Annotated in this window: 366 protein-coding genes, 5 tRNA genes, 2 other RNA genes and 5 pseudogenes (1 of these 378 only partly in view); 245 read left to right on the forward strand and 133 right to left on the reverse strand. The window is 51.8% G+C overall.

Annotated elements, in window-relative coordinates; genetic code table 11:
• From sohB to AB8516_RS19325, 3 genes and pseudogenes are all read left to right on the forward strand, one after another.
• On the forward strand, positions 1 to 218 hold the 3' end of the coding sequence (sohB, locus tag AB8516_RS19315) for a protease SohB (RefSeq protein WP_369162798.1). The gene continues 820 nt to the left of window position 1, outside the view; only the last 218 of its 1,038 coding nucleotides appear in the window; its start codon lies beyond the left edge, outside the window; its stop codon occupies positions 216 to 218.
• A 289-nt stretch (positions 219 to 507) separates the two neighbouring features.
• Positions 508 to 846, forward strand: a pseudogene (locus tag AB8516_RS19320) (multiheme c-type cytochrome); the annotation flags it as partial.
• Positions 847 to 1,107: 261 nt separating this feature from the next.
• Positions 1,108 to 1,806, forward strand: coding sequence for a hypothetical protein (locus AB8516_RS19325; RefSeq protein WP_369163352.1), 699 nt, complete (start codon positions 1,108 to 1,110; stop codon positions 1,804 to 1,806).
• Positions 1,807 to 1,878: 72 nt separating this feature from the next.
• On the opposite strand, the gene AB8516_RS19330 is transcribed toward AB8516_RS19325, so the two are convergent.
• Positions 1,879 to 2,472: an SCO family protein gene (locus AB8516_RS19330; RefSeq protein ID WP_369162799.1), complete on the reverse strand. Its 594-nt coding sequence runs from the start codon at positions 2,470 to 2,472 to the stop codon at positions 1,879 to 1,881.
• Between the two features lie 304 nt (positions 2,473 to 2,776).
• Between AB8516_RS19330 and AB8516_RS19335 the strand changes: the two genes are divergently transcribed.
• The 5 genes from AB8516_RS19335 to AB8516_RS19355 all read left to right on the forward strand — a co-directional run bounded on the left by AB8516_RS19335 (position 2,777) and on the right by AB8516_RS19355 (position 7,213).
• Positions 2,777 to 3,655: a substrate-binding domain-containing protein gene (locus AB8516_RS19335; protein WP_369162800.1), complete on the forward strand. Its 879-nt coding sequence runs from the start codon at positions 2,777 to 2,779 to the stop codon at positions 3,653 to 3,655.
• An 18-nt stretch (positions 3,656 to 3,673) separates the two neighbouring features.
• Entirely contained in the window at positions 3,674 to 3,802 is a 129-nt protein-coding gene (locus tag AB8516_RS19340; protein WP_369162801.1) for a hypothetical protein, read from the forward strand.
• 162 nt (positions 3,803 to 3,964) lie between these two features.
• Entirely contained in the window at positions 3,965 to 4,477 is a 513-nt protein-coding gene (locus AB8516_RS19345; protein ID WP_108340121.1) for a hypothetical protein, read from the forward strand.
• Between the two features lie 471 nt (positions 4,478 to 4,948).
• Positions 4,949 to 6,733, forward strand: coding sequence for a hypothetical protein (locus tag AB8516_RS19350; RefSeq protein WP_369162802.1), 1,785 nt, complete (start codon positions 4,949 to 4,951; stop codon positions 6,731 to 6,733).
• Positions 6,734 to 6,919: 186 nt separating this feature from the next.
• Positions 6,920 to 7,213, forward strand: a complete 294-nt coding sequence (locus tag AB8516_RS19355) for a hypothetical protein (RefSeq protein WP_108295213.1) — start codon at positions 6,920 to 6,922, stop codon at positions 7,211 to 7,213.
• Here AB8516_RS19355 and AB8516_RS19360 read toward each other — a convergent pair.
• Positions 7,193 to 7,672, reverse strand: coding sequence for an NADAR family protein (locus AB8516_RS19360; RefSeq protein WP_108295212.1), 480 nt, complete (start codon positions 7,670 to 7,672; stop codon positions 7,193 to 7,195). The genes AB8516_RS19355 and AB8516_RS19360 overlap by 21 nt on opposite strands.
• Before the next feature lie 214 nt (positions 7,673 to 7,886).
• On the opposite strand from AB8516_RS19360, the gene AB8516_RS19365 reads away from it, so the two are divergent.
• Positions 7,887 to 8,117, forward strand: coding sequence for a hypothetical protein (locus AB8516_RS19365; RefSeq protein WP_108295211.1), 231 nt, complete (start codon positions 7,887 to 7,889; stop codon positions 8,115 to 8,117).
• A gap of 26 nt (positions 8,118 to 8,143) precedes the next feature.
• Here AB8516_RS19365 and AB8516_RS19370 read toward each other — a convergent pair whose 3' ends face one another.
• From AB8516_RS19370 to AB8516_RS19405, 8 genes and pseudogenes are all read right to left on the reverse strand, one after another.
• Positions 8,144 to 9,343 (reverse strand): CapA family protein, encoded by a 1,200-nt coding sequence (locus AB8516_RS19370; RefSeq protein ID WP_108340688.1) that lies wholly within the window; start codon positions 9,341 to 9,343, stop codon positions 8,144 to 8,146.
• A gap of 247 nt (positions 9,344 to 9,590) precedes the next feature.
• The gene (locus tag AB8516_RS19375) at positions 9,591 to 10,484 is read right to left on the reverse strand and encodes a putative bifunctional diguanylate cyclase/phosphodiesterase (RefSeq protein WP_369163338.1); all 894 of its coding nucleotides are present in this window, start codon (positions 10,482 to 10,484) and stop codon (positions 9,591 to 9,593) included.
• Positions 10,485 to 10,499: 15 nt separating this feature from the next.
• Positions 10,500 to 11,920 (reverse strand): annotated as a pseudogene (locus AB8516_RS19380) (diguanylate cyclase); the annotation flags it as partial.
• A 376-nt stretch (positions 11,921 to 12,296) separates the two neighbouring features.
• Positions 12,297 to 15,131: an AMP-binding protein gene (locus tag AB8516_RS19385; protein WP_369162803.1), complete on the reverse strand. Its 2,835-nt coding sequence runs from the start codon at positions 15,129 to 15,131 to the stop codon at positions 12,297 to 12,299.
• A 239-nt stretch (positions 15,132 to 15,370) separates the two neighbouring features.
• A complete protein-coding gene (locus AB8516_RS19390) occupies positions 15,371 to 16,747 on the reverse strand; it encodes a hypothetical protein (protein WP_369162804.1) in 1,377 nt (458 codons plus the stop codon).
• Between the two features lie 129 nt (positions 16,748 to 16,876).
• The gene (locus AB8516_RS19395) at positions 16,877 to 17,548 is read right to left on the reverse strand and encodes a lactate utilization protein C (RefSeq protein WP_369162805.1); all 672 of its coding nucleotides are present in this window, start codon (positions 17,546 to 17,548) and stop codon (positions 16,877 to 16,879) included.
• Complete coding sequence (locus AB8516_RS19400; protein WP_369162806.1) at positions 17,538 to 18,956, reverse strand: LutB/LldF family L-lactate oxidation iron-sulfur protein; 1,419 nt, start codon at positions 18,954 to 18,956, stop codon at positions 17,538 to 17,540. The genes AB8516_RS19395 and AB8516_RS19400 overlap by 11 nt, the downstream gene beginning before the upstream one ends.
• Entirely contained in the window at positions 18,940 to 19,707 is a 768-nt protein-coding gene (locus tag AB8516_RS19405) for a (Fe-S)-binding protein (RefSeq protein ID WP_108295204.1), read from the reverse strand. Before AB8516_RS19405 ends, AB8516_RS19400 begins: the two co-directional genes overlap by 17 nt.
• A gap of 514 nt (positions 19,708 to 20,221) precedes the next feature.
• Here AB8516_RS19405 and AB8516_RS19410 point away from each other — a divergent pair.
• The 4 genes from AB8516_RS19410 to AB8516_RS19425 all read left to right on the forward strand — a co-directional run bounded on the left by AB8516_RS19410 (position 20,222) and on the right by AB8516_RS19425 (position 24,748).
• Positions 20,222 to 22,354 (forward strand): HAD-IIB family hydrolase, encoded by a 2,133-nt coding sequence (locus AB8516_RS19410; RefSeq protein WP_369162807.1) that lies wholly within the window; start codon positions 20,222 to 20,224, stop codon positions 22,352 to 22,354.
• Positions 22,351 to 23,199, forward strand: a complete 849-nt coding sequence (locus AB8516_RS19415) for an HAD-IIB family hydrolase (RefSeq protein ID WP_369162808.1) — start codon at positions 22,351 to 22,353, stop codon at positions 23,197 to 23,199. The genes AB8516_RS19410 and AB8516_RS19415 overlap by 4 nt, the downstream gene beginning before the upstream one ends.
• 4 nt (positions 23,200 to 23,203) lie before the next feature.
• The gene (locus AB8516_RS19420; protein ID WP_369162809.1) at positions 23,204 to 24,088 is read left to right on the forward strand and encodes a carbohydrate kinase; all 885 of its coding nucleotides are present in this window, start codon (positions 23,204 to 23,206) and stop codon (positions 24,086 to 24,088) included.
• A gap of 387 nt (positions 24,089 to 24,475) precedes the next feature.
• A complete protein-coding gene (locus AB8516_RS19425) occupies positions 24,476 to 24,748 on the forward strand; it encodes a hypothetical protein (RefSeq protein ID WP_369162810.1) in 273 nt (90 codons plus the stop codon).
• 144 nt (positions 24,749 to 24,892) lie between these two features.
• Here AB8516_RS19425 and AB8516_RS19430 read toward each other — a convergent pair whose 3' ends face one another.
• Positions 24,893 to 26,905, reverse strand: coding sequence for a putative bifunctional diguanylate cyclase/phosphodiesterase (locus AB8516_RS19430; RefSeq protein ID WP_369162811.1), 2,013 nt, complete (start codon positions 26,903 to 26,905; stop codon positions 24,893 to 24,895).
• A gap of 580 nt (positions 26,906 to 27,485) precedes the next feature.
• Between AB8516_RS19430 and AB8516_RS19435 the strand changes: the two genes are divergently transcribed.
• From AB8516_RS19435 to AB8516_RS19450, 4 genes are all read left to right on the forward strand, one after another.
• Positions 27,486 to 29,459, forward strand: a complete 1,974-nt coding sequence (locus tag AB8516_RS19435) for an amylosucrase (RefSeq protein WP_369162812.1) — start codon at positions 27,486 to 27,488, stop codon at positions 29,457 to 29,459.
• 126 nt (positions 29,460 to 29,585) lie between these two features.
• Positions 29,586 to 30,296, forward strand: coding sequence for a response regulator transcription factor (locus AB8516_RS19440; RefSeq protein ID WP_108295214.1), 711 nt, complete (start codon positions 29,586 to 29,588; stop codon positions 30,294 to 30,296).
• Between the two features lie 54 nt (positions 30,297 to 30,350).
• The gene (locus AB8516_RS19445; RefSeq protein ID WP_369162813.1) at positions 30,351 to 31,826 is read left to right on the forward strand and encodes an ATP-binding protein; all 1,476 of its coding nucleotides are present in this window, start codon (positions 30,351 to 30,353) and stop codon (positions 31,824 to 31,826) included.
• Between the two features lie 111 nt (positions 31,827 to 31,937).
• On the forward strand, positions 31,938 to 32,591 hold the full coding sequence (locus tag AB8516_RS19450) for a DUF6602 domain-containing protein (RefSeq protein ID WP_369162814.1): 654 nt from the start codon (positions 31,938 to 31,940) through the stop codon (positions 32,589 to 32,591).
• Between the two features lie 241 nt (positions 32,592 to 32,832).
• On the opposite strand, the pseudogene AB8516_RS19455 reads toward AB8516_RS19450, so the two are convergent.
• Positions 32,833 to 33,777 (reverse strand): annotated as a pseudogene (locus AB8516_RS19455) (integron integrase); the annotation flags it as partial.
• A 310-nt stretch (positions 33,778 to 34,087) separates the two neighbouring features.
• Between AB8516_RS19455 and AB8516_RS19460 the strand changes: the two are divergent.
• From AB8516_RS19460 to rrtA, 11 genes are all read left to right on the forward strand, one after another.
• Entirely contained in the window at positions 34,088 to 34,945 is an 858-nt protein-coding gene (locus AB8516_RS19460; protein WP_369156877.1) for a tyrosine-type recombinase/integrase, read from the forward strand.
• Entirely contained in the window at positions 34,938 to 36,068 is a 1,131-nt protein-coding gene (locus AB8516_RS19465; protein WP_369156879.1) for an IS91 family transposase, read from the forward strand. The genes AB8516_RS19460 and AB8516_RS19465 overlap by 8 nt, the downstream gene beginning before the upstream one ends.
• Positions 36,069 to 36,415: 347 nt before the next feature.
• Positions 36,416 to 36,871 carry a HEAT repeat domain-containing protein gene (locus tag AB8516_RS19470; RefSeq protein ID WP_369162815.1) on the forward strand — a complete coding sequence of 152 codons (456 nt, stop codon included), beginning with the start codon at positions 36,416 to 36,418 and terminating at the stop codon, positions 36,869 to 36,871.
• Positions 36,872 to 36,925: 54 nt separating this feature from the next.
• Positions 36,926 to 37,342: a hypothetical protein gene (locus AB8516_RS19475; RefSeq protein WP_369162816.1), complete on the forward strand. Its 417-nt coding sequence runs from the start codon at positions 36,926 to 36,928 to the stop codon at positions 37,340 to 37,342.
• 556 nt (positions 37,343 to 37,898) lie between these two features.
• Positions 37,899 to 38,786, forward strand: coding sequence for a type II toxin-antitoxin system death-on-curing family toxin (locus tag AB8516_RS19480; RefSeq protein WP_369162817.1), 888 nt, complete (start codon positions 37,899 to 37,901; stop codon positions 38,784 to 38,786).
• A gap of 80 nt (positions 38,787 to 38,866) precedes the next feature.
• Entirely contained in the window at positions 38,867 to 39,577 is a 711-nt protein-coding gene (locus tag AB8516_RS19485) for an NYN domain-containing protein (protein ID WP_369162818.1), read from the forward strand.
• 86 nt (positions 39,578 to 39,663) lie between these two features.
• Positions 39,664 to 40,320 (forward strand): hypothetical protein, encoded by a 657-nt coding sequence (locus tag AB8516_RS19490; protein ID WP_369162819.1) that lies wholly within the window; start codon positions 39,664 to 39,666, stop codon positions 40,318 to 40,320.
• 119 nt (positions 40,321 to 40,439) lie between these two features.
• The gene (locus AB8516_RS19495; RefSeq protein WP_369162820.1) at positions 40,440 to 40,697 is read left to right on the forward strand and encodes a hypothetical protein; all 258 of its coding nucleotides are present in this window, start codon (positions 40,440 to 40,442) and stop codon (positions 40,695 to 40,697) included.
• 91 nt (positions 40,698 to 40,788) lie between these two features.
• Positions 40,789 to 41,649 (forward strand): SH3 domain-containing protein, encoded by an 861-nt coding sequence (locus tag AB8516_RS19500; RefSeq protein ID WP_369162821.1) that lies wholly within the window; start codon positions 40,789 to 40,791, stop codon positions 41,647 to 41,649.
• Between the two features lie 595 nt (positions 41,650 to 42,244).
• A complete protein-coding gene (locus AB8516_RS19505; RefSeq protein ID WP_369162822.1) occupies positions 42,245 to 44,287 on the forward strand; it encodes a VIT and VWA domain-containing protein in 2,043 nt (680 codons plus the stop codon).
• Positions 44,288 to 44,341: 54 nt separating this feature from the next.
• On the forward strand, positions 44,342 to 44,908 hold the full coding sequence (gene rrtA, locus AB8516_RS19510) for a rhombosortase (RefSeq protein ID WP_369162823.1): 567 nt from the start codon (positions 44,342 to 44,344) through the stop codon (positions 44,906 to 44,908).
• Positions 44,909 to 45,135: 227 nt separating this feature from the next.
• Here rrtA and AB8516_RS19515 read toward each other — a convergent pair whose 3' ends face one another.
• The gene (locus AB8516_RS19515) at positions 45,136 to 46,377 is read right to left on the reverse strand and encodes a hypothetical protein (protein WP_369162824.1); all 1,242 of its coding nucleotides are present in this window, start codon (positions 46,375 to 46,377) and stop codon (positions 45,136 to 45,138) included.
• 240 nt (positions 46,378 to 46,617) lie between these two features.
• Between AB8516_RS19515 and AB8516_RS19520 the strand changes: the two genes are divergently transcribed.
• The 16 genes from AB8516_RS19520 (at position 46,618) to pnp (ending at position 68,354) form a co-directional block, all read left to right on the forward strand.
• Entirely contained in the window at positions 46,618 to 46,860 is a 243-nt protein-coding gene (locus tag AB8516_RS19520) for a hypothetical protein (protein WP_369162825.1), read from the forward strand.
• 141 nt (positions 46,861 to 47,001) lie between these two features.
• A complete protein-coding gene (locus AB8516_RS19525) occupies positions 47,002 to 48,918 on the forward strand; it encodes a Tad domain-containing protein (protein ID WP_369162826.1) in 1,917 nt (638 codons plus the stop codon).
• 148 nt (positions 48,919 to 49,066) lie between these two features.
• Positions 49,067 to 54,829: a phospholipase effector Tle1 domain-containing protein gene (locus AB8516_RS19530; protein WP_369162827.1), complete on the forward strand. Its 5,763-nt coding sequence runs from the start codon at positions 49,067 to 49,069 to the stop codon at positions 54,827 to 54,829.
• Between the two features lie 23 nt (positions 54,830 to 54,852).
• Positions 54,853 to 55,374 carry a hypothetical protein gene (locus tag AB8516_RS19535; protein ID WP_369162828.1) on the forward strand — a complete coding sequence of 174 codons (522 nt, stop codon included), beginning with the start codon at positions 54,853 to 54,855 and terminating at the stop codon, positions 55,372 to 55,374.
• Positions 55,375 to 55,659: 285 nt separating this feature from the next.
• Positions 55,660 to 56,661 carry a hypothetical protein gene (locus AB8516_RS19540; RefSeq protein WP_369162829.1) on the forward strand — a complete coding sequence of 334 codons (1,002 nt, stop codon included), beginning with the start codon at positions 55,660 to 55,662 and terminating at the stop codon, positions 56,659 to 56,661.
• A gap of 452 nt (positions 56,662 to 57,113) precedes the next feature.
• On the forward strand, positions 57,114 to 57,536 hold the full coding sequence (locus AB8516_RS19545; RefSeq protein WP_369162830.1) for a hypothetical protein: 423 nt from the start codon (positions 57,114 to 57,116) through the stop codon (positions 57,534 to 57,536).
• 121 nt (positions 57,537 to 57,657) lie between these two features.
• Positions 57,658 to 57,969 (forward strand): hypothetical protein, encoded by a 312-nt coding sequence (locus AB8516_RS19550; RefSeq protein WP_369162831.1) that lies wholly within the window; start codon positions 57,658 to 57,660, stop codon positions 57,967 to 57,969.
• A gap of 300 nt (positions 57,970 to 58,269) precedes the next feature.
• Positions 58,270 to 58,764 carry a peptide-methionine (R)-S-oxide reductase MsrB gene (gene msrB, locus AB8516_RS19555; protein ID WP_369162832.1) on the forward strand — a complete coding sequence of 165 codons (495 nt, stop codon included), beginning with the start codon at positions 58,270 to 58,272 and terminating at the stop codon, positions 58,762 to 58,764.
• The gene (locus AB8516_RS19560; protein ID WP_369162833.1) at positions 58,761 to 59,504 is read left to right on the forward strand and encodes a DUF1223 domain-containing protein; all 744 of its coding nucleotides are present in this window, start codon (positions 58,761 to 58,763) and stop codon (positions 59,502 to 59,504) included. Before msrB ends, AB8516_RS19560 begins: the two co-directional genes overlap by 4 nt.
• A gap of 276 nt (positions 59,505 to 59,780) precedes the next feature.
• Complete coding sequence (rimP, locus tag AB8516_RS19565) at positions 59,781 to 60,239, forward strand: ribosome maturation factor RimP (RefSeq protein ID WP_369162834.1); 459 nt, start codon at positions 59,781 to 59,783, stop codon at positions 60,237 to 60,239.
• A 16-nt stretch (positions 60,240 to 60,255) separates the two neighbouring features.
• A complete protein-coding gene (gene nusA, locus AB8516_RS19570) occupies positions 60,256 to 61,749 on the forward strand; it encodes a transcription termination factor NusA (RefSeq protein WP_369162835.1) in 1,494 nt (497 codons plus the stop codon).
• Positions 61,750 to 61,838: 89 nt separating this feature from the next.
• The gene (gene infB / locus AB8516_RS19575; RefSeq protein ID WP_108295504.1) at positions 61,839 to 64,424 is read left to right on the forward strand and encodes a translation initiation factor IF-2; all 2,586 of its coding nucleotides are present in this window, start codon (positions 61,839 to 61,841) and stop codon (positions 64,422 to 64,424) included.
• Positions 64,425 to 64,429: 5 nt separating this feature from the next.
• Complete coding sequence (gene rbfA, locus AB8516_RS19580) at positions 64,430 to 64,798, forward strand: 30S ribosome-binding factor RbfA (RefSeq protein WP_369162836.1); 369 nt, start codon at positions 64,430 to 64,432, stop codon at positions 64,796 to 64,798.
• Between the two features lie 35 nt (positions 64,799 to 64,833).
• On the forward strand, positions 64,834 to 65,757 hold the full coding sequence (truB, locus tag AB8516_RS19585; protein ID WP_369162837.1) for a tRNA pseudouridine(55) synthase TruB: 924 nt from the start codon (positions 64,834 to 64,836) through the stop codon (positions 65,755 to 65,757).
• Between the two features lie 194 nt (positions 65,758 to 65,951).
• Positions 65,952 to 66,221: a 30S ribosomal protein S15 gene (gene rpsO, locus AB8516_RS19590; RefSeq protein WP_108295501.1), complete on the forward strand. Its 270-nt coding sequence runs from the start codon at positions 65,952 to 65,954 to the stop codon at positions 66,219 to 66,221.
• A 36-nt stretch (positions 66,222 to 66,257) separates the two neighbouring features.
• Complete coding sequence (gene pnp, locus AB8516_RS19595; RefSeq protein WP_369162838.1) at positions 66,258 to 68,354, forward strand: polyribonucleotide nucleotidyltransferase; 2,097 nt, start codon at positions 66,258 to 66,260, stop codon at positions 68,352 to 68,354.
• Between the two features lie 102 nt (positions 68,355 to 68,456).
• Here the strand turns inward: pnp and AB8516_RS19600 are convergent, their stop codons facing one another.
• Positions 68,457 to 68,693 carry a hypothetical protein gene (locus AB8516_RS19600; protein WP_369162839.1) on the reverse strand — a complete coding sequence of 79 codons (237 nt, stop codon included), beginning with the start codon at positions 68,691 to 68,693 and terminating at the stop codon, positions 68,457 to 68,459.
• A 221-nt stretch (positions 68,694 to 68,914) separates the two neighbouring features.
• Between AB8516_RS19600 and AB8516_RS19605 the strand changes: the two genes are divergently transcribed.
• The 6 genes from AB8516_RS19605 (at position 68,915) to AB8516_RS19630 (ending at position 76,134) form a co-directional block, all read left to right on the forward strand.
• On the forward strand, positions 68,915 to 69,199 hold the full coding sequence (locus AB8516_RS19605) for a hypothetical protein (protein WP_369162840.1): 285 nt from the start codon (positions 68,915 to 68,917) through the stop codon (positions 69,197 to 69,199).
• A 524-nt stretch (positions 69,200 to 69,723) separates the two neighbouring features.
• Positions 69,724 to 71,349: a serine hydrolase domain-containing protein gene (locus AB8516_RS19610; protein ID WP_369162841.1), complete on the forward strand. Its 1,626-nt coding sequence runs from the start codon at positions 69,724 to 69,726 to the stop codon at positions 71,347 to 71,349.
• A 173-nt stretch (positions 71,350 to 71,522) separates the two neighbouring features.
• Positions 71,523 to 72,113, forward strand: coding sequence for a sigma-70 family RNA polymerase sigma factor (locus AB8516_RS19615; RefSeq protein ID WP_369162842.1), 591 nt, complete (start codon positions 71,523 to 71,525; stop codon positions 72,111 to 72,113).
• Entirely contained in the window at positions 72,103 to 72,795 is a 693-nt protein-coding gene (locus AB8516_RS19620; protein ID WP_369162843.1) for an anti-sigma factor domain-containing protein, read from the forward strand. Before AB8516_RS19615 ends, AB8516_RS19620 begins: the two co-directional genes overlap by 11 nt.
• A gap of 556 nt (positions 72,796 to 73,351) precedes the next feature.
• The gene (locus AB8516_RS19625; RefSeq protein WP_369162844.1) at positions 73,352 to 75,895 is read left to right on the forward strand and encodes a putative bifunctional diguanylate cyclase/phosphodiesterase; all 2,544 of its coding nucleotides are present in this window, start codon (positions 73,352 to 73,354) and stop codon (positions 75,893 to 75,895) included.
• Positions 75,896 to 76,058: 163 nt separating this feature from the next.
• Positions 76,059 to 76,134 (forward strand) — tRNA-Glu (locus tag AB8516_RS19630).
• A gap of 333 nt (positions 76,135 to 76,467) precedes the next feature.
• On the opposite strand, the gene AB8516_RS19635 is transcribed toward AB8516_RS19630, so the two are convergent.
• On the reverse strand, positions 76,468 to 76,758 hold the full coding sequence (locus AB8516_RS19635; protein WP_369162845.1) for a DUF2934 domain-containing protein: 291 nt from the start codon (positions 76,756 to 76,758) through the stop codon (positions 76,468 to 76,470).
• Between the two features lie 109 nt (positions 76,759 to 76,867).
• Positions 76,868 to 78,502, reverse strand: a complete 1,635-nt coding sequence (locus tag AB8516_RS19640) for an alpha-D-glucose phosphate-specific phosphoglucomutase (protein ID WP_369162846.1) — start codon at positions 78,500 to 78,502, stop codon at positions 76,868 to 76,870.
• Between the two features lie 368 nt (positions 78,503 to 78,870).
• Here AB8516_RS19640 and AB8516_RS19645 point away from each other — a divergent pair, with 368 nt between their 5' ends.
• The 13 genes and pseudogenes from AB8516_RS19645 (at position 78,871) to AB8516_RS19705 (ending at position 90,012) form a co-directional block, all read left to right on the forward strand.
• Entirely contained in the window at positions 78,871 to 80,352 is a 1,482-nt protein-coding gene (locus tag AB8516_RS19645) for a TIGR03016 family PEP-CTERM system-associated outer membrane protein (RefSeq protein WP_369162847.1), read from the forward strand.
• Positions 80,353 to 80,730: 378 nt separating this feature from the next.
• A complete protein-coding gene (htpG, locus tag AB8516_RS19650) occupies positions 80,731 to 82,638 on the forward strand; it encodes a molecular chaperone HtpG (RefSeq protein ID WP_369162848.1) in 1,908 nt (635 codons plus the stop codon).
• Positions 82,639 to 82,828: 190 nt separating this feature from the next.
• On the forward strand, positions 82,829 to 83,473 hold the full coding sequence (gene adk, locus AB8516_RS19655; RefSeq protein WP_108293486.1) for an adenylate kinase: 645 nt from the start codon (positions 82,829 to 82,831) through the stop codon (positions 83,471 to 83,473).
• Positions 83,474 to 83,680: 207 nt separating this feature from the next.
• Positions 83,681 to 84,073, forward strand: a pseudogene (trxA, locus tag AB8516_RS19660) (thioredoxin); the annotation flags it as partial.
• Positions 84,074 to 84,417: 344 nt separating this feature from the next.
• Positions 84,418 to 84,873, forward strand: a complete 456-nt coding sequence (locus tag AB8516_RS19665) for a DUF1249 domain-containing protein (protein ID WP_069121742.1) — start codon at positions 84,418 to 84,420, stop codon at positions 84,871 to 84,873.
• A gap of 169 nt (positions 84,874 to 85,042) precedes the next feature.
• Positions 85,043 to 85,693, forward strand: a complete 651-nt coding sequence (locus AB8516_RS19670) for a response regulator (RefSeq protein ID WP_369162849.1) — start codon at positions 85,043 to 85,045, stop codon at positions 85,691 to 85,693.
• Entirely contained in the window at positions 85,690 to 86,322 is a 633-nt protein-coding gene (locus AB8516_RS19675; RefSeq protein ID WP_369162850.1) for a uracil-DNA glycosylase, read from the forward strand. The genes AB8516_RS19670 and AB8516_RS19675 overlap by 4 nt, the downstream gene beginning before the upstream one ends.
• A 211-nt stretch (positions 86,323 to 86,533) precedes the next feature.
• The gene (gene uvrC, locus AB8516_RS19680) at positions 86,534 to 88,354 is read left to right on the forward strand and encodes an excinuclease ABC subunit UvrC (protein ID WP_369162852.1); all 1,821 of its coding nucleotides are present in this window, start codon (positions 86,534 to 86,536) and stop codon (positions 88,352 to 88,354) included.
• A 10-nt stretch (positions 88,355 to 88,364) separates the two neighbouring features.
• Complete coding sequence (gene pgsA, locus AB8516_RS19685; RefSeq protein WP_108293478.1) at positions 88,365 to 88,949, forward strand: CDP-diacylglycerol--glycerol-3-phosphate 3-phosphatidyltransferase; 585 nt, start codon at positions 88,365 to 88,367, stop codon at positions 88,947 to 88,949.
• A gap of 139 nt (positions 88,950 to 89,088) precedes the next feature.
• Positions 89,089 to 89,526, forward strand: coding sequence for an Hsp20/alpha crystallin family protein (locus AB8516_RS19690; RefSeq protein ID WP_369162854.1), 438 nt, complete (start codon positions 89,089 to 89,091; stop codon positions 89,524 to 89,526).
• A gap of 94 nt (positions 89,527 to 89,620) precedes the next feature.
• Positions 89,621 to 89,696, forward strand: a tRNA-Gly gene (locus tag AB8516_RS19695).
• Positions 89,697 to 89,814: 118 nt separating this feature from the next.
• A tRNA-Cys gene (locus AB8516_RS19700) sits at positions 89,815 to 89,888 on the forward strand.
• A 37-nt stretch (positions 89,889 to 89,925) separates the two neighbouring features.
• Positions 89,926 to 90,012, forward strand: a tRNA-Leu gene (locus AB8516_RS19705).
• A gap of 602 nt (positions 90,013 to 90,614) precedes the next feature.
• Here the strand turns inward: AB8516_RS19705 and AB8516_RS19710 are convergent.
• A complete protein-coding gene (locus tag AB8516_RS19710; protein WP_369162856.1) occupies positions 90,615 to 92,138 on the reverse strand; it encodes a hemolysin family protein in 1,524 nt (507 codons plus the stop codon).
• Positions 92,139 to 92,551: 413 nt separating this feature from the next.
• Entirely contained in the window at positions 92,552 to 93,214 is a 663-nt protein-coding gene (locus AB8516_RS19715) for an SOS response-associated peptidase (protein WP_369162857.1), read from the reverse strand.
• A gap of 320 nt (positions 93,215 to 93,534) precedes the next feature.
• Here AB8516_RS19715 and AB8516_RS19720 point away from each other — a divergent pair, with 320 nt between their 5' ends.
• From AB8516_RS19720 to hemN, 5 genes are all read left to right on the forward strand, one after another.
• Positions 93,535 to 94,680, forward strand: coding sequence for a GNAT family N-acetyltransferase (locus AB8516_RS19720; RefSeq protein WP_369162858.1), 1,146 nt, complete (start codon positions 93,535 to 93,537; stop codon positions 94,678 to 94,680).
• 151 nt (positions 94,681 to 94,831) lie between these two features.
• Positions 94,832 to 95,302: an Rrf2 family transcriptional regulator gene (locus tag AB8516_RS19725; RefSeq protein WP_369162860.1), complete on the forward strand. Its 471-nt coding sequence runs from the start codon at positions 94,832 to 94,834 to the stop codon at positions 95,300 to 95,302.
• A 132-nt stretch (positions 95,303 to 95,434) separates the two neighbouring features.
• Positions 95,435 to 96,313, forward strand: coding sequence for a 50S ribosomal protein L3 N(5)-glutamine methyltransferase (prmB, locus tag AB8516_RS19730; RefSeq protein WP_369162862.1), 879 nt, complete (start codon positions 95,435 to 95,437; stop codon positions 96,311 to 96,313).
• A gap of 62 nt (positions 96,314 to 96,375) precedes the next feature.
• Complete coding sequence (locus AB8516_RS19735) at positions 96,376 to 96,693, forward strand: general secretion pathway protein GspF (protein ID WP_108293466.1); 318 nt, start codon at positions 96,376 to 96,378, stop codon at positions 96,691 to 96,693.
• 57 nt (positions 96,694 to 96,750) lie between these two features.
• Positions 96,751 to 98,136 carry an oxygen-independent coproporphyrinogen III oxidase gene (gene hemN / locus AB8516_RS19740; protein ID WP_369162864.1) on the forward strand — a complete coding sequence of 462 codons (1,386 nt, stop codon included), beginning with the start codon at positions 96,751 to 96,753 and terminating at the stop codon, positions 98,134 to 98,136.
• 189 nt (positions 98,137 to 98,325) lie between these two features.
• Here the strand turns inward: hemN and AB8516_RS19745 are convergent, their stop codons facing one another.
• The 12 genes from AB8516_RS19745 to gspG form a co-directional block, all read right to left on the reverse strand.
• Positions 98,326 to 98,676, reverse strand: coding sequence for a tetratricopeptide repeat protein (locus AB8516_RS19745; RefSeq protein ID WP_369162866.1), 351 nt, complete (start codon positions 98,674 to 98,676; stop codon positions 98,326 to 98,328).
• Positions 98,677 to 98,680: 4 nt separating this feature from the next.
• A complete protein-coding gene (gene gspF / locus AB8516_RS19750; protein ID WP_108293462.1) occupies positions 98,681 to 99,892 on the reverse strand; it encodes a type II secretion system inner membrane protein GspF in 1,212 nt (403 codons plus the stop codon).
• A gap of 6 nt (positions 99,893 to 99,898) precedes the next feature.
• On the reverse strand, positions 99,899 to 101,455 hold the full coding sequence (gene gspE, locus AB8516_RS19755) for a type II secretion system ATPase GspE (RefSeq protein WP_369162867.1): 1,557 nt from the start codon (positions 101,453 to 101,455) through the stop codon (positions 99,899 to 99,901).
• A gap of 17 nt (positions 101,456 to 101,472) precedes the next feature.
• On the reverse strand, positions 101,473 to 103,479 hold the full coding sequence (gspD, locus tag AB8516_RS19760) for a type II secretion system secretin GspD (protein ID WP_369162869.1): 2,007 nt from the start codon (positions 103,477 to 103,479) through the stop codon (positions 101,473 to 101,475).
• A 208-nt stretch (positions 103,480 to 103,687) separates the two neighbouring features.
• The gene (locus tag AB8516_RS19765; RefSeq protein WP_369162870.1) at positions 103,688 to 104,440 is read right to left on the reverse strand and encodes a type II secretion system protein N; all 753 of its coding nucleotides are present in this window, start codon (positions 104,438 to 104,440) and stop codon (positions 103,688 to 103,690) included.
• Positions 104,440 to 104,931, reverse strand: coding sequence for a type II secretion system protein GspM (gene gspM / locus AB8516_RS19770; protein ID WP_369162871.1), 492 nt, complete (start codon positions 104,929 to 104,931; stop codon positions 104,440 to 104,442). The genes AB8516_RS19765 and gspM overlap by 1 nt, the downstream gene beginning before the upstream one ends.
• Positions 104,928 to 106,157: a type II secretion system protein GspL gene (gene gspL, locus AB8516_RS19775; RefSeq protein WP_369162873.1), complete on the reverse strand. Its 1,230-nt coding sequence runs from the start codon at positions 106,155 to 106,157 to the stop codon at positions 104,928 to 104,930. Before gspL ends, gspM begins: the two co-directional genes overlap by 4 nt.
• Positions 106,157 to 107,149, reverse strand: a complete 993-nt coding sequence (gene gspK / locus AB8516_RS19780; RefSeq protein ID WP_369162874.1) for a type II secretion system minor pseudopilin GspK — start codon at positions 107,147 to 107,149, stop codon at positions 106,157 to 106,159. Before gspK ends, gspL begins: the two co-directional genes overlap by 1 nt.
• A 6-nt stretch (positions 107,150 to 107,155) precedes the next feature.
• A complete protein-coding gene (gspJ, locus tag AB8516_RS19785; protein ID WP_108293450.1) occupies positions 107,156 to 107,794 on the reverse strand; it encodes a type II secretion system minor pseudopilin GspJ in 639 nt (212 codons plus the stop codon).
• A gap of 9 nt (positions 107,795 to 107,803) precedes the next feature.
• Positions 107,804 to 108,220 (reverse strand): type II secretion system minor pseudopilin GspI, encoded by a 417-nt coding sequence (gene gspI / locus AB8516_RS19790; protein ID WP_108293448.1) that lies wholly within the window; start codon positions 108,218 to 108,220, stop codon positions 107,804 to 107,806.
• Positions 108,204 to 108,722 carry a type II secretion system minor pseudopilin GspH gene (gspH, locus tag AB8516_RS19795; protein WP_369162876.1) on the reverse strand — a complete coding sequence of 173 codons (519 nt, stop codon included), beginning with the start codon at positions 108,720 to 108,722 and terminating at the stop codon, positions 108,204 to 108,206. The genes gspI and gspH overlap by 17 nt, the downstream gene beginning before the upstream one ends.
• Positions 108,719 to 109,171, reverse strand: coding sequence for a type II secretion system major pseudopilin GspG (gene gspG / locus AB8516_RS19800; RefSeq protein ID WP_369163339.1), 453 nt, complete (start codon positions 109,169 to 109,171; stop codon positions 108,719 to 108,721). The genes gspH and gspG overlap by 4 nt, the downstream gene beginning before the upstream one ends.
• 354 nt (positions 109,172 to 109,525) lie before the next feature.
• On the opposite strand from gspG, the gene prsK reads away from it, so the two are divergent.
• The 13 genes from prsK (at position 109,526) to AB8516_RS19865 (ending at position 128,200) form a co-directional block, all read left to right on the forward strand.
• A complete protein-coding gene (gene prsK, locus AB8516_RS19805; RefSeq protein WP_369162878.1) occupies positions 109,526 to 111,631 on the forward strand; it encodes an XrtA/PEP-CTERM system histidine kinase PrsK in 2,106 nt (701 codons plus the stop codon).
• Positions 111,632 to 111,654: 23 nt separating this feature from the next.
• Positions 111,655 to 112,995 carry a PEP-CTERM-box response regulator transcription factor gene (gene prsR / locus AB8516_RS19810; RefSeq protein ID WP_369162880.1) on the forward strand — a complete coding sequence of 447 codons (1,341 nt, stop codon included), beginning with the start codon at positions 111,655 to 111,657 and terminating at the stop codon, positions 112,993 to 112,995.
• Positions 112,996 to 113,053: 58 nt separating this feature from the next.
• Positions 113,054 to 115,867: an XrtA/PEP-CTERM system TPR-repeat protein PrsT gene (gene prsT / locus AB8516_RS19815; protein WP_369162881.1), complete on the forward strand. Its 2,814-nt coding sequence runs from the start codon at positions 113,054 to 113,056 to the stop codon at positions 115,865 to 115,867.
• 40 nt (positions 115,868 to 115,907) lie between these two features.
• On the forward strand, positions 115,908 to 116,549 hold the full coding sequence (locus AB8516_RS19820) for an XrtA/PEP-CTERM system exopolysaccharide export protein (protein WP_369162883.1): 642 nt from the start codon (positions 115,908 to 115,910) through the stop codon (positions 116,547 to 116,549).
• Positions 116,550 to 116,578: 29 nt separating this feature from the next.
• Positions 116,579 to 117,523, forward strand: coding sequence for an XrtA-associated tyrosine autokinase (locus AB8516_RS19825; protein WP_369162884.1), 945 nt, complete (start codon positions 116,579 to 116,581; stop codon positions 117,521 to 117,523).
• A 507-nt stretch (positions 117,524 to 118,030) separates the two neighbouring features.
• The gene (locus AB8516_RS19830; protein WP_369162886.1) at positions 118,031 to 119,128 is read left to right on the forward strand and encodes a Re/Si-specific NAD(P)(+) transhydrogenase subunit alpha; all 1,098 of its coding nucleotides are present in this window, start codon (positions 118,031 to 118,033) and stop codon (positions 119,126 to 119,128) included.
• Positions 119,129 to 119,171: 43 nt separating this feature from the next.
• The gene (locus AB8516_RS19835; protein ID WP_069121713.1) at positions 119,172 to 119,459 is read left to right on the forward strand and encodes a proton-translocating transhydrogenase family protein; all 288 of its coding nucleotides are present in this window, start codon (positions 119,172 to 119,174) and stop codon (positions 119,457 to 119,459) included.
• Between the two features lie 11 nt (positions 119,460 to 119,470).
• Entirely contained in the window at positions 119,471 to 120,871 is a 1,401-nt protein-coding gene (locus AB8516_RS19840; protein WP_108293433.1) for an NAD(P)(+) transhydrogenase (Re/Si-specific) subunit beta, read from the forward strand.
• Between the two features lie 326 nt (positions 120,872 to 121,197).
• A complete protein-coding gene (gene hrpA / locus AB8516_RS19845) occupies positions 121,198 to 125,109 on the forward strand; it encodes an ATP-dependent RNA helicase HrpA (protein WP_369162888.1) in 3,912 nt (1,303 codons plus the stop codon).
• Positions 125,110 to 125,536: 427 nt separating this feature from the next.
• Positions 125,537 to 126,025, forward strand: coding sequence for a YchJ family protein (locus AB8516_RS19850; protein ID WP_369162890.1), 489 nt, complete (start codon positions 125,537 to 125,539; stop codon positions 126,023 to 126,025).
• Between the two features lie 76 nt (positions 126,026 to 126,101).
• On the forward strand, positions 126,102 to 126,737 hold the full coding sequence (locus AB8516_RS19855) for a transglycosylase SLT domain-containing protein (RefSeq protein WP_369162891.1): 636 nt from the start codon (positions 126,102 to 126,104) through the stop codon (positions 126,735 to 126,737).
• 166 nt (positions 126,738 to 126,903) lie between these two features.
• Positions 126,904 to 127,263, forward strand: a complete 360-nt coding sequence (locus AB8516_RS19860) for a hypothetical protein (RefSeq protein WP_369162892.1) — start codon at positions 126,904 to 126,906, stop codon at positions 127,261 to 127,263.
• A gap of 73 nt (positions 127,264 to 127,336) precedes the next feature.
• A complete protein-coding gene (locus AB8516_RS19865) occupies positions 127,337 to 128,200 on the forward strand; it encodes a hypothetical protein (protein ID WP_369162893.1) in 864 nt (287 codons plus the stop codon).
• Here the strand turns inward: AB8516_RS19865 and AB8516_RS19870 are convergent.
• The 4 genes from AB8516_RS19870 to AB8516_RS19885 form a co-directional block, all read right to left on the reverse strand.
• Positions 128,169 to 130,241, reverse strand: coding sequence for a hypothetical protein (locus AB8516_RS19870; protein ID WP_369162894.1), 2,073 nt, complete (start codon positions 130,239 to 130,241; stop codon positions 128,169 to 128,171). The two genes, AB8516_RS19865 and AB8516_RS19870, sit on opposite strands and share 32 nt — an antisense overlap.
• Positions 130,242 to 130,317: 76 nt before the next feature.
• A complete protein-coding gene (locus AB8516_RS19875; RefSeq protein WP_069121705.1) occupies positions 130,318 to 130,659 on the reverse strand; it encodes a PilZ domain-containing protein in 342 nt (113 codons plus the stop codon).
• Between the two features lie 19 nt (positions 130,660 to 130,678).
• Positions 130,679 to 133,030 (reverse strand): DUF1631 domain-containing protein, encoded by a 2,352-nt coding sequence (locus tag AB8516_RS19880; protein WP_369162896.1) that lies wholly within the window; start codon positions 133,028 to 133,030, stop codon positions 130,679 to 130,681.
• A 226-nt stretch (positions 133,031 to 133,256) separates the two neighbouring features.
• Positions 133,257 to 133,478, reverse strand: a complete 222-nt coding sequence (locus AB8516_RS19885; protein ID WP_369162897.1) for a decarboxylase — start codon at positions 133,476 to 133,478, stop codon at positions 133,257 to 133,259.
• A gap of 206 nt (positions 133,479 to 133,684) precedes the next feature.
• Between AB8516_RS19885 and AB8516_RS19890 the strand changes: the two genes are divergently transcribed.
• The 5 genes from AB8516_RS19890 to sat all read left to right on the forward strand — a co-directional run bounded on the left by AB8516_RS19890 (position 133,685) and on the right by sat (position 144,722).
• Positions 133,685 to 134,557, forward strand: a complete 873-nt coding sequence (locus AB8516_RS19890; protein WP_369162898.1) for an HDOD domain-containing protein — start codon at positions 133,685 to 133,687, stop codon at positions 134,555 to 134,557.
• A 119-nt stretch (positions 134,558 to 134,676) separates the two neighbouring features.
• A complete protein-coding gene (gene recC / locus AB8516_RS19895; protein ID WP_369162899.1) occupies positions 134,677 to 137,847 on the forward strand; it encodes an exodeoxyribonuclease V subunit gamma in 3,171 nt (1,056 codons plus the stop codon).
• The gene (gene recB, locus AB8516_RS19900) at positions 137,844 to 141,413 is read left to right on the forward strand and encodes an exodeoxyribonuclease V subunit beta (RefSeq protein WP_369162901.1); all 3,570 of its coding nucleotides are present in this window, start codon (positions 137,844 to 137,846) and stop codon (positions 141,411 to 141,413) included. Before recC ends, recB begins: the two co-directional genes overlap by 4 nt.
• Positions 141,400 to 143,232, forward strand: coding sequence for an exodeoxyribonuclease V subunit alpha (gene recD, locus AB8516_RS19905; protein WP_369162902.1), 1,833 nt, complete (start codon positions 141,400 to 141,402; stop codon positions 143,230 to 143,232). The genes recB and recD overlap by 14 nt, the downstream gene beginning before the upstream one ends.
• 302 nt (positions 143,233 to 143,534) lie before the next feature.
• Entirely contained in the window at positions 143,535 to 144,722 is a 1,188-nt protein-coding gene (sat, locus tag AB8516_RS19910; protein ID WP_069121699.1) for a sulfate adenylyltransferase, read from the forward strand.
• Positions 144,723 to 145,017: 295 nt separating this feature from the next.
• Here sat and AB8516_RS19915 read toward each other — a convergent pair whose 3' ends face one another.
• The 5 genes from AB8516_RS19915 to AB8516_RS19935 form a co-directional block, all read right to left on the reverse strand.
• A complete protein-coding gene (locus AB8516_RS19915; protein ID WP_369162903.1) occupies positions 145,018 to 146,040 on the reverse strand; it encodes an NAD(P)H-dependent flavin oxidoreductase in 1,023 nt (340 codons plus the stop codon).
• The gene (locus tag AB8516_RS19920) at positions 146,037 to 146,543 is read right to left on the reverse strand and encodes a hotdog fold domain-containing protein (RefSeq protein WP_369162905.1); all 507 of its coding nucleotides are present in this window, start codon (positions 146,541 to 146,543) and stop codon (positions 146,037 to 146,039) included. The genes AB8516_RS19915 and AB8516_RS19920 overlap by 4 nt, the downstream gene beginning before the upstream one ends.
• Before the next feature lie 99 nt (positions 146,544 to 146,642).
• Complete coding sequence (locus AB8516_RS19925; RefSeq protein WP_369162906.1) at positions 146,643 to 147,827, reverse strand: acetyl-CoA C-acyltransferase; 1,185 nt, start codon at positions 147,825 to 147,827, stop codon at positions 146,643 to 146,645.
• Positions 147,828 to 147,841: 14 nt separating this feature from the next.
• Entirely contained in the window at positions 147,842 to 150,259 is a 2,418-nt protein-coding gene (locus tag AB8516_RS19930) for a 3-hydroxyacyl-CoA dehydrogenase/enoyl-CoA hydratase family protein (RefSeq protein WP_369162908.1), read from the reverse strand.
• Positions 150,260 to 150,301: 42 nt separating this feature from the next.
• The gene (locus tag AB8516_RS19935; protein WP_369162910.1) at positions 150,302 to 152,776 is read right to left on the reverse strand and encodes an acyl-CoA dehydrogenase; all 2,475 of its coding nucleotides are present in this window, start codon (positions 152,774 to 152,776) and stop codon (positions 150,302 to 150,304) included.
• A gap of 362 nt (positions 152,777 to 153,138) precedes the next feature.
• Between AB8516_RS19935 and AB8516_RS19940 the strand changes: the two genes are divergently transcribed.
• From AB8516_RS19940 to AB8516_RS19985, 10 genes are all read left to right on the forward strand, one after another.
• Entirely contained in the window at positions 153,139 to 153,636 is a 498-nt protein-coding gene (locus AB8516_RS19940) for a TetR/AcrR family transcriptional regulator (protein WP_369162912.1), read from the forward strand.
• A gap of 340 nt (positions 153,637 to 153,976) precedes the next feature.
• A complete protein-coding gene (locus tag AB8516_RS19945) occupies positions 153,977 to 154,675 on the forward strand; it encodes a spondin domain-containing protein (protein ID WP_369162913.1) in 699 nt (232 codons plus the stop codon).
• 10 nt (positions 154,676 to 154,685) lie between these two features.
• Positions 154,686 to 155,393: a spondin domain-containing protein gene (locus AB8516_RS19950; RefSeq protein WP_369162915.1), complete on the forward strand. Its 708-nt coding sequence runs from the start codon at positions 154,686 to 154,688 to the stop codon at positions 155,391 to 155,393.
• A 230-nt stretch (positions 155,394 to 155,623) separates the two neighbouring features.
• Positions 155,624 to 156,424: a DUF547 domain-containing protein gene (locus AB8516_RS19955; protein WP_369162916.1), complete on the forward strand. Its 801-nt coding sequence runs from the start codon at positions 155,624 to 155,626 to the stop codon at positions 156,422 to 156,424.
• A gap of 194 nt (positions 156,425 to 156,618) precedes the next feature.
• Positions 156,619 to 157,005, forward strand: coding sequence for a hypothetical protein (locus AB8516_RS19960; RefSeq protein ID WP_369162918.1), 387 nt, complete (start codon positions 156,619 to 156,621; stop codon positions 157,003 to 157,005).
• Between the two features lie 23 nt (positions 157,006 to 157,028).
• Positions 157,029 to 157,553, forward strand: coding sequence for a protein disulfide oxidoreductase (locus AB8516_RS19965; RefSeq protein WP_108293946.1), 525 nt, complete (start codon positions 157,029 to 157,031; stop codon positions 157,551 to 157,553).
• A 91-nt stretch (positions 157,554 to 157,644) separates the two neighbouring features.
• Positions 157,645 to 159,036 (forward strand): OmpA family protein, encoded by a 1,392-nt coding sequence (locus AB8516_RS19970; protein ID WP_369162920.1) that lies wholly within the window; start codon positions 157,645 to 157,647, stop codon positions 159,034 to 159,036.
• Positions 159,029 to 160,762, forward strand: coding sequence for a 2-oxoacid:acceptor oxidoreductase subunit alpha (locus tag AB8516_RS19975; RefSeq protein WP_369162921.1), 1,734 nt, complete (start codon positions 159,029 to 159,031; stop codon positions 160,760 to 160,762). The genes AB8516_RS19970 and AB8516_RS19975 overlap by 8 nt, the downstream gene beginning before the upstream one ends.
• Before the next feature lie 88 nt (positions 160,763 to 160,850).
• Positions 160,851 to 161,678, forward strand: a complete 828-nt coding sequence (locus AB8516_RS19980) for a 2-oxoacid:ferredoxin oxidoreductase subunit beta (protein WP_369162923.1) — start codon at positions 160,851 to 160,853, stop codon at positions 161,676 to 161,678.
• Positions 161,675 to 162,196, forward strand: coding sequence for a ferritin family protein (locus AB8516_RS19985; protein WP_083220548.1), 522 nt, complete (start codon positions 161,675 to 161,677; stop codon positions 162,194 to 162,196). The genes AB8516_RS19980 and AB8516_RS19985 overlap by 4 nt, the downstream gene beginning before the upstream one ends.
• A 168-nt stretch (positions 162,197 to 162,364) precedes the next feature.
• Here AB8516_RS19985 and AB8516_RS19990 read toward each other — a convergent pair whose 3' ends face one another.
• Positions 162,365 to 162,685 (reverse strand): hypothetical protein, encoded by a 321-nt coding sequence (locus AB8516_RS19990; RefSeq protein WP_369162925.1) that lies wholly within the window; start codon positions 162,683 to 162,685, stop codon positions 162,365 to 162,367.
• A gap of 297 nt (positions 162,686 to 162,982) precedes the next feature.
• On the opposite strand from AB8516_RS19990, the gene AB8516_RS19995 reads away from it, so the two are divergent.
• Entirely contained in the window at positions 162,983 to 163,453 is a 471-nt protein-coding gene (locus AB8516_RS19995) for a hypothetical protein (protein WP_369162926.1), read from the forward strand.
• A gap of 222 nt (positions 163,454 to 163,675) precedes the next feature.
• On the opposite strand, the gene AB8516_RS20000 is transcribed toward AB8516_RS19995, so the two are convergent.
• Positions 163,676 to 166,165 (reverse strand): ABC transporter permease, encoded by a 2,490-nt coding sequence (locus tag AB8516_RS20000; protein WP_369162927.1) that lies wholly within the window; start codon positions 166,163 to 166,165, stop codon positions 163,676 to 163,678.
• A complete protein-coding gene (locus AB8516_RS20005) occupies positions 166,162 to 166,854 on the reverse strand; it encodes an ABC transporter ATP-binding protein (protein WP_369162928.1) in 693 nt (230 codons plus the stop codon). The genes AB8516_RS20000 and AB8516_RS20005 overlap by 4 nt, the downstream gene beginning before the upstream one ends.
• On the opposite strand from AB8516_RS20005, the gene AB8516_RS20010 reads away from it, so the two are divergent.
• Together AB8516_RS20010 and ffs are read left to right on the forward strand one after the other, a co-directional pair.
• A complete protein-coding gene (locus AB8516_RS20010; RefSeq protein ID WP_369162929.1) occupies positions 166,853 to 167,494 on the forward strand; it encodes an arylesterase in 642 nt (213 codons plus the stop codon). The two genes, AB8516_RS20005 and AB8516_RS20010, sit on opposite strands and share 2 nt — an antisense overlap.
• 69 nt (positions 167,495 to 167,563) lie before the next feature.
• An RNA gene (gene ffs, locus AB8516_RS20015) (signal recognition particle sRNA small type) lies at positions 167,564 to 167,660 on the forward strand.
• Between the two features lie 47 nt (positions 167,661 to 167,707).
• Here ffs and AB8516_RS20020 read toward each other — a convergent pair.
• Positions 167,708 to 168,415: a DUF3581 family protein gene (locus tag AB8516_RS20020; RefSeq protein WP_369162930.1), complete on the reverse strand. Its 708-nt coding sequence runs from the start codon at positions 168,413 to 168,415 to the stop codon at positions 167,708 to 167,710.
• A 202-nt stretch (positions 168,416 to 168,617) separates the two neighbouring features.
• Here AB8516_RS20020 and hspQ point away from each other — a divergent pair, with 202 nt between their 5' ends.
• The 13 genes from hspQ (at position 168,618) to AB8516_RS20085 (ending at position 180,074) form a co-directional block, all read left to right on the forward strand.
• Entirely contained in the window at positions 168,618 to 168,947 is a 330-nt protein-coding gene (gene hspQ / locus AB8516_RS20025; RefSeq protein ID WP_108293966.1) for a heat shock protein HspQ, read from the forward strand.
• Between the two features lie 26 nt (positions 168,948 to 168,973).
• The gene (locus AB8516_RS20030; protein ID WP_369162932.1) at positions 168,974 to 169,417 is read left to right on the forward strand and encodes a DUF3465 domain-containing protein; all 444 of its coding nucleotides are present in this window, start codon (positions 168,974 to 168,976) and stop codon (positions 169,415 to 169,417) included.
• Between the two features lie 86 nt (positions 169,418 to 169,503).
• The gene (locus tag AB8516_RS20035; protein WP_369162933.1) at positions 169,504 to 170,010 is read left to right on the forward strand and encodes a paraquat-inducible protein A; all 507 of its coding nucleotides are present in this window, start codon (positions 169,504 to 169,506) and stop codon (positions 170,008 to 170,010) included.
• Complete coding sequence (ybaK, locus tag AB8516_RS20040) at positions 170,007 to 170,474, forward strand: Cys-tRNA(Pro) deacylase (protein ID WP_108293968.1); 468 nt, start codon at positions 170,007 to 170,009, stop codon at positions 170,472 to 170,474. Before AB8516_RS20035 ends, ybaK begins: the two co-directional genes overlap by 4 nt.
• A gap of 184 nt (positions 170,475 to 170,658) precedes the next feature.
• A complete protein-coding gene (locus tag AB8516_RS20045; protein WP_369162935.1) occupies positions 170,659 to 171,732 on the forward strand; it encodes a 3-deoxy-7-phosphoheptulonate synthase in 1,074 nt (357 codons plus the stop codon).
• Positions 171,733 to 171,874: 142 nt separating this feature from the next.
• The gene (locus AB8516_RS20050) at positions 171,875 to 172,633 is read left to right on the forward strand and encodes a hypothetical protein (RefSeq protein ID WP_369162936.1); all 759 of its coding nucleotides are present in this window, start codon (positions 171,875 to 171,877) and stop codon (positions 172,631 to 172,633) included.
• Between the two features lie 340 nt (positions 172,634 to 172,973).
• Positions 172,974 to 173,864: a hypothetical protein gene (locus AB8516_RS20055; RefSeq protein ID WP_369162937.1), complete on the forward strand. Its 891-nt coding sequence runs from the start codon at positions 172,974 to 172,976 to the stop codon at positions 173,862 to 173,864.
• A gap of 184 nt (positions 173,865 to 174,048) precedes the next feature.
• Positions 174,049 to 176,328, forward strand: coding sequence for an NADP-dependent malic enzyme (locus AB8516_RS20060; protein WP_369162938.1), 2,280 nt, complete (start codon positions 174,049 to 174,051; stop codon positions 176,326 to 176,328).
• Positions 176,329 to 176,451: 123 nt separating this feature from the next.
• The gene (gene sdhC / locus AB8516_RS20065; RefSeq protein WP_108293978.1) at positions 176,452 to 176,832 is read left to right on the forward strand and encodes a succinate dehydrogenase, cytochrome b556 subunit; all 381 of its coding nucleotides are present in this window, start codon (positions 176,452 to 176,454) and stop codon (positions 176,830 to 176,832) included.
• Complete coding sequence (gene sdhD / locus AB8516_RS20070; RefSeq protein ID WP_369162939.1) at positions 176,829 to 177,170, forward strand: succinate dehydrogenase, hydrophobic membrane anchor protein; 342 nt, start codon at positions 176,829 to 176,831, stop codon at positions 177,168 to 177,170. The genes sdhC and sdhD overlap by 4 nt, the downstream gene beginning before the upstream one ends.
• Positions 177,171 to 177,189: 19 nt before the next feature.
• A complete protein-coding gene (gene sdhA / locus AB8516_RS20075) occupies positions 177,190 to 178,950 on the forward strand; it encodes a succinate dehydrogenase flavoprotein subunit (RefSeq protein WP_369162940.1) in 1,761 nt (586 codons plus the stop codon).
• 143 nt (positions 178,951 to 179,093) lie between these two features.
• Complete coding sequence (locus AB8516_RS20080; RefSeq protein ID WP_369162941.1) at positions 179,094 to 179,786, forward strand: succinate dehydrogenase iron-sulfur subunit; 693 nt, start codon at positions 179,094 to 179,096, stop codon at positions 179,784 to 179,786.
• 24 nt (positions 179,787 to 179,810) lie between these two features.
• Positions 179,811 to 180,074 (forward strand): succinate dehydrogenase assembly factor 2, encoded by a 264-nt coding sequence (locus tag AB8516_RS20085; RefSeq protein WP_108293986.1) that lies wholly within the window; start codon positions 179,811 to 179,813, stop codon positions 180,072 to 180,074.
• A gap of 45 nt (positions 180,075 to 180,119) precedes the next feature.
• Here the strand turns inward: AB8516_RS20085 and AB8516_RS20090 are convergent, their stop codons facing one another.
• The 6 genes from AB8516_RS20090 to AB8516_RS20115 form a co-directional block, all read right to left on the reverse strand.
• Positions 180,120 to 180,479 carry a CZB domain-containing protein gene (locus tag AB8516_RS20090; protein ID WP_108293988.1) on the reverse strand — a complete coding sequence of 120 codons (360 nt, stop codon included), beginning with the start codon at positions 180,477 to 180,479 and terminating at the stop codon, positions 180,120 to 180,122.
• Between the two features lie 116 nt (positions 180,480 to 180,595).
• Positions 180,596 to 180,958, reverse strand: a complete 363-nt coding sequence (locus tag AB8516_RS20095) for a roadblock/LC7 domain-containing protein (protein WP_108293990.1) — start codon at positions 180,956 to 180,958, stop codon at positions 180,596 to 180,598.
• 165 nt (positions 180,959 to 181,123) lie between these two features.
• The gene (locus AB8516_RS20100) at positions 181,124 to 181,774 is read right to left on the reverse strand and encodes a hypothetical protein (protein WP_369162942.1); all 651 of its coding nucleotides are present in this window, start codon (positions 181,772 to 181,774) and stop codon (positions 181,124 to 181,126) included.
• A 1-nt stretch (position 181,775) separates the two neighbouring features.
• A complete protein-coding gene (locus AB8516_RS20105) occupies positions 181,776 to 182,312 on the reverse strand; it encodes an ATP/GTP-binding protein (RefSeq protein ID WP_369162943.1) in 537 nt (178 codons plus the stop codon).
• Positions 182,305 to 183,498: a hypothetical protein gene (locus AB8516_RS20110; protein ID WP_369162944.1), complete on the reverse strand. Its 1,194-nt coding sequence runs from the start codon at positions 183,496 to 183,498 to the stop codon at positions 182,305 to 182,307. The genes AB8516_RS20105 and AB8516_RS20110 overlap by 8 nt, the downstream gene beginning before the upstream one ends.
• Positions 183,464 to 184,225: a FimV family protein gene (locus tag AB8516_RS20115; protein ID WP_369162946.1), complete on the reverse strand. Its 762-nt coding sequence runs from the start codon at positions 184,223 to 184,225 to the stop codon at positions 183,464 to 183,466. The genes AB8516_RS20110 and AB8516_RS20115 overlap by 35 nt, the downstream gene beginning before the upstream one ends.
• 288 nt (positions 184,226 to 184,513) lie before the next feature.
• Here AB8516_RS20115 and dnaX point away from each other — a divergent pair, with 288 nt between their 5' ends.
• The 6 genes from dnaX to AB8516_RS20145 all read left to right on the forward strand — a co-directional run bounded on the left by dnaX (position 184,514) and on the right by AB8516_RS20145 (position 191,256).
• On the forward strand, positions 184,514 to 186,124 hold the full coding sequence (dnaX, locus tag AB8516_RS20120) for a DNA polymerase III subunit gamma/tau (RefSeq protein WP_369162948.1): 1,611 nt from the start codon (positions 184,514 to 184,516) through the stop codon (positions 186,122 to 186,124).
• A gap of 177 nt (positions 186,125 to 186,301) precedes the next feature.
• Positions 186,302 to 186,625, forward strand: a complete 324-nt coding sequence (locus AB8516_RS20125) for a YbaB/EbfC family nucleoid-associated protein (RefSeq protein WP_069121662.1) — start codon at positions 186,302 to 186,304, stop codon at positions 186,623 to 186,625.
• A gap of 31 nt (positions 186,626 to 186,656) precedes the next feature.
• Complete coding sequence (gene recR / locus AB8516_RS20130) at positions 186,657 to 187,253, forward strand: recombination mediator RecR (protein WP_369162950.1); 597 nt, start codon at positions 186,657 to 186,659, stop codon at positions 187,251 to 187,253.
• Positions 187,254 to 187,528: 275 nt separating this feature from the next.
• Complete coding sequence (locus tag AB8516_RS20135; protein ID WP_108294004.1) at positions 187,529 to 187,873, forward strand: histidine triad nucleotide-binding protein; 345 nt, start codon at positions 187,529 to 187,531, stop codon at positions 187,871 to 187,873.
• A 76-nt stretch (positions 187,874 to 187,949) separates the two neighbouring features.
• The gene (locus AB8516_RS20140) at positions 187,950 to 190,910 is read left to right on the forward strand and encodes a heavy metal translocating P-type ATPase (RefSeq protein ID WP_369162952.1); all 2,961 of its coding nucleotides are present in this window, start codon (positions 187,950 to 187,952) and stop codon (positions 190,908 to 190,910) included.
• 34 nt (positions 190,911 to 190,944) lie between these two features.
• Positions 190,945 to 191,256 (forward strand): hypothetical protein, encoded by a 312-nt coding sequence (locus AB8516_RS20145; protein WP_369162953.1) that lies wholly within the window; start codon positions 190,945 to 190,947, stop codon positions 191,254 to 191,256.
• A 60-nt stretch (positions 191,257 to 191,316) separates the two neighbouring features.
• Here the strand turns inward: AB8516_RS20145 and AB8516_RS20150 are convergent, their stop codons facing one another.
• From AB8516_RS20150 to AB8516_RS20165, 4 genes are all read right to left on the reverse strand, one after another.
• Complete coding sequence (locus AB8516_RS20150) at positions 191,317 to 192,096, reverse strand: hypothetical protein (RefSeq protein WP_369162954.1); 780 nt, start codon at positions 192,094 to 192,096, stop codon at positions 191,317 to 191,319.
• A gap of 352 nt (positions 192,097 to 192,448) precedes the next feature.
• On the reverse strand, positions 192,449 to 193,705 hold the full coding sequence (locus AB8516_RS20155; protein WP_369162955.1) for a diaminopimelate decarboxylase: 1,257 nt from the start codon (positions 193,703 to 193,705) through the stop codon (positions 192,449 to 192,451).
• The gene (locus AB8516_RS20160; RefSeq protein WP_369162956.1) at positions 193,705 to 194,925 is read right to left on the reverse strand and encodes an LL-diaminopimelate aminotransferase; all 1,221 of its coding nucleotides are present in this window, start codon (positions 194,923 to 194,925) and stop codon (positions 193,705 to 193,707) included. The genes AB8516_RS20155 and AB8516_RS20160 overlap by 1 nt, the downstream gene beginning before the upstream one ends.
• A 92-nt stretch (positions 194,926 to 195,017) precedes the next feature.
• On the reverse strand, positions 195,018 to 195,365 hold the full coding sequence (locus AB8516_RS20165) for an ArsC family reductase (protein ID WP_369162958.1): 348 nt from the start codon (positions 195,363 to 195,365) through the stop codon (positions 195,018 to 195,020).
• Between the two features lie 288 nt (positions 195,366 to 195,653).
• On the opposite strand from AB8516_RS20165, the gene AB8516_RS20170 reads away from it, so the two are divergent.
• A complete protein-coding gene (locus tag AB8516_RS20170; protein ID WP_108294016.1) occupies positions 195,654 to 195,887 on the forward strand; it encodes a hypothetical protein in 234 nt (77 codons plus the stop codon).
• 23 nt (positions 195,888 to 195,910) lie between these two features.
• Here the strand turns inward: AB8516_RS20170 and AB8516_RS20175 are convergent, their stop codons facing one another.
• Positions 195,911 to 197,380 carry a lipase maturation factor family protein gene (locus AB8516_RS20175; protein WP_369162960.1) on the reverse strand — a complete coding sequence of 490 codons (1,470 nt, stop codon included), beginning with the start codon at positions 197,378 to 197,380 and terminating at the stop codon, positions 195,911 to 195,913.
• Between the two features lie 234 nt (positions 197,381 to 197,614).
• Here AB8516_RS20175 and AB8516_RS20180 point away from each other — a divergent pair, with 234 nt between their 5' ends.
• On the forward strand, positions 197,615 to 198,289 hold the full coding sequence (locus AB8516_RS20180; RefSeq protein ID WP_369162961.1) for a YceH family protein: 675 nt from the start codon (positions 197,615 to 197,617) through the stop codon (positions 198,287 to 198,289).
• Positions 198,290 to 198,323: 34 nt separating this feature from the next.
• Here the strand turns inward: AB8516_RS20180 and AB8516_RS20185 are convergent, their stop codons facing one another.
• Entirely contained in the window at positions 198,324 to 199,037 is a 714-nt protein-coding gene (locus AB8516_RS20185) for an SDR family oxidoreductase (protein ID WP_108294022.1), read from the reverse strand.
• A gap of 170 nt (positions 199,038 to 199,207) precedes the next feature.
• Here AB8516_RS20185 and AB8516_RS20190 point away from each other — a divergent pair, with 170 nt between their 5' ends.
• From AB8516_RS20190 to AB8516_RS20200, 3 genes are all read left to right on the forward strand, one after another.
• Positions 199,208 to 199,543, forward strand: a complete 336-nt coding sequence (locus AB8516_RS20190; protein ID WP_369162964.1) for a hypothetical protein — start codon at positions 199,208 to 199,210, stop codon at positions 199,541 to 199,543.
• 476 nt (positions 199,544 to 200,019) lie between these two features.
• A complete protein-coding gene (locus AB8516_RS20195) occupies positions 200,020 to 200,964 on the forward strand; it encodes a hypothetical protein (RefSeq protein ID WP_369162965.1) in 945 nt (314 codons plus the stop codon).
• A gap of 286 nt (positions 200,965 to 201,250) precedes the next feature.
• Complete coding sequence (locus tag AB8516_RS20200) at positions 201,251 to 203,686, forward strand: AAA family ATPase (protein WP_369162967.1); 2,436 nt, start codon at positions 201,251 to 201,253, stop codon at positions 203,684 to 203,686.
• An 81-nt stretch (positions 203,687 to 203,767) separates the two neighbouring features.
• On the opposite strand, the gene cysC is transcribed toward AB8516_RS20200, so the two are convergent.
• On the reverse strand, positions 203,768 to 204,376 hold the full coding sequence (gene cysC, locus AB8516_RS20205; RefSeq protein ID WP_369162968.1) for an adenylyl-sulfate kinase: 609 nt from the start codon (positions 204,374 to 204,376) through the stop codon (positions 203,768 to 203,770).
• 60 nt (positions 204,377 to 204,436) lie between these two features.
• Positions 204,437 to 205,882: an undecaprenyl-phosphate glucose phosphotransferase gene (locus AB8516_RS20210; protein WP_369162970.1), complete on the reverse strand. Its 1,446-nt coding sequence runs from the start codon at positions 205,880 to 205,882 to the stop codon at positions 204,437 to 204,439.
• A gap of 1,215 nt (positions 205,883 to 207,097) precedes the next feature.
• On the opposite strand from AB8516_RS20210, the gene AB8516_RS20215 reads away from it, so the two are divergent.
• The 22 genes from AB8516_RS20215 (at position 207,098) to AB8516_RS20320 (ending at position 233,481) form a co-directional block, all read left to right on the forward strand.
• Complete coding sequence (locus tag AB8516_RS20215) at positions 207,098 to 208,705, forward strand: GumC family protein (RefSeq protein WP_369162971.1); 1,608 nt, start codon at positions 207,098 to 207,100, stop codon at positions 208,703 to 208,705.
• A 94-nt stretch (positions 208,706 to 208,799) separates the two neighbouring features.
• Positions 208,800 to 209,618, forward strand: a complete 819-nt coding sequence (locus AB8516_RS20220; RefSeq protein ID WP_369162973.1) for a CpsD/CapB family tyrosine-protein kinase — start codon at positions 208,800 to 208,802, stop codon at positions 209,616 to 209,618.
• 111 nt (positions 209,619 to 209,729) lie between these two features.
• Positions 209,730 to 211,082, forward strand: coding sequence for an oligosaccharide flippase family protein (locus AB8516_RS20225; RefSeq protein ID WP_369162974.1), 1,353 nt, complete (start codon positions 209,730 to 209,732; stop codon positions 211,080 to 211,082).
• A gap of 136 nt (positions 211,083 to 211,218) precedes the next feature.
• Entirely contained in the window at positions 211,219 to 212,256 is a 1,038-nt protein-coding gene (locus AB8516_RS20230) for a sulfotransferase (protein ID WP_369162975.1), read from the forward strand.
• 9 nt (positions 212,257 to 212,265) lie between these two features.
• Positions 212,266 to 213,582 carry a hypothetical protein gene (locus AB8516_RS20235; protein ID WP_369162976.1) on the forward strand — a complete coding sequence of 439 codons (1,317 nt, stop codon included), beginning with the start codon at positions 212,266 to 212,268 and terminating at the stop codon, positions 213,580 to 213,582.
• Positions 213,533 to 214,501 carry a glycosyltransferase family 2 protein gene (locus tag AB8516_RS20240; protein WP_369162977.1) on the forward strand — a complete coding sequence of 323 codons (969 nt, stop codon included), beginning with the start codon at positions 213,533 to 213,535 and terminating at the stop codon, positions 214,499 to 214,501. Before AB8516_RS20235 ends, AB8516_RS20240 begins: the two co-directional genes overlap by 50 nt.
• 173 nt (positions 214,502 to 214,674) lie before the next feature.
• The gene (locus tag AB8516_RS20245; RefSeq protein WP_369162979.1) at positions 214,675 to 215,370 is read left to right on the forward strand and encodes a hypothetical protein; all 696 of its coding nucleotides are present in this window, start codon (positions 214,675 to 214,677) and stop codon (positions 215,368 to 215,370) included.
• A 57-nt stretch (positions 215,371 to 215,427) separates the two neighbouring features.
• Entirely contained in the window at positions 215,428 to 216,603 is a 1,176-nt protein-coding gene (locus AB8516_RS20250; protein ID WP_369162980.1) for a TolB family protein, read from the forward strand.
• A 171-nt stretch (positions 216,604 to 216,774) separates the two neighbouring features.
• Positions 216,775 to 217,947, forward strand: coding sequence for a glycosyltransferase family 4 protein (locus tag AB8516_RS20255; RefSeq protein ID WP_369162982.1), 1,173 nt, complete (start codon positions 216,775 to 216,777; stop codon positions 217,945 to 217,947).
• 76 nt (positions 217,948 to 218,023) lie between these two features.
• The gene (locus AB8516_RS20260; protein WP_369162984.1) at positions 218,024 to 218,791 is read left to right on the forward strand and encodes a WecB/TagA/CpsF family glycosyltransferase; all 768 of its coding nucleotides are present in this window, start codon (positions 218,024 to 218,026) and stop codon (positions 218,789 to 218,791) included.
• The gene (gene gmd / locus AB8516_RS20265; RefSeq protein WP_369162986.1) at positions 218,788 to 219,897 is read left to right on the forward strand and encodes a GDP-mannose 4,6-dehydratase; all 1,110 of its coding nucleotides are present in this window, start codon (positions 218,788 to 218,790) and stop codon (positions 219,895 to 219,897) included. The genes AB8516_RS20260 and gmd overlap by 4 nt, the downstream gene beginning before the upstream one ends.
• 14 nt (positions 219,898 to 219,911) lie before the next feature.
• The gene (locus AB8516_RS20270; protein WP_369162987.1) at positions 219,912 to 220,853 is read left to right on the forward strand and encodes a GDP-L-fucose synthase family protein; all 942 of its coding nucleotides are present in this window, start codon (positions 219,912 to 219,914) and stop codon (positions 220,851 to 220,853) included.
• 76 nt (positions 220,854 to 220,929) lie between these two features.
• Positions 220,930 to 222,507 (forward strand): VPLPA-CTERM-specific exosortase XrtD, encoded by a 1,578-nt coding sequence (gene xrtD / locus AB8516_RS20275; protein ID WP_369162989.1) that lies wholly within the window; start codon positions 220,930 to 220,932, stop codon positions 222,505 to 222,507.
• Between the two features lie 353 nt (positions 222,508 to 222,860).
• Positions 222,861 to 225,137 carry a tetratricopeptide repeat protein gene (locus AB8516_RS20280; protein WP_369162991.1) on the forward strand — a complete coding sequence of 759 codons (2,277 nt, stop codon included), beginning with the start codon at positions 222,861 to 222,863 and terminating at the stop codon, positions 225,135 to 225,137.
• A gap of 155 nt (positions 225,138 to 225,292) precedes the next feature.
• Complete coding sequence (gene rfbB, locus AB8516_RS20285) at positions 225,293 to 226,348, forward strand: dTDP-glucose 4,6-dehydratase (RefSeq protein ID WP_369162992.1); 1,056 nt, start codon at positions 225,293 to 225,295, stop codon at positions 226,346 to 226,348.
• The gene (gene rfbA, locus AB8516_RS20290; RefSeq protein ID WP_369162993.1) at positions 226,348 to 227,238 is read left to right on the forward strand and encodes a glucose-1-phosphate thymidylyltransferase RfbA; all 891 of its coding nucleotides are present in this window, start codon (positions 226,348 to 226,350) and stop codon (positions 227,236 to 227,238) included. Before rfbB ends, rfbA begins: the two co-directional genes overlap by 1 nt.
• A gap of 2 nt (positions 227,239 to 227,240) precedes the next feature.
• Positions 227,241 to 227,819, forward strand: coding sequence for a dTDP-4-dehydrorhamnose 3,5-epimerase (rfbC, locus tag AB8516_RS20295; protein WP_369162995.1), 579 nt, complete (start codon positions 227,241 to 227,243; stop codon positions 227,817 to 227,819).
• Entirely contained in the window at positions 227,816 to 228,715 is a 900-nt protein-coding gene (rfbD, locus tag AB8516_RS20300; protein ID WP_369162997.1) for a dTDP-4-dehydrorhamnose reductase, read from the forward strand. Before rfbC ends, rfbD begins: the two co-directional genes overlap by 4 nt.
• 234 nt (positions 228,716 to 228,949) lie before the next feature.
• On the forward strand, positions 228,950 to 229,924 hold the full coding sequence (locus tag AB8516_RS20305) for an ExeA family protein (protein ID WP_369162999.1): 975 nt from the start codon (positions 228,950 to 228,952) through the stop codon (positions 229,922 to 229,924).
• A 134-nt stretch (positions 229,925 to 230,058) separates the two neighbouring features.
• Complete coding sequence (locus AB8516_RS20310; RefSeq protein WP_369163000.1) at positions 230,059 to 231,555, forward strand: phosphomannomutase; 1,497 nt, start codon at positions 230,059 to 230,061, stop codon at positions 231,553 to 231,555.
• On the forward strand, positions 231,552 to 232,973 hold the full coding sequence (locus AB8516_RS20315; RefSeq protein ID WP_369163001.1) for a mannose-1-phosphate guanylyltransferase/mannose-6-phosphate isomerase: 1,422 nt from the start codon (positions 231,552 to 231,554) through the stop codon (positions 232,971 to 232,973). The genes AB8516_RS20310 and AB8516_RS20315 overlap by 4 nt, the downstream gene beginning before the upstream one ends.
• A 334-nt stretch (positions 232,974 to 233,307) precedes the next feature.
• A complete protein-coding gene (locus tag AB8516_RS20320; protein ID WP_369163003.1) occupies positions 233,308 to 233,481 on the forward strand; it encodes a hypothetical protein in 174 nt (57 codons plus the stop codon).
• 260 nt (positions 233,482 to 233,741) lie between these two features.
• Here the strand turns inward: AB8516_RS20320 and AB8516_RS20325 are convergent, their stop codons facing one another.
• The 3 genes from AB8516_RS20325 to smpB form a co-directional block, all read right to left on the reverse strand.
• Positions 233,742 to 234,152 carry a nuclear transport factor 2 family protein gene (locus AB8516_RS20325; protein ID WP_369163004.1) on the reverse strand — a complete coding sequence of 137 codons (411 nt, stop codon included), beginning with the start codon at positions 234,150 to 234,152 and terminating at the stop codon, positions 233,742 to 233,744.
• A 445-nt stretch (positions 234,153 to 234,597) separates the two neighbouring features.
• Positions 234,598 to 234,963: a transfer-messenger RNA gene (gene ssrA / locus AB8516_RS20330) on the reverse strand.
• A 65-nt stretch (positions 234,964 to 235,028) separates the two neighbouring features.
• Positions 235,029 to 235,508 carry an SsrA-binding protein SmpB gene (gene smpB, locus AB8516_RS20335; protein ID WP_369163005.1) on the reverse strand — a complete coding sequence of 160 codons (480 nt, stop codon included), beginning with the start codon at positions 235,506 to 235,508 and terminating at the stop codon, positions 235,029 to 235,031.
• Between the two features lie 138 nt (positions 235,509 to 235,646).
• Here smpB and AB8516_RS20340 point away from each other — a divergent pair, with 138 nt between their 5' ends.
• The 3 genes from AB8516_RS20340 to AB8516_RS20350 are packed head-to-tail and all read left to right on the forward strand — an operon-like array spanning position 235,647 to position 237,792.
• Positions 235,647 to 237,047 (forward strand): sodium-dependent transporter, encoded by a 1,401-nt coding sequence (locus tag AB8516_RS20340; RefSeq protein ID WP_369163006.1) that lies wholly within the window; start codon positions 235,647 to 235,649, stop codon positions 237,045 to 237,047.
• Positions 237,048 to 237,049: 2 nt separating this feature from the next.
• On the forward strand, positions 237,050 to 237,493 hold the full coding sequence (locus tag AB8516_RS20345; protein WP_108290965.1) for a type II toxin-antitoxin system RatA family toxin: 444 nt from the start codon (positions 237,050 to 237,052) through the stop codon (positions 237,491 to 237,493).
• Complete coding sequence (locus AB8516_RS20350) at positions 237,490 to 237,792, forward strand: RnfH family protein (RefSeq protein ID WP_369163007.1); 303 nt, start codon at positions 237,490 to 237,492, stop codon at positions 237,790 to 237,792. Before AB8516_RS20345 ends, AB8516_RS20350 begins: the two co-directional genes overlap by 4 nt.
• A 118-nt stretch (positions 237,793 to 237,910) precedes the next feature.
• Here AB8516_RS20350 and AB8516_RS20355 read toward each other — a convergent pair whose 3' ends face one another.
• Positions 237,911 to 238,360, reverse strand: coding sequence for an outer membrane protein assembly factor BamE (locus tag AB8516_RS20355; RefSeq protein ID WP_369163008.1), 450 nt, complete (start codon positions 238,358 to 238,360; stop codon positions 237,911 to 237,913).
• Between the two features lie 85 nt (positions 238,361 to 238,445).
• Between AB8516_RS20355 and fur the strand changes: the two genes are divergently transcribed.
• Positions 238,446 to 238,865, forward strand: coding sequence for a ferric iron uptake transcriptional regulator (fur, locus tag AB8516_RS20360; protein ID WP_069121607.1), 420 nt, complete (start codon positions 238,446 to 238,448; stop codon positions 238,863 to 238,865).
• 17 nt (positions 238,866 to 238,882) lie between these two features.
• Here fur and recN read toward each other — a convergent pair whose 3' ends face one another.
• Positions 238,883 to 240,559 (reverse strand): DNA repair protein RecN, encoded by a 1,677-nt coding sequence (gene recN, locus AB8516_RS20365; RefSeq protein WP_369163009.1) that lies wholly within the window; start codon positions 240,557 to 240,559, stop codon positions 238,883 to 238,885.
• Positions 240,553 to 241,458 (reverse strand): NAD(+) kinase, encoded by a 906-nt coding sequence (locus AB8516_RS20370; protein WP_369163010.1) that lies wholly within the window; start codon positions 241,456 to 241,458, stop codon positions 240,553 to 240,555. Before AB8516_RS20370 ends, recN begins: the two co-directional genes overlap by 7 nt.
• A 198-nt stretch (positions 241,459 to 241,656) precedes the next feature.
• Here AB8516_RS20370 and hrcA point away from each other — a divergent pair, with 198 nt between their 5' ends.
• The 11 genes from hrcA (at position 241,657) to galU (ending at position 252,918) form a co-directional block, all read left to right on the forward strand.
• Positions 241,657 to 242,712, forward strand: coding sequence for a heat-inducible transcriptional repressor HrcA (gene hrcA / locus AB8516_RS20375; RefSeq protein ID WP_369163011.1), 1,056 nt, complete (start codon positions 241,657 to 241,659; stop codon positions 242,710 to 242,712).
• Positions 242,713 to 242,784: 72 nt separating this feature from the next.
• Positions 242,785 to 243,402, forward strand: a complete 618-nt coding sequence (grpE, locus tag AB8516_RS20380; protein ID WP_369163012.1) for a nucleotide exchange factor GrpE — start codon at positions 242,785 to 242,787, stop codon at positions 243,400 to 243,402.
• A gap of 83 nt (positions 243,403 to 243,485) precedes the next feature.
• The gene (gene dnaK, locus AB8516_RS20385) at positions 243,486 to 245,429 is read left to right on the forward strand and encodes a molecular chaperone DnaK (protein ID WP_108290953.1); all 1,944 of its coding nucleotides are present in this window, start codon (positions 243,486 to 243,488) and stop codon (positions 245,427 to 245,429) included.
• A gap of 170 nt (positions 245,430 to 245,599) precedes the next feature.
• Positions 245,600 to 246,739, forward strand: a complete 1,140-nt coding sequence (dnaJ, locus tag AB8516_RS20390; RefSeq protein ID WP_108290951.1) for a molecular chaperone DnaJ — start codon at positions 245,600 to 245,602, stop codon at positions 246,737 to 246,739.
• A gap of 25 nt (positions 246,740 to 246,764) precedes the next feature.
• Positions 246,765 to 247,568 carry a 4-hydroxy-tetrahydrodipicolinate reductase gene (dapB, locus tag AB8516_RS20395; RefSeq protein ID WP_369163014.1) on the forward strand — a complete coding sequence of 268 codons (804 nt, stop codon included), beginning with the start codon at positions 246,765 to 246,767 and terminating at the stop codon, positions 247,566 to 247,568.
• Between the two features lie 9 nt (positions 247,569 to 247,577).
• The gene (locus AB8516_RS20400) at positions 247,578 to 248,054 is read left to right on the forward strand and encodes a hypothetical protein (RefSeq protein ID WP_369163015.1); all 477 of its coding nucleotides are present in this window, start codon (positions 247,578 to 247,580) and stop codon (positions 248,052 to 248,054) included.
• Positions 248,055 to 248,254: 200 nt separating this feature from the next.
• Positions 248,255 to 249,250, forward strand: a complete 996-nt coding sequence (locus AB8516_RS20405; protein WP_369163016.1) for a flagellar hook-length control protein FliK — start codon at positions 248,255 to 248,257, stop codon at positions 249,248 to 249,250.
• A gap of 276 nt (positions 249,251 to 249,526) precedes the next feature.
• A complete protein-coding gene (locus AB8516_RS20410) occupies positions 249,527 to 249,814 on the forward strand; it encodes a lipopolysaccharide assembly LapA domain-containing protein (RefSeq protein ID WP_108290943.1) in 288 nt (95 codons plus the stop codon).
• Positions 249,815 to 249,904: 90 nt separating this feature from the next.
• Positions 249,905 to 251,092, forward strand: a complete 1,188-nt coding sequence (gene lapB, locus AB8516_RS20415; protein ID WP_108290941.1) for a lipopolysaccharide assembly protein LapB — start codon at positions 249,905 to 249,907, stop codon at positions 251,090 to 251,092.
• Between the two features lie 51 nt (positions 251,093 to 251,143).
• Complete coding sequence (gene pyrF / locus AB8516_RS20420) at positions 251,144 to 251,851, forward strand: orotidine-5'-phosphate decarboxylase (RefSeq protein WP_369163018.1); 708 nt, start codon at positions 251,144 to 251,146, stop codon at positions 251,849 to 251,851.
• 185 nt (positions 251,852 to 252,036) lie between these two features.
• Complete coding sequence (gene galU, locus AB8516_RS20425; protein ID WP_369163019.1) at positions 252,037 to 252,918, forward strand: UTP--glucose-1-phosphate uridylyltransferase GalU; 882 nt, start codon at positions 252,037 to 252,039, stop codon at positions 252,916 to 252,918.
• Positions 252,919 to 252,953: 35 nt separating this feature from the next.
• Here galU and AB8516_RS20430 read toward each other — a convergent pair.
• Positions 252,954 to 253,028, reverse strand: a tRNA-Glu gene (locus AB8516_RS20430).
• A 177-nt stretch (positions 253,029 to 253,205) separates the two neighbouring features.
• Between AB8516_RS20430 and pcnB the strand changes: the two genes are divergently transcribed.
• The 7 genes from pcnB to AB8516_RS20465 all read left to right on the forward strand — a co-directional run bounded on the left by pcnB (position 253,206) and on the right by AB8516_RS20465 (position 261,522).
• Positions 253,206 to 254,501: a polynucleotide adenylyltransferase PcnB gene (pcnB, locus tag AB8516_RS20435; RefSeq protein WP_369163020.1), complete on the forward strand. Its 1,296-nt coding sequence runs from the start codon at positions 253,206 to 253,208 to the stop codon at positions 254,499 to 254,501.
• Positions 254,494 to 254,994, forward strand: a complete 501-nt coding sequence (folK, locus tag AB8516_RS20440) for a 2-amino-4-hydroxy-6-hydroxymethyldihydropteridine diphosphokinase (protein WP_369163021.1) — start codon at positions 254,494 to 254,496, stop codon at positions 254,992 to 254,994. Before pcnB ends, folK begins: the two co-directional genes overlap by 8 nt.
• Entirely contained in the window at positions 254,978 to 255,637 is a 660-nt protein-coding gene (locus tag AB8516_RS20445) for a deoxynucleoside kinase (protein WP_369163022.1), read from the forward strand. Before folK ends, AB8516_RS20445 begins: the two co-directional genes overlap by 17 nt.
• Positions 255,638 to 255,878: 241 nt before the next feature.
• Positions 255,879 to 256,679 (forward strand): 3-methyl-2-oxobutanoate hydroxymethyltransferase, encoded by an 801-nt coding sequence (gene panB, locus AB8516_RS20450; protein ID WP_108290931.1) that lies wholly within the window; start codon positions 255,879 to 255,881, stop codon positions 256,677 to 256,679.
• Between the two features lie 8 nt (positions 256,680 to 256,687).
• Positions 256,688 to 257,533, forward strand: coding sequence for a pantoate--beta-alanine ligase (gene panC, locus AB8516_RS20455; protein ID WP_369163024.1), 846 nt, complete (start codon positions 256,688 to 256,690; stop codon positions 257,531 to 257,533).
• A 132-nt stretch (positions 257,534 to 257,665) separates the two neighbouring features.
• Complete coding sequence (panD, locus tag AB8516_RS20460) at positions 257,666 to 258,046, forward strand: aspartate 1-decarboxylase (protein WP_069121574.1); 381 nt, start codon at positions 257,666 to 257,668, stop codon at positions 258,044 to 258,046.
• 413 nt (positions 258,047 to 258,459) lie between these two features.
• Complete coding sequence (locus AB8516_RS20465) at positions 258,460 to 261,522, forward strand: PKD domain-containing protein (RefSeq protein WP_369163026.1); 3,063 nt, start codon at positions 258,460 to 258,462, stop codon at positions 261,520 to 261,522.
• Between the two features lie 38 nt (positions 261,523 to 261,560).
• Here AB8516_RS20465 and glgA read toward each other — a convergent pair whose 3' ends face one another.
• A complete protein-coding gene (glgA, locus tag AB8516_RS20470) occupies positions 261,561 to 263,021 on the reverse strand; it encodes a glycogen synthase GlgA (protein ID WP_369163027.1) in 1,461 nt (486 codons plus the stop codon).
• A 202-nt stretch (positions 263,022 to 263,223) separates the two neighbouring features.
• Here glgA and pgi point away from each other — a divergent pair, with 202 nt between their 5' ends.
• Positions 263,224 to 264,870 carry a glucose-6-phosphate isomerase gene (gene pgi, locus AB8516_RS20475; protein WP_369163028.1) on the forward strand — a complete coding sequence of 549 codons (1,647 nt, stop codon included), beginning with the start codon at positions 263,224 to 263,226 and terminating at the stop codon, positions 264,868 to 264,870.
• 36 nt (positions 264,871 to 264,906) lie between these two features.
• Here pgi and glgB read toward each other — a convergent pair whose 3' ends face one another.
• Positions 264,907 to 267,081: a 1,4-alpha-glucan branching protein GlgB gene (gene glgB, locus AB8516_RS20480; RefSeq protein ID WP_369163030.1), complete on the reverse strand. Its 2,175-nt coding sequence runs from the start codon at positions 267,079 to 267,081 to the stop codon at positions 264,907 to 264,909.
• 213 nt (positions 267,082 to 267,294) lie between these two features.
• Here glgB and glgC point away from each other — a divergent pair, with 213 nt between their 5' ends.
• Genes glgC through malQ form a run of 3 tightly spaced genes read left to right on the forward strand, consistent with a single transcriptional unit; the run spans position 267,295 to position 271,779 of the window.
• Positions 267,295 to 268,560 (forward strand): glucose-1-phosphate adenylyltransferase, encoded by a 1,266-nt coding sequence (gene glgC, locus AB8516_RS20485; protein ID WP_369163032.1) that lies wholly within the window; start codon positions 267,295 to 267,297, stop codon positions 268,558 to 268,560.
• Positions 268,550 to 270,265: a glycoside hydrolase gene (locus tag AB8516_RS20490; protein ID WP_369163034.1), complete on the forward strand. Its 1,716-nt coding sequence runs from the start codon at positions 268,550 to 268,552 to the stop codon at positions 270,263 to 270,265. The genes glgC and AB8516_RS20490 overlap by 11 nt, the downstream gene beginning before the upstream one ends.
• Before the next feature lie 17 nt (positions 270,266 to 270,282).
• Positions 270,283 to 271,779 (forward strand): 4-alpha-glucanotransferase, encoded by a 1,497-nt coding sequence (gene malQ, locus AB8516_RS20495; protein WP_369163035.1) that lies wholly within the window; start codon positions 270,283 to 270,285, stop codon positions 271,777 to 271,779.
• A 271-nt stretch (positions 271,780 to 272,050) separates the two neighbouring features.
• On the opposite strand, the gene AB8516_RS20500 is transcribed toward malQ, so the two are convergent.
• Positions 272,051 to 272,173, reverse strand: a complete 123-nt coding sequence (locus tag AB8516_RS20500) for a single-stranded DNA-binding protein (RefSeq protein WP_108290915.1) — start codon at positions 272,171 to 272,173, stop codon at positions 272,051 to 272,053.
• 74 nt (positions 272,174 to 272,247) lie between these two features.
• Between AB8516_RS20500 and purL the strand changes: the two genes are divergently transcribed.
• Positions 272,248 to 276,135 carry a phosphoribosylformylglycinamidine synthase gene (gene purL / locus AB8516_RS20505; protein ID WP_369163037.1) on the forward strand — a complete coding sequence of 1,296 codons (3,888 nt, stop codon included), beginning with the start codon at positions 272,248 to 272,250 and terminating at the stop codon, positions 276,133 to 276,135.
• A 104-nt stretch (positions 276,136 to 276,239) separates the two neighbouring features.
• On the opposite strand, the gene AB8516_RS20510 is transcribed toward purL, so the two are convergent.
• Complete coding sequence (locus tag AB8516_RS20510; RefSeq protein WP_369163038.1) at positions 276,240 to 276,884, reverse strand: endonuclease; 645 nt, start codon at positions 276,882 to 276,884, stop codon at positions 276,240 to 276,242.
• A gap of 485 nt (positions 276,885 to 277,369) precedes the next feature.
• Between AB8516_RS20510 and AB8516_RS20515 the strand changes: the two genes are divergently transcribed.
• The 6 genes from AB8516_RS20515 to AB8516_RS20540 all read left to right on the forward strand — a co-directional run bounded on the left by AB8516_RS20515 (position 277,370) and on the right by AB8516_RS20540 (position 282,903).
• Positions 277,370 to 277,543, forward strand: a complete 174-nt coding sequence (locus tag AB8516_RS20515) for a hypothetical protein (RefSeq protein ID WP_369163353.1) — start codon at positions 277,370 to 277,372, stop codon at positions 277,541 to 277,543.
• Positions 277,488 to 279,113 (forward strand): XrtA system polysaccharide chain length determinant, encoded by a 1,626-nt coding sequence (locus tag AB8516_RS20520; protein WP_369163040.1) that lies wholly within the window; start codon positions 277,488 to 277,490, stop codon positions 279,111 to 279,113. Before AB8516_RS20515 ends, AB8516_RS20520 begins: the two co-directional genes overlap by 56 nt.
• 110 nt (positions 279,114 to 279,223) lie before the next feature.
• The gene (gene glyA, locus AB8516_RS20525; protein WP_369163042.1) at positions 279,224 to 280,480 is read left to right on the forward strand and encodes a serine hydroxymethyltransferase; all 1,257 of its coding nucleotides are present in this window, start codon (positions 279,224 to 279,226) and stop codon (positions 280,478 to 280,480) included.
• A gap of 121 nt (positions 280,481 to 280,601) precedes the next feature.
• The gene (nrdR, locus tag AB8516_RS20530; RefSeq protein WP_069121562.1) at positions 280,602 to 281,114 is read left to right on the forward strand and encodes a transcriptional regulator NrdR; all 513 of its coding nucleotides are present in this window, start codon (positions 280,602 to 280,604) and stop codon (positions 281,112 to 281,114) included.
• Positions 281,115 to 281,137: 23 nt separating this feature from the next.
• Positions 281,138 to 282,238: a bifunctional diaminohydroxyphosphoribosylaminopyrimidine deaminase/5-amino-6-(5-phosphoribosylamino)uracil reductase RibD gene (gene ribD / locus AB8516_RS20535; RefSeq protein ID WP_369163341.1), complete on the forward strand. Its 1,101-nt coding sequence runs from the start codon at positions 281,138 to 281,140 to the stop codon at positions 282,236 to 282,238.
• A gap of 2 nt (positions 282,239 to 282,240) precedes the next feature.
• The gene (locus tag AB8516_RS20540) at positions 282,241 to 282,903 is read left to right on the forward strand and encodes a riboflavin synthase (protein ID WP_369163044.1); all 663 of its coding nucleotides are present in this window, start codon (positions 282,241 to 282,243) and stop codon (positions 282,901 to 282,903) included.
• A gap of 9 nt (positions 282,904 to 282,912) precedes the next feature.
• Here AB8516_RS20540 and AB8516_RS20545 read toward each other — a convergent pair whose 3' ends face one another.
• Positions 282,913 to 283,632 carry a spondin domain-containing protein gene (locus AB8516_RS20545; protein ID WP_369163045.1) on the reverse strand — a complete coding sequence of 240 codons (720 nt, stop codon included), beginning with the start codon at positions 283,630 to 283,632 and terminating at the stop codon, positions 282,913 to 282,915.
• 240 nt (positions 283,633 to 283,872) lie between these two features.
• Between AB8516_RS20545 and ribBA the strand changes: the two genes are divergently transcribed.
• The 3 genes from ribBA to nusB all read left to right on the forward strand — a co-directional run bounded on the left by ribBA (position 283,873) and on the right by nusB (position 286,061).
• Complete coding sequence (gene ribBA, locus AB8516_RS20550; protein WP_369163047.1) at positions 283,873 to 284,991, forward strand: bifunctional 3,4-dihydroxy-2-butanone-4-phosphate synthase/GTP cyclohydrolase II; 1,119 nt, start codon at positions 283,873 to 283,875, stop codon at positions 284,989 to 284,991.
• A 168-nt stretch (positions 284,992 to 285,159) separates the two neighbouring features.
• On the forward strand, positions 285,160 to 285,630 hold the full coding sequence (gene ribE, locus AB8516_RS20555) for a 6,7-dimethyl-8-ribityllumazine synthase (RefSeq protein ID WP_369163049.1): 471 nt from the start codon (positions 285,160 to 285,162) through the stop codon (positions 285,628 to 285,630).
• Entirely contained in the window at positions 285,630 to 286,061 is a 432-nt protein-coding gene (nusB, locus tag AB8516_RS20560; RefSeq protein ID WP_369163051.1) for a transcription antitermination factor NusB, read from the forward strand. Before ribE ends, nusB begins: the two co-directional genes overlap by 1 nt.
• An 80-nt stretch (positions 286,062 to 286,141) precedes the next feature.
• On the opposite strand, the gene AB8516_RS20565 is transcribed toward nusB, so the two are convergent.
• Positions 286,142 to 286,453, reverse strand: coding sequence for a phosphate-starvation-inducible protein PsiE (locus tag AB8516_RS20565; RefSeq protein ID WP_369163052.1), 312 nt, complete (start codon positions 286,451 to 286,453; stop codon positions 286,142 to 286,144).
• Positions 286,454 to 286,467: 14 nt separating this feature from the next.
• Here AB8516_RS20565 and thiL point away from each other — a divergent pair, with 14 nt between their 5' ends.
• The 3 genes from thiL to AB8516_RS20580 are packed head-to-tail and all read left to right on the forward strand — an operon-like array spanning position 286,468 to position 288,629.
• On the forward strand, positions 286,468 to 287,460 hold the full coding sequence (gene thiL / locus AB8516_RS20570) for a thiamine-phosphate kinase (RefSeq protein ID WP_369163053.1): 993 nt from the start codon (positions 286,468 to 286,470) through the stop codon (positions 287,458 to 287,460).
• 39 nt (positions 287,461 to 287,499) lie between these two features.
• On the forward strand, positions 287,500 to 287,985 hold the full coding sequence (locus AB8516_RS20575; RefSeq protein ID WP_108290897.1) for a phosphatidylglycerophosphatase A: 486 nt from the start codon (positions 287,500 to 287,502) through the stop codon (positions 287,983 to 287,985).
• Positions 287,982 to 288,629, forward strand: a complete 648-nt coding sequence (locus AB8516_RS20580) for a TIGR02281 family clan AA aspartic protease (protein WP_369163055.1) — start codon at positions 287,982 to 287,984, stop codon at positions 288,627 to 288,629. The genes AB8516_RS20575 and AB8516_RS20580 overlap by 4 nt, the downstream gene beginning before the upstream one ends.
• Before the next feature lie 31 nt (positions 288,630 to 288,660).
• On the opposite strand, the gene folE2 is transcribed toward AB8516_RS20580, so the two are convergent.
• The 3 genes from folE2 to AB8516_RS20595 all read right to left on the reverse strand — a co-directional run bounded on the left by folE2 (position 288,661) and on the right by AB8516_RS20595 (position 291,006).
• A complete protein-coding gene (gene folE2, locus AB8516_RS20585) occupies positions 288,661 to 289,479 on the reverse strand; it encodes a GTP cyclohydrolase FolE2 (RefSeq protein WP_108291009.1) in 819 nt (272 codons plus the stop codon).
• A 398-nt stretch (positions 289,480 to 289,877) separates the two neighbouring features.
• Positions 289,878 to 290,780, reverse strand: coding sequence for a (2E,6E)-farnesyl diphosphate synthase (ispA, locus tag AB8516_RS20590; RefSeq protein ID WP_369163057.1), 903 nt, complete (start codon positions 290,778 to 290,780; stop codon positions 289,878 to 289,880).
• Positions 290,767 to 291,006 carry an exodeoxyribonuclease VII small subunit gene (locus AB8516_RS20595; RefSeq protein ID WP_369163059.1) on the reverse strand — a complete coding sequence of 80 codons (240 nt, stop codon included), beginning with the start codon at positions 291,004 to 291,006 and terminating at the stop codon, positions 290,767 to 290,769. Before AB8516_RS20595 ends, ispA begins: the two co-directional genes overlap by 14 nt.
• A 207-nt stretch (positions 291,007 to 291,213) precedes the next feature.
• Between AB8516_RS20595 and parE the strand changes: the two genes are divergently transcribed.
• The 3 genes from parE to AB8516_RS20610 all read left to right on the forward strand — a co-directional run bounded on the left by parE (position 291,214) and on the right by AB8516_RS20610 (position 294,563).
• Positions 291,214 to 293,100, forward strand: a complete 1,887-nt coding sequence (gene parE / locus AB8516_RS20600) for a DNA topoisomerase IV subunit B (RefSeq protein WP_369163060.1) — start codon at positions 291,214 to 291,216, stop codon at positions 293,098 to 293,100.
• Between the two features lie 58 nt (positions 293,101 to 293,158).
• Positions 293,159 to 293,698 (forward strand): hypothetical protein, encoded by a 540-nt coding sequence (locus AB8516_RS20605; RefSeq protein WP_369163061.1) that lies wholly within the window; start codon positions 293,159 to 293,161, stop codon positions 293,696 to 293,698.
• Between the two features lie 244 nt (positions 293,699 to 293,942).
• Positions 293,943 to 294,563: an SCO family protein gene (locus AB8516_RS20610; protein WP_108340700.1), complete on the forward strand. Its 621-nt coding sequence runs from the start codon at positions 293,943 to 293,945 to the stop codon at positions 294,561 to 294,563.
• Here the strand turns inward: AB8516_RS20610 and ppx are convergent.
• On the reverse strand, positions 294,542 to 296,053 hold the full coding sequence (gene ppx, locus AB8516_RS20615) for an exopolyphosphatase (RefSeq protein ID WP_369163062.1): 1,512 nt from the start codon (positions 296,051 to 296,053) through the stop codon (positions 294,542 to 294,544). The genes AB8516_RS20610 and ppx overlap by 22 nt on opposite strands.
• Before the next feature lie 402 nt (positions 296,054 to 296,455).
• On the opposite strand from ppx, the gene AB8516_RS20620 reads away from it, so the two are divergent.
• Entirely contained in the window at positions 296,456 to 297,031 is a 576-nt protein-coding gene (locus tag AB8516_RS20620) for an NUDIX hydrolase (RefSeq protein WP_369163063.1), read from the forward strand.
• A gap of 87 nt (positions 297,032 to 297,118) precedes the next feature.
• Here AB8516_RS20620 and AB8516_RS20625 read toward each other — a convergent pair whose 3' ends face one another.
• Positions 297,119 to 297,958, reverse strand: a complete 840-nt coding sequence (locus AB8516_RS20625; RefSeq protein ID WP_108290881.1) for an NYN domain-containing protein — start codon at positions 297,956 to 297,958, stop codon at positions 297,119 to 297,121.
• A 555-nt stretch (positions 297,959 to 298,513) separates the two neighbouring features.
• Here AB8516_RS20625 and zwf point away from each other — a divergent pair.
• Genes zwf through gndA form a run of 3 tightly spaced genes read left to right on the forward strand, consistent with a single transcriptional unit; the run spans position 298,514 to position 302,196 of the window.
• On the forward strand, positions 298,514 to 300,049 hold the full coding sequence (gene zwf, locus AB8516_RS20630; RefSeq protein WP_369163064.1) for a glucose-6-phosphate dehydrogenase: 1,536 nt from the start codon (positions 298,514 to 298,516) through the stop codon (positions 300,047 to 300,049).
• Positions 300,049 to 300,738: a 6-phosphogluconolactonase gene (gene pgl, locus AB8516_RS20635; RefSeq protein WP_369163066.1), complete on the forward strand. Its 690-nt coding sequence runs from the start codon at positions 300,049 to 300,051 to the stop codon at positions 300,736 to 300,738. The genes zwf and pgl overlap by 1 nt, the downstream gene beginning before the upstream one ends.
• A 39-nt stretch (positions 300,739 to 300,777) precedes the next feature.
• Positions 300,778 to 302,196, forward strand: coding sequence for an NADP-dependent phosphogluconate dehydrogenase (gene gndA, locus AB8516_RS20640; protein WP_369163067.1), 1,419 nt, complete (start codon positions 300,778 to 300,780; stop codon positions 302,194 to 302,196).
• A 322-nt stretch (positions 302,197 to 302,518) separates the two neighbouring features.
• Here gndA and AB8516_RS20645 read toward each other — a convergent pair whose 3' ends face one another.
• Together AB8516_RS20645 and AB8516_RS20650 are read right to left on the reverse strand one after the other, a co-directional pair.
• Positions 302,519 to 303,283 (reverse strand): hypothetical protein, encoded by a 765-nt coding sequence (locus tag AB8516_RS20645; RefSeq protein WP_369163068.1) that lies wholly within the window; start codon positions 303,281 to 303,283, stop codon positions 302,519 to 302,521.
• A gap of 30 nt (positions 303,284 to 303,313) precedes the next feature.
• Positions 303,314 to 303,682 carry a DUF4870 family protein gene (locus AB8516_RS20650; RefSeq protein ID WP_369163069.1) on the reverse strand — a complete coding sequence of 123 codons (369 nt, stop codon included), beginning with the start codon at positions 303,680 to 303,682 and terminating at the stop codon, positions 303,314 to 303,316.
• Between the two features lie 210 nt (positions 303,683 to 303,892).
• On the opposite strand from AB8516_RS20650, the gene AB8516_RS20655 reads away from it, so the two are divergent.
• The 3 genes from AB8516_RS20655 to AB8516_RS20665 all read left to right on the forward strand — a co-directional run bounded on the left by AB8516_RS20655 (position 303,893) and on the right by AB8516_RS20665 (position 307,098).
• A complete protein-coding gene (locus tag AB8516_RS20655) occupies positions 303,893 to 305,086 on the forward strand; it encodes a GAK system CofD-like protein (RefSeq protein WP_369163071.1) in 1,194 nt (397 codons plus the stop codon).
• A 482-nt stretch (positions 305,087 to 305,568) separates the two neighbouring features.
• On the forward strand, positions 305,569 to 306,750 hold the full coding sequence (locus tag AB8516_RS20660; RefSeq protein ID WP_108290867.1) for a fatty acid desaturase: 1,182 nt from the start codon (positions 305,569 to 305,571) through the stop codon (positions 306,748 to 306,750).
• Between the two features lie 75 nt (positions 306,751 to 306,825).
• The gene (locus AB8516_RS20665) at positions 306,826 to 307,098 is read left to right on the forward strand and encodes a hypothetical protein (protein ID WP_369163073.1); all 273 of its coding nucleotides are present in this window, start codon (positions 306,826 to 306,828) and stop codon (positions 307,096 to 307,098) included.
• 2 nt (positions 307,099 to 307,100) lie between these two features.
• On the opposite strand, the gene AB8516_RS20670 is transcribed toward AB8516_RS20665, so the two are convergent.
• From AB8516_RS20670 to AB8516_RS20685, 4 genes are all read right to left on the reverse strand, one after another.
• Complete coding sequence (locus AB8516_RS20670) at positions 307,101 to 308,174, reverse strand: DUF2333 family protein (protein ID WP_369163074.1); 1,074 nt, start codon at positions 308,172 to 308,174, stop codon at positions 307,101 to 307,103.
• 375 nt (positions 308,175 to 308,549) lie between these two features.
• The gene (gene cyoE, locus AB8516_RS20675; RefSeq protein ID WP_369163076.1) at positions 308,550 to 309,470 is read right to left on the reverse strand and encodes a heme o synthase; all 921 of its coding nucleotides are present in this window, start codon (positions 309,468 to 309,470) and stop codon (positions 308,550 to 308,552) included.
• On the reverse strand, positions 309,457 to 310,101 hold the full coding sequence (locus AB8516_RS20680; RefSeq protein ID WP_369163077.1) for a hypothetical protein: 645 nt from the start codon (positions 310,099 to 310,101) through the stop codon (positions 309,457 to 309,459). The genes cyoE and AB8516_RS20680 overlap by 14 nt, the downstream gene beginning before the upstream one ends.
• A complete protein-coding gene (locus AB8516_RS20685; RefSeq protein ID WP_369163078.1) occupies positions 310,098 to 310,835 on the reverse strand; it encodes an SURF1 family protein in 738 nt (245 codons plus the stop codon). Before AB8516_RS20685 ends, AB8516_RS20680 begins: the two co-directional genes overlap by 4 nt.
• 80 nt (positions 310,836 to 310,915) lie before the next feature.
• Between AB8516_RS20685 and AB8516_RS20690 the strand changes: the two genes are divergently transcribed.
• Positions 310,916 to 311,140 (forward strand): twin transmembrane helix small protein, encoded by a 225-nt coding sequence (locus AB8516_RS20690; RefSeq protein ID WP_235615298.1) that lies wholly within the window; start codon positions 310,916 to 310,918, stop codon positions 311,138 to 311,140.
• A gap of 4 nt (positions 311,141 to 311,144) precedes the next feature.
• Here the strand turns inward: AB8516_RS20690 and AB8516_RS20695 are convergent, their stop codons facing one another.
• From AB8516_RS20695 to AB8516_RS20725, 7 genes are all read right to left on the reverse strand, one after another.
• Positions 311,145 to 312,017 (reverse strand): cytochrome c oxidase subunit 3, encoded by an 873-nt coding sequence (locus AB8516_RS20695; protein WP_108290855.1) that lies wholly within the window; start codon positions 312,015 to 312,017, stop codon positions 311,145 to 311,147.
• 67 nt (positions 312,018 to 312,084) lie between these two features.
• Entirely contained in the window at positions 312,085 to 312,693 is a 609-nt protein-coding gene (locus AB8516_RS20700; RefSeq protein ID WP_369163079.1) for a cytochrome c oxidase assembly protein, read from the reverse strand.
• Complete coding sequence (locus AB8516_RS20705) at positions 312,690 to 312,842, reverse strand: hypothetical protein (protein WP_154723224.1); 153 nt, start codon at positions 312,840 to 312,842, stop codon at positions 312,690 to 312,692. Before AB8516_RS20705 ends, AB8516_RS20700 begins: the two co-directional genes overlap by 4 nt.
• A gap of 15 nt (positions 312,843 to 312,857) precedes the next feature.
• Positions 312,858 to 314,453: a cytochrome c oxidase subunit I gene (gene ctaD / locus AB8516_RS20710; protein WP_108290851.1), complete on the reverse strand. Its 1,596-nt coding sequence runs from the start codon at positions 314,451 to 314,453 to the stop codon at positions 312,858 to 312,860.
• A 14-nt stretch (positions 314,454 to 314,467) separates the two neighbouring features.
• Entirely contained in the window at positions 314,468 to 315,652 is a 1,185-nt protein-coding gene (coxB, locus tag AB8516_RS20715; RefSeq protein WP_369163082.1) for a cytochrome c oxidase subunit II, read from the reverse strand.
• Positions 315,653 to 315,657: 5 nt separating this feature from the next.
• Positions 315,658 to 316,137 carry a DUF2244 domain-containing protein gene (locus AB8516_RS20720; protein ID WP_108290847.1) on the reverse strand — a complete coding sequence of 160 codons (480 nt, stop codon included), beginning with the start codon at positions 316,135 to 316,137 and terminating at the stop codon, positions 315,658 to 315,660.
• A 320-nt stretch (positions 316,138 to 316,457) separates the two neighbouring features.
• The gene (locus AB8516_RS20725; protein ID WP_369163083.1) at positions 316,458 to 316,988 is read right to left on the reverse strand and encodes a hypothetical protein; all 531 of its coding nucleotides are present in this window, start codon (positions 316,986 to 316,988) and stop codon (positions 316,458 to 316,460) included.
• A 227-nt stretch (positions 316,989 to 317,215) separates the two neighbouring features.
• Here AB8516_RS20725 and AB8516_RS20730 point away from each other — a divergent pair, with 227 nt between their 5' ends.
• Entirely contained in the window at positions 317,216 to 317,455 is a 240-nt protein-coding gene (locus AB8516_RS20730; RefSeq protein WP_369163085.1) for a hypothetical protein, read from the forward strand.
• Positions 317,456 to 317,459: 4 nt separating this feature from the next.
• Positions 317,460 to 317,660 carry a hypothetical protein gene (locus AB8516_RS20735; RefSeq protein WP_369163086.1) on the forward strand — a complete coding sequence of 67 codons (201 nt, stop codon included), beginning with the start codon at positions 317,460 to 317,462 and terminating at the stop codon, positions 317,658 to 317,660.
• Between the two features lie 471 nt (positions 317,661 to 318,131).
• Here AB8516_RS20735 and AB8516_RS20740 read toward each other — a convergent pair whose 3' ends face one another.
• Positions 318,132 to 318,623, reverse strand: coding sequence for a hypothetical protein (locus AB8516_RS20740; protein WP_108290843.1), 492 nt, complete (start codon positions 318,621 to 318,623; stop codon positions 318,132 to 318,134).
• Positions 318,624 to 318,964: 341 nt separating this feature from the next.
• On the opposite strand from AB8516_RS20740, the gene AB8516_RS20745 reads away from it, so the two are divergent.
• Complete coding sequence (locus tag AB8516_RS20745) at positions 318,965 to 320,794, forward strand: SLC13 family permease (protein ID WP_369163087.1); 1,830 nt, start codon at positions 318,965 to 318,967, stop codon at positions 320,792 to 320,794.
• A 19-nt stretch (positions 320,795 to 320,813) separates the two neighbouring features.
• On the opposite strand, the gene AB8516_RS20750 is transcribed toward AB8516_RS20745, so the two are convergent.
• Complete coding sequence (locus AB8516_RS20750; protein WP_369163088.1) at positions 320,814 to 321,404, reverse strand: DUF1287 domain-containing protein; 591 nt, start codon at positions 321,402 to 321,404, stop codon at positions 320,814 to 320,816.
• A 300-nt stretch (positions 321,405 to 321,704) separates the two neighbouring features.
• A complete protein-coding gene (locus tag AB8516_RS20755; RefSeq protein WP_069128398.1) occupies positions 321,705 to 321,953 on the reverse strand; it encodes a GlsB/YeaQ/YmgE family stress response membrane protein in 249 nt (82 codons plus the stop codon).
• 518 nt (positions 321,954 to 322,471) lie between these two features.
• On the opposite strand from AB8516_RS20755, the gene AB8516_RS20760 reads away from it, so the two are divergent.
• Positions 322,472 to 322,645, forward strand: a complete 174-nt coding sequence (locus AB8516_RS20760) for a hypothetical protein (protein ID WP_369163090.1) — start codon at positions 322,472 to 322,474, stop codon at positions 322,643 to 322,645.
• Positions 322,646 to 322,652: 7 nt separating this feature from the next.
• Here the strand turns inward: AB8516_RS20760 and AB8516_RS20765 are convergent, their stop codons facing one another.
• Positions 322,653 to 323,009: a hypothetical protein gene (locus tag AB8516_RS20765; RefSeq protein WP_369163091.1), complete on the reverse strand. Its 357-nt coding sequence runs from the start codon at positions 323,007 to 323,009 to the stop codon at positions 322,653 to 322,655.
• Positions 323,010 to 323,270: 261 nt separating this feature from the next.
• Here AB8516_RS20765 and AB8516_RS20770 point away from each other — a divergent pair, with 261 nt between their 5' ends.
• Complete coding sequence (locus AB8516_RS20770; RefSeq protein ID WP_369163093.1) at positions 323,271 to 323,822, forward strand: DUF924 family protein; 552 nt, start codon at positions 323,271 to 323,273, stop codon at positions 323,820 to 323,822.
• A gap of 275 nt (positions 323,823 to 324,097) precedes the next feature.
• Here the strand turns inward: AB8516_RS20770 and fusA are convergent, their stop codons facing one another.
• The 3 genes from fusA to dsrA form a co-directional block, all read right to left on the reverse strand.
• Positions 324,098 to 326,170, reverse strand: coding sequence for an elongation factor G (fusA, locus tag AB8516_RS20775; RefSeq protein ID WP_369163095.1), 2,073 nt, complete (start codon positions 326,168 to 326,170; stop codon positions 324,098 to 324,100).
• Positions 326,171 to 326,528: 358 nt separating this feature from the next.
• Positions 326,529 to 327,605, reverse strand: coding sequence for a dissimilatory-type sulfite reductase subunit beta (dsrB, locus tag AB8516_RS20780; protein ID WP_369163096.1), 1,077 nt, complete (start codon positions 327,603 to 327,605; stop codon positions 326,529 to 326,531).
• A gap of 11 nt (positions 327,606 to 327,616) precedes the next feature.
• Positions 327,617 to 328,873 carry a dissimilatory-type sulfite reductase subunit alpha gene (dsrA, locus tag AB8516_RS20785; RefSeq protein WP_369163098.1) on the reverse strand — a complete coding sequence of 419 codons (1,257 nt, stop codon included), beginning with the start codon at positions 328,871 to 328,873 and terminating at the stop codon, positions 327,617 to 327,619.
• Positions 328,874 to 329,174: 301 nt separating this feature from the next.
• On the opposite strand from dsrA, the gene AB8516_RS20790 reads away from it, so the two are divergent.
• Complete coding sequence (locus AB8516_RS20790) at positions 329,175 to 331,523, forward strand: response regulator (protein ID WP_369163100.1); 2,349 nt, start codon at positions 329,175 to 329,177, stop codon at positions 331,521 to 331,523.
• Positions 331,524 to 331,612: 89 nt separating this feature from the next.
• On the opposite strand, the gene AB8516_RS20795 is transcribed toward AB8516_RS20790, so the two are convergent.
• Complete coding sequence (locus AB8516_RS20795) at positions 331,613 to 331,963, reverse strand: hypothetical protein (RefSeq protein WP_369163101.1); 351 nt, start codon at positions 331,961 to 331,963, stop codon at positions 331,613 to 331,615.
• Between the two features lie 89 nt (positions 331,964 to 332,052).
• On the opposite strand from AB8516_RS20795, the gene AB8516_RS20800 reads away from it, so the two are divergent.
• On the forward strand, positions 332,053 to 333,555 hold the full coding sequence (locus tag AB8516_RS20800) for a GTPase (RefSeq protein WP_369163103.1): 1,503 nt from the start codon (positions 332,053 to 332,055) through the stop codon (positions 333,553 to 333,555).
• Positions 333,485 to 334,846: a YcjF family protein gene (locus AB8516_RS20805; protein ID WP_369163104.1), complete on the forward strand. Its 1,362-nt coding sequence runs from the start codon at positions 333,485 to 333,487 to the stop codon at positions 334,844 to 334,846. The genes AB8516_RS20800 and AB8516_RS20805 overlap by 71 nt, the downstream gene beginning before the upstream one ends.
• Before the next feature lie 87 nt (positions 334,847 to 334,933).
• Here the strand turns inward: AB8516_RS20805 and AB8516_RS20810 are convergent, their stop codons facing one another.
• The 3 genes from AB8516_RS20810 to AB8516_RS20820 all read right to left on the reverse strand — a co-directional run bounded on the left by AB8516_RS20810 (position 334,934) and on the right by AB8516_RS20820 (position 336,205).
• The gene (locus AB8516_RS20810) at positions 334,934 to 335,623 is read right to left on the reverse strand and encodes a DUF2461 domain-containing protein (RefSeq protein ID WP_369163106.1); all 690 of its coding nucleotides are present in this window, start codon (positions 335,621 to 335,623) and stop codon (positions 334,934 to 334,936) included.
• A gap of 12 nt (positions 335,624 to 335,635) precedes the next feature.
• A complete protein-coding gene (locus tag AB8516_RS20815) occupies positions 335,636 to 335,881 on the reverse strand; it encodes a hypothetical protein (protein WP_369163107.1) in 246 nt (81 codons plus the stop codon).
• An 87-nt stretch (positions 335,882 to 335,968) separates the two neighbouring features.
• Complete coding sequence (locus AB8516_RS20820) at positions 335,969 to 336,205, reverse strand: hypothetical protein (protein WP_369163108.1); 237 nt, start codon at positions 336,203 to 336,205, stop codon at positions 335,969 to 335,971.
• Positions 336,206 to 336,550: 345 nt separating this feature from the next.
• Here AB8516_RS20820 and AB8516_RS20825 point away from each other — a divergent pair, with 345 nt between their 5' ends.
• Positions 336,551 to 338,278 (forward strand): cation:proton antiporter, encoded by a 1,728-nt coding sequence (locus tag AB8516_RS20825; RefSeq protein WP_369163110.1) that lies wholly within the window; start codon positions 336,551 to 336,553, stop codon positions 338,276 to 338,278.
• A 301-nt stretch (positions 338,279 to 338,579) separates the two neighbouring features.
• Entirely contained in the window at positions 338,580 to 338,753 is a 174-nt protein-coding gene (locus AB8516_RS20830) for a hypothetical protein (RefSeq protein WP_369163112.1), read from the forward strand.
• Between the two features lie 118 nt (positions 338,754 to 338,871).
• Here AB8516_RS20830 and AB8516_RS20835 read toward each other — a convergent pair whose 3' ends face one another.
• The 4 genes from AB8516_RS20835 to AB8516_RS20850 all read right to left on the reverse strand — a co-directional run bounded on the left by AB8516_RS20835 (position 338,872) and on the right by AB8516_RS20850 (position 342,529).
• Positions 338,872 to 339,639 (reverse strand): YciK family oxidoreductase, encoded by a 768-nt coding sequence (locus tag AB8516_RS20835; protein WP_369163113.1) that lies wholly within the window; start codon positions 339,637 to 339,639, stop codon positions 338,872 to 338,874.
• A gap of 82 nt (positions 339,640 to 339,721) precedes the next feature.
• Entirely contained in the window at positions 339,722 to 340,372 is a 651-nt protein-coding gene (locus tag AB8516_RS20840) for an HAD family hydrolase (protein WP_369163115.1), read from the reverse strand.
• Between the two features lie 44 nt (positions 340,373 to 340,416).
• Positions 340,417 to 341,127 (reverse strand): bifunctional 2-polyprenyl-6-hydroxyphenol methylase/3-demethylubiquinol 3-O-methyltransferase UbiG, encoded by a 711-nt coding sequence (ubiG, locus tag AB8516_RS20845; RefSeq protein ID WP_108290813.1) that lies wholly within the window; start codon positions 341,125 to 341,127, stop codon positions 340,417 to 340,419.
• Positions 341,128 to 341,197: 70 nt separating this feature from the next.
• A complete protein-coding gene (locus AB8516_RS20850; protein ID WP_108290811.1) occupies positions 341,198 to 342,529 on the reverse strand; it encodes a TRZ/ATZ family hydrolase in 1,332 nt (443 codons plus the stop codon).
• A 127-nt stretch (positions 342,530 to 342,656) separates the two neighbouring features.
• Here AB8516_RS20850 and mtnA point away from each other — a divergent pair, with 127 nt between their 5' ends.
• The 11 genes from mtnA to ihfB all read left to right on the forward strand — a co-directional run bounded on the left by mtnA (position 342,657) and on the right by ihfB (position 356,326).
• On the forward strand, positions 342,657 to 343,736 hold the full coding sequence (mtnA, locus tag AB8516_RS20855; RefSeq protein ID WP_369163117.1) for an S-methyl-5-thioribose-1-phosphate isomerase: 1,080 nt from the start codon (positions 342,657 to 342,659) through the stop codon (positions 343,734 to 343,736).
• A gap of 113 nt (positions 343,737 to 343,849) precedes the next feature.
• On the forward strand, positions 343,850 to 346,426 hold the full coding sequence (gene gyrA / locus AB8516_RS20860; RefSeq protein ID WP_369163118.1) for a DNA gyrase subunit A: 2,577 nt from the start codon (positions 343,850 to 343,852) through the stop codon (positions 346,424 to 346,426).
• Between the two features lie 170 nt (positions 346,427 to 346,596).
• Complete coding sequence (serC, locus tag AB8516_RS20865; RefSeq protein WP_369163120.1) at positions 346,597 to 347,679, forward strand: 3-phosphoserine/phosphohydroxythreonine transaminase; 1,083 nt, start codon at positions 346,597 to 346,599, stop codon at positions 347,677 to 347,679.
• Between the two features lie 4 nt (positions 347,680 to 347,683).
• A complete protein-coding gene (locus AB8516_RS20870; RefSeq protein WP_108292480.1) occupies positions 347,684 to 348,859 on the forward strand; it encodes a phosphoglycerate dehydrogenase in 1,176 nt (391 codons plus the stop codon).
• A 56-nt stretch (positions 348,860 to 348,915) separates the two neighbouring features.
• Positions 348,916 to 350,001, forward strand: coding sequence for a prephenate dehydratase (pheA, locus tag AB8516_RS20875; RefSeq protein ID WP_108292478.1), 1,086 nt, complete (start codon positions 348,916 to 348,918; stop codon positions 349,999 to 350,001).
• Between the two features lie 28 nt (positions 350,002 to 350,029).
• On the forward strand, positions 350,030 to 351,142 hold the full coding sequence (hisC, locus tag AB8516_RS20880) for a histidinol-phosphate transaminase (protein WP_369163121.1): 1,113 nt from the start codon (positions 350,030 to 350,032) through the stop codon (positions 351,140 to 351,142).
• Positions 351,139 to 352,011 carry a prephenate dehydrogenase gene (locus tag AB8516_RS20885; RefSeq protein WP_369163122.1) on the forward strand — a complete coding sequence of 291 codons (873 nt, stop codon included), beginning with the start codon at positions 351,139 to 351,141 and terminating at the stop codon, positions 352,009 to 352,011. The genes hisC and AB8516_RS20885 overlap by 4 nt, the downstream gene beginning before the upstream one ends.
• Positions 352,012 to 352,109: 98 nt before the next feature.
• Positions 352,110 to 353,438 carry a 3-phosphoshikimate 1-carboxyvinyltransferase gene (aroA, locus tag AB8516_RS20890; RefSeq protein ID WP_369163342.1) on the forward strand — a complete coding sequence of 443 codons (1,329 nt, stop codon included), beginning with the start codon at positions 352,110 to 352,112 and terminating at the stop codon, positions 353,436 to 353,438.
• Positions 353,431 to 354,105 carry a (d)CMP kinase gene (cmk, locus tag AB8516_RS20895; RefSeq protein WP_369163123.1) on the forward strand — a complete coding sequence of 225 codons (675 nt, stop codon included), beginning with the start codon at positions 353,431 to 353,433 and terminating at the stop codon, positions 354,103 to 354,105. Before aroA ends, cmk begins: the two co-directional genes overlap by 8 nt.
• Positions 354,106 to 354,239: 134 nt before the next feature.
• The gene (rpsA, locus tag AB8516_RS20900) at positions 354,240 to 355,916 is read left to right on the forward strand and encodes a 30S ribosomal protein S1 (RefSeq protein WP_108292470.1); all 1,677 of its coding nucleotides are present in this window, start codon (positions 354,240 to 354,242) and stop codon (positions 355,914 to 355,916) included.
• 98 nt (positions 355,917 to 356,014) lie between these two features.
• Positions 356,015 to 356,326 (forward strand): integration host factor subunit beta, encoded by a 312-nt coding sequence (ihfB, locus tag AB8516_RS20905; protein WP_069126031.1) that lies wholly within the window; start codon positions 356,015 to 356,017, stop codon positions 356,324 to 356,326.
• Positions 356,327 to 356,398: 72 nt separating this feature from the next.
• On the opposite strand, the gene phoR is transcribed toward ihfB, so the two are convergent.
• Positions 356,399 to 357,778, reverse strand: coding sequence for a phosphate regulon sensor histidine kinase PhoR (phoR, locus tag AB8516_RS20910; RefSeq protein WP_369163125.1), 1,380 nt, complete (start codon positions 357,776 to 357,778; stop codon positions 356,399 to 356,401).
• Positions 357,775 to 358,485 carry a phosphate regulon transcriptional regulator PhoB gene (gene phoB / locus AB8516_RS20915; RefSeq protein ID WP_369163126.1) on the reverse strand — a complete coding sequence of 237 codons (711 nt, stop codon included), beginning with the start codon at positions 358,483 to 358,485 and terminating at the stop codon, positions 357,775 to 357,777. Before phoB ends, phoR begins: the two co-directional genes overlap by 4 nt.
• 360 nt (positions 358,486 to 358,845) lie before the next feature.
• On the opposite strand from phoB, the gene AB8516_RS20920 reads away from it, so the two are divergent.
• Positions 358,846 to 360,120: a hemolysin family protein gene (locus tag AB8516_RS20920; RefSeq protein ID WP_369163128.1), complete on the forward strand. Its 1,275-nt coding sequence runs from the start codon at positions 358,846 to 358,848 to the stop codon at positions 360,118 to 360,120.
• Here the strand turns inward: AB8516_RS20920 and ppk1 are convergent.
• The 4 genes from ppk1 to AB8516_RS20940 all read right to left on the reverse strand — a co-directional run bounded on the left by ppk1 (position 360,105) and on the right by AB8516_RS20940 (position 366,993).
• Positions 360,105 to 362,327: a polyphosphate kinase 1 gene (ppk1, locus tag AB8516_RS20925; protein ID WP_369163130.1), complete on the reverse strand. Its 2,223-nt coding sequence runs from the start codon at positions 362,325 to 362,327 to the stop codon at positions 360,105 to 360,107. The two genes, AB8516_RS20920 and ppk1, sit on opposite strands and share 16 nt — an antisense overlap.
• Positions 362,328 to 362,490: 163 nt before the next feature.
• On the reverse strand, positions 362,491 to 363,765 hold the full coding sequence (apgM, locus tag AB8516_RS20930; protein ID WP_369163132.1) for a 2,3-bisphosphoglycerate-independent phosphoglycerate mutase: 1,275 nt from the start codon (positions 363,763 to 363,765) through the stop codon (positions 362,491 to 362,493).
• 167 nt (positions 363,766 to 363,932) lie between these two features.
• Complete coding sequence (locus AB8516_RS20935) at positions 363,933 to 365,126, reverse strand: ATP cone domain-containing protein (RefSeq protein ID WP_369163133.1); 1,194 nt, start codon at positions 365,124 to 365,126, stop codon at positions 363,933 to 363,935.
• Positions 365,127 to 365,256: 130 nt separating this feature from the next.
• A complete protein-coding gene (locus AB8516_RS20940; protein WP_369163135.1) occupies positions 365,257 to 366,993 on the reverse strand; it encodes a SpoIIE family protein phosphatase in 1,737 nt (578 codons plus the stop codon).
• Positions 366,994 to 367,380: 387 nt separating this feature from the next.
• Here AB8516_RS20940 and AB8516_RS20945 point away from each other — a divergent pair, with 387 nt between their 5' ends.
• Genes AB8516_RS20945 through AB8516_RS20960 form a run of 4 tightly spaced genes read left to right on the forward strand, consistent with a single transcriptional unit; the run spans position 367,381 to position 370,942 of the window.
• Positions 367,381 to 368,511: an ABC transporter permease gene (locus AB8516_RS20945; protein ID WP_369163137.1), complete on the forward strand. Its 1,131-nt coding sequence runs from the start codon at positions 367,381 to 367,383 to the stop codon at positions 368,509 to 368,511.
• Between the two features lie 9 nt (positions 368,512 to 368,520).
• Complete coding sequence (locus tag AB8516_RS20950) at positions 368,521 to 369,315, forward strand: ABC transporter ATP-binding protein (RefSeq protein WP_369163343.1); 795 nt, start codon at positions 368,521 to 368,523, stop codon at positions 369,313 to 369,315.
• 5 nt (positions 369,316 to 369,320) lie between these two features.
• Complete coding sequence (locus AB8516_RS20955; RefSeq protein ID WP_369163139.1) at positions 369,321 to 370,331, forward strand: MlaD family protein; 1,011 nt, start codon at positions 369,321 to 369,323, stop codon at positions 370,329 to 370,331.
• Positions 370,331 to 370,942, forward strand: a complete 612-nt coding sequence (locus tag AB8516_RS20960; RefSeq protein WP_369163142.1) for a membrane integrity-associated transporter subunit PqiC — start codon at positions 370,331 to 370,333, stop codon at positions 370,940 to 370,942. Before AB8516_RS20955 ends, AB8516_RS20960 begins: the two co-directional genes overlap by 1 nt.
• 152 nt (positions 370,943 to 371,094) lie before the next feature.
• On the opposite strand, the gene AB8516_RS20965 is transcribed toward AB8516_RS20960, so the two are convergent.
• Both AB8516_RS20965 and mfd read right to left on the reverse strand, forming a co-directional pair.
• On the reverse strand, positions 371,095 to 371,880 hold the full coding sequence (locus AB8516_RS20965; RefSeq protein ID WP_369163143.1) for a CsiV family protein: 786 nt from the start codon (positions 371,878 to 371,880) through the stop codon (positions 371,095 to 371,097).
• 381 nt (positions 371,881 to 372,261) lie between these two features.
• Positions 372,262 to 375,741 (reverse strand): transcription-repair coupling factor, encoded by a 3,480-nt coding sequence (mfd, locus tag AB8516_RS20970; RefSeq protein WP_369163145.1) that lies wholly within the window; start codon positions 375,739 to 375,741, stop codon positions 372,262 to 372,264.
• A gap of 274 nt (positions 375,742 to 376,015) precedes the next feature.
• Between mfd and AB8516_RS20975 the strand changes: the two genes are divergently transcribed.
• Positions 376,016 to 377,092 carry a pentapeptide repeat-containing protein gene (locus AB8516_RS20975; protein WP_369163146.1) on the forward strand — a complete coding sequence of 359 codons (1,077 nt, stop codon included), beginning with the start codon at positions 376,016 to 376,018 and terminating at the stop codon, positions 377,090 to 377,092.
• Positions 377,093 to 377,133: 41 nt separating this feature from the next.
• On the opposite strand, the gene AB8516_RS20980 is transcribed toward AB8516_RS20975, so the two are convergent.
• From AB8516_RS20980 to AB8516_RS20990, 3 genes are read right to left on the reverse strand one after another with little or no spacing between them, the layout of a single operon-like run.
• Positions 377,134 to 377,433 carry a hypothetical protein gene (locus AB8516_RS20980; protein ID WP_369163148.1) on the reverse strand — a complete coding sequence of 100 codons (300 nt, stop codon included), beginning with the start codon at positions 377,431 to 377,433 and terminating at the stop codon, positions 377,134 to 377,136.
• Positions 377,434 to 377,450: 17 nt separating this feature from the next.
• On the reverse strand, positions 377,451 to 378,119 hold the full coding sequence (locus AB8516_RS20985; protein ID WP_369163150.1) for an SCO family protein: 669 nt from the start codon (positions 378,117 to 378,119) through the stop codon (positions 377,451 to 377,453).
• Between the two features lie 7 nt (positions 378,120 to 378,126).
• Positions 378,127 to 379,131: a heme A synthase gene (locus AB8516_RS20990; protein WP_369163152.1), complete on the reverse strand. Its 1,005-nt coding sequence runs from the start codon at positions 379,129 to 379,131 to the stop codon at positions 378,127 to 378,129.
• Between the two features lie 130 nt (positions 379,132 to 379,261).
• Between AB8516_RS20990 and AB8516_RS20995 the strand changes: the two genes are divergently transcribed.
• The 3 genes and pseudogenes from AB8516_RS20995 to AB8516_RS21005 form a co-directional block, all read left to right on the forward strand.
• On the forward strand, positions 379,262 to 380,644 hold the full coding sequence (locus tag AB8516_RS20995) for a cbb3-type cytochrome c oxidase subunit I (protein WP_369163153.1): 1,383 nt from the start codon (positions 379,262 to 379,264) through the stop codon (positions 380,642 to 380,644).
• Between the two features lie 222 nt (positions 380,645 to 380,866).
• On the forward strand, positions 380,867 to 381,394 hold the full coding sequence (locus AB8516_RS21000) for a gamma-glutamylcyclotransferase family protein (protein ID WP_369163154.1): 528 nt from the start codon (positions 380,867 to 380,869) through the stop codon (positions 381,392 to 381,394).
• Between the two features lie 199 nt (positions 381,395 to 381,593).
• Positions 381,594 to 381,962, forward strand: a pseudogene (locus AB8516_RS21005) (bacteriohemerythrin); the annotation flags it as partial.
• Here AB8516_RS21005 and AB8516_RS21010 read toward each other — a convergent pair.
• A complete protein-coding gene (locus tag AB8516_RS21010; RefSeq protein WP_369163355.1) occupies positions 381,891 to 382,076 on the reverse strand; it encodes a hypothetical protein in 186 nt (61 codons plus the stop codon). The pseudogene AB8516_RS21005 and the gene AB8516_RS21010 sit on opposite strands and share 72 nt — an antisense overlap.
• A gap of 84 nt (positions 382,077 to 382,160) precedes the next feature.
• Here AB8516_RS21010 and AB8516_RS21015 point away from each other — a divergent pair, with 84 nt between their 5' ends.
• Complete coding sequence (locus AB8516_RS21015; RefSeq protein ID WP_369163344.1) at positions 382,161 to 384,227, forward strand: putative bifunctional diguanylate cyclase/phosphodiesterase; 2,067 nt, start codon at positions 382,161 to 382,163, stop codon at positions 384,225 to 384,227.
• 97 nt (positions 384,228 to 384,324) lie between these two features.
• On the opposite strand, the gene AB8516_RS21020 is transcribed toward AB8516_RS21015, so the two are convergent.
• The 10 genes from AB8516_RS21020 to aat all read right to left on the reverse strand — a co-directional run bounded on the left by AB8516_RS21020 (position 384,325) and on the right by aat (position 396,560).
• A complete protein-coding gene (locus AB8516_RS21020) occupies positions 384,325 to 384,996 on the reverse strand; it encodes a TonB family protein (RefSeq protein ID WP_369163155.1) in 672 nt (223 codons plus the stop codon).
• Positions 384,993 to 385,394 carry an ExbD/TolR family protein gene (locus AB8516_RS21025; protein WP_369163157.1) on the reverse strand — a complete coding sequence of 134 codons (402 nt, stop codon included), beginning with the start codon at positions 385,392 to 385,394 and terminating at the stop codon, positions 384,993 to 384,995. The genes AB8516_RS21020 and AB8516_RS21025 overlap by 4 nt, the downstream gene beginning before the upstream one ends.
• Positions 385,384 to 386,046, reverse strand: coding sequence for a MotA/TolQ/ExbB proton channel family protein (locus AB8516_RS21030; RefSeq protein WP_369163158.1), 663 nt, complete (start codon positions 386,044 to 386,046; stop codon positions 385,384 to 385,386). The genes AB8516_RS21025 and AB8516_RS21030 overlap by 11 nt, the downstream gene beginning before the upstream one ends.
• Entirely contained in the window at positions 386,043 to 386,753 is a 711-nt protein-coding gene (locus AB8516_RS21035; RefSeq protein ID WP_369163159.1) for a sulfite exporter TauE/SafE family protein, read from the reverse strand. The genes AB8516_RS21030 and AB8516_RS21035 overlap by 4 nt, the downstream gene beginning before the upstream one ends.
• Positions 386,750 to 387,805, reverse strand: a complete 1,056-nt coding sequence (locus tag AB8516_RS21040) for a 4Fe-4S binding protein (RefSeq protein WP_369163161.1) — start codon at positions 387,803 to 387,805, stop codon at positions 386,750 to 386,752. Before AB8516_RS21040 ends, AB8516_RS21035 begins: the two co-directional genes overlap by 4 nt.
• A complete protein-coding gene (locus AB8516_RS21045; protein WP_369163162.1) occupies positions 387,802 to 388,593 on the reverse strand; it encodes a hypothetical protein in 792 nt (263 codons plus the stop codon). The genes AB8516_RS21040 and AB8516_RS21045 overlap by 4 nt, the downstream gene beginning before the upstream one ends.
• Before the next feature lie 12 nt (positions 388,594 to 388,605).
• Complete coding sequence (locus tag AB8516_RS21050) at positions 388,606 to 390,780, reverse strand: TonB-dependent receptor (protein WP_369163164.1); 2,175 nt, start codon at positions 390,778 to 390,780, stop codon at positions 388,606 to 388,608.
• 412 nt (positions 390,781 to 391,192) lie between these two features.
• Positions 391,193 to 395,020, reverse strand: coding sequence for a beta-propeller domain-containing protein (locus tag AB8516_RS21055; protein ID WP_369163165.1), 3,828 nt, complete (start codon positions 395,018 to 395,020; stop codon positions 391,193 to 391,195).
• Positions 395,021 to 395,076: 56 nt separating this feature from the next.
• A complete protein-coding gene (locus tag AB8516_RS21060; protein WP_369163167.1) occupies positions 395,077 to 395,847 on the reverse strand; it encodes an arginyltransferase in 771 nt (256 codons plus the stop codon).
• Positions 395,841 to 396,560 carry a leucyl/phenylalanyl-tRNA--protein transferase gene (gene aat, locus AB8516_RS21065; protein WP_108292408.1) on the reverse strand — a complete coding sequence of 240 codons (720 nt, stop codon included), beginning with the start codon at positions 396,558 to 396,560 and terminating at the stop codon, positions 395,841 to 395,843. The genes AB8516_RS21060 and aat overlap by 7 nt, the downstream gene beginning before the upstream one ends.
• A 237-nt stretch (positions 396,561 to 396,797) precedes the next feature.
• On the opposite strand from aat, the gene AB8516_RS21070 reads away from it, so the two are divergent.
• On the forward strand, positions 396,798 to 397,466 hold the full coding sequence (locus AB8516_RS21070) for a flagellar brake protein (protein ID WP_108292406.1): 669 nt from the start codon (positions 396,798 to 396,800) through the stop codon (positions 397,464 to 397,466).
• Between the two features lie 122 nt (positions 397,467 to 397,588).
• Positions 397,589 to 397,873 carry a hypothetical protein gene (locus AB8516_RS21075; protein ID WP_369163170.1) on the forward strand — a complete coding sequence of 95 codons (285 nt, stop codon included), beginning with the start codon at positions 397,589 to 397,591 and terminating at the stop codon, positions 397,871 to 397,873.
• 59 nt (positions 397,874 to 397,932) lie between these two features.
• Here the strand turns inward: AB8516_RS21075 and AB8516_RS21080 are convergent, their stop codons facing one another.
• The gene (locus AB8516_RS21080; protein WP_369163172.1) at positions 397,933 to 398,889 is read right to left on the reverse strand and encodes an acetylxylan esterase; all 957 of its coding nucleotides are present in this window, start codon (positions 398,887 to 398,889) and stop codon (positions 397,933 to 397,935) included.
• 134 nt (positions 398,890 to 399,023) lie between these two features.
• Here AB8516_RS21080 and AB8516_RS21085 point away from each other — a divergent pair, with 134 nt between their 5' ends.
• Positions 399,024 to 401,036 carry a cyclic nucleotide-binding domain-containing protein gene (locus AB8516_RS21085; protein WP_369163173.1) on the forward strand — a complete coding sequence of 671 codons (2,013 nt, stop codon included), beginning with the start codon at positions 399,024 to 399,026 and terminating at the stop codon, positions 401,034 to 401,036.
• Positions 401,037 to 401,048: 12 nt separating this feature from the next.
• Here AB8516_RS21085 and AB8516_RS21090 read toward each other — a convergent pair whose 3' ends face one another.
• Positions 401,049 to 402,266 carry a ribonuclease H-like domain-containing protein gene (locus AB8516_RS21090; RefSeq protein WP_369163175.1) on the reverse strand — a complete coding sequence of 406 codons (1,218 nt, stop codon included), beginning with the start codon at positions 402,264 to 402,266 and terminating at the stop codon, positions 401,049 to 401,051.
• 22 nt (positions 402,267 to 402,288) lie between these two features.
• Complete coding sequence (locus AB8516_RS21095; protein WP_369163176.1) at positions 402,289 to 404,688, reverse strand: DEAD/DEAH box helicase; 2,400 nt, start codon at positions 404,686 to 404,688, stop codon at positions 402,289 to 402,291.
• A 66-nt stretch (positions 404,689 to 404,754) separates the two neighbouring features.
• Between AB8516_RS21095 and lexA the strand changes: the two genes are divergently transcribed.
• From lexA to AB8516_RS21125, 6 genes are all read left to right on the forward strand, one after another.
• Positions 404,755 to 405,351, forward strand: coding sequence for a transcriptional repressor LexA (gene lexA, locus AB8516_RS21100; RefSeq protein ID WP_369163178.1), 597 nt, complete (start codon positions 404,755 to 404,757; stop codon positions 405,349 to 405,351).
• A gap of 146 nt (positions 405,352 to 405,497) precedes the next feature.
• Entirely contained in the window at positions 405,498 to 406,358 is an 861-nt protein-coding gene (locus tag AB8516_RS21105; protein ID WP_369163179.1) for a DUF4743 domain-containing protein, read from the forward strand.
• 150 nt (positions 406,359 to 406,508) lie between these two features.
• Positions 406,509 to 408,596: a carboxy terminal-processing peptidase gene (locus AB8516_RS21110; protein ID WP_369163181.1), complete on the forward strand. Its 2,088-nt coding sequence runs from the start codon at positions 406,509 to 406,511 to the stop codon at positions 408,594 to 408,596.
• Between the two features lie 180 nt (positions 408,597 to 408,776).
• Positions 408,777 to 410,402 (forward strand): glutamate--cysteine ligase, encoded by a 1,626-nt coding sequence (gene gshA, locus AB8516_RS21115; protein WP_369163182.1) that lies wholly within the window; start codon positions 408,777 to 408,779, stop codon positions 410,400 to 410,402.
• Between the two features lie 66 nt (positions 410,403 to 410,468).
• A complete protein-coding gene (locus tag AB8516_RS21120) occupies positions 410,469 to 411,659 on the forward strand; it encodes an O-succinylhomoserine sulfhydrylase (RefSeq protein ID WP_369163183.1) in 1,191 nt (396 codons plus the stop codon).
• Positions 411,656 to 412,246, forward strand: coding sequence for a class I SAM-dependent methyltransferase (locus tag AB8516_RS21125; protein WP_369163184.1), 591 nt, complete (start codon positions 411,656 to 411,658; stop codon positions 412,244 to 412,246). The genes AB8516_RS21120 and AB8516_RS21125 overlap by 4 nt, the downstream gene beginning before the upstream one ends.
• Before the next feature lie 233 nt (positions 412,247 to 412,479).
• Here AB8516_RS21125 and AB8516_RS21130 read toward each other — a convergent pair whose 3' ends face one another.
• The gene (locus tag AB8516_RS21130; RefSeq protein WP_108292505.1) at positions 412,480 to 412,683 is read right to left on the reverse strand and encodes a hypothetical protein; all 204 of its coding nucleotides are present in this window, start codon (positions 412,681 to 412,683) and stop codon (positions 412,480 to 412,482) included.
• A 141-nt stretch (positions 412,684 to 412,824) separates the two neighbouring features.
• On the opposite strand from AB8516_RS21130, the gene AB8516_RS21135 reads away from it, so the two are divergent.
• The 9 genes from AB8516_RS21135 (at position 412,825) to AB8516_RS21175 (ending at position 418,995) form a co-directional block, all read left to right on the forward strand.
• On the forward strand, positions 412,825 to 413,517 hold the full coding sequence (locus tag AB8516_RS21135) for an MBL fold metallo-hydrolase (RefSeq protein WP_369163186.1): 693 nt from the start codon (positions 412,825 to 412,827) through the stop codon (positions 413,515 to 413,517).
• A gap of 1 nt (position 413,518) precedes the next feature.
• Entirely contained in the window at positions 413,519 to 413,824 is a 306-nt protein-coding gene (locus AB8516_RS21140; RefSeq protein ID WP_069125927.1) for a tetratricopeptide repeat protein, read from the forward strand.
• A 109-nt stretch (positions 413,825 to 413,933) separates the two neighbouring features.
• Positions 413,934 to 414,194, forward strand: a complete 261-nt coding sequence (locus tag AB8516_RS21145; RefSeq protein WP_369163188.1) for a hypothetical protein — start codon at positions 413,934 to 413,936, stop codon at positions 414,192 to 414,194.
• Between the two features lie 83 nt (positions 414,195 to 414,277).
• Positions 414,278 to 415,216, forward strand: a complete 939-nt coding sequence (gene hemF, locus AB8516_RS21150) for an oxygen-dependent coproporphyrinogen oxidase (RefSeq protein ID WP_369163190.1) — start codon at positions 414,278 to 414,280, stop codon at positions 415,214 to 415,216.
• Between the two features lie 12 nt (positions 415,217 to 415,228).
• Positions 415,229 to 415,819: a DUF938 domain-containing protein gene (locus AB8516_RS21155; protein WP_369163192.1), complete on the forward strand. Its 591-nt coding sequence runs from the start codon at positions 415,229 to 415,231 to the stop codon at positions 415,817 to 415,819.
• Positions 415,820 to 415,999: 180 nt separating this feature from the next.
• A complete protein-coding gene (locus tag AB8516_RS21160) occupies positions 416,000 to 416,533 on the forward strand; it encodes a glycine zipper 2TM domain-containing protein (protein WP_369163194.1) in 534 nt (177 codons plus the stop codon).
• A 26-nt stretch (positions 416,534 to 416,559) separates the two neighbouring features.
• Positions 416,560 to 416,826, forward strand: a complete 267-nt coding sequence (locus AB8516_RS21165; RefSeq protein WP_369163195.1) for a PepSY domain-containing protein — start codon at positions 416,560 to 416,562, stop codon at positions 416,824 to 416,826.
• 95 nt (positions 416,827 to 416,921) lie between these two features.
• Positions 416,922 to 417,596 (forward strand): response regulator transcription factor, encoded by a 675-nt coding sequence (locus AB8516_RS21170; RefSeq protein ID WP_108292374.1) that lies wholly within the window; start codon positions 416,922 to 416,924, stop codon positions 417,594 to 417,596.
• A gap of 40 nt (positions 417,597 to 417,636) precedes the next feature.
• Positions 417,637 to 418,995: an ATP-binding protein gene (locus tag AB8516_RS21175; RefSeq protein WP_369163196.1), complete on the forward strand. Its 1,359-nt coding sequence runs from the start codon at positions 417,637 to 417,639 to the stop codon at positions 418,993 to 418,995.
• Between the two features lie 43 nt (positions 418,996 to 419,038).
• On the opposite strand, the gene rsgA is transcribed toward AB8516_RS21175, so the two are convergent.
• The 3 genes from rsgA to AB8516_RS21190 all read right to left on the reverse strand — a co-directional run bounded on the left by rsgA (position 419,039) and on the right by AB8516_RS21190 (position 421,704).
• Positions 419,039 to 420,040 (reverse strand): small ribosomal subunit biogenesis GTPase RsgA, encoded by a 1,002-nt coding sequence (gene rsgA / locus AB8516_RS21180; protein WP_369163197.1) that lies wholly within the window; start codon positions 420,038 to 420,040, stop codon positions 419,039 to 419,041.
• Positions 420,041 to 420,048: 8 nt separating this feature from the next.
• Positions 420,049 to 420,333, reverse strand: a complete 285-nt coding sequence (locus AB8516_RS21185) for a cytochrome c (protein ID WP_369163198.1) — start codon at positions 420,331 to 420,333, stop codon at positions 420,049 to 420,051.
• A 132-nt stretch (positions 420,334 to 420,465) separates the two neighbouring features.
• Complete coding sequence (locus AB8516_RS21190) at positions 420,466 to 421,704, reverse strand: M48 family metallopeptidase (protein WP_369163200.1); 1,239 nt, start codon at positions 421,702 to 421,704, stop codon at positions 420,466 to 420,468.
• A gap of 151 nt (positions 421,705 to 421,855) precedes the next feature.
• On the opposite strand from AB8516_RS21190, the gene orn reads away from it, so the two are divergent.
• The gene (gene orn / locus AB8516_RS21195) at positions 421,856 to 422,404 is read left to right on the forward strand and encodes an oligoribonuclease (RefSeq protein WP_369163346.1); all 549 of its coding nucleotides are present in this window, start codon (positions 421,856 to 421,858) and stop codon (positions 422,402 to 422,404) included.
• 15 nt (positions 422,405 to 422,419) lie between these two features.
• Here the strand turns inward: orn and AB8516_RS21200 are convergent.
• Positions 422,420 to 422,823 (reverse strand): 4Fe-4S double cluster binding domain-containing protein (locus tag AB8516_RS21200; RefSeq protein WP_369163201.1); only part of this gene is annotated, 404 nt, incomplete at its 5' end.

Raw genomic sequence — 422,823 nt, forward strand, 5'->3', positions numbered from 1 at the left:
ACTGGTACGGGACACGCGCCCTGGAATTGAAGCTTGTCGATGAATTATGCACAAGTGACGATTACCTATTGGAGGCCAGAAAAACAGCAGAGCTTTACCAAGTCACTTTCAGACCGCTTAAATCTCTCATCGACCGATTGTCGTCATTGCCATCGATATTTGATAAAGGACTTCTGGGGCGTGGCAGAAGTGGGTATGGGGTGCACGAAATAGAGTAACAATCGAACCTGCTCTGCTGAAGGTATCGATAGATAAGAATAATTGAGGAGGAATTATGAATATATTAATGCTTGTTCACTCTCAGAGGTGGTGAATTCCAATATTGAAGCATCGGGTATCAAACAGCTGCCGGGTATATTGATTTATGCCCTAACGCAGATACAAAAAAATCGTTAAAGTACTAAACTGAGTTCAGGGAACCACGGCTCGCGGTTTAAGGCATCTTTAATTATTGATATGGAGATGGTCATGAGGTGCGCTTTCACTCTTATATTCGCTGTGCTGCTCATGGTCGCAGCGGCCCACGCCGAAGTCAGTACCGTTCAATCCGGTACACTCCTTCCGATTCACCCGCAAAGCTATCAGTCTTCAGAGACCTGTTCGAACTGCCATACCCGATTGTATGAGCAATTTAAGCATTCGATGCATGCCAGGGCTTTCGAGAATCCTGTTTTTCAGTATCAATTTTACGAAGTATTTCTTCCACAAATGGCGAATGATAATGATAGCGTTTTCGCTGCAGCTGCCTGTTTGGCATGCCATTCACCCACGACACTTCTATCCCAGGATCTGCGTCTGCCTGCCCCTGACGCTGTAGATAAATCACTGCCAGGTGTGACCTGTGACTTTTGCCACACACTGACGGGGTATACTGGACCGAGTCCAGGCAATGCCAACTACCGTCCTTCCCCCGGTCCGATCAAGTATGGTCCACTGAAATTTTCTTCTGACTGGCACCGTGCCTACTCGCAGTTTCAGCGCCAGAGCGAGATCTGTGCCGTATGCCACGAGGCGAAGAATAGATTTGGAGTGCCGATACACACGACCTACAGCGAATGGAGGGCCAGTGCCTGGCCAAATAGAGGGATTGTTTGTCAGGATTGCCATATGAGTGCGAGTGGTCGACTGGTATCGGGTAAGCCGGTCTTTGATTCGGGTGTCCTGGCCACAAACACGCTTATCACGCCGAAAGAGCGCGAAAAGATCTATAGTCACAATTTTCCAGGCGCGAGAGTAGATAACCAGCTTCACGGGGTGGTGAAGTTACAGGTGTACAGTTTCCCCAGGCAGCTGAAACCGGGTCAACCGATGTTTATCGGTATTGAGTTGGATAACACAGAGGCAGGGCATAGCCTGCCGACAGGCGCGATTGAATTACGTCTGGCTTGGCTGGATGTGAGACTCAGGATGCAGGACAAGGAGTGGCAGCTTAAGGCAGAGCCAACTGCGAAGATGAATTGGGATGTGGCAGGGGCCAGTCCTGCGGATAAGGCACTGAACGGTACAGACATATCGCCGGGCAGCCGACTTTACCGGGCAATTTTAGTAGACAGAGAAGGCCAGCCGACACTCAACAAGTGGGAGGCGGTCGATAAGGTGTTCGATAATCGCTTGCAGGCGGGAGAGGGGCGGCGTGAGCTGTATCGTTTTACCCTACCGGCAGATGTCTCAGGCAGTGTTGAGGTCGATGCGGTACTTCGATATCTCCGCTATCCTCCAGGCGTCGCAATACGTCTTGGTAGCGGCACTGTCGATAGTGTTCTGGTAGCTAAGGCCAATAAGATCATTCAGATCAGTGACAACTAACAACCCTATTGCATTCATTATTTACGAATCTAGGAATACCCCCTTTACCACCACATCCAAAGATATGGTTTTCTACTTACCTGCCAGTAGATATCGAATGGCTTCCAGGATAACGAAAGAGGGTGTTTGATGAGGAAACATGAAACGTAGATCACCCTCCGGTGTGATCAGATAGGTAACCGATGAGTGGTTGACCGCATAACCGAAATCGGATCCTTCAATGACAGCTTCTTCGTATTGTGCGCCATAGCGTCTGGCGACCTCGGCAACTTCACCTTCACTGCCGGTTACACCCACCAGGTTGGGGTGGAAGTGTCTGACATACTCATCCAGTACTTGGACATTATCCCGTTTGGGATCGACACTGATAAACACGCCATGTACAGATTTCAACTCATCTTCACTGAGTTCATTCAGGGTCTGGGCAATAATGGCAAGGGAGGTAGGGCAGACATCGGGGCATTTGGTATAACCGAAGTAGAGCAGTACCACTTTCCCTCTAAATTGTTTCAATGAGACCTTGCCTTGGCTGGAATAGAGAACGAAATCTCCGCCGGGTGACTCACTGCGGGAGCTGAGTATCTCGTCTTCTTGGACCATCTCATCCGATGCGGCGGATGAGAACAGGATGAGCAGCGCAAAGAAGAAAAAGATCATCCGAAACATAGTGCCTCATGGCTCCTTGCCTGACTAATAAACATTTTATCCAACATTAATCCTCCTACCATGTGCCGTTGCTGTCAGATTATTAGCCATACATGTGGCAACTTCTCTGTTATCGACACAACAGTCGAAAACCGCAGATTGATTGAGTCCTTTGTAGGATCAACTTTTCGGGGGATTGAGCGGCCGGTCAAAATTAAGACATTTTTTTGCTAAGGATAAGAATGAAATTCCTAATATAGGGTGAATAATCGAGTGAATTGACTATAGTATACACGCTCAAGACCAACTAAAAAGGAAGGTTATCTTGCGCTATCAATTCATATCCAAACTGCTGTTTCTGGCACTATTACCCATCACGACACAAGCGCTGGAGCTCTCCTGGGTAGGCTGCGGTATAACCCGCAACGCGTTTATGGCCGATCTTGCGGCTGCCTACAAGGAGGAAACCGGTATCGATATCACTATCGCCGGTGGGGGCGCTACCAAAGGGATCCGCGAAATTACCGGCAATCAGGCAGACATAGGTGGCGCCTGCCGATTCAAGCTGGATTCAAGTCGGGTGGAAGCCAGCGCCAATATGATTCCCGTGGCCTGGGATGCGCTGGTGGTTGTGGTGCACAACTCCAATCCCATCGATTCTATCAGCCTGGTGCAGCTGCGTGAGCTGTACCGGGGTAAGATCACAAACTGGTCCCAGCTAGGCGGGGCGGATCAGCCATTGGAACTGCTTATCCGCAAGGGAAAGATCTCCGGCGTCGGTTACACCCTGCGTCAGCATCTGTTCGAAGATCCGAAGGCCAGTTTCATCAGCAAGCATGAATTCCCGTCTTCCGGTCCTTTGGAAAAAACGGTGGAAAAGAATCCCAATGCCATCGCGGTCACCGGCATCGCGAGTGCGCACAAACGGGATTTCAAGATTCTCAAACTGGAAGGCAAGGAACCGAGTTTTGAGAAAATCCGCACGGGTAACTATCTGCTCTACCGCCCACTCTATCTGGTGCACAACAGGCACTCACCCAACAGTCGGGAGTCCAACCGCTTCATTCAGTTCGCCTTAGGGCCCAAGGGCAGGGAGATTATCCGTAAAAATGATGTCGTGCCTTACTTCGATGGCATGTTGTTGTTGCAGAAACGAATGGAGCATTGGAAGCAGTTCGTCAGAGAGGCCCTCGCCAAGCAATAAAATAAAAGGGGGCGCCCAATGACCGCTTCCGCTCAACAGAGCGAACGCCTCCCCGTGGCCATCGCTCCAATCAACCGGCAGATCACGCATTGTGCGCCTGTCTATCTGTTGCGTCACTCCGTGGTTATCTATTGGTTGAATAGGTAACTTATTGTTTTTCGGATCGTTCCAGGTGCGAATACTCCTCAATTTGACTTATGTCTTTGCCATCTCTTTCGCTGTAAAACAAAATATCACCCAGAAATGATTGATGACGAAGATCCGAGTATCTATCCTGCATCTTTCCGATTTGCACCTACGGAGACATTCATGAAACGTTACGCTTTTATTCTGGCTATCAGCATCACTGCACTTCTTATTTCCGCTTCGGTTACGGCCGGCAGTTCGAGTCAGTGTCCCGATATATCTCAGGCGCAGAAGATTGGGGATTGCCCTACTGAAGATGACATGAAGCGCATGTTCAAAATCCATTGTGGCTTTGAGCGTGATCCAAACGCCAAGAAAAAGACTGAGCTGTGTGACAGCTACGGAGAGTATAAACGTCGCAAGAATAATGCGCTGTGGGAATCCTCAGACAAAGAATTCATGGGCTACGTAAGCTGCGCCGTACCCCCGGCGGAGATCAAAAAGGGTCAACCCACAAGTATTGCGATATCACAGAAAAACGGCCTGTATAAAATAACTTGCAGTTATCAGAGTGGTGCAAAGCTATCCATGCGTACCCGCAGTGTATGCCGTGTGCCCGGTGTGAAGAATTCACTGATGGTCATGCGTGCCGAATGTGGCGCCAACGGTAAACCTTGCAAGTTTGAATGTGATTGAGACTCGGGATGTCCGATATCAGTAAAGGCAGTGATTGTCGGCATGGCACGTTGAGGGAATTCAAACGTTACAACATATTTCGATATTGGCCGTAGCAGTTCCGGTCGCTCGATACCGGTATAAAGTACCTGGTTCCTTTTTTTGTGGAATTAACTGTCGCAGAGAGGAATGGCGCTTACTTAAGCCGAGAACCACCGTCATCCCGGCGCAGGCCGGGATCCAGAATGCTTGATGGTGACGGTATTCCTGGATTCCGGCCTGCGCCGGAATGACAGAAATCCTGAAATTCGTCTAAAGTAAGCGCCACTCCTCTACGACCCTGATTATTGCTGGCCCTCAGCGTCGACGAGGGTGTAAAAGAATTTAAAATATGGACACAAAATAATTATTTTAAAATAGAGCGTAAAATCAGATAATCGACTCAAGGATATTCAATTTACTCATCATGCATTGGTAAAGGGAGGTACAGCGGTGGCGATAAATTTCAGGATGATGGCGGCCGTGCTGCTGACCATTGCTGCCACAGGTGTCAACGCCGTCCACCTCAATTCGGACGGCGCCGGTCAAATTGCACTCTTACCGTACTACACCGTCAACAACGGCTTCATCACCAACCTGACCGTCACCAACACCACGGAGCTCAATAAGGCCGTCAAGGTCAGGTTCCATGAATCGCGTATCGGTTACGATGTCTTCGACATCAATGTCTATCTGGCGCCCTACGATGTGTGGAACGCCACACTTCGTATGAATACCACGACCGGTCTGCCCAACCTCATCACCGAGGATGAGACCTGCACCTATCCAGACAAGGCCATATTGCAGGCCAGTATCGACTTCAGCAACAGCTATGACGCCACCACCGACGAAGATCTGACCGAAGGTTATGTGGAGATCATCGAGATGGGTGTCCTGGCCGATGGTTCCGGCCCGGCAGAAGACAGTGGTCTAGAGGCGGAAATCGATGCCGGCGGGAGTGCTGATGGTGTTGTCAACCCAGTAGCGGGGGACCGCTCCATTGCGGATGGCCTGCGGCATGATGCCACAGGCATACCGGCGGATTGCTCTGTGGTCGCGGATGCCTGGAGTGCCGGTGATGTTGATGAGCAGATCAACGGCTTCGAGTCCGGTGCCTTGTCGACAGAAGGGATTGCCCAGGATACGGGTGGGGCGGGAGTGCCCTATGGGGACAGCCTGAATGCGGGGCTGGTTGAGCCCACCGGCGGGATCAAGGTCTATTCAATAATGCTCAACGTCACCAGCGGCGCCGCTTTTGTGCAGCAGGCCACCCATATCGATCACTACACCACGGTGGCCCAGCACTATCGGCCGGACGATCCGGTCAACTCCCAGTTGCCGTCGCTGGCCTCCGGCGATGTGCAACGGGCGAACATGCTGAGCACAGATGGTAACACGGTGAAATCCATCGACCTCCCGCTGGCCGAGTACGATACCGGTTCCGTCTACGACATCACCCCCAACCCGTCGATCCCTATGGGCTCCAATCCATTGCCGATTGCCTTGGTACTGAGTGCCGATGCGGTCGCTGCGCCATACTTCGTCGAGTTCGGCGTTAATGGTGAGACCGATATCGTGCTGAACTTTCCGATGCGCAAGCATGGTATCTACAACAGCCACACCTTGACCAATGACCACGATGATACTGGTCCCCTGGAAGCTTGCTCAGGTACCTTGAATGACGGGATTAACGATGGTGAGACTGTCACCCTAGAAAGCTTAGGCACGCAGTTTAACGACCATCCTCATGATGGTGCAGGCACCTTCTGTAGAAATGCAGGATATTTAATAAATGCAACGCCTGACACAGAGATACGTCTCTTCTACTACGACTATGAAGAAAGGGCTGCTGCGCTTGACGCTGACGCTATATCTGATTCGCTTATCAGCCCTTTGAAATTAACAGTTTCTCTACCACGTGTAATCAATGTGGTTTCCGTGAATCGTGCCATTGGTGGTAATCAGTCTGTTCTGGGCACCCCTGCCGCGAATGTTTTCAACTGGAATCTTGATCCTGGCTTTGAGGCGGGATGGGTGACCATCTCAGCCGCTGCCCAATACGACTACGCAACCAACCCAAGCATAATTACGATGACCGAAATCATTGGTGGTATCGGTGCTATGGCTGGAGAGTGGACAGGTGTCCCGGTCATCGGTTTCTCCGCCATGGCGGCGGATCTGGGGCCATCCCAGTTGGGTGAGGTGGTTGAGCTGTATCGTAACGTCAACCGCAATTGAGAGTGAATGGTGTGGTTTAGAGGGCCGCCTGCGAATCATAGAAAACTATTGATTACATTTTATTTTTATGACGTGCACTCGTTTATCATGAAAACCATTGCTGGTATTTCCTGGTATAAATGGTGCTATTGACACCCAGGCGGACACCAGAAACAATTTAGGCTTGTTTGATACGGGTGCAGTACAATGAGTAAGAACAATTTCCCGTTCGTCGCCTTGGGTATCGGCCTGTTTTTGATGCTGATCGTGATGAAAGGCAGCGTCACAGGTGATGATGGGGCGACTGCCATGCCATTGCTGACCCTGCTCGTGGTGAGTGAATTCGCTTTTTTCGTGACCGCCGTCGGGGCCTACCTGGGCGTCATGCAAATATTGTCGGTCGGTATCAAGCCACTGATCGCAGTCGTCACGCTGTGCTGCATCGTGCTGTCGATCGGCTTTATGTGGTTGGGGATAGAGCTATGGCCGTTCAGCGGTTGATCTCTCCTCCCTGAGTTTCTCCCTGACCGCCATCAATATCTTGCCGAAGGTGTTGTGACCGCGCCCGTCTCGGCCGCAGCCCCAGTAGTAGTCGAATTGACTGTTCTCGATGATCTTCTGCTCCTTCGTGGCAAGCAAGGCTTCGACGACTTCAGGATGGGTGCGGCATTTTATATAGATACCGCGCGTCATGATGGTTTCCTTGACCTGTTCCCAATCATTGCGTGCCGATTTTTTGTTTTTTGCCGCGAGTTTTTTCGCCTTGGCGGGATGATCCGCATCACGAATGGTGGTGCGCAGCCCACCGGGTTTGAATTTCATGCCCTGGTAGTAGTGTTCAACAGAGGGCCAGACATCGCCGTCAAGTTCAAACCCATGTTTGGAATAGCTGGAAAGAGGATTAAGAGGATCTGTACGGGATACATAAAGCGGTGTTGATTCCGACTTTGAAAATAGCATTCCTGGATACCTTTGATCTGCAGACATTGGCCAAATTGTCCCTTAACAGGGCTCACAATCCAAGTCATGACCAAGTGTGATGTCATCAATGCCATAGAGGGAAAATGATATTTATCGTCCAACAACATAGGCAGTAAAAGTTCTATCGACAAAACTGCACTATCCAGGTGTTTTTTAAGAAACGACGAGTCAGGATAGGGACGGAACCGGGTAGATGAAACTGCTTAAAATGATTACCACGAACACATATCTGAATTTACTGGTCGGCATTCTGCTTTTATATACCGGTGCTTCAGAGGCCTGGTATGAACTACAAACCATCGAGCAGTTTCGTATCGGGATGCACCATGGCGTTCTACTGTTTGCGCTGCTGCATATCCTAAAGACGCTGCCCGATCTGTTTGAGGGGCTCGAGCACATCAATCAGGTAAAAAAAGGAGATTAAACAGCTCTCCCTGCCGACCGTGAAACTTAACTGATTTCAAGTTCAAATCTGCCATCGATCAGCTCAGTCACGCCGGTTGCAAACTGCGCACACTCTCGCGCCATGGTTTGGCGTAACCATATCCGGTCCTTTTGAGATGGGTAGTTCAGGCGGAATTTTCTGATCTGGAATGGCGTCATCACCAGGCGCGTCACCCGGCCGGCATGCGGGTCAAAGGTGAGGAAATAGGCCAGCGTCAGATCGTCCCGAAACAGATCGTATTTACCGATCCCCTCATAGTCGTTGAGAAAGTCGCCACAGCCGTAGATGATGGGAGCACCATGATACAGTTCTATCCCTTTCGGGTGGTGGGAGGAGTGGCCATGGACGATGTCCACCCCCGTCTTGTCCACCAGCCAATGGGCGAAGCGGCGATGTTCGGGTGGAATCCCATAGCCCCAATTGCCGCCCCAGTGGATAGAGAACAGAATCAGGTCGCCGGTCTGTTTCCTGGTGGCGATATCAGCCGCCAATCGGGTAATCTCTGAACTGCTGAACGATTTCAAAAGCGCTATACCAGGCCGGTTTACCTCGGCCCGCCATGCCGTGGGCACGCCGCTGGAACGATGGGCAAAGGCATACAGAAGAATCCTGCCTTTTCCCGGCAGATCGAAGATCAAGGGTGCTTCAGCGCTGGCGCGGTCCCGCCCGGTGCCGGCATATTCAATATTCTGGTTCTTTAGACTGGTGAGGGTTTCGGCCAAGCCGGCATAACCCCAATCCAGTACATGGTTGTTGGCGAGCACGCAGGCATCAATTTGTGCCGCGGTGAGGCAGGGAGTGTTTCGGGGGTGCATGCGGTAATTGATGCCCTTACGCGGCCAATATTCCTCGCTGATGGTGATGGCTGTTTCGAGATTGATGATCCGCAGGTCCGGTTTTATTTGCTCAAACTCGGTCAAGGCATCGCCCCATATGTAATCGAAGGGAACCTGTCGGGGAATGTGGCCACTCCTGTTTTCGGCGATCGTCACATAGTCCCTGGCGCTTTTGAGATGGGATTCGTAGATAGCCGGTCTGCCGGGGTAGGGCAGTATCTGGTCGATGCCGCGTCCGGTCATCACATCGCCACACAGGAACAGGGTGATGGTGTCGTCCGTTGTGTCGATTCTACCCTGGGCCGATGTGTCGATACCGAAGCTCACAGCACCCAGCCCCAGGATATGGAGAAATGTTCGTCTGTGCATCAGATACTCCTGCCTGTCGCAAGAGATTGTCACTTCATGTTACTAGTTTAGTTCGAAAACAATGCAGTAATACAGATGAGGCGAATAGCCTGAATCTTGGTTTACTCACAGTTGTTTCGCGGATGGATCCGGATATCGGTTCAACCCGGTATTCAGGCTGTACTCGGTCCTCATGTGACAGATAATGCTCATTGCCATGGATCGAGTGCGGTCGGCGTACAGGAAAAGCAGTAGCTGGAGACCCTTTTTATTCGGTTCGTGCGTTATTAACTAATCTGCCGTAAGGATTAAAGTCCAGGATGTATGCTTCAAGTTGATCTTTTTTCATCGGTTTGGCAAAGAGATATCCTTGAATGAGATCGCATCCACATGCAGTAATTGAAAGTACCTGTTCCTCGTTTTCGACGCCTTCCGCCAGGGTGGGAATACTTAGGCTGTGACCGATACGAACGATGCTCTCGACAAAAGAATTGTAGTTATCGGCTGAGTCTATATGCTGAATGAAACTTCGGTCGATTTTAATTTCATCTATCGGTAATTTATCCAAAACGCTCAATGAGGAGTAGCCGGTGCCGAAATCATCGAGTGATACCTTAAAACCTTCGCGTTTGATTTGCATCAGGATATGTTGGATCTGATCAAAGTCATCAATGAATACATTTTCAGTTATCTCTAATGTTACATTCGACGGTTTAATATCGTACTCATTTGCTTTGTCGACTAAGTATCGACGTAAATTCACATCACGCAATTGGCGTACTGATACATTAATGGATATCTGAAAGGGTTTGGATATTGATTGAATATGGCTTATCTCTCTGAATACAGTATCAATGACGAAATCACCGATATTGTTAATGAGTTTTGATCCTTCGGCCAAAGGGATGAAGTCCGTCGGCGAAATAGTACCCAGAGAGGGGTTAGTCCAACGTATCAAGGCTTCCACACCATGAAGTTGTCCGTCGATCGCATGCACTTGTGGTTGATATACCATGTACATTTCGTCGTTGTCGAGCGCCTGCTGCATGGCTTCTTGTATTAGAGTTCGTTCGTCGTTGATTTGCTGAAGTTCTTCAGTAAAGAAGGCATAATCAGCATGTTCGTTTTTTGCGCTGTGCATGGCAATATCAGCCTTTTTCATTAGATCTTCCAATGGGTGGCCCGGCTGATTCGAGGTGGCTATTCCCATGCTGCCGCTAAGTGAGAGCATGATCCCATCAACAACAATCTTCTCTCTAATTTGTTAGAAATATGTTCAGAAAATGTCTTAAGTTGTGCTACGTCACTATGTGGTACCAGAATGATGAATTCATCGCCGCCTTGCCTGACTGCCAATGTATTATCAGTTGTACAGTTTTGCAGTCGTCGGGCAAGTATCTGAAGAACCCTGTCGCCAATCGAGTGACCATAGTATTCATTGATGTACTTGAAGTTGTTCATGTCGAGAAAAATGACTGAATAGCTACTTTTATTACTCACCTTTATCCATTTGTGAAATTGATCGTCTAGGTAGTATCGGTTTGGCAGATTAGTCAATTTGTCATGTGAGGCTTGGTGTTTGAGTGTGACTCGGGAAATATTCTGAATTTTATCGATATAGCGAATGATGAAAAATAAGACTGTATTGAAAAGCAAAAATAGGAAGAAATATTTGACATAAGCAATATAGATAGAATAGTTGATGTAGCGGTACTCCTTGGATATGGCTGTAAATAGTTCATACCGGTTGTTATAGGAGATAACTTCAAGCCAATCGGTGTCTGCGCTGAAGATGTAATGCACCGGCATTTCTCTTGCCATAAACCTTTCCATATTCATACCCGCCGACTCTGCAATGCGCTGTTTCGCTAGAACAATCTCATTTTCCGGATACGGCGGTGAATAATATGTTTTATATTTATTACCTAAAGGAAGAAATGAATCTGGATATGCATACTGGCTGTAATAGGAATCATTATCGGCGTTTTGTTTTGTGATGCTCACTGCGAAGCCCTCAGCTTTCCTGCCGATGGCCCAGGGATTGTTTTCGTTTTCCACATCAATTGCAAGAGAAATTACCGCCAGTGGTGTGCCTTGGGGGTCTCGAAGAGCGTACCGAAATGGTATGATCCATTGCTTCAAGGGGTCGTAAAAATAGGTCCGGCCAAGCACCATGCCATCGCTATAAAGTGCTTTAAGGTATGTTTCCCGGGTTTCCGGGGTTTGAAGTAAATTTGGCAGTCGCTCATTGTCGAGATTCAATGAATTGTGAATCATCTTTCCATCAGGTGTTGAGATTCCGTAGGCGGTAATGGATTGATTGTCGGCGATCAACTCATCCATGGCGTTTTTTAGGGCCCCACCGTTATCTAATCCGATATCGTAAAGACGGCGTCCGAGCGTTTTCAATAGTGTGTCCAGCTGATGTAATTGGTTGATGGAGGAGATTTCAACGAGCTTGTGGATATGACTAATGTCTTTAATGGCGTTTTGTTGAATGTTATCGGATGTGACTTTCCCTGCGACAAAATAGAGCAATAGAGAACATAAAATGAGAAAAAAATAGAGACGCCACAATGAACCGACCGGCATATACATTACACAAATAGTTAGGCGTTAAAGTACTAAACCACAAAATGCAGTTTTTTGGGGTTGATAAAAATTCAGAGAATAGAATCGTGGTATCCCTGCCAACAATACTAGGTATAAATGTAAAATAAAAACTATGCAATATAAATTACATTGCGAATATCAAGTGAAAATCTTTTTTATAAACCATGTGGTTGTGATTACAAGTAAAGTTTTGTGCCATCACCCATAATTCAAATATACTTTAAACGCATAATTGATAATACAATCGTGCTATCTCAAAGGTTTATACCTACTCATACCGCCGAGCCTGTCAGTCCGAATCATACCCTCACTTACAAGGTGTCGCATGAAAGGTCCCTTCGTTAATCAGCCCATTTTAACGCTATATATGATCCTGATGCCGCAGACTCTGTTCATTGCAATGACGGGCGATCTCCTCCCTCGCGGCGGTCTGAAGGCGAACGGCCTCCGCCCAATCATCTCCCTGCGGTTCCAGTGGTGGTGAGATGATGATCCGCACGGCGCCATGGTGTGGGAAGTTGGAGTCGGATTGCAGGATGGCGCGGGTGCCTCTTAGGGTGACCGGTAAAAGCGTCGCCCCGCTTTTGGCTGCCGTGACAAAGGCTCCCATGTGGAACGGTAACAAGCCCGGTTCAGCCCGGAATGTGCCTTCGGGATAGATCGCCAACGACCGGCCGGCAGCGAGCTGTTTGGCGAACTCCTCGGTTGCGATGGCGCTGCGCAAGGTATCGAATCGCTCCACGAACACCGTATCGAGGCGTTGCAGAAACAGCCTGGAGTAGAACTTCACCGCCAGCTCCTGCTTGGCGACATAGATGAAGTCCCGGGGTATGCCGTCGATCAGTGCCAGGGTGTCGAGATAACTGGCGTGATTGGCGATCAGGATGACGGGGCGATCGGTTGCTGGAAGGTGCTCCAGGCCCTCGACACGAAGCGGTGTGGCGGTAAGGCCGCGCAGGATTCGAATCGCCTTACGGATCACTCTCCAGCGCCAGGGGAGGCGCGGCAGCAGCACGACCGAGAGCCATACCAGCGGGACCAGGGTATAGAAAATGATCCAGGCATAGAGTGCAAACAGGTAGCTTGCTGAACCTTTAAAGATCGTGCGCAGCCGCTGTGCTATCCCCGACAGCAGCAGATTCATCACCTGTAACGGCAGCGGGCGCTGTCCCCGTCCCAGGCGTCCCTGTTCATACAGTGTCCGCATGGCGCCCCGCCGCAGTTTACCGCTGGAGGTTTTCAGTACGGTATGCGGGGGCGCCAGCAACAGATCGTCCGGCGGCATCCCGAGCAGGTCGATGGTCTTGTCACGGATTGCCTGTCGCAGGGCTTCAAGACGTTGCGGATCCTTCTCCCGGCTCTCCGCCACGACGACCAGTTGTTCGCTGCCGTTGGCGGAATCGATGCTGGGGAATGCCGCCACACAACCCTTGCGGATGCCGGGAAGCTCACCGACCAGCTGCTCCAGTTCGTAAGGGTAGATGTTGCGTCCGGCACGAATGATCATCTCTTTGATACGGCCGGTAATGTAGATGTCGCCGTCCGCGAGATAGGCGCGGTCACCGGTATCCAGCCAGCCGTCCCGATAGAGGCCCTTGGTGGCTTCGGGATTGTTGAAATAACCGCGGGTGGCGGAGGGTCCCTGAAATTCGAGCCGCCCCTCGTTGCGCTCGGGGAGTGGCCGATCGGCCTCATCCACCACCTGCACCCGGTAACCGGGCAGCGGTCTGCCGCACGCCACGATGGAGAGGGGATCGGGGTCGTCCTCCGCGGCGGTAAGGGCCTCGCCGTTGAGCATGAAACGGTCTCTGTTGATCCGGTCGACGACAGGCCCGCGCAGTGGTGGCGGGAAGGCCAGCCCCACCGCCACTTCAGCCAGGCCGTAGACCGGTGCCAGGGCGTTGGCGTTGAGGCCATATGGCGCGTAACGGCGGGTAAATCCCCGCAGCGTGGTGGCGCTGACGGGTTCAGCGCCATTGAAAGCGAACCGCCAGGAGCTGAGATCCAGTCCCGCGATCTCATCTTCCTCTACCTTGCCGAGACAGAGTTCGTAGCCGAAGTTGGGCGAGCCTGAGAGGGTTCCCCGGTGGTGGTGAATGGCCCACAGCCAGCGGGAGGGCTGTGCCAGGAAATGCAGGGGTGACATGATCACTAGCGGCATCGCGAAATAGAGGCTGCCGAGCCAGGCGCCGATCAGGCCCATGTCGTGATAGAGGGGCAGCCAGCTGACGAAGACATCCTCGGGCGTGACCGCCACCGCCTTACCCATGGCGCGGATGTTGGCCAACAGGTCGGCATGGCTGAGCATCACCCCCTTGGGGTCGCCCGTGCTGCCCGATGAGTATTGCAGAAAAGCGATATCCTGGCTGTTCCTGATGGTTGCGGGAGGCGTGCCTGCCGTTTTGTCGAGCTCGGACCAGTCGACGATGTGCTGTAGGGAAGGCACCTGGGTTCTGAACAGGCGGGCTACCCTGTGCGCCTCCTGAAACGTGATCAGTATGTGTACGCCCGCGTTTTGCAATATACGTCCATGGCGGCGCATATGCTCTTCCAGCTGTGAAGGGCGTGTGGGTGGATAGATGGGTACCGGCACGGCGCCCGCCAGGAGAACGCCGAAAAAACTATGGAAATAGCTCACACCGGTGGGCAGCATCAATGCCACCCTGTCGCCTGGCTGCACCGATCGTTCCCATAAGCCTGTTGCCACCCGGGTTGCACCCTGCCATAGATCCCGGTAGCTCATCTCATCGGGTTCGCCGTCATTGCCGTAATGTAGGATATGTGTCCTCTCCGGTTGCTGATCGAGATGCCAGGCCAGGACTTCCATCAGGGTCGAGGCCGCCGATGGTAGCGTTGACCTGTCTTTCGGCAATACCTTCGGCGCCGCTGTTGTCTCCACTTCCGGCATCCCGGCTGCTTGTGTGAGCAGGGTCATCAGTGCGCGCGGTGTTTCGGCAAGCAATGCTTCGTCCGGCAGCAGGATTGCGAACGCTTTGTTGATGCGCGCCACCAGCTCGGTGCGGGCCAGGCTGTCCAGTCCCAGGTCGTGCTCCAGACGGCAATCCAGGGTCAAATCATGTTTTAAATTATCGCTGTCCGGCGACTCATCGATCAATCCTTGAATCACGCTTAGCAGGGCATCAGCGGTGATCTCGGTCTTGCGGTTATCCTTCTGTTGGTTGAGTCGATTACCCATAGGCCTGACCCTTAGGATATGAGAGGCAGTTTGCCTGCCTGTGATCATGACTGCAGCCGGATTTGTCAACACGAATAGTCATGTGATCGCCCGATGTTGCGGGCCATGGTGATGTGATCGTCGGCGCTCTCCTTAGACTTGGCCCGTTAGGCTAAGTCTAGAAGATAAAATAAGAACGCACACCCATGGGTGTATGAATTCTAGGGCCTGTTAACACTAATCCAATCAACAATATGTGATTAATCCGCAGGGGTGCGCTGCATCTTGTTCAGAATCTTATCGTAAAATCGTCTGAACCGTTGTTTGAGATCTTCAGGTCTTGACAGTATATTGCCGGATGCTATGCCGTCATATTTATAGTCAGGATCGTCAATAACCGCATAGCGGACGACATCGTCTATCAGGGTGTAGATAAAGGTCAGGATCTGTGGATTGAAAATATCGTTATGGCCTGCCATTACCGTTTTATCGGTTTTAATAAACTGCAACGGATAATCTGCAGGGAGAGGGCCTATTGTCGGGTGGCCATCAAGTGTCGTCAGTCCTTTCGGCACGCAATCATCCGGTACCTCATCACAGGGCAGTAAGGAGGGATAAGGTATATCGCCCGACCTGTTCATGGTCAGTCTGTGAGTCAAGTAGGGTGCAAAGTTGCCGGTAGTTGCCACATCGAGATGTTCTTCCCGCAACACCAGCTTCTCATCGGTGATTCGGTCGTAATAGTAGGATCTTTCCAGATCCTTCTGACGCCAGGTAAATAACAGGCCGATGGTTTGACCGATAGGAAAGAGGTAGTGGGTTGCGCTGTCCGCATCGCTGCTGATTGAGTAAAAAAGTGGATTTCTCAGGCTGGTATTTTGATTGTTTACCGCCGCCTCAACCATACTCAATGTTTGGTTGGCTTCTATGGCCGGATTAAGCACGATGACCGCATCGCCGATCCTTCCGCCATGCTCCTGTCTGTCGTTGACTATGATTTCTGTCAGCACTTCCGACGTTGCGCTAACGGTGATCGCACCGCCGAAACTGTGTCCCACGATCGCCAATACGTTTCTTTTGTTTTCACGGTCGATTTTATCCAGTTCCAACAGTAGCCGGGTTACGCCACCCTTGCCGACCTCTTGAGCGACGGCCTTGCGATCCCAGAAGGTCAGTTCCTTGAGCAGGGGCAGCTCGATGCTGCTGCCGCGCCATCCTATGTAGACCCCGACCAGGCGCCTGTTGATAAGCTGCGCGGATTCAGCAAGCAACTCCAGGGTTTTTTTGAAGTCTTTGAGATTCTCGTCGTTTTCGTCGGCATTGTGCTTCCAGCCATGAATAAAAACGATGGTTACCACACCCTGTGTCCGCTGGCGCTCGCCTATCTTGGCAAGTACCTGTTTTATCCAGTCGTCATTGAAAGCATTGCCGCGTTCGGTGAATTCGGCGAATGCCAGATCATACTTTGAATGCTCCTGGTAATAACTCTGCTTGCAGTTGCTGCTGTCGGGATCGACGCAATTACCGTCGGTCCATGCCATGAAATGATAGGGCTCGGTAGTGGCACAACCCGATACCAGTAACACGAGAATGACCAAGCCGATCGGTACTGATCCAATTATATTGCGATGCTCCATCTTGGTACCTCCCTGTTATGTTTATGATTCTACATGGTTCCTGGAAGCAGGCGTTGGAATGCATGTTTATGCACTCCACAGTAATAACTGTAGGTCACTATTTCTGACCTTACAAAATCACTATAACTGTCAGTCCTGTTGTTTGGGCGAACGCAATATCACGATCAATTCAGTCGGTCCATGCACGCCATACGCCAGGGTCTGCTGAATATCGGCGGATTTGGATGGACCCGATATCAGCAGGGCATTGGTTGGCATCTGTTGCCCCCACTGTTCAGCCTCGACCGCTTCGGCAAAGGTGTTATAGAGCTTCTCGCTATCCACCACAACAAAATGGACAGGCGGCACCAGGGACCAGGTGCGGGGTTCGTGTTCATCAGGCCATAGGATAAGGCTGCCGGTCTCGGCAATGGCGGCCCTGGCTGAGGTGACTGCCGCATCGGTGTGATAGAAGATCCGCTCCTTCCATTCATCGATGGGGCGCTCATTATGAACAAGCTTGGGTAACAGCGTATCACCCCAGGCAATCTCGATGGCTTGCGCCAACGATCCCTGTTTCGCATACAGCAGGTTGTCGATCTGTTTTTCAGTGGCAACCGTTTTCAGGGTGTCTGTCCAGCTGTCGGGAGCGACGATATGGACTTCGGCACGCACCGATTCGAGCATCGATTTGAAGCGGGCGATACGCGCCTCCATAGGCCATGTCGGGTTCTCTATGGCCACGGTCTGGCTCGGGGTATCAAAGCTTGGTTGCTTGTTGCGCAGTCGCTGCAGGATGGCCTCTCTGGCTTTAGCGGTCATTGAAGCCCTCCTCGCGTGCCCGTTCATGCAGGGTTTTGGCGGCGATGCGGGGTCTGGCGCGGACCCGGGTCCAGGGCTCGAAACCGAGGGGCAGGATTTTCCCCAGGCGTGTGACAAGGGTCATTGCCAGGCGATAGAGCGCCGGAGTTCGGTGTAGCCAGCTCCAGCCCTTCCATGTCGTGGCCTCCATCAATGTACGTCCGCTCCCCTGTCCATGGGTGGTGCCGTCATGGTTGGTTCGTACACGCTCATAGCGCAGCCGATTGAGGAGTGTGGGTATCGGGATACGCACCGGGCAGACTTCGGCGCAGGCGCCGCAGAGGGTGGAGGCGACAGGCAGTTCGCCCAGGTTGTCCAGTCCCGCCTTCTGCGGTTCCAGAATGGACCCGATGGGGCCGGGGATGGTTGTGCCGTAGGCATGGCCGCCGATGCGGGTATAGATCGGGCAATGGTTCATGCAGGCCCCGCAACGGATACAGCGCAGGGTATTCACCAGCTCGTTGTCTTCATAGATGCGCGATCGGCCATTGTCGAGCAGGATCAGATGCACCTCATCCGGTCCATCCTTCTCCCCCGGCTTGCGCGGGGAGCTGATCATATTGAAATAGGTGGTGATCGGTTGTCCGGTGGCGCTGCGGGTGAGCAGTTTGAGCAGGGGGGGGACATGCTCCAGCTTCTCCACCACCTTTTCGATCCCTGTCACCGCGATATGCACCGGCGGCACTGTTGTGCACATGCGGCCATTGCCCTCGTTCTCCACCAGGCAGAGGGTGCCGCTTTCGGCAACGGTAAAGTTGACGCCGGAGAGACCCACACCCGCGCGATAGAATTTTTTACGCAGGATGCCACGGGCGCTGCGCGTCAGGGTGTCCACGTCGTCGCTGTAGGGGATGTCAGGGAATTTTTCGTTGAACAGCTGGGCGATCTCCTGACGTGTTTTATGAATGGCTGGCGCGACGATGTGTGAAGGGGGTTCGCCGGCGAGCTGCAGGATGTACTCGCCCAGGTCCGATTCCAGGCACTCGATTCCGTGGGATTCCAGAAAACGGTTCAGATCCATCTCCTCGGAGACCATCGACTTTCCCTTGATCAGCAGCCCTGCCTGATGGCTCCGCATGATTTCAAGCACAATCTGATTCGCCGCATCGACACTTTCCGCCCAATGCACCTGGATGCCGTTGCCGATGCAACGCTGCTCCAGCTGTTGCAACAGCTGTGGCAGTTTTGACAGTGAATTGGCACGGATCTGCGCCCCTCTCAGGCGCAATGTCTCGAATTCATCGGCATCGGGAAAACACGCCTTGCGGCTGGCCATCAATCCATCCATGGCGGAGCGCAAGCTCGCCTTAAGCTGGGCATTGTCCAGGGCCTGCTCGATACGGGTATGGAAATCAGCGCTCTGTTGCATCGGTGCGCTCCCAGATAAAGCTGGCGATGTGGCGGTACTCGAGCGATTCGTTCCGGTAGTCGAGATGCCCGCCGATATTCATCAGGCAACCACAGTCGCCGCTGACCAGAATATCCGCATCGGTGGCGGTGATGGCGTTGGCCTTGTCGCTGACCATCTCTGCCGAGATGGCCGGTTGCTTGACTGCAAAGGTGCCGCCGAATCCACAGCACTCCTGTTTGCGCGCCTGTTCCAGGAGCTCCACATTCGATAACTGCTTGAGCAATGCCTCATGTTCCCCGGCGACCCCCATCTCCCGGCGTGCTGAACAGGAGGTGTGAAGAGCGACCTTGATCGGCGGTCCCAGATCCTTCAAGTCGATCCTGAGTATATGAACCAGAAACTCGGTGAGTTCATAGACACGCGTGGAGAATTTAATGACCCGCTCACGATCGCCGCTCTCCTGAAACATCCTCGGGTAGTGGTGACGCATCATGCCGGCGCAGGAGCCCGAGGGCACCACGATGGGGTAGTCTTCAGGAAAGCAGGCAAGCTGCCGCTGCGCCACCTGTAGTGCTTCGTTGCGATAACCGCTGTTCCAGGCCGGTTGTCCGCAACAGGTCTGATCCTGGGGAAAGACGACTTCGATGCCTTCTCTGCGGATCAGCTGCATACCGGCAAGTCCGGCCTCGGGATAGAGCAGGTCCACCAGGCAGGTGCCGAAGAAATAGACCTTCTCGGGCTTTGACGGGTATCGCTTCTGTTCGGGCATTGTGTCTCCCCGCAGTGGCTCACCTCCATAGTATGGCGTATGGAGCTTCGACAAGGCCGTTGATGGGTGTGCTCAGAACTTCTTTATAGTTAAACCAGGGTTACAAATAAAGCCACAATTTGTCCGTCTAACCAGGCGCGACATCAAATTCCCCCTGCTTTGTGTCACTCATCTGCAGCTGTGATTGTTGAGTTCACGGGTTTTCAATCGGCATCTGTATGAATAGTCGTATCCATAGAGTAAATATCAATATATTCAGATTAAGGATATTGGCGAGTTACCGGTAGGCAGCAACCGGATTATTGAATCTCCAGGCAAAAGAGTTTGAGTGAACGGAAGCAAGCTCACCCCATTGCCCAGCAATCTCCAGCTAATTTTGTTAACATGGGGTTAAAGCAAAATAAGACAGGAGCCTGGCAATAACCTAATCACTAACGGATCTGCGCCAGGCCAAACGACAACCAATAACCTGAAAGGATGGATCTTAAGGGTTGCTTCATATCTGTAATACGCTATGTATATCTGTTTGATAAGCGTGCACGGCCTGATACGCGGACATGATCTTGAACTCGGGCGCGATGCCGACACCGGGGGGCAAACCAAATATGTTGTCGATCTCGCCAGGGCGCTGGCGGAGTTGGACGCGGTTACCCAGGTAGATCTTGTGACACGGCGGGTGGTGGATGCCGATGTCAGCGATGACTATGCCGAGACCATCGAACCCCTCTCTGCCAAGGCGAGGATCGTACGCGTCGATGCGGGTCCCGACGGCTATCTGATGAAAGAGACCCTTTGGGACCATCTCGACAGCTTCATGGACAACCTGCTCAGCTGGCTGAATGAACAACCGCAAATGCCGGATATCGTCCACAGCCACTATGCCGATGCCGGCTATGTCGGTGTCAGGCTCTCCCACCTGCTGGGTGTCCCTTTGGTACATACCGGTCATTCCCTCGGGCGTGACAAGCGACATCAGTTGCTGGCCAAAGGGTTGTCTGGAAAGGAGATCGACCAGCGCTACAACATGGACCGGCGCATCGAGGCCGAGGAGGAGCTGCTGGCCAATGCGGATCTGGTCATAACCAGCACCCATAACGAGATAGAAGAGCAGTACAGTCTCTACAACTACTATCAGCCGGACAATATGGCGGTGATTCCACCGGGTACCGATCTGACCCAGTTTCATCCACCCGACATCACCGCCGATGAGATCCCCTTTGCCAAGAGCCTGGCACGTTTCCTTCAACAGCCTGAAAAACCGATCATCCTCGCCTTGTCGCGTCCCGACGAGCGTAAGAATATCCTTACGCTGCTCGAGGTGTATGGTGAATCGAGCCAGCTGCAGAAGGCGGCCAACCTGGTGATCGTGGCCGGTAATCGTGATGATATTCGGGATATGGAGAGCGGCCCGCAATCGGTGATGACCGAACTGTTGATGATGATCGATCTCTATGACCTGTATGGCCACGTGGCGCTCCCGAAACGCCATCTGGCCAAAGAGGTGCCCGATATCTACCGTCTGGCGGCGTTAACGAAAGGTGTCTTCATCAACCCGGCCCTGACCGAACCCTTCGGGTTGACCCTGCTTGAAGCGGCAGCCAGCGGTTTGCCGCTGATCGCCACGGAGAACGGCGGACCGGTCGATATCATCGGCAACTGTCACAATGGATTGCTGGTGGATCCCCTGGACAAGAAATCGATCCGTAGCAGCCTTTTGAAGATATTGCACGACAACAACTTGTGGCAGAAATATTCACGTAACGGCTTGACCGGTGTGCGCAAGCACTACTCATGGAAGGCCCACGCCAAGAAATACTTTTCCAGCATCGAGCCGTTACCGTCCGGATACGACCGGTTGCCCACCAAGCCGCCGAAACATGTCAAGCATCGCTACCGGGACCGGTCCATCTTTACCGATCTCGATCAGAATCTTCTCGGCAATCCCTCAGGACTCAAACAGTTTATCGAGGTTGTACGGCAAAACAGAAAGTGTGCGACCTTCGGTATCGCCACCGGCAGGCGCCTGGATGACGCCCTCTCGGTGATGAAGAAGTTCTCAATACCCATCCCCGACGTCTTGATCACCAGTCTCGGCACCAAGATCCACTATACCCAGGGGCTCTCCATCGATGACTTCTGGATCGAGCACATCGATCATCTGTGGCAGCCGAAGAGCGTGCGCCGGGTGATGGCGAACCTGCCGGGAATCAAGCCGCAATCCAAACAGGAACAGAGTTATTTCAAGATCGCCTATCACTACGACCCCAACAAGGCGCCATCGGTGGATGAGATCAATACCCTGCTGCACAAGGAGGAGCTGACCTGCAATGTGATCCACGCCTTCGGGCAGTTCCTCGATATCCTGCCGTCCCGCGCTTCCAAGGGACAGGCCTTGCGCTATGTGGCCCAGCGTCTGGATATTCCACTGGAGCATATCCTGGTGGCGGGTGGCTCCGGCGCCGATGAGGATATGATGCGGGGCAACACTCTGGCGGTGGTGGTGGCCAACCGTCACCATGAAGAGCTGTCGCATATGATCGATCACGAACGGATCTATTTTGCCAGCCGCTCACACGCATTGGGTATCCTCGAAGCGATAGATCACTACGATTTCTTTAAACGCTGCAACGTACCAGAAGAACAATGAATCAAAGATTATTAATCTGCACCGATCTGGATCGAACACTGATCCCCAATGGGCCGCAACCGGAGTCGGAAGGGGCCCGTGAGAGATTCAAACAGCTGTGTGCCAGCGAGACTGTTCTGTTGGCCTATGTCAGTGGCAGGGACCAGTCATTGGTGCGAGATGCCATCGCCGACTATTCGCTGCCGCAACCGGACTATGTGATCGGCGATGTGGGTACCTCCCTCTACCACGTCGATACCCCGGATGACTGGAGCCATCAAGCGAACTGGGATGAGCATATCAGTCAAGACTGGCGGGGCAGGTCGCATCAGGATCTGAAACAGCTGTTTGCCGATATTCCCGGCCTCCGTCTGCAGGAGGAGGCAAAGCAGAACCGCTTCAAGCTCAGTTACTACGTATCCCCGGACCAGGCGCATCAGCCGATACTCGATGAGATGGGTTTACGCCTGCAGCGGGAAAAGGTGGCTGCCAGTCTGGTTTGGAGTGTTGATGAGACAGTCAATATGGGGTTGCTCGATGTCTTGCCTGAGCGGGCAACCAAGTACCATGCCATCGATTTTCTCAGACAGTCGTTGGGTTATACCCTCAATGAGACGGTCTTTTCCGGAGACAGTGGGAATGACATGGAGGTGCTGATCAGTCCGATTCCAGCGGTACTGGTGGCGAATGCGCAACCGGAAGTCAGGCAAAAAGCGCAACAGTTGGTGGACGAAAAAGGCAACGGCGACAGCCTCTACATGGCCAAGGGTAGCTTCATGGCCATGAACGGCAACTATAGCGCCGGCATTCTCGAAGGCGCAGCTCACTACTATCCGCAGTTGATCTCCCGGCTGTTTGATGAGTGAGACCATGACCAATAGCGCAATAGCGATATTTGGTGAAGTGTTGTTTGACTGCTTCCCCGGGGGGGAACGGGTGTTGGGTGGCGCGCCATTCAATGTCGCATGGCACCTACAGGCATTCGGCCGATCCCCTCTGTTTATCAGTCGTATCGGCAGTGATGAGGAGGGCGACGCCATCCTGCAGTCGATGGGGCAGTGGGGAATGGCGACCGGGTCCCTGCAGCGTGACGAACGGCATCCCACAGGGCGAGTGACGATTACACTCGAGGCGGGGGAGCCGAGTTATGAGATTGTGGCCGATGTGGCCTATGACTTCATAGACGCCGCCGGGGTGGCGGATGTCCAGGCGACCACCCTCTATCATGGCAGTCTGGGATTGCGAAATCCGATTGCAAGGGAAGCGCTGAACAGGCTGAAGGCCAACAATCCGCAACGCATCTTTATGGATGTCAATCTGCGTGATCCCTGGTGGCAGCGGGAGTCTGTATTGAATTGGGTGACCGAAGCTGACTGGGTCAAGCTTAATGAGCACGAACTGCTGCAACTCCATAGTGAGAGTGATGATCTGTTGACGACTGCAAGCAGCTTCAGACATCAGTACAAGCTTGAGGGATTAGTGGTGACCCTTGGTGAGCAAGGTGTGTTGGCTGTGGCTGCCGATGACCACTCTTGTGAGATCAAACCAGAGCTTAATCTGAACCTGGTGGATACGGTCGGTGCGGGGGATGCCTTGACCTCCGTGCTCATCCTTGGCCTGGAACTCGACTGGCCGCTTCAACTGACCTTGGAACGTGCCCAAAGCTTCGCTTCGGCTATCGTGGGGCGGCGCGGTGCCGTTGTCGATGATCCTGCCTTTTATCAAAGTTATATTGATGCCTGGCAGCTTGCCTGATCGTTATTGGATAGGTTGTGTCATACGCGCCCACATGGATAACGGCGAGGTAAAACAATATATCGGCACTCATTCCATGTATGCTTCTGAGAGGAATATCTAATTCAGTAGAATATACCGGCTTTGGCGACTCGAATTTATTAAACAGATGTATATCCGGATCACATGCCAATGCAGAGGCAGCAAAATATTGTAACCAAATTGATGAGTTTGTAATACAGATATATAGCTGCCGTTAACATATTGATGGATATCAAGTGATTGAAGGTTTTCATCTGCAGTGGAGGGGCGTTGTAGTCACAGTCTGCGTCGCGGTGTGACATGGATCTAAGAATTAAAAGTACATATGGATAACAATGTACGGTATTAAAAATGAGGAGGGACGCAATGGATAATTTGTATTACTCCCCAAAAGAAAAAATGGTCTTTTGGATCGCAGGGTACGTCGATTTTTCGATCACTCATCGAAATGTACCGAGTGTGCAAATATATGCGGAGCGGTTTCAAAAAAGATTTGGAGCTAAAGAGGTAAAAACAAAAATAATAAAAAGCGCTGGTTACAAGGGGAAGCGCCTTTATTTTGCATCGATGGATCGTCAACCTGTTGGCGCTTTTAATATTGGTGAACGGCGTGATATGGATAACTGGCTCAGTCAGTAGCTGATTCTATGAGCGTCTGTTATATGTTGCTTAAGCTAAATATTAGTCTTAACCATCAGTTTCGCTTGTAGCATACTGACAATTAGAATTTATTCGGTTGGTTTATTCATAGTTACTGGAGTATTTTATCCTGCTGTGGAAAATTCAGACTTCCCGCGGTGATAACACTGAGACATTGTTTTCCTGCTCCGATAACAAAAGGGCATAAGCCTGTTCGGCTGTCATTGGATTGCCAAGAAGGTAACCTTGTCCAAATCGGCAACCGGTAGACATGATGAATGCCTTTTCCTGGGGCGTTTCCACTCCTTCCGCGACAACCTCCATGTTCAAGTTGCGTGCCAGTTCGAGCATGCTGAGCATGATGGCTTGTGTTGTGCGGTTTCTATCAATATCGTGGACAAAGCTGCGATCAATCTTCAATACTTTGGCAGAAAAATTCTGCAGATAGGACATCGACGAATAGCCAGTACCAAAGTCATCGATTGCTATTGAAATGCCTATGTTCGTCAGCTTCTCAAAGAGTTGCTGAGTATGATTCATCTCCTTCAACATGGCAGATTCCGTTATCTCGATTTCAATTTCATGATTGCTGATACAATATTCTGCCAAATGTGAAGCAATTATTTTTGCAATATCTTTACGGCTGAAGAGTGCCGCTGAAAAGTTTACGGCTATCTTCCCGGCTGGAAGCCCCTGTTGCTTCCATTCCTGTTGCTGACGGCAAACAGAGTTTAAAACGTACAAATCAATTTCTTCTATCAACCCTGTATCTTCAGCTACACGCATAAAGCTAAAAGGAGTTAACAAACCCTGTTTTGGATGTTCCCATCTCACCAGGGCCTCGAAGCCTACAACTGAACCGTTTTGCAATTCATACTGAGGTTGGTAGTGCACGGTAAACTGGTTCTCTTTAATCGCGTTATGCAAATCATGACCAATCTGAAGTTCTTGTGTCACTCGGTTCTCGATCTCCCGAGAAAAAAAACAGAAGCTTCCACGAATATCTTGCTTTGCCTCGTACATGGCATGATCAGAATTTATCAGCAATGCATCAGCCTCGTTTGCGTCAATAGGGTATATGGCTATACCTATACTGGCAGATAGGTCTACTTTCAGACCGCCAATATCAAAGGGTTTGGCAAGTTTCAGCGTGATATGTTCTGCTACTGAGCCGGCTGCCGTGGCAGCTTTTTTATGGTCATCCAGGTCAGCGAGAATTACTGTAAATTCATCACCGCCGATGCGTGCCACAGTGTCATCAGATCGTAAACATTGCTTTAGACGCTTGGCGGTAAGCTTCAGTATTTCGTCACCTCGGGCATGTCCCAATCTATCGTTGACGCTCTTGAAGCGATCCAGGTCGATGAACAATACTGCCACGCAGTTTGATTTTCTTCTTGCATGGCCAACAGCCTGATCCAATCTGTCAGTAAATAGTGTTCTGTTGGGAAGTCCGCTGACGGTATCGAAGTGCGCCAGATAATCGAGTTTCGTATTCTGCGTCTCAATTTTTCTGCTTGTTTGCTCGATTTTATGTAAGTGCTGGTTGCGTTGCATTTCAAGGCGGTAAAGGATAATGGCGAGGACGACACCCGTAACAGCCAAGATGGTTGTTAGAAACACTGCAGTTTGCTTGAATTTGCTTAGTTCAAGCGCTATAGACTCCTGTAGCAGTGTTTCAACTTGATCAGCTTGATCAATAAAGCCGGCAAAGATTCGATCGAACTCCTGATCGATACCTGATCCGGGCAGAGATGCTTCATAGTTGGAGAATCGTTGTTCGGCGATTGTTCGAAACTTGCCTAGTGAAACACGAACCGACTCTATTTGTCGTCGCATATCTGCAGATTTTAGCGGTACAAACGTTCCCTCATGGTTCTTGCCTCCTTCCAGCAGTGCTCGGGCATACCAATCAGACTCATCCAGATATGACCAGACATCATCGATCTGCTCGTTACTGTCTCCGGAGATAATTTCTTCGAACCACAGGTGAGCGAGTGTGGCATTGACCTTGATCTCCATCGCTGCATCGATCTGAGGCGTGTGCCTGCTCACCATCTGTTCTCCAGTCATTATCAGGTAGCCGACAATCCCAAGCGAGATTGAAATGACGAGAATGAAACTGGCGGAGAGGTGTCCGATGCGACGTGTTCGCATACCATCTATTTCCTTATGTAAAAATTTGGCTTGGCCGCCTGAAAGCTATGGCCTATTTAATGCGATTTTCATTTCAGTCGTGCACTTTCGTGCCAAGGTCTGTGAGTAGACATGAGATATAGTACAGTCTCTCTTTTGTTGATTTTCAACGTCATCACGTAAATTAGCTGCTTCAGTTGTTGCAAGAAAGCTGCAGATGTATGACAAGTGAAAACCGCCTAATGCCATATTCCACATCTAACCTTTTGTAAGTATTGAATAAAATTAAAAATTGACCTCAGCGGTTTCTATCTCATTATTTAGGGTATTTGACTGATTTACCGCCTGCAGCTGAAGCACAGAATATCTATGGAAATAGGACCTGGTTCAGCAGCAGGTAGCAGACTTCAGGTGCTTATCTCGGTGTGTGATTATATGCAGGATTTATCTATACCCTCAATGCGGTAGAGGGAGTTGGCAGGGCAGTAGCGCTCTTCTGTAATCTTAGCCCATCATATGTCTACCTTCTCCCGCTCAACGGTGTAAACTCCTACGGCAGGCAGCCGATATAGCGTGTAGTCCATTTTTCAGGTCCGCAATCATGTATGAACAGGTATCCCATTCACTGTTGAATCAGATACTCGACGAGATCAAGCCCGAGATACGGGAGCGTGACCTGCGCCACTTCTATACTCGTCTGGGCGCCAATTTCTATGTCATACATCAGCTGTTTCACTATCTCTACGGCAAGCGGGAAGACTTCAAGGAGCAGATGATCCACCTGGTGGAGGTGATGGCGACACGTTATATCCAGCGCCATATCTCACTCAAGCAGCTCGATAGTGAAAGGGAGAGAGACCATAACTGGTTCCTCAGCCAGGAGTGGGTCGGCATGGCGCTATACGCAGACGGTTTTGCCGATGATCTGCAGGGTGTCGAGAAAAAGCTGCCCTATCTGCAGGAGCTGGGTATCAATATGCTGCATGTCATGCCGGTCATGGTATGCCCGGAGGGAGCCAGTGACGGTGGCTACGCGGTGAGCGATTTCCGTAATGTGGATCCCCGTGTCGGTAATCTGGATGCTATCAACGTCCTCTCCTCATCCGCACGCAAGCGCGGCATGCTGTTGATCCTGGATATGGTGCTGAACCATACCTCGGATGAGCATGAGTGGGTGCAGCGCGCGCGGGCCGGAGAAAAGAAGTATCAAGACTATTTCTACATCTTCGATAACCGTGATGTGCCGGATATGTTCGAAGAGACCATGCCGGAGATCTTTCCCGAAACCTCACCGGGAAATTTCACTTGGGATGAAACAATGCAGAAGTGGGTGATGACCGTCTTCAACCACTACCAGTGGGATCTCAACTACAGTAATCCTGCGGTGTTTATCGAAATGCTCGATAACAATCTGTTCTGGGCCAACCAGGGGGCGGATGTCCTGCGCCTGGATGCGGTGGCCTTTTTATGGAAGAAGATAGGCACCACCTGTCAGAATGAGCGTGAGGCGCATTTGATCCTTCAGTTGATGAAGGATTGTTGCCAGGTTACCGCGCCGGGTGTGCTGTTTATCGCCGAGGCGATTGTCGCGCCGGTGGAGATCACAAAGTATTTCGGCGAGGACGCGGTTATCGCAAAAGAGTGCGAGATCGCCTATAACGCCACTTATATGGCCCTGTTGTGGGATGCCGTCGCCACCAAGAATACGCAACTGCTCAGGCAGGGTATTCAAAGCCTGCCGACCAAGCTGGACCGCGCCACCTGGCTCAACTATCTGCGCTGTCATGACGACATCGGGCTTGGCTTCGACGATGCCGACATCGTTCGCGCCGGTTATCAGCCGGCCGCCCATCGCCAGTTCCTGGTCGATTACTACACCGGGCGATATAACGATTCACCTGCCCGGGGCCAGCCGTTCGGAGTCAATCACAAGACCGGAGATGCGAGAATATCCGGCTCGCTGGCCTCGTTGGTAGGATTGGAAAGCGCAATTGAGAGTAATGACGATATCGCTATCGAGCGCTCGGTGAAGGTTATCCTGCTCATGCATAGCATGATCTGCTCCTTTGGCGGCATACCCCTGCTCTATTACGGTGACGAGATCGGTACGCTCAATGATCGCAGTTTCCTCAATGATGAGAACAAGGCTGGTGACAATCGCTGGCTACAACGGCCGAAGATCGATTGGGAGAGGGCGGAGCGCCGTCATCAACACGGTACTCCGGAGCAGCAGATTTTCAATGGTCTGAAGAAGATGATTGCCGCACGCAAAGGAATCCCCGCCTTTGCCGACTTCAACAATCGTGAGTTGATCGATGTGGAAAATCCCCACCTGTTCGTGTTCTGGCGCACCGATCCCTTTGTCCCGCTGGGGTCGGTATTGGTGGTGTGCAACTTCGACGATTCGCCTCAATATATGGAACTCTCCGCATTGGGTAACAGGGGCATGTTCGAGTATGGCAACCTGAAAGATATCTATTCGGGTGAATCGCCCAGGCTGTTCAAGGACCAATTGGTCGTGCCGCCGTTCCAATTCTATTGGCTGACGGATGAACGTCCCGATGTGGGCTTTTGATTCCCGTTATCCGGGCCTGGAAAAACGATCCCCATCGATCGTGATCCATTTGTGAGATTTCCGTGAACAATGCGCCAACAGTGTATGATGGAATCTGGAGTAACTGCTGAGGGGAAGATTGATCTCATGCGCCGTAAAGTACTTATCGTTGAAGACGAGCCCGATATCGCTCATCTGGTACAGACACACCTGAACGATATCGGTTGTGATGCCGACATCGCCGGCAATGGCGCCGCGGCGATGAATCTGTTCAACAAGGGCGGCTATCATCTGGTTGTTCTCGACCTGATGTTGCCCGACACGGATGGCCTCACCCTGTGCCGCAATATGCGAGCAGCGGGTGACTATGTGGCGATTCTGATGCTCACCGCAAAATCCACCGAGCTCGACCGTGTGGTGGGGCTCGAGATGGGGGCGGACGATTATCTCACCAAACCCTTCAGCGTTCCGGAATTGCTGGCGCGGATCAAGGCGCTGTTTCGCCGCATGGAGGCACTGCCGAGTGGCGGGACGACAAGCGGTAAACAGGAGATCATAGAGCGGGGCGGCCTGTCGTTGGATGTGGACAAGCGCAGTGTGAAGATCGACGGCAAGCCGGTGGAACTGACGGCAAAGGAGTTTGATCTGCTGCTCTATTTCGCGCGCAATCCGGGACGCGTATTCAGCCGTATTCAGCTGCTGGATAAGGTATGGGGGTACAATCACGACGGATATGAACATACCGTCAACTCCCATATCAACAGATTGCGCTCAAAGATCGAGGCGGATCCAGCCGCGCCGCATTATGTGCTCACTGTCTGGGGAGTAGGATACAAATTCAGCGAGGAACAGGAGTGAGCATTGCACAGCAAACCCGCTCACTGAACGCTTAACTCAAAAGATATCGCTTAAATGTTTCGAACCCTATACTCCCGGCTTTCCCTTGCGTTGATCGGTCTCTTCCTGGTGACCGGGCTGCTCTATGCGTTGATAACCGCCGCGACCACCGAGCGCTACCTGCAGGAGATCACCCAGCACTTCAACCGCGACCTTGCCGCGAGAATCGTGGCTGACCGGGGATTGGTGATCGATGGTGAAATGGATGACCAGGCGCTGAAAAAGACCTTCAGCGTCTTCATGGACATCAATCCCAGCATCGAGATCTACCTGCTCGACAAGGTGGGCAAGATCCTTGCGTTTTCCGCCGATCCCGGCAAGGTGAAACGCAAGCGGGTGGATCTGCAACCGATCCAGGCTTTCATGCGCGGGGAGGGATTTCCGCTCCTCGGCGATGACCCGCGCTCCCATGATCGCCGCAAGGCCTTTTCAGTGACCCCGGTGCCGGCCGGTGACATGCCTGCGGGTTACCTCTATGTGGTGTTGCGTGGGGAGGAGTACGACAACGCCGAGCAGGCGGTGCAGGAAAGCTATGCCCTGCGCTACAGTGCCAGTGCCGTGGCTGTCAGTCTGGGATTCGGGCTCCTCTCCGGTCTGCTGCTGTTTTTCTGGCTCACCCGGCGCGTACAACGCCTCTCCCAGGTGATGTCGTCGTTTCAGCAAAGCGACTTCACCCGGCACGAACAGTTCACGAAGGACGATACAGGCCCCGGCGGCGACGAAGTGGATCGACTGGGTGCCGCCTTCGATGAAATGGCAAGCCGAATTATCGATCAGTGGGGCCAGCTCAAAGAGCAGGACCGGCTGCGCCGGGAGCTGGTGGCCCAGGTCTCACACGATCTGCGCACCCCCCTCGCCGCGTTGCATGGCTACCTGGAGACGGTCAACATGAAGGGCGAGGATCTCAACGAAGCGCGCAGGGACGAATACCTGGGTATCGCCCTCAACCAGAGCGAACGGCTGAAGCGCATGGTGGAGGAGCTGTTCGAATTGGCCCAGCTCGAAGCCCGGGACACCAAGCCGGTCTGCGAACCGATGCCGCTGGCGGAACTGGTGCAGGATGTGATTCAGAAATTCCAACTCCGCGCCCGGCAGGCGGGGGTCACCCTGGACTGGCAGATCCCCGAAACCTCACCCTTCGTGAATGCCGATTTCGCCCTCACCGAACGGGTCCTCGATAACCTCATCGCCAATGCCCTGGATCATGTGGAGGAGGGTGGTAAGGTCACCCTGCAGATCGCCCAACAGGACCAGCAGGCAGTGGTGAATGTCACCGATAGCGGCAGTGGCATCAGCGAGGATGATCTACCCCATATTTTCGATCCCTTCTACAAAAAACGCCGCACAGGCAAAGAAGGTGGACATGCCGGATTAGGGCTGGCCATCGCACAGCGCATGGTTGAACTACAAGGTGGTCGCATAACCGCTTCCAACAGTGAAGGCGGTGGGGCTTGTTTTAGTTTTACCCTGCCACTAGTTCTGAGTAATTAATAATAAAATTAAGCGCTAGATGATATCCCATTGTAAATGAATAACAGGACAAGGGGGGCGTTAATGCAGATGTTAGCTGGAGTGGGGAGTCAGAAGGAGTAGGAATAATAGATGGATAATGATGAACAAGAATATTTCAAAGCTCTTGCCGGACAGCTTGTTAGTGATGTTTCGTCTGCTGAGCAAGTTTACAGGTTCACTAGAAACAAGGATGTTGTTGGGGCTTTTGCAGAGTCATTAGTTTATCAATTTGTTAGTAAGGTAGTTCATCCTCTACGTATTTCATCCGGCACAGTGATTAGCAAAGATTCTTATAAGGCCAAAAAAACGACACCACAGCTTGATTTAATTATTTGGGATCCAAATCCAGTACCACCGATTGTTGCTGAAGAGCGGTTTGCTCTAGTACCGAGAAATTCTGTGCTGGGTATAATTGAGGTAAAGAAAACTGATTATAATAGTGGTCTAGTTAGTATTAACAAAAAAATTGATGAAGTTGATGAGTGTTTTCCTTTAAACAGTATAAATAAATTGTTTCTCGGTGTAATTTGCGCTGCAACTAAATATGATCCAAATGGAGAAAATAAGCTTTCAGAAATGATCGGCAATAAGCGAGTTGTTTGTTTGCTGGATTACAGAGGGGATAAACCGATTCCAAATTCAGAAGGCATATATAGATTGATTAATTTTTTGGGTGCAGTAAGAATTGAATCCATAAAAAGAAAAGCTAAATTTGCTGTTAATTACCCAGGTTCTGAATGGTAGTTAACATTGAAAGAATAAAATAGCTAACTGATCCAGCTTGGATCTTATCTGACAACTAACGTCAGATGATTTCAAAGCCTCCTACTGCTTTGCTGGTAGTGGCCAATGGAATAAAATTCCCAATAGTCCGAATTCGGCCAAAAGCAGACCCTTGTAGGAAGAACCAGATATCTTCATAGCGGACATTTGAGCAGCGAGTTGGTCGGTCCATCCGAATTGGACCGATGAATCAATAGACCCGTTATCGAAGGCCCTTTAATTGATCAAACGGACTACAAACATGCTTGTGATCAGGTGTGATGTGCGTATAAATCATCGTTGTTTCAACGTTTTTGTGTCCAAGCAGGGTTTGGATGGTTCTGATGTCCGTTCCTGCTGCCAGCAAATGGCTCGCAAAACTGTGCCTTAGCGTATGGGGTCCAACATGCTTGTGGATCTTCGCTTGCTGCACGGCTCTTTTAAAGGCTCTACGAAGCGTACTGGGAGACGCATGCCATCGCGCCATCTGAGGGGTATTTTGCCAGGGCCGAACCACCGTTGAAGGGAAGACGAATTGCCAGGCCAGTGACCTGGAGGCGGAAGGGTACTTTCTGTACAGGGCGTTGGGCATCGGGGCGAAGCCATTTCCGCGAAGCATGTCAGATGTGTGTAATTGTGCCACCTTGGTTAGATGGTTGCGCAGTGCCGGGATCAGGGCATCTGGTAGCAACGTTGCCCGGTCCTTATTGCCCTTAGCAGCACGTACCGTGATCGATCGAAGATCAAAATCGATATCCTTGACCCGCAGGGTCATACACTCATGGATTCTCATTCCTGTGCCATAGATGAGTTCTGCCATCAAGCGAGTGGTACCGCTCATCCGTGCGAAGGTAGCCGACACCTCTTGCGTCGACATCACCACAGGAATGGATTTGTAGCGCTTGATCCGTCTCAGATTATCTAGCTCGGGTATTTCCTGTTGCAAAACAGTACGATACAGGAAAACAATCGCATTGAGAGCACCTGATTGTGTACTTGCAGAGACGTTGCGACGGGAGGCCAGGTGGTTGAGGTAGCCTTCGATTTCTTGCTTACCCAACTCGTTGGGATGGCGCTTGTCATTGAACAGGATGAACTGACGGATCCAGTAGACATAGGACTTTTCAGTTCTATGACTGAAATGTTTCTGCCGACAGGCAGTTCGGACCTGGTCAAGTAGACGTGGCTTGCGTGGTTCAGCGGGGTGACCCCATGATTTTCCTCCAAAATCGGTAGTTTGCCACTGTCACGACTTGCTGAGAATGTATAACGAGACGCCAAGAAGCTAAGTCTTTGATATACTGCCAGATAATGCGTTACATAGAGGTCTTGCTATAAATGTATAACGAGACGTGGGGTCTCGTTAATATAGCTGTTGAACTAAACCGCTTCGCGGGGCCTTTCACAACCCACCCCTGAGTCATCATCAACCAGACTCCTAAAGGACCACTGTTGGTCTACCACACAGGAGTCAACCGATGACACAACTTCGCGAACAGATGATAGACGCCATGACCGTGCGTGGATTTTCGCCGCGTACCCACCAGAGCTATCTGATGGCGGTGAAGGATCTGGCCCGTTATTATCAGCGTCCCCCGGATCAACTCGGTGAGGATGAGTTGCAAGCTTACTTTCTGTATCTGGTCAAGGAACGGCACTTAAGCGATGCCAGTTGCCGGCTCTATCGCCATGCCATCCGTTTCTTCTATCTCGAAGTGCTCCAGCAAGCGTCGTTCGATGTGAAGATTCAGGTGCCCAAACGCAGGCAACGTATCCCGGAGTTACTCCAGCGATCGGAGATCGTACGCATGCTCAATGCCTGTTCCAACCGTAAGCACCATATGCTATTGCTGACCTGTTATGGCTGCGGCCTGCGGGTCAGTGAACTGGTCAAACTCGAGCTTCGGCATATCGATGGAGAACGCGGGTTGCTGCGCATCGATCAGGGCAAGGGTGGTAAGGACCGTTATGTGGGCTTGTCGCCGACGTTGCTCAAGCACCTGCGTGACTATTGGCACGTTGAGAAGCCTGTGCGCTGGCTGTTTCCCAATGAACAGCATCCCGATGAAGCGTTGTCGATCAGCACGCCGCAGAAGGTATTCCGACGGGCTAAGCGCCAGGCGGGCATCACCAAGGTGGGTGGCATCCACAGCTTGAGACACGCCTATGCTACCCATCAACTGCAGGCCGGCATGGCAGTGCAGCAGTTGCAGTATCAACTGGGCCACCGCAGCATCCAATCGACCTTGCGCTATGTACATTGGGTGTTCAATGATCGTCAGAGCGATCGCCGTGGCGCCGATTTGATTGCAGCGCTGGGGCTGCGCGATGGCTGAGGCCATCGACCTGCAAACCCTGCTCAAGCGCCACCTGCCCACCTACCGCCAACACCACCGTCTCGATCTGCGCCGCTGTCAGGTATTGTCACATCTGATGCAGTGCCGGACTGAAGCCATGGGTGGGGTACGCTTAGCCTGTGACCCTTGTCAGGCGCATCAAAACCACTACTATGCCTGTCGCGACCGTCACTGCCCGCACTGTCAGTGGCAAGCCTCGCGGCAGTGGGCGGACAAGCAGTTGCGTGCCCAATTGCCGGTAACCTATCATCACTTGGTGTTTACCCTGCCCGAGACCCTCAACGGTTGGATCGAACTGTATCCTCAGCTGATCACGACCTTGCTGTTTCAAACAACCTGGGAGACGCTACAGGCCTTCGCTGAAGACCCCAAGCGCTTGGGCGGGGGGTTGGGGATGACCGCGGTGTTGCACACCTGGGGCTCGACGTTGACACGCCATGTGCACCTGCACTGCCTGGTGCCGGGCGGCGCGCTGAGCCCGCAAGGCGAGTGGAAACCGAGCAAGAGCGATTATCTGTTTCCTGTGCGTGCGCTCTCAAGGCGCTTTCGCGGTCTGATGGTCAGCCGATTGCGGGCCTGTGCCCAAGGCGGGGAGCTCACACGCATCAGTCGTCCGGGCGAGATCGATCTCATCCTGGAGCGGTTGATGGGACAAGACTGGGTGGTCTACAGCAAGCCCTGTCTGCGCACCGAGCATGTCATCGACTATCTGGCCCGATACACCCACCGCACTGCCGTCAGCAACCGCCGACTCCTGGGCTTGGAGCAGGATCAGGTTGGCTTGCGCTACAAAGACTACCGGGACCGGCGCTGGAAGGTCATGCAGTTGTCTGTCGATGTGTTGATCCAGCGTTTTCTGCTGCATGTACTACCCAAGGGCCTGATGCGTATCCGCCATTACGGCTTCCTGGCCAATGCCTGCCGGGCCAGGCAGTTGCCCCGCATCCTTAAGGCGATCGCCGAGGCAGGCCTACAAGCGGTGGTTGAATCAGAAACAGAGAAGCAGGTGGCCCGTTGGTGTTTTGCCTGTCCCTGCTGTCAACGACCGATGCGTGTGGTCGCGCAACTAGCGCCGCAATGGCAACGCATGGAAGGCGGATGACGATGCCCTAGCCTGAGCGTCGGCGTCATCCAGACACTTGATCAGCTCAAGCGCTGAGGTCAAAGTGCGGCCAATCCTCTGAAAATAGGTTATTATCGGAGCAAAAGGGAGCCGCAAGCCGTGCTCGAACCACAGGGAGGTCGGTCAAAACCGCTCCCAACAGCCCTAGCGCAACGGAACGCTGTCACGCCAATCTCCCTCAGGTGCAAGGCGCCAAAAACAAATTCTTATTAATAGAGAGTGGGCAGCCACCCCAAGGTCGGCTTAGTCCAACAGGCGTTTATCCCGCATGCGGAAAACGCACGAGGGATAAACACTACACGGTTAAATGGCAATGTGAGTCTGAGATGGAACTGGATAAAGTCAGTAAGAGGTTATCTGAACTCGCTGCAAATAAGCCTAATCGTTATTCTGTTGAGGAGGTTGATTCAGCGCTAGAATCTAAGCATGAAGGAATTCAGGTGTGTGCAGCAAAGACCTTAGGGGCTTGGGGTGACGAGAAATCTATAGAAAAACTGAAAAACAGACTTGAAAAGATTTCGAAACTACCCGCTCGCTGGGGCGCAGTATCTGCAATGTCAAAATCACTAGCGCCGCATCTTAAACAAAATGACATTGATTGGGTGTTGAGTTTATACCTAAATAGTTCGAATCCACATAACAGGTTTTCGTTAAGCGTACTTCTAATGTCTCTACCAAAAATAGAGACACTGAGAAAACTAGAATTGAAATTAAATCAAGGTGGTGTTGACCCAAAGGATGTCCGTTATGCGAAGGCTATTATTCAAAAATCTGCCATTTAAAAATGTATAACGAGACGTGGGGTCTCGTTAATATAGCTGTTATGCATAGAAATTATGAAATATAAAGCTACTCTGTTCTCATTGCTTTTCTGTATTTCTCCATGCTATGGCATTGAAATGCCAGAAGATTTTAATATTCAAATAGCTAAAGATATGAGCAAGGGATATTGCACTGATATTCAATTCACTCAATGTCTAGGGACCGATGAGCAAGCCTGTACTGTCCACATGCAAAAATCAGTGGCTAAGTGTGATTACTCACCTCTTTGGCAGGAATTCAACCGAAAAGAAGAAGCAGGAGATGATTACGTTTTTGACAGAAAAATACAATACAAGATAGGTGAATGTGTAAATAGTGAGTTGCGAAAATTATTTGGTGTTTCAGACTCTCAATATGAACAATGCTTAGTTGATCATTCGTTCCGGCTTAAAGAAAGTATGAAAGCTAAGCGAGTGATACTGGAAGAATGAAATCGCATAACAAGCACATCATGTCGTTCGCTGTCGCTCACTGGGATGCTCCGCTTCGCTGCGCACCCCATATGTGAACGTTAGTGTTTATTAGAAAAGGATGATTCTATTACTCATATTACTAATCTTTCTACCAATACTCACCTATAGGTGGGCGCGTACGCATATGCCAGCGTACAAGGTAACCGCACTAGGTATATCATTCGGCCTTATAGCAGCTCCCTTTTCACTGGGCTTATATTCAATGTTCTTTCTTCATCCGTCCGGGATTGTTACTGGCCTTCCAGGCCTGATTCTATCCATGTTTCATGGCTCACCCGGCTATCATATTTCAATTCAACTAGGCTTAGTTCCATCACACACCGTAATGGCTGGCCCAAATAGCCTGTTAGTAGTGGTCGTAAATGGTGTATTTTGGGCAATCATCTATGGGTTACTAGGTTATGCATTTGACAAATATCGCCATCACAGGCAAAACACTAACAAGTCGCTCGTGCGGGACGCTCCGCGCTAACGCGCGGTTCGCCCCACTGCTCAAACGTTATACGAATAAAGAATGATGGAGCATTTAGCTGAACCGGTTCAAAAAGAATATGACCGCTGGAGAGATGAAATTGGTGAAGCTGATCCATACTCCGGTAGTGATACCGTAGGGATTCAAACGGTTTTGCGAGCCCATTTTTTGATTGCTGATTACTTTTATAAAGAAGGAGAAGGGCTTGGAGGTATTGGTCCAAAGAGTATTGAAATGCTTCATTCTGCTCTATATCGTCAATTTGTCGGGTATGGTGGCAAGCAGAAATGGACTAGCCCGTATGATAAATGCGCAACGCTAATGTATGGCCTCGTAAAAGATCATGCATTTCACGATGCCAATAAAAGGACTGCATTTTTAGTATCACTATATCATCTACATAAATTTGGCAGATGCCCATGCGTAGGCCAACAAGAATATGAAGATTTTACGGTAGAAATAGCTGAAAACAAGCTTGGAAAATATCGCAGATACAAAGATTTTGTCAAAAAGAAAAAAGAAGATCCGGAGGTTTTGTTTATCTCTGATTTTCTAAAGAGGAAGTCAAGGAATATTGATAAACGCTTTTACTCAGTAACCTATCGGGAATTGAATAATATTCTACATGGATATGGCTTTGGGCTGAGTAATCCAAAAAAGAATTTTATTGATATAGTAAGGTTCGATAAAAAGAGAAAAATACTTGGAGTATTAGGAAAACACGAAACAGTAGAAACTAAGCTTGGCCAAATAGGCTTTCCTAGTTGGAAAACACAGGTAGGTAAAGGTGCCATTAACACAGTCAGGAAAGTAACAGATCTGTTGCCAGAAAAAGGCATTGATTCCGAGACATTTTTCCATGGCACTGACACAATGGAGTCATTAATTGACATTTACCATGCCCCATTACGGAGGCTAGCAGATCGTTGAGTAAATCGTATAAAAATGTATAACGAGACGTGGGGTCTCGTTAATATAGCTGTTATGTTTCTGAATAAGATGAAAAAATAATGGATGATACAAAGCAAAAAATCGCTCTATTCATAGATGCTGACAATGCACCAGCGACTAAATTCGAAGATGTGCTTAGTGAAGTTGCAAAATACGGCGTGGTAACAATAAGAAAAGCCTATGGTAACTGGAAAAAACCATCCATCAAGGCATGGGAAGATCTTTTGCATGAATATGCTATTCAGCCAATACAGCAATATGACCTATCTAAAGGAAAAAACGCATCAGATATAGCGCTTGTTATTGACGCAATGGATGTAATGTACACGAAAGATATAGATGTAATGTGCTTTGTGTCATCTGATTGTGATTTTACACCTATGGTCACTCGTGCGTTAGCAGAAGGCAAGGTAGTACTGGGGTTTGGTGAGAGAAAAACACCAGCTCCTTTCGTAAACGCATGTTCCAAATTCTTGTTTCTGGATCAAGAGCCTGCGAACAGTGGCGCAAATAAGCAAAAAACCAAAAATATAAAATCTGACACAAAGTTAATAAATTTACTTCGTCAAGCTATTGAAGCAACTGAAGAGGATAATGGTTGGGCTGCTCTGGGACCTGTCGGCGCGCATATATCAAATAAAACTTCATTTGACCCCAGGAATTATGGTTACAAAAATTTGAGTAGTCTCATTAAGGCTATAGATTTATTTGAACTTAAACGGGGACCAGGTAATTCATACCTAGTTAAAGATGTGCGAAAGAAAAAATAAACAAAACAATCAGCTCCACAGGATTCGCTTCCTTCGGTCGCTCCCCCGTGAGCTGTGGCGTTATATTTCAAGAGGTAGTGTGACAAATGCTTAATATGCAAATGACCATAGTCCTGGTCATTTTGACAATAATACTCCTGGCGGTAGGGGTGAAAACCGTAGGATCTGATGGTTATGAAAGCGTGGTGCATTCACTAAGTATCGGCTTTGTTGTCAGTGTCATATTCTATTTTCTTGTCGTGTTTATGCCTGAGCGCAAGCGAAGAAAAATGGTGCATGAGGCTCTAAAAAGCCAATACACTCAATTTAAACTTTCTTGTATAGATACATTCTTGATACTTAGCGACTCTCAAGAATACGAAAACAGAACAGAACTACTTAATTTGTCTGAGTTTCAGCGTTACTTTAAGAATAACAATAAACGCGGAGAGAATCGCTGGAACGCGGTAGCAAATTCACTTCAATCCAACGAGTTCTATTTGAAAGAAATTATTTACCATCTTCGCATGCTGAATGAAGAAATAAGATATACGCGCAATGTTGTCAATCTAAACGACCCAGAAGTATTTGACTTCCTAAATCGCCTATCACAATCGATTGTGCGAATGGAATCAACAGAAAGGGAATATGATGACATAAAGTCGTTTTGTGGCTTTTTGTGGTCAATTTTTACCGGCTGGAGTTGGGTTGAAGGATATAGAGAATCAGATCTAATTAAGGAAATGCTGGGGCGTGCAAAGTGAAATATAAAAATGTATAACGAGACGTGGGGTCTCGTTAATATAGCTGTTATAACCAACAGAGCATGAGATCACTATTAATAATATTTCTACTTATAGTACCTGTAAAGATAAATGCGGAAATGGCTGTATTGGATGTCGATATCACCATATCGCAAGATGAATGTATGAAGAGATCGAAAGAGGTCATGATTAAAGTGGGTGCAAAAGAACTAGATATTATGGAATTAGAGCATATCCTATCCGCAGGAGCAGGTGATTATCATTATTTTGTGGTATGTCGTGCAGATAAAGGATTGGCATTTATTGGAGAAGAAGGTGCCCAATATGCAGGAGGGAGCGCTTTTGTTGAGCAGGCAGCAGATGCCTTACGTAAATAAATATATTGGTTATAACCAGCGGCTCCAGCGGACGTCGGCGCTGTAACGCCTCTTCCGCTGAGCCTTATCGTTAGGGTTGATAAGGATACACATGAAGATCGAAGATCTACTTGAGCCCCAAGCATTGAAGTCGATTCGAAGAATTCAAGAGCAAATGGATAGTCTTCGTAGAGCTACGGAGCCAACAAGAGAGTTGCGGAAACAGATCGAAGCCATATCAAAAGCCTCTGATCTCCATATGCAGAGCTACCAGTCGTCGATCACAAGGATATCCGAAGCTTGGGCGAAAGATGTTCAGCCAGCCATTGAGGCAATTAGAAAACTCAACCAAAGGTTGTCACCATTCGATGAAACCATAAAGCAAATAAATCGGAGAATGGAGCCGTATTCAGAGGCTCTACGCCAGATAAGAGAACTTTCAGAACGAGTATCTATTCAACTTCAGCCGCTAGCATTCGCTGATGCCTACGAGCTGGTAACGGAAAGATATACTGAGCTTTCTCAATCCGGGGTGTCGCAACCCGCAGAAGCCCTAACTAACGAAATAGAAGAAAAAATTGAAACTGCTTACGAGCACCCACTTTCGTTAGAGTTCTATTTGAATCTACTCATTGCGCTATTCATATTCATTCTTTCGCAAGTTTCGTCAATCGAGTCCGAAGAGGACATACTCAGTCAAATTAACGAGTTGCAAGAACTCGTGGTTTCAAACACATCTGTACTAAACGAGGCGGAGAATGAAGAAATATTTTACGTGGTTACAAATGGGGTGAACTTAAGAAAAGGCCCAAGCACAAGCCATGAAATCTTGACTGTTCTCCATCCCAACATGAAAGTCAGATTTCTTGAACGGGAGAGTAAATGGCTAAGAATCGAATGTTTTGATTATTTATCAGAAACAACTAGGGAAGGCTGGGCGCATGAAGATTACCTGAAAATGCTCAAGCAATGAGAGTGCAAAAAACCCTAACAAGTGCATCATGTCGCTGCCCTGTCGGGCAGCTGGGACGTGCCACCGCTACGCGGCGGCCCGCCCCATATGCTTGGCGTTAATGTCTGCTTTCACTAAGTACTGAGATTATCCTCAATGTCAGCTTCGGTCGCACAACAGACCCAAATCTGACACTCATTGCTTGATCAAGTCTGAAATAACACAGCAACAATATAATGAGCCTGATGCCAAAATGCATCGTTCATCCCGCTCTCTATGCTTTTTTATCGTACACCACAAACAAAGCTTACAAGGCACTGTTGTCGGACAAGTTCTATATAGTTCCCACAGTCCTCCTTGGGAATCCGTATCTCGGTCTACTCCTATGGCTTATCAAAATGCAAGCCACACAGGAACTCGGGTGCGATACGAAAAGGTTTCAAACAACACGGCAACCTAGCTCATAAATGAATCTGCTAAAAAGTATCAAAATACGCTACTAATGGGCCATCAAAATAGAGCTTTTCATAACGTAGTTTAAATATCTAAGCCTCATCGCTACTGTTGTCTTATCTCCATCACGGAGAGAAACACATAAGATTAATGGAGCTTTGTCATGTTCACTCTAATAAAACAGGTTAAATACTTGGTTGTAGGTATCTCGCTGCTAGCCGCCCAAAGCGCATTCGCGGCAGGCTTGATGACCCCTAAATCCGGAAATCTCCCTCAACTGGAAATCAGGCAGCACCACGTTGAGGTCACCATCGAGGATGGTTACGCGGTGACCTCTGTCGAACAGGTTTTCTACAACCCCAACGACGCTGAACTCGAAGCCATTTACTCTTTTCCCGTACCGGAGAAGGCTTCCGTTGGAGAATTCACCTATTGGATTGAGGGCAAACCGGTTACAGGAGAGGTGCTGGAGAAACAACGTGCGAAGGAAGTCTATCAACAGGAGCGCAATCAAGGCAGGGAAGCTGCCCTGACAGAGCAAGACAGTTACCGTACGTTCGACAGTTACGTCTACCCGGTCAAGCCTCAGCAGGATGTCAGAATTCGACTTGTCTACATCCAGCCCGCGCACCTGGACAGTGGCATTGGACGCTATGTCTACCCCCTGGAAGAGGGCGGTGTGGATGAGCAACGTCTCGCTTTCTGGAGTTATAACGATGTTGTCACCGAAGCGTTCAGTTTCGATCTGAAGTTGCGTTCATCCTACCCCATCGATGACATGCGACTGCCTCAACATCCACAGGCAACGGCGAGTTCACTATCCCCTCAAGAGTGGTCTGTTTCTCTGCACAATGGTCAGGCCGGCTCGGAGCAGGAATCGACACAAACCCCATCCACCGTTATCCATAAATTGGACAGGGATATCGTCGTCTACTGGCGGCACCAACAGGGTCTGCCCGGCAGTGTCGACATGGTAACCCACAAAGAGCCTGGTAAAGAGCGCGGCACCTTTATGCTCACGGTAACCCCGGGTGACGACTTGACCTCCATCAACGAAGGTCGCGACTGGGTTTTCGTCCTTGACCTCTCCGGCTCCATGAAAGGCAAATATCAAAGCCTGGTGGAAGGGGTCCGCAAGGGACTGGCAAATCTCTCCGATCGGGATCGATTCAAAATAGTGCTGTTCAATAATCACGCCCGGGAACTCACCTCCGGTTATGTACAGGCAACTGCGGATAACGCTCAACGTTTTTTAAACAAGCTTGAGAACACCGGCCCATCGGGCAGCACCAATCTCTATGCCGGGTTGGAACGTGGTATCAAGGGGCTCGACTCCGATCGTTCAAGCGCCATCATTCTGGTCACTGATGGGGTCGCCAACGTGGGTATCACGGAGAAAAGGGATTTTCTTAAACTTCTGGAACGTTATGACGTGAGACTCTTCAGTTTCGTCATGGGCAACAGCGCCAACCGACCGCTACTGGAAGGGATGACTAAAATCTCCAACGGTTTTTCCATCAGCGTCTCGAATAGCGACGACATCGTCGGCCAGTTGTTGCTGGCCACAGACAAACTCACCCATGAAGCGTTGCACGATATCGATGTGAAGATACGGGGCGTGAAGGTCAAGGATCTAACCCCATCACGAATCGGTTCCCTGTATCGAGGCAGACAATTGATCCTGTTCGGTCACTATTGGGGTGACGGTGTCGCCGATGTCACCGTCAGCGGCAAGGTCTCAGGCCAACCTGCGGAGTATTCATCCAGGTTTGAATTTCCCGGCCAAAGCACACGCAATCCGGAAATTGAGCGTCTCTGGGCATTTGCCACGATAGAAGACCTGCAAAACCAGATCGACTACCTTGGGGAAGATGCCGACAGTCGTCAGGCAATCATCGATATGGCCAAAGAATTCAGCTTGGTCACTGACTATACCTCGATGGTGGTGTTACGCGAAGAGCAGTTCCAACACTATGGCGTCGAGCGACGCAATCAGGTGAGGGTTGCGAAAGAACAAGCAGCCCGGCAACAACGAAGCACAGCACCCGTCGTCGACAACAGAGTGGATAAACAGCAGCCCATGTACAGCACGCCTCGCGCCTATCCCTCTTCTGGAAGCAGTGGCGGTGGAGCCTTCGGGCCGTGGTTGTTGTTACTCCTGTTTCCGTTGTGGAAAGCCAGCCAACGTCGTCGTAACGCTAACTAACAACCGTCACAATCTCCGGCCAGGCTGATGCCTGGCCGAGTATGGGAGCGTAAGATGAAATTTCCCAAGCTTACGGTTGGTACCGTACTGTTTACCGTAATCCTGATGGCTATGCCTCAATTCCATGGACACTTCTATTTTGATCTGTCACCTGTCATGTCAGGAGAGTGGTGGCGGCTGCTGACCGGTCATCTGATCCATTCAGATTGGGAGCACTGGTTCTGGAATACCGCAGCACTTGCGGTTCTCGGGAGCTATCTGGAGCAACAGTCAAAATACCTGTGGTTTCAGGGTATGCTGGCAGGCATGATCAGCGTCAATCTTTTGCTCTTGTCCGATTGGTCCCGGATCACCCTATATTGTGGGCTTTCGGGTGTACTCAATACACTGCTGGCGGTTGCGCTCTTTCACTATTGGCGGGAAACCCGATCAGCTTGGGTCATCGTCGCAGCGCTGGTCTGTATGAGCAAATTGATGATTGAACTCTCGTCCGGAACCTCACTGTTTACCCAACTATCCTGGCCACCTTTCCCCCCCGCCCATCTTGCGGGAACAATGGCCGGAGTGATTCTGATCATAAGCATAAAGCACTTCTCCCCAAAGACTATTAGCTGTGTTTAGATTGAATTGCATATCGCTGACCACAAGCCGATATTGCAGGGCCTCCATTAAGTATTCTGATCACTATCATCAACATTTGTGAAGTGCCGAATATATGGTGGGGGATCTGTTCGAAATGACCGGGTAAGATGCCTGGGACGTCCTGCTACAGATCACAGACCAGCACAGTCACCCGTTCGCCAAGGAGAGCGACCTTTTCAGAGTACCGGCTGCTAACGGCCGGTTTTCTAGCGCTTGCTCACTTTATACTTTTGCTTGATGACTCTGCTGGCAACCTTGTCGGTCACATCGATGGAGAGATCGGTGGCGATGCCGACCGCGGCCACGATGATATCCTTAGGGTCCGACGCTGACAGCAGAAGTTCCCAACCGTAACCGAAACCTTTTTCCAGCCACCCCGTATTGGGTTTGCGCGCCTTCAATTCGGCGAGTGCCGCGGTATAAGTCTTGTGGGCTTTCCTGCCGTCTTTGACCTTTGAGGCGAGTTCTATGGTCTTCTCGATGATCTTGTGGACTGTCTTTTCGAGTTTCTCTATCTCACCTATCCGTTTCGGTTTCAGCTTCTTGAGCTTTTCGGTTTCGACCAAGACCTTTTCCAGCTTCTTGGACAGCTCGTGAGACTTGAGGTCGATGCCGTTGAGCTTGTCGTGAAACTGTCCGGTCATCCTGTCGCACTCTGAAATGGTCGTCTGGCTTGTGCCGAAAACCGTTCTTACGGCTTCGTAGTTCAATTCAGTCGCCATGACCGTTGCCTTCGACCTGCCGGGACCAACCTTTTGGCCCTTAATGATATCCAGATAGCGTGCCTGGAGTTTCTCCAATGACTTGATGATTTTTTTCTGCACCGTGTCGGCCGAAATAGCCAGGTTGTATATATCCTTGCCCAGACCGACCGACGATTTCAGGATGCCGATAATGCCTAAAGTCAGGCTGGCCCAAGTCCCTACAGCAGCCGCGCCTCCCGAGGCGACGGTTGCCACCGTCGAACCGACGGTCATGCCGACACCGGTCGCTAACCCAGCCGTGCCGGCGGTGAGTTTCGCGCCTGCAACGATCTTATATTTTCGGTACTCGGCTTTGGTCCGGGTCAATTCCATCCACACTTTTTCCGCTTGCCGGGCTGCCATGGTCGAGGCGGCATGGGTGTACCCTTTGGCGGTCTCCTGAAACTTGTCCAGGATCTTGAGCATCTCCTCCATGTCATCGATCTTGGCCGCAGCCACGGCCTGAGGGTCGAATTTATTCACCACGTTGCCAAGGTTTCTGACAACGTTTCCGGTCATGTAGGCGCGGATTTTGTCCTGCAGCTTCTGGTACAAAAGCGGATCTTTTTTGAAGGCCGCCTGAAGCTTGGGATTGCTGGGGAAGGTTACTTCGACCAAAATCTTGTCGATAGTCAACATCTTGGGCCTGAACTGCTCCTTGACCCGTGGCCAAAGGTCCATCTGAAAAATCACGATCCCGGGCATAGATACCTCCATTCGCTAGAAAGGATGAGGATAGGAGAATCATAACCCGGACTTACTCCTTAGGAACAGCCCTCTGGGTCATTTAAATAACGGTGTTAAACATGTGATGTATGCCACACTCTTATGTAATCCTTTTCTGAAAAAAGCTGGCAGTTATCGATCGCCTGTTCCATTACCAGACCACTTATCGTTACTCTTCTGTCACCCAAGGAAGGGAAGCAGCAATAAGGTAATAGGGACATGAAAAGATCGACGATCATTGCATACTCGGTGCTGTTTATCCTTGCACTGTCACATCAAGGATGCGGTGACAATGGCAGTTCTTCTGGTAACCCACCGGATATTGGCGACCAATTCAACAAAGACCATACTGCCGAATATACTGCGCACAGTTACACGGGCAGTAAAACCCAAACTGTCATCAACGAGGATCTCGCCCTATCCGCCGTTTCCGGTGTTCTGTTCGGTATGTATCTGACATAAATGGCATAGTTCAGGAAATATCCAACAGTTCGCAGTTTGCGCTAGGTATAACTTGAGCAGGCATTATTTCTTCAGTCATCGCATCAGTCCGAAGTGTCAACTGCCTATATTAAACGATGCTGAGGATAAAAGGTTATCAGGATGAACAGTAAAACCATTAACAGGGAGTCAGGACAGGCGCTGCCACTTGGTATAGCCTTTCTTATGTCTACAATTCTATTGGGTCTGGTGCTTTTCAATACAGGTCAGACAGCTTCCGAACGATCACGTCTTATCAATACAGCAGATGCTGCAGTCTACAGTGGTCTTGTCTGGCAGGCGCGCGCGCTCAATTTCCAGGCCTATACGAATCGGGCGATGGTCGCCAACCAGGTTTCTATCGGTCAGTTGGTGAGTCTGACATCCTGGACGCAATACGCTTATATCCTCGCTCGAACTATCGATTCCATTATTGACTATTTTCCGATTGTCGAATCCTATACAGAGGCTGCTGAGATAATAACGGAGACGATCGACGATGTTGCAGTTAATATCGCTGAGACCTTCATCCCCATCATAGATAGTATAAATGGAATGTTGAGCAGGACACAGCAAGCAGTCTATGTGGCAAGTTTTGCCGCAACTCCGGCCATTGTCAGGGAAGTGGTCGAGGAAAATGATGAGCGTTACAACACCAACACGGCCTATGCAGTGATAGGTTTGGGCGAAAATGCGCAAGGCTGGCAAAATCTAGTGAGACGCTATGACAATGAGGATGGACTGTTGCGCAAAGCGGATGTGGTCAATCGGTCAAAAGATGAATTCACTAATGCAAGAAATCTTGGCACGAGTCAATTATTACCCGAAGCGCCGGATGTATTGAATCTTGGTATAACTCGACTATGGCTGAGAAAGGAAGGTAGAGCAAACCTGGTTTCAGATACTCAAGACGGCTCAATGCAATGGGAGTGGAAGAGTAAGGATACGTTTTCCCTGCATAGAGAGGATCTGGAATTTACTCGTAGAGGGCCAAGATGGGTTCATAGGGAATTACCCCTGGGCTGGGGTTCGCGTTATGTAAACGGCGATTTCGAATGTGAAGAAGGCCAAGGCCAAGGCCGAAGCCGATGGTGGTCTTGGCGATATTCGGATGATGGCTGCCCGCGTTATACACAGCAGAACAGACGGGCGGAAATAATCGCCAACCTTAGTCAGGAAGAGCTGGACGCTGAGTACAACGGCATACGTGCCTACAATGACTTGAGGAACTTAAGCCGGCAGAATGGAGATCCCCGCCTTGCATTGCGCTTGGAAGTGGAACTACCGCAAAGTGATGTCAGAACCGCATCGAAGATCGATGGCCTGGGATCTGATTCCGTGCCTGAAGATGAGCTGAGGAGCGGCATGGGCGAAGGCATGTTCGGCACTGAGGATCAGATGGCGGGAGAAGGCATGGCAATAATCGCCAGTGGTGAGCTCTTCTTTCATCCTCCCGATGACTATGTTCCTGCAAGAAGGAGAGGCCGATATGAAATCGCCAGTCTTTTCAGTCCCTATTGGGAGGTGCGACTGACCGATACGCCTCTGGAACGTCGTTTCATGGCCTGGACCTTGCGGGATGAAAACCTGTTGACTGAAGGCACATCAGGTATTTCATCCGATGTTGAGCACTATATCCATGAACGGGAGGAGGAACTGGCTCGACTGCGCAGCTTGGAACAGTCACTTCAGGATCAGTTGAACGATACAATAGACGTTACCCGTCATGCAGAGTTGGAAACAGAACTTGTTGCTGTCGGCTCACAGATAACACATCTGGAATCAACCAATGGTAATGCCCGGATGCTGACCGATGGCCTACAGCAAGAGATGGCTCAGGGTGTCAGTGAAGCGGCCCAAATTCAGGTCGGCCAGTACGAACATATGTTGCAAGAGTATGCCGAGCAAGAGGGAGAAGAGATAGTCGATCAGTTTGAAGATGAGGTAGTGGATCAGATAACGGATCAGATGCAGCAGACCCTTGAAGCGGCTGCAGAGGACGCTGTGGAGAGTACGTTAAACTCAATTATTATTAACTGAGAATCTGTAGGAAATTTCCAGGATCATAGTGGGTGGGTAATCAAAACGGATCCAGCGGTTGATAATGAGCATGAAGCGTTAAAGAAGGGATATATCACCGATGAAAGAAGTGGTGGTCAAAGCGCGACGGTTGAATTAGGAGAACCGGATGCAGATCAAAAGGAACTTGATCCGACTGTTCAAAGGGCAGTGCGGTGCGGCGATGACAGAGCTGCTGGTTTCACTGCCGGCACTGTTGTTGATGGGGCTGGGTGGACTGCAGACCGCGCTGCTGTTCGATGCCAAAATCATAGTCAATAGTGCAACCTTCGAGGCGGTGCGCAAGGGTGCGGTCAACCATGCCCAGAGCGACGCCATGCGCCGGGAACTGGGCCTGCGCCTGGCGCCCCTGTTCGGTGGTGACGGCAGCGCCGAAAAAGCGCTGTCGGCGATCACCCGCGCCAGCCTGGATGTGCAGGACAGCCGCTTCACCGAGATCGAGATCATCAACCCCACCATCGAGGCCTTCGATGAATTCGGCCGCGAGATCGTCGATCCGCGCACAGGCGATGTCCACTTCGGTATCCCCAACAGCCACCTGCGCTGGCGCGAGCGTGATGTGGGGCGCAGCGGCGTCAATATCCAGGACGCCAACCTGCTGAAGGTCAAGGTCACCTACGGCTATCAACTCAAGGTGCCGCTGATGGATCGGGTGATCCCGGCGGTGATGCGCCTGGTCGATCCTGAGCACATCCACTACTACAACGCCCGCCGTCTACCGATCACCTCGGTGGCGACGGTCCGCATGCAGTCGGACGCCTGGCGGGACGACAACAATGTCCACATGATACCGCCGGGGGGTGGCGGTACGCCGCCATCGACCGAGGACGATCCGCAGAACGGCGGCGCCACCCCGGATGATGACGAGGGGCAGGGCGGCGATGACACCGATGAAGAGACCGCAGAAGAAGTGACCGAAGAAGCGGAAAACGGCGATAGTGACGAAGAGACGACAGAGAGTACAGATGATGAATCGTCCCAGAGTGAAGATGGCCAGACCTCGCTGGATGATCTGCTGAACTCTGGTGATGATCCGTCCAATAACCTCGTCAATCCGGGCGACGACCTGGGCGCTGAAGCCTGCCAAGACGGGCAATCATCAGTCGACAATCTGCCGTTTAGCCCCATAACCACCTCCCAGAGTAGCAGCATTCTCAGTACTCACGCCGGTAACCCGATCCATGTGATCACTGGCAATAAATATCAACAAGAGCTCGACCTGAGCCCACTGCCGGGTTCCCTGGGTCTACTCTTCAAACGCCACTACAACAGCCGTAGTGACGAGACAGGTCCGCTGGGCCACGGCTGGATCCACAGCTACGACTTTCGCCTAAACGCCTCAGGTACCGACTACCGCCTACGCCAGAGTGACGGCCGTGTCATCCACTTTCGGCCCAGCGACACCTCAGGGCACTACATCGCACCGAGACTCAGCGATGGCTGGCTACAGATCAACGAAGTCCAAATCACTTGGCACTGGCGCGACGGGCGTCAACTGCAGTTTAACCCCCAAGGCCAACTGCAACGGATCGTCCTGGCCACAGGCCAGACACTCAGCCTGTACTACAATCCCCAGGATGAACTCTTTCTGGTTCGCGATCCCCAAGGTCGTGAACTGAGCCTGGACCACTACACCAACGGCCGTATCAAAGCCCTCTACGACCCTAGCGGTCAAGCGACCCGTTACCGCTACGATGACGTGGGCAACCTGCAACAGGTCACCCGGCATGACGGCAGTACGCGGATCTATCATTACGAAGACCCCCAAGACAAACACAACCTTACCGGCATCACCGACGAGCGGGACATCCGTTACGCCACCTGGACCTACGACGCCCAAGACCGGGCGATTCTCTCCAGTCACGCCGACCAAGTCGGCCAGGTACGCCTAGATTTCAGTGCCGACGGCCAGACCCAGATTACCGACAGCCAGGGTAAGGTCAGCACGTATACCACCGAAATTCGAGACGGGGTCGCCCTAGTTACCGCTATTCACGGTCCAGGCTGCTCCAGCTGTGGTCCTTGGGATGTGAGCTACCACTACAACGAGCGGTACCAGATCATCGCGCAGATGAACAATGACGGTAATGCCCTGCTCTACACACGCGACGAATTGGGGCGTGTGACGGAACTGACCAGAACAGCTGGCGAAAAAAAGCAGAGGGTCGCAAGCATAAAGTATCTTGCGGATCGGGATATGCCGATCGAAATCAGCGTGCCGAGTGTGAAACCCGGTGCCGACTTTGTCAGAGAAATACGCTACAACTCAAAGGGCAGTCTGGAGAAAGCGCGGGAAAGAGGCTTTGCCCCCTTGCCGGATGGAGGGTTCACGCCAATTACTCGGGAACTGCAGTTAAGTTACGATGATAATGAGCAATTGTTTGCTATGGATAGCGTTTTGAGCCAGATAGAGGAAATCGCACACATAGAGAAAGATTCGTTTGGACGCACAAAGAAAATAACCAACTACGACGGTACAACCCAGAAGATTTCATATAACGCTTATGGAAAGATCGATGAGATACAGTTTGACGGAGAGCATCCGATAACGGTCTCATACACAGCCAATCTTACCGTTGCATCGATAGAAAATCAGGTTGGACAATTCAGCTATGAATATGATGCCGTGGGCAACCCGTTGCTTTACAGAACCCCGGACAAAACCGAACTCCGCATGGAATACGACCCGGCGGGGCGGATGATCAGGCGTTATAACGACAGGCTGGAAACCCGCTACAAATGGACCAAAGATGACAGAATCAAACAAGAATCCTGGTATGTTGCGGGCATTCCCATCTCCACACTGAGTTATTTTTATGACAATCAAAGTAGATTGACCGCCTTGAAAAACCAGTCCGGTCAGATTGTTCGCCAGTTTGAGTATGAAGCGGGAAAAAAACTGCCTAAAAGCATAAAAGCGCCGGGCAAGCTTACAACACTCGAATACGACGGCTTTGGTAAACTCAAACAGCTCAAAACATCGGATGGCGTAGTACGGCGTTATGCCAGCGACAGCCACGGCAAACTGAGTGCCGTCACGAATGCGCGCGGCAACACCACTCACTACCGGTACGACGATTTCGGGCGGGTGGCATTCACGCAAAGCCCTGACAAGGGTCTCATCACCTATCAATACGACGAAAAAGACAGACTGGTCGTCAAAACCGACGCAGCGGGGCAGCGTATAGATTTTACCTACAATACTGCCGGTAAATTGGCAAGCGTTCGCTACCCAGACGAAGAGGTAACCTTGACATACAGCCAAGGTAAGCTGCAATACCTTAGCCGCCACAATGGCAACGAACGGTGGCAATATGACCCTAGCGGCCACATGACTGCCTATACCCGAAACTACGCAGAACATGACTACACTACCCGCTACTGGTATGACGACGCCGGCCGCCTCGAAAAGGTCGGCCTACCGGGTGGTCAAAAGCTCAAATACCACCACGACACCACAGAAGGTGGGCTGAGCCTATCCCTTGACGGCTGGTTCCGGGATAAAAGCATCCTTACATTAGAGGAGAACAGCAACGGATCGCGTAAAATACTTTTCGGCAACGGCGTGACCACAACCTATCGCATCAAAGATGCGAAACTAGACGCTCTCCATGCCGAGGGCATTTATGACTATCACTACCAATACAACAGCCGCGGCGCCATAACCGGCATCAATGATGGGGAACAGGCCTATGCCCGCTTTCGCTACGATGACGAAGGCCGCCTCGACTTTGCCATGATGCCTTTCGCACTCTATGGCTACCGCTATGATGAAAACGGCAATCGCACCGAAAAAATAGTCAATGGCGACCATGTGCAATACAGTTATGCGGAAGACAGCAACCACATAAAACAAGCATCGCTAAATAGTTATGTGATACCTCTGGGCCACGATAGTAGGGGCAACATTCACCGGAGCGCGGATGCCAAGATAGACTATACGGCTAACGGCCAGCCCGAACATATCAGGCTGGCGGACAAATTGATCGCCAGCTACAGTTACAACAATCGCGCCGAGCGAACCAGTAAGACGGTCTATGGAGAGGCCGGCCCGGTCACCACCCACTACCTCTACGAAAATAAACGCCTGATCGCCGAGATGGACGACCAGGGAGAGATCGTCCGCCAATACATCTACCTGGGCTGGCAACCGGTGGCTCTGCTGGAACGGGGAGAAATCTACACCATCCACAGCAACCACCTGAATGCGCCGGTGGCGGTGAGTGACTCCACAGGCCGGCTTGTCTGGCGTGCACACTACGCCCCTTTCGGTCGCGCCCACATAGAGGACGACCCGGATGGTGATCAATTGGCGTTCCAACTCAACCTGCGGTTCCCCGGTCAATACGAAGACACCGAGACCGGGCTCTACTACAACTACTACCGTTACTACGACCCGGAGACGGGCCGCTACCTCAGCAGCGATCCGCTGGATCTGAACGCGGGCATGAACACCTACGCCTACGCAGCCAACGACCCAGTACGCAACATTGATCCCACCGGCCTGCTGCTCTTCGCCTTCGACGGCACCGGCAACACTAACAACCGAAATCATTTAAGCGATCCTGAAAACCCTGGAGATATCTCCAATGTAGTGCGTTTTGCTGAGAGCTACAGCAGCGCTCCCGGTGAGCTGCCAACCACACCCTACATCGATTGGGATGGCAGCACAGCATTCAATCGGGACTACTACTACATCACCGGCGCTGGTGTGGATGACCCGAATTTTGGTAATACGCCGGCATTAGATGCAGCAGTCGGCGTCAGCCTGCAGCAAAGGGTCGCCCAGATGGCCGATAATCTGGTGCAATATATCGAACAGATGGAAGAGCAGGGCGCCTCCGCCCCGGTGGATATCGATATCGTCGGTTTCTCCCGCGGCGCGGCAGAGGCCCGCATGTTCGCCAATGTGGTGGATGACATCATTCAGGTCGCCCAGTCCGGTGCCGATTTCAGCGATCCTGCTGCTGCAGATGAACTCAGATATATCTATGAAAACCTTAGACGGGAACAAGACCCTTTTATCGATAATACCGGATCAGCCATCGATGCCGACATGAACCGATTGAGAGCTGCCCTCGACTACCTCAACCGGGATTGCAACATGATGATCAACCTCAACTTCATCGGTCTGTTCGACACCGTGCCTCACTATGGGGCATCGCAGAGCAACGATCTGCGACAGTTGCGCCTGGGCATACCGGCGAGTGCCGATCATACCGCCCACGCCGTGGCGGCGAACGAACACCGGGCTGACTTCGCGGGAGTCTCCATTCACGATTCACCGGCAACGGCCAACAGCGCCACACGCATCGAGCGCGGCTTCATCGGCGCCCACTCGGATATCGGCGGCGGCTACGCAGAGGGTGACCTGTCTGATGTGGCCTTCATGTGGATGGTTCGGCAGGCGGAGAATGCGGGGGTGGAGATGGATAGGGATGTCATAGAAGATGAAGGATGGCATGAAGTAACAAATCCCATTGTCCATGACAGCGTGGATGTTTGCCCGGCATGGCCCGTCTGCTTCTCCGGACCCGATCGGGAATTCATGTACGTCAACGGCAGTGATATCGTCAACCAACAGGTATGGTCAGGCGTGGCCGGAGATGACAGTATGGATTATGTGGAATCCCAGCCGTTCTTCGATGATCAGTTTATGGAGGATGTTCCCTGTGGATTCATGTGGCAGAGTGTCTGCCGTGAAAAGGGAGAAGATGCACATGAAGACAGAACCCTGGTAGGAGCAATCCGCCTTGAAGATGAGTTGGCGCCCACGGTGGAAATAGATAGCTATCAGGAGTGGCTGCAGGCCCATTACGGACTTGATATTCAGTTTTCAGAAGCCGATCCATCCCAGATTAATCAGCCCTAGCGGATAAACAAGGAAAGCGATAGATGAAAAGAGTAGGGTACCTGACACTATTAGTAATTATGGCCTTGACCCAGAGCGGCTGCAGTAACTTTCTATATGTGGTGCGTGCGGCAAACTATGGTGAGTACGGCGTCATCCTAAAACAGATGGAAACCACCATGAGATATTCTCGCCTGCATCCTGGGATTCCCGGCGTACGGGATGACATCGCGGTCATGAATCGTTTTGTGGGTTATCCAAAATCACTTCCTGATCATGTGGAGGTTGAGTGGCAGTTAGCGAAGCTGAGTGATTGTCGATCTGTGCGAGTTTACTCTAAAGATCCGCAATATGTGAGGAAGCATGGCTGCACCTGGACTCCCTTGGAAGATAAGGTCTACCGTAAAGTGATTGATCTGACTGAGGTCAGGCGAAGCGAAGATGCGAAGATGGCGGGTAAAACCCTTCGCATGGGCAGCAAAAGCAGTTTGAGTATTTTTTTCGTATTTCGGGATGAAGATATAACGTTAAGTTTCGGTAGTCGCAGGACGAATGCATTTAAGTGATGCTTAGGTTTTAGGGCTGAATGTCATATTATATGGTGTCAGGTTTATTAGGAATCTGACAAATAAACTGAATTACTTATCCATTGATATGCAGTCTGGTTTTATGGCAATACATCCGGCAATCAAGCCAATATTACTTTTATGAATATATATGGCGAAAATATTCTTATCGCGAACTGATTCTAATTTCCTTATCAACAATTGAAATAAAATACCCTAGTGTGCTGATCATCCAACATCAGCACACTTCATCTTAACTCGATAGTATTTTTTTAGGAGAATGAAATGGATGTCATACTCAACTCTAAACAGATAAATTTGTTTTCTAAATTAAATATCGCATCATTTATTACTATTACTTTAGTCGCATGCGGAGGAGGGGGCGGTGATGGCGCTGGTGATGTCACTATTGACGATGCTAGTGATATCAGTAGTGACACTGGTGTTACGAATACATCCGGGAACTATATAACAACAGCAGCACAGGTCTACTTTACCCAGGCTGGTCTGGGTGGTATTTATGCAGTTGAACCGCACTTTGCCAAGTTTGCACTATATCATGAAGAATCCGGACAGAAAGTAACTGCATGCGATAACAGTGGTGAAAAGAGTGTCAATGTGCAAAAGTCCGGGTCTGAGGAGTCTCTCAATCCAGGCGACAATCTGACAGTAACATATCTGCATTGCAACAATGGTAAGGGGGTGCAGGAAGGCACCTCATCTATCGACATTATCGAAAGCAATGAAGTAAGCAATATGGACTTTCGAGCAATATATGATGCTGTTAGCAATAAAATTATTGATGGAGGACCACTAATTGTAAATATGAGAATTAAGCAAGAAGGACTCGGTGATGCAAACATTATAGGAATCAATTCAGATCGCTATGAAATCGATGGATCCTATAAAGGTAACCCAAACACGACCGAACATCCGGCGCCGCATTATGAAGACGATAAAGCTCATTTTTCTAGAATGATTTTTGAAAGATATCAGGATGACTCAATAAACGATACTTATCTATACTGGGATATAGATTTACTAAATAAGGAAAACACTGCTTTCTCGTACACTACAACTGTACTGGATGATGTGAAGATCATTAATTCGGTCTTATCTGCAGGAAGATATTCAGTGTTCTATCAAGGTGACCGAATAGAAGTCACTGTGGCCGGACCCGATATTGTCCAGGTATTATTTGATGAAAACAATGATGGTTCTATTGAAGAACAACAACAAATGACATATGAACAATTTATAGCAGAAGCCCTTATTGTTGCACAGTAACGGATTCTACAGGCCGACAGATGCTATTTGTGATAATCATGTCGTCGTCAATCAATCGGTAACGGCTTGCAACATGAGGTCAAAGCATAAAAGATTTGTGATCTTGTGGTACAAGCCATTCCGATTCCTTTTGGCATTAATGTTTGCTGAGGGTCTGACTGCCGGTCAGACCCTAGGATTATGCCGGGAGTGCTCCACTGCATGGACATCCACCCTAAACACTGCATGGACATCCACCCTAAAAGCTCCTTCTGAATAGATTACCGCTAATCGTGGGGTGGCCAATATAGAATTTAATATGCTATAACGATAATTCTGTTACTCGTTATAAACGGGCTTTTAGCTTTTACAGTAAATGATTATTATCTGTTATGTGTCCTCAGGTTGCACAACATGTTGAGTAATTCCTTATGCGAATAATCCATCTACTACTTCTTTTATCTTGCCTAGCAATGATTGCGGAAGCCGCCGATACGAACTGGTTTGTAGCTGTATATGGTGAGCAATTCCAACTCGTCACGGGAATTTCGGAAGATGCGAATGTTGAGGATGGTGAAAGATTGGATTTGGGATTCGTAGGCAAGGTAATTTACGTGCGTAGTGAAGAATATTATGAACTGGATCAGTTTAGACCCGTCAATGCAACTGGCAGAGATGGAAGTTCTACTGCAATGGCCAGTGAGGCAACAGCAGCCGCTGACAATTCCACTAAAGAACCGACTTCAATGGCAGAGTTTGGTCCTCTCCCGGATACTGGAGTGCAGTATGTAATGGATGGCGACTTTCGTGGTTGGAATTGTTCGAAGCTATACGTAAAACCGCTTGGTGATAGAACTTACCGACTCAGGTGTCCGACAGCAATGAAGCATGAATAGACAGCCTGTTGGTTGTCTAATTACAACGGCAAACTTAGCCTTTTGTGGATCGGCGACTAACAATTTTCATTGAGACAACGTTTTCGTAAATATGAATGACATGTAGTTGAGATAGGAAATTATGGATGGACAAACCGTTGGATTTATCGGTGGCGCATTCGGGGCGGTCATAGGAATAATAGGTGGGATTGTAGGCACCTATTTTAGTATCAAGAATACGAATAGCCAGGCAGAGAAAAATTTTATGATTAGAGTATCGATCTTTGTTTGGATTGCAATCATCATATTCCTTGCTTTGCTTCTGTTGCTGCCAAAACCATATAACTTTTTTATGTGGGGTATATATGGCGTCTTGTTTCCAGTGAGTGTTCATTACATCAATAAGAAAATAAATACTATTCGTGAATCGGAGAAAATGTATACAGACGTGTAATGAGGCGGTGGCTTCGATAACATTATTTTTACGCTGGAAGACTGGATCATATAGTGGCTACGAAGCGGCGTTTTTGTTATCACAACAGCAAGACTGTGATGCATTTGTGATAACTACGTGATCCTCTCTGGATCTTGCCGCCCTATATTCAGAACCATAAGCGATCGGGTTCATTGATGAATTAGAAGATTTCCCCGTTTTTTACCCCGACTATCGTGGTGAATCTCAGCTTAGAATTCCTGTCAGATGTCCTATGCGGTTCCTGTCTCTCGGGGAGTCGCGCGTGTGAGGAGAAGAGTGATGAAGCGAAGAAGTTTGATTAAGCTGTTGGGCGCGGCGGCGTTGTTGCCGGTCGTTGGTCAGTCGGTATTAGCCAGACAGGATGATAAAGCCATGCAAAACGAAAAAATAGATTTGACCGATGCGCAGTGGCGCGAACGGTTGACGCCTGAGCAGTATCATATCCTGCGGGAGGAGGGTACGGAGCGGCCGGGTACGAGCCCCCTGTTGAAGGAGAAGCGCGAGGGTGTCTACGCCTGCGCGGGTTGCGATAATCACCTGTTTGCCTCGTCGACCAAGTATGAGAGCGGGACCGGATGGCCGAGTTTCTACGACTATCTGCCCGGCGCGCTGGGTACCAAAAAGGATTACAAGCTGATATGGCCGCGTACCGAGTATCATTGTGCCCGCTGCGGCGGTCATCATGGGCATGTCTTCAATGATGGGCCGAAGCCGACCGGATTGCGCTACTGTAACAACGGTATTGCATTGAAGTTCATTCCGGCGGAAGCATGAACGGCTGGCGCGGCTTGTTGCTGAGCGGCGGATTGATGGCGGCTGTTGTCGCTCAGCCCACCCAGGCCCTGACCTTGCAGAGCCCGGTTGAACGGGTCAATCTGCTGGAGCTCTACACATCCCACGGCTGCAGCAGCTGTCCCCCCGCGGATGCCTGGCTGCGGAAACTGGAGCGGCATCCGGGATTGTGGCAAAAGCTTATTCCGCTGGCGTTTCATGTGGATTACTGGGATGACTTGGGCTGGCCGGACCGCTTCGCATCGCCGGCCTTCAGCAAGAGGCAGCGCGATCACCGTCGGCAGGGTGCGATACGCTCAGTCTATACACCGGGATTCGTCCTCAACGGGCAGGAGTGGCGTCAATGGTTCTACCGGCCTGGACTCGATCTGTCTGCCAATGAACAGGTAGGGCGTTTGACTATGCAAGTCGATCCAGGGACGGGTGCTACACTCAAGTTCTCGCCTCAGCCCCATCTGAGGGGGGGCAAATTTGAGGCCCATTTCGCGATTCTCGGCTTTGGCCTCTCCAGTCGTATCGGCGGTGGTGAAAACCGGGGCAGGACCTTGGAGGAGAACTTTGTTGTATTGAGTCACCAACAAGCGGCGTCAGGGGAAGGAGAGTGGCGTTTTACCTGGCCCGAACTCTCCGCCAACGAAGCGGATAGACTAGCCGTGGTTGCCTGGCTCACTCGACCGGACAGCAGCCGGCAGGTACAGGCGGCTGGCGGCTGGTTGCCTTAGGGATGATTGGATTAGTGTCGACAGGCGATAGTATCTTTTAACTCTCTAATTGATAAGGCTTGCTGCCTGTGCTATTCTTCGCGTCGAATTTGCGGACGTGCATCGGCCATGAACGCCTTGATCTGCCGCAGCGAACTATAATAAAACCCCGACAGCGGGGTTTTTTTGTTTTCGAGTGTACGACCTGGGCCCAGGCGGATAGGTAGATCCGGCCGGGTCTCGTATATCGAGGACGACGGGATGGGCCATGAGCCCATTTTTTATTGCGGTGAAGAAATGCGATCGGCTCCGGAAAAATTGAAATCCCTGGTCCGTGCTGAAGTGGAGCTGTTGGGCTATGAGCTGGTCGGCTTGGAGTTGACGGGACAAGGCAAGGGAGGCGCCTTGCTGAGGATCTATATCGACCATGCCGACGGTATCGGTCTCGATGACTGTGTACAGGTCAGTCATCAGATCAGCGGCGTGCTGGATGTGGAGGATCCGATCAAGGAGCAGTACCAGCTCGAGGTCTCTTCACCTGGTTTGGACCGGCCCCTGTTTGAACGGGAGCATTTTGAGCGGTTCCAGGGAAACAAGGTGCGGGTGAAAACCCACACCAAGATTGAAGGCCGTCACCGTTTTACGGGTGTACTTCGGGGCGTGGCTGAGAATCAGGTATTGATCGAGGAAGATGGAAAACTCCATGGGATAGCGATTGAACTGATCGATTCGGCGCGTTTGATACCGGATATTTAGAATTGGGAAACAATTGATGAGTAAAGAGATATTGCTGGTCGTGGATGCGGTTTCCAATGAGAAAGATGTCGAAAAGAGGATCATCTTTGAAGCCATTGAGGCTGCCTTGGCATCCGCTACACGCAAGCGCAATGGCGATGACATTCTGGTGCGCGTGGCGATCGACCGAACCACAGGCGATTACGACACCTTTCGTCGATGGGAAGTGGTGGAGGCCTATTCGGAGGATGAACCGGATGCGCCACTGCGCCAAATTATCCTGGATGTCGCCAGAGCGGAGTATCCCGAAATAGAAGTCGGCGAGTTCGTCGAGGAACCGATCGAGTCCATCGAGTTCGGTCGTATTGCCGCACAAGCCGCCAAGCAGGTGATCGTGCAGAAGGTGCGGGAAGCCGAAAGGGCGAAAGTGGTGGAGGCGTATCAGGGACGGGAGGGTGAGTTGGTCACCGGCGTCGTCAAGCGAATCGACCGTGGTAATATCTTCCTCGATCTGGGTGGCAACGCAGAAGCCTTTATCGGGCGTGAACATATGATTCCCAAGGAGTCGATCCGGGTAGGTGACCGCATCCGTGGATACCTGTATGAGATTCGCTCCGAACCCCGCGGCCCGCAGCTTTTTATCAGCCGCACCATGCCGGATCTGTTGATCGAGCTGTTCAAGCTCGAGGTGCCCGAGGTGGGCGAGGGTCTGATCGAGATCAAGAGCGCCGCCCGGGATCCCGGCCTGCGCGCCAAGATTGCGGTCAAAGCCCACGATCAGCGCATCGACCCCGTAGGGGCCTGCGTCGGTATGCGCGGCTCAAGGGTGCAGGCGGTATCCAACGAGCTGAATGGCGAGCGTGTCGACATCATCCTGTGGAACGACAACCCGGCGCAGTATGTGATCAACGCCATGTCGCCGGCGGACGTGGTTTCGATTGTTGTGGATGAAGATACACACACCATGGATGTGGCGGTGAGCGAAGAGAATCTTTCCCAGGCCATCGGTCGTGGCGGACAGAACGTGCGTTTGGCCAGTCAATTGACCGGCTGGGAATTGAATGTCATGGATGAGGCCCAGGCGTCGGAGAAGAGTGAATCGGAAGCCAAGGGCTTCATGGATGCCTTCATGGAGCAGCTGGATGTGGACGAGGATGTGGCGGCAATACTGGTGCAGGAAGGATTTACCAGTGTCGATGAGGTTGCCTATGTCCCGATCGAGGAGATGCTCACCATCGAGGAGTTCGATGAGGATCTAATCAACGAGCTGCGCAACCGGGCGAAAGATTTTCTGTTGACCCGGGCCATCGCCAATGAAGAGGCGTTCCGTGAACCAGCCGAGGATCTGTTGACCATGCAGGGCATGGACAAACAGCTTGCGTTCACGCTTGCCGGTCGGGGCGTGGTGACGATGGAGGACCTTGCGGAGCAATCCATCGATGATCTGATGGAGATCGACGGAATGGATGAGGATCGTGCCGGGAAGCTGATCATGACAGCCCGGGCACCTTGGTTCGAAGAGGCAAAATAGTAGTTGTGTAGCTTTACGCCGCATGTGAGTCCGGTATGAAGGTATAGCATAGGAAAAGATGGATAAGGCAAATTCAAGAGGCCTGATGTATGAGTGAAGTAACGGTAGCACAACTTGCAAATGTCGTTGGTATTCCTGCCGATCGCTTGATGGAACAGCTGGAGGATGCAGGCATCCAGGCCAAGACGCCTGACGATAGGATCTCCGATGAGGAGAAAGCCAAACTGCTGCACTATCTGCGCGAGAGTCACGGCAAGAAAAAGAGTGCCGGGGTGACAGCGCCGAGCAAGGTCACCTTGCGTCGTAAAACCGTCAGCGAACTACGCCAGCCGACAGCTTCACGCAGTACCTTGAGCCGCGCATCGACGGCGCCTGCCAAGACGGTCAGTGTGGAGGTGCGTAAGAAGCGTACCTATGTCAAACGTGCCGCTGTTGAATCAGATGAACGTAAGTCGAAAGAGGCGGAAGAGGCGCGCAAGGCGCTCGACGAACAGGCAAAGGCCAGGGCTGCCATCGAGGCTGAAATCGAGGCGCGAAAAGCGGCCGAGGCGGCGAAAAGGGCTGAAGAGGAAGCGGTAAAGAAGGCTGAAGAAGAGGCAGAGGCTGCGCGCAAGGCCGCTGAAGAGGAGGCTGCGCGCAAGGTGGTCGAAGCGGAAATGATAAAGGCCGAGGAGCCTGAAGTGGTGCAGGAGAAGCCTGCCCCCAAACCGGAATCCGGCCGTGGCAAGAAGAGTCGCAAAGAGAGCAAGCGCGAGGGTCTGGAGCTAGAGGGCGAGCAGCGGTTGGAGCGTAAAGAGCTGCATGTGGCCGATGGCGCAAAGGGACGTCGTAAGAAAAAACCCGCCAAGCAGCGCAGGTCGGCTGCCGCCGCGAGCAGCGAGAGCCAACACGGTTTTCAACGCCCCACCACTCCGGTCGTGCACGAAGTCAAGATACCCGAGAGCATCACGGTGGCTGAATTGGCCCAGCGGATGTCGATCAAGGCCGCTGAAGTCATCAAGGTTTTGATGAAAATGGGCATGATGGTAACCATCAACCAACCGTTGGACCGCGATACGGCGATTCTGGTTGTCGAGGAGATGGGGCATGTGCCGGTTCATCAGCGCGATGAGGATATTGAAGCCGATCTGCTGAGTATGGAAGAGTCTCAGACTACCGGAGAGTCTGTGCAGCGGCCGCCGGTGGTCACTATCATGGGACACGTCGACCACGGCAAGACCTCACTGCTCGATTATATTCGCACCAGCCGGGTAGCGGCGGGTGAAGCGGGCGGCATTACCCAGCACATCGGCGCCTATCACGTGGACACCGATAAAGGCACCGTCTCCTTTCTGGATACACCGGGACACGCCGCCTTCACAGCCATGCGCGCCCGTGGCGCCAAGGTGACCGATATCGTCATTCTTGTGGTCTCCGCCGACGATGGAGTCATGCCACAGACCAAGGAGGCGATCCAGCATGCCAAGGCGGCCGAGGTGCCGTTGATTGTGGCAATCAATAAGATCGATAAAGAGGAGGCGAATCCCGATCGCGTCATCCAGGAACTCTCCCAGGAGGAGGTGATTCCCGAGGAGTGGGGGGGTGACACCATGTTCGTGAAGGTCTCCGCCAAAACCGGCCAGGGCATAGATGAACTGCTCGATGCGATTCTGCTGCAAGCCGAGGTGTTGGAGCTGAAGGCTGTGCAGGAAGGCAATGCCACGGGATCGATCGTTGAGTCCTCCCTGGACAAGGGCCGGGGACCGGTGGCAACTGTGCTGGTGCAGTCCGGAACTTTAACGCGCGGCGATGTCATCGTATCCGGTAAGGAGTATGGCCGCGTGCGCGCCATGTTTGATGAGAACGGGCGCCCCATCAAGACCGCCGGTCCTTCCATACCTGTGGTGGTGCTCGGCCTCTCAGGCACACCGGAAGCGGGTGATGATGTCCGGGTGGTCAGCGATGAGCGGCGTGCCCGCGAGATTGCCGAACTGCGCCATGACAAGCAACGGGATACCCGTTTGGCGGCACAGAAAGCGGCGAAACTTGACGAGATGTTCACTCAAATGGAAGAGGGTGAAACCCAGTCTTTGAATGTGATCGTCAAGGCTGATGTTCAGGGTAGTGTGGAGGCATTGAAAGAGGCACTGGCAAATACCTCCACAGCGGATGTGAAAGTGTCCGTGGTTGCATCGGGCGTAGGCGGTATCAATGAATCTGACGCCAACCTGGCAGTGACATCAAATGCCATCATCATCGGCTTTAATGTACGTGCCGATGCAGGTGCGCGCAGGGTGGTTGAAGAACAAGGCATCGACATGCGCTACTACGGCATCATCTATGAAATCATCGATGATGTGAAAAAGGCCATATCGGGTATGCTCTCTCCGGAAATCCGCGAGGAGATTATCGGATTGGCCGAGGTGCGTGATGTGTTCCGCAACTCCAAGCTTGGCGCGATTGCCGGTTGTATGGTTATCGAAGGCATGGTGAAACGCAATAACCCGATCCGTGTACTGCGTGACAATGTGGTGATATACGAGGGGGCTCTGGAGTCCTTGCGCCGCTTCAAGGATGACGTCGCGGAAGTGAAGAACGGTATGGAGTGCGGCATTGGCGTAAAGAACTACAACGATGTGCAGGTGGGCGACCAGATCGAGGTCTTCGAGCGGACTGAAGTGATGCGGGACATATAAGTGCCATGCCGCGTGATTTCAAACGAACAGATCGTATCGGTGCGGAACTGCAACGGGAGTTGGCCGGACTGATCCGGGAAGAGGTCAAGTATCCGGCCATCGGAATGGTGACCATCCAGGAAGCCCGGGTGGTGAGGGATCTCTCCCAGGCCAAGGTCTTCTTTACCACCATGTCATCATCGCTTTCGCAGAAAGAGAGTGTCGAACAGTTGAACCATATCGCCGGTCATCTGCGTTGGTTGCTGGGTCATCGTATGAAGCTACGTTCAATACCCAAATTGAATTTCGTCTATGACACCTCGGTGGAGCAGGGGGAACATCTTTCCACCTTAATTGATCAAGCGGTGAAGGAAAACCACACCGACCTGGATTGATCCTTTCTCACGATTAAGCAAGATAGAGTAAAAGCATGGGACGTCGTCGCAACAGGGGGCGCAATATCAGTGGTGTATTGCTGCTCGACAAACCGGAAGGTATGACATCGAACAAGGCCTTGCAGGAGGTGAAATTCCTCTATAAAGCGGCAAAGGCGGGACATACGGGCAGTCTCGATCCGCTCGCCACCGGTCTGTTGCCGATCTGTTTCGGCGAGGCGACGAAGCTCTCGGCGTTTCTGTTGGATGCGGATAAACACTACCGGGTCAGGGTCAGGCTGGGTGAGACCAGAACCACGGCCGATGCCGAAGGCGAGGTGATCGAGCGGGCCGATCCCAGCGGAGTCACTGAAGCGATACTGCGGGACGTGCTGGCCGATTTCCTGGGTGAACAGCAACAGCTGCCGCCCATGTACTCCGCTATCAAGCACCAGGGCGAGCGACTCTATAAACTGGCCCGTAAAGGAGTGGAGGTCGAGCGCGAACCCCGTACTATCCGAATCCATTCAATGCAGTTGATCGATTTCTCCCTGCCCGAATTCGAAATGGACGTGCACTGCTCGAAGGGCACCTATGTACGTACCCTCGCCGAGGATATCGGTAAACAGCTGGGTTGCGGCGCCTATGTCAGTGGCTTGCGCAGGACCGGAGTCGGTCCCTACGACGACCAGTCGATGGTCACCTTGGATGAGGTTCAGCACGCCTTCTCCGAAAAGCTGTTTAAAGAGATGGATGATTGGCTGCTGCCGTTGGAGAGTGCATTGGCCGAGTGGCCCCAAGTCGATCTGACAGCGGATGCCGCCTTCTATATGAGGCAGGGTCAACCGATCCTGGTACCAAATGCCCCCACCAGCGGTTGGGTGCGTCTCTATACCAATGAGACCGATTTTCTCGGCGTCGGCCAGGTTCTCGATGACGGGCGTGTGGCGCCAAAACGGCTCATGCAGGTAACAAATTGAATTGCAGAAAGAAATTCATCACATGTAGCGGAATTTGGGTTGCTGTGAAGGCCCAGAACGCGCATACTACGCGCTCTTTCCGGGGATGGCCCGGTTAACAGCGTATTTTTCACCGGTCCGGCCTGCCTGAACTCATTGTCGGGTGGGTCTTAAATGGGGCCAGATTCAACGACGTAACCAAGAGGAGAAACGTCATGTCAATGAGTGCAGCAGACAAGAAATCTGTCATCGAGGAGTATCAGCGGGCACCCGGGGATACCGGTTCGCCTGAGGTACAGGTCGCCCTGATGACCAGCCGCATTACTCAGCTCACGGAGCATTTCAAAGAACATAAACAGGATCACCACTCCCGTCAGGGTCTGGTGCGTCTCGTCAATTCCCGCCGCAAGCTGTTGGACTATCTGAAGAGCAATGACCCGGATCGCTATAAAGAGCTGATCAGCCGTCTGGGTCTGCGTCGCTAATTCGTCCTGAAACATTAATTACTCAAGGATTCAAAAGTGACATTAATCAAAAAAGAATTTCAATGGGGAGACAATAAGGTCTCCATCGAAACAGGTGAGATAGCAAGGCAGGCTGACGGTGCAGTCATGGTCAATGTGGACGACACTGTGGTCCAGGTAACCGTGGTTGAAGCGAAGAGCGAGGTAGCCCGGGACTTTTTTCCATTGACCGTGGACTATCAGGAGAAGACATATGCCGCCGGAATGATCCCTGGCGGCTTTTTTCGTCGTGAAGGCCGTCCGAGTGAAAAGGAGATTCTCACAGCACGGCTTATCGATCGGCCGATCCGTCCGCTATTTCCGAAGGGTTTCACCAGTGAGGTCCAGGTCATCATTACCGTGATGTCCCTGAACCCGGCAGTGGATCCCGAAATACCTTCATTGATCGGTACTTCCGCAGCGCTCGCGATCTCCGGACTGCCGTTTCAGGGCCCAGTCGGCGCCGCTCGTGTCGGCTATAAAAACGGCGAGTACATTTTGAATGCCGCCACCACCGGCCTCAATCCCGATTCGGATCTGGACCTGATTGTAGCCGGTACTGAAGAGGCTGTATTGATGGTCGAATCGGAAGCGAACCAGCTCTCCGAAGAGGTCATGCTGGGCGCCGTACTGTTCGGTCATGAACAGTTCCAGACCGTCATCCAGGCGATCAAGGAACTGGCGGCCGAGGTCAACAAGCCGATAGCCGATTTCGCAGCCCCGGAAGAGGATTCAGAACTGAGCGCAGCGGTGGAGGCCGAGGCTGCTCAGGGTATTGGTGACGCCTATCGTATCGCAGACAAGCTTGATCGTTATGCGGCCGTCGACAAGGCTGTGGCGGCAACCGTGCAGAAGCTCTGTGCGGAGGACGATGAGGGTGAAACCCGCTGGAGTGTCGATCAGGTCAAGACGGCCATTGAGAAGTTGAAAAAGCGTGTTGTCAGAGGCCGTATCCTGGATGGTGAACCCCGTATTGACGGTCGTGATACCCGCACGGTGCGCCCGATCTCGGTGCGTACGGGTGTTTTGCCGAGAACCCACGGTTCTGCGCTCTTCACGCGTGGCGAGACCCAGGCCCTGGTGGTAACCACCCTGGGCACCGAGCGCGATTCACAGATCATCGACGCACTGGAGGGCTCCCGTCGCGAGCACTTCATGCTGCACTACAACTTCCCTCCCTTCTGCGTGGGTGAGACAGGGCGAGTCGGTAGTCCGAAACGGCGTGAAATCGGTCATGGCCGTCTGGCCAAGCGCGGTGTGCTTGCCTGTATGCCGACAATCAGCGAGTTCCCCTATGCAATCCGCGTGGTCTCCGAGATCACCGAATCCAACGGCTCCTCCTCGATGGCATCCGTCTGCGGTACCAGTCTGGCATTGATGGATGCCGGTGTGCCGATCAAGAATCCTGTCGCCGGCGTGGCCATGGGACTGATCAAGGAGGGTGACAAGTTCGCCGTACTGACCGATATCATGGGTGACGAGGATCACCTGGGTGACATGGACTTCAAAGTGGCCGGTACCGGTCAGGGTATCAATGCCCTGCAGATGGATATCAAGATCAACGGTATCACCAAGGAGATCATGGAGATCGCACTGGACCAGGCTAAAGAGGGGCGTCTTCACATCCTTGGCGAGATGAACAGCGTCATCAACTCACATCGCGACGAGATGTCGGAGCATGCTCCACGGATTATCGAGTTCAAGATCAATCCCGACAAGATTCGTGATGTCATCGGCAAGGGCGGTGTGACCATTCGCTCCATTACCGAAGAGACCGGCGCTACTGTCGATATCACCGATGACGGTGTGGTCAAGATCTTCTCCGTGGATAAATCCGCGGGTGAGGAGGCGCGCAAGCGCGTGGAACTGATCACTGCCGATGTTGAGGTCGGTACGACATATGAAGGCAAGGTGGCAAAGCTGATGGATTTCGGCGCATTTGTCACCATCCTGCCGGGCAAGGACGGATTGGTGCATATCTCACAGATCTCCAATGAACGTGTGGAGAAGGTCAGTGATAAGCTGACCGAAGGTGATGTGGTGAAAGTCAAGGTTCTCGAGGTTGATAAACAGGGCCGTATTCGCCTGAGCATGAAGGCGGTTGAAGAGGCCTGATTAGCATTGAGCAATGGAAAAAGGGGCCGATAAGGCCCCTTTTTTTGCGCGATTTTCGAGTTTTAAGGCATATATCGCCGGTTGGATCGGTGTTGACAGACCCTAGTTAAACCAGACATCCCAGATGACGAACAGCAAGATGGCGGCAAGACCGGTTGAAAACAGGACGCTGCCTAAACCGACCAGCATCTCCGACACTGAGATAAACCAGGGTTGATCAGACCAGCGATTGTGGACATGCGACCTATAATGCTGGTTGAAGAGGTACCTCCAGCCAACCAGGTAGTCGATATAAGTGGGATTTCTAAAGGGTCTCAAGGTGTGTGTATCACTGCGCATTGCCTTTTCTCCGAGTAGGGTGCATTTGCCCTTATTCTGTCTGTGATTTACAAGATGCCACAGTTATATTGCAGTTATATGACTGTTGCATGAACGGTATGCGATGCCGATATTCACCACGTGTTGAATTTGTTTGAATCCGATCCTCGATATACCCCGTATAGATGTTTGAACGCAGCATGATTCTGCTTCATTAACTTAACTAAACGAGGAATATCAAAATGAAAATTCTATTAGCAACCGCAACCATGATTTTGTCTGCCAACCTGTACGCCACTTCATATGATGATCTGTATGAGGTAGTCGGTAACAACCATGATCTGTACATTGGCTCGTCCTACTCGAACACTCTGCCTACAGCCATGCAGCCGGGTATTGGTGATCAGTATGGTAGCTCCTTCCTCTACTCTGAAGGTTTCTCGAGTAATGTGCACAAGTCGCAGCGTGGATTCAATGATGGATACGGAAGCAGCCTGATTGATGTCGGCGCAGCGGTAAACTGGTAATGTTGGTTTTGCTTTAGCGGGGCATCCTGCCCCGTCTAAAGCGATACATCGATCAATTCGATACGCTTGTGCTAACGGGTACAATCACTGAGTCTAACCCAATGATTGATTCGTTCTGGTTTGGCGTGTTAGGCATAAACTACTGAAAAACAACTATAAAATAATTAAAAATCTATTTTGAGCCTAAGTAAGAAAGTTGGCTGTAATCGGCCGTTTGAAAGGTGTGATTACAGATTCAGCTACAAAAATGTTGAATTTCCCTCCATGTATTGAATCCAAATCATGATAGCCGGCGTAACAGTTGTATAGTTGCGACTAAATGTGCCTCGCGGGATAAGGCTCAGTCGATTGGGTTTCATGGTCCATATTTCAGCAGATTGAGGTGTTTCGTGCCGCCAATACGCCTGACATTTTCAGTGCTGATCATAGTGCTGTTACTTACATCTTGTGCATCCCTGGAACATCAAGCCAGTCAGTCCCGAGTCGTTCCTCAGGGTGATATGGCTAGTGTGCGCAGTGAGACGATGAAATTGATTACCCGGTTGCTGGAAGAAGAGCTGGTACCGGGATTGAGTATTGCCCTGGTCGACAGAGAGGGCGCTGTCTGGCTTGAGGGATTCGGCGTCGCTAACACCCGTACCGGAGATAGGGTCGATACGGGAACCCTGTTCAGGGTTGGATCACTAACCAAGCCGGTTACTGCGCTTGCTGTCATGCAACTCGTCGCAGCAGGCAGGATTGACCTGGATCTGGCGTTAAAAGATCAGCTGTCAGGCTTCTCTATTCGACATCACCAGCAGGATGCAACCCCGCTGACACCCCGGCAACTGCTGAGTCATCGCAGTGGACTTCCCAGCGACCTGCGCAAGGGAATGTACACGGATACCCCCTTTACCAAGGTGACGACACTGCTGCACGAGGAATATGCCGCATACGATCCTGATCGGGTCTATAGCTATTCAAATATCGGTTATGACTTGCTGGGACACCTGGTTCAGCAACGCTCGGGTCTGGCCTATACGGATTTTATCGAGCGATCTTTGTTTACTCCCTTGGAGATGCACAGCAGTGGTTTTGATCTTTCGTCGGAGTTACAGAGTCGATTATCCGCCGGACATCTGGACGGTCAGATCCGGCCTCAGCCACCACTAAGAGATACGCCGGCATTAGGTCTCTATTCCACAGGAGAGGATCTGGGCCGTTTGATAACCGCACTGCTTGGCGCCAAAATCCCCGCGCTGCCTTCACCACTGCTGAGTCAGATGTTTCAGCCACAAACTGTCGATGGTCAGGTTTCATTGGGTATATTACCCGGATTTGGCTGGTTTATTGAGCACCACCCTGTCATTGGGAAGCGTGTTCGCCATGGTGGCAGCACGCTGCTGTTCGGTGCTGAAATGGTGCTGCTGCCGGAACAGGATCTGGGCATTGCCGTATTGGCCAATGGCGCGGACAGCAATCGGATTGCAAAGGAGTTGGCGACAACCATACTCATGATTGCCGCTTCGATACGCGGAGAACTTCCCGAACAGTCACTGCGCCAGGTTACGAGCGACCTTCCGGTTGGTTATGACACACCCTCTGGCGCCTATGCCACGGATCTTGGGCTGCTGATGGTCGATGCCGAGCAACCCAGACTCTGTGCCTGCATCATTGAGCAGATTCTGGATCTGGTGCGTTTTGAAGACGGCAGTTTGGGGCTTAGTGAAAAAAGTACCCAACAATTACCGGAAGGATACCGGATATTGGGTGATCTGCGTCTACGTGAGCGCGAGATCAACGGCATGGATGTCTTGGTGGCGGACCGGGACGGTAACGAGATCATGCTCGGTAACAGGATCGAATCCGATCAATGGGAGTCGGTATGGAAGAAGCGGTTGGGCAGTTACCGGACTATCAATCCGGATGGAGAGTTCTCGATACGGGATCTCAAATTGAGTGACCAGGATGGGGTGCTCTGCCTGCACTATCGCGCGCCGCATTTGAGTGAGAATCTGATCAGAGTCCCGCTGCAACCGGTATCCGCCACAGAGGCTGTGGTACAGGGGTTCGGTCGCGGCGGCGGGGAGACAGTGCAGATAGTCGAGTTGGACGGTAAGCAGTGTCTGAAGTTTTCCGGCTATATGGGAGTGCCACAGGAACAGGATTAATCAGGCCGATGTGTAGCTTATCCCTCAATCGCCATGAGATTTCATATTGCCTTTCCCCGGTTGCTGTATGGAACTCAGTAACATACAAGGCAGTAACTGAATGCCTGTACCTCTTGCCGCCATGGCGCAAGGCCAGTAATCTTGTGGCAGGTTCACATCCCTTGGGGGGATCCATGGCAAATGGAGACACTGATCCACAGGAAGCAGTGCGGCTACGCAATCAGGAACTCGAAGAATTGCTTGCGGCCTGCGCCCTGAACGATCGTAAAGCTTTTTCCCGTCTGTACACTATTACTTCTGCGAAACTATATGGCGTTGTGCTGCGTATATTAAATAGAGAAGATTTGGCGCAAGACTGTTTGCAGGATGCCTACATCAAGGTTTGGAACAATGCAGGCAACTATCGTTCTCATTTGGCGGCCCCGTTGACCTGGATGTCAGCGATCGCGAGAAATCAGGCGTTGGATCTGCTTCGCAAACAGAAGCGCGAGATGACGGAGAGTGATGACAAGGGTTTTCCGGAGCAGGTCGATAACAATCCCCTGCCGCTGGAAGGTCTGAGCCGTACCGATGAGGGAAGGCGTCTGGACAACTGTCTGCAACAGCTGAAAGAGCAGCAGCGACAGATTATTGCATTGGCTTATTTCAAGGGTATGACCCATGATGAGCTGGCCGCCTATACTGAAACGCCGTTGGGTACGATCAAGACATGGATACGTCGAGGTCTGGAACAATTGAGGAGGTGTCTTGATCATGATGCCTGAAAATGAAATTAATGATATCAATATCCTTGCAGGAGAATATGTGCTAGGCACCTTGCAAGGTCAGGAACGCATCGAATTCGAACAGCGTCTGCAGACAGACATGCAGCTGCAGGGCGAGGTTGATGCATGGCAGCGGCGTTTGGAACCCATGCTGGACAGCATTGAACCCGTAACGCCTCCAAAGGCTGTCTGGGATCAAATCGCGAGTCGGATAGATCCGATTGACACCCGTGTGGAAGCTACCACCGGTTTTTGGAACAGCCTGAACTTCTGGCGCAGTCTCGGCATGGTTGCTGCCACTTTGGTCTTGGTAATGGGCATGACCCTGATGACGACCCGTCAGCCGGATATGGCCATGGACAGCATAATGGTGGTTCTGAATGATCAGTTAAAACCCGGCTGGCTGGTAGGCGCAGTGGACAACGATCCCTTTCTGAAGGTAAAGGCTGTAGAGCCGACTCCGTTACCGCAAGGTAAGGTCTGTCAGTTGTGGTTGGAGGATGAGCTGGGACACCTTCACCCCCTCGGTATTTTGCCCCATGACGGCAGTATGCAGATGAATCTGCCGGCAGCCCTTAGTGATCGGCAACGTTTCAAGGTCTCTATAGAAAACACGAATCAGTTACCGAAGGACAGACCGAGTGAAGAAATAGTGTTCGAAGGCAGTCTGACTGAGATCTGATCGTTTACCTGTCGCTTCGTGAACTGATTTTAAGAGTCGGAAAGAGCAATAGAATTATGCTTGTCAGCTGATGCTTCAATCAGGATCCCGGACAATTTCATCTTCTGCCGGGCGATAGTGATGGTTGTCGAAGATTGGAATTTATCAATGAATGCCAAGACCACGGAACATGAACGGCCTCCACTGAGCGATCGATAACTCGCAGGGCGGCAAATAGGCCCGGCCCTGCGGGTTACATATGAAATGAGTCACTCTCTGCTGCTCATGATCGATCGACACAAACAAACCTCCCTCCTCGAACAGCATTTGCCGGGTGTGCAACCGCTCTGAGTTGATCGATGTCAACATAGTATGGGTCTCGTAGCTGCATTTGTTACAAAATTCCCATATTATCCGCCGTGTAATTCCCTGCATTTATGGCATACGCTAGGTTGTATGCGCTACCGTTATTGTCTGTTTCATAGCGTAGTGAAGAACTGGGAAAGTTCGTGCGGAAGAATCAATAAGAAAAGATGTAACGCATTGTAATGAAACGACTTAAACGAAACCAAGGCATATGTCTAGTGTTAAAGGTCTGATACCTGATCTTGATTCCTATCGTGGCCGCTATACTCTGCTTTCCATTTTGGTCGGTGTGGCATTGGTCACCTTTGCCTACCTTGGCTGGAGTCTGGTAAACAGCACCAGTCAAAGACAGATTGACAATATTACCGCCAGAACAGTAGCTGCCGGCATCCTGGCTGATGCTCAAACCCAACTGAATCACTTGGAAAATAATCTCCAGCGTATTCTCAATGAGCCGGTTAAAGGGAATCTGGTTCATACTGAGAATACATTACTCAGCCTGGAACAGGTGCTTCTCGATTTAACGGATTCCCTGAAGCAGTTGCCTCTGGATGAGGCTGACCTGGCGGAGGGTCTGCTCGATGAAAAGCTTGCGCTGGAACGGGAGGTTAAAAATCTGATCGATGTCCGACGGGATGTGGAGGGCTGGTTTCCCGCCATGAATCTGATGTTGGAGGAGATGTATCCGCATAACAAGGGGATTCTCGGTGAACTTCAGCTGTTACGTCAGGAGGTGGATGTTGGATTTCCCCTTGATCAACAGGTCGCTGTGATTCGTCAGATTTCCACTTTACAACGACTCTGGATGGGCTTGACCGGAGAATTGCGTCTGATGGTGGCAAACCGATTCGGCCTGTTTGCATCCAATCAGGATAGTGAGTTCCAAGGGCGTAATGACGCTATAGCAGATTATGCGGAACGCTTTATCCTGACATTAAAGATCTTGGAGAACCACTTCGAATACAATAATGAGGAATTCATACTATCCAATAGTTTGGTGGCTATGGAGGCCCACTACAAATCCTGGATGAACGGATACCAACGGGTCTTGGTGTTCATGGATAAGCCAACCTGGCGCATGGACCTGCATATCATGCGTGAAAAGGTCACCCCGCTGTTGGATAGCATGCGTCAGCGCTTCTCGCTTATCGACCTCGCTCTCGATGCCCAGTCGGCGGATGGCATCACGCAACTCACTCAAACCGCAAAGCGGTTGTCGGTATCGATTCTGGCGATGGCCATGCTGGGATTGCTGATTCTGTTTGCAGCCTTTCAGTTCATCAAGCGCAACCTGTTGCTCCCTATCGGGCAGACCGCCACGGCATTGAAGCAGGAAGCCAGTGGTGGCTTGGAATCGAATGCACCGTCCAACAGTAATTTGAAGGAGATACAGGATTTAGTGGATGCCTTCAGTGAAATGCGTAAGCAGGTGCATAACCGCCAGCGTCACCTCGACCATGTGGCGCACCATGATGCGCTGACCCAGTTACCTAATCGAATTCTGTTTCATGACCGTCTTGAGCATGCCCTGGCGATTGCCCTCAGAGGGGATGGATTGATCGGTCTCATGTTTCTCGATCTGGACCGTTTTAAACAGGTCAACGACAGCCTGGGGCATTTGGCCGGCGACGAGCTGTTGAAACGTATCGCCGAACGTTTGACTTCTATCGTGCGAAGCTCTGATACCGTGGCCAGGTTGAGTGGTGATGAATTTGCTATTTTGATTGAAGGTATCAACAGCCGAGAAGCTATGGCGCCTCTCGCCGAGAAGATACTGCGTGCGGTGGAGCAGCCGGTTCAGGTGGCCGGCCAGGAGTTGTGCGTCTCCGCATCCATAGGCATAGCGATGGCGCCCTTTGATGATGTTTCAGCCGACTATCTTATCCGTGATGCCGATACCGCCATGTATGAGGCAAAACGACACGGACGTGCAGCTTATTGTTTCTTTAGCGGCGAAATGACGGAACGCGTTGCTGAGGGGCTTAAGTATGAACACGAAGTTCGCCAGGGTGTGGAGGCAGGACAATTCCACTACCACTTTCAACCCATCTTTGAGTCGATCAGTGGCAAGTTGCTCTGTTACGAGGCACTGCTGCGCTGGCAGCACCCGCAGCGCGGAATCCTTACTCCGGATCACTTTTTAACGGCACTGAATGACACAGGCCTCATTACCTCTCTTTTCGGGCCGCTTTTTGAGCAGGCGCTGCATTTCCAAAATGAACACGGCGATAAGGAAGGCAAGGTGGCCATCTCCATCAATCTATCCGCCAGACTGCTTAATGATCCGGTCTTCTGCCGTAATCTCCTCGAGAGTCTGGTGGCGGGAAAGATGGCGCCCCGCAGCCTGATTCTGGAAATAACCGAGGACACGCTTACACAGGAATTGGCAGAAGCCGACCAGTTCCTGCAACAGGCCAAGTCTTTAGGAGTGAGAGTCGCACTGGATGATTTCGGGACCGGTCAGGCCTCACTCAGCCACTTGCGACAATTTCCGTTTGATCTGTTGAAGATCGACAGGGAATTTATCCACGGTGTCGTTGCGGATAGCAACGATGCCAGCCTTGTGCGCGCGATGATACAGTTGGCGCATGCCTTCAATATCGATGTCATTGCCGAAGGTGTCGAGAACGAGAGCCAACTGGCTTTTCTTCAGCAACAGGGATGCGATTACGTGCAAGGCTATCTGGTCGGTATACCCAGACATCAACAGCAATCCTCAGAGGTGTTAAAGGCCGGGCTGTTGTTTGAAACCTAGGCCGTTTCCTGTGCTGGCCACTACAGCATGAAATTCACTGAATTGTTAATCGCCAGAAGTGGAAAATAGGCTGTGCAAAGCCTTGACACAGCAGAGAAAGTACCGTAGATTTCGCGCTCCACTTTGCATGCGGTACCCGGAGCCGGATACCCGGCAGAGACCTGTCCCCATCGTCTAGAGGCCTAGGACACTGGCCTTTCACGCCGGTAACAGGGGTTCGACTCCCCTTGGGGACGCCATATCCGATGTATGCCGGGCGTCACGGTTTCCTCTCCAGCCCGATCCCCAGTACTCGGCGGTGGCTATTACCGCCTCGCGGACACTTTCACAGCAGGCAATTCTTCTTGGGCTTGCCCCACTCGCAATTTACAAGTTATTGACACTCGAGCGTTCTATGCTCCAGTGTTCGGTTGGAAATTCCTGCCCACTGCCCAGTTTTATACGGACCTATGACCGCAACTGGGCCAATGGGTGGGGTATAGGGATCATTATGGAGTGTGACTGTTCCTCCTCAATGGTTTGGTAGGAGGCATTAAATCCCGATCAGGAAGTCGTGGTAGACCAAGTCACATCTATTTTCCGAGCATGCTGTCGATAATACTCTCGCACTCAAGCCAATCCTCAACATCGTGTCCCGATTCGAAATTGCGTTGTTCGGCGCGATAGTAAGCCATGGTCGCTATCATCTCGTAGCGCTCCCTCGGACTGATAGAGGCTCTGGCGCTACGCTTTGACATGGTTTTTTTTGCAACCCGTTTCTTAGTGATTACCTTTTTCTTTGTGACCTTTTTCTTACTCACCTTGGCCTTGGTTTTTTTTGTTGTGGTGCTCTTTTTCGCATTACTTTCCTGTTTGCTGGCCACTTTGTTGCTCCTGGTATCAATAAGTTTGAAAACGAATTTTAGTCTCTGTTTACGACAGTTCCACTACATCTGTTTATAGGCGATTCGCTGATGGATTGTCCAGTCATTATTAGGTGATGACGCTGGGTTTTGTGCGCCCGGTTCGATGCTCGATTTCAGCCAGGGTCAAAGCGCTATCCACCAGTTGTGTCATGACGGACTCGGTCGACTGTGTCTGCTTGGACGGATCGGTCTCGTAGGCCTCCAGATAGACACGTAAAGTCGCTCCTTCAGTACCGGTTCCCGAAAGCCTGAAAACGATTCTCGAGCCGTCGCTGAAACCCACTCTTATTCCCTGGCGTTCCGATATGCTTCCATCTACGGGGTCCGTGTAGGCGAAGTCGTCGGCATACTCAACACGGTAGCCACTCAGGGTTTGACCGGGAAGGGCGGGGAGCTTTTCCCGCAATGCGTCCATCAGATTTTCAGCATCGGCTTTGTCGATGGCTTCGTAGTCGTAACGGGTATAGTAGTTCCTGCCAAACGCCTTCCAGTGATCGGTGACGATTTTTTCCACGGACTGCTGTTTGACGGCGAGTAGATTGAGCCAGAACAGTACCGACCAGAGCCCGTCTTTTTCGCGGATATGATCGGATCCGGTGCCAAAGCTCTCTTCGCCGCAGAGTGTGATTTTTCGACCGTCCAGCAGATTGCCGAAAAACTTCCACCCTGTTGGGGTTTCGAAGCAGGGCAGTCCAAGCTTGTCCGCCACCCGATCCGCCGCCTGGCTGGTGGGCATGGAGCGTGCCACGCCGCTGATGCCGCCGGAATAGCCTTTGATGAGATGGGCGTTAGCCGCCATGACGGCCAGACTGTCGCTGGGTGTGACAAAAAAGTTGCGGCCTAAAATCATATTCCGGTCACCATCACCGTCTGAAGCCGCTGCGAAGTTGACGGCATGGGTGCCGCGGGTGAGTTCGACAAGCTGATGCGCATGAACCAGGTTGGGATCGGGATGGCCGCCACCGAAGTCGACTTTGGGTATGCCGTTTATCACTGTTCCGGGTTCAGCACCCAGTCTTCCCTCAAGAATCTCCGTGGCATAAGGACCTGTAACCGCATGCATGGCGTCGAAGCGCATGGAAAATATACCGGAATCGAAGAGTTTTCGAATTCGGTCAAAGTCAAACAGTTCCATCATCAGATCGGCATAGTCTGCAACCGGATCGATGATGTCGATCCGGGTATCACCCAGGCTGACTTTTCCCGCTTTATCCAGATCGATGGGGGGGGTCTGTGAAATCCGGTATTCATCGATTTCAGTCGTCCGGTGAAAGATTGCCTCAGTGACTGTTTCCGGTGCCGGTCCTCCGTTGGGCGTGTTGAATTTGATGCCGAAATCTTCGTCGGGGCCGCCAGGATTATGACTGGCTGACAGGATGATGCCTCCATCGGTGTTATATTTGCGGATAATGCAGGAGGCAGCGGGTGTCGACAGCAGTCCGCCTCTGCCGAGCAAGACCTGTTTCACACCATTGGCGCTGGCCATGCGCAAGATGACCTGGATCGCTTCGCGGTTGTAGTAGCGACCGTCCCCGCCGAGTACGAGGATGCCCCCTCTCAGATCCGTCTGTGTGTCGAAAATGGCTTGTACAAAATTTTCTAAATAGTGAGGTGTTTGAAAAACTTTGACTTTTTTTCTGAGACCCGATGTGCCGGGGCGTTGATCGTCGTAGGGCTGAGTATTGATTGTGACAATGTTCATATGCTTCTCGTTGCGGCCGTTGTCGAATTTTTCTATATGGTGCGTTATTCATACCCATATGGGAACCCCGGCTTCTGTGACAATTCATTGTCGGGACGGCGCCGGGTGTGTGACGGATGCTGGTGTCAGAAAACACATTCAATCAATGGGTTATGGGGGTTCTACCTGATCTGTTCTAGATACGGGAAACTGTCCTCAGCAATTGGCTGTGCAGAGACCGGGTTTTGATCCGTTGCTTATGACCTCAATCTCTCGACTTCTTGATTTATCCTGCGTATCTTATTTCGAACTTATTTGGCCCCGGATCCTGCTGACTTTTTTAATGCTAATGGGTTAATCCAAATTTCGAATGATGAAGGACGTGAGAAATGATCATCAATAAGCTGAATCATTTAAATATGGAACAGATCTTCGGGGGCAAACCCCTTGTCTATACCTGTCTCGCTTGTGGCATGGGATTGGCCGCAAATTCAGGCACTCTCTATGCCGCTGACTGGGTGATATCTCCAAGTATCGGAATTCAGCAGATTTACACCGATAATGCGAATCTGACCCATGAAGACGAGGTGAGCGACAACATTACGGTGGTCAGGCCCACCCTGTCGATCTACAAGGAGGGGGCCAGGGCAAATTTGGATTTCAACTATGCACCGGAATACCGTCACTATTGGGACGAGACGGAAGACAATGAAGTTGTCCATTTTATGCGCACCGAGGGTAATGTGGAGATTGCCGAAAACCATCTCTACCTCGATGGCTGGCTGAGGGCGGACAGGACAAACATCACCAGTACCGGCAGATCGGGCATCGGCGGCTTGACCGGTACCGAGGATGACACGGATTTCTATTCAGTCGGGCTGAGCCCCTATTTCACTGCCAGGCTGGGTGATTTCAGTGTCGTTGAGGTTCGATTTACCGGGGACAGAATCGACTATTCAGAAGATCTCGACAACGATAGTTCAGGCAGGCGGGGTGAGATTGCATTCGGTAACGGCAGCATGTTCACAAACCAGATATGGGAAGTCTTATATCAACAAAGCGATGTGGACTATGAAAATCTGGACGATGACAATGAGACGAAGATATTCCGTGCGGAACTGATACAAAAAATCACCAATCAGTGGTCAGCCGCCTTTTCGGCCGGATATGAGGAGTATGATTTAGCGGTTGCTGATGATAGAGACGACTCTACATGGAGTATCGGAGCTATTTACACACCCAACCCCAGGACGCGTTTTGCACTCGGTGTCGGTGAGCGGTCATTTGGCGATGACTATTATTTCGATTTCAGTCATCGAACGGGCAGGACTATATGGACCGCCAGCTATGAACAGGATTTTGTCAGTGCCCGCGATGAACTGAGTACACAGCCGCTGTTCGAGCGCCAGGATGCTTTTGGCAATCTGGTAAGGGATCCCATTCTGGAGTCATCCCCTGTCACTGTGCGCGCTGCGTACAGTCCCTCCATTACAGAGGATTTTTATGAGAGCAAGCGATTTTCCACAGAGTTCACTTATCAGACAACCAGGACTTCGATTAACCTGAGGGGGCGTTATCTGGAACGTCTCTATGACCGCTCCGGTAGAGATACGGAAGATATCGAGTTAAGCGTATTGCTGACAAGAAGGCTTGCCCGGTTAACTAGCGGGTACTTTCAAATCACTGGCATAGATCACGAAGAAGAGGTTTTGGTCTACGATCAATTGACAGCCACGCTGGGTGTAAGTTACCAGTTCGGCACTGACAGCAGAGTCGGATTCAACATAACCCATCTCGAGCGAGACGCTGATACGGATGTTGATAGTTACGAAGAGAATCACGCGAGTCTCAATGTCACCTCAGCGTTTTAGGGCCTGTTAACACTAATCCAATGCGCCCTGCTGGGGCTGTTTTCGTGCCCAGCAAGGCAGAATGAGCGTAGTGTAGTTATTCTACATGAGCGAATGATAACGCCGCTGGGGGCGAAAACAGCCCCAGCCCTTCGGGTTGTGCCTGAAAAAGCGCCACTCGGCGTTGCTCGTCGTTCATTTGGAATAACCAAACTTCTCTCCTCGCGCCTTGATTGGCGCTTTTTCAGGCACAACAGGGCGCATTGGATTAGTGTTAACAGGCCCTAATTGAATTGGGTTCTTGAAATTAGTGTTGGAATCCCCATATTAAGCGACGACAAAAAAACCTAACCACCGATAAAAATCGTCAACTAAACCAATTGGAGTTCTAACCTAAAGATGACTGTCGAAGCTCATAAGGAAACCCTTGATTTTCAAGCAGAAGTTAGTCAGGTACTCAACCTGGTAATTCGTTCGCTATACAGTAATAAAGAGATTTTTCTACGCGAATTAGTCTCCAATGCCTCCGATGCGGCGGAAAAACTGAGGTTTGAAGCCCTGACGGACGAGGCCCTGTTCGAGGACGATCCCGAACTCAGGGTGCGGGTAACCCTCGACAAAGATGCGGGAACCGTCACCATCTCCGATAATGGCATCGGTATGAGCCGACAGGAGGTCGCTGAGACTATCGGCACCATTGCCAGTTCAGGCACACGCAAATTTTTTGAAGCCATGTCCGGAGACCAGACCAAGGACAGCGAATTGATCGGCCAGTTCGGTGTCGGTTTCTATTCCGCCTTCATCGTTGCCGATAAGGTGACGCTGCTGACGCGTCGGGCCGGCCTGGGCCAGGAGCATGGCGTTCGCTGGGAATCGGACGGGGAGGGTTCGTTTACCATCGAAAACATGGATAAGGCAACCCGCGGCACCGATGTCGTCCTCCATCTGCGTGAGGATGAGAAGGAGTTTCTGGAGAGCTATCGGCTACGATCCATCATCTCCAAGTTCTCCGACCACATCACCATTCCGGTGGAGATGGAGAAGGAACATTACGGCGAGGACGAGGAGAAACCCGAGAAAGCGGAATTTGAACGGGTCAATAAAGGGACTGCGTTGTGGATGCGCAATCGGAGCGATATCTCGGAAGAGGAGTATCATGAGTTTTACAAACACGTCTCTCACGACTTCGAGAATCCACTCACCCACGTCCACAACAAGGTCGAGGGAAACAATGAATATACAGCCCTGCTCTACATACCTCAGCGGGCGCCGTTCGATCTCTGGGACAGGGATCAAAAACATGGCGTGAAACTGTTTGTGCGGCGTGTTTTCATCATGGACGAGGCGGATAAGCTCATGCCCCGCTATCTACGCTTTGTCAAAGGCGTGGTGGATTCGGATGATCTGCCGTTAAACGTATCGCGTGAAATCCTGCAACATAACCGCAAGATAGACACCATCAGGCAGGCCAATGTAAAACGTATTATGTCTGCGTTGGAGAAACTGGCGGAATCGGACAAGGAAAAGTATCAGACCTTCTGGGATGAGTTCGGTAAGGTGATGAAGGAAGGGCCGGCGGAAGACTATGCCAATCGTGATCGAATTGCCGGTTTGTTGCGTTTTGCCACAACCCACAATGAGACGGACGAACAGAACGTATCCCTGGCGGACTATGTTTCCCGCATACAGGAGGGCCAGGATAAAATCTACTATATCACCGCCGATTCACCCGCGGCCGCGCGTTTCAGTCCACATCTCGAAGTGCTGAAAAAGAAAGGCGTCGAGGTGTTATTGCTGTCTGACCGGGTCGACGAATGGCTGGTGACAAGTCTTACCGAATTTGAGGGTAAGCAGCTGCAGTCGGTGGCCAAGGGCGCCCTCGATCTGGGAGAGCTGGAAGACAAGGAAGAGAAGGAGAGCAGCGAGAAACAGTCAGAGGAGCATAAGGAACTGTTGCAGCGTATGCAGGATGTGTTGGGCGAGGCGGTTAAGGAGATCCGTATAAGCCAACGCCTGACCGACTCCCCGGCCTGTCTTGTGGTGGAGGAGCATGATATGAGCGCCAATCTCGCCAGGGTTCTCAAATCGGTTGGACAGGACGCGCCTCAAACCAAACCGATCATGGAGATCAATGCGGAACATCCATTGGTTGAGCGCCTGGAGGGCGAACAGGATGGTGATAAATTTGGTGATTTGACAAAGGTGTTGTTCGATCAGGCTCAACTTGCCGAAGGCGGACAGTTGGATGATCCCGCCGCATTCGTGAGGCGACTTAATAGTTTAATGCTAAAGCTGACTGCAGGCTGATAGTGAGAGGGATAGTGAGCCTATCGCCTGTCCCTGAATAATAAGGTTTAACCAGCCGTATCGGATTGAAGGGGGAGGGACTCCCCTTCATAAACGCCCTATATCCACCTATTGATAGCCTCAACTGGTTCAGGCAGCCGGGGCGTGGCAAACTTCCTCGATCCTTATAACAAACCAAAGGAGTATCACTATGCGCGTCATACTGCTCGGCGGACCTGGAGCCGGTAAAGGCACACAGGCCAATTACATCAAAGATAAGTATCAAATTCCGCAAATTTCCACTGGAGATATGCTGCGGGCTCATGTCAAGGCCGGCACCGAATTGGGTGTTGCAGCGAAGAAGATCATGGATGAAGGTGGCTTGGTTTCGGATGACATCATCATGGGCATGGTGAAGGAGCGGATTGCCGAGGATGACTGCAACAATGGATATCTGTTCGATGGTTTTCCCCGTACCATTCCTCAGGCTGAATCACTTAAAGAGGCAGGCGTGCCGATCGATGCGGTGGTAGAGATCGATGTGCCCGATGAGGAAATCATCAAACGTATGTCCGGTCGTCGCGTTCACCTTGCCTCGGGCCGGACCTACCATATCATCTATAACCCCCCAAAATCTGAGGGTAAAGATGATGTCACCGGCGAAGATCTCATACAGCGCGATGATGATCAGGAAGAGACGGTAAAAGCCCGGCTGAAAGTCTACCATGACCAGACCGAGCCACTTGTCAGTTTCTACTCCAAAGAGGCGGATTCAGGTGACTGCAAGTATCTGAAAATCAATGGGGTAGGGGGTGTTGACGAGATTCGGGAGCAGATCTTCCAAGGCTTGGGATAGATCTGCGCGGGTCAGTTTCCTGAAACAGTCATTGGAGAGGTCGTGCATCTGGGCGACCTCTCTGATATCCCTGCCCATTTGAATGTAGCCTTATCTGTATTCAAACTGGTCGAAAATCATGGTTATGCGCCTGTTTCGAGAGCTATTAATGTCCAACAAGCATTAAGTTGGCTATTCTGATACCATCACTCCAATTTTTTAGAATTAGCAAGGGGCCGTGTTGTGGCAGTAGTAGAACTGACAAAAGAAAACTTCGAATCGACGATTACAGAGAACGATTTTGTCATCATTGATTTCTGGGCTCCCTGGTGTGGACCGTGCCGCTCATTTGCACCTACCTATGAGTCGGTTTCCGAGGATCACGACAATATCGTCTTCGGCAAGGTCAATACCGAGGAAGAGCAGGAGTTGGCGATGCATTTTCAGGTGCGCTCGATTCCTACACTGATGATTTTCCGTGACAATATCATCATCTTCTCCCAGCCAGGGGCGCTGCCTGAATCCGCATTTCGCGAACTGTTGAGTAAAGCGGGTGAGCTGGATATGGATGAGGTTCGCGCGCAAATCGAAGCGGAACAGCAGAAGGGGCAAAACGCCTGATTTCTTGTTCAACCACTTCCTGCGTTGTCTGGCATAGGTGTTACATCGCGGCCAAGCCGAAGTGCCGGGTCGCTGAAGGCGATCACCGCATCAGGGTAGCATGATGCCTGTGTACCGGATGAAGTAAGATCCGCGGGACTGCATCATATTGCCTGATCCGTTTTTTGGTTCATAACCCTGGATGATGCTATCAATCCAGGGTTTTTTTATTATTAACCCCACGTTTGGATGCCTGTCGAATACTCGAGCTTCTACCGTCTCGCTATACTATTGCATACTGAGAGATGTCGGAGTTGAAACTAAATATTATGTACCGAAGCGGTTACCCATGGAGCATAAACAAAATGTTGGCCAAAAGGCCAAGCGTGGGTATGGTGCTGGATCTCAGTGAGGAAAACTATGCTTTGTTGATGCGTTTGGCGCCATGCCTTGCGGAGATGTCAGGCCAATACCAATCCAACCTTGAGCATGGGATGGATCTCTATCTCGAAGTCATGGAGCAGACCCCTTATACATCACTTGTTCACTTAACCTACTATTTCAGTCATGCCGTCGGTGACTACCCTGACCCTGACGCAACGCTCAGGGTCTATCATGACTCCAGCCAGATCGATGTTCTGGATCTTCGACAATCGAGCCTGCCCCTGCACCGATGGGGTGATAATCCCACCTTGGAGCAGCGCTGGCGGATTAACCTTTTTCTGACCAAATGGTTGCAATATTGTGTTGCGCAAGGGCATGGGTTTATAATTAAAAATCATATAGTTACAAATGGATACCTGCAGCCTGAATATACTTGAGTAAAGTACAGGGAATAAGCGATTTAATTACTTAGGGTACTCGCCGTGACCGGCAGTTTGGGGTACATTAGGTCGATATGTATTACAACCGGGATAACTCTGGATGCGACAAAGGAATGCAATTCCGGCCAGTTAAATAGATACAAGAAGGACCTGATGAGATATAGAGATGATAAAAGTTCTACTGGTTGATGATCACGAGCTGATCAGAACCGGTGTAAAGGGGATTTTGGATAAAGCGCACGATATCGATGTCGTTGGAGAAGCGTCAAGCGGTGAAGAGGCGATTGAGTTGGTACAAAAGACCTCTCCCGACCTAGTACTGATGGATGTCAATATGCCGGGCATGGGTGGTATTGAAGCAACCCGCAGGCTATTGCGTATCAAACCTGATCTGAAGGTGATAGCCCTTACCATTCTTGATGAAGATCCCTTTCCTTCCCGTCTGCATGAGGTGGGCGCAATGGGTTTTCTCACCAAGGGATGCCCGGCTGATGAGATGCTGCGCGCCATCAAGGCTGTCCACGAAGGTCATCACTACATCGCGTCTGATGTGGCCAGGAAACATGCATTGATGGAGTGGCATGGGAATTCAGAGAATCCCTTTAAGATGCTGTCATCGAGGGAAGTGCAGGTATTGCTGCAGATACTGGAGGGACACAAGAACCTGGAAATATCCGATATTCTCTCCCTGAGTCCAAAAACTGTCAGCACCTATCGGCAACGTATATACGATAAGCTCGATATCAAAAATGACGTTGAATTGACGCGCCTTGCCTATCGGCATGGCATATTGAAAGATTCCGAAAACCATTCATGACCTTCGACGCCAAGTGTCGTCTTTGCCCCCGTTTGGTTGATTTTCTTGGCCGGGTGAAGGCGGATTACCCAGACTACCATGCTGCCCCGGTTGCGCCTTTCGGCGATAATGATGCTCAACTGCTGATTGTCGGTCTGGCGCCGGGGTTGCATGGCGCCAATGCCACGGGTCGACCCTTTACCGGTGATCACGCCGGTATCCTGCTCTATCAGACACTCCACCAGTTCGGTTTTGCCAATCAACCCGAAGCCAGCTCGCGTAACGACGGCCTTCAGTTGCAAAATTGCAGAATCACCAATGCCGTGAAGTGTCTTCCGCCTCAAAACAAGCCGATCGGCAGTGAAATCAACACCTGCAACGGGTTTCTGCAGCATGAACTGGAGAATATGCCGGCGAGCAGCATTGTCATAAGCCTGGGTTCGATCGCCCATCAGGCAGTGATCAAAGCCCTTGGGCTCAGGCAGAAGGCCTATCCGTTTTCCCACGGTATGGAGCATCAGCTCGACGAACGGCACTTGATGATCGACTCCTATCACTGCAGTCGTTACAACACCCAAACCCGCAGGCTCACCCCGGCGATGTTTCAAAAGGTTTTTCGGCGTGCCAGGAAACTGCTCGACGGTCGATAACCCGATCACTGGTGTGTCCCGCATTCACCGGTTCCATTGAACAAATCCAGTGCGGTCCGTTTTTTTGTGAAGATTCGTTATCCAGGCGGTGTTGCTTTCACCGTGAGTCTGTCGTCCCAAGGATAAAGATTGCTAATATCCCGAATTACCGGTACCACTTATTACCAGTGCCTGCAGAGCCGATTGGATCAGTGTTAACAGACTCTAAACCATGCAGCAGAATGAATTTGATCACACCGCTTTTCTCAAGACCCTGACCACCAGGCCAGGTGTCTATCGCATGGTCAACGCCGAGGGCAATGTACTCTATGTCGGCAAGGCCAGGAATCTGAAAAAGCGGGTTTCCAGTTACTTTACCCGCAGTCTCAATCGGCGCATTCAGATCATGGTGGGACAGATTGCCCAGATTGAGGTCATCGTCACCCACACGGAAGCCGAAGCGCTGCTGCTCGAAAATCATCTCATCAAATCACTCAAGCCCAAATACAATGTTCTGTTGCGGGATGACAAGAGTTACCCCTATATCTATCTCTCCACTGACCATACCTATCCCGCACTCTCCTTCAGACGAGGCACACGGCGGGGAAAGGGGCGCTACTTCGGTCCCTATCCCAGCGCCGGGTCGACGCGTGAAACCCTCCAGGTGCTGCAAAAGCTATTTCCTGTCCGTCAATGTGAAGAGAGTTTTTTTCGCAACCGTTCAAGGGCGTGTCTGCAATATCAGATAAAGCGTTGCAGCGGACCCTGTGTCGGCTTGATCTCGCCGCAGGCCTACGGGGAGGACGTACAGCATGCGGTACTTTTCCTGGAGGGCAAAACAAGCCAGGTGGTCGATGAACTGGTGGCGTGGATGGAGCAGGCCTCCGGTAATCTGGATTATGAACAGGCGGCCATCTACCGGGATCAGATCAAGCATCTAAGGAGGATTCAGGAGCGGCAATATGTGAGTGGCGAGGGGGGCGATCTGGATATCGTTGCCCTGGCCAAGCGGGGGGGAAGTGCCTGTATCCAGGTGTTTTACATTCGCTCAGGGCGGAATCTCGGCAACAAGTCGTTCTATCCATCGGTGCCCCGGGATGCCACCGATGAGACGATTCTGCAGGCGTTTGTCTCTCAATACTATCTGGAAAAACCGGTTCCCAACGAGATCATCCTCAATCACCGGTTGGCTGAGGAGGGGCTGCTGGAGGAGGTGCTCAGCCAACAGGCGGAGCGGCGGGTCCGTATCAGCAGTAGGGTACGTGGAGAGCGCGCCCGCTGGTTGAAGATGGCGCAGGGGAATGCGGAACTGGCCCTGCAGGCCCGGCTCAGCGCCCAGGCCGGTATGGAGGAGCGGTTGCAGGCCTTGCAGCAGGCCTTGCAACTGCCGGCTATCCCTGAACGGATGGAGTGCTTCGATATCAGCCATACACGGGGTGAGTCGACTGTCGCATCCTGTGTTGTGTTCAATGAACAGGGGCCGCTGAAGTCCGATTACAGGCGCTTCAATATCGAAGACATCACCCCGGGGGACGATTACGCCGCCATGGCTCAGGCGCTGGAGCGCCGTTACCGCAGGGTCAAGAAAGGTGAAGTGGCGTTGCCTGATATACTTTTTATCGACGGTGGCAAGGGTCAGATCGGTGCTGTGCATGAGCGCCTGCAGGATCTCGGTATCTCGGGTTTGACCCTGGTTGGGGTGGCAAAGGGTGCAGACCGAAAGGCCGGTATGGAACAGCTGTTCTTGTTGGGGCGCAGAGCACCCTTTATACTGCCTGCTGATTCACCGGCATTGCATTTAATCCAGCAGATTCGGGATGAAGCCCATCGCTTCGCCATAACAGCACACCGGCAGCGACGCTCGAAGAGCCGAAACCGGTCGGTTCTGGAACAGATTCCGGGCATAGGACCCAAACGCAGACAGCGGCTGATGAAACAGTTTGGCGGCCTGCAAGAGCTATCGAGGGCGGGGATAGAGGATATTTCCAGGGTCGAGGGGATCAGTACAGCCTTGGCGGAGCAGATCTATCACGCATTTCATGATAAGGGCTAGCGATTAAAAAATGTGGAATATTCCTAACATTCTCACACTGTTGCGAATAGTCTTGATACCGGTATTCGTACTGCTTTTCTATCTCCCCGTGGAGTGGGCGCGCCTCAGCTGTGCCGTGGTATTTTCAATCGCCGCCGTGACGGACTGGTTCGATGGCTACCTGGCCAGGCGCTGGGGCCAGGTATCGCCGTTCGGCGCCTTTCTCGACCCGGTGGCGGACAAACTGATGGTGGCGGTCTCTCTGTTACTGCTCGTACAGTCCGAGCCGACACCGGCATTCGCCATCCCGGCGGCGGTCATCATCGGTCGTGAGATCACAATATCGGCCCTGCGTGAGTGGATGGCCGAACTGGGCGCCAGGACAATGGTGGCGGTCTCGTTGATCGGTAAATTCAAGACCGCGGTGCAGATGATTGCCATTCTGCTGCTGATCTACGAAAAGCCGTTGTGGAATATTCCTGTTTATACCGTCGGCTTTGTGCTGCTCTATATTGCTGCCATACTCACCCTCTGGTCGATGGTGATCTATATCCGGGCCGCCTTGCCCAGCCTGTTGGGAGAACGTCAGTTGGGTGGTTCATTGGAACGCAAGTAGTCGGCCCCCGCCACACCAGTACGGGTTGATCGATTGACCAGGTTATATAATCCACCGGCATCTGATCCGGGCATGTTTAGAGCTATTGAACTGCTAAGCTTAACAATAGGAAACATAGGATTATTAGAGGAGGTTTACGATGAAAAGCGTGCTTTATCTTGTCAGCGTCTTGATTATGGGTGCGGCCGCTGCCCAACTGCATGCGCAACCTCCTGGCTATTACAATCCTGGTGGGTCTTACAACAGGGGTATGGATGCGCCATCGTCCTTCCAAGTTCAGCGAGGTGTCAGGTTCAGACAGGATCAGGATGATTCGGGTTACCATCTACGCATCTACCTGCAAGGCTACTCACCCGAAGCTATACAGGTGAGTGCGGATGGGCGCTCCCTGCTGGTTGAGAACAAAGAGGCACACCGCGTGGAAAACCGCAGCGAAAGGGGTTATAGCTTTGTCTCATCCTCCTCTTCGATGCGCCGCCGGTTCAGACTGCCATGGGATGCGGATGTGAATGGGATGCAAAGGACTGAAAACGAGGGTGAGATCGTCATTACGCTGCCCTACCGGGCCTATCCTTGATACCCGCCTGCACGTCCCCGACCTCCATGCCGCGCTGGCAGGAAAAGGTTGACAGACGACGAACTGTAGCTACAATACGCCCTTCCTGAATCAAGCGGGAATAGCTCAGTTGGTAGAGCACAACCTTGCCAAGGTTGGGGTCGCGAGTTCGAATCTCGTTTCCCGCTCCAAGTTGAAAAAGGCCTCGGCACCCCCCGGGGCTTTTTTTGTTTCGAGTATGCCGTACTCGTACCAGGGCGTACTTAATAATTCGATTCATCAACGATAGATGATAGAATCGCTGTTTTGGGCTGAGTGGCAGAGTGGTTATGCAGCGGCCTGCAAAGCCGTGGACCTCGGTTCGATTCCGGGCTCAGCCTCCATCTCCTTGCCGTGACAGCTATCAAAAAAAACCACTCTGCCCGGGTGGCGAAATTGGTAGACGCAAGAGACTTAAAATCTCTCGACCTTCGGGTCGTGCCGGTTCGATTCCGGCCCCGGGCACCAGATTCCACCAACTCCATCCCTACTAATTTCATATAGCTTTCAATCGGCTTGGCTATCAGATAGGTTTTATATCTTCAGGCGAGCTAATTTTAGGACTGTTCACACTTCATTAGTAGAGATAGGCAGATTGTTTGGCGTGGGTAACTATTGCACGGTATCGTAGACGATTGCTTGGTTTAAGCGTCTCACCATATGAAAATAAACCTGTGGGAGAGCAAATAAATATAAGTACAGACTGACCCCTTTATTTTTTTAGCAGTCGGCTGATTTTTATTGTGTACACCCGGCATGGGCATAAACTGATGGGGTGTAAGACCCCTGTAGCAGAACCACGGTCGATGATCGATGAACTGCATAGTGTCCCTCTCTGAGGCCGATTCCCTGTCAATTCATATATATTTGAGCTCAGCTACCAGCCGAGGAAAGGGCAAGCCTGTGAGGGGATGTCTGAAGGAAGCCTGAGCGCAAAACAGCGAGCCGACAGACAGAAACGTCATAGAAGGCCGACTTCCCTGTGGCGAGAGATGAGTTATTCAATGAACAGCAGATATAGAGAAACCATCACAATCCCAACAGCCTAATATCGCATGGTTTCATGCCATTTAAACTACCTTTACATTGGAATCTGTCTCTTTTTCCGTCGCTGCTTCTACTTCCTGTACCTCCGGTCGGTCATTTATGTCCTTGAGGTTTTTCTCTGATGACCTCTTCAAAAAAGATTGGTTAGCTTTTTTTTCTTCGACCTGAGGCTCCGTTTCTTCCGGCTCCTCCTCCGTTATCTGGTGTTGGAACGACACCTTGGTGATCCGGTGGTTGTCCATCTCCAGGACTTCTAATAAGGCCCCCTCAAGCTGGACAAGGTCGCCGACTTCCGCGATCCGGCCAAGACTGTGATGAATGAGTCCTCCCATGGTCACGTAATCACCGGTGGGGAAGGGGAAGTTCAATTTTGGCTCCAGCTCCGTCACCCGGACTCCGCCATTGATGATAAAGTGTTGCTTGTCCTCCATCTTTATATGACGGTGCCTGGGTGTAAATTCGTCCTCGTAGTCACCCACGATCTCTTCGAGGATATCCTCCAGGGTGATCAGCCCTTCGGTACCGCCATACTCGTCCAGCACGATGGCAATTTGCCGACGGTTGCTGGTGAAGTCCTTGAGCAGCAAGCTCAGGCGCATGGTATCCGGGACGAAATAGGCCGGCATCATCACTTCGCCTACCGGAAGTTTGATGATATTAGTGGATGACTCCGGGCTCTCCGCTGTGGCCAGTCTATTCAGCAGCTCCTTCATGGACACGATGCCGATGATATTGTCGAGAGACGTTTCGTAGACAGGATAGCGCTCGCGTAGCTCTTCCTTGAAGAGGTCAAGTACATCGGCCACGGTGGCGGTATTCGGAACACCCTCTACTTCCGTGCGAGGAATCATGGCGTCCCGCGCAGTGTGCTCATCCAGGTCGAACACTCCTCTAAGCATCATAGTCAGCTGGGGGTCGAGAGCCCCCTCCTGCTCACTGGCACTGAGAATGGTTCGGATCTCTTCACCGGTCATGGAAAAGTGTCCTTCACCATGGGCGGCAAGGTCGTGTTGACCGAACAACCAGAGCAGGCCATTGGAAGAATGGTTCATGACCCAGATAACGGGGCGCATTAGGGTGTGGAGGCCGTTGATGATCCACGCCACAGACAGGCTCATGGCCTCTGCTTTGTGGAAGGCCAGCACCTTGGGTGCCAGTTCGCCCGCCACCACATGCAAGAAAGAGATGATGATAAAGGCAATGATATAAGAGAATGTGTGTGCCCAGCCCAATATCTCTTCACTTTGGCCAAACCATCCGAAAGCCGCCTCGATGCTCGGATCCATGACCTGGGTTAGGGTGATCATTCCGATGGCGCCCAGGGCCAGCGACACAAGGGTGATACCGATCTGGGTGACCGAATAGAACCTCTCAGGTTCGTTGTGGAGCACTTGGACGATCTTGGCGGACTTGTTGCCTGTACTAGCCAGCTGCTTGATACGACTACGTCGGGCGGAGGTCAGGGCGATCTCAGATCCCACGAAAAAAGCGTTACCGATGATCAGTAGCAGGATCAGGAATAGCTTGCTTATCAGTATCCAGTCCATCTGTCTCTTCTCCCCGGATGGAAGGTGAAATTATAATTGATACAGTAGACAAAAATTCAGGTTTAATCTGACACGATACAAGATTTTACAGCTCCTAGCTATGACAACATGAGCCATGGTTGCTTTATGGCAACAGTTTCCATATTGAACTTGGGGTCGTTCTTGCGCTCCTCCTACTCTAGCAACCCGGAGAAATCTTGCCCCTATCACAACCTGGCCTACCCATCCGCCAATGAGGAAGATGCCTTTGCTTTAGTGGGTTGAACATAGAAAAGGAGGCATGTAGAAATCACTATCTACTCAATAGTTATTAAAAACAAGTAAATGGACAATCAATGAGATAACGGCCCCGGCACAAGGTCCCACTAACTCCATCGATATAGATTCCATATACCCAACTAGCGGTTTGGTTATCAGATGGGTTTGACATTGTCAGGCGAGTTGTTTCCAGGATTGTTCACACTGCGGCTGACAGGAAAGAGACGAGTGTTATCTGATCCATTGGCTAGCAACAGGGGTTTCAGGATGACCGGATCTTTGCTCTCCTTGTCGAGCCAGGCGTTATAGTTGTCGGGGGATAAAATCACCGGCATTCTGTCGTGAATGGTTGCAATACCACCCTTGGCTTCCGTAACGACAATGGTGCATGAATCGATCTTCTCACCATGGCTGCTTTCCCAATGCTCATACAGACCCGCAAAGGCAAAGGGTTTTCCGTTGTCTGATGTGATGCAGTAGGGTTGCTTCCCCTGGCTGGTCGCTTTCCACTCGAAGTATCCGCTAGCGGGGATCAGGCATCTGCGATGTTTGAAGGCCGTACGGAATGACGGTTTGCTCTCGATGGTCTCCGCGCGGGCATTGATAGTGCGGTAAGCGAACTTTTTGTCTTTTGCCCAGGAAGGGATCAATCCCCAATGCAATCGGACCAATTCTCTGGCATTAGCTTCTGACTTGATGGCAGCTATCTGCTGCGAGGGTGCGATATTGTAATGCGGGCTGATATGCGGTGCGGAAGATAGGCCAAAATATTCGATCATTTCTTCAGCGGCCACATCGAGATAAAACCTGCCACACATAGATCCACCATCGCCTCATTGTTTGGTTGAAGTGGACGCCCAGTATCCCTATTAAAACAATGGAACCAATGGCGTGAATTTTAGTTAGGATGCTGTCGAAACTAACCTGAGGCCTGTTGACAGGCCCTTTAAAAAGGAACAATTACCGACAAACATATCGTTGTCGTTTCGAACTCTGATTATGTACCCATGTTAGCTGATGTGAGCGTCAAATGAGAGTCATGGGTTAGTGGGGTGCCTATCGGGCCATGATTTTGAACGCTGGCTACAATGAGTGTTCAGATAGCGATTTTACGATCAGAGCGGTTAGAGGGCAGTCCATGCAGGTTGAATTTCACCACAGCATCGATGAGTTGAGGCAAGCCGAATGGGATGCGTTGGTACACGACGATAATCCCTTCCTGAAGTACGCCTTTCATGCCGCGCTGGAGCATCATGATTGTGTGGGCAGGAAGTTCGGCTGGATGCCCTGCCATCTGGTGATTCGTGATGATGAACGTATGGTCGGGCTCTCACCGCTCTATATCAAGACGAACTCCTATGGTGAATTCGTCTTTGACCATGCGTGGGCCGACGCCTATCAGCGAAGCGGCAAGCGCTACTACCCTAAAATGGTGAGTGCGATTCCCTATACACCCGCTTATGGAGAGCGTCTTCTGGTTGCTCCGGACTCGGATGCCAGCCAACTGCGAAGAGAGATGATCACTGCAACCAAGCAGCTGGCGATCGAATCCGATTTCTCTTCGATGCACTGGTTGTTCACTACCCGGGAAGAGGGGGCGTTGCTAAGGTCGATGGGCATGATGGAGCGCCTGGGTGTGCAGTTTCACTGGCACAATCAGGCGTATGAGGACTTTGATCACTTTCTTGCCCGATTGACGGCGAAGCGCAGAAAAAACATTCGGCAGGAGAGGCGAAAGGTGATGGGTGCCGGGATACGGTTTCGGGTGTTGCATGGCGATGAGGTCTCGGATAGTGAGTGGCAGTTGTTTGCGGGTTTCTATACAAAGACCTTCGAGGAGCGCTATAGCCTGGCCACCTTGAATACCGGTTTTTTTCGTGAGGTGGGCCGCTGCCTGGGGGAGCAGGTTATCCTGATCCTGGCCTATGACGGTGCCGCCTGTATCGCCGGTGCGTTGCTCTATCGCAGTCCGTCGGTACTCTATGGGCGCCATTGGGGCGCTTTGCATCACTATGACAGCCTCCACTTCGAGACCTGTTACTATCAGGGCATCGAGTATGCCATCAAGCACGGATTGCAGCGTTTCGAGCCGGGCGCACAAGGGGAGCATAAGATCTGGCGAGGATTTCTGCCTGTTCAGACCCGCTCCTATCACTGGATCGGCGATCCGCAATTCAGTCTGAGTATCGGGGATTTTCTCTCCAGAGAGACGCCGGCGATCAAAGATTATGAAAAAAGCCTCCTCTCAAGCTCGCCATACAGGGATAAATCGTCTCCTGAATGACTGTAACCATCAGATATATCAATAAAAAATAATAAATACCCCAATTTTACGAATTTTTATACGATAAAAGTTGACTAATTTACTTAGTTACTCTAGTCTAATTACCAAGTGATTTACTGGGTAATGCGATTAGTACCACTGGAGAAAACCAATGAGATTGTCAACGAAAGGACGTTATGCGGTTACCGCTATGCTGGATCTTGCACTAAACGGCAAAAATGGTCCTGTTACACTGGCTGAGATATCTGAAAATCAGGGAATCTCACTGTCATATCTGGAACAGCTGTTCGCTGCTTTGAGAAACAAGGATCTGGTACGTGGTGTCAGAGGGCCTGGCGGCGGCTACTATCTGGGTAAAAGCGCCGATGAGATCTCAATCGCCAACATTATCTGTGCGGTCGATGAGTGGGTGGAGTTCACCCGCTGCGGCGGCAGGCAGAACTGCAGTGGCGGCGCCCGCTGTCTGACTCACACCCTATGGGATGATCTCAGCAGCGAGATATTCAATTTCCTGGCAAACATTTCACTCGGCGATCTGGTGCGCAGAAACCTGAACAAGAGTGAAGAATCGGAGGAAGCACCGTTAACGGTCGTAGGCGACTCCAGCTCTCAGGCCGCCTGATTCCGCATGGGATTGATTCACTCCCGGGGTGGAGGCCCAATCGGCCTGCCACCCCGTGGCGTATTGGGATAACACCATATAACTTACTGGCCGAATCGGTTATGATTCACGGTTTTTCAGCCAGTTGCTTCCGTGCAGACACTTATATCCATTGCAGATTACATTCGCTGGGGCGCCAGTCGCTTTTCAGAGGCAAACCTGTTTTTTGGACATGGTACCGACAATGCATTGGATGAGGCCGCTGCCCTGGTCCTGGGTGCGCTGCATCAGCCCCCCGATCTCCCTGCGAGCTGGTTCAGCTGCCGACTGACAGGTGATGAGCGTGAACGCGTGCTTGGCCTGATTCAGCGCCGAATCGATGAGCGCGTGCCGCTCCCCTACCTGCTGGGGGAAGCCTGGTTTGCAGGCATGAGATTTCATATCAACGAACAGGTGCTGATACCCCGTTCACCCATCGCAGAGTTGATTGAAAAGGGGTTTTCACCCTGGCTGGGGCCTTCGACGGAACCGCGGATTCTCGATCTCTGCTGCGGCAGTGGCTGTATCGGTATCGCCGCGGCGGCCTATCTCCCCGAAAGTCATGTCGACCTGGCCGATATCTCCGCCGGTGCGTTAGAGGTGGCTAAGCGGAATATTGCTGAATATGGTCTGCAGGAACGCGTGATGCTCCATCAGTCGGATCTTTTCGAGAAGCTGCCGGATATACAGTATGATCTGATCGTTTCCAACCCTCCCTATGTCGGTGCGGCCGAGATGGAGGGTCTTCCGGAAGAGTACCGGCATGAACCGGTAATGGCCCTGCTCGCGAATGAAAACGGGCTTGAGATTGTCCAACGGATACTTAAACAGGCGAAGAGGTATCTCTCCCCCCGGGGTATAATAATCGTCGAGGTCGGAAACAGTGCCCAACTACTGATGGACAGCTTCCCGGAAATCCCCTTTGTCTGGCTCGATTTCGAGCGTGGCGGCGAGGGGGTATTTCTGTTATCGGCGGCTGATCTGGCAGAATAGGCGAAGGGTATGTTTATAGTAATCGGACGAAATATTCGGATTAATCAGAGACTTGACAGCAGATGAGCTTACAGCGTGCGCGCAGTGCGGAAGAGTATGTGGAGTGGGTCAAGCAGGCCGTCTTCGAAGTTGACGACCTTAGAGACTGCTATGACTATCAGATGGATGAGATGGGCCGATATCCGTCATTCCTCGAGCCATTGGAGGAGGGCATCAAAGCCCTCTACCGTCAGATGGAGGAGGGTGAATATCACTTCGGCCGTGAAGACCTGTCGTTTATGTCACTGGTAAACCGCCATGGCGAAGATATTCCCTTTGCCATTTTGTTACGTCAGATCAATGAAACACACCGCAAGGGCATAGAAGCGGATGTGGAGTAGACGACTGTTTGCTGCCTGCCCGGTGTAATATCAAATACTATTAGAGATAATTCATTCATGGATCATTCGACACAATTCGATCTTGAGCTGATCGCCAAATATGATCAGAGCGGTCCGCGCTACACCTCCTACCCCACAGCGGTTCAGTTCCATGATGGGTTTAACGAGGAGGAATACAAGCGGGTCGCAAGGGAGAGCAACAAATACTCCAATCCCCTATCGCTCTATTTCCACATACCCTTCTGTGACACGGTCTGCTTTTACTGTGCCTGTAACAAGGTGGCGACCAAGGACCGCAGCCTGGCGGCGGGCTATCTCGCCCGCATCCATGAAGAACTGCGCATGCAGTCGGAGTTGTTCGATGCTTCGAGAGTTGTGACCCAGCTCCATTGGGGAGGAGGGACACCCACATTCATCAGCCATGACGAGATGCGCGAACTGGTGGCCCGGACACGCAAGGCCTTCACCCTGCTGGACGATGATACGGGTGAGTATTCCATCGAGATAGACCCCAGGGAGGCGCAAGGGGATACCATCAAGCTGCTGCGTGAGTTGGGCTTCAATCGCATGAGCCTGGGTGTGCAGGATTTTGATCAGCGGGTGCAGAAAGCGGTAAACCGGATCCAGAGCAAGGATGAAACCCTGACTGTATTACAGTCCGCTCGGGATGAAGGTTTTCGTTCCATCAGCATCGATCTCATCTATGGGCTGCCTTTCCAAAGCGTTGAGAGCTTCTCCAGCACCCTGGATCAGATTCTCGAGGTCGATCCTGACCGGCTCTCGGTATTCAACTATGCCCACCTCCCGGAGCGCTTCAAACCGCAGCGACGCATCAACGAGGAGGAACTGCCGCCCCCACAGGAAAAGCTCGATATCCTGCAGATGAGCATCGAAAAACTATCGGCGGCCGGCTATGTCTACGTCGGCATGGATCACTTCGCAAAGCCGAATGATGAACTGGTGCTGGCACAGGAGGATGGTACCCTGTATCGCAATTTCCAGGGTTATTCGACCCATGCCGATTGTGATCTGATCGGCCTGGGGGCTACCTCGATCGGTATGGTGGGTCCAAGCTATGCGCAGAACATGCGCAGTCTCGATGAGTATTACCAGCGCATCGACAGCGGCAGGCTGGCGGTCTTCCGCGGGGTGGAACTGAACCGGGATGACCGGTTGCGTCGTGATGTGATTACCCGACTTATCTGCCATTTTTCCCTTTCAATGGCGGATGTGGAGAAGCACTGGAATATTGTGTTCAAAGAATATTTCGCCAACGAGATCGAATCGTTGCAGGGGATGGTTGCGGATGGCCTGCTGAGCATCGATGATGACGAGATCAAGGTCCTGCCCAGGGGGCGCTTGCTGATCAGAAATATCTGTATGCAATTCGATGCCTATCTCAGCAGCAAGCAGTCGCAGGGAAGTTTCTCGAAGGTCATCTGACGAAAAATCTGTTTTATTCTGGTTCCCACGGTCCTCCGTGGGAATCCGTACCTAGTTTTCCTATCGCGCTGAGGTCTGCATTCCCACGCTGGAGCGTGGGAACGAGGAAATGCTGTTTTTCCACTTGTGAGTGAGTGAAGCGGGGTAATCGAAACCTAGGGTGCGGCTTGCCGCACCACAATCGGCCTTTTAGTTATTCGGTATCAACGCCCTCTGCGCTTTCTTGTTGCCCTGTGCCGCAGCCTGCTGAATCCAATGCATGGCCTGGCGGTCACTCTTCTCGACGCCTAAACCGTGATAGAACAGGTAACCCAGGGCATATTGCGCCTTGTCGTTGCCGGCGGCGGCAAGTGGGAAGATCAATTGGAAAACCTTTTTATATGCCTTGATGTTATAGGCCCGGTGCGCCTCTTTGAGAATGGCTGCGGTTTCGTCCATCTGCGCACTGTCGGGTGTGGTGCTGCAACCGGTCAAGGCTATGAGACCTGGCAGCATGCCGAGTAACAGAAGGGTGAATTTCAGTCGTGGGTGGATATTCATGGCATCAGCCTACCAGTTGATTGAGGTCGAAGATAGGAAGCAGTATGGCCAGCACGATAACCAGTACAATACCTCCCATCACCAGGATAAGTATCGGTTCGAATAAGCCTTGAATGGTCGAGACCAGGGTCTCGATCTCCCGTTCCTGGATATCCGCCGACCGTTCCAGCATGCCTTCCAGGTTACCGCTCGATTCACCACTCGCCAGCAGGCTGAGGGTCATGGGTGGAAAGTAGCCGGTCTTTTCCAGGGCCCGGTAGAGGCTGGTGCCCTCCCGCACCCGGGAGGTGGCTTCCTCCACGGCATTGCGCATGGGCAGATTGGTCAACACCTGGGATGCGATACGCATCGCGTCCAGGATCGGTACGCTGCTGGCTGCCATGATGCTTAAGGTACGGGAAAAGCGGGCGGCATTGGCGGTGCGAACCAGACGACCGACCAAAGGGATGCGTAACATCATTCGGTGCCACCAGCGTTTGGGGCCGGGTTTTTTCAGCAGATAGCTGAACAAGAGTCCGAGAAGCAACAGCAGTACAAAGATAGGGATACCGTAGGTACGGAAGACGTCACTGGTGGTCATCAGTGCCCGGGTGATCCAGGGAAGTTCTGCCTGCATGGTTTCGAACACTCGCGTTACCTGAGGCACGATATAGGTCAGCAGGCCAACCACGATGAGAAAGGAGACGATGGTCAACAGTGCCGGATAGAAAAGGGCGAAGATGGTCTTCTGACGCATCTGCTGGCGTTGTTCCGTATAGTCGGCCAGGCGTTCCAGTACCACTTCGAGGTGCCCCGATTGCTCACCTGACGAAACGGTCTTGATATAAAGTTCGGGAAAGGTCTTGGGGAATTCACTCAGGCCATCCGCCAGGGTACGACCCTCCAGTACCTTTGCTCTTACGGCCAGCAGGGTGCGTTCCACGTGACGCTTATCGGACTGGGACGCGGTTGTCTTCAGCACATGTTCCAAAGGCAGGCCGGACCTTAGCAGGGTCGCCATCTGGCGGGTTATCAATGCCAGCTCCATGGCATTGATATGGCGTTGAAAGAGGCTGCTTTTTCTTTCTTGAGTGGCGCCACTTGCAACATCGATGGTCAGTGGTGTGAGGCCTGATTCGCGTAATTGCTGGCGTACCTGTCTCGGGCTGTCACCCTCCAGTACGCCGCGTCGCTCCTTCCCTGTCGGGTCGAGTGCTACGTATTCAAAGGCGTCCAAGGTTGATCAACCCTCCTGGGTAACGCGAATGATTTCGTCGATCGTGGTATCGCCACTGAGTACGCGCTTCATTCCATCCTGACGAATACTGTCGCTCATGGTTCTGGCATGCTCCAGCATTTCGATTTCGCCGCTGCCTTTGTGGATCAGGTTGCGCAATGTCTCATCGATGGTGATGAGTTCATAGATACCCGTCCTGCCGAGATAGCCATGGTTATGGCACTTCTCGCATCCCGTTGAGGTATAGAGCGTAATCTCCTCGGTTGTGGGTCGCTCCAACATCTGCAGCTCCTCTTCACTGGCCGTGTATGGTGACTTGCAGTGCGGGCAGAGGGTGCGCACCAGGCGCTGAGCGAGTACCCCGATCAGGCTGGATGAGAGCAGAAAGGGCTCTACGCCCATGTCGCGAAGACGGGTAATACTGCCGATGGCGGTATTGGTATGCAGACTCGACATCACCAGATGGCCGGTCAGACTGGCCTGCACGGCAATCTGGGCGGTTTCCAGGTCCCGGATCTCACCCACCATCACCACATCCGGGTCCTGACGCAAGATAGCGCGTAAGCCGCGTGCGAAGGTAAGATCGACCTTGTTGTTAACCTGAGTCTGGCCGATGCCGTCGAGGTAATATTCGATGGGATCTTCAACGGTCACGATATTACGACTCTGGGTGTTGAGTCGGCTCAGGGCCGCATACAGGGTCGTGGTTTTACCCGAGCCCGTGGGGCCTGTGACCAGAAAGATGCCGTGCGGTCGTTTGATGATGCCCGGATCGACCTGCAGCAGAAGTTCCTTCGCCATGCCGAGTTGCTCCAGATCGAGTCGTCCCGCCTGCTTGTCCAGCAGACGCAGAACCACCCGTTCGCCATAACTGGAGGGGAGTGTGGAGACACGAACGTCCACCGGACGGTTGCCTACCTTGAGGGAGATTCGTCCATCCTGCGGGATGCGCTTTTCGGCAATATCGAGCTGGGCCATGACCTTGATGCGTGAGACCAGAAAAGAGGCCACGGTACGCGGCGGGGTGAGGACTTCACGCAGTACGCCATCGACACGGAAACGCACGACCAGGCGATTCTCGTAGGGTTCGATATGGATGTCGGAGGCCTGTTCCTTGATCGCTTCTGTAAACAGGGCGTTGATCAGTCTGATGATCGGGGCGTCGTCGTCGCTCTCGAGCAGGTCTTCAGGCTGGTTCAGTGCCCGTGCCGCGTTGTCGAGATCGATGTCGTCGCCCATCGTCTCCATGATCTGACTGGACTGTTTCGAACCCGCTTCATAGATCTGCGAAAGCTGTTTCTCCAGCGTCTCCTCATCGACCTGGGTATAGATCAAGGGTTGGGAAAAGAGCCGGCGCACCTCATTGAGCACGCCAAGCGAGACCCCTGGCTTATGTACCAGCTGAAGCTGATTCTGCTCATCATCCCTGACGATGACGACGCCATGACGACGGGCGAAGGCATAGGGTAGTTGGATCGGTGTCTGAGTGGTTTCATCAAGCAGCACCGATTCTGCAGTGAGCTCGTCGACCATCTGCGAAGAGGGTGAGGAATTCTCAGACATGCCTCGCTCCTCTCCGATCAATGTTCGGGTTCCAGCTCTTCATCATCAAATGGCGGGGCGAGGGTGCCGAAGCGTGGCGGCAGGACCGGCATCTCATCATCCGACATCAGATTAACACCCTCCTGCTTCAGCCTGAGCTGCTGGGCGCGGAAGAAGTTGTATTTGTCGCTGGCGATCTGGGTGTTGATGGCATCATCGCGAATCACCACCGGACGCAGAAAGACCATCAGGTTGCGTTTTACCTTGGTTGTCTTGTTAGAGCGAAACAGGGCGCCCAGCAAGGGTATGTCGCCCAATACCGGCACTTTCTCTTCGGTCTGCTGCAGGTCCTCCTCGATCAGTCCGCCCAGCACGATGGTATTGCCATCGTCCACCATGACCACGGTCTTGATGGTCCGCTTGTTGGTAACGATATCGCTGGTGCCGGAACTGGCGGAGGCGTTGATGCTGGATATCTCCTGTTCGATCTCCAGTTGAATCGAGTTGCCCTCGTTGATCTGCGGTTTCACTTTGAGGGTCAGGCCCACATCCTCCCGCTGCACGGTCTGGAAGGGGTTTACCGAGTTGCTGACCCCGCCGGTCGAACTGTAGGAGCCGGTGATGAAGGGCACGTTCTGGCCGATTACGATTTCAGCTTCCTGATTGTCAAGGGTGGTGATCGTCGGTGTGGAGAGGATGTTGGAGGTGGAATCACTCTCCAGGGCCTGGATCAGGGCGGCGAAATTGATGCGGTTACTGTTGAATCGCCCAAAACCTAGAGAGGTGCCGGGACCAAGCGAAACCCCGGATCCGGCGGCCGCCGAGGTTGCAATATCCGATATTCTGGGAGAGCCCAGGTTGATGACGCCAATGGGGCCTTTGTCATCCGGACTGCCATCGACGATCCATTGCACACCGAGCTGTTTCGCCTTGTCGTAGGAGACCTCGGCAATGATCGCCTCCACCAGGACTTGAGCCCGCCGGATATCGAGTTTACGGATAATCGCCTGCAGGGCTCGGAACTGATCGGGCGGCGCGGTGATGATCAGTGCGTTCGCGGCCTCATCGGCCTGGATGTTGATCGGCAGTGTGGGTTTACCCTTGGCCCCCGCTTTGCCGCCCCCCTGCTTGGTCTCGTCCAGATTTTCACTGACACCCGTCAATACCTGCACCAGGTCTGTGGCGTTGGCGTATTTCAGGTAGATGACCTGGGCGTTGCCTTCATTGTCAAAAGGGGTGTCGAGGTGCTCGATGATTACCCGCGAGCGTAGTCTTGCCGTCGGGTCGCCGCTGATCAACACACTGTTGGTACGTTCGTCCGCGACCAGTTTGGTGGCATTCTTCTGACCCTTTGCCGCAGGGGTCTGTAATCCGTTGAGGATGCGTACCACCTCGGAAGCGGAGGCATGCTGCAGCGTGATCACCTCGATCGAGCTGTCGCTTACCCTGTCGATCTGATCAATGATCTTCATCAGCCGGTCAACATTCTGACGGCGATCGGAGATGATCAGAACATTGGTGTCCGGGTAGGCGGCGAGATGGCCCTCCTGGGGTATCAGGGGCCGTAAAATCGGTACCAGTTGCGCGGAGGTGACATTCTTGACCTGGATGATGCGGGTGACGATCTGATCCCCAGGCAGTTGTCCGAGGGCGTTGACTGTGGGGATCCCGCCCTGTTTGGCCTTCACGTCGGGGACCACCTTGATCACATCGCCGCTGGGGATGGTTGAGAAACCATGCACTTCGAGGATCGAGAGGAACACCTGATAGAACTCATCGCGATCCATCGGGTGGGCTGAGATGACCGTCACTTTCCCCTTTACTCTGGGATCGATGACGAAGTTCTTTCCGGTGTGTTCGGAGACCGTCTTGATCAGGGCCTCTATGTCGGCATTGTTCAGATTGAGAGTAATCTGTTCCGCATGGCCAAGTGGGATCCACGAAAGGTTAAGCAGGGCGACGGTGCACAGCATGAGGGCCAGGCGTGAGAACAGGCCGGTGCGCGGGTGCTGTCTATCCATGAAAAGGGTTGGCAAAATACTCATTGTTGAATCGGTTCCATCGAAGTCTCGCGCCCGAATCGCGGCACCTGCGGGTGTGTGATTTGGGGCAGGATCAGATGTGGATGGTGAAAATCTTTATTCATCATGGGTTTATGGTAAATATATAATGCATTATATATTAGCAGATGATGGGGCGTTGGCATACAGGCCTGAATCAGCCTCGTTAGTTGCACCCGATCACAGAAAATACCTATAGACTACCGCTGAAACTGATTCGATAACTACCGTCGGGTTGGCTTTTTGCAACGGCCTTCAATGCGCTGCTCAAACCGGGGTCTGATCCCGCGCCAGGTTTGATCGCGCCGTTCAGATTATAGTTTCCTTCGTTACTGAGACTCAGTTCACCATCCACCGAGGTGCCCCCGCCCAGGTCATTGATCTTGATATTGATATTGCCGTTATCGTCAGTTGTCACATCAGCTTTAAGATTGCCCTCCTTGAGGCTGAAGGGGCGAAGCAGAGCCGGATTAAGCCATTTGATCTCTCCTTCGGCCGAGGTGACGCGTTCAGTCTCGATGGCAACATGACTCAGATTGAGTTCAACATCACCCTCAACACTGATCTGGTTGAGGTCCGCCATGTCGGTAATCATCGATGCCGGGAGCTGACCTTCAACATCCTTCAGTTGGAAACCACCCAGGGTGCGGGCTACATTCGCATCGACTTTGTTATTCATGTGCCGCAGTTCAAGCTCGAAACTGATCCTGCCGAGAAGCAGGCCGCTAGGTGCGAAGCGCCACTTAATCTTGTCGAGGGGCATTCCCTGATAATTGATGGCTTCCATTTTACCTCGCCACAAGCTCCCTTTCATGGTTGCGTAAGAGAAGGGCAGTTTACCGTTCTCGGCCAGTGCCCAGCCTATGATGTGTTGCGCCGGGATTCCCGCAAGCAGAAAAATCAGGTAACCACCCAAGCCGATCAATAGAAAACTCCACCAGCGCATCAAGATCCCCCTTCCCGCTGCAGGACCAGGCGTGCATTGACCAGTCCCGGTTTGTCTTGTCTATCGATCGTCAGGGAGTCGATCTCGATGGCGTGGGCTTGCGTCAGCTGACCCAGCCATTTGATGATGGTGTCGAAAGGAGCCTCTTCGATCCATAACTGAACGGCATTGTCGCCCTGGGGTTTAATGCGCTGGATCTGTTGTCTCAGTCGGGTTTTCTTTGCCGTTCTATCAACCAGGGTGAGCAGTGCCTCATTACTGCCGGCGCTTTTTCCCCGCTGTTGGCTACGCAGGTTTTTGACCAGATCGAGGTTGTCCTGCATCCAGTTCAGCGTGAGCTGTTGACTCTCGACCAGCAGTGCCTTCTTGTCCAGGGCCTGATTGAACGGGCGCCACATCAGCAGATAGACAAGCAGCAGTAAGATGGCTGCGGCGCCTATGATCAGGGCCATGTGTTCCTGGGGTGTTTTTGACTGCCACCACTCCTTCATGGATTCACTCCACTGATACGTAGATGTGAAGTGACCTGGTTGCCGGTGGCATTGGCCGAGCGGATCTCAACCGCGAGTTTTTTGGCCTCGATAGTCTGTTTCAAATTCTCCAATGCCTGCAACTCCTTGATGATTAATTGCAGATCGAGTTTGCCATCCCGGAAACTTATGCTTTCCAGGGTGGTGTTTGGACTGCTTTTGATGACCGAAGCGGCAGGTACGAAGAGGCTGGTGAATTGCAAGAAACTGCCGGAACCTCCTTGGCGCAGGCTCTTCAGCTTCTGCTCCATCTGTACCTTCGGGTCGACGATGCGCTTTACCTCAGGGAAGGCCTGCTGAAAGGTCTCTCTGATCTGTTTGTCGAGTGCGGCACTCTGTTGTTCGTAGTGGCGGTATTGCTGGATGCTCATCAGCAGGGTGAGACCAATGAATACCGCTGCCAGCACGGCGGCGGGAAGCCAGCGTTTCCATTGCAGCGTCAGCTTGTCGACTCGCAGATAATCACCCTGAAGCAGGTTGATCTGCTGTTTATCGATCAGATTATCGGCCAGCAGAGTGGTCAGCTCGGCCTGGGTATCGAGACGTTTGGTACTGATTTCATAGTCGCCGTCGAGCTGGTTAATATCGATCAGGTCCTGGGAATCAGGGGATTGAAAGAGATCGATCTTACCAGGCGGATGCTCGCTGTCTTGCTGCAGGGCAAGCCTGAGTATCGCCTCGCCGTTGATGGCGTCGGCGCTGAAACCCTTTGCTCTATCGGTGCGGACATTCAGAATCCGGCTATCCTGAAAGAGGGTCCAGGCACCGCTCTCATAGGGTAAAGAGAGCAGATCGGCATAGATGGCGATAGGTTCGATTCCCGCTGTTTCGAGGGTCTCCAGCCAGTGGTCCAGCCTCTGCTTGGCGATGACTAGGACAGGGGTGATGTCATCGCTGTCGATATTGCCTGCGGCAAAATGGAGCTGATCGACATCCTCGGTCAATTCATTCTCAAGGGAGAATGGTATCGCCTGAATGAGACGCTGCCGGTTTCTGGTCGGGATCCGGACCTCGGTGATGAGCAGTTCGGTGGCGGGAATAAAAACCAGGGTTCGTCGGCCCTTCGCCAATTTCGCCGCATCCGCCAGGGTCCCTTCGGCCGGTTGCGGATTGGCGCTGCCCTTGAGCAGCCAACTGACCTTGCTGCAGTCGCTGTCATGGCACTGAACTACCAGGCGTTCAGCCATTAGAAAGCTCCGAGGGTCCGGGAAATGACAACAACATCCTTCTCACCCTTATACAATTGACTGACTAATCTTTGGCTACTGCTTTCCATTCGGACAACCGTCTCCATTTGAAAATATTGGCTCTCAACAGAGATTAACGAGGTTACTGTTTGAGAGTTTACTTTATTTTCATCCAAAAGTGCTTTTAGTCTCGTGATAAATGCACTTGGTTGTTTGAACGGGTCATCTTCCCGTTCGCTGATCAACTGCTCTGCATCTGCTTCGTTCAGGTTTTCAATCAATGCCTGGATGATTAATGCATCGGCAGTGTTAACATTGATTCTGGTCTGTTCCGGAAGGGTTATGATATAGGGGGTCAGCTTTTCATACACCTCTCGGTCCACGCCTTTGATGAGCCTCAGTTCGGTTGGGCTGGCCATAGCTCCGTTGGCGGTACGGTAGGGTGGATCCAAATTGAGATATTCCATGTCTTCCGCACCATCCGGGTAGAGCGATTTGACATCCTCATCCAACCAGTCAGCAGTGGCTTGTGCAATCGACTCGGGTAACTCCAAAATCACCAGAAGACGCTGGAAAAGGGCCAAATTTTCACCAACTAACTGCTTATCCTCATCGCTCGCGTCCGTCTTCAGATAGAGATTGTTGAGATTGAATCTGGCTTGCAGATCGGTTGTGACCGCCTGTACCTGGCCGCCCTCGACCGGGGTTGGCGGAAGTTCCTGGGCCCAGTCTTCGTCAAGACCGTCGTAGTTTCCATCCTGCTTGTTATTGTTTAGGTCCCTGATCAGCATTCCCCGCGACCAGGCTTCACTGCCCAGGGTAAAGAGATAGCCCTGGTCGGCGGCGAAAATATTACTGCTGCGGCGAATGTTCAACTGCAGTTCATGGGTCATGGCCACGGCAGCGATGGAGGCTATCGAGACGACGATGATGGCGGTGATCAGGGCAACACCTTTTTCATGCATCGATCTGTGAGCGGTTATACCTGGCATGTGACCTTACCCATTCTCAACCGGTACTGGCTGTTTCGCACGGAACAGTCGCCGAATCGTACCCCAGTCTTCGAGTTCCAGCTTCAGTTCGATAGAGACCGGAAGTAGGCTTGGATCCTCGTCCGCCTCCCCGGTTGTCCGGGGTGGCCATTCCCGCTTCTCCTGCAATGCCTTATCGTAAAAGACCAGTTCCAGCGACGAGATCTCTTCGATCAGTTTTTGTCGGTGAGGTTCACTCTCCCGGGGTCTGTCCAGGGTAGGCCAGGTGAGACGGAAGAGGGTGTTGTCTTCCAGGACGTAGCCGACACGCTGAAGATTGCTGCGTGACAGCTGCATCGGATTGGAAAAGCCCCCGCGTGTAAGCTCCAACAGGATACCGGATATACCGCCACTCTTCAGGGCAGGCTGTTGATCACCGTATTGATCGCGCACCGGTCGACCCACTAACTGTTCAATATCCCGCTGCATCAGATTGAGTCCGAGTTGGAGCTTGGCGATGCGTTGACCGTACAGGCTGGTCTGGTGTTCTGTGTCGAGGATGACCTTCAGGCCCGAATAGACGAATGTCGCGAGAATGGCGAAGATCGTTATGGCGATCAGTAGTTCCAGCAGAGTAAAACCGTGACTTCGAGGGTGGTGGTTCATATTACATACTTAAATCGGTTGGGGCAGAAAACTCACAAGCCGCGTTACAGCTTCATCATCCCCCCTGTTGCGAAACACGGCTATTTCCACCTTGCGAACCCGGTCATCCGGGGTTTTGCTGACGGTTCGTTGCCAATGCCATTTAGTCAGGCCCATCTCTTCGTCACCCTGCTGTTTCCCGGTTGCCGGCCACTTGTTGCCAACCTGTAACTCGGTGATCTGGTTCAGCGCTACCCAGTGCGCCAGGGTTTTGTCCCTTAAATAACCGACGTTGACGGACTGGTTGGCTGCAACCGTGATGATCGAAGCGAATGCGATTGCCAGTATCGCTAAGGCGATAAGGATCTCAAGCAGGGTAAAGCCCCGGATTCTTGGGTTATGAGCCTGGAATGCGCCGGTGCGGGAAAGATTAATAGGGCGAGACATGATCGAGTGTGCGCTCCCCCATCTCACTGCCGGTCAATCTGTAATAGCTCTCTAGCCGGTCGGAACTCAGCTTTAGTTCGAAGGGAGTCATCTCACCGCTGTTGAGTAAAATGATCTCAGGGATGTTCTCCTCATCATCCTCTCCGGATTGCTGCGAGGAGGCAATACTGAATTCCATACCTTCCGGCAACTGACGTGAACGAAACAGGTTATCCTCCATTGGTTGCCACGATCCCTCTTCCAGGCGCAGAAAGCCATACTCTTCCTCGCTGATATCAACCCCGATCAAGACTGATCTCAATAGGGCCTCTTCACTTGCCAGCCCGATCAGATTGGATAGCCGCTGGGCCTCCGTCTTTAACTGGTCTTGCGGCGAACTGCGGCCCATAGAGAGTGTGACGAAGTTGATAAGGATGCCGATGATGACGACTACCACCATCACCTCGATGAGTGTAAATCCTCGCTGGTTGGCTGCGGCGGTGGTTGAGTGGTTTACCTTCACTCCAGATTCCAGTTCCCTAGGTCGTCATCGGCCGATTGGGAATCGAGCCCCGCAGAGTAGATATCGATCACGCCATGGGTGCCAGGACTGAGAAAGAGATAGGGATTGCCCCAGGGATCGACGGGCAACCGATCCAGATATCCACCCTCTTTCCAATTCCTCGGTTCCGGTGAATCAGTTGGCTTGCTTACCAAAGCCTCAAGACCCTGATCGGTTGTGGGATATATCATATTGTCGAGTCGATAGAGGTTGAGAGCGGCCTCCAACGCACGGATATCACTCTTTGCCTTGGTGATTCGGGCCTGTTCGGGCCTGTCCATGATCTTGGGTACGACAATTGCCGCGAGGATGCTGAGTATGACTACGACAACCATCACCTCTATTAGGGTGAAGCCCTTGAATTTTAAATAATTTCTTGTTTTAAATCCGGTTTTGGCGTGAACCGGCAAGGAGGGAGTTACTCTATGTGCTGCATTTAATATCATGGTTTCAAATCCGCAAAAAAATATATCTGTATGATGGTGGGCTATTATCGAGGGAATCCGTTATGGAATCTAGATTCATCTGTAAATCCGGTTCGAAGAGGTGAATCAGTTCACCATCCCATATACTATTGATTGGCCATTGCCTATCCTGATAATCAATATTATTGTTAACTTACTGAATAATAATGCATTCACCTGTTTGCATAGGGGTGCCTGTAAATGAATGTACTAGTAAGTATTCAGGATAATACGTACACCAATGCAGGTAAAAAGTTCATTTGCATGTCTGTGTGGGAATCTCTATAGAGGATTAGCTGCTTGAGTATCGGAATCATCGGTTATGCCATATCGGCCACACTATTCCTGCTCTTCAGTGTGATGCTTGTGACCAGCTGGCGCGGGCGAATAGAGGGGATCTATTTGCTGACGGCTTCCGTGACCACAGCATGCTGGGCGCTGGCGGCTGTTGCTTTGCAAGTGGACGAATCCGTCCTCACCAGAACCGTCTATCAAATCTTCGAGATAGCAAGAAATATTGCATGGTTCGTTTTCCTGTTCCGCCTACTGTTTAATTTGCAAAAGGCCTGCGGCAACAACCTACGGAATCTGGCTTACATTCCAATCGCCATACTCATCGGATCAACCGTAATGATTGTAGTCGAGCCGATTTCCCAGCTCTTCCCTGTGCCGATTGGTCCAGAGGGCTTTGCAAGTTACCCGTTAGTGGGTTATCTGGGATTCGCCATAACCGGACTGACCCTGATCGAACAACTCTATCGCAGCACAAGACCTGAGATGCGTTGGGCCGTCAAATATCTCTATCTCGGGATGGGCGTCCTGTTTGTCTACGATTTTTTCCTTTACGCTGAAGCATTGTTGTTCAATCGGGTGGATACCACGCTGTGGCAGGCGAGGGGACTGACCAGTGCGCTCGCTGTGCCTTTTGTGGCGATTGCGGCAACCAGAAATCCCAGCTGGTCCGTGCGTGTCTTTGTCTCGAAACAGGTGGTATTTCATGCCACCACAATCATCGCCGCAGGGGCCTACCTGGTGACGATGGCGGCGGTTGGCTACTACATCCGCTTTTATGGGGGAAGTTGGGGTAAAGCGACTCAGGTTGCCTTTGTATTCGCAGGTGTCATCTTTCTCATTACGGTATTGTTTTCGGGTAACCTGCGTTCAAAGTTAAAGGTCTTTGTCAACAAACACTTCTTCAGCTACAAGTATGACTGGCGTGACGAGTGGTTGCGGGTTGTACAGACACTCTCCAACGGTAGAGGGGGTAAGGAGATCCGTATCCGGGTGATACAGGCGATCTCTGAATCAATCGATGCAGGTGGGGGATACCTCTGGATGTCGGATAATGCTGGCAGTTACCAGTGTGTCAGTCACTGGCAAGTGTCAGCGAACAATATCTTATTCGATTCAAATGATTCATTGGTGACATATTTTTCCAATAGTGACTGGATTATCGACGTCGATGAATACAAACAGTTCCCAGAGCGCTATGAAAGCCTGAAACTTGATGACCAGCTTATAGCTATTGACAATGCCTGGTTGATCATACCCATCAAACACCACGAACAGCTTCTTGGCTTTGTCTTATTGACACAGCCAAAGCTGACCAAATCGGTCAATTGGGAGGACAGGGATCTCATCAAGGCTGCGGCGAAGCAGGCGGGCAGTTATCTTGCATTGTTACAAACCTCGGAGGCATTGAATCAGGCCAATCAATTCGAGGCCTTCAACAGGCTCTCGGCGTTTGTGGTACATGACCTGAAAAACCTGATTGCCCAATTGGAATTGGTGGTAAAGAATGCTGAACGGCATAAAAACAATCCTGAATTTATGGATGATGCGGTTAAAACGATTGGCAATGCAGTCAGTAAAATGGGACGATTGCTTACCCAGTTGAGGCAGGGAAGGTTCGAATCAACAAAATCAAAAGAATTTTATGTGGAAGAATCGGTTGCGCAGGCTGTTAATCAACTTTATGCCTATTTGCCCAAGCCGCGACTTACGATCAATGCCAATTTCCTGAAAATCATCGCCGATAAGGATCGTTTCACCGCCATCATGGTGCATATGATAAAAAATGCACAGGAAGCGTCGCAGGAAGATGGTAAGGTCGATGTGACCGTGGACCGGGTCAACAACTATGCAGTGATTACGATTGAGGATAATGGGGTTGGGATGGATGCATTGTTCATTAAGGAAAGGTTGTTTCGGCCGTTTCAAACGACAAAAGGAAATGCCGGGATGGGAATTGGTGTCTACGAAACCAGGGAGTACGTGAATTCCCTGAATGGCAAGATGAAGGTGGAGAGCGTTAAGGGTGTTGGAACCAAGTTCGAGATCAGTATACCGCTTGAGGTTGCGGGACAAGCAATCGATAATCACATATCGACCACGGCAGAGGCGTAGTTGTGAGTAAAGCTACTAACCAGATGAAATCGCTAATAATAGTTGAGGATGATCCGGGACTCCAGCGTCAACTCAAATGGAGTTTTGACGGATATGAGGTGCATATCGTCGGTGACAGGAAGAGTGCCATCAACTGTCTGAGGAAGACATCAGCGCCTGTGGTTACCCTTGATCTCGGTTTGCCGCCCGACCCGACCAATGTCAGCGAGGGATTCGCCACATTGCAGGAAATATTGAATTTAATTCCTCAAACAAAAGTCATAGTGGTGACGGGTAATGACGATCGTGAGAATGCCCTGAAGTCTATCGAATTGGGCGCCTATGATTTTTATCAGAAACCGATAGACCCTGACGTATTGCGGGTTATTATCGAACGCGCATTCAATGTACATGGTCTGGAAGATGAGAATCGCAGGCTACATATCATGCAACGCAATTCACCACTGGATGGTGTTATCGCAAACAGTCCGGAAATGCTGGAAATATGCAGGATAATAGAGAAGATAAGCCCGACGGATATAACAGCACTTCTGCTGGGCGAAAGCGGGACCGGTAAAGAGGTGCTTGCCAGGGCCATCCATGCCCTGAGCGACAGAAGCGGTGAGAAATTTGCCGCCATAAACTGTGCTTCGATACCGGAAAATCTTTTGGAGAGCGAGCTATACGGTTATGAAAAAGGTGCTTTTACGGGAGCCTCGAAAAGAACGGTAGGAAAGATTGAGACAGCAAATGGGGGAACCCTGTTTCTCGATGAGATAGGCGATATGCCCATGGGTTTGCAGGCGAAAATGCTGCGCTTTCTACAGGAAAGGGTAATCGAGAGGATTGGTGGTAGGGAAGAAATACCTGTGGATGTCCGGGTGGTGTGTGCAACCAATCAGGATTTGGAAGAGAAAATTGCACAGGGTGAGTTTCGCGAGGATCTCTATTACCGAATCAGTGAAATCTCTATCAATATACCACCATTGAGAGAGCGTGCGGGTGATGCAGTGCTGCTGGCTTGGTCATTTTTAAAAAAATATGCGAAGCAGAACACTTCGAAAGTCAGCGGATTCACTAAGGAAGCATTGAAAGCCATCGAGGGCTATAACTGGCCAGGGAATGTCAGAGAGCTTGAAAACAGAATAAAACGTTCTGTGGTTATGGCTGATGACCAAATGATTACTCCCAGTGAACTGCAATTGACTGAAGGGAGCGAGGATGTGATGCCGGTCAATTTGAGAGAGGTCAGGGAGCAGGCAGAGGCAAAAGCGATAATACGGGCCATGAGCTTCGTTGGTGGAAATGTATCAAAGGCGGCTGATCTACTGGGAATCAGCAGACCAACCTTATATGACCTAGTGAACAAATACGGTCTGAAATAGATCGATTCAGGAGTTGCAGAGTGTTTTCAATACGGCCGCATTTGATGGTGGTTCTGAAATGACAAGGGCAGTGAATACCGTAAGACAATTGAACCTTTGGGCATTACTATCTGTAATCGTGCTGCAGCTTATGCTGTCCGCATGCACAGTCGGTAAGGATGACAGTGAAGCCTTGGCTTCTGCTAAAACCAGTTATGAAAGCGGACTCCATTCGAAAGCGATTATTGAACTCAAGCAAATACTTCAGAATAACTCTGCAAATACCGATGCCAGACAATTACTGGCCAGAAGTTACTTGAAAAAAGGCGACGGGATTTCTGCAGAAAAAGAGATAAAAACAGTTTTAGGCGACAAGTCGCCTACGGCCGATGTGCAACTGATCTTAATGTCTTCCTGGGAGTTGCAAGGGAAACATAAAGAGATTGTAGAGGCGTACGAAAAAGGGAGGTTTGACAGCATCGAACCTATGAGGGTGTGGGGTGTTGTCTCTCACTCTTATCTCAGTGTGGAAGATGTGGAGAAGGGAACGGTACTTGCCGAAAAAATGCTTGAGAAGGATACGGAAAGTGTCACTGCATTGCGATCGCTGGCGAAAGCGGCAAGTATGCGGAATGATGATACTGAGGCGTTGGAATATTTACAGCGTGCATTGGAGATAGATAATAAGGACTATAAGGTATGGCGTGACCTGGGATCTTTGCATGTAAAACTGGAGGATCACAGTAAGGCGGTTGAACTGTTGAAGGGTGCGCTGTCACTGATAGACGAAGATGATCCCAAGCAAGATGCGTATATAATCAAAGTCAATCTCACCCATTTGCTTTTTCACCTGAAGAGATTGGATGAGAGCGGTGTATATATTCGAGAGTTAGAGGCTCAATACAAAAAAAATCCATACGTTGCCTATCTCTCAGGTCTGTATGATTATTTGAAGCAGGATTATGAGAGTGCAGTTACCAAGTTGTCTCAGGCGCATTCAGTCATGCCCAATCACCTGCCGACAACCCTCTTGCTTGGCGCTTTGCACTTTTCTGAAAACAATTTGGAACAGGCAAATATACTGCTGACGAGATATGTCAATCAGGTGCCAACCCATCTCCAGGCCAGAAAGCTTCTTGGTGAAATCAAGTTACGACTGGATAAACCGAAAGAGGCCCTGGCTTTGCTTGAATCTGGTGGTGCCGACAGCAATGATGATCAGATATTGACCATGATTGGTCTCGCAGCCAGTCAATCGGGAGAGTATTCCAAGGGGATCGAGTTTCTTAAAAAGGCTGCGCATGTCAATCCCAGTGACACCCGCATTCGTGAGGAACTGGCTCGACTCTATATCAATCATGGGTCTGTCGATGAGGCTATATCCGAGTTGGAGGACAAATGGGAAGGAGAGTCATCGAACAGAGATACGCTGTTGATCCTTTCATATATCAAGAAACAGGATTTCGACTCTGCGCGGAAACTGTCTGATCAGCTTCTGACGCGTGAGGGTGAACGTCCTGGAGATCTCTATCTGCGGGCCATGATAGAGCTCAATTCGGGGAACAGAAACTATGCAAGGCGGTACTTTGCTGATGCAGTCAGTAAAAGTGCCGAATTCATCCCTGGCCAGTTGGCGCTGGCAAGGATGGATCTTGAGGATGGTCGTTTGATAGCTGGAAGCGACAGGCTCAATCTGGTGCTTGCCAGAGAGCCGGGCAATGTCAATGCGATGATGCTGCTAGCACAGATTAGCGAACGTTCGGGCAGCCAAAAAGAGGCACTGGCATGGTTGGAAAAAGCCGTTGAAACGGGTAAGGATTCATGGCTGCCTCGGGTCATTCTGGCCAGATACTACTTAAGAAGGAAACAGCCGGATAAGGCAGCAGTTTATCTTGATGACAAGCAGCTTCGACAGAGTAACAACCCTGCCATCATATCCCTGCTTGCCATGATCGATCAGCAGACAGGCCACTATAATCAGGCAGAGTCAACCATTAAAAAGTTGCTGGATGATAATCCGGACAGCGAGATGGCCTATTTGCAACTGGCCGATCTGCAGACAAAGAGAGGGGATCTAGAGGCTGCAAGAACTACCCTGCAAAAGTTGGATAGAAAGATACCTTTATCCATTAAAGGTAAACTATTGCGTTACAAATTGGAGTTGCGGGATAGGAATTATCAACAGGTTGAAACGATAATAGAGCAACTGCTCGATAACGATAAGACCAGGCTTGTGGGTGTGACGCTTCAAGCCAACTACCATGAAGCAAGGGGAGATATAGTTAAAGCGATCAACAGCCTGGAAGCGCATGCCACACCCAAATCCCCCTTTATCCTGATACAGCAGCTGTCAGATCTGTATATCAAGAACAAAGATTCGATGAGTGCGATCAACCTGTTGACCAGCTGGAAGAGATCTCATAAGAACAATCAGCAGGTACAGTTGGCGCTGGCGATCGTCTATCAGACGATGGAGAAAATGAATGCAGCACTTAAATTATATAGTGATCTGCTGGAGGTGAACCCGCGAAATATAGTAGCCCTTAACAATTCTGCGCTGCTAAATTTTGATCAGGACCCTCAAAAAGCGCTTGATCAAGCGAAACTTGCCTATGAAATTTCAGGAAACGCCACTCAGTCAGTAGTGGATACTTATGCCTGGTTGACTCATAAATCGGGAGATACGGCTACGGCTTTGAAAATATTGTCACCGATTATGGATACGGCCTCAGACCCGTCTATTCTTTATCATTATGCTGTTATGCTTGCAGAGTCGGACAATGTGAAAGCGGCGAAAGAGGTGCTGGTGACGCTCAGCAAAGACCATGCGGACTTCCCCGAATCAGAGGAAGCGAAGAAGCTTTTGAGTGAGATCTCTCAAATTAAGGGTTAAAATAGTTCAAGTTAACATCATTGGATATCAGGAAAGCAATATGTTATCAATAGGTTACAAGAAAATACTGGGTTTTCTCTGGGTTCTTTCAACAATCATACTGGCGGCATGCTCAAGCCCACCCGAGATGACATCTCCAGAAAATCAGGTTCCCACCACTGTCGCTGGGCCGGATTCACCGCTTTACGTGATCGGACCCGGAGACACGCTCAATGTCTTCGTGTGGGGAGACAGCGAGCTCTCAACTCAGGTGGTGGTCCGTCCGGATGGTATGATCACTACACCCCTGGTGGAGGATCTGCCTGCGAGTGGAAAAACGCCGACTGAATTGGCCAGAACCCTTGAAGCCAAACTTTCCAAATTCGTGAAATCACCCAAAGTGACGGTCAGCGTGACAGAGTTTGTGGGTCGGTATACTGAACAGGTACGTGTCGTCGGCCAGGCTTCTCAACCGCAGTCGATCAACTACAGGGATGGAATGACCTTGCTCGATGTCATTATCGCTGTGGGCGGTTTGACTGATTTCGCAGCGGGTAACAAAGCAAAGGTGGTCAGGAAGGTAAACGGAAAAACAACAGAGTATCGAGTCCGCCTTGACGATTTGATCAGAGATGGGGATATATCTGCTAATGTTAAAATGATGCCTGGCGATGTACTGATCATCCCGGAAACATGGTTTTAATACCCATCAATCACAGGAAAGCGGTTTAGATGAGCAGCATTGAGAAAGCCATTGAGCGTTTAGCAAAAACCAAATCGAATAAAGGTAATGCGAACGAATCAGCCAAGACAACGGATGTTACAAATCGTGATAAAACGATTGAAAAAGCCAAGCCGGTACTGGAGCAAACAGCGTCTGTCACACCTGCTGTGGGTGGACAGCAATCTGCCGAACCCACTATTCCTGTCAGCAGGGAGCCTGTCGCGAGAAGCAGTGCCAAGAAGATTCATCTGGACTACGAATCACTGTCTCGAGTGGGTTATATCGTACCCCATTCCGGCAATAAGCAACTCTCTGAAGAGTATCGAATTATAAAACGCCCGGTTATTATGAACGCCCTGGGTAAGGGTGCGGCGCCGATAGAGCATGGCAATCTGATATCCATTTCCAGTTCACTGCCATCGGAAGGCAAAACATTTACCGCAATGAATCTTGCCTTGAGTATATCTACGGAACTCGATTCGACCGTGCTCCTGATTGATGGTGATGTATTGCGCTGCTCCTTGAGTACGCTGCTTGGTATCGAAAAGGAAAAGGGACTTATCGATCTGCTTGAAGATAAAAGCTGTACCGTTGGTGATGTCATACTCGAAACACAAATCCCAAGGCTAAAAGTAATCTCTGCCGGAAAACGCTCGGAAAAGTCGACGGAACTACTCGCCAGCAAAGAGATGGAGGAGTTCCTGAATGAAGTGGCTGTAAGGTATCATGACCGGATCATCATTTTCGACTCTCCTCCCATGCTATCAACCAGTGAATCAATCGTACTAAACCAGCACATGGGGCAGGTCCTGGTGGTGGTGGAAGCTGGAGGGACGCCTGTTGAAGCGATCAAGGATACGCTGAGCCGTCTGGACAGCGACAAGGCAATCGGTTTGGTACTTAACAAGAGTCGGGAAGTCAAAGGCGACAATTACTACGGTACCTATTATTAAGAACTAATCCGAATCGATAACATCCGTTTGTTATATCCCTTCTTCTGACTGTTCTCTGCAATTACCGGGGGCGACTGTTTACCGCCAGTAACTCTCGTGCACCCATTCTCGATAGCAGCTGAATGGGATCAAACGAGAGTGAGTTGCCTGATTCTCACCGGAAATTACTGTTCAGCCCCTGTTTCGGCATCCAAAGCTATTATCTGATTGGCTAAAATGTGAAAATATTCCCAAAACACATATTCTCTATCCCACCAGTATTTACCCGGTTTTGTTACATGAGGGAAACGTAGAATAGCTGTAATCAGTCATTTCAAGCATATCTAACATTCTGTTATTAAAGGAAATATAGTATTTATTCTGTGGCTGTTTTCTGCTTCAGGGGAATCCGGGGCAGGCAGGAATCGTGACATTTGTCTAATCTTGTGAATCAAGGCATTAGTCTGGATAATGATGCGCGCTCGACAAAGTGCTAATACGACCTAAATTTGGCTGAGTAGAAAAACGATGAAAATAGGCCTATTGAAAGAAACAGCGGTGGGGGAAAGGCGTGTCGCTCTTTCACCGGAAATCGTCAAGAAACTGACTAATAAAGGTTTTACCATCAAGGTTTCCGCCGGCGCCGGCGAAAACGCCGATTATACTGATGAACATTATCGGGACGCAGGCGCTGAGATAGTCGCTCCCGAAGACGCATTGAATGCCGACATCCTGGTACGTGTGCGTAAGCCTTCGGCGAGCGAGGCCGCTGAACTCCCCAAGGGATCGATATTGATCGCTCATATTGAATCCTGCGAACTCGATGAAACGCTGAATACGATTCTGGAGAAAGAGATCGTCTATCTTGCGATGGAGAGAGTTCCCAGAATATCCAGAGCACAAGCTATGGATGCCCTCTCTTCGCAAAGCAATATCGCTGGTTATCGCGCAGTAATTGAAGCCGCACTCCACTACGGACGTTTTCTGCCATTGATGATGACCTCGGCAGGATCGGCAAAGCCGGCCAGATTGGTGGTATTGGGTGCCGGTGTCGCAGGCCTGCAGGCGATTGCAACCGCCAGACGACTGGGGGCCGATGTGCTCGCCTATGACGTACGTCCGGAAACCAAGGAGCAGATCGAATCCCTGGGAGCCAAGGCCATCGAACTCGATATCGGCGAGAGTGGCTCCGGTGAGGGCGGCTATGCCAAAGAGTTATCGGAAGAGGCCAAGGCGAAGCAGCAGCAAGCCCTTGCTGATGAATTGAGCAAGGCGCATATCATAATCACCACCGCTTTAATTCCCTGCCGTCCTGCACCCGTATTGGTTACCGAGGAGGTGATCAAGAATATGCGTGACGGATCGGTGGTGATCGATCTGGCAGCGGCGACAGGTGGTAATTGTCCCTTGACCGAGGCCGACAAGGTGGTTGTAAAGCATGGTGTGACGATTGTCGGTCATACCAATTACCCCTCAATGGTGGCTTCTGATGCGAGTGCCTTCTTTGGTGGAAATATCATGAATCTGCTCAATATCATGGTGGAGAAGGGTGAAGGCGGCCTGGAGCTGAAGGATCTTGAGGAAGATGAGATCACCAAGGCGATGCGCCTGAGATCCGAGTCTTAAGTCAGCTCCATGTCACAAAAACAACCTATACGAGAGTGATCCCATGCCTGACACACTGGTTGCATTATATGTTTTCGTTCTTGCCTGCTTTATCGGTTACTGGGTGATATGGGGGGTAACCCCCTCGCTGCACACACCCTTGGTTGCGCTGACCAACGCTATTTCGGGGATCATCATCGTGGGTGCCCTGTTGGTGACCGGCCTGGAGACTGCAGGTACCGCTGCTGAGATTTTTGGCTTTGTCGCGGTATTGTTGGCTTCGATCAACGTCTTTGGTGGGTTTCTGGTGACCAACCGGATGTTGGCCATGTTCAAGAAAAAAGATAAGTGAGTGCCTGACCGATGGAGATATCAGCAAATACCCAAGCGATTGCCTATCTGATTTCAGCAATCCTATTCATTCTGGCGCTTAAAGGCCTTACCCATCCGGCATCGGCACGGCGCGGAAACTATCTTGGCATGGCGGGTATGGCCATTGCCATCCTAGCCACCCTGTTCAGTCATGAAGTGCAGTCATACGGCTTCATCCTGGTCGGCGTAATCGCCGGCGCGGTGATTGGTACGGTACTGGCTGCCCGCGTGCAGATGACCGCCATGCCGCAGTTGGTTGCGGCGCTGCATAGCTTCGTGGGTATGGCCGCGGTACTGGTGGCTATCGGCACCTATCTCAACCACGATGCCGCGGGTACCCTCAACCCGGTCATGATGGGGGAGTTATCGGCGGGTATCATCATCGGTGCGATCACCTTCTCCGGTTCAGTGGTGGCGTTTGCAAAACTGCAGGGATTGGTAAGCGGGGCGCCGGTAAAATTCAAGGGACAGCATGCCTTGAATGCAGCTATCGCAATCACAACGGTCTTACTCGGTGTCCACTTTGGCATGACAGGGAGTATGACCTCGCTGGTATTGATCACCCTGCTGTCATTCGTACTGGGTTTTACGCTGATCATTCCCATCGGTGGAGCAGATATGCCGGTTATCATATCCATGCTTAACAGTTATTCAGGATGGGCTGCTGCGGCAACGGGTTTTACTCTGGGTAATCTGTTGCTGATCATTGTCGGTGCCTTGGTCGGTTTTTCTGGCGCCATTCTCTCCTTCATCATGTGCCGGGCCATGAACCGTTCCATCATCAATGTTGTGTTCGGTGGTTTTGGCAGTGAGTCGGATGGTGCGCCCAGCGCGGTGGGTGTGGCTGCCGAGAAGGGTGTCAAATCAGCCTCGGTAGAGGACGCCATCTACTGGATGGAAGATGCCAACAAGGTCATTATCGTACCGGGTTACGGTATGGCGGTGGCCCAGGCGCAGCATGCCTTGAAAGAGGTGTTGGAGCTGCTTGAAGAGCGGGATGTGACGGTAAAGTTTGCAATTCATCCAGTAGCCGGGCGTATGCCTGGACATATGAATGTGTTGCTCGCCGAAGCGGATATTCCTTATGACCACGTCCTCGAGATGGATGAGATCAACCCGGAATTCCCCACTGCCGATGTCACGTTGGTGGTGGGCGCCAATGACGTGGTCAATCCGGCAGCCAGGTCAGACTCTTCCAGCCCGATATACGGCATGCCGATACTGGATGCGGCGAAATCGAAGCAGGTCTATTTCCTCAAACGATCCATGAATCCCGGCTACTCAGGTGTCGACAACCTGCTGTTCTATCAGGACAACACTTCACTGATCTTCGGTGATGCCAAGGATACGATCGAAGGTATGGTGACAGCGCTGAAGGGTGGCGGTCATTGATCCAAAGCCTGTTAAAAGTCTACTGAATTCACTTCGAATCGGCTGCTATTTGGTGGCGCCTATCCCACCGTGCGGTGCTGGAAATCCATCATAATCTGGATGGATCCAATCCAAAGGTGTAGGGTGCGGCTTGCCGCACCGGAACCTAACGTTTATCGTGGTATATTGATACCCAACGCAGTACTAACCAAACGCTCCAGCGTGGGAATGCAGAAACCAAGTATGATTCATATAATGTCAGGATAAAGCCCATGGCGCCTGGCCGGTGCTTTTGACGATCATTTCATCAACATATTTGCAGCATTTAACTCCTCCATAGTGTTATCGTGAGCGCGACTCTCAATGATTTTCCCGATCCGTTAGAGATCAGGCATTGCATGCTGCGGGATCGGCATCGCCTCTATCGACAACTTCGCGGTCTGAGGAAACGTGAAGCCAGTGGGGGGGATTATTCACAAGGGCTGATGAAGCTCTGGCACTCCATTCGGTCGTCACAGCAGTGCCTGATGCAACGCCGTGAGAATCTGCCACAAGTCACATATCCCGAGGTGTTGCCTATCAGCCAGCGGGTTGATGAGATCAAGGCGCTGATTCAGGATCATCAGGTGGTCGTGCTGTGTGGTGAAACCGGTTCGGGTAAATCGACACAGCTGCCCAAAATCTGTCTCGACATCGGTCTTGGCCTGTCGGGATATATCGGTCACACACAGCCGCGCAGGGTCGCCGCCAGGACATTGGCAACACGAGTGGCGAGTGAACTGGGCTCCACCACTGGTCAAGCGGTGGGCTACAAGGTGCGTTTCAACGATCGTGTTGGTCCCCATAGCTATATCAAACTGATGACGGATGGGATACTGCTCGCTGAAATCCAGCAGGACCCCTATCTCAATCAATACGATACTTTGATTATCGATGAAGCCCATGAACGCAGTCTGAATATCGACTTCCTGCTGGGCTATCTGAAACAGCTGTGTATCAGGCGTTCCGATCTCAAACTGATCATCACCTCGGCGACCATAGATCCTCAGAGATTCTCCGAATATTTCCATAATGCACCCATCGTAGAGGTATCGGGTCGCGCATATCCGGTGGAGGTGCGTTACCGACCGCCGGTTGAGGGGGGGGAGAACGAACGCGACGACCCGCTACAGCAGGCCATCGTGGATGCAGTGGATGAGCTGTCGCTGATCGACCGGGGCGATATATTGATCTTTTTGAGTGGTGAGCGGGAGATACGCGAGACAGCAGAGACCTTGCGCAAACACAGACTTCCCGCCACCGAAGTTCTGCCGCTCTATGCGCGACTCAGCATTGAGGATCAGAACCGGGTGTTCAAGCCCCATACGAGCCGGCGTATCGTATTGGCCACCAATGTGGCTGAAACCTCACTGACGGTACCGGGCATACGTTATGTTATCGATACCGGCTATGCGCGCATCAGTCGCTATAGTCATCGCAGCAAGGTGCAACGCCTGCCTGTGGAATGCATAGCCCAAGCTTCGGCGGATCAGCGCAAAGGCCGCTGCGGCCGTCTCGCCGCCGGGGTCTGCATCCGCCTCTTCACTGAAGAGGATTTCCAGGCCCGTCGTCTCTTTACCGAAGCGGAAATACAGCGTACCAATCTGGCCTCCGTCATCCTGCAGATGAAACTGCTTGGATTGGGTGAGATCAGTGACTTCCCCTTTATCGATCCCCCCGATCATCGTCTCATCAAGGACGGCTACCGGATACTGGAAGAGATCGGCGCGGTCGCCGGCGATCGCAGAATAACCCGTCTTGGCCAGCAGCTCGCCCGGCTGCCTGTGGATCCGCGTATCGGCAGGATGCTCCTCTCTGCGGCTCATAGTCACTGTCTGAAAGAGGTAATGGTGATTGCAGCCGCACTGAGTGTGCAGGATCCGCGGGAACGTCCGGTGGATAAGCAGCAGTTGGCGGATGAGGCCCATGCGAGATTTCGTCATGAGCAGTCTGATTTCCTGAGTTACCTCTCACTCTGGGAGGAGGTCGAGACGCAGAGAAAACATCTATCGAAAAACAAATTTCACCGCTGGTGCAAGCGGCTTTTTCTCTCCTGGAACAGGGTTCAGGAGTGGCATGACATACACCAACAATTGCGTGGACAACTGCATGAAATGGGGCTGCGTGAAAATAGTGCCGAGGCGGGCTATGAGGAGATCCATCGGGCCCTATTGAGTGGTCTTTTGAGTCATATCGGTTTAAAGAGCAACAGCCATGATTATCTGGGAGCGCGGAATACACGCTTTTTCATCCATCCCGGCTCCGCTCTCTATAAAAAGCAGCCGAAGTGGGTCATGGCGGCCGAGTTGGTGGAGACCAGCAAACTCTATGCGCGAACCTTGGCGGTGATTCAGCCTGAATGGGTTGAGAAAGCGGCGGGACACCTGGTGAAACGCAGCTACTCTGAGCCCCATTGGGAGAAAAAACGCGGCCAGGTTGCCGGCTATGTGAAAGTCGCCCTGTTCGGCATTACCCTGATTCCGCGCCGTAAGATCAATTTCTCACCCATCGATCCGGTGGTCGCCAGGGATATTTTCATCCGCTCGGCGTTGGTGGACGGGGACTTTTACACTCGAGCGCCGTTCTGGCGTCACAATCAGACGTTGATCGAGGCCATTCATGACCAGGAAGCCAAATCGAGACGGCGGGATATTCTGGTGGATGAGGAACGTATCTACAGTTTCTACGATCAGCGGATACCCGAGGGCATTTCAACCACACCCGGATTCGAAAAATGGTTGCGACAGCAGTCCAAGCAGCAGTCGAAACGCTTATATATGGATGAGTCCGACCTGATGAGGGACGGTTCGCAACGGATCTCCAGTGAGCAGTTTCCCGATCATCTCGATATCAATGGTATGCGACTGCCCCTGGAGTACCAGTTCGATCCCGGGAGTGCACAGGATGGCCTTACGCTGATTGTTCCACAGGATGTACTGAATCAGATCACCGAGGCGCGTCTGCAGTGGCTGGTGCCCGGATTGCTGAGAGAACGTGTGATTTCTCTGATCCGCGGATTACCTAAATCTCTAAGGCGTTCATTCGTACCTGTTCCCGAATATGCCGACGCCTGTCTTGCCGATCTGCCGGACAGTGACAGGCCCCTGATACAGGTACTGGGAGAGCGATTGAAACAGCTCAGCGGAGTCCATATCCCCGAAGATGCATGGACTGAGGAGGATATTCCCGTTCACTTGCGCATGCGGGTGCGGGTTGTCGATCGGGGTGGGTCCACTTTGGAGCAGGGGCGGGATCTGGCAGGTATGAAGCGGCGGCATGCGGGGCAGACGCAGGCGCAGCACCGGCACCTCAACTCCCCCGGTTTTGAACGCAACGGTCTGAAGGATTGGGATTTCGACAGGCTGCCGAAACAGTTGGGAATAGAACAGGGAGGAATCACACTCCAGGGCTATCCTGCCCTGGTGGATGAAGGGGAGAGCGTAGCGATTCGTCTGCTCGATGCCGAGAGCAGCGCCTTGCGTTCCCACAAGGAGGGGGTGAGACGGCTGATAATGTTGAAAATGCCCAAGGAGATGAGGTATCTGCGTAAAAACCTCGACCAGCTCGACCGGATGCGCCTGCTTTACGCCAAGGTGCCTGCGGTGGAGAAAGATCGGGAAGACGGAGAGCATCGGGATCTTGAAGATGAATTGGTATCGTTCATCGTCGATCGCACATTTCTCAACCAACTCCCGGAGATTCGCGATGGTAAGCGCTTTGAAGAGCGGCTGAGCAGCAGGCGGGGAAGACTGATGCAGCAGGCGAACAGCAGTTGTCAACAACTGCTGGAGATACTGGAACTGAGCCATCAAACCAGAAAAGCGATAAGCGCAATCACCCAGGTCAACTGGATGAGCTCTGCAATGGATATGCGGCATCAGCTGGAGCGTCTCGTCTATCGTGGTTTTCTGCAACATGTGCCGGATGAACGGCTCAGCGACTACCCCAGATACCTTCAGGGTATTTCGAAACGGGTCGACAAACTGACCCATGCCGCGGCACGAGACCGGCAGCGTATGCATGAAATGGCGGAACTGCAACAGCGATGGGAGCAGTGGGATCAGCAATGCAGGCAGCGTGGACGGGTTGACGATCGCATCGAGGAGATCCGCTGGGGATTGGAGGAGTTGCGCATTTCCCTGTTCGCCCAGGATCTGGGAACCGCCTATCCCATCTCGGTCAAACGCCTACTGAAGCGTATCAAAGAGATGGGACTCTAATCCCAGCCCCATCATATCGATTCCAGGTCAAATATTCCTATCGACTCTCCACTGTCATCAGACTGTCATGGAACGCTGTTAGAGTTAGCTGCGTTGGAATGGTTTTAGAGAATGCCTATACCGGTTAACTGAATAGAGGCGGACTCAGTGTGGAATCGTTCCGTTTTTCCAGTCTACAGCCTCAATGATAGAGGCCTTCAAGGTGGGTGTTCACCCACCTTTTTTTCGTTCTGAAGAGAGGGCACCAGGCCCTGATCACTCGCTTGCCGTAACGCTACGTCGGTGCCCAAAGCAGGAGCCGTTAATCGCCAAGACCGTCGTGGCGGGAGATCATGGCTCAAATCACAGGCGAAGCCATCATCCCCTTGGTGTTAAACAGGCGCTATGTTATTGTTCCCACTTAATAAATATTCATGCGGAGGAGACCATGGCTGGATGTTACTGTGGATCTGGTGTCGCTTATGAGAACTGTTGCGGACCAATCCATGAGGATGCTGCAAAGGCGGATACAGCCGAGAAACTGATGCGTGCACGTTACAGTGCGTTTGGCGCCAGAAAGGCGGAGTTCCTACATCAATCCCTGCACCCGGATCATCGTCATGATCACGATATTGAAGCCACACGGCGATGGGCGGAAAATGCCGAGTGGCTGGGCCTGCAGATTATGGATGTTCAAGGTGGAGGAGAGGCCGACGAAGAGGCTAGTGTGGAGTTTGTCGCCACCTATAAAGAGGGGGGGATGGTCAGGCCGCATCATGAAATCAGCCGTTTTCTCAAACAGGACGGCGTTTGGTATTTTGTTGATGGTCAGCTTGTGGCGCCGAAAACCGAGAAACGCCACCAGCCGAAGGTCGGCCGGAATGATCCATGCCCCTGCGGCAGCGGCAAGAAATATAAAAAATGTTGCGGCGCATGAACCGGAGAATCATTTGATTTCAAGTTTATCCGTTTTTTGCCGACAATTGCCCTAGATCGACATAGGAAAGGATTGCGTGAAACCAAGATCAATCAGCGCTAAGCATGCTTTAAGGCAGCTGCTCCTGATGGCAGTCTGTTTCTGCGTGCCTATGTCGGTAAGTGCAGAGATTTATAAGTATCGGGGTAGTGATGGCAGCATCCATTTCACCGATAAGCCGATGAAGGGCAACTATCGCCTGTTGTGGCGTAGCGGGAAGAAGAAACGTAATAGTCGAAGCAACTACAGTTTGGCGCGTCTGCGCAAAAACAAGGCTGAGCTGACACCGATAATCGATGATATTGCCAGACAGCTCCATCTTCATCCGGGATTGCTGCACGCGGTGGTGATGGTCGAGTCGGCCTACAATCCGAAAGCAATATCCAGCAAGGGTGCACGCGGATTGATGCAGTTGATGCCGGCTACCGCAAATCGCTACGGCGTCAATGACTCCTATGACCCAAAACAGAATCTTCAAGGCGGTGCTCAATATTTGAAGGACCTGCTGAAGCTGTTCGAATTCGATATCAAACTGGCTCTTGCGGCGTACAATGCGGGTGAAAATGCGGTGTTCAAGTACGGAAATACGATCCCGCCCTACCCGGAGACGCAAAACTACGTGAAAAAGGTTCTTCACGAGTTTGAACGCAACCGCCTAGCTATGCTCAATTAGGGCCGATTGGACTAGTGTCAACGAGCCCCGGATTACCTGCGGCAATTCCACCGATCTAACTACTGTTTGTGCTCCTGGCTCAAGGGCTGAACAACACAATTCACAACTAATGGGTAAAAACCTCTCGAATTTGCTGAACTGGACATGGTGTCTGCCGCAGACGCTGATGGGATGTTGTTGGTTGGTTACGGTGAGGGGCTTGCTGGACAGGGAGGCAGAAGATCTTGGCGCATGGCAGGGGGTACGCGCCATACGTTATAACAAGCTGCAGGGTGGTGTCAGTTTGGGGCCCTTTCTATTTTATCAGGCAACATACAGCGGCGACACGCTGCTCTATCATGAGTATGGTCACTACCGACAGTCTCTGTTGCTCGGCCCGCTCTATATTCCGTTAGTCGGCTTGCCCTCATTCAGCTGGGCGATTATGAAAAAGGCGGGATTCTTTCAAGGGATTCCGTATTGTGCCTTCCCCACCGAGCGGTGGGCGGATCAGCTGGCGCAATCATGTCTTGAGTTGGAGAATTGAAAATCCATGCTAGGGTTTGTAGGGTTAGTGGTAAAAAACAGAACATTGAATCACAGACTTAAGGCTGAGGTGGATGATGAAAAAGTTGCTGCAACTGCTCTTGATGCTCTCTGTTGCACTTATATTAAGTGGATGCCCTGGTGATGATGACAATGGTGATAGCGGAACCACTACGGACAGCGGTGACTCAGGAGGCGATAGTGGGGACGCTGGCGACGATAGTGGAGGTGATTCCACCGGTGATGGTAGCGGTAGCATTTCAGGCAATCTGGTACTGCAGGCAGCGGACCTTTCCAGTGTCACACCATGTCCGATGCAGGATATCCTGACTGACGCCAGCGCCATCTCTGCCTTGCGAACCGCATTGGAGTCAGGCACCTTGCTCTATCTTGATGTTCCCTTCAACGGCAGTGACAGCGATATCTATCGCAAGAAGTGCGGTCTCGAGGGCTTTTGGAATCCATCCGACAACACCGATGAGATAAGCCTTTCGGCCATTGGCCTCGATCCGGCAGACGCACCGAATGTCACAGATCTTGTGTTGTTCGGCAACGCCGGTATTTGTACCGATGATTTCAATAATAGCAGTTTCGGTGTTGGCGAGGGTTTTCCCGTGGCGGGCACCTACCGCAAAGAGATCAAGGCGGCCCATCAGGGTACCACCTATCACCTGCGATTCAGGGCGGTGGTCAGCGGCAGTTCAGCCGGTAACACTTTCACATCGGAGGGTATTACACCTTCGACGGGGCTGAGAACGCTGATCTACAGCGTAGACGGTGCCGAAACACCGCATGACGGGGTGTTTTCAGCCCTCGTCAACGCCATGAGCGCCAGTACGAGCGCGGCGCCCGGCGCAACCATAGAGGTAAGGAAGAGCGCGGGAGGAGCGGTAGTCTTTACTGCGGTTATCGAGGTGATTTGCGTCTCAACAAGTTGATGGCTGCGGGCAGGAGTGTCAGATCCATCAGCAGGGCAAGGGCCATGCCGAAAGCCAGCAGGAGAGCTATCTCCTGGTTGGCTTGAAGTGAGGACAGGCTCAAAGTGGCGACACTGAGACACAACATCACCGTTGTCGTCGTCAGCGCCGCACCGCTCCTGAGGGCATTGCGACGCAGGATGAAATTCAGTGATGCCGGTGATTTGCGGTGCCACAGCAGATGAATTGAATCGTCGACCGCGAGGCCGAACAGCATAGCCGGAACTCCCAGCAGGGCGAGTGACCAGTCGACGCCGGTCACTCCCATACAGCCGACAACGAGCCAAAGCGGCAACAGGGTTACAAGCAGAGCGGGGGCCACAAGGCTGATCTGGCGAAACACCAGCCAGAGAAGCAGCAACACACCGGTGAGCGAGTAGAGTAAGCCGTTGACCGCCCCCGACACACCGAGTGATTCCACCGCCGGATAGAGATAGCCGGGACCATCGAAGACCAGCCTGTGATGACCCAGCATGGTTCGATCGAAATTTTCCAGCCAGGCGACGATTTCCCTTTGCCGTGCCTGATCGAGGGATGAGAAGAAGACATCCATTCGGGCCACGCCGCTGTCGTCAATCAGCTCTTTCCATTGATTCGGACTCGTGGTGTCTTCGAGACACGGCTGATCACAAACCGTTTGTACTATCGCGGCAGGCAAGACAAGACGTGACTCAGGTAATTTAGTTAGGTAATCAGTGGTGGCGTTTAAGGCGTGCAACAGACGCTTCCTGTCTTCACCGCTGGGTTTTTCCGCGGCCAAATAGATGGTAAAGGGACGTAAGTCACTGTTTAGAGATTGCTGCAGTTTCTCGGTGGTTTGGCTCAGTGGATGACCATGGGAAAAGATATTCGGGAATGGGGTTTCGAGCGTAACCCGAGTGGCAAAGGGGGTTAGCGATGCAGCAAACAATATCCACAATACCAGTGTTGATAGGGGGTGCCGGAGAGCAGCTTTGACAAGCGTATGGCACATGGCGGCTATAGGACTGATGGTGTATCTCTGTGAGTGCGCTGTATTTTCATGATTCAGCAGCAGCCAGCCGAGCAGGAAGGTAAACACAATAGCAAGCAGTGTACCGGCGGCTGCGGTCAAACCGAAACTGCGCAACAGCGGGGAGTCGCCTTGCAGCGCAAGTGCCCCAAATCCGATAAACGTCGTCGCCGTGGTGACTGCGCAGGGAGCGGCCAACTCGCGAACGGCCCGCTGGAAGCAACGGGACAAGCCACGTCTGCGATGGGATTCGATGCGTTCGACCAGATGTGCCGCATCCATCGAGGATACTGCCCAGACCAATGGTATCACCGCAAGCAGTAAGGCGTTGAAACCGCCATGCAGGCTTAGATTGAACAACAGCAGAGTGGTCGTGGTCGTCACACTGGCTGTTAAAAAAATGAATGCCGGCGCCGCCAACGACCAGAATGCAAGCAAAGGGACTGCAATGATAATAATGCCCAGCAGGGGGGTAATAAGAACCAGATCATCGGTGGCGGCTTGCCAGGATGCGCTGCGAACCAATTCGGGTGCAAACAGCTGACTCTGTTTGACGGCGACGGGTGTCAGATTTTCAGCAAGCTTTGTCGCTAACGCTTGGTAGAGCGATACATGAGCCTCCGCTTGATATTTGGAAGTGCTGCGCCAGAAAAGGATTGTATCGGAACGATCCTGCTCACCGTTGCTGCAATCTGCCAGGGTGAGTCTGACGGCGACGGATGGATCGCTCGCAGGCGGTGAGGATATACAGAGCATCCGCAGATCTGGGATCGATTCGTGGATTTGTCTCAGGAGACGTTTTCTTGATCCCAGTTGCAGCGTTGCCGGGAGATTCAGCAGTGCGAATTGCGCATGACTGTTCAGCGAATCACGAATCTGTTTCGATTTTGCGAGGGTTTGGGGCGGCAGCAGTTGTTCGACAGTCGGGGTCGGCGATGGTTGGAACCATGTCGACATGACGGCCCATACCGTGATCATCAGAACGGTTGCAAAGGTGAGGCGGAGATTCATCCGAATGGCCGCTCCCGGATGGTGTCAGGGCGAATCTCTCAGTTGATCCGCGCAGGGCCTATAGCAATGCTGAGTACTAATTTGAATGCCAGTCAAGGATGAGCTCATCAATGATCAATACATCATCGGGATTGATGTCAATGATATGGAAACCGCTCCAGAAACTATCGGGTTGGGAAGCCTCGGTGCACCATACAGCTTCCGCGGTAAATGAGATCTTTTCTTGATCATTCTTCGGGATTGGAAGAATCAGATCGAGTTGATAAACCGATCCGGTAACCATGGCTTCATCGCTTAACAGCATCAGTCCTTCAGCACTGATATTGACCACACGTCCGATGTGACTGCCCGTTATTTGATCTGTAATGATCAGTACTTCGTTGGCTACTTTACGTGGGGAATGACGTTGTTCTTGCATGTAATCATTTCCTGTGTCCTTAGCGGACCTCTTTACCTTCGTTATCCTCATCATCTTGGATGAGTTCACTTGCTATATCATCTGTGGTTTTCAAGGAGCGCTGGAGCATACGTCTGATCGCATGCAATGTTCTCTCGACAAATGGATCACTGCTGTCTTCAAGGATTGTCGACTCACCTTTGAGTATCTCTTGCGCCAAAGTTCTTAACGGTTTGATGGCGGTTTGAACACCGGCTCTGTCGACAAACATACATGAAGCGGTCAATGGGCTTAGCCATGACAGTTTAACCTTTTGCAATTCACCGCTCTGCGAATCCTTAATTTCGAACCAAGTGCCGAACTTGATCTTACGCAATTTTTCCATCATTGCCTCTTCGTCTTCGGGAATCTCCTCTTCACCGGCCTTTTCAGTGGTTGATTCGGCAGGGGCGGGTGCAGGTTTGCTGGGCTCCGCTTTCAATGCGGCCTTGTCTGAAATCGGTACCACGGTATCGGAGGTCTTGGCCGATTTCATCGCTTGTTCCGAAGCCATGGATGCTGTTTCGGCATTGCTGAGCAGACCGAAAAGAACCTGGCTCTTCTCCTGATGGAATCCACCCAGGGAAGCCAGGCCTTCCTCGATGGATTTTCTCAAATCCGGTAGCGTCTTCTCCAACTCTTCGCGTTCACTCTGATCTTTGGGTTCAAACGTCCAGGCAATTTCATCAGCGATGCGAAGCGCCTCTTTCCAGTCTTCGCTCATTTCGCCGTCAGGATGGCGCAACAGGACAAAGACAAGTTTGTCTACCCAGGTTTTTTCCAGGAACTCCTTAACAGGTTGGGGGAGGTTTTCACTGAAAGAGCGTGCTCTCATCTCCTGGGACGCACGTTGCCTGGCAATGTTCAGCTTTTCTCTGCCCTTGATGGAATCCTGTGCACGTTTTTCAAGAATGTCAGACTTGCGCCTGAACTCATCCATACGCTTCTTGAATGTCTCCAGCAGTGTGCCGAACAGACTGACATTATCGGAAAACTCTTTCAGCACCCGGTCTATGACATTCTGCATATCGGGGTAGATACCCCTTTTCAGATTGCGTTCGTCGATCCAGTGGCTGCCGGCTTCAACCAAAGAATCGAGCAGTTGTCGTGCTTCATGATTGCTGTCGGTCAGCAGCTTGCGATCAATGATCGCAACTTTGAGGTAGGGGGTGTGCAGATGACTGATCAAGGCCTTGGCTACGGCAGGGAGAACAGGATCATTCAACATATATTCGAACAGCATACCCACCAGGTCGATAGTATCCTCATCCGCAGCCTCGAGGCGGTCCGCACCAACCTCGTTATAGAGTTTATGACGCTCTTCGGCCAGTGTGTGTTTCACCCGAATCAGGAACTGTTCATCGATCTCGATATTCGAGATCCCCGCACCGGGCGCGTTGACATCCGGTATCATATCGGAACGCTGAGCCGGTTGGATGTTGCTCAGAGCGGTGACCAGATTCTCTTGTGTGGCGGGTGGTGCGCTTCCAGGCTGCCGGCCGGCGGCCTTTGCAGACGCTTCCCTGGCGGCAAGCTTCTCCGGGGAGGTGCGGCGCCGGCTGGCCATCATATCCAGAATCGATCCGAACAGCTCCTCACCCAACTCTTCCTGGGTTTGTTCCTGTTGCTGTTCAGGATGTTCCTTATCATCAGCCGATGGGCCTCCCTTAGCATCCGGCGACTTCTGAATTGCCGGCCTTAAGTGAGGTAGAACGCCAGCCTCTTTCAGGCTGTTGTTAAAGTCATCGTAGATCGATCCCAGCTGTTTGAGTACATATTTATCGAACAGGGCGAGGATGATGACTTTGATCCGCGCTTCCAAACCCAATGCATCGATAGCTTCGCTGAAAGCATGGGCCAGATGGTGGGGGCCGGAAGGGATCTGTTTGTGTTTAACGCTTCGCCCACCACTCACTACACTCAGTCTCTGACCGAGCGCATACAGCTGGGAACGATGGTGCCCCACCGTGCGGCTGATCATGTTTTCCAGTGCGGTGGAGACATCCATGGATTCATGATCGACGAGCTCCAGTTCCGTATCCTCGTCTAGATCGGAAAAGCCGTCGATCTCAGGTTGGTCATGCCAGAACTTATCGAATCCTTCACTCAACAGTTCCCGAAACTCATGTTCGACCAGGCCATGTCTGTTACGGATCATTGCCATGGCCTCGAAAAAGCGATTTTGAATCTCGTTGGTCTCAGCCTTTTGGGCAAAACTGGTAAGTGCTTTATCGGAGTTGTTGAAAAGCTCTGTCAGGAGTGCGTTTATGTAGACAATTACCGTGTCTTTACAGCGATTCAGCACTGGCTGAAACTGACTCTGGTATTTGTTTCTTCTATCCTGTATTGACACGTCTAAAGGATCCTTAAGTGAATCTGTGGCGATACCCAAAAAGAGGTGGTATTGCTAAAACTTGATTTTTCTAGAGTTTGCTGCATTTACAATAGCTAAAGAGTAGCACGAAGAGTGCCTAAGATGAACAATCTGATGTCTCTCATATCACTGTGCCCCAAGGTTTTATTACAAATCCTCACATTCCCGATACAGACACTGTCGGGTCGCTACGTATAACAACATCTCAATCGTCTCCAATGATTTGCTCACTCGATTCCGTCGGTGAGAGCAACTGTTCCCCCTGGCCGACGCTGTTGGCGAACACCATGCGATAGCTGATATCGTCACTCAGGGCATGTGCAGCACGTAGTTTATTCACCTTTTCCTTGGCGGATTTGTACTTTTCCTCTTCGTCGAGGTATTCCAGGCTGTTATCAGCTGAAACTTTGAAAATGTAGAAAGGCATGTTTACAGCTCCGTCCTCGTCCGGTGGAGGTCAAGATTCCGTTATGAATGTCGATAACAATGGATGTATACCATAGTCGACACTGTATACAAGCCAGCATCATAACTGAGTCCGAAGTGGAACAGTACAACAATACCCCTTGTATATCAGTGAATTATTACCTGACAGATAGGGATGTTGAATATGTCGCCCTGAGGTGAAAAAACATGACTCCTCAACAACTTGTGATCGAGATAGAAAGCTTGGTTTCGCTGCCTGACGTTTGTGTCAAGGTGAATCGGCTGATCGATGCCCCGAACTACTCGGCTGCAACCCTGGGTGAGATTATTTCCCAAGACACTGATCTGTCAGCCCGTCTGTTGCGGCTTGTTAACAGTGCATTTTTCAATTTAAAGGCCCCGGTGGAGACTATCTCCAGGGCTGTCACGATCATTGGTACGAGCGAGCTGCGCGATCTTGTGATGGCCACCACAGCGGCCCGGATTTTCACCGGTATCCCGGGCGATCTCGTGGACATGACCGAATATTGGCGTTATTCGATAACAGCCGGCGTAATTGCGGGTGAACTGGCCAAGCGCTGTAACGTACTGCACAGCGAGCGCCTTTTCGTGATGGGGGTATTGCACGATATTGGCCGATTGGCGATCTATCTGAAAATGCCCCAAGAGTCGAGAGATATTCTTTTGATAACCGGCGGCGACGATACCCTGTTACCGGATGCGGAGAATGATGTCCTCGGTTTTACTCATATGGATGTCGGTGAAGCCTTGTTGAGGAAGTGGAAATTGCCCGAGAGCATCGTTTCCGTTGTTGCACACCATCATCGACCGGCATCCACACAGGTTTTTCAGCTGGAGACCTCCTTGATTTCCCTCGCTGCATTATTGGCTTATGCCGAAATCAGTGGTGTCGAGTGGTATGAAACCGTTGAACTGGTGGAGCCAGTGGTCTGGAAACAAACCGGTCTGGAGCCCGAGCAACTGGAGGCCGTAATGGAACAAATGCCACACAAGGTCGGTGAGATCATGGATGTGGTGTTAGGACCGAAAGTCAGACCGTTGAAAAGCCAACCCCATTAACGACTCCGCGTAATTCGCAGATAACAGGCCCCAGGCAATAAGGCGGTTTGCCTGTCGCGGTGATTTATTCAGGACACGGACTCAGTGATTGAGTCTCAAACAGGTTAGAATACGGCCTCATGTTGAGGCTCTACCAATCAAACCATCTTGAATCGCTTGCGGCACGCCTGTCCGGACTGCTTGCCGAGCCGGTGGGTGAGGCTCTGCAGCAGGAGCAGGTGATCGTTCAACACCCGGGCATGGCCCGCTGGCTCTCATTGCGAATCGCCGGTCATCTGGGGATTTGCGCCAATCTCTCTTTTCCGCTGCCCGCAGCATTTATATGGCAGCTTTTTCACGCCCTGTTGCCGGATGTGCCTGACTATGATCGTTATCAGCCAAAACGTCTGACGTGGCGTATCTACAGACTGCTCCGGGATGTCGATGAGAAATTGACAGATCCTTCGGTCACCGGCTATCTGGCTGGAGCGGACGATATTAAGCGCTTTCAGTTGGCGCAACAGCTGGCCATGCTGTTCGATCGATATCTGATCTATCGGCCAGACTGGATTCTCAAATGGCAGCTGGGAGAGGCGGCTACCGAAGGTGATGAATGGCAGGCCGGTCTTTGGCGCCGTCTCACGGAGGAAGATGCGGTTCATTGGGTGAGCCTGCAACTTCAGTTGAGCAGGATGTCGACAACCTCTTTTCAGAAGATCCTGCCGCCGAGGGTGTTTGTCTTTGGTGTTCCCACCCTCTCTCCTGGCTACCTGGAGATCATTCGACACGTCGCATCGCTGATTGATGTTCATCTTTTTCTGCTAAATCCCTGTGAGGCCCACTGGGCTGACATCGTCTCACCCAGTGAGCAGGCACAGTTGGCTCTGCAGTCGCGGGAACAGGCGCTCTACCTGGAAGTGGGCAATCCGTTGCTTGCCACAATGGGTCGGCAGGGGCGGGACTTTTTTGCTGCCATCAACGAGATGGATCCGGGTGGTGAGGAGCTCTACCAAAGGCAACATGACGATCTGTTGTTGCATCAAATGCAGAATCAGATATTGACTTTGAGTGAGCCGCAATCCGGATGCTCAACGGACGGTTCCATCACGCTCCATCGCTGCCACAGCCCGATGCGCGAGGTTGAGGTGCTCTACGATCAACTCCTGGCGCTGTTGGAGGATCTGCCGGATCTGACAGCGTCGGATATTCTGGTGATGACACCGGATATTGACCGTTATGGTCCTCTGATCAAGGCTCACTTCTCAACGCCGGGCAGCCGTCCGAAGATACCCTTCAGGATCAGCGGTGGCGGTCTGCTACAGAACAATCCACTGGCCACGGCTCTGCTGGAAATTGTTCAACTCCCTGGATACCGCTACCCGGTCGGCAGTGTGCTCAATCTGCTGGAATATCCGGCCATACGTCGTCGCTTCGGATTGGATGAAGAGGGAGTCGAACGGGTGACTCAATGGCTGAATCAGGCTGCTGTCCATTGGGGACGTGATGGCGAGAGCAAGCATTCCCTTGGATTGCCGGCGGAACAGAGTAATACCTGGCGGGCAGGGTTGTGGCAACTCCTGCTGGGTTATGCAATGCAGGGAGATGCGGGAGAGCTTTGGCACCACCACTATCCATTGGATGCGGTGGAGGGGTCGGAGGGTCAATGGCTCGGTGGACTGCTGGCGTTTTGTGATGCCCTTTTCGCGCTGGAAGATCAGCTCTTGATCGATCGGTCATCGCAGGCGTGGGTAAACTTCCTGATCGGGCTCACGGAGCAGTTCTTTTCTTCCGATGAAGAGAGTGAAGCACAACTCGAGTCGGTCAGAGAGGCTATTCATGCATTGGCCCAGGAGATGCAACAAGCGGGAATCGAGGAGCAGATTCCGATCGCACCGATCCGATATCGCCTACAGGAGCTGTTGAATATTTCAGTGGATCGGGGCTTTATGGGCGGTGGTGTTAATTTCTGTGCCCTCGCACCCATGCGAAGCCTGCCTTTTCGTGTGATCGCGCTGATCGGTATGAACGACGAAGCCTTTCCCCGCCAGCAGCCGGAGTTGGGATTCGATCTGATGTCGAGTGCCTTTCGTCGCGGAGATCGGTCACGAAGAGTGGATGATCGCTACCTCTTCCTGGAGACACTGATCTCTGCACGGGATCGTCTTTTAATCAGTTACGTCGGACGCAGTCAGCATGACAATACCCTGCTTCCACCCTCCGTCGTGGTGGATGAGTTGTGCGATTCTCTGCAACTGATGGTGGCTGAGTCCGGCATGAAGGAGATCATTTTCGACCACCCTTTACAGCCCTTCTCACGGGACTATTTTTTTGCTGACAGCACCCTCTTCAGCTATTCAGCGGAGATGTACGAGGCGGCAATGCGGGTCGGCAGTGGTGATCGCAATGAGCTTCCTCTGGTAGCGACGCCCCTGGTCGAAACAGAGGGGGATGGGCTGATCGATTTGCAGCGGTTTCTCCACTTTTTCACCAATCCGCTGAAAGGATTTGCCGATATCCGCTTGAATCTCGACCTCGAACAGGCGGAGCAGCTTCCCGAGGAGCGGGAACCATTCACCCTGGTGCGTTTCGATAGGTTGGCACTGGAACATGAGCTGGTGGAGTCTATGCTGGCGGACCAGAGCCCCGAAACATTGTATGAACAATTACGCGCCCGGGGACGCCTGCCGCACGGTATGGCCGGTGAACAGACGTTTGGGCAGATGCAGGGCCGTGCAGCGGCAATGGTTCAACGCATTCAGGCGCTTGATAGCGGCGATCTACTGCAACCCTTGGAGGTTGATCTTAAGTTCGATGAACACCATCTGGTCGGCCACCTTCACGGTGTCACCACAGGGGGGCTGCTTACCTATAGTACGGATCGCCTCTTCCCCTACCAGATGGTCAGGCATTGGATAAGACATCTGTTGTTGAATGCCCTCAATCCACCTGGGGTAACGCCAATGACATGTCTACTCGAGGGGGACAGAACAGGTCACTACAGGTCCGTGGAGGAGGCGAAGGTTCATCTTGAGACGCTGATCCGGCGCTATCGCCAGGGTCTGCAGTTGCCGTTGTCGTTCTTCCCCGCAACCGCCTGGATCTATCAGGAAAAACTTGAGCAGGGTGGTGAGGAGGTGGCCCGTAAGGCGGCGCGACAGCGTTGGTTTGGCAACCGGTTTCAGCCAGGTGACGTGGATAAACCCTACCATCGTCTGTTGCGGCCGGACCGGCCCGCCCTCGATCAGGCATTCTTCGACACCAGCAGGGAGCTCCTGCAACCATTGATGGACCATCTGGAGTGGCAGGGATGAGTATGCGGATCGAATCGGTGGCCTTGCAGGGTTTCAATCTGGTGGAGGCAAGCGCCGGCACCGGGAAGACCCATACCTTGACCGGCCTCTATCTTCGGCTGCTGCTGGAACAGGACCATAGTCCGGAGAGGATCCTGGTGGTGACCTATACCAAAGCGGCAACGGCAGAACTGAAGACACGGATTCGCCAGCGTCTTATCGATGCGCGGTCGCTGACGGATGGCGGTACAAGTGCCGATCCCCTGCTGCATAGCATCCTCGACAACATAGAGGACAAAGCGCGGGCCCGCAGGCGTCTCGATCTGGCGATTGCCGGCTTCGACAGGGCTGCTATCTATACCATCCACGGCTTTTGCCAGCGCGTACTGACTGAACAGGCATTCGAGACCGGGCAGGCATTCAACACCAATCTGGTAACGGATCAGGCTGATCGACTGCTGCAGATTGCTGATGATTACTGGCGACGTGAAATCAATCAGCTCCCCGGTCAGCTGCTTCAGGCCCTGCGTGACCGGATAGATACCCCCGAGGCATTGCTCCAGCGCATGCGTCCCGCTCTGGGCAAGCCTTACCTGCAGGTCAGGGCTTGTGATTGGCCGGAAGGCATTGGGTCGCTGGAGCTGCAGGCCAATCAGCTCCAGTCCGAAGTCAGGTCGTTGTGGCAGGAGCAACGCGATAGCATCCTCGCGCTACTCAGCGACACACAGGTGATGAAGGGAAATCTCTACCGCCGGGCATGGCTTGAGGGTTGGGGTGTGAAAATGGACCAATGGCTGCAGGCCACGGTCTTTCAAAGACCCTTCGACAAGGCCGAACGGTTTACGTCGGAGAGTATCGAGGCTGCGATCAAGCCTGGACAAGCGGCTCCTCGGCATCCCTTCTTCAACCGGTTTTCCCGTTATATGGCCTGTGTCGAAGCGTGCGCCGATGCCTTCGACAAGGCATTCGTGGCTTTGCAAAAGTCTTTCTATGACTATCTTCTGGATGAGCTGCCGAGACGCCAGGCCGAGGCCAGGGAATGGTCCTACGACGACCTGTTGCTGCAGTTGCACGCCGCCTTGCTGGCGGACAGCGGTGGCCGTTTGAGTGGACTGTTGCGCCGGCGCTATCCTGCTGCATTAGTGGATGAGTTTCAGGATACCGATCCGGTGCAGTACCGGATTTTCGGTCAGATCTATCTCAACAGCCGGCAACCGGTATTTCTGGTAGGGGATCCAAAACAGGCGATCTACAGTTTTCGCGGTGCCGATCTGTTCGCCTATCTGCGTGCCAGAGACGAGACAGGCGCCAAACACCATACCCTGGACATCAACTGGCGTTCGACACCTGGGCTGTTGCAGGCTGTCAACACCCTGTTCGGCAGTTCACATCGGCCATTCTTCGAGCCACGCATCGGTTTTGAAGCGGTCGCGGCTGGTGACAGGGAGATGGCATCCCTCACGATAGCGGATGGCAGTGAGGCGCCTTTTCAGATTTGGCATCTTACCTTCGGTGAGCAGACAGGGATCGAAGAGATCCGCCAGGCTGTGGCCGATGCCACCGCCGGGGAGATTGCCCGTCTGTTGACACTCGCTTCGCAAGGCAAGGCGCGCATAGGGGACAGGTCGCTATGTGGCGGTGATATTGCCGTACTGGTGCGGACCCATGAACAGGCCTCCCGTATTGCACAGGCCTTGAGGGCGTATGGTACATCCAGTGTTCATAGTAATCAGCAGAGTGTCTACTGGAGCCAGGAGGCCGAGCAGTTGCAACGTCTGCTGCTCGCCCTGTTGGAGCCCCACAGGGGGCGTCTGGTCCGTGCCGCGCTGGCTACGCCGATGCTGGGCTGGGATGGCGCCGCCATTGATGAGATGAATCGTAAAGATGATTTGCAAAACGGATTGTTCAACCGCTTCTTTCATCATCATCGTGCTTGGCGGGACAACGGTTTCATCGTCATGATCAAGGCATTCGCCAATGAAATGGGGATCGAAAATCGATTGCTTGAGTTCTGCGACGGAGAGCGAAGGCTGACCAACTTTTACCATCTTCTGGAACTGCTGCAGCAATATGATGGCACGGCACGTCCCGGTATGGAGGGATTGGTTAAATGGTTTGCCCGCCAGCGCCAGACCCTATCCCAGGATGATGAGCATCTGTTGCGCTTGGAGAGTGACGGCAAGTTGGTGCAGATCGATACCCTGCACCATAGCAAGGGGTTGGAATACAATATTGTTTTCTGTCCCTTCTTGTGGGACCAAACTGAAGCCGGGTACGACGACAAACCCTTTCTGTTTCACGATCCGCATGAAGACTATGCGGCGGTGCTCGAACTTGGCTCAGAAGATTTTCATGACAACCGGGCCTATTTCCATGAGGAGGTTTTTGCGGAAAATCTTCGCCTGCTGTATGTGGCTTTGACGCGTCCACGTTATCGCTGTTACCTCCCATGGGGCTGGTTGAAGCAGAGCAGGCATTCAGCGCTTGGCTGGATATTGCATACCACGAATAGAGCCGATTGTCCGCAGACCCTGGCGCAGTGGCGACAACAGCTCAAGACCTTGAATCCCGAAAGAGATGAGCAGGTGTTGCGGGTTTTGGCCACAGCCGCCCGGGGTAGTATCGATATCACACCTTTACCCCATGCTGCGGAGATGGCGCAACTCACCCTGCCACTGCCGCCGGAACTGCAACCGCCGAGACGCTTTTCAGCATCCATATCAGCGGTTGGCGGTGTGGCCAGTTTCTCCTCGCTGGTTGCGGGACAGCATGAGGATAGACCGGATTACGACATCCAGACGACAATTCTGAACCAGCCTCAGGATGCCCGCCGGGGTTTCAGCGTGCATGGCTTTCCGCGCGGCTCAAGACCCGGCAGCTGTCTGCATGCGATTCTGGAGGAGCTCGATTTCATGCAGCCCCATGGGCAGGCGGTCGAGCTGATGGTGGAGGAGAAACTTATGTTTCATGCCATCGATACCCGCTGGAAGGGTGTTGTAGTCCAGTGGATGAGAGAGGTTGTAGAGACGCCGCTCAATATCGATGGTTTGACCCTGAGTCGAATCGGGGCGGGGCAACGGCTGAATGAGATGGAATTTTATTTCCCCGCGAAATCACTGCAGCCCAAGGCGATCATGGCGCTTGCACGGCATCACCATTTCTCGGACGTCGATGGGCTGATTGACGGTCTGGCGAACCTCCATGCCAGTGTGGTGGATGGCTATGTGAAGGGCTATATCGATCTGGTCTTCGAAGTGGACGGATGTTTCTATCTGGCCGACTACAAGTCCAATTGGCTTGGCAACAGCTACAGTGACTACCACCCCCGGGCTCTGACGAATGCGATGATCGAGCACCACTATACGCTACAGTATCTGCTCTACTCGCTGGCCTTGCATCGTTATCTCAAGCTACGCCTGCCCGACTACGGGTATGAGCGTCATTTCGGTGGTGTCTACTATCTGTTTCTGCGCGGTATGCAGCCCCGGAGCGGTGCTCGCCTGGGGGTGGTCGCTGAAAGACCATCACAAGGCTTCATCGAGGCCCTGGACCGATTGATCGAGGCGCGCACCGATGAGTCTTCCTGATAGCCTGTTACGCTCGCTCCACCGGCAGAATCTGCTCAACGATCTTGATCTGCATCTTGCCGAGTATCTGATGGCAGAGGCCGATGCCCCTTCGCCATCCCTCGCCCTGGCGATTGCACTCACCAGTCGTGCCACCAGCGATGGGCATGTCTGCCTCGATCTTGGCGAGCTTGCGGGAAGAGCGCTATTCGATGAAGCGGAGATGGCGGTTCAGGCCCCTGGACTGGAAGAGTGGAGAGTCGAGTTACGACAAAGCGGGATTATCGGTGGTCCCGGTGACTGGCAACCCATGATTCTGGATAGCCGGAATCGGCTCTACCTGCATCGCTATTGGGCCTATGAGCGACGCTTGGGAGACGCGTTGTTGCAGCGTGCCAGGAGTGACGATCAGATGATTGACCGGGAGGGGGTGAAGCATGCTTTGGCAACACTGTTCCCGGTGCATGGCGCCGATGTTACAGATTGGCAGAAGGTTGCCGTTGCCACTGCGATCCTGCGGCCCCTCACCATCATCTCCGGTGGACCCGGCACCGGCAAGACGACAACCGTCCTTCGGTTGCTGGCGCTGTTGCGACTGCAGCCGGGGGGAAATGCGTTACGGATTGCCCTGGCAGCGCCCACAGGAATGGCTGCCGCACGTCTGCAACAGGCGATCCGGCAGGCCAAGGCATCGACGGCCCTCTCGAAAGAACAGCTGGCGACGATACCGGAGCAGGCGTCGACCCTGCATCGTCTGCTCGGTATGAACCGTTCGGGTACAGGCTTTCGTCACCATCGAGACAATCCCCTGCTGTTTGATGTAGTGATAGTGGATGAGGCATCGATGGTCGATGTGGCATTGATGGCCAAGCTCCTGGATGCCTTGCCTCATGCTGCGCGACTGGTGTTGTTGGGTGATCGCGATCAACTGGCCTCGGTGGAGGCAGGTTCGGTGATGGGTGATCTGTGTATCGGATGCAATGGGCCGGATGATGATTTCGCACGGCAATTGAGCGAGATCACGATGCAACCGGTGGCCGCAGGGGAGGAGTCCGCCAGTGAGTTGAAAAACAGTGTTATCGAACTGAGACAGAGCTACCGTTTCGATCCCGAGAGTCCGCTTGGACAGCTGGCCAAGGCTGTCAACAGGGGTGATGCGCAACAGGCCCGACAGCTGCTCCACAATGGAGGGAAAGAGCTGGGCCGTTTGGATCCGGGCGGTGATGTGGCAAGACTGGTTGCAAGTCGTTTTGGAAAGCTGTTCAAAGCGGTCGGATCAGGGGCGCCGGTGGCGTCGCTGTTCACCCTGTTGTACGAGTTTCGCTTGCTATGCGTAGTTCGCGAGGGGCCTTTTGGCGTCAATGCATTGAACGGTGCGATAACCCGGGAGCTGATTCGGGCGGGACAGATTGAGAATCACGACGATTGGTATCCGGGACGCCCGGTGATGCTGTCGCGCAATGACTATCAACTCGATCTCTACAACGGTGAAACCGGTATCGTCCTGCCACATCCTGAACGGAAGTATGAACTGGCGGTAGCCTTCCAGGGGAGTGACGGTCAGGTGCGTTGGATTTCACCATCGAGACTGCCTTATTGCGAAACGGTATATGCGGTGACGGTACATAAGAGCCAGGGTTCCGAGTTTCAGGAGGTGGTATTGCAACTGCCGGATCAAAGGAGTGCCGTCTTGTGCCGTGAGCTGGTCTATACAGCGATTACCAGATCGCGGCAGAGATTCACCCTGATCGGAGATGATGCGATCTTCGATGCAGCTGTCACACACCCCATGCGACGCAGCAGCGGGCTCCCCGATCTTCTCACCGTTAATCCGGGTTAGGGCGCTGAGATAACGATGCATCCGGGGAAGCAGATATTTTGCTGAGCACATAAAAAATTACTGGGGTTGGATAACTCCTCGTTGTGGTAGTGTATTGCCTGTTTGAAATATACAATACATGAAATATCTCAAATATTATTAATAAAAACAGTTGGTTATTAATTTTCCTTTGAAACCTGCTTGAGGTTTTTCCGCCAAGGCGGATGAGATAACCGACTCAAAATGAAGGCTTAGGGCAGGCTTGGCAGTTGCTGACTGGGCCGGTCAATTTATTAAGCGATCAACGAAGGAGACGAAAAGTCATGATCAACCCAGTCGGTTCCTCAGAACTACAACCTTTGTTTGTCTACGATCCCGAGACCCATCACAAGCTCTCACACGAGGCTGAATCCCTACCGTCGGTAGTGATCAGTTCTCAGGCTGCCGGTAACGCGGTGATGATGGGGGCAGGGTATTTCAATCCGTTGAAAGGTTACATGACAGTGGCTGACGCCATGGGCGCAGCCGAAAAGATGACCTTGACCGACGGCAGTTTCTTTCCGGTGCCTGTGCTCTGCCTGCTGGAGAACACGGATGCCATCGGAGATGCCAAACGGATCGCGCTGAGAGATCCGAACATGGAGGGTAATCCGGTACTGGCCGTCATGGATATCGAGAATATCGAGGAAGTCAGTGACGAACAGATGGCGATAATGACCGACAAGGTCTATCGCACCGACGACAGTGATCATCCTGGCGTGGCGGCATTCAACGGCCAGGGCAGAGTGGCGATCTCCGGTCCTATCCAGGTCCTCAGCTTCTCCTATTTCCAGGCCGATTTCCCGGATACATTCCGTACTGCCGTAGAGATCCGCAACGAGATTCAGGAACGTGGCTGGAGCAAGATCGTTGCCTTCCAGACCCGCAATCCGATGCATCTGGCTCATGAGGAACTCTGTCACATGGCCATGGATCGTCTCGGCTGCGACGGCCTGGTGATTCACATGCTGCTGGGTAAGCTGAAGCCTGGCGATATTCCGGCACCGGTGCGCGATGCCGCGATCCGCAAGATGGTTGAGCTCTATTTCCCGCCCAACAGCGCCATGGTGACCGGTTACGGTTTCGATATGCTCTACGCCGGGCCTCGTGAGGCGGTGCTGCACGCCTATTTCCGCCAAAACATGGGCGCCACCCATTTCATCATCGGTCGCGATCATGCCGGTGTGGGTGACTACTACGGTGCATTCGACGCCCAGACCATCTTCGAGGATGAGGTGCCTGCAGGCGCATTGGAAATCGAGATCTTCAAGGCCGACCACACCGCCTGGTCGAAGAAGCTGGACAAGGTGGTGATGATGTGCGAAGCCCCGGATCACGAGAAAGAGGACTTCGTACTCCTCTCCGGCACCAAGGTACGCGAGATGCTGGGCCAGGGTATCGCTCCGCCAAAGGAGTTCTCCCGTCCCGAGGTGGCGCAGATCCTGATCGACTACTATCAGTCAATCAATTAATCGACTGACAAATGAAAAAAGCCCGCCATCGGCGGGCTTTTTTTTCACCCTTCTCAAAGCAATTAATGTGCGGTAACGCTTATTGGTGAGAATAATAGGCGTGATGGGGAGGTTCGCATCGATGTCCATGAATGTGAACAGTATGTATCAACGATGATTGACCAGTTTACGGATAAGGCTCCGATGCCGCTGCTTAATATTACTGGGCGCTGACAAATAACGGAACAGACTGGCCCAAAAGGGTGTTCTCCTCGTTCCTAAGCTCCTGCGTGGGAAGGCATGCAACAATATTGACTTACACAGATTTACGAGCTGTTGCTTCGTTGTTTATGCCTCGCAACATGGCTTCATACCGGCCGATAATTGTGGCGACAGGCTCAATATTATGAATGCCCGCTACACTTTTGCCCGCCTGCCAGAACTCCGTTTCACCCTTCTCGTCGAGGGATGACTGACGCAGCTGGAAGGCGGAACGCAGGGTATAGAACATGCGCATCCAGTGTTTGGTTCTGTTGCCGTTCAACATCCAGCGGGCGAAAGCTCCCGCCTTTGTGCCGATTTTTTCGATGTAGGGTGTATTGATGATCGATACGGGAACCCCGGTGATTCGATTGCTGAGCACGATATCGCGTTCGTCGGCATCGAGTATGGCCTGCTTATAGGGCATTGCCGCGTTGCACTCCTCAGTGGCGATAAAGCGCGTGCCCAATTGGCAACCTGCATAGCCTTGACTGATCGCTTCGGCGAACTGTTGTTCGTTACCGATACCTCCCGCGCAGATGAGCGGCACACCCAGGTCACCCAGTTCATCCAACAGCTGCAAGTGGGAGAGGGCGCCGGCATGCCCGCCGGCCCGGTTGTTGACGGCAATCAGGCCGTCAACTCCGCCATCGAGTCCCTTCAAGGCCCACTTACGCTCAGTGACGTCATGGTAGACGATGCCGTCATAGGCCTTCACCCGTTCGACCACCCAGCGCGGATTGCCCAGGGATGTGATGAAGAAGCGCACGCCTTCGTCCAACGCAATCGAGACCCACTCCACCATCCTGTCGTGGTATTTTCTGGAGGACTTCTCGATCAGGGCGTTCATGCCGATGGGTCTGTCGGTGTGGCGTTTTATCAGTCTGATCCCTTCACGGAAATCGTGACCATGGACAAAGGTCATGGCGACCGGCTGTATGATACCGATACCACCGGCCTCGGATGCGGCGGCAACGAGTTCGGGATTGGAACAGGGGTACATGGGCCCACAGATGATCGGCACCCGGATATCGGTATGTCGTGTGAATGGTGTCTCCTGAGGCGGATTGTCGCTCATGGCATGTCCCTGGGACGTAACTGCCAATGGGCGGTGAGGTTCGCAACGCTGTCTCCTTCCCGGTCCCAGATGGTTGCATGGGCCTGAAGGGTGGTGGATTCGCCTATTATCTCCGGCACCTGTGCTTCACCGATAGCGGTGAGGTCGCCGCGGGCTTTCTTCAGATAATCGATCTCGAGCCGGGTAACGATACCTTTGGTCGATTCGGGCATGGCGGCAATCAGAGCAAGACCGCTTGCCAGCTCGCCGACATTTGCCAGTGCAATGGCATGGATCGAATTGAGATGGTTGCGCAAAACTCGTCTGTCCCGCAGGGTAACCCTTGCTCGACCGGGTGATATCTCTTCGATAACGGGACGGATGGTGCCGGTATAAGGCACCATCCGTCCGAATAGCAGACTGTAGATATGCCGGCCCAAGGCACTGTTTCCAAAACGTCTCCAGAGTGACACGACACGCTCTTCCGGAGTTATGCCAGGTCTGCTTTGTGTCTCACCACTCATACAGCGTTCTCCTGAAATGGGGATACCTGATCACTGTCTATGGCAGATGTTGCCGCATGATGCCAGTCCCATTGTTGCCAGCCGGGCATCTGCTGTTTATCAACAGCGTTCGAACAGGCCGGCCGCTCCCATCCCCGTGCCGATACACATGGTTACCATGCCGTAGCGCTTATTGGTACGCTGCATCCCGTGCAGCAGGGTCGCCGTGCGTATGGCGCCGGTCGCACCCAGTGGGTGTCCAAGGGCAATGGCACCACCGAGTGGGTTGACCCTATCCGGATCCATATCCATCTCCCGCATCACGGCCAGGGTCTGCGCAGCAAAGGCCTCGTTGAGCTCGATCCAGTCGATCTGGTTGAGGCTGACGCCGGTCAGTTTCTCGAGCTTGGGTATCGCCTCCTTGGGGCCTATGCCCATGATTTCCGCGGGCACCCCGGCAACGCTGTAGCCCACAAAGCGCGCCAGCGGTTCGAGATTCAAGGCGCGCATTTTCCCTTCGCTCATCACCACCACGGCGCCGGCGCCGTCGCTCATCTGCGAGCTGTTACCGGCGGTGACGCTGCCTTTGGCGGCGAAAACCGGTCGCAGTTTGGCCAGGCCTTCAAGGCTGGAGTCGGGACGGGGACCCTCATCACTCTTTACCGGGCGCTCAAGGATTCTGATTGTGTTTCCCTCGTCCGGCAGGTGTTGTTTGGTCAGATAGGGGAGAATCTCCCGCTCGAAATGACCGGCATTGATAGCCGCCAGCGCACGCTGGTGACTCTGCAGGGCAAAGTTATCCTGATCTTCGCGGCTGACCTTCCAGCGTTCGGCGACATTTTCCGCGGTGACACCCATGCCGTAGGCGATAGCCACATTGTCATCCTCGAACACTGCCGGATTTATGGCGACCTTGTTGCCCATCATCGGTACCATGCTCATGCTCTCGACACCACCGGCGACAATGATGTCTGCCTCGCCGAGGCGAATTCTGTCAGCTGCCATGGCGATACTCTGCAGACCGGATGAGCAGAAACGGTTGATAGTGACGCCCGGCACGCTGTCCGGTAACCCGGCCAGCAGACTGGACACACGGGCGACGTTCAAGCCCTGTTCAGCCTCCGGCATGGCGCAACCGATAATCACGTCCTCGATCAGCTCTGGCTGCAGACCGGGGCAATCGCCAAGCACACCCTGAATCGCATGGGTGAGCAGATCGTCAGGACGGGTTTGGCGGAATACGCCTCGTGGGGCCTTGCCGACGGGTGTACGCCTGGCTGCCACAATGTAGGCCTGTTCACTCATAGCACTCTCCTCGCTCAGTTCCGCAGGGGCTTGCCGGTATCCAGCATATGCTTGACCCGTGCATGTGTTTTGGGGCTTTTCAGCAGAGAGCGAAAACCCTCGCGCTCATATCGCAGATACCAGCTTTCAGGCAGTTCGGTACCGGCATCCACCGGGCCCCCACAGAGTGCATGGGCGACGAGCGTCCCGATCTTCATATCGTAGTCAGAGATGAAACCACCGGCGTGCATATTGGTCATCGCCGCCTTGAAGTTTGCGATGGCGGCCCGACCACCGGCCCGAATCGGTGATTCAATGGCCGGGCGGTAGTTGGCGGCACTCAGGGCACGAACCTGGGCAATGGCGGCATGCAGCACTTCATGACGATTCATGACCACAATATCGCTTTCGCGCAGAAAGCCGAATGCCTTGGCCTGTTCGGCACTGGTGGCGACCTTGCCCATGGCGACGGTTTCAAAAATATCCTTGAGTGCCTCGAATCTATCACCCCCCGCCGCCTTGACGGAGGCGCGCCTGGCCAGTTCCATGCAGCCGCTGCCGGCGGGTATGAGTCCGACACCCACTTCGACCAGACCGATGTAGCTCTCCAGTGCGGCGACCACCCGGTCACACTGCATCATCAGTTCGCAACCGCCGCCAAGCGCCAGTCCCTGGACCCCGGCAACCACCGGGATATTGGATTTACGCATGCGAATACAGCTGTGCTGGAACTTCTGCAGCAGGTTGTCCAGGGCATTGCTGCCCGGCAGTATGCTCTTCATGGCAACCGGCATGAATGACTTCAGGTCTGCGCCTGCGCTGAACGGCTCGTCCGGTTGCCAAATCACCATGCCAGTGAGCTGTTGTTGCGCCAGTTCTGCGGCCTGATTCAGGCTGTCCAGTACACCGTCGTCGATGGTATGCATTTTGGTCTTGAAGCTGAGTACACCGATATCACCATCGATTAACCAGAAACGCGCCGAGTCGTTTTCGAACAATACCTCATGCTGCGCGGCCTGTTCGCCAACCAGTCGTTCAGGCCTGCGCTGACGCTGGTAGACCGGGAGCCTGGAGCGGGGATGATAACTGTTGTCGGTAGGTGACCATGAGCCCTTTGACGTATGGATCGCCTCGATGTTATTGACCCATGCCGGCAGGGGTTCGCCGGTAAGGGTCTTGCCTGCATCGATATCCTGTTGGATCAAATCGGCGATACGTTGCCAACCGGCATGCTGCCAGATCTCGAACGGACCCTGCTTCCAGCCGAAGCCCCAGCGAATCGCTAAGTCAACCTCCCTGGCATTATCGGCGATCGAGTCCAGTAGATAGGCGGCATAGTGAAATACATCGCGCTGAATCGACCAGAGGAATTCGGCATGGGGATCGTTGATGGTGCTTAGCTTTGCCAGGCGTTCGGGGTTCTTGTAATCCTTCAGTACCTTCTCCACCTTTCCGGGTATCTTTACCTTACGCTTCCTGTAACTGTCGTCTGCAGGTTCGTATACCAGGATTTCACCGTCCTGTTTTTTATACACGCCTGCCTTGGTCTTGGCGCCGAGGGCGCCTTTTTCAACCAGGGTGTCGAGCCAGTCCGGGATCCTGTAGATCGATACCCATGGATCATCACCAAGATGTTCGGCAGCGTTGCGTAAAACGTGCCGCATGGTATCGAGCCCAACCAGGTCGGCGGTGCGCAGGGTTGCGCTCTTTGGCCGTCCGATCGATTTTCCGGTCAGTGCGTCGACGGATTCAAAATTCAATGAGAGCCTCTGTGCATGATGAAAGGTCGACATCATGGAGAAAAGCCCGAGTCGGTTGGCAATGAAGTTTACCGTATCCCTGGCCCTGACCACCCCTTTCCCAAGAGTGGCTACGCAAAAGCTCTCAATGGTATCGACAACTTCGGGTGATGTCTGTGGTTGCGCTATCAACTCAACCAGCGGCATATAACGCGGTGGATTGAAGAAATGGATGCCGAGAAAACGGTTGCGCAGATTGTCCGGCAGGCTTTCTGCCAGCTCTGAGATGGAGAGGCCCGATGTGTTGCTGGCGAGTATCGTGTCCTCACCGAGATGGGGTGAGATCTTGTGGTAAAGGTCGGACTTCCATTCCATTTTTTCTGCTATCGCTTCGATCACCAGATCGCAATCGATAAGTTTTTCAAGGTCGTCGTCGTAGTTGCACGGGGTTATCCGGGAGGCGTTTGTCGCCACAGCCAACGGCTCCGGCTTCTGTTTCATCAGGCTCTTGATTGCCTGTTTGGCAATCGCGCTTTTGTCCATGCCCTCTTTGGGGAGATCGAACAACAGTGATGGAATACCGGCGTTGGTGAAGTGAGCCGCTATCTGAGCCCCCATTACACCGGCTCCCAGTATGGCCACCCGTTTGAAAACCGGTATGCCGATGATTGCTTTACTCACTTCATAAGATGTTAGCTGAGCGGTTGATTTCATTGGCCTCTCTCCTCCTGCTGATCTCCACTATACAAGCGGAGGTCATCCAGTGATCTGCTGTTGATCATCTTGCCCGTATTTGTGGTATGGGGTGCGGATCAATTCCGATTCGTCAAAATCGTCAACATGGATAATCGCCATCAAATGACGGTCAAAACGCCGCAGTTGTTCTGCTTCATGTTCGGTTATCATTGCCGCCTGAAGGGCTGCATCGGCAAGTTCCATATCTTCAGTTTTCTCCAATTCGCCTGTTCGCAATGCATGGTTCAGCCGTTTGAGAATCGGTTGCAGATTTAGACTCTCGAGAAAAACCTGGTTGACTTCCGCCAACGGATTGTTCGCGGCAACCTCCAGGAACAGTCCGCTGGTCATCTTGATTCTGGTTGCACTGTCAACAGTGATCAGCTCAACAACCGACTTTTCCAGGCTGTCTTTCGGTGCTGAATAGCGACGGCCAATCGGGAACGCGAGACGTTTCAGTACACCGGGTACTAATCGATTTGGCCAGTTTTCCATCAGCTGATCGAATGCGACCTGATATTGATGGAGGAGATAGTCGAGGGCCCACTGCACCACCGGCCACTCCTCTTCCGGATGTTGACTCTCTTCATGCTGCTTGATCACCATGCTACCCAGAAACAGCATACTCAACAGATCGCCCAGGCGTGCCGAAAGCATCTCCTTGAATTTCAGCTTAGCATTCAGATTGAGCAAAGCCACATCGGTGATCGTTGCAAACAGACTGCTGAGCCGGTTGAAGTGGCGATAATAGGGAAGTAGGTGCAGATTTCCGTTCGGCACCACCTCCCTTGACAGACCGAGACCCATGATCAGCGTACGCGCGAAATTGCCGATCGAATGTCCGATATGGGCCGTCAACGTGGTATCGAACCTGGCGATTGTCTCTTGGCTATCCTCGGCATGGGCCAATGTCATCTCCTGCATGACATAGGGGTGCGACCTGATCGCTCCCTGTCCAAAGATCATCAGGTTGCGTGTGAGGATATTCGCGCCTTCCACAGTGATGGCCACAGGCATTGACTCATACATGTCGGCAATATAGTTCTTCGGGCCCTTGACTACCGCTTTTCCTGCATGGATATCCATGGCGTCGATTACGCACTGCCTGGCCATCTCCGTGGTGTGGTACTTTAAAATTGCGGATGCCACACTCGGTTTGTTGCCCTCGACGATGGCCTGAATGGTCTGCAATCTGGCGGCATCGATGATGTAACTTAGACCGGCAATACGCGCCAGTGGTTTCTGAATACCCTCGAATTGCGCAATGGGGATGCCAAATTGTCTGCGCAGGCTGGCGTAGGCGCTGGTGCCGAGCAGCGAACGTTTGCTGACCGCCACGGCGGTGGTGGGCAGGGTGACAGCACGTCCCACCGATAGACAATTCACCAGCATGCGCCAGCCTTTACCGGCCATCTCCGGACCGCCGATGATATAACTCAGTGGAACGAAAACGTCTTTTCCCTGAATGGGGCCATTCAGGAAGGCATCGCCGATAGGCAGGTGGCGCCGTCCGATCTCTACCCCTTGTGTATCGTGCGGGATCAGCGCACAGGTGATTCCGTAGTCTTTCACATCGCCAATCAGGCTATCCGGATCCTTCAGTCTGAAGGCCAGTCCGACAAGTGTCGCGATGGGAGAGAGCGTGATATAGCGTTTTGAAAAGTCGAGCCGCATTCCGATCACTTCCTCTCCCTGCCATTCACCCATACATACCGTGCCGGTATCGGGTATCGATGTGGCATCTGAGCCGGCGGTAGGACCGGTCAGGGCAAAGCAGGGTATCTCCTCGCCGCTGGCGAGACGGGGGAGGTAGTAATCCTTTTGTGCTTCGGTGCCGTATTTGATCAACAACTCACCCGGTCCGAGCGAGTTGGGTACACCGACCAGATAGCTGACACCACTGCCGGTATTACTCAGGCGCAACAGGATTTCGGATTGCGCAACCGGCGAGAATTCAAGGCCGCCGTAACGCTTCGGTATGATCATGCCGAGAAAGCCGTGCTCGCGAACGAAGTTGATGATCGATTCGGGCAGCCGGTTCAATTCATGATTGATCTGCCACTTGTCGACCATGCGGCAAAGTTCGTTGACGGGGCCATCGAGGAAGGCCTGTTCACGGTCGCTCAATACGGGTTTGGAACCGGACAGCAGTCGACGCCATTCCGGCTTGCCACTGAATAGTTCTCCGTCCCACCAGACGTTTCCCGCATCTATCGCTTCCTTCTCCGTATTTGAAAGCGGGGGCATCATGCGTCTCATGGTGATCAGTGTGGGCTTGGAAATAAATCGCAGGCGCAGTGAGGGAAGTGTAAACAACAGGCATACAAAGAATATGCCGGCGAACAGCCAGGTCAACAGGCCGAAACCTGTCACTGCGGCGGATATCACCGAGAGCGTGGCCATTGAGTAGGTTGCTGCGGCGATGCTGTATCCACGATAGGCCAGGAACAACAGCGTGGCTATTGCGATTGCGACTAAAACAAAGTTCGTCATCATTGCTACATCTCCAGCCGAAAGTGTATCTAAAACTAGGGTCTCGTATAGGTATTATGACTCAAAAAAAGAGCGAGCGTTCGTTTTTTTACTAAATTAGTTGTGCTACAATTCCATGTCAAGAACGATTTTCACGTAAATGACCAATCAGCCGTTCTATGACAATTGAGTTCGTTCCTGCTAGGGCGTTGACATTTTCAGATTTCAAAAAGTGCTTCGACTATGAAGAAGACAGGTTATATGCATTACTTTTTGAACGAAATCAGAATCTTATAGGGATCAGGCGAGAGAAGTTCGCGGTCAGGAATCTGAAAAAGATCTTCCGTGCCACGTTTAAACTGGTGCCCAAAATCGGATTTCAGGCGATGTCCCTCCGAGACCTCCTGGCGGAGACCGGTCTGAGCATGGGGGGTGTCTATCTGACGATCACCAACAAGGACAATATTGCAATCATCGTCAAAGATGCGGTTACTCTTGTGTGTGAAGATATCGTTGATAAGGCCAGGGCTGAGAGCGATCCCGTTGTTGCCCTGGAAGTGATGGTCAAAGGTTATCTATACGCATCTCTGCTGCTGCAACCCTGGTTCTATTTTCTCTATTTCGAAACCCGCAGTCTGCCAATCAAACACCAGGAAGATTCCAAAAACCTCGAACGATCCCAGGTGGCGGAGCTGGAGAGGCTGATTGTGCGTCTACAGCAGAAGCCAGAGCGGGGCTACCCGGCGGACTTTCTTGCTACCATGGTATTGACCATGGTTCAGGAACGCTATCTGAAGCCATGGAAATATAAACAACCGGCATCAACGATTGATGAGTATGCCGAAAATTGCCTGCGTTTAATCCATCGCTCAATTCACCATTAAGAAGCATGGATTGGATTAACACCGAACTGTATCGGATACCCGCGGCATACCCAGTTTTGTCAGCGGTTCGGCGCATATCCCTTTACCATGCGGAATCATGCACAAGCTGTAATTCACTTTAGACAGAACTAACACACCTTTTCCTGCAGGCCGATTGCTGTATTTCGGTCGCGACATCGCAGATCCGGATTCAGCCTACTACAAACCCGGGTTTTGTTTCCTTAATGCAAGACTGAATTTGACACTTTCGTGATTAACACGAGATATACCCGTGAATTTATCTCTCCATCATAAACCCTGCACAGACAATTGTTTTTCATGGTTACTGGAGGATAAGAGAATGCGGAACAAGTTAACTATGCTGGCGCTCGCTGGGGCATTTGCCACTACACCGACGCTCGCACAGGATCTGACAATTTCGATTACCAATCTGACGCATGGCAGTTATTTCACACCGTTGTTGGTGGCGGCGCATGCAGGCGGTAATCACATTTTTCAGCTGGGGACGACGGCCAGCACGAACCTGCAGGCAATGGCTGAAGGTGGTGATATTTCCGGAATATCAGCCGACATGGCTGCGGTCAATGCGGACTCGGTTGAAAATCCAGCCGGCGGGTTATTGGCGCCGGGGGCAACCACTACCTTCGATCTCACTCACTCCGAGACAAATGACCACCTTTCACTTACCGCGATGATTCTACCGACCAACGATGGCTTTGTCGGTGTGGACTCACTATCTATTCCGACCACTGCAGGCACATACCGTTATCAATTGAACGCCTACGATGCCGGTACGGAAGCCAATGACGAAATCATCAATGGTGGCGGTGCGCCGGGTGTTGCGGGTGTGCCTGCGGATCCAGGCGGTCAGAACGGCACCGGTGCAACCGGCGTTACGACGGCGGAGACGAATGCCCATGTTCATATCCATCGCGGTGTGTTGGGCGACAGCGATGAAACAGCAGGCGCCAGTGATCTCAACAGCAGCGTGCATCGATGGTTGAATCCTGTCGCGCATTTAGTCATCACGGTGAATTAGGGGGGTTGTTATGGATATGCTGAAATCGGCAACCCTGGCCTTACTTGTAACCGGCCCACTTGTTCTCACAGGCTGTGACCATAATGATGATGACAGTGATGACGATGAACCTGGCCGTGTCAGTTTTGAGTTAAGGGTGACAAATTTGACGGCAGCACAACCGCTCTCTCCGTTGGCCGTTGTATTGCATGACAGTGCCTATTCCATGTGGAGCGTGGGTTCGAGTGCCGGCGATGGACTTGAGCATCTGGCCGAGGGGGGAGATAACACGGAGTTGCTATCGGAGGCGGCGAACAGTTCGACAGCGACCATGAGTGGAGGCGGTGTTATCGCGCCTGGACAAAACGAAAGTCTCATTATCGAGGCCGATGAGATGAATGGTCTGGCGCTCTCCTTCGCAACCATGCTGGTCAACACCAATGATGCATTTACCGGGATTAATGCGGTCGATGTGTCAGGCATGATGGCGGGTTCCAGTAAACAACTGTTTATTGCCGCCTATGATGCGGGCACCGAGGGGAACTCTGAACTGGCGTCCACAGTACCGGGCCCGGCGGCGGGTGGTGAGGGCTATAACCCGGCTCGCGATGACCGAGACAGTGTCGGCGGTCATCCGGGAGTGGTTACGCATGACGATGGTTTGAGCGGCTCTGCATTGAACGAGTCGCATCGTTTCGATAATCCGGTAGCGCATGTGACGATTACACGAATGCAATGACAACTCGAGGGCGGCTTTATCGTAAGCCGCCCGTTTCAATGCCTTGCAGGACTATTCGAACTTTATCCTTTCAGTGATTGACTAAATACTGTCCGGTTAAGCTCGGAGTCTCAAGAATCATTGATGCCAGTCCCGGGATTTCAATACATACAGCCTGAGTTGCCAGCAATGAGCCGGTACAACAGGTGATTACACTCTATCCTCGGATCAGAAGAGAGCTGAATGAGGCAATGCGTAAAATAGTATCAGTCGTGATTTTCAGCTTGATGGTTATATCGGCAACGGATACGTTTGCCTTCGATCATGGTATTTGGAACACATTGCTGCAACAGCATGTCGTGCCGCAAAGAGGTGGTGTGGCCACCGCGGTGGACTATCAGGGTTTGAGTTCCGAGCGTATGCGGCTGAAACGGTATTTAACATTACTGACAGAGGTTGATAAAGAGACATTCGAGACATGGCCTGCATCCGAACAACTGGCCTTTTTGATCAATGCGTACAATGCCTGGACAGTGGAATTGATCTTAACCGCTTATCCGAAGATTTCATCCATCAAGGATTTGGGAGGATTGTTCAGTTCACCATGGAAGAAAGCGTTTATCCAGCTGTTCGGCGAAAACAGGTCACTCGATGACATCGAACATGGAATGATCCGTAAAAAGGATCAATATAACGATCCCAGAATTCATTTCGCAGTCAACTGCGCCAGCATAGGCTGCCCGGCATTGCGTGCAGAGGCCTATACCGGTGAACGGCTTGAGATGCAGCTGCGTGAGCAGACTTCGCTGTTCCTTGCAGATAAAACACGCAATCGTTTTAACGATGATCGCCTCGAAGTGTCATCCATATTCAAGTGGTATGATGACGATTTTGAACGGGGTTGGAAGGATTATCATTCGTTAAGCGGTTTTTTTGCGGAATATAGCCAACAACTTGGTTTGTCGGCCGAAGATGTACAACGCCTCCGCGCAGGCAAAATCGATATTTCATTCCTTGATTATGATTGGCGACTGAATTCCGTCCTCCATTAAACACTAGAGGACATCACCGGGTAATAAACCCAATGCAAGTCAATAATAGGTTGTGTCAAACTGCCGTTGCGTGACAATCAGTGAATTCTGCCGCAAGGAGAGCCAAATCTTGATTGGCAGGATTGGCATTCATATTCCAGCCGATGTATGGTAGACAGCGGTCTACTGATCCAACTATTCCTAGTCAACCCATCATGAACAGGCGAAAGAGATACAGGAAGAAAGCGGGTGCCGCCATATCCGCTGTCAGGCTCGATCTTGACACCGATGGGTTTACCTATCGGAAATGGGGTGGAATGCAAAGGTGCAAGCCTGGGGATTGGTTGGTCGATAACGGGGGTGATATCTATACGGTGGATGTCGATACCTTTGCCAACACCTATACCGAGACCAGTCCTGGCCGCTTTGTAAAGACCGCTGAAGTCTGGGCGGAAATTGCTGAACAGGACGGCGTCATAAAAACCCTGGAAGGTGAAACCCGATACTCAGCCGGTGACTATGTGGTGTATAACGATGAGCAGGGAATGGATGGCTATGCCGTTGATCGTGAAGCATTCGAGTCGATGTATGAGCCGTGTTGAACGGATGATCTGAATCCGAGTCCATGTCGGCACCTGAGAACAGACCCACCAATACAGGCAGGCGATTGGCATCACGAATTCTAAGTGCTGCAGCTCTGCTGCTTGGCCTATCTCTGATTCACCTTTGGCAGACGAGGGATCTTGCCGAAGGTCCTGCGCCTGCCCTTTCAGGGCATACCTTGCAAGGCGAGTGGTTGGATATTGGTAAATTCACGGAACGGCCTTTGCTGGTTCATTTCTGGGCCGGTTGGTGTCCGGTATGCAAAGTCGAATCGGGGGGGATCGAATCCCTGTCGAAGGACTATCCGGTGGTCACTGTCGCTATGCAGTCCGGCAGTGAGAATGATGTCACAGAATTCCTTAGACAAAATCAACTTCGATTCCCAGTCATTAACGATCCCGATGGTAAGCTTGCGAGTGCCTGGCGGGTCACAGGTGTGCCGACCAGCTATATTATCGGCCGTGATGGCAGAGTCAGGTTCTCTAGCGTTGGTTTTACATTGCCGCTGACGCTTCGCATGCGTCTCTGGCTGGCCGAAATCTGGTAGACTATCAACTGCATGGCGGGCAGCTGGAGCGGCTGAACAGGCCCTAGGGTGCCTGGTTAATAGATGCGCCTATTCTGAGGAGAAGTGAGTTATGGCGATAAGGCTGAGGTTGTTGTCTCTCATTTTGGTGAGTTTGTTCTATTCAGGTTGTGCTTCGACCCCGACCCTTTCCAGATCCCAGGTATTCGAAGAATATGAACGGATTTCACATCTCCAGAGCCGTATGAACGAGGATAGGGTGAACGATTTGTTCGATCTTGCACCTGTGGGATTTGCCGCTGCGCAATCGAAGCTGGCGGAAGCAATTGTGCTGGGCCAGAAAAGGAACGATGCCGGGGTGGCGGAGAAGGTGGCCGAAGTGGATCAACTTCTCGATAAGGCGGAGTCGGATGCAACCCGCTCCAAGCGACTAATGCGCGAAGTGCTCGAAGCACGCCAGTTGGCAATCGCTGCGGGCGCCGATACCATGCTGAAGGAGCGCTTCGAACTGCTCGATGATAAATTGCGCAAGGCCTCCACCCTGGTTGAAAAGGGTGATATCGAGGATGCAAAGAAATGGCGGCCCGAAATGTTGCAGGGTTACTCGGATGTGGAACTGGATGCCCTGAAACAAGATGCCACAGAAAATGCCCGTCAGGATATTGCCCAGGCTACCGAAAGTGAAGCGGATGAGTATTCACCAAAGACCCTGAAACGCGCCCTCGAGGAGTTGGCGCTCTCGGTTGCGGTCCTGGAGACCAACAGGACACAGAGAGAAAAGGCTAAGAATCACGCCTTGCAGGCCAGTCGATTGGCCAGACGCAGTGTCGAGATCACGGAAATGATCAAAGACTTCAAACGCCGTGAATACACCATGGAGGAGATCATTCTCTGGTACCAGAAACAGATCAGCCTGATTAGTGAACCGACTGGAGATGAATTGCACTTTGACCAGCCCAACCATGAGGTGGTCACAGCATTGCGAAACAAACTGGTCAATTATACAGAGATACAGCAGGCTGAACTGGCGACAAGGATGGATCTACAGAGTCGGCTCGAGGCGGTGGAACGGGAGAATCGTGAAGCACAAGCGCGTTTCGACAAGATCCAGGATCTTTTTTCAGCTTACGAGGCCAATGTCTACAGGCAGGGACACAATGTACTGCTTGAATTGCGCGCCTTTAACTTTCCCAGTGGCGGAAGTGATATCCAATCGGAAAATTTTGCCTTGCTTGACAAGATTGTAACCGCTGTAAAATCCTTCCCGAATCCGGACGTTGTTGTCTCGGGGCATACCGATTCAGTGGGTGGAGCGGATGTCAATCAACAACTTTCACAGCGACGTGCTGAAACAGTGGCATCATTCCTGGAAAAAGTAGGCGGTGTCGCCAGGAATCATATTACGGCAATCGGCTATGGCGAATCCCGCCCAGTGGCCAATAATGAGACTGAACGAGGACGGAAGAGCAATCGGCGAATCGAAGTGTTGATCATTAATGAATAATAATAACGAGGTATCTGAATCGAATAACAGTTATTCGGTTGCGATCACGGGTTCTGGTGGAAGTGGTGCGGTAACGGCTGGACGAATCGTCTTGGAGGCGGCCGCGCGCTGTGGTTATCTGGGTTTGATGACACGATCGGCAGGACCGCAGATTCGCGGCGGTGAGTCTGCGGCAATGGTTCGCTTCAGTCCTGATCCCGTGGAATGCATGGGGAATCACTTCGATCTCCTGGTTGCACTTGACTGGCTGAATATAGATCGTTTTGCCGATGAAATTCCGCTAACGGATAAAAGCCTGATTCTCTGTGATCCTGCCGCCGGGGATGTGCCTGCACAATTACGCAGTAACGGCGCTGAAATCAGGGAGGTTCCATTCAAGGTGTTTGCCTCCGGTTTGCCTGAGGGTCGTATCAATATGGTTGCGTTGGGAGCGATGGCGATGGTCTGCGGTTTGCAGCTCGAAGCCTTGGAGGCCAGCGTCAAACAGATACTGCAGAGAAAGGGCGGGGAGGTGGTGGAATCCGCATTAAGGGCCTTGAGTCTTGGCTACAATCATGACCGGCGTCCTGTACAGGCGCCATTGCTGCCGGGTGATCGATACGACGTTTGGAGTATAACCGGCAATCAGGCCTGTGGCGTCGGTGCCCTGCGCGGCGGGGTGAGGTTCGTTGCGGCCTATCCAATCACACCTGCCAGCGAGATGCTTGAGTGGTTGGCGCCGCGATTGGAAAAACTGGGTGGCTCGCTGTTACAGGCGGAGGATGAACTGGCCTCCATCAATATGATTATCGGCGCCTCGTTTGGTGGCGTGCCTTCTCTCACCGCCACCTCGGGTCCCGGTTTAAGCCTGATGGTCGAGGGCTTGGGCCTGGCGCTGGTCAGTGAGACCCCGGTGACGGTCGTCAATGTGATGAGAGGCGGACCATCGACCGGCATACCCACCAAGTCGGAACAGGCCGATCTCGATATCGCGCTCTATGGTCTGCATGGCGATGCGCCACATCTGGTATTTGCCCCTCTCTCCATCCGCGATTGTGTCTTCACCACCCAATGGGCTGTGCAACTGGCGGAACATCTGCAGACAATTTCCGTGGTGCTCTCAGATCAATCCCTGGGACAGTCACAGGCGATTATCGAGACGCCTCCTGTGTCGGATATGCCCTGGCGGCGTGCGATAGAGGAAGTGCCCGATGCCGACTATATGCGCTATCGGGTTACAGCGGACAGTATCTCACCGATGACGCTTCCCGGCACTCCGGGGGGCATGTATACAGCCGATGGGCTGGAGCACAATGAGCGCGGTACACCTTCTAGCATGGCCGTCGATCATCGAGAGCAACTCAACAAGCGCCTGAACAAGCTTGAGGAATTCGATTATGGCGATGATTGGGCGGAGATCGAGGGGCAGGGGGACGCGTGTATTATCACTTGGGGATCGAGCACAGGTGTGGTCAAGGAGGCGAGAAACAAACTACGGCGGCAGAGCAGAGACATCAGGATCATTGCAATCCGTCTGCTTGCCCCATTGCAGAAGCAGAAACTGAGCCGGGCCATAGGTGGAGCAGACAGAGTCCTTGTGGTTGAACAGAATCACAGTGGCCAGCTTTTTCGCTATCTGCGTGCCCAGGGTGTGTTACCCAAGCAAGCAGAGTCCCTGGCGCAACCGGGGCCCTTGCCTCTCCGTTCCGGGCGGATTATCAGGTCGCTTACTGCTAAGGATGCGTGAGTATGCAATGGGCTTGTGTGAATCTCGATTGGGAAGCTGAGGAATATACGGAGCTTCCTTTAATCTGTTGCTACGAGGAGTGCGGAAAATGCCGGTACCAGCATTGAAGGCGAAGGACTACAAATCGGGCATTAAACCGGTATGGTGTCCTGGCTGCGGACATTTTGCCGTCTTGGCGGCCCTGACAAAGGCAATGGCCCATCTTGGGCTGGAAAAAGAGCGTGTGGCAGTTGTCTCGGGTATCGGCTGTTCCTCGCGCCTGCCCGCCTATATAGACAGTTATGGCTTTCATGGTATCCATGGCCGTGCGCTGGCGGCGGCCTCAGGACTCAAGGCGGCAAGACCCGACTTGACAGTTGTGGTTGCCGGGGGTGACGGTGATGGCTTCTCAATTGGCGGCAATCACTTTCTGCACGCCTGCCGGCGCAATATGGATATGACCTACATCGTGATGGATAACGAAGTCTATGGCATGACCAAAGGCCAGGCATCCCCGACAACAAGACCGACATGGACCCAGAGTAAAATGACACCCCACGGTACGGGTATACCCCGTTTCAACCCGGCGGCCATCGCATTGGCGGCCGGGGCCGGATTTATCGCCCGGGGATACTCGGGCGAGCCGGCGGAAATGACCCGACTGTTGGTCGAAGCGATCGAGTATCCCGGGTTTGCATTCGTCCAGGTATTGAGCGGTTGCGTGACCTTTCGTCCGGATCAACGGGGATGGAAAGAGGTCGTTCACCCCTTTATCAACGATGTGCCCACTGAAGACAGGATCAAGGCTGCGCAGATCATACAGGCGGACGAGGGCAAGGCGACAGGTATCATATACGCCTCTCCCTTTCCAGTCTGGCAGCCTGAAAATAAGCAGGTTACAGAACTGGGTCTCTTAGAGGAGGAGTTTTGTATATGAGTGATAATCCAGAGATAGTGATTGAAACAGTGGGAGAGTTTCTGGTGCATGCTCTTGAGCTGGAGGAGGCCTCCAGCGACCATTATGATGAGCTGGCGGACAGCATGGAGATACACAACAATCTTAAGGTTGCCGAGCTGTTCAGGAAGCTGGGAGACTATAGCCGGCAGCACGCAAAAGAGGTGCATGAGCGTACTGCAGGCATCGAACTGCCGAAGATAACGCCGTGGGATTTCAAGTGGAAGTGCCCCTCTTCACCGGAATCGTTCTGTATGGAAGAGGCGAGCTATATGATGACCATTACCCAGGCGATGGAGATCGCACTGTTCAACGAGACCCGTGGCAGGGATTTCTACCAGCAGGTTGCCGACAACACACCGAACGATGAGGTGCGAAGAATCGCATTGGAGATGGTCGAAGAGGAGGGCTGGCATGTGGAGATGCTGCGTGAGTGGCAAACCAGTCTGCAAGAGGAGCCACCGCTGGACGATCTTGATCCGCCCAATATGCCAGAATGAGGTTTCACGCTCTGCCTAAACAGATGTCACCGGCGATGCCTGCGATAACCGTACGACACTAAGCTAAATCGGCGGCCAGTTATTTCTGTCGACGGGGCATATTAGAGGCCCAATCTGCAGCTGATGAAATGGGCTGGTGAGTCCGTTTTACCTGCCCATCGTTGATGCTTAGCCGGCTTCCAAATGGGTATCGCTGACTGATTTGCTCTCCCTATCTATCTTTTGCTGCTCCTCTTGCTCCAGCAACCTCAAAAGTTGGCCGAAGTAGTGGCTGAGATAGGTGGATGCGTTCAATGTGAACCATATGAATGTAAAGATCGAGGCGTAGACCTTCACTTCGAACATGGCACCATCTCTATCCAGTTCCAAAAGCTTGGCGACATTTATCGGATCGATGAAGGTGAAAAAAATAATGGTGAGTAGACCTGCGATGATGGCGCTGGTCCAGAGATATCCTATCAGGCACTTACATTTCAACAAACTGAGCATTCATATTCCTCCAGTTGGTCTTTCTATCTTCCCGGTGTTGCCAGGCTTATCGTTATAGTGTCTGTGCAAAGGTTAACAGGCAGACAGAGTGATATCACCATTTCTTAATCCAGGGAATCGGTGCCAGGTCTTTTTTACAGCGCTTTAAGCATGCCTTAAGCATCATTCGCTAGTATTTTAACGATTATGCATGGTATGGGTGGAGGTCCACAGTTGATCACTCGCTTCAATCTGTTGATGTTGATGCAATGGAAGGTTTTTCCAGAATCATGCGATGACAAGGAGGATGTTATATAAATGTTTAATTTTTTTGAAAAAAATCTGGAGAAAAGACTCCTTTGCAACCATCTGCTTTCGGTCGGACTGGAGTTGGGTGAGATGCCGCCTGGACTTGTCAGGCAACTCCTGCAGATAGTGCATCAACAGGTGACTTCGGTATCGAGAAAATATAGACAGCCTGTCCATATCGTCTCCGAGAGCATTATCTGTTCCGCCGCCTGGGGTATTGCCTATTGTCTGTTGGGTCCAAGCAAACTGCTTGATGTCTATCCTGAATACAAGGACAGGACGGAAGAGACTGAGATGGAGTTGTTGCTGTTTCAGGGTGGCAACAGTTCAGAAAACAATATCTATCAACAGATATTTAGGCTTCTGCTTGATACACCGCACTGCCATCCTGAAGTGAAGACTCTGTGCGAACAGACACGCTTGGCAACAGTAAAGAGTATTCCAGGTGTGTTTGACAACGGCTTCTTGTCGTTGCATTGATAACTGAAACCAGTCAGCTATCAATGAGATTGTCTTGGCTGGATCGATCATCAGTTCAAGTATTTTGGTGCAGTGCTTCTCTTTCGATGGAGCGTATTGGTGACGGGATGACAATCGGAGAGGGCAGGGGTGCCGTCAGCATTGCCCAGGGGGCTACTCTGAGACCGCGCCCTTAAAGAGGGATGCCAAGCGTTCCCGGCGACTGTGTAAAAAGCCTCCAACTCATGCTTTTCTCATAGTCACCAAAGGCGGGGTATTGAGCAGCGACCGGCTGGCCAGGGTACCCGCAATACCGACACATACCGCACCTCCCAGCAGGGCGGTAATCCACATCGAAAAATTGAGTTCCCAGGGTAGATTGAATACCTCATTTGCCAGTGAATAACTGATCGCACTGGCCAATGCAGCTGATATCAGGCCTGCCAACCCACCGAGCAGAGCAAATTCCAGCAGGGTGGAGAGCAGCAGGATGCTCCGTTTGACACCAAGTGTGCGTAATACGGCGGTTTCCTGTACCTTCAGTTCATGGCTTGCCTGAATGCCTGTGTAGAGTACGATCAGTCCTGCGGCAAGGGTAAACAGGAAAACCGACTCTACCGCCAGGGCTCCGCGATCCATGATGGTACGCACCTGCCTCATCAGTGCAGTGACGTCCAGTGCCGTGATACTGGGGAAACGTTGGATCAGACTGTGCAGGACCTGCCTCTTTTCAGCAGGCAGATAGAAGCTGGTGATGTAGGTGGCCGGTTGTTGGACCAGTAATCCCGGTGTACCGATAACAAAGAAATTAACATTGAACGAGTCCCATTCCACCGAACGAAGGTTTTCTACGCGGCCCATAACGCGGCTGCCGGCAACCTCGAACTCCAGCTCCGCGCCGAGGGGTATCCCCAGGGTCTCCGCCAATCCCAGCTCCACCGAGAACCAAGATTCATTCTGCTGCGATTCCAACCACCAACGGCCAGAGACGATTTTATTGTCGCGCTGGGGCTGGGTTGCATGGCTTATGTTGAAATCCCTGGTTGCAAGCCGCTGAGCCCTGGGGTTGTCGTAATCGTCGCGACTGACCGGATCCCCATCAATACTGACCAGTCGGCCGCGGATCATGGGAAACAGTCCATTCGTCATGATGCCGCCCTGGGCCAGCAGATCACGCACGGCTTCGACCTCATCGGGCTGGATATTGATCAGAAACTGGTTGGGGCTGTCGTCGGGAAGCGCGCCCTGCCAACTGGATAACAGATCGACCCTGACAATCGCCAGCAGCAATAACACTGTGAAACCCAAACCGAAACCGGTCAGCTGCATGGTGGTTGTGGCTGGATTGCGTGACAGGCTGGCCAATCCATAGCGCCATGAACCGGCCGTAAGATGCCGTAACGGCGCCAGTACAAAGACCAGCAGGCGCGAAATCAAGAGCAGAATTGTCAGTCCGGCCAGGAGACCGGAAATCAGGCGCAAGGCCATCTCGTCATTGCCGATTTGCCATACCAGCAATATGCTCAATGAGAGCAGGGCAGCCATCAGAAAGAGCCTGTAGCTGATGGGTGGGGCGTCCAGGTGACGTCTGAACACGCGCAATGGAGGCACTTCACCGAGGCGAATGATGGAGGGTAGAGAGAAACCGATCAGCACCAGAATGCCGGTGATAAGGCCCGATACCAGGGGCCAGGCCGTTGGCGCCGGGATCTGGCTGGTGAACCAGTGACCGATCAGTCGAATAAGCAGGGTCTGCACGCCCAATCCGGTGAATACGCCGATGATGCTGGCGATCAGCCCGAGACTCAACAGTCGCAGAATGAATATCCGGGTGACTTGCCGGCGACTGGCGCCAAGGCATCTCAGCAGGGCACTGCTATCCGACTGCCGTTCCACAAAACGGCGGCTGGAGAGTGCTACGGCCACCATGCACAGCAGGATGGCGGTGGCGGCGGCAAGGCGCAGAAAGCGCCCCCCCTGGTCCAGAGCGCTACGCAGTTCCGGCCGGGCCGTGCGGATATCCTCAACCTGCAGACCACCGATATTCTGATCTTCCACCCAATACCGGTAGTCGCTCATCTCAGAAGGGGGCCCCGCTATCAGCAAGTAGTGCCTGACCCGGCTTGCGGGACCCAGCAAGCCGGTCTCCTCTATATCGTCGATGGGGATCAGCAACCGGGGCGCCAGTTGAAACAGATTGGCTGAACGGTCCGGTTCATAGACGATGATGCGACTGACCCTGAAGCTGCGTTTCCCCACTTTGATCTCATCACCGATAGCGACTCCCAGCAGAGGCAGCAGGCGTTCCTCCAGCCAGGCCTCGCCCGAAGCCGGTACGGTATCGGCAGCACGGTCCGTTCCAGACACGCTGTCACGCACCCGCATCTGTCCACGCAGTGGGTAGGTGTCGGAGACCCCTTTGACCTGGACCAGCTGGGTCGAGTCGCGATGCAGGATGACACTGGGGAAGCTGAGGGTCTTAGCATGGGCGAGCTGTCTTCGTTCAGCTTCCTGAAGAAGAAACCCGGGCAGTGGCTGGTTGCTCTCGACCCTCAGATCGGCCGCCAGCACCTCGCTCGCCTGGCGTGCCATGGCACGTTCAATGCGGTCGGTAAAAAAACCCACCGAAGTCACCGAGGCCACGGCGATCACCAGCGCAATGGCCAATAACCTTAGCTCCCCGGCACGCCAATCCCGGCGCAGCAATCTCAATGCAAAACGGAGTGAGTTCAAGCTTCGCTCTCCAACATGCCGTCGCGGAGATAGAGGCGACGATCGCAGCGACCGGCCAGCATCTCGTCGTGGGTGACCAGAATCAGTACGGTTTGGCTCTGCTCCTGCAGTTTGAACAGCAGATCGGCCACCCGTTCTCCGGTATGGGCATCCAGGTTGGCAGTCGGCTCGTCCGCAAACAGAATCCTGGGATCCGGGGCAAATGCGCGTGCCAACGCCACTCGCTGTTGTTCACCTCCCGAAAGTTGGGAAGGGTAGTGGTGCAGGCGCTGTGCCAGTCCGGCTTGTGACAGGGCGGCCTTGGCCGCCTGTTCGGGATCCCGATGCCCCGCCAGTTCGAGGGGTAACATGACATTCTCCAGGGCAGTCATGCCGGAGAGCAGTTGGAATGACTGGAAAACAAAGCCCACCTTGCCGGCACGCAGCGCGGCACGACCATCCTCATCCAATCCGCTCAAGGGAGTGTCGAACAGTCTGACCTCACCGGAGGAGGCCTGGTCCAAACCGGCCAGCAATCCCAGCAGCGTGGATTTACCCGAGCCCGAGGCGCCGAGGATCGCCACTGCCTCGCCGGGTGACACCTCCAGGTCGATCCGCTGCAGGATATCTATCCGGCCTTCAGCTGTCTCGACGAACTTCACCAGGCCACTTGCGGTCACAGGGTGTTGATTGGATGATGGTTGCAACATGAAAAAGATCCTACTGCTGTTATTAATTTTCTCTCTGACATGGCCAGTGGCGCTGAGTGCGGCGATGCCCAAAATATTGGTTGTCGGTGACAGCTTGAGTGCCGGGTATGGTGTCACCACCGAGCGGCGATGGGTGACACTCCTGACAATGCGTCTTGAGAAGCATTGTGACTCCTTCAGCGTAGTCAATGCCAGTATCAGCGGTGACACGAGCAAGGGTGGACTAAGCCGACTTCCGGCACTTCTGACCAATCACCGGCCCGATATCGTCGTTATCGAACTTGGCGGGAATGACGGTTTGCGTGGTATCGCCATCAAAACCATGCGGCACAATCTGCAACAGATGGTGCGTCTTGCCAAACAGACCAATGCTTCAGTGCTACTATTGGGTGTCCGCTTGCCGGCGAACTATGGCGAGGATTTCATCAATGCCTTCCACCAAGTCTATTATGATGTCGCCGAAGCGGAATCAGTTCCCCTGGTGCCCTTCTTTTTGCAGGATGTGGCCCTGGACAAGCAGCTCATGCAAGCCGATGGCGTTCATCCCAATGACCAGGCCCAGCCCGTTCTGTTGGACAATGTTTGGCCAGAGCTACGCTCGATAATTATCGATAGAGGCCTGGTGGTCGGTTGTAATTGACAAATAATGGGATTCAAGCTTTTATGGCCCGGAATTATGGGTATAATCCCCAGCTCTTATGGCGGTAGGTATCGGTCCCCCCGCAACGAGAAGCTGTGAACCCCGTCAGGCCCGGAAGGGAGCAGCGGCAGCAGTGGCATCGTGTGCCGGGGTGTGGCTGGTACTTCCCGCCACCATCAACAGGACCGATTAGAGAGTATCCCGCTTGAGCTTTCAATTTGCTGTGTAGGCCTGTTTGTAGTCGTTATACTCTGCAATCACATGTTGCATGACTTCATCCTGATAGGGCTGCAGTCCCCTTAAAGCCATATATTTAGCGCCCCGCCCAACCTGGATTCCCGCTTCCATAAACCGAAAGTCGAGGCGTACCGTACCCTTTTTTCCCTGTATATCCAAATATGAGCCGGTGGATTCCAGCTTGGGATCACTTAGGTCGAGGCGGTCAAGATAGATCTCCATGCTCTGGTACATAACCAGTGGCCGTGCTGGGTTTATCATGACCCCCTCTGCAGCCATCAGCGGCACGAGTATGTGGGGAAACGCCTTGCCCGAGAAAGCGACATAACGGCTGGAGAGGCATCCGATCAGTTGCGGATCATGAGTGGTATCCCCTTCACGCTCGATTGAGAGGTACTGCTTGCCTGTTTCATCCACTACATCAATCTGTGACAGATCGCCGTCGGGGAAGATCACCGCATTGTCTCTCACCATGCCGGAGAAGGTGAAATGCATATGCCGGCTCAATCCGAGATAGTCGAGGGCAACTGAAAAGAGCAGGTCGCCGGGCACACAAAACATCTTTGCATCAGGATTGTGTAACGGATTGAAATCGTTAGCAATATCTTTCGCAAATCGACTGGCTTGGTCGCGCGTGAACTTGACCTGGTTACCCTTGGCAGTGAAATAGTTGGCCAACACCATGACAGCAATCCCATTATTTCAGACGTGCGCGATCATATCAGGAGCTGCTTGATCAGCATAGATGGAATCCGGATAACAGTGTGACGTACACGGGTTTTTTTCAATCGATCGACCAAACCGGAGCCATTCAAACCATCTTCGATCGGGACGATGAATGGATATGATAAAGTAGCTCTGTCTATCCACCGTGGAGTTGCCCCTGATGACTTTGGATTTAGAGACGACTAAAGCCAAGTTCGGCGTCGGCGAACTTGTCTACCACCGTTTATTCGACTATCGCGGAGTCATAGTGGACGTGGACGCAAAGTTCATGCTGAGTGATGAGTGGTATGATCAGGTCGCCCGCACCCGGCCACCAAAGGATCAGCCCTGGTATCGGGTGCTGGTCCACAGCGCCAATAACGAAACCTATGTGGCAGAACGCAATCTGACAACTGATATGAGTAGAGAACCGGTCGATCATCCCTTGATAAAGGATTTTTTTGACGACTTCATTGACGGTAGATATGTCACCGGCAGGCGAGCCAACTGAAAACGGGTGGAGACATTTTGTCGCTGTTGAAAAAAATTGCCGCTGTTCTCGTTATCCTTCTTGCAGGCTATTTCGGACTGCTACAGCAAGCGGGAAACGCCCCGGTCGGACTTCCCGGTGGATCGGAGCATTCAGTAGGCGATGATCAGATTACACGCGCCTTTCGGCAGCGGGCAAAGGATCTACGGGTAAGGGGTGAAGGAGAGGTGATCAGACTGCTTGCGGATGATCTTGACGGCAGTAGACATCAACGGTTCATCATTCGCCTGGATTCCGGCCATACCGTATTGATTGCACACAATATCGATCTCGCACCGAGAGTGGATGCGCTCGATAAAGGCGACAGTATTGAGTTTTCCGGGATCTATGAGTGGAATGATAGGGGGGGTGTGGTGCACTGGACCCATCATGATCCTCAGGGCAGGCGGCAGGGAGGCTGGATTGAGCACCGGGGTAAGCGTTACCGGTGATCATCACGGCTATCCCCCTGTTTGTTGCCCATTGCCATGTTGCCAAATTGCTATTTGGTTTTCGATCTAGATGCGAGTCATGAATAATGCAGGAGCAGGATGAAACAATGCTTGCGGTGATTCCGCATCACTCGGCCAGATGGCTGCGCTGGTTACTGTTTCTTTCCACCTGTCTGCTGCTTGCGGGCCTCTATTTGCCCATGCTGACGTTGACCAAGTTTCTGTTTATCGCCAACTCATTTTCAGTCATATCGGGTATTCTCGAGTTGTTGCAGCGGGGGCACTGGTTTCTGTTTATTCTGGTGGGGGTGTTCAGCGTGGTACTGCCCATCTTGAAGATTCTGCTGTTATATCTGCTGCTGCAACTGCGTGAAGTCAACTCGGCCCGATATATCCGAATCCTGAGGATGATGCACGATTACGGACGTTGGGGAATGTTGGATGTCATGGTAGTTGCAGTTATGATCGTTACAGTAAAATTGGACGTAATTGCTGAGATTGAACTGCATGCCGGGCTCTATCTGTTTGCTGCAGCGGTTTTACTGATCATGTATGTCACACATCGGGTTGCCGGCTTTATACAATCAAAATGACACCGGCAGTCAACACCGCGAAAAAGGCAGGGATCAGGTTTCAGACCCATGCTTATGAACACGATTCGGCGCATCCATCCTATGGTATGGAAGCGGCTGAAAAGCTTGGTATTCCTCCTGAACGGGTATTCAAGACACTGGTGGTTAGGCTGGATGGCAGGGAATTGGCTGTGGCAGTAGTTCCAGTCTCGTCGCAGCTTGATCTGAAGGCGTTCGCAAAAACGGTGAATGTGAAGAAAGTTGCCATGGCCGATGCCAAGCAAGTGGAGCGAAGCACCGGCTATGTCTTGGGTGGTGTCAGTCCATTGGGCCAGAAAAAGCGCCTGTTAACCCTGATAGATCGTTCCGCTATCGATTTCCCCACGCTCTTCGTAAGCGCCGGACGACGCGGCCTGGAGATCGAATTGGCCGCTGATGATCTGTTGAAATTGTTGAATGCGCGCCTGGCGGAGATTGCCAAATGAAAGCCCAGGCCAAGACAACCCGCAGGCAATTCCTCCGCAAACATATCCGGGTTATAAATGCCCCCTTCCCGGATTGTATTTTCCTTATGCAATCAACTAACCTGTCAATGTAAGCCATTAATAATTGAAACTTGACGCAAGTCCATTGCTAGAGTTTTACAAGCAACGCCCAAAGGTATTTGTGATGACGGTTGAGCGGCCGATAATTGATAGCCGGGTATCCAATATTCGGGTATCCAGCACCCACAGATTGATTCGTCCTCTCGATCTGTTACAGGAGATGCCGATTGGTGACACCCTCTATGAGCATGTGCTCGAGGTGCGCAACACCATTCATAACATCATAGCCGGCGATGACCAACGCCCATTGGTTATCGTCGGGCCCTGTTCGATACATGATCCATCTGCGGCCATGGATTATGCCCAAAGACTCAAGCCATTGGCAGATGCGCTGAGTGACCGGTTGTATATTGTGATGCGAGTCTATTTTGAAAAGCCCCGCACGACAATCGGCTGGAAAGGCTTGATCAACGATCCCGAGATGAACGGATCATTCGATATGGGTAAGGGTTTACACCTGGCGAGGAAACTGCTGCTAGATATCAATGGTCTCGGATTGGCTACGGCCACCGAGATTCTCGAGCCGTTCACACCGCAATATATCGGTGATCTGCTCGGCTGGGTGGCGATTGGAGCACGCACCACAGAGAGCCAGACCCATCGCCAGATGGCATCCGGCCTGTCGGCGCCGGTGGGATTCAAAAATTCCACCGACGGTAACACCAAGGTTGCGGTTGATGCCATGTTGTCCGCCGCCAGCTCGCATACCTTTCTGGGCATCAACGAGCACGGTGAAACCTCAATCGTTGAAACCACGGGCAATAGTGATACCCACCTGATCCTGCGGGGTGGCAGTCAAGGCGCGAATTATGATCAACAAGATGTGTTCAAGGCTGCGGAAATGCTGCGATCAAAGGCGCTCAATCAGAGATTGATGGTCGACTGTTCGCATGCCAATAGCGGAAAAAACTACACACGTCAGGTTATGGTTTGGGACAATCTCATAGCGCAGATCTGCCGGGCAAGAAGTGATGGTGAACCGTCTTATATTCTTGGGGCGATGCTGGAGAGCCATATCAACGCCGGTCGACAGGATATCAAGGGTGATCTGGACTATGGTGTATCGGTCACGGATGCCTGTATCGACTGGAAAACCACGGAACAGTTATTGCGGCGCGGCTATCAGGAGTTGGGTTGAGTGGTGATTGGCCATGTGACTGATGAGAACGGGCACCGGATGAATATTGAAAATGAAAACAAGCGTGGGGCCCGGCAGTCGCTATAATGTTGCTCGTTTTTTTAATGGTTGTTATTCCAGTCATCAATAGGAGGCATCAATAGTGCCGCAGTCATTGGAGAAGGATTTGCAAACCCTGGCAGATGCAAGGGTTTTTTTTGGGCATCAATCCGTCGGCAAAAACATTATCGCCGGTATAGAGGAACTATCAGGGGATTATCAAGAGATCGATTTGAATATAACGGGGAATAGTACTGAGGTCGGTGGTACCTCCTGTTGTCTGCTGCATACCGCGGTGGGCAAGAATACCGATCCGCTTAGTAAATGTGTCGATTTTGGCAGGATCCTCGATCAGCAGCTGATCGGAAAGATCGATTACGCACTGTTGAAATTTTGCTATATCGATATCAACCGTGATTCTGATGTGACAAAGTTATTCGAAGACTTCAAACGAACCATGGATGATCTTATAGACAGGCATCCCGAGATTACTTTCATACATGCCACGGTGCCGCTCAGACACTCTCCCGGCGGACTGGGGGTCTGGATAAGAGAACTTCTTGGAAGGCCCAACAACAGTAAACTGGACAATATCAAGCGTAACCAATTCAATCACTTACTGCGCACCCACTACACTCAATCACCCATCGTGGATATTGCGGCAAGCGAATCCACCTATCCCGATGGTAAAAGGGAGACGTTCAAAATGGATGGCCAGACCTATTATTCACTGATCGGGGAGTACACCGATGACGGCGGACATTTGAATGAAAATGGGCGTCGCCGGGTAGCCTCTGCATTCGTCCGTGAGCTTGCGCAGATTATTCGCAACCATCCCAGGATAGATCCAGGCAGGGCCTAAAAACTTCCATCCCGGCGCAGTCAATCTTGGCAATAGACCGACTACATGCGATTGATGGCTTGCAGCGAAAATATTTCACACACCGCACGAGTTTCACGCTCTTGTTCAGTGTTTCCAGGGCTCAAGATTCTTATATTCGGAAAGGAGATTAATCTCTCTTCGGGCTTAGGAATCCAATCCCTGGACTGTTCAAGCAAGTCTGGCAGGTGCCGATATGTCTGAATGTGTGTGTCGATGGAGCGGAAGATCTTGATCGAGCAACGAGTGTCGGCACAATTGAGTAAGCATCTCCCGGGTGGAGAAGGATAGATTGAGTGGTTCCCCGAGGTAACAACAAATTATGATACCTGATCACGATACTGATGCCTTGCAGGCCGATATCTCCTCTCTGGAAAGCAAGCGGCAAATTCTCAAACAGATCGTCGATATCACCAAGGCGATCGAGAATATGCAGGATAGTCTCAATGCCGTGTTGGTGCTTGGTGTCGATTCCAAGGATATACCGGAGGATGCACTCAACCTTTACAGCTCACTGAGCGACAATCTGCGTAACCTGCCGGTCAGCAGGATTAAGGAGTATTTCAACAATCTTGAGTTGATTGTTAAGGGGCAGTTGGACAAGATTCTACGCTACTCCGGTCTCGATTTTTCCGATAATGAGGGTATCGAATTTATCTCACTTTCCAGTGACGAGAGCGAAATCAATCCCTTTGATCTGCTCGATGAATTCAAGCGCACGGCACAAACCGCGGTTTCTTTAAGGGTATTGCTGCGCAAGCGCGGGGCTGCCACACCCGGATCACCGGTTCCCGTCTCACCGGCAACCATAAAATCTCAACTTCGGCAGTTGGAAAATCAGGAGAACCGGCAACGCTCCAAGGCCAAGGAGAAGATTCTCGAGATGCAGGAAGATGTCAAGGGAATGCTTGAAAACCCCAACTACCCCGATGGTATGAAACAGATGTTAAGAGGCGTCGTTGCCAATCTGGATAGGGATGTCAAACTGCTGGAGAAGGGTGTATCCCTGAATAAACTGAGCTTTGTCCTGAAGTCGGAAGATGTCGTGAGTGTGGAGGAGCCGAATATAGAACTTGAAGAGATCGAAGTAATCGAGATTGGCGGTGTTGAAGAGGATGCGGCGGATATGAGCTTTTCCGCTGCAGCCAGCCGTTGGCTCAACAGCCCTTGGGATGTCACCTGGGGTGATGTCACCAATGACAAAAAGTCGTGATAGGTAATTATCCCTGCACCATTCAAACTGGACAATCCACCTCACTACTGGTTTAATGCCAATATATTAATAGTACTGCTTTTTAGTATTTATCCAGTAAATACTTACTATAGTTCAACTATTGTTTAACCCTCGGCTACACTCTACTGAATCACTGACCACCTGAATCGAGGACAATCACTTTATGCCTCAAGAGTTGAGACAGGCAGCGCTCGACTATCATCGCTTTCCCAAACCAGGCAAGCTTGAAATCAAGGCCACCAAACCGATGGCCAACCAGAGAGATTTGGCACTCGCCTATTCACCTGGTGTAGCTGTCGCCTGTGAAGAGATTGAAGCGGATCCCAATAAAGCGGCGGACTATACCGCCCGGGGCAATCTGGTGGCTGTCGTCAGTAATGGTACGGCGGTTCTCGGTCTCGGCTCTATCGGCAGTCTAGCCTCCAAACCGGTGATGGAAGGCAAGGCGGTACTGTTCAAGCAGTTTGCCGATATCGATGTCTTCGATATCGAAATCGATGAACAGGATCCCCAACTCTTCATAGAAACGGTGGCTCGGCTGGAACCCAGCTTCGGTGGCATCAATCTGGAAGATATCAAGGCACCCGATTGCTTCATTATTGAGAAGGCGCTCAAGGAGCGCATGAATATCCCGGTGTTCCATGACGATCAGCATGGCACTGCGATTGTGGTTTGTGCCGCAATTCTAAACGGTCTCAAGCTGGTGGGTAAGGCAATCGAGGAGGTCAGGCTGGTGACCGCAGGTGCGGGTGCAGCTGCTCTGGCATGCCTCGGATTGCTGATCGACATGGGGATGAAAAGGGAGCATATCATCGTCACCGATGTCGCCGGTGTGGTCTATAAAGGCAGGACCGGTGATATGGATCCCTACAAGAGCGCCTATCTCGCCGATACCCCTCATCGTACTTTGGAGCAGGCCCTGGAAGGGGCCGATATATTTTTGGGGCTATCCGCAGCCGGTGTGCTGAAAGCGGAATGGCTACCGAAGATGGCGGCCGATCCTCTCATCCTGGCGCTGGCAAATCCGACCCCGGAGGTAATGCCTGAAGAGGCGAAGGCAGTCCGGCCGGATGCGATCCTGGCGACTGGCCGTACTGACTATCCCAACCAGGTCAATAATGTTCTCTGTTTTCCATTCCTGTTTCGCGGAGCCCTCGACGTGGGGGCGAGCGAGATCAATCGTGATATGAAATTGGCCTGTGTACGCGCGATTGCCGAGATGGCTCATGTGGAGTCCTCTGATGTGGTGCGTTCCGCCTATGGCGGCCAACAATTGCAGTTTGGACCAGAGTATCTGATTCCGAAACCGTTTGATCCACGTTTGATGGAAAACGTGCCCTATGCTGTTGCGGTTGCGGCAATGGAGTCAGGGGTTGCGCAACGACCGATAGTCGACCTGGAGAACTATCGTAACCGCTTGCAGCAGAGGGTCTTTCGATCCAGCATAACCATGCGTCCGGTGTTTGAGCGGGCACGTGATGAGTTGCGGCGGGTGGTTTATGCCGAGGGTGAGGAGGAGCGTATCCTCGAGGTGGCTCAACAGGCGATTGATCAGGGAATTGCCATACCTGTCCTGATTGGCCGGCGTGAGATCATTAATAAACGTATCGCCTCCCTTGGCTTGAGGATGCAGGAAGGGGCCGATTTCGAACTTCTCGACCCATTTGATAATCCCCGCTTCGAAAGTTATGCCGAGACCTTGTTTGATCAGGTTCAGCGACGGGGCTATTCACCCAAGGAGGCGCGTAATATACTGCGGCAAAACTATACTGTACTGGCGTCCGTGGTGGTGGCATCAGGCGATGCCGATGCCATGATCTGCGGCACGGTAGGCCGGTATTGGACCCATATCGACTATGTACGTGAGATTATTGGCACCGAGAACGGCATCAATAAACTCACCTCCATGAATGCCCTTGTATTACAGTCCGGTACGCTTTTCATGGCGGATGCCTATGTACAGGAGGATCCCTCGGCAGAGGATATTGCAGAAATCGTCTCGCTCTGTGTTGAAGAGGTATTGTGGTTCGGTATCGAGCCCAAGGTTGCGCTGGTTTCCCACTCAAACTTCGGTAGTCACGATTCTGCTTCAGCGGTTAAAATGCGTGAAGCATTGGCAATGGTTCGCAAAAGTATGCCCGAGCTGGAAATCGAGGGTGAGATGCATGCCGATCTGGCGTTGTCTGAACAGTTACGTTTTGTTCGCTTCCCCAAATCACGGCTCAGGGACCGGGCGAATCTGCTGATCATGCCTAATCAGGATGCAGCCAATGTGGCATTCAATATGTTGAAAGTGCTCGGTGATGGGATCGCTATCGGGCCGATTCTGATAGGCTGTGCGAAATCGGCCCATGTGGTCACACCCAGTATCAGCGTACGTGGTTTATTGAACATGACTGCACTCGCTTCCGTACGCGCCAGTTGTATGATGCGCAAGGACTGAATCATGATGCGATATTATTTGGAGTGAATCGGTACAATCACATTGCAGTGCAGGTTATCCTCAGAGCCCTATGCAGTTCGACTCTGATCTCATTTAACATGAACAGTATTGGAAAAGAGAAACATGCAAGAGACGAATCCGAGACCGGTCTTTCTCAATCTTTTTAAGATACGATTACCCATGGCCGGTATCATGTCGATCATTCATCGCGTTACCGGCGTGGTGATGGTGCTGGCGATCCCCCTTCTTATATATCTCCTTGATCTTTCGCTCAGCGGACCGGAAGGGTTTGCCGATGCCAAAGGGCTATTCGCCAGTGGTTTTGTGAAATTGATTCTGTTTCTCTTCCTGTGGGGGTTGATGCATCATTTCCTTGCTGGTATCCGCTATCTGCTGATCGATATCGATATCGGCGTTGAAAAACCGCTGTTTCGTCAAACCGCATGGGCGGTGACACTGGTTGCACCCGTGTTGGCGCTGATTCTAATGGGAGGTCTGTCATGAGCCGTCGTGCGACTGGCCTGAGGGCCTGGTTTCTTCAGCGTGCAACAGCAATCTATCTGTTGCTGTACATCATCTATGTATTGCAGCACATGATCGCCGATCCGCCGCAGGATTATCACGCATGGCAGGGATGGATTGCGCAACCCTTGGTCGGACTGGGGATCCTGCTTTTTTTCGCCTCCCTATTGCTGCATGCCTGGGTCGGTTTCCGTGATGTATTGATCGACTATATCCACCCCACAGCAATCAGAGTGACAGTACTGACGCTGGTTGGTTTTGTCCTGGTCGGCTGTGCGATTTGGGTTCTGCAAATTATCTTTACGGCGACTGCCGCCTGAGACAAAGGTTAACTATAAGATGGCACTGGAAAAGCAACGATTCGATACACTAATCATGGGAGCCGGCGGTGCGGGTTTGAATGCGGCCTTGCAACTTGCCAATGCAAACCTCAAGGTTGCGGTAGTCTCCAAGGTATTTCCTACACGCTCCCACACTGTCGCAGCACAAGGCGGGGTGAATGCCGCCTTGGCCAACGTCCTGCCGGATAACTGGCACTGGCACATGTTCGATACCGTGAAAGGCTCGGACTATCTCGGTGATCAGGATGCCATTGAGTATATGTGCCGTGAAGCGATTCCCACGGTTTATGAACTGGAGCACAATGGCGTGCCGTTCTCCCGCCTGACCAACGGCAAGATCTATCAGCGTGCATTTGGCGGCCAGAGTCAGAACTTTGGTGGTGAACAGGCTGCACGAACCTGCGCCGCTGCCGACCGCACCGGCCACGCGATCTTACACACTCTGTATCAGCAGAATATCCGCGCCAAGACCCATTTCTATGACGAGTATTTTGCAGTTGACCTGGTCAGGGATGATGAGGGATATGTGTTGGGTGCCTTGGTATTGAACATCGCAACCGGAGAGCCGTTGTTGATCGAGTCAAAGACCACGCTGCTGGCGACAGGGGGCTGCGGGCAGGTCTTCAGGACCACCAGTAACGCACATATCAACACAGGTGATGGCATGGCGATGGCGTTACGTGCCGGCCTGCCGTTGATGGATATGGAATTTTTCCAGTTTCACCCCACCGGCATTGCCGGTAAGGGCATGTTGATCACCGAGGGCGTGAGAGGTGAGGGCGGTTATCTCATCAATAAAGATGGTGATCGTTTCATGGAAAAGTATGCCCCTAACGCAAAAGATCTCGCCAGTCGCGATGTGGTGGCGCGATCCATCGTAACCGAAGTGCGTGAAGGCAATGGTGTCGGTCCTGAAGCCGATCATGTATTGCTTAAGGTCAACCACCTGGGTGAGGAAGTCATCGCCAAGCGCTTGCCGGGTATCCGTGAGAGTTCCAAGATCTTTGCCGGTGTCGATCCGGTCAAAGATCCGATACCGGTATTTCCAACTGCCCACTACGTGATGGGCGGTATCCCCACCGACCGCTTCGGTCGGGTGATGCCTACCGCTGATGACGACGGCGACCATCTGCCGGGATTATATGCGGCCGGTGAGTGTGCCTGTGCGTCGGTGCACGGCGCCAATCGACTTGGTGGCAACTCCCTGCTCGATATCCTGGTATTTGGACGCCTGGCGGGGCACAACATCATCGAGTATGTGAAAGAGAATACTGCCCATCGGCCAATTGACGAAGCGAGTGTGGATAAGGCTGTGTCGCGGTTGCAGCGTTGGGATGCCAAGGGTGACGGCATCACGGTAAGCCAATTGCGCAACGAGTTTCGCAAAACCATGGAGGATCATGCCGGCGTATTCCGTGTCGAGGATATGATGACGGACGGTGTCGAAAAGGTGAAACAGTTACGGGAAAAAATGAGTGAAGTCCGATTGACGGACCACTCCTCCACCTTCAACACCAATCGTACCGAGGCCTTGGAACTGGAGAACCTGATCGATGTGGGACTGTCGATCGCAGTATCCGCTTTGCACCGCAAGGAGAGTCGTGGCGCCCATTCGCGTCCCGATTATCCGAAACGCGATGATGTGGATTGGATGAAACATACCCTCTATTGGAAGGAGAATGACAGGCTCGATTACAAAGGTGTTCGGGCTCAGCCTTTGACCGTTGAGAGTTTTCCGCCGAAAGAAAGAGTTTACTGAAGAGTTTTGAGTTATGAGTTTTTAGCTTTGAGTTGATGTGGTGCTCGAGTGCGGACAGTATCGATAAAGTCATCCGCTTAGCGAATACCACAACTCAAAACTTATCACTCAAAACTAAAAACTCGAAGCAACGAGGATTTGTAATGAAATTCAGTGTCTACCGATATAATCCTGAAACAGACAACGAACCTTATATGCAGGATTTCGAGGTTGAGCAACGTCAGGGAATGATGTTGCGTGATGCCTTGTTGGCGATTCAGTCACAGGATGAGTCCTTTACCTTCAGGCACTCTTGTGGTGAGGGTGTTTGTGGTTCGGATGGCGTGAATGTCAACGGCAGCAACAAACTTGCCTGCATTACACCATTGACGGAACTGAAGGAACCGGTGGTTGTCAGGCCCTTTCCCGGTCGTCCCGTGGTTCGTGATCTGGTGGTGGACATGAGTCAGTTCTATGCCCAATACAAGCAGGTCGATCCCTGGCTGATTCGCAAGGATCCCTTGCCTGAACAGGAGATCCTCCAGTCTCCGGAAGAGAGAAATCAACTCGATGGTCTCTACGAGTGCATCATGTGCGGTTGTTGTTCTACATCCTGTCCTTCTTTCTGGTGGAACCCTGACAAATTCCTTGGCCCACAAGCATTATTGAGCGCATGCCGTTTTCTGGCCGATAGTCGTGACCAGGCTAAAGAGGAGCGACTCGACAAGCTTGAGGGACCCTATAAACTGTTTCGCTGCCATACCATCATGAACTGTGTGGAGGCATGTCCGAAAGAACTGAATCCCACCAAGGCTATTGGTCATATCAAGGCCATCATGCTGAAGGATGCCATCTGAATCTGCATTCGTTTGGTGAATAGCATGAATATTCAGGATAGTGACCTGTCGAACATAGAACGACTACGCTGGCAGTGCCGTCGGGGCATGCTTGAGTTGGATGTACTGTTGGAAGCCTTTCTGGAACAGCATTACTCTGAGCTCTCGCCCCGATTGCAGCGGCTCTTCATACAGCTATTGGATTTCCCCGATCCTGTCATCCACGCCTGGTGTGTCGGTGGCGAACCACCTGATGATGAGGAGTTCAGTGAGCTGATTGCCTCAATCAGGGAGACTAGGGTCTGTTAACATGTCTTAGGGTCGTTTGATCGGCACCACAGAGAGACCGGCGGATCAGTGACTCATTGTGTCGAGTTTCATCAATATGTCCACAAGTTTGGCGGACAGCTTGAACATCTCTGTCATCGCCTCTTCCATACCGCTCTTGTCACCGATCTTCTTACAGTCCAGGGCGCGTTGGCTTGCCTGGTGAAATTGTGCATGTGGTTCAAGGATGGAATCGAAAATATGACGGGCTTCTTCGCTGATAGCTGAAGATTGTGCCGGGCCGTCACTATCGAGCCATTGTCCGAGTTTGCATGAATGATGATCACTCCCTTGGAAGTCTCCCTTGTCTTCCAAGGTCGCCTTTAATTTACCCAAATACTGGATATGATCGTTCATGCGTCTAAGAAAGAAAGCGCTTTCACTCATGATCGCTATTCCCTGTTGATATCTAACGATGGATAGTCGTTTCCCCGTCCGTGTTAACTTTTTTAGGGGCTACACTTTCCAGCAATTATGATTGAATCTTGTACACTGCCCGCAGGTCAGATTAATTTCTCAATGCTCTCAGCAGCACGTTTGACGTCGAGAAAGATCAAGCCCAATTTTGCATTGGTTTTTGCCAGCACCGTAACCACGGCCTCGGGGCCTGCATGGGCCATCAATACATAGCCATCGCCCCCCTTAACCAAGACCTGGTCCAATTCACCACGCGCCAACTCCTGAGCTGTGCGGTCACCAAGCGAAAGCATGGCCGCGCTCATGGCGCCTACACGGTCTTCATCCAGGGACTGTGGTAACTGAGAGGCCATAATCAGACCGTCAGTAGAGATGACTGCCGAGGCCTCGATATCCGCAGAGGTTCCATTAAGTTCACTGAGTATTGAGTTGAGCATATCTGCGCGCATGAGCATATCTCCTTGAAATGGTATGGCAAGTTAAATAGTTGCCTGTTATCCGGGTACAGCTCCGTACAGGCTGATCCGTCGGTGGCATAAAAATCCTAACAGCATGCATTTGTTTTGTTTGACATGATGGATTCCGGTGCTTGCTGTCGTCCTTAAGCACTGGATTTATTGTGATTCCCCTTTATTACTGGAATAACGCGTGTTTAGCGCCCATACCAGGGATGTGAATTCGGATTTGTTGAAGCGGGGTATGCCCTGCAATACCAGTACAAATCGCTGCTCATCGATATACAGGGGCCAAAATCCCAACTGGCTGTTTCCTGCGGCATCGACCAATGCCCATGCGCTGGTAGGAAGGCGCAGGTTATTATGAGTCAATGCCTTGTGTCGGCTGTCGAGAGAGGCGATATCGGCACTCAAAGCTGATAATTCGATTGCCGCTTCATGAGTAAATCCCGAAGCTGACACATGAAAGCCGTGGCTATCTGCCAGCAGTGCCTTACCACAATCGGATAGTGGTGGCAGAAGGTTCGGGAGTAACTCCTCCAATGTGCCGGGTTGGGCAGAGTGAGGTTCCTTGTAGCCTTCTACCCAGCCAAGACTTTGTGCACGAAAAAGCGCCTCTTGTGCATCTGCACCTGCCAGTCCCGTCCATTGCTCCAACGCCTGTTGTGTCAGCTCCGGAGTAGCTTCATGTTGCAGTAGTGCACAGAGTAGAGAGTGTATAGGATCGCTGTTTTGTTGAGATGCTGCATGAAAGGCGCCGGCTGGCGTGGGTAACGCAAAGCGCTTATCGATGAGTCTGTATGTGGACATATCAACCTTCCAATCCGGGATCGATTGAATAGAGCAACGCCTCCACCAACAGGGAGATGTCTCTCTTTACACGCGCATCCACTTCGAATATCGGAACCTTCAAACCGCTGTCTTCAAGCTGCAGGTAATAATCCTCCAGCCGCGGTTTCTTTCTGAGATCCATCTGTGTCACCCCGATAACCACTTTGGTAGAACCAATGAAATGTTTGAAGGCATCCAGAAAAAAATGCATGTCGCTGAATGGGTCGGGTCTGTTATTACTGATCAGGAGTATCAAACCGATACCGCCCTGGGTCAGGATCTCCCACATAAAATTAAAGCGCTCTTGCCCGGGGGTGCCATACAGATGGATGCGCTCCCGGTTGTCGAGAGATATCATGCCGTAGTCCATGGCGACGGTGGTGCCCGGTTTCTGGGTTTTCGTCATATCGCTGGCCTTCTCGTCGGTTATGACGGGATCGATATCGCTGATCGATCCGATGGCCGTGGTTTTTCCGACGCCGACCGGGCCGCTGAAGATGATTTTATGGTCATTCATGGTCCTTTTTTCCTCCCCTGAGGCGGTCCAGCAGGCTTCCAAACAGCCCCCTGAGTTTTGACCTGCGGACTGCAGGGGGTGCGATCAGGGTATCCACAGCACGTCGTGTTTCACCTGCCAGTTGGACGGCGCTGGCGGCACTGTAAAAGGCGAATACATAACGTTGCGGGATATTCAGTGCACTGGCCGTATCGAGCAGTGATCTTGGTTGTTCTGCCCAAAGGGCCGCGATGGGCATGGCATAGGGTGTGATGATCAGCCGGGTGAAATTGGGCCAGCGTCGCAAGTAGATGGGTTGGTGGATATTTGTGCCAGCGGGTATCCGGCCTCTGGATGCCCATAGGGCAAGTTGCCAGATGAACGACTGGAATGAATGCTCAGTCGCATCGGTTGGAGGTGTCCAATCGGTCTTGACTGGATTTAGTTGTACCTCCAGCGTGGTATCGGGCATTGTGCTATAGGGGCGAAGTTGTCTGTCCGAAGCCGATACCCAAATCTTATTGCTGACGATGTCCAGGGTGATCTCCGGCCACGGACCCTGTATGTTGATATTTTGGTTATAATGCACGGCCTGATTCAACGCCTGTTGAGCCAAACCCTGCAGATAGTGCTCTGGTTTATAGAAAATTTTATCTACATGATCTGGGTCTTCCGGATCGATATCGGGTGAGGTACCGACAAACACCTGTTCCTGGGATTCGCTCATGAGCAAGGCAGCCCGGCGAGTCGAGACAGCTTTTCTCCGTGTCGGAACCTCGCCTGGGATGGGTTTTATATCGTTACAGTGAATCTCATCGATTGCCGGCCCACTATCCGTATCTACTGCGACCAAGTTGCGGCGATGGGTTTCAATCGCTGCAATCAGGCGCTCGACAGGGATCGGCTTTTGTACGAACAAAGTATGTCGGTCTGAAATCTCGAGGCTGTTGATCGATACCAGGATCAGTGGCCAGTCCGGGTGGCGTTCACGGAACTCTTTCCACTTTTGATCACCGCCAAAGGAGTCCAGATCGAGGATGCAGATCTCCGAGGAGGCTTCTTCCGTCAGCACATAGCGTTTGTTGCATCGGCTCGAAAAGATCATATGCAGAGCGTTGCGTTGTCGCTGGTCCATCCCGATTGCGGCCAGTCGTGTCGGACCGAGTGACGGTTCAGCCAGATTTGTCATGCTCTTTGTCGATTTCATGCAATAGTTCCTGCCATGCTTTTTGTGCTGGATTCGATACTGTTTCAAGACGCTGTAGAAAGTGCGCGATCTGAGTTCTTATTCGGGAGTGGCGGTAGATTTCGAGTAAGGCATGATGCAGTTCCAATCGTTCCGGCGCGGCCAAAACTGCACTTTCCAGGGTCTCCCGCGCTAAATCGGTTTGTCCAAACGCAAGCTGTTCGGATGCGATTTGCAGGGGGTCAGTCCGGGCATCGTCAGCCGACTCCTCGAACCGGATGAGCTGCTCATGGCTGACACGGCCTGAACTGAGTACAGAGCCGATTGAACTGAGGTTGTCATGCGATCCATTTGCCAGCAGATAGTCCGACAATTGCCGATAGGCCTCGCGCTGCAACAGGGGATAGGCCAACGCAAGCAAACGTTTGCACAAGGCAGCGCCTTTTCCATCGAGTACCAGAAAAAGATCGATAAGTGCGCCATGAATATCGGGATCCGCCATCCCTGCCAGTAAATTGATTCGTTGTACATGTAACCAGAGTGCCTTAGGTGTTCTGGCAACCGCATGTGCATAGAAGGTCTTGGCTTGGGATTCCCAGCCACGGGCATCGATATGCAGAACCCCCCGATAGGCTATCCGGAAGGCCGGCTCGAGAAAACGACAGACTATAGACTCACCCTCCCCGGATTCCGGTGCAGGGGACGATTTGATCAGAGGCAGCGATATTGGATCAGCTATCCGTGTCATTGCCGGTCCTTATGGCAGATATATTTAGCGCAGAGACTTGTTTACCGAATCTGACTACGCTCAAGGCCAGCAGACTGTTTATGTTCCGCTGCTTGGCAGAATCCATGAAAACCCTAAACAGATTGTCGGTTTTTCATCCTCGAAGTTGTTTAGCGTTCATCCATATAGATACTTTAATCGTTTTGTTATTCAGATTTGCTCGTTGCCTTAGTCCGCAAACGGCAGTGATTCCGCTGATGATTCGGGTTAAACTGCCCATCTTCAGTCTGTGGATGACGAATCGTTTAAATGTCTTATCAGGTACTTGCACGTAAATGGCGGCCCCAGTTGTTCAGCCAATTGGTAGGTCAGCAACATGTGGTGAAAGCGCTTACCAATGCGTTGGAACGAGAACAGCTGCATCACGCCTATCTGTTCACCGGAACACGTGGTGTGGGTAAGACAACCCTGGCAAGAATCTTTGCCAAATCATTGAATTGTGAAAAGGGGATCAGTGCAACTCCCTGTGGTGTGTGCGATGCCTGTCGTGAGATCGATGAAGGGCGGTTTGTCGACCTGCTTGAGGTTGATGCCGCATCGAGGACGAAGGTGGACCAAACCCGGGAGCTATTGGAAAATGTTCCATACGCACCGGTACGGGGACGCTACAAAGTCTATCTGATTGATGAAGTCCACATGTTTTCAGCAAGTAGTTTCAATGCCTTACTGAAGACTCTTGAAGAGCCACCTCCACATGTGAAGTTCATTCTGGCCACCACCGATCCGCAAAAGGTACCGGTGACCGTACTCTCACGCTGTCTGCAGTTTAACCTCAAGCGCCTCAGCAGGGAGCAGATCGAGTCACAGCTGCGCCACATACTGCAACAGGAAAAGATTCTCCACGATGAACTGTCCCTCTCCCTGCTCGCCAGAGGGGCCGATGGCAGTATGCGTGATGGGTTGAGCCTGCTCGACCAGGCCATCGCCTTCGGTGGTGGAGAGGTCAAAGGATCCGATGTCTCTGTTATGATCGGCACCATCGGTGCGGATCAGATCTATCTTCTGCTTGAGGCGCTGGCGAAATCGGATGGACAGGGTGTGATGTCCCTGGTAGCAGAGATGGCCGATCGAGCGGCCGACTTCAGCAATGCCCTGCATGAGCTGCTGGCCATGCTGCATCAGATCGGGATGTTGCAGATCGTGACGGAGTATGAACCTGACGACGCCTATGATCCACAACGCCTGCGGGGGATTGCACAGGCGATTTCGCCGGAGGATGTGCAGCTCTATTATCAGATTGTGCTGTTGGGGCAGAAAGAGCTGGATCTGGCGCCCGATCCGCGCAGCGGTTTTGAGATGGTTCTACTCCGACTGTTGGCGTTCAGGCCGGATCAGCCTGAAGCGGTACCCAGTGAATCAGGCGGTTCGCAAGCCAGGAGCCGTGGCGTACCGAGCGGCAATCCGGCTGACCGGAAGAGAGCGGATGTGAAAACCGCTGTGCAGCCCGCAAACAATCCATCTGCGACGGATCCTTCCGATTGGGGGGGCTTCGTCAATGCAATGGATTTGGGTGGTATCACCAGTCAACTCGCCCACAACTGTACCTTTGACAGCTGGGATGGGGAGACTCTGCGCCTGACCCTCGATGCCTCAATGAAGCAGCTACGGGTCGGTCAATCGGAAAAGTGCCTTTTGGAGAGCATTAAGCGGATCCTGGGAAAAGAGACGAGGCTCCTGATCACGGAGGCGGTCCCCGAAAATGAGACACCGGCGATGCGTCAGAAACGGCAACGGCAGGAGCGTCAAAAAGAGGCTGAATCCACGATGATGAATGATCCCTTGGTACGGGAGATGGAGGAACGTTTTTCGGCGCGTCTCCTGACCGATTCCGTCAGGCCGGTGGATGAGCCGGGGGGTTGAGGATAAATAACACCGGTCAGGTTTTGGCGGTCTCTGAGAACATCAAGTTAACACGCTGATATTTATAGGTAATTATCTGTGTCTTAAAGTGGTTTCCAGGATCGTATTTGGTTGTTACACATCGAACCCCGGTACTGATGAAGGGGGGCGATAAATGATTGAGATGAGGTTATATCCATGAAGGGCGGTTTAGGCAACTTAATGAAACAGGCGCAGAAGATGCAGGCTGAAATGCAGCAGGCGCAGGAGCGTTTGGCACAGGAAGAGGTTACCGGTGAGTCTGGTGGCGGACTGGTCAAGGTCACCATGAACGGCAAACATGAGGTGCGTCGGGTCGAAATAGACGACAGCCTGATGTCGGATGACAAGGAGATGCTGGAAGATCTGGTCGCTGCGGCACTGAACGACGCCTCGCAAAGAGTCAGCCAGAAGATGCAGGAAAGCATGTCCGGATTGACGGCCGGCTTGGGATTGCCACCGGGGATGAAACTTCCGTTCTGAAGCGATATGAATTTTTTAAACGGGATTTGCCATGCCTAGTCCCTCACTGTTGCAGCAGTTGATCTCCGCCCTGAGATGTCTCCCCGGTGTGGGGGCGAAGAGTGCGCAACGGATGGCCTATCATCTCTTGGAGAGGGATCGCGATGGAGGCAGGGAGCTGTCAAGGGTTTTAGCGCAAGCCATGGACAGTATCGGACACTGTTCTCGCTGCCGTACCCTCAGTGAGTCCGGGCTGTGTCGACTGTGTGCCAACCCGGAGCGGGACCCGACACAGCTCTGCATCGTTGAAACACCTGCCGATCAGGCCATGATCGAACAGGCCATCGACTACCGGGGTTGCTATTTTGTTTTAGGCGGCCATCTCTCACCCCTGGACGGCATAGGTCCGAAGGAGATCGGACTTGATCATCTGGATGAGCGTTTTGCCGAGGGCGATGTCAAAGAGATTATTCTTGCCACCAACCCGACAATTGAAGGCGAAGCGACTGCGCAATACATTCATGACATGGCAGAGACCCGTAAGATAAAAACAACCCGAATCGCCCAGGGGGTTCCCATGGGCGGGGAGTTGGAATATGTGGATGGTGCAACATTGGCGCACGCCTTTCGAGGGCGATCAGAGTTTTAGGGTCTGCTAACACTAATCCAATCGGCCCTGTTGCCCCTGAAAAAGCGCCAATCAAGGCGCGAGGAGAGAAGTTTGGTGGTTCCAAATGAGCGACGAGCAACACCGAGTGGCGCTTTTTCAGGGGCAACCCGAAGGGCTGGGGCTATTTTTCCGTCCAGCAGCGTTATCATTCGCTCATGTAGAATGACTACACATCACTCATTCTGCCTTGCTGGACAAAAAAATAGTCCCAGCAGAGTCGATCGGATTAGTGTTAACAGGCCCTAGGAGAAAGTATGAGCGACTGCCTTTTCTGTAAGTTTGTCAATGGCGAGATTAAACCCGACAAGGTTTATGAAGATGAAGAACTGCTTGCCTTCCGGGACATCAGTCCACAAGCCCCGATCCATATATTGGTCATCCCCAAACGGCATATCTCCACCCTCAACGATCTCGAATCCGATGATGAGGCGTTGATGGGCAAGCTCATCCTGGCAGCGCAGAGGGTGGCTAAAGAGGAAGGGATTGATGAGGTGGGCTACCGTACAGTCATCAACTGTAACGAGGACGCTGGGCAGTCGGTTTTCCATATCCATCTGCACCTGCTGGGTGGCCGCCATATGAAGTGGCCTCCCGGATAGAGTAAGGAGCAGGGGAAACAGCGGTGTACCAGACCCCCGATTTAATCGGTGCGCCATGTGATCCTCACTTCCAACCATGCGTTCAGATCAGCCAGCTGAAACGGAAACGACGCCGCTAGTGGTTCCCTATCAACTGTCGATTACAGGCATGTCCTGTCAGCACTGCGTAGCTGCGGTGGAGAAGGCGGTTGCCAGCGTGCCGGATGTGGTGCAGGTGGAAGTCAGCCTGGCATCCAACAGCGCCAGGATCCTCGGGGGAAGCCCCGATCTGGCCATAGCTGCGATCAAGGAGGCCGGGTACGATGCACAGCCACTTGCCGACACCGCAACACATTGTCCGTTGCCAGCCACATATCTTCAGAATCACAGCGACCCGGCGGCGCCGACGCTGACTGATGGCTATACCCTGACCATCGATGATATGACCTGTGCCAGCTGTGTCGCCGTGGTGGAGCGGGCCATCCGTTCGGTGGATGGCGTTTCAGAGGCGCAGGTCAACCTGGTGGAAAAACGTGCCCAGGTGATCGGCGGTGATCCCGAAAGGGTGGTCAGCACGGTGATCGATCAGGGTTACAATGCCCGCCTTGATGTTTCTCATCAGACACCAGATGAGTTGCTGTTAGAGATCACCGGTCTAGCCGAAGATGAACAGCAAGCCCGCTTATCGCAACTGTTTGAGGCACTTGACCCGAATGCCGGCCTGCATAGGGAGAAGGATGTTTGGCGCATTCAGACCACACTACATCCCGCACGACTGATGATCCGGTTGGGTGAGGCGGGTATATCAGCAAGCCTGGTGGAACCGTTCATCGACCCCTATGAGGAGGAGGCCGCTGTGGCGGCGGCTGAAGTCAGGCGCGCCTGGCAGCGGGCGCTGCTTGCCGGTGTTGTGGGGATTAGCCTGATGGCGGCTGAAATGACTGGTCATACTCCGCGGCTGAGTGAGTCCGGGGGTGAGAGTTTCTGGCTGGGTATCTCGATCCTGTGTCTGATCGTCATGCGATTCAGCGGTGGCCACTACTATCTGGGCGCCTGGAAACAGGCCAGACATCTCTCTGCCAATATGGATACGCTGGTGGCATTGGGGACCGGAACGGCCTGGTTCGCCTCACTGCTCATTGTGATTCAGCCGGAAGGCCTGCTGCTGCGTACGGATAAGCTCTATTTCGACGCATCCGTATTGATTCTAGCCTTCCTCCAGTTTGGCCATGTGCTGGAGACCCGGGCCAAACGCACCACCAGTGAAGCGGTTGGCGCCCTTGTGGGACTGGCGCCAAAGATTGCACAGGTCATCCACGATGGGAAGGAGGTGGCCGTCCCGGTTTCGCTGCTGCGGGTGGGTGACCGTATTCAGGTGCGGCCTGGAGAGCGCATCCCCATCGATGGTGAGGTCATCGAGGGGACGTCGACGGTGGATGAGTCGATGCTGACCGGTGAATCGCTGCCGGTAAGCAAACACCCGGGGGAGATCGTCACCGGAGGCACGATAAACCGCAACGGCAATCTGCGTTATCGGGTGACCCGGCTGGGAGAGGAGACAACGCTTGCCCACATCATCGCGATGGTGCGCAAGGCCCAGATGAGCAAACCCCCCATTGCCCGTCTTGTGGACAAGGTCTCCGCGATCTTTGTGCCAGTGGTTGTTATGATCGCTGTGATCACATTCTTCGTTTGGATGATTCTGGCTCCGGAGCCGGCTTTGCCCTATGCCCTTACCGCCAGTATCGCAGTATTGGTTATCGCCTGTCCCTGTGCCCTGGGATTGGCGACACCCATTGCCATCATGGTGGGGACCAGTCGAGCCGCCCAGTTGAATATCCTGATCCGTAACAGCGAAGGGCTGCAGCGGGCAAGTGCGCTGACCCACCTGGTCGTCGATAAGACCGGCACGCTTACCCGGGGTGCTCCGACGGTGACCTCGCTCCTTCCTGTCCCGGGTGTGGAGAGGAATGAACTCGTCACTCTCGCGGCCAGTGTTGAATCATATGCATCTCATCCACTGGCGGAGGCGATTGTTGATTATGCACACCAGATCGGGATTGAACTGCTCCCCGTAGAGTCCTTTGACTCCCATCCGGGTCAGGGTGTGGAAGGGCGTATAGCCGGGTTGTCGGTGGAGTTGGGCGGGAATCAGCTCCTAAGTGCAAACCATCTTACACCTCCTTCGGATCTACTGGGCCATGCCGAGCGAGAGGCCGATCAGGCGGGTACACCTGTATGGGTGATGCGCGATGGGATGTTCATGGGGCTGCTGATACTCAAGGATCCGTTGCGTCATGACAGTCTGGCGGCAGTGGAATCACTCAGGAAGCAAGGGGTTGAGGTGGTTATCTGCAGCGGAGACAATCGCGCGACCGCGGAAGCGGTGGCCAGGGCATTAAGGGTAGACGAGGTCCACAGTGAACTCCTGCCATCAGAGAAGCTCGAAGTAGTGAAGGAATTACAGCAACGGGGCTGTCGAGTAGGAATGGTGGGTGATGGTGTCAATGACGCCCCTGCGTTGGCACAGGCGGACACCGGCTTTGCCATAGGCAGTGGTACCGATGTGGCCATAGAAAACGCGGATATCACCCTGGTCGGCGACTCATTGCTCAATGTTTCGACCGCAATTGCATTATCCAGGTCAACACTAAGGAATATTAAACAGAACCTTTTTGGCGCATTTATCTATAATGTGATAGGCATTCCGATGGCAGCGGGCGTGCTCTATCCACTCACGGGTTGGTTGTTACCGCCCATGTTCGCCAGTGCGGCGATGGCACTTTCGTCGGTAACCGTTGTCACCAATGCCAACAGATTACGTTTTTTTCAATCCTCGAAGGAGGCACTCTTGAGTATCACGCTGAAAGTTAACGGCATGACCTGTCCCCACTGTGCAATGAACGTCACCAAAGCGCTACAGGCCCAGCCTGGTGTAGTGAATGCGGAAGTCAGTCTGGAAGACGGTCAGGCCTTGGTTACCGGCACCGCGGATCAGGCGGCCCTGGTCGATGCGGTCGTTGAAGCCGGTTACAGTGTGGAATCAATCTCGAATTGAGGATGAACCGGCGGATTAGCCTTTTGAGCAAACAATGCAGATATCCCATTCTCTGACATTGCCGTCCATGACCGTCTCGCTGGAACAGCAGCGGGAGAGCGCGGCGCGGATGACTCAAACGCTGCCGCTCGCTTCCCAGGTCGCTGAAAGCGCGCCCACACTGCACAGCGTGGAGCATGTGAAACGGGCGGAACAGTTGTTACAACGTCAGCGATCGGGACCAACCTTCACTCAAGTCAGCGACGATCCTCGAAAACAGCGCGCACTCTCTTCATACCAGTCGGTGCAAACAGACCGGGAGAGAGACTATGTCAGTGAAGTTCTCGGTATCGATGTGTATGCATGACCGAAAGGGCCGATTGACATCCCTGTCAACGGATTAAGCAGCTGAAATAATCATTTCTGTTCAGGAGGAAGCGGGCTGCATCGCCTCGCGAATCTTGGCATGTGCGACGATGCTGTCATCTTGTCTCAGCGTGTATTCGATGATGTGTTCGCCACTCATTGCGCGCGGATTGATTCCTGTCGCTTTCACCGCGTCATAGCTCTCAAAAAAGCGCTTCCAGGTGATTTTTCGAACTTGGTATTTCGCCCGCACTTCCGGATTATTGGTTTCGAGAAACAGTCGGTCGATCTGTTTCCACTCCCGGTACTGTACCGGGCGCTCCATACCCAGCTTGTCGAGCCTGCGCTGAGCATCAACATGGGTCATGCCGCTGATTAACTTCCCTTCCATAAACAGCAGGCCCTGGCGCACGGTGGTAGTGGGTGGACGATTGTTCCACTCGCTAACCTTTGCCGGATCCTTGAACAGTTCCCGAATCAGATAGTAGGCCATGGTCTGATTCATCTTGAATGAGTAGGGGATATTGAAGTGCTTCAGGATATCAACCTGCCTGCCGTCGGGCGGTGTGAACAGACCGAGGATATTCATGGCCTGGCCCTTGGTCAGTTTTTGATCCAACCAGATGCCCCGATCCGCCATCTCCTGGAGCATCGATTCGGTGGCAGGTTCATTTTGCCAATCCTCTTCCGAATCACGGGGCAGATTCAGGGCCGTTTCGATCTGTTCATGGAAATTATCGATATTGATCTTGTTGCTTTTGGCTGGGGTGAACAGAGTGTGCTTATATAATAAAAACAAGCCGATCAGTGCGAGGGTGGTAATGACTGCAATTAACTCCATGGGTTTTCTCCCGGTTTGATTATTTTGACGACTCGATGCTATGTATGAGGACAGCGGTATTGGGTATTGAACCTTGAGTATAGAAATGGATTGTTGCGCCAATTTGAGAACCACCACACAAATCACGGTTAACTGCAACATGCGAGAATTAAAGGACTTTTTAGAAATATCAATGATCTGGGCACGATTAGGGATTGTTATTCGTGATTGCCGATCGTTGTTTTGTATCGTTCCCACCCCCTGCGTGGGAAAGCAGTTGTCAACGAGATAGCAGAGCAAGGTATCGGTTCCCACGAAGGAGCGTGGGAACCGAAGCAATTACGAAGGGTGACATGCCTGGGATTGCGGCTGCTCAACCGGGTATAAACAGGTCAGGCTCAAAGTTCAGTGTGGTGAAGATATCATCGATGGTCTCTTCCCGACGAATCAGATCCACACTGCCGTCACTGCGCAACAGTAGCTCTTTGGGTCGCGTCTTACCGTTATAATTGAAGCCCATCGCATGTCCATGGGCGCCGGCGTCGTGAATAATGAGGATATCGCCATCCTGGATAGCCGGCAATGGACGTTGAACGGCGAACTTATCATTGTTCTCGCACAAAGACCCCACTACATCCACTGTCTCCTGTTCACCCTCCTTGCCGAGCACCGAGATATGGTGATAGGCGCCATACATGCCCGGCCTCATCAATGACGACATGCAGGAGTCCACCCCTACATAGGTGCGATAGATCTCCTTGCGGTTGATGGCGCGGGTAATCAGTACGCCGTAGGGACCGGTGATGTAGCGCCCGCTTTCGAGAAAGAGCTTGGGCGCATAACCGTGATGTGTCTTGAAGGAGCGGAACAGATCTGCAATCTCACGTCCCATACTGACAATATCGAGAGGTTTTTCCTGGGGGCGGTAGGGAATCCCCAGGCCGCCACCGATATTGATGAACTCAAAATGAATACCGAGTTTCTCAGAGAGCGAGACGACCCTGTCCAACAGCATGCGCGCGGTTTCAACCATATAGGCGTGGTTGAGTTCGTTGGATGCCAGCATGGTGTGAAGTCCGAAGCGGCGAGCCCCCCGCTGCATGGCCTTTTGGTAGGCTTCAAGCAGCTGATCGTGAGCGACACCATATTTTGCTTCGATGGGATTGCCGATGATGCTGTTGCCACTGCGCCGCTCTCCGGGGTTGTAGCGAAAACAGATCAGTTCCGGCATCTGCGGTACCTTGTCGATCAGGGAGATATCGTCAAGATTAAGTACGCAGCCCCCATCCGCCTCTGCCACTGCGAACTCAGCCGCACTGGTGTTGTTGGATGTAAACATGATTTGTTCACCGCTGGCACCGATCTGCCGGCTCAGTAATAGTTCAGCGATAGAGCTGCAATCGAAACCGAAACCGAGATCCTGCATGATCTTCATAATCGTAGGATTCGGCAGTGCCTTGACAGCAAAATACTCTCGAAACGAGTCGACCTCCGCAAAGGCCCGGATAAGTGCTTCGCCATTCTCTCTGATACCCTTTTCATCGTAGAGATGAAACGGAGTGCCAAAGTGTTCGACGATCTCCTCGAGCGATCCCGCGAGACGATGGGACAGTTCTGCTGAGATGGGCACTATAGGGCTCCACTGATTCTTTTCATGGCGTCCTGTACATTCTCAAAGCTGTTGAATGCACTGATGCGAATATAACCCTCCCCACATTTGCCGAAACCGGCGCCCGGGGTACAGACCACACCGGCCTTATTGAGCAGCATATCGAAGAGGTCCCATGAGTCGCCCTTGGCGTCGATCCAGATATAGGGTGAATTCTCTCCGCCAATGCAGTTATAACCCAGGCCCTCCATCTGTTCACGGATAAATTTAGCATTATCGAGATAGTAGCCCACCAGCTCACTTATCTGCGTGCGTCCCTCTTCGCTGTAGACAGCCTCGGCGGCACGTTGGACAGGGTAGGAGACACTATTGAACTTGGTGGTATGGCGACGGTTCCAGAGTTCCTGGATCGAGACCGCATCCCCGGATGTTGTATATGCTTTGCAAGCCTTGGGAACAACGGTATAGGCACAACGTGTTCCAGTGAACCCTGCGTTTTTGGAGAAACTACGGAACTCCACAGCCACTTCTTCGGCGCCCTCAATCTCGTAGATTGAGCGAGGAAGACGTTCATCCTGCACAAAGGCCTCGTAAGCGGCATCGAACAGGATCAGGGCCTTGTTGTTCTTGGCGTATTCGACCCACTGCTTCAACTGTTCCTTGGTGGCGGTTGCACCTGTCGGATTGTTGGGGAAACAGAGATAGATCAGATCAACCGGCACACTGGGGAGATTGGGGATGAAACCGTTCTCCCGGGTGCCTTCCAGGTAGGTGAGACCCGTGTAGCGTCCCGCTTCGGCTTCCCCCGTCCGCCCCGCCATCACGTTGGTGTCCACATAGACCGGATAGACAGGATCCGGAATAGCGACCCGAATGTCGTTGGCGAATATCTCCTGAAAATTGCCGGAGTCGCATTTGGCGCCATCGCTGACAAAGATCTCATCAGCTTCGATATTGCAGCCCCGGGATTGGAAATCGCCCTCGGCAATCGCCTTCCGCAGAAAGTCGTAGCCCTGTTCAGGGCCATATCCATGGAATGTGGCGTCATTGGCCATTTCGTCAATGGCCGCATGAAAGGCTTTGATGCAGGCATCCGGCAGAGCGCGGGTGACATCGCCTATACCCAGGCGGATTATGTGCTTGTCGGGGTTGGCCTGCTGAAAAGCGGCAACACGTTTTGCAATGTCTGAGAACAGGTATGAAGCCTGGAGTTTTTTATAGTTCTCATTGATTTTGATCATGCTACACCTCAGGAAACCGAAAAACGGGCCATTATACAGAGATTGTGGGTGAGTAGGAGAGTAGGTTACTGATACGGACAGGGTTTCATCCCCTAACTGAATAGCCTGGAATAGGCCTCCTCCGTGAATCCCACATTCAGCGTTTTATCTGTCTCGAGTACCGGTCGTTTGATGATTGATGGCGTCTCCAACATGATGCGAATGGCATTCTCTTCATTGATTTCAGCCTTCACGCTATCGTCCAGTTTACGCCACATCATACCGCGACGGTTGAGCAGGGCCTCCCAGCCAACCCTAGCGACCCATTGGCGTAGCAGTTTTTCATCGACCCCGACTTTTTTATAGTCGTGAAACTGATAGGCGATGCCGTGTTCATCCAGCCATCGACGGGCCTTTTTCATCGTATCGCAATTAGGTATGCCGTAAAGTTTTACCATCATGGTTTTCTCTTTGTGTCACTTGGATGTCAGGATATTGAATCAATCATTTCCAATGAAAACAGTGTATTGAATTGGGCTGCCTGGGAACTAAAGGCGTAAGTCAGTATAAAATAGGCATATGCTATCAACCAGTGGTATCTGGTAGGGTTTTATCATCCAGTCAGCTCATCTACTATTTCCTACCGTTAAGCCGACAAACCGACGACTCCCTAGCCACAACCCACGTTTTTGGTGATAGTATCCAATAAAACTACTTCTAATGGTGTTTTTCGAAAAAGGACGATTTCGATGGTTCAGATTGATCAAAATGATGGTTGGAATATCGATGCCGATCTTAGCCTGATAAGCCACAGCTGCGGCTTCGAAGCTGAATTCAAGGGTAATGAGGTCTATGGTATCAAGCAGTTTCCCATTGAGGCGACCATCCTCGATATCAGGAACATGGTCTCCAGGGCGGAAGAGATTCTCTCAGGCTCATACCATCACCAACTGAGGCGGGTAAGTTCCAACCACCCTAATTAAGTTCATCCAATGAGTGTATGTCCCTAGGGTATCCTCGGCGCCACCTTTGGGAACAACCCCTGATACTCCATATGCCACCAACTACCGCTTTGCTCCCGCTCTTCGACGCTAGTGAAGCGGTATTCGAAGCTGTCCACCCGAAGGTACCGTGGAGGGTCATCGGGGAAGGGATTATGCTCCAGTAGTGCCGTGACTGTCTCCGAACCCTGGTGCAACCGTTCTACAAAGCGGCCGAACCAATTCATTTGTAACGGTTGTTGAGTGGGTACGAACCAGATCATCCAGTCGAGTCGTGGCTGATGGGGGATGATCATGCCGGGCGCCCGGGTTGGATCACCGGGTTTATATTTAAAGTCATAGGTCTGCCACAATTGACCATCATTAGATCCCTGAATGACAAGCTCATGTCTCTCGGTCTGCATGGTGGGAAAGATGTGGAAGATATGGCCGATACCGAACCGTTGCACAGTTTTACTAAAGTCCTGAATCACTGTTGGCACTGCCTGGGTACGAACAATATTAGCGCCAAAACTGATCAGGCTGGCTGGCACGATGAGTAGCGAAGCGGTGACGATCAGAACTGTCCGTAATCGTCCTGGTGATTGAACAGGCGTTTCAATCCGCTCTTGGAGTGAGGCAGGAAGCATCCGTTTCAACAATGGATCGTGCAGTAGAAACAGGCACAAAATGATAGTCAGCAGATTGATGAAATTGTGATTGCTGGTAGCGATGATCAGCAGTTGCATCAGGATAGTGGTGCCGGCTGCAAAGTAACGGAAACGACGCGGAAAAAAGATCAGGAAGGGTACCAGCAGCTCACTGAACAGGGTCAGAATCACGCCGGCTTTGAGGAACAGTTCCGGCAGCTGATGGGCGTACCAGGCGCCGATATGTGGTAGTGGTTGTGTTTCAAAGTAGTGGTTAAGGGCTGTCAAACCTGACCAGGATGGATCGCCGCTGACCAATTTGAAGAGACCGGACATGAAACGCAATCGAAATAACAGCCAATCGAACAAGAATATCAGTAACAGATTTCCCCCACCCACTAAGAAAATTGCGAGAAATCCCGTTTCCAACAACAGCGTGTCCCATTGAAAGTTGGTGAAAATCTGCCCGGCGTGATAAAGCGAGAGATAGAGCAGAAACAGCAGTATAAGTGTCAATCTCTGCCAACGACCAAACAGCAGGATCAATGAGAACAGAATACCCAGCAGGCTCACGCTCTTTAGAGCCAGGTCACTGGTCCCCGTTATCCAGAAGATGGATGGAAACCATAACCGGGCTTTCTCCCCATAATATTCCCCAGCCAGACTAAAATGTTCACTTAGCGGCAGGATGCCCGATTCACCAACCAAGCCGGTGATCTGCGCCGACAGGGAGGCAAAGGCCGCCAGATAGACAAGGGCCAGCAGACGCAGAAACAACCAGCTCACCAATCGCTGATCAGCGGCAGGTTGAAACAGCCGGGACATGGTGGCTTTGAACTGATTCATAGGTTTATGAATAGTCGATCCTTCATTGTTGGAATTGTAACAATATGGTGCAACACGTTCGATGATACGAAGCAATGTGCGGTTACATTTAGCTTGTAAATGAAATTCATACTGTTCAGTACGGTAAAGACTTTTGCAGAATTGAAATTCATGACATGATTCGTTCAGTCCAACGGTCGCCCTGAACTCAATTAACAAAGCATAAATTCGATCACATATACGAATAACGGCAAAATGAAAGTAGAGATCACACCTTTAGAGGCACGGGTAGTGGGTTGCCTGCTTGAAAAAGAGGTCACCACGCCTGACCAGTATCCACTCTCTCTTGCGGCTCTCACCAATGCATGCAACCAGAAAAGCAGTCGTGATCCCGTGCTGCAGTTGCAAGAGGTAGAGGTTCAGAGTCTGCTCGATGAGTTGATGAAAAAGCATCTTGTCAGCGATCGAACCGGGTTTGGCAGTCGTGTGGCTAAATATCAACATCGATTTTGCAATACCGGTTTTGGCGCGCTTGAATTCTCAACCCAGGAGTTGGGGCTTATCTGTGTGTTATTGCTGAGGGGCCCACAGACACCTGGCGAGTTACGCGGCCGTACCAATCGATTGTGCCAATTCTCCGACGTACAAGAGGTGGAGTCGGTACTGAACGGATTGATGCAACGGGCGGATGGGCCTTTTGTGGTGCGTCTTGCACGTGAACCCGGCAGACGCGAATCGCGCTATGCACATCTGTTTTGCGGCGATGTGGAGGAAGATAGTGAAGCGAACGAGCCGGATAGCATGGAAAGGGGTCAGGAGGCAGGCCAAGCGTCTCGAATCGAGCAGTTCGAAGCGGTACTGAATGAGATGCGTAGAGAGATTAAAAATCTCAAGGCACGGGTCGATGAATTGGAGTTACACCGCAATTGAGACATGGTCGCCGCCGCACCAGGTAACAGTCGGTCTACCATTCAATGGGTTTACCAAACCGGAAAAAACCTCCACTCGGCCCATCATCCGCTAAAGTGGCCGCCCAGATTATACCTTCCACACCTTCAGGAATAGACAGGGTTGCCTCTTTTCCTCCCATATCTGTCCGCACCCAACCGGGGCATATGGAATTGATTTTTATCTGCGTCTGCTTCAGCTCCTCGGAGAAAATTCGGGTCAATGCATTGAGCGCTGTCTTCGATAACCGATAGGATGGACAGCACCCCCCCATTTCACTGAGTTGTCCCATGCCGGATGAGACATTGACCACACACCCTTCTCCATCCATAAGCGGGATGAGTGCCTGGCAAAGCCTTAACGGACCAAGCGTATTCGTATCGAAGCCATTGAGAATGTTCTCGATTTCGGCATTGAAGACACTGCTTTCTGAATCCTCTGGGGAAGGGTCGGGAAATATACCTGCGTTATTGACCAAGATCTGCAGTCGTTTGTGATGTTGCCGGAAATGTTGCACCACAGCCAGTACGGAGGCTTCACTGCGAACATCCAACGGGTGGTAGGAGACATCCAGACCTTCGTTTAACAGCATCTGTTGAGCGGCCTGTCCATCGACCTCATTTCGGCTGGTCATAAGAACATGGTGACCAAGCCTGGCCAATTGACGGCTGGTCTCCAATCCAAGCCCGCGGTTGGCACCTGTCACGATAGCAACGGATTTATTTGTCATGGTCTCTCTTAATACATGTTAATGGGATATACCGGTCACAATCGGAATGATGATCAGTCTCTGATCCAGCTCAACTGAGAGATCGATAAAAATTGGGGCTAAACCTTTCAATATGAGGCATATAGGCGCAAAATTTATCATAGATGACAGACCATCTTCAGGAGTTTGGCATGATTCCCATTAACTACCAAGTCACAGGTGAAGAAGAGTATTCGTTTCGTATAGAAATTGATGGAGATGGAAATTATACAGTCCATACAGGTACTTATGCGACACAGAAGCCGCGATCAGGAAAACTCACCGCACATCAGGAGTCTGAGCTTCAGCATGCGGTTACATCCCTTAGGTCATTCAGCGAGCACCCAAAACCGGGTGATGGGCAGGCGTTTCAGGCAAAGCTGGTCGTCGGTGAAGGCGAGCAGCAGGTTGTCTATACATTCTGGGAAGGCGCCCTGGAGGAAGACGAGCAGTTGGCTTCGCTGGTCAGGCAGCTGGAAGTGATCTGATGCGGCACTCCAGCGGGTGATAAATAACTGAGATTATGCATTTTTGTGTCTGGCGAGTGGTTTTGATTCATCCCGGCCAGCGGGAAAAAATTGGACTTTTCAGAAATAACTGCTAGGACAATATTTATCCTCCCACAGCCATATTCTATGTGACAAAGATATGTATATAGGGTCAAAATTTTCTCAGAGATGATGTTTGGGTCTGTTGACACTAATCCAAGCGGCTCTGATACAACTGAAATAGCGCCAACCAAGGCATGAGGAGAGTAGTTGGGTGATTCCAGATGAACGGCTAGCAATGCTGATCGATATTATTTCAGGCATAACCCGCAGGGTCTGGGCAGTTTTTCCGTCCAGTGGCATTTCCGTTCGTTCATATATCGTCACTGCACATCGCACATACTGCTTTACAGGATATAATAATTATTGCCAGCAGGGCCGGCTGGATTAGTCTTGGCAGGCTCTAGGACGTACCAATGCACAATCCAGACAAAACACCCAACGGCACAATCCGGAATATCGATGGCAAGACCTGTATCTTCTATGACGGATACTGGATAAAGCACTACGTGCCGATGGAAGATAACCTGGAGACGAAAAAGCACTTAATCGAGGCGCTTACCCGTCGACTATTCAACCATGTCGAACATGGCATCAACATGCCCGGCGACAGGCTGGAAGAGGCCAGAAAGGCGTATAAGGAGGAGGACGACCCAGATCTGAAACGTGTGAAGGGTGCAATGTTGGCCGGAGCTCTGTTCAATCGCGGCACGGATATATTCAGAGACTTGGTAAAACTGAAGGATGAGAATATAAAGAGCGGTAGAGGCAGGGAAATGCTGCATGAGTGTGGCCAGTATCTGTTGGAGGCGCTGGAGCTTGGCAATCTGGTGAAGCATCGCAGCGGCGATGAGGGCATTGATGAACTTTGGGGGGAACCCTTCCGCGCATTCACGATTCCGATAGAATCGTTTTATGAAACTCGGTATATAAAGATTGCGCAGTCCATGCACGATATCGACAATATATCGGAGGCGATGATCGAGGCATTCCAGGATAGTCATTTCTTCAAGGGAGTTGAAGAGTCGACCCGACAGTTTGCAGGGGCGGCAAAACTCAAGTGCGAAACCCTGCGCACCGACCCCATAATATTCGACATCTGGCCCAGATTTGCGGTCGCCGGTGAAAAACTCATGCAAATCGGGCCGTTAGAGAGAAATAATGATTCTTGTCTGGCCTGTTGGGAAGCAGATGAGGGCCATCGGCTGATCAAGGATGGGGTGGATCTCATTACTCACATCGCCAGGGCCAGAGTTTCTATGCCGAAAAGCACCAGCGCATTTATTGACCGTTGCCACTCCTACCTGGCTTGTCGGGGGAGTGCACCCGGACTCTCACGAGTCGAATTGAAATCCCTTTGAACGCCTTATTTTTTTATCAAGATTGCGGCGTCTGTAATTATTGTCTAACGATTCAATCGTATACTGAAGAGAGCAGTAGCATTGCCATATGCTTCCATGTCGATTCTTGTCCATGATGGTATATTGGGCCATTTCCAGAGGATATGGTTTGTAGTGATATACTGCGGCGGTTTTTCGCCAATCAGGATAAGCGGACAGTTCGGTTGTAAACTAAAACATAAGTGTATGCTGAATATCAGCAGCTTTCTCCTTTGCGATCATGTTGTAAATTGAACGTAGCTACTAAATGTTTGAATCGTATTACAAATTAGACGCAAATCCATTCCGGTTGAGTGCCGATGAGCGGTTCAGATTTGCACATAAAAACTACCTGAAGGCGTGGTCATACCTGGTATATGCCTTGGAGCAGGGTGAAGGTTTCATCATGGTCACCGGCAGGCCGGGTTCAGGCAAGACAACACTGATTCGCGACATTTTGTCGGAAGTCGACAAATCGAAAATTCTGGCAATCAACCTGGTTACCAATCAATTACAAGCTGAAGAACTGCTGCGAAAGGTGGCCTTGGAGTACGGGTTACCTGCTGAAAGCTTTAATAAGGCCACGCTGCTGACGAGTATCGAGGATTTTGTCACCAAAGAGTATCTGGCGGGCAGGCGGGCCGTCATCGTCATTGACGAGGCTCAGAATCTTACCCTGAATGGTCTTGAAGAGCTTCGTCTGCTCTCCAATCTTCAAACCGGGAGTCACCCGCTTTTCCAGATATTTCTCATCGGTCAGGATGATCTTCGGTCGCTTATTCTGAGCCCGGAAATGGAGCAGATTCGTCAGCGGATGATTGCTAGCTGTCAAATCGAAACCATGGATCTGCAACAGACAGAGGGCTATATCGAACATAGGCTCGGTATTGTCGGTTGGAATCAGGACCCAGTGTTTGATGAGGCGATTTTTCCGCTCATACACTATTTGTCTGATGGCATACCGAGAAAGATCAATCATATTGTCAGTCGATTACTCCTCTACGGCGCATTGGAGGAGAAGCATGAGTTGACAGAAGATGATGTATGGATTGTCGCCAGAGAGTTGTTTGATGAGGAGCGTCTGTCCATTCAGAGTGGCGACTCCTTTACCACATTCAAGGATAAATATGGCCAGCTTGAAAATCCCCGGTCAGAGCCATCCGAACCTGGCTCGGAGATAGAGAGTATTGAACTCCCGCAAACTGTTGATACTGAGAGTGTCGGCATTACCGAGCCCGATACTGGGGTTTTCGAGGAGAGTGAAGCCAGGTTGGCGACTGAGCCTGATGCAGCGTCAGATACAGATACAGATACAGAGGCAGAGGCAGAGGTGAAAGGTGAATCCGAATCCGAGCTAGAAGCAGATGCTGAGTCGAGTATCGAACAGGAGACAGAAGAAGCCAAAGATTCCGTGACAGAAACAGAGGATGCAGAGCATATATCGGAATTCTATCCCTATGGAGAGGACCTGGTCGACTCTGACTTCTCATCCGAAAAGGGGAAACTATCTTCAGATGAATCTGATGTAGCGCTCTTAAATGATGAAGCAGAACGTCTTGTCCAACCGATAACCACAGAGCAAGCATCAGTAACCTCTGCAAAGGATTACGTCAATGAGTCTGATATGGATGCGTTGACATCGAAGTTACTCAAAGAGGGCGATATCAAAGTAGAAGATGCGTCTGCAGAGAACACTGAAACCAATCCAGAGGATATCCTCAACCTGCCATCCATGCAGGCAGAAAGACGTAAACACGAAATTGATGAAAAGGGGGGATTGATCAACACGGCTGAGACGCTTGAGGTTGAAGATCTGTTTACCGGTACCTTTGGTAAATCGTTACGCAATATTTTCTTTCTTGTGTTAGCAGGATTCTTCTTTTTAGCACTGTTTGTCATCAAACCTGAGCGCATTGATCAGGCCTGGAATGGGACAGTCGACAAGCTGCAGTCGATGATCAACCCGACAGAAGATGGGCGTGAGACGGACCCGCCCTCTGCTGGGAATGGGCAGCAAATACCTGAAACAGATGAAAGTCTGCCCCTTCAGATCGATGCAGATTCCAGTATCGAGACTTCGGCAGAACCCGAGGTGATTGAAACAGTACCGGAGAAAGTCGAAACCAGCGCAGAGCCAAATCTTGTGATTGTTGATACGGAAGCGGATAAAACAAAAGCAATATCAGATGTTGAGAGTGATGTTGAAACGAGCCCATCCTTGGAAAACATAGAGTCGACAATCGTGACGGCGGATCCCGTTGAAAGGGCCAGCAAAGACTATATTGCAACCCAGTCGAGATATCAAAAAATTGAGATTGGTGAAGGCACAAAGGAAACAATAGACATTATCCCCACTATTCGGAAGTTTCAGATCTACTTTGAATTTGATAATCCAAAAATACCTGATCAATTCAAGGATATGTTGAATGACCTCTATATCGTCCTCTCGCTAAACAAGGCATCCATAATGACTATTACGGGGTATACGGATGCAAGCGGTGATCCCATCTACAACATGCGTCTGTCGGTAGAGCGTGCAAATGCTGTATCCAACTACTTCACGGAAAGGGGTATCAGCTCAGAGCGTATTCAGGTCGAAGGCAGGGGCCCAGTACCGAAATCGACGACAGATGAACATGAAGAGCTGGATAAACGGTTCGGCAACAGGCGTGTAGAAATCGTATTACGCGAAGACGGTGAATAGGGCAGGCGGTTACACCTCGCTCCCACGCACCGGTTTGATTCGTACCCACGCTCCAGCGTGGGAATGCATAGGCCACTTAAATCATACCACCATAGTTGGAATCACATCGAGAGACTCCAGTGATTCCAACAATGAGTCAATGCACTCATCGATATCCCGGTCCTCCGTATCGATGACGATTTCAGGATTCTCCGGTATCTCATAAGGGGATGAGATGCCTGTGAAGTCGGGGATCTCGCCCGCCCGTGCCTTTTTGTAGAGTCCCTTCACATCCCGTGATTCACAGGTTTCTATCGATGCTTTCACATAGACTTCGATAAAATCGTTCTCTTGAAAAAGTCGGCGTACGTTATCTCTGTCTTTGCGTATGGGAGAGATAAATGCAGTCAGTGCGATGGTTCCAGCATCGACAAACAGCTTCGACATTTCGCCAATCCGTCGTATGTTTTCTGTGCGGTCCTCGATGTTAAAACCAAGATCCCGGCAGAGGCCATGTCTTACGTTATCGCCGTCAAAGACATAAGTCCTGCATCCACGTTGGTGAAGTCGTTCCTCCAGGGCATGCGCCAGGGTGGACTTGCCGGAACCCGAGAGACCGGTGAACCAGAGCAGTTTAGCCCGGTGCAGATTCATCTTTTCCCGTCGTTCCCGGGTGACGGTGGCATGGTGCCAATAGATATTATCATCCATGTTGGTAGTCCTTAATTCACTATATTGAAATTGATTATCATCAAGCGTGCCAAACCAGACTCAGTAGGCATTGTCATTTTTGAGATTGAATGGGGTCCTCAGTAAAATAGACAGATCAAGCCACAAAGACCAGTTGTTGATGTACTCCAAATCATATTTGACCCGTTTCTCCATCTGCTTTAGTTCTTTGGTCTCTCCTCGAAATCCCCGAATCTGAGCCAACCCGGTAATCCCTGGCTTGATACGATGTCGTGCCAGATAGGCCTCGATTCGTTTTGAATACTCCAGATTGTGCTGGAGTGCATGAGGTCTGGGACCGACAAGCGACATCTGACCCGCCAAGACGTTAAGCAGTTGAGGCAGTTCATCGATGCTGGTGCGGCGTATGAATCGGCCAATGCGGGTGATGCGCGGGTCATCACGGGTCGCTTGTTTCACTATCCCATCCTTCTCGGTATGCAACCTCATGCTGCGGAACTTCCAGATCCTGAAGTGCTTTCCATCCCAGCCGGTGCGTTCCTGCCTGAAAAAGATCGGGCCGGGGGATTCAACCTTTATCAGGATCGCGGTGATCAACATGATCGGGCTGGCTAGAATCAGAAACATCAACGCTAATACGCGGTCCTCTATCGCCTTGATCAAAAGGTGAGAACCGATCAATGGGGTTTCCGACAGAGTTAGGATCGGTATGCCTGCCAATTCCTTTACGCTATGGTTAATCAGATTCAATGCAAATATATTCGGTGCCCAGTGAATATTGACATTTTCATTCAACAGCTCGAAATAGATTTGCTGGATCATCGGTGAACTATCCAGCGATACGGCGATATAGATGGTCTGGATATCGTAAACTCTGATCAACCGATTTATATCTTCCAACCTGCCGACAACAGGCATGGCTGACCGGCCTGAATGATCGGTTGTGTCGTCGCAATCCGTGGCGGATACCACACCGACAACCTCTTCAGGCATCCACGGATTGCTGTTGATGCGGTCGTACAAATGGTTTGCCAGTGCGCCGCAGCCAATGATCAACGCCCTAGTGTTGGTCTCCTGCGAGACCATGTGCCGCTGTATCAATCTGAACCCGAAATGGAGGCTGACCTGGGCGAGATAACCCAATACAAAGAGCAGCAGCACCACCGCCCTGGAGTATGTTTCGGTATATTTGGTGACAAACGCCAACAAGAGCAGGAAGGCGAAGGCACTGCTCCATGCCTTGAAAAGCTTGAAGGCCTTTTTCGTCATCGTACCGTGATGACGGTATATGTTCATCCTGTCATAGATCACCGACATGCTACCCAGCAACGCCAGGGCCAGTATGATGTAGTGAGAGGTCAGCTTGCCATGAAATAAGAGTGGCAGGGCAAGAATTAAAATCACCACAGCCAGGCCGTCGAGGAAGGCCTGAAGCGAAGTGGTCAGGCTATTGCGGCGCTGTAGCAGTGACCGATCAGATTGTTTGACCTCGAGCAAATCCCTCTCCTCCAGAGCTACTGCGATCAATACGATTTCGCAGTGGTGGATTATGGGCCAAAGAAGACCGCAAGGAAAGAGGTTGGTTACAAGTTATGAAATAAAGATATCAACTCTGCATTGTTCATACATATCATTGCATATCAGTCGGATTTTGATCACAAATAATTCAGGAAAAAGTTTGAGAGTCTGATTGAAAATTGCTAAAAAAATGTGATCTGTCGCAAAAAGTCGTCAAAGCAATTACGCCAGACAGGGAAACTATACCGTGTAAAAAATATTTATCCTTTACAATGAATGCGTGCAATAAAGTCGATCAGATCTGACAGGTTATACCCAAGGATAATGGAGTATGCCCAGTAATAATCAACTGTGAAGCAGTAGTAGTCTCGATTAATGGCATTGTGAATTGATATCGTTAAATTTTCTTGGTTAATGGAAAACCATGTTTTATTTTTGCACAGTACCATGAACCCAGGACTGGAATGCATTTTATTAAGCAGTGATCAATTAACTTTACGATGTCGAGGTATTCAACATTCAAATCAGCGATACAGATCCCAGATACACGTATAGCTGGGTACTCTCACTTCACGGTGACACGTTAAGCAGTGTAACAATTGTTGACAATGAAATCGGTACATAGTTTGTTCCCATGCCCGATGTTCTGGTATTCACTGTAGTTAGTGATGGGATTAGAAACAGATTCGCTGATCTAAAAAGCCGAATATTTACTTGGTATTCTGAGTACCAGTATTTACACTCTCAATCGAGATGAAACTACCAATGGTATTTGCCGGTATGGCATATGGTGGTAACAATCGATGTGGTTCCACTGCCTGCGGCTACGTGGATGATCGGTACAGCCCAGATCGGTGTTACGGTCTTTAGCGCGCGCCATTCTCTGTAAGGGGTTTCATAAATGACAGTTCGAGGGATGGAGTTTCTTTGCAGGTGCTGGGAATGCTCATCTTTCATTCAGATTGAGCTTACCCTGCTGTGTGGCTTGCCACCAGCCCTTCCCACACGATAGCGTCTCCTCCCTACAGCGATACTATGTGGCAAAGCATTGAACGGTACAGAGGATACGGGATACGTGACACAGAGCTTAAATGACGGAAATGTTATTTAATATAATAATTCAAGCGCAACGCAAACAGATGCGGTTGTATATTAGAGTTATCTACTTAAGGTTGATTGTTGTGATACAATTCTAGCTTCGGTAAATCGGAAGTGACAGGGATAATGGAAGAGGAAGAGTTACTGGGGATTGGCGACTATTTCGCCATCCTTAAACGACGAAAAATGCAGCTGATCGTACCGGCAGCAATCATAATGCTATTGAGCATAGGCTTGGCACTCGGCCTGCCTTCCATCTACCGTGCCGAAGCCACGATCCTGATCGAACAGCAGGAAATACCAAGTGAACTAGTCCGTTCCACCGTAACCTCTTACGCTGGTGAGCGTATCCAGGTTATCAGCCAACGGGTAATGACCACTGCGAATCTTGGTAAGATCATCGATGAATACGGGCTCTATGCAGACGAAAGGGAAGACACCAGTATCACGTTGTTGGCAGAGGCGTTGCAGGAAGATATAGAACTCGAAATGATCAGCGCCGATGTGGTTGACCCGCGAAGCGGCCGACCCACCACCGCGACTATCGCATTCACACTCGCATACAGCAATGAGGTACCGCGGATTACGCAAAAGGTTACTAACGAACTCGTCTCGCTCTACCTCGGTGAAAATCTCAGGCAACGTACACAGTCTGCTTTTGAAACCTCAAGTTTTCTAAGCGCAGAAGCCGAACGGCTCAACCAGGAAATTACCGAACTGGAGGCATCTCTTGCAGACTTTAAAGAGAAAAACGTCAACAATTTACCGGAACTCCAGCAGCTCAATATCCAACTCATGGAGCGCAATGAGCGGGAGTTGTCAGAAACCATTCAACAGATTCGAAGCCTTGAAGAACGAAAAATCTATCTTCAATCCGAATTGATGCAGATGAGTCCCACAACTGACCTCTACAACTCTAGCGGTAACAGGGTCGTGGGAACGGAAGATCGTCTACGAGCTCTACAGACAGAATATCTGGCACTTGCGACACGCTATACTGATGATCACCCCACCTTGATCAAAATGAAAGATGAAATCGAGGTGCTTGAAAAAGAACTCGATACCAATCTGGAAGAAAAGAAAAAGAAAGCACAATCTGACAACCCTGCGTATCTGCAGTTGTCAACACAGCTTAAAGCAGCGGTGGGTGAGTTAGCTTCCCTCAATACGATGAGAGAGGAAATCAAAGGTAAGATCAAAGATTTTGAAGAGCGACTGATGCAAAGCCCGCAGGTGGAGCGGGAGTACCGTAATCTGACACGTGACTATGAGAATGCCCTGTTAAAGTACCAAGAGGTTAAAGCTAAACAACTTGAGGCACAATTGGCAGAGTCGCTGGAACGTGAGCGAAAAGGCGAGCGCTTCTCCCTCATTGAGCCACCCCAGTTGCCAGAGAAACCGGATAAACCCAATCGTATGGCGATTCTCTTTCTGGGTTTTGTTTTCAGCTTTGCCGGTGGCTTCGGCAATGTAGTCGTCAGAGAGAGTATGGATCAGAGTGTGTACGGAAGCAAAGGCGTCGCGGCCATTACCCATGCACCTCCCTTGGCTGTCATTCCTTATATTGAATGCAGTGAGGACCAGCGGCAGCATACAACAAATGGCGCGATAGCAATTTTTGGTTTAATCGCAGCGATGGCTATAACGGTGGTCTCTGTTCACTTGTTCTATAAACCCTTGGATGTCATCTGGTACATCGTACTGCGAAAACTGGGCATAGAGCTGGGTGTATGATGAGAAATAATCGGTACCAGCAACAAATAGAGAATGCGTACCAGAAATTATTTTTTAATGAGAAGTTCATGGCTAGATCCGCAGTGAGGCGATTATGGAAAAAATAAAACAAGCACTAGAGCGCGCCCGTGATGCTCATACAACAACAAAAAATGATGGCCATCGTCGTACACTAGTACGTCAAGTACCGGAGCCGGAAGTCACATCGAAGATAACCTATATCAAAACCAAATCAGTTGAAATATCAAAAGATCAGTTAAGAGAAAAGCGGGTCATCGCAGGTGATACCAATGATTCAATATCAGATCAATATAAGGTGCTTCGCACCCATGTACTCCAGAGACTGAAGGCCAATCAGTGGAATTCTTTGGCTGTGACCAGTCCCAATGAAGGTTGCGGAAAAACCCTTACCTCAATCAATCTTGCCATCAGCCTGGCCAGGGAAGTCAATCATTCGGTGCTACTGGTAGATATGGATCTTAGGCGCCCCAGCATTCATCGTTACTTCTTCACGGATGAACAACCAGGGATCAGTGAGTACCTGACTGAAGACTTAGAGCTGAGTGAGATTCTTTTCAATCCAGATTTAGAGCGGTTAGTCATTCTGCCGGGTAACAAGCCTTTTTCAAATTCCTCGGAAATGCTCTCATCACCAAAGATGGTGCAACTGGTTGAAGAGCTAAAAAATCGATATCCGAATCGTATCGTTATCTTTGATATGCCACCATTACTCTCTTGTGACGATATGATTGCATTCTCACCCTATATCGATGCAATTATGTTGGTTGTAGAAGAGGGTGGTACGCGTAAGGATGAACTTAAGCGGGCTTATGAATTAATCGAAAATACTCGTGTTATCGGTACTGTACTGAATAAATCTAAAGATAAAAGCTCATCCTACGGTTACTATTAGTTGTTGTGTTGTGATTACATGGCTGGTGTTTACACTAGTGTAACGTAGTAGTAGCTAGAAACCTTCTTTACATCTGCTTCCAACTGATTATGAAATAAACTGTAGATATTGATGCCGAAAAGCTTAACAAAAATAGTATTTACAGGAGCAGTGTGGGCGCTAAGTATAAAGATGATAGGTGTTTTAAGCTCACTTTCAATTAATGTAATACTTGCGCGCATATTATCAACTGATGAGATGGGTGCTTATTTTATATTGACGAGCCTTGTATTATTTGGCTCGTTATTGGCACGCTATGGAATTAAGCAAGTTGTGGTAAAAATCGTTGCAGAATCACTTGCGGATAATAGGCCTGGCAGTGCTGCTGATGCAATATGGAAAATGCTGTTTATAATCACTATAGGTGTGATGGTGGTTTGCAGTATGTATTATCTAGTGATTGGGAGATTGATGGTTATAGATGTATTTGATATCCAGATTTTAGAAAATATTATAGGTGTTAGCGCGATCTGGATATTGATACTTGCTTACCAGACTCCATTAGCAGAGGTATTTAGGGGGGTGCATGATATCAGGTTAGCATCATTGTTTGATGGTGTGTTATTCAGTTTTATGCTAGCGCTACTTCTGTTGGGAATATGGATGCTAGATTTGAACCTAACGTTTTTTCAATTGATAGATACATCCGTGTTCCTGGCTGGTTTCAGTCTTTTTATTACAATCGTTATCCTTGCTCGTAGAAGAGTGATGTTTGTTGGACAAGGAAAAACAAGCTTAAGAAATATAATAGAGATATCTAGCCCTTTATTTATAACAAATGTTATCAATCAGATATTAACTAATTTTAGTTTATGGGTCGCCGCAATATTCCTGGTTACTGCAGATGTTGCATTATATGGAGCAGCATGGAAATTAGTGATGTTGGTAACATTTCCTTTAATGATTGTAAATATGACTGTACAGCCGGTAATCTCTGAATTATATACAACTGGAAGGTATTACCATCTTCAAGCAGTTTTGCAAGGTATGGCTACTTTAGCATTTATACCATCGCTCCTGATACTTATTGTTTTTATAATTTGGAGTGGGGGAGTCCTTAATATTGTATATGGCCCAGACTACGTGAACGCAGCATTGGCTTTAGGTATCCTAAGTTTTGGCCAATTATTTAACGCATGGACTGGTTCATGCGGGATCGTTTTGGCCTTTACTGGGCATCATGATAATTTAATGAAAATAACAATAACTACAGGTGTATTATCCATGCTACTGGCTGTTCTGCTTGCCAATCAATGGGGATTAACAGGGATCGCGCTGGCTGTATCAATAGGTCGGATAATACACAATGGATATGCATGGATAGCAGTAAGAAAATATACTGGACTATGGACACATGCCTCATTTAATCCAATATTTATAGGTGATGCAATCAGAAGAGTATTGAGAGGTGATATCCATACTTAAGAAATGTGTTTCTGAAATATCAGGATTTTCTTTTGCGAAGAGATGATATTTTTATTTAAAACAATTTATGCCAAGTTTAAATATGATTTACCTTAGTTCATAATTCCGGAATTTATTATATATCAATGTTATTAAAATGAGCATTACCCTAGCGACTATCATATACGATGATAGATCAGGTTCAACTTATCTTTCATCGCTTTTGAATGAAATGCCATGTATTACCGTTACACTAGAAAGTAGTATCCTTACTATTCTAGCATGCCATGGTAATGATCTACGATCTAGAGAAGAAGTTCTCAGATTTCTCGGAATATTAAAAGAGGAGCAGAAGTTTAAGAACTGGCAATTTAACGAAATCATGCAAGTCAATCTTTTGAATTCCCTGAGTTATCCACTGAGTGCAACTAACCTTTTGCATCAATTACTTACTATCATATTTCCAGATAGTACAAATTGTACGAATATCGTATTTATAATTAAGCAAGTACAAATTGAATATATTGATCTAATAATAGATGTTGTACCGGGACTAAAATTTATATTGTTATATCGTGATGGTCGTGGAGTATTTGCATCAAAAAAGAGATCAAGACACTCTATATATGGTGTGCCGATGGCTATCAATCCTGTATCAGCCGCACAAAAATGGAGAAATATCTTAGGAGCAAAGAGTTATATTAAAGACCAGAATAATATTCTGGAAGTAAAATATGAGGAACTGCTGGTTACAAAAGATAAAGTAATTGGGAATATTTCTGAATTTCTTTTCAATGAGACACGGGTAATCAGTCATCAAGATAACTATTCGGCGGACTTGGATGATAACCCAAGTAATAATAGATATGCACAAGCAATTCCTGCATCGCAACGCCACCTACATAAGAATGTTGGAAAGGTTGCGAATAAGGATAGAGCAGAGGCATGGAAAAATGAATTGTCAAGTATAGAGATATGGTTGTATGAGAGAACAGTATCATCCTTACTAAAAGACCATGAGTACTTACTGTGTAACGAAACAGCACCAAAGAAAATTCATCTTTTTATCTTCTTTACGCATGTAAAACTAAGGGAAGTTACATACAGTATAAGGAGAAATATTATTTTGATAAAATCTATGATGAGATCACCAAATACTGTTATTGCAAAACTTTTACATAAACTGCAAAAATAATTATGTGAAATGAACTCATTACCTTCTAGGCTCGTTCAATTAACTATATTTGCGAATATAGCACTTGCGGCTGTATATCTTTATTCCTATGTTGTAACTCCTGAGAGAATCCTGGCAGTAACAACAGTCATTAGTTTGCTATTATTTGTAAACAAAGTACGTCCTATTTCAAGGCAAACAAAAAAAGTCTTGATTGTTGGATTTAGTTTAATTCTATTTAAGTACTTAGTTGATTCAACAATTCACATTCAAAATATATTTGATCCAATAAAAATTGCTTTAATAGAAATATTTGCGCTTGTATATTTACCCATTGTTGAGTGGAATAAAATATCGAACAAGGTGGTTTATAACACGATACTAATTAGTGCGATACCTGGAATCATTTTCGGAGTTATTCAGGCGCTTGGAGCTAACATAACTATTAAAAATTTAGTGCCAAACAATCCTATAGTAATATTTGAAAAAGAAAGGTTTGATTATTTTGAACATACTGGAAGAATTATCGGTACATTTACAACAGGTGTATTGTTTTCATTGTTGTTAGGTACACTGTTTATTATACTAATGGTTCGCCTTTGGGAAGGATCCAACTATTTAAGAAACTATATTAAGAAGATTTTATTCACGACTATATTATTATTAATATTCTTTTTGATTCTATACACGCAGACACGAAGTGCGATATATGGATTGCCAGCCTCTGTTATACTTGGATACTATTTGAGTAGTCGGCATTTTGTTAAAAAAACGTTTATTGTGTTACTAGCTGGTGTTATAGGAGTTATTTCTTTTGGTACCTTTCAAATGCTTGTTACTGGCGTGTCACAGAGAAGCACATTAGGAATAGATGCTAACACATACTATAAGCTAACTTCTAATATATATGGAGTGTATGCGGCGCTTGCGAGAGATCCATTATTTGGTGTTCCTGTAAATAGACGTTTAGATAGAGGAGAAGGTTCTAATGACGATATGATATTAGTCGAGGAAGGGAGACGTAAGCTAGGAAAAATTATTACAACAGGTGAATCCTATCAGCTTGTTGCTACTAACCATAATCAAATTGCTTATTATATTAAATATTACGGGTTAATTGGATTTTCATTATTTATTTTACTTCTTTATGTAGTGTTCAAGAAAATTCAACAAAAGGAAGATAGTGCAACTAGGTTTATTTTAATGTGTGTATTTGTTTACCACATTCAGTTTTCACTACTACACAACAATCAATTATTAGAAACACTCTTGTTTTGGATATTGTTAGGATTAGGTGATGAGTATAAGTATACCAACCGTAAGCGTGCTAATGGCGACGTACAATGACTATACTACTCTTGATGATGCAATAAAAAGTATCATTAATCAAACGTTCAAGGATTTTGAATTTATCATAGTTGATGATGGGTCGACTGATGGTTCATCAGAAATAGTAGAATATTGGTCTAAACAGGATGATAGAATACGAGTAATTTCGCAGAAAAATAATACTGGATTAACTATAGCATTGAATAATGGTTTAAACGTTGCTCGTGGGAAATATATAGCCAGACAGGATGCAGATGATATTAGTCTGCCAGAGCGTTTATCTATACAGATTACGACATTAAAAGAAAATAAAAAACTTGTACTTGTTGCGAGTGATTATGAGTGCATCCTAGATGATGGTGAATACTTAACGACTATTAGAAATTCACAAAAGAGAAATATAAAGAAAAAGTTATTAAAACGAAATGAAATTGTTCATGGTACAGCAGTGTTCCCTCGTTTAATTGGAAATGCACAGGTAATGTATGACCCGCTATATAAAAGAGCGCAAGACTATGATTTATGGCTAAGGCTTACTGAATACGGTGATGTCGTTATATTACCAAATGTACTCTATAAATTTAGATATAGAAGAGAAGGAATTACTGCAAAAAATACGGCCTTCTCAAAGGAATCATGTGCAATAAGAGCATTGGAAAATCGAAAATTACGTGATTTAGGTAGCGCAGAAAATAGATGCCCTATAATAAATAAAGATGTTACTAAACAAACAAATATTAAATCGCAAACTGGTAATTACGATTTGAACTGTGCAATACGCTGTATGTCTGGATATGACTCCATAAATGCAAGAAAATATTCATACAAATCTTTAAAAATGATGCGAAATGACTACCGTGGGAAAATACAGGCAGTTAAAATTATTATCATTTCATGGTTGCCTGTTAGCATATTACGAATAGTGAGACAGATATAAATATTCAAACAACAAATACATATCACATGCATAGTATTGAGCAATTATTTATGATCATCTTATATACTATGAATTGATATTTTATCAACATATTATAATAGTATGGTCCTCAATAGAGTTTTTGTGTTTTATGTCTTTCAGTAATGAATATTTATCATTCAACAGTGGACAAAATGATTAGATCGATTGTTAGAAATATAATTGTAGATATACCAGTTATATATTGGCCGATAGCTAGGATTTTTCGTAGTAGTAATATCGTAACAAAACAAACCGATCTGGTTATAGAAGGTTTCCCCAGATCTGGAAATACCTTTTCATGCCGCGCATTCCGCCATGCCCAAATAGGAGAATATAAAATAGCATCACATTTACATTCTACTGTCCAGGTTAAAATGGCGTGTAAATGGAATATACCATGCTTAGTATTAATACGAGAGCCTGAGGAGGCTATCATATCGTATGTACTTTATGAGGGAGATTGTGATATCGAAAAACTATATAAAATATATATAAAATTTTACTCTGAAATTGAAAACCTACAGAATAAGTTTGTTACAGCTGCATTTAGTGATGTTATTAATAATTTTGATATTGTGATTGACCGACTAAATAAAAAATATAATATGAACTACACTAGTTTTGAACACTCAAAAGAAAACGTAGCTGAGTGCTTTTCAGGAATGGAAAAGTCAATGAAAGAAAGAGGGACTTATCATGAGTTGCGAGTAAGTAGGCCACTAGAAAAAAGAGATAAATTAAAAAAGAGAATTAAGTTGAATATAGAGAAAAATGTTAATTGTGAATTAAAAAAAACGGCATCAAATATTTATAAAAGGTACTTGGATCGTGTAATTCGTGATAACTAAATCGAGTATCTCAGTATCTTAACTTGATTATATATAATGAATAACTGATATAATATAATGGATATTCAAAGGAGATTGTTTTGCTTTTGTTTGCTATTTTCACCACTGATTAATTCAAAAGAAAATACAGCTCATAGTTGCCTCAAAGTAGATATTAAATCTACCAATATATATTATGAAGTTAATACAGTAACTGATTTTAATAAGCAACATATACATAGTTATTTTGATCTAAATCCTGACAACCCAAGTGGAAATGATTTATTGTGCTTTCGTTTTTCAGATCAAGTACCGGGAGTCGGAGATATAATTATTAACCGTGAATTTGACCCGAAAAAAGCACTCGTAATTGCAAAAGGAATAAGCGGAACGGCACATGAAGCGGCTTTGCAACAGTGGCTAACGGATGAAATAATAGCCTATGTTGATAACAATAAAGAAAATGTTACAACTGAAATCGTGTCATCAAGTGGAAAGCACTTAATGAGAATTACAGGGGGATTGAGGTCAGCAAATTCAAGGACTATGCTGGGATTGTTTTCCAGCCATGAATTAAGACGACCTGAGAAAAAGATTAAACAAGAGTTTGTAAGAGTCATAGATCTGAAATCAGGTGATATACACTTAAATATTGTGTTAGATGATCTCTTACAGGAAGAGGCACTAAATAAAATATTAAAAAACGCTACAGGATATAAAATTAAACATCCAAAGTGGTCACCAGACGGTAATCATTTCCTTTTTGTCTTGTTTAACAACAAAAGATTAGAGTATGGGCCAAGAAAAATATTGATATTGTCAGATAGAGATGGAAATAATATAAGTTATATTGGAGAAAATATACATCACCCTGTGTGGGGTCGAACTGGAAATAATATTTACTATTTCAAGGGAGAAGGTAAAGAACAAACATTATATAAATATGATCTCACACTGAGATATTCAGTAACTGTGATGACGAGAATGACAGGAGATCATATTAATGTTCACCCATCTGGTAAGCTGTTTGTTGTGGATAAGGTTACTAGATCTAAATCTAGGGATGGACAAATATTATTATTAAATGACGCAGGGGAAATATTAACTAGACTCAGCTACAAGGGGGATAATATTAGCTATAGAAAAAGACTTCATTCACATCCAATTTGGTCAAGAGACGGGTGCTCAGTCTTTGCGAACATTATCGAGAATGGTGTAAGAGGAGTTGTCAAGATAGATTTTAATTTGGCATGAATATAGTGGCGAGTATTCAGCCCTAAGACAATGAAGATATTCTTATCAGCTTAATATCACAAATATCTTAAGTTTTATAATATTTAAATACATACAGCCCTGAACTCATAAAGTATTTATAGGTTTACGACTTATCTCTAATCAATAAATCTATAAGAACAGGCAAATATAGTGTCATATAAAATACTCATTGTACATAACAAATATCAACAATATGGCGGTGAAGATTCTGTAGTTGAAGCTGAAATTAAATTACTTCAAGAGAATGGACACATTATCGAACTATATACTAGAGATAATAGTGAGATTGGTAGATTAAGCAGTATAAAATTGCTACTAGATGCTATTTGGTCAAGAAAAAGTACATTAGAAATTAAAGAAATAATTTCGAAAGTAAGACCTGATATTATGCATGTACATAATACATTCCCACTCATATCTCCATCTATTTATTGGGCAGCATCAAAGTATAACGTTCCAATAGTTCAAACAATTCACAATTTTCGACTTTCTTGTATACAAGCGATGTTCTTGAGAGATAAAAAAATCTGTGAAGATTGTCTTGCTAAGTCACCTTGGAGAGGCATCATAAGAAAATGTTATCGAGAATCTCTGCTAGCTAGTATGTCTGCTGCTGCTATTCTGCAGTTTCATAGGATAATTGGTACATATCAAAGAAAAGTAAATGCATATATAGCACTGAATAATTTCTGTAAAAATAAACTTGTCGAAATAGGCTTGCCTGAGGATAAAATATGTATCAAACCGAATTTTGTTTCGCTTACAAATAAGAGTAGTAGGAATGAGAGGAGCGGTAATCCACTATTTGTAGGCAGATTATCTGAAGAAAAAGGAATTGCTACTCTAGTGCAGTCAATAAAATCGCTGCCTAACCAAATGTTTGATATTGTAGGTGATGGTCCAGAAAGGTATATTTTTGAGAATATCACTAATGTAAAGATGTTTGGATCTATTAACCAAGATAGTGTTTATGAGTTAATGCAAAAAACACCTTTTTTAGTTCTACCTAGTATATGTTACGAGAGCATGCCAAGAACGCTTGTAGAGTCGTTTGGAAGCGGTGCTCCAGTAATTGCGAGTGACATAGGAGCCCTTGCCGAATTAATAGAACATCGTAGAACTGGACTATTATTTAAACCAGGATCATCTTATGAACTAACGCGAGTAATTACTTGGGCGCTTAATAATTCGAAGGAAATGGAAGAAATGGGTATAAATGCAAAAGATGTATACGATAGAAATTATACTGACAGTATTAACTATCAAATGTTATTAAAAATAATAAAGAGAGTAGTTCAGAAAGCACGTGAAACAAATACTTAAAAGGATTGTTTATCATACATCAATTCTAAAAAATGACTGTAAATACTAAACTTGATTATCTAAAGGCAATATCTTTGTGAATCCATCATTTAACCACAAATACATATTAGGAATGCGAGTCGATGAAATTTCTATTGACAAGTCACTCGCTTTGATTATTGATTGGGCGAATAGAAGAGAAAGCAAGTATATCTGTGTATCTAATGTCCATATGTGCATGGAAGCATTTGACAAATCATCTTTTCAAAATATTGTAAATAGTTCAGATCAGGTTGTGCCCGATGGTATGCCATTGGCTGTAGGCATGAGATTACTTGGAAGTAAATATAGTCAGCAAATTAGGGGGGCGGACCTAACGCGTTCAATTCTAGAACATGCAAATAATAAAGGGTTAGTCATTGGATTATATGGTGGAACAGAAGAAGCGGTAGCAAAAATAGTATCTATCATAAAGAAAGAGTATCAAAGTATTACAGTTGGCTGTGGAATATCACCGCCTTTTCATGCATTGAGTGAACAACAGGATAATCAGTACGTGAAAATAATTAATGATGCAAACGTGCAAATCCTGCTTGTAGGTTTAGGTTGTCCTAAACAGGAAATATGGATGGCCAAGCATAAGGGAAAAGTAAATGCAGTTATGGTGGGTGTTGGTGCAGTATTTGATTTCTTGAGTGGAACAAAAATGGAAGCACCACGATGGATCCAAAATATAGGATTAGAGTGGCTGTTTCGATTGCTTTCAGAACCTAATAGACTTTGGAAGCGGTATGCAATCCATAATCCTAGATTTATCATATATTTTTTTAAACAACTCTTAAGTATTCGATTGGGAAAAGCATGAAAAAGGCATTTATAACAGGAATAACCGGACAGGATGGCGCGTATTTAGCTGAACTCCTTCTAAAAAAAGGCTATGAAGTACATGGATTAAAGCGCCGTGCCTCCTCATTCAATACAGATCGAGTAGACCATCTGTATCAAGACCCACATGCAGAAAAAAGGGATTTCATACTGCACTATGGTGACTTGACTGATTCAACAAACCTCATTCGTGTCATACAGGAGATACAACCGGAAGAGATCTATAATCTTGCTGCACAGAGCCATGTTGCTGTCTCATTCGAAACACCGGAATACACCGCCAATGCAGATGCGATTGGCACCCTAAGACTACTTGAAGCCATTCGAATTCTTGGTCTTGAGAAAAAAACTCGTTTTTATCAGGCATCAACTTCTGAACTGTTTGGTGAGGTACAAGAGACGCCGCAGCGGGAAACCACTCCCTTCTATCCTCGTTCTCCTTATGCTTGTGCAAAACTCTATTCCTATTGGATTACAGTCAACTATCGAGAGGCTTACGGGATGTATGCCTGTAACGGCATCCTGTTCAATCATGAGTCTCCGGTAAGAGGAGAAACATTTGTAACACGCAAGATCACCCGTGCCATGGCGCGTATCCGTCTCGGTTTGCAGGAATGCCTCTATCTGGGAAATATGAATGCACTGAGAGACTGGGGTCATGCCCATGACTATGTGAAAATGCAGTGGTTAATGCTGCAGCAGGAGCAGCCTGATGATTTCGCTATCGGTACAGGTGAACAGCACTCAGTGCGCGAATTTGTAGACGTTGCTGCTAAGGAACTTGGTATCTCGTTGCGCTGGGAGGGAGAGGGGCTGGATGAACAGGGGATTGTTGAATCAAACACAAACGATAAGGGTCCGCAACCTGGAGTGGTGATTGTACGAGTTGATCCACGTTATTTCCGCCCAACAGAGGTGGAGACACTGCTTTGTGATCCCAGTAAGGCTAAGAGTGAGTTGGGCTGGGAACCTGAGATTACTTTCACAGAACTGGTTTCTGAAATGGCCAGAGAAGATCTGGCCCTTGCTCAGAAGGATGTTGCAATTGAAAAAGCCGGTTTCCGCTCTTACCGCTATTTCGAGTGATAGGGGGTTAAGGAATGGAAGCGGATACAAAGATCTATGTCGCCGGTCACCGTGGGCTTGTGGGTGCGGCCATCGTTGAGCGGTTGAAAAAGAGTGGATTTACCAACCTTCTTTTGCGTACTCATGGAGAGCTCGACTTAATAAATCGTGATCAAGTTGAAGGATTCTTTAATAGCGAAAAACCGGACTATGTTTTTCTTGCGGCAGCTAGAGTAGGCGGCATACACGCAAATAATACCTACCCGGTAGATTTTATTGTTGATAATCTTGCGATAGAGCTCAATGTCATCTCGGCAGCTTATGCCAATCACGTGAAACGATTGATGTTTCTTGGCAGCTCCTGCATCTATCCAAAGCTTTGTCCACAACCCATGAAGGAAGAGTATCTCCTGACAGGGTCGTTGGAGCCGACAAATGAGCCTTATGCTGTTGCCAAGATCGCCGGTATCAAGATGTGCGAGGCCTATAACCGCCAGTATGGGACAGAATTTATCTCAGTCATGCCTACCAATCTCTATGGTCCCAATGATAACTTCGATCTGCAAAATTCACATGTTTTGCCCGCCCTGATTCGCAAATTTCATGATGCGAAGGAACGGGGTGATGAAAAGGTTGTTGTCTGGGGAACGGGTACCCCACGTCGGGAGTTTCTCTATGTGGATGATATGGCCGATGCTTGTGTCTATGTCATGAACAAGAGCGGTTTTACCGATAGGGTGAATATCGGTGTGGGGGATGATATTTCTATCGGAGAGCTTGCTGAATTGGTTGGTGAAGTGGTTGGATATCATGGGCGCTTGGAGTTCGATACAAGTAAGCCGGATGGAACACCCCAAAAGCTATTGGATGTTGGTCGCCTCACTTCTCTTGGTTGGCAGGCTGAAACATCCTTGAAGGACGGGATTCAGCGTACCTATCAGTGGTTCCTGGAAAACAGGGCGCATTTACGAATATAAAACAGGGAAGAATTAGATTCGGCTTGACACATGGATTGATGGTATATATACGCTGAATTACAAAACAGCGATTAGCATGTCGACAACTACAACGCCTACAGGCTGGAGCAGTCCCCCGGTGATCTGGGGATTGGTTGGTATTTCTACAGTGCTCCTGACTTACGGGTTTTGGGACGGCATTACAGATATGCTCGGCCGTTGGAGTAGCATGGAGGAATATGGCTATGCCTATTTTCTTCCTTTTATCTCCGCCTATTTGATCTGGCAGCGCAGGGATCGTTTGATCGAGGTGGAGTTCACTCCCTCCTGGTTTGGCGTTGCTGTACTGCTGGTCGCTGGTTTTCTTTTCTTCTTAGGGGAGATCGCCACTACTTTTACTTTGGTCCAGTATGCTTTGGTACTTTCAGTATTGGGTTTTGCCTATGCGCTAATGGGGTGGCAGGCATTCAAGTTGGTTGCCGGTCCCCTTTTTCTACTTTTTTTTATCGTTCCGCTTCCTACGTTTATCTACAATAGTCTTTCAGGAAAATTGCAGCTCATCTCCTCGGAACTGGGGGTGGAAGTGATCCGCTGGTTCGGTATCAGTGTCTTTCTTGAAGGCAACGTTATTGATCTGGGTGATTACAAGCTCCAGGTGGTTGAAGCCTGTAATGGTCTGCGTTATCTCTTTCCATTGGTAAGTCTGGCCTTTCTGGCGGCTTATCTCTATCGGGTTGAGTTCTGGAAGAGAGTGGTTGTCTTTCTCTCAAGCATCCCAATCACCATCCTTATGAATAGCTTCCGGATTGGTGTTATCGGTGTGCTGGTCGAGAATTGGGGCCAGGAACAGGCCGATGGCTTCCTGCACTATTTTGAAGGTTGGATCATCTTCATGGCCTGCTTTTTTATTCTGCTGTTGGAGATGGCGCTACTGGCCCGAGTGGGTGGCACCAGGCGTCGATTCTCAGCGGTGTTCGGACTGGAGTTTCCCAAGGCATTGCCAATAGGTATTGAATACCGTACCAGGCCGGTGACGGCCGTACACTACGGTATCCTGGCTTCGGTTGTTCTGATTGGGTTGAGTTCAGTCTACATACAGACACAGCAGGAGATTCAGCCTGAACGCCAGGCCTTTAGCGAGTTTCCCCTGCAGGTGGGTGAATGGAAGGGCAGTGATCGGCGTTTGGAGGAGATCTACCTTGATTCGTTGAAACTGGATGACTATCTGATCGGGGACTATATCAATCCGGTGGGGTCAAGGGTCAATTTCTACGTGGCTTACTATGCCTCCCAGCAAGCGGGTTCTGCAGCCCACAGTCCGCGCTCCTGCATACCGGGTGGCGGCTGGAAAATTGAGGAAGTGACCCAAGTTGATATTCCCGGTTTGGAGATGAATGGACAGCCATTACAGGCCAACAGATTGGTTATCAAGCGAGGCGAATTCAAGCAGCTGGTCTACTACTGGTTTCAGCAGCGCGGGCGTGTGATGACCAATGAATGGCTGGTGAAATGGTATCTGTTTTTCGATGGGTTGACCAAGCGTAGAACGGACGGTGCCCTGGTCAGGTTGACCACATCGATCGGTGTGGGTGAGGAGTGGGCCGATGGAGACAAGCGTCTGGTGGATTTCAGCGGGAAGGTCGTACCGCTTTTGGATCAATATATTCCTGACTGATTACTGGTTGCCCAACTATTTTGTTGGGCCTGGAAACTAGTGTATATCTGGCTATCAGGATCTCCGAACACTGGATATTGAACATGGAGTGCTAAATGTAAACCTTATGTTAAGGCTTTCACAAATAGTTCATAAAGCAATAGATTTAGTTGCAACGACTCGGTTAGCCTGCGGATGACACGAGTAAGCAGGATTGTTGTAAAACAATTAGGAATGTGTACATGAAAATGAATCTGCGAAATCTATTCCCAAGGAAAAGATACATCTCATTGGTTCTCGTTGGTTTATCTTTGTTCCTTGTCGCTGCCTGTGCGAATAAGGATGAACGGAAGCAGAAATATTATGATCGTGGTATGACGCTGTTTAATCAGGGTAATTTCACCAAGGCGCGTCTTGAATTCAAGAACGTGCTGCAAATCGATCCCAAAGATGCCAATGCCTATTACATGTTTGGGCGAATCGAGGAGAAGGATGAGAATTGGACCAAGGCCTATGCACTCCATTTAAGGGCTACAGAACTCGATCCCATGCATGTTGATGCTCAGGTGCATCTTGGAACTATTTTTGCTCTTGCCGGCGAAAATGAAAAGGCCCTCGCTGCAGTCGACGCCGCAATGAACGTTAAACCGGATAACCCTTCAGCGATGGTGCTCAAGGGCTTTATCAAGGCGAAGATGGGAGAGACGGATGCCGCTATCGATGATGTCCTCGCCGTTATCGAAACTGATCCGGCGAATGTCGAGGCGGCTTCTTTACTGGCGTCACTCTACGCGGATCAGGGCGAATTGGCGCGAGCGATCCGTATTGCGAAGGATTCACTGGCACGGCATACCGATCGGGCAGCCTCTTACCTCTTGCTTGCCCGTATCTACGCGCAGGCAGATAAGCATGATGAAGTCGTCAGGGTCCTCTCCGACTTGATCAGGACCAAGCCGGAAGATTTGGAAAACCGTTTGCATCTGGTCACTTATTTTCAAAAGCAGGGTGATAATGACCAGGCTGTACAGGTGCTGCAACAGGCGATTGCTGATCTGCCCGAAAGTCTGGACGCTAAACTTGCGCTGATCGCACTCTATAAAAGTCAGGGAGTGATGGACCAAGCGGAGGCGGTACTGGAACAGTATGCCGCCGAGGCTCCTGAACATACCAAACTGAAACTCGAGCTGGCGAGGCACTATCTGGTCAGCGGACGCAAGGTCGAGGCCGATAAAACCCTCTCCCAGGTCATTGAGCTGGCCGATAGATCGGCGGACGGACTCGCTGCCAGAACTATCAAGGCGAGTGTCATGATCAAGGAGCGAGCCCTGGATGAAGCCGTGGCCTTGCTGGAAGAGGTCCTGGAAGCCGATCCTAAATACAAGGATGCACTTTTTGTCAGGGCTGGTCTGGCACTAGTCAGTGACGATCCCGATAAGGGGATTGCGGACCTGCGAACCCTGTTGCGGGAAGATCCCAGTTATGTCAAGGCTTATCGCCTGAAGGCCCGTGCCCACCTCAAGAAGGGTGAGATGGCGTTGGCAAAACAGAGTCTAGAGGATGCGATAAAGATCCGGCCTGAAGAAGTTGCAGCCAATTTCGAACTGGTCCAGTTGTTGATCAACACCCGGGATTTCGATGGGGCCGTTGGGATTCTGCAGAAGATGCGTCGCTTCGCTCCTGGCGATATCAAGGTATTGCAGTCCTTGGCACTGGTCCAGGAAAAACTCAAACGTTGGGATGAAGTGACTAATGTAGCCGAGCTATTGATTTTGAAGCATCCGGGGAGCCCTGTTGGCTACTACTACAGGGGGTTATCCCAACTGAATCGCAACATGGCTTCCTCGGGCATCGCGGATTTTGAAAAAGTGCTTGAATTGCAGCCCAACTCCATCGAGGCCCTGATTGGATTGGCGAAAGGTTTGTTTGTTTTGAAGAAGCCGGAGGGTGCCCTGCAGCGGATCGAGAAGGTTGTGGAGGCCAATCCCGAACATTTCGCGGCCCTGAATCTCAAGGGCGAGGTGCTCCTTTCACAGAAACAGTGGGATCTTGCTGAGGAGGCCTTCAGAAAGGCCCTGATACTGCGTCCGGAGTGGTCGGTTCCCTATCGGAACCTGGTCAATCTCAATACTCTCAAAGGCGACCAGGAGGGTGTTCTGGGTTTGTTGGAGGAGGGCTTCGAAAAGACGGGTGATCCGGTAATAGGTGTCGACCTGGCCAATAACTATTCCCGTATAGGCCGCAGGCAGAGTGCTATAAAAATCTATCAAGAGATCCTGGATAAACACCCCAAGCACCTGTTGGCCTCCAACAATCTTGCAATGCTGCTACTCAATGATGAATTAGATCAGGGGGGGCTCGATAAGGCATTGCGGTTGGTTGAGGGCTTCGAGCTGTCGGAGAATCCTATTATTCTGGACACCCTTGGTTGGGTGCACCTCAAACGGGGTGAGATCGACAAGGCTCTCCCGATCCTGCAACGAGCGGCCAGAAAAGGTTCGGGGGTTCCGGATATCGATTATCACCTCGGGGTGGCCTATTATCGGCAAGGCCGTATGGATAGCGCCAAGCGTCATATCAATACGGCGCTGGCTACAGATAAACCTTTTGAGGGTATCGAGGAGGCGAAGAGGTTGTTGAATAAGCTCCAATAATTGTCCCGATAGTGCCTGTTACGGGTAGTATTCCGGTAATCAATAATAAATATCAAAAAAAACATTATGTTAGGAATACCCGCACTCTGTATAATGCCGCTTTGATACTCCCCCGGATTTTTATTTAACCTATTGTATTTATTGGCAAATATAGAATGCAGACGATAATTGTGACCGGTGGGGCCGGTTTCATTGGCGGTAATTTCGTTCATCATCTGTTGACCAGGCAGGGTGTACAGGTGGTGAATCTCGATGCACTGACCTACGCGGGAAACCTGGATACGCTCCAGACAATCATGGAAGATCCACGGCACCACTTCATCCAGGGACAGATTCAGGATAGGGAATTGGTCGCAGGCCTGTTCGAGCGTTTCAAACCCAATGCAATTGTAAACTTCGCTGCCGAAAGTCATGTGGACCGCTCCATAGACGGCCCCTCCGAATTCATCGACACCAATATTGGCGGTACCTTTAATCTGCTGGAATGCGCACGTGCCTATTGGGCGGATTTGTCGCCAGACGTGGCAGATGCGTTTCGTTTCCTGCATGTTTCCACTGATGAAGTGTACGGCTCCCTGGGTGACGAGGGGAAATTTACAGAAACCACTCCCTATGCGCCGAATTCCCCCTACTCGGCTTCCAAGGCCGCTTCGGATCATCTGGTTCGCGCGTGGTACCACACCTATGGCTTACCGGTGCTCACCACCAACTGTTCCAACAACTACGGTCCCTATCAATTCCCTGAAAAGTTGATCCCGCTTTTTATCCAAAAAGCGCTGGCGGGGGAGGATCTGCCCATCTATGGAGATGGTAGCAATGTGCGGGATTGGCTCTATGTGGAGGATCACTGTAGGGCGATCTGGCGGGTACTCGAGGCGGGCAGACCGGGTGAGGTCTACAATGTGGGGGGCAACAACGAGATGAGCAATCTCGAAGTTATCGATATGCTTTGTGCTCTGCTGGACGAACTGGTGCCCGATTCACTCTTCAGGCCCCACACTCAATTGAAAAAATTTGTCAAAGACCGACCGGGACATGACCAGCGCTATGCCATCGATGCTACAAAGCTGCATCATGAGCTGGGATGGATACCGGATGAGACCTTTGCCACAGGTCTGAAAAAGACAGTCTCCTGGTATCTTAACAATGAGACTTGGTGTCAAAGGGTGATGGATGGCAGTTACCGCGGTGAGCGCTTGGGGCAGGGATAATGTCGGATAAACAGGTAAAAAAGGGTATTATTCTGGCCGGTGGTTCGGGAACCCGTCTTCATCCACTCACCCTGACGATCTCGAAACAGCTGTTGCCTGTGTATGACAAGCCGATGATCTACTATCCGCTAACCACATTGATGTTGGCGGGAATCAGAGAGATTCTTATCATTACCACACCGCAGGATGCCACCTTGTTCAAGGGGCTGCTGGGTGATGGAAGTCAGTGGGGGATAACCATCCAGTATGCGGTACAACCGGAGCCCGGAGGATTGGCCCAGGCCTTTATCATTGGAAGGGCTTTCATCGCCGGCGAGCCTTGTTGTTTGATTCTTGGCGACAACATTTACTATGGACAAGGCTTGGTGGAATCACTGAAACGTGCTGCTTCAATGACCACTGGGGCCACGGTTTTTGGTTATTGGGTCAAGGATCCGGAACGCTATGGCGTGTTTGAGTTTGATCAGGATGGCCAGGTAATAGGCATCGAGGAGAAACCGGCTGATCCTAAATCCAATTATGCGGTTACAGGACTCTATTTCTATGATGAGCAGGTCACCGAACTGGCGGCCTCACTGAAACCGTCCACGCGAGGTGAATTGGAGATCACAGACCTCAACAAGCTCTATCTTGATCAGGGTTCGCTGCAGTTGGAGAAGATGGGACGGGGTATCGCTTGGCTCGATACCGGGACCCATGAAAGTCTCATTCAAGCCAGTAATTTTATCGAGACCATTGAGTTAAGGCAGGGTTTGAAGATAGCCTGTCCGGAAGAGATTGCATTCAGTCAGGATTGGATCGACATCGCGGCGCTAAAGCGTATGGGTGATGCACTGAGTAAGAATGGTTATGGGCAATATCTGCTCAGTTTGTGTGAGAGAAAGATGTAACTATGGATGTGACACCGACAAAGATCCCGGAAGTGGTGCTGCTGAACCCCCAGCGTTTTGGCGATCAACGGGGATGGTTTATGGAGAGCTGGCAGGCTGAACGTTATCAACAACTGGGTGTACCCAGGGATTTTGTGCAGGATAATCAGGCCTATTCCCAAAAGGGCGTATTACGCGGCCTGCATATCCAGAATCCCTATGGCCAGGGCAAGCTGGTGCAGGTTATCCGTGGCGAAGTGTTCGATGTCGCTGTGGATGTGCGTCAGGGGTCGCCCTGGTTTGGTCAATGGGTCGGCGTACACCTGTCTGAAACAAATCACCATCAGCTCTACGTACCTGTTGGATTTGCACATGGCTATCTGGTGTTGAGTGAGGATGCGATCTTCACCTATAAATGCACTGATTACTATCATCCGGAAACACAGTTTTCCATACGTTGGGATGACCCGCAGATCGGTATCGAGTGGCCAGAGACGTTAAGCCCGGTGCTGGCCGAAAAGGACCGTAATGCCCCTTTATTGAGTGAGATCTCCAAGGAGCAGCTGCCGCCCTATCAACTTGACAGGCAATCAACAGCATGATTGACAATAAACCGAAGGTACTTCTTCTAGGTAGCGATGGTCAGGTAGGCTGGGAGCTGCAGCGCACGCTGGGTGTGATAAGCGAGGTTGTCAATACAACCCTTTCCGGACAGGGTGGTTTGCCGTTGGATCTGCTGGATGCAAAGGCCGTTAGGGAAACTGTTAGGCAGATTGCTCCCGATTACATTATCAACGCAGCGGCCCATACGGCGGTGGACAAGGCTGAAACCGAAGTCGATCTCTCCCGCCGATTGAATGCAGATGCGCCTGAATTGCTTGGCCAACTGGCCGTGGAACTGGGCGCCAAAGTAATCCACTACTCGACCGATTTTGTCTTTTCCGGTACCAGCGACAGACCATACAGGGAAGAGGATGCGGCATCGCCACTCAGTGTCTATGGCCAGACCAAGTTGGAGGGTGAGCAACGACTTCTGGCGACAGGTGCCGATGCCCTGGTGTTGCGTACCAGCTGGGTATACGGCAATTATGGACATAATTTCATGCTGACCATGATGCGCCTGTTCAGGGAAAAGGGGCAGCTTTCAGTGGTGGATGATCAGATCGGCGCGCCAACCTGGAGCCGGATGATTGCGGAAGCCACCGCGCAGATCGTGCATCAACTGCGAATGTCTGCTGAAGGGGCAGCCCCGCAACTGGGTCTCTATCACATGACCGCGGCAGGTGAAACCAGTTGGTTTGGTTTTGCACAGAGCATATTGGAATTGATGGATGTCTCGTGCAACGTGCAGCCGACCTCGACGGAGAACTATCCGACACCCGCGAAACGTCCTGCCTATTCTGTGCTCGATAACAGCAAACTGAATCAGGCGTTTGGTCTGCAGCTGCCCGATTGGCAGGATTCGTTACAACAGTGCATGGCTGATCGATTAACCTGACTGGTCAACGAGGTCAAGGCCAGGCGGGGTAGTCAGGCTTGATTTTGGGGTTGGTGGTAGGCTCATGCATTATTTCCCCAGGTTGCTTGTTGAATGGTTGAATGCGCCTTAAAATCAAAGCTTTACTCTGGTTTTTTGGTGCCGGACAAGGCATTGCTTGATCTTATGATGGCATGAGACAATAGACGGACTACCCATTGATGGAAAAATGTAAACCCAGGGATTGTAGAACGGATGTATGAAAAGTTTTATGGATTAACCGAAAAGCCATTCAGCCTGCTCCCGGATCCCGAATTTTTGGTATTAGGGAAAAAGCACAGCGCCGCTTATACCGCATTGGAGTATGGCCTGGTCAGTCAGGCGGGCTTTACCGTGGTTACAGGCGAGGTCGGCAGTGGCAAGACTACCCTGATTCGTCACTTGCTCAATCAGCTTGATGAAGATATTACCGTTGGACTCGTCAGCAGCAGTCATCACGACATGGGGGAGTTGCTGCAATGGTTGCTTTATGCCTTTAATCTCGATTACAGGGAAACACAAAAAGTCGGCCTGTACGATCTCTTCACCCAGTTTCTCATCGACCAGTATGCCAGCAATAAAAGAACTGTACTGATCATAGACGAGGCGCAGAATCTTCAACCTGATGTGCTGGAGGAGCTGCGACTGCTATCCAATATCAATGCGGACAAGCACCAGGTGCTACAGATAATCCTGGTGGGGCAACCGCAGCTTCGGTCACTACTCAAGCACAGGGATCTGCTCCAGTTTCAGCAGCGTATTTCGGTGGATTACCATCTTCAAGGGCTGAATGAAGATGAGACGCGATACTATATCTTTCAGCGTCTCAAGTTTGCCGGGCGTAACAGGCCGCTGTTCACCCGCAATGCGATAAAGCTTATCTATCAGGCCAGTGATGGCATCCCGCGTATCGTCAATACCCTTTGCGATACCTCGCTTGTGTATGGGTTTGCCGATCAGAAACTGCTGTTGGATAGTGCCCTGATCGCCAATGTGCTGAAGGATAAGCATGCTGCCGTAGAACAGCCTGACGAGAAGCCTGCGGCTAAAGGCGCGCATCCATTCAATCAACAGCCATCTGTTGCATCGGAACATCAACATTCAGCTGCCGATGTCAACGATCACAGGATCACCAGCTTCAATCGTGAGTCCGCAAAACTTCTTTTTAAAAAATACTACAACAAGAAATAGCATCCACTGCAGGCTGTGATATGCTGCAGATTGTCTATATCGATCTATGGCCTGCCCCATATCCCTGAAAATCGCCTAAAATTGCTTACTCATGGTCTCAATTTTTCAATCAGACTGAGTAACTATCGATAGATATGAATAATAAGAACCTCTCTATCGCCACGCTGATGGAACAATCGGGTGTGAAGTTTGGTACCAGCGGCGCCCGCGGTCTGGTGGATGCAATGACGGATCGGATCTGTTTTGCTTACACCTGCGCCTTTCTCAACTACCTGAATGCCGAGGGCATGATCTCAACCGGTGATTCCGTGGCTTTTGCAGGTGATCTTCGTTCAAGCACACCAAGAATCATGGCGGCGGTGTGCAAGGCGGCCATTGAGTGCGGATACAAACCGGTCAATTGCGGTTTCATCCCTTCACCGGCGATTGCGTTGTATGGTCTGCATCAGGGCATAGCGACCATCATGGTGACTGGTAGCCATATCCCTGATGACCGTAACGGTATCAAATTCAACAGACCGGATGGCGAGATTCTGAAACAGGATGAAGCGGGGATTCGGCAACAGCTGATCGTGCTTGATGAATCCCTGTTTGATGGGGATCGGTTTGTACAATCACCGCGGCTACCTGAGGTGGATGATTCGGCCAGTGAGTTCTATGTCCAACGGTATCTGAACTGCCTCGGGCATGATGCGCTTTCGGGTCTGTATGTGGGTGTGTATGAACATTCCGGCGTGGCCCGTTCCCTTTTGGTGCGGATCCTTGAGGGGTTGGGGGCAAGGGTTGTCCGTTTAGGGTTCTCGGATGCTTTTGTACCGGTCGACACGGAAGCCATCAGATCCGAGGATGTGGCGCTGGCCAGACGATGGTCCAAGGAACATGCCCTCGATACCATCGTTTCCACCGATGGTGATGGTGATCGTCCCCTGATAAGCGATGAACATGGTCAATGGCTGCGTGGGGACGTTGCCGGTATTCTCTGTGCCGACTATCTGAAAGCCACCTGGGTCGTGACCCCTGTCAGCAGTAACAGTGCGCTTGAGTTATCGGATAAATTCGCCGGTGTAAAACGTACCCGAATAGGCTCGCCTTTTGTCATCGAGGCGATGCAGTCCCTGTTGCGGCAAGGCAGGAATGCGGTGGTTGGCTATGAGGCCAATGGCGGATTTCTCACTGCCGACAGTCTGCTGCTTGATGGTGGTGAACTTGCTCCGTTGCCTACCCGCGATGCCATGATTGTTATCCTGACCATACTGCTGCATGCGAAACGACAAGGTTTGAGGATATCGGAACTAGTCCGGCAACTGCCGCCACGTTATACCTACAGTGATCGGTTAAAGGCATTTCCCACTGAGCTCAGCCAGCGTATGTTGGCACGTTTTCAAACAGGTGAGCCCGCTGCCGATATACAGACTGTTGAGAGTGAGTTCAAGAACACATTCGGCAGCGTTTCAACAATAGACCATACCGATGGTGTGCGTATTACCTTTTTCGATGGTGATATCGTGCACATACGGCCATCAGGGAACGCGCCTGAAATGCGTTGTTATACTGAATCTGTCAGTGAGGCGCGAGCACAAGAAATGAATAAAATCTGCATAAACCTTCTCGAAGGTTGGAGAACACGATGATTATCCCTGTCATTTTATCAGGTGGATCGGGAACCCGGCTGTGGCCCCTCTCAAGAAGCGCCTATCCTAAACAGTTTATTCCGCTCAACGATGAAAAATCCCTCTTTCAGCAGACGTTGGAGCGTATGTCAGGAATATCTGGTGCAGGGGATGCGCTAATTGTCTGCAATGAGGAACATCGGTTTATGGTTGCGGAACAGATGCGTCAACTCGATATAACATCGCTTGGTATTATGCTGGAACCGATCGGTAGAAATACTGCACCTGCTATCGCCTGTGCCGCACTTTATGCCTTATCAAAGGACAAGGATGCAGTGTTGGTGGTAACGCCTTCCGACCATGTGATTCGAGATAATAGGCAATTCGTGGCGGCGATGTCGCAAGGCTTAGAGAGTGTGGATGACGGTAGCCTGGTGACATTCGGCATTGTGCCCGATAAACCTGAAACCGGTTACGGCTATATCCGCAAGCAGGATACATCCTTATCTTCCGGGGCCTTCCCGGTTGCCGAGTTTGTTGAGAAACCTGATCTGGAAACGGCGAAAGGCTATCTGGCCTCGGGTGATTTCTATTGGAACAGCGGTATGTTCGTGTTCCGGGCCGATGCCTATCTGCAGGAGCTTGAACAGTTCCACCCTGATATCCTGCAGGCTACCACCCGGGCATGCGAGCTGATAAAAACCGACTTGGACTTTCTACGTCTCGACAAGGAGGCCTTTAACGCCTGTCCCGCGGAATCGATTGATTACGCGGTGATGGAGAAGACGGCGAAATCCGTAGTCGTTCCCATGGATGCCGGTTGGAGCGATGTAGGGTCCTGGTCGGCTTTGGCGGATGTCTCGGTGGAGGAGGGAAACAATGGTAATGTGCTCCAGGGCGATGTGCTGATAAAAGGGGTCAGCAACAGCTATCTACGCAGCGAGAACCGGATGATCGCTGGCATTGGTCTTGATAATGTGATCGTCGTTGAAACCGCTGATGCGGTCCTGGTGGCGGATAAATCTCATGTCCAGGATGTAAAAGGGATTGTGGAGGAGTTGAAGGCTTCGGGCAGATGCGAGTACATCAGTCATGTCAGGGTCTACCGGCCGTGGGGAAACTACGAGACGGTGGATGAGTGCGATCGATTCAAGGTCAAACGCATTGTCGTCAATCCAGGCGCCAGTCTCTCACTGCAGCAACACCATCATCGGGCAGAGCATTGGGTGGTCGTCAAGGGAACGGCGCAAATCACTAAAGGGGAGAAGGAAATCTTACTGACAGAGGATCAGTCGGTTTATATCCCGTTAGGCACCAAGCATCGATTGACCAATCCCGGTTTGATCCCGCTTGAGATCGTCGAGGTGCAGACCGGCAGTTATCTGGGCGAGGACGATATCGTCAGATTTTCGGATGAGTATGGCAGGGACAACTGCTGAAGCAATCGCTCATGGTCTGTGATCATTGCACATTTAGGATATTGCCTCATCATAAATTACTTATATCCCGATCTGCCCATATACTGCGAAGACCGCTTTTCTGAAAAAAAAAGCGGCCATTCACCTGTAAAAGGGAAGTGATAATCGGCTTGTTTATGACACTGCACGCTACCCGTTAGCTTTAGTCAGGGTGAGGTGTGCGGTAGTGTGTGAAATTAATCACAAAATTACTTTTTTGCCCCAAAATTGATATTCGACCTTCAGCAAATCTTAAGATTTGTTTAGTAGTTTCAATCCCGCCTAATGTACGTGAAAAGACTACCTGGAGGCGAATATGAACTACGTGAAACTCTTCGCTATCTCGTCTGATGATCGACGTGACTATTATGAAAAAAGGATCTCTGAGCACACGCCGCCAATCAACGAACACGACAGGGAAATGATTCGTATGTATCAGCGTTTTCTGGATGTGAACAAACTGGAGAATGTACTGATCAGCCATCACTAACTTTTTATACGCATGATGGCATGATTGCCGAACGCCCTGTTATCGTGCTGATTGCGATGGATTGAATGGTAGGTTAGAGTCTGACCAAGCGGGCAAGTGTGGTATTCGGAATTTGTGCGGCAGTTGGCGGAATATCCGATTGATGGGTCACGGGTATTCCAGTCATTCCGCCTCATCGTTCACGAAACTACAATGCGGTTGTTTATACCAACCGTACAAGGAAGTCCGGCATGGATCCTTGGATACCCTGGATTGATGGATTATTGAAGGGTATGTTGAGATCGTCCAGCCTGGACCATTGAAGCATGATGCTGGACCATCAACCAGCCACCCTCGAACTTTTGATAGACATTGGTGGCCAATATCAATGCATATGCCTCATCGCCGGTTGAAATCTCCTCGGTCACAAGGTGTACCGCCAGGTCACCCGAGAGTGCAGTTTTAACCACTTGGTATCTTATATCTGGACGCTGCGCACCACTAAAGATATTCGACCAGCTACGCACTACCTTTTCATGGCCGACAATTGCGCCGGCGCCGGGATGGATGCAGACCACATCCCCATCGGCCCACAGTGCCGCCATCAATTGCTGATCACAACGCATAAAGGCCTCGTAATAGATGATCTCAGCCTCATCCGGCGTTCTCAGTTCCAGTTTATTGCCGATCATGATCTTCCTGTATATGTGATGTGTACATCCGAACAATTAAAGAAGTATCGTTCGATGGGACTCATCATTTTCTGCGAACCACATGGGCAACCCGACAAGTGACTACTGGATAATTGCAAACAGGCTGTTGCCATTCTGAAATCGCTGACGGTTTAATCGAGCCACTGTCGGCGAGTCATCCGCATAGAGAGCTGTATGTCGATATATGTGACGGCATTCAGGTTTATTATCCGATTTGCCCTTACAGATAATCACACCCATCCTGTGAGCACGAGTGTCTTACCCTAATAATGCCGCTGACATTTGCTGAGGTGACACTGAAACTACACTGTAATGTGTAATATTTGGGGCAGTCTCAATGGATTGTGTAGCACAAAATATAGATACAAAAAAACCCGTATTGCACGGGTATATGGACGTTATCGATTATATTTAGATAGTGATTTGGTGGAGGCGGGCGGATTTGAACCGCCGTCCGCGAGTCCTCTGCCCAGAGTTCTACATGCTTAGCCCTGTCTATTGTATTTAACCGGTCACTACCCGATGGGCAGGGTATGTGACAAGCGATCCCGGTAAGGTTTTAACATCTCCGCCCCGGACGAGCTTCAATGCGATCCTATGAGATATGACGCCTGAAATGCTGGACGCATAGGCACGGCTCCAGTCAGACGGCACCCTACTGGGTATTAAGCAGCGAGTGCGTAGTTGTCGTCGTTGGCAACTATAAGTTTGCAGTTGGATTTACGAGGTACTCTGCGCCTCGGCATGCACTATAGGTTTTGCAACCCCCGTCGAAGCCTACGTCGCCCCCATACGGTAAGTGAATAGACATTATAAGTGAGTGGTTAGTTCCTTGTATACCTTGAAGACAGAAGCCTAACCTTTCTTGAACAGGCGCTCCTTTTCCCGTTTCCAGTCACGATCTTTTTCAGTGGTGCGCTTATCGTGCATTTTCTTGCCCTTGGCGAGACCGATCTCCAGCTTTGCCAAGCCCTTTTTCCAATACATGGCTGTGGGTACCAGGGTGTAGCCTTTACGCTCGACCAGACCGATGAGCTTGTTCAACTCACTGCGGTGGAGCAGCAGTTTCCTGGTACGGGTCGGGTCCGGGTGGATATGGGTGGATGCAGTACTCAGTGGGACGATATGGGCGCCAAACAGGAAGGCCTCACCCTCTTTGATGGTGATATAGCTCTCCTTGATCTGTACCCGACCCTCGCGCAGGCTTTTTACCTCCCATCCCTGCAGGGCGATACCCGCCTCATAGCGCTCTTCGATGAAAAAGTCATGCTTGGCTTTTTTGTTCAGCGCGATTGTGGCGCCACCGGAATTTTTCTTTTTCGCTTTTTTAGCCATGCGGTCATTTTAATCGTGACGGGAGGTTCTCACCAGAGGTGGCTTGTTAAACGATGGTATTTTACGGAAAATGGTTCACTTTCATGCGTATAGCATGGTATTGATTGTGCGTTATATGCAATAGACAAGGCGGGTTTCATGGCTGAAAGACAATCCATCCACGGTCAATGGTCCTCGAGACTGATCTTTATTCTTGCTGCAACCGGTTCGGCCGTTGGGCTGGGTAATGTCTGGAAGTTCCCTTATATAACAGGTGAAAACGGTGGTGGCGCATTTGTCATCATCTACCTGCTCTGTATCGCTGTGGTGGGCATTCCGATCATGATGGCGGAAGTCATGCTGGGTCGACGGGGCAGGCAGAGCCCGATCAACACCATGACCACCCTCAGTGCGGAAGAGGGTGCCAGCAGGGAGTGGTCTCTGGTCGGATGGAGCGGTGTGCTGGCCGGTTTTTTGATCCTGTCATACTACAGCGTGATAGCCGGGTGGGCACTCGCTTATGTCGTCAGGGCGGCCTCAGGGGGATTCGAAGGGGTGGATGCAAGTGGCGTTCAGAGCCTGTTCAACGGTTTGGTGGGGGATCCCGAGCGGCTCATGGCCTGGCACACGCTGTTTATGCTGATGACCATGTTCGTTGTGGCCAAAGGGGTCAAGGCGGGTCTGGAAAAGGCCGTGACCTATCTGATGCCTGCACTCTTTATCTTGCTGGTTGTGTTGGTCGGTTATGCCATGAATACCGGCTTTTTCACCCAAGGCCTCGATTTTCTTTTCACCCCCGATTTCTATAAATTGCTATACAGCTGCCAGGTTGTGGATGGTGTGGAGCAGTGTGAGGTGAGCGGCAGTCCCATATTGGTCGCCATGGGGCATGCCTTTTTCACCCTCAGTCTGGGTATGGGGGCCATCATGGTTTATGGCTCATATATGCCGAAAAAGGCCTCGATTGCCGGTTCGGCTATCTTGATTGGCCTACTCGACACCCTGGTGGCATTGGTGGCCGGAATGGCCATATTCCCCATCGTATTTGCCAACGGTCTGGAGCCGGGGGCCGGTCCGGGCTTGATCTTCCAGACCCTGCCTATCGCATTTGGCGCCATGCCCGGTGGACAGTTTTTTGGCACGCTCTTCTTTGTGCTGCTTGTGTTTGCGGCCTGGAGTTCGGCAATCTCGCTGATTGAGCCTGCCGTCGCCTGGCTGGTCGAGAACCGCAATATGACCCGGATCAGGGCAGCCGTGTGGCTGGGTTTGGTGACATGGGTTCTGGGCCTTGGAACGGTATTCTCATTCAATATCTGGTCAGATGTTAAATTTTTCGATAAGACCTTCTTTGATCTGCTCGACTACCTGACGGCCAATATCATGTTGCCTCTGGGCGGTTTGCTGATAGCGATATTCAGTGGTTGGCTGATGAAAAAGGAATCCAGCCGGGATGAGTTCGCCATGCGGCCTGCCGGTTATAGTGTCTGGTGGACGCTTATTCGATACGTTTCACCCCTGGCGGTGATCGTGGTCTTTCTCAACGCCATAGGAATACTCTGAAGGTGCCGGTTGTCAGTAAGAGCGCGTTGGTGCTGCACTCCGCACAACAGATGTATGATTTGGTCTGTGACTTCGAGGCATACCCGGATTTCCTTCCCTGGTGCAGCGACAGCCGGTTGATCTCCCGTTCGGCGGAAAAGCTGTGTGGTGAACTCGAGGTCTCGCGGGTTGGGATACGACAGCGTTTTGCCACCTGTAATTATCTGGTGGAAAACGAAAAGATGGATATTGAGCTGTTGGAAGGCCCGTTTCGCAAGCTGCATGGCGGTTGGCAGTTTACCGAGCTCCAGCCCGGGGCCTGTAAAGTGGAGCTGTTGCTGGAATTTGAGTTTGCCGGAAAGTTGATCGATGCCGCATTCGGCCGTGTTTTCAGTCAGGTTGCCAATTCCCTGGTAGATGCTTTCTGTAAACGGGCCGATGAGGTCTACGGAAATGGTGTGAAATGATATTTGAAGTTGCATTCGGCAGGCTTGAAGAACAGGCGATATTATCGATCGAATCGGCAGAGCCATTAACGGCTGAACAGGCCATTGAAGCCTCCGGTATCCTGCAGATGTTTCCAGAGATCGATCTCAAAGCAAATAAGATTGGGATCTTCGGCAAGGCAGCAAAACTCGATACGGTTCTGAGTGAAGGTGATCGGGTGGAGATCTACCGTCCATTGATCGCCGACCCGAAGGAGGCCCGCAAGAAACGCGCGGCGGAAGGCAAGGTGATGCGCAAAGGTGGTGGGGAGAAAAAGTAGAGCCTCGGTAATGTGACTGGCTGTTAGTGAACACCGATCACCAATGATAAACGTATAACGGCAATCATGTTTTTTCGAGCCCGAGCCCTATCGGATTTGGCGATCCCCAGGGTCTGATCTACTCATCTTCGCCGAGTCCCAGCGAGTACCAGAGTCTTTCCAATATACCCAGATCACCATCGTAATCGGGTACATTGACAAGCAGCTCTTTTTTCTCCAGATTGGAATCGCTGTCACTGGCGGGCTCGATATCTCCACCGAAACGAGACAGTCGGTCACCCTCGAAGTAGAGGCTGTAATGCTTGATCTCCATCGGTTCGTTACGTCGTTTGACGGTGAACAGATAGTCCCAGCGCTGTTGATGGAAGACATCGATCAACATCGGTGTGCCGAGGGCGTATCGCACCTGGCGTTTACTCATGCCGGGCTCCAGTAAGGCAACCATCTCAGGCGTGACGATGTTCCCTTGCTCGATGTCCGGCGAGTGGACCAGAGAGAAGTCCTCCCAGGAGCTGCAGCCAGTGAGCATGGGCAGGAGTGAGAAAATGATGATGAGAATCTTTTTCATTACGAGTACAATCCGAAAGCAGCCATAATATTAACGCATTCACAGCGAATCAGCAGCCCTGTTTTTTTTAGGCTGGAGAACTTGGATGGATAACCAGGATATACGTAAAGCCGGTCTCAAAGTCACGCTCCCCAGGGTCAAGATCCTGGAGCTGCTTGAAAACTGCGATCAACGACATGTCAGTGCTGAAGATGTCTATAAGCTACTCCTGGACAATGGAGAGGAGATCGGCCTGGCCACTGTCTATAGGGTTTTGACCCAATTCGAGAGCGCGGGTTTGGTCACACGTCACAATTTCGAGGGCGGCCATGCGGTGTTCGAGCTCGAGCGGGGCGGCCATCATGATCACATGGTCTGCGTGGTCTGTGGCAAAGTCGAGGAGTTTATCGATCCTACCATTGAGAAGAGACAGCACGAAATAGCCAAAAAACATGGCTTCGAGATGGTGGATCACTCGCTGATCATCTATGGGCACTGCGGCAATCCCAAATGTAATGTGGGTTGAGTGCTGACCGGCTTCAGTTAGTTTGGACCTGATGCCATGTTTATCATCTCCTGGGCATGTGCCAGTGTCTGTTCCGTGATCTGAACGCCGCCAAGCATTCGTGCGATCTCCTGAATCCGCTCCTCCTCCTGGAGTTTGGCAATCGCTGTCCAGGTGGTCTTTTTTTGGGTTGTCTTCAGCACCTGGAAATGATGCATGGCCTGGGCGGCAACCTGTGGCAGATGGGTAACACAGAGGATTTGCCGATTGCCGGCAAGGGCGCGTAACATCTGACCAACGATTTCGGCCACCCCACCACCGATGCCCACATCCACCTCATCGAACACCAGGGTGGGGGTTGAGCCGCAGCGGATGGTGGCAACCTGAATGGCGAGACTGATCCGGGAAAGTTCGCCGCCTGATGCGACTTTGCTCAATGGCTGAAGAGGCATGCCCGGATTGGCGGATACCATAAACTCCACCTGTTCGAATCCGTCGGCGGTGGCCTGGTCTTGCTGCAGTTCACGCAGCGAGACCTTAAACTTACCCCCGGGCATCCCCAGTTTTTGCATCGCCTGGGTGATCTCGCCGCTGAGGCGTTGCGCCACATCTTTGCGTTTTACGCTGAGTTCTCTCCCCAGTTCCAGATAGGCGGCGCGTTGTTGATCCACAATCCGCGTCAGTTCCGCCAATTCAACCTCACTGTTTTCCAGTGATTTCAGGTCCTTCTCGATATCAGACAGTTTGTCTGTCAACTGCTGCGGTTTGACGCGATATTTACGCGCCATGTCGTGAATCGCGCTCAATCGTTCCTCCAACTGCTGCAGGCCTGCGGAATCGTGCTCCATATCGTTCAGATAATTTCGCAGAGACGCCAGGGTTTCATCCACCTGGATCAAGGCACTGTCAAGCAACTGTTGTGGTTCGCTGAGGGTCTCGTCGAGCTGCGTCGCTTCGGAGAGACGCTCCACATAGCTGGAGAGTCTGCTGCGCATGGCCAGCTGCTCATCATCCAATCCATTGATGATCACCCTGCAGGTATCACCCAATTGCTCCTGATGGCTCAGTCGTTTGTGCTCATGCTCCAGGTTGAGCCATTCGTCGCGTGAGAGATTGAGACTGTTCAATTCATTGGCCTGATATCTAAGCAGATCCATGCGGGAAGCCCGCTCCTCTGCCGCGTCGGTCAGACTCTCTAATTTGTTCAATTCCGATTGATAGCGCCGATACTGCTGCGCGAGTTGTTGCGCCGGTTCGAGAAGCCCGCCATAGGCATCCAGCAATCTGCGCTGATGGCTGTTCTTGAGCAGGGATTGGTGGGCGTGCTGTCCGTGAATCTCCACTAAATGGGAACCCAGTTCCTGTAACTGTTGCAGGGGAACATTGCGGCCGTTGATATAGGCCTTGGAACGACCCTGCCGATTGAGGCTACGGCGCAAGATACACTCATCCGCCTCGTCAAGCTCCTGATGCTTCAGCCATTCGGATGCCTCCGGAAGATTTTTCAAGTCAAAGACGGCAGTAACTTCAGTGCGGTCGCTGTCGGCCCTGATCAGGCTGTTGTCGGCACGTTCGCCAAGCGCCAGCCCCAATGCATCGATTAAAATGGACTTCCCGGCCCCCGTTTCGCCGGTAAGCGCGGTCAAGCCATCCAGCAGTTCGAGCTCCATACTGGATACTATCGCCAGATTGTGTACCTGTATCTCAATCAGCATCGATTGTTTTTCGGATTTTCCGACCAGCCCAATTTGGCGCGCAGAATACTGTAATAGTCGTAGCCCTGTGGATGAATCAGACGCACCTGGTGCACAGCCTTGCGGATCTTTATCACCTCTCCGGGCATTGCAGGGAAGGTAGCCTGACCGTCACAGGTAATCTGCACATCCTCAGCGTGAGCCGGGTGGAGATGAATTTCAATCGTACTGTCACCATCCACCACAATCGGGCGATTACTCAGAGTGTGGGGACAGATGGGCACCATCACCACGGCATTCAACGTGGGATAGAGCAGAGGGCCGCCACCGGAGAGGGCATAGGCCGTGGATCCGGTCGGGGTGGAAACGATCAGTCCGTCGGAGCGCTGGTCGTTGACCAGTTGATCATCCACGTAGGTCTCGAATTCAATCATACGGGCAATATTCCACTTGTGCAGTACCACATCATTGAGCGCAAGGATATTTTGATGGGGTGAGGATTCATCGCCCATGCTGACTTCCAGCAGGAAGCGGCACTCCTGCTCATATTGACCGTTAAGAATCTCCTCAAGCTTGGCTGTCATCTGGTCGGGTGACAAGTCAACCAAAAAACCGAGCCGGCCCAGATTGATACCCAGGATGGGAATATTCTGACTGGCGAGTACCCGGGCTGCATGCAGCAGCGTACCGTCACCACCGACGACGATGACAAGATCACTGTGGCTTGCCAGTTCAATTTGAGGGACGCTGGTGAGCGGTTTCCCCTTCAGAAGGCGGCAGGTGGCCTCTTCGAATATAACCTCCTTGTTCTGGGATAGTAGAAACTCATACAGCGTAAGCAGCGTCTCTTTTACCGTGGGGTCGCCATGCTTGCCGATTAATCCAATCTTTTGGAAGCGTGTGTATCTGCTATCTGACATCGGAAAAATATCGTGTAAAGCTTGACCGGTACGGATTTGGCATAGGGATACGCAACGTTAGCATGCCGATAGGGGCAATCCAAGCATCCCATATCCGGCATCGCAATGCTTGACTACCCAGATGTGAGTTGCTAATTTCCTTATCAATTGGCACTCATTTGGATAGAGTGCTAACAACGGTTTCGGAGATTCCCATAGGTGGCAAACAAATCGGTCAGTGATAGCGTTGTCAACGAGCGTGCCCAGCACTTCCTCAAGGCGCTGATCGAGCGCTATATCCGCGATGGCCAGCCTGTGGGTTCCCGCACCCTGGCGAAAGATACCGGTCTTGATCTCAGTCCCGCCACGATCCGCAATGTGATGGCCGACCTGGAAGATTTGGGTCTGGTCTCCTCTCCCCACACCTCTGCAGGCAGGGTACCCACAATAACCGGTTATCGGATGTTCATCGACTCGTTGTTGACGGTACAAAATCTTAATAATCAAGAGGTTGAGAGGATACGAAAGGAACTTATGGTGGGAGGGGAAGAGAGTAGTGATGTCTTGAAATCCGCCTCCAAACTCCTCTCCGGCGTCACCCATATGGCAGGCGTGGTGACCCTGATCCGCAAGGACAAGAACAACTTTCGCCAGATTGAGTTTCTTCCTCTCTCCGATCGCCGGGTACTTGCCATACTTGTCACCGAAGACGGTGAGGTACACAACCGGATTCTGCATACTCACCGTGACTTCATACGCGCAGAACTCGATCAGGCTGCCAATTTCCTCAACAAATCCTTCGCCGGATACGAGATGGAACTTGTGCGTCAGCGGGTACTACAGCAACTAAACGATGCTCGAGACCATTTTGACCAGGTCATGACCCAGGCACTGACCATGGCGGGTGAGATGGTCAATGCCAGCGAAACCAAAGAGGACTGTGTCATCGCCGGCCAGACAAACTTGATGGAGTTTGCCGAACTATCCGGTCTCGAACAGCTACGGAAGCTGTTCGATGCCTTTACAGAAAAGAGAGAGATTTTACATCTGCTGGATCAGTTCCTGGATGCCGAAGGAGTGCAGATCTTCATCGGTGAGGAGTCTGGGTATCAACTGCTCAATGGGTGTTCAGTGGTCACCGCTCCCTACCAAGTCAATGAAGAGGTGGTCGGTGTATTGGGTGTTATCGGACCTACCCGCATGAATTACGAGCGTGTCATTCCGGTGGTGGATATCACGGCAAAAATTCTCGGTGCCGTATTGAAAAAACACTGATCATCCCCATTTACAGAGGATTGTACGCCGTAGGGCGTAATCCTGTTCCATCTATAATAGAGGTCAAACGAAGTGATTGAAAAGGATCAAGCGCAAAATCAAGCAGAAGCCGTAGATGAGACGGAAGCAGCTGAAGCTGAACCGGAAAGCGAGCATGAGACAACCGAAGAAGTAGATAACTCTCAAGAGGAACAGCAAGAGCTGACCAAACTGCTGGAAGATGCGCGGGCCAAGGCGGATGATCACTGGGATCAGCTGATGAGAACCCGTGCGGAACTGGAAAACATCCGCAAGCGTAACCAGCGGGACCTGGAAAATGCGCATAAATTTGCGCTGGAGAAATTCTCCATGGATCTACTTCAGGTGTGGGACAGTCTTGAGTTGGGCCATCAAGCCGCCCAGGATGAGCTGGTCGATGTGGACAAACTTCGTGAAGGCACCGAACTGACCCTGAAACTCCTGGTTGATGTCATGCAAAAGCATGGTATCGAGCAGGTTGATCCTGATGGTGAGCCGTTCAATCCGGAATTTCATCAGGCGATGTCGATACAGGAGCGCGATGATGTTGCACCCAATACCGTGGTGGCCGTGGTGCAAAAAGGATATCTGCTGAACAGCCGTTTGCTGCGTCCGGCGATGGTGATGGTCTCCAAAGCCGGATCTGGGGCGGCGATAGACGAAGAGGCTTGAATCGAGGCTACTTGACCCCACATTAGGGACAGTCAGCAAAGAATTACATATTTTCAATACAAGATTTCGGAGACACAAACATCATGGGTAAGATCATCGGTATCGATCTGGGAACCACCAACTCCTGCGTAGCAGTGATGGAGGGGAGTTCCACGAAAGTGATTGAAAACAGCGAGGGTGACCGCACCACGCCTTCCATTATTGCCTATGCCAATGATGGTGAGATCCTGGTCGGCCAGTCCGCCAAGCGTCAGGCTGTGACTAATCCGCAAAATACCCTGTTTGCCATTAAGCGTCTGATTGGAAGGATGTTTAACGATGATGTGGTGCAGCGCGATGTGGACATGGTGCCCTACAAAATTGTCAAGGCGGACAATGGTGACGCCTGGGTTGAGGTGAATGGCAAGAAGATGGCGCCGCCGGAGATCTCCGCCAAGATCCTGCAGAAGATGAAAAAGACCGCTGAGGACTACCTGGGTGAAGAGGTGAAAGAGGCGGTTATCACTGTGCCGGCTTATTTCAACGATTCCCAGCGTCAGGCTACCAAGGATGCCGGTCGTATCGCCGGCCTTGATGTGAAACGCATCATCAATGAACCGACAGCCGCGGCGCTGGCCTACGGCATGGACAAAAAGCGGGGTGATCAGACCCTGGCGGTCTATGACCTGGGCGGCGGTACCTTCGATATCTCTATCATTGAAATCGCAGAAATCGATGGCGAGCATCAATTCGAGGTACTCTCCACCAATGGTGACACCTTCCTCGGTGGTGAAGATTTCGATATGCGCGTCATCGACTACCTGGTGGATGAGTTCAAGAAAGATCAGGGTTTTGATCTGCGGAACGATCCCCTGGCGCTGCAGCGCCTGAAAGAGGCGGCTGAGAAGGCCAAGATCGAGCTGTCATCCAGCCAGCAGACAGATATCAACCTGCCCTATATCACGGCAGATGCAAGTGGTCCCAAGCATCTGAACCTCAAGCTGAACCGCTCAAAGCTGGAATCGCTGGTGGAAGATCTGGTGACACGCACCATCGAACCCTGCAAGATTGCCCTGAAGGACGCCGGGATTACAGCCTCCAAGATTGATGAGGTGATCCTGGTCGGTGGTCAGACCCGGATGCCTAAGGTGCAAGAGGCGGTGAAGGCGTTCTTTGATAAAGAACCTCGCAAGGATGTCAACCCGGATGAGGCTGTCGCCATTGGCGCCGCGATACAAGGCGGTGTACTGGGCGGTGATGTCAAAGATGTACTACTTCTTGATGTGACTCCGCTCTCCCTCGGTATCGAAACCCTGGGCGGCGTGATGACCAGGCTGATTGAGAAGAACACTACCATTCCCACCAGCGCCTCGCAGGTATTCTCCACGGCGGACGACAATCAGACGGCGGTAACCGTGCATGTATTGCAGGGTGAACGCGAACAGGCGGGGGCCAATAAATCCCTGGGACGCTTCGATCTGAGCGATATCCCGCCTGCACCGAGAGGGGTACCGCAGATCGAAGTCAGCTTCGACATCGATGCCAACGGCATTCTCAATGTCTCCGCCAAGGACAAGGCGACCGGCAAGGAACAGTCGATCGTCATCAAGGCCTCTTCCGGGCTGAGTGACGATGAAGTCGATCGTATGGTCAAGGATGCTGAAGCCCATGCGGATGAGGACCGTAAGTTCCACGAACTGATCGGCGCCCGCAACCAGGCGGATACTATGATTCACGCCACCAAGAAATCGATGGAAGAGCTGGGCGATGATAAGCTTGAAGCCGGTGAAAAGGAAGCGATCGAGGGTGCAATCAAGGATCTCGAAGAGGTCATGAAAGGCGATGACAAGGATGCCATCGAAGCGAAAACCAAGGTGCTGGCGGAAGCCTCTGGTAAGATGGCGGAGCGGCTCTACGCCCAGAAGGGTGCAGAGGGTGAAGCCGCGGCCGCTGACGCGGGTGCGTCTGGTGCGGAAGCATCCTCTGATGCTGCCGGGGATGACGTTGTCGACGCTGAGTTCGAAGAGGTTAAGGACAACAAAAACTAATCAAGGATTCCAGTCCTGCAAACCGTGCATCGGCAGCCCTGCCGATGTGCGGTTTTGGCGTTATACGGGCATGAAACTAGCGCCTGTTGAATGAGTGTTGACAGGCCCTATTCAGACAGCTGGACAAATGATGTATCTCAACAAATAACAGTAGTAAAAGATAAAAAACCATGGCTAAACGTGATTATTACGAAGTTTTAGGCGTCAACAAGAATGCCAGTGAGGCCGATATCAAAAAGGCCTATAGACGCCTTGCCATGAAATTTCATCCGGACCGGAACACCGGGGATGCCGCTGTCGAAGCAGAAGAGAAATTCAAAGAGGCCAAGGAAGCCTACGAAGTATTGACCGATGCGCAAAAGCGCGCGACCTACGACCAGTTCGGACACGCCGGTGTCGATCCCAGCATGGGTGGCGGTTTTGGTGGCGGCAGCGCCAATTTCTCAGATATCTTCGGTGATGTATTCGGCGACATCTTTGGCGGGGGACGTGGCGGCGGTGGCGGCTCTCGCGTGCATCGCGGCGCCGATCTGCGTTACAACCTGCAACTTTCACTGGAAGATGCAGTCGCTGGAACAACGGTCAAGATTAGGGTGCCGACTCTGGTGAAGTGTGATGTTTGCGCTGGTAGCGGTGCCCGGAAAGGGACTACCCCAAAGACCTGCGATACCTGCGGCGGCCATGGTCAGGTACGCATGCAGCAGGGATTCTTCTCAGTTCAACAGACCTGTCCACGCTGTCATGGTAAAGGAACCATGATCGAGGATCCCTGCCCTAACTGCCATGGGCAGGGGCGCGTACAGGAGCACAAGACTCTGTCGGTCAAGGTGCCGCCCGGCGTCGATTCCGGTGACCGTATTCGCCTGGCCGGTGAAGGTGAGGCTGGGGAGCATGGTGGTCCACCCGGTGATCTTTATGTACAGGTCGCCGTGAAGCCTCACGAAATTTTCAGCCGCGAGGATAATCATCTCTACTGTGAAGTGCCGATAAGCTTCGCTGTGGCCGCCCTGGGTGGTGAGCTGGAGGTGCCCACACTGGATGGTAAGGTGATCCTGAAGATTCCCGCAGGGACACAGACCGGCCGCCTGTTCCGGATGCGCGGCAAGGGTGTCAAGCCGGTTCGTGGTGGCCCCATGGGTGATCTGATGTGCAGGGTGCTGGTCGAGACACCGATCAAACTGACTGCCGAACAGGAGGACCTGATCAAGCGACTCGACGAATCCATGAAAAAGGGTGGTGCGAAGCATAGCCCTCATTCCACCAGCTGGGTTGATGGAGTGAAAAAGTTCTTTGAAAATATGGGCTTTTAAAGCAAATCTAGAAGGGGCGCATCGGATGACAAGAATCGCAGTGGTTGGCGCGGCGGGACGCATGGGCAGATCCCTGGTAACGGCGGTTAGCGAAACTGAGGGATTGGTTCTGGGAGCTGCGACGGAGCGCAAAGGGAGCCAGCTGATCGGCCAGGATGCAGGTGAACTGGCGGGTATCGGTCATCTTAATGTCTCCCTGGAAACAGATTTGAAAGCGGTCGTTGACGATTTCGACGTGCTGATCGACTTTACCACTCCCACCGCTACCATGGCCCATCTGGCGATCTGCCGCGAAGCGGGCAAGCATATGGTGATCGGCACCACTGGCCTGAATGAGGCAGAAAAGCAGGCATTGCAGGATGGGGCCGATGGTATTGCGATCGTGTTCGCACCCAATATGAGTGTTGGAGTCAACCTCAGCTTCAAGCTGGTCGAAATGGCGGCCAGGGTTTTGGGCGATGAGGCGGATGTGGAGATTATCGAGGCCCACCACCGGCACAAGGTCGATGCACCTTCCGGTACGGCACTGAGATTGGGTGAAGTGATTGCGGATACCCTTGGTCGGGATTTAAGTGAGTGTGCCGTCTATGGTCGGGAGGGAAAGACCGGTCCTCGGGATGGCAAGACTATCGGCTTCGAGACCATCCGCGCAGGGGACGTGGTCGGTGAACACAGCGTCTGGTTCGCCATGGAGGGAGAACGGGTGGAAGTGGTGCATAAGGCATCAAGTCGGATGAATTTCGCCCGCGGCGCCATCCGGGCTGCCGGATGGGTGGTAGGCAAGGAGAAGGGACTGTTCGACATGCAGGATGTGTTGAGCCTGAAATAGTTTGTGGGAATGAAGAGCATACACAGTCTCGGTATCTTACTGGTCATTGTCAGTTTCCTGTCTGTCGGTTGCAGTGAAACTCCTTTGAGTCCGGAGGAACAGCTCCGAAATCTCATCAGTGAGGCTGAAACCTATCTCGAATCGCGGGATCTCTCCTCAGCAATGGCCTTTGTCGATCCGGCTTATAGGGATGAGAGCGGACGGGATTTCAGGGGGCTGAAGGCAACGCTGCTGGGCTATTTCATGCGTCACAAATCGATTCACATTATATCAACGATTGATCAGATCGATTTACGCTCCGAGAATGAGGCCGAAGTTGTGCTCTTTGCCGGACTTGCCGGGTCTCCACAGGAGACGGATATGACGCTCTCCCAATGGCGCGGGGAGCTGCTGCGTTTACAACTCATGTTTACTCGTAGTGATGATGACTGGCGTTTGCAGAAGGCGCAGTGGCGCCGCGCCACACCACAGGATTTTGCTCTCTAGGACCATTCGGTTCAACGGATCTCACAAAATTTCGATACTTAAGCTCCGCCGGCGAAGCAATTTATCGATAGACCGGAATACCACCTTCTCCTTCGCTCGAGGGGAAAGGAAAAACGGGCCAAGAAGGGTGGGGTGTCCTAAACCTGGCCCGGAACCTGCATTTATCTTGTCGACTGAAAGCGACAACAACAGGTTTAGCCATGGTACAGATAGCACTCATGCCCCAGATTCAGGGGGATAAGCTCAAATCCGCAATCCCTGCAGAAGGGGGCGATCTTGTCACACAGATCAGTGCAAATGGGGAGATTATAGGGGCTACATTCGACCAGGCCCTACAGGAAATGCTGATGGCTCAGGGTGAACAGGGCGTTCTGTTTCTCTCGCTGGCGACGTCAACAGCAGATCCCCTTCAACCACAGACTATAACGCCTCGGGATGGCGGGGTTTTGCCGCTGCAACTCCAGTTGGACGGCAAGCCTTTGCCGCTTCTGATATCCCAACAGCAGGCTGCATTGACCGAACCGGTGCTAGACGGTGCAGTACAACTGAAGCCGCTTCAGTCACAACCACAATTGATGCAACCAGAATTCCTGATCCAGCGACTGATCGAAAACGGTCAATCTCAGCCACTGAAACTGCAGCTGCGTGAATTGGGTGCGCAGCTGTTGGAATCCGGACGACCTGTTGAGAGCGCCGGTCAGCTGTCCGCACTTTCACTGCAACTGCCGGTCAACTCATCCACAGGTATGCGGCCATCTATCGTCATGCCTCTGGATATTCCCGTCGGTCAGGCGGGATGGGACAGAGCGGTGGGAGAGCGAATCCAGTGGATGGTCGGTCAGAACATCCAACAGGCGGAAATCAAGTTGAATCCACCCCATCTTGGGCCGCTGGAGATAAAGATATCACTACAGAATGATCAGACCAGCGTCACCTTTGTCGCCTCTCAAGCCCCTACGCGAGAAGCCCTCGAGGCATCGATTCCGCGACTACGGGAGCTGTTTGGTGAAATCAATCTCAATCTCGCCAATGTGGATGTGGGACAGCAGCAGGCAGGTGAATCGGCCCATGACAGGAGAGCCGGATCTGGCAGTAACGGTACGATTGGCAGTGATTCGTTAAGCCCTGACCAGACTCGGGAACAAGGCCAAACATGGATAATGGGTGGTGATGGCCTTTTGGATACCTACGCCTAGCATCTACCCTCTGCCCATCTACCGACGACGAATTCCTCTGTTGTGAGGATATTCGCGGTTATGCTGTGACAAAAACAGGATACGAACCGTGTTATCTCCAGGATATTCCCTCAATATCGCTATTTGATAGGTTATCAATCCAATCAAAGGGGGGAGAGGTCCGTGAAAATATGAAAACAGCCGCATCTACACCCCTGTTCTTACATTTTGGCTATTTCAAACTGGACTGCAGTAGGCGAGAATGGGTGACTGAGAGGAGGAACTACGGAACGTCTGATGCGATTCATAAAACTCTTTATAGTCATACTGATCATGATGCTGGGTGCAGTCTTCACTGTACTCAACGCCGACCCTGTAGAAATTAATTACTATTTTGGTCATCGGGACCTCCCTTTGTCGTTGATACTGACCATCGCCTTGGGACTGGGTGTGATTTTGGGTGTCCTGGCCGGAATGGGTAGAGTATTGGGTCTTAAGCGGGAAATACACTCTCTTAAAAGGCGCAGTCAAATGGTGAGTGAAGAGGTCAACAACCTTCGCGCCTTACCCTTGAAGGAGCAGTGAGGGTTGCAATGTACTTTACATGCTATGTCTTAACCCAAGCAGTAACCCATTATCGGCATTACGCTGCCGGTGTGGTTGTTGAGGTGTCAGGTGATTGAGCTGCTGCTCTTGTTGCTGCCTGTAGCCGCTGCCTCCGGTTGGTATACGGCACGGCGCGGCATGCCCAGAAAAAAACAGAAGCAGCAACCGCAGATCGCGCCGGTCTATTTCAAAGGTCTCAATTATCTGCTGAACGAACAGCCCGATAAGGCAATCGATCTGTTCATCGAATTGCTGGATGTGGACAGCGATACGGTAGAGACCCATCTTGCCTTGGGTAACCTGTTTCGTCGGCGGGGTGAAGTGGATCGAGCCATCCGTATTCATCAAAACCTGATAGCCAGGCCCAGTTTGAATCGCGAACAGCGAGCACAGGCCTTGCTTGAATTGGGTCAAGACTATATGCGGGCAGGCCTGTTCGATCGTGCCGAAAACCTGTTCCTCGAATTAACCGAACTCAAAATCTACAACGAGCAGGCCTATATCTATCTATTGGAGATCTATCAACAGGAGAAAGAGTGGCAACGATGCCTTGATGTTGCTGATAAGATCTCTGTATCCCACTTTCCCTCTCTACCGAATGCGGTTGCCCACTTCTATTGTGAATTGGCTGAGCAGATGTTGAGCCAGCAGAATATCTCCGCAGCGGAGGGTTATCTCAAGCGTGCTCAACAGGTTCAACGAAACAATGTGCGCGCTTTACTTTTACAGGCCGAGATCGATTATACCCGGGGTGATTGTCGATCGGTGGTAAAGTTGCTGCAGCAGGTCGAGGAGAACGAACCCATCTATCTTTCCGAGGTTCTGCCCAGGCTTGTCGAATGCTATAAGCAACTCGGCAGACAGCATGAATTGTTCGAATACCTGCAACAGTTGTATCAACGTCACCACTGCACGGAAGCAATGATGATTCTCTCCGAGATGATTGTCGAAAAAGAGGGTGAGAGTGCGGCTGTGGATGCGATGCTCAGACATCTGGAAGAGGCACCTGATCTAAAAGGCCTGGAACGTTTAGTGAGACTGAATCTGCAGCGAAGCGAGGAGAGTCCCAAGGAGGCTTTGGAGGTCCTGTTGATATCAGTGATGAAACTATTGGAAAAACAACCGGCCTATCAGTGTGATCACTGTGGCTTCACGGCAAAAAAACTGCATTGGCACTGTCCCAGCTGCAAGAGATGGGGCGAAATAAAACCCCAGCAGGGGCTGACGCGCAGCTTTAAGGCCAACGCAGTGACATGACAATCGATCCGAATCCACGGATCCCGCATAAAGATAGAAGGTGGAATATACATGAACAGCAGTGATTCCAGGGTCATTGTGGCACTCGACTATTCGGGGCAGGATAGGGCTCTGGCTCTTGTCGATCGCTTGGATCCCTCACTCTGCCGACTCAAGGTGGGTAAGGAGATGTTTACACGCATCGGTCCCTCTTTCATCGAGGTGTTGAGGGGGCGTGGTTATGAGGTCTTTCTCGATCTGAAGTTTCATGATATTCCAAATACTGTGGCGGCAGCCTGTGATGCGGCAGCCGATCTTGGTGTGTGGATGATGAATTTACATGCGTCTGGTGGCCGCAGAATGATGGAGGCGGCCAGGGAACGTCTGGAGTCCAGAAGTAATCGTCCACTCCTGATTGCGGTTACCATTCTTACCAGTTTGACCGGGGAGGAGATTCATGAGGTCGGTTTTTCAGGCGATCCCGCAGATAATGTCTCACGCCTGGCGAAGCTGACACAACAGTCTGGGTTGGATGGTGTTGTCTGTTCTCCCCGGGAAGCTGGAATGCTGCGTGGGGATCTGGGGCATGATTTTCTCCTCGTCACTCCCGGTGTCCGCCCCAAGCAAGCGACCCAGGACGATCAACGGCGCGTGATGACTCCCGCGGACGCGATAAACGCCGGATCGAGTTATCTGGTGGTGGGCAGGCCGATTACCGCCGCTGCCGATCCCATCAAGGCACTGCAATCGATCAATCTGGAGATTGCAGCCAACCTGTGAATGTCCGATGACTGGGGCCTATTGAATAGTGTTAAGAGACCCTAGGTTGCTCAGTTTCATATTTATATGGAACCCTTTCAAAGAACCTCTATGTTAGGATGCCTTGTACCATATTGAATATGGTGGTTCATCTGAACGCGGGTAATTGAATGGCACGTTTTATATAAGGACCTATAGGAGTGGTAATGAAAAAGATACGCAAGGCGGTTTTTCCTGTTGCTGGGATGGGCACCCGTTTTTTACCCGCGACCAAGGCCAACCCCAAAGAGATGCTGCCGATAGTCGACAAGCCTCTGATTCAATATGCCGCTGAGGAGGCGGAGGAGGCAGGCGTAACATCTCTGGTATTTGTCACAGGCAGGAACAAGCGCTCCATTCCCGATCACTTCGACAAGGCGTATGAGTTGGAGAGTGAACTGCAGGAGGCAGGGAAGACCACGCTGTTACAGAAGGTGCAAAATGTCCTGCCAGTGGATGTGAGCTGCATCTATCTCAGACAGGCGGAGGCCCTTGGGCTTGGGCATGCGGTGTTGTGTGCAGAACCGGTGGTAGCGGATGAGCCATTTGCGGTCATCCTTGCAGATGACCTGATCCGTGGCGAAGATGGTGTTGGTGCTATCGCACAGATGGCCAAGGTTTATGAACGTTACCAATGTAGTGTGATACTGGTTGAAGAGGTACCACAAGAGGAGACTGGCAAATACGGTATCGTGGAAGTGGAGAATGATGATGGTGAGACCGCAATCATGACCTCCATTGTGGAAAAGCCAAAACCGGAGGATGCGCCATCCAACCTTGCAGTGGTCGGCCGCTATATCCTCACGCCTCGCATCTTCGAGCTGATCAAGGAGACTGGACGGGGCGCCGGAGGCGAAATCCAGCTGACTGACGCCATTGCCGAGTTGTTGAAATACGAAAAGGTTCGGGTCTATCGGGTGAAAGGCAAGCGCTATGACTGCGGAAGTAAGCTCGGTTATCTTGAGGCGACTGTCGAATATGGCTTGTCACATCAGGAGCTTGGTGATGATTTTCGTCAATATCTCAATGAGTTATCAAAAGAATTGTAAAAAAAAGGCCGCCTTGCAGCGGCCATTTCTCTAGCTGGTACTCCCTAGGGGATTCGAACCCCTGTTACCGGCGTGAGAGGCCAGCGTCCTAACCACTAGACGAAGGGAGCAGTTTCTCACGAAAGGCGGTATTATACTGACTTGGTTGCCAGGCTCAATCACCTGGTTAAAAAAATAGTTCAGTGGTCGTACCCTTGAAACAAGCTGCCAAGTGGCTGAAATCAAAGTTCTCCGGATTGATCAGCAATTCCACTCTCCCTGCCGGATCGGATAGAAGAGGCTCAGCGATGCCTACCGTCATTGCGCGGGATGATCACACTATCTCCCGTGCGAATATCAGCCGAAACGCGATAAGAGTCCTCACGAAGTTAAAAAGTGCCGGTTACGAGGCTTACCTGGTGGGTGGGGGTGTGCGTGATCTGCTGCTTGGCCGGGAACCCAAGGATTTCGACGTAGCTACCAGCGCCCTGCCGGAGGAGGTCAAGTCGGTTTTTAAAAACTGTCGGTTGATTGGCAGACGTTTTCGTCTGGCCCACGTCTACTTCGGTCGGGAGATCATCGAAGTGGCAACATTTCGCAGTAACCAGCAGCCTTCTCAGGATGGAGAGCGCCAGTTAGAGAACGGTATGATATTGCGTGACAATGTCTACGGCACCCTTGATGAGGACGCCCAGCGACGGGATTTCACCATCAATGCACTCTACTATGATGTGGGTGATTTTACGGTGATAGATTTCGCCGATGGCATGTCGGATCTTCAACATGGAGTGATACGTCTGCTGGGTGATGTGGAGAGTCGTTTCAGGGAAGATCCGGTACGTCTGCTGCGAGCTGTGCGATTTGCCGCCAAACTGGGATTTATCGTCGATCCGGCAACTGAATCCCCAATGCAAAGATTGGCACCACTGCTTAAGGATGTACCCTCAGCCAGGCTCTATGAAGAGGTGTTGAAACTCTTTCTCGGTGGTTCAGCGTTGGAATCCTTTGAGAAGCTACGCCACTACGGACTGTTTGGGCAACTCTTTCCAGCGACCGAAGAAGCGCTTTCCCACGAAGATCACGATTTTCCCATTACCTTCGTCAATCGGGGGTTGAACAATACCGATACGCGTTTACAACAGGATAAATCTGTCACCCCGGCCTTCCTTTTTGCGGTGCTGTTATGGGAACCGGTAAGACTTGGCTACGAGGCGCTGCTGGCACAGGATGTTCAACCTGTGGAGGCACTGCAGACAGTGGCCAACGATGTCTTGAGTGACCAGCTCAAGCATGTATCCATACCCAAGCGATTCAGTTATCCGATGCGCGATATCTGGCAATTGCAACCACGCTTTGAGCAACGCCAGGGAAAAAGACCCTATCGTCTTTTAAGCCATCCCAGATTTCGTGCGGCATATGATTTTCTCCTGCTCCGCGCCGAGGCGGGTGAAGTTGAACTCGAACTCTCCAATTGGTGGACTGAATTCCAACGTGCCAATAGTCAACAAAAGCAAAGTATGACCGAGCAGGGTCGGCGTGGCAGAAGACGTCACAGGAAAAGGCGATCCAGTAAAAACAAGAGCAACAAACCGGGCGATGAGTAAGGGCCAATCAGTAATTGCCTATATAGGTTTGGGCAGTAATCTGGACAATCCCACGCAACAGGTTGAGATTGCACTGCGGGAACTCACTGCATTAAAGCACTCGACCTTGCTTGCGCAATCATCATTGTATAAAACACGACCGATTGGTCCACAGAACCAGCCATACTACATCAATGCAGTCGCTTCGTTGGCAACCACACTGGATGCCGAAGAACTGCTGGATCAACTGCAGGCGATTGAACAGACCCATCGACGGGTTCGTGGAACTGAGCGCTGGGGACCGCGTACCCTCGACCTCGATTTGTTGATATTCGGCGAGGCGATGATCGATACACCTCGCCTGAGGGTCCCCCATCCTGAGATGGCTGACAGGGCCTTTGTCCTGTGGCCGTTAAGTGAGATAGCCCCGATCGGTATGGACATACCTGGCATGGGTAGGTTGCAGGATATGTTGCGGATACTGTCGGGAGAGGGTATTGAACGATTGGATTGAAAAGCCAAATTTCATTGTTGTTGAAGGGCCGATCGGAGTTGGAAAGACCAGCCTGGTACATCGGCTGGCAAACCATTTTGGCAGTGACATGTTACTTGAAGGGGCGGAAGAGAATCCTTTTCTGCATCGTTTCTACAAAAATCCGCGGGAAGCCGCATTACCGGCGCAACTCTTTTTTCTGTTTCAGCGCAGTCGTCAATGGAATAATTTGTCACAGGGCGATTTGTTCCGGCAATACTTGATCGCAGATTTTATGCTTGAAAAGGATCGCCTTTTCGCACAAATCAATCTTGACCACGATGAGCTGCAACTCTATGAGCAGGTATATGAGCGACTGACACTGGAGGCGCCGCCACCTGAACTGGTCGTCTATCTTCAGGCGCCTGTTGATGTGCTGATGAAGCGTATCAAACAGCGCGCCAGGCCAGTGGAACAAAAAATCGAGTCCGGTTATTTACAACAACTGTGTGATGCCTATGCCGATTTCTTCCACTATTACGATCGTTCACCGATACTGATCGTAAATGCTGCCGAGATCAATCCACTGCAAAATGAGGAACACTTTCAATTGCTGCTGCAGCATATCTGTGAAAGGGGTGCGGATAGGCGCCGCTATTTGAATCTTACCGGCTTTTCCCTCTGAACCAGGGCTGTTGGATCCCAGTTGACAAGCCCTGGGGATAGTCCCACTGCAAACACTTCACGAACAGTGCCAACAAACTATATACTGAATTCGACTGCCTGGTTATCACAGATCTTAAGTGTTGAGACACTCAACATTATAGTGATTGTTGGTGTTGACGTACCTATAATTCTAGGGCCGATTGTATTAGTGTTTACAGGCCCTGGTACGAGCCAGTTTTGAGTGAGCTTAGCGAGACAATATGAGCAAAAAAAATATAACCGTCAGAAGTTTGCTGGAGATGAAATCTGCCGGTGAGAAGATCTGTGTATTGACCAGCTACGATGCCAGCTTCACCCGTCTTATTGAAGATGCGGGAGTCGAGGTGATTCTCGTCGGTGATTCTCTCGGTATGGTGATCCAGGGGCAAGAGAGTACCCTGCCGGTGACCTTGGATGAGATGATCTACCATACACGCAATGCGGCAAGAGCCAGGGAAAACTCCCTGCTGGTGGCAGATATGCCATTCATGAGTTATCGCTCTCCGAGTTTGGCCATGGAATCCGCGGGCAGGCTGATGAAGGAGGGCGGCGCCCATATGGTCAAACTTGAAGGTGGTACGCCTCAACTGGAGGCGATTCGCCAGCTTGCATCCCAGGGAATCCCTGTCTGTGGACACCTTGGTCTGTTACCGCAATCCGTACATAAGCTTGGTGGGTATCGTGTGCAGGGACGGGAACAGCGGGATGCAAGCCTGATCCGTGAAGACGCCAGACTTTTGCAGGATGCGGGTGTCGATATGCTGGTTCTGGAGTGTGTGCCGGATCAGTTGGCTGCGCAGGTCGCTACCGAGTTGAGCATACCTGTGATCGGTATTGGCGCAGGCCCCGATTGTGATGGGCAGGTATTGGTGCTGTATGACATGCTGGGTATCAATCCGCATCCACCCCGTTTCGTGAAGAACTTTCTACAATCCGGCAGGACCATCCAAGAGGCACTCAAGGCCTATGTGGATGCCGTTAAATCGGGTGATTTCCCAACGGCTGAACACAGTTTTAAGTGAGGCGCGGGATGGAGACGATTACCGACGTTGAAGCATTGCGCAAACGCATTGGAAGCTGGCGCAGGGCCAGCAAGAAAATCGGATTTGTGCCAACCATGGGAAATCTGCATGAGGGGCATCTGGCGCTGGTTGAAGTGGCCGGAAACCGCTGTGATCGAAGTGTGGTGAGCATTTTTGTCAATCCAATGCAGTTTGGTGAGGGCGAAGATTATGAAAGTTACCCTCGCACCATGGAACAGGATCAGGGCAAACTTGAAGAGGCCGGTGTGGATCTGCTTTTTGCCCCATCGGCGACAACCATCTATCCCCAGGGGAACCAGGCGCAAACCCGGGTGGAGGTGCCCGAAATCTCCGATATCCTTTGTGGTGCCAGCCGTCCAGGCCATTTTGTCGGCGTCTCTACAGTCGTTTGCAAACTCTTCAACTACGTACAACCGGATATAGCGGTGTTTGGGGAGAAGGATTATCAACAATTGATGGTGATCCGGCGTATGGTTGCCGACTTGGCGATACCTGTCGAAATCCTAGGATTGCCGACTGTCAGAGAGGCGGATGGACTGGCCAAGAGCTCCCGCAACAGCTATCTTTCAGCGGATGAGAGGAAGCAGGCGCCGCAACTCTTCGAAATCCTCAAGAAAACTGCAAAGTTATTGAGGGATGGTGAACGAAATTACGGTCTTCTGGAGGAAAATGGTCTCGATCTGCTGCGATCTGCAGGTTTTCGGCCGGATTATTTCACTATTCGCCAGGCACAGGATCTGACGATCCCCGCCCGGGATGAGCTGAACTTGGTGATTCTGGCGGCTGCATATATGGGAACTACACGACTGATAGATAATCTAAATGCTGCATAGCAACATATTTTTATTGATAGGTGGGGCAAGATTGCGGATAATTGGCCGTTCCCTTGTTCGGGTAGCCTCGGGTCGATCTGAATCGGGACAATGGTTAACATAGACATTCATCCAAAATAGGGCACGAAATCCATGCAGCTGACAGTACTTAAGTGCAAGCTACATCGAGCATGTGTGACTCACTCCGAGCTTGATTATGAAGGCTCGTGTGCCATTGATGCCGATTTGATGAAGATGGCGGGTATCCATGAGTACGAACAGATCCAGATCTATAACGTGACCAATGGCGAACGTTTTACAACTTACGCCATACTTGCGGAGGCGGGATCGCGCGTGATTTCCGTCAATGGTGCGGCGGCACACAAGGCCGAACCGGGAGATCGAGTCATTATCTGCGCCTATGCCGGCCTGGATAGCGATGAGATGTCCACATTTAAACCCACCCTGGTCTATCTCGATGAAGAGAACAGGGTAACCGGTACTGGCGACGCTATACCTATTCAGGCTGCTTAGGGCCTTATTACACAAACCACCACCGATTGCTCTCCGAATCATCTGGCGCGCTGAGTGGCTGCGTAGTATAGCGCCATCAAAACAGACTCAGCTGTATATCGCCGGAAAGCCTGGTTTTCCCAATCGGCACTACCAACAATTACATCGCACCCCAAAAAGCGGTTCGAATATCGCTGCAGTGATGGTTGAATCATACACTTATCGATAATCGTCGGACTTTTTTACAATTGTTTGCATTTCATATATGGCGGTTGGATGCCCTTTCTAACAACGCATTGATAATCCTGACATAAAAACCAAATGGCATAGTAATTGCAAAATTTAGATGCAGTAGGCAATAGACCTGCATGCATGCACGCATAAATAGTGAGTTTTGAATTCGTCTTAAAAAAGGTTCTTAGGAGGATCTTTAAATGACTGTATTCACTGCACGTAAATTATGCACTGCATATTTTTTGCTGGTCATCTTATCGCTTCCGCAAATGGGCATGGCTTCCATCCTGGTTGTCGCTCCCCATCCTGACGATGACATTATCACTGCTTCAGGTGTCATAGCCGATGCGGTGGATCGTGGTGAACAGGTCACAGTCGTCTATGTGACTAATGGCGATATATCTGGTATCGCTCAAGGATTGGTCAGACAATCAGAGGCGGTTGATGCACAGGTCGGATTTCTGGGGACAACAGAAAGCGATCTGATTTTTCTTGGCTATCCCGACGGCAGTCTCGACGTGATCTACCGGTTTTATCCGGATGAAACCGATGTCTACACGACCGCCTTCGGTCAATCCACAACCTATGGAAACAGAGGGCTGGGCGGAACGGACTACCATACTTTTCAATTCGGCAGTCCCGCCAACTACAACCGCTTCAATATCATCAGTGATTTAACGAGCATAATCGACACATATCGACCGGATCACATATTCACTACATCGGAATTCGATAATCATACAGATCACTCCACAACCTATGAGTTGATCCTGTTGGGACTGCAGAATGTCTTTGACGCGGATCCTAGCTATACACCAAGTCTACACAAGACCGTAGTTTGGTCATCGCAACCGTCTATCTGGCCAGAGCCCCTGGATCCGACCACGTTTCATGTCGAGATTCCTGATTTGAATCAAACTGCATTGGACTGGGCTGACAGAGAGAGCCTAAATGTGCCTTTATCAATGCAGGACACATTGCTGTCAAACAATCTGAAGATCAACGCCATCGCTTCGCATGATACGCAAGGTGGTATACAAGGGTTTCTCGGTAAATTCATTCATAAAGATGAGATTTTTTGGATTGAGAATCCTTTAACGGCCAATACTCCTCCGGTTGTGGATGCCGGGCCAAGCATTGCAGTGGCGATGGGTGAGACAGTCCAACTCGATGCCAGTGGCAGTTTTGATATAGATGGTGCACAGCTCGCCTATCAGTGGTCACAGCTATCCGGACCCGGCGTCACTTTGTCCGATCCGACTTCGGAAACCCCGTTTTTTACTGCGCCGAGCGGATTGCAGGAAGATACCGTTTTGCGTTTCCGACTGGTGGTGTCTAACAGCAACTATTCCACTATTCCGGATCATGTTGAAGTGACAGTACAAACCCTGGATCAAAACATTGCGCCGATTGCCAGCAGCGTTACCGCATCGTCAGAAAATGCCGGTTCAACTCAAACTGCACAGAAGGCAATCGATGGTATAGCTACAGGATGGCCCATTGACTACACCCGTGAATGGGCCTCTTCAGGGGAAGGAACAGGTGCATGGATCGAGTTAACCTGGGATCAGGTCTATGCAGTCAATCGGATCGTGTTATATGACCGACCAAACTCGGCAGATCAAATCAGCTCAGCGACTCTCAGTTTCAGTGATGGTTCAACGCTGACTGTCGGTCCGTTGGATAATGATGGTTTGGCAACGGCCTATTCGTTCCCGGCAAAATATATCAATAGCTTGAGGATGACTGTAGACCAGGTGGGCGGATCCACTATAAATGTGGGACTGGCGGAAATAGAGGTGTTTGGTTCACTGGGTACGGGCGTCAACCTGCCGCCATCGGCGGATGCCGGCCAGGATCAGATCGTACTGGAAGGCGTATCTGTCCAATTGGACGGGTCGGGGAGCAGTGATCCCAATAACGATCCGTTGAATTACCTGTGGACGCAGGTGTCAGGCAGCAATGTGCTTTTATCGGATAACACGCTGATCAATCCAACGTTCACTGCACCAACCGGCCTTCTGCAGAATGAACAATTGGTTTTCGAACTGGTTGTTGATGACGGTAGTTTGGTGAGTAGTGCAGATTCCGTAACCATTACGGTATCAAGCAATCAATATAGCAATATTGCTGCGAGTGCGATCGTTTCGGCATCCTCTGAAAACACATCGACCACACAAACCGCTGTAAAGGCGATTGATGGTGTTGCGACTGGTTATCCTGTGGATCACACTCGTGAATGGGCGACTGTGGGTGAAGGCGCTGGAGCATGGCTCGATCTGAACTGGAGTGATGCCTATACCATCGACCGGGTCGTCCTCTACGACAGACCGAACGGGGCGGATCATATCCAGTCCGCGCTCTTGAGCTTCAGCGATGGATCTACTGCGGCTGTGGGGGCACTCGATAACGCAGGCGGTATGACTGAGGTCGTGTTTGCTCCTCGCACTGTGACGAGCATGCGATTGACGGTGGGGCAAACCGGTTCCGCCAGTACTAATATCGGACTGGCAGAAATCGAGGTATACGGCACTCGTGATGATGGTGTTAACCTAAGACCTACTGCAGACGCTGGTCCGGATCAGTCTGTATTGGAAGGTGATTTAGTTAATCTCGATGGATCCGACAGCAGTGACCCGAATGGCGATCCGATCAATTATCAGTGGGTTCAGGTATCCGGTATACCAGTCACCCTTTCCGGCAGTACGACAGTGAGCCCCAGTTTTGTCGCACCGTCAGGCCTGACCCAGAGCGAAGTGCTGGTGTTTGAACTGGTGGTGGATGATGCTATCGATAGCAGTCTGCCTGACACTGTGAATATCACGGTGACTTCACTGCAAAACATCAATGTTGCGCCGACTGCGTCTGTTACGGCGTCATCGCAGAATACATCAACCAGCCAGACCGCCGTTAAAGCAGTTGATACCGTCCCCTCGGGGTATCCGAACGATCATACCCGGGAATGGGCGACCACTGGCGAGGGCGCCGGTGCGTGGATAGAGTTGGCATGGAGTAGTGCGCAAACCGTGGATCGTATCCTGCTCTATGATCGGCCTAACGGAAATGACCAGATAGTGTCAGGCACATTGGCCTTTAGCGACGGATCGACAGTTGCTGTTGGTAGCCTTGATAACAGCGGTGGTGCAACTGAGATTTTTATAACACCCCGAAGTGTATCCAGCCTGCGATTGACTGTAGACCAGGTCAGCCCTGCAACACTTAACGTGGGGCTCGCAGAGATTGAGGTGTTTGCCACCCCATGAGGTAATTGCGGAAATTGCCGACACCCGGTTGGATTAGTCTAGAGGCCAGGCTCATCAATGGCCGTCTGGTAAAGTTCCAGATAGTGTTGAGCGCTGGCCTCCCAACTGAAATCTTGCTGCATCCCTGTTCTGGCAAGAATTTCCCAGTCTGTGGCCGAGCGTCGATAGAAATTGATTGCATGTTCCACGGCTCCCCACAAGCTGCTGCCATCTGCATCGTCGAAGACGAAGCCTGTTGCGCTGCCATTTACGAGGGTTGTTGAATTGACGTCAACCACAGTATCGGCGAGACCGCCAGTGCGGCGAACGATGGGGACAGTACCGTATCTCAAGCTGTACATCTGATTCAATCCGCAGGGTTCGAAGCGGGAGGGCATGATGAATGAATCGCACCCTGCCTCGATACGGTGTGACAGGCCTTCATCATATCCGATAAATACCCCGACACGGCTGTGATAGCGGTTGCTGATTTTCTCCAGTGCGTGCTCAAGATCTTTGTTGCCCGAACCCAGCATGACCATTTGAGCCCCGGCATCCATAATGCCGGGCAAAACCTGGAGAATCAGGTCGACACCCTTCTGATCAACCAATCGGCCGATATAACCGAATAGTTGGATATTCTCATCCTCGGGAAGTCCGTATTCCTGTTGCAATGCCAGTTTATTGTTGCGTTTGTCGGCAAAGCATTCAGCGGAGTAGGGGGTGTCGATATGCCGGTCGTTAAGCGGATCCCACTCGTGGTAATCGATCCCATTGAGAACCCCGCTGAAATGGTCTTTTCGATGGTTCAGCAGTCCCTCAAGACCATAACCGAACTCGGCTGTCTTTATCTCTGCTGCATAGCTGGGGCTGACCGTGTTTACCCGGTCTGAGAGTGCGATTCCCCCTTTGATAAATGAGAGCTGGTCATGAAACTCCAGATGATGGTATGACCAAAGTTCATCCGGGAGCCCGAGGCGCAGAAAGGTGGCATGATCGAAGAGGCCCTGATAGGCCAGATTATGGATTGTAAACAGGGTTGCGGGTCGATTTTCCTGTGTGGAGAGCAATGGTGCGATGAGACCGGTCTGCCAGTCATTCGCATGTACAACATCGGGTTGCCAGTCGTGATCTATCCGGTTCAGGGCCAACTCTGCCACCGCATGACAGAAGAGGCTGAAACGTTCCGCATTATCGGGCCAGTTCATACCCTCGGGGGATAGATAGGGATTACCTGCACGGTTGAACCGGTGGGGAGCGTCGATCACATACAGCGGTACCCTGTGAGGACCGCAGCTCCCCTGTAATAGTCGGACCGGCGAAGTTTCGCCAGTAATTTCCAGTTGTGCCAGGCTTTGTAGATTGTCCGCTTTTTCCAGCACATCTGGATAACCAGGGAGAATCAGGCGACAATCCTGGCCTATGTTATTAAGTGCGGCAGGCAAGCTACCTGCAACATCAGCCAAGCCACCTGTTTTGATTAACGGTGTGGCTTCACTGCTGGCAAAGAGGATTTTCATGGCCTTTTATTGTCCTTATTTTTTTGGGGCTGTTGACAGGCATGCGCTTAAATCGGCAGATTCTGCATCGACAGTCGTTTTGTTGCGCTATTTTATCATTTACCTTCACAGCTTTACGATACGTCATATGGTATCTTGCTATACCTGCCGCCTTTTGTATAAAAACTGGAACTAATATTCAAATATATAACGCATTTAGATCATGACCGAGATAAATCAGACAGACGAATGGATGGCCCTCGAAAAGCACTGGGCCGAGGTCGAGCCACTCCAGATGCGTGACCTGTTTCAACAGGGGCCGGAGAGAGTTGAGCAGATGTCTATTCGGCAATGCGGGATCATGCTCGATTATTCAAAGAACCGGATTAACGCAAGATCGATGAATCTTCTGCTGGAGTTGGCGCAGGCTGTCGATGTTGACGGTTGGCGCCGCCGCATGTTTTCCGGCGAACGGTTGAATATCACCGAGAATAGAGCGGTGCTGCATGTGGCCTTGCGGAACCGTTCCAACCAACCCATCTGGTTCGACGGTGAGGATGTGATGCCATCTGTCAATGCCGTACTGCAGAGAATGGAGGCATTTTCCGAATCGGTGCGCTGCGGTGATTGGAAAGGCTATACAGGAAAGCCGATTAGCGATGTGGTCAATATCGGCATCGGCGGCTCCAACCTGGGACCACTGATGGTCTGTGAAGCGCTCAAACCTTATCAGAAACCAGATCTGAGGATGCATTTCGTTTCAAATGTGGACGGTACCCATATCGTTGATACCGTTAGTGCGCTGGACCCGGAAACCACGCTGTTTATCATTGCGTCAAAAACCTTTACTACACAAGAGACTTTGACCAATGCGGTAACTGCTCGAAAATGGTTGTTGGATGAACTTCATGATGAAGCGGCCGTGGCTCGCCATTTCGTTGCTGTTTCGACGAATGCTGAGGAGGTATCTCGATTCGGTATAGATACCGCCAATATGTTTGAATTCTGGGATTGGGTTGGCGGACGCTATTCACTCTGGTCAGCGATTGGCCTGCCCATCGCAATTGCAATCGGCATGCAGAATTTTTTTGAACTGCTGGAAGGCGCCCATGAAATGGACCAACATTTCCTGCATGCCGATCTCTCTGAAAACATGCCGGTCATCATGGCGCTGTTGGGTATCTGGTATCTCGATTTTGCCAAAACGCGTACTCATGCGATTCTCCCTTATGACCAGTACCTGAGGTATCTGCCTGACTATTTGCAACAAGCGGATATGGAGAGCAACGGTAAGCGCGTCACCCGCTTCGGACGGCCTGTCGATTATCCTACCGGTCCTGTTGTATGGGGTACGGCCGGTACCGACGGGCAACATGCCTACTACCAACTCATCCATCAGGGAACGCAGCTCATTCCCTGCGATTTCATTATTCCGGTCAACAGCCATAACGAGACAGGGGATCATCACGAGAAACTGTTTGCCAACTGTCTGGCGCAGACTGAGGCATTGATGCTTGGTAAGACACGTACCGAAGCGCGGGAGGAGATGGAACAGGCAGGTCTGGATCCTGAGCAGATCGTGGATCTTCTGCCTCATCGGATCTTTCCCGGAAATAGACCCTCAAATACCCTGCTTGTGGATAAGATGACCCCATCACGACTGGGATCACTAATCGCTTTGTATGAACACAAGATCTTCATCCAGGGCGTCATCTGGCGGATCAACTCCTTTGATCAATGGGGGGTGGAATTGGGGAAACAGCTGGCTGGCGTGATTTTACCTGAGCTGTTGGACGAACAGCAGTCCTCCCGGCACGACAGCTCCACTCAGGGGTTGATTACATACTTCCATCGACATAGAAAACGCTAGTCAGTCTGTTTCATTTCAATGTCGAGGTGTTTTGCTTCAACCCTCTTGCTTGTGTAACAGGATCGCCCCCAGAGGCGGCAGGGTCAATGCTATCGACTGGCTGCGTCCCATCCAGGGGATATCCTCGGAGATCAATCCGCTGCCGTTGCCCATGTTGCTGCCCCCGTAAAATTCAGAATCGGAATTGAAGATCTCCGAATAGTTTCCGGGGTAGTTGACGCCTATCCGATAGTTCTCGCGCGGTACCGGAGTGAAATTCAGGATGATCAGTATTTCATTACCGTCCCGATCTTTTCTCACATAGCTGAGAATCGACTGTGAGCTGTCATGACAATCGATCCAGTCGAAACCGGGATATTCGAATTCAATCTGGTGCAGTACCGGCTGTTCTCGATAGAGCTTGTTGAGATCGGTCAGAAGTGCGGTTATCCCTTTATGGGAAGGGTGCTCCTGCAGGAACCAGTCCAGGGCCTCACTATCGTTCCATTCGCGGCCCTGGGCGAACTCACTGCCCATGAACAGGAGCTTTTTCCCGGGGTAGGTGAACATATAGGTATAGAGAAGACGTAAATTAGCAAATTTTTGCCAATCATCCCCGGGCATTTTGTCGATCATCGAGCCTTTGCCGTGGACAACCTCATCATGAGAGAAGGGCAGCACGAAATTCTCGGTGAAGGCATAGAGAAGCCCGAAGGTCAGCAAATCGTGGTGATAGTGGCGGTAAATTGGATCCTGAGAGGTGTAAGAGAGCGTATCGTGCATCCAACCCATGTTCCACTTCATGCTGAAACCCAGTCCTCCCAGCCAGGTTGGGCGCGACACCTGAGGCCAGGCAGTGGACTCCTCCGCGATCATCAATGTTCCCGGGTGGAAGTCATGGGTGACGCTGTTGAGTTCCCGCAGGAAGTCAACCGCCTCAAGATTCTCCCGTCCCCCGTACTGATTGGGCACCCAGTCTCCGGGTTCTCGGGAGTAATCGAGATAGAGCATGGAGGCAACCGCATCGACACGTAAGCCGTCGATGTGAAACTCCTCCAGCCAGTAGATGGCGCTGGAGATGAGAAAGTTTCGTACTTCGTTACGGCCGAAATTAAAGATCAAAGTGCCCCAATCCCGGTGCTCACCCTTGCGGGGGTCCTCATGTTCATACAGTGCAGAGCCATCGAATCTGGCCAGGGCATATCGATCACGGGGGAAATGGGCGGGGACCCAGTCGAGGATGATGCCGATGCCGTTTTGATGCAGGTAATCGATGAAATAGCGGAAGTCATCGGGTGCGCCGAATCGACTGGTAGGGGCGAAGTAGCCAGTTGTCTGGTAACCCCATGAGCCGTCCAGGGGGTGCTCGGTTATGGGCAATAGCTCGATGTGGGTAAAGCCGATCCTTTTGGCATGGTCAGTAAGTTGGTGGGCAAGGTCGCGATAGTTCAGGAATCCTCCCTGGTCGTCTCTCCGCCAGGATCCCAGGTGGACCTCATAGATAGACATCGGTTCCTGTTGCCAGTTGGAAGTGGCTCGGTTGTTTATCCACTCCCCGTCACCCCACTCATAGTCACTGTCAGAGACCACGATGGCCGCTGTGTCAGGGCGGTATTGAAAAAAATTCCCATAGGGGTCTGTACGCAGTGAAATGTGTCCGTCCTGAGTGCGGATTTCGAATTTGTACAAACTGCCATGCTCCAGTTCGGGAATGAACAGCTCCCAGACACCGGAGCCTCCCCTTGATCGCATGGGGTGAACCCGTCCGTCCCAATGGTTGAAATTACCCACCACGGAAACTCTGGCGGCGTTCGGCGCCCAGACGGCAAACAGTATCCCGCTTATCCCGACTGTTTCATACGGGTGGGCGCCAAAGAAGCGGTAGGCATGACGGTGCTTGCCTTCGCTGAATAGGTGGAGGTCGAACTCCGGCAAAAGGGGTGGAAAACAGTATGGATCGTAGGTTTTACGGATCTGCCCTGATTTGTCCTGCCACTCCAGCCGATAGTGCTCATCGACCTTGTCAGCCGCTGTCTCCAGCTCAAAAAAATCGGTGCCTTGAAGACGCCTGAAAGGGTGCTGTCCATCCTCCAAAGTGACTTTTTCCGCCTGTGGCATGAATACCCTGATGCGACAGTCGTCACCATGGACATGTCTGCCCAACACCTCGAATGGATCATGGTGACGGGCATCAATAATCCGTTTCAACGCCACTGGAATTTTACTCATCATAAATTTTAAGAAACCTGCTTTGAACGGTACGCCTTGAAGGGGACATGATGTTAACATACCAACACTTCCGTCTCATCAACAGGTTCATTCTCATTTGAGAGCGGGGCACATAATTAAACTAGGGCCGATTGGATGAGTGTTAACAGGCGCTAGCTACTCACGAGTAGGATTTGCAGTAATTTTTGGCCAGCTTTGGCAATGGAGGAGTGATCGATGACTGAACAGAGTCCGCGTTTCGTCAGCCGGCTGACTCGCAATACGCTTGCCCTGATACTGGCGGGTGGACGCGGTTCCCGACTCAAGCACCTGACTAAATGGCGTTCGAAGCCTGCGGTACCCTTCGGAGGGAAGTTCAGGATCGTCGATTTCCCCCTCTCCAACTGTATCAATTCCGGTATTCGCCAGGTGGGGGTACTGACGCAATACAAAGCCCATTCACTGTTGTTGCATATTCAGCGTGGTTGGGGCTTTCTGCGGGGTGAATTTGGTGAATTCGTGGAATTGCTCCCGGCCCAGCAGCGCATTGAAAGCAGCTGGTACGAGGGTACGGCTGATGCGGTCTACCAAAATCTGGACATCCTCCGCAGCCACAACCCGGACTATGTATTGGTCCTGGCGGGAGACCACATCTATAAAATGGATTATGGCACCATGATCGCCGAACATGTGGAATCCGGCGCCGATATGACCGTTGGCTGCCTCACGGTCGATCTGGAGAGTGCCAAAGAGTTTGGTGTGATGACGGTGGATAGTGACGGATGGGTGGTCGATTTCCATGAGAAACCCGCCAATCCGAAGCCGATTCCAGGTAAGGAGAATGAGGCTCTGGCCTCGATGGGAATCTATGTGTTTAACCGTAAGTTCTTGTTTGAACAGTTGATAAAAGATGCGGATACGCCCAACTCATCCCACGATTTCGGCAAGGACATCATACCCAAAGTGATCGAGAAATACCGTGTGATGGCCTATCGTTTCAGAGATGCCACCAGCGGTAAGCAGGCCTACTGGCGGGATGTGGGTACGATTGATGCGTTCTGGACGGCCAATCTGGAGCTGATTGGCGTTACACCCCCCCTCAATCTCTATGACCGGAGTTGGCCGATCTGGACCTATCAGGAGCAGTTACCGCCCGCAAAGTTTGTTTTTGATGACGATGAGCGTAGAGGCATGGCGGTTGATTCCATGGTTTCCGGCGGATGTGTCATATCGGGCGCCAAAGTAACGAACTCACTGCTTTTTTCCAATGTGCGTGTCAATTCCTACAGTGAAGTGAATGAAACCGTTGTTTTGCCGGATGTTAACATCGGACGCAACTGCCGTATCAGCAAAGCGGTGATTGATCGTGGTTGTGATATACCGGAGGGCACGGTCATCGGTGAGGACCCGGACCTGGATGCGGAACGCTTTTATGTCAGTGAAAAGGGTGTCGTATTGGTGACGCCGGAAATGTTAGGCCAGGTAATCCACCATGTCAGATGATTTAGAGCCGGACAACCGCTTGCAGGTTGTCTTATGCTGGCACATGCATCAGCCCTACTATAAGGGGCCGGATGATAGTGAGTACCTGTTACCCTGGGTCTATCTGCACGGCATCAAAGACTACTCTGATATGGTGGCCCATCTGGAGCACACGCCGGATGCCAAGGCGGTGGTGAATTTTGCCCCTGTCTTGTTGGAACAGATCGATGACTATGCTACCCAGATCAAGGCCTGGCTGAATAAAGGTACTTTGATTCGCGATCCGTTACTGGCGGCGCTCGCCGGACCGGGACTTCCGGTGGATACGGTATCCCGCAAGGCAATTATTTCCGCCTGTCTCAAGGCCAATGAAAACCGCCTCATCAGCCGTTTCAAGCATTTCAGTGAATTGGCGGCGCTGGCCAAGCATGCATTGGAAAACGAGGCCATGATTGCCTATTTCAATGATCAATATCTGGTCGATCTTTTGATCTGGTACCATCTGTCCTGGGTCGGCGAATGCCAGCGGATGAACGATATTCGGGTACGGTCCTTGCAGGCAAAGGGGCATGGTTTCGACCAGGACGACCGGCGTCGTATGATCGAGTTGATCTGGGAGATTTTGAGCAATCTCACCCAGCGTTACGCAAAACTGGCGGATCAGGGCCAGGTAGAGCTTTCGGTAACACCCTACGCCCACCCGATCATTCCCCTGCTGACAGATATAAATGCCGCCAAAGAGGCCTTGCCGACTATTGCCATGCCTGGGTTGGAGGAGTATCCAGGTGGTGAATCCCGGGCCCGTTGGCATATGCGTAAAGGCATCGAGGTATTCGAGAAGCATTTCGGCTTTAAGCCTAAAGGGTGTTGGCCTTCAGAGGGTGGAGTCAGTGAGGCGACCCTGAAGATGCTGGAGGAGGAGGGCTTTGAATGGGCGGCCACCGGCCAACAGGTTTTGAGTAACAGCCTGATGGCCGGAGGCGGCGATATGCCCCTTCCCGATAATTGGGTGCATTCGGCCTACTGTGTCCAGGAAGGCCATCTGAATATGTTCTTTCGGGACGATGGCCTCTCCGATCTGATCGGATTCACCTACGGTGAGTGGCATTCCGACGACGCGGTGGGGGATTTGATAAACCATCTTGTAAATATCGCCGATGCCTGTCAGGACAATCCTGATGCCGTGGTCTCGATAATCATGGACGGGGAGAATGCCTGGGAATACTACCCCTACAATGGATGCTACTTTCTACGGGCCATGTACGAACGTCTGTCACAACATCCCCGGTTATCTCTAACCACATTCTCTGAGGTACTGGATCGTCAACAGCAGCCGCCTCCCAGACTCTCGAAACTGGTGGCGGGCAGTTGGGTTTACGGCACCTTCACTACCTGGATCGGCGACAAGGACAAGAATCGCGCCTGGGATCTGCTGGGGGATGCGAAGAAGGTATATGATCGCGTGTTGGCGCAGAATGAATTCAGCAAGCGAAAGTTGGCGGAGTTGGAAAAACAGTTAGCGATCTGTGAGGGGTCTGATTGGTTCTGGTGGTTTGGAGACTATAATCCAGGTGAAACCGTCAGCGATTTCGAACAGCTGTTTCGCAGCCAGCTTTCCTACCTTTTCGACCTGCTGGGAGAACCCAAACCCGACTATCTATCTCAAGTCTTTGCCGTAGGAAGTGGTAATCCATCCCTGGGTGGGGTAATGAAGAAAAATGATTGAAGTGATGAGATACGTGAATGAATAATGTTGCCGAAGAAAATTTTCGGCCAGTCCATCAGATTTTGACCCGTCGCCGGGCAGGCATTCTTTTACATATCACATCCCTTCCCGGACCGGGTGTGGTTGGGGATCTGGGCAGAGATGCCTATCATTTCGTCGATTTCCTGGTCTCCTCGGGAGTGAGCGTCTGGCAAATTCTGCCGATCGGGCCCACCATGCATGACAATTCACCCTATCAGAGCAGCTCCGTCTATGCCGGCAATCCCCGCCTGATAAGTCTGGAGCTGCCACTGCAAAAGGGTTGGCTTGAAGCTATACCCGAAAGCGAGGATGTACTCTCCGACGCAGTGAAAAGCTATGCCATAAAACTGGCTTGGGAAGGGTTTAAGGAGCGCGCCGATAAGGGTGACAGGGACGATTACCAACGCTTTGTAGCAGAGCAGAAGCATTGGCTTGAGGATTATGTCCTGTTCCAGGCATTGCACCAGGAAGAGGGGGGCTGTTGGTGGGAATGGCATACCACCCTGAGGGACAGGGAACCACAGGCGATTGCAGAGTCAAGAGCACGCTTCACAGAGACCATTGACGTTATTCGTTTTGAACAATATCTGTTTTTTACCGAGTGGATGAATCTGAAGCACTATGCCAATGAGCGTGGGGTACTGCTATTTGGCGATCTGCCCATCTTCGTGGCTCATGATAGTGCTGAAGTGTGGGCCCATCGCGAGTTCTTTGATCTGCTCGAGGATGGTCATCCCAGGGTGGTTGCCGGTGTGCCTCCCGACTATTTTTCCGATACCGGGCAGCGCTGGGGTAATCCGCTTTATTGCTGGGAAAGGCTGGAAGCGGATGATTTTTCGTTCTGGATCGAACGTCTCAGGGCTCAGTCAACCCTGTTCGATTTTTTGCGTATCGATCATTTTCGGGGATTTGAAGCCTATTGGGAGATACCGGCAGAGGAAAAGACGGCGGTCAATGGCAGGTGGGTGGAGGCTCCCGGTGAAAGATTGTTCGAACAACTCTATACAGATCTGCCGGATCTGGAGCTGGTGGCAGAGGATCTGGGCGTGATCACACCGGAGGTGGATGCGTTGCGCAAGGCCTATCATCTGCCCGGCATGAAGATCCTGCAGTTTGCTTTTTCCGGGGGAGCGGATAACCCCTACCTCCCGTTCCACCACACCCGCGACTCGGTGGTCTATACCGGAACCCACGACAATGACACCACCCTGGGCTGGTATAGGGGGCTTGATGACGGAACCCGCGAGTTTGTCGATGACTATCTGGGCAAGCCGCGTGAGGCCATGCCATGGCCTCTGATTCGTGCTGCCCTGTCTTCCAGGGCAAATCTGGCGGTAATCCCTTTCCAGGATGTGCTGGGTCTTGATGGGGCTCACCGGATGAACACTCCGGGCACCACTGAGGGCAATTGGGATTGGAGATTCGATTGGGAACAGATTAAGCACGGCACTGCCGAGCGCCTGTTACGTTCGATCAAGATGTACGGCAGATAACGGTCAATGAGTGATGTATTATCAACACGACATATTTGGTCGCCACGTTAATATCATGAGTTGAGAGGGCGATCGCGAAAAAAAAACCACTCCGACACCAGGCCGAAGTGGCTATACCAAAGGAGGATGGAGGAGATAAGCCGCCGTCACAATGCAGTTTCGGCTGACTTGGCACTATTTCACCATCCACAGACTTTTCTTTCATTGAGAAAAATCAATCCAATCATAATGTAACAATTTGCATAACCGATTGGATTGGATTCAACAGCCCTTAATCTTCTTCGCTGGGATCCTCCGCGGATGAGGACTTGTGACTGCCGCCGGCGAGAAAGAGTGCGGCGACGCCCAGTGCGAGGAGGATGATCAATGAGATGGCTATCAGGATATTACTCATGGATTACGGTGCTCTCTTAATTGGTGTTTTTCGAGTATCATTGTGCTTTTTCCGACCTGCAGGATAAAGGCCCAATGTTGATTCTCCGTGGCGCGCCAGCCCTCTCTGAATTTCGTCTACAGAAACTCGCCCAACGTCTCTCAGGCTTGCTAAACGGAAAAGCGGGTGTTGTCTCGGAGTATCTCCATATTGCCGATGTCAACCAATCCCTCGATGAGAGAGAGAGGGCAGTGCTCGACAATCTGTTGAGCTATGGACCCGCCATGCCTGATATACGGCATGATGGCACCCTTTTATTGGTGGTCCCACGACCCGGTACTCTCTCGCCCTGGTCTACCAAGGCCACCGATATCGCCCACCACTGCGGCTTACAGAAAATACAACGCCTGGAACGCGGCTTGGCATTCTATCTGACCCTGGATGAAAGGGGGCTTGACAGTAAACAGTATGTGATTGCGGCCGAACAGTTGCGTGACCGCATGACCGAAATTGTGCTGTCGGATGCTGAGGATGCGACCTGCCTATTCAATCGTGCCGAGCCTAAGCACTACATCCAAGTGGATATTCTGGGAGGTGGGGAGAGGGCATTACACAATGCCAATACGGAGTTGGGCCTTGCACTGTCGGATGACGAGATCGAATATCTGGTGGAGAGCTTTCAGTCCCTGCAACGTAATCCCACTGATGTGGAACTGATGATGTTTGCCCAGGCCAATTCAGAACACTGCAGGCATAAGATATTCAACGCAGACTGGATTATCGATGGAGAGCATCAGCAGCGATCTCTGTTTGAGATGATTCGCAATACGACCGACAGTTCGCCAGCTGAAGTCCTTTCGGCGTACAAGGACAATGCCGCAGTCATCAGCGGTCCGAGCGCAGAGCGATTCGTGCTTGATCCGGAAACCAATGTCTACAGCTTCGGCCAGGAGGATATCCACATTCTGATGAAGGTGGAGACCCACAACCACCCAACGGCGATCTCTCCCGATCCGGGGGCGGCCACAGGTTCCGGGGGTGAGATTCGTGACGAGGGCGCGACTGGAAAGGGCGCCAAGCCGAAGGCGGGCCTGTGCGGTTTTTCAGTCTCCAATCTGCGTATTCCCGATGGTGAAATGCCTTGGGAGGTCGACTACGGCAAACCCGGCCGCATCGTTTCCGCCCTGGATATTATGCTGGAGGGTCCGATCGGCGCCGCTTCATTCAATAATGAATTCGGCCGCCCGAACCTGAATGGATATTTCCGCACATATGAGGCCCGGGTGCCCGGGCCGGTTGGAGAGGAGTTGCGTGGATATCACAAACCGATCATGTTGGCGGGTGGTTTGGGGAATATCCGCGCCGAACATATCGAAAAGGGTGGCTTTCCCAGCGGATCACCCTTGGTTGTCCTCGGGGGCCCGGCCATGCTGATCGGCCTTGGCGGCGGCGCGGCTTCCAGCATGGCCAGCGGTACTTCTGCGGAGGATCTCGACTTTGCATCCGTCCAACGCTCAAACCCGGAGATGCAGCGTCGCTGTCAGGAGGTGATCGATGCCTGTTGGGTGCGGGGTGATGCCAATCCGATTCTGTTTATCCACGATGTGGGTGCCGGTGGCCTCTCCAATGCCTTGCCGGAGCTGGTTCACGACGCCGCATTAGGCGGACGTTTCGAGCTGCGCACAGTGCCAAATGACGATCCCGGAATGTCACCGATGGAAATCTGGTGCAATGAGTCCCAGGAACGCTATGTCATGGCCGTCGATGTGGATAAACTGGATGAGTTCAAGGCGATCTGTGAGCGTGAACGCTGCCCCTATGCTATCGTCGGCGAGGCGATGGATGAGGAGCATCTGGTTTTGGGTGATGCCCATTTCGACAATAATCCCATCGATATTCCGATGAGCCTGCTGTTCGGTAAACCACCGCGCATGCTGCGGGATGTGCGACGCAAGACCTTTCAAAAACAACAGCTCGATTTTTCCGGTGTCGATCTCAAACAGGCTGCCCTGAGGGTGCTGCAGCTGCCGACTGTGGCCAATAAGACTTTCCTGATCACTATCGGCGATCGTTCGATCACCGGCATGGTGAATCGTGATCAGATGGTGGGGCCCTGGCAGGTCCCGGTTGCTGATCTGGCAGTGACATCCTCCGGGCTGATGGGCTACACCGGTGAGGCCATGGCGATGGGAGAGAGGACCCCGCTGGCACTGCTGGATGCCCCTGCATCCGGACGCATGGCGATCGGTGAAGCGATTACCAATATAGCGGCGGCGAGAATCGAAAAACTCTCCGATATCAAGCTCTCTGCCAATTGGATGGCGCCGGCCGGACATCCCGGTGAGGATGCGAAGCTCTATGAAACGGTGAAGGCGGTGGGTATGGAGTTGTGTCCGGCCTTGGGTATCGCCATCCCGGTGGGTAAGGACTCTATGTCGATGAAGACGGTGTGGCATGAGGGCGACCAGGAGCTTGCGGTGACTGCACCCCTTTCCCTGATCGTCTCCGCCTTTGCCCCGGTGATGGATATCAGGTCCACCCAAACGCCGATGTTGCGTAGCGATGCCGGGGATTCCGATTTGATTCTGATCGATCTGGGAAAGGGAAAGAACCGCCTGGGGGCCACCGCGTTGGCCCAGGTCTATCAACAGATTGGCCACCATGGCGCCGACCTGGAGGATCCGGATGCCTTGCGACGCTTTTTCGCACTGATTCAGGAACTCAACCAGAACGATCTGATATTGGCCTATCATGACCGTTCGGACGGTGGACTGTTCACAACAATCTGTGAAATGGCATTCGCCGGTCGTTGTGGTGTGAGTGTGGAGATCGATGATCTGGGGGACGATGACCTTGCCATACTCTTCAGTGAGGAGTTGGGGGCGGTGATACAAGTGCCTCACCGTGATACCGATGAAGTATTGAAGATGTTAAGCGATGATGGGCTGAGACGCTGTAGCCATGTGATCGGAACCCTCAACGGTGATGACCGGATTGAATTCACACGGGCCGGAAAAAAGGTGCTGAGTGCCACCAGGGTGGAATTACAACAGGCCTGGTCGGAGACCACGCGTCAGATGCAGGCATTGCGCGACAACCCTGACTGCGCTCAGGAGGAGTATGATCGTATCGCTGAGGCGGATCCCGGTATCCAGATAAAACTCAACTTCGATCCCGATGAAGATATTGCCTCACCGATGGTGGCCACCGGTATCAGGCCGCCAATGGCGATATTGCGTGAGCAGGGCGTCAACGGGCAGCTGGAGATGGCGGCGGCCTTCCACCGCGCCGGGTTCGAGTGTGTGGATGTGCATATGTCGGATATCATCGAGGGTCGTGTCGGCCTGAGTGGTTTCAGAGGCCTGGTGGCCTGCGGCGGTTTTTCATATGGGGATGTATTGGGCGCGGGAGAGGGTTGGGCCAAATCCGCCCTGTTCAATAGCCGGGCCAGGGATGAGTTCGAAGCCTTTTTCAACCGCCAGGATACCTTCGCGCTTGGGGTCTGCAACGGCTGTCAGATGCTCTCCAATCTGCATCAACTGATTCCGGGCGCCGATTACTGGCCCCATTTCGTGCGTAACCGATCCGAACAGTTCGAGGCGCGACTTGTCACTGTAGAGATCTGTGACACACCATCCATCCTTTTGAACGGAATGAGCGGTTCCAGAATACCGATCGTTGTGGCCCATGCCGAGGGGCGCGCCGAGTTCAACGACCCGCAGCATCTGCAGGATGCGGGTGAACTCACGGTGATGCGCTATCTCGAAAACAATGGTGAAATGGCTAGCCGTTATCCGGCCAATCCAAACGGTTCTCCCGAAGGGGTCGCGGGGCTTTGTAACAAGGATGGCCGGGTGACGATTATGATGCCGCATCCGGAGCGTGTCACCCGTACGGTTCAGTACTCCTGGCACCCGGATGATTGGGACGAGGACGCCCCATGGCTGCGACTGTTTCGCAATGCCCGGGTCTGGGTGGATTGAAGGCACTGCAGCGAGCAGTATCCAGTATGTTTTGTTAACGGTGATTGGCACTCATTTACGGCCTCTGTTTCGCTACCCGATCGGGGTGTGAACCAAACCGGTTTTCAGAGAGAGTGTTCATCTCCCAATATACGTGCGGACTTGTGGGTCAATCCTGGATGATTCTTGAGTGCATAACCGGCGAAATGGAGATTTAGAATCGCCTCCTGGAGGCTGTTACGCAGGGAGGAGTTGGGTGAGTCGAGGTGCTGCGCCAGTGCCTTCAACGGTACCTCAAGATGATGTGGGTGTACCGCTACCGGCAGATTCAAGCGACCGGCGAGATTCAGGAAGGGATCGAGGGGGGCGACATCCGGTTGGTTGTGATGATGAGCCCGGCAAGAATAGACGAGTTCCACATCCTCCGGTATCACATTCAGATATTCCCTATAGGTATCAGCAAGGGCTTCACTGATGTCGGTCTCACCGTTGATTACAGATCGGACTATCTGGGTAATGCCTCGGGCGGATTGCAGGTTTGGTTCGCATGCAAGTATCGCAGCCATCAGGTGTCGTTGCGTTTTGCTCAGATTGTTGGCCTGGTAACCGGACATATTGAATTGGCGTTGATCCGCGAGGTTCCTTAGAAAAGCCTGAGTACAGACAAAATACCTTGATGTATAGTGAAACAACTCTTCGGCACAACCACCCCAGCCGGCATGGAACTCCGGGTAGTACAAACCATCAACACACTTCAAGTTGCCATTCATGATGTCTGACCTTTCTCGATGCCGTGTTGTCTATTGGGTGATTACTGCCGATTTGTCTGTCAGATGTATCAGGCATGAGAGGCCATGGCTCTATATGCGCCTGTCATGCCTCTCGTAGCATAATATAGCTTAAATGTGGGTAATAACCCCCCGAAATAGTGTTGTCATCGATGTACTTTTATATTCAATCTATTGATTTTAAATAAAAATTCAATAGATTGGCAGGCGGACTCACCTGGCTGACGGGGAGGGTCCGTCAGGCGTGGGCTTGATGCCGGATGCATATCCAATCAAGCCATCCAAGCGGAGTGTGTTGTACTCTAAATTAGGGTATATGTCGGAATTCCCTCCCATCGATGGATTGTGTATCGGGATAATTCCGACAAAGCGGGTTGGAAAGAAGTGAAATCAGCAGGTTGCCACACCGATGAATTGGATGGTATCTAATGCTGGATTAGCTGTGTTGGACTATATAGACTGAACGGATGGATAAGGATGAAGTTTCCAGGGACGGTGATTCATCAGGGAATAAAAAACAAAATCAGGCTTGGCTATGGAATCGAGTGGAAGCGCTGTTAATCATTGCATATTCAACTCAGGTAAATGAACGATATTATTTTACAGATAAAGAATTATATTCGGTCGGCATGGCGATTTAGATGGCCGGCGGTTGCGGTTGCATGGGCAGTTGCTTTGGTTGGCTGGGCGGTAATATTCATACTGCCTGATAAATATGAATCCGAAGCAAAGGTGTATGTGGATACCGAGAGCGTGCTGCGGCCGCTTCTCGAGGGTCTGGCGGTGCAAAACGACATGAATCAACGTCTGCACCTGATGACCAGAACCCTGCTGAGTCATGAGAATCTACAAAAGCTGATACTCCAAACGGACTTGGATCACCTCGCTACAAACCATGAAGAGCGCGAACAACTTATAGGCTGGCTAAGGAAAACCATCGTAATCGATGTCGATCGACGACGTATTCCAGGTACACGTGAAACGGAGAATTTCTATACCATCAGGTATATCTATAGTGACCGTTTCATGGCGCAAAAAGTGGTACAGGTATTGCTTGACATCTTTGTCGAGAGCGCATTGGGCGATACCCGTATCGAGTCGGATGCCGCGCAAAAGTTTCTGCAACAGCAGATACGGGAATATGAAACCAGACTTGTCGAGGCCGAAAACAAGCTGACCGAATTCAAACGCAAGAATGTCGATACCTTGCCCCGGGAAGGGGCTGGTATATTCCAACGACTTGAAGAGGCCAGGACGGGACTTGAGGAAATTCAGCTGCAACTCAAAGAGGCCCGGATTCGACGTGACGAGCTTAAGCGGCAATACACGACAACGCTTGCGGAAGAGGAGCAGAGGAGGGCCAGTCTTGGTGTATCCGCAAATGCCGATTCGCCGACGGCACAGCGTTTGCTCGCGATGCAGACACGCCTGGATGAACTGCTTCTGCGGTATACGGAAGAGCATCCGGATGTTCAGGAGTTGAAGGAAACCATCGAGGATTTGAAACAGCAGGCGGCTGCGGCACCCCCCGTGGCGGCGAGTTCCCTTACTGCACCGAGTTCCGTGTCGACGGCGTTAGAGCAGTTGAAACTCTCCTATCGCCAATCAGAGGTCGAATTGAGGACGATACGGCTGCGTCATGATGAGTATCAAGCCCGAGTCAGTGAACTCAAAAAGAAACTGGATACCCTGCCTAAAGTTGAAGCGGAGTTGACCCGGCTGAACCGTGACTACTCCATCAATAAAGAGAACTACCAGGAATTGGTGCAAAGGCTCGAATCGGCGAGGATGTCGGAACAGGCTGACGAGGCCGGCGACAATCTAAAATTCAGAATTGTTGAGCCGCCCAAGGTCCCCATACTCCCCATTGGTCCAAAACGACTGCTGTTGTCCGCCCTGGTCCTGTTGGGTGCATTGGGTATTGGTGGAGGCCTGGCATTCCTGCTGTCGACAATAAAGCCCGTCTATTTTGATATGCGCACACTCAGAGCGGAGTTGGAGTTTCCTGTTCTGGGACAGGTAACGAGAATAATGACGGATGATGTGAGGATGAAGCGGCGGCTTGAAATCGGTGGTTTCGTATCCGTCGTTATTCTGCTGTTTCTGCTGTTCGTCGGTATCGTACTCATCCATGTCATGGGAATGAGGGAAGACATCATTATGCTGGTCAAACAATCGGGTCTTCTCTCGCTTCTCGGCAATGGTACGTAAATCCCTCCCATAGGGATGCTTTGATCGATCAGGCCGCTCTCAATAGCACAGGACTCAGATCCGATATTTTGATATATTTCCGCCCTTCCACTATGGCCGGAGAGAACGAGATGTTCAAAAAAAGCATGCAGATTCAGGGTTATGACGACGAACTTTGGGCAGCCATAGAGGCGGAGGAGCGGCGTCAGGAAGAGCATATTGAACTCATAGCATCAGAAAACTACACCAGCCCAAGGGTCATGCAGGCCCAGGGTGGAGTGATGACCAACAAATATGCGGAGGGATATCCGCGGAAGCGCTATTATGGCGGTTGTGAAAATGTCGATGTTGCCGAGCAGCTGGCCATCGATCGTGCCAAGGCACTGTTCAGTGCGGACTATGCCAATGTGCAGCCCCATTCCGGTTCCCAGGCCAATGCAGCGGTCTATATGGCATTGTGTGAGCCTGGGGATACCATACTCGGCATGAGTCTGGCGCATGGTGGTCATCTGACCCATGGCGCCAAGCCCAACTTCTCCGGAAAAATATATCATGCAATCCAATATGGATTGAATCCCGATAGTGGTGAAATCGACTACGACGAAGTTGAGCGCCTGGCCAGAGAGCATAAACCGAAAATGATCGTGGCCGGTTTTTCAGCCTATTCAAGGGTTGTCGATTGGCAACGATTTCGCGATATTGCCGATGAAGTGGGTGCCTATCTGTTTGTCGATATGGCCCACGTTGCCGGCCTGATAGCCGCCGGACATTACCCCAATCCTGTACAGATTGCGGATGTCACCACGACCACCACACATAAGACCCTGCGTGGACCACGTGGCGGCTTGATCCTGGCCAAGGCAAATCCGGAAATCGAAAAGAAGCTGAATTCTCTGGTCTTTCCAGGCACACAGGGTGGCCCGTTAATGCATGTTATCGCGGCCAAGGCTGTGGCCTTCAAGGAGGCGATGGAACCTGAATTCAAGGCCTATCAACGGGATGTCATCGAGAATGCGCGTGCCATGGCCAAGGTCTTCATGGAACGGGGATATGATGTGGTCTCCAAGGGAACGGATGATCATCTCTTCCTCGTCAGTTTCATCGAGGCAGGCCTGACCGGTAAAGATGTTGATGCCTGGCTGGGTGCGGCGAATATCACTGTGAACAAGAATGCGGTACCCAATGATCCTCAGTCGCCATTTGTGACATCGGGGATAAGGGTCGGCACACCTGCGGTTACAACCCGTGGTTTCAGCGAAAAGGATTGCGTGGAATTGACGGGTTGGATGTGTGATGTGATCGATAGTCGGGGTGATCAGGCGGTTATCGATGAAATCAGGGCAAAGGTTCTCGCAATCTGTGCCAAATATCCTGTTTATAAGGATTAATGATGATTTTTGAGTACTGAATGCAATGTGCATGCTTCACACGGTTATTAAGCGATGTAGGTGCGTGCAGAGTGAGCATTAAATTTCAAAACTCAAAATTTAAAATTCAAAATTTATAAAGATGCGTTGTCCATTCTGTGGGGCCCAGGATACAAAAGTTATCGACTCCCGACTTGCAGGAGAGGGTGATCAGATTCGCAGGCGTCGCGAGTGCACGGTCTGCAAGGAGCGCTTCACTACCTACGAGACGGCAGAACTCAATCTTCCCTGGGTGGTAAAACAGGATGGCAGTCGGGTCCATTTCGACGGTCGCAAGCTTCGTGCGGGAATGGCTCGCGCACTGGAAAAGAGGCCAGTGAGCGCCGAGCACCTGGATACGGCAATCAACCACATTACCCGAAAATTGATGGCAGGTGGTGAGCGGGAGGTCGCTTCGCTGGCGATTGGCGAACTGGTTATGGATGAGTTGAAGCGGTTGGATCAGGTTGCCTATGTCAGGTTCGCTTCCGTATATCGTAAATTTGAAGACGTGAATGCCTTTCGCGAAGAGATCGAAAAGCTGGAGCAACAACCGAGTCCTGAAGAGCATCGGCGACAGCTTGAACTGTTGCGTGACGAGGAAAAGAAGCGTTGAACAGTGCCCTCGACCAACGCTTTATGGCGCGGGCCATTCAACTTGCCAGGCTGGGTTGGTACAGCACTCACCCAAATCCCCGTGTCGGCTGTCTGATCGTCAAAGAGGGTGAGGTCATTGCCGAAGGTTACCACCGGCGTGCCGGGGAACCCCATGCCGAGCGTAATGCCCTGGCAAAGGCAGGTGTAGCCGCCAGTGGGGCGACAGCCTATGTAACCCTGGAGCCATGCTGCCATCAAGGCAGGACACCCCCGTGCACTGAGGCCCTTATTGAGTCGGGTGTGAAACGTGTCGTGGTGGGGATGCCTGATCCGAATCCCTTGGTAGCGGGGCAAGGCCTGGAACTGTTGCGTCAAGCCGGCATCCAGGTCACTGAGGGAGTGATGCGGTCACAGGTGGAGGCACTCAACCCGGGGTTTATCAAGCGCATGATCCATGGGCTGCCCTATATACGGTGCAAAATGGCTATGAGTCTGGATGGCCGCACAGCTATGGCTGATGGTGAGAGCCAATGGATAACCTCACCCGCAGCCCGGGTGGATGTGCAAAGGTTGCGCGCCCAGAGTGCAGCCATACTCACGGGCGTAGGGACCCTGCTGGCCGATGATCCCTCTATGAATGTTCGCTTGTCCGCGATGGAGCTGGGTCTCGAGGAAGGTGTTCCGATTCCACACCCGGTTCGGGTTGTGCTGGATCCTGAACTTGCTACACCGGGGGACGCTAAAATGCTCGGTTTGCCGGGACCCACGCTGATTATCTGCAGTGAAGAGCAACCGGTCCATGGCGCCGCACTGGAGGCTGCCGGCGCGCAAATTGTGCGGCTGCCGGGAGACAAACAGCGACTCGATCTACACCAGGTAATACGCTTTCTGGGAGAACAGGAGATCAATGAGGTTCTGTTGGAGTCGGGGGCGACCCTGGCCGGCGCAATGCTGGAACAGGGTCTGGTGGATGAGTTGATAATCTATCAGGCACCGCATCTGATGGGAAACAAGGGACGAGGCCTCTTCCTTCTCCCCGGTATTGCGCGAATGGCCGATCGAATCGCATTGCAGGTGACGGATTTACGTCAGGTTGGAACCGATATTCGTATTACCGCAAGACTTAGTGAAACTGGGGGCTGAGCATGTTTACCGGTATCATCCAGGCAGTCGGCACGATTGCCGGCATTGAGACCAGACAGGGTGATCTGCGCTTGACAGTCAATGGCTGTCAGCTCGATATGAGCGATGTGACATTGGGTGACAGCATCGCCACCAACGGTATCTGCCTGACAGTGATCGATTTTTCGCAAGAGGGCTTCAGCGCCGATGTTTCACGGGAGACACTCTCACTCACCACGCTTGAGAAACTGCAACCCGGGAGTCCGGTGAACCTGGAAAAGGCGTTGACCCTGAGTACCCCCCTGGGGGGGCATCTGGTGAGTGGTCATGTGGATGGTGTGGGGCGTGTGGTGGAACGGCGGGATGACGCCCGCTCGATACGTTTCAGGATAGAAGCGCCGGCAGGCCTGGCGCGCTATATTGCCCATAAAGGATCGATCTGCGTCGATGGTGTAAGCCTGACAGTGAACGGCGTGGCGGGCTCCGGTTTTGATTTGAACATCGTTCCCCATACGCTGAGACAGACCATTATGGAAAACTACCGGGTAGGCAGCGAAGTCAATCTTGAAGTCGATCTGGTTGCCCGTTACCTGGAGCGCCTGGTATTGGGTGGAGAGGAGACAAAACGCAGTGTCTCGGGAGTGACCGAGACACTGCTTAAAAAGTACGGCTTTATGCGAAATTAGGCTGCCGTTTTAGTCGTCCTTATTGATGCGCAGCACCAAACGGGCCACGGGACCCTGCCAGGTATGCACTCTGGCGTCGAGGTCGCTTATGCCGCCCGATGGATCGTCATCGCCGATCACGCCCCGATGCAGATGGACTGTCTGATTGTGATCCGCTCCCACTGAGGCAACGCCCCCACTCCCTGCATTACCACCGGGATCGGCCGGTATTCCCGGTGTACCCGGAGCGCCACCACCGGTAATGATTTCGTCATTCGCTTCGGTACCGGCATCATAGCCGTGCAAGTAGTAGGTGTAAGTCCCTTTTTTCTTGGGGATTCTCAACCCATCAAGGCCGACGAAGCCGTCATTGGTGGGTAGAAGCATACCCACGATCGAGAGGTATCGGTTTCTCTTCCTTGGCCTGTCGATGACCGCCTCGGCACTGGCGCCCGGCGCCAACAGGCCTGACGCCGGATTGGCGATATACTCGCCACCGGCTGCTTCCAGATCGCCTATCAGACCATCGATGTTGCCACCCTCCGCCATCGCCTGCAGATTGGCGGAGGCTGGTGCGCTGATCTCAAACAGGTGGGTATTGCGGTTGTGGGCGGCTACCAGCAGTGGCGTGAAGTAGACGGCGTTTGTCAGATTCGTGACCTCAATACTGATTTTTCTTTCGTCTGCCAAGGTGTTTGCAGAGATAAGCAAGCCGACAGATGCGGCTATGGCGGTCAGGGTTTTTTTCATGATCTTCTCCTCTTTGAGATCGGGGTGGTATTTTTACTGTGTATGAGAGTCTGTACCTCTAACTTCCATTTCCGGTCACGAAATCATCACAAATAGATCACATGGGAGGAGTCGACCGGCAACTGATCCTGCCACCTGGAATGAATGCACAGGAACCTGGTGGATGAATTTCAGATGCCCTGATCAGATTGCTCTGTTACAATAAGCGGTTAACTTTGAACACAATTTCATGGGTAGTACATGGCGCTTAACACCACAGAAGAGATCATTGACGACCTGAGGCAGGGGAAGATGGTCATCATCATGGACGATGAGGATCGTGAAAACGAGGGCGATTTGGTGATGGCGGCTGAGTGCGTGACAGCGGACGCCATCAATTTCATGGCCCGTTATGGGCGTGGTTTGATCTGTCTGACTCTCACCAAGGAGCGGTGCAGCCAGCTGCGGCTGCCACTGATGGTCACTACCGATGATGAACTTTCTGCCACTAACTTCACGGTGTCCATTGAGGCGGCGGATGGGGTCACTACAGGGATTTCCGCAGCGGACCGCTCCACTACCATCCGAGCAGCCGTGGCCCAAGATGCAAAACCGCAGGATCTCGTCCAGCCGGGACATATCTTTCCTCTGATGGCGCAACCCGGTGGCGTACTGGTGCGTGCCGGTCACACAGAGGCGGGCTGTGATTTGTCGCGTCTCGCGGGTCATTCGCCGGCTTCGGTTATCGTTGAGATCCTCAATGAGGACGGAACCATGGCCCGTCGTCCCGATCTGGAGAAATTCGCTGCAGACTTTGGTCTGAAGATTGGGACCATTGCCGATCTGATTCACTACAGAATAAGAAACGAGACCACTATCGAACGGGTGAGTGAGTGTAATTTTCCCACGCAATTTGGCAATTTTCGGCTGGTAGCCTACCAGGATATGGTGGATAACGAACTCCATCTGGCGCTCGTCAGGGGGCATCCCGCCGCCGACCGGCCGACGCTGGTCAGGGTCCACATGCAGAACAGTCTTTGTGATCTCTTCGAAGCTAAATTCAGTGAATGCGGGTGGCCGTTGCGAAATGCCATGAGTATGATCGGCAAGGAGGATGAGGGTGTCATCGTGGTGCTGAGGAATCACGATACGGCCAGGGAGATCGTGCAGAGAATGATCGACATGCAGGCTTTCGACAACTCGCAGAAAAAGTTTATCAAGCGAGACAACAGCAAGGAGTTGCGAACCTATGGTGTCGGGGCACAGATACTGTTCGATCTCGGGGTAAGAAAAATGCGGGTGCTCAGTGCGCCCAAGAGCATCCATGCCCTCTCCGGATTCGATATGGAGGTTACCGAGTACGTGGCGGGTGAACAGTAGATCGCCTGTTGCGAATGCGATCGGCGGCAGCGGCCAATCGGCACAATATATCGAGAAACAGGGCGGTGAGACGCCAGGATCGTAAAATTATACGTTGTAATGAATGGACTCCGGCTATAGTTTAGAGGCGAACGGTAAACATCAGTTTCAACTTCAGGGTAGTGATAGATGAGTATAAAGACAATCGAAGGGGCAATGACTGTCGAGAATGCACGCTTCTGTCTGGTGGTGGCGCGTTTCAACAGCTTCATTGTAGAAAGTCTGCTGGATGGGGCCGTGGATACCCTGAAGCGACATGGCGCCAGTGAAGACGATATAACCCTGGTACGGGTGCCGGGCGCATTCGAGATGCCGTTGGCATTGGAGAAATTGGCGGCGAAAGGCGAGTATGACGCCATTATCGCATTGGGTGCTGTGATACGCGGGGGCACACCGCATTTCGACTACGTCGCCGGTGAGTGCGTGAAAGGCATGGCGCAGGTTACGCTGAAACATGGAGTTCCAATCGCTTTCGGTGTATTGACCGTGGACACTATTGAGCAGGCTATCGAGCGCGCCGGCACCAAGGCAGGGAACAAGGGAGCAGAGGCAACCCTGTCTGCCATTGAAATGGTTAACCTCTTGCGTCAGATTGGTTGATGAGTGAAAAACGCAACCAAGCGCGCAAGCATGCGGTACAGGCTATCTATCAGTGGCAGATAGCCGGTCAGGATATCCCTGATATCATCAATCAGTTTCTCGAGGAACAGGATCTCAACAGTTTTGAGATTCCCTACTTCCAGGATTTGATGAAGGGCGTGCCGGGCCACCTGGTGGAATTGGATGAATTGCTCAAGCCCACCTTGGACCGGGCCATCGAGAGCGTGGATCCAGTCGAACGTGCGATTCTGCGATTAGGTGCCTATGAATTGAGCCACAAGCCGGAAATTCCCTATCGTGTGGTAATCAATGAGGCAGTGGAGCTGGCCAAGGTGTTTGGCGCGGAGCAGGGCCATAAGTTCGTCAATGGCGTGCTCGATCAGGTGGCTAGAAAGGTACGTTCCGTTGAGGTCAATGCGGGGCGAAGCTAGGATTACCCGATAGCAGTACCATCGTCATTCTTCATCCTTATATCCATACCGCATATCTGTTTTGGACAACTCCAACGGTATTACTCGTTATCTTCTTTCAGCTTGGTATTGGTATAACGCAGGATCAGGATGGCGAGGGTCAACATCAATATCGCACCGGTAACGGTCAGTATCGTCTTGTCAGGCATCCCCTTGATATCGATGGTCAGCATACGTGTGAGAGCGGTAATTGCGATGTAGATGAGAAATTGAACCGGGAGTCTGCGCGTCTTGAAGTAGATGCCCACCATCGCACCCAATTCCAGGTAGATGAACAGATATCTCTCCCGAGGAGAATGGTGCTCTTTTTCTTCAACACCCTGAAAGTTACACTGGCAATTTACTGGAGACAATAGCCGGCCATCCAATGAGTAAGCGTAGCGACATCTCTGAATTCGACCTTATCAACGACTATTTCGCCGGCATGACGTCACAACGCGAGGACGTGGTATTGGGCATTGGTGATGATGCCGCACTGCTGCGGGTACCACAGGGAATGGAGCTGGCCGTGAGCGTGGATACCCTGGTTGCCGGTGTGCACTTTTTTCCCGACATTTCGCCGTCGGATCTTGGCCACAAGGTGCTGGCGGTCAATCTGAGTGACCTGGCGGCGATGGGGGCCGAGCCGGCGTGGGCGACCCTGGCGTTGACGCTGCCCGGGGTCGATGGCTTGTGGATCAGCGAATTCTGCCGCGGATTTAGCGAACTGGCGGCACACTATGATCTCCAGCTTGTGGGGGGGGATACCACTTCGGGGCCATTGAGTATCACCGTACAGGTTCAGGGTCTTTTGCCCATGGGTGAGGGGTTGACCCGCAGCGGTGCCCAAGTGGGGGATGATATCTATGTCACAGGTACCCTTGGCGATGCCGCATTGGCGCTGGTCTGTAAGCGTGATGGGGACGATCGGCAAGCCATGCCGCAGCTTCTGGGGCATCTCGACCGGCCAATCCCCAGGGTCGAGGCCGGTATCGCCCTGCGCGGTTTCGCCAGCAGTGCAATCGATATCTCAGACGGACTGGCGGCGGATCTCGGCCATATTTTGCAATCGAGCGGGGTTGGCGCCAGAGTGGACCTCGATAGGATACCCTTGTCGCCCTCGGTCACCGCCTCTCTCCAGGAGTCAAATGATTGGTCGCTCATCATCGCGGGTGGTGACGACTATGAGCTCTGTTTTACTCTGCCACCTGTACACCGGGATCAGGTGGCGTCGATCTCCCGGCGAATCGGTGTAACCATGACGCGTATCGGTGTGATTGATGCGCAGTCGGATTTGCGTTGTCTCGTGCCGGATGGGTCTATATGGTCACCTGAGTGTACCGGTTACGAGCATTTTTCGAGATCAGATGGAGATAATTGAGTATGGGTTCAGTTCCACTCCCGGGGATGGCTCCGATCGATGAATGAAGAGAAGGCGTCCCCTGACATGAGCAAGCCGGTGCATCTGCTTGCTTTCGGCTTCGGCAGTGGACTTCTACCCAAGGCGCCCGGCACATACGGCACCCTGGTTGGGGTGCCGCTCTACCTGCTGTTGCAGCCGTTGTCATTGTCACTCTACATACTCTTCGTGTTGTTGGCATTTCTTGCCGGTCTGTGGATCTGTCAACGCACTTCTGAAGACCTGGGGGTGCATGATCATAGTGGTATCGTATGGGATGAAATCGTTGGCTACCTGGTCGGGATGACATTCGCCCCATCCGGTTGGCTATGGATTGTGATCGGTTTTATGCTTTTTCGCCTGTTTGATATCCTCAAACCCTGGCCTATTATCTGGATTGACCATAGGGTGGAGGGCGGATTGGGTATCATGCTTGACGATCTGTTGGCCGGACTCTATACAGCAGGCGCTGTTTTTCTGCTTAATCTGACAGGATGGTTCTCATGAGAAAAGGCTGTTTCATGTTGCTGTTTCTGGCCACTATCTACCATGGCCAGGCCTTTGCGGTTGACCGGGTAGTCGTGGAAGCGCTGTTCACCGATAAGGCGATGGTGACGATTGACGGCGTCAGAAGGCTGCTGAAACTCGACAAGCCCTCTCCCGAGGGTGTGCGGCTCATCTCAGCAAGCAGCAAGGAGGCGGTACTGGAGGTGGATGGAGAACGTCGAACATATCCCCTCGGCGGGCATATCACCACCCGCTTTACCAAACCCGAAGTGATGACGGCCAAGGTATGGCGAAATCAAGCAGGCGCCTATACCACAGTGGGTACGATCAATGGCAGGACGGTCAATTTTCTCATCGATACCGGCGCTACGGCCGTCGCCATGCATGCCAACCAAGCCAAGCGCCTGGGTATAGCCTACAAACTGAAAGGAAAACGTATTTTAGTCAATACGGCCAGTGGCAGCGCAGCTGCGTACGATGTCACGCTCGATAGGGTTCAGGTCGGTGATATCACCCTCAATAATGTCAGAGGGTTCATCATCGATAACAATGGTCCCGCACGGGTGCTATTGGGTATGAGTTTTCTCAACCGGGTCAAAATGGAGGACCAGGGGACCGTGTTGCTATTGGAAAAGCGTTTCTGACATACATGTATGGGTGAGCGGCTGATCGGGATTACACCGGATCGGATGTCTTGTCCCGTTCGATCAGGGCGTAGGCGGAGTGGTTGTGGATGGATTCAAAATTCTCCGACTCAACAGTGTAGGCGCTGATACGCTGTTCACGATTCAATTGCACCGCGATATCCCGCACAATATCTTCGACGAACTTCGGATTGTCGTAGGCGTGTTCGGTGACATATTTCTCATCAGGTCTTTTCAGCAGGCCAAAGAGTTCACAGGAGGCCTGTTCCTCCACCATGTCGATAATTTCTTCGATCCAGATAAAACCGACAGTCCTTGCCTGCACGGTGACATGAGAGCGTTGGTTGTGGGCGCCACGGTCGGAGATCTTCTTCGAACAGGGACAGAGGCTGGTAACCGGAACCACAACCTTGATATCAATGACCGGTTTACCCCCATGGATTTCACCGATCAGCGTTACATCGTAGTCGAGCAGGCTTTTTACACCAGACACTGGTGCCGTTTTATTGATGAAGAAGGGAAAATTCATCTCAATATGACCCGATTCCGCTTCAAGTCTTTCGGTCATCTCGGCCAGCATATCCTTGAATGATTCGACGGTAACCTCTGTTTCATGGCTGTTCAGGATCTCCACGAACCTGGACATATGGGTGCCCTTGAAGTTGTGCGGAAGGTTAACGTACATATTGAAGTTGGCAATCGTATGCTGTTCGCCCTCACTCCGGTCCCTGATTCTCATAGGATGGCGAATGTCTTTGATACCCACCTTGTTGATGGCAATCTGGCGCATATCGGCCGAATTCTGTACATCGGCTATTTGAGAACCGCTAAGCGGTGTCTTGTCGAGCATGTTCATTATTCCTGCCTCACCACCAGGTGAAGGCGTATGGTAAGTGTTGATTCAAGGGTATCGTCACCACAGGTCGGGGACAACTGATAGAACATCAGGTATTTGCAACCGAATCCTCGGATTCAGGGCCGGATTGTGATCATTCCCCTGGAATCAACCGGGTCGAACATACAATTATCTCTAAAACCCTTACCTAGAGTCAAACCGACGGTGTTTACATGAATGCCTCGATGGTTCTTATTAACCATTTATAAAACAATTACTTAGCAATCCCAATTGACAGCGCACTCAATTGTCGTCAAATAGCCTTATGTTGTCGAAGTCAGGCAGGGTTCCAGCTCGCTGGAACTGGCTGCACTTCAGGCAAGAGCTCCCACATCAAGCTAATAGTCTTAAAATCAGTGTTTTCTGGCTGTAATATAGTGTCCTAGCCAACGTAGCGGATCTGCCTCATTATCGAAGGCATCCAGGCTCTGTAATGCCTCATGTATGAGTTCTTGTGCCTTCTCTTTGGCGCCGGCGAGTCCGAGTAGCGAGGGGTAGGTCGGTTTTTCCTGGACCAGATCCTTGCCTTGGGTCTTTCCCAGAGTTTCAGTGTCGCCTTCGATATCGAGGATATCGTCCTGAATCTGAAACGCCAGCCCAATACACTTGGCGTAGTGATCGAGATGATGGGTGAGGGCCTTATCGGCGTCAGGATCGAGCAAGGCACCCAAGCGTACCGCAGCACGGATCAATGCGCCGGTTTTATGTATGTGCAGATTCTCCAACTCTGCCAGGTTGAGTTCCCTCCCCACAGCCTCCAGGTCGATCGCCTGTCCTCCTGCCATACCGCGAGAACCACTGGCCCGCGCAAGGGTTTCCACCATTGAGAGCCTGATCCGGGCGTCCGCCTGCATACACGGGTCGCAACAGAGGGATTTGAAGGCCAGGGATTGCAAGGCGTCCCCCACCAGGATTGCCGTCGCCTCATCATAGGCGCGGTGACAGGTTGGTTGATTCCGTCTCAAATCATCATCGTCCATTGCAGGCAGATCGTCATGAACGAGGGAATAGGCGTGGATCAGTTCGACAGCGGTGGCAGGGGTGTCGAGTCTTTCCCAGGAGACATTCAGTGCCTGACCGGCTGCATACACCAGCAGGGGCCGGATTCGCTTGCCGCCGTTCAGGGTGGCGTATCGCATGGCCTCATGCAGGCGTGTTGGCAGGGTGGTGGAGGGGGGTAGAATTCGGTCAAGGGCCTGCTCCACACGCTGTTGGCATTTGAGGGTGAAGGCCTTCAGGCCGTCATTCATTGTCATCGGTGAAGGATTCCAGCTCGGGTGTTTGTGTCTCGCCGTTGAGAATGCGTATTTTCTGTTCAGCCTCTTGCAGTGATGCTTGGCAGATTCGGGTCAGTGCTACCCCACGTTCAAATGATTTCAGTGACGCCTCGAGCGACAAATCGCCCTGCTCAAGAGTGTCTATCAGGCTTTCCAGCTCTTTCATCGCCTCTTCGAAGGTGGGTGTTTTCGGTTTTCTTGGCACTTTCTTTTATCGCTTTAATTGAAGGCTTCCCGGGAAGCCAGGGCATCAGAGGTAACCTACCCTACCCCTTATACGCCGGTCAATGATAGAGATACACTGGATCTGCTACGGAACGAGGGGGGTGATCTAGATGAGACTCGCCAGCACTCTTCCAGATGTGTAAACTCCCGCCGTTGATAACCATTAGCATAGGATCGACAGAGAAAGATGAGTGGTAGTTACGACGCTTCTGATATCGAAGTCCTCAGCGGTCTGCAACCGGTTCGAAAGCGACCAGGGATGTACACCGATACCACCCGGCCCAATCATCTTGCCCAGGAGGTTATAGACAACAGTGTTGACGAGGCGGTTGCCGGTTATGCCAAATCGATCGACGTCACGCTGCATAAGGACGATTCACTGGAGGTTGTGGATGACGGTCGCGGCATGCCTGTGGATATCCACCCCCAGCAGGGAGTGCCAGGAGTCGAGGTGATCCTGACCAAACTGCATGCCGGCGGCAAGTTCTCCAACAAAAGTTACCGTTTCTCCGGCGGTCTGCATGGTGTTGGCGTATCTGTCGTCAATGCGCTCTCGAAGCACCTGGAGGTATGGGTACGACGGGGCGGCAAGGAGTATAATATGGCTTTCGCCGATGGTCATAAGGTCTCCGACCTGGAGATCGTCGGTAAAGTGGGCCGTAACAATACCGGCACCCGGGTGCGTTTCTGGCCGGATCCGGGCTATTTTGACTCCTCTCGCTTCTCTACGCGTCAATTGCGCCATGTTCTCAGGGCGAAAGCGGTCCTCTGTCCCGGTCTGAAAGTCTCATTTTTCGATGAGAAGAGCGGTGAAAAGGAGGCATGGATCTACCAGGATGGGTTGAGAGACTACTTGCTGGATGCCTTGCAGGGCGTGGCAAAAATCCCGCAACAGGCATTTGTGGGCGAGATGTCAGGGAATACCGAAACCGCCACTTGGGCTGTGCTCTGGTTGCCGGAAGGCGGTGAACTGGTGACCGAGAGCTATGTCAATCTGATTCCTACCTCCCAGGGTGGAACTCATGTGAACGGTCTGCGCACAGGTCTTACGGACGCGGTCAGAGAATTCTGCGAATTCAGGAATTTAATTCCCCGCGGGGTCAAGCTGACGCCAGAAGATGTATGGAATCGGGTCTGCTATGTGCTCTCCGTCAAATTACAGGACCCTCAATTTTCCGGACAAACCAAAGAGCGTCTATCTTCAAGGGAGTGTGCCACCTTCGTCTCCGGGGTGGTCAAGGACTCATTCAGTCTTTGGCTGAATCAACACACGGATATGGGCGAGCAGATTGCCGAGATGGCGATCTCATCTGCACAGAGCCGAATGCGAGCCGGACGCAAGGTGGCCAGAAAAAAGGTGACTCAGGGACCGGCGTTGCCTGGGAAGTTGGCGGATTGCAGTTCGGTGGATCCGCTAAGAAGCGAACTGTTTCTGGTAGAGGGTGATTCAGCCGGTGGATCGGCAAAACAGGCGAGGGATAGGGAGTTTCAGGCGATCATGCCGTTACGGGGCAAGATCCTCAACACCTGGGAGGTTGAGCATGGTGATGTGCTGGCCTCGCAGGAGGTACATGACATTTCCGTTGCCATCGGTGTTGAACCCGGCAGCAGCGACCTGTCAAAACTGAGATTCGGTAAAATCTGCATTCTTGCCGATGCGGATTCAGATGGACTGCATATTGCAACTCTTTTGTGTGCCCTGTTCCTGCGTCATTTCAAGCAACTTGTGGAGCAGGGACATGTCTACATAGCCATGCCGCCGCTTTACAGGATCGATGTGGGAAAACAGGTCTTCTATGCATTGGATGACTCGGAAAAACAGGGGGTGTTGGATCGCATTGAAGCGGAGAAATTACGTGGCAAAATCAATGTGCAACGATTTAAAGGTCTGGGTGAAATGAATCCTCTACAGCTACGGGAAACGACTATTCATCCGGATACCCGGCGCCTGATACAGTTGACGATAGAACATGGTGACAACACAAACCGTATCATGGATATGATGCTTGCCAAGAAAAGGGCGTCTGATCGTAAAAAGTGGCTGGAAAAGAAAGGGGATTTGGCTGAGATATGACAATCGAGATCTAAGAATGAGGTGGAATTGCAATTGTTTTTACAAGGCTAAGTTTGTAGTGAGTGGCTTTTTATTGGTCTTCGGCCTGGTTTTGGCCAGTGGCTGGCCGAAACCCGTGTGCGCGGCTGATTTCGAACCTCTCGATGAGATTGCCCTCATGAGTATGATTGAGCACTTGAGGGCCATGCAGCAGCTGGCGCCGCAATTACGCATACAATTGAGAAGCGTACGCATGAATATGAAGTTCGATGTCAGGGAGATTCACAACATCGAACGCAGTATTGGAAAAGCGCAAACCGATATCGAGCGTTTGATCGCGATGCATGAAACTAATCGTGTCAACTCCATCAGGGCCCACTTTCTGGTGGATGATCTTCGTCGCAAGGCCTCTACCTTGGATCAGGGCCTGTCGCATGTAACGCAACGGATCATGAAGAAATATGGTGTGTCGGAGGAAAAAGAGCTTCAGAACATCGAAATCAATGAGGAAGACAGTCAACTGCTCTCTCTGCTTCAAGATTACAGTCAATTGATGGATCAGAGTTTACAACTGGTGTCTGGGGCATCGCGGGAAGAATCCCCGCAAGCAACGGAGTAACAATACTCGGTCGACGTATCTGAGGCAAATCCAGTGATTTGCCATATATCAATGATTGACCTGTAAACACCATGCATCATTGCCACCCTTATCCACTGACCCGGTAACCAAGTCGATCTATTCGGTTGCTGGATTGATGGTCAGTGGCAATACACCAACTGCCATGGCCTGTTGACAGGCTTTTGATCACCGTGACGGACGGGTTGCAGTTTGACCACAGTATTCAGGTGATAGAGTTTTAGAAATGCAAAGAACAGCACTTTATACAGCCATCGCGTTGGCGGGTGGTGTACTCATATGGCTGCTTTTGTTCTGGAGTCCTGTCGCTCAGGAAGAGCATGTTATTATCGAACCAAAGATTGCCCCGGAACCGACAGGTGGTGATTTTTCCTTAACCTCGTATCGCGGTCCAGTGAGTCTGAGCGACTACCGTGGCAGGGTCGTACTGCTCTATTTCGGCTATACCTGGTGTCCGGATATTTGTCCGACCAATCTTGCACTGATGAGTACAGCCCTGTCTGCAATGAATGATGTTGATCGAGATCGGATACAACCGTTGTTTGTGAGTGTCGATCCGGAACGCGATACCCCGCAACGCCTGAGGGAGTATGTGGAGTATTTCCATCCTTCAATACTCGGTCTGACAGGCAGTAAGCATATGATTGACGATATCGTCGAACGTTATGGCGGCGCATACCGTATCGTGAACAAAAAGGATGACGAACCCTATGTCGTCGACCACACGGCAGACACCTATATCATCGATAGTCAGGGCAAGCTGGTACGCAGGATGGCCCATGGATCCAGCGTCGAGGAGTTGCTCGGCGCAATACAACCCCTGCTTCAGGAAAACCTGAGCAGATAACCCGCCGATTTCAGATAGTCCGCCTCCTGTTCCAGTTCCTTACGAGTCAATGGATGGTGTGCAATCCACTCTTCGGGAAATACCAGGGATATCTTGTGATATTCCACCTCCAGTCGCGGCACGGGTTTTGCCGCAGCGGATCTTGCACGATGGGTCAGTACCGAAAGTCGTAACAGAATGCAGAGCTGTTTGGTGCAGCTCACGACATCCTCGGGTAGTGCCTCGAATATGGTTGTTGGAAATTTCCGTCGATGTCCTCTGACCAAGGCAGCGAGAACCTTCTGTTCCTGCAGGGAGAAGCCGGAAAGGTCGGATTTTTCCAGCAGATAGGCGCCGTGTTTCTGAAATTGACTGTGGGATACGGTCAATCCCATCTCATGCACCTTGGCTGACCATGAGAGCATTGCTTTATGACGCGGTTCTAGCAGATTCCAGGGCCTTTTGGCCTGTTCCAGGAGCGCCAGGGCGGTATTCTCCACCCGATCCACCTGTTCCTGATCCACGTCGTATCGACGCATCAGGGTCTTAAGGGTCCGCTCACGGGCATCCTCCTGTTGATTACGCCCGACCATGTCGTATATCAAGCCTTCGCGCAAGGCTTCGGAGGAGACTTCCATATGTCCGATGCCAATTTGATCGAATATAGCCGATAGCACAGCCAGACCTCCGGCAAATACCGGTTTTCTTTCTTCTGACAAACCCTTCAGGTCGAGCTTGTCGATGCTGCCGGCTTCAATCAATGTTCGTTTGAGACGCTCCAGTGATTCAAGATTAATCCCGGTTTCACTCCATCCCTGTTGCAGGACTACATTACCGATCGATTTGATACTGCCCGAACTGCCGATTGCCCGCGTCCAATCTCCATCTCTGAATTCATACCTCACCGGACGAATCTCCAAGCTGCAGGCAAGCTCCGCATCACGCATGGCTTGTGCCGTTATCTTACCGTCGGCAAAGAACCTGCGGCTTATACTGACACACCCCATATGCAGACTTTCCCGCTCATGAGATTGATAACCTTGACCGGTGATCAACTCAGTACTGCCGCCGCCGATATCGACCACCAGCCGCGTTTCATCGCCTGCGGCAAGTCCATGCGCCACACCAAGATAGATCAAGCGTGCTTCTTCTCGTCCGGCGATAATTTCAATAGGATGCAGCAATGCCTTTTCGGCCAGACCGTGAAAGTTGTCATCAGGATGGATCTGGCGCATGGTGTTGGTGCCGACGACACGGATATTTTCAGCCGGCAACGGACGTAGACGCTGCGCATATCTTCGTAAACACTCAAGGGCACGCTCTGCAACGTGGGGCATGAGATGCTTGTCTGCAGTCAGCCCTTCACCGAGCCGGACCGTCTCTTTCATTCTGTCAATGATCTGCAGATGACCATCGATGACCCGCGCAACAATCAGGTGAAAGCTGTTTGAACCGAGGTCAATGGCTGCGATCGCTTCATTGAGATTGGCCTCTGGGGTCTGTTCCGGCATTTTCTGTCTTGACTCCTGCATTATGTGATTCTGAGCGCTCGTTATACTTTGATGAGGATCTTTAGCCTTGTTTAAAAGGTCAGACATCATATCAGGAATTACTGGCTGGAACCTGTTAACAGCCCATGAACGATAGTACTCTGGACGCAACTTTCATCAATCGGTGACAATAGTGACTGAGAGCCTGTTAACACACATCCAATTGGCTCAGTTGCCCCTGTAAAAGCGCCAATCAAGGTGCGAGGAGAGAGGTTTGGTGATTCCAACTGAACGACGAGCAACGCCGAGTGGCACTATTGTTCGCATATGCAGAATAACTACCCATCGCTCACGCTGCCTTGCCGGACAAAAAAGTCCCGGCAGGGCCGATTGGATGAGTGTTAACAGGCCTTAGGATTTGAAATGAAGTATTGCAGCCACTGCGGCGCTGAGGTCGAAGTCAGGGTTCCCGAAGGTGATAACAGGCCAAGACATGTATGTATTATCTGTAGTACCGTTCATTATCAAAATCCCAAGATCGTGGTCGGATGCATCCCCGTGTGGGAACAACAGATCCTCTTATGTCGCCGCGCCATAGAGCCCCGCTACGGTTTGTGGACCGTGCCGGCGGGGTTCATGGAAAATGGTGAGACGAGTCAACAAGGCGCCGCCCGGGAAACCTGGGAAGAGGCATGTGCGCGGGTGGAAGTGGAGGGGCTCTATACGCTATTCAATCTTCCACATATCAACCAGGTATATCTGTTGTTTCGCAGCCGGTTGCTCGATCTCGATGTTGCGGCGGGGGAGGAGAGCCTGGAGGTCAAGTTATTCGATGAACAGGAGATACCTTGGGAAAAGCTGGCTTTTCCGGTGATTAAGGAGTCGTTAAAGCTCTATTACGCCGATCGCGAAACCGGGACATATCCTTTACGCAGCGGCACTATAACCCGCGCTGCGGGTACAGCCGGAAGTTACCGTATTATCCTCGATCCGAGTTAAGGAATAAATTCACGGCAGTTGCCTGGTACGTCCCTGTACATAATTTATAGTGTAGGACGATTGTAGCCGGATGGGTGTTAACAGGACCTAGAGTCCCGTGCCGCCATAGCTTGGTACCAGGCGTACATTATTGGCCACGTAGCCGTCATCCTTATCACTCTTTTGGATATAGAATTCGAGTATGGAGTCCCGATTTGACATTACTTCATCCGTGACTTCGTCAGCCAGTTCATTGGCGTGGCAAAAGACACTCTCGTAAGGAGAGCCATCCTGGCGGGGATCGATAATCCACATATTAGGATCGATACGTTTGAGAAAACGTAAAAAGCCATAACCCTTTTCCGGAAACCACTTCGCACAGACCCCTCGGACACAGGAACCCGGTTCTCCCCAATCATTGCGCGGTTCATATGAGATCGGCAACAGATCGGGGATCAGAAAACCCGAATAGTAATCGTCTACAAGTCTGCGCAATTCCTGCGAAACATTGCGGAACCCGAGCAATTCAACCCGACAGCCGCGATCCTGCAGGGCGGTCACGACCTGCAGAAAATCGCCGTCACCTGTGACGAGAAGCAACAGGTCGAGTTTCTCCGATTGCAACATGGCATCAACGGCCATATCCAGATCTGCATTGGCTTTGGTGGTGACGTTACCCTCTTCATCCGTATAGCGGCGGACATTCTTCACAATGACTTTCCAGCCGTACTCTCTGACCATTTGCTGATAGGTCATGGCACGACGACGATACTCGGGATCCTCCTTGGCGCGTTCCTGGTCGAAGGCTATGTAGGTATTGAGCCTGAGAAGGGATCCGCCATATCGCGCTGCGAACATCCTCAGGATGTCGTAGCGCAGCTGGTATCCGCCGTTATATCTGACATTTTCTGCGTCGACAAATACGCCAATTTTAATATCTTGATGCAATGTGTTGTACCTGAACTATAAAAATACAAAAAGTGTTTAGGCATTGTGAGATGAAGCGACATCCCCACGATTGAGGGTCGTTGACGGTGCGTTTATCCCTGCAAGTCCGATGGCGTTGGTCACGCCGATTGTACGCCCAATGGGTCGAATAGCTCGATCAATAGCCTGATTTATTAAAGATGGGAAACCAACCAAAAAATAATATAGATAGTTAAGTGATAAAAATCGTTTCATTCATCTTTATTCTCGAAAGTATATTAATTATACAACGGTTTTGGGAATATTTTTAATGGCGAGCTAAACTAAGACTCATAAAAAATGCGGGATATTTCGCGATTTCCCCAGGTTTCCAATGTCGGGCCGTAAGTCAGAACCGATACGACTGGATGCCTGATATTTATGCGTGGCAGCAGTATTGGAAGATGAAATGCCCCCCCGCACTATGAGATATTGCCGATGCATCGGGAAAGAGGAATCCATTATTAACGCAAGTCTTGCATTTAAACATGCTATAAGATAGAGCAAAACAATAACAGAAACCCAAAGGCGGATAATATGACGTCCACCGATATTCCGGTACATCAACGTTTTAACGCGCATGAACTGTTTCTGCAGGCAGATCGATTAGAGCCATGTGTATTGGTGATATTCGGTGCTGCTGGTGATTTGACACGACGCAAGCTCATACCTGCACTCTATAATTTGGTGCACGAACAGGCACTGGATGAACGTTTTGCGGTTATCGGCTACAGTCGCAGGCCTCAAAGTGATGAACAATATCGCGCCATCCTTTTTGACGGCCTGAAGACCTACTCGCGATCTCAACCCATTGATGACGGTGTCTGGCAGGCATTCAGCAAGCGCATCAGCTATGTGGAAGGTAATTTTGAAGACCCGGAAGGTTATGTTGCCCTGCGCGGGGCATTGGAAGCTATCGAACAAGTAATCGGCAGCGAAGGAAATCGTCTATTCTATTTCGCCACACCCCCCTCCGCAGCACCGGTGATACTGCATCGCCTGAGTGAAGCCGGTTTACTGCAATCTGGAGGTGCAGCTGCACCCTGGACGAGGGTTATCATGGAAAAACCCTATGGCCGGGATCTCGAATCGGCAAGCGAACTGAACCGGATCGTCGCTGAAGTGTTGCAGGAGGATCAGGTCTACCGGATCGACCACTATTTGGGTAAGGAGACGGTCCAGAATATTCTGGTGGCCCGATTGGGAAACACCATATTCGAACCCTTGTGGAACCGAAAGTATATCGATCACATCCAGATCACTGCAGCCGAGTCCATCGGCGTGGAAGGCCGGGGTAGATTCTATGATAAAACTGGCGTGATAAGGGATATGGTACAGAGTCATCTGCTGCAGGTCCTCTCCCTCTGCGCCATGGAACCGCCGGTCTCTTTCGCCGCTGACGATATTCGGGATAAACGGGTCGAGGTATTGCGTTCACTGCGTCAATTCTCATCTCAGGAGGTTTTGCAGCATCTGGTCTTTGGTCAATATCGTGGTTACCGCGATGAGGAGAACGTGGATCCGCAGTCGCGGACGCCAACCTACGCTGCCATTAAATGCTATATCGATAACTGGCGATGGCAGGGGGTTCCATTCTTTCTTCGGGTCGGTAAGCATCTGGCGCAGCGAATGACAGAAATCTCTGTGGTGTTCCGCCCTGTGCCGCTATGCCTGTTCGGACGCGATGATGTCTGTCAGGATCTTGAACCGAACGTATTGACCATCCGTATCCAACCGGATGAGGGCATGGCCCTTAAAATATCCAGTAAGCGGCCGGGTGGTGAGATGGAGGTGGGTTCGGTGGAGATGGACTTCAGTTATTCCGAGACCTACACCCATCCCATCAAAGATGCCTACGAAAGATTGCTGCTGGATGCGGTGAAAGGGGATGCCACACTGTTCGCCAGACGGGATGAAGTGGAGTTCGCCTGGCGTTTCGTGACCCCCATTCTGAATAACTGGGAAAGCGCGGTAAAACGTCAACCGGTATTCTATGCCGAGGGCAGCGAAGGCCCTGAGGAAGCGGAGAAACTGATGGATCGCTATAGCCGGCAATGGCGGGAGATTATTTGATGGATAGATTCATTGTCGATCCAGTTGAGTTTGCAGCTCAGGCTGAGCGGTGGATAGGTGACAAAATCCAGCGGGTGCTTGAGTCATCCATGCGATGCCACCTCATGCTGGCCGGTGGGGCGACCCCTCTGCCTATCTACCGGCGCCTGGCGATGCGCAAGGATATACCCTGGTCGCGCATCGATCTCTATTTCGGCGATGAGCGTTGTGTGCCGGTGAACACATCGGAGAACAATTACACCACGGTTATGCGCAGCTTGTTTCCGGATGGTGACAGGCCCGATGGTATGAATGTCTATCGCATGTGCGGCGAAGAGGATCCGGACAAGGCGGCGGAAGTGTACGAACTGGTATTACCGGAGAGGGTCGACATCCTTCTCCTGGGAGTCGGTGATGACGGTCACACGGCATCGATCTTCCCCGGGTCGGCCGCGTTGGATGAAGAGAAGCGACGTGTAATGCCTGCGATTGCCGCAAAGCCACCGCTACAAAGGTTGACGATTACCCCACCCGTTATTCAAAGCGCCAGATATCTGTTGGTTATGGTCCAGGGTGAGGAGAAGGCGGATGCCGTTCGCAGGGCGTTGGTCGATCGCAGCGTGCCGGCAGCCATAGCATTGGACGGGGATTGGTTGATGGACATCCAGGCGGCCCGTGCGTTGCCGGAAGAGCAAAGACTGGGTTTCTAGAGGCTGTAGACGACAGGCCTTAACTGACAGGAACAGACCATGACTGAAATCAAACATTTTCATATCGGCCTGATCGGATTGGGTGTCATGGGACGCAATCTGGCGCTTAACATGGAAGAGAAGGGATTTCCGGTTGCGGTGTGGAATCGCCGCAGCGCCGCAATCACTGAGTTTTTAGATGAGCATCGTGGTAAGGGGTTTGGCGGGGATCCCGAGATGGCCCGGTTTATAGACCTGCTGGAGCGGCCAAGAAGGATCCTGCTGATGGTCAAGGCGGGAGACCCCGTGGATCAGGTGATCGAACAGTTGATCCCGTTGTTGGAGCCCGGTGATATCATCATGGATGGCGGCAACTCATGGTTTGAGGATACCCGGCGCCGGGAAAGCTATCTGCGCGAGAAAGGACTTCACTTCGTCGGTGTCGGCATATCCGGTGGTGAGGAGGGGGCGCGCCACGGTCCCTCGATGATGCCGGGCGGTTCCAGCGACTCCTATGCGGAGGTTCGTGCGGTGTTTGAGGCGATCACCGCCCAGACCGAGGCGGGTGCCTGTGTCACTCATGTGGGGCCGGACGGTGCCGGCCATTTCGTCAAGATGGTCCATAATGGGATCGAATACGCGGATATGCAGCTGCTTGCTGAGGTCTATGACCTGATGCATCGAGGTCTGGGCCTAAGTGAGATTGAGATGGCCGAGCGGTTCGACAGTTGGAATCAAGGCCCGATGGAATCTTTCCTTGTGGAATTGACCGCCCAGGTGATGAAGGTTGTGGATCGGGATAGCGGCTCACCCCTGGTGAGTCTGGTGATGGATAAGGCAGGGCAGAAGGGGACCGGCCGTTGGACGGTACAGGCCGCACTCGAGCAGGGTGTAGCGGTGCCTGGCATCGCTGCCGCAGTGGATGCCAGGCTGCTCTCTGCAATGAAAGCCCAGCGCGTGGCGGCATCCCCACTGCTACATGGGCCTGAAGTCAGCGATACAACTGAAAAGGAAGCCTTGCTGGCGGATCTCCACGGCGCCATATACGCCTCTCGGATCACTGCGTACGCCCAGGGATTGGATCTGATTCAAAGCGCTTCGGAACGCTATCAGTGGTCGATCGATCTGGCCGAAACAGCGCGTATCTGGAAGGGAGGGTGTATTATCAGGGCGCGACTGCTCGATCCCATCCGCAACGCCTTTTCCAATCACCCGAAACCGATAAATCTGATGGTCGATCCTGCATTGGGAGCTCAGTTACAAGGGTTGCAGGTTGCCTGGCGAAAAGTGGTCTGTTTTGCCTGCGGTGCCGGGATCCCGGTTCCGGTGATGAGCGCCTGTCTCAACTATTTCGACAGTTACCGGACCGACCGGTTGCCGCAAAACCTGATCCAGGCCCAGCGGGACGCCTTCGGCGCCCATACCTACGAACGAGTGGATCACCCGGAATGGGGTTTCATCCACTCGGACTGGCGGTAAAAAAAATATCCTGATTGCCCACAATACTCAGCCACTGTATAGGTGACTTGGTGATCGTGGGTTGTATAAGCAAACCGCGAATAGTCGCGAATGATTTTTCTGTCCGCAAATGAACGCGAATGAACGCAAATATATTTATTTACTGTACAACAGGATGTAACACAGACTCTAACCTACCGCGAGGGAGAGGTAGGGTGAGAGCGGATAGCTGACAATGGTGGGTAACCAGGAAAAATATTAAAGCTATTTGCGTTTATTCGCGTTCATTTGCGGACTTTACTTTTTAAATAAAGTGCCTGCCACACAAAAAGATTGCCTTGCGCTACAGGTCCTGCCAGTCGGTCAATAGAAGCCCCGATCCGACACCGGCCAGGCCGGCGCCGATGAGGCCCCCGACAACAGCACCCGGCAGATTCCCGTGGATAACCTCCAATGCGGCGGAGAGCGGCCCCGCTACACTGTCGTCAATAGAACCGATCATGACGAAAAAACAGAGTGCGATAAACCCCGATACCCCCACGCCCACCATCAAACCATCCCCCACCGGTGGCAGCAGATTGTCGTAGAGCTTGATAAATCCGGGGACCAGGGCGACATAGAGGATACCGGTAAGGGGGCAGAGGAGGGCCACTAGGGTACTGATTGAAAGCGGAGCAGTGAGGTTGACAGCCAGCAGATAGGTAAGTGAGGCCAACCAGCCGGCGCTGAATCCAGCCAGGGTTTTCGCATCTGCGCGATTTACCCGTGAACCCATGGAGAAGACGCCATACAGCGCACCGACAATCGCTCCCACAACGGAGACCAATATCACTAACATCAAGAGATCGACCGGGTGATCTGTAAGGATGAAATAGAAAATGGAAATAGGTGAAATAATGGTCGTCATCAAAACCGCAAGACGCATACTGCTGTATATCAGCGCGCCAAGGGTTCCGGCGAGTACGCCGGCGAACAGGTAGGGATCGATCGGCAGTTGCCAATAGTCGGCGAAAGCGGCCGAGAAGACAAACAGCATGGCGTAAAGCAATCCGATAAACGCCCAGATTGCGCCCCGAATCAGGGCTTCTTTAAGTCGCTGCTGTGACATCGCTGATGGATGCTGATTCTGCATGATACCTTATGTTCTGTGATTGCTCATGCCGTACATCTCACGTCCCTCGGAGAGTCTCAGCCAGCCCTTGATGATGCGATAGATCAACCACACCATATTAACCAAAAGCACCGGGTAGCCAATCAGGATAAAGATTGTGAGGTAGCCGATCACTATCCACAGGAGACTGAACCAGAAGGTGCGGATCTGCCATCTGTAGTGTGATTCAAGCCAACTGTTCCTGACATCGTCGCGCTTGACGTAGTTGATAATGACGGCAATCAGAAAGGTAATGACGAACAGGAAAGAAAGGGCCTGCAGTGCATATACCGCCATTGCGATGGTTTTTTCCCGATCATTATGGATGTTGTTGATCGCCTTCGTCGAACCGTTCATCATCACATCATGTCACTGATTCATGCCACATGCCAGAGCATGGCCGCATTGATACACATAGAATAAGCCGGCAGTATTCGTGGGTTAGATATTCAATCACAATAAATTATTCTTTTTCAGTCGTTGTTCCATACTATAATTAGTTCGGTTGGCGAATAATAGAAGACAATATTCTGCTCAACAATCGGTAGCTGATCGAATGGGCACTTCATGAAAGACATCTTTGTTACACGCACTGTACGCATACCCGATCCGCTCCGCATCAGCCGTTATCAAAAAAGCCCTGAACTCGGACCAAGGATACTCTTCTTCAGCGGTGGCAGCGCCCTCAATGACGTTAGCCGGGTCTTGAAAGGCTACACCCATAATTCAATACATCTGGTAACCCCATTCGACTCCGGCGGCAGTTCCGCCAAACTACGTCAGGCATTCGACATGCCCTCTATTGGAGATTTGCGCAGTCGACTCGTTGCATTGGCGGATGAAACAGTGACCGGACATCCGGAGGTCTATGAACTACTGATCTACCGTTTTCCCCTTAAGGCAGAGAAGGGTGAGCTGCTACATCAGCTCGAGTCAATGATCAGAGGCAGACACCCGCTGGTGGAACCGGTAAACAATCCCATCAGGCGTATCATCCGCTATCAGTTGGGTTATTTCTATGACGCCATGCCGGCAAAGTTCGATCTGCGTGGAGCCAGCATCGGTAATCTGATTCTCAGTGGCGGTTATCTCAATAACCATGAACATCTCGATCCGATCATCTTTCTGTTCGAAAAGCTGTTGGGGGTTCAGGGACTGGTGCGTGCGGTCGTAAATGATAAATTCCATCTCACGGCAGAGTTGGAAGATGGCAGTCGTATAGTCGGTCAACATCTGCTGACCGGCAAGGAGGTTTCGCCCCTTGAGAGTCCGGTGAAAGAGATCTCTCTCTCCAGACGCTTGGATAAATACACACCGGTGAAATCGCAATTACGCAAAAAAAACCATAAGCTGATACAAAAAGCGGAGTTGATTGTCTATCCCCCCGGCAGTTTTTACACCAGTCTGGTGGCCAATCTACTGCCTCAAGGTGTCGGGGCCTCGATAGCGGAAAATGATTGCCCTAAGGTCTACGTACCAAATCTGGGTGCAGATCCGGAACAGCTGGGTATGAATCTGAACGATGCGGTGCGGCGGTTGATGCACTATTTGCGTAAAAATTTGTCGGGTAATGCCGCAAAAGGAAGGCAATTGAATTTCATACTCCTCGACAGTAGAAATGGGCAATACCCATCGAAACTCTCTGCCAAGCTTGTCGAGGAACTTGATATTCAGGTAATCGATACAACGCTTATCAGTAGACGCAGCGCACCCTACTACGATTCGAAACTGCTGGTCTCGGCCCTGCTCTCCCTTACCTAGGGCCGATTGGATGAGTGTTAACAGGCCCCAGGGTCCAGCATTTGGATAGCCGATTGTTTGCGGATAATAAGAAATGGCCGCAAATGAACGCCAATCATGAAAAATTTACGCAAATTACCAATTGGTCGAATGTAGGATGAATGATAACCAAAGAATTAACTTCATGGGTGTAGTTAACCGTGTAAATGCCTTCTGAGTAAGCCGGGTCTGTCCAGATAGGGCATACTTGCCGGGTGCGTTATTGTAAAATACCGATTATCCCTTTATTTTAAATGGCTTATGCAATTCGGCTGAGCACCGGACATAAGTGTAATGTCTATCTAGACTGCAGGGGTCTGCAAACCGGTATACAGTGTATATACTATTGGGATATTCTCGCTGAACATAGTATCCAGCGACGATCCGTTAGTGAATGGGGACACCCTTACCAATCACACACTTGCCATATTTGGTAAAGCATCAATGATGCCAGCAGGTTTTTCATGACACTCAATGGCTTATTCGATTTATCACTGTCAGATTTTATTATTCTGATCCTGGTTCTCACCCATATCACCATCGTTTCGGTGACAGTCTTTCTTCATCGTCATCAGGCCCACCGGGCGCTCTGGTTACATCCTGTGCTGAGCCATTTCTTTCGATTCTGGCTCTGGTTGACGACCGGTATGGTGACCCGTGAATGGGTGTCCATCCATCGCAAGCACCATGCGAAGTGTGAAATGGAGGACGATCCCCACAGTCCCCAGATCCAGGGATTGAGCAAAGTGTTGTGGCAGGGTGCAGAGCTTTACCAGCAGGAGGCAAAGAATCAGGAGACCCTGGAACGCTACGGTAAGGGAACACCGGACGATTGGCTGGAACGCCATCTCTATACACGCTACAACTATTTGGGCATCGCACTGCTGTTTGTCGTTGAGTTGATACTGCTGGGCCCTGCAGGCATTACGGTCTGGGCTATCCAGATGATATGGATACCGTTCTGGGCTGCGGGGGTGATCAATGGTATCGGCCACTATTGGGGCTATCGCAATTTCGAGATCCCCAATGCGGCGACCAACATTGTTCCCTGGGGAATCTTTATCGGTGGAGAGGAGTTGCACAACAACCATCACGCCTTCGGCAGCTCCGCCAAGCTGTCAAACCGGTGGTGGGAGTTTGATCTGGGCTGGTTCTATATCAAGTTGTTCACTTTTTTACGATTGGCAAGAGTGCTCAAGATTGCACCCAAGCGCGCCTTGATCGCAGAGCGTTCACAACTGGACATAGATGCGATTAAGGCGCTGACTGTCAATCGGCTGCAATTGTTGAGTGATTATCGTCGCAAGGTGTTGAAGCCGGTGTTCAGATATGAGATCAGGCATGCCCAACGTCCGCTGCGAAGTCTATATCGCAGTGCCCAGCGCCTGGTGCGCCGGGACAGCATGCTGCTGAGCGATAGCGACCTGTTACAGCTGAAAGAGATTCTCGATACCAATGCGGCCCTGGACAAGGTCTATCAGTTCAAATTGAAGCTGCAGGCGATCTGGGAACAGCAGGCCTCCAGCCACGAAAAACGTCTTGAAGCCCTGAGTCTATGGTGTGCCCAGGCGGAAGCGAGCGGAGTGGAGGCGTTACAGGAGTTTGTCTCCATCCTCCGATCCTACGGGATGACGCCGGTGCGGTGACACCTTGCGCTGCTAAACAAGGAGGTTTTCAACATCTTCGTGCGGGGGGCGGACGGTAACAGACGGGGGTTTTGCATGACCGACTCGTTCAACAAGCTGTGGCTCAAGGGACAGGCGGAAGAGGATATCTATTTCGCCAAGCGCGATCGTGAATTGATCGAGGCGCTGAGGAAGAAGAAGCTGCGTAAGAAACTTGAAGACACCAACAGGAAAACGCGTAATCGGGCCAGGAAATACGAGGATCGTTTCGTCAAGATCTCCGATAAACACGGTAAAAAACCTAAAAAAATGCGTAAGGAAATAAGCAAGCTTTTAGTAAAGATCAGGAAACGGTTTAGCGCTAAATAACCCTACCCCTGGCTTAGTAAACTCCGCAGATCGATGACTGCCGCATTGGCCCGTGATATGTAAGAGGCCATGACCAGTGAGTAGTTGGCGAAGATCCCCAATCCACTGCCGTTCAATACCACCGGACTGCTGATGGAGCCCTGGGTGGCTTCCAGTTCGCGGATGATCTGACGCAGACTCACCAGGGCATTTTTCTTCCTCAATATATCCTGAAAATCGATCTCTACTGCATGCAGAAAGTGAATCAGGGCCCAGGTGGCGCCGCGGGCCTCGAAGAAGACATCATCTATCTCGAGCCATGGTGTCTGTACCCTGACATTGTCAGAGGTGGCGGTCGATTGTGCGGCGTCAGGGTCGCCTGCGAGGTCGGTATTGATGCGCTCCTGCCCCACGCTGGCGCTCAAGCGTTGGGAGAGGCTTCCCAGACGCTTCTCGACTATCGCCAGCCAGTCACGCAGATTATCGGCACGGGCAAAGAACTGGGTACTCGTCTCGCCTTGTTGGGAGAGGCCGCTTAGATAGCGTCTGAGTGCCTCGAGACCCTTATGGTACTCACCCTCGGTCGAAGGGAATATCCAGGAGTCGTTACTGTAGTTGAATTGAGGCTCGGTGATGGCCAGATCCTCGTTTTCCAACGACTGGGATTGAGAGCGGCTCATATCATTGCGTAACGAGCGGGCCAGATCGCGGGCCTGGGTGAGGGCACCGAACTCCCAGTTGGGAATATTGTCCAGAAAAACGCTCGGCGGCGTGATGTCATTACTCAGATAACCTCCCGGTTTTTGCAACAGGGTTTCCATGACAGTGACTAGGGCGGTGGTGGTGTAGGAACCGGTGACCGGTTTCAGGCTCATCTCCTGCAGCATGTTGTGGGTGTTGTTGCGTACATCGAAGGGTTCGGGCACGCTGCTCCAATAGAGTCCGAGTAGAAAAAGCAATACGGAAAGGGTGACAACGCCGAGCATACTGCCCCAAATCCAACCCTTTTCCCGCAGGGTACGGGGATGATAAAGCCGGGCAATCCGGTTTATCAGAGAGGTTGTAGCGCGAAGTAGTTTTTCGAAAAGCGTTTTCACCCGTAGTTTCCCTGCCTTGAATAGATCAGAAACACATCAGGATAGAATGAACCATCACAGATGATAATCATGTCTTGCCGCTCAATACCACAGCTTATCGTAAGACACTATCTGACGAAGTAGGGTCAAGGCAAGCTTTGAAATTGTCTAGGGCGAGGCTTGCCGCACCATGATCGATCAATATCCTTCAGAACGCTGTATCATACTGGCCTCGTTCCCGCGCTCCTGTGCTGGAACGTGACGGTCAAGCTCCTCATGGGAGCCCATAGTTCGCTCAACCGATGTATGCATTCCCACGCAGAGCATGGGAACGGGACGGGGCGCTGCGTTGTGCTAAGGGTTACCTATACGGATTTCCAGAAGGCCCTGCCGTTATCAGCTTGTGATGCCCGATGGCAACAACAGGCTCAAATAGTGATCGGCCAGCAGCAGGGTGAACAGCAGACTGAGGTAGAGAATCGAGAAGGCGAAGGTCTTCATGGCGTGATCGCGTCCCTTGCTCTGCAACAGTCTGACGGCATGGTAGACAAAGGTACACCCCAGCACAAACGCGCCGATAAGATAGAGATAACCGCTCATCCGGATCACAAAGGGCAGTAGTGAGACCGCCAGCAGCATGATGGCATAGATTAAAACCTGCTGCTTGGTGAAGTCGATGCCATGGGTAACGGGCAGCATGGGTATGTCGGCCTTGGCGTAATCGTCGCGGCGGTGTATCGCCAGGGGCCAGAAATGGGGCGGTGTCCAGACAAATATGATCAACAACAACAGAAAGGCCTCAATAGTGACCTCACCGGTAACCGCACACCAGCCCAATAACGGAGGTGCCGCCCCGGCCAATCCACCCCAGACGATGTTTTGCGGAGTATTGCGTTTCAGGTAGAGGGTGTAGATCACGGCATAACCGATCAGGGCGAAAAAGGTAAGCAGTGCCGTCAACGGGTTGACCAGGAGATAGAGCAGCAACATCGAGAGGCCGCCCAATAACAGGGCAAAGCTGATTGCGTGAGGGGTATCCATATGCCCGCTGGGTATGGGGCGCCAACTGGTCCTGTCCATCATGGCATCGATACGCTGGTCTATGACATGGTTGATCACCGCACCCGAGGCAGCCGCCAGGGAGATACCAAGCAGGCCGAACAGAAGTGGCTGCCAGGGCACTAGACCTTCCCGCGACAACAGCATGCCGACCAGGGCGGTAAAGGCGATAAGCAGAACGACCTTGGGTTTGGTCATCTCATAATAGTGGCGCCAGGCAAAACCGACTTGCTGTGCAGAAACATTACTGATGGCCATAGCGACCTCCTTGAGCCCAGTTTTCCGAGGCTTTAAGTAGTTTTTCCAGATCCTGCAGGATCTCTTTCGAGCTGATCTTCGTGGTGTCGTGCTTCATCATCAGATCACCCCGGGGGTCGATGAGAAAGATGGGGATAGCCTGCTCCGACAACTGTAGTGGAAACAGGGACTCGAGGGCGGCGCGCTGCCCGTTGTCCGCGATCAGCAACTCAGTGCCTTCAAGTCCACCCATGTTGGGCAGTTCGAGGCGACCGGCCTGGTCGGGCATCAGGATCAGCAAGCGGGCGATACGCTGACGATTCGCAGCGGTGGCGCGGCGGATCTGGCGTACCTTGATCAACATCTCGATGCAGGCTGCATCACAGCCACCTTCGCTGACCAGGGTCATGGCCCACATGTCCTGCAAGGATTGCCAGTCAAACCATTCGCCATCCGCTGTCTGCAATCTAAGTGACTGAACAGGTCTCGGCGGATCGATCAATTCGCCATTATTGGTACGCCCCGCCGGCAGCCACTGCGGATTGAGAAAGAACACCCAGGCAGCGATCATCGGCAGCGCGAACAATGCGATCAATAGCCAAAGAGAGGCGAGTGTGCGCGGTTTGGCGTTGCTGTCTGCGACACTGGTCATACTGCAACCTCTTTTGCGTCGCGTTTGTGCAGCGATAGACGAATCCAGATCAGGAGGGTGATGATGGCAAACGCAAACCACTGAATGGCGTAGCCGATATGCATTATGTCACTGACGCGTGGGTGGGGCCATTGACGGACGAAACCATGAGCGTCCTGCGGAGATTGCAGCACCACGAAAGGAGCGATATCCAAGCCGGACCAATCTCTGAAGTGCTTCAGAGTGAGAAATGGCCAACGGGGCGTGGTGTCTGCACTTGCTGCACCCTTCTGCTTGAGCTCGATGGCAGGTGGTTGTGGGATCCTGACTTCACCGTGGACGGTGAGTGTTTCACCTACATCGACTGCAGCCAGGGCTTGATCAATCTGATCATGGGCAATCCAGCCCCGGTTGACCAGCAGCGTCCTGCCGCTCCCCTGGAGTCGCAAGGGAGTGACCAGATGAAAACCTGTCTTACCCTGATGCTTGCGGTTTTCGATCAACACGCTTTTATCGATGAGATAGCGTCCATGTGCCACCACCTGGCGGAAGCGCAATTGCTCGGCATCCGGGTGGGGACCATTCAGCGAGACTGGAGGCTGTTTACGCCTCATCTCCAGCGATGAACCCTGATTTCGTTTCTGTTCGGCACGATCCAGCTGCCAGAGACCGAGTCCGATGAACAGGGGCGTCAGGATTACCATTATTATTGTGGGGATTGCCTGGGCGCGAAATTGACGGGTGTTGCTGGTCATAAGGGCTATAGTGGAATTATCTGTTCCTGTTAGTGCAGTATAGGCAGGCTAACCTTATCAAATCCGGATCGGGAGAGATCATGGACATCATATTCAAGCTACCGGTGTTGCTGGTATTGGCCTTCATTATCTTCAGTCTGTTTCAGGGGATGTACTATATGGCCAAGGATGATGGCAGGAACGAAAGTACCCGCGTGGTACGCGCGCTGACCCTTCGGGTTGTCCTCTCGCTTCTGTTGTTCATCCTGCTCATGGTTGGTTACTACTTCGGTCTTCTCCAGCCGCACAGCCTATTGCCGCAATAGGCGGTCAGAGCCAGTATACGAAGACAAAAAGCCCCAACCAGACCACATCGACAAAGTGCCAGTACCAGGCAACCGCTTCGAAGGCGAAGTGGTTGTGGGCACTGAAGTGGCTTTTCATACTGCGTCCCAGTATTGCCATCAACATCACCGCACCCATGGTAACGTGGAAGCCGTGAAATCCGGTCAACATGTAAAATGTTGATCCATATGCGCCCGATTCCAGGGTGAGATTCAAATCAGAATAGGCGTGACCGTATTCATAAGCCTGCAGGGCTACGAACAGCAGGCCCAAGGCAATAGTTGCGATCAGGCCCCAGACCAGCTGCTTTTGATTATCGAGTTTCAATCCCCAGTGGGCCCAGGTAATGGTAGCACCACTGGTGAGCAGGATCAGGGTGTTCATCGCCGGAATGCCCCACGCGCCCATCGGTTGGAAATCGCCGCCAAGTTCACCTGGACCATGGGATGGCCATGCTGCCTCGAATCCGTTATAGAGCAGCTCATTGGTTACCCCCAGGTAGCCTTCGCCGCCGAGCCAGGGCAGGGCGATATTGCGGATATAATAGAGCGAGCCGAAAAAGCTTAGAAAGAAAAAGACCTCCGAGGCAATGAACCAGAACATGCCCATGCGGAAAGAGGTATCGACCTGTTTATTGTAACAGTCGTTCAGATTCTCCCCGATGACATCCCGAAACCAGCCAAACAGCAGAAAGAAGAACAGCAGCAGGCCGGCGGTAACTATATAACTGCCGATGGCGACCCCATTCATGGCCAGTACTCCACCGAACAGGGTAGTCAGCAGTGATACCATGCCAATAATAGGCCAGGGACTGGGGTCGGGTATAAAATAATCCCCGCTGTGTTCCTTTACCGACATGCTGATACTCCTCTTGATGTTGATCTTTTTGTCATAGTCATAGTGGTTGCTTTGCTAGCTCTACTTATTATTGATCCGGGGTTGACGCAATCATCGGCGGAAGCGCGCTCTCCCGGTCGTTGCTATCCACCTCTTTCAGGCGCATGAAACTGTATGAGAGTGTCAACGAGTTGATCTCTGCTGGCAGTTCCGTCGAAACCATGAATTGCAGCGGCATGATGGTCTTTTCACTGCCATCGAGTCTCTGTTTGTTGAAACAGAAACATTCCAGTTTGCTGAAAAAGGGTGTTGCCTGCCAGGGTGCCACGCTTGGTATGGCCTGCCCGGTAACGGCGCTATGGCTGCGGTTGCGGGCGTGGAAATTGACCTCATAGGTCTGACCGGGATGGACACGCATCTTATTCGTCTCGGCAACGAACTCCCAGGGCAGGTTTGGGTTGACCGTGGTGTCGAATTTGACAGTGACCCAGCGGGCCTGATCCACCCGCTCGGAGGTTGGAGTGGCCAGGCCGATTTGGCTACGTTGGGAAAGTGACTGTGTTCCCGTGATCTGGCAGAAGAGGTTGTACAGGGGCACCAGAGCGAAGCCGAAACCAAACATCGCCACGACCAGTCCGGACAACAGCAGGGTTGTGCGGCGGTTCTTGCGATGCTTGTCCGGTACACTTTGATTCATTGTATCGCCTGTGTGCCGACAATTCGAAAGATACCGGTCCAGAAGGGGAATGAGGTCACGAGAAAGAACAGTGCAAGTCCGGCCAGTCCCCAGGCCAGGCGTACATTCTTACGCCTCAGTTCGGCTGTTTGATAATCAGGAATACGCATAACTCCTCATGGCTCCTATTTGATTTGAGGGGCAACCGTCCAGGTATGGAAGGCCGGTGGAGAGTCCAGCTCCCACTCGAGACCCTTCGCGCCTTCCCAGGATCTGCCCTCAGCCTTCTTACCGCCGCGGATGGTCTTGATGATGATGTAGAGAAACAGCAGATGGCTGAGACCGAAGATCATCGCGCCGATGCTCGATACCACATTAAATTCGGTAAAGATCATGTTGTAGTCGACGATCCTTCGCGGCATTCCCGCCAGGCCGAGAAAGTGTTGTGGAAAGAAGGTGATGTTGAAACTGATGACGTTGGTCCAGAAAAAGAGTTTTCCCAGCTTCTCGTCATACATGTGTCCGGTCCATTTCGGCAGCCAGAAGAAGACACCGGCAAACAGGCCGAATACCGCGCCGGGCATCAATACGTAGTGGAAATGCGCGACGACGAACATACTGTCGTGATACTGCATATCGGCAGGCACCACCGCCAGCATGACGCCGCTCAATCCGCCGAAGGTGAACATCAGGACGATACCCACCGCGAACAGCATCGGGGTTTCAAAGGTCATGGCGCCGCGCCACATGGTAGCGATGAAGTTGAAGACCATCAGACCCACCGGTATGGAGATCAGAATAGTGCCGATCATGAAATAGGTGACCGCCCCAAGGGACATGCCAACAGTGTATTGATGATGCGCCCATACCACCATGCCGATGGTGGCCACGGCAAGCATGGCGCCGACCATCGATTTGTAACCGAACAGCGGCTTGCGCGCGAAGGTCGGTATTACATGGGAGAGTACCCCGATGGAAGGCAGCAGCAGGATGTAGACTTCGGGATGTCCGAAGAACCAGAACAGGTGTTGAAACAGGACCGGGTCACCGCCACCGGCCGCATCGAAGAAACTGGTACCGAAATGGCGGTCGAACAGCAGCATGGTGACGCCGCCGGCCAAGACAGGTATTACCAGGATCAGCAGAAAGGCTGTGACCAGCCAGGTCCAGCAGAACATCGGCATCTTCATCAGGGTCATCCCCGGCGCACGCATGTTCAGCAGGGTGACGATGATGTTGATCGAAGCCAGTACCGAGGAGATACCCAGCAGGTGGATGGCGAAGATCAGGAAGTCCATCGACATGCCAACCTGCACCGAGAGTGGCGGGTAGATGGTCCAGCCGGTATTGATCTGGGTACCGCCACCTGGGAAGAAGGGCACCACAAAGGAGAGGATCAGCATGGTCGCTGCCGCCGGCAATACCCAGAAACTGAGATTGTTCATCCGTGGCAGGGCCATGTCCGGGGCGCCGATCATCATCGGGATCATCCAGTTGGCCAGACCCGCTGCTGCAGGCATAACCGCACCGAAAATCATGATGAGGGCGTGGTTGGTTACCAGATTGTTGTACAGATCTGGATCGAGCAGCTGGATGCCGGGTTGGAACAGCTCCATGCGGATCAGCATGGCGCTGGCGCCGCCGAGGAAGAGCATAATCAGTGCGAAAAGCAGATAGAGGGTACCGATATCCTTGTGGTTGGTGCTGAAGAGCCAGCGCTTCCAGCCTTTCGGCGCCTCGTGATGGTGTGCCTCATCATGGGTCAGAGTGGTTGTACTCATGTTTGAATTCTCCTCTATCTGGCCTGTTTGACGTCTGCAGGCTGCACGACATCACCCGTTTTGTTATCCCAGGCATTGCGTTCATAGGTCACGATTGCTGCGATCTCAAGATCGTTAAGTGAACCCCATGGCTGCATCGCAGTCCCTTCTTTACCCTTGATGACGATATCCAGGTGATCGGCAATGGCCCCGATGGCAATCGCCGATCCGCTAAGCGGTGGGAAGGCAGGCGGCAGACCTACACCGGTAACCTGATGACAGGCCGCGCATTTTGTATCGTAGAGTGTTTTGCCCTTGGCCATCAGTTCGTCCATGCTCCAGGTCTTATCGACGCTTGCCTCAGCCGCGGCAGCCAACTTGATCGTATTTTGATCGTCTACCCATGCCGCGAACTTCTCTTGTGAAACCGACTCCACAACGATGGGCATGCGGGAGTGCCATGTGCCGCAGATTTCTGCGCACTGGCCGCGAAAGACCCCTTCCCGGTTGAGTTCGGCCCAGGTCTCGGTGACGTAGCCGGGAATGGCATCCTTCTTCACCGCCAGTTCAGGTACCCAGAAGGCGTGGAGGACGTCCGCAGAGGTGTGCAGAAAGCGGATCTTGACACCGGTGGGCAGGACCAGGCGGTTGTCGACTTCCCGCAGATAGAGGTCCCCGGACTCCTCTGCCGGTACAAAACGACTCTCCACCTTGATACCGTGATCCAGATAGTCGAACTCCCACCACCACTGGTGGCCGGTCACCTTTACGTCCATGATGTTCTCTTCCTTCGGTACATCCCAGACCTTTTTTAAAACCGCATCCGCCTTACCTGCAATGGTCAGGTCTACACCCAACACCATCACCGGCACGATAACCCAGGACCAGTTGCCGAACCATGAATTGTGAAACTCCTGGTCGGCTTCGTAGCCGCGGCTTTTGCGATGAAAATAGAGCGAGTAGAAGACGATCGCGAAGACGACTATCAGCAGGAATGTGGCGATGCCCATCGTCATCATATGGATATCGAAGATCTCCTGGGCCACATTGGCTGCCGGTTCGGGGAAATTGAGACCGTATTCAGCCGCAGCATCGCCCATTACCAGGGATAGTGGTGCAAAAAGCCAAAATCCGGGTAGGCGTGAACGGTTGGTCTGAATCACTCTACAAATAGAGTCGGGTTTAAAGTTCCGTGTTTCTGTCTTTTGATTATTATGCATACCGATCAGAAGCCCTCGATTGCGTTTCTAAGATTGTTGGCGAGCATCTCGCGCTCCTCTTCCAACAGATTTTTGCCTACTTCGATATATTCGCCATGAGACCCGATCAAAAGACGGCTTGGATACCAGCCCTTGGGATCTTGGTTCTGAATGATTTTCAGCCAGGCCTTGTGAAAACACTTAACTGCCTGACGGTTGCGGTTGTCGCTGACCCTCACATAGGTGTCATCAATATGGATGATTTCCTGCGAATGGGCACAAAAGCTGTGACAGTAGATGGCGATGCCGACAATGCAGATCTCAAGCCCCGTGAAAGGCAGGACCAACCAGGCGCCAAGCGAAAGGAAGTAGAGACCAACCAGGCCGATACACAACGCAAGCAACAGAAATAGCCACTTGGATTGGTTCCAGGTCAGACTTCTGTTGGGTTGGACGACGAGTACAGCTTCATCACTGTTACTATTTTGTGGTGCTCTAAAGACCATTTGCCATCCTGCAGTTAGCTCTGACGGCCGATACTGCCTGGCGTCTAGTATTGATCTAAATCAGTTTTTTTATTGATCTGGGTCAAAAGAATATGACAAAGACGGGGCATAAAGCAATAACTAAGTCAATTTCTCGACTATTTATAAGATACTGATAATTAATTAGAATTATAGAATATAGCGATTTTATTACGTGCTATCCCTGAATGCGTGTCTATTCGGATCCTCAGTAAGTATCCATTGATCAAGCCCAGTTATATATATGTCTATGAAAAGCTGGAATCCCTGCCGGCAACAGGCGGTTCAGGCTTTAGGGCCTGTTAACAGGACCTAATAAGCCGTGCATCCGGAAAGGCCTGCTCGAGATCAAGGGACCAGATCTTCTCCGTCATGGCCTTTTTGAGTGATTCCAGGTGCTCATAGTGATGCTCGTTTGCCTCATTCCGGTTGATGATGTCGAGCAGCTGAAGAAACTCGGATGAGACTATGCCGTCTGCCAGTCTCAGCGTTAGATACTGCTTGCCGTCGTTTACCCGCCAGCTGTAGTCCATATCACTTACACAACGGGTCTCGCCGGTAGTGCAGGTCAGTTGAAAACGTCCAGCGGATACGCAACCGGTGACATATTCGATCGTATCTTTCACGCCGGGCCCGGGATGTCCGCTTTCGATGGTGAGATCCTGCCACTCCCAGGTCTTCTCCCGGGAGAGCAGTTGTGCCGCGTATTGCAACATTCTAAAGGCAAGTGCGCAGCCCCAGTAGGCATTACCCCTGTGGAACTTAAGCGCCTCCTCGAAACTGCGCGTCAGTAGCACACCATTATCGATGATATGAATGTCAGTGGTTTTCATCACCGTCCGCACCTCAGTCGGATTTATTATAATTGAAAACATGTGATTTTGAGTGCATGAGCATTGTGCAAGTGAGTCGGCAGATTTTATCGTGGACTGCCGGTTGTGCCGCGTAACGTAGCATTAGCGTATTTACGTCACATCGGATGTTGAGTTTAGCGGGATGCCGACTGTGCACACACATGATGCCATTCCTGACTCGACCCTGACGTCTTGGCATGCCGTCGATGCCAAGGCCCTGTTACAGCGTATTTCATACCGTTCTTATCTATGTTCTGATGATTGTCGGTATTCTGGTGATCGCACTGTTTACCTTCTTCTATGGTGTAGTGCTGCAGGACTATCGTATGACGGAGATGTTTCTCGCCTCCATCAGTTTGGTGGTGGCGGCAATCCCTGAGGAATTATCTGCAACCATGACTACCACGCCGGCTATCGGTGTCCAGCGTATGGCGTATACATGGTGATCCAATGAAAGGCGCGCTGGTGATAGCCGGGATGAAGGCCGGGTTGACTATCGACATTATCAAAAAACAACATCCCCGTAATGACCTCATACCCTTTGAATCTGAACACCGTTTCATGGCGACACTGCACTATAGTCATAGCGGGAACGCCTTTATTGATATAAAAGGCGCCCCGGAGCAGTTACTGAAGCGCTGGTCATCTTGACCGCAATTGTGCTTGGATTTCATCTACTACCTCTGACACCGGTACAGATCCTGTGGGTCAATATGATAACAGTGGTAACCCTGGTATTGGCTCTCGAACCCCGGAAGTGAATGTTATGAGTCGCTTGACCATAGATTCGGATGCACCCTTGCTGACAGCACATCTGCAGTGGCGTATTGCATTCGTTTCCACGATTTTAGCCATCGGTATGATTGGTCTTTTAGATGAGTTTCACTTATCAATCCCATCTGCAGATCTTGTTCGGTACTAGTGGAATTGACATTTCAATCTGACTTCGAATCATCATGGTCTCCACATCCTTTCTCTTGCTGGTAGAGACGGAGAGAATGATAATTCGCAATTCTGTTGAAAAGAAAATCCGGATGGAAGAGAGGGCAGAGGACCAGATACTCTGTCTTGGCAGGTTTACCAAGACAGAGTTTTAACGGTAACTACCTAAGAGCCGGTAGTTTATGCAGAGGAAGCTGCTTTCTTCTTGCTTCTACGGCGACGACGAGTCCTTTTGTCAACGGACTTTTCGAGTGATTTTGCCGCTTTTTCAAACTCTTTAACCATCTTGCCGCGCGCTTTCTGCATCGCCGTATAGAGACCCTTGGCCAGACGTTCTGCCTTGCGTTGCTCAGCGGCAGCAGCTGTGCGGGCCGCCTTGACCTCTTTCAGTTTGGCCTGGGCAGCAGCAAGACGCTCTTTAGCCTTTTCCTTGCTGACCGGGGTTTTCGCTTTGGCAACGGCAGCGCGTGCCTTGGTTACTCTTTCGCCGGTACTTTCCACTAACTTGTCCTGGCGGTCTACAGCTTTTCCGGCTGAGTTCAATCTGCTCAGGGCGCGTTTATTGGAAGAGGATAAGGTGATTTCAGCCTGCAGAGCTTCGACAATAGTCTCCATTGAGACTACTTTTCTTTTTGCTCTACGACGCTTTTTCACAGTTTTCTTTAAGGCCATTGGTACTCCTTAGTGATTGAACAAACATGCACAATATAGTTGCACTTTAGTATAAGAACAACTCTTAAAGCTTTAATTATGTATAAAATTACTATTTTTTTTACTTTTTATCTCAATTTTATGCGATTTAATGGAAATGCAGAGGCAAGTTAAAAACTTTTAGACATGCTATAAGTTTGAGATGACACTGCAGTTAGAACAGTAAATCGTTTGATTTTGTATTTTCTTTAGAAAAAGTTTAAGTGAACTTTACCCCGATGGATTCAAATACCGGATTATTTTGTTTTATTGTAAACCTCTTCCATAGAATGCAGCTATACTGGCCAAAAAAGGCTTGATCCATGTTAGATAATGGAGTGACAAATCCACACACCCTGGCGGTCTTATCGCTCACCGTTGTTGCATTAATACTCTTCAGTCGTGAAAAGATCCCTTTAGAGACATCATCACTATTGGTACTGACACTGCTTGCAGTGGGATTCGAATTATTTCCCTATCAAGGTGTGGCTGGGAAGATCAGCGCAATCGATTTTTTCCGAGGATTCGGTCATGAAGCTTTGATTGCGGTTTGTGCATTGATGGTGGCTGGGCATGGATTGGTGCGTTCCGGTGCGCTTGAACCGGTGGGTAGAGTATTGGCGAGATTGTGGAGTGCCAGTCCGAGCCTATCGTTTTTGGCAACCCTGCTGATTGCGGGAATTCTCAGTGCATTCATCAATAATACACCGATCGTCATACTGTTGCTGCCGATTCTGGTCAGTGTGTCACTACAGACCAATTCCAATGCATCATCTCTGCTGATGCCGATGGGCTTTGCGACCCTGATCGGTGGTATGAGCACAACCATTGGGACTTCAACGAATTTGTTGGTGGTTGGTGTGGCTGCAGACCTGGGATTGCGTAAGATGGAAATGTTCGATTTCCTTGTGCCCGCACTGATCGCCAACGCATTTGGACTACTCTATCTCTGGCTTATTGCACCGCGAATACTACCGAAACGCGAGCTGGTACTGGCGGATAGCTCGCCGAGGGTATTTACTGCTCAATTGGTTATCAAGGAAGATAGCACGGCGGCGGGTATGAAATTGTCGGAAGCGATTGCGCTTACCCACAATGTCATGAATGTAGACAGAGTTCGGCGCAGTGAGACGACTTACATAATGCCCCTGCCCGATGCGGTGATCTATCCGGGTGACAGGCTGTTGGTGCATGATACGCCTGCGCATCTGAAAGAGTTTGAACAGCAGCTGGGCGCAACCCTCTACTCCGCAGGCGACGAAGTCGATGAAGACCATCCGTTACAGGCCCATGATCAACAACTCGCGGAGGCGATTATATTTCGGGGATCACCGTTGCAGAACAGGACTCTGAATGAGGTTCGTTTTGCCGACAGCTATCAACTTGTCGTTTTGGCAATTCACCGGGCCAATGAACGTATCAAGGCGTTGCCGCAAGGATTGGGGAATCTCAATCTGAGAATTGGCGATGTCTTGCTGGTACAGGGTAAAAGGAGTCATATCAACGAATTGAAACAGCAGTCTATCGTGATGGTGCTCGATTCCACCACCGATCTGCCCCATACCAGGAAGGCGCCCTATTCACTGTTGATAATGTTGGGTGTAATCTTGTTGGCCGCATTCGGTCTCCTTCCCATCGCAGTAAGTGCGATTGGCGGGGTATTGCTGATGCTGTTCTGCGGATGCCTCTCCTGGCGTGATGTCGGTCGTGCACTGAACGCACAGGTGATCCTGATCATCGTTGCAAGTCTGGCGCTGGGTAACGCCTTGCTGATGACCGGGGGCAGTGATTTTCTGGCGCACCTGTTTCTCAATGCCACCCAAGGCGCCTCATCAACTGTGATATTGAGCAGCCTGATCCTGGTGATGGCGTTATTAACGAATGTTGTATCCAATAACGCAGCGGCGGTTATCGGCACACCCATTGCCATCAGCATTGCGCATTCCCTGCAACTGCCGGCGGAGCCTTTCGTACTGGCGGTGCTGTTCGGTGCGAATATGAGCTATGCCACGCCAATGGCCTACCAGACTAACCTGTTGGTCATGAGTGCGGGAAACTACAAATTTTCCGACTTTGCCCGCGTGGGGTTGCCACTCATTGTTGTCATGTGGTTCGCCTACAGCTGGTTGCTACCCACCCTGTACCAGATTTGAGACATACCAATCCTACTCGCTAATTCCGGGGTGAATAGCGATAATGGCCGGTAATCGGATAGTCAAATAGCATATCCTCCAGCTTTGGGCCTGAACCGATGTTGTGGATGATGAGAGGCGACCTTGTCCGTTGATCGATCTTATCGCTGACAATACCGATATGAGGCAGGTTGCCAGGCAGCATCCAGGTAACTATTTCACCGGGTTTGTAGTCACTCCCATGGTGGGTTACGGGCAGGCTTTTTCCCTGACGTGTGAAAAAACGTTGTAGATTCGGCACACGCCGATGATCGATGTTTTTGTCGGTTTGTGTCAGGCCCCATATCCGCCGTGATGGGTAGAGATCAAAATGAGATGCCATATCCTCATGAACCAGCTGTTGTAGATCAACACCTAGTACACGATAAGAACGGATCAAAACATCGGTACAGACACCAATATTGTTCGGTATATCGCCATTAGGATATGCAATTGGTATGTAAGAGCCGTCGTATCTGACAGTATGTTTAGTGCGTTCCATTGCCGCAGCTACGAGTCTAACCTCGAACTGTCCCGCCAGGCAGTAGACAGGCAACTGTAGCAATATTACGGTAAATAGTCTTCTCAGCATGAAGTTAAGGATATCAAATAGCCTGTTTAAGGCACACTATTTATCGATCCTGTATTCACTATGGATGATGACTGACCAAACCGCTTAATCACAAGGTTGTTACATTCAGGAAAGGCCTGTTCAGCGACGAGATGAATCGATTTGTTCAGTTCAGGGTAGGCAGGAGCCGAATCACACGATTGCGAACGAACCCAAACAGGTTGCGCCATTGCAGAAGCACTTTGCATGGATGCCGATATGGCTGCATCGGAAAACAGACTGACATGAATCCGCCTGTAACCCGATGGATTGGGAAGATAGCTATTTCTTGATCAGTCCAACGATAAACAGCAATATTGCAGCACCTGCAACCGCAGTAATCAATGATCCGATCAGCCCGTTAACAGAAAGTCCAAGGAGTCCGAAAACCCAACCACCGATAAATGCCCCAATCACGCCAACAATAATATTGCCGAGCAGACCGAAACCGCCGCCTTTCATAATGGTGCCTGCCAGCCAACCCGCAACCGCACCGATTGCCAGAAAAATTAACAGAGAAGTTAAATCCATTATGGGCTCCTTTTATAAAAAAATTGTGTTTGGCCAAGTCAGTCGCTTTACATTACGCGCCAGTCACGTTTGTTTTTTATAGTAAATTCATACACCGTTGCTCGCAGCCGATTCAACCAGAACAGGCAACAGGCAAATGAAAATCAGTACGTCTAAACCCAGTCAACTAGGATCGCAAACATATTTCTGTAACGCATGTTATTGTTGAAACAACTAACGATTGCATACATGAAAAGCGCAAAACACTTAGCTGGTTAACGCATGCAAGGAGTCTAGCAAGTAAGGATGCTGTCAAGTAGATGTGAAATGATAACTATTGTGAAAACAGGGGTAATTTCATCCGTTACCCACTACAACCACCGCAACCGGCACAACCGCCACAACCACTACCGCCACTACCTGAGTTTCTTCCCCCTCCGGAGCCAAGCCATTTCAAGACTCGATAGAGGATGTAGATACCAAATACCAGCTTCAGCCAAAACCAGATATCGGTATCGGAAAGGTCATCGCTGCAAGAGATGAGAAAAAAGGGCAGTGAGGCAATGAGTGCGATGTTGGTGACAAGCGGAGAAGGTCTGGGTATGAGTAACCGTCTTTCAGTATTGACCCGAACGAACGATTCGACAGCATCGAAGCGTCTGTCGACCGATGGCCAGATATCATCGGGTGGTGGTTCTTTGAATGTGACTTGATACAGCTCTAGTGTGTATTGATATTGATCTCTGAATCTCTGAATCTCTGCTGCTCTGCGATACCTCCTTTGGTCGGTAGATGATGTAACTCGACGCCGAGTATCTCTTTACATAGGATATTCCAATAGGATTCGGTATACATCAGATGGAGATGCCAGGCCTGATCGACCTGATCGGATGGGGTGACTTCGCTTTTCGAGATGGCAGCCAGATAGATGAATCGTCTGTATTCCGCGATAACCCTTTCCGAATACCTGATAGACCAGTCATTTTCCCGTGACAGGCGCTTACAAAAGCTCAGTGAGGCTTCACCGTCGTCGATTTGAAATGATTCAATATTATCCCAAAGTTGAGTTTCAACCATAGATCGTTCTCATTTTCACAAGATGATTAGTATTGACAGGTCCTTGTAATAAGGTCTTTTTTTCCGTCCAGCTGCGTTATCATTCGCTCATGTAGAACAACTACACATCACTCATTCTGCCTTGCCGGACAAAAAAATAGACCCAGCAGGGCCGATTGGATTAGTGTTAACAGGCCCATAGCTTATAGCTCTCTTTAAGTCGGCCTTGGCCCTATAGTTACTTGACCAGCGGGGAATCGTCAAATCCGTTAGTGCATTGAGATGAGCGACAAAGAAGTAAACGAGATCATCGAATTTTGGTTTTCCGGCCGGGTTGAACCGCTGCGCTTCAATTCAACAGCGGAATTCGATCTGGAGATCAGGGATCGCTATTTGAGACTCTGGCACCGAGGGCGTAAGGGCGAGTTGGATCATTGGAAAGAAACAAAAGAGGGTTGCCTTGCATTGGTCATCCTTCTCGATCAATTTCCCTTGAATATGTTTCGTCACCAGTCTGAAGCCTTTTCCACGGAACAGCAGTCCCGTGACGTGGCCGGTTTTGCCATCGATGCCGGATTCGACAAACAGATGCCTGGTGAATGGCAGGCTTTTCTCTACCTGCCGTTCATGCACAGCGAGTCCCTCACCGATCAGGATAGATCGATTTCACTGTTCGAATCAGCGGGCTTGCATGAGAATCTCAAATGGGCCGAACACCATCGAGCGCTGATAAGGCGATTCGGCCGCTTTCCCCACAGAAATGAGATATTGGACCGTGAGAGCACAACAGACGAGCTGGCCTATCTGAATTCAAATCAAGCGTTTACCGGATAGCGTGTTGTCGGATATGGAAAAAAATATTTAGCCGCGAATGGACGCTAATCACCGCAAATTTACGCAAAAGATATTTCAATCGCTTGATTCGCCATAAAAATAACCGTTCAACCCTCCGCACTTATCAGGCATGCACTAGGCTGTTTAGGCCAAAGGAATTGATTTCGATTGATCACGTTTAATCAGCCACGAAATCCCCATCCTTGTTTGCCAATATTTACGGTGATTAGTGCCCATTCACGGCTTGTTATTTCCCGCCATTGCCAAGTCAGTAGCTAGCGCCCCAGAGATTTCATAATTGTTGCCGGCACTGCTGCGAAATGGTCGATCTCCATGGTGAACGAACCGCGGCCGTGGGTTGCGGAGCGCAGTTCCGTCGCGTAGCCGAACATCTCGGAAAGGGGTACCTGGTTACGAATCGCCTTGATCTGGCCCGGCCGGTCAGAGACACCGTCGATCTCGGCGCGCCGATTGGCCAATTGCGCCAGCACATCGCCCAGGTGTTCTTCGGGGGTGATCACCTCACATCGAACAATCGGCTCGAGCAATACCGGCACGCCTTTCTCCAGGCCGCTGCGCAGTGCCATGCCTGCCGCTATTTGGTAGGCCATAGGATTGGAGTCCACGCTGTGTTCGGAACCGTCTGTCAGGGCTACTTTGATGTCGGTAACGGGATAACCGCCGATGACCCCGCTCCGGGCCGCCTCACGGATGCCGCTCTCCACTGCCGGGATATAAGCGGCGGGAATTGCGCCACCGCTGATCCGGTTTTCAAATAGCAGCCCTGAACCCGTCACCCCCGGCGTTATCTCGATGACCACATGGCCGTATTGTCCATGGCCTCCTGTCTGTCTGACAAAGCGGCCTTCGACCCCCGTAGCAGTTTGAGTGATGGTCTCTTTATAGGCCACCTTGGGATTGCCGGTGCGGACATTGACGCCTTGCTCGCGTTGCAGCCTGTCCAGCAGTACCTCCAGGTGAAGCTCGCCCATGCCGGAGAGGATCGTCTGTCCGGTCTCTTCATCGGTTTCGGCCTTGAAGGTCGGGTCATCTTCCGCAAGGTGGTGCAGGGCATCAGCCAGGCGTTCATTATCCTGCGCTGTAATCGGCGCCACCGTGATCTTGATGACAGGGTCGGGAAAACTGATCGATTCGAGCAACATTGGATGTTTTGGGTCGCAGAGAGTGTCGCCGGTGACTGCGTCCTTCATACCCAACAGGGCGGCAATGTCTCCGGCATGGATGACTTCGATATCTTCCCGATGCTCGGCATACATCCGTTCCAGTCGTCCAACCCGTTGGTTGCGCTTGTGGCGCGGGTTGAGCACCATGGCACCCGTTTGTAAACTGCCTGAGTAGACGCGGACATAGCAGAGACGCCCGGCATAGGGATCGGTGACGGTCTTGAACAGGAGTGCACAGAGGGGGCTGCCATTACTCGGAGCGCGCATGATCGCTTCACCCTTCACCGGGTGAACGCCCTGGATTTCACCGATATCGAGGGGGGAAGGCAGATAGCGGATCAGTGCGTCGAGCAGAGGCTGAACGCCCCGGTTTCTCAGTGCACTGCCGCAAAGGACAGGCACGATTGCATTATCCAGCGTGGCGCGACGCAGGGCATCGTGGATCATCTCTTCATCGGCCTCACCGCCTTCCAACCAGATCGACAGCAGTGTGTCATCCTGTTCGGCTATTTGCTCGATCATCGTTGCACGGGCAGATTCCGCATCAGCTAGGTGTTGTGCCGGTATCTCTTCGTACTCCCTGTGTGCACCCAGTTCATCGTGCCAGCGGATGAGTTGCATGCTGATCAGGTCTATCACACCTTCGAAATCCGCTTCCACGCCCAGGGGTAGCTGCAGGGGGATCGGGTTGGCGCCAAGCTGCTCGCGAATGGTATTGACCGCATGCTTGAAGTCGGCGCCGATGCGATCCATTTTATTGATAAAACAGAGGCGGGGAACGCGATAACGGTCCGCTTGCCGCCAAACCGTTTCGCTTTGAGGTTCCACGCCCTGGGAGGCATCAAACACCACCACAGCCCCATCCAGTACCCGCAAAGCCCGCTGCACCTCAGCGGTAAAGTCGATATGCCCGGGTGTATCGATAAGGTTGATTTGATGATCATTCCAAAAGGCGGAGACGGCTGCATCCACAATGGTGATTCCACGCTCGCGCTCCTGATCCATCCAATCGGTGACGGTGGTGCCGCTGTCCACCGAGCCCAACTGATGGGTACGACCCGCATAATAGAGTATGCGTTCCGTAGTGGTGGTCTTGCCGGCGTCTATATGGGCGATCAAACCGATATTGCGTAAACGCTCAATGGGGACAGCTTTGGCGGTCATAGGTTAGTGTCTTATTGTTGTATCAAAGTGGATTTCATCGAACACAACTCATTCTAGTCTACCCGAGCGTGTTGCGGTAATGGATGGGGGGGTTAACAGGGGCTTGGTGATGAATCTATTGGGAGATTAACCGCAAATGAACGCTAATCACAGCAAAATTATCGCGAATAGTCTGATTAAGTATTTCAACCGGATCAGGGCATACTAGAGATCACGAATGAGAAAGAACTTGATATCTGGGCGATTGGCACTGTGTTGATAGTCTCAACAATATCTCATGACATGGATCGGCAAAAAGATTCGCGTATATTTGCGGTGATTAGCGTTCATTCGCGGCTTGAGTCTCTAAACCCTGTCATCAAAAACGCAGATGGCTCGAGGCGTTCAGACTCTTTTGCTGGCCGCGCCAGTTATCGATATGGAATTTGGTGAACGGCAGTTCGGTAAGTTCGAAGAAGCGCGGCCAACCGATGCGTTCCACCCAATCGTTAATTCGTTCCCAATCCTTTGCGTCCTGCCGATAGACTGCCAATATCCGCTTTACAATGGCCGTAGCCTCCGGCCAGCGTGGTGGATTGTTGGGGATGCCTGCAGCCACCAGTTTCTGAAAGCTCGGTCTGCCACGTGCATTGGAGTGATTGCCGCCGATCCAGACAGCCAGTTTCGAGTGTTGCGGATCATTGATCTGCATCGGTGGGCAGGGGGGGTAACAGGCGCCGCAGCAGACGCACTTGCGTTCATCGACCTCCAAGGAGGGTTTGCCATTCACCATCGCCGGGCGAATGGCGGCGACAGGACAGCGGGCGACCACCGAGGGGCGTTCACAGACATTCGCCACCTGATCATGGTTGATCTTCGGCGGTTTGGTGTGTTGGATATTGATGGCGATATCCCCCTGTCCGCCACAGTTGATCTGGCAGCAGGAGGTGGTGATATGGACCCGGTTCGGCATATTCCAGGCGCGGAATTCGCCGATCAGCTGGTCCATCATCGATTTCACCACGCCGGAGGCGTCGGTGGCGGGGATGTCGCAGTGGAGCCAGCCCTGGGTATGGGAGATCGAGGTAACAGAGTTCCTGGTGCCGCCGACGATAAAGCCGTTGCGCTCCAGCTCGTCGATCAGCGGGTCAACCCTGGCACCGTCCGCCAGCATGAATTCGATATTGCTGCGAATGGTGAAGCGTACATAGCCATCCGCATAGCGGTCGCCGATCTCGCAAAGCTTGCGCAGGGTGAACAGGTCGAGGATGCGTTGCGTGCCCACGCGCACTGTCCAGATCTCGTCACCGTCATGGGCGACATGCTTCAGTACACCGGGTTTGGGATCTTCATGGTATTTCCATTGTCCGAAGTTTTTCTGCATCACGGGATGCATATATTGCATGCCATCGGGACAACCGCTTTCAATCGGGACTCTGCGTTGTTTGGCTGGCATCGAATCGGCTCCTAGGCTGCATTGGCATCGCTGCTGTTTTTACGCTCTGTCCACTTCGCGGCCTCATGCTCCCAATTGTCGGTTCGGATATAGGAGTTCTCCCGCGGATGAACGATCATGTTGGGATCCATTTCAATATTCAATGCATCGAGAAAGTTGACCAGGCCGATGCGCTCGATCATCTCCCCGATGCGCTCATGTTCCAATGCGTTCTCGGCGAAGAAATCGATCACCTCTTCAGCGAGTTCCACCAAACGCTCATAATCCGCTTCCGTCTCCACCTTCATGAAAGGCACGATGACGGTGCCGAATCGGTCGCCTATCTTGAGTGTGCGCTTGCCGCCGATGAGCACGCTGATGCCGCGGTCATTTCCCGGTGAGAGGGCCTTCGGCATCACGTTCAGGCAGTGCATGCAACGTACGCAGTTGCGGTTGTCCACACTGAGAGTATCGTCGTCATTGAGGGACAAGGCATGGGTCGGGCAGCGGGCGATGACATTGTCCACCAGATACTTCCGCCCTTTGTCGGCGACATATTCCCGCACCGCCTCCTGATCCACCTGCATCTCATCGCGCCAGGTACCGATTACCGCAAAATCGGCCCGCTCGATGGCGTTCATGCAATCGTTGGGACAACCGGAGACCTTGAACTTGAACTTGTAGGGCAGGGCGGGGCGGTGCATCTCGTCAAGAAAGTTGTTGACCAGGCTACGGTGGATATCGTGCTCATTAGTACAGGACTGTTCGCATCGGCCAGAGCCGACACAGGATTGTGCCGTCCTGACACAGGGGCCGGCCCCTCCCAGATCGAAGCCATAGTCATTGATCTCATCGAAAAATCGCTGGGTGTTCTCCGTGGTGGCGCCGATGAACATGATGTTACCCGTCTGGCCATGAAAGGTGACCAGGCCCGAGCCCCATTTCTCCCAACTGTTCGCAAGCTGCCGCAGGCAGTCGGTGGTGTAGTAGTTGCCCGCGGGCGGTTGAACCCGCAGGGTGTGAAACTCCTTCGATTTCGGGTACAGGTGGCCGATTTCGGAAAAGCGCGGGATGATCCCGCCGCCATAGCCGAAGACACTGACGGTTCCCCCTTTCCAGTAGCCTTTGATCGTCTCATAAGAGTGTTCCAACTGCCCCAACAGGTCATTGGTTGCTTCACGAATGCGGGGGTCGCTGTGATGGTCACGCAAGCGCTTTATACCGGTGATGAAACTGGGCCACTCGCCACTCTCCAGCTGGTCAAGCATCGGTGTCTGGTGCTTTTTCATATCGGCTCACCCAATTGAATAACTGTTAACAAAAATAGAAATTATAATCATCCGTATTCCTATAAAAATAGTTGATTAAAACAGTATGTTTATATCACCAATGGAATAGTGCGGATTGATATCTATTAAAGATTTTTCTATATTTTTCAATCAACTGTAGAAAAAACTTCAGATGATCATATAATAGCCGTAATAAGATAGTGGGATTAGGCCGCATATATGTACTGCGATGAAGCATCTATGCTGGTCATGCATAGTGCTCTCTGAATTGGTTTTTAAATAGTTATCAGGGTAAATAAAGATGACTGCCACTGGGGACTCACACAATAGGTATCTGCTGCAACAGCTCCCTGAGATCCTCGCTAATATCGAGGTGAATTGGCCGGTGCTGCCCTCGGGTATGTGGAACGCATCAGGGGTGAGATCGGTGTTGCGCCATCTCAATGAAATGACAAGAAAGAGCCGCCAGGCGGGCCTGGTCAATGTCAATAAAATTACCCAGGTCATCGATCAGGCGATCAACGAAATCTTTCAGGAAGATGCCCAACCCGATGCAGATGAGATAGATCACCTCAATCAATATCTCGAAGCGCTGAAGGCTGCCGTAACCGCTTCCCAGGCGCCCAGCGGTGTCGAGACAGCAATGCAGTCATACTATCAAGTGATCTATCTGAATCATGAGGATAGCGTCAAGGATCAAATCACCGAAGCGATACAGAAGAATGGATGGCGTGTCTTAAGCGTCCACAGTGTTCAAGATCTGCGCGCGGCGACGGCCGATGAGAAGGCGAAGGCCGTGCTTGTCGACACAGAGCACCTACAGCACATGGGGGAGGTGAATCAACTCCTCGATGAGTTGCGTACACAGAAGAAAAAGCGGCCCGAACTGATCTTTCTCTCGGATCGGTGTGATATTGAAATCCGTCTCGAGGCCTTGCGATCGGGTGCTACCCAGTGTTTTTCAAAACCGATCAACATCGCCGATCTGATGTTGAATCTCAAGCAGATCATCTCTCCTGATGTGAAACCCCATAATCGGGTATTGGTGGTCGAGGATGATGAATCCCAGGCGAAATTCGCCAGTACACTGTTACGCAAAGGCGGTTTGGAAACCCTGGCGATTACCGATCCACTGGGCGTGATGGAAGCAGTGGAGCAGTTTCAGCCGGATCTTATCCTTATGGATCTCTACATGCCGGGTGCGAACGGGATCGAGTTGACCCAGGTGATACGCGAGAGGGGTGAATCGTTGACAATACCCATCGTCTTTCTCTCCGGAGAAGATGACTTGGAAAAGAAGTTGCTCGCTCTCCATTCGGGTGCTGATGACTTTCTGACCAAACCGGTCAGACCGCAACATCTGCTGGCTACCGTTAAAACACGCATCAACAGAGCCAAAGAGGTTTTCACGGCAGGCCGAAAGGGACACATCGATCACTCCACGGGATTGCGCAACAGAAGGGAGTTGTTGCAGCAGATCGATCTCAGCAACCAAACGATGCAAAAGGGAGAGATGGCCGGTGCACTGTTTTCCATAACCCTTGCCGACCGGGAGCAACACCTCAGCAGTGATGAGAGCGAGGCGATCAACAACCTTGTGCTGGATGTCGCCGATCTGGCCGGCGCACTGTTCGGTAAACGCGACATTATCGCCAGAACGGGGGGGCAAAGTCTGGGTGTTCTGATTCATCGCAAAACAGCAGCGGAGATCGAAGAGATCGGTTCAGCGCTCTATGAGCAACTCAGTGAAGCCCTTGCCGACGATCAGGCAACAGGAGGCGGGCATCGTTTCGGTGTCGGCCTGGAACTGATCGATGCAAAACAGCTGGACGCCTATCTTCATCTCACCAGGGGAGAGGCGGCGTCGCTGCAGGCCTATCGCGAGGAACATGACGGATATCTGCGCTATCATGAGCAGACAGCCGGCGAAGAATCCGGTGAACAGGCCGCCGATGAATTCCAGAAGCAACAGTTTCTCAATGCCCTGAAGGCGGGTCTGATAGAGTTCCATGAGCACAAATTCAGCGCATCCCACGATATAGGCAAGGAGATCAGTGAACAGATACCGGTGCCTGCGCCGGCGACCGATATCGTTTTGATCTCGGATGATATCTATTTGACCGCCGAACGTCATGGAGCGAGTAATCTGCTCGACAAATATATTTGTCATAATGCGATAAAAATGCTTGGGCAAGCTGCGCTTCATGGTAATACAAATCAATTGCTCATTCGCTTGTCCGCCCATGCGGCCGGTGACGAAACTGTTCTCGAATATTTAAAGTCCGAATTGCGCAATATGCAGTTGATAGGCACCGGTTTAATCATAGAGTTCAACCTTCCCTCACTGGCCTCAAACCTTAAGCAGGCACGTCACTTTCTCGGTGAAATCTCGGCTATGGGGATCACCACGTTGCTTGGTAATTTCGCCTGTAATGAGACCGCCTATAAAGTGTTGGCCTACCTGAAAGCCGATGGAATACGGCCACATATCTCCCTGATGCAGACAAACCATGAAAAGATCCATGAGATCGCCACTCATGTACACTCACTGCAAGCAAAGATCATTCTGCCCAGGGTGGAGAAATTCGGTCAGATCAGTTTGCACTGGTCCGAGGCGGCGGATTATGTTCAGGCCGATTATGATGATTGATAACGTTGTTCTGAAAAAGCACGCAACCCTCTTAACATCAATTATCTGAGAGTGTCTGTTGTAATGGAGTGTAAGCTGTTGCAGTCTGGTCAGTGGCTCTCGTTAATCAACTTTACCCTGGTCTCAGCAGATCCCTTATCAATCTCCAGTACAAGTTCACAATATTCCGTTTGCGTATCCAGCGGTGTGGGATCGTCGGCACAGCTGCAGCCTGCGATGATGCCGGCATAGATGATCGAGACCCGGCAGCGAATGAACGCTGTATCTTCCTCACTATCGATGACGATTGCACCGAAGGGTTCCGAGCTGACCATGCTGCTGAGGCTCAAGCCTTGTTGCAGGGGAAGCTGATCCGCGTCGATCGCTTCCAGTTCATCCTTAAGGACCCGGTCGAATCCTGGGCTGTTCCAGGCATCCCTGGCTTTGGGGAGTTGAATCATCTCTGCTCCATGGCTGGTTTAACGTCAGTTTCTACCGTATTCTGTTCGATCAGGATTATGCCGGAAGGTTTCTACCCGTATCTACAACCATGACAGAGCAGCAGGTTCCCACTTCACAAAAGCGCATATTACGTCTGCTGCTGTTGGTGGCGTTACTGTTTCTTTTGCTGCTGGCGTTGTTGATCATGCTGCAGCTAACCGAATCGGCGCTCAGTGTGTGGCAGATGCTCGAACAACTCTCTCCCGCCTTGTTGGTGGTCTACGCCATCGGTCTGTTCGGTTTCGCGCTACTGGTCTCGATCCTGAGTTGGCTGCTTCTGCGACCGGTAAAACGCAAACCTGCAGAGCAAGTGTTGGGGGCTTCACTGCCGCAGGATCGGGAGACTCTGACCGAAGCGCTGCAGCAAGCGGATACCCAGGGGATAGATACGGCCGGGGCGCGTCAAGAGTTGCGGGAGCTCGACCGGCGGGCGGCGCAAATGACGCTCTATGTGGTTTTTTTCGGTGCCGTATCCGCGGGCAAGAGTGCGCTTATCAAAGTAATTGCAGGTGCCGAGGATATTGAAGTCGATCCTCGCGCCGGCACTACCCGGCGTATCGCCCACTATGAGTATGCCGAAGGCGAGGGTGTCAACCTGCAACTGACCGATGCCCCGGGTATCCTCGACACCGATCCTGAGCATGTGAAGATGGCCCGCGAGGAGGCCAGGCGCGCCCATCTGGTGATCTATGTCTGTGACGGGGAGCTGACCCGTGATCAACATCGGGAGCTGGAGGCACTCAAGGCCCTCGAACGGCCGCTGATCGTGGCCTTGAACAAACAGGACCGCTATAGCGAGGAGGATCTCAAGGCCATTCTCGCCAGGCTTCGAGAACGGTTGCCGGAAATTGAAGTCATACCGGTTCAGGCGGGGGGGAAAGAGCAGGTAACGCGTATCGACGATTCCGGCAAGGAGTGGCACGAGCTGCGTGACAGGGAAGCAAAGATCGGGGAATTGATGAGTGCGATCAAGCTTCGAATCGAAAGCGAGGGGGAGCGGCTCGATGCACGGCGGGATGAGAGTCTGGTGCGGTTGGGCGCCGAGAAGCTCCACCTGGCGACTCAGACCCATCGTCGTCAGGAAGGCGAGAAGCTGGTGCGACAGTACACCGGCAAGGCGATGGTGGGCGCCATGGCGGCGATCAGCCCCGGTACCGATGTCCTGATACAGGGCTATCTGGGGATGCAGATGGTGAAGGCCCTCACCTCCCTGTATGAGGTGAAGGCCCGCGAGGTCGACGTTGAACACTTTATTGACCTGGCCAGTCAGAATGTGGGCAAACGCATGACCTTGCTGTTGGCCATGACCGGCAATGTATTGAAGGCGTTTCCCGGTGTGGGAACAGTGACGGGAGGTTTGATTCATGCCGTTGCCTATGGCTTGATATTCGAAGGTTTGGGCAAGGCGGTGGTAAAGACCCTACAGGAGAATGGAACGCTCAAGACCGTTCAGGCGTTGGACTATTTCGAGGAGGCACTGAGTGGAGATCTGGAAAGCCGTGCAAAATATTTTGCCCGGCTGGCTGTGGAAGAGTTCAGAAAAAAAGAGTGAACCCGGTAAAGGGGAGCATGACGAAGACCATCTCCATCTGGCGAGGGAGAACCTGCGCGAGCTGCTCGAGGATGAGCGCCTGCCGAATAGTGTCCGTGACAGTCTGAAAGACGACTTCATGCAGGTCGAGGCGATGCTCGACAAGCTGGAGCATGGCCATCTGCATATTGCGGTCTTCGGCCGGGTCAGTGTCGGCAAGTCGGCACTGCTGAATGCCCTGCTGGGGGAGGAGCGGTTTACCGTCAGCGCCCTGCACGGTGAGACACGTCACAGCGATATGGCGCCCTGGCAGGAGGTTGAGGCCGGTGGGGTCTTTCTGATCGATACCCCCGGGATCAACGAGATCAGTGGCGAGGAGCGCGAGCGGATGGCGGAGGATGTGGCGGGCCGCGCCGATCTGGTGCTGTTCGTATTGGATGGCGACCTGACACAAACCGAGTTGCAGGCCATTCGATCCCTGCATCAGCGTAATCGTCCGATCCTTGTGGTGCTCAACAAGTCTGATCGCTATACCGCTGAAGAGCTGGAGCTTCTGCTCTCCAGCCTGCAGGAAAAGCTATTGGATGTGGTCGCTGCTCCCTATATCGTGCCTGCCGCGGCACACCCCGCAGAGCGGATATATCTGCAAACGGACGAGCAGGGTCGAGAGCGGGAGGTCCGCAAACGCCCACTGCCCGATGTAACACAACTGGCCGGCAGTCTCTGGCAGCTGGTCGAGCGGGAGGGAATGGTGCTCTCCGCCCTGAATGCCAGCCTGTTCGCCGGTGAACTCAGCGATGAGGTTGCAGGCCGTATCGTGAAGGTGCGCCAGGATGTGGCAGAGCGGGTGATACGGGGCTACTGTCTCGGCAAGGGGGTGGCGGTAGCGCTGAATCCGATACCGGTGGCCGATCTGGTGGCGGCCCTGGCCCTAGACGCTTCGATGGTCATGCACCTGGCCCGCGTCTATGGGATGTCGGTTTCCAGGGGAGAGGCGGGGGAACTGATAAAAACCATCGGTGCCCAGATGGCGCTGCTGATGGCCACCGTGTGGACGGTGAATGTGGCCGCCAGCGCGCTCAAGGCGGGCAGTGCCGGCCTCTCGACCCTGGTTACTGCGGCGGCCCAGGGGGCGATGGGTTACTACACCACCTATATCGTCGGAAAGGCAACCCAGCGCTACTTTGCCCAGGGGCGCTCCTGGGGGAGCGGTGGGCCGAAGACGATCGTGCAACAGATCCTGGAGTCCGTGGATAAAGACTCCATCCTGCAACAGGCGAAAGAAGACATTCGACAGAGATTGCGGGCCTAGACGGAATATTATATCCGCCGGAATATCTGCATATGGAAGTTGCGGACATTCGCGGTGATTGGCGTCCATTTGCGGCCACATTGAGCTTCAGTAGTTGACCTCGACCGCAGCGCAGAGATAGCGCATCAGCGCATCGGTCTGCTTGAAACCCCGGGTAACGAAATTACAGAACGATGGTTTGTCAATCTCATTACCGTCAAATGCCTTGAGCGCGATGAAGTCTTTGCGTTTTAGATCCTCTATCAGGGGATGGTCGGCAGGGTAGCCTCTCGGGGGCCTGATCAAGCTATCACCCACGAGTTGAAAGTGTTTGCGGAATGGTTTCTCACGTAGTGTAGCCTGCCAGGCAGCAGGATTGTCCGTAATAAAGTTTCTGATTTTTCCCAGTGTCTTGGGATCGGGATGCCATATGCCGGCGCCGAGAAAACAGTTGCCTGGTTCTATATGAAGATAGAAACCCGGAGCATGCACGTCCTTACCCAGACTATGTCTGAATTGAATGCCGATATTGGTTTTATAGGGTGTCTTGTCCTTGGAGAAGCGGGTATCACGATAGACACGCATCAAAGAACCACCGGTTTTTTTGGCAATGGCACGAAACTGGTTTGAGATGCCATTCAGTTTTGGCGCCATCTCCTCAATAAATGCGAGTGCCGGTTCCCTGACGGCAGATTCATATTGCTGTTTGTTGTCAGCGAACCATGCGCGATCGTTATTCTGTGCCAGTGCTTCAAGAAAAGGGAGTGTCTGTGGCGGGAAACCCTTGAACCTATTCATATACAGATGGGTTCATATGCCGTATTTGCTGTGAATGGCGTGCCTTACCGGACAGGTGCAGACGATCTCCTTGCCCAGTCGGGAACTGTAGGGGCAGTCGCTGCCCTTGCCGCAAATCATTCTTGACGTGTTATCGGCGGTTAAGCTGATGCCACACAACATATAGTCGCTATCTGTGAGACAGGCGTGTTGCTTACTGCACTTTTTCGCCTCTAACAGGGTTTCCAGCGGAATATTCAATCGTCTGGGATTCTGCATCAGCCTAGAGTATCCCAACCAACTCACGAAACACCGGCGCTGCCGGCCAGTCGCGGCATTCCGTTTGAGATAGTTGGCCCCGGAACGCTAAATTCCACCGATCAGTGACGCATGCACACCACTTTGCTGGAAGTGAGAGAGCAGGTCTCTGGAATGGATTGTCTGTGGATCGTAGTCAACCACCATCAGGTGGGGTGTCTTGATATGAGTGCATGCGCTCACGACTCCCCTCACTCCGGAGAGGCTTTTTTCTATATGATGTATCTGATCATGAGACAGGTCTTCATTAATATGAACAACAGCATTGGCATCGAAACGGATCATCTTCTCCTCCCACCTTGTATTTCTGTTAAGTTTGAAATTAGCGCAGATGACTGGGAATACAATGTGGGGATACCCCATCACTTTGTAGGGTTAAACCCCTGTTTATTAGATTGGATAGTCGGTTAATCCGGTGTATCCCCGTGAGCTGTCGGTTAAAGTAAGGTTGCATGAGGTAATGAGTTGTCGAAATAAAATGAGTTAGCGGGCAAAATTGATGCTGTAATCGCTGGCGTTATCATTCGCTCATGTAGAATAACTACACAACGCTCATTCTGCCTTGCTGGAAAAAATAGTCCCCGCAGGGCCGGTTGGATGAGTGTTAACAGGCCCTGGTGACGAGGTTCTATGCATCTCGATACATTTCTGTTTTCAGCTTTACTATTGTTGATCGCAACATCGGTTGCCGTGGCCTTGTTCAAGCATTTGGGGTTGGGGTCTGTTTTGGGATTGCTCGTGGCCGGTATAGTTGTCGGTCCCTATTCTCCCGGTCCCTATGTGACGGAACATGTCGAGGATGTCAGGCATTTCACCGAACTGGGCGTGGTACTGCTGCTGTTCATCATCGGCCTGGAGATGAGGCCGCGGCGCTTGTGGGCCATGCGCCGTGAAGTTTTCGGCCTGGGGATGCTGCAGATTATCCTGACAGGCCTGATTTTGGCGCTCTATTTTTTTTATCAATGGCAATCCTCCTGGTTACTCTCCCTGTTGATAGGGCTTTCCTTTGCGCTATCGTCGACTGCCTTTGTGATCCAGATCCTGCAGGAGCGGGGCGAGATCGCCAGCCGGCACGGCATGACCGCCTTTTCAATCCTTTTGATGCAGGATCTTGCTATCGTGCCGCTGTTGGCGCTGGTGCCTATCTTTTCCGAGACGGGGGGTGTCTCCGCCGAAATCCCTGCCTGGCAACAGTTGATGATCGAGATCGGCATGATTGCCATGGTGGTGGTTGTAGGTCGTTATGTGCTGCCAATAGCACTCAACCAGTTGGCGAAACAAGGCAATAGGGAAGGATTCCTCTTGGTCGTCATGCTGGCGGTTTTCCTGGCTGCCTGGGTCATGGATCAGGTGGGTCTCTCCATGGCTCTGGGCGCCTTCGTCATGGGTATGTTGCTATCGGGGTCGAGTTATCGTTTGCAGATACAGGCATTCGTTGAACCTTATAAAGGTTTGTTGATGAGTCTGTTTTTTGTCGCCGTGGGTATGTCGATCGACTTCAATGCCATCTCGCAAGAGTTGGTGGTCTTTGTTCAACATATTCTGGTCATAGTGTCGATCAAGCTGCTTGTACTGTTTCTGCTTGTCCTTGGCTTCGGCTATTCCAAGCAAATAGCGATTCGGGTCAGTTTCTTTCTCGCGCAAGGGGGTGAGTTCGGTTTCGTTCTGTTTGCGGCAGCAAAAGCACTGAATGTGATCGATGAGGGCACATTCGTAATTGCCGTGGGTGTGATTTCAGTCAGTATGTTGCTGACCCCGATACTGATACGTGTCAGCGATCGATTGGCACAGCGAATGGATAGTGTCACGACCAAAACCGATCATCTGCGTTATCCATCGGATAAGGGGGTGGAGGGCCGGCGGGTGATTATCGGCGGCTACGGACGAGTGGGACATACGGTGGCGGTATTGCTGCATTCCAGCGGTGTGCCGGTTGTCGTCTTTGATACTCATCCCGACCGTGTCGCCCAGGGCAAGAAGGATGGCCTTCCGGTCTACTACGGAGATATCAGCGATCCCGATCTGCTCGACGCCGCCAATGTGGGGAGTGCCTCTTTGGTTGTTTTGACAATCGACAGCGGGACTATTGCCTTACGTACCATCTCCCATGTGCGCAACGCATATCCACACATCCCGGTAGTCTCAAGGGCGCGCGACCTCGAGGCTTGCGGTCATCTGCTCAGCGCAGGTGCAAGCCACGCCTTTCCTGAAGCGCTGGAGAGCAGTCTGCGTCTGGGTGCCATAGCATTGCAGATGGTCGATGTACCGAAGGATGATGTCGATATGCTGCTTCAGGGAGTGAGGCAGGACAACTATACCTTGGTGGTGTCGGAGGAAGATAAGGTGCGGAAAAAATAGTGTTTTCTGAGTATTCGGGGAAATCGGGGAGTTGATTGGATATATATCAAGCCAATTAATATGATAATCAGTTAATTGTAAAGTATACTTAAAGTATTTTCTTAATATATTAACATAGTTTAACACTCAGATATTACAATTGAAATGTTTCTCGTCTAAGCTGACAGTTACCAGGACATATCCTGTGAAGCCAAGAGAAAAGAGGGTTAATCAGAAAAAGACTACAAGCCTGCCAGTCAAATCTGATATCAGGTAATTGCAGATAAGGTTATGCTGGTCTTACAAGTCGGGGAGAGACGAGATGCCAAAATTAACCAGCGGGATAACTCAGAAGGAACGGCTGAAAGTGATCCAGTCCATCGATATGATGAAGACGACAAGAAATGATCATGAGAGGCAAATATTAAAGCGTTACAGGGATATGGTGGCCAGAGAGTTTTTGAACGTACAGGCGCCAGCATTGGGCGGTGACTAGTTTACTAAGCTGCTTTTTGCGGCGACTCCAAAACCTTCACCATAAATCAGATCCCGGCATTTGCCGGGATCTGTGTTATGGCCCTATTGAAGTCTCCTTCCAACAGAGATGAAATCGTTCAGGTCGAGCTGATATCAGCCTGTGTCTCCGCAGGTGCTGACAACGCTTGACCATGTATAGCCTTGCTGTCCGGACCCATCAGATAGAGATAGTTGCTCATGATATGGTCGGGCTGCGGCAGGGTAGTGGGATCCTCCCCGGGATAGGCCCAGGCGCGCAATGAGGTCTGCGTCGGGCCAGGGGCAATGCTGTTGACGCGTATCTGACTGTTTTCCAACTCATCGGCAAGTGTCTGCATCAATCCTTCGACGGCGAATTTGGATACCCCGTAGGCACCCCAATAGGCCCTGCCTTTTCGACCCACCTGGTCGGATGTGAACAGGATGGAGGCGTCTTCCGCCTTACGCAGCAGGGGCAGGCAGGCCTGGGTCAGCAGAAAGGCCGCGTTCAAATTGACCTGGATGACACTGTTCCATGTCTCTGGATCGAAATCGTCGATTCGGCTCAACAGTGCAAGTTTGGCTGCATTGTGTAGCAGGCCATTCAGTTGACCGAACTCCTGATAGAGGCTCTCCCCCAGGGCATAGTAATCCTCTTTCGGCGCCTTCTCCAGATCGAAGGGAATCAGTGCCGGTGTCGACCATCCGGCGGCATCAATCTGGTCGTAGGTCTCTTCCAGTCTGCGTTCGTTGCGTCCCAGCAGCACAACAGTCGCGCCATGTTCAGCAAATTTTTTAGCTGCTGCCTGACCGATACCGCTACCGGCGCCGGTTATCAGAATAATGCGTTCCTTGAGGATATTTTTATCAGGATTGTAGTCTTGCATGGGATGGTTGGCTCTTGTCCGGGCGTGCATTATAGCTGCCAGTGGTCTCAAGCGATATTGAAAATTCTCAACAAACCCGTATTCACAGCCAGTCGAGTATCTCCAGCGGATGCTTGATCTGACCATCCGCCTGCCATGCAAGGGGATTGTCGTTTTCGTCCAGATAGCCGAACAGTGCGACCAGGGTCTTGGTGCCTGCATTGCGGCCTGCCTCGATATCCCGTATAGCGTCACCGACATAGAGGGCCTGAGCCGGATCTATACCCGTCTTTTGGCAGGCATATAGGATAGGTTCCGGATGTGGTTTTGCGTGGGAGGTGGTATCACCGCTGACGATGGCACTGGCGCGCTGACTCAAGCCGAGTTGTTGCATCAAGGCATCTGTCAGCCAAGCGGGTTTATTGGTAACAATGCCCCAGTAGATTCCACGTGCCTCGAGTTCGTCGATCAAACTCTCCATGCCGTCGAATGGTTTGGTGAATTCTGCAATATTATCGGCATAGGTATGCAGAAACTGCTGCTGCAGTTCAATGTAACCGGGATCATCAGGTTCAATGTCAAATGCCACCTTCAACATAGCCCGGCTGCCGTGAGATACGGCAGGGCGTACCTTTTCGAATGAAATCTCTTCCCGGCCAACCTGGGCAAGCACACGATTCAATGCGAAATGGAGATCTGCGGCGGTGTCGGCGAAGGTGCCGTCAAGATCGAACAGGACACACTTGATTGTCATTGCAGTCAACTACCAGTGGCCAACATTCGGCACCCGGCTTGTCATCACGCTTCTCTGGTGGCGGCAACCAGATAGTTGACATCCACATCACCAGTCAATCTGTAGATCTGAGTGAGGGGGTTGTAACCCATTCCGGTCATACCGTTGGTGGTCAGGTCGGCCTTCCGCAGCCAGCTATTGAGTTCGGAAGGACGGATGAACTTGGTATAATCATGTGTCCCCTTGGGTAACAGTTTCAACACATACTCGGCGCCTACGATGGCAAACATATAGGATTTCGGGTTGCGATTGATGGTGGAGAAAAACAGCTTGCCTCCTGGCTTGACCAGTTGGGCGCAGGCATTCACCACCGAGGCTGGATCGGGTACATGTTCCAGCATCTCCATGCAAGTGATTATATCGTAGTGTTCCGGCTGCTCTTCCGCCAGGCGCTCGACCGGGATGCGTTCGTAGTTGATCTCCAACCCTGACTCCAACAGATGCAACCTGGCAACCTGCAGCGGGGCCTCACCCATGTCGATGCCGGTTACCTGAGCTCCGCAGGCGGCCATGCTTTCGGACAGGATTCCACCGCCGCAGCCCACATCGAGCACCCGTTTACCCTCTAAAGGGGCGAGGCGCCGGATATATTCCAGGCGTAGCGGATTGATCTCGTGCAGGGGTTTGAACTCACTGTTCGGATCCCACCAGCGGGACGCCAGCTCTTCAAACTTGCTGACCTCTGCATGGTCAACGTTGATCTGTTCAGTGCTCATAATGATCGCTGCAGTAACTCCTTAACCTTTAGGTTACACATCACGGCGTCCTTTTTCGAGCGATGGAGTATTAACTGTCGACATCCGATGCAAAAATGCGTTCCCGCCATTCGTCGGTGCGCGCCAGCAGTTGTTGCGTATCCAGGGTTGTCAGACTACCCGCACTGACAACGGGCCGGCCAGCCACCCAAACATGGGTAACCTGCTCACGGCCGGCGGCATAGACCAGTTGAGAGATGGGGTGGTAGGTTGGCAGGGTATTGATCCGGTTCAGATCCACCGCCACTATGTCGGCCGACTTTCCGGGCTCGAGTGATCCTGTCTCTTGCTGCAGGCCAAGCGCCCGGGCGCCATTGATGGTAGCCATCGAGAGCGCCTTGGCGGCGGGCAGCGTGCTGGCGTTATTCGCCACCCCTTTGGCCAGCAGGGCGGCGCTGCGCATCTCACTGAACATATCCAGATCGTTATTACTGGCTGCGCCATCAGTACCCAGCGCCACATTGATCCCCGCTTCCATCAGTTCAGCGACCGGGCAGAATCCGCTCGCCAGTTTCAGATTCGACTCGGGGCAGTGCACCACATGCCCGCCACTGGCCGCGAACAGCTCGATCTCATCACCTTCGAGATGGGTCATGTGCACCGCTGCCAGCGCAGGCGACAGCAGTTCCAGTTCGTTCAACCTGGCCAACGGGCGGGTGTCATGGTGTTGCAGGCCCTGCACGATTTCGTCATGGGTTTCGTGGACATGCATATGGATAGGTATCTCAAGCTCATCCGCCAGGATGCGGATTCGTTCCAATATCCCATTCCCGACAGAGTAGGGGGCGTGGGGTGCGAATGCGGTATGAATGATGGGATTGGTGCGAAATTGATCGTGTACCTGCAGGCCTTTATGCAGGTAGTCGTCACCGTCACTGGCCCAGGCGGAGGGGAAATCGATGGCGATCAGGCCGAGTACTGCCCGGATACCCGCACTGTTCGCAACCCGTCCGGTAATATCGGGAAAAAAATACATGTCGTTGAAGCAGGTGGTACCGCCCAGGAGCATCTCTGCAATCGCCATTTGGCTGCCGTCATGGATGAATTCCTCACTGACCCATTTGGCCTCCGCGGGCCATATATGCTCGTTCAGCCAGGTCATCAGCGGCATGTCATCGGCCAGTCCTCTGAGTAGGGCCATCGCTGCATGGGTATGGGTATTGATCAGACCGGGTATCAGCGCATGACCCGGCAGATTGGTTTCCTGTGTCGACTGATATTGGGACGCAACCTGCTCGGTGGGTAATATGGCGGCTATGCGACCCCGGTTAACCACCAGTGTATGGTTGGTATACACCAGGTTTTCAGGGACCACGGGAATGATCCATTCGGCATGGATGAGTTGATCGACCTGTTCAGGCATCGTCTTATCTCTGTTAATTATGAGTATTGTGAGACACTACACGTGCACCCGGAATAAATGCAACGACAGCTTAGCAGTTGATAACCCGAATATTTAACAAGCAACAGACTTTTCGCAGTGGCTAATTATGGATCTCTCCCAATACATGACTCAGGTAACGGCCGACGACGCGATCGTTTGGCGGGATGGACATCTGTTCCTGCTGGATCAGCGCAAGCTGCCCGGCGAGGTGACCTTCCTGGAATTGAACAACGCGGCCGAAACCGCCCGGGCGATTACAGACATGGTGGTGCGCGGTGCGCCGGCGATTGGCATCACCGCAGCGTATGGTGTGGTTCTGGCCGGAGGCATGGCCTTCCAGTCATCCGCAGAGCATTGGAAGGAGGTTCTCAAGGCCGACCTTGAATGCCTTAAACGATCCCGTCCAACCGCGGCAAATCTCTTTTGGGCGCTGGGCAGGATGGAGGTGCTGATAAAGGGTCTGCCTGAAGCCGGAGATCCCAGGGAGGCGCTGTTGCAAGAGGCCTTGGCGATCCATAAAGACGATATCAAGGCAAACCGGCATATGGGGGAGCTGGGTGCCTCCCTGCTGGATGTCGATAGCGGTGTCATCACCCATTGCAACGCCGGTGCCCTCGCCACCGGCGGATACGGTACTGCGCTGGGAGTGATTCGATCCGCCTATAAGCGGGGACTGATTCGGCAGGTCTTCGCGGATGAGACCCGGCCCTGGCTGCAGGGAGCGCGCCTGACCGCCTGGGAGCTGTTGCAGGACGGTATACCTGTCACTCTCCTGGCCGATGGGGCGGCCGCTCATCGCATGGCCCAAGGGGGCGTCGACTGGATCATTGTGGGATCGGACCGGATCGCGGCAAACGGTGACGTGGCGAACAAGATCGGCACATACAGCCTGGCAGTGGCAGCCAAGTACCATGGTGTAAAGGTGATGGTGGCGGCGCCTACCTCAACCATCGATATGGGTATCGCTTGTGGCAGCGAGATACCTATCGAGGTAAGGGGTGAAGATGAGTTGCTCTCCTGCGGGGGGCGTCAGATTGCCGCGAACGGTGCGGGGGTATGGAATCCGGTGTTCGATATCACCCCGGCTGAATTGGTTGATGCGATTGTCACAGAAAGAGGCGTTGTCCTTTCGCCAAATGAGAAAAAGATAGAAAAAATGATGGCGAATACGCCTGAGAGCCTCTGAAAACGGATTTCAGGCGTTTTTTATACAGCACAGTGTAGGGGGCTATGGTACAATGCGCTTTTTCTGACGCCCCACTGTGTTAGTGGGGGCGATAGCAAAAGACAACGAGCCAGATGACCGAATTCGCCAAAGAAGTACTCCCAGTCAATCTCGAAGACGAGATGCGGCAATCCTACCTGGACTATGCCATGAGCGTAATCGTCGGCCGGGCCCTGCCCGACGTGCGTGACGGACTCAAGCCTGTCCATCGCCGCGTGCTCTATGCGATGAATGAACTGGGTAATGATTGGAACAAGCCCTACAAGAAATCGGCGCGTATCGTGGGCGATGTGATCGGTAAATACCATCCCCATGGCGATACCGCCGTCTACGACACCATCGTCCGCATGGCCCAGCCATTTTCCATGCGCTATATGCTTGTCGATGGACAGGGAAATTTCGGATCGGTGGACGGGGACTCCCCCGCGGCGATGCGTTATACCGAAGTGCGTATGGCGCGTATCGCCCACACCATGCTGGACGACCTGGACAAGGAGACGGTCGATTTCGTTGCCAATTACGATGAAACGGAACGGGAGCCGGCCGTTTTACCGGCGCGGATTCCCAACCTGTTGGTCAATGGATCGGCCGGTATTGCGGTCGGTATGGCAACCAATGTGCCGCCGCACAATATTACTGAAGTAGTCGATGCCTGTATTGCGGTAATCGATGATCCGGAGATCTATATCGATCAGCTGATGTCCCATCTTCCAGGCCCCGATTTTCCCACGGCGGGCCTGATCAATGGCGCCAGCGGTATCAAGGAGGCCTATCATACCGGGCGTGGCAGGATCTATATGCGTGCCCGCACCGAGATTGAGACGGATGACAACAACGGCAAGCAGACCATCATCGTCAATGAGCTGCCCTATCAGGTAAACAAGGCGCGCCTTATCGAAAAGATCGCCGAGTTGGTGAAGGAGAAACGGATCGAGGGTATCACCGAATTGCGTGACGAGTCGGACAAGGAGGGGATGCGCATCGTCATCGAACTGCGCCGGGGCGAGGTGGCGGAGGTGGTACTCAACAACCTCTACCAACAGACTGCCATGCAGAGTGTGTTCGGCATCAACATGGTGGCACTGGTGGATGGCCGTCCACGGCTGCTCAATCTCAAACAACTGCTTGAGTTCTTCATCCGTCACCGCCGCGAAGTGGTGACCCGGCGCACCCTGTTCGAGCTGCGCAAAGCACGGGACAGGGCTCATGTGTTGGAAGGCCAGGCAGTGGCGCTGGCCAACATCGATGAAGTCATTCAATTGATAAAACAGGCGGCCAATCCGGCGGAGGCGAAGAGCGCGCTTCTGGCCCGTTACTGGCAATCGGAAACCGTTGAATCAATGCTTCAACGTGCGGGTGCCGCCAGTACCCGGCCTGAGGAGCTGTCTGATCAGTTCGGTCTTACCGAGCAGGGATATCGTCTGACCGAAGTGCAGGCTCAGGCCATCCTCGATCTGCGACTGCACCGCTTAACGGGCCTTGAGCAGGATAAAATCATCAAGGAATACGAGGAGCTGCTGGATAAAATTGCCGATCTTCTCGATATTCTCGGCAGTCCCGACCGACTGATGCAGGTGATTCGGGAAGAGCTGCTTGAAATACGTGAACAGTATGGCGATGAGCGCCGTACCGAGATCATCGAAAACCGTCTCGACCTTACGCTCGAGGATCTGATCACCGAAGAGGATGTGGTGGTGACCCTCTCCCATGCGGGCTATGCAAAAGCTCAGCCGGTCAGTACCTATCAGGCCCAGCGAAGGGGGGGTAAGGGTAAGATCGCCACCGCAACCAAGGATGAGGATTTCGTCGACAAGCTGTTCGTTGCCAGCACTCACGATACCATTCTCTGTTTCTCCAACATGGGTAAGGTCTACTGGTTGAAGGTCTATGAACTGCCCCAGGCCGGGCGCAATGCCCGCGGCAAACCGATCGTCAACCTGTTGCCGTTGGATGGGGAGGAGCAGATCAATGCCATCTTGCCGGTACGCGAATACGAGGCCAATCGTTATGTCTTCATGGCGACCAGCTCCGGCACTGTGAAAAAGACCTCGCTGGAGGCCTTCTCCAGGCCCAGGGCCAACGGCATCATTGCCGTCGACCTGCGCGACGGGGACAAGCTGGTCGGGGTTGCCATTACCGACGGTGAACAGGATATCCTCCTCTTCAGCAGCAGTGGTAAAGCGGTTCGATTCTCCGAATCCAAGGTCAGGGCGATGGGCAGGACCGCCTGTGGTGTCAGGGGGATCCGGTTGGAAGAGGAACATCAGGTCGTCTCCCTGATCGTTGCCGCCGAAGGTGATGTATTGACCGTTACAGAAAACGGGTACGGCAAACGAACGGCCATCGAGGAGTATCCGGTGCACGGCCGGGGAGGCCAGGGTGTCATTTCGATTCAGACCTCGGAGCGTAACGGTACTGTTGTCGGTGCCGTACAGGTGGTCGATGAAGACGAAGTGATGATGATCTCCGATGGCGGCACTCTGGTGCGGAATCGGGTCAGCGAAATTTCGCAGATGGGTCGTAATACCCAGGGTGTGATCATGATTCGTCTCAGCAGCGATGAACGCCTGATCGGGGTCGAACGGGTAGAAAATCTCGACACCGATACAGACGACGATGCGGATCCGGATCAAACCGATATGGACGATTGAACATCTCACGCCTTCATCCTGTGAAGATATGTGCATGCTTCGCTTGTGCAGGGAAGAAACTCAATGCGGTTGAGTATGATTGTTTTCGGACTGTGTATTTCCCCGGCCAGTGCCCACAGAATATTTGATTGATGAAATTCCAAACTATTCACGATATTGAGAGGCTATAGATGTCACGAGTCTTTAACTTTAGTGCCGGTCCCGCGATGTTACCGGAAGATGTTCTGCAGCAGGCCAGGGAAGAGATGCTTGATTGGCGTGGCAGCGGGATGTCAGTTATGGAGATGAGCCACCGGGGTAAGGAGTTCATGTCCATTGCTGAGCAGGCGGAATCCGACTTGCGTGCCTTGTTGCAGATTCCTGACAACTATAAAGTGATGTTCCTCCAGGGTGGTGCGTCGAGCCAGTTTGCCATGGTGCCGATGAATCTGACCCGGGAAAATACCCAAGTCGACTACATCAATACCGGTTCCTGGTCGAAAAAGGCGATTGCGGAAGCCAAGCGTTTTGCGACTGTCAATCTGGTGGCCAGCACGGAAGAGACCAGGTTCACCACAACGCCTGGTCAGTCGGAGCTCAACCTCGATCCTGGCGCCGCCTATGTGCACTACACGCCTAACGAGACCATCCAGGGGGTAGAGTTTCCCTATGTGCCGGAGACGGCTGATGTACCATTGGTTGCCGATTTCTCCTCCACCATCCTGTCACGGCCGATCGATGTCTCGAAGTATGGAATTATCTATGCCGGTGCGCAGAAGAACATAGGGCCCGCCGGTTTGACCATTGCCATCGTACGTGAAGACCTGATAGGAAATGCCGTCGAAAATACACCGGCAATGTTTCAATATGCGACCCATAGCGACAATGCTTCCATGTACAACACGCCACCGACCTATGGCTGGTACCTGGCGGGTTTGGTATTTAAATGGCTACAGCAAAAAGGCGGACTGGCCGGTATGGCTGTGATCAACCGGCGTAAGGCGGAGGCGCTCTACAAAGCCATTGACGATTCCGATTTCTACGCCAATCCGGTATCACCCGAGAGTCGATCCTGGATGAATGTTCCATTCACATTGGACGACGCCGGGCTGGATGGAAAATTTATCGAAGAGGCGGGAGCAGCCGGCCTCAAGACGCTCAAGGGCCATCGCTCCGTGGGTGGGATGCGCGCCAGTATCTATAACGCCATGCCCGAAGAGGGGGTTCAGGTGCTTATCGATTTCATGGCTGAGTTTGAACGGGTCAACGGATAACAACATGTACAAAATACTGACATTGAACAACATCTCCGTGGCGGGCCTTGATCGTCTGCCGCGTGATACTTATGAAGTCGCCTCCGAAATCACCCACCCGGATGCGATCCTGTTACGTTCCCATAAAATGCATGGCATGGAAATCCCGGAAACGGTGAAGGCGATCGGACGGGCCGGCGCCGGTGTCAACAACATTCCGGTGGCCGAGATGACAGGGTTGGGGATTCCGGTCTTCAATGCGCCGGGCGCCAATGCCAATGCGGTCAAAGAGCTTGTGCTGGCCGGTGCGCTGCTGGCGGCTCGGAACCTGGGTCCGGCCTGGCGCTTCACTACAGGGTTGTCAGGGGATGACGGCGTTATCTCCAAACAGGTGGAGTCGGGAAAGAAGAATTTCGTCGGCTTTGAACTGCCGGGACGTACCATGGGGGTCATCGGGCTTGGTGCAATCGGCGTCAAGGTTGCCAATGCCTGTCGTGCCTTGGGCATGAACGTGATCGGATACGATCCAACCATAACAGTTCAAAGCGCATGGAAGCTCGCTTCGGAAGTGGAGCAGGCCTTGAGCGTGGATGATCTGCTCTCCAAATCGGACTTCGTGACTTTTCACGTGCCGCTGACGGATGCCACTGCAAATATGATCAATGCCGAGCGGTTGAGGTTGATGAAGCCTGGATCGGTGCTGCTCAATTTTGCCCGTAACGGCATTGTCGATGATGAAGCCACCGTGGCCGCCCTGGATAGTGGCCAAATCTATGCATACGTGTGCGATTTTCCCAGCAACCTGCTGAAGGATCATCCGAGAGTGATTACCCTGCCTCACTTGGGGGCCTCAACCAAGGAGGCGGAGGACAACTGCGCTATCATGGTGGCCGAGGAGGTTCGTGACTACCTGGAAAACGGCAATATCACCAATTCAGTCAATTTCCCCAGCATAAATCTGCCGAGAAACGGTGGTTTCCGTATAGCCGTCGTGAACAGCAATGTACCCAATATGGTGGGACAGATCTCCACCGATCTGGCCAATGAGGGATTGAATATCCTGGATATGCTCAACAAATCCCGGGACGATATCGCGGTCACCCTACTGGACGTGGACAAGCGACCCAATGCTGAGCTGTTGCAGACGTTGGCTTCCATCGATGGTGTATTATCGGTACGCTCATTGTCAGGTGAAGAGTAGGGCCAAACGGGCGCAGAGCCGATTGGATCAGTGTTAACAGGCCCTAGGACCAATCAATGAATGATGATGCGAAACTGAGTGCCATCCGACAGCGAATCGATGAGATCGATCTGCAACTGCAGCAGCTGATCAGTGAGCGGGCGGAAGCGGCCCAGGGGGTTGCGCGCATCAAATTGGATGAGGATCCGCAGACAGCTTTTTATCGTCCCGAACGTGAGGCTGAGGTATTGCGGCGTATCAAGGATCGAAACCGGGGACCGCTGCAGGATGCGGAGATGGCAAGGCTGTTCCGGGAGATCATGTCGGCCTGTCTGGCCTTGGAACAGACCTTGAATGTCGCCTTTCTTGGGCCGGATGGAACCTATACACAGGAAGCGGTGCTTAAGCATTTTGGGCATGCTGTTCATACCACAGCCATGGGCTCCATACCGGATACCTTTCGCGAGGTCGAAGCCGGTGCCTGCCAATACGGTGTGGTACCGGTGGAAAACTCCACCGAGGGCGTGATTACCCACACCCTGGATACTTTCGTCAATTCGCCACTGCGGATCTGCGGTGAGGTTTCATTGCCGATCAATCACCAGCTACTCAGTCGTGGGGACCCCGCGGAGCAGATCAAGGTGGTCTACTCCCATGCCCAATCCCTTGCCCAGTGTCGGGGATGGCTCGATCAGCACCTCCCTCATGTTGAGCGGGTTGCTGTCGGCAGTAATGCAGAGGCCGCCAGGCTGGCAACCGAAATAGCCAATGCCGCCGCCATCGCGGGAGAGGCGGCCGGTGAGATCTACCAGCTAAGTGTTGTGGCATCGAACATTGAGGATGAACCCGGCAATACGACCCGTTTTCTGGTGATCGGCAAGCAGGATTCACCGCCCAGTGGAGAAGACAAAACCAGTATCATGTTCTCCACCCATAACAAAGCGGGCGGTCTGCATAGTATGCTTACGCCGTTTGCTGAACATGGAATCAGCATGACGCGCATTGAATCACGTCCATCCCGCAGGGGACGCTGGGATTATCTTTTTTTCATCGATGTGGAGGGGCACAGAAGCGATGACAATCTCGCCGCGGCCCTGCATGAGATCGAGCAGGCGGCCACCCAGTTCAAGGTCCTCGGGTCCTATCCCAAGGCAGTCATATAGCCGCTGATTCCTCTTTTCGAGCAGCACGATGACACGTCAGACAAACCCCTTTCTTGAGCTTGCCGCACCGGGTATCGAGGCCTTGAAGCCCTATTTGCCCGGTAAACCGATATCTGAGTTAGAGCGCGAACTGGGTATCACTCACTCGATAAAACTGGCGTCCAACGAAAATCCCTTGGGCGTCAGCGAAAAGGTCATCGAGACTTTGGGCCGGTGTGTGCCTGAGTTATCCCGCTATCCCGACGGCGGAGGCTATCGACTGCGTCAGCGGCTTGCCGAAAAGCATGCCGTGGATCCCGCCTGCATTACCCTCGGCAACGGTTCCAATGATGTCCTGGATATGGTCGCACGGGTGTTTCTTTCGCCGGATGTCGAGTCTATGTTTTCGCAATATGCCTTTGCTGTATACCCAATCAGCAGTCAGGCTGTCGGTGCCGGGTTGAGGGTTGCCCCTGCCAAGGCATACGGCCACGACCTTGAGCGGATGCTGCAAATGCTCACGCCCAAGACCAGGGTTATCTGGATTGCGAATCCGAATAATCCAACCGGTACCCGGCTGACTGACACAGAGCTGTACTCGTTTTTGCTTCAGCTGCCGGAGCATGTCATCGTGGTGCTTGATGAAGCCTATTTCGAATATGTTCAGGAGAGTGACTTTCCGGATGGCGCGGCATGGCTGCAGCGCTTTCCCAATCTGATTGTGACCCGCACCTTTTCCAAGGCCTATGGGCTGGCATCCCTGCGTATCGGATATGGGCTATCGAATCCCGCCATCGCCGATCTGTTGAATCGGGTGCGACAGCCTTTCAATGTCAATGCCCTGGCGCAGTCGGCGGCATTGGCCGCACTTGATGATGAAGAGTTCATCCAACGTTCGATTGCACTCAACAACAAGGGTATGCAACAGTACCGGCAGGGCTTCGAAGCATTGGGGCTCGACTATATTCCTTCAGTGGCTAATTTTATAACCGTCGATGTTGGTGAGGATGCCTCCAGGGTCGATCAGGCATTGCTGCGCGAAGGATGTATCACTCGACCGATAGCCAACTACGGATTGCCCAACCATTTGCGCATCTCTGTCGGGCTGGAAGAGGAGAACGATCGTCTCTTGACGACGCTGAAGAAGGTACTAAAACGGTGATTGAAAAGCTTGCGATTATCGGAGTCGGTCTGATTGGCGGCTCTGCCGCCCTGGCCCTGAAGGAAGAGGGTGTGGTGAAGGAAGTGGTTGGCTGTGGCCGTGGGGAAGCCAATTTGATCAAAGCACAATCCTTGGGCGTGATCGATCACTACACGCATGATGTAGGTGCGGCGGTTAAAGGCGCCGATATGGTCTTGTTGTCAGTACCCTTGGGTGCAATGCGCGACACCCTGAGTGGTATACGCGGTCAGCTTGCCGATCATGCAGTGGTAACCGATGCCGGCAGCGTCAAGTGCAGTGTGGTAAACGATGTCAAAGCGGTATTCGGCGAAATCCCCGGATTTTTTGTTCCGGGCCATCCCATTGCGGGGACCGAACGCAGTGGCGCTGAAGCGGCGTTTGCCGAGTTGTATCGTAATCGCCGAGTCATACTCACGCCACTGCAGGAAACGGATAAGGATGCGCTCCTGCGTGTCGAAAGGATGTGGCAACAGTGCGGGGCGGATGTGGTACAGATGACCGTTGAGCACCATGACGAAGTATTGGCTGCAACCAGTCATTTGCCTCACATGCTGGCATTTACCTTGGTCGATAGTCTGGCGCGAATGAAAGAGAATGATGAAATCTTTCGCTTCGCCGCAGGCGGCTTCAGGGATTTCACCAGGATCGCATCAAGCAATCCTGTGATGTGGCGCGACATCTGTATAGCCAATCAGAGTTACCTGAATGAAATGTTGACGCGCTTTGCCGATGAGCTGCATGAGCTTGCGGAACTGCTGCAAAGTGGTGATGAAACCGGGTTGCTGGAGATATTTCAACGTGCGAAAAAGGCGCGGGACAGATACGTGGATGGAGTCAATAAAAGCTAGGGCCAGTTAGCACTAATCCAAAAGGCATCTGGCAGATAAGGCAAATATAGTGTCGCTGACCCGATTATTTATGGTTTCAGCGACTGCAAACGAGTGGAATTAACTTGCAACAACAAATCAATTATCGAATACAACCCGGCGGCAAGCTGATCGGCAACTTGCGTGTGCCTGGCGATAAATCGATCTCCCACAGGTCGATCATGCTCGGTTCGTTGGCTGATGGCGTTACTGAGGTAACAGGTTTTCTGGAAGGTGAAGACAGTCTTGCCACTTTGAATGCCTTTCGCCAAATGGGGGTGGCCATCGATGGACCGACCCAGGGCCGGGTGACTATTCAAGGTGTCGGCATGCATGGGCTGCAGGCGCCGGATGGTGCGCTGGATCTGGGAAATTCGGGAACATCAATGCGCCTGCTGACCGGTTTGCTGGCGGGGCAGGGCATGGCGGTGACATTGACGGGTGACAGTTCCCTGTCGGGTCGACCCATGCAACGGGTCATCGACCCGCTTTCGCGGATGAATGCGAGCATCGGTTCGACAGAGGCTTTCACTGCGCCATTGCAGATTCACCCCCAATCTCGCTTGCAGGGTATCGATTACCAATTGCCAATGGCCAGCGCCCAGGTCAAATCAGCACTGTTGTTGGCGGGTCTCTGTGCGGAAGGCGAAACCTGTATCACAGAACCGGCGCCCACCAGGGATCACACCGAGCGTATGTTGCAGGGATTTGGCTATCCGGTGAGACGCGATGGCAACAGGATATGTCTGACTGGCGGGGGGCGATTGAGTGCCTGCGAAATCGACATACCCGCGGATATCTCATCGGCAACCTTCTTTCTTGTCGGAGTCTCTATCGCTGAAGGGTCGGAGATGGTGTTGCAACACGTGGGCATCAACCCCACCCGGGATGGTGTGATTTCGATCCTCAAGTTGATGGGTGCCGAGATAGAGCTCCTCAACGAGAGAGAGGTCGGCGGTGAACCGGTTGCCGATATAAGAGTCATGTCGACAGAATTGCACGGCATCGATATACCCGAGGAGTTGGTGCCGCTGGCAATCGATGAATTTCCGGCCGTTTTCGTGGCGGCGGCGTGTGCCCGGGGTGAGACGCGATTAAGGGGCGCAGTAGAGCTGCGGGTCAAGGAGAGCGATCGTATCCAGGTCATGGCGGAAGGTTTGCAGAGACTCGGTATCGAGGCCGATCCGACGCCGGATGGAATCGTCATACAGGGAGGCGAGCTACAGGGCGGCAAAGTGGAGAGTCACGGCGATCACAGAATAGCAATGTCATTTGCGATGGCGGGATTGAGGGCGGCAGGCCCCATTGAGATTGCCGACTGCGCCAATGTCAATACCTCGTTTCCCGGCTTCGTCCCTTCTGCGGCGGATATGGGGCTGCAGATTGCCGAGGTGAAAAATAGTGGATAGGGCGCCGGTCATTACGGTGGATGGGCCTTCGGGATCGGGTAAAGGAACCCTTGCTCAACGCATCGCGGAGGCCTTGGGTTGGCATTTTCTCGATAGTGGCGCGATCTATCGCGTTTTGGGCTTAATGGTCGAACGTGCTGGCATCGGCGGTGAAAATGTGGATAAAATTGCCGATATGGCTAAAAGTATGCCATTATCATTCGATCAAGGACGGGTGCTGTTGGATGGTGAGGATGTATCGCGGAGCATACGTACTGAAACCATCGGCAATGCGGCTTCCAAAGTGGCTGCCATCCCTCAGGTTCGTGAAGCATTACTGGCATGGCAACGCAACTATGCCAGGTCACCCGGTCTGGTTGCAGATGGACGCGACATGGGAACGGTGGTTTTCCCTCAAGCCAAGGTCAAGATATTTCTCACAGCAAGTGCCGAGGAACGGGCACAGAGACGCTATAAACAGTTGAAAGAAAAGGGGTTAGGTGTTAATCTCGCCCGTCTTACTGAGGAGATTAGAGAACGGGATGAGCGCGACAGCAAACGTGCCGTGGCGCCACTCGTCGCTTCGGAATCAGCATACCAGTTGGATTCGACGGCGATGACTATCGATGAAGTTTATGGGCAGGCGATGCAGATAGTAGGCGCGGCCCTGTCCGATATTCAAAGCTAATCATCTGATTCATCAGTCAAGAATGGTGGCCGGTTTTACCGGCTTAATTTTTAACCTAACAACCTGGCGGACAAAAATATCACTTCATTTTTCGTCCAGCCTGTGCAACCTAGTGTTGCAGGAAACTCAATCCCATGACCGAAAGTTTTGCAGAATTATTTGAGGAGAGTCTCTCCAGTACCCAGCTTCGCAGTGGCGCCATTATTATCGGTACCGTTCTGGATATCACACCGGAAGCTGTTATCGTTAACGCCGGCCTGAAATCTGAAGGCGTTATACCTCGCGACCAATTTCTCAATCAGCAAGGAGATATTGAAGTCCAGATCGGCGATCAGGTAGAGGTCGCGCTGGATGCTGTTGAAGATGGATTTGGTGCCACCAGACTCTCCCGCGAAAAAGCCAAGCGCGATCAGGCTTGGAAAGTGCTTGAAAAGGCGCACGAGGCGGAAGAGACCGTTATCGGACGTATCAACGGTAAGGTTAAAGGCGGTTTCACGGTTGAATTGAATGATATCCGTGCATTCCTTCCCGGTTCTCTTGTCGATGTGCGTCCTGTACGCGATACCGCCTATTTGGAAGGTAAAGATCTTGAATTCAAGGTGATCAAACTCGATCGCCGACGCAACAACGTTGTGGTTTCACGCCGGGCCGTTGTTGAACAGGAGTACAGTGAAGAGCGCGATAAGTTGCTCGAAAATCTGCAGGAAGGTCAAGAGATCAAAGGTGTGGTCAAGAACCTCACCGATTATGGCGCATTTGTTGATCTTGGTGGAATCGATGGCTTGCTGCATATCACCGATATGGCGTGGAAGCGTGTCAAGCACCCCTCTGAAGTTGTTGAGATCGGTGACGAGATCAACGTCAAGATATTGAAATTCGACCGTGAACGTAACCGTGTCTCGCTCGGTCTCAAGCAGATGGGCGACGATCCATGGGTTGCACTGGCACGTCGTTATCCGGAAAGCACACGTCTGTTCGGCAAGGTTACCAACATTGCCGATTACGGATGTTTCGTGGAAATCGAGGAAGGTGTTGAAGGTCTTGTGCATGTTTCCGAGATGGACTGGACAAACAAGAACGTACACCCATCCAAGATAGTCTCCCTCGGTGACGAAGTGGAGGTCATGGTGCTTGATATCGATGAGGAGAGACGTCGTGTCTCGCTCGGTATTAAACAGTGCAAGCCTAATCCCTGGGATGAGTTTGCCGCTACCCACAAAAAGGGCGACCACGTTACCGGTAATATCAAGTCGATTACCGACTTCGGTATCTTTATCGGACTTGATGGCGGTATAGATGGACTGATTCATCTGTCCGATATCTCCTGGGATGATGAGGGTGAAGACGCTATTCGCAACTTCAAGAAGGGCGATGAAGTGGAAACCGTTGTCCTCTCTGTCGATCCTGAACGGGAACGCATCTCATTAGGTATCAAGCAGCTGGCACAGGATCCCTTTTCAACTTTTGTGGCTGCCAACGAGAAAGGCAGTTTCGTTAAAGGTAGAGTTGTAGAGGTCGATGCCAAGGGTGCGATGATCAACTTGGCTGAGGGTGTTGACGGTTATCTTCGAGCTTCTGAGCTGTCACGTGACCGTGTAGAGGATGCACGGAGCGTCCTTAAGGAAGGCGATGAGATAGAAGCGAAATTTATCGGTGTGGATCGTAAGAACCGCTCCATAACGCTTTCCATCAAAGCCAAGGATGCGGATGAAGAGGCGGCCGCTATCAAGGGTTATGCACGTGATGCGGCGACCAGTGCACCGACTTTGGGTGATTTGTTGAAAGAGCAGATGGATAATCAAGGCGAGTAGAGCCAGGAGTCGAATTCGATAGATTCCGAATCGAGGAATCAGGGCCCGCACATTAAGTGCGGGCCCTGAGTCATCGGCAAATTGGAGAACTGACAAGAATGACAAAATCCGAACTGATTGAGATTATTGCCAAGGAGCAGAGCCATCTTGCCTATCGTGATGTAGAGTTGGCTGTAAAGTGCATGATTGAGCACATGAGCCAATCCCTGGCATCGGGTGAGAGAATTGAGATTCGCGGATTTGGGAGCTTTTCACTCCACTACCGGCCGCCAAGGATGGGACGCAACCCAAAAACGGGTAAGACAGTTGCGCTTTCCGGTAAGTATGTCCCTCACTTCAAGCCCGGTAAGGAGTTGCGGGATCGCGTGAATCAGTCCTACACAGAAAACATCACTGAGCAGGTGGAGTAGATTCTCCATCGGCTGAAGTTTCGGTGAATGGCGTTTTTTTAATTACGCCTTTTTATACTCGTTGCCACTCGCTTATTCCGGTGATGAGTTCAACAGTTCAGGTTGGTCACTGGGGAGTTGTTTCGAGGCATCTCGCTCAGCAGAAATCGTAACTGGTTTATCAAGCGATAATTCTTCCGGAAAAGAGCAGGTGAAACTGCTGCCAACTCCCAACTGACTCGCTATTCTTATTTCGCCATCATGTCGACCGATAATATGTTTGACAATGGCTAATCCCAGTCCTGTGCCCCCGGATTGGCGTGATCGCGCCTTATCGACCCGGTAGAAACGTTCGGTCAATCGATGTATATGACGCTCCTCGATTCCCGGCCCGGAATCAGTGACTGTCAGGCAGGCCTCGTTTTCCAGGTGCAGCCAGGTGACGGTGATCTCTGTGCCGGGGGGTGTATGGATGACGGCATTGAAGACAAGATTCGAGAATGCGCTCGTCAATTCGCTCTCTTCACCCAGCAGCCAGAGGTTGTCGTCGACATCCAGATTGATCGTATAACCACCCTTTTGCTCCGCCAACAGCTGTGCCTGATCGATGATTCTGCGCAGTAGATCGGGTACGGCGACCGGCTTCTCCGGGGATGGGGCATGTCCAAGCTCGAGTCGGGAAAGTGTAAGCAGATCGTTAATGATGCTGTTCATTCTGTCCGCCTGCTGAAGCATCAGAGTAAAGGGACGCTCCTGAAACGGCAACATATCATTGTCGGAAAGGTTTTCCAGGTACCCCGCGATAACAGTGAGGGGGGTACGGAGTTCGTGTGAGACATTCGAGACAAAGTCACGTCTGGTCTGGTTGAGCTTATAGACTTCGGTGATGTCTCTCGCGACTACCAGACGCTGGGCCTTCTTACCACCAAATGGTGTAACGCGGAGAGAGATGATCACGGCTTTGTTGCTTGGGGAAGGGAATTCGAGGGGTTTTGAGTAATCGGGATTATTCAGATACTCCGTAAGATTTTCATGTTTGATGTGTTCTGTGAATGAACTGTTTTCATCCCGTGGCCAGCTTATATTCAACAACTGACCGGCAGCAGGGTTCGCCCATTCAATAACGGCGGATTTATTCAGTAATACCAGTCCGTCGGGTATAGAGCTGGTTACCTTTCTGAATCGTGACGCGAAGCGGCTGAGTGTTCTTTTACGTTTTCGGCTTCTGGAGCGGAACCTCGAGAGCTCTTTATAGATCAGTCCCCAGATATCCGCAGGGTAGGGTGGATCGATCCGCGAACTCCGGTTGATCAGATAGGCGAGCTTGATCAGGTAGTAACCGTGTTTAGCGAAATAGGCAGCCAATGCCACCGCGATTGCGCTAGGAATCTGCTGCAGCAGATACCCGATAGGCACAAATATCAGCAGGCTTCCCAGCAGATGATTGATTTCGATTTTCAGATAGCCCTTCACGAAGATGGCCGTTTAAGTTGAAAGTTGCCGGGTGAAAATCTATATCCCACACTGCGCACGGTTTGCAGAAAATTGTGATGTCCCGATGGAGTGAGCTGCTTTCGCAGGCGTCTTATATGCACATCCACCGTTCTTTCATCCACACTGGCGGTGACACCCCAAACCTGATCCAGGATCTGGGTTCGGCTAAAGACTCGGTCGGGGTGAGTCATGAAAAAGTAGAGTAAGCGATATTCAGCCGGTGAGAGGTGGAGTGGGGTGCCGTCAATAGCGACGATATGAAGGCTGGGTTCGATACTCAGGCCGGCAAACTCGATCCCTCTCTCTGTTTGATCGCCACGGTTTCTGCGTAATACAGCCTTGATGCGGGCCAACATCTCTCTAGGTGAAAAGGGCTTGGTGATGTAGTCGTCAGCTCCGCTTTCAAGGCCCTTAACCTTGTCCGATTCCTCAGACCGGGCTGTCAGTAGAATGACAGGGGGTGTATTTGACCGGGCCATTTGTCTCAGCTCTCTGGTCAGGTCGAGTCCTGATCTGCCGGGTAGCATCCAGTCCATTAGGATCAGGTCGTAGCTTCGCTGGGATAACAGGCGACGGGCGTCTTGGGCATTATCGGCTTCATCAACCCGATATCCCTTGGGTTCGAGGATAAATCGAATCATTTCCCGAACCTCGGGTTCATCTTCTACCATCAGTATGCATTGCATCTATCTGTGCACCAAGCTAGGGCCTGTCAACAATAGTCCAGCAGGCCCAAAATACTATCTTATGGAAGTGACTGCTGGATCGGGGCTGAATCCTGCCCATCTCCTCGTGAGATGCGCACTCTTATTTTGAGTTCATGGATTGTTGCGCGGATAATTTTATTGCCCGTGTTTATACTGTAATGTCAATTATATGTTATACATGAAGAATATCACTTATATTTTGACCTTTTTACTGGGTAGTATTGCGCCATGAAATATAATGAATATATTAAATGGCGGTGCTGCATACTTGTGATTCAATGTCTTACCAGTGATAATTACAGGCTGGGCCTAAACGGGCGAGATACATAAAGACACTTCGTGGAAAGTTACCTTATTCTAGCGCTGCTGCTGGTGCTCTCTGGCGTTTTTTCTGGTTCAGAGACTGCCTTGATAAACCTGTCGATGGCTCGTGCGGAAGCCTTGTACAGAGAGGGCAGGAGGGGTGCTCAAGCCCTCTATCTGCTGAAAAAAGATCCGAGCCGCATGCTGATTACTATCCTGATCGGCAACAATGTGGTCAACATCGCGGCGTCTGCGATGGCAACGGTCATTGCAACCGACTATTTTGGTGACACCGGCCCCGGTATCGCCGTGGGTGTGTTGACCATCCTGATCCTGGTGTTCGGCGAGATAACGCCCAAGAGCCTGGCCACCCGTTTTTCAGAACGCATCTCGTTATTTATCGCCCCGCTGATCGTCGGTTTCATGCGCCTCATCTACCCGCTGGTGTGGCTGTTCTTGCAGTTTACAAACTGGGTGCAATCGTCGACCAAAGCCATGGATGATCCGCTGGTGACGGAGCACGAGGTAATTACCTTGATTGAGCATGGTGAGGAAGAGGGAGTCATCGATACCGGTGAGCGGGAGATGATTGAGCGCATCTTCAATTTCAATGATCTGAAGGCCGAGGATGTCATGACTCCCAGAAGACAGGTATTCCGCATTGACGGTCGGCGCTCGCTGCGTGATGTGTTGCCCGGGATCATGCGGGAGAACTTTTCACGCATTCCCCTCTACAAGGAGGATCCGGATGAGATCGTCAGCATGGTTCTGGTGCGTGATCTGATCAAGAATATCGTATCCGGTGAGTTGGACATCCCCATTTCCGACCTGGGCCAGGAACCCCTGTACACCCCATCCAATACAACGATTGATGAGCTGGTACGTAAGCTTAAGCTTAAAAGCATTCATCTTGCGGTGGTGGTTGATGAGCACGGTGCAATGATCGGCGTGGTTTCGTTAGAGGATATGTTGGAAGAGCTGGTGGGTGAGATATATGACGAGACTGATGAAAAACCCAATGATTTGATGGTCTTGGGGGGTGGCAAGGTGCTGGTGCAAGGTACCGCTGAACTACGCGTCGTTGAAGAGTATTACGATATGGATATCCCCGGTAAGCCAACCGATACCATCAATCGATGGTTGCTCAAGCACACGGAAAGGATCCCCGAAAAGGATGAGAAATTCGAATTGGACGGTTTTGAGGTGCGTGTTCAGGACGCATCCCTGCGACGCATACATCAAGTGGTTCTACGGCGGATAATCGCCACCAATCAGGATGATCTCACTGCAGATGTTCAGGACAGTTCCTGATTGCTTCTGAGACGCTGTTTGAAATGGTTCATGAGCTTCTCGCGCATACGTTTTTCCCGATGTTTCTTGGCTGCATCCAAACGCCGTTCAACCACACCGATAAGCGTTTCCTGACAGTTGAGTGAAGTTTCACCGCTATCGGGTATGCGCCGTACGTAGGTGCCGTCGGACTGCATATCCCAGGCGCTATGCTTGTCACCCAGCTGCACATCGAGAATCAAACGCAGTTCCTGGCGCAGTGCCGGTGATTCCACCGGGGTCAGTACCTCTACCCGCTGCATCAGATTACGTTGCATCATGTCGGCGGAACCGATGAAATACTCTTCGTCGCCACCATTGAGAAAGTAGATGATGCGCGCATGTTCCAAGAATCTTCCGACTATGCTGATTACGCTGCTGCTTTCGCTCAGCCCGGGAATGCCGGGACGGAAACGACAGGTATCTCTGACGATAAGATCAACCTTGACCCCAACCTGGGTGGCCTTATAGAGGGCCTTGACGATATCGTGATCCTCGAGGGCATTCATCTTCATCTGGATATGCCCGGGATGTCCCTCGTCATGCAGTCTGATCTCTCGTTCGATCTTCTCCACAAGAGACTGTTTTAAGGTATAGGGAGCTGCCAGAATCTTACGGTAGCTGGGAGGCGGTGAATAGCCGGTCAGATAGTTGAACAGCTCTGTCAGATCCTTACCGGTATCCTCATCGCATCCAAGCACCCCCAGATCCGTATAAAGCCTGGCGGTGCCGGCGTGGTAATTACCCGTGCCGATATGGTAGTAGCGACGCAACTGGGAGTAGTCCTTGCGGATCACCATGATCAATTTGCTGTGTGTCTTCAGCCCCAGAACACCATAGGTGACATGGATGCCTGCCTGTTCCAAACGTCTCGCCCAGCGTATATTGGCGGCTTCATCGAAGCGTGCCTTGAGTTCTACCAGCACCGCTACCTGCTTGCCGTTGCGGGCCGCTTTTATCAGGGAGTCGAGTACATTGCCTTCGGCTGATGTACGATAGAGGGTCATCTTGATCGCCAGAACCTTGGGATCCTCCGCCGCCGTGCGCAGGAAGCGCTCCACTGTGGTGGTAAAGGACTCATAGGGGTGCTGCAGCAACAGAGATCCATGCTCTCTGATGATATGAAAGATATTGCGTCGGTCATGTGCCAACTGAGGATGGTCGGATGGGTAGTGGGGTGGATTGCGGAGCTCTGGAATGTTCAAGGTGGCGATTTCAAACAGGTCTCGAAGAGCCATCATACGATTGATTTCAAATACATCCTGCTCCTGATCGAGACCAAGTTCTGCAGCCAGCATCCCGCGATGCGTGGGATTCATTCCCGCAGAGACCTCCAACCTTACAATCGGTGCAAAGTGACGTTCACGCAATTCTGTTTCAATGGCTTCCAACAGGTCGCTGGCCGACTCCTGGTCCAACTCCAGGTTGGCGTTTCGCGTGACCCGGAACAGATCGCATGATTCAATCTTCATGCCGGGAAACAGCATATCGAGGTTGTTTGCGATCAGGTTGTCGAGGGTAACGAAAGTGTAATCCTCATCCACCTGGATCAAGCGTGGTGAGACATCCTTGCTGACCGGTACCTTTACCCTTGCCATATGCAGGTCGTAACCACTGGGAAAACGGAGTGTGACCAACAGGTTGAGCGTTTGGTTGGAGATAAAGGGAAAGGGATGGCTCGGATCCATCGCCAATGGCGTCAGCATCGGGAAGATGTTCTGCTGAAAATGTTCACGGAGGGTTTGTTGCTGGGTCGCGTCCAGGGCCTCGTATTGGGTGATACGAATTCCGGCTTCCTCCAGTGCGGTCTGCAGTTCATGATAGATACGCTGTTGCGCCTGCTGGATCTCGAATATTACTGTGTGGCACTCGATCAATTGTTGCTGTGGGGTCCTGCCGTCTACCGTTGTAGTGGTGAGGCCTGCAGCAAGTTGTTGCTTAAGACCGCCTATGCGTTTCATGAAAAACTCATCCAGATTGCGGCTGACGATGGCGAGGAATTTAACCCTTTCCAGCAATGGATTTTTCTCCACCTCGGCCTCATTCAGCACCCGGCGATTGAAAGCGAGCCAGGTCAGCTCCCTGTTCAGATAGAGACTGGAGTCGTTCAGATCGATGTCGGAGACCGGTTCAACCTCATTGCCGGTCTGGCTGTTTGTGTCGATGGTTGCTTGATCGGGTTGGGACATGGCAATAGATATAGTCAGGTTGGGTGGATATCACATTCCATACTTTTATAAAGTATAGGCATCCCGACCGACCTTGCCAGGCAGATTACCATGAAATATTGTACAAATACCTTTGCCGGACTCAGCTATAGCATGCGGCTATTGCACGGTTGCATGGCGCGATTCAGAGAATAAAAATACTGTCTTTCGGTCTGAAATTCTCCAATTGATTCATCTGGTCAAGCATGGATAGCAGAAAGCCGCTGCTATTGATGCGTCCCAGACCGCCGGTATTGCAGGCGAGTTCGGAAAATTCCAGGCAACCATCCACTCTGCCGCGAGGATTATAGATCAGACTGGGTATGGGGTCTCCGGTATGACGGCCGGTATTGGTATCGGTGCAGTGATCGGCAGTTATGGCAATCACCAGTGAATCATTGATCAGCGGGGCTATGGCGTCATCGATTTTCAACAACATCTCCCGTTTACCGGTGGGATTGAGATCATGTGAGTAGATGTCGGTGGCTTTGATATGCAGATAGACCATGTCGTGATCATCAAGTGCACTTATCGTGGTTTTTACCTTGGCATGCAAATCCGTATTGTGGTCGGCGGTAAAACGGTCATGCGTAAAAAGGTCATAACCCAGTAACCTGCCAAGCCCCAGTACCGTACTCTCGCCGGATATCACTGCGGTTTTGAGCTTGAGCTGATTAAGCAGGGGTTTGACTTTCGGTAGCGTACCGGGTCCTCTACAGATAATGCCATTGGCGGGTGGTAGGTTATTATCAATTCTTTGGCGATTTACCGGATGTTCGGAGAGCTTCTCATAAATGATCTCCATCAACCGATTCACCGCACTGGCGGTCATCACCGCTGCGCTGTCTGATGGGTCATTGGGAAGGCAGGTGAGCAGGCCCTTGGTCTTGAACTGGTTGCCGGGATCGGTGTTGGATATGTCATGGGAGAGGCCGCAGCCCTCCATTTGCAATACGACACGGTGTTGGGTTGCCGGGTGCAGGCTGGCTATTATGCCATCACCCAAATCGACCTGGCCTATCGCAGCAGTCAGGGATTCAGTGCCCGTGTTGATCCTGCCCGCTCTGCGGTCAAGAATATCGTAGCGATCCTTACGCTTTTTCAAGGTGGCGAAATTGCAGCGGAAATAGAGCGCCTGATCGTTATCGTTCAGACCGACTCCGGATGCCTCTATAGGACCCCGTGCCAATTTCATTGTATGCTGTTTGGATAGCCCGAATAAGAGACAGATGCCGGTATGTGTACCCACTGGCATGCCGGGGAAGAGCGGATCGACAAGACCGCATTGCCCCGCACTCGCCAATCCATCCATATTCGGCGTATCGGCCACTTCAAGTGGTGTTTTGCCACCGAATGCAGGAATTCCTCGATCGCCAAGACCGTCAAGGATGATCATCACTCCTTTTTGGGTTGTCAACAAGGGTTTGCTCCACTAGTCTGCATTTTACCGGTGTTTCTACCTTATGGTTTCAATACTAAATAGGACAGACTGTCGTATGGCCGCCATTCCCTGAAAGCTAGTAACATAATTAATGTCTATGATTATTCCAATTGAGTATGGTCCGCCTGATGAGGAATACGGGTTTGTTATTCTGTGCCGAAAACGTCCTCAACCTTAGCATGAAAATCCTTCTGTAACACCTCGATAATGGAGCGCATTACGCGATCCGTGGTTTTATCTCTATCATCATTCATTATGATCGGGATGGCGTTGTTGTCAGCTTCGGAAAGCAGGTGTGACTGGAGCATCCATATCGATTCAAAATTCGAAAGATAATCACTCTGAGCATTTCTCACAGGGGCACTGACGCCCCGGTCTTTCAATTGGTGTTTCAGTCTGTCCTGCTTCAGTACCGCCAGCATGATCGGAACGATAACCGCACTCTTTTCATCCTTGAACCGCTTCACCAGGGCGGGTGAGACATGAACGCCTTCAAGTATCAGGGAGACCTGCTCATTCAAGGCACGCTGTATCACGGCTTCGCAAGGGACGGATACCAGCTCAGCCTGGTGTATAAAGCCATGGATCATTCTCTCTTCAGGCGGTTCCTTGGAGTCATCAGAGCCGGGGATTTTGCGCCAGGCATTAAATGAGGAGGTATGCAGTTCAGGGAGAAGTTTTATCGGCACCATCATACGCATGACCTCCCTGAGCATATCGGTGGATTGAGTCCGAATGATATTCAACCGGTGTGCCACCTCGGTTGCGACGGTGCTCTTGCCGCAACCGGTCGTGCCGCCTATCAGGAGTATCAGGGGACGTTGTGTATGTTTGTAATCGACCCATACCAGATAGCGCTTTGCAGCCTCTTTGCCGTAGTGTTGTTTCAGTTTATCGTAAGTCAGTCTTCCGATAGTGCTGCTATCAACGGCATCTTGATAGGATTCAGCTAAATCTTTATAGACATTCTGTGTAATGTAGGCTGCCTTGTCAGAGCCGAGACCGCTGGACTCGAGTGTGCGCCTATGCTCAATCATAGAGAAAGGCATGAGGTTGTCTTTATGGTCGCGTACGAAGATCTTCGTGGCGGCAGGATAGATGGTCTCGTAGTTCTCTATAACCTCTTTTTCATCCATCTTCTGCAGTTCAGACAAAACTATTTTGCGCAGCTCTTCGGTGGTGATCTCATCAACGTTGTTGATCTGCTGCCGAATATCGGATGAGAGCTGGTACGCTGTTTCAAAAGCAAGCCCGGCATCGGTCAGAGAGCGAGTCAGGATACCTCTGAGAAACGGTGTTCTTATATCATCCGATCTATCGAATACGAGTGTTTTTGCCATATTGGTGTTAACCAGGCAACTAGGGCCTGTCTTTCTTGAAGATATACCAGTCAGGGGTTTCAGACTGCTACTGTAGCACTCCTTGGGTTGATTTTGATATTAGGGCCTGTTAACAGGCCCTAGCAAGGGCTTAGAGTTTATCCTCCCATACGTAAATAGCTTCCGCTTTGTTACCTGGTTCAAAGAATTTAAGCTGCTTGACCAGCGATTTTACCAACATTATTCCGCGTCCGCTGTAAAGGGTCTCATTTGTCACATGTTGTGACAATGTCTTGAATTCGAACCCATGCCCACTGTCTTCCACCGTTATCACAATATATCCACTATTGTTGTTTTGATGAATTCTCAATCCGATGCGTATCTGTCCTTCTGTCAATGCCTCCAGGCGTTGCTCCCGTTGTTGGAAATAGTTGGTGAATCCATCTTCCCCCTGTTTAAGCAAGGAATCCAATTGCAGTACACCGTGATCCAGGGCATTGATATAGAGTTCGGTGAGGATGGTGAATAACGGGCGCCGATGCTCATGCAGTCCGGCTGTCTCCTGAATGTAGTTGATAAGTATGGGTACAGGATCGGCCTGACGCAGTTGACTACCGTAAAGAATGAGCTGGAACTCGATGCAGTCAGGTTGCTCATGGGAAAACAGGTTTTGCGGCATATCCCCGTCAGTTACAAAATGGTGTGACCCAGATTCCCAGCCAGGTAACAGCTCACGGATCAGCGGCACTTCGACAACACTGATATCATCATCTTGGGGGGCGTCCTGGCAAAATGCTTCAAGATCCTTGGCGAGTTTATCCATTATGTAAGAACTGCTGTCGCTCTTCCTGATGGCCTCAATAAACCGCTTTTGGCCGAACAATTCACCATTCGAATCACGCGCTTCGGTAACGCCGTCAGTTGCGAGAATAACCCTGTCACCCTCATCGACCCGCAGGTGATGAAAGTCATCCCTGAAATCGATATCCGGAGCGATACCCAAGGGGAGGGATTTTGATGCTATTTCATACTTTAGACGCATACTCTCATTCTCGATTAAGTAGCAGTCCGGCATGCCGCAATTGATAATTGAGATATGATCCAACTGGTGGTCGACCTTAACGAACTGGGCAGCCAAGAACATCCCGGTTGGCAATAGATCATGCAGCTTGTTGTTGATGGCGAAGAGTATCTGTTGGGGAGCAAACCCCTTGGCTGTCATGGAGCGAAATGCTTCGGAGGTTGGCAGTGCACCCAGCGCTGCGGCCAATCCATGGCCGGTGAAGTCACCCAGCAGGACATGCAGGTCGTGTGATGGGGCGAACGCTGTCAGCATCAGGTCGCCACTGAATACGCTGGCAGGTTTCAACAGGCTGCGGATATGCTCGAGGGCCACATTACCGGCGATGACCGCACCGCTGAACACCTGTTCGGCAATCTCTTCGTCACGTTGCATGCGACTGTAGAGCATACGGGTGTCCTGATGCAGGGTGCGGATGCGCTCCATGGCCTTAACCTTGGCTGATAGCACTGTGAAACTGTACGGCTTGGAGAGAAAGTCGTCGCCGCCAACCTCGACACAACGGGCAAGGGCCTTTTCATCGGACATGGCTGTGAGGAAGATAATGGGGACGAAATGGTCACCTGCCAGGCGTTTGATTTCGGAAGCGGCTTCATAGCCGTCCATGACCGGCATCATGACATCCATGAAAATAATATCCGGACTCTGTTTTCTGAAATGTTGTATGGCCTCAGCTCCGTTCTCGGCCTCAATTACATTGTAACCGTGTTTTTTTAACAACGCCTTGAGAATCATACGGTTTGTCACTTCGTCCTCGACAATGAGTGCGATTCCGTTGTGCTGAGGTTGAGTTGAGATTTTTGGCATAGTGCTTACCGAAATTATTATTGATATATAGAAATTCAGGTTTTATTAAATGTAACAAACTCAAATGTGCCCGGTTTTACTCCTGATGTACACTAGGGTCTGTTAACACTAATCCAATTGGCCCTGCTGGGACTATTTTTTCGTCCCGCAAGGCAGCGTGAGCGAGGTGTAGTGACTCTACATGAGCGAATGCTAACGCCGCTGGGCGTTGCTCGTCGCTCATTTGGAATAACTAAACTTCTCTCCTCGCGCCTTGATGGGCGCTTTTTCAGGCGCAACAGGGCCAATTGGATTAGTGTTAACAGGCCCTGGCTGAAGCTGTGGCCATTAGGCTGCAGTACCATATTGTGATATGAAGATACGCCAAATCTACCTGGAAACCTATACGTGTCCGAGGAATCGCTGACAATTTCATACCCATCTGAGAGCCGGGCGGTGCTCTCTTTTAAGGGTTCCTGGACACTGCGTGATGTAAGTTTCGACTGGCAGGGAGTGATACAGGAACTGACTGATCGTAGAGGGCTTGAAGCGATTTCACTCGATACCGGCCAGCTTGTTCGTTGGGACAGTCAATTTCTGAGTCTGGTGCTGCATCTGCATGATTTTGCCCACCAGCGGGATCTGCAGCTTGATACTGAGGGTTTGCCGGAAGGGGTCCGCAGGTTGCTGAAACTGGCTCAGGATATCCCTGAACGCAAAGGTGCACGGCGTCGGGCGCAGTCCTATTCATGGCTCTATCGTATCGGAGCAATGACCCTGAAGGCCTGGCGGGAGTCGGTGCTGTTCACGCGGTTTGCCGGTGAACTGACGCTCTCTCTGTGGCGACTGTTCTCCGGTAGGGCGAATTTTCGCGCAATCGACTTTCTGCATTTCCTTCAGGCAGCCGGTCCGGAGGCTCTCCCCATCGTCAGTCTGATCGGTGTGCTGGTCGGGGCGGTGCTTGCATTCGTGGGCGCTATACAACTGCAGATGTTCGGCGCTGAGATCTATGTCGCCAATCTGGTGGGCCTGGGATCGGTAAGAGAAATGGGGGCCATGATGACCGCCATAATCATGGCCGGTCGAACCGGCTCTGCCTATGCGGCTCAACTTGGTACCATGCAGGTCAACAATGAGATCGATGCATTGAAAACATTCGGTATCTCTGTAGTGGATTTTCTGGTGCTGCCGCGGTTTTTGGCGCTGTTGATTATGCTGCCATTCCTTACCCTTTGGGCTGACATGCTGGCAATTCTTGGGGGGTTGATGGTCGGTGTCTGGGTATTGGATATCTCGCTGATCGAATATCTGATTCAGACCCGGGAATCCATGGGCTGGGGCGATTTGGCGGTTGGCACGGTGAAGAGTGTACTGTTTGCCATTGTGATCGCCATGTCGGGGTGTCTGCGGGGATTGCAGAGCGGCAGGAACTCTTCGGCGGTTGGGCATGCAACCACTTCAGCAATGGTGACGGCGATACTGCTGATTGTGATTTGGGATGCCATATCAACATTGATCTTCAATCAATTGGGGATATGAACGATGGCGATGAATACTGCATCTGTCGAAACTCCGGCAACATCGCATATCGAGGTTAGGGATCTGACCATGGCATATGGTGATTTCGTGATCCAGCGCGATCTCAACTTTACAATCCGGCAGGGTGATATCTTTATCGTCATGGGTGGCAGTGGGTGTGGCAAGAGTACCCTGTTGCGTCATTTGATCGGACTGATAAAGCCGGCAAAAGGCAAAATTTACTATCATGGCCACGGATTCTGGCAGTTGGATGAGGAACGGCGGCAGGACCTGATGCGAAGAATGGGGGTGCTCTATCAAAGTGGTGCCCTCTGGAGCAACATGACACTGGTGGAAAATATCTCAATGCCGATCGAGACCTATACGGATCTGTCCACGGCGCAGGCGCGGGAATTGGCATCCTATAAGCTGTCTCTGGTAGGCCTCAAGGGTTTTGAAGGCTACCTTCCCGCTGAGATCAGTGGTGGTATGCAGAAGCGGGCCGGACTCGCCCGAGCGATGGCGCTGGACCCGGAATTGCTGTTCTTCGATGAACCGTCCGCTGGGTTGGATCCTGTCAGCGCGAAACGGCTGGACGACTTGATCATCGAGTTGAGTGAGAGTCTTGGCACCACGATCGTGGTAGTGACCCATGAATTGGCCAGCATATTCGCTATTGGAAATAATTCGGTGTTTCTCGATTCCGAATGCAAGACCATGATTGCTCATGGCAACCCGGGTGATCTGCTGCAAAGCTGCAATGATCCCAGAGTACAGGCATTTCTGACCCGGGGCACGGATGCCTCATCAACTCCAGGAATCTGAATAGTATGCAATCGAAGGTCAGTCCAACCCTCATCGGTCTCTTCGTTCTGGCATCGCTGGTATTGGGATTGAGCGCAATATTTCTGCTCTCCGACGGCAATCTGTCTCATCAATCCACACGCTTTATTCTGTTTTTCGAGAGTGATGTCAAGGGGCTTCAGGTCGGCTCGCCGGTGAATTTTCGGGGCGTCAGGATAGGCAAGGTCGAGTCGATGTCGATCACCTATTTCAAGGAGAGTGGCGAATTCAGGATTCCCGTCATCATCGGCATCGATGATACGCGGGTAGGGATCGATGGTGTACAGACAGGCAGCGGTGTATTGATCGGATTGGATGAACTGATCAAGCAGGGGCTTCGGGCGAGACTCAATCTGCAAAGCCTGGTGACCGGAAAACTGGAGATAGAGCTCGATTTTCATCCCGGCACACCGGTTCGGCTGGTGAGCGCCAACTCTGAATACCGGGAAATCCCCACCATTCAATCGAGTATGGAGCGAATCGCCACCGCATTGGAGGCGATGCCAATTGAACGGATTATGACACGCCTGTCAGGGATTCTGGACAGTATTGATGAGATGGCCGCCGACGGTGAGTTTGAGCGTTTGAAAGCGTCTCTGTTCCAGATAACCCGGCGTCTCGATAGTATCACCCAACAGCTGCATCGGGTTACACCTCAACTCATAGACGATAGTACAAATACCCTTGCGGAAGCGCAGGTAATGCTTACAGAGATAACCCTAACCGCTACCAAATCTCAGCAGTTGATATCGGAAACAGAAGGCAGGTTGGCCAAGGCGTTTACCAGTTGGGAGCGGACCATGGCCAATGGCGAGGTGACATTCTCGCAGCTGGGGCAGGTGGCCTCCTCAGCGGATAAGGTGCTCAGTGAGGATTCACCGGTAATGACCGAACTGACCGCCGCCCTGCGTGAACTGGGTGCGGCGGCAAGATCCATTCGAAATATGTCGGAGTACCTGGAACGCCATCCCGAAGCCATATTGAGGGGGAAACAGTAATGCAATCTACACCTGGTGCGCGAATTCCGATTATCGCGCTTTTTCTTGCGCTGTTGTTTTCAGGCTGTGCCGGGACCTCGTCCCAACCGACCCGTTTCTATCGCCTCGATGGCCAGCCGGGTAAAACCGAGGCCATCTCCCTGAAACCTCTGCCCGGGCAGCAGTTATTGGGCATCGGGCCGATAAAATTGGCAGCTTACCTGGACCGCCCGCAAATCATTGAGCGCCAGACACAACATCGGCTGCAGCTGCATGAATTCGATCACTGGGCAGGCTCACTGCAAGAGAATATCATCCAGGTGGTTACTCATTTAATGCGACAAAAGCTGACTGATATGAAGGTCATCGACTATCCCTGGCATGGGACTATCAGGCCGGATTACGAGGTATTGATGACAATCAATCGTTTCGAGCGTGAAGGTGACAGGATTTGGTTACAAATGCGCTGGAGTCTGATTAGGAGTAGCGACAACAGGCTTATGGAGATGCAACGGCTTGCGATCGAAGAGCCTTTGCAGGGTAGCGGTGTTGAAGCCGGCGTGGTTGCCGCCAATCGTGCGCTGGGTCAAATGGCAGAGCGAATGGCCACGGCAATCCTCTCCATGGAGTAGCAATCCCGAGCCTGACCGGAAGACTATCGGGCTAAGGGATCCTGCATTACCTCGTTCCCACGCTCCGCGTGGGAATGCATACGAAAGGTCGGTAATAAGGTGAAGTATGAGTTCCCACCCAGGAGTGTGGGAACTGGAAACAAGCCGCTGCGCTACTGAGTCACGGGCTTTTGTTCCACTTGCCCCTGCGGCTGAGTCTGGGTCGGTGGAACTATTGTCGGAACCGGCACAGGGGTTTCAACGATTTCGGGTTGTGGCGGCTCATAGCGTTCTGCGATCGTCAGCAGGCCGATCACCGGGTGGTCGATGTAGTGGAGCTTTCCGCTACGCATGCGCCTGCTCTCCTGCATCCGGTAATGCCGGAAGCGTGGCATAAAACCAAAATTGTCATCATTCGCTTGCGCAGGGCCTCCACGGACGCTTCTATGTAACACAATATCTGCATCCAGGTGCAGATAGCGTTTGATGCTGAATTTCAGGGTGCCCTCGAGTTTCGGTGGATTGAAATCCGAGACCTTTGCGCCATCTGCGGGCAACAGAGAGAATTGGACCTGTTTAGCCTTGTCGGGATGTTCCATCGGCTGACGCCATGCAACATGGTAAAGGGGGCGGTAGTCACGGGATCTTCGCATTTGGCGCCAGGCGTCATTCAGGGATCTCTCCTCAGCGGGCAAGGCACGAAAGGCGACGGGTTTATTATTCGCTAGAGGTTGTCCCTTTGTGAACCAGGCCGCATTGCTTGGCGACGGCCTTCCCGGATCATCGGGCCATCCCTCAGTGGAGCCGGCACCTGGCGCAATGCGTTCGAAGATCAGCACCTCAAATTGATACCAAACGGGGGCGTTGTCATTGTCTGCGCCCGCTGCCGGTAACATCATTGGCTGCATCATGAGTGCGCCTATAAGCAGAGCGCTTAACTTTTCCCGGAACCTTCTCATCTGGTAAACCTTATCAACCCATTCTCATCAATTGCACTAGGGCCTGTTAACACTAATCCAATACGCCCTGCTGGGGCTGTTTTTGTGCCCAGCAAGGCAGAATGAGCGTAGTGTAGTTATTCTACATGAGCGAATGATAACGCCGCTGGGTGCGAAAACAGCCCCAGCCCTTCGGGTTGTGCCTGAAAAAGCGCCACTCGGTGTTGCTCGTCGTTCATTTGGAATAACCAAACTTCTCTCCTCGCGCCTTGATTGGCGCTTTTTCAGGCACAACAGGGCGCATTGGATTAGTGTTAACAGGCCCTAGTATATTCTTCGGTCGATACTGGAAAGTGCGCCAGTAGCGGTTTCATTATGCATGCCATCCTTTGTTGAACCACATCAGTCTATCAGGCTGTCAAGCAGGGTGTGTATTTTTTTAACCCGCCTGTCGGGCACCTCGAGATCGGCGATATAGCGTAGTTTATCACTCCCATCCAGCTTGTATGTATTGGGTCGGCTCTGGATCAGGCCGATCAATATGGCCGGATCGAGTTTAGGATTCTCATCAAACAGCAGTCGCGCCCCTTTGGGCCCGGCTTCGATCTTACGAATACCCAGGGGGTGGGCACGCAGTTTCAGCTCTGTGATTTCAAACAGATTCTTGGTCGCTTCCGGCAGCAGTCCAAATCGATCGATCATCTCAACCTGCAGATCCCGCAGCTCGGTCTGATCCTTGGCACTGGCGATGCGTTTGTAGAGAACCAGACGTGAATGGACATCGGGCAGATAGTCTTCCGGCAGCAGGGCGGGGATATTGAGTTCGATCTCCGTACCGTGGTCCAGCGGCCTGTCCAATTCCGGTTGTCTGCCGGCCTTAAGTGCCGCTACCGCCCTATCAAGTAGCTCGGTATAGAGTGAAAAGCCGATCTCCTGGATCTGGCCGCTCTGCTCTTCGCCCAGCAACTCACCCGCACCGCGAATCTCCAGGTCGTGGGTGGACAGGGTAAAACCGGCGCCAAGATCTTCAAGGGATTCAATGGCTTCAAGGCGTTTTTTGGCATCCGCCGTCATGCTACCTGGCGGAGGTGTCAGCAGATAGGCATAGGCCCGATGGTGGGAACGGCCAACACGGCCGCGAATCTGATGAAGTTGGGCCAGCCCCAATTTGTCCGCCCGGTTGATAATCATGGTATTGGCACTGGGTACGTCGATGCCGCTCTCGATGATCGTGGTGCAGATCAGCAGGCTGAAGCGCTGGTGGTAGAAGTCGCGCATGATCCCTTCCAGTTCCCGTTCACGCATCTGGCCATGGGCAATCTGGAGCCGAATGCCGGGCAGCAGGGATTCGAGCCGTTGAGCCATGTTTTCAATGGTGCTGACCTCGTTGTGCAGGAAATAGATCTGTCCGCCGCGCTTCAACTCCCGTTGGCAGGCCTCGATGATGAGGCTGTCATTCCATTGGCTGACAAAGGTCTTGACCGGATGGCGCAGGGCAGGCGGGGTGGCGATGATGGAGAGATCGCGCATCCCCGACATGGCCATGTTGAGGGTACGGGGTATGGGAGTGGCGGTCAGGGTCAATAGGTCGACCTCGCTTCGCAGTGTCTTGAGCTTCTCTTTGTGGCGCACGCCAAAGCGATGTTCTTCATCGATGATCACCAAACCCAGATTTTTGAATTTGATCTCCTGTGACAACAGTTTATGGGTGCCCACAACGATATCGATAGTTCCATCCCGCAGGCCGTCGATCACCTTTTGCTGCTGTTTCCCGGTACGGAAGCGGGACAGGCTCTCCACCTTCACCGGCCAGTCGGCGAAGCGATCGGCGAAATTCTGGTAGTGTTGTTGCGCCAACAGTGTGGTTGGCACCAATACCGCAATCTGTTTATTGCCCTGGGTTGCCATGAAAGCGGCGCGCATGGCGACTTCCGTCTTGCCAAAACCGACATCGCCGCAGACCACCCGGTCCATGGGGCGGGTTGAGACCATGTCCTGCAATACAGCGTCGATAGTCTGGAGTTGGTCCGGTGTCTCTTCGAAATCGAATGAAGAGGCGAAGGCCTGATACTCGTCATCCGGTGTGGGAAAGGCCACGCCTTGGCGTGCGGCGCGCCGTGCATAAATCTCCAGCAGTTCTGCAGCAACATCACGTATCTGCTTGGCGGCTTTGCGTTTTGTTTTTTCCCACTGGTCCCCACCTAAACGGTGCAGCGGTGCGTTTTCCGGGGATGCACCGGCATATCGGCTGATCAGATGGAGCGAGGCGACCGGTACATAGAGTTTATCGCCGCGGGCGTACTCCAGGGTTAGAAACTCTGTCTGCATGCCGCCTACATTGAGGGTCTGCAGACCGAGATAACGACCCACGCCATGATCTTCATGCACCACCGGGGCACCCATGTGCAATTCGGTGAGGTTGCGTACAATCTGATCCGGATCCTGACTGACCTTGCGCCGCCTTCGCTCCTGGCGTACCCGTTCGCCATAGAGCTGGGTCTCGGTGATCAGGGCGATACCCTGTTCCTGCAGCCAAAGTCCCTGTTCCAGTGGCGCCACGCACAGTGCTATCTTGATATTGTCGTTGAGAAAGGTATCCCAGCCATCAACGACCTTGGGATCTATATGGAGATCCCGCAGGGTTCCCAACAACATCTCCCGTCGACCGGCGCCTTCGGCGATAAAAAGCACCCGCGTGGATTTGTTCTCGAGAAAATGCCGCAATGCGGAGGCTGGATCCTTGCTGCGCACCTGGAAAGCGACCGGTGGAGGCAGTTTGGAATTGAAGTTAATCACATCGGCATAGCCTTTACTGCGTGCCGCTACTTTGTGGTAGCTCAGCATGATTGAGTGACCCTGCTTCAAAAACGAGGCAAGTTCGTCTGCCGAAATGTAGAGCTTGCTTGGCGCCAGCAGGGGCCGTTCGAGATCGTGACGGCGCTCTTCAAACCGCACCTTCACCTCATTGAAGAAGATTGTCGCCCGCTCTCTCACCTCTTCCAGTTCCATCACCATATGGTGTTTCGGCAGGTAATCGAAAAGGGTTTCGGTCTGTTCGAAAAACAGCGGCAGGTAGTATTCAAGGCCGCCGGGCATCCTGCCATCGGAAACATCCTGATAGATCAGGCTTTGCTGCAGATCCCCTTCGAACTGACTACGGTAGTTACGGCGAAATCGATTGATAGCCGCTTCATCCATGGGAAACTCCCTGGCGGGGAGCATTTCGATGCGTGGGACCTTGTCGCAGGAGCGTTGGCTCTCCGGATCGAAGGTTCGTATGGTATCGACCTCATCGTCGAACAGATCGATACGATAGGGGCGTTGGCTGCCCATGGGGAAGATATCGAGCAGGGATCCCCTGACAGCGAATTCACCATGGGAAAAGACTTGCGAGACACACTGATAGCCGCCATGTTCAAGCTGTCGCCGGGTTTCATCCAGATCGATGCTTTGTCCGCATTCGACAATCAGACAATGAGCGTCGAGAAAGCTCTTCGGGGCCAAGCGCTGCATCAATGTGGAAACGGGGGCGACCAGTACGGCCCGCTGCATCCGCGGCAGGCGGTAGAGGGTCAGCAGTCGCTGTGAGATCAACTCGGGCAAGGGCGAAAAGAGATCGTAGGGCAGGGTCTCCCAATCGGGGAAATTGACCACCGGGACATCCGCAGTGTCGAGAAAGAATCCCAGTTCTCGCTCCAGCCGGGTGGCTGACTGCATATCATGGGTCACCACCAGAAGCAGGCCCTGATAGGCACTCGCCGCATTGGCGATTGCCAGCGCGGCGCTGGATCCATGTAATCCGCCCCATTGCAGCCGTTCGCCGACAGCCTGCGGTAGGATGGGTTCGAATGGAGATAGCGGTTGTATGGGTTTTTCAGACATTGAGCAAGCTTGGTGGACTGGATTGAAAAACAGGCAATTGTCTCACAAATTACTGGAATACGGCCAATCGGGATAGAGATTATTTGATCTTCAAAACCTTGAGAGTAGCAACCTGTTCGCGCCTGTTATATTCATACTGCATTCTTCATAGAGCTTTATACGTCACACCATTTCACTCTCTATTCCTCCGAAATATTATGGTAGTCATAGGTTGAGTAAGTAACGTTAATGAGTATTCTAGAGTCCTGTTTGGATACAGCGTTAAGGAGGAGTGTTGAAAAAATACGTACCTAACCTGATCGGCCTCATGGCCGTGTCGCTACCTGCCCAGCTGCCAGCCAGCGAACAGGCTGTCCGGCAACTGCTCGATCAGAGAAGCTGTCAACAATGTGATCTCAGGCAAGCTGACCTGCGGATGCAGGATCTGAGCGGTGTCGATCTGCGTGGCGCCCGGCTTGACAACGCGATGTTCTATCAGGCCGATCTCAGTGGTGCCCGCTTGGAAGGCGCAACGCTAAGGGGCGCGAGTTTCGCACGAAGCGATCTCCGAGGGGCTTCAATGCAGAATTTGGACCTGTCGCGTGGCAGATTCAGCCGAGCCGATCTAAGCGGGGCAGATCTGCGTAACGCTAACCTGAAGGAGGCCAACCTGGAAGGGGCGGATCTCTCTGCTGCAAACCTGAGCGGGGCCAGGCTTGAGTCAGCCATATTGGCGGGTAGCAGGCTCGATAATGTGGTGTTGGCAGGTGCCGTTCTCGATAGCGCCAATCTTCGTGGAGTCAATCTGACCAAGACAGCTGATCTGTCTGGTGCCAGTTTTAAACAAACCGATCTGCGAATGGCTAGGCTATCCGGCCTGGATCTGCAAGAAATCGATTTTACCCGGGCAAGACTGCTGAAAGCGGATCTAAGCGGTGCAAATCTGAAGCAGGCCCGATTCATCGATGCGGAGCTGAAGAAGGTGGCATTCATTGATGCGAACCTGCATGGTGCCAATTTCGAAGGGGCGAGAATGCACGGTGCGAAACTCAAGGGCGCGAAACTCGAAGCGGCGACGCTGCGGAGCATGGAGCTCAGTGGGAATCTGATCGGTGTGGATTTCTCCAATGCGCGAATTTCGCGGGTGAGGTTCAACGGCGCCAATTTGAAGGATGCGAAATTTCGTTCGGCACAATTGGAGTTTGCCGATTTTGAGGGTGCAAACCTCTATGGTGCCGATTTCACGGACGCCAGTTTACACCGCTGCAATCTACGCAAAGCGAATCTTCGTAAAACCCGATTCGATGGTGTCGATCTCGAGGGTAATCTGCTCGAAGGCGCAATGGGACTGCATCAATCGCCAGTGAATTGAGCATTGAAACTTCCGCTCTGCCATGCGGGTCAGGCCGGATCTCAGGCCTTGAACAGATCCTCTGCCGCCTGGCGTAGGGCATCTTGTGAAGTTTGAGTATCGTTGCCCTTGATCTCCGCGGTGGGTTCGAAATATCCGCAGAAATTGGCCTTCTCCTTGTCCATAACCCGATCCGCCATTGGCTCTTCACACTGATTGGGTCTGCTTTGTGCGTACCAGCGACAGTTGCGACATACCCGTGTCGGTTTCCCGCACGATCGACAGGTGGTTTCACGGCCATAATCGACTGCCTCCAATTCACTGCCGCATTGCCAGCATTTACCATTGATCGGATCGTTCATGCCATTCTCCCTCAGTGCTATCGTGCAATTGTTGTTAGACTGCTAATGGCAATGAAATCATTCGCCATCTTTTCTGCGTCGTGAGGGGGGCTGAAGTAGGCATGGAAACGACCTTGCGGATCGACAAGAATGATTGAGGCCGAGTGGTCCATGACATATCCCATCGCACTGTCCTCAGTCTCCACCCGCCTATAGAGTATGCCGAGTGGCTTGGTCAATGCTTGCAGCGCTTCCTCCGGTCCGGTTGCGCCGACGAAGGAGGGATCGAAGTAGGTCACGTATTCGGACAGACGTTCAAGCGAGTCCCGTTCGGGGTCTACTGATACAAAAGTCACCTGGTAGGGTTTGGTGGATTTCTGAGCCTGGATTCTGTTATGCATCTCAGCAAACAGAGACATGGTTGTGGGGCAGATATCCGGACAGTAGGTATAACCGAAACTCATGAAAGTCCAGCGCCCAATCAGACTCTGATTGTCAAAGGCTGCGCCATTGTGGGTAGTCAACGAAAAAGGCTTGAGTGGCCTGAACTCAGGCATCAGCAATGCCTGTTCGGTCTTCACCGGCTCAGCTACGGGAGCCGAAGCGCTTTTCAGCGGCGAAAAATACCAGACAACCATCCCGGCAACTACCGATACTGCGATGATCAGTGGTATGAGATTCATACGTGACGTGTCGTTTTCTTTCATCGTGATGTTATTCATGTCTTCTCGAAACCCAGATAAGTGTCACTATCAATAAGAGCAACAGTGCGGCACCTCCATTGTGTGCTACTGCAATGCTTAATGGAAGGTGCCCGATTACATTCGTAATACCAAGGGTAATCTGAATGACCAATAATATCAGAAGGATGAGCCCCAGCTTCCTTAGCAGTGGTGAGGATTCAAGACGTACCAGGCGCCAGACCAGGAATCCCAGGGTGAGAGCTGTGATCAAGGCGCCAATACGATGGGTTATGTGGATGGCAGTCCTTGCATCGTTTTCAAGCACACCGAATTCATAGTTGACACCCAGACCCCGCCACAACACGAAGGCCTCGCTGAAGTCTGTTTCAGGCCACCAGGAATCCGCGTAACAGGTGGGGAATTCGGTGCAAGCCAGGGCGGCGTAATTGCTGCTGGTCCAACCGCCCAAGGAAATCTGTAACACAAGAACCATCAGTGCGAAGTGTATCAACCTGCGTGTCGTTCTGGAGGTGTCGATGGCGTGGGCCGGACCGACCGGGCGTAACTTAAGAACCAGAAGACCCAGCAGAACGAATGTGGCAAAACCACCCAGCAGGTGGGCAGTAACAATCGCCGGTTTCACCAACAGAGTCACAGTCCACATGCCCAGGAGGGCCTGAAAAATGACCAGCAACAACAACAGTGTGGGCAGCAGCAGGGGTTGCATGGCGTAGCACCGATTACGCCAGGCAAGCATTGCCAGCATCAGGATGGCTATTCCCAGGCTGCCCGCCAGATACCGATGCACCATCTCTTTCCACGCCTTGTCCTGATCCAGTGGCCGGTCGGTGTAAGCGCGATTCGCGTCTTCAACCGCTTTTTCGTCGATCGGTACCACCAGCTTGCCGTAACAGCCGGGCCAGTCGGGACAACCCAGCCCGGCATCCGAGAGGCGCACATAGGCTCCCATCAATATCACACAGAAGGCCAGCAGGCAGGTAAATGCGGCAAGGCGATATTGGTAGATAAATGTCATTTCCATCACACCAAGGTACGATATGAGCCATTCCTATGGCAAATCTGTGTGGTTCCCGTGGGGTATGGATATTATGCCTGTCTAGCCGTGAACTGGCAGGCTAAATCGTAGAAAGTTGGGGTGAAAAGTTTTGATAGAAGTTGATGACAATGGGGTGATCGTTGTACCTGTCCCTGAGCGGGCGCACAGGAAGCTGGCTGTGAGATGGTTGCAGTTGGGGGTGTTGGCGCTGGGACTGGCGGGATTGTTTGCCTTGCTGCTGGTGCTCTCGCGCACCCCGGGCAGCGAGGCCTTTTTTCCCTGGGTGGATTTTTTCCGTACCGCCTTGGTGGTGCATGTGGATCAATCAGTACTGATCTGGTTTCTGGCCATGTCCGGGGTGGTTTGGTGTTTGACTGCACAGGCTGGATCCGGATCGATACGGCTGCAGTATCTTGCTTTTGGATTGGCCATGATAGGGGCCCTGGGTATCGCCTTCTCCGCCTTTTTAGGCGATGGGGCACCGCTGATGAACAACTATGTGCCGGTATTGCAAAGACCTCTGTTCTTCCTCGCTCTGGGTTTATTCGGCTTCGGTATCGCATTGCAGGCACTGATCGGTCTGAGTACTTATCGAAGCGTCTTGTGGAGCCATCTCCATCTGCCAAGCCTGGCTGCTTTCACGGTCGCCTTGGCGGTATTGATCTCTCTTGCGGCACTGTTGACGGCTTGGTGGCAGATACCGGCAGAGGTGAATGGGCAGAGTTACTACGAGTATCTTTTCTGGGGGGCGGGGCATAGCCTGCAGTTTGCCTATACTCAATTGATCATCCTTGCCTGGCTATGGCTTGCCCTGCATAGTGGGGTAGCCTTGCCCGGTGATTCTCGCTGGTACTACTGGCTCTTGATTCTCGGTATAGCACCGGTGTTACTGGTACCGTTGATCTACCTGTTCTACCAGACAGTGACCATCGAATCCCGTACAGCCTTCACCCAGTTGATGCAATACGGTGGCGGTCTGGCGGTTACCCCGATTGGCATTCTGATCTTCATCGGTCTGCTGCAGGCGAATAGGGCAGAGCCAAATGAGAGGCCCCTGCGCCGAAGCCTGTGGATGTCGATGCTGCTGTTCTTTTCCGGTGGTGCCATTGCACTGTTCATCTCCGGTGTAAATACCATTATTCCTGCCCACTACCACGGTTCCATCGTGGGTGTCACCATGGGATTGATGGGGCTCGCTTATCTGTTGCTTCCTAAGCTGGGATATCCGCCTGTACAAGGCAGGCTGGCCGAACTGCAGCCTTGGATATATGGCATCGGGCAATTGCTGCATATCACCGGATTGGCCATGTCCGGTGCCATGGGCATCCAGCGCAAGACGGCCGGGGCGGCCCAGGGTCTGGATACACTGTCCGCCAAACTGGCGATGGGTGTGATGGGTATAGGTGGCTTGCTTGCCGTCATCGGCGGGGTTATCTTCGTTTGGGTCATGTTGCGTATCTTTGTTACAGCCAGGCCGTTGCGGGAATATTGAATGAAACGATTTATCTATCCATGCATCAGTTAAGGTACTGCTGCCCCTGATCGGTTACCGTTGCAGCTCCCACCTGCACAGAGGCGGGTATGTTAGCCACTTTCGCCCTGTTGCATGGAAACAATGCCGAAAGCTTTCTGAGGGGACAGGAAGTAAAATACTGGTTGCGTCGTTGACCGGTGTATACACTGTGTTGAATAGGCTCTTCTCTTGAGTGCTCATATGCTTTATTTCTCTTATGGATCAAATATGTCGAGCAGGCGGCTGCTGAGTAGAGTGCCTTCGGCAAGATTTGTTACTTCGGCGTCACTTCCTGGCCATGAGTTGCATTTTCATAAGAAAAGCCTGGATGGGTCCGCCAAATGCGATGCCTATGAAACAAAAAACGACCGGCACGCTGTGAGTGGAGTCATTTTCGAAATCGCCAAGTCAGAGAAGGCAGGGTTGGATAGTAAGGAGGGATTAGGTCAGGGATACGAGGAGAAAACGGTTGAGCTCATTGATCCCGATGGTGAGATGGTAGTCGCCTATACCTATTACGCCACATTCATCGATCGCACGTTAAAGCCATACCAATGGTATAAGCACCATGTGCTCACTGGTGCATTGGAATATGGTTTGCCTGCGCCATATATAGATAGACTACGGCTAATTGATTCAATGGAAGATCCGGATCCACAACGTCATGCACTTGAAATGGCAATCTATGCGAACAGCATGACATCGATCAGCCAAACCCATTATTTATAAGGAGTGATATGAAAGCAGCTACGACTTGGTGCAAGTTGTAAATTATGGATTACAATAGGGAGAAAAAGAGCAGCAGAAATGACGGTTACGGTTAACAGGGATAATGTCAATCAGATGCTTGCGGGTCTGTGACCCTTGTCGGTAGCGCCATCGGTGGCATTCGTTAAAAGCAAATTTCAATCCCAACAAAGGTACTGGCATGAGAGCGGTTGAAACAGAGAATTCAATCGAGTCGTTCGAGATTTTTCCGTGGGACAAAAATTTCGAAACAGGTATCACTCTAATCGATGAACAGCACCAGAAACTGGTGCAAATACTCAATCACCTTGCCGTTCATCTGGCAAACCGTTCAAGCAAAAAAATCCTGAATGAGGTTTTTGATGAGCTGTTTGATTATGCAGACTATCACTTCAAGGCAGAAGAGGATGTGTGGCGGAAACACCTCCTCAACGATGAATCGTTAAATTCCCACGAAAAAACCCACAAGTCCTTTATTTCATATGTCATTGAACTCAGGGGCAGGGAGGGCCGCGAGGACTATGATCAGGTCATGCAGGATACGGTCGGATTTCTGACCCACTGGCTTGCCTACCATATCCTGGATAACGATAAACGCATGGCCAAAGTGATTCTTGCCATTGAAAACGGCAAAACTGTCACCCAGGCCAAGCAGTCGGCTCACGAAGAGATGAGTGGCTCAATGCAGCTGCTCATAGAGACAGTGTTAAAAATGTACGACAGTCTCTCGTCGCGAACCATGGACCTGATGCGTGAGAAAACGCTGCGCAAGCAGGCTGAACAGGCATTGCTTGAAAACGAGGAAAAGTGGCGTTTTGTTTTTGAAAGCAACCATGAAGAGGTCTGGGATTGGGATATTCAGAAGAGCAACGAGACACATCAAAGTGTCGAAAACATACTCGTGCATATTATCGACCGTGAACTTGTTCAGGATTTTAGTTCATCCAGGATTCATCCGGATGATATCGCCCAGGTAAAGCATCATTTGCAGTTGCATCTGGATGACAAAACGCCATTTTTCACTAGCAAACATCGACTGCTGCATACAGATGGTTCGTGGACATGGGTGCTTAGCCGGGGAAAAGTCGTCAGCCGGAATGAACAGGGTTTGGCATTACGCATGGTTGGAACCCATTCCGACATCACCGAGCGTGAGCTGGCGTCAATCATATTCCGCGCAAGCAGTCAGGGGATGATGATTTCTGATAAAGATAACCGGATTATCAGCGTGAATCCGGCATTCACCGAAATAACCGGTTATCCGCCTGCCGAGGTCATTGGCAAAGATCCCAAATTCCTTGCATCTGAGAGGAACAGTAAAGAGCTGTACCGCAAAATGTGGGAGGAAATACATGAAAGCGGTCATTGGCAAGCTGAACTCTGGAACAGAAACAGGGAGGGAAGCGAATTCTTTTCTTACCTGAGTATCAACACTGTATTGGATGATCAAAATCAGATTGATCACTACATAGGGCTTTTGTCGGATATTACCGAGAAGAAAATAAGTGAAGACCTGGTGCTCAGGCATGCAAATTACGATGTCCTGACAAATCTGCCAAATCGGCGCATGTTTTTCACTCTTCTGGATAATGAAATCAAGCGAACAAAGCGCAGGCAGGCCCAATTTGGGCTCTTCTTTATTGATCTTGACCATTTCAAGGAAGTGAATGACACACTCAGTCATGAAATTGGTGATAGGCTTCTGATTGACGCCACACGTCGCATGCAAAACTGTATTAGGGAGTCAGATGCAATCGCACGTATTGGCGGCGATGAGTTCGCCATGATTATCAGTGAACTGGGGTACACTTCAAGGCTGGACGGTATTGCCCAAGAGATCATTGATGAGCTCAGTAAGCCGTTCAAGGTCGATGTCAATCAGATATATATTTCTGCCAGTATCGGCATCACCATTTACCCTGATGATGGAGAAGACGCATCGAGTCTTCTTAAAAATGCAGACCAGGCGATGTATCGTGCCAAGAGGTCCGGCCGCAGCCGTTTCAGTTATTTCACCACAGAAATGCAGGCAGCTTCGGTCAAGCGACAGTTATTGCTGGGAGATTTACGCAATGCACTATCCAGGAATCAATTCGAGCTGGTTTACCAGCCGATAATAGACCTGTCCAACGGATCGGTTTGCAAAGCAGAAGCATTGTTACGCTGGAAACACCCGGAAAGAGGAACGGTATTCCCTGCCGAGTTTATTTCCCTGGCAGAAGAGTCTGGGCTTATTATCGATATAGGCAACTGGGTTTTTGATGAGGCCATACGGCAACTGGTAGAATGGTCAGACAGAACCAGTGAAGGATTCCAGATCAGTATCAACAAATCGCCCTTGCAGTTCCGTAACCGAAATGCGCATCAACAGTGGCTGCAGCAGTTGAAAAAGCTGCAATTGCATGGAAGCAGTGTAGTCGTCGAAATTACTGAAAACCTGCTGATGGAGAATGAAAGCAGTGTGCATGAGCAGTTGCTGGTGTTCCGGGATCATAGTATCGAGGTGGCGCTGGATGACTTCGGAACCGGCTACTCCTCACTCTCTTATCTCAAGGACTTTCATATTGATTTCATCAAGATTGACCAATCATTCGTGCGAAACCTTGAAGAAGATTCGCAGGAAATGATTCTATGTGAAGCCATGATTGCAATGGCTCACAAGCTGGGAATTAAGGTTATAGCCGAGGGTGTTGAAACTGAAAGCCAGATGCGGTTATTAAAGCACTCCGGATGCGATTATGCACAGGGTTATTTTTATTCGAAACCTGTTAGTGCTGGAGAATTTGAACATTATCTCCCTGATGCTGAAGACTGATCTTGTTATGTATGTCAGGAAACTGAACAGAGTTTAGATTCCATCGTCATGTTAATTGATGAACTGTGATTGGCGGTGCATGGCCCCACACTGCCAACTATTTTTCCAGGGTATAAGCCATGGCGTAGTGAATCGGCATCGGGCATTCGATCTGAGAAGGTGGCTGTGGTAACGGTTGAGCGGCATCGATGGCTTTACCTGCCGCTTTTCGCAACAGGCCATGTGGCCCTTTAATGGTCAGTTTTGATACCTTACCGTCACAGGAGAGGTTGAAGCTGACCTCGATCTTTCCCTCCATATTCCTGCGGCGCGCGACTGTTGGGTAGTATTTTTTTGCTTCAATCACGGCCAGTAATTGTGCCAGATACTGTTCCCGCAGGTTGACCCTGGGTTGAACCCGTGGAGGCGGCGGTTGTCTTGCAAGCTGTTTCTCCTCAGGGGGAGTGACGGGTTTCGTTTCAGCGACAACTGGCTTGGGTATGGCTTTGCTCCGGATCTTTTTTTTGATTTTCGGTTTCGGCTTCGGTTTCGGTTTGGGCTTTGGCTTGACGACCTGTTTTTCAACGGTCTTCGGCGGTTGTATGACCTCGGGAATGATTTCCGGGAGTGGTTTTTGAAATGTCAGTTGCACCAGTAGCTGTGGTTTTTCGATCTGCTCGACGGCGGCCTGGGTGACCATTTTGTCCGACCATTCTGTGACAATCATAAGGTGCAGCAGCAGAGAGAACGACAGTGCCAGCAGACGCCAAGCGGTACTTGTTTTGATCATGGCTTCTCTGTGAGAATATCGAGGGATTCGGCACCGGCACTACGTGCAGCATCGATCACCTTCACCCCCGCACCGAAGGCAGCGGCCTGGTCGCCCTTCAATCTTACATAACGCTTGTTGGGGGCGTGCAGGGCACCGCGCAGTGTATCCTCCAGGTTGTCCAGTGTTGCCGCCCGGCCATCCACCAGCAGTTCTCCATTGGGTAACAGGGCAACCTCCACCGTGTCATCATCAACACTTGGTTGGCTGCTTTCCGCCACCGGCAGTTGTATATCGATGGCTTCGTCTTCAATGAAGTGGGCCGTGAGCATGAAAAAGACCAACAGCAGGAACACGATATCAATCAAGGGCGTGAGATTGAGTACCTGGCTGGAGCGTCCTTTGTACTCATACTCCATCGGTGATGTTCTCCCACTGGTGAGTCTGTTGCACCTCCGTGGTGAGTGCGGGTTCGAGACTACGTCTCTCCAGTAGCAGCGCGATACAACGGCTTATTTTCTTCGCCCGGCGTTCGACACTCCCTTCCAGAAAATGCAGCATCAGCAACAGCGGTATGGCAACCGCGAGTCCCACACCGGTAGTGATCATGGCCTCCCAGATCCCACCGGCCAGGGCCTGGGCATCCACTTTGCCCCCCGCCTGCTCGATAACCATGAAGGCCTTGATCATGCCGGTAATGGTGCCCAGCAGACCAAGCAGGGGAGCGGTGTTGCCGAGTATGCCTAGGGTGCGCAGGCCGAACTCCATGCGCTGGATCTCCTCGCCACGCACTCGCTCACCCACGCCTCGAAGGTCTTTCACATCCTCGGATTGTGCCTCTACAACGGCACGGATCACGTTTGCTTCCGGTCCCTTGAGTGCTGCAATCTGCTGTTGGGCCTGTGAGTCATCGAGTAGTTGTCCCAGTCTTGCCATCCAGCTTTTGGGCAGCTGCCGCAGGCGTAGAAACAGAAAATAGCGTTCCAGCACAATGGCCAGTCCTATGGATGAGTAGAGGGCAAGGATCCAGATAACCGGCCCGCCCTTGGCAAGGAGTTCAGTGATGTTCATGGTGTGATCCATCCTAATGCGGTGGCACAACCGATCATGACGAGCAGTCCGATGCTGGTGTTTTCCAGGGCGGTGCGGTGGTGTGCCAGGTGATGTCTGATCTGATGCCCGAAATGGGCCACGCCGAAGGCAAACAAAAGGGTTGGAAAAATGACTGCGCCCATGGCGAAAGCGACACCCAGGGATGCTCCAGAGAGGATACTGGCGCTTGTAGCCGCGGCAAGGATTATCGTTGTCAGCGGCGCGCAGGGGTTGAATGCCATGCCCAGCCCCATCAAGTAGAGGCCCCCAGGCAGACCGCCATGGCTCATGTGACGGTTCTTCTGAGGTGGTATGTTCTCGAATGTTACGGTGCGCGTGCTGGGGCAGGCCGATTTACATCCGTTGTTGCGGCGTCGCCACAGAATGGAGAGCGCCACCAAAATCGTAGCGCCACCCAATAACCAGCGAGCCCAGGGGCCGGCTACCAGATCTTCCACCCAGAGACCGGACCAACCCGCCGCTCCCGCCAGTAAAGTGTATCCACTGATGCGTCCCAGGGAGAATGGGAGCAAGGTGCGCCAGGCGCCTGCAATACCATTGTCGTTGGTGGTGAAGACAGGCCCCAGATAGGGAAGACAGGCGACATTGCATGGGCCGGCACCGAAACTGAGCCCCAGCAACAGTGCGGCACCGAAGCTGAGGCTGACCGGTTCAATGGGTATCATGACGATTCTGCCTTCGCTGACATGGGCCGTTTTTTGTACCAGGCGATGAGATTGTCTATTTCCCATTGGGTTTGCTGTTTCTTACGCTGCTTGAAGTATTGCGGACTGGAACTGAAGATCGGGAACAGGGTGTATTTCAGCTGCAGCACATCCTTGTCAGGACAGAATTCCACGCAGCGGCCACAAAGCGTACAGTCTTCGAAGGTCACATTACGGCTCTCCATGTCGGTATGGATCTCATGTATATCCATGGGGCAGGCCTTGGCGCAAAGGCCGCAGCGATCGCAACGAGGCGTACCATTCTTTATCAGACGCAGCAGACCGATTTTGCGAAAAACCGCATGCAGGGCAAGCATGGGGCAGATGCGGCAGAAGGGCTGGCGCACGGTCAGCGCCAGCGCAATCATCAGACCGAAAATAAAATCCCCCAGCAATGACATCACGATGGTGGTTGTGTTGGCGGTGTCCAGATAGAGTTGCGTGGTTTCACCGGTAGCCAGGGTGGTAAGTATGCGACTGGGACAGATGCGACAGAAGGGATCGCCCAGATCGTGATTCAGCATGCCCATGCCGGTTAGCAGGGGAAATGCGAAGACCAGCAGAAGCAAGATGAACCACTTCACCGGGCGAATTCGGCTGACCAGATCTCGGGAGAGTGACTCGTGACGCTGCAGACCGAGTTTCTGACCAATAATCTGGAGGATCTCCTGGAAGGTGCCCAATGGGCAGATCCAGCCACAGAAGGCCTTGTTCAACACTACGAAAAAGAGCAGGAAAGTGCCCAGGGTAATGAGCGTGGGCATGACGCCCATCAGCAGGTTTCCCCCTTTGGCGATTGCCTCGCCCAGGCGGTGATCCATCTGGTGCTGGATCGGTATCAAGGTACATAGATCGGAGCCTTGAAAATCGTAAGCACAGCTCAGGGCGGGTAGGGCACCGCTGATCTTATCTTCCAGATAGTAACCGGTGATGAGCCCGCCGTAGACAAAAAAGATAAAGGCGCCAAGCTGTACGATTTTGCGTAATACGGAAAGGTTGATCGGATTACTCATAGCTCCTTTCCTCCACTTCTCTTGATACGGCCAAGGAAACCACCGGCGATAAAACCGATGCCGACCACCAATAGACCCAATCGGGTTGATTGCCAATGAGCGGGATTGACACGATAGTCGGCATCGAGTTGAGTGGTGTAGCGCCTATCCCCTTCAAGGTATTCGCTGCTGACGGTGAATTGACCGAGCCTTTTATCCCGTTCTCCTTCGATCATGCCGGGAAAGTCGTCGGGGATCTGAAAAGAGACCCGACCGTGGGAATCGGTAGTCGATGATAGCTGGGTGCCGTTGGCGGTATTCAGTCTGACCTCAAGGTCATTGACCGGTTTACCGTTGAAACGGACCAAATAACCCCAGGTCTGTAATGAGTGATAGCGATAGTGCTCCCGTGGAATCGGATCGGGTACAATCTCAAATTCGGTCTTTTGTTTCGCCACCAGTTGGGAGGGACTCTGTTTGCTGGGGCGTCCGAACCTGTACTCGTAACGAATCACTGCCTCTTTGTGATCACCCCAATCCTTTTCCGCCACGATGGCGTGGTAGTTGTCGATTCCGGTCATCGGTATCGTCACAGCATTGTGATCGAGGGTGAGTTGTTGGGTTGAGAGATCCGGTTTCCAGAGAGTGATGATAGCGCCATCACCATTCTCCAGGACAATTCGCTTTTCGCCGCGGTGATCATGGGCGGGTTGGGGGGGCTTGGTTGCGTCCCCGCCCTCCGCACCGATTGCAACACCGGCGAGAGAGAGCATATAGGCAGGGATAACAACACCTAACAGTTGATGCATGGGATGCTTTCCTTAAAATTTATAGGTGTAACTCAGCATGGCGCTGCGCGGAGAGGCAGCCGAGAAGGTCTTATCGCCGCTGGTGCTCTTCTTGACTTCGAGGGCGTAGAGCTTGTCGAACAGGTTTTCCACGTTCAGTGAGAGAGCGTGAGAACCGGTTTGATAACTCAGCAACAGGTTCGTGACAAAATCATAGCCGCCATACTTTTCCGTATTGGCATTGTCGACGTAGTAGCTGCCCCAGCTGTTGCTGCGTAATACCGCTTTGAAACCGGCCGGGTGACTGTAGCCCATGCCGAGGCCGTATTGTTGCCTGGGTATGAAGGGAAGCTGATTGCCGGAGCGATCGACCGGTGTTTGGGTTCGGCCTGTACGCACCAACTCCTCAAAGTCAGTGAAGCTGTAGTCGCTGTAAGCAAAACTGCCTTCCAGCCAGAAATGGCGGTTGAGATCGTAGCGCCCGCTTAACTCCAATCCCTTCTTCAACGTCTCGCCGGCATTTTGAAACTCTGTGGTCAGATCCTCATTCAATACCGAAACGATCTCGTCACTGACCGTGGTGCGGTAGAGGGCCAGGTCGAAGGACCATGCTTGAGCACGCCCCTTCAAACCGATCTCCACATTGCGTGCGGTGGCGGCATCAAGTTTCGGGTTGCTCTGAATCTCCGACTCCGATGGGACCTGTCCCGACTGGGCGACGACAGTGTAAAGATTCAACAAATTGCTGAGTTCATAGGTCAGGCCCAGCTTGGGTGAGAAGAGGTTGAAGGTCTTATCTGTATTGGTGATCTCCGGGGTATCGAAGAAGGTATAGCTTGCGGCGCCCCAGCTGTATTCGCCATAGGCGGTATTGTCGATATCGAAGTGGTTGCGATCGTAACGAAAGCCGATGTCGAGGGTGGTGCGTCGATTCGGTTGCAGGGTCTCCTGGATAAAGAAACCGTACAATGTATTAGTCGCATCCTCCTCCTCGAGTAATTCGCCGGCTTCATCGGAGTTGGTATGCAGGATGGTTTCAGGCCCCATCGGATTCCAGGGGGGCGGCGGGCTGGTTTCAACATCCGCGTAGGTGAATTTTTTTGCCCCTTCAGTGTTGTCGCGCCGGGCGGTCACGCCTGCAACCAGGGTACTGGGGCCCCAGAGTTGGTGCTTGTAGGCCATCTCGAGGTCTGTGCCGAGCACGAGCGTGCCGGGATTGTCGTTGATTGCGCCGGTGACCGGATGGTAATGGTCCCAGTGATTGGCGTAGATACGCGGTTTCAGGGTCAGGTCGCCCATCTCCTGTTCATAGCGGGAGTTGAAGAACCAGATGGTCGAGTAACGGCCGCTGTGCTGCCAGGGACTGCTGGTGGTATCTTTCTGCTCTCCACTTTCGAGGTAGCTTTCGAATTCGCTCTCATCCATGGACCCCGGGATCTGCAGATCCGCCTCGTGATAGCTCAGCTCAGATTCCAGGGTGGCGCCGCTATCGAGCAGATAACCGTGTTTGAATGCGAGCTGCTTGGACTCGAATTCATTCCATTCCCGCCAGTTGTTATCGCTCTTACGGTAGGAGGCCGTGAGAGAGTAGGCATTGCTGTCATCGAGATCACCAGCAAGACGGCCATGCAGATTGCCTTGACCGAACTCACCGACACCCAGTTTGATGCGGTTGCTGTCGGTATCGAACACCGACTTGGAAATGATCTGAATGGTGCCGCCGGAGGAACCGGCACCGAACAGTGATCCAGGCCCTTTGGTGATCTCGATGCGCTCGATATCCTGGGTATCGATAAAGTCGAAACGGGAGAAGCTGTCCGGGTCGGTCATCGGTACGCCATCGCGGATGACCATGATCTCCCGAACGCCATAATTGGCCTTCTGCCCGGCACCGCGGATGATAAGACGGCTGTCATAGGCAGAATTCTTGGAGTTGATCAGAACGCCGGGGCTGCCCTGGATGGCGTCCTTGATATTGAACATTTTTTCGCTTTCGATGCGCTCGGCATCGATCACGTCGATGGAACCGGCAACATCCTGGGTGCGTCGTTCGACGCGGGAGGCGGTGACACTGATGATGTCATATTCTTCATCGGTATCTGGCTCTGCAACTTCATTCTCATCAGCGGCGGATATGCTGAGATGAAAAAGGGTGAGAGAAATAATGAGGGGGTATTTGAGATTTTTGTTTCGTGGCTGGCGTTTCATACAACTTCATATCCGAATCAATCAGGCATAGGTTCACCTCAATGTGCCTTTTACCTGGGGAAAAATAGTGCGTCCTTGGACAGAGATCCCTGATACAAAGGCAATTAGCGGACCAATCGCTAAACTACAGATTCGTAAGTAATTAATAGATTGTGATAAGTGGAGGTGTGGGGCATATCACGCAATAGTGCGTCATATAGCATGAAGCTGCCTGTCAAGGCTCTCCCCAGCTCAAGTGAGTGCCAAACTGTTAAAAAACAGCCGCAAATACTCGCGAATGATTTTTTTAGTCCGCAAATGAACGCGAATAAACGCAATTGTGTTATGTGCTGTTATGTATACGACCGGACAGGATCAGACCCATGGCCAGGGTAAGTGGCATTAACGTAAAAAATAGATGTCTCAGGTAGCGCTAATAAAGATAATCGTTATTGTCACTCGGCAGTTCGATCTCCGCCAGGTTGGTGTCCGGTGCCGCGAGGTCGTTGACCAGTAATCCCCGGCCGCTGATGGAATAGATATAACTGTTCATTGCATCATCGGCGACAAAGAAACTCCTGCGTACGCTCTCGGGGTAGTAAAAGTTCGGGCTGTTTGGATCCTTGTAGAAAATGTCATGGTCGATGGCGGCATAGGGTTGGATACCCGCTTGCGCAGTGACCCTGAACAGTTCCAGCCCGTTGAATATGTCGTTGTAATCAAATGTGGTACCTGTTTGACCCCATTCCGTTATTGGGATAGCTAGCATCTTCTCCTGCTCGAACCAGGTGAAGGCGTGATGGTTGTAGGCGGCTTCGGTGTAACTTCTAGAGCCGATAAGATGGTCATATAGCAACGCAGGCTGGGCGAAATCACTGATATCGAACAGGCTGAGCTTGATACTTCTGCCTTCACGGCCGACGGCAAGAATCATATCCCCCTCGATGGGGTGCAGGTAGGTGGAGAATCCCGGTACCTCCAATTCACCTGCAACCAGCGGATTTCTGTTATCGCTGAGGTCCAGGGTGATCAGAGGATCGATCTGTTGGAAGGTCACCACATAGCCCTTCTCCTCATCGAAGCGCACCGCATAGACCTCTTCACCGGGTTTGCCGAGACCTTCCAGATAGGCGCGCTCTGCCAGTTGCTCTCCCGATTGGGCCAATACATAAAGCCGGTTGTTTGTTTCCCATGACCGCCAGTCCCGCTCGGACGTCACCAGGCGCAACACACCCTGGTGTTCATCCATGGCGAATTGATTCAGCAGATGGCCCTCGACACGACCACTGGCAAGATATTGGGGGGATGATTGAAGACTGAATTTATGGATGGTGGTGGTAACTGTGAGATCAGCTCCCCCTAGCATCACAGGCAACCAGGTCCAGAAATTGTCCTCGACACTGGCGATGTAGAGATTGTCCTGACTGGCGTAGACCAGACCGGTATTGCCCAGTATGGTCTGGCTGGAAGTATCAGCCAACGGGTTGGCCAGATCGAAATTGAGAATCGTCAGGGTACCGGTGCCGTTGGGAATTTCAGGCCGATAGATTGCGTCACAACCACAGATCGCTGAGGTGTCGGGTTGAGTCTCTGTCCCGGGAGCAGTGTTATCTGACTGAATCGGCAGCAGTTCATCGATCTCCACATTGACGGGATCGTCAAGCGCAGGGTTCAGATCGATTAACGCGCTAACAATCAGGTAGACTTGCGGACCGATTCTGCGCGCATCCACATAGCTCGATTCGAGTACCGTCTCCCTGATCAGGGCAGGTTGCTGGGGATTGGTGACCCGGAACATTGTGACCTTGGTCATTTGATAAACTCTGGGTGCGAAATCCGCTGCAAGACTCTGGGCGAATTGTGGGTGGCTGGACTGCGACATATCACTCACCACCCAGACGATATCCTCATAGAGAAACAGCGCCCTGGGGGTGCCATCGATCTGCGTTCTCGACAATTCCCGGCTTTCGGCAGCCGGCCAGGTTTGCATAATCACCAGATTACTGCCGGATAGCAGGTAGGTATGGTTGCCGGTGGTCTTGATGAAGTCCGGCTCATCCACGCCGGCGACCTGATTATTTGTACCGGTTACGCTATTGACGGAGGGTTGTGATTCACTTTGCCCCGAGTCAAAATCCGGCAGAGGGGCGGGTCCTGATATGGGGGCGCTGCTGAAATCACCACCGGACGAGGCGCCTACATAAGACAAAAGATCATTCTGTTGGCGATTCGTATCGATCAGAAATGACTTGACTTCATCACATGTATCGAATCGTGTCAGTTGCGCTTCGTTGAAGAGATAGACATTGTCACTATCGGTTGGCAGTTCTATCTCTGCCAGGTTTATATCCGGTGAGGCGAGGTCGTTGACCAGAAATCCACGGTCGCTGATGGAGTAGATATAACTGTTCATTGCCTCATCAGAGACAAAGAAACTTCTGCGGATCCCCTCGGGATAGAGCCATCTCGAGTTGTTTTGATTTCGATAGAAAATGTCGTGGTCAATGGCGGCATAGGGTTGTATGCCCTGTTGCGCGGTTACTTTGAACAGCTCCAGCCCATTGAATATGTCATTCACATCAAAAATCGCTTCAAGCGCCGAGCTGTTCCAATGGGTCACAGGAATAGCCAGCATCTGCTCCTGCTCGAACCAGGTGAAGGCGTGATGATTGTAGGCGGCCTCGGAGTAGCTGCCGGCGCCGATTAAATGCTCATTGAGCAACACCGGTTGGGCGAGATCACTGATATCGAACAGGCTCAGCTTGATACCGTTGGTATCGGTATCCTGACCGATGGCGAGGATCAGGTCCCCCTCGATCGGGTGCAGATAGGTGGAGAATCCCGGCACCTCCAATTCACCTGCGACCAGTGGATTGCCGGTGTCACTGAGATCCAGCGTGATCAGGGGGTCGATCTGTTCAAAGGTCACCAGGTAGCCCTTGTCCTCATCGAAGCGTACTGCAAAGACACTCTCTCCAGGCTTGCCGAGACCATCAAGCACTGCGCGCCGCATCAGTTGGTCACCCAACTGTTCCAGGACATAGAGTCGGTTTTCAGGATCGGCATCACTCCACCAGGCCTGTTCGGTGGTCACCAGGCGCAATGTACCCTGATACTCATCCATGGCGAATTGGTTGAGCAGATGGCCATCGACACTTCCGCTGGCAACATATTGGGGATTCGATTGAAGAGTGAATTTATGGATGGTGGTGGAGGGTGTCGGATCCTCTTCCCCTTCCATCACCGGCAGCCAGAGCCAGTTTTGGTCCTCCACACTGGCGATGTAAAGATTTTCCTGACTGGCGTAGACCAGGCCGCTGTTACCCAGTATGGTCTGGCTGGAAATGGTTGCCAGCGGGTTCGCCAGATCGAAGCCGAGAATCGTCGTGGTGCCGGTGCCATTGGCAATTTCGGGTCGATAGACTGCATCACAACCACAGATCACAGAGGTAGTGGGGTCACTGTTCGCCGAGGGAGCTGTGTTATCGGCCAGGGAGGGCAACAGCTCATCGATTTCGACATTCTCGGGGTCCTCAAGCACAGGGCTCAGATCAAGTTGTGCAGTGACAATCAGATAAATCTGTTGCCCTATCATGCGCGCATCCACATAGCTTGATTCAAGTACGGTCTCTCTGATCAGGACGGGCTGTGCGGGATCGGTGACCCGCAGCAGAGTGACCTTGGTCGTCTGGTTGGTTCGGGGTGCGATATCAGCCGCCAGACTCTCCTCGAATTGGGGATAGCTCTGGTGCGACAGGTCACTCACCACCCAGACGATATCGTCATTTAAAAAGAGCGCCCTGGGCGAGCCATCGATCTCTGTTCTCGAGATCTCCTGGCTCTGATCCGCCGGCCAGGTCTGTAAAATCACCAAATTCCCGCCAGAAAGGAGGTAGGTATAGTCGCCACTTGTCTTGACAAAATCCGCCTCATCCACACCCGCGACCTGATTGTTCGTCCCGCTTACACGATTGATTGCGGGCTGCCCTGAGCCACTATCCGTGGTGGTTTCTGGGGAACTGCTAAAGTCATCCTGGGGTATAACCGCTGAGTTTTGCACATAGGCCGAAAGCGCACTCTGCTGCGAACTTGTACTGATCAGGTATGACTTCAATTCGTCACAATGATCGAATCGTTTCAGCGCTACATCAGCTTCAACAGGTGTGGTCTCTCCACTATCGGAGGAGTTGCAACCACTTAAAAGAGAGAGGAGAGTGCTTAGCAGGACAGCGGAGATGCTGCATCTAATCGGTTTGGACATCAATGTCTCCAGCGAAGTATCGCTTACCAGGGATGGAATAGTTTGCCAGCTACAGGTCAGACCCTGTCATTCGTTTCGTAGCCGCGATTCCCGATTTCAGTATGATCTATCCACTGTTGCCCTGTCCAGGCCTCAAACGGACGAAAGCGGGACTTGTAGCTCATCTTTTCGCAGTTCTCGATCCAGAACCCGGGATAGACCCATTTCAGGCCGAGTCCACGCGAATAGTCAATCTGCCACAGCAGGGCGAAGATGCCCAGGCTGTCCTGTGACATGTCCGGGTCGAAGAAGGTATACACGGATGAGGTGCCATTCGGTAGCAGATCACTGACCGCAACGGCTGCCAGCTTGCCGGCCTTACGGAATTCGATAAATTGTGTTTCAGCCCATTCGCAGGTCAGAAATTGAGAATATTGCCCCGGGCTGTTGCATGCCATGGCACCATCGGGATGACGCTCCAGCAGGTATCGCTGGTAGAGATGATAGTGTGCTTCATTGAATCCGGCGGGGCCAGGGTTCACTTCGTAAAGTGACAGGTTGCGTTTCCAGATGCGGCGTTGACTGCGAGATGGTTGAAACCGTGCTGTCGGTATCCTCAGGGAGATGCAATCATTACATTGCGGGCAAGCAGGTTGATACAGATAGCAGCCGCTGCGACGAAAACCCCGGTCTATCAACTGTTGATAGAGATGTTGAGTGACTTTCGCATTCGGATCGAGAAACAGATTGCGTGCCTCACGACCAGGTAGATAGGAGCAGCCGTGAACCTGGCTCATGTAGAGAGCATAACTCGCCTCCTGTTCGAATCCTGGAGGTGGATTCAGCATATATCGGCCTCTGGAAAGTGCCTGCCCTGGTCAGCCCAACTGCCTGTTCGTCCTTCGAGCCGGGTCCAGCGATGGAGGTCGGCGCAAAAACTGGACCTGGGTATCTCTTCAGCTCCCAGACTGGCCAGATGATTGGTATAGACTTGACAGTCGATCATCTTGAATCCCCACTGAGTCAGTCTTCGACTGAGGTGAACCAGAGCGATTTTTGAGCTGTCGGACGTACGGCTGAACATCGATTCACCGAAGAAGACAGCGCCTATGGCCATGCCGTAGAGGCCACCCACCAACTCGTCGTTGCGCCATACCTCAACGGAGTGTGCCATTCCCAGCTGGTGTTGCTGGCGATAGGCATCGATCATCTCGGGTACCAGCCATGTTCCAGGCGAGTTTTCACGCGGCGCCGCGCAACCCTTGATCACAGCCTCGAAGTCTTGATCAAAGGATACTTTATAGACCTTTTTTTTTAGTACTTTTCTCAGGCTGCGACTGATTTTTATCTTTTCGGGATAGAGTACCGTGCGTGGGTCCGGTGACCACCAGAGTATGGGTTCACCCTCTGTGAACCAGGGAAATATTCCCAGCTGATAAGCCTGAATCAGCCGTTGAGGCGTTAGATCGCCGCCCACCGCCAGCAACCCGTCCGGCTCGCGTTCCGCGAGGGAGACGTCAGGAAATGGCGTATCCGGATTGTCGTCAAGCACAAAAATCATCGTTTGCCGATTTAAAGGACTTAAACTAATCTTAACAGCTACTTGTTTTTAAAATAAAAAATTCGCATTATGTAAAGACCTGTAAACGCTGGGTATATAGTCTCTGCCGGGTCAATGTGTGTTTACATGCCCTAGACTGACAAATGCTTGCCACTGATTGTTATGTGCTGAATCATAGCAGCTGGTTTTAGTCGATTTGTGATTCAATATTAACATAAGCCGCTTGGGAGTGAGGCCTTGCCAGACAGTGTCAGATACTTGCAGATTGGTGATGTACTGCAGTTGCAGTGGGCGTCACCCAATGAAAACGCCGAGCGCTTTGCGGCCACCCTGATCGGCTTTCTACCTGGTCACAGTCTGGTGATCACGACACCCCGTAAACACGGAAAACCGATTATCGTACGCGATGGTCAGAGTTTTACGGTCAGGATGTTACAGGGCAGCAATATATTCGGTTTTGTTTCACAAGTCCTGAATGCATCATCTAAACCCTATCCACATGTCCATCTCTCCTATCCGTCGGATGTAGAGAGCGCCGTCGTGCGCAACGCACCCCGGGTGCCGACTGAAATAAATGCGGAAGTTGTCTGGCCCCAGGGTGCCTCGGGGGGGGAGAAGAAACGATCTGTCATCATTTCCGATATCAGTAGTACGGGAGCCCGGATATTAGACCGGCAAACGCTTGGTAAAGTTGGGGATGTAGTTCAGGTGATCTATACCTTGTCGGTATGTGGTGGGGAAGACATGCTGAAAATCATGGGTGTGATTCGTAATATTCGCGAGACGGCAGGCAGGGATGGCAGAAACACCTTTGTCCATGGATTGGAGTTTCGCGGTCTGAATCGATTTCAGCAACTGGTACTCTGTTCCTATGTCTTGGGTAGTATCGCCAGGGAGCGAGGCTGACGTTGGATCCGGCTGACCGGTCGACCCCCTCTTTCGGGTGCCGCTGACAAGCGACATAGGCACAGCACTGTTGTATCCTGACAGTCGGCTATGATCTGTATAGTGGTTTTGAGATTTTGCCTTTGAATATGTTGATCCTGGTCTACTATCTTTTCCTGCTCATCTGTGCCGCCATGGGCGTATTCTTTTTTGCACTCTATATCCGCTCAAAGCAGGGCCTGCAGGCGCTGTCTTCCGTGATGTTGCTACTGCCCGTTGCCTATGAGACCTGGGTTTTGGAAAACTGCACAGGCGAGTGCAATATCAGAGTCGATCTGATTGTGCTGTTTCCTGTTGAATTACTGCTTCTTTCCACGCTCTCTCTCTACTCGTGGAGGCGATATAAAAAATACTCTGCGCATAAATGATAAATGTTGTTGTCTGGCTTCGATAAGGATGGAAGAGCTTCAATTGCGGTAGAAAGCTATCAATCGAAAAGGAGGGGTTTCGATCCAAAATCCTCGCTGATCCCCTCAATCGTCAGTGTCAACCAATATTGTTCAAAACGATCCCAAAGACGCTCCTCCGGCAGATCGGTATGGCTGACGGGAAACTCCATAATCTCCTTCTTTCCAACCAGATGGTTGGTAATGGCATAGACTGTCTTGGCCGGCACCACATCATCTTTGAGTCCCAGGCCGATGAGAGCGGGACAGTGCACGCTATCGGCAAAATTGACAGGATCAAAGTAACGCATCACCAGCATCACATCATCCAATCGTTCCGGATGGTTGGCGAGATAGTGATTAATCTGTGCGCCGGAACCTGATTTGACGAAGATATAGCGCCCTTCAGTCCAGCCGAATGTGGGAACACCTACCGCCAGCAGGTCGGGCGATCCCAGTACCGATGCGGATTTGAGTGCCAGTGCACCTGCAAAACTGACACCCTGATAGGTATGGTGGGTGGTCGGGTTGGGGAGCAGTTGCTCAGCGACTCTTGCGCCTTGAATGTAATCGCAGACGGCGCCTCTTATCACTGAGGTCTCCGGTGCTTGGATGCCCGTCAATACCCAGCCCCAGTGAGAGTACTCTCGAAGTGCGTCATGAGAGCGGCCGAAGCCACGAATATCCACGCCAAAGCAATTCAGACCGGAGCTCACCCATGACCATTGAGGCATGCATTGAGAGCCGTAACCGTGGCTGTAGACAACCAGCGGTCGTGGTAGATCATCCTTCCAATGAGTGAGCAGCCCGGTAATGCGCACATCGTCCAATGACACAAATTCCACATACTCCAGTAGAAGTTCCGGATGGTTGGGCGAATGTTCCACGCCTGCGATTATCGGATCCGGATCGATGTTCTCCAGTTTGTTCAGCGTCTCCCGCCAGAAAAGATCAAAATCCCTTGGCTTGGTGTGTTCCGGTTTGAATTGGCGCCGCATATATCTACTATAGATTAGTAATAGGGGTGTGGTTAGTGGTGCAGGGCCAATAATATTGTCGTTTGAATATTCAAATCACATCGATGTTGAGAAGAGACAATAATAAGTGACATGCTCTTGAAAGGGTGATCGTGATGATGGATGCCTCTGAACTTTCCGAACTTGCATTCTTCCATGATATCGACAGGGATGTGATCGACTTTCTGGCTAAAGGCTCCGAGGTGCGGCAAATGGATCAAGGGGAGATTTTACTGCACCAGCATGATCGTGCCATCGCACTCTATTTTTTAGCAACTGGAAAGGTGCAGTTTCTGATCCATGTGGCAGGTATGGATGATCTTCTTGTCGGCACCGACAGTGAGGTTGGGGCACTGATTGGCTGGTCTGTGTTTCGCGCACCCTATCGCCATACGGTGACCGTACGCTGTGAAACAGAGTGCAGTTTTATACGTATTCCGAGAACACTGTTAACTGAGTTGATGGGAGGGTCACCGCTCATCGCCTACACGCTTTTACGCCGTGTGGCGATAGTTCTTGCGCATCGACTTGAAAATAACAGGGACCGCCTGATCGCCAGTAGCGGTGTCGAAGGGAGAAACATGGTGGAACCTGCTGCCGCAATGAGAACCCGGGGATCAAACCCGTTTGTCGAGTTCGAAAACCTGGGCAGCGATCAGGAGTCAACCTTCAGGTTTCTGCGCCACGTCACTTTTTTTGAAGCCATGCCGGATCATCATTTACGATCCATGTTGTCATTGGGGCAAATGATTCGCGTGAACCCTGGCACAACACTGTTTCAGCAGGGAGGTGAGGCGGAGAAGTTCTACCTGCTTGTCAGCGGACGGATCGAACTCTGGTATTGCAGCAGTGATGGCAAGATCTGTTTTTTTCTCAATAGTCTGGAGAGCACAGGGCAGGCATTCGGCTGGTCCGCTTTGGTCGAACCCAATCACTATCAGGTATCCGCAATCGCCAGTGATTCAGTCTGTGCCCTGGTATTCACAGCTGAAGCATTGACGGCTCTGTGTCACCGGGAACCGTTGTTCGCAACAGAACTAATGGAAAGGGTGATCTGGTTGATCGGCAATCGGCTGCGTATGGCCCGTACCCAATTGATTGCAAGGCGCTATCATAAAGAGACATTGGCTGTAACGGCGTTACTGGAACAGAATGCCGCTACCCTGCATGTGACTTCGCCACTGCATAAAATCCCCTATCTATTGGAAAACAGACTGACCCTCTCCGATGCATTCGGTACCTTGGAACTGATCCGTAATCATGGCGAGGATGAAAATGAGCGCAACCTGGCGAGGCTGTCTCTGGATATCCTGGAAAAGGTGCACGATGAACTCCATTTTTATCAGGGACTGCAGCGTATTTATGAAAGCGTTGCCAATGCTCCCGAGGATCAGACACCAAGGGAAGTGCGACATCACTGTATGCGAGCGTTCCGGGCGTTGTTCGAGCAGACCCACTATAACGTGGCTGGCGAGGAGCACCTGCCAGACTCCTCAGGGCATCTGTTTATCATGAATCATCTGGAGAACCATACCGATAATATGCTGCCAAATGATTTTCGCCTAACCCTGGACACCCACTTCGTGTCGAGCATGGTGATCTACCCGAAATATCATGAAGCACCGATCAGGGTGGTGAAGAAGCCGGAGCTCGACTGGTACGGATTTCAACAATATTTCGACCGCCTTGAGTATCTCTATGTCTACCCTGGCGAGGTCGATGAGGAGGATCGTGATCATCACCTGACCCGCGAGCAACGCAACCGCCAGTTCATTGAACAGGCACTGGAAAGGCTGCAACAGGGGGACAATATCATTATCTGTCCGGAGGGACGCTGTTACTACACCGAGGAGTCACCCGGTCCGTTCAAGGCCGGGGTGTTTCGTCTGGCGCTGGCGGCCGACATAGAGCCACTGATCGTACCCATCGCGGTCGCCAATTTCGACAAGCGACTGACACGTACCTGTACCGCGGCCACCGTCTTTCCCCCTTTCAAAGTGAGCGACTACATAAACGATCCGGATGATGCCGAGTCCTTGTCCGAATTTATTCTGACCGTCAACGAATGGTATAAGGGCTATGTCAAGCAGGCTATCGAACTGACGCAGAGATGCGAAAAGGCACTTTAGGGTCTGTTAACACTAATCCAGTGCTGGTTGTATCTCCTGACGATGGCGCTTGAGTAAGATTCGGTTCAACCGCCGCCGTTGCTCATCGTCGACGGGGAGCAGCTCACAGTAATATTTTGCATTCTCCAGATCCTTGCTGATGTGCTCATGATATTTGGCAAGTTGTTCTGTAGCTTGTCGACAGCCGCCACGGGATAAGGCTTCCCATATCTCCACTGCCAACTCCCAGTTGCCGAAACGCCTGGCTAGTCGACCCAGTAACCTCTTACCACTGATTGACAGTGTCTGCCGCTGGCGCATTAACAAGGTATAGGCAGCAGTCTTGTCGCTATCCGTCAACCAGCGGGCGAGGGCCGCAATGTCTGCGTTATGGCGTTCCGGTTGCTCAATCACCCGAGCCAGGACAGCGTGGGCCATGGGGAGAGAGATGATATCCTGAAAATTGTGATCCACCACCCGCGCTAGTCGCGCTGTAGCACCCGTTGTTACACAATCGAACCAGGCTTCCGGGGCTTCCGAACCCGGCAGGTCGTTGTGTCTTTTCAGACCGAGCAGGCGCTGTTCCAGCGTCATCAGCCGGCAATCCGGCCAATTGCGGCCAAACAGTCGGCGCACGGCATGCAACAGGTCCAGGTGAGGCAGCCGATCCAATATGGCTGGTATATTCCGCATGCGGTAGCGGGTATTCATCAGGGGAATGTCGTAACACTTGCCGTTATAGCTCACCAGCCGATCATCTGGGCTGAGTATACTGTTAATCCTCTCGAGCATGGCATTTTCGCCGGCAAAGCGGGTGATCAGGTACTGGGTTGTCTCAAGGTTCTCCTGCTCAACCACTGCAAAACCGAACAGGAAGGCGAGGGTGCCGCTACCCCCCGAGAGTCCGGTGGTTTCGGTATCGAAGTAGACCTGGCGGCGGTTGGCCAGCACTCTGTCTCCGGGCAGGACGGGTCGTTGTTGCAGTAGCGAGAGAGGATGGCGGCCCATTGATCCATGCAGGGGTATATGACGCTGTATCTTGATCAGACCATCGCTGATTTGGTACCCCTTCAGCTGTTTTGCCAGTCTCTCCTCTATTGACTCTTGTCGCCGCCCTTTCGCATCATCAGAAAGTCGTGCCCGGTCGATCCGTGCCAAGCGATGTCGCAGATCCGTCGCAGATGCAACAGGCTGTTGCCCTCGATCCTTTTTCAGTGCCCTCAGACGGCTGAGTTTTGTTACGAGTGTCATTGTCGGTTATGACCTGTTGACACTACATCAGGAGTGAAAGCACTTCGAGTGCGGCCTGTTTGGGCGAGTAGCCCCGCATCTCGTCGCTGGCCAGGATAGGGCCGATGCAGCTGGGGCAGCCATGGTTACAGCTGCAGTCAACGACAAGCCGCTTCGCTTCATGAACGATGGTCTCACGGCTCTCGCAAAGCGGTGATGAGAGTCCGATGCCTCCAGGATAGTTGTCGTAGAGAAACAGCGTGGGAGTGAAGCGATCCAGCTGCGCCGGATCAATTCGCTGGTCCTCCCTGTTGCGCAACTCTCCCCGTCCACCGGCATGTACTGTGGCGAACCAGCGGGCGTTGCCGTCACCCACCGCCTTGCCGATATCTCCGGGTTCGGAAAGCATGTGCATGGTGGCGACGATATGAAGTGCATAGCTGGCGCCGAGAAAGCCGTCCAGGGCAGTCTGTCGTGAGTGGAATGCAGCCTCCAGCGCCTGTGGATTTATCTGCCACCAGACGGCGGTGGTGTGCATCTCCTGATCCGGTAGCTCGATCTTGCCATAGCCCACGTTATCGTGACTGTAGTAGCGAATCTTTTTGTAGCCGGTTATGCGCTTGACAAGATGGACCTCACCCTGGGCCACGCCATGACGGGCATATTCGTGCTTCTCGAAAGACTCCAGAATCTTAAGGCGTGTATAGTCTATGGCATCGGTGTAGTAATCGGTTCGGGTGCGGGTAACGAATGCCTTGCGTCCCTCCCAATCGAGTCGCTCAACCTGATAGGGAGTGGATTGAACCATGTAGATGGCGCCTTCATGGATGGTCATCGGTGCGGAACTGTAGTCGACTTCGGCAATCACGGTTTTTCCGCCCCCGGTAGTATCCACCACCACGAAATTACCCTCCGCCACCGATCGCAGGCTGATACTGTTGGCGGGGTAGCTGTCGCTTATCCAGTGCCACTCATCCGCCTCCCGGTGCAGGATGCCATGTTCCTCCAGATAGGCGAGTAACTCGCTCAGCGGTTGGTCGCCGAACCGCTCTCCATCCTTGAACGGCAGTTCGAAGGCGGCGCAGCGAACATGATCAAGCAGGATCAGCAACTGATCGGCATCGATACGTGCCTGTTCCGGTGAGGCGCCAAGGAAGAAGTCGGGATTGCGAATAATGTATTGATCCAGCGGCAGGCTGCTGGCCACCAGCACGCCAACCGCTGTGCGCTGGCGTCTGCCGGCGCGTCCCAGGCGCTGCCAGGTGGCGGCAATAGTGCCGGGATAACCGTTGAGGACACAGAGATCGAGGGCGCCGATGTCCACTCCCAGTTCCAACGCTGAGGTGGAGACCACACAGTCGAGTTGCCCTTCACGCAGTCGCCGTTCCATATCGCGCCGTTCAGCGGGCAGGTAGCCGCCACGATAGGCGGCTACCCTGGCTGGATGTCTGGGGTCCCGGTCAAAGGCATCCTTGAGATACTTGGTCAGTACTTCAACCATCAGGCGTGAGCGGGCGAAGACAATGCTCTTTAGCCCCTGACCCATTGCCAGTTTGGTAATACGTGTGGTCTGGGAACGGGCGGATGCACGCATGCCGAGATCGGCATTGACCACCGGCGGGTTCCACAATAACAGGTGCTTGCCTCCCTGCGGTGCGCCGCTCTCGGTAATTGCATTGACTTCGTCTCCGATCAGTTCATGCGCCAGTTGGGCGGGATTGGCGATAGTGGCGGAGCAGAGGATGAACAGAGGGTCTGAGCCATAGAAGCGGCAGATACGCCGCAGACGCCTCATTACATTCGCAACGTGGGAGCCGAATACGCCGCGGTATGTATGCATTTCGTCGATCACCACATAGCGCAAGGACTCGAAAAACTGAGCCCATTTGGTGTGGTGGGGCAGTATCCCCTGGTGCAACATATCCGGATTTGAGAGCACCATATCACCACGGGTCCGCACCGCCTTGCGCGCATCCCCCGGCGTGTCGCCATCAAAGGTGAAAGTACGTAGGCCCAGTCCGGCTGCCTGGTTGAGGGCAGTCAACTCGGCCACCTGGTCCTGGGCCAGGGCCTTGGTGGGGAAAAGGTAGAGGGCTTTGGCCTGCGCCTGCAGCACCTCCTGCAGTACCGGCAGGTTGTAGCAGAGGGTCTTACCTGATGCCGTAGGGGTGACAATTACTGTATGCCGACCACTCCGTACCGATTCCCAGGCCGCAGCCTGATGCGTGTAGAGTCGCTTGATCCCGCGCTTTTGCAAGGCATCGGAGAGCCGCTGGTCGAGATCATCGGGCAGTGGGCGGTAGTTACCCTGCTTGGCGGGGAGTATCAGTTCGCCTGTGATACGCTCTCCATATTCGCTACGCAATTTGGCGGCCAAATGGTCAGCTGGATCAAGCCGGGTAACCGGCTTTGTGGCAGTTGTGGCTGCAATGGGACTAGTCATGGTTGTTCTCTTCCTGTTCTCCTGGTATAGAATAGAGAACAACCGGAGAACAAATCAAGGATCCCGATGAAATTGACCCGACGCCAGCAGGAGATCTACCAGACCCTGCGCGACTGTATCGAACACTATGAGCATGCTCCCACCTATGACGAGGTCTGCAGGTTGCTCGGGCTGAAATCCCGGGGTTCGTTACACAAACATATCCAGGCGCTGGTAGAGGCGGGCTTGGTGGAGCCCATGGAGGGTCTGAAACGGGGTATTCGCCTGGTTGAGCACGGTGTGGAGCAGGGCATCCCCTATCTCGGCCGCATCGCTGCCGGCAGGCCCATCGAGGCCATTAACAACGCAGAGCCGATGCAGGTTCCCGATGAGTTGCTGGGAAAGGGGCCATGTTATGTGCTCCAGGTGTCGGGGGATTCGATGATCGATGAAGGCATCCACCACGGTGACTATGTGGTTATCGAGCAGCAGGAGCATGCGCAGAATGGTGATATCGTTGTGGCATTGATCCATAACGAAGAGGCCACACTGAAGAGAATCGAGCAGCGTCCGGGTGAGATTGTACTTCATCCCGCGAACCACTCGATGAGTGCGATGGTCTATCGGCCGGAAGAGGTCAGCATACAAGGGGTGCTGCGGGGGCTGCTCAGATCCTATACATAACGGGGCAACAGCTTGATCAGCCTGTTGGATGGGTGTTAACAGCCCCGCGTGCACGGTTGTATGATTGTCTCTTCGCCGCAGTCACGGATCGGATGATATGACTGTGTAAAAACCAAACCACTGGAGACGAAAGCGTCCATCAATCCATGAGCTTACAAGGGTATCTGCGCCATATCGAGCGCCTAAATCACTGGAATCCGAGGAACTTCAAATCGCTCTTCTTCCAGGGGCAGCGTATCGGGCGTCTAAAGCAACCCGTGTGGAAGGCCCTCGGTCAATGGTCCGATGCCTTCAGACAGGGTGATGAGGGTCTTCATCTCCAGGGTCACTACGACAGCTTCGAAGCCCGTACCGGACTGTTTGCGGAGATCACCTCGACCTTGGTTGATGAGGGGGTCATATCCCATATCCACGGTGAACAGTATCCGGTTACTCATGCCGGCAGGGAGACGGCGATTGCCACGATGGATCGTGCCAGCGCCCCCTATTTCGGATTGCGGGCCTATGGTCAACATCTGAATGGTTTCGTACGCCATGGGGAGACGCTGAAACTCTGGATCGCAAGACGTGCGGCCGACCGGCGTAACTTTCCCGGTTGTCTGGACAATATGGTGGCAGGGGGGCTGCCCCACAACATCTCCCTTGCCGAGAATCTGCGCAAGGAGTGCATGGAAGAGGCCAATGTGCCTCCATCGCTGGCGAACCGAGCGATCTCCGTGGGTGTTCTGACCTATTGCACCGAGACAGCTGTCGGACTGAAACCCGATACGCTCTATTGTTATGATCTCGAGCTCCCGGGTGATTTCCTACCCCGGAACAGTGACGGCGAAGTGGCTGAGTTCATGCTGCTGCCTGTAGACGAGGTGGCGAGACTGGTTGCAAAGACCGATGAATTCAAGCTCAACTGCAATCTTGTGGTGATTGACTTTCTAGTGCGCCATGGGATTATAAATCCCGAAACGTCCGGTTATCTGGATCTGGTACAGGGTCTGCACGAGAATATATAGGCGGGTGGGGCTTTATCTTGCGGTCCAGTACACCTTTTAGGCACTAAATTGAACCAGTGATGCGGTAATCCAGTCCAATCCTAGTCCTGTTTACTATGATGTATAGTCAAGCGCTGACTGTTAAGGCGCAAAAAAAGGCCAGGTAGTTACATGAAATTTTTCAAGGTTATTCTGCTCAGCTCGCTGTTTCTGTTCAGCAGTACGGCGCTATGGGCCAATCGCCAGGTTGTCCCGATCAGCGAACTGCAACCGACTCCGGAGCAGCAGCAAACGGCAAATGTCATCGTCAAGGTTATCGAAAAATACCATTACAAAGAGGTGGCGCTCGACGATGCCATGTCTAAGATGATCCTCGATCGTTACTTTGACGCCCTCGATCCCAACCGCTCTTTTTTTCGCGCCAGGGATATCGTTCGTTTCTCACTCTATCAGGATAAACTCGATGACTACCTGAAGAATGCCAGAATCGAGCCTGCCTTCGAGATTTTTCGCCTCTATCGCAAGCGTGTAGCGGAGGCGGTGGCTCATGCGCAAAAACTGGTTGATAAAGCGTTCGATTTCACAATCGATGAGAGTTATCGATTCGAGCGTGACAAAGAACCCTGGCCTCAAACCCGTACTGAACTGCAGGAGATATGGCGCAAGCGGGTAAAGAATGATTTCCTCAATCTGCGGTTGATGGACAAAAAAGACGATGAGATTCGTAAAACCCTGCGTGAACGCTATAAACGTCTGTTGAGCCGGGTGGAGCAGTTCGATACCAACGATGTTTTTCAGACCTTCATCAATGCCTATACCCTGAGTCTGGAACCCCATACCAGTTATATGTCGCCGAGCACATCGGAAAACTTCGATATCAGCATGCGCCTCTCCCTGGAAGGTATAGGCGCAGTACTCAAGGATGAAGACGGCTTTACCGTGGTCCAGAAGACAGTGATAGGCGGACCCGCTGAACAGAGTGATCTGTTGCATTCGGGTGATCGTATTGTCGGTGTCGGACAGGGGCTGGAGGGTGAAATCATCGATATCGTCGGTTGGCGATTGCAGGATGTGGTGGAGCAGATCCGTGGTCCCAAGGGCTCGGTCGTCAGGCTCGACATCCTGCCAAAGGGGACTGAAACCGGTTCCAAGCGCAAGACCATCACGCTCGTGCGCAATAAGATAAAGCTTGAGGAGCAGGCGGCGAAAAGCTATATCATCGAGGACCTGGACGGGATGAAGGGTATGCGTATCGGTGTTGTCGAAGTGCCGACTTTCTACCGTGATTTCGCCGCCGAGGCGAGAGGGGATGAGGATTTCCGCAGCACCACCAGGGATGTTCGCAACCTCCTGGGTGATTTGAAGAAGCAGGGTGTCAACGGCATCGTCATCGATCTGCGGGAAAACGGTGGCGGCTCGCTATCCGAAGCGACCGAACTGACAGGGTTGTTCATCGATTCCGGGCCCGTGGTTCAGATCAAGGACGCCTTCGGTAAGATCGAGATCGAGCAGGATCCGGATCAAACCATAGCCTACGAGGGACCTTTGGCGGTTCTGGTCGATCGCAACAGTGCCTCCGCCTCGGAAATATTTGCCGGTGCCATCCAGGATTACAAGCGGGGCATCGTCATCGGCGAACCCACTTTCGGTAAGGGAACTGTGCAGACGCTGGTGGATCTGGGGCGCTTCGTACCCGGCCGCAAGAAAGACTTGGGCAGATTGCGACTGACCATGGCGCAGTTCTTCCGCATCAATGGCGGCAGCACCCAGCACCGGGGAGTGGTGCCCGATATTCAGTTTCCAATGGCGAAATTCTCAGAAGATTTCGGGGAGCGTTCATTGGAGAATGCGCTGCCCTGGGCACAGATCAGACCGGCCAATTTCGCTACCAAAGGGAAATGGGCCGTACCCCATCTCATTGATAACCACATGAGCCGGGTTGAGCATGATCCCGGATTCGAAATGCTGGTCGATCGGGAAAAACGCTTTCAGGCACTGGACAAGCGTACTGAGACAAGTCTGCTGGAGAGCCGCCGCCGGTCTGAATGGGATGATCGAGAGCAGGAGCAGCTAGTGCACAAGAACAGGTTCAGGGCGTCGCAAGGCTTGCAGGCTATCAAATCCATCGACCAGGAAGACATAGATGTTGATGTTGATGACAAGGAGTCGGAAGCGACACAACGCATCGAGTTGAACGAAGCGGCCCGCATTCTGACGGACTCGATCCGAATGCAGGCGCCCAGGGCGGTGATGCGCTAGTCTGTAAAGGCATGCTTCAAAATGACAATTGATGGTATGATGCGTGCCTTCAGTCTACGCCCCTGTGCGGCATAAATTCACCTGGCCTGTATATTGCCTCATTGCATGTTTACAAGTTAAGTCAGAATCATCAATTTGGTTCCGGCCTCAATCCAATCTATTACATGGACTGCTCCCGGTTTGTATACGACACTTGAACAACGTTTGGAAAAACTGCGTCAAGCAGATCAGGCCGGGCTGCTGAGAGGGGGGCTGATAGGTCTGGAAAAAGAGGGGTTGCGGGTATCCCCGTCCGGCTGTATCTCGCAAAACAGACATCCCGGGGCGTTGGGGTCCGCCCTGACCAACAGGTACATTACGACGGATTACTCCGAAGCCCTGACCGAAATCATCACGCCACCTTCAGCGGATCGTGAAGAGCCGTTACGGTTTTTGTCCGAGGCGCACCATTTCCTCTACCAGCACCTGGGTGATGAGATCCTCTGGTCAACCAGTATGCCCTGCATAGTCGAAAGCGATGAACTGATTCCGATCGCAGAATATGGCGACTCCAATGCCGGTATGATGAAAACCGTCTACCGCAGAGGGTTGGGTCACCGCTACGGCAGAGTTATGCAGGTGATAGCCGGGGTCCATTTCAACTACTCTATACCACTGCCGTTCTGGCAGGTGTTTCAGCACTTGGAACAGGATGAAACACCGATACAGTCTTTTATTTCGGAATCCTATTTTGCCATGCTGCGCAACCTGCAGCGGGTCGGCTGGCTGATCCCCTACCTGTTCGGGGCTTCACCTGCAGTATGCAAATCCTTTCTCGGAGGCAGACTTACCACGCTGCAGGTGTTTGATGAATACAGTTACTACTCCCCCTATGCCACCTCTTTAAGGATGGGGGATATCGGTTACCAGAACAGTAAGGAACAGGGTACCGGTATCAAAGCCTGTTACGATTGCCTCAACGCCTACATCGAGACCCTCTCTCGGGCCATCGAAACACCCTGTCCGATCTATCAAGCCATTGGGGTCAAGGTCGATGGTCGTTATGAGCAGCTGAACGCCAATATTCTGCAGATCGAGAACGAGTACTACAGTACGGTGCGTCCCAAACAGATTCCCGAGATGATGGAGAAACCGATCCATGCCCTGCAACGTCGTGGAGTACGTTATGTGGAATTGCGCTCCCTGGATGTGAATGCCTTTCATCCACTGGGTATCGCAGAAGAGCAGATCTTTTTTATCGAGGCCCTGATGCTGATGTGTCTGTTACACGCAAGTCCGGTGATCAATGTGGCGGAACAGAAGGAGATCGACTGGAACGAGTTGACGGCCGCCCACCAGGGAAGAAAGCCCGGATTGATGTTGCAGCGTAATGGAGAGAAAGTTGCTTTGCGGAGTTGGGGGTTGGAAATCTGCGACGCCATGCTGCCCCTATGCGAACTATTGGAGGCGGGCATGCCGAGCAATCCCTACAGCGAAAGCCTGATGATACAGCGCTATCGCCTGCAGGATGCCGATCTGACTCCCTCGGCGCGCATGCTCGCGGAGATGCGTGGCAATGGGGAGAGTTTTTTCCAATTTGCCCAGCGTATGTCGAAGCAGCACCAACACACCTTTATGCAGCAGGAGCACTCAAGTCAGGATCAACTGTTGCTGCGTCAGGAGGCGACCGATTCATGGCAGCGCCAGCGGGAGTTGGAGGCATCAGACAGAGTCAGTTTTGATCTGTTCCTGGAGGACTACTTCGCCCAACAGCTCGATGAGGACCTATCCCGCAAAGTAGAAAAGAGAAGCATATCGGCAAGCTGAGTTGTAGAATGGCGCTCATGTAACGACACAACGAATCAGAAAAACTATGAAGAACGAGGATGGGTTATGGGGGAACAGAACTATGGAGATTGGGGGTTTTCTACCCAGGCTGTGCGCGTAGGACACCACCGTACACCGGAAGGTGAGCATGCTGAGCCGATCTTTCCGACTTCCAGCTTTGTCTTCCGCAGTGCCGCCGAGGCCGCGGCGCGATTCAGTGGTGATGAGCCGGGTAACATCTATTCACGTTTCACCAATCCCACGGTAAGAACTTTCGAAGAGCGACTGGCGGCGTTGGAGGGAGGAGAGTGTTGCGTCGCTACCGCATCCGGCATGTCGGCAATCATGTCGACATGCATCGGCTTACTGCAGACGGGTGACCACATTGTCTCATCGCAAAGCGTGTTCGGGTCGACCACCATGCTATTCAACAAGTACCTCACCCGATTCGGCATAGAGACCAGTTTTGTCGACCTCAATGATCCGCAGGCCTGGGAGGCCGCACTTCGTCCGGAAACGAAACTGCTGTTTCTCGAGACCCCTTCCAACCCACTGACAGATGTGGCTGATATCACTCACTTGAGTGAGTTGGCGCATGCCCGTGATTGCCTGCTGGTGGTGGACAACTGCTTTTGCACGCCTGCCCTGCAGCAACCACTCAAGTTGGGGGCGGATATCGTCATTCACTCGGCAACAAAGTTTCTGGATGGCCAGGGGCGTTGTGTCGGGGGGGCTGTGGTGGGCAGTCAAGAAGTGGTTGGCGATGCTGTATTCGGGGTACTGCGAACCGCAGGTCCAACCATGAGTCCATTCAATGCCTGGGTCTTCCTTAAGGGACTTGAAACACTCGAACTGCGCATGCACGCCCATTCACGCAATGCCCAAGTATTGGCCGAATGGCTGGAGCAGCATCCACAGATCGAGCGTGTCTATTTTCCCGGCCTTGCGAGTCATCCTCAACACGCCCTGGCGATGAAACAGCAGCGTGCGCCCGGCAGTATTGTCTCTTTCAATGTCAAGGGCGGGCAGCCGGCGGCATGGACAGTCATCGATTCCACCCGAGTACTCTCAATCACGGCCAATCTTGGCGATACCAAGACGACTATCACCCATCCGGCGACCACGACACACGGCAGATTGACACCCGAGGAGCGAAGCCAGGCCGGAATACAAAACGGTCTGGTGCGCATCGCTGTGGGGCTGGAAAATGTTGAGGATATCAAAAACGATCTGGCCCGCGGTCTCGATCGTTTGTGAACAGCAACGATTTTCAAAGCCTGCGTGACAAGTGGGACAGGCACCATGCCGATGCGGATAAACGTCCCACTCCCGCAGAGGTTCTGGAAAGAAATCTGCATCTGCTGCCAGCCAAGGGTACCGCACTGGATCTTGCCTGTGGAATAGGAGGCAATGCGCTGACCCTGGCGCGTCACGGACTGGATACAGTGGCATGGGATATCTCCCCCGTCGCCATTCAGCGGCTTAAGACCTATGCCGCAGAAGCGGGATTGAAGAATCTATCAGCAGAAGTGCGTGATGTAGAACAGTTGCCTCCATCTCCCAACAGCTTTGATCTGATAGTTGTCAGTTTTTATCTTGAGAGGACCTTGATACCTGATCTGATCGAGGCATTGTTACCGGACGGTTTGATCTTCTATCAGACCTTCATACAGGCTGCTGTGTCGAACCTGGGACCGAGTAACCCGGCCTTCAGATTGGCGGATAATGAGCTGTTGCATCTGTTCTCCAGTTTGAAACTGCGATATTACCGTGAGGAGAATCTTTTGGGTAACCTGGAGGAAGGTACGCGGGATGTGGCAATGCTGGTAGCGGAAAAATCATGACAAGCGGGGATCCGACACGAGTGATGGTTGGCTAACAGAACAAAGCCGCAAATGAACGCCAATCTCCGCGAATCGACGCCAAATCATATACTGAATCACCACATCATCTATTTGTAAAAATCTGCGGTGATTAGCGTTCATTTGCAGCCGATCAGGTAGATTGTGGCTCTACCGCTATGAATGATGATGTACAAATATTGTAACTGAATACTATTTTGGATCTGATACGCGGTCTAGTGGGCCACGCGGGTAAAGTCAGTGCCCGGATGTAGTCCGAAGGCCTGTTCCAGGTTCAGCTCTTCAATCAACTGGTCACCAGCCTGCAGGCCATATTCACGCTGTATTTCGCCAAGCAGCAGGCGCACTGCATTGCGGTTGTAACCGCTGCCGAAGCTGATCTGTTGTTTGATAATCTCGCGTGCCTTGTCGATAGTCATGGGCAAATCACTATACGTTATTGGAAATAGTAGCAAACCATCTGCTGAACATTTCCCTGAAACCCCCTGGGTTGAATGATCTTTGACTACCCACATCTAATGACAATAATACACCTCAACAGGGCGTAGGCGGTAACTATTGTGAAGATACACATACGACAGCTATTCGACCGACAATCGAGCACCTATACCTACCTGGTATGGGAAGCAAACAGCCGTGAGGCGGCGATAATCGACTCTGTGAGCGAACAGATTGAACGTGATGTCAGGTTGATCGATGAGTTGGGCCTGACCCTGAAGGTCGCCTTGGAAACCCATATTCACGCAGACCATATCACAGGAAGCGGACAGCTTCGCGAACGGCTGGGCTGTCAAGTGGCGGTGCATGAAAAGGCGGCATGCGATTGTACTGATCTCAAACTGACCGATGGCGATATCGTTCATCTGGGTAATGAAAAGCTCGAGATCATCCACACGCCGGGGCATACCGATAACGATATCTCCATTCTTGCCGAAGGAGTGGTTTTTAGCGGCGATATCCTCTTGATACGCGGCAGTGGCCGTACTGACTTTCAGTCGGGGGATCCTGGCATATCCTACGACTCAATCACCCAACGGTTGTTCAGCCTTGCGGATGATACGGTGATATATCCAGCCCATGACTATAACGGTTTTACCAGCAGCACCGTGGGTGAAGAGAAGCGTTGCAATCCCAGGTTGGGGAATGCAACCCCACGTAGTGACTATATTCAAATCATGCAGGCAATGAAGCTGGACAAGCCTGAGCACATGGATATCGCGATACCCGGTAACCTGGCGTGTGGCTTGAAATAATATGCAACGAGAAAACCTGGAGAAGATGCTCGAACAGGGGAATGACAACGCCCTGTTACGCTATACATTGGGTTCGCTCTGTTTGAAGGAAAAGGACGCGGATATGGCCGTAAGGCATCTGGCCGAGGCGCTGAAACAAGACCCAAACCATTCAGCAAGTTGGAAATTGTATGGTAAGGCACTGGCCGCATTGAACAGGGAGGAAGAGGCAAGGAAGGCCTATCGGAAGGGGATTGCCGTAGCTGAGGCCCGCGGGGATGTCCAGGCAGCTAAAGAGATGGGTGTCTTTTTGAAGCGGCTCGAATAAGAATCTGTAAAATGAGCTTACTAGGGCCTGTTAACACTAATCCAATCGGCTCTGTTGTGTCTGAAAATGCGCCAATCAAGGCGCGAGGAGTGAGGTTTGGTGATTCCAAATGAGCGACGAGCAACGCCGAGTGGCGCATTTTCAGGCACAACCCGAAGGGCTGGGGCTGTTTTTCCACCCAGCGGCGTTATCATTCGCTCATTTAGCACGGCTAAACCTCGCTCATTCTGCCTTGCTGGGTAAAAAAACAGCTCCAGCAGAGTCGATTGGATTAGTGTTAACAGGCCCTAATAGGACTGGCCGTGCTGAAAACAGGCATGTTAGTTTAACTTTCGGTACCCGGTGGTCATCTTTTTCAGACCGGCAATGACTACTGAGTTTCAATTAAACTGGAACCAATGATTGGTCAGCCAATCACTCGAATATTTAATTAATCGAAGAGTCAGGACGGATATGGATCAACCCGATAAGCAACAGGTCAAAGAGTACCTGCTACAGCTGCAACAGACGATTTGCTGTGCGTTGGAAGAGGAGGATGGCAAAGCACGCTTTTTCCAGGATAGCTGGCAGCGTGAGCCCGGCGCGCACCTGGGAGGGGGTGGTATCAGCGCGGTCCTCCAGGAGGGTGAAGTATTCGAACAGGCTGGAGTCAATTTTTCCCATGTCACCGGTGATCAGTTGCCCGGCTCGGCGACCGCACATCGACCGGAACTGGCGGGACGTGCCTTCGAAGCCATGGGTGTATCCCTGGTCATTCATCCCAACAATCCCTATGTACCCACATCGCATGCCAATATCCGTTTTTTTATCGCAGAAAAAGCGGATCAGGTGCCGGTATGGTGGTTTGGCGGCGGATTCGATCTCACGCCTTACTACGGTAATGACGAGGATTGCCGGCATTGGCACAAAATGGCCAACCTGGCCTGCCGGCCCTTTGGTGACGATGTGTACGCCAAATACAAGGCCTGGTGCGATGACTATTTCTATCTCAAACACCGCCAGGAGCCACGCGGCATCGGCGGCCTCTTCTTTGATGATCTCAATGAGTGGGGATTTGAAACGTGCTTCGATTTCATGCAGAGCGTGGGTGATCACTATCTTCTGGCCTACATGCCGATCGTAAAACGACGCCGCGATACCGAGTATGGCGAGCGGGAGCGCAATTTTCAGCTCTATCGCCGCGGCCGATACGTGGAGTTCAATCTTGTTTACGATCGGGGCACACTGTTCGGTCTGCAGTCAGGGGGGCGTACAGAATCGATACTTATGTCACTGCCGCCCCTGGTGCGCTGGCAATACAACTGGCAGCCGGAACCGGGCAGTGCGGAGGCGCTACTCTATGATCGTTATCTCAAGCCGAGGGAATGGTTAGGGCCTGTTGACAGGCCCTAGTGTAACCACACCATGAAACCCTACTCAGAAGCCTGTGATGAGAATAAAGCGCCCATCCTGGAAGTGCTTCTACGCCTGTTCCGTGATGTTCAGACCGTCCTTGAGATCGGCAGCGGTACCGGTCAGCATGCGGTCCACTTCGCCGCCGCCATGCCCCACCTAACCTGGCAGACCAGTGACATGGAGGAGAATCATCCGGGGATCCATGCCTGGTTGCGGGAGGCCGCTCTGCCCAATGTTCGCAATCCGCTCGGGCTGGATGTGAGTCGTGCATGGCCTGCCGGGGAGTATGATGCGATCTTCAGTGCCAATACCACCCACATCATGTCATGGCCTGAAGTCGAACTGATGTTTCAGGGAGTCGGGCAGGTACTGAAACGAGGAGGCTGTTTTGCACTCTATGGCCCATTCAATTATCAGGGAGGGTATACCAGCGAAAGCAATCAAAGGTTTGATCAGTGGCTGAAATCAAGGGATCCCTTGAGTGGTATTCGGGATTTCGAAATGCTCGATGAACTCGCCGCTTCAAATCATCTGATCTTCTCCGAGGATGTGGAGATGCCTGTGAATAACCGAATTCTGGTGTGGTACAGGGATCGCTGAGCGGCACACGATCGCTCTCCACAGAAACAATTTCAGGCGTATTTAATCTGTTGAAAAACATGGAGATATCTTCTTCTCTTCCGGTTCAGGCGTGGTTCAGTTTCAACCTCGTAAGCTTTAACCATATCGAGAGAGTGACTTACAAGTCAGGATTAAAGCTTAGAGAGCAGGAGAGAAGAGATGAAGACAGAGGCATTGACAATTGGTACAGCACTCATGATTGCATCGATGACAGCCGCTGCCGGTCAGCGCGACTACTTTCACGATACCGCCAAGGTTATCGATGTTGAGCCGATCTACCGCAATGTAGAGGTTTCGTATCCCGAGAGAGAGTGTTGGGATCAGGAGGTCGACCGCTATCATCCGGATGGACGCCGTTACACCGGCACGGTATTGGGCGGTATTATCGGTGGCGTGGTAGCGAACAAGATCAGTCGAGGCCGTGGTCGAGGCAGAGATGCCGCCACCCTGGCGGGCACTCTGCTCGGTGGTGCCATCGGTCACGATCTCAGTCAGCAGCACCGGGGCGGGCACCACACCACATCGGTGGAACGCCGTTGTGAAGTCACACACCACACCCGCTACGAGGAACAATTGGTCGGCTATGATGTAACATATCGGTATAAGGGGCGTGAATTCACTACCCGTACCAATAATCATCCCGGAAAAAGGATTCCGGTTGCGGTAACTGTCAGACCAGTGGGTGATGATTAGAGCTAACACTACACAAATCCAAGACGATGACGAATAGAACTCGATTTATATCCAAAATGCTGTTGTGCGCACTGCTGCTGATATCCAGCCTCTATGCCAAAGGCGATATGAGCCTGGATCAAGCGGTGGAGCAGGCCAAACAGCGTCTGGGAGGTCGAGTGATCTCCGCCGAGACGCGGGAACGTGATGGCAAGCGGGTTCACAACGTCCGTATCCTTACCAAGGAAGGCAAGGTGCGTAGATTGCGGATCAATGCCGAAGGCGGTCGTCGTCACCACAAAGGTCGCCGTTGATTGGTGCGTTCAACAACTGATCATGAATCGCGGAACAGGCCGTTTTCAGCAATTTTCAACTGACCTGACGATAAGTCCAGGTATCGGATCTGCAGATGCGTGTGCTATTAGTAGAGGATGAAGCGGATATTCGCGAGCCATTGGCGGATAAACTGCGCAAGCAGGGTTATACCGTAGATAGTGCCGAGGATGGTGCCGCCGGACTGTTTCTCGGCAGGGAGTATGGCATCGACGTGGGTATCGTCGATATCGGATTGCCAAAGTTGTCAGGGATAGAGTTGATCAGGGAGCTGCGTAAGCTGGACAAGCACTTTCCGATTCTGATTCTGACCGCCCGCGGCAACTGGCAGGACAAGGTCGAGGGGCTGGAGGCGGGCGCCGATGACTATCTGGTCAAACCATTCCACGTGGAAGAACTGCTGGCCCGTCTTAATGCACTGTTGCGACGTACTGGCGGTTGGTCACAACCGGTGCTTTCGGGTGGTCCGGTGGAACTCGATACCCGTACCCAGTCGGTCACCCTGCATGGCGATCCGGTGGAATTGACAGCCTATGAATACAAGGTGCTCGAGTACATGATGCTGCATGCCGGAAAGGTAATCTCCAAGACCGATCTTACTGAGCACATCTACGACCAGGATTGGGATCGCGACAGTAATACCATCGAGGTGTTCGTACGCCGCCTGCGAAAAAAGCTCGATCCGGATGAGCGCTACAAACCGATAGAAACGCTCCGTGGTCGAGGTTACCGCTTTGCCCTCGAACGCTGATCCTTTCCACTGTTACCACTAGGGGAGCAAAACGGCCTGGATGGGACAAGTTCGTACCTTCTCCATACATCAACGCCTGTTGCTGGCTGCCAGTCTGGTATTGAGCGCCTTTCTTGGATTGACGGGACTGGCCCTGGACAAGGCATTCCGTTCGGCCAGTGAAGAGGCGCTACAGGCACGCCTGTACAGCAGTGTCTATGCACTTTTGGCGGCGGCAGAGGAGGATGAAGCGGGACGACTCAGGATGCCTCGGGTATTGACCGATCCCCGTTTCAACCGACCGGAATCGGGACTTTATGCCCAGGTTAGCGGCAAGCAGGAGAGCTACCTCTGGATATCACCCTCTTCTGTGGGACACAAGCTTGGCTTTGTACGCGAAATGCAGCCGGGTGAGTCGAAATTCGAACGATTCAAGCTCGACGGCGCCGCAACCATGGGATTGAGCTTCGGTGTGGTTTGGGAGGATTTCCAAGGCCGTGAACTGCAATATGTCCTGGCGGTGGCAGAGGACTTGAAACCGTTGCAGGAACAGATTGCCGCATTCCGCGACACCCTTTTTCTCTGGCTTGGCGGCGCTGCGCTGCTGCTGTTGCTGGTACAGGGCTGGGTGTTGCGCTGGGGATTGCATCCGTTGCGGGAAGTGGCACACGCGCTGACCGAGATTGAGTCGGGTCGCGAGGATCAACTGAAGGGAGTCTATCCGAAGGAGCTGAATCGTCTGACCTCGAATATCAATTCCCTGATTCGCCATGCCCAGGCCCGTCAACAGCGTTATCGAGACAGTCTCGGTGACCTTGCCCATAGCCTCAAGACACCCCTGGCGGTTTTGCAGGGTGTCGCTGAGAATGAGGGTGACAATCAGCTGGCAATTAAAAATACGCTGCGCGAACAGGTCGAGCGCATGAACCAGATCGTCAGCCATCAGCTGCAACGGGCAGCAGCCTCAGGGAGCAGTGTGCTGACCCAAAACCTGTCCGTCAAACCGGTAGTGGAACGTATCGCGGGCTCCCTGGAAAAGGTCTATCGGGAACAGAGAATAACCTGGGATCTTGATGTTGCAGAGGGGGTCCTTTTCCGCGGCGATGAGGGCGATCTTATGGAGCTTCTGGGGAACCTGATGGAAAACGCCTGCAAATACGGTCATGGCCATGTCCGGATCAGGGCGGTAACAGGGAAGGATCTCCATCTAAGCGTGGAGGACAATGGAAAGGGTATACCTGAAGATCAGGTGAAATCGGTATTACAGCGAGGACATCGTGCCGACCAGCAGCTGCCCGGCCAGGGAATCGGACTCTCGGTCGCTGCCGATATTGTTGCCGCGTATGGGGGTCGGATCGAAATAGGTGTGGCCGAACAGCTGGGTGGCGCGGCTGTGCAGGTTTATCTCCCCGGAGGATGAAGACCTTCCAACCATTCAGAAAGAGGGTCGGTGTTCTAATCGTTCAATGGTCTGCTACCTGGCTTAACCTGAGGAAATTATCCAAGCGATGGGGTGTAATCTCGGCACTCTCCATGGCCGCCTGAATGGCACAACCCGGTTCATGGTCGTGACTGCAATTATGAAACCGGCAATGACCGAGAAACGGCCGGAATTCGATAAACCCCTGTTCCAGTTCCTGCCGGGAAAGATCGGTAAGGCGAAAGCTGCGTACACCCGGTGAATCGATCAGTTCGCCACCCTGGGGAAGGGTATAACAGGTTGCCGCCGAGGTGGTATGTCTACCCAGGCCGGTCGCATTGGAGAGACGTCCTGTTTCCACCTTCATCGATGGCAGCAGTGCATTGACCAGCGATGACTTACCCACACCTGACTGTCCCAGCATGATACTTGTCTCATCCTTCAGATTATCGATCAGAAGATCCAATCCATGTTCACGTTTGGCGCTTACCCCGATAACCGTATATCCGATCGACTTATATGGTTCAAAGCGCCGCATGAATTCATGTTCCAGTCCCCCTCCCAGCAGGTCGATCTTGTTGATAGCGATCAAGGGTGGGATACCGATGGTTTCGGCAGTCACCAGATACTGGTCCAGAAGGTAGCCACTGGGTTCCGGCTTGGGTGCAAGCACTATCACCAGTTGGGTGATATTGGCCGCCAATGGTTTGTATCTGCCGCTGTAGTCTGGGCGGCTGAGGACACTGCTTCGAGGTTGCAGCGCTGTCACCACACCAGTGGTTTCATCCACCTGTTGCCAAATGACCCAATCACCACAGACTGGGTGGCCGATATGTTGTCGTGTCTGACAGCGAAACAGCTTGCCCTGTGCGTCCATGACACCCAGGGTTGCACCGTGGCGGATGATAACGCGTCCCTCCAGAGCCGGATTGTCCCCAGCCTCTGAAAGTGATTGCCTGGCCTTTGAATCGAGTCGTTTGCGACGTTTCTCCTGTATTGCCTGAATGCGTGTTTTCTGTTGTTTGGTCAGGCGACGTTTGGCCATCGAATGCCTCAGGGTTTGATGCCGAACTTGTAGAACTCCAAATTGAGATATGTCGCGGTACTATCGACCTGATCATCAAACCAGGTCAGGCCAAGATTCTGTTCACAAAAGCGTACCTGTTTGTGTAACCCCGGCAGGGAGGTAACACGCCGGTTTTCCCGCGTATAGACTTCACTGCCGTGACACCTGATGCAGTGCTCTTCGTTCAACTGCTTTCCCATTGCGGGGTCGGCCGCCTGTGAGGTTGTTGATGCGAGTGTCAGCATCATTGCGGGTATCACGGTTTTGATCATTTGCTATCTCCATTGACCAGTGGTTTCTGTTGTTCCGCAAACGACTGGTATTCGCCTCTCTTCCAGTCATCGGCGCTCGCTATCTGTATGGGGGAGTGTGAAAATATGGCTGACATAGATATAAATACAGGTCTATCGATTCCGGATATTGGCAATACGCACGGGCGCCGGTGGGTGGCTGTCATGAAACAGCGAATAGAGCGGATCCGGTGTCAAGGTGCTCGCATTGTCCTGGTAGAGTTTGACCAATGCCTGCACAAGAAATTCTCCATTCGTCTGCCTGACGGCATAGTTGTCGGCCTGAAACTCGTAACGACGGGACAGGTAACTCCCCAGGGGCGTAAAAAAGACGGTGAAAACCGGAATCGCCAGCATAAACAGCAGCAGGGCGGCTGCATTGGAGGGTTGGCTGATCCCCAGGCCGTTATAGAACCATGGCTGTTGAGAGAGCCAGCCCAGCAGGGCCAATCCGAGCAGAGAGAGGAGACCCATCAGCAACATCTGTTTCAGGATATGTTTGTAGCGGAAATGGCCAAGCTCGTGGGCCAGGACCGCTTCCATCTCATCAATTGTCAATGCATCCAGCAGGGTGTCGAAAAAGACAATGCGCTTGCTTTTACCGAAACCGGTGAAATAGGCATTGCCGTGATTAGAACGTTTTGAGCCGTCCATGACAAAGATGCCGTCGCTGGTAAATCCGCATCGCTGCAATAGGGACTGGATACGGTTCCGCATATCGCCATCATCCAATGGGGTAAATCGATTGAACAACGGGGCGATAAACTTTGGGTAAGCCCAGCTTAAGGTCAGCGTGAAGCCCATCCAGGCGATCCATGCGGCAAGCCACCAGTATTGACCGGCACCTTGCATGAGTTGCAGGACGATCCAGAGCAGGGGCCCTCCCAGCAGGATGGAGAGCATGAGGCCGAGCAACCGGTCCTTGAGATATTGCTGCGGGGTGGTGCGGTTGAAACCGAAGGCTGTTTCCAGGCGGAATGTCCGATAGAGGTCGAATGGCATTTCCAGCAGGTTGTTGATGAGGAAGAAGGAAAAGATGAAAAGCATGCCGATGGTGATCTCTGCCCAGGCAAGGCCGCGCCACAAGTGATCGAGCAGATCGAGTCCTCCCCCCAGGGTCCATATGAGCAGCAGTGCGACACCCACTACGGCTTCAAGGATCGTAAGGCGACCTTTGGCCAGGGTGTAGTCCGCTGCCTTCTGATGCTCGTTGAGTGTCACTCTATCACTGAATTCCCCGGGTACCTGGTTACGATGTCGAGAGACGTGCCCAAGGTGCCGTAACAGCAACCAGAGTTGAAGCAAGGTGCCAATCGCGAGAAATGTGAGGAATAGTTGGGTAAATATCGGCATCGGTCCAGATTGTTAACTCAGTCGGAGGTGTACGAATGTTCTATTAGATCATTTCAGTTGAAAAATGCTCACAGTTTTTCAGGGCCTAGAATACAGAGAGTGGCAGCTTCCTGCTAGAATCTGGCGGCTGATAATGAAAAAGGATAACAAGATGCCTGTTGATGCCTCCAACCTGATATGGATAGATTTGGAAATGACTGGTCTCGATCCCCAAAATGACGAGATTATCGAGATCGCGACGATTGTCACCGATGCACGACTAAACATCCTGGCTGAGGGGCCCATGATCGCAATACACCAGTCACAACGAAGGCTGGATGCGATGGATGAGTGGAATCAACGTCAACATGGTGCCTCCGGGCTGATTGAGCGTGTCCAGAAGAGTGACTATGATGAGGCGCGGGCAGAGGCTGAAACCCTGGAATTTTTGCAGTATTACCTGCCCAGTGGCGCCTCGCCCATGTGTGGCAACAGCATATGTCAGGATCGGCGTTTCCTGGCACGGACGATGCCGAAGCTTGAGGCCTTTTTTCACTACCGGAATCTGGACGTCAGTACCCTGAAGGAGCTGATGAATAGATGGGCGCCGTCACTGAGCGAGGGATTCTCGAAAGCGGGAAAACATCTCGCATTGGATGACATCAAGGATTCCATCAATGAATTGTGCTACTACCGGGACCATTTCCTGCGTCTGCCCTGACATCTGCGATCTATTTCATTGATAACCCGGATTGCTTTTTCGATGTTGTTTCAAGGCCCATACAATGTGTTCACGTACCAGTGGCGAGCTGTCTTCGAGGCGCTCTTGCAGGGCAGTCACAACCCCTGTATTTGTGGGGGCGTTGCCCAGGGCAACGGCGATATTTCTTAACCAGCGGGTATGGCCTAAGCGCCGGATAGCAGATCCTTCGGTACGCTGCAGGAAAGTGGCCTCGTCCCAATTGAAGAGTGCGACAAGGGTGGCGCTGTCGAGGGAGGCGCGGGGGAGGAAATCGATCTCATGGGTAAGTTGTGCGAAACGGTTCCATGGGCAGACCTGCATACAGTCGTCGCAGCCAAATATTCTGTTGCCCATGTCTCGTCTGAGATGCTCAGGTATCGAACCATGGAGTTCGATGG

This window comes from Candidatus Thiodiazotropha sp. LNASS1, from assembly GCF_964212655.1.
Classification (GTDB): Bacteria; Pseudomonadota; Gammaproteobacteria; order Chromatiales; family Chromatiaceae; genus Thiodiazotropha.

What these genes read in the sequence shown, in the direction of transcription:
- rfbD (WP_369162997.1), top strand. Translation starts at nt 227,816, where the DNA reads ATGATTGACAATAAACCGAAGGTACTTCTTCTAGGTAGCGATGGTCAG.
- AB8516_RS19715 (WP_369162857.1), bottom strand. Translation starts at nt 93,214, where the DNA reads ATGTGTGGCAGGTTTTATCTCGATGTGGCCGCTGAAGAAATGATCGAA.
- AB8516_RS19535 (WP_369162828.1), top strand. Translation starts at nt 54,853, where the DNA reads ATGAAAAGAGTAGGGTACCTGACACTATTAGTAATTATGGCCTTGACC.
- hemN (WP_369162864.1), top strand. Translation starts at nt 96,751, where the DNA reads ATGGATCATTCGACACAATTCGATCTTGAGCTGATCGCCAAATATGAT.
- AB8516_RS19515 (WP_369162824.1), bottom strand. Translation starts at nt 46,377, where the DNA reads ATGCCCGGGATCGTGATTTTTCAGATGGACCTTTGGCCACGGGTCAAG.
- AB8516_RS19865 (WP_369162893.1), top strand. Translation starts at nt 127,337, where the DNA reads ATGATGAAAAAGTTGCTGCAACTGCTCTTGATGCTCTCTGTTGCACTT.
- smpB (WP_369163005.1), bottom strand. Translation starts at nt 235,508, where the DNA reads ATGGCTAAAAAAGCGAAAAAGAAAAATTCCGGTGGCGCCACAATCGCG.
- AB8516_RS19475 (WP_369162816.1), top strand. Translation starts at nt 36,926, where the DNA reads ATGAAATATAAAGCTACTCTGTTCTCATTGCTTTTCTGTATTTCTCCA.
- AB8516_RS19470 (WP_369162815.1), top strand. Translation starts at nt 36,416, where the DNA reads ATGGAACTGGATAAAGTCAGTAAGAGGTTATCTGAACTCGCTGCAAAT.
- ribE (WP_369163049.1), top strand. Translation starts at nt 285,160, where the DNA reads ATGAGTATAAAGACAATCGAAGGGGCAATGACTGTCGAGAATGCACGC.
- fusA (WP_369163095.1), bottom strand. Translation starts at nt 326,170, where the DNA reads ATGACCGCCAAAGCTGTCCCCATTGAGCGTTTACGCAATATCGGTTTG.
- AB8516_RS20870 (WP_108292480.1), top strand. Translation starts at nt 347,684, where the DNA reads ATGTACAAAATACTGACATTGAACAACATCTCCGTGGCGGGCCTTGAT.
- AB8516_RS19850 (WP_369162890.1), top strand. Translation starts at nt 125,537, where the DNA reads ATGGCTGGATGTTACTGTGGATCTGGTGTCGCTTATGAGAACTGTTGC.
- pheA (WP_108292478.1), top strand. Translation starts at nt 348,916, where the DNA reads ATGAATGATGATGCGAAACTGAGTGCCATCCGACAGCGAATCGATGAG.
- AB8516_RS20815 (WP_369163107.1), bottom strand. Translation starts at nt 335,881, where the DNA reads ATGCAGAATCCCAGACGATTGAATATTCCGCTGGAAACCCTGTTAGAG.
- AB8516_RS20115 (WP_369162946.1), bottom strand. Translation starts at nt 184,225, where the DNA reads ATGACACGGATAGCTGATCCAATATCGCTGCCTCTGATCAAATCGTCC.
- mfd (WP_369163145.1), bottom strand. Translation starts at nt 375,741, where the DNA reads ATGTCTGAAAAACCCATACAACCGCTATCTCCATTCGAACCCATCCTA.
- sdhA (WP_369162940.1), top strand. Translation starts at nt 177,190, where the DNA reads ATGGCACTGGAAAAGCAACGATTCGATACACTAATCATGGGAGCCGGC.
- AB8516_RS20660 (WP_108290867.1), top strand. Translation starts at nt 305,569, where the DNA reads ATGACACTCAATGGCTTATTCGATTTATCACTGTCAGATTTTATTATT.
- pyrF (WP_369163018.1), top strand. Translation starts at nt 251,144, where the DNA reads ATGAACAGCAGTGATTCCAGGGTCATTGTGGCACTCGACTATTCGGGG.
- AB8516_RS19400 (WP_369162806.1), bottom strand. Translation starts at nt 18,956, where the DNA reads ATGCAACAGAGCGCTGATTTCCATACCCGTATCGAGCAGGCCCTGGAC.
- AB8516_RS20760 (WP_369163090.1), top strand. Translation starts at nt 322,472, where the DNA reads ATGAGAAAAAAGGGCAGTGAGGCAATGAGTGCGATGTTGGTGACAAGC.
- AB8516_RS19530 (WP_369162827.1), top strand. Translation starts at nt 49,067, where the DNA reads ATGCAGATCAAAAGGAACTTGATCCGACTGTTCAAAGGGCAGTGCGGT.
- nusA (WP_369162835.1), top strand. Translation starts at nt 60,256, where the DNA reads ATGAGTAAAGAGATATTGCTGGTCGTGGATGCGGTTTCCAATGAGAAA.
- AB8516_RS21000 (WP_369163154.1), top strand. Translation starts at nt 380,867, where the DNA reads ATGCTTTATTTCTCTTATGGATCAAATATGTCGAGCAGGCGGCTGCTG.
- AB8516_RS19725 (WP_369162860.1), top strand. Translation starts at nt 94,832, where the DNA reads ATGAGATTGTCAACGAAAGGACGTTATGCGGTTACCGCTATGCTGGAT.
- AB8516_RS21090 (WP_369163175.1), bottom strand. Translation starts at nt 402,266, where the DNA reads ATGACACTCGTAACAAAACTCAGCCGTCTGAGGGCACTGAAAAAGGAT.
- AB8516_RS21120 (WP_369163183.1), top strand. Translation starts at nt 410,469, where the DNA reads ATGGGGGAACAGAACTATGGAGATTGGGGGTTTTCTACCCAGGCTGTG.
- gspE (WP_369162867.1), bottom strand. Translation starts at nt 101,455, where the DNA reads ATGTCTGAGAATTCCTCACCCTCTTCGCAGATGGTCGACGAGCTCACT.
- AB8516_RS19435 (WP_369162812.1), top strand. Translation starts at nt 27,486, where the DNA reads ATGTATGAACAGGTATCCCATTCACTGTTGAATCAGATACTCGACGAG.
- AB8516_RS19545 (WP_369162830.1), top strand. Translation starts at nt 57,114, where the DNA reads ATGATTGCGGAAGCCGCCGATACGAACTGGTTTGTAGCTGTATATGGT.
- AB8516_RS20215 (WP_369162971.1), top strand. Translation starts at nt 207,098, where the DNA reads ATGGAAGAGGAAGAGTTACTGGGGATTGGCGACTATTTCGCCATCCTT.
- rpsO (WP_108295501.1), top strand. Translation starts at nt 65,952, where the DNA reads ATGTCAATGAGTGCAGCAGACAAGAAATCTGTCATCGAGGAGTATCAG.
- recR (WP_369162950.1), top strand. Translation starts at nt 186,657, where the DNA reads ATGCCTAGTCCCTCACTGTTGCAGCAGTTGATCTCCGCCCTGAGATGT.
- AB8516_RS20250 (WP_369162980.1), top strand. Translation starts at nt 215,428, where the DNA reads ATGGATATTCAAAGGAGATTGTTTTGCTTTTGTTTGCTATTTTCACCA.
- AB8516_RS19445 (WP_369162813.1), top strand. Translation starts at nt 30,351, where the DNA reads ATGTTTCGAACCCTATACTCCCGGCTTTCCCTTGCGTTGATCGGTCTC.
- gspI (WP_108293448.1), bottom strand. Translation starts at nt 108,220, where the DNA reads ATGTCTCGCCCTATTAATCTTTCCCGCACCGGCGCATTCCAGGCTCAT.
- ppk1 (WP_369163130.1), bottom strand. Translation starts at nt 362,327, where the DNA reads ATGTCCCAACCCGATCAAGCAACCATCGACACAAACAGCCAGACCGGC.
- AB8516_RS20950 (WP_369163343.1), top strand. Translation starts at nt 368,521, where the DNA reads ATGAATACTGCATCTGTCGAAACTCCGGCAACATCGCATATCGAGGTT.
- AB8516_RS20800 (WP_369163103.1), top strand. Translation starts at nt 332,053, where the DNA reads ATGACAGAGCAGCAGGTTCCCACTTCACAAAAGCGCATATTACGTCTG.
- htpG (WP_369162848.1), top strand. Translation starts at nt 80,731, where the DNA reads ATGACTGTCGAAGCTCATAAGGAAACCCTTGATTTTCAAGCAGAAGTT.
- gspL (WP_369162873.1), bottom strand. Translation starts at nt 106,157, where the DNA reads ATGGCTGAACGCCTGGTAGTTCAGTGCCATGACAGCGACTGCAGCAAG.
- serC (WP_369163120.1), top strand. Translation starts at nt 346,597, where the DNA reads ATGTCACGAGTCTTTAACTTTAGTGCCGGTCCCGCGATGTTACCGGAA.
- rimP (WP_369162834.1), top strand. Translation starts at nt 59,781, where the DNA reads ATGCGATCGGCTCCGGAAAAATTGAAATCCCTGGTCCGTGCTGAAGTG.
- AB8516_RS20820 (WP_369163108.1), bottom strand. Translation starts at nt 336,205, where the DNA reads ATGATCCGTTTCGATGCCAATGCTGTTGTTCATATTAATGAAGACCTG.
- pgl (WP_369163066.1), top strand. Translation starts at nt 300,049, where the DNA reads ATGGATAGATTCATTGTCGATCCAGTTGAGTTTGCAGCTCAGGCTGAG.
- AB8516_RS19465 (WP_369156879.1), top strand. Translation starts at nt 34,938, where the DNA reads ATGGCTGAGGCCATCGACCTGCAAACCCTGCTCAAGCGCCACCTGCCC.
- AB8516_RS20100 (WP_369162942.1), bottom strand. Translation starts at nt 181,774, where the DNA reads ATGTCCACATACAGACTCATCGATAAGCGCTTTGCGTTACCCACGCCA.
- AB8516_RS19870 (WP_369162894.1), bottom strand. Translation starts at nt 130,241, where the DNA reads ATGAATCTCCGCCTCACCTTTGCAACCGTTCTGATGATCACGGTATGG.
- dnaK (WP_108290953.1), top strand. Translation starts at nt 243,486, where the DNA reads ATGGGTAAGATCATCGGTATCGATCTGGGAACCACCAACTCCTGCGTA.
- AB8516_RS19995 (WP_369162926.1), top strand. Translation starts at nt 162,983, where the DNA reads ATGTTTAATTTTTTTGAAAAAAATCTGGAGAAAAGACTCCTTTGCAAC.
- AB8516_RS20180 (WP_369162961.1), top strand. Translation starts at nt 197,615, where the DNA reads ATGAAAGTAGAGATCACACCTTTAGAGGCACGGGTAGTGGGTTGCCTG.
- AB8516_RS20150 (WP_369162954.1), bottom strand. Translation starts at nt 192,096, where the DNA reads ATGGAGTTAATTGCAGTCATTACCACCCTCGCACTGATCGGCTTGTTT.
- gspK (WP_369162874.1), bottom strand. Translation starts at nt 107,149, where the DNA reads ATGCCAGGTATAACCGCTCACAGATCGATGCATGAAAAAGGTGTTGCC.
- ihfB (WP_069126031.1), top strand. Translation starts at nt 356,015, where the DNA reads ATGACAAAATCCGAACTGATTGAGATTATTGCCAAGGAGCAGAGCCAT.
- AB8516_RS20230 (WP_369162975.1), top strand. Translation starts at nt 211,219, where the DNA reads ATGAGCATTACCCTAGCGACTATCATATACGATGATAGATCAGGTTCA.
- AB8516_RS19925 (WP_369162906.1), bottom strand. Translation starts at nt 147,827, where the DNA reads ATGAGTGAACAGGCCTACATTGTGGCAGCCAGGCGTACACCCGTCGGC.
- orn (WP_369163346.1), top strand. Translation starts at nt 421,856, where the DNA reads ATGCCTGTTGATGCCTCCAACCTGATATGGATAGATTTGGAAATGACT.
- AB8516_RS19610 (WP_369162841.1), top strand. Translation starts at nt 69,724, where the DNA reads ATGAAATTGATTACCCGGTTGCTGGAAGAAGAGCTGGTACCGGGATTG.
- AB8516_RS20680 (WP_369163077.1), bottom strand. Translation starts at nt 310,101, where the DNA reads ATGACCAGTGTCGCAGACAGCAACGCCAAACCGCGCACACTCGCCTCT.
- AB8516_RS19345 (WP_108340121.1), top strand. Translation starts at nt 3,965, where the DNA reads ATGAAACGTTACGCTTTTATTCTGGCTATCAGCATCACTGCACTTCTT.
- AB8516_RS20085 (WP_108293986.1), top strand. Translation starts at nt 179,811, where the DNA reads ATGAATATTCAGGATAGTGACCTGTCGAACATAGAACGACTACGCTGG.
- AB8516_RS19485 (WP_369162818.1), top strand. Translation starts at nt 38,867, where the DNA reads ATGGATGATACAAAGCAAAAAATCGCTCTATTCATAGATGCTGACAAT.
- AB8516_RS20990 (WP_369163152.1), bottom strand. Translation starts at nt 379,131, where the DNA reads ATGACATTTATCTACCAATATCGCCTTGCCGCATTTACCTGCCTGCTG.
- AB8516_RS21165 (WP_369163195.1), top strand. Translation starts at nt 416,560, where the DNA reads ATGACGAATAGAACTCGATTTATATCCAAAATGCTGTTGTGCGCACTG.
- AB8516_RS20765 (WP_369163091.1), bottom strand. Translation starts at nt 323,009, where the DNA reads ATGGTTGAAACTCAACTTTGGGATAATATTGAATCATTTCAAATCGAC.
- AB8516_RS20825 (WP_369163110.1), top strand. Translation starts at nt 336,551, where the DNA reads ATGCATCTCGATACATTTCTGTTTTCAGCTTTACTATTGTTGATCGCA.
- malQ (WP_369163035.1), top strand. Translation starts at nt 270,283, where the DNA reads ATGAATAATGTTGCCGAAGAAAATTTTCGGCCAGTCCATCAGATTTTG.
- AB8516_RS21110 (WP_369163181.1), top strand. Translation starts at nt 406,509, where the DNA reads ATGAAATTTTTCAAGGTTATTCTGCTCAGCTCGCTGTTTCTGTTCAGC.
- AB8516_RS19495 (WP_369162820.1), top strand. Translation starts at nt 40,440, where the DNA reads ATGGCTGTATTGGATGTCGATATCACCATATCGCAAGATGAATGTATG.
- AB8516_RS20235 (WP_369162976.1), top strand. Translation starts at nt 212,266, where the DNA reads ATGAACTCATTACCTTCTAGGCTCGTTCAATTAACTATATTTGCGAAT.
- AB8516_RS20500 (WP_108290915.1), bottom strand. Translation starts at nt 272,173, where the DNA reads ATGAGTAATATCCTGATAGCCATCTCATTGATCATCCTCCTCGCACTG.
- AB8516_RS19820 (WP_369162883.1), top strand. Translation starts at nt 115,908, where the DNA reads ATGTTATCAATAGGTTACAAGAAAATACTGGGTTTTCTCTGGGTTCTT.
- AB8516_RS20620 (WP_369163063.1), top strand. Translation starts at nt 296,456, where the DNA reads ATGAAGTATTGCAGCCACTGCGGCGCTGAGGTCGAAGTCAGGGTTCCC.
- AB8516_RS20835 (WP_369163113.1), bottom strand. Translation starts at nt 339,639, where the DNA reads ATGCAAGACTACAATCCTGATAAAAATATCCTCAAGGAACGCATTATT.
- lexA (WP_369163178.1), top strand. Translation starts at nt 404,755, where the DNA reads ATGAAATTGACCCGACGCCAGCAGGAGATCTACCAGACCCTGCGCGAC.
- AB8516_RS20200 (WP_369162967.1), top strand. Translation starts at nt 201,251, where the DNA reads ATGTTTGAATCGTATTACAAATTAGACGCAAATCCATTCCGGTTGAGT.
- pcnB (WP_369163020.1), top strand. Translation starts at nt 253,206, where the DNA reads ATGCCTACCGTCATTGCGCGGGATGATCACACTATCTCCCGTGCGAAT.
- AB8516_RS19330 (WP_369162799.1), bottom strand. Translation starts at nt 2,472, where the DNA reads ATGTTTCGGATGATCTTTTTCTTCTTTGCGCTGCTCATCCTGTTCTCA.
- AB8516_RS20955 (WP_369163139.1), top strand. Translation starts at nt 369,321, where the DNA reads ATGCAATCGAAGGTCAGTCCAACCCTCATCGGTCTCTTCGTTCTGGCA.
- AB8516_RS21105 (WP_369163179.1), top strand. Translation starts at nt 405,498, where the DNA reads ATGAGCTTACAAGGGTATCTGCGCCATATCGAGCGCCTAAATCACTGG.
- AB8516_RS20720 (WP_108290847.1), bottom strand. Translation starts at nt 316,137, where the DNA reads ATGGTCTTTAGAGCACCACAAAATAGTAACAGTGATGAAGCTGTACTC.
- coxB (WP_369163082.1), bottom strand. Translation starts at nt 315,652, where the DNA reads ATGCATAATAATCAAAAGACAGAAACACGGAACTTTAAACCCGACTCT.
- zwf (WP_369163064.1), top strand. Translation starts at nt 298,514, where the DNA reads ATGACGTCCACCGATATTCCGGTACATCAACGTTTTAACGCGCATGAA.
- AB8516_RS21035 (WP_369163159.1), bottom strand. Translation starts at nt 386,753, where the DNA reads ATGATACCCATTGAACCGGTCAGCCTCAGCTTCGGTGCCGCACTGTTG.
- AB8516_RS20355 (WP_369163008.1), bottom strand. Translation starts at nt 238,360, where the DNA reads ATGAAAAAGATTCTCATCATCATTTTCTCACTCCTGCCCATGCTCACT.
- prsT (WP_369162881.1), top strand. Translation starts at nt 113,054, where the DNA reads ATGACAAGGGCAGTGAATACCGTAAGACAATTGAACCTTTGGGCATTA.
- AB8516_RS19525 (WP_369162826.1), top strand. Translation starts at nt 47,002, where the DNA reads ATGAACAGTAAAACCATTAACAGGGAGTCAGGACAGGCGCTGCCACTT.
- AB8516_RS20170 (WP_108294016.1), top strand. Translation starts at nt 195,654, where the DNA reads ATGGTTCAGATTGATCAAAATGATGGTTGGAATATCGATGCCGATCTT.
- AB8516_RS20960 (WP_369163142.1), top strand. Translation starts at nt 370,331, where the DNA reads ATGCAATCTACACCTGGTGCGCGAATTCCGATTATCGCGCTTTTTCTT.
- AB8516_RS19955 (WP_369162916.1), top strand. Translation starts at nt 155,624, where the DNA reads ATGCGTAAAATAGTATCAGTCGTGATTTTCAGCTTGATGGTTATATCG.
- AB8516_RS19945 (WP_369162913.1), top strand. Translation starts at nt 153,977, where the DNA reads ATGCGGAACAAGTTAACTATGCTGGCGCTCGCTGGGGCATTTGCCACT.
- AB8516_RS20705 (WP_154723224.1), bottom strand. Translation starts at nt 312,842, where the DNA reads ATGCGTATTCCTGATTATCAAACAGCCGAACTGAGGCGTAAGAATGTA.
- AB8516_RS20270 (WP_369162987.1), top strand. Translation starts at nt 219,912, where the DNA reads ATGGAAGCGGATACAAAGATCTATGTCGCCGGTCACCGTGGGCTTGTG.
- AB8516_RS19940 (WP_369162912.1), top strand. Translation starts at nt 153,139, where the DNA reads ATGTCCCTCCGAGACCTCCTGGCGGAGACCGGTCTGAGCATGGGGGGT.
- aat (WP_108292408.1), bottom strand. Translation starts at nt 396,560, where the DNA reads ATGATTTTTGTGCTTGACGACAATCCGGATACGCCATTTCCTGACGTC.
- AB8516_RS20695 (WP_108290855.1), bottom strand. Translation starts at nt 312,017, where the DNA reads ATGTCGGTAAAGGAACACAGCGGGGATTATTTTATACCCGACCCCAGT.
- AB8516_RS20035 (WP_369162933.1), top strand. Translation starts at nt 169,504, where the DNA reads ATGCAGGAGCAGGATGAAACAATGCTTGCGGTGATTCCGCATCACTCG.
- AB8516_RS21095 (WP_369163176.1), bottom strand. Translation starts at nt 404,688, where the DNA reads ATGACTAGTCCCATTGCAGCCACAACTGCCACAAAGCCGGTTACCCGG.
- gspJ (WP_108293450.1), bottom strand. Translation starts at nt 107,794, where the DNA reads ATGAACCACCACCCTCGAAGTCACGGTTTTACTCTGCTGGAACTACTG.
- phoB (WP_369163126.1), bottom strand. Translation starts at nt 358,485, where the DNA reads ATGCAATGCATACTGATGGTAGAAGATGAACCCGAGGTTCGGGAAATG.
- AB8516_RS19745 (WP_369162866.1), bottom strand. Translation starts at nt 98,676, where the DNA reads ATGAATATCCACCCACGACTGAAATTCACCCTTCTGTTACTCGGCATG.
- AB8516_RS19390 (WP_369162804.1), bottom strand. Translation starts at nt 16,747, where the DNA reads ATGGAGCATCGCAATATAATTGGATCAGTACCGATCGGCTTGGTCATT.
- AB8516_RS20850 (WP_108290811.1), bottom strand. Translation starts at nt 342,529, where the DNA reads ATGCCTGAACAGGTCGATCAACTCATCCATGCCGAATGGATCATTCCC.
- AB8516_RS20350 (WP_369163007.1), top strand. Translation starts at nt 237,490, where the DNA reads ATGATATTTGAAGTTGCATTCGGCAGGCTTGAAGAACAGGCGATATTA.
- AB8516_RS19860 (WP_369162892.1), top strand. Translation starts at nt 126,904, where the DNA reads ATGGGATGTTGTTGGTTGGTTACGGTGAGGGGCTTGCTGGACAGGGAG.
- AB8516_RS20340 (WP_369163006.1), top strand. Translation starts at nt 235,647, where the DNA reads ATGGCTGAAAGACAATCCATCCACGGTCAATGGTCCTCGAGACTGATC.
- AB8516_RS20405 (WP_369163016.1), top strand. Translation starts at nt 248,255, where the DNA reads ATGGTACAGATAGCACTCATGCCCCAGATTCAGGGGGATAAGCTCAAA.
- AB8516_RS21170 (WP_108292374.1), top strand. Translation starts at nt 416,922, where the DNA reads ATGCGTGTGCTATTAGTAGAGGATGAAGCGGATATTCGCGAGCCATTG.
- recB (WP_369162901.1), top strand. Translation starts at nt 137,844, where the DNA reads ATGAGTATGCGGATCGAATCGGTGGCCTTGCAGGGTTTCAATCTGGTG.
- AB8516_RS21185 (WP_369163198.1), bottom strand. Translation starts at nt 420,333, where the DNA reads ATGATCAAAACCGTGATACCCGCAATGATGCTGACACTCGCATCAACA.
- AB8516_RS19450 (WP_369162814.1), top strand. Translation starts at nt 31,938, where the DNA reads ATGGATAATGATGAACAAGAATATTTCAAAGCTCTTGCCGGACAGCTT.
- purL (WP_369163037.1), top strand. Translation starts at nt 272,248, where the DNA reads ATGTTGATTCTCCGTGGCGCGCCAGCCCTCTCTGAATTTCGTCTACAG.
- AB8516_RS20045 (WP_369162935.1), top strand. Translation starts at nt 170,659, where the DNA reads ATGACGGTTGAGCGGCCGATAATTGATAGCCGGGTATCCAATATTCGG.
- AB8516_RS19640 (WP_369162846.1), bottom strand. Translation starts at nt 78,502, where the DNA reads ATGAACATTGTCACAATCAATACTCAGCCCTACGACGATCAACGCCCC.
- fur (WP_069121607.1), top strand. Translation starts at nt 238,446, where the DNA reads ATGGATAACCAGGATATACGTAAAGCCGGTCTCAAAGTCACGCTCCCC.
- AB8516_RS21160 (WP_369163194.1), top strand. Translation starts at nt 416,000, where the DNA reads ATGAAGACAGAGGCATTGACAATTGGTACAGCACTCATGATTGCATCG.
- sdhD (WP_369162939.1), top strand. Translation starts at nt 176,829, where the DNA reads ATGAGCCGTCGTGCGACTGGCCTGAGGGCCTGGTTTCTTCAGCGTGCA.
- AB8516_RS21085 (WP_369163173.1), top strand. Translation starts at nt 399,024, where the DNA reads ATGATGGATGCCTCTGAACTTTCCGAACTTGCATTCTTCCATGATATC.
- AB8516_RS20400 (WP_369163015.1), top strand. Translation starts at nt 247,578, where the DNA reads ATGAAGAGCATACACAGTCTCGGTATCTTACTGGTCATTGTCAGTTTC.
- panC (WP_369163024.1), top strand. Translation starts at nt 256,688, where the DNA reads ATGGAGACGATTACCGACGTTGAAGCATTGCGCAAACGCATTGGAAGC.
- AB8516_RS21015 (WP_369163344.1), top strand. Translation starts at nt 382,161, where the DNA reads ATGCGTGAGAAAACGCTGCGCAAGCAGGCTGAACAGGCATTGCTTGAA.
- dapB (WP_369163014.1), top strand. Translation starts at nt 246,765, where the DNA reads ATGACAAGAATCGCAGTGGTTGGCGCGGCGGGACGCATGGGCAGATCC.
- AB8516_RS19720 (WP_369162858.1), top strand. Translation starts at nt 93,535, where the DNA reads ATGCAGGTTGAATTTCACCACAGCATCGATGAGTTGAGGCAAGCCGAA.
- AB8516_RS19765 (WP_369162870.1), bottom strand. Translation starts at nt 104,440, where the DNA reads ATGCGCTGGTGGAGTTTTCTATTGATCGGCTTGGGTGGTTACCTGATT.
- AB8516_RS19540 (WP_369162829.1), top strand. Translation starts at nt 55,660, where the DNA reads ATGGATGTCATACTCAACTCTAAACAGATAAATTTGTTTTCTAAATTA.
- AB8516_RS19425 (WP_369162810.1), top strand. Translation starts at nt 24,476, where the DNA reads ATGGATAATTTGTATTACTCCCCAAAAGAAAAAATGGTCTTTTGGATC.
- AB8516_RS20730 (WP_369163085.1), top strand. Translation starts at nt 317,216, where the DNA reads ATGCCAAGGCCCTGTTACAGCGTATTTCATACCGTTCTTATCTATGTT.
- AB8516_RS20840 (WP_369163115.1), bottom strand. Translation starts at nt 340,372, where the DNA reads ATGACAATCAAGTGTGTCCTGTTCGATCTTGACGGCACCTTCGCCGAC.
- AB8516_RS20610 (WP_108340700.1), top strand. Translation starts at nt 293,943, where the DNA reads ATGCAAAGAACAGCACTTTATACAGCCATCGCGTTGGCGGGTGGTGTA.
- AB8516_RS19665 (WP_069121742.1), top strand. Translation starts at nt 84,418, where the DNA reads ATGTTGGCCAAAAGGCCAAGCGTGGGTATGGTGCTGGATCTCAGTGAG.
- AB8516_RS20020 (WP_369162930.1), bottom strand. Translation starts at nt 168,415, where the DNA reads ATGGTGTTGGCCAACTATTTCACTGCCAAGGGTAACCAGGTCAAGTTC.
- AB8516_RS19890 (WP_369162898.1), top strand. Translation starts at nt 133,685, where the DNA reads ATGACTCCTCAACAACTTGTGATCGAGATAGAAAGCTTGGTTTCGCTG.
- AB8516_RS21030 (WP_369163158.1), bottom strand. Translation starts at nt 386,046, where the DNA reads ATGAACATCACTGAACTCCTTGCCAAGGGCGGGCCGGTTATCTGGATC.
- recN (WP_369163009.1), bottom strand. Translation starts at nt 240,559, where the DNA reads ATGCTGATTGAGATACAGGTACACAATCTGGCGATAGTATCCAGTATG.
- AB8516_RS20135 (WP_108294004.1), top strand. Translation starts at nt 187,529, where the DNA reads ATGAGCGACTGCCTTTTCTGTAAGTTTGTCAATGGCGAGATTAAACCC.
- AB8516_RS20650 (WP_369163069.1), bottom strand. Translation starts at nt 303,682, where the DNA reads ATGAACGGTTCGACGAAGGCGATCAACAACATCCATAATGATCGGGAA.
- gspM (WP_369162871.1), bottom strand. Translation starts at nt 104,931, where the DNA reads ATGAAGGAGTGGTGGCAGTCAAAAACACCCCAGGAACACATGGCCCTG.
- AB8516_RS20110 (WP_369162944.1), bottom strand. Translation starts at nt 183,498, where the DNA reads ATGAAATCGACAAAGAGCATGACAAATCTGGCTGAACCGTCACTCGGT.
- AB8516_RS20700 (WP_369163079.1), bottom strand. Translation starts at nt 312,693, where the DNA reads ATGAATCAAAGTGTACCGGACAAGCATCGCAAGAACCGCCGCACAACC.
- AB8516_RS20735 (WP_369163086.1), top strand. Translation starts at nt 317,460, where the DNA reads ATGAAAGGCGCGCTGGTGATAGCCGGGATGAAGGCCGGGTTGACTATC.
- ybaK (WP_108293968.1), top strand. Translation starts at nt 170,007, where the DNA reads ATGACACCGGCAGTCAACACCGCGAAAAAGGCAGGGATCAGGTTTCAG.
- AB8516_RS19560 (WP_369162833.1), top strand. Translation starts at nt 58,761, where the DNA reads ATGAACGGCTGGCGCGGCTTGTTGCTGAGCGGCGGATTGATGGCGGCT.
- AB8516_RS19920 (WP_369162905.1), bottom strand. Translation starts at nt 146,543, where the DNA reads ATGAGTGGTGAGACACAAAGCAGACCTGGCATAACTCCGGAAGAGCGT.
- pgi (WP_369163028.1), top strand. Translation starts at nt 263,224, where the DNA reads ATGACCGAGATAAATCAGACAGACGAATGGATGGCCCTCGAAAAGCAC.
- AB8516_RS20160 (WP_369162956.1), bottom strand. Translation starts at nt 194,925, where the DNA reads ATGATCAAAATCAATGAGAACTATAAAAAACTCCAGGCTTCATACCTG.
- AB8516_RS20165 (WP_369162958.1), bottom strand. Translation starts at nt 195,365, where the DNA reads ATGATGGTAAAACTTTACGGCATACCTAATTGCGATACGATGAAAAAG.
- AB8516_RS21055 (WP_369163165.1), bottom strand. Translation starts at nt 395,020, where the DNA reads ATGTCCAAACCGATTAGATGCAGCATCTCCGCTGTCCTGCTAAGCACT.
- AB8516_RS19675 (WP_369162850.1), top strand. Translation starts at nt 85,690, where the DNA reads ATGACCTTCGACGCCAAGTGTCGTCTTTGCCCCCGTTTGGTTGATTTT.
- dnaJ (WP_108290951.1), top strand. Translation starts at nt 245,600, where the DNA reads ATGGCTAAACGTGATTATTACGAAGTTTTAGGCGTCAACAAGAATGCC.
- AB8516_RS19710 (WP_369162856.1), bottom strand. Translation starts at nt 92,138, where the DNA reads ATGGACTGGATACTGATAAGCAAGCTATTCCTGATCCTGCTACTGATC.
- rfbC (WP_369162995.1), top strand. Translation starts at nt 227,241, where the DNA reads ATGGATGTGACACCGACAAAGATCCCGGAAGTGGTGCTGCTGAACCCC.
- AB8516_RS19935 (WP_369162910.1), bottom strand. Translation starts at nt 152,776, where the DNA reads ATGATGACGAACTTTGTTTTAGTCGCAATCGCAATAGCCACGCTGTTG.
- AB8516_RS19670 (WP_369162849.1), top strand. Translation starts at nt 85,043, where the DNA reads ATGATAAAAGTTCTACTGGTTGATGATCACGAGCTGATCAGAACCGGT.
- AB8516_RS21145 (WP_369163188.1), top strand. Translation starts at nt 413,934, where the DNA reads ATGAGCGACGAGCAACGCCGAGTGGCGCATTTTCAGGCACAACCCGAA.
- AB8516_RS20105 (WP_369162943.1), bottom strand. Translation starts at nt 182,312, where the DNA reads ATGAATGACCATAAAATCATCTTCAGCGGCCCGGTCGGCGTCGGAAAA.
- AB8516_RS20665 (WP_369163073.1), top strand. Translation starts at nt 306,826, where the DNA reads ATGACCGACTCGTTCAACAAGCTGTGGCTCAAGGGACAGGCGGAAGAG.
- AB8516_RS20690 (WP_235615298.1), top strand. Translation starts at nt 310,916, where the DNA reads ATGGACATCATATTCAAGCTACCGGTGTTGCTGGTATTGGCCTTCATT.
- AB8516_RS20795 (WP_369163101.1), bottom strand. Translation starts at nt 331,963, where the DNA reads ATGATTCAACTCCCCAAAGCCAGGGATGCCTGGAACAGCCCAGGATTC.
- recD (WP_369162902.1), top strand. Translation starts at nt 141,400, where the DNA reads ATGAGTCTTCCTGATAGCCTGTTACGCTCGCTCCACCGGCAGAATCTG.
- AB8516_RS19490 (WP_369162819.1), top strand. Translation starts at nt 39,664, where the DNA reads ATGCTTAATATGCAAATGACCATAGTCCTGGTCATTTTGACAATAATA.
- dnaX (WP_369162948.1), top strand. Translation starts at nt 184,514, where the DNA reads ATGTCTTATCAGGTACTTGCACGTAAATGGCGGCCCCAGTTGTTCAGC.
- hemF (WP_369163190.1), top strand. Translation starts at nt 414,278, where the DNA reads ATGGATCAACCCGATAAGCAACAGGTCAAAGAGTACCTGCTACAGCTG.
- gmd (WP_369162986.1), top strand. Translation starts at nt 218,788, where the DNA reads ATGAAAAAGGCATTTATAACAGGAATAACCGGACAGGATGGCGCGTAT.
- AB8516_RS19410 (WP_369162807.1), top strand. Translation starts at nt 20,222, where the DNA reads ATGTATATCTGTTTGATAAGCGTGCACGGCCTGATACGCGGACATGAT.
- AB8516_RS20060 (WP_369162938.1), top strand. Translation starts at nt 174,049, where the DNA reads ATGCCTCAAGAGTTGAGACAGGCAGCGCTCGACTATCATCGCTTTCCC.
- cyoE (WP_369163076.1), bottom strand. Translation starts at nt 309,470, where the DNA reads ATGGCCATCAGTAATGTTTCTGCACAGCAAGTCGGTTTTGCCTGGCGC.
- AB8516_RS20245 (WP_369162979.1), top strand. Translation starts at nt 214,675, where the DNA reads ATGATTAGATCGATTGTTAGAAATATAATTGTAGATATACCAGTTATA.
- AB8516_RS20195 (WP_369162965.1), top strand. Translation starts at nt 200,020, where the DNA reads ATGCACAATCCAGACAAAACACCCAACGGCACAATCCGGAATATCGAT.
- dsrB (WP_369163096.1), bottom strand. Translation starts at nt 327,605, where the DNA reads ATGCCAGCCAAACAACGCAGAGTCCCGATTGAAAGCGGTTGTCCCGAT.
- AB8516_RS19605 (WP_369162840.1), top strand. Translation starts at nt 68,915, where the DNA reads ATGAAAATTCTATTAGCAACCGCAACCATGATTTTGTCTGCCAACCTG.
- AB8516_RS20125 (WP_069121662.1), top strand. Translation starts at nt 186,302, where the DNA reads ATGAAGGGCGGTTTAGGCAACTTAATGAAACAGGCGCAGAAGATGCAG.
- AB8516_RS20520 (WP_369163040.1), top strand. Translation starts at nt 277,488, where the DNA reads ATGAACGATATTATTTTACAGATAAAGAATTATATTCGGTCGGCATGG.
- AB8516_RS21060 (WP_369163167.1), bottom strand. Translation starts at nt 395,847, where the DNA reads ATGCTGAATCCACCTCCAGGATTCGAACAGGAGGCGAGTTATGCTCTC.
- panD (WP_069121574.1), top strand. Translation starts at nt 257,666, where the DNA reads ATGCAGCTGACAGTACTTAAGTGCAAGCTACATCGAGCATGTGTGACT.
- AB8516_RS19970 (WP_369162920.1), top strand. Translation starts at nt 157,645, where the DNA reads ATGGCGATAAGGCTGAGGTTGTTGTCTCTCATTTTGGTGAGTTTGTTC.
- AB8516_RS20980 (WP_369163148.1), bottom strand. Translation starts at nt 377,433, where the DNA reads ATGAACGATCCGATCAATGGTAAATGCTGGCAATGCGGCAGTGAATTG.
- AB8516_RS20080 (WP_369162941.1), top strand. Translation starts at nt 179,094, where the DNA reads ATGAAATTCAGTGTCTACCGATATAATCCTGAAACAGACAACGAACCT.
- AB8516_RS19835 (WP_069121713.1), top strand. Translation starts at nt 119,172, where the DNA reads ATGCCTGACACACTGGTTGCATTATATGTTTTCGTTCTTGCCTGCTTT.
- gndA (WP_369163067.1), top strand. Translation starts at nt 300,778, where the DNA reads ATGACTGAAATCAAACATTTTCATATCGGCCTGATCGGATTGGGTGTC.
- sdhC (WP_108293978.1), top strand. Translation starts at nt 176,452, where the DNA reads ATGCAAGAGACGAATCCGAGACCGGTCTTTCTCAATCTTTTTAAGATA.
- AB8516_RS20410 (WP_108290943.1), top strand. Translation starts at nt 249,527, where the DNA reads ATGCGATTCATAAAACTCTTTATAGTCATACTGATCATGATGCTGGGT.
- AB8516_RS20745 (WP_369163087.1), top strand. Translation starts at nt 318,965, where the DNA reads ATGTTAGATAATGGAGTGACAAATCCACACACCCTGGCGGTCTTATCG.
- ribD (WP_369163341.1), top strand. Translation starts at nt 281,138, where the DNA reads ATGGCGCGGGCCATTCAACTTGCCAGGCTGGGTTGGTACAGCACTCAC.
- msrB (WP_369162832.1), top strand. Translation starts at nt 58,270, where the DNA reads ATGAAGCGAAGAAGTTTGATTAAGCTGTTGGGCGCGGCGGCGTTGTTG.
- AB8516_RS19395 (WP_369162805.1), bottom strand. Translation starts at nt 17,548, where the DNA reads ATGACCGCTAAAGCCAGAGAGGCCATCCTGCAGCGACTGCGCAACAAG.
- AB8516_RS20090 (WP_108293988.1), bottom strand. Translation starts at nt 180,479, where the DNA reads ATGAGTGAAAGCGCTTTCTTTCTTAGACGCATGAACGATCATATCCAG.
- AB8516_RS20545 (WP_369163045.1), bottom strand. Translation starts at nt 283,632, where the DNA reads ATGAAAAAAACCCTGACCGCCATAGCCGCATCTGTCGGCTTGCTTATC.
- AB8516_RS20320 (WP_369163003.1), top strand. Translation starts at nt 233,308, where the DNA reads ATGAACTACGTGAAACTCTTCGCTATCTCGTCTGATGATCGACGTGAC.
- AB8516_RS19620 (WP_369162843.1), top strand. Translation starts at nt 72,103, where the DNA reads ATGATGCCTGAAAATGAAATTAATGATATCAATATCCTTGCAGGAGAA.
- hisC (WP_369163121.1), top strand. Translation starts at nt 350,030, where the DNA reads ATGACACGTCAGACAAACCCCTTTCTTGAGCTTGCCGCACCGGGTATC.
- AB8516_RS20755 (WP_069128398.1), bottom strand. Translation starts at nt 321,953, where the DNA reads ATGGATTTAACTTCTCTGTTAATTTTTCTGGCAATCGGTGCGGTTGCG.
- AB8516_RS20540 (WP_369163044.1), top strand. Translation starts at nt 282,241, where the DNA reads ATGTTTACCGGTATCATCCAGGCAGTCGGCACGATTGCCGGCATTGAG.
- AB8516_RS20145 (WP_369162953.1), top strand. Translation starts at nt 190,945, where the DNA reads ATGCAGATATCCCATTCTCTGACATTGCCGTCCATGACCGTCTCGCTG.
- ubiG (WP_108290813.1), bottom strand. Translation starts at nt 341,127, where the DNA reads ATGAGCACTGAACAGATCAACGTTGACCATGCAGAGGTCAGCAAGTTT.
- AB8516_RS19980 (WP_369162923.1), top strand. Translation starts at nt 160,851, where the DNA reads ATGCCGGTACCAGCATTGAAGGCGAAGGACTACAAATCGGGCATTAAA.
- adk (WP_108293486.1), top strand. Translation starts at nt 82,829, where the DNA reads ATGCGCGTCATACTGCTCGGCGGACCTGGAGCCGGTAAAGGCACACAG.
- AB8516_RS20095 (WP_108293990.1), bottom strand. Translation starts at nt 180,958, where the DNA reads ATGCGCGCAGATATGCTCAACTCAATACTCAGTGAACTTAATGGAACC.
- ispA (WP_369163057.1), bottom strand. Translation starts at nt 290,780, where the DNA reads ATGACAATGAATGACGGCCTGAAGGCCTTCACCCTCAAATGCCAACAG.
- hspQ (WP_108293966.1), top strand. Translation starts at nt 168,618, where the DNA reads ATGACTTTGGATTTAGAGACGACTAAAGCCAAGTTCGGCGTCGGCGAA.
- glgB (WP_369163030.1), bottom strand. Translation starts at nt 267,081, where the DNA reads ATGATGAGTAAAATTCCAGTGGCGTTGAAACGGATTATTGATGCCCGT.
- cysC (WP_369162968.1), bottom strand. Translation starts at nt 204,376, where the DNA reads ATGGATGATAATATCTATTGGCACCATGCCACCGTCACCCGGGAACGA.
- AB8516_RS19625 (WP_369162844.1), top strand. Translation starts at nt 73,352, where the DNA reads ATGTCTAGTGTTAAAGGTCTGATACCTGATCTTGATTCCTATCGTGGC.
- AB8516_RS19830 (WP_369162886.1), top strand. Translation starts at nt 118,031, where the DNA reads ATGAAAATAGGCCTATTGAAAGAAACAGCGGTGGGGGAAAGGCGTGTC.
- glyA (WP_369163042.1), top strand. Translation starts at nt 279,224, where the DNA reads ATGTTCAAAAAAAGCATGCAGATTCAGGGTTATGACGACGAACTTTGG.
- AB8516_RS19550 (WP_369162831.1), top strand. Translation starts at nt 57,658, where the DNA reads ATGGATGGACAAACCGTTGGATTTATCGGTGGCGCATTCGGGGCGGTC.
- AB8516_RS19615 (WP_369162842.1), top strand. Translation starts at nt 71,523, where the DNA reads ATGGCAAATGGAGACACTGATCCACAGGAAGCAGTGCGGCTACGCAAT.
- AB8516_RS19990 (WP_369162925.1), bottom strand. Translation starts at nt 162,685, where the DNA reads ATGCTCAGTTTGTTGAAATGTAAGTGCCTGATAGGATATCTCTGGACC.
- AB8516_RS21175 (WP_369163196.1), top strand. Translation starts at nt 417,637, where the DNA reads ATGGGACAAGTTCGTACCTTCTCCATACATCAACGCCTGTTGCTGGCT.
- AB8516_RS21190 (WP_369163200.1), bottom strand. Translation starts at nt 421,704, where the DNA reads ATGCCGATATTTACCCAACTATTCCTCACATTTCTCGCGATTGGCACC.
- AB8516_RS21025 (WP_369163157.1), bottom strand. Translation starts at nt 385,394, where the DNA reads ATGGAGTATGAGTACAAAGGACGCTCCAGCCAGGTACTCAATCTCACG.
- dsrA (WP_369163098.1), bottom strand. Translation starts at nt 328,873, where the DNA reads ATGAAAAAGCACCAGACACCGATGCTTGACCAGCTGGAGAGTGGCGAG.
- AB8516_RS20510 (WP_369163038.1), bottom strand. Translation starts at nt 276,884, where the DNA reads ATGAATGGCAACTTGAAGTGTGTTGATGGTTTGTACTACCCGGAGTTC.
- AB8516_RS20645 (WP_369163068.1), bottom strand. Translation starts at nt 303,283, where the DNA reads ATGTCACAGCAGCGACTTAAAGAAGCCCTGATTCGGGGCGCAATCTGG.
- AB8516_RS19985 (WP_083220548.1), top strand. Translation starts at nt 161,675, where the DNA reads ATGAGTGATAATCCAGAGATAGTGATTGAAACAGTGGGAGAGTTTCTG.
- gspD (WP_369162869.1), bottom strand. Translation starts at nt 103,479, where the DNA reads ATGAGTATTTTGCCAACCCTTTTCATGGATAGACAGCACCCGCGCACC.
- AB8516_RS20750 (WP_369163088.1), bottom strand. Translation starts at nt 321,404, where the DNA reads ATGCTGAGAAGACTATTTACCGTAATATTGCTACAGTTGCCTGTCTAC.
- AB8516_RS20465 (WP_369163026.1), top strand. Translation starts at nt 258,460, where the DNA reads ATGACTGTATTCACTGCACGTAAATTATGCACTGCATATTTTTTGCTG.
- rrtA (WP_369162823.1), top strand. Translation starts at nt 44,342, where the DNA reads ATGAAATTTCCCAAGCTTACGGTTGGTACCGTACTGTTTACCGTAATC.
- AB8516_RS19440 (WP_108295214.1), top strand. Translation starts at nt 29,586, where the DNA reads ATGCGCCGTAAAGTACTTATCGTTGAAGACGAGCCCGATATCGCTCAT.
- AB8516_RS21020 (WP_369163155.1), bottom strand. Translation starts at nt 384,996, where the DNA reads ATGATCAAAACAAGTACCGCTTGGCGTCTGCTGGCACTGTCGTTCTCT.
- mtnA (WP_369163117.1), top strand. Translation starts at nt 342,657, where the DNA reads ATGGATCTCTCCCAATACATGACTCAGGTAACGGCCGACGACGCGATC.
- truB (WP_369162837.1), top strand. Translation starts at nt 64,834, where the DNA reads ATGGGACGTCGTCGCAACAGGGGGCGCAATATCAGTGGTGTATTGCTG.
- AB8516_RS19960 (WP_369162918.1), top strand. Translation starts at nt 156,619, where the DNA reads ATGAACAGGCGAAAGAGATACAGGAAGAAAGCGGGTGCCGCCATATCC.
- AB8516_RS20310 (WP_369163000.1), top strand. Translation starts at nt 230,059, where the DNA reads ATGAATAATAAGAACCTCTCTATCGCCACGCTGATGGAACAATCGGGT.
- AB8516_RS19600 (WP_369162839.1), bottom strand. Translation starts at nt 68,693, where the DNA reads ATGCGCAGTGATACACACACCTTGAGACCCTTTAGAAATCCCACTTAT.
- AB8516_RS20325 (WP_369163004.1), bottom strand. Translation starts at nt 234,152, where the DNA reads ATGATCGGCAATAAACTGGAACTGAGAACGCCGGATGAGGCTGAGATC.
- AB8516_RS19375 (WP_369163338.1), bottom strand. Translation starts at nt 10,484, where the DNA reads ATGAAAAAGGCTGATATTGCCATGCACAGCGCAAAAAACGAACATGCT.
- uvrC (WP_369162852.1), top strand. Translation starts at nt 86,534, where the DNA reads ATGCAGCAGAATGAATTTGATCACACCGCTTTTCTCAAGACCCTGACC.
- AB8516_RS19645 (WP_369162847.1), top strand. Translation starts at nt 78,871, where the DNA reads ATGATCATCAATAAGCTGAATCATTTAAATATGGAACAGATCTTCGGG.
- rfbA (WP_369162993.1), top strand. Translation starts at nt 226,348, where the DNA reads ATGTCGGATAAACAGGTAAAAAAGGGTATTATTCTGGCCGGTGGTTCG.
- AB8516_RS21050 (WP_369163164.1), bottom strand. Translation starts at nt 390,780, where the DNA reads ATGAAACGCCAGCCACGAAACAAAAATCTCAAATACCCCCTCATTATT.
- AB8516_RS20140 (WP_369162952.1), top strand. Translation starts at nt 187,950, where the DNA reads ATGCGTTCAGATCAGCCAGCTGAAACGGAAACGACGCCGCTAGTGGTT.
- AB8516_RS19520 (WP_369162825.1), top strand. Translation starts at nt 46,618, where the DNA reads ATGAAAAGATCGACGATCATTGCATACTCGGTGCTGTTTATCCTTGCA.
- AB8516_RS20005 (WP_369162928.1), bottom strand. Translation starts at nt 166,854, where the DNA reads ATGTTGCAACCATCATCCAATCAACACCCTGTGACCGCAAGTGGCCTG.
- AB8516_RS19505 (WP_369162822.1), top strand. Translation starts at nt 42,245, where the DNA reads ATGTTCACTCTAATAAAACAGGTTAAATACTTGGTTGTAGGTATCTCG.
- AB8516_RS20725 (WP_369163083.1), bottom strand. Translation starts at nt 316,988, where the DNA reads ATGAAAACCACTGACATTCATATCATCGATAATGGTGTGCTACTGACG.
- AB8516_RS19930 (WP_369162908.1), bottom strand. Translation starts at nt 150,259, where the DNA reads ATGAAATCAACCGCTCAGCTAACATCTTATGAAGTGAGTAAAGCAATC.
- AB8516_RS20185 (WP_108294022.1), bottom strand. Translation starts at nt 199,037, where the DNA reads ATGACAAATAAATCCGTTGCTATCGTGACAGGTGCCAACCGCGGGCTT.
- AB8516_RS19840 (WP_108293433.1), top strand. Translation starts at nt 119,471, where the DNA reads ATGGAGATATCAGCAAATACCCAAGCGATTGCCTATCTGATTTCAGCA.
- galU (WP_369163019.1), top strand. Translation starts at nt 252,037, where the DNA reads ATGAAAAAGATACGCAAGGCGGTTTTTCCTGTTGCTGGGATGGGCACC.
- thiL (WP_369163053.1), top strand. Translation starts at nt 286,468, where the DNA reads ATGAGTAAGCGTAGCGACATCTCTGAATTCGACCTTATCAACGACTAT.
- AB8516_RS19405 (WP_108295204.1), bottom strand. Translation starts at nt 19,707, where the DNA reads ATGCCCGAACAGAAGCGATACCCGTCAAAGCCCGAGAAGGTCTATTTC.
- nrdR (WP_069121562.1), top strand. Translation starts at nt 280,602, where the DNA reads ATGCGTTGTCCATTCTGTGGGGCCCAGGATACAAAAGTTATCGACTCC.
- AB8516_RS19915 (WP_369162903.1), bottom strand. Translation starts at nt 146,040, where the DNA reads ATGAGCGACAATCCGCCTCAGGAGACACCATTCACACGACATACCGAT.
- AB8516_RS19480 (WP_369162817.1), top strand. Translation starts at nt 37,899, where the DNA reads ATGATGGAGCATTTAGCTGAACCGGTTCAAAAAGAATATGACCGCTGG.
- parE (WP_369163060.1), top strand. Translation starts at nt 291,214, where the DNA reads ATGAGTGGTAGTTACGACGCTTCTGATATCGAAGTCCTCAGCGGTCTG.
- panB (WP_108290931.1), top strand. Translation starts at nt 255,879, where the DNA reads ATGAGCAAAAAAAATATAACCGTCAGAAGTTTGCTGGAGATGAAATCT.
- prsR (WP_369162880.1), top strand. Translation starts at nt 111,655, where the DNA reads ATGAAATCGCTAATAATAGTTGAGGATGATCCGGGACTCCAGCGTCAA.
- AB8516_RS20370 (WP_369163010.1), bottom strand. Translation starts at nt 241,458, where the DNA reads ATGTCAGATAGCAGATACACACGCTTCCAAAAGATTGGATTAATCGGC.
- AB8516_RS19340 (WP_369162801.1), top strand. Translation starts at nt 3,674, where the DNA reads ATGACCGCTTCCGCTCAACAGAGCGAACGCCTCCCCGTGGCCATCGCT.
- AB8516_RS19420 (WP_369162809.1), top strand. Translation starts at nt 23,204, where the DNA reads ATGACCAATAGCGCAATAGCGATATTTGGTGAAGTGTTGTTTGACTGC.
- glgC (WP_369163032.1), top strand. Translation starts at nt 267,295, where the DNA reads ATGACTGAACAGAGTCCGCGTTTCGTCAGCCGGCTGACTCGCAATACG.
- rbfA (WP_369162836.1), top strand. Translation starts at nt 64,430, where the DNA reads ATGCCGCGTGATTTCAAACGAACAGATCGTATCGGTGCGGAACTGCAA.
- AB8516_RS19735 (WP_108293466.1), top strand. Translation starts at nt 96,376, where the DNA reads ATGAGCTTACAGCGTGCGCGCAGTGCGGAAGAGTATGTGGAGTGGGTC.
- folK (WP_369163021.1), top strand. Translation starts at nt 254,494, where the DNA reads ATGAGTAAGGGCCAATCAGTAATTGCCTATATAGGTTTGGGCAGTAAT.
- AB8516_RS20685 (WP_369163078.1), bottom strand. Translation starts at nt 310,835, where the DNA reads ATGACCAGCAACACCCGTCAATTTCGCGCCCAGGCAATCCCCACAATA.
- AB8516_RS19965 (WP_108293946.1), top strand. Translation starts at nt 157,029, where the DNA reads ATGTCGGCACCTGAGAACAGACCCACCAATACAGGCAGGCGATTGGCA.
- AB8516_RS19355 (WP_108295213.1), top strand. Translation starts at nt 6,920, where the DNA reads ATGAGTAAGAACAATTTCCCGTTCGTCGCCTTGGGTATCGGCCTGTTT.
- AB8516_RS21140 (WP_069125927.1), top strand. Translation starts at nt 413,519, where the DNA reads ATGCAACGAGAAAACCTGGAGAAGATGCTCGAACAGGGGAATGACAAC.
- sat (WP_069121699.1), top strand. Translation starts at nt 143,535, where the DNA reads ATGATCAACCCAGTCGGTTCCTCAGAACTACAACCTTTGTTTGTCTAC.
- AB8516_RS20240 (WP_369162977.1), top strand. Translation starts at nt 213,533, where the DNA reads ATGAGTATAAGTATACCAACCGTAAGCGTGCTAATGGCGACGTACAAT.
- AB8516_RS20515 (WP_369163353.1), top strand. Translation starts at nt 277,370, where the DNA reads ATGGATAAGGATGAAGTTTCCAGGGACGGTGATTCATCAGGGAATAAA.
- AB8516_RS19385 (WP_369162803.1), bottom strand. Translation starts at nt 15,131, where the DNA reads ATGGGTAATCGACTCAACCAACAGAAGGATAACCGCAAGACCGAGATC.
- folE2 (WP_108291009.1), bottom strand. Translation starts at nt 289,479, where the DNA reads ATGCTCGACAAGACACCGCTTAGCGGTTCTCAAATAGCCGATGTACAG.
- AB8516_RS20580 (WP_369163055.1), top strand. Translation starts at nt 287,982, where the DNA reads ATGAGAAAAGGCTGTTTCATGTTGCTGTTTCTGGCCACTATCTACCAT.
- AB8516_RS21130 (WP_108292505.1), bottom strand. Translation starts at nt 412,683, where the DNA reads ATGACTATCGACAAGGCACGCGAGATTATCAAACAACAGATCAGCTTC.
- nusB (WP_369163051.1), top strand. Translation starts at nt 285,630, where the DNA reads ATGAGTGAAAAACGCAACCAAGCGCGCAAGCATGCGGTACAGGCTATC.
- AB8516_RS20010 (WP_369162929.1), top strand. Translation starts at nt 166,853, where the DNA reads ATGAAAAAGATCCTACTGCTGTTATTAATTTTCTCTCTGACATGGCCA.
- AB8516_RS20315 (WP_369163001.1), top strand. Translation starts at nt 231,552, where the DNA reads ATGATTATCCCTGTCATTTTATCAGGTGGATCGGGAACCCGGCTGTGG.
- AB8516_RS20575 (WP_108290897.1), top strand. Translation starts at nt 287,500, where the DNA reads ATGAATGAAGAGAAGGCGTCCCCTGACATGAGCAAGCCGGTGCATCTG.
- AB8516_RS20935 (WP_369163133.1), bottom strand. Translation starts at nt 365,126, where the DNA reads ATGGCAAAAACACTCGTATTCGATAGATCGGATGATATAAGAACACCG.
- pgsA (WP_108293478.1), top strand. Translation starts at nt 88,365, where the DNA reads ATGTGGAATATTCCTAACATTCTCACACTGTTGCGAATAGTCTTGATA.
- AB8516_RS20305 (WP_369162999.1), top strand. Translation starts at nt 228,950, where the DNA reads ATGTATGAAAAGTTTTATGGATTAACCGAAAAGCCATTCAGCCTGCTC.
- AB8516_RS19365 (WP_108295211.1), top strand. Translation starts at nt 7,887, where the DNA reads ATGAAACTGCTTAAAATGATTACCACGAACACATATCTGAATTTACTG.
- xrtD (WP_369162989.1), top strand. Translation starts at nt 220,930, where the DNA reads ATGTCGACAACTACAACGCCTACAGGCTGGAGCAGTCCCCCGGTGATC.
- AB8516_RS20770 (WP_369163093.1), top strand. Translation starts at nt 323,271, where the DNA reads ATGAGCGACAAAGAAGTAAACGAGATCATCGAATTTTGGTTTTCCGGC.
- AB8516_RS20175 (WP_369162960.1), bottom strand. Translation starts at nt 197,380, where the DNA reads ATGAATCAGTTCAAAGCCACCATGTCCCGGCTGTTTCAACCTGCCGCT.
- AB8516_RS19975 (WP_369162921.1), top strand. Translation starts at nt 159,029, where the DNA reads ATGAATAATAATAACGAGGTATCTGAATCGAATAACAGTTATTCGGTT.
- AB8516_RS20225 (WP_369162974.1), top strand. Translation starts at nt 209,730, where the DNA reads ATGCCGAAAAGCTTAACAAAAATAGTATTTACAGGAGCAGTGTGGGCG.
- infB (WP_108295504.1), top strand. Translation starts at nt 61,839, where the DNA reads ATGAGTGAAGTAACGGTAGCACAACTTGCAAATGTCGTTGGTATTCCT.
- AB8516_RS20740 (WP_108290843.1), bottom strand. Translation starts at nt 318,623, where the DNA reads ATGGCCTTAAAGAAAACTGTGAAAAAGCGTCGTAGAGCAAAAAGAAAA.
- AB8516_RS20220 (WP_369162973.1), top strand. Translation starts at nt 208,800, where the DNA reads ATGGAAAAAATAAAACAAGCACTAGAGCGCGCCCGTGATGCTCATACA.
- AB8516_RS20940 (WP_369163135.1), bottom strand. Translation starts at nt 366,993, where the DNA reads ATGCCAAAAATCTCAACTCAACCTCAGCACAACGGAATCGCACTCATT.
- AB8516_RS20280 (WP_369162991.1), top strand. Translation starts at nt 222,861, where the DNA reads ATGACGCTGTTTAATCAGGGTAATTTCACCAAGGCGCGTCTTGAATTC.
- AB8516_RS21155 (WP_369163192.1), top strand. Translation starts at nt 415,229, where the DNA reads ATGAAACCCTACTCAGAAGCCTGTGATGAGAATAAAGCGCCCATCCTG.
- rpsA (WP_108292470.1), top strand. Translation starts at nt 354,240, where the DNA reads ATGACCGAAAGTTTTGCAGAATTATTTGAGGAGAGTCTCTCCAGTACC.
- AB8516_RS19690 (WP_369162854.1), top strand. Translation starts at nt 89,089, where the DNA reads ATGAAAAGCGTGCTTTATCTTGTCAGCGTCTTGATTATGGGTGCGGCC.
- recC (WP_369162899.1), top strand. Translation starts at nt 134,677, where the DNA reads ATGTTGAGGCTCTACCAATCAAACCATCTTGAATCGCTTGCGGCACGC.
- AB8516_RS21040 (WP_369163161.1), bottom strand. Translation starts at nt 387,805, where the DNA reads ATGAGTAATCCGATCAACCTTTCCGTATTACGCAAAATCGTACAGCTT.
- AB8516_RS19430 (WP_369162811.1), bottom strand. Translation starts at nt 26,905, where the DNA reads ATGCGAACACGTCGCATCGGACACCTCTCCGCCAGTTTCATTCTCGTC.
- rsgA (WP_369163197.1), bottom strand. Translation starts at nt 420,040, where the DNA reads ATGGCCAAACGTCGCCTGACCAAACAACAGAAAACACGCATTCAGGCA.
- AB8516_RS20810 (WP_369163106.1), bottom strand. Translation starts at nt 335,623, where the DNA reads ATGAATAGGTTCAAGGGTTTCCCGCCACAGACACTCCCTTTTCTTGAA.
- AB8516_RS21080 (WP_369163172.1), bottom strand. Translation starts at nt 398,889, where the DNA reads ATGCGGCGCCAATTCAAACCGGAACACACCAAGCCAAGGGATTTTGAT.
- AB8516_RS19950 (WP_369162915.1), top strand. Translation starts at nt 154,686, where the DNA reads ATGGATATGCTGAAATCGGCAACCCTGGCCTTACTTGTAACCGGCCCA.
- AB8516_RS19415 (WP_369162808.1), top strand. Translation starts at nt 22,351, where the DNA reads ATGAATCAAAGATTATTAATCTGCACCGATCTGGATCGAACACTGATC.
- AB8516_RS20055 (WP_369162937.1), top strand. Translation starts at nt 172,974, where the DNA reads ATGATACCTGATCACGATACTGATGCCTTGCAGGCCGATATCTCCTCT.
- ppx (WP_369163062.1), bottom strand. Translation starts at nt 296,053, where the DNA reads ATGCCGGAACAGACCCCAGAGGCCAATCTCAATGAAGCGATCGCAGCC.
- gyrA (WP_369163118.1), top strand. Translation starts at nt 343,850, where the DNA reads ATGACCGAATTCGCCAAAGAAGTACTCCCAGTCAATCTCGAAGACGAG.
- AB8516_RS19825 (WP_369162884.1), top strand. Translation starts at nt 116,579, where the DNA reads ATGAGCAGCATTGAGAAAGCCATTGAGCGTTTAGCAAAAACCAAATCG.
- glgA (WP_369163027.1), bottom strand. Translation starts at nt 263,021, where the DNA reads ATGAAAATCCTCTTTGCCAGCAGTGAAGCCACACCGTTAATCAAAACA.
- AB8516_RS20655 (WP_369163071.1), top strand. Translation starts at nt 303,893, where the DNA reads ATGAAAGACATCTTTGTTACACGCACTGTACGCATACCCGATCCGCTC.
- AB8516_RS19370 (WP_108340688.1), bottom strand. Translation starts at nt 9,343, where the DNA reads ATGCACAGACGAACATTTCTCCATATCCTGGGGCTGGGTGCTGTGAGC.
- AB8516_RS20190 (WP_369162964.1), top strand. Translation starts at nt 199,208, where the DNA reads ATGATTCCCATTAACTACCAAGTCACAGGTGAAGAAGAGTATTCGTTT.
- rfbB (WP_369162992.1), top strand. Translation starts at nt 225,293, where the DNA reads ATGCAGACGATAATTGTGACCGGTGGGGCCGGTTTCATTGGCGGTAAT.
- AB8516_RS19360 (WP_108295212.1), bottom strand. Translation starts at nt 7,672, where the DNA reads ATGCTATTTTCAAAGTCGGAATCAACACCGCTTTATGTATCCCGTACA.
- AB8516_RS21045 (WP_369163162.1), bottom strand. Translation starts at nt 388,593, where the DNA reads ATGCATCAACTGTTAGGTGTTGTTATCCCTGCCTATATGCTCTCTCTC.
- ctaD (WP_108290851.1), bottom strand. Translation starts at nt 314,453, where the DNA reads ATGAGTACAACCACTCTGACCCATGATGAGGCACACCATCACGAGGCG.
- AB8516_RS20830 (WP_369163112.1), top strand. Translation starts at nt 338,580, where the DNA reads ATGCCAAAATTAACCAGCGGGATAACTCAGAAGGAACGGCTGAAAGTG.
- AB8516_RS20985 (WP_369163150.1), bottom strand. Translation starts at nt 378,119, where the DNA reads ATGAAAGAAAACGACACGTCACGTATGAATCTCATACCACTGATCATC.
- AB8516_RS20965 (WP_369163143.1), bottom strand. Translation starts at nt 371,880, where the DNA reads ATGAGAAGGTTCCGGGAAAAGTTAAGCGCTCTGCTTATAGGCGCACTC.
- AB8516_RS19875 (WP_069121705.1), bottom strand. Translation starts at nt 130,659, where the DNA reads ATGCAAGAACAACGTCATTCCCCACGTAAAGTAGCCAACGAAGTACTG.
- AB8516_RS20790 (WP_369163100.1), top strand. Translation starts at nt 329,175, where the DNA reads ATGACTGCCACTGGGGACTCACACAATAGGTATCTGCTGCAACAGCTC.
- AB8516_RS19885 (WP_369162897.1), bottom strand. Translation starts at nt 133,478, where the DNA reads ATGCCTTTCTACATTTTCAAAGTTTCAGCTGATAACAGCCTGGAATAC.
- AB8516_RS19460 (WP_369156877.1), top strand. Translation starts at nt 34,088, where the DNA reads ATGACACAACTTCGCGAACAGATGATAGACGCCATGACCGTGCGTGGA.
- AB8516_RS19500 (WP_369162821.1), top strand. Translation starts at nt 40,789, where the DNA reads ATGAAGATCGAAGATCTACTTGAGCCCCAAGCATTGAAGTCGATTCGA.
- ribBA (WP_369163047.1), top strand. Translation starts at nt 283,873, where the DNA reads ATGGCGCTTAACACCACAGAAGAGATCATTGACGACCTGAGGCAGGGG.
- AB8516_RS20490 (WP_369163034.1), top strand. Translation starts at nt 268,550, where the DNA reads ATGTCAGATGATTTAGAGCCGGACAACCGCTTGCAGGTTGTCTTATGC.
- AB8516_RS19325 (WP_369163352.1), top strand. Translation starts at nt 1,108, where the DNA reads ATGAGTGCGAGTGGTCGACTGGTATCGGGTAAGCCGGTCTTTGATTCG.